Source organism: Nitrospirillum guanabarense (genome assembly GCF_034653355.1).
Taxonomy (GTDB): domain Bacteria; phylum Pseudomonadota; class Alphaproteobacteria; order Azospirillales; family Azospirillaceae; genus Nitrospirillum.
On the sequence record NZ_JAYEER010000004.1, the window covers coordinates 2286910 to 2730747 of the forward strand.

At 68.2% G+C, this 443838-nt stretch carries 426 protein-coding genes, 6 tRNA genes, 12 pseudogenes and 1 riboswitch (2 of these 445 cut by a window edge); of the genes and pseudogenes, 246 read left to right on the top strand and 198 right to left on the bottom strand.

Going from position 1 to position 443838, the window contains the following annotated elements; translation table 11 throughout:
- Window positions 1–977, top strand: the end of a protein-coding gene (acnA, locus tag UAA55_RS28620; protein ID WP_145727982.1) for an aconitate hydratase AcnA. Its footprint begins 1732 nt before the window's first position; only the last 977 of its 2709 coding nucleotides appear in the window; its start codon lies beyond the left edge, outside the window; it ends in the stop codon at window positions 975–977.
- A 108-nt stretch (window positions 978–1085) separates the two neighbouring features.
- Here the strand turns inward: acnA and UAA55_RS28625 are convergent, their stop codons facing one another.
- Genes UAA55_RS28625 through UAA55_RS28645 form a run of 5 tightly spaced genes read right to left on the bottom strand, consistent with a single transcriptional unit; the run spans window position 1086 to window position 3902 of the window.
- On the bottom strand, window positions 1086–1382 hold the full coding sequence (locus UAA55_RS28625; RefSeq protein WP_322957085.1) for a hypothetical protein: 297 nt from the start codon (window positions 1380–1382) through the stop codon (window positions 1086–1088).
- An 8-nt stretch (window positions 1383–1390) separates the two neighbouring features.
- Window positions 1391–1903 (bottom strand): hypothetical protein, encoded by a 513-nt coding sequence (locus UAA55_RS28630; RefSeq protein WP_322957086.1) that lies wholly within the window; start codon window positions 1901–1903, stop codon window positions 1391–1393.
- On the bottom strand, window positions 1903–2241 hold the full coding sequence (locus UAA55_RS28635; protein WP_322957089.1) for a hypothetical protein: 339 nt from the start codon (window positions 2239–2241) through the stop codon (window positions 1903–1905). The genes UAA55_RS28630 and UAA55_RS28635 overlap by 1 nt, the downstream gene beginning before the upstream one ends.
- On the bottom strand, window positions 2226–2777 hold the full coding sequence (locus UAA55_RS28640; RefSeq protein WP_322957091.1) for a hypothetical protein: 552 nt from the start codon (window positions 2775–2777) through the stop codon (window positions 2226–2228). The genes UAA55_RS28635 and UAA55_RS28640 overlap by 16 nt, the downstream gene beginning before the upstream one ends.
- A 36-nt stretch (window positions 2778–2813) precedes the next feature.
- Complete coding sequence (locus tag UAA55_RS28645) at window positions 2814–3902, bottom strand: hypothetical protein (RefSeq protein WP_322957092.1); 1089 nt, start codon at window positions 3900–3902, stop codon at window positions 2814–2816.
- 815 nt (window positions 3903–4717) lie between these two features.
- On the opposite strand from UAA55_RS28645, the gene UAA55_RS28650 reads away from it, so the two are divergent.
- A complete protein-coding gene (locus tag UAA55_RS28650; RefSeq protein WP_322957093.1) occupies window positions 4718–6925 on the top strand; it encodes an ATP-binding protein in 2208 nt (735 codons plus the stop codon).
- Between the two features lie 48 nt (window positions 6926–6973).
- Here UAA55_RS28650 and UAA55_RS28655 read toward each other — a convergent pair whose 3' ends face one another.
- From UAA55_RS28655 to UAA55_RS28665, 3 genes are read right to left on the bottom strand one after another with little or no spacing between them, the layout of a single operon-like run.
- The gene (locus UAA55_RS28655) at window positions 6974–7690 is read right to left on the bottom strand and encodes a periplasmic heavy metal sensor (protein ID WP_322957094.1); all 717 of its coding nucleotides are present in this window, start codon (window positions 7688–7690) and stop codon (window positions 6974–6976) included.
- The gene (locus UAA55_RS28660) at window positions 7687–8256 is read right to left on the bottom strand and encodes a hypothetical protein (protein ID WP_322957097.1); all 570 of its coding nucleotides are present in this window, start codon (window positions 8254–8256) and stop codon (window positions 7687–7689) included. The genes UAA55_RS28655 and UAA55_RS28660 overlap by 4 nt, the downstream gene beginning before the upstream one ends.
- A gap of 15 nt (window positions 8257–8271) precedes the next feature.
- A complete protein-coding gene (locus tag UAA55_RS28665) occupies window positions 8272–8931 on the bottom strand; it encodes an RNA polymerase sigma factor (protein WP_322957098.1) in 660 nt (219 codons plus the stop codon).
- 446 nt (window positions 8932–9377) lie between these two features.
- On the opposite strand from UAA55_RS28665, the gene UAA55_RS28670 reads away from it, so the two are divergent.
- The 5 genes from UAA55_RS28670 (at window position 9378) to phoB (ending at window position 15265) form a co-directional block, all read left to right on the top strand.
- Complete coding sequence (locus tag UAA55_RS28670) at window positions 9378–11663, top strand: NADP-dependent malic enzyme (RefSeq protein WP_322957101.1); 2286 nt, start codon at window positions 9378–9380, stop codon at window positions 11661–11663.
- Between the two features lie 294 nt (window positions 11664–11957).
- Complete coding sequence (locus UAA55_RS28675; RefSeq protein WP_322957103.1) at window positions 11958–12986, top strand: histidine kinase dimerization/phospho-acceptor domain-containing protein; 1029 nt, start codon at window positions 11958–11960, stop codon at window positions 12984–12986.
- The gene (locus UAA55_RS28680; protein ID WP_322957104.1) at window positions 12973–13458 is read left to right on the top strand and encodes an ATP-binding protein; all 486 of its coding nucleotides are present in this window, start codon (window positions 12973–12975) and stop codon (window positions 13456–13458) included. Before UAA55_RS28675 ends, UAA55_RS28680 begins: the two co-directional genes overlap by 14 nt.
- Before the next feature lie 241 nt (window positions 13459–13699).
- Window positions 13700–14464 carry a phosphate signaling complex protein PhoU gene (gene phoU, locus UAA55_RS28685; protein WP_322957106.1) on the top strand — a complete coding sequence of 255 codons (765 nt, stop codon included), beginning with the start codon at window positions 13700–13702 and terminating at the stop codon, window positions 14462–14464.
- A gap of 96 nt (window positions 14465–14560) precedes the next feature.
- The gene (gene phoB / locus UAA55_RS28690; RefSeq protein WP_004272237.1) at window positions 14561–15265 is read left to right on the top strand and encodes a phosphate regulon transcriptional regulator PhoB; all 705 of its coding nucleotides are present in this window, start codon (window positions 14561–14563) and stop codon (window positions 15263–15265) included.
- Between the two features lie 198 nt (window positions 15266–15463).
- Here the strand turns inward: phoB and UAA55_RS28695 are convergent, their stop codons facing one another.
- Window positions 15464–16660 carry an FAD-dependent oxidoreductase gene (locus UAA55_RS28695; RefSeq protein ID WP_322957108.1) on the bottom strand — a complete coding sequence of 399 codons (1197 nt, stop codon included), beginning with the start codon at window positions 16658–16660 and terminating at the stop codon, window positions 15464–15466.
- A 128-nt stretch (window positions 16661–16788) separates the two neighbouring features.
- Between UAA55_RS28695 and UAA55_RS28700 the strand changes: the two genes are divergently transcribed.
- From UAA55_RS28700 to UAA55_RS28730, 7 genes are all read left to right on the top strand, one after another.
- Entirely contained in the window at window positions 16789–17625 is an 837-nt protein-coding gene (locus tag UAA55_RS28700; RefSeq protein WP_322957109.1) for an AraC family transcriptional regulator, read from the top strand.
- Between the two features lie 130 nt (window positions 17626–17755).
- On the top strand, window positions 17756–18595 hold the full coding sequence (locus tag UAA55_RS28705; protein ID WP_322957110.1) for a class I SAM-dependent methyltransferase: 840 nt from the start codon (window positions 17756–17758) through the stop codon (window positions 18593–18595).
- 2 nt (window positions 18596–18597) lie between these two features.
- Entirely contained in the window at window positions 18598–20136 is a 1539-nt protein-coding gene (ubiB, locus tag UAA55_RS28710; protein ID WP_322957111.1) for a 2-polyprenylphenol 6-hydroxylase, read from the top strand.
- Window positions 20137–20246: 110 nt separating this feature from the next.
- Window positions 20247–20609: a hypothetical protein gene (locus UAA55_RS28715; RefSeq protein ID WP_322957112.1), complete on the top strand. Its 363-nt coding sequence runs from the start codon at window positions 20247–20249 to the stop codon at window positions 20607–20609.
- A gap of 65 nt (window positions 20610–20674) precedes the next feature.
- The gene (locus UAA55_RS28720; protein WP_322957113.1) at window positions 20675–21049 is read left to right on the top strand and encodes a hypothetical protein; all 375 of its coding nucleotides are present in this window, start codon (window positions 20675–20677) and stop codon (window positions 21047–21049) included.
- Window positions 21050–21206: 157 nt separating this feature from the next.
- Complete coding sequence (locus UAA55_RS28725; RefSeq protein WP_322957115.1) at window positions 21207–22211, top strand: aspartate-semialdehyde dehydrogenase; 1005 nt, start codon at window positions 21207–21209, stop codon at window positions 22209–22211.
- Window positions 22212–22430: 219 nt separating this feature from the next.
- Complete coding sequence (locus UAA55_RS28730; protein ID WP_322957116.1) at window positions 22431–22670, top strand: hypothetical protein; 240 nt, start codon at window positions 22431–22433, stop codon at window positions 22668–22670.
- A 176-nt stretch (window positions 22671–22846) separates the two neighbouring features.
- Here UAA55_RS28730 and UAA55_RS28735 read toward each other — a convergent pair whose 3' ends face one another.
- From UAA55_RS28735 to UAA55_RS28750, 4 genes are all read right to left on the bottom strand, one after another.
- Window positions 22847–23800: an acetyl-CoA carboxylase carboxyltransferase subunit alpha gene (locus tag UAA55_RS28735; protein ID WP_322957118.1), complete on the bottom strand. Its 954-nt coding sequence runs from the start codon at window positions 23798–23800 to the stop codon at window positions 22847–22849.
- 125 nt (window positions 23801–23925) lie between these two features.
- Window positions 23926–24969 (bottom strand): site-specific tyrosine recombinase XerD, encoded by a 1044-nt coding sequence (locus UAA55_RS28740; protein WP_322957120.1) that lies wholly within the window; start codon window positions 24967–24969, stop codon window positions 23926–23928.
- A 5-nt stretch (window positions 24970–24974) separates the two neighbouring features.
- The gene (locus tag UAA55_RS28745; protein WP_322957121.1) at window positions 24975–26801 is read right to left on the bottom strand and encodes a hypothetical protein; all 1827 of its coding nucleotides are present in this window, start codon (window positions 26799–26801) and stop codon (window positions 24975–24977) included.
- Entirely contained in the window at window positions 26782–26922 is a 141-nt protein-coding gene (locus tag UAA55_RS28750; RefSeq protein ID WP_322957122.1) for a hypothetical protein, read from the bottom strand. Before UAA55_RS28750 ends, UAA55_RS28745 begins: the two co-directional genes overlap by 20 nt.
- 414 nt (window positions 26923–27336) lie before the next feature.
- Here UAA55_RS28750 and UAA55_RS28755 point away from each other — a divergent pair, with 414 nt between their 5' ends.
- The 3 genes from UAA55_RS28755 to UAA55_RS28765 are packed head-to-tail and all read left to right on the top strand — an operon-like array spanning window position 27337 to window position 29723.
- Entirely contained in the window at window positions 27337–27930 is a 594-nt protein-coding gene (locus tag UAA55_RS28755; protein ID WP_322957123.1) for a shikimate kinase, read from the top strand.
- Window positions 27927–29039, top strand: coding sequence for a 3-dehydroquinate synthase (gene aroB / locus UAA55_RS28760; protein WP_322957124.1), 1113 nt, complete (start codon window positions 27927–27929; stop codon window positions 29037–29039). The genes UAA55_RS28755 and aroB overlap by 4 nt, the downstream gene beginning before the upstream one ends.
- 57 nt (window positions 29040–29096) lie before the next feature.
- On the top strand, window positions 29097–29723 hold the full coding sequence (locus tag UAA55_RS28765; RefSeq protein WP_322957126.1) for a DUF2889 domain-containing protein: 627 nt from the start codon (window positions 29097–29099) through the stop codon (window positions 29721–29723).
- On the opposite strand, the gene UAA55_RS28770 is transcribed toward UAA55_RS28765, so the two are convergent.
- On the bottom strand, window positions 29720–29992 hold the full coding sequence (locus UAA55_RS28770) for a BolA family protein (RefSeq protein ID WP_322957127.1): 273 nt from the start codon (window positions 29990–29992) through the stop codon (window positions 29720–29722). The genes UAA55_RS28765 and UAA55_RS28770 overlap by 4 nt on opposite strands.
- Window positions 29993–30174: 182 nt before the next feature.
- Between UAA55_RS28770 and UAA55_RS28775 the strand changes: the two genes are divergently transcribed.
- The 3 genes from UAA55_RS28775 to cobT all read left to right on the top strand — a co-directional run bounded on the left by UAA55_RS28775 (window position 30175) and on the right by cobT (window position 33728).
- The gene (locus tag UAA55_RS28775) at window positions 30175–30753 is read left to right on the top strand and encodes a J domain-containing protein (protein ID WP_322957129.1); all 579 of its coding nucleotides are present in this window, start codon (window positions 30175–30177) and stop codon (window positions 30751–30753) included.
- A gap of 78 nt (window positions 30754–30831) precedes the next feature.
- Entirely contained in the window at window positions 30832–31824 is a 993-nt protein-coding gene (gene cobS / locus UAA55_RS28780) for a cobaltochelatase subunit CobS (protein WP_322957132.1), read from the top strand.
- A gap of 17 nt (window positions 31825–31841) precedes the next feature.
- Window positions 31842–33728 (top strand): cobaltochelatase subunit CobT, encoded by a 1887-nt coding sequence (gene cobT, locus UAA55_RS28785; protein ID WP_322957134.1) that lies wholly within the window; start codon window positions 31842–31844, stop codon window positions 33726–33728.
- A gap of 68 nt (window positions 33729–33796) precedes the next feature.
- Here the strand turns inward: cobT and UAA55_RS28790 are convergent, their stop codons facing one another.
- Window positions 33797–34369 carry a hypothetical protein gene (locus UAA55_RS28790; RefSeq protein ID WP_322957136.1) on the bottom strand — a complete coding sequence of 191 codons (573 nt, stop codon included), beginning with the start codon at window positions 34367–34369 and terminating at the stop codon, window positions 33797–33799.
- A 196-nt stretch (window positions 34370–34565) separates the two neighbouring features.
- Between UAA55_RS28790 and murI the strand changes: the two genes are divergently transcribed.
- Complete coding sequence (murI, locus tag UAA55_RS28795) at window positions 34566–35450, top strand: glutamate racemase (RefSeq protein WP_322957137.1); 885 nt, start codon at window positions 34566–34568, stop codon at window positions 35448–35450.
- Here the strand turns inward: murI and UAA55_RS28800 are convergent.
- From UAA55_RS28800 to UAA55_RS28830, 7 genes are all read right to left on the bottom strand, one after another.
- Window positions 35447–36088, bottom strand: a complete 642-nt coding sequence (locus UAA55_RS28800; protein WP_322957139.1) for an RES family NAD+ phosphorylase — start codon at window positions 36086–36088, stop codon at window positions 35447–35449. The genes murI and UAA55_RS28800 overlap by 4 nt on opposite strands.
- Before the next feature lie 34 nt (window positions 36089–36122).
- Entirely contained in the window at window positions 36123–36509 is a 387-nt protein-coding gene (locus UAA55_RS28805) for an MbcA/ParS/Xre antitoxin family protein (protein ID WP_322957141.1), read from the bottom strand.
- Between the two features lie 82 nt (window positions 36510–36591).
- On the bottom strand, window positions 36592–37452 hold the full coding sequence (nadC, locus tag UAA55_RS28810) for a carboxylating nicotinate-nucleotide diphosphorylase (protein ID WP_322957142.1): 861 nt from the start codon (window positions 37450–37452) through the stop codon (window positions 36592–36594).
- Window positions 37449–39104, bottom strand: coding sequence for an L-aspartate oxidase (locus UAA55_RS28815; protein WP_322957144.1), 1656 nt, complete (start codon window positions 39102–39104; stop codon window positions 37449–37451). Before UAA55_RS28815 ends, nadC begins: the two co-directional genes overlap by 4 nt.
- 77 nt (window positions 39105–39181) lie before the next feature.
- On the bottom strand, window positions 39182–40192 hold the full coding sequence (nadA, locus tag UAA55_RS28820; protein ID WP_322957146.1) for a quinolinate synthase NadA: 1011 nt from the start codon (window positions 40190–40192) through the stop codon (window positions 39182–39184).
- Window positions 40193–40513: 321 nt separating this feature from the next.
- Window positions 40514–41704 (bottom strand): class I SAM-dependent rRNA methyltransferase, encoded by a 1191-nt coding sequence (locus UAA55_RS28825; protein WP_322957148.1) that lies wholly within the window; start codon window positions 41702–41704, stop codon window positions 40514–40516.
- A gap of 81 nt (window positions 41705–41785) precedes the next feature.
- Complete coding sequence (locus tag UAA55_RS28830; RefSeq protein ID WP_322957149.1) at window positions 41786–42256, bottom strand: hypothetical protein; 471 nt, start codon at window positions 42254–42256, stop codon at window positions 41786–41788.
- 325 nt (window positions 42257–42581) lie between these two features.
- Between UAA55_RS28830 and UAA55_RS28835 the strand changes: the two genes are divergently transcribed.
- The 4 genes from UAA55_RS28835 (at window position 42582) to UAA55_RS28850 (ending at window position 45560) form a co-directional block, all read left to right on the top strand.
- Window positions 42582–43268 carry a Crp/Fnr family transcriptional regulator gene (locus UAA55_RS28835; protein WP_088872405.1) on the top strand — a complete coding sequence of 229 codons (687 nt, stop codon included), beginning with the start codon at window positions 42582–42584 and terminating at the stop codon, window positions 43266–43268.
- A gap of 243 nt (window positions 43269–43511) precedes the next feature.
- Window positions 43512–43988 carry a nitrate- and nitrite sensing domain-containing protein gene (locus UAA55_RS28840; protein WP_322957151.1) on the top strand — a complete coding sequence of 159 codons (477 nt, stop codon included), beginning with the start codon at window positions 43512–43514 and terminating at the stop codon, window positions 43986–43988.
- The gene (locus tag UAA55_RS28845; protein ID WP_322957789.1) at window positions 43984–44691 is read left to right on the top strand and encodes a nitrate- and nitrite sensing domain-containing protein; all 708 of its coding nucleotides are present in this window, start codon (window positions 43984–43986) and stop codon (window positions 44689–44691) included. Before UAA55_RS28840 ends, UAA55_RS28845 begins: the two co-directional genes overlap by 5 nt.
- A complete protein-coding gene (locus UAA55_RS28850) occupies window positions 44688–45560 on the top strand; it encodes a methyl-accepting chemotaxis protein (RefSeq protein WP_322957153.1) in 873 nt (290 codons plus the stop codon). The genes UAA55_RS28845 and UAA55_RS28850 overlap by 4 nt, the downstream gene beginning before the upstream one ends.
- A 5-nt stretch (window positions 45561–45565) precedes the next feature.
- Here UAA55_RS28850 and UAA55_RS28855 read toward each other — a convergent pair whose 3' ends face one another.
- Entirely contained in the window at window positions 45566–46372 is an 807-nt protein-coding gene (locus UAA55_RS28855) for an alpha/beta fold hydrolase (RefSeq protein ID WP_322957154.1), read from the bottom strand.
- A gap of 131 nt (window positions 46373–46503) precedes the next feature.
- Between UAA55_RS28855 and rlmN the strand changes: the two genes are divergently transcribed.
- From rlmN to UAA55_RS28870, 3 genes are all read left to right on the top strand, one after another.
- The gene (gene rlmN, locus UAA55_RS28860; RefSeq protein ID WP_416235231.1) at window positions 46504–47718 is read left to right on the top strand and encodes a dual-specificity RNA methyltransferase RlmN; all 1215 of its coding nucleotides are present in this window, start codon (window positions 46504–46506) and stop codon (window positions 47716–47718) included.
- 68 nt (window positions 47719–47786) lie between these two features.
- A complete protein-coding gene (locus UAA55_RS28865) occupies window positions 47787–48068 on the top strand; it encodes a hypothetical protein (protein WP_322957157.1) in 282 nt (93 codons plus the stop codon).
- 6 nt (window positions 48069–48074) lie between these two features.
- Window positions 48075–48299, top strand: a complete 225-nt coding sequence (locus tag UAA55_RS28870) for a hypothetical protein (RefSeq protein ID WP_322957158.1) — start codon at window positions 48075–48077, stop codon at window positions 48297–48299.
- Window position 48300: 1 nt separating this feature from the next.
- Here UAA55_RS28870 and UAA55_RS28875 read toward each other — a convergent pair whose 3' ends face one another.
- Both UAA55_RS28875 and UAA55_RS28880 read right to left on the bottom strand, forming a co-directional pair.
- Complete coding sequence (locus tag UAA55_RS28875; protein ID WP_322957160.1) at window positions 48301–49638, bottom strand: HipA domain-containing protein; 1338 nt, start codon at window positions 49636–49638, stop codon at window positions 48301–48303.
- Window positions 49635–49886, bottom strand: coding sequence for a helix-turn-helix domain-containing protein (locus tag UAA55_RS28880; protein ID WP_322957162.1), 252 nt, complete (start codon window positions 49884–49886; stop codon window positions 49635–49637). The genes UAA55_RS28875 and UAA55_RS28880 overlap by 4 nt, the downstream gene beginning before the upstream one ends.
- 274 nt (window positions 49887–50160) lie before the next feature.
- On the opposite strand from UAA55_RS28880, the gene UAA55_RS28885 reads away from it, so the two are divergent.
- A complete protein-coding gene (locus UAA55_RS28885) occupies window positions 50161–51372 on the top strand; it encodes an argininosuccinate synthase (protein ID WP_322957163.1) in 1212 nt (403 codons plus the stop codon).
- Window positions 51373–51499: 127 nt separating this feature from the next.
- On the top strand, window positions 51500–51886 hold the full coding sequence (locus UAA55_RS28890) for a hypothetical protein (protein WP_322957165.1): 387 nt from the start codon (window positions 51500–51502) through the stop codon (window positions 51884–51886).
- Window positions 51887–51972: 86 nt separating this feature from the next.
- Here the strand turns inward: UAA55_RS28890 and UAA55_RS28895 are convergent, their stop codons facing one another.
- From UAA55_RS28895 to UAA55_RS28910, 4 genes are all read right to left on the bottom strand, one after another.
- The gene (locus UAA55_RS28895; protein ID WP_322957166.1) at window positions 51973–53202 is read right to left on the bottom strand and encodes a hypothetical protein; all 1230 of its coding nucleotides are present in this window, start codon (window positions 53200–53202) and stop codon (window positions 51973–51975) included.
- Window positions 53203–53349: 147 nt separating this feature from the next.
- Entirely contained in the window at window positions 53350–53565 is a 216-nt protein-coding gene (locus UAA55_RS28900) for a hypothetical protein (RefSeq protein ID WP_040848894.1), read from the bottom strand.
- Window positions 53566–53651: 86 nt separating this feature from the next.
- On the bottom strand, window positions 53652–53975 hold the full coding sequence (locus UAA55_RS28905; protein ID WP_322957169.1) for a DUF167 domain-containing protein: 324 nt from the start codon (window positions 53973–53975) through the stop codon (window positions 53652–53654).
- 4 nt (window positions 53976–53979) lie between these two features.
- The gene (locus tag UAA55_RS28910) at window positions 53980–54288 is read right to left on the bottom strand and encodes a YggT family protein (RefSeq protein ID WP_211098507.1); all 309 of its coding nucleotides are present in this window, start codon (window positions 54286–54288) and stop codon (window positions 53980–53982) included.
- 255 nt (window positions 54289–54543) lie between these two features.
- On the opposite strand from UAA55_RS28910, the gene UAA55_RS28915 reads away from it, so the two are divergent.
- Window positions 54544–54619: transfer RNA gene (locus UAA55_RS28915), tRNA-Ala, on the top strand.
- 145 nt (window positions 54620–54764) lie between these two features.
- On the opposite strand, the gene UAA55_RS28920 is transcribed toward UAA55_RS28915, so the two are convergent.
- The 5 genes from UAA55_RS28920 to UAA55_RS28940 form a co-directional block, all read right to left on the bottom strand.
- Window positions 54765–55397, bottom strand: coding sequence for an acyloxyacyl hydrolase (locus UAA55_RS28920; protein WP_322957170.1), 633 nt, complete (start codon window positions 55395–55397; stop codon window positions 54765–54767).
- A 129-nt stretch (window positions 55398–55526) separates the two neighbouring features.
- A complete protein-coding gene (locus tag UAA55_RS28925; RefSeq protein WP_322957171.1) occupies window positions 55527–56216 on the bottom strand; it encodes an ABC transporter permease in 690 nt (229 codons plus the stop codon).
- Window positions 56213–56923 (bottom strand): ABC transporter permease, encoded by a 711-nt coding sequence (locus tag UAA55_RS28930; RefSeq protein ID WP_322957172.1) that lies wholly within the window; start codon window positions 56921–56923, stop codon window positions 56213–56215. Before UAA55_RS28930 ends, UAA55_RS28925 begins: the two co-directional genes overlap by 4 nt.
- A gap of 492 nt (window positions 56924–57415) precedes the next feature.
- Window positions 57416–58306, bottom strand: coding sequence for a transporter substrate-binding domain-containing protein (locus tag UAA55_RS28935; RefSeq protein WP_322957174.1), 891 nt, complete (start codon window positions 58304–58306; stop codon window positions 57416–57418).
- 86 nt (window positions 58307–58392) lie between these two features.
- Window positions 58393–59193: an ABC transporter ATP-binding protein gene (locus UAA55_RS28940; RefSeq protein WP_322957175.1), complete on the bottom strand. Its 801-nt coding sequence runs from the start codon at window positions 59191–59193 to the stop codon at window positions 58393–58395.
- Window positions 59194–59513: 320 nt separating this feature from the next.
- On the opposite strand from UAA55_RS28940, the gene UAA55_RS28945 reads away from it, so the two are divergent.
- Window positions 59514–60485 (top strand): hypothetical protein, encoded by a 972-nt coding sequence (locus UAA55_RS28945; RefSeq protein ID WP_322957177.1) that lies wholly within the window; start codon window positions 59514–59516, stop codon window positions 60483–60485.
- 161 nt (window positions 60486–60646) lie between these two features.
- Here UAA55_RS28945 and UAA55_RS28950 read toward each other — a convergent pair whose 3' ends face one another.
- The 5 genes and pseudogenes from UAA55_RS28950 to mtgA all read right to left on the bottom strand — a co-directional run bounded on the left by UAA55_RS28950 (window position 60647) and on the right by mtgA (window position 64061).
- Complete coding sequence (locus tag UAA55_RS28950) at window positions 60647–60796, bottom strand: hypothetical protein (protein WP_322957178.1); 150 nt, start codon at window positions 60794–60796, stop codon at window positions 60647–60649.
- 348 nt (window positions 60797–61144) lie between these two features.
- Complete coding sequence (locus UAA55_RS31495) at window positions 61145–61582, bottom strand: nucleoside recognition domain-containing protein (RefSeq protein WP_463667854.1); 438 nt, start codon at window positions 61580–61582, stop codon at window positions 61145–61147.
- A gap of 64 nt (window positions 61583–61646) precedes the next feature.
- Window positions 61647–62813: pseudogene (gene feoB / locus UAA55_RS31500) on the bottom strand (ferrous iron transporter B); the annotation flags it as partial.
- Window positions 62810–63196 carry a FeoA family protein gene (locus UAA55_RS28960; RefSeq protein WP_322957179.1) on the bottom strand — a complete coding sequence of 129 codons (387 nt, stop codon included), beginning with the start codon at window positions 63194–63196 and terminating at the stop codon, window positions 62810–62812. The gene UAA55_RS28960 and the pseudogene feoB, both read right to left, overlap by 4 nt.
- Before the next feature lie 142 nt (window positions 63197–63338).
- A complete protein-coding gene (gene mtgA / locus UAA55_RS28965) occupies window positions 63339–64061 on the bottom strand; it encodes a monofunctional biosynthetic peptidoglycan transglycosylase (RefSeq protein WP_322957180.1) in 723 nt (240 codons plus the stop codon).
- A 31-nt stretch (window positions 64062–64092) separates the two neighbouring features.
- Between mtgA and UAA55_RS28970 the strand changes: the two genes are divergently transcribed.
- Window positions 64093–64746, top strand: coding sequence for a glutathione S-transferase family protein (locus UAA55_RS28970; protein WP_322957181.1), 654 nt, complete (start codon window positions 64093–64095; stop codon window positions 64744–64746).
- Here UAA55_RS28970 and UAA55_RS28975 read toward each other — a convergent pair.
- The 6 genes from UAA55_RS28975 to UAA55_RS29000 all read right to left on the bottom strand — a co-directional run bounded on the left by UAA55_RS28975 (window position 64739) and on the right by UAA55_RS29000 (window position 68130).
- Window positions 64739–65050 (bottom strand): immunity protein Tsi6 family protein, encoded by a 312-nt coding sequence (locus UAA55_RS28975; protein ID WP_088870546.1) that lies wholly within the window; start codon window positions 65048–65050, stop codon window positions 64739–64741. The genes UAA55_RS28970 and UAA55_RS28975 overlap by 8 nt on opposite strands.
- Before the next feature lie 22 nt (window positions 65051–65072).
- Window positions 65073–65513, bottom strand: coding sequence for an immunity protein Tsi6 family protein (locus UAA55_RS28980; RefSeq protein WP_322957184.1), 441 nt, complete (start codon window positions 65511–65513; stop codon window positions 65073–65075).
- Window positions 65488–65916, bottom strand: coding sequence for a hypothetical protein (locus tag UAA55_RS28985; protein WP_322957185.1), 429 nt, complete (start codon window positions 65914–65916; stop codon window positions 65488–65490). Before UAA55_RS28985 ends, UAA55_RS28980 begins: the two co-directional genes overlap by 26 nt.
- Before the next feature lie 39 nt (window positions 65917–65955).
- Entirely contained in the window at window positions 65956–66261 is a 306-nt protein-coding gene (locus UAA55_RS28990; RefSeq protein WP_322957187.1) for a hypothetical protein, read from the bottom strand.
- Between the two features lie 133 nt (window positions 66262–66394).
- Entirely contained in the window at window positions 66395–66727 is a 333-nt protein-coding gene (locus UAA55_RS28995) for a hypothetical protein (RefSeq protein ID WP_322957188.1), read from the bottom strand.
- An 8-nt stretch (window positions 66728–66735) separates the two neighbouring features.
- The gene (locus tag UAA55_RS29000) at window positions 66736–68130 is read right to left on the bottom strand and encodes a hypothetical protein (protein ID WP_322957189.1); all 1395 of its coding nucleotides are present in this window, start codon (window positions 68128–68130) and stop codon (window positions 66736–66738) included.
- 263 nt (window positions 68131–68393) lie between these two features.
- Here UAA55_RS29000 and UAA55_RS29005 point away from each other — a divergent pair, with 263 nt between their 5' ends.
- Window positions 68394–71408 carry an ATP-dependent DNA helicase gene (locus UAA55_RS29005; protein ID WP_322957190.1) on the top strand — a complete coding sequence of 1005 codons (3015 nt, stop codon included), beginning with the start codon at window positions 68394–68396 and terminating at the stop codon, window positions 71406–71408.
- On the opposite strand, the gene UAA55_RS29010 is transcribed toward UAA55_RS29005, so the two are convergent.
- The gene (locus tag UAA55_RS29010; RefSeq protein WP_322957191.1) at window positions 71381–71596 is read right to left on the bottom strand and encodes a hypothetical protein; all 216 of its coding nucleotides are present in this window, start codon (window positions 71594–71596) and stop codon (window positions 71381–71383) included. The genes UAA55_RS29005 and UAA55_RS29010 overlap by 28 nt on opposite strands.
- A 276-nt stretch (window positions 71597–71872) precedes the next feature.
- On the opposite strand from UAA55_RS29010, the gene UAA55_RS29015 reads away from it, so the two are divergent.
- The 21 genes and pseudogenes from UAA55_RS29015 (at window position 71873) to UAA55_RS29115 (ending at window position 92083) form a co-directional block, all read left to right on the top strand.
- Window positions 71873–72232 carry a DUF952 domain-containing protein gene (locus UAA55_RS29015; RefSeq protein WP_322957192.1) on the top strand — a complete coding sequence of 120 codons (360 nt, stop codon included), beginning with the start codon at window positions 71873–71875 and terminating at the stop codon, window positions 72230–72232.
- Window positions 72232–73298 (top strand): annotated as a pseudogene (locus UAA55_RS29020) (quinone-dependent dihydroorotate dehydrogenase). Before UAA55_RS29015 ends, UAA55_RS29020 begins: the two are co-directional and overlap by 1 nt.
- 81 nt (window positions 73299–73379) lie before the next feature.
- Entirely contained in the window at window positions 73380–74606 is a 1227-nt protein-coding gene (locus UAA55_RS29025; RefSeq protein ID WP_322957193.1) for an EAL domain-containing protein, read from the top strand.
- Between the two features lie 18 nt (window positions 74607–74624).
- Complete coding sequence (locus UAA55_RS29030; protein ID WP_322957195.1) at window positions 74625–75512, top strand: TIGR01459 family HAD-type hydrolase; 888 nt, start codon at window positions 74625–74627, stop codon at window positions 75510–75512.
- A gap of 157 nt (window positions 75513–75669) precedes the next feature.
- On the top strand, window positions 75670–76824 hold the full coding sequence (locus UAA55_RS29035) for a head GIN domain-containing protein (RefSeq protein ID WP_322957197.1): 1155 nt from the start codon (window positions 75670–75672) through the stop codon (window positions 76822–76824).
- 166 nt (window positions 76825–76990) lie between these two features.
- The gene (locus UAA55_RS29040; protein ID WP_322957198.1) at window positions 76991–78757 is read left to right on the top strand and encodes a sensor histidine kinase; all 1767 of its coding nucleotides are present in this window, start codon (window positions 76991–76993) and stop codon (window positions 78755–78757) included.
- A 54-nt stretch (window positions 78758–78811) separates the two neighbouring features.
- Window positions 78812–79066 (top strand): hypothetical protein, encoded by a 255-nt coding sequence (locus UAA55_RS29045; RefSeq protein WP_322957200.1) that lies wholly within the window; start codon window positions 78812–78814, stop codon window positions 79064–79066.
- An 85-nt stretch (window positions 79067–79151) separates the two neighbouring features.
- A complete protein-coding gene (locus tag UAA55_RS29050) occupies window positions 79152–81035 on the top strand; it encodes an ABCB family ABC transporter ATP-binding protein/permease (protein ID WP_322957202.1) in 1884 nt (627 codons plus the stop codon).
- Window positions 81036–81083: 48 nt separating this feature from the next.
- Window positions 81084–81374, top strand: coding sequence for a CopG family ribbon-helix-helix protein (locus tag UAA55_RS29055; RefSeq protein WP_322957204.1), 291 nt, complete (start codon window positions 81084–81086; stop codon window positions 81372–81374).
- A complete protein-coding gene (locus UAA55_RS29060) occupies window positions 81329–81652 on the top strand; it encodes a type II toxin-antitoxin system RelE/ParE family toxin (RefSeq protein WP_322957205.1) in 324 nt (107 codons plus the stop codon). The genes UAA55_RS29055 and UAA55_RS29060 overlap by 46 nt, the downstream gene beginning before the upstream one ends.
- Before the next feature lie 96 nt (window positions 81653–81748).
- Window positions 81749–82762 (top strand): methylmalonyl Co-A mutase-associated GTPase MeaB, encoded by a 1014-nt coding sequence (gene meaB / locus UAA55_RS29065; protein ID WP_322957206.1) that lies wholly within the window; start codon window positions 81749–81751, stop codon window positions 82760–82762.
- A 2-nt stretch (window positions 82763–82764) separates the two neighbouring features.
- Complete coding sequence (locus UAA55_RS29070; protein ID WP_322957207.1) at window positions 82765–83259, top strand: DUF6265 family protein; 495 nt, start codon at window positions 82765–82767, stop codon at window positions 83257–83259.
- 270 nt (window positions 83260–83529) lie between these two features.
- Window positions 83530–83826: a 50S ribosomal protein L28 gene (rpmB, locus tag UAA55_RS29075; RefSeq protein ID WP_040846783.1), complete on the top strand. Its 297-nt coding sequence runs from the start codon at window positions 83530–83532 to the stop codon at window positions 83824–83826.
- 145 nt (window positions 83827–83971) lie between these two features.
- On the top strand, window positions 83972–84760 hold the full coding sequence (locus tag UAA55_RS29080; RefSeq protein ID WP_322957209.1) for a queuosine precursor transporter: 789 nt from the start codon (window positions 83972–83974) through the stop codon (window positions 84758–84760).
- Window positions 84761–84816: 56 nt separating this feature from the next.
- A complete protein-coding gene (gene tgt, locus UAA55_RS29085) occupies window positions 84817–86079 on the top strand; it encodes a tRNA guanosine(34) transglycosylase Tgt (RefSeq protein ID WP_322957210.1) in 1263 nt (420 codons plus the stop codon).
- Between the two features lie 106 nt (window positions 86080–86185).
- Window positions 86186–87793, top strand: coding sequence for a lysine--tRNA ligase (locus tag UAA55_RS29090; protein WP_322957211.1), 1608 nt, complete (start codon window positions 86186–86188; stop codon window positions 87791–87793).
- 57 nt (window positions 87794–87850) lie between these two features.
- A complete protein-coding gene (locus tag UAA55_RS29095) occupies window positions 87851–88105 on the top strand; it encodes a hypothetical protein (RefSeq protein WP_322957212.1) in 255 nt (84 codons plus the stop codon).
- Window positions 88106–88108: 3 nt separating this feature from the next.
- The gene (locus UAA55_RS29100) at window positions 88109–88408 is read left to right on the top strand and encodes a type II toxin-antitoxin system RelE/ParE family toxin (protein ID WP_322957214.1); all 300 of its coding nucleotides are present in this window, start codon (window positions 88109–88111) and stop codon (window positions 88406–88408) included.
- 34 nt (window positions 88409–88442) lie between these two features.
- Window positions 88443–89477, top strand: coding sequence for a low-specificity L-threonine aldolase (ltaE, locus tag UAA55_RS29105; RefSeq protein WP_322957215.1), 1035 nt, complete (start codon window positions 88443–88445; stop codon window positions 89475–89477).
- Window positions 89478–89547: 70 nt separating this feature from the next.
- On the top strand, window positions 89548–90207 hold the full coding sequence (locus UAA55_RS29110; protein ID WP_322957216.1) for a MarC family protein: 660 nt from the start codon (window positions 89548–89550) through the stop codon (window positions 90205–90207).
- 172 nt (window positions 90208–90379) lie between these two features.
- Window positions 90380–92083: an acyl-CoA dehydrogenase family protein gene (locus UAA55_RS29115; protein ID WP_322957217.1), complete on the top strand. Its 1704-nt coding sequence runs from the start codon at window positions 90380–90382 to the stop codon at window positions 92081–92083.
- A gap of 78 nt (window positions 92084–92161) precedes the next feature.
- On the opposite strand, the gene UAA55_RS29120 is transcribed toward UAA55_RS29115, so the two are convergent.
- Window positions 92162–94450 (bottom strand): transglycosylase domain-containing protein, encoded by a 2289-nt coding sequence (locus UAA55_RS29120; RefSeq protein WP_322957218.1) that lies wholly within the window; start codon window positions 94448–94450, stop codon window positions 92162–92164.
- A gap of 383 nt (window positions 94451–94833) precedes the next feature.
- Window positions 94834–95928, bottom strand: coding sequence for a phage shock protein operon transcriptional activator (gene pspF / locus UAA55_RS29125; protein ID WP_322957220.1), 1095 nt, complete (start codon window positions 95926–95928; stop codon window positions 94834–94836).
- 246 nt (window positions 95929–96174) lie between these two features.
- On the opposite strand from pspF, the gene UAA55_RS29130 reads away from it, so the two are divergent.
- The 7 genes from UAA55_RS29130 to UAA55_RS29160 all read left to right on the top strand — a co-directional run bounded on the left by UAA55_RS29130 (window position 96175) and on the right by UAA55_RS29160 (window position 99391).
- Complete coding sequence (locus tag UAA55_RS29130; RefSeq protein ID WP_157999463.1) at window positions 96175–96345, top strand: hypothetical protein; 171 nt, start codon at window positions 96175–96177, stop codon at window positions 96343–96345.
- A 14-nt stretch (window positions 96346–96359) separates the two neighbouring features.
- Window positions 96360–97031 (top strand): phage shock protein PspA, encoded by a 672-nt coding sequence (gene pspA / locus UAA55_RS29135; protein ID WP_322957223.1) that lies wholly within the window; start codon window positions 96360–96362, stop codon window positions 97029–97031.
- Between the two features lie 7 nt (window positions 97032–97038).
- Window positions 97039–97269 carry an envelope stress response membrane protein PspB gene (gene pspB / locus UAA55_RS29140; protein ID WP_040845458.1) on the top strand — a complete coding sequence of 77 codons (231 nt, stop codon included), beginning with the start codon at window positions 97039–97041 and terminating at the stop codon, window positions 97267–97269.
- Window positions 97266–97802, top strand: coding sequence for an envelope stress response membrane protein PspC (gene pspC, locus UAA55_RS29145; RefSeq protein WP_322957224.1), 537 nt, complete (start codon window positions 97266–97268; stop codon window positions 97800–97802). Before pspB ends, pspC begins: the two co-directional genes overlap by 4 nt.
- Window positions 97803–98024: 222 nt before the next feature.
- Window positions 98025–98261, top strand: coding sequence for a hypothetical protein (locus tag UAA55_RS29150; protein WP_138918615.1), 237 nt, complete (start codon window positions 98025–98027; stop codon window positions 98259–98261).
- 14 nt (window positions 98262–98275) lie between these two features.
- Window positions 98276–98491 carry a hypothetical protein gene (locus UAA55_RS29155; RefSeq protein WP_040845461.1) on the top strand — a complete coding sequence of 72 codons (216 nt, stop codon included), beginning with the start codon at window positions 98276–98278 and terminating at the stop codon, window positions 98489–98491.
- 108 nt (window positions 98492–98599) lie between these two features.
- The gene (locus UAA55_RS29160; protein ID WP_322957225.1) at window positions 98600–99391 is read left to right on the top strand and encodes a substrate-binding periplasmic protein; all 792 of its coding nucleotides are present in this window, start codon (window positions 98600–98602) and stop codon (window positions 99389–99391) included.
- Window positions 99392–99518: 127 nt separating this feature from the next.
- On the opposite strand, the gene UAA55_RS29165 is transcribed toward UAA55_RS29160, so the two are convergent.
- The gene (locus UAA55_RS29165; RefSeq protein WP_322957227.1) at window positions 99519–100184 is read right to left on the bottom strand and encodes a 3-oxoacid CoA-transferase subunit B; all 666 of its coding nucleotides are present in this window, start codon (window positions 100182–100184) and stop codon (window positions 99519–99521) included.
- A 12-nt stretch (window positions 100185–100196) separates the two neighbouring features.
- Window positions 100197–100901 carry a CoA transferase subunit A gene (locus tag UAA55_RS29170; protein WP_322957229.1) on the bottom strand — a complete coding sequence of 235 codons (705 nt, stop codon included), beginning with the start codon at window positions 100899–100901 and terminating at the stop codon, window positions 100197–100199.
- Window positions 100902–101167: 266 nt separating this feature from the next.
- Here UAA55_RS29170 and UAA55_RS29175 point away from each other — a divergent pair, with 266 nt between their 5' ends.
- Complete coding sequence (locus UAA55_RS29175; protein ID WP_322957230.1) at window positions 101168–101806, top strand: MarC family protein; 639 nt, start codon at window positions 101168–101170, stop codon at window positions 101804–101806.
- Between the two features lie 9 nt (window positions 101807–101815).
- A complete protein-coding gene (locus UAA55_RS29180) occupies window positions 101816–101986 on the top strand; it encodes a hypothetical protein (protein WP_322957232.1) in 171 nt (56 codons plus the stop codon).
- Here the strand turns inward: UAA55_RS29180 and UAA55_RS29185 are convergent, their stop codons facing one another.
- The 4 genes from UAA55_RS29185 to UAA55_RS29200 are packed head-to-tail and all read right to left on the bottom strand — an operon-like array spanning window position 101987 to window position 104276.
- Window positions 101987–102430, bottom strand: a complete 444-nt coding sequence (locus UAA55_RS29185) for a gamma-butyrobetaine hydroxylase family protein (RefSeq protein WP_322957233.1) — start codon at window positions 102428–102430, stop codon at window positions 101987–101989.
- 11 nt (window positions 102431–102441) lie between these two features.
- Window positions 102442–102627 (bottom strand): Trm112 family protein, encoded by a 186-nt coding sequence (locus tag UAA55_RS29190; protein ID WP_040845462.1) that lies wholly within the window; start codon window positions 102625–102627, stop codon window positions 102442–102444.
- A 25-nt stretch (window positions 102628–102652) separates the two neighbouring features.
- Window positions 102653–103318, bottom strand: coding sequence for an LON peptidase substrate-binding domain-containing protein (locus UAA55_RS29195; RefSeq protein ID WP_322957234.1), 666 nt, complete (start codon window positions 103316–103318; stop codon window positions 102653–102655).
- Between the two features lie 25 nt (window positions 103319–103343).
- The gene (locus UAA55_RS29200) at window positions 103344–104276 is read right to left on the bottom strand and encodes a thioredoxin family protein (protein ID WP_088870617.1); all 933 of its coding nucleotides are present in this window, start codon (window positions 104274–104276) and stop codon (window positions 103344–103346) included.
- A gap of 308 nt (window positions 104277–104584) precedes the next feature.
- On the opposite strand from UAA55_RS29200, the gene UAA55_RS29205 reads away from it, so the two are divergent.
- The 3 genes from UAA55_RS29205 (at window position 104585) to UAA55_RS29215 (ending at window position 106222) form a co-directional block, all read left to right on the top strand.
- Window positions 104585–104659, top strand: a tRNA-Gly gene (locus UAA55_RS29205).
- A gap of 99 nt (window positions 104660–104758) precedes the next feature.
- Window positions 104759–104833: transfer RNA gene (locus tag UAA55_RS29210), tRNA-Gly, on the top strand.
- 147 nt (window positions 104834–104980) lie between these two features.
- Entirely contained in the window at window positions 104981–106222 is a 1242-nt protein-coding gene (locus UAA55_RS29215; RefSeq protein WP_322957236.1) for an MFS transporter, read from the top strand.
- A gap of 20 nt (window positions 106223–106242) precedes the next feature.
- Here UAA55_RS29215 and UAA55_RS29220 read toward each other — a convergent pair whose 3' ends face one another.
- The gene (locus UAA55_RS29220) at window positions 106243–107139 is read right to left on the bottom strand and encodes a LysR substrate-binding domain-containing protein (RefSeq protein ID WP_322957238.1); all 897 of its coding nucleotides are present in this window, start codon (window positions 107137–107139) and stop codon (window positions 106243–106245) included.
- Window positions 107140–107280: 141 nt separating this feature from the next.
- Here UAA55_RS29220 and UAA55_RS29225 point away from each other — a divergent pair, with 141 nt between their 5' ends.
- Both UAA55_RS29225 and UAA55_RS29230 read left to right on the top strand, forming a co-directional pair.
- The gene (locus UAA55_RS29225) at window positions 107281–107670 is read left to right on the top strand and encodes a tautomerase family protein (RefSeq protein ID WP_322957239.1); all 390 of its coding nucleotides are present in this window, start codon (window positions 107281–107283) and stop codon (window positions 107668–107670) included.
- 23 nt (window positions 107671–107693) lie between these two features.
- Window positions 107694–108095, top strand: a complete 402-nt coding sequence (locus tag UAA55_RS29230) for a hypothetical protein (RefSeq protein ID WP_322957241.1) — start codon at window positions 107694–107696, stop codon at window positions 108093–108095.
- On the opposite strand, the gene UAA55_RS29235 is transcribed toward UAA55_RS29230, so the two are convergent.
- On the bottom strand, window positions 108086–108904 hold the full coding sequence (locus tag UAA55_RS29235) for an SDR family NAD(P)-dependent oxidoreductase (protein ID WP_322957242.1): 819 nt from the start codon (window positions 108902–108904) through the stop codon (window positions 108086–108088). The two genes, UAA55_RS29230 and UAA55_RS29235, sit on opposite strands and share 10 nt — an antisense overlap.
- A 112-nt stretch (window positions 108905–109016) precedes the next feature.
- Between UAA55_RS29235 and UAA55_RS29240 the strand changes: the two genes are divergently transcribed.
- Both UAA55_RS29240 and UAA55_RS29245 read left to right on the top strand, forming a co-directional pair.
- A complete protein-coding gene (locus tag UAA55_RS29240) occupies window positions 109017–109334 on the top strand; it encodes a TetR/AcrR family transcriptional regulator (RefSeq protein ID WP_322957245.1) in 318 nt (105 codons plus the stop codon).
- Between the two features lie 101 nt (window positions 109335–109435).
- Window positions 109436–109654 carry a hypothetical protein gene (locus UAA55_RS29245; RefSeq protein ID WP_322957246.1) on the top strand — a complete coding sequence of 73 codons (219 nt, stop codon included), beginning with the start codon at window positions 109436–109438 and terminating at the stop codon, window positions 109652–109654.
- Here UAA55_RS29245 and UAA55_RS29255 read toward each other — a convergent pair.
- Window positions 109651–110648: pseudogene (locus UAA55_RS29255) on the bottom strand (transporter). The gene UAA55_RS29245 and the pseudogene UAA55_RS29255 overlap by 4 nt on opposite strands.
- A gap of 317 nt (window positions 110649–110965) precedes the next feature.
- Here UAA55_RS29255 and UAA55_RS29260 point away from each other — a divergent pair.
- Complete coding sequence (locus UAA55_RS29260; protein WP_322957249.1) at window positions 110966–112105, top strand: tail fiber domain-containing protein; 1140 nt, start codon at window positions 110966–110968, stop codon at window positions 112103–112105.
- 27 nt (window positions 112106–112132) lie between these two features.
- On the opposite strand, the gene UAA55_RS29265 is transcribed toward UAA55_RS29260, so the two are convergent.
- Window positions 112133–112552, bottom strand: a complete 420-nt coding sequence (locus UAA55_RS29265; protein WP_322957250.1) for a CopD family protein — start codon at window positions 112550–112552, stop codon at window positions 112133–112135.
- A gap of 132 nt (window positions 112553–112684) precedes the next feature.
- Window positions 112685–113440 carry an SDR family oxidoreductase gene (locus UAA55_RS29270; protein WP_322957253.1) on the bottom strand — a complete coding sequence of 252 codons (756 nt, stop codon included), beginning with the start codon at window positions 113438–113440 and terminating at the stop codon, window positions 112685–112687.
- Between the two features lie 135 nt (window positions 113441–113575).
- Here UAA55_RS29270 and UAA55_RS29275 point away from each other — a divergent pair, with 135 nt between their 5' ends.
- The 3 genes from UAA55_RS29275 (at window position 113576) to UAA55_RS29285 (ending at window position 116117) form a co-directional block, all read left to right on the top strand.
- Entirely contained in the window at window positions 113576–114493 is a 918-nt protein-coding gene (locus UAA55_RS29275) for a LysR family transcriptional regulator (protein WP_322957255.1), read from the top strand.
- Window positions 114494–114574: 81 nt separating this feature from the next.
- A complete protein-coding gene (locus UAA55_RS29280; protein ID WP_322957257.1) occupies window positions 114575–115129 on the top strand; it encodes a flavin reductase family protein in 555 nt (184 codons plus the stop codon).
- Between the two features lie 85 nt (window positions 115130–115214).
- Window positions 115215–116117: a DMT family transporter gene (locus UAA55_RS29285; protein WP_322957259.1), complete on the top strand. Its 903-nt coding sequence runs from the start codon at window positions 115215–115217 to the stop codon at window positions 116115–116117.
- Between the two features lie 6 nt (window positions 116118–116123).
- Here UAA55_RS29285 and UAA55_RS29290 read toward each other — a convergent pair whose 3' ends face one another.
- Together UAA55_RS29290 and UAA55_RS29295 are read right to left on the bottom strand one after the other, a co-directional pair.
- Complete coding sequence (locus UAA55_RS29290) at window positions 116124–116993, bottom strand: NAD(P)-dependent oxidoreductase (protein WP_322957260.1); 870 nt, start codon at window positions 116991–116993, stop codon at window positions 116124–116126.
- Between the two features lie 25 nt (window positions 116994–117018).
- Window positions 117019–117717 carry an SDR family NAD(P)-dependent oxidoreductase gene (locus tag UAA55_RS29295; protein WP_322957262.1) on the bottom strand — a complete coding sequence of 233 codons (699 nt, stop codon included), beginning with the start codon at window positions 117715–117717 and terminating at the stop codon, window positions 117019–117021.
- Between the two features lie 251 nt (window positions 117718–117968).
- Between UAA55_RS29295 and UAA55_RS29300 the strand changes: the two genes are divergently transcribed.
- Window positions 117969–118307 (top strand): GIY-YIG nuclease family protein, encoded by a 339-nt coding sequence (locus UAA55_RS29300; protein WP_322957264.1) that lies wholly within the window; start codon window positions 117969–117971, stop codon window positions 118305–118307.
- A gap of 1 nt (window position 118308) precedes the next feature.
- Here UAA55_RS29300 and UAA55_RS29305 read toward each other — a convergent pair whose 3' ends face one another.
- Entirely contained in the window at window positions 118309–119016 is a 708-nt protein-coding gene (locus tag UAA55_RS29305; protein ID WP_322957267.1) for a glutathione S-transferase N-terminal domain-containing protein, read from the bottom strand.
- 150 nt (window positions 119017–119166) lie between these two features.
- The gene (locus tag UAA55_RS29310) at window positions 119167–121650 is read right to left on the bottom strand and encodes a glycoside hydrolase family 31 protein (protein WP_322957268.1); all 2484 of its coding nucleotides are present in this window, start codon (window positions 121648–121650) and stop codon (window positions 119167–119169) included.
- Window positions 121651–121886: 236 nt separating this feature from the next.
- On the opposite strand from UAA55_RS29310, the gene UAA55_RS29315 reads away from it, so the two are divergent.
- Complete coding sequence (locus UAA55_RS29315; RefSeq protein WP_322957270.1) at window positions 121887–122738, top strand: pirin family protein; 852 nt, start codon at window positions 121887–121889, stop codon at window positions 122736–122738.
- Window positions 122739–122744: 6 nt separating this feature from the next.
- Here UAA55_RS29315 and UAA55_RS29320 read toward each other — a convergent pair whose 3' ends face one another.
- Both UAA55_RS29320 and UAA55_RS29325 read right to left on the bottom strand, forming a co-directional pair.
- A complete protein-coding gene (locus tag UAA55_RS29320) occupies window positions 122745–122948 on the bottom strand; it encodes a helix-turn-helix transcriptional regulator (RefSeq protein WP_322957271.1) in 204 nt (67 codons plus the stop codon).
- On the bottom strand, window positions 122948–123343 hold the full coding sequence (locus UAA55_RS29325; RefSeq protein WP_322957272.1) for a hypothetical protein: 396 nt from the start codon (window positions 123341–123343) through the stop codon (window positions 122948–122950). Before UAA55_RS29325 ends, UAA55_RS29320 begins: the two co-directional genes overlap by 1 nt.
- 351 nt (window positions 123344–123694) lie before the next feature.
- Between UAA55_RS29325 and UAA55_RS29330 the strand changes: the two genes are divergently transcribed.
- Window positions 123695–124168, top strand: coding sequence for a hypothetical protein (locus UAA55_RS29330; protein WP_322957274.1), 474 nt, complete (start codon window positions 123695–123697; stop codon window positions 124166–124168).
- Between the two features lie 76 nt (window positions 124169–124244).
- A tRNA-Arg gene (locus UAA55_RS29335) sits at window positions 124245–124321 on the top strand.
- Here UAA55_RS29335 and UAA55_RS31445 read toward each other — a convergent pair.
- The 12 genes from UAA55_RS31445 to UAA55_RS29385 form a co-directional block, all read right to left on the bottom strand.
- Window positions 124280–124780, bottom strand: a complete 501-nt coding sequence (locus UAA55_RS31445; RefSeq protein WP_416235253.1) for an RHS repeat-associated core domain-containing protein — start codon at window positions 124778–124780, stop codon at window positions 124280–124282. The two genes, UAA55_RS29335 and UAA55_RS31445, sit on opposite strands and share 42 nt — an antisense overlap.
- Before the next feature lie 623 nt (window positions 124781–125403).
- Window positions 125404–126243, bottom strand: a complete 840-nt coding sequence (locus UAA55_RS31450) for an RHS repeat-associated core domain-containing protein (protein ID WP_416235254.1) — start codon at window positions 126241–126243, stop codon at window positions 125404–125406.
- A gap of 273 nt (window positions 126244–126516) precedes the next feature.
- A complete protein-coding gene (locus UAA55_RS29340; RefSeq protein WP_322957275.1) occupies window positions 126517–126813 on the bottom strand; it encodes a hypothetical protein in 297 nt (98 codons plus the stop codon).
- Window positions 126814–126820: 7 nt separating this feature from the next.
- Complete coding sequence (locus tag UAA55_RS29345; RefSeq protein WP_322957277.1) at window positions 126821–129472, bottom strand: RHS repeat-associated core domain-containing protein; 2652 nt, start codon at window positions 129470–129472, stop codon at window positions 126821–126823.
- Window positions 129473–129523: 51 nt separating this feature from the next.
- Window positions 129524–130240: a hypothetical protein gene (locus tag UAA55_RS29350; RefSeq protein ID WP_322957279.1), complete on the bottom strand. Its 717-nt coding sequence runs from the start codon at window positions 130238–130240 to the stop codon at window positions 129524–129526.
- The gene (locus tag UAA55_RS29355) at window positions 130241–132154 is read right to left on the bottom strand and encodes an RHS repeat-associated core domain-containing protein (protein WP_322957280.1); all 1914 of its coding nucleotides are present in this window, start codon (window positions 132152–132154) and stop codon (window positions 130241–130243) included.
- Window positions 132155–132160: 6 nt separating this feature from the next.
- Window positions 132161–132754 carry a DUF416 family protein gene (locus UAA55_RS29360; RefSeq protein WP_322957282.1) on the bottom strand — a complete coding sequence of 198 codons (594 nt, stop codon included), beginning with the start codon at window positions 132752–132754 and terminating at the stop codon, window positions 132161–132163.
- 4 nt (window positions 132755–132758) lie between these two features.
- Window positions 132759–137414: an RHS repeat-associated core domain-containing protein gene (locus tag UAA55_RS29365; RefSeq protein WP_322957284.1), complete on the bottom strand. Its 4656-nt coding sequence runs from the start codon at window positions 137412–137414 to the stop codon at window positions 132759–132761.
- 1434 nt (window positions 137415–138848) lie between these two features.
- Complete coding sequence (locus UAA55_RS29370) at window positions 138849–139574, bottom strand: tail fiber domain-containing protein (protein WP_322957286.1); 726 nt, start codon at window positions 139572–139574, stop codon at window positions 138849–138851.
- Between the two features lie 105 nt (window positions 139575–139679).
- Window positions 139680–139994 carry an RHS repeat domain-containing protein gene (locus UAA55_RS29375; protein ID WP_322957288.1) on the bottom strand — a complete coding sequence of 105 codons (315 nt, stop codon included), beginning with the start codon at window positions 139992–139994 and terminating at the stop codon, window positions 139680–139682.
- Between the two features lie 664 nt (window positions 139995–140658).
- Window positions 140659–140928 carry a MafI family immunity protein gene (locus UAA55_RS29380; RefSeq protein ID WP_322957291.1) on the bottom strand — a complete coding sequence of 90 codons (270 nt, stop codon included), beginning with the start codon at window positions 140926–140928 and terminating at the stop codon, window positions 140659–140661.
- Window positions 140929–140998: 70 nt separating this feature from the next.
- Window positions 140999–143029: a S9 family peptidase gene (locus tag UAA55_RS29385; protein ID WP_322957293.1), complete on the bottom strand. Its 2031-nt coding sequence runs from the start codon at window positions 143027–143029 to the stop codon at window positions 140999–141001.
- Between the two features lie 205 nt (window positions 143030–143234).
- On the opposite strand from UAA55_RS29385, the gene UAA55_RS29390 reads away from it, so the two are divergent.
- The gene (locus UAA55_RS29390) at window positions 143235–144311 is read left to right on the top strand and encodes a lysine-2,3-aminomutase-like protein (protein WP_322957295.1); all 1077 of its coding nucleotides are present in this window, start codon (window positions 143235–143237) and stop codon (window positions 144309–144311) included.
- Here the strand turns inward: UAA55_RS29390 and UAA55_RS29395 are convergent.
- The 4 genes from UAA55_RS29395 to UAA55_RS29410 form a co-directional block, all read right to left on the bottom strand.
- On the bottom strand, window positions 144290–144982 hold the full coding sequence (locus UAA55_RS29395; RefSeq protein WP_322957296.1) for a hypothetical protein: 693 nt from the start codon (window positions 144980–144982) through the stop codon (window positions 144290–144292). The two genes, UAA55_RS29390 and UAA55_RS29395, sit on opposite strands and share 22 nt — an antisense overlap.
- 11 nt (window positions 144983–144993) lie before the next feature.
- Entirely contained in the window at window positions 144994–145740 is a 747-nt protein-coding gene (locus UAA55_RS29400) for a DUF599 domain-containing protein (RefSeq protein WP_322957297.1), read from the bottom strand.
- A 92-nt stretch (window positions 145741–145832) separates the two neighbouring features.
- Entirely contained in the window at window positions 145833–146501 is a 669-nt protein-coding gene (gene maiA, locus UAA55_RS29405) for a maleylacetoacetate isomerase (protein WP_322957298.1), read from the bottom strand.
- Between the two features lie 29 nt (window positions 146502–146530).
- Window positions 146531–147622, bottom strand: coding sequence for a fumarylacetoacetate hydrolase family protein (locus UAA55_RS29410; RefSeq protein WP_322957301.1), 1092 nt, complete (start codon window positions 147620–147622; stop codon window positions 146531–146533).
- 300 nt (window positions 147623–147922) lie between these two features.
- Between UAA55_RS29410 and UAA55_RS29415 the strand changes: the two genes are divergently transcribed.
- The gene (locus UAA55_RS29415) at window positions 147923–148399 is read left to right on the top strand and encodes a MarR family winged helix-turn-helix transcriptional regulator (RefSeq protein WP_322957303.1); all 477 of its coding nucleotides are present in this window, start codon (window positions 147923–147925) and stop codon (window positions 148397–148399) included.
- Window positions 148400–148582: 183 nt separating this feature from the next.
- On the opposite strand, the gene UAA55_RS29420 is transcribed toward UAA55_RS29415, so the two are convergent.
- Window positions 148583–150778, bottom strand: a complete 2196-nt coding sequence (locus tag UAA55_RS29420) for a xanthine dehydrogenase family protein molybdopterin-binding subunit (RefSeq protein WP_322957304.1) — start codon at window positions 150776–150778, stop codon at window positions 148583–148585.
- Between the two features lie 2 nt (window positions 150779–150780).
- Window positions 150781–151245: a (2Fe-2S)-binding protein gene (locus UAA55_RS29425; RefSeq protein WP_040849287.1), complete on the bottom strand. Its 465-nt coding sequence runs from the start codon at window positions 151243–151245 to the stop codon at window positions 150781–150783.
- 515 nt (window positions 151246–151760) lie between these two features.
- Here UAA55_RS29425 and UAA55_RS29430 point away from each other — a divergent pair.
- The 3 genes from UAA55_RS29430 (at window position 151761) to UAA55_RS29440 (ending at window position 154884) form a co-directional block, all read left to right on the top strand.
- Complete coding sequence (locus UAA55_RS29430) at window positions 151761–152843, top strand: amino acid ABC transporter substrate-binding protein (RefSeq protein ID WP_322957305.1); 1083 nt, start codon at window positions 151761–151763, stop codon at window positions 152841–152843.
- A 166-nt stretch (window positions 152844–153009) separates the two neighbouring features.
- The gene (locus UAA55_RS29435; protein WP_322957306.1) at window positions 153010–154260 is read left to right on the top strand and encodes a dicarboxylate/amino acid:cation symporter; all 1251 of its coding nucleotides are present in this window, start codon (window positions 153010–153012) and stop codon (window positions 154258–154260) included.
- 423 nt (window positions 154261–154683) lie between these two features.
- Window positions 154684–154884 carry a hypothetical protein gene (locus UAA55_RS29440; protein WP_322957307.1) on the top strand — a complete coding sequence of 67 codons (201 nt, stop codon included), beginning with the start codon at window positions 154684–154686 and terminating at the stop codon, window positions 154882–154884.
- 222 nt (window positions 154885–155106) lie between these two features.
- On the opposite strand, the gene UAA55_RS29445 is transcribed toward UAA55_RS29440, so the two are convergent.
- From UAA55_RS29445 to hslV, 3 genes are all read right to left on the bottom strand, one after another.
- Entirely contained in the window at window positions 155107–155325 is a 219-nt protein-coding gene (locus tag UAA55_RS29445) for a hypothetical protein (RefSeq protein WP_322957309.1), read from the bottom strand.
- A gap of 337 nt (window positions 155326–155662) precedes the next feature.
- A complete protein-coding gene (gene hslU, locus UAA55_RS29450; RefSeq protein WP_322957310.1) occupies window positions 155663–156973 on the bottom strand; it encodes an ATP-dependent protease ATPase subunit HslU in 1311 nt (436 codons plus the stop codon).
- An 8-nt stretch (window positions 156974–156981) separates the two neighbouring features.
- Window positions 156982–157542 (bottom strand): ATP-dependent protease subunit HslV, encoded by a 561-nt coding sequence (gene hslV, locus UAA55_RS29455; protein ID WP_322957312.1) that lies wholly within the window; start codon window positions 157540–157542, stop codon window positions 156982–156984.
- A 137-nt stretch (window positions 157543–157679) separates the two neighbouring features.
- Here hslV and hisB point away from each other — a divergent pair, with 137 nt between their 5' ends.
- From hisB to UAA55_RS29500, 9 genes are all read left to right on the top strand, one after another.
- The gene (gene hisB / locus UAA55_RS29460) at window positions 157680–158303 is read left to right on the top strand and encodes an imidazoleglycerol-phosphate dehydratase HisB (RefSeq protein WP_040849280.1); all 624 of its coding nucleotides are present in this window, start codon (window positions 157680–157682) and stop codon (window positions 158301–158303) included.
- A gap of 31 nt (window positions 158304–158334) precedes the next feature.
- Window positions 158335–159000, top strand: a complete 666-nt coding sequence (hisH, locus tag UAA55_RS29465) for an imidazole glycerol phosphate synthase subunit HisH (protein WP_322957313.1) — start codon at window positions 158335–158337, stop codon at window positions 158998–159000.
- An 84-nt stretch (window positions 159001–159084) separates the two neighbouring features.
- Window positions 159085–159678, top strand: a complete 594-nt coding sequence (locus UAA55_RS29470) for a GNAT family N-acetyltransferase (RefSeq protein WP_322957315.1) — start codon at window positions 159085–159087, stop codon at window positions 159676–159678.
- An 8-nt stretch (window positions 159679–159686) separates the two neighbouring features.
- On the top strand, window positions 159687–160427 hold the full coding sequence (gene hisA / locus UAA55_RS29475; protein ID WP_322957317.1) for a 1-(5-phosphoribosyl)-5-[(5-phosphoribosylamino)methylideneamino]imidazole-4-carboxamide isomerase: 741 nt from the start codon (window positions 159687–159689) through the stop codon (window positions 160425–160427).
- Window positions 160427–161188, top strand: a complete 762-nt coding sequence (hisF, locus tag UAA55_RS29480) for an imidazole glycerol phosphate synthase subunit HisF (protein ID WP_322957319.1) — start codon at window positions 160427–160429, stop codon at window positions 161186–161188. The genes hisA and hisF overlap by 1 nt, the downstream gene beginning before the upstream one ends.
- A 4-nt stretch (window positions 161189–161192) precedes the next feature.
- A complete protein-coding gene (locus tag UAA55_RS29485; protein WP_322957320.1) occupies window positions 161193–161525 on the top strand; it encodes a phosphoribosyl-ATP diphosphatase in 333 nt (110 codons plus the stop codon).
- Between the two features lie 120 nt (window positions 161526–161645).
- A complete protein-coding gene (locus UAA55_RS29490; RefSeq protein WP_322957321.1) occupies window positions 161646–162008 on the top strand; it encodes a histidine triad nucleotide-binding protein in 363 nt (120 codons plus the stop codon).
- A 233-nt stretch (window positions 162009–162241) separates the two neighbouring features.
- Window positions 162242–162649, top strand: coding sequence for a globin domain-containing protein (locus UAA55_RS29495; RefSeq protein ID WP_322957322.1), 408 nt, complete (start codon window positions 162242–162244; stop codon window positions 162647–162649).
- Window positions 162643–163455, top strand: a complete 813-nt coding sequence (locus UAA55_RS29500; RefSeq protein ID WP_322957324.1) for an FAD-binding oxidoreductase — start codon at window positions 162643–162645, stop codon at window positions 163453–163455. Before UAA55_RS29495 ends, UAA55_RS29500 begins: the two co-directional genes overlap by 7 nt.
- A 70-nt stretch (window positions 163456–163525) precedes the next feature.
- Here the strand turns inward: UAA55_RS29500 and UAA55_RS29505 are convergent, their stop codons facing one another.
- The 3 genes from UAA55_RS29505 to dnaK form a co-directional block, all read right to left on the bottom strand.
- A complete protein-coding gene (locus tag UAA55_RS29505; RefSeq protein WP_322957325.1) occupies window positions 163526–164107 on the bottom strand; it encodes an LOG family protein in 582 nt (193 codons plus the stop codon).
- Between the two features lie 82 nt (window positions 164108–164189).
- Window positions 164190–165326 (bottom strand): molecular chaperone DnaJ, encoded by a 1137-nt coding sequence (gene dnaJ / locus UAA55_RS29510; protein ID WP_322957326.1) that lies wholly within the window; start codon window positions 165324–165326, stop codon window positions 164190–164192.
- Window positions 165327–165501: 175 nt separating this feature from the next.
- A complete protein-coding gene (gene dnaK / locus UAA55_RS29515; protein ID WP_322957327.1) occupies window positions 165502–167421 on the bottom strand; it encodes a molecular chaperone DnaK in 1920 nt (639 codons plus the stop codon).
- 682 nt (window positions 167422–168103) lie between these two features.
- On the opposite strand from dnaK, the gene UAA55_RS29520 reads away from it, so the two are divergent.
- Window positions 168104–168310 carry a hypothetical protein gene (locus UAA55_RS29520; protein ID WP_145733171.1) on the top strand — a complete coding sequence of 69 codons (207 nt, stop codon included), beginning with the start codon at window positions 168104–168106 and terminating at the stop codon, window positions 168308–168310.
- 164 nt (window positions 168311–168474) lie between these two features.
- Here UAA55_RS29520 and UAA55_RS29525 read toward each other — a convergent pair whose 3' ends face one another.
- The 3 genes from UAA55_RS29525 to UAA55_RS29535 all read right to left on the bottom strand — a co-directional run bounded on the left by UAA55_RS29525 (window position 168475) and on the right by UAA55_RS29535 (window position 171746).
- Entirely contained in the window at window positions 168475–169890 is a 1416-nt protein-coding gene (locus UAA55_RS29525; RefSeq protein WP_322957329.1) for a hypothetical protein, read from the bottom strand.
- A 163-nt stretch (window positions 169891–170053) separates the two neighbouring features.
- On the bottom strand, window positions 170054–170902 hold the full coding sequence (locus tag UAA55_RS29530) for an ABC transporter permease (protein WP_322957330.1): 849 nt from the start codon (window positions 170900–170902) through the stop codon (window positions 170054–170056).
- Between the two features lie 4 nt (window positions 170903–170906).
- Window positions 170907–171746 carry an ABC transporter permease gene (locus tag UAA55_RS29535; RefSeq protein ID WP_322957332.1) on the bottom strand — a complete coding sequence of 280 codons (840 nt, stop codon included), beginning with the start codon at window positions 171744–171746 and terminating at the stop codon, window positions 170907–170909.
- A gap of 348 nt (window positions 171747–172094) precedes the next feature.
- Here UAA55_RS29535 and UAA55_RS29540 point away from each other — a divergent pair, with 348 nt between their 5' ends.
- On the top strand, window positions 172095–172517 hold the full coding sequence (locus UAA55_RS29540; RefSeq protein WP_322957333.1) for a regulatory protein RecX: 423 nt from the start codon (window positions 172095–172097) through the stop codon (window positions 172515–172517).
- On the opposite strand, the gene UAA55_RS29545 is transcribed toward UAA55_RS29540, so the two are convergent.
- Together UAA55_RS29545 and UAA55_RS29550 are read right to left on the bottom strand one after the other, a co-directional pair.
- A complete protein-coding gene (locus UAA55_RS29545) occupies window positions 172514–172630 on the bottom strand; it encodes a hypothetical protein (protein WP_322957791.1) in 117 nt (38 codons plus the stop codon). The genes UAA55_RS29540 and UAA55_RS29545 overlap by 4 nt on opposite strands.
- A gap of 232 nt (window positions 172631–172862) precedes the next feature.
- Window positions 172863–174998: pseudogene (locus UAA55_RS29550) on the bottom strand (mechanosensitive ion channel domain-containing protein); the annotation flags it as partial.
- 257 nt (window positions 174999–175255) lie between these two features.
- Here UAA55_RS29550 and UAA55_RS29555 point away from each other — a divergent pair.
- Both UAA55_RS29555 and UAA55_RS29560 read left to right on the top strand, forming a co-directional pair.
- Entirely contained in the window at window positions 175256–175963 is a 708-nt protein-coding gene (locus UAA55_RS29555; protein WP_322957334.1) for a sulfite oxidase-like oxidoreductase, read from the top strand.
- Between the two features lie 11 nt (window positions 175964–175974).
- Window positions 175975–176571: a glutathione peroxidase gene (locus tag UAA55_RS29560; RefSeq protein WP_322957336.1), complete on the top strand. Its 597-nt coding sequence runs from the start codon at window positions 175975–175977 to the stop codon at window positions 176569–176571.
- Between the two features lie 39 nt (window positions 176572–176610).
- On the opposite strand, the gene UAA55_RS29565 is transcribed toward UAA55_RS29560, so the two are convergent.
- Window positions 176611–178587, bottom strand: a complete 1977-nt coding sequence (locus UAA55_RS29565; RefSeq protein ID WP_322957337.1) for a PAS domain-containing sensor histidine kinase — start codon at window positions 178585–178587, stop codon at window positions 176611–176613.
- 290 nt (window positions 178588–178877) lie between these two features.
- Between UAA55_RS29565 and UAA55_RS29570 the strand changes: the two genes are divergently transcribed.
- Window positions 178878–179144, top strand: coding sequence for a DUF1289 domain-containing protein (locus UAA55_RS29570; protein WP_322957338.1), 267 nt, complete (start codon window positions 178878–178880; stop codon window positions 179142–179144).
- Window positions 179145–179164: 20 nt separating this feature from the next.
- On the opposite strand, the gene UAA55_RS29575 is transcribed toward UAA55_RS29570, so the two are convergent.
- From UAA55_RS29575 to rsmI, 5 genes and pseudogenes are all read right to left on the bottom strand, one after another.
- Window positions 179165–179377 carry a hypothetical protein gene (locus UAA55_RS29575; protein ID WP_322957340.1) on the bottom strand — a complete coding sequence of 71 codons (213 nt, stop codon included), beginning with the start codon at window positions 179375–179377 and terminating at the stop codon, window positions 179165–179167.
- 338 nt (window positions 179378–179715) lie between these two features.
- Window positions 179716–180667 (bottom strand): annotated as a pseudogene (gene gshB, locus UAA55_RS29580) (glutathione synthase).
- Window positions 180668–180780: 113 nt separating this feature from the next.
- Complete coding sequence (locus tag UAA55_RS29585) at window positions 180781–181671, bottom strand: SirB1 family protein (protein ID WP_322957343.1); 891 nt, start codon at window positions 181669–181671, stop codon at window positions 180781–180783.
- 125 nt (window positions 181672–181796) lie between these two features.
- Window positions 181797–182186: a YraN family protein gene (locus UAA55_RS29590; RefSeq protein WP_322957344.1), complete on the bottom strand. Its 390-nt coding sequence runs from the start codon at window positions 182184–182186 to the stop codon at window positions 181797–181799.
- Window positions 182173–183144 (bottom strand): 16S rRNA (cytidine(1402)-2'-O)-methyltransferase, encoded by a 972-nt coding sequence (rsmI, locus tag UAA55_RS29595; RefSeq protein ID WP_322957345.1) that lies wholly within the window; start codon window positions 183142–183144, stop codon window positions 182173–182175. Before rsmI ends, UAA55_RS29590 begins: the two co-directional genes overlap by 14 nt.
- A gap of 67 nt (window positions 183145–183211) precedes the next feature.
- Here rsmI and UAA55_RS29600 point away from each other — a divergent pair, with 67 nt between their 5' ends.
- Window positions 183212–184540, top strand: coding sequence for a penicillin-binding protein activator (locus tag UAA55_RS29600; protein WP_322957347.1), 1329 nt, complete (start codon window positions 183212–183214; stop codon window positions 184538–184540).
- Window positions 184541–184564: 24 nt separating this feature from the next.
- Here the strand turns inward: UAA55_RS29600 and UAA55_RS29605 are convergent, their stop codons facing one another.
- The 3 genes from UAA55_RS29605 to UAA55_RS29615 all read right to left on the bottom strand — a co-directional run bounded on the left by UAA55_RS29605 (window position 184565) and on the right by UAA55_RS29615 (window position 186650).
- Window positions 184565–184861, bottom strand: coding sequence for a hypothetical protein (locus UAA55_RS29605; RefSeq protein ID WP_322957349.1), 297 nt, complete (start codon window positions 184859–184861; stop codon window positions 184565–184567).
- A 153-nt stretch (window positions 184862–185014) separates the two neighbouring features.
- A complete protein-coding gene (gene znuB, locus UAA55_RS29610) occupies window positions 185015–185809 on the bottom strand; it encodes a zinc ABC transporter permease subunit ZnuB (protein WP_322957351.1) in 795 nt (264 codons plus the stop codon).
- Window positions 185802–186650 carry a metal ABC transporter ATP-binding protein gene (locus UAA55_RS29615; RefSeq protein WP_322957352.1) on the bottom strand — a complete coding sequence of 283 codons (849 nt, stop codon included), beginning with the start codon at window positions 186648–186650 and terminating at the stop codon, window positions 185802–185804. Before UAA55_RS29615 ends, znuB begins: the two co-directional genes overlap by 8 nt.
- A gap of 145 nt (window positions 186651–186795) precedes the next feature.
- On the opposite strand from UAA55_RS29615, the gene UAA55_RS29620 reads away from it, so the two are divergent.
- The 4 genes from UAA55_RS29620 to UAA55_RS29635 all read left to right on the top strand — a co-directional run bounded on the left by UAA55_RS29620 (window position 186796) and on the right by UAA55_RS29635 (window position 192104).
- Entirely contained in the window at window positions 186796–187761 is a 966-nt protein-coding gene (locus UAA55_RS29620) for a zinc ABC transporter substrate-binding protein (RefSeq protein WP_322957353.1), read from the top strand.
- 45 nt (window positions 187762–187806) lie between these two features.
- Complete coding sequence (gene dapB, locus UAA55_RS29625; RefSeq protein WP_322957354.1) at window positions 187807–188607, top strand: 4-hydroxy-tetrahydrodipicolinate reductase; 801 nt, start codon at window positions 187807–187809, stop codon at window positions 188605–188607.
- Complete coding sequence (locus UAA55_RS29630) at window positions 188607–189551, top strand: DMT family transporter (RefSeq protein WP_322957355.1); 945 nt, start codon at window positions 188607–188609, stop codon at window positions 189549–189551. Before dapB ends, UAA55_RS29630 begins: the two co-directional genes overlap by 1 nt.
- A gap of 81 nt (window positions 189552–189632) precedes the next feature.
- On the top strand, window positions 189633–192104 hold the full coding sequence (locus tag UAA55_RS29635; RefSeq protein WP_322957356.1) for a patatin-like protein: 2472 nt from the start codon (window positions 189633–189635) through the stop codon (window positions 192102–192104).
- Between the two features lie 133 nt (window positions 192105–192237).
- Here UAA55_RS29635 and UAA55_RS29640 read toward each other — a convergent pair whose 3' ends face one another.
- Both UAA55_RS29640 and UAA55_RS29645 read right to left on the bottom strand, forming a co-directional pair.
- A complete protein-coding gene (locus UAA55_RS29640) occupies window positions 192238–192729 on the bottom strand; it encodes a DUF2244 domain-containing protein (RefSeq protein WP_322957357.1) in 492 nt (163 codons plus the stop codon).
- Window positions 192730–192825: 96 nt separating this feature from the next.
- Window positions 192826–193590, bottom strand: coding sequence for an SDR family oxidoreductase (locus UAA55_RS29645; protein WP_322957359.1), 765 nt, complete (start codon window positions 193588–193590; stop codon window positions 192826–192828).
- Between the two features lie 136 nt (window positions 193591–193726).
- Here UAA55_RS29645 and UAA55_RS29650 point away from each other — a divergent pair, with 136 nt between their 5' ends.
- Together UAA55_RS29650 and nth are read left to right on the top strand one after the other, a co-directional pair.
- A complete protein-coding gene (locus UAA55_RS29650) occupies window positions 193727–194638 on the top strand; it encodes a LysR family transcriptional regulator (RefSeq protein WP_322957361.1) in 912 nt (303 codons plus the stop codon).
- 183 nt (window positions 194639–194821) lie between these two features.
- Complete coding sequence (gene nth / locus UAA55_RS29655) at window positions 194822–195463, top strand: endonuclease III (RefSeq protein WP_322957363.1); 642 nt, start codon at window positions 194822–194824, stop codon at window positions 195461–195463.
- 70 nt (window positions 195464–195533) lie between these two features.
- Here nth and UAA55_RS29660 read toward each other — a convergent pair whose 3' ends face one another.
- Together UAA55_RS29660 and UAA55_RS29665 are read right to left on the bottom strand one after the other, a co-directional pair.
- Entirely contained in the window at window positions 195534–195926 is a 393-nt protein-coding gene (locus tag UAA55_RS29660) for a bactofilin family protein (protein ID WP_322957365.1), read from the bottom strand.
- A gap of 517 nt (window positions 195927–196443) precedes the next feature.
- Complete coding sequence (locus UAA55_RS29665) at window positions 196444–197148, bottom strand: EI24 domain-containing protein (protein ID WP_322957368.1); 705 nt, start codon at window positions 197146–197148, stop codon at window positions 196444–196446.
- Window positions 197149–197241: 93 nt separating this feature from the next.
- Here UAA55_RS29665 and UAA55_RS29670 point away from each other — a divergent pair, with 93 nt between their 5' ends.
- The 4 genes from UAA55_RS29670 to UAA55_RS29685 all read left to right on the top strand — a co-directional run bounded on the left by UAA55_RS29670 (window position 197242) and on the right by UAA55_RS29685 (window position 202381).
- Window positions 197242–198222: an adenosine kinase gene (locus tag UAA55_RS29670; protein ID WP_322957369.1), complete on the top strand. Its 981-nt coding sequence runs from the start codon at window positions 197242–197244 to the stop codon at window positions 198220–198222.
- Between the two features lie 194 nt (window positions 198223–198416).
- Complete coding sequence (ppa, locus tag UAA55_RS29675; protein ID WP_004271346.1) at window positions 198417–198950, top strand: inorganic diphosphatase; 534 nt, start codon at window positions 198417–198419, stop codon at window positions 198948–198950.
- A 245-nt stretch (window positions 198951–199195) separates the two neighbouring features.
- On the top strand, window positions 199196–201919 hold the full coding sequence (locus UAA55_RS29680; RefSeq protein WP_322957371.1) for a bifunctional acetate--CoA ligase family protein/GNAT family N-acetyltransferase: 2724 nt from the start codon (window positions 199196–199198) through the stop codon (window positions 201917–201919).
- Window positions 201920–202084: 165 nt separating this feature from the next.
- Complete coding sequence (locus UAA55_RS29685) at window positions 202085–202381, top strand: hypothetical protein (protein ID WP_322957374.1); 297 nt, start codon at window positions 202085–202087, stop codon at window positions 202379–202381.
- A gap of 137 nt (window positions 202382–202518) precedes the next feature.
- Here UAA55_RS29685 and xth read toward each other — a convergent pair whose 3' ends face one another.
- From xth to UAA55_RS29715, 6 genes are all read right to left on the bottom strand, one after another.
- Window positions 202519–203313, bottom strand: a complete 795-nt coding sequence (gene xth, locus UAA55_RS29690; RefSeq protein WP_322957375.1) for an exodeoxyribonuclease III — start codon at window positions 203311–203313, stop codon at window positions 202519–202521.
- Window positions 203314–203393: 80 nt separating this feature from the next.
- Window positions 203394–204164 (bottom strand): gamma-glutamyl-gamma-aminobutyrate hydrolase family protein, encoded by a 771-nt coding sequence (locus UAA55_RS29695; protein ID WP_322957376.1) that lies wholly within the window; start codon window positions 204162–204164, stop codon window positions 203394–203396.
- Between the two features lie 214 nt (window positions 204165–204378).
- Window positions 204379–205023, bottom strand: coding sequence for a LolA family protein (locus UAA55_RS29700; protein WP_322957377.1), 645 nt, complete (start codon window positions 205021–205023; stop codon window positions 204379–204381).
- A gap of 131 nt (window positions 205024–205154) precedes the next feature.
- Window positions 205155–207902, bottom strand: a complete 2748-nt coding sequence (locus UAA55_RS29705; protein ID WP_322957378.1) for a DNA translocase FtsK — start codon at window positions 207900–207902, stop codon at window positions 205155–205157.
- Between the two features lie 178 nt (window positions 207903–208080).
- Complete coding sequence (locus UAA55_RS29710; RefSeq protein ID WP_322957380.1) at window positions 208081–209349, bottom strand: aminotransferase class I/II-fold pyridoxal phosphate-dependent enzyme; 1269 nt, start codon at window positions 209347–209349, stop codon at window positions 208081–208083.
- Between the two features lie 198 nt (window positions 209350–209547).
- On the bottom strand, window positions 209548–209886 hold the full coding sequence (locus tag UAA55_RS29715) for a P-II family nitrogen regulator (protein WP_322957381.1): 339 nt from the start codon (window positions 209884–209886) through the stop codon (window positions 209548–209550).
- A 378-nt stretch (window positions 209887–210264) separates the two neighbouring features.
- Between UAA55_RS29715 and UAA55_RS29720 the strand changes: the two genes are divergently transcribed.
- The 6 genes from UAA55_RS29720 to UAA55_RS29745 all read left to right on the top strand — a co-directional run bounded on the left by UAA55_RS29720 (window position 210265) and on the right by UAA55_RS29745 (window position 217696).
- Window positions 210265–211524 (top strand): UbiH/UbiF/VisC/COQ6 family ubiquinone biosynthesis hydroxylase, encoded by a 1260-nt coding sequence (locus tag UAA55_RS29720; protein WP_322957382.1) that lies wholly within the window; start codon window positions 210265–210267, stop codon window positions 211522–211524.
- A gap of 155 nt (window positions 211525–211679) precedes the next feature.
- Window positions 211680–214094: a penicillin acylase family protein gene (locus UAA55_RS29725; protein ID WP_322957383.1), complete on the top strand. Its 2415-nt coding sequence runs from the start codon at window positions 211680–211682 to the stop codon at window positions 214092–214094.
- Between the two features lie 207 nt (window positions 214095–214301).
- A complete protein-coding gene (locus UAA55_RS29730; RefSeq protein ID WP_322957384.1) occupies window positions 214302–215396 on the top strand; it encodes a hypothetical protein in 1095 nt (364 codons plus the stop codon).
- Window positions 215397–215501: 105 nt separating this feature from the next.
- On the top strand, window positions 215502–216200 hold the full coding sequence (locus tag UAA55_RS29735) for an RluA family pseudouridine synthase (RefSeq protein WP_322957385.1): 699 nt from the start codon (window positions 215502–215504) through the stop codon (window positions 216198–216200).
- A 91-nt stretch (window positions 216201–216291) separates the two neighbouring features.
- Entirely contained in the window at window positions 216292–216987 is a 696-nt protein-coding gene (locus tag UAA55_RS29740; protein ID WP_322957386.1) for a hypothetical protein, read from the top strand.
- A gap of 247 nt (window positions 216988–217234) precedes the next feature.
- Window positions 217235–217696, top strand: coding sequence for a DUF4431 domain-containing protein (locus UAA55_RS29745; RefSeq protein ID WP_322957387.1), 462 nt, complete (start codon window positions 217235–217237; stop codon window positions 217694–217696).
- Between the two features lie 38 nt (window positions 217697–217734).
- On the opposite strand, the gene UAA55_RS29750 is transcribed toward UAA55_RS29745, so the two are convergent.
- The 6 genes from UAA55_RS29750 to UAA55_RS29775 all read right to left on the bottom strand — a co-directional run bounded on the left by UAA55_RS29750 (window position 217735) and on the right by UAA55_RS29775 (window position 221665).
- Complete coding sequence (locus UAA55_RS29750; protein ID WP_322957388.1) at window positions 217735–218031, bottom strand: putative quinol monooxygenase; 297 nt, start codon at window positions 218029–218031, stop codon at window positions 217735–217737.
- 25 nt (window positions 218032–218056) lie between these two features.
- On the bottom strand, window positions 218057–218311 hold the full coding sequence (locus UAA55_RS29755; RefSeq protein WP_322957390.1) for a DUF2269 family protein: 255 nt from the start codon (window positions 218309–218311) through the stop codon (window positions 218057–218059).
- Between the two features lie 4 nt (window positions 218312–218315).
- Entirely contained in the window at window positions 218316–218762 is a 447-nt protein-coding gene (locus UAA55_RS29760; RefSeq protein ID WP_322957391.1) for a thiol-disulfide oxidoreductase DCC family protein, read from the bottom strand.
- A gap of 43 nt (window positions 218763–218805) precedes the next feature.
- Complete coding sequence (locus UAA55_RS29765) at window positions 218806–219468, bottom strand: phytanoyl-CoA dioxygenase family protein (protein ID WP_322957793.1); 663 nt, start codon at window positions 219466–219468, stop codon at window positions 218806–218808.
- On the bottom strand, window positions 219468–220724 hold the full coding sequence (locus UAA55_RS29770) for a PQQ-dependent sugar dehydrogenase (RefSeq protein ID WP_322957392.1): 1257 nt from the start codon (window positions 220722–220724) through the stop codon (window positions 219468–219470). The genes UAA55_RS29765 and UAA55_RS29770 overlap by 1 nt, the downstream gene beginning before the upstream one ends.
- A 71-nt stretch (window positions 220725–220795) precedes the next feature.
- Window positions 220796–221665, bottom strand: coding sequence for an aldo/keto reductase family oxidoreductase (locus UAA55_RS29775; protein WP_416235232.1), 870 nt, complete (start codon window positions 221663–221665; stop codon window positions 220796–220798).
- A gap of 101 nt (window positions 221666–221766) precedes the next feature.
- Between UAA55_RS29775 and UAA55_RS29780 the strand changes: the two genes are divergently transcribed.
- Entirely contained in the window at window positions 221767–222669 is a 903-nt protein-coding gene (locus tag UAA55_RS29780) for a LysR family transcriptional regulator (RefSeq protein WP_322957393.1), read from the top strand.
- A 63-nt stretch (window positions 222670–222732) separates the two neighbouring features.
- Here the strand turns inward: UAA55_RS29780 and UAA55_RS29785 are convergent.
- Window positions 222733–222824 (bottom strand) — tRNA-Ser (locus UAA55_RS29785).
- 94 nt (window positions 222825–222918) lie between these two features.
- Window positions 222919–223665, bottom strand: a complete 747-nt coding sequence (locus UAA55_RS29790; protein ID WP_322957396.1) for a YggS family pyridoxal phosphate-dependent enzyme — start codon at window positions 223663–223665, stop codon at window positions 222919–222921.
- A 199-nt stretch (window positions 223666–223864) separates the two neighbouring features.
- Here UAA55_RS29790 and UAA55_RS29795 point away from each other — a divergent pair, with 199 nt between their 5' ends.
- The 5 genes and pseudogenes from UAA55_RS29795 to holA all read left to right on the top strand — a co-directional run bounded on the left by UAA55_RS29795 (window position 223865) and on the right by holA (window position 230028).
- Entirely contained in the window at window positions 223865–224983 is a 1119-nt protein-coding gene (locus tag UAA55_RS29795; RefSeq protein WP_322957398.1) for a porin, read from the top strand.
- A 108-nt stretch (window positions 224984–225091) separates the two neighbouring features.
- Entirely contained in the window at window positions 225092–225634 is a 543-nt protein-coding gene (locus tag UAA55_RS29800; RefSeq protein WP_246134389.1) for a DUF3576 domain-containing protein, read from the top strand.
- A gap of 125 nt (window positions 225635–225759) precedes the next feature.
- Window positions 225760–228364, top strand: a pseudogene (leuS, locus tag UAA55_RS29805) (leucine--tRNA ligase).
- On the top strand, window positions 228351–228923 hold the full coding sequence (gene lptE, locus UAA55_RS29810; protein WP_322957403.1) for an LPS assembly lipoprotein LptE: 573 nt from the start codon (window positions 228351–228353) through the stop codon (window positions 228921–228923). Before leuS ends, lptE begins: the two are co-directional and overlap by 14 nt.
- A gap of 73 nt (window positions 228924–228996) precedes the next feature.
- On the top strand, window positions 228997–230028 hold the full coding sequence (gene holA / locus UAA55_RS29815) for a DNA polymerase III subunit delta (protein WP_322957407.1): 1032 nt from the start codon (window positions 228997–228999) through the stop codon (window positions 230026–230028).
- A 76-nt stretch (window positions 230029–230104) separates the two neighbouring features.
- Here holA and UAA55_RS29820 read toward each other — a convergent pair whose 3' ends face one another.
- The 7 genes and pseudogenes from UAA55_RS29820 to UAA55_RS29850 all read right to left on the bottom strand — a co-directional run bounded on the left by UAA55_RS29820 (window position 230105) and on the right by UAA55_RS29850 (window position 236461).
- On the bottom strand, window positions 230105–230986 hold the full coding sequence (locus tag UAA55_RS29820) for a ParB/RepB/Spo0J family partition protein (protein ID WP_322957795.1): 882 nt from the start codon (window positions 230984–230986) through the stop codon (window positions 230105–230107).
- Window positions 230979–231797, bottom strand: a complete 819-nt coding sequence (locus tag UAA55_RS29825) for a ParA family protein (RefSeq protein WP_322957409.1) — start codon at window positions 231795–231797, stop codon at window positions 230979–230981. The genes UAA55_RS29820 and UAA55_RS29825 overlap by 8 nt, the downstream gene beginning before the upstream one ends.
- A complete protein-coding gene (rsmG, locus tag UAA55_RS29830) occupies window positions 231787–232395 on the bottom strand; it encodes a 16S rRNA (guanine(527)-N(7))-methyltransferase RsmG (protein WP_322957410.1) in 609 nt (202 codons plus the stop codon). Before rsmG ends, UAA55_RS29825 begins: the two co-directional genes overlap by 11 nt.
- A pseudogene (gene mnmG, locus UAA55_RS29835) lies at window positions 232392–234292 on the bottom strand (tRNA uridine-5-carboxymethylaminomethyl(34) synthesis enzyme MnmG). Before mnmG ends, rsmG begins: the two are co-directional and overlap by 4 nt.
- Window positions 234293–234467: 175 nt before the next feature.
- Window positions 234468–235823 carry a tRNA uridine-5-carboxymethylaminomethyl(34) synthesis GTPase MnmE gene (gene mnmE / locus UAA55_RS29840; RefSeq protein WP_322957412.1) on the bottom strand — a complete coding sequence of 452 codons (1356 nt, stop codon included), beginning with the start codon at window positions 235821–235823 and terminating at the stop codon, window positions 234468–234470.
- Window positions 235824–235835: 12 nt separating this feature from the next.
- Window positions 235836–236210, bottom strand: coding sequence for a (2Fe-2S) ferredoxin domain-containing protein (locus tag UAA55_RS29845; RefSeq protein WP_322957414.1), 375 nt, complete (start codon window positions 236208–236210; stop codon window positions 235836–235838).
- A complete protein-coding gene (locus UAA55_RS29850) occupies window positions 236207–236461 on the bottom strand; it encodes a DUF6489 family protein (RefSeq protein ID WP_184807394.1) in 255 nt (84 codons plus the stop codon). The genes UAA55_RS29845 and UAA55_RS29850 overlap by 4 nt, the downstream gene beginning before the upstream one ends.
- Before the next feature lie 180 nt (window positions 236462–236641).
- Between UAA55_RS29850 and UAA55_RS29855 the strand changes: the two genes are divergently transcribed.
- From UAA55_RS29855 to UAA55_RS29870, 4 genes are all read left to right on the top strand, one after another.
- Window positions 236642–237136 (top strand): thioredoxin domain-containing protein, encoded by a 495-nt coding sequence (locus tag UAA55_RS29855; protein WP_322957415.1) that lies wholly within the window; start codon window positions 236642–236644, stop codon window positions 237134–237136.
- Window positions 237076–238701: a thioredoxin domain-containing protein gene (locus UAA55_RS29860; protein WP_322957416.1), complete on the top strand. Its 1626-nt coding sequence runs from the start codon at window positions 237076–237078 to the stop codon at window positions 238699–238701. Before UAA55_RS29855 ends, UAA55_RS29860 begins: the two co-directional genes overlap by 61 nt.
- Before the next feature lie 122 nt (window positions 238702–238823).
- Entirely contained in the window at window positions 238824–239519 is a 696-nt protein-coding gene (locus UAA55_RS29865; RefSeq protein WP_322957417.1) for a dienelactone hydrolase family protein, read from the top strand.
- A 139-nt stretch (window positions 239520–239658) separates the two neighbouring features.
- On the top strand, window positions 239659–240633 hold the full coding sequence (locus UAA55_RS29870) for a quinone oxidoreductase family protein (RefSeq protein ID WP_322957418.1): 975 nt from the start codon (window positions 239659–239661) through the stop codon (window positions 240631–240633).
- 5 nt (window positions 240634–240638) lie between these two features.
- Here UAA55_RS29870 and dnaQ read toward each other — a convergent pair whose 3' ends face one another.
- The 5 genes from dnaQ to UAA55_RS29895 are packed head-to-tail and all read right to left on the bottom strand — an operon-like array spanning window position 240639 to window position 244437.
- Window positions 240639–241352, bottom strand: a complete 714-nt coding sequence (gene dnaQ / locus UAA55_RS29875) for a DNA polymerase III subunit epsilon (RefSeq protein WP_322957420.1) — start codon at window positions 241350–241352, stop codon at window positions 240639–240641.
- 9 nt (window positions 241353–241361) lie between these two features.
- Complete coding sequence (coaE, locus tag UAA55_RS29880) at window positions 241362–242006, bottom strand: dephospho-CoA kinase (protein WP_322957421.1); 645 nt, start codon at window positions 242004–242006, stop codon at window positions 241362–241364.
- Window positions 242007–242012: 6 nt separating this feature from the next.
- Window positions 242013–242864, bottom strand: a complete 852-nt coding sequence (locus UAA55_RS29885) for a shikimate dehydrogenase (RefSeq protein WP_322957423.1) — start codon at window positions 242862–242864, stop codon at window positions 242013–242015.
- An 11-nt stretch (window positions 242865–242875) separates the two neighbouring features.
- Window positions 242876–243505, bottom strand: a complete 630-nt coding sequence (locus tag UAA55_RS29890; RefSeq protein ID WP_322957425.1) for a Maf family protein — start codon at window positions 243503–243505, stop codon at window positions 242876–242878.
- Between the two features lie 8 nt (window positions 243506–243513).
- Entirely contained in the window at window positions 243514–244437 is a 924-nt protein-coding gene (locus UAA55_RS29895; RefSeq protein WP_322957427.1) for a pyruvate, water dikinase regulatory protein, read from the bottom strand.
- A 478-nt stretch (window positions 244438–244915) separates the two neighbouring features.
- Here UAA55_RS29895 and hemE point away from each other — a divergent pair, with 478 nt between their 5' ends.
- From hemE to UAA55_RS29925, 6 genes and pseudogenes are all read left to right on the top strand, one after another.
- Window positions 244916–245977, top strand: coding sequence for a uroporphyrinogen decarboxylase (gene hemE, locus UAA55_RS29900; RefSeq protein WP_416235256.1), 1062 nt, complete (start codon window positions 244916–244918; stop codon window positions 245975–245977).
- Window positions 245978–246057: 80 nt separating this feature from the next.
- Window positions 246058–247167 carry a ferrochelatase gene (gene hemH / locus UAA55_RS29905; protein ID WP_322957430.1) on the top strand — a complete coding sequence of 370 codons (1110 nt, stop codon included), beginning with the start codon at window positions 246058–246060 and terminating at the stop codon, window positions 247165–247167.
- 41 nt (window positions 247168–247208) lie between these two features.
- The gene (gene hemJ, locus UAA55_RS29910; protein WP_322957432.1) at window positions 247209–247637 is read left to right on the top strand and encodes a protoporphyrinogen oxidase HemJ; all 429 of its coding nucleotides are present in this window, start codon (window positions 247209–247211) and stop codon (window positions 247635–247637) included.
- Between the two features lie 391 nt (window positions 247638–248028).
- Window positions 248029–249292 (top strand): annotated as a pseudogene (gene rho, locus UAA55_RS29915) (transcription termination factor Rho).
- A 276-nt stretch (window positions 249293–249568) separates the two neighbouring features.
- Window positions 249569–250174, top strand: a complete 606-nt coding sequence (locus UAA55_RS29920) for a response regulator transcription factor (RefSeq protein ID WP_322957433.1) — start codon at window positions 249569–249571, stop codon at window positions 250172–250174.
- Window positions 250174–250668 carry a hypothetical protein gene (locus UAA55_RS29925; RefSeq protein WP_322957434.1) on the top strand — a complete coding sequence of 165 codons (495 nt, stop codon included), beginning with the start codon at window positions 250174–250176 and terminating at the stop codon, window positions 250666–250668. The genes UAA55_RS29920 and UAA55_RS29925 overlap by 1 nt, the downstream gene beginning before the upstream one ends.
- A gap of 83 nt (window positions 250669–250751) precedes the next feature.
- Here the strand turns inward: UAA55_RS29925 and secB are convergent, their stop codons facing one another.
- A complete protein-coding gene (secB, locus tag UAA55_RS29930; RefSeq protein ID WP_322915488.1) occupies window positions 250752–251264 on the bottom strand; it encodes a protein-export chaperone SecB in 513 nt (170 codons plus the stop codon).
- A gap of 241 nt (window positions 251265–251505) precedes the next feature.
- A riboswitch (SAM riboswitch) is annotated at window positions 251506–251583 on the top strand.
- A gap of 62 nt (window positions 251584–251645) precedes the next feature.
- On the opposite strand from secB, the gene metZ reads away from it, so the two are divergent.
- From metZ to UAA55_RS29990, 12 genes are all read left to right on the top strand, one after another.
- Window positions 251646–252860 (top strand): O-succinylhomoserine sulfhydrylase, encoded by a 1215-nt coding sequence (gene metZ / locus UAA55_RS29935; RefSeq protein ID WP_322957435.1) that lies wholly within the window; start codon window positions 251646–251648, stop codon window positions 252858–252860.
- Window positions 252861–252999: 139 nt separating this feature from the next.
- Window positions 253000–253614: a hypothetical protein gene (locus UAA55_RS29940; protein ID WP_322957436.1), complete on the top strand. Its 615-nt coding sequence runs from the start codon at window positions 253000–253002 to the stop codon at window positions 253612–253614.
- 382 nt (window positions 253615–253996) lie between these two features.
- Entirely contained in the window at window positions 253997–256849 is a 2853-nt protein-coding gene (locus UAA55_RS29945) for a [protein-PII] uridylyltransferase (RefSeq protein WP_322957437.1), read from the top strand.
- A gap of 176 nt (window positions 256850–257025) precedes the next feature.
- Window positions 257026–258582 carry a murein biosynthesis integral membrane protein MurJ gene (murJ, locus tag UAA55_RS29950; RefSeq protein ID WP_322957439.1) on the top strand — a complete coding sequence of 519 codons (1557 nt, stop codon included), beginning with the start codon at window positions 257026–257028 and terminating at the stop codon, window positions 258580–258582.
- Between the two features lie 100 nt (window positions 258583–258682).
- A complete protein-coding gene (trpS, locus tag UAA55_RS29955; RefSeq protein ID WP_322957440.1) occupies window positions 258683–259681 on the top strand; it encodes a tryptophan--tRNA ligase in 999 nt (332 codons plus the stop codon).
- Between the two features lie 148 nt (window positions 259682–259829).
- Window positions 259830–260753 (top strand): sulfite exporter TauE/SafE family protein, encoded by a 924-nt coding sequence (locus tag UAA55_RS29960; RefSeq protein ID WP_322957441.1) that lies wholly within the window; start codon window positions 259830–259832, stop codon window positions 260751–260753.
- Window positions 260754–260776: 23 nt separating this feature from the next.
- A complete protein-coding gene (locus UAA55_RS29965) occupies window positions 260777–261496 on the top strand; it encodes a TIGR02186 family protein (protein WP_322957443.1) in 720 nt (239 codons plus the stop codon).
- Between the two features lie 42 nt (window positions 261497–261538).
- Complete coding sequence (locus tag UAA55_RS29970; protein WP_322957444.1) at window positions 261539–261880, top strand: universal stress protein; 342 nt, start codon at window positions 261539–261541, stop codon at window positions 261878–261880.
- 29 nt (window positions 261881–261909) lie between these two features.
- A complete protein-coding gene (locus tag UAA55_RS29975; RefSeq protein WP_322915496.1) occupies window positions 261910–262050 on the top strand; it encodes a hypothetical protein in 141 nt (46 codons plus the stop codon).
- A gap of 378 nt (window positions 262051–262428) precedes the next feature.
- Window positions 262429–262983, top strand: a complete 555-nt coding sequence (locus UAA55_RS29980; protein ID WP_322957445.1) for a NifU family protein — start codon at window positions 262429–262431, stop codon at window positions 262981–262983.
- Window positions 262984–263448: 465 nt separating this feature from the next.
- Window positions 263449–264480 carry a glucosaminidase domain-containing protein gene (locus UAA55_RS29985; protein WP_322957447.1) on the top strand — a complete coding sequence of 344 codons (1032 nt, stop codon included), beginning with the start codon at window positions 263449–263451 and terminating at the stop codon, window positions 264478–264480.
- Window positions 264481–264636: 156 nt separating this feature from the next.
- Window positions 264637–265227 (top strand): malonic semialdehyde reductase, encoded by a 591-nt coding sequence (locus tag UAA55_RS29990; RefSeq protein ID WP_322957449.1) that lies wholly within the window; start codon window positions 264637–264639, stop codon window positions 265225–265227.
- 66 nt (window positions 265228–265293) lie between these two features.
- Here the strand turns inward: UAA55_RS29990 and ddpX are convergent, their stop codons facing one another.
- Window positions 265294–265869 (bottom strand): D-alanyl-D-alanine dipeptidase, encoded by a 576-nt coding sequence (gene ddpX, locus UAA55_RS29995; RefSeq protein WP_322957451.1) that lies wholly within the window; start codon window positions 265867–265869, stop codon window positions 265294–265296.
- Between the two features lie 47 nt (window positions 265870–265916).
- On the opposite strand from ddpX, the gene tsaB reads away from it, so the two are divergent.
- Together tsaB and UAA55_RS30005 are read left to right on the top strand one after the other, a co-directional pair.
- A complete protein-coding gene (gene tsaB / locus UAA55_RS30000; protein ID WP_322957453.1) occupies window positions 265917–266684 on the top strand; it encodes a tRNA (adenosine(37)-N6)-threonylcarbamoyltransferase complex dimerization subunit type 1 TsaB in 768 nt (255 codons plus the stop codon).
- Complete coding sequence (locus UAA55_RS30005; protein WP_322957455.1) at window positions 266684–267172, top strand: GNAT family N-acetyltransferase; 489 nt, start codon at window positions 266684–266686, stop codon at window positions 267170–267172. Before tsaB ends, UAA55_RS30005 begins: the two co-directional genes overlap by 1 nt.
- 42 nt (window positions 267173–267214) lie before the next feature.
- Here UAA55_RS30005 and UAA55_RS30010 read toward each other — a convergent pair whose 3' ends face one another.
- Window positions 267215–267466 (bottom strand): sulfurtransferase TusA family protein, encoded by a 252-nt coding sequence (locus UAA55_RS30010; protein WP_322957457.1) that lies wholly within the window; start codon window positions 267464–267466, stop codon window positions 267215–267217.
- 90 nt (window positions 267467–267556) lie between these two features.
- On the opposite strand from UAA55_RS30010, the gene UAA55_RS30015 reads away from it, so the two are divergent.
- The 12 genes from UAA55_RS30015 to trmB all read left to right on the top strand — a co-directional run bounded on the left by UAA55_RS30015 (window position 267557) and on the right by trmB (window position 278931).
- A complete protein-coding gene (locus tag UAA55_RS30015) occupies window positions 267557–267970 on the top strand; it encodes a Ros/MucR family transcriptional regulator (RefSeq protein ID WP_088870415.1) in 414 nt (137 codons plus the stop codon).
- 528 nt (window positions 267971–268498) lie between these two features.
- Window positions 268499–269314, top strand: a complete 816-nt coding sequence (locus UAA55_RS30020) for a GNAT family N-acetyltransferase (RefSeq protein ID WP_322957460.1) — start codon at window positions 268499–268501, stop codon at window positions 269312–269314.
- A 50-nt stretch (window positions 269315–269364) separates the two neighbouring features.
- Window positions 269365–269949: a lysophospholipid acyltransferase family protein gene (locus tag UAA55_RS30025; RefSeq protein ID WP_322957462.1), complete on the top strand. Its 585-nt coding sequence runs from the start codon at window positions 269365–269367 to the stop codon at window positions 269947–269949.
- Entirely contained in the window at window positions 269831–270244 is a 414-nt protein-coding gene (locus tag UAA55_RS30030; RefSeq protein WP_322957797.1) for a hypothetical protein, read from the top strand. The genes UAA55_RS30025 and UAA55_RS30030 overlap by 119 nt, the downstream gene beginning before the upstream one ends.
- A 179-nt stretch (window positions 270245–270423) precedes the next feature.
- Window positions 270424–271854 (top strand): tRNA (N6-isopentenyl adenosine(37)-C2)-methylthiotransferase MiaB, encoded by a 1431-nt coding sequence (miaB, locus tag UAA55_RS30035; RefSeq protein WP_322957464.1) that lies wholly within the window; start codon window positions 270424–270426, stop codon window positions 271852–271854.
- 5 nt (window positions 271855–271859) lie between these two features.
- The gene (locus UAA55_RS30040; RefSeq protein ID WP_322957798.1) at window positions 271860–272885 is read left to right on the top strand and encodes a PhoH family protein; all 1026 of its coding nucleotides are present in this window, start codon (window positions 271860–271862) and stop codon (window positions 272883–272885) included.
- Complete coding sequence (gene ybeY, locus UAA55_RS30045; protein WP_322957465.1) at window positions 272882–273478, top strand: rRNA maturation RNase YbeY; 597 nt, start codon at window positions 272882–272884, stop codon at window positions 273476–273478. The genes UAA55_RS30040 and ybeY overlap by 4 nt, the downstream gene beginning before the upstream one ends.
- Before the next feature lie 3 nt (window positions 273479–273481).
- The gene (locus tag UAA55_RS30050; protein WP_322957467.1) at window positions 273482–274405 is read left to right on the top strand and encodes a hemolysin family protein; all 924 of its coding nucleotides are present in this window, start codon (window positions 273482–273484) and stop codon (window positions 274403–274405) included.
- Between the two features lie 147 nt (window positions 274406–274552).
- Window positions 274553–276112 carry an apolipoprotein N-acyltransferase gene (gene lnt, locus UAA55_RS30055; protein WP_416235233.1) on the top strand — a complete coding sequence of 520 codons (1560 nt, stop codon included), beginning with the start codon at window positions 274553–274555 and terminating at the stop codon, window positions 276110–276112.
- Between the two features lie 250 nt (window positions 276113–276362).
- Complete coding sequence (locus UAA55_RS30060; protein ID WP_322957469.1) at window positions 276363–276833, top strand: helix-turn-helix domain-containing protein; 471 nt, start codon at window positions 276363–276365, stop codon at window positions 276831–276833.
- A 135-nt stretch (window positions 276834–276968) separates the two neighbouring features.
- A complete protein-coding gene (gene metK / locus UAA55_RS30065; protein ID WP_322957471.1) occupies window positions 276969–278129 on the top strand; it encodes a methionine adenosyltransferase in 1161 nt (386 codons plus the stop codon).
- A 91-nt stretch (window positions 278130–278220) separates the two neighbouring features.
- Window positions 278221–278931, top strand: a complete 711-nt coding sequence (gene trmB, locus UAA55_RS30070) for a tRNA (guanine(46)-N(7))-methyltransferase TrmB (protein WP_322957472.1) — start codon at window positions 278221–278223, stop codon at window positions 278929–278931.
- 143 nt (window positions 278932–279074) lie between these two features.
- Here trmB and UAA55_RS30075 read toward each other — a convergent pair whose 3' ends face one another.
- Entirely contained in the window at window positions 279075–280151 is a 1077-nt protein-coding gene (locus UAA55_RS30075; RefSeq protein WP_322957473.1) for a serine hydrolase domain-containing protein, read from the bottom strand.
- On the bottom strand, window positions 280145–280789 hold the full coding sequence (locus UAA55_RS30080; protein ID WP_322957475.1) for an alpha/beta hydrolase: 645 nt from the start codon (window positions 280787–280789) through the stop codon (window positions 280145–280147). Before UAA55_RS30080 ends, UAA55_RS30075 begins: the two co-directional genes overlap by 7 nt.
- 126 nt (window positions 280790–280915) lie before the next feature.
- Here UAA55_RS30080 and UAA55_RS30085 point away from each other — a divergent pair, with 126 nt between their 5' ends.
- The 5 genes from UAA55_RS30085 (at window position 280916) to mtnA (ending at window position 287424) form a co-directional block, all read left to right on the top strand.
- Entirely contained in the window at window positions 280916–282208 is a 1293-nt protein-coding gene (locus tag UAA55_RS30085) for a glycosyltransferase family 4 protein (protein ID WP_322957477.1), read from the top strand.
- On the top strand, window positions 282205–283200 hold the full coding sequence (locus UAA55_RS30090) for a glycosyltransferase family 9 protein (RefSeq protein ID WP_322957479.1): 996 nt from the start codon (window positions 282205–282207) through the stop codon (window positions 283198–283200). Before UAA55_RS30085 ends, UAA55_RS30090 begins: the two co-directional genes overlap by 4 nt.
- Before the next feature lie 159 nt (window positions 283201–283359).
- Entirely contained in the window at window positions 283360–285348 is a 1989-nt protein-coding gene (thrS, locus tag UAA55_RS30095) for a threonine--tRNA ligase (RefSeq protein WP_322957481.1), read from the top strand.
- Between the two features lie 174 nt (window positions 285349–285522).
- Window positions 285523–286059, top strand: coding sequence for a translation initiation factor IF-3 (infC, locus tag UAA55_RS30100; RefSeq protein WP_322957800.1), 537 nt, complete (start codon window positions 285523–285525; stop codon window positions 286057–286059).
- 240 nt (window positions 286060–286299) lie between these two features.
- Window positions 286300–287424: an S-methyl-5-thioribose-1-phosphate isomerase gene (mtnA, locus tag UAA55_RS30105; protein ID WP_322957483.1), complete on the top strand. Its 1125-nt coding sequence runs from the start codon at window positions 286300–286302 to the stop codon at window positions 287422–287424.
- Window positions 287425–287477: 53 nt separating this feature from the next.
- On the opposite strand, the gene mtnK is transcribed toward mtnA, so the two are convergent.
- From mtnK to UAA55_RS30120, 3 genes are all read right to left on the bottom strand, one after another.
- Window positions 287478–288815 carry an S-methyl-5-thioribose kinase gene (mtnK, locus tag UAA55_RS30110; RefSeq protein ID WP_322957484.1) on the bottom strand — a complete coding sequence of 446 codons (1338 nt, stop codon included), beginning with the start codon at window positions 288813–288815 and terminating at the stop codon, window positions 287478–287480.
- A gap of 92 nt (window positions 288816–288907) precedes the next feature.
- Entirely contained in the window at window positions 288908–289621 is a 714-nt protein-coding gene (locus tag UAA55_RS30115; protein WP_322957486.1) for a class II aldolase/adducin family protein, read from the bottom strand.
- Complete coding sequence (locus UAA55_RS30120; protein WP_322957488.1) at window positions 289621–290217, bottom strand: SH3 domain-containing protein; 597 nt, start codon at window positions 290215–290217, stop codon at window positions 289621–289623. Before UAA55_RS30120 ends, UAA55_RS30115 begins: the two co-directional genes overlap by 1 nt.
- Before the next feature lie 216 nt (window positions 290218–290433).
- Here UAA55_RS30120 and UAA55_RS30125 point away from each other — a divergent pair, with 216 nt between their 5' ends.
- From UAA55_RS30125 to UAA55_RS30180, 12 genes and pseudogenes are all read left to right on the top strand, one after another.
- Window positions 290434–291423 carry a 2-hydroxyacid dehydrogenase gene (locus tag UAA55_RS30125; RefSeq protein ID WP_322957489.1) on the top strand — a complete coding sequence of 330 codons (990 nt, stop codon included), beginning with the start codon at window positions 290434–290436 and terminating at the stop codon, window positions 291421–291423.
- A 408-nt stretch (window positions 291424–291831) separates the two neighbouring features.
- Window positions 291832–292326: a ribosome maturation factor RimP gene (rimP, locus tag UAA55_RS30130; protein ID WP_322957491.1), complete on the top strand. Its 495-nt coding sequence runs from the start codon at window positions 291832–291834 to the stop codon at window positions 292324–292326.
- A 78-nt stretch (window positions 292327–292404) separates the two neighbouring features.
- Complete coding sequence (gene nusA / locus UAA55_RS30135) at window positions 292405–293904, top strand: transcription termination factor NusA (protein WP_322957492.1); 1500 nt, start codon at window positions 292405–292407, stop codon at window positions 293902–293904.
- 160 nt (window positions 293905–294064) lie between these two features.
- Complete coding sequence (locus UAA55_RS30140) at window positions 294065–294595, top strand: RNA-binding protein (RefSeq protein ID WP_322957493.1); 531 nt, start codon at window positions 294065–294067, stop codon at window positions 294593–294595.
- Window positions 294596–294668: 73 nt separating this feature from the next.
- Window positions 294669–297407 carry a translation initiation factor IF-2 gene (infB, locus tag UAA55_RS30145; protein ID WP_322957494.1) on the top strand — a complete coding sequence of 913 codons (2739 nt, stop codon included), beginning with the start codon at window positions 294669–294671 and terminating at the stop codon, window positions 297405–297407.
- Window positions 297408–297597: 190 nt separating this feature from the next.
- Window positions 297598–298062 (top strand): 30S ribosome-binding factor RbfA, encoded by a 465-nt coding sequence (gene rbfA, locus UAA55_RS30150; protein WP_322957496.1) that lies wholly within the window; start codon window positions 297598–297600, stop codon window positions 298060–298062.
- On the top strand, window positions 298052–298993 hold the full coding sequence (gene truB, locus UAA55_RS30155) for a tRNA pseudouridine(55) synthase TruB (protein ID WP_322957498.1): 942 nt from the start codon (window positions 298052–298054) through the stop codon (window positions 298991–298993). The genes rbfA and truB overlap by 11 nt, the downstream gene beginning before the upstream one ends.
- Window positions 298994–299008: 15 nt before the next feature.
- On the top strand, window positions 299009–299278 hold the full coding sequence (gene rpsO, locus UAA55_RS30160) for a 30S ribosomal protein S15 (RefSeq protein ID WP_004271802.1): 270 nt from the start codon (window positions 299009–299011) through the stop codon (window positions 299276–299278).
- Window positions 299279–299572: 294 nt separating this feature from the next.
- Window positions 299573–301701, top strand: a pseudogene (pnp, locus tag UAA55_RS30165) (polyribonucleotide nucleotidyltransferase).
- 839 nt (window positions 301702–302540) lie between these two features.
- On the top strand, window positions 302541–303800 hold the full coding sequence (gene ltrA / locus UAA55_RS30170; RefSeq protein ID WP_322957499.1) for a group II intron reverse transcriptase/maturase: 1260 nt from the start codon (window positions 302541–302543) through the stop codon (window positions 303798–303800).
- 394 nt (window positions 303801–304194) lie between these two features.
- Window positions 304195–304815, top strand: coding sequence for an outer membrane protein (locus UAA55_RS30175; protein WP_040843973.1), 621 nt, complete (start codon window positions 304195–304197; stop codon window positions 304813–304815).
- Between the two features lie 154 nt (window positions 304816–304969).
- The gene (locus tag UAA55_RS30180; RefSeq protein WP_322957802.1) at window positions 304970–305983 is read left to right on the top strand and encodes an IS110 family RNA-guided transposase; all 1014 of its coding nucleotides are present in this window, start codon (window positions 304970–304972) and stop codon (window positions 305981–305983) included.
- 373 nt (window positions 305984–306356) lie between these two features.
- Here UAA55_RS30180 and UAA55_RS30185 read toward each other — a convergent pair whose 3' ends face one another.
- The 3 genes from UAA55_RS30185 to UAA55_RS30195 form a co-directional block, all read right to left on the bottom strand.
- Window positions 306357–306983: a YcbK family protein gene (locus UAA55_RS30185; protein WP_322957502.1), complete on the bottom strand. Its 627-nt coding sequence runs from the start codon at window positions 306981–306983 to the stop codon at window positions 306357–306359.
- Window positions 306980–307651 carry a response regulator transcription factor gene (locus UAA55_RS30190; protein ID WP_322957503.1) on the bottom strand — a complete coding sequence of 224 codons (672 nt, stop codon included), beginning with the start codon at window positions 307649–307651 and terminating at the stop codon, window positions 306980–306982. The genes UAA55_RS30185 and UAA55_RS30190 overlap by 4 nt, the downstream gene beginning before the upstream one ends.
- A gap of 126 nt (window positions 307652–307777) precedes the next feature.
- Complete coding sequence (locus UAA55_RS30195; protein ID WP_322957504.1) at window positions 307778–308674, bottom strand: hypothetical protein; 897 nt, start codon at window positions 308672–308674, stop codon at window positions 307778–307780.
- A gap of 574 nt (window positions 308675–309248) precedes the next feature.
- On the opposite strand from UAA55_RS30195, the gene ribA reads away from it, so the two are divergent.
- From ribA to UAA55_RS30220, 5 genes are all read left to right on the top strand, one after another.
- Window positions 309249–310430: a GTP cyclohydrolase II gene (gene ribA, locus UAA55_RS30200; RefSeq protein ID WP_322957505.1), complete on the top strand. Its 1182-nt coding sequence runs from the start codon at window positions 309249–309251 to the stop codon at window positions 310428–310430.
- A gap of 159 nt (window positions 310431–310589) precedes the next feature.
- Entirely contained in the window at window positions 310590–312314 is a 1725-nt protein-coding gene (locus UAA55_RS30205; protein ID WP_322957506.1) for a hypothetical protein, read from the top strand.
- A 73-nt stretch (window positions 312315–312387) separates the two neighbouring features.
- Window positions 312388–312948: a L,D-transpeptidase family protein gene (locus tag UAA55_RS30210; protein WP_322957507.1), complete on the top strand. Its 561-nt coding sequence runs from the start codon at window positions 312388–312390 to the stop codon at window positions 312946–312948.
- Between the two features lie 6 nt (window positions 312949–312954).
- Complete coding sequence (locus UAA55_RS30215; RefSeq protein ID WP_322957509.1) at window positions 312955–313707, top strand: glycerophosphoryl diester phosphodiesterase; 753 nt, start codon at window positions 312955–312957, stop codon at window positions 313705–313707.
- A gap of 234 nt (window positions 313708–313941) precedes the next feature.
- Window positions 313942–315315 carry an NAD(P)H-dependent flavin oxidoreductase gene (locus UAA55_RS30220; RefSeq protein WP_322957511.1) on the top strand — a complete coding sequence of 458 codons (1374 nt, stop codon included), beginning with the start codon at window positions 313942–313944 and terminating at the stop codon, window positions 315313–315315.
- Window positions 315316–315347: 32 nt separating this feature from the next.
- On the opposite strand, the gene UAA55_RS30225 is transcribed toward UAA55_RS30220, so the two are convergent.
- Window positions 315348–315548: a hypothetical protein gene (locus UAA55_RS30225; protein ID WP_322957512.1), complete on the bottom strand. Its 201-nt coding sequence runs from the start codon at window positions 315546–315548 to the stop codon at window positions 315348–315350.
- Here UAA55_RS30225 and irrA point away from each other — a divergent pair.
- From irrA to UAA55_RS30245, 4 genes are all read left to right on the top strand, one after another.
- A complete protein-coding gene (gene irrA / locus UAA55_RS30230) occupies window positions 315547–316005 on the top strand; it encodes an iron response transcriptional regulator IrrA (protein ID WP_322957513.1) in 459 nt (152 codons plus the stop codon). The genes UAA55_RS30225 and irrA overlap by 2 nt on opposite strands.
- 183 nt (window positions 316006–316188) lie before the next feature.
- Entirely contained in the window at window positions 316189–316608 is a 420-nt protein-coding gene (locus UAA55_RS30235) for a rubrerythrin family protein (protein WP_145610861.1), read from the top strand.
- A gap of 84 nt (window positions 316609–316692) precedes the next feature.
- Complete coding sequence (locus UAA55_RS30240; protein ID WP_322957514.1) at window positions 316693–318069, top strand: (Fe-S)-binding protein; 1377 nt, start codon at window positions 316693–316695, stop codon at window positions 318067–318069.
- 42 nt (window positions 318070–318111) lie between these two features.
- Entirely contained in the window at window positions 318112–318726 is a 615-nt protein-coding gene (locus UAA55_RS30245; protein ID WP_322957515.1) for a DUF3501 family protein, read from the top strand.
- Window positions 318727–318799: 73 nt separating this feature from the next.
- Here the strand turns inward: UAA55_RS30245 and UAA55_RS30250 are convergent, their stop codons facing one another.
- Window positions 318800–319219, bottom strand: a complete 420-nt coding sequence (locus UAA55_RS30250; protein ID WP_322957516.1) for a hypothetical protein — start codon at window positions 319217–319219, stop codon at window positions 318800–318802.
- A 213-nt stretch (window positions 319220–319432) separates the two neighbouring features.
- Here UAA55_RS30250 and UAA55_RS30255 point away from each other — a divergent pair, with 213 nt between their 5' ends.
- Complete coding sequence (locus tag UAA55_RS30255) at window positions 319433–320110, top strand: NAD(P)H-binding protein (RefSeq protein WP_322957517.1); 678 nt, start codon at window positions 319433–319435, stop codon at window positions 320108–320110.
- Window position 320111: 1 nt separating this feature from the next.
- Here the strand turns inward: UAA55_RS30255 and UAA55_RS30260 are convergent, their stop codons facing one another.
- Window positions 320112–320642, bottom strand: coding sequence for a pyridoxamine 5'-phosphate oxidase family protein (locus UAA55_RS30260; protein WP_322957803.1), 531 nt, complete (start codon window positions 320640–320642; stop codon window positions 320112–320114).
- A gap of 193 nt (window positions 320643–320835) precedes the next feature.
- Between UAA55_RS30260 and UAA55_RS30265 the strand changes: the two genes are divergently transcribed.
- From UAA55_RS30265 to UAA55_RS30290, 6 genes are all read left to right on the top strand, one after another.
- Window positions 320836–321540: a response regulator transcription factor gene (locus UAA55_RS30265; protein WP_277906908.1), complete on the top strand. Its 705-nt coding sequence runs from the start codon at window positions 320836–320838 to the stop codon at window positions 321538–321540.
- A 152-nt stretch (window positions 321541–321692) separates the two neighbouring features.
- Window positions 321693–323486 carry a stimulus-sensing domain-containing protein gene (locus tag UAA55_RS30270; protein WP_322957520.1) on the top strand — a complete coding sequence of 598 codons (1794 nt, stop codon included), beginning with the start codon at window positions 321693–321695 and terminating at the stop codon, window positions 323484–323486.
- 188 nt (window positions 323487–323674) lie between these two features.
- Window positions 323675–324883, top strand: coding sequence for a tryptophan synthase subunit beta (gene trpB, locus UAA55_RS30275; RefSeq protein ID WP_322957522.1), 1209 nt, complete (start codon window positions 323675–323677; stop codon window positions 324881–324883).
- Window positions 324880–325713 (top strand): tryptophan synthase subunit alpha, encoded by an 834-nt coding sequence (trpA, locus tag UAA55_RS30280; protein ID WP_322957524.1) that lies wholly within the window; start codon window positions 324880–324882, stop codon window positions 325711–325713. The genes trpB and trpA overlap by 4 nt, the downstream gene beginning before the upstream one ends.
- Before the next feature lie 109 nt (window positions 325714–325822).
- On the top strand, window positions 325823–326740 hold the full coding sequence (gene accD / locus UAA55_RS30285; RefSeq protein ID WP_322957526.1) for an acetyl-CoA carboxylase, carboxyltransferase subunit beta: 918 nt from the start codon (window positions 325823–325825) through the stop codon (window positions 326738–326740).
- A gap of 29 nt (window positions 326741–326769) precedes the next feature.
- Window positions 326770–328071 carry a bifunctional folylpolyglutamate synthase/dihydrofolate synthase gene (locus UAA55_RS30290; protein WP_322957528.1) on the top strand — a complete coding sequence of 434 codons (1302 nt, stop codon included), beginning with the start codon at window positions 326770–326772 and terminating at the stop codon, window positions 328069–328071.
- A gap of 80 nt (window positions 328072–328151) precedes the next feature.
- Here the strand turns inward: UAA55_RS30290 and trxA are convergent, their stop codons facing one another.
- Entirely contained in the window at window positions 328152–328478 is a 327-nt protein-coding gene (trxA, locus tag UAA55_RS30295) for a thioredoxin TrxA (protein ID WP_322957529.1), read from the bottom strand.
- Between the two features lie 643 nt (window positions 328479–329121).
- Between trxA and UAA55_RS30300 the strand changes: the two genes are divergently transcribed.
- Window positions 329122–330234, top strand: coding sequence for a hypothetical protein (locus UAA55_RS30300; RefSeq protein ID WP_322957530.1), 1113 nt, complete (start codon window positions 329122–329124; stop codon window positions 330232–330234).
- Window positions 330231–331622, top strand: coding sequence for a hypothetical protein (locus UAA55_RS30305; protein ID WP_322957531.1), 1392 nt, complete (start codon window positions 330231–330233; stop codon window positions 331620–331622). The genes UAA55_RS30300 and UAA55_RS30305 overlap by 4 nt, the downstream gene beginning before the upstream one ends.
- On the opposite strand, the gene UAA55_RS30310 is transcribed toward UAA55_RS30305, so the two are convergent.
- From UAA55_RS30310 to tsaE, 6 genes are all read right to left on the bottom strand, one after another.
- A complete protein-coding gene (locus UAA55_RS30310) occupies window positions 331619–332317 on the bottom strand; it encodes a glutathione S-transferase (RefSeq protein ID WP_322957532.1) in 699 nt (232 codons plus the stop codon). The two genes, UAA55_RS30305 and UAA55_RS30310, sit on opposite strands and share 4 nt — an antisense overlap.
- A 76-nt stretch (window positions 332318–332393) precedes the next feature.
- Window positions 332394–335924 carry a double-strand break repair helicase AddA gene (gene addA, locus UAA55_RS30315; RefSeq protein WP_322957534.1) on the bottom strand — a complete coding sequence of 1177 codons (3531 nt, stop codon included), beginning with the start codon at window positions 335922–335924 and terminating at the stop codon, window positions 332394–332396.
- Window positions 335921–338953: a double-strand break repair protein AddB gene (addB, locus tag UAA55_RS30320; RefSeq protein WP_322957536.1), complete on the bottom strand. Its 3033-nt coding sequence runs from the start codon at window positions 338951–338953 to the stop codon at window positions 335921–335923. The genes addA and addB overlap by 4 nt, the downstream gene beginning before the upstream one ends.
- A 4-nt stretch (window positions 338954–338957) precedes the next feature.
- On the bottom strand, window positions 338958–339749 hold the full coding sequence (locus UAA55_RS30325; protein ID WP_322957538.1) for a nucleotidyltransferase family protein: 792 nt from the start codon (window positions 339747–339749) through the stop codon (window positions 338958–338960).
- Window positions 339750–339753: 4 nt separating this feature from the next.
- Window positions 339754–340782: an aminoglycoside phosphotransferase family protein gene (locus UAA55_RS30330; RefSeq protein WP_322957539.1), complete on the bottom strand. Its 1029-nt coding sequence runs from the start codon at window positions 340780–340782 to the stop codon at window positions 339754–339756.
- A gap of 2 nt (window positions 340783–340784) precedes the next feature.
- Window positions 340785–341258: a tRNA (adenosine(37)-N6)-threonylcarbamoyltransferase complex ATPase subunit type 1 TsaE gene (gene tsaE, locus UAA55_RS30335; RefSeq protein WP_322957541.1), complete on the bottom strand. Its 474-nt coding sequence runs from the start codon at window positions 341256–341258 to the stop codon at window positions 340785–340787.
- 254 nt (window positions 341259–341512) lie between these two features.
- Here tsaE and UAA55_RS30340 point away from each other — a divergent pair.
- Window positions 341513–342555 (top strand): annotated as a pseudogene (locus tag UAA55_RS30340) (NAD(P)/FAD-dependent oxidoreductase).
- A gap of 141 nt (window positions 342556–342696) precedes the next feature.
- On the opposite strand, the gene UAA55_RS30345 reads toward UAA55_RS30340, so the two are convergent.
- From UAA55_RS30345 to UAA55_RS30375, 7 genes are read right to left on the bottom strand one after another with little or no spacing between them, the layout of a single operon-like run.
- Window positions 342697–343059 (bottom strand): HepT-like ribonuclease domain-containing protein, encoded by a 363-nt coding sequence (locus tag UAA55_RS30345; RefSeq protein ID WP_322957542.1) that lies wholly within the window; start codon window positions 343057–343059, stop codon window positions 342697–342699.
- Entirely contained in the window at window positions 343047–343334 is a 288-nt protein-coding gene (locus tag UAA55_RS30350) for a nucleotidyltransferase family protein (RefSeq protein ID WP_322957544.1), read from the bottom strand. The genes UAA55_RS30345 and UAA55_RS30350 overlap by 13 nt, the downstream gene beginning before the upstream one ends.
- 10 nt (window positions 343335–343344) lie before the next feature.
- Window positions 343345–343626 carry a BrnA antitoxin family protein gene (locus tag UAA55_RS30355; RefSeq protein ID WP_322957545.1) on the bottom strand — a complete coding sequence of 94 codons (282 nt, stop codon included), beginning with the start codon at window positions 343624–343626 and terminating at the stop codon, window positions 343345–343347.
- A gap of 7 nt (window positions 343627–343633) precedes the next feature.
- Window positions 343634–343927: a BrnT family toxin gene (locus UAA55_RS30360; RefSeq protein ID WP_416235234.1), complete on the bottom strand. Its 294-nt coding sequence runs from the start codon at window positions 343925–343927 to the stop codon at window positions 343634–343636.
- A 53-nt stretch (window positions 343928–343980) separates the two neighbouring features.
- Window positions 343981–345363 (bottom strand): ABC transporter permease, encoded by a 1383-nt coding sequence (locus UAA55_RS30365; RefSeq protein WP_322957547.1) that lies wholly within the window; start codon window positions 345361–345363, stop codon window positions 343981–343983.
- Window positions 345246–346541 (bottom strand): ABC transporter permease, encoded by a 1296-nt coding sequence (locus UAA55_RS30370; RefSeq protein WP_322957549.1) that lies wholly within the window; start codon window positions 346539–346541, stop codon window positions 345246–345248. The genes UAA55_RS30365 and UAA55_RS30370 overlap by 118 nt, the downstream gene beginning before the upstream one ends.
- Window positions 346542–346548: 7 nt before the next feature.
- Window positions 346549–347259: an ABC transporter ATP-binding protein gene (locus tag UAA55_RS30375; protein WP_322957551.1), complete on the bottom strand. Its 711-nt coding sequence runs from the start codon at window positions 347257–347259 to the stop codon at window positions 346549–346551.
- 77 nt (window positions 347260–347336) lie between these two features.
- On the opposite strand from UAA55_RS30375, the gene UAA55_RS30380 reads away from it, so the two are divergent.
- The 5 genes from UAA55_RS30380 to UAA55_RS30400 all read left to right on the top strand — a co-directional run bounded on the left by UAA55_RS30380 (window position 347337) and on the right by UAA55_RS30400 (window position 351300).
- Window positions 347337–347981 (top strand): arylesterase, encoded by a 645-nt coding sequence (locus UAA55_RS30380; RefSeq protein ID WP_322957553.1) that lies wholly within the window; start codon window positions 347337–347339, stop codon window positions 347979–347981.
- A 90-nt stretch (window positions 347982–348071) separates the two neighbouring features.
- Complete coding sequence (locus tag UAA55_RS30385; RefSeq protein WP_322957555.1) at window positions 348072–349109, top strand: aldo/keto reductase; 1038 nt, start codon at window positions 348072–348074, stop codon at window positions 349107–349109.
- A gap of 37 nt (window positions 349110–349146) precedes the next feature.
- Window positions 349147–349713: an RNA 2',3'-cyclic phosphodiesterase gene (gene thpR / locus UAA55_RS30390; RefSeq protein WP_322957556.1), complete on the top strand. Its 567-nt coding sequence runs from the start codon at window positions 349147–349149 to the stop codon at window positions 349711–349713.
- 95 nt (window positions 349714–349808) lie between these two features.
- Complete coding sequence (gene pyrF, locus UAA55_RS30395) at window positions 349809–350528, top strand: orotidine-5'-phosphate decarboxylase (protein WP_322957557.1); 720 nt, start codon at window positions 349809–349811, stop codon at window positions 350526–350528.
- Between the two features lie 115 nt (window positions 350529–350643).
- Window positions 350644–351300, top strand: coding sequence for a phosphoribosylanthranilate isomerase (locus UAA55_RS30400; RefSeq protein WP_322957559.1), 657 nt, complete (start codon window positions 350644–350646; stop codon window positions 351298–351300).
- Window positions 351301–351375: 75 nt separating this feature from the next.
- Here the strand turns inward: UAA55_RS30400 and katG are convergent, their stop codons facing one another.
- The 4 genes from katG to UAA55_RS30420 form a co-directional block, all read right to left on the bottom strand.
- Window positions 351376–353604: a catalase/peroxidase HPI gene (gene katG, locus UAA55_RS30405; RefSeq protein ID WP_322957560.1), complete on the bottom strand. Its 2229-nt coding sequence runs from the start codon at window positions 353602–353604 to the stop codon at window positions 351376–351378.
- A gap of 231 nt (window positions 353605–353835) precedes the next feature.
- Window positions 353836–354723: a hydrogen peroxide-inducible genes activator gene (locus tag UAA55_RS30410; RefSeq protein WP_322957561.1), complete on the bottom strand. Its 888-nt coding sequence runs from the start codon at window positions 354721–354723 to the stop codon at window positions 353836–353838.
- Window positions 354724–354978: 255 nt separating this feature from the next.
- Complete coding sequence (locus UAA55_RS30415; RefSeq protein ID WP_322957562.1) at window positions 354979–355206, bottom strand: hypothetical protein; 228 nt, start codon at window positions 355204–355206, stop codon at window positions 354979–354981.
- 76 nt (window positions 355207–355282) lie between these two features.
- On the bottom strand, window positions 355283–356386 hold the full coding sequence (locus UAA55_RS30420) for a patatin-like phospholipase family protein (RefSeq protein ID WP_322957563.1): 1104 nt from the start codon (window positions 356384–356386) through the stop codon (window positions 355283–355285).
- A 488-nt stretch (window positions 356387–356874) separates the two neighbouring features.
- Here UAA55_RS30420 and UAA55_RS30425 point away from each other — a divergent pair, with 488 nt between their 5' ends.
- The 10 genes and pseudogenes from UAA55_RS30425 (at window position 356875) to UAA55_RS30470 (ending at window position 366021) form a co-directional block, all read left to right on the top strand.
- Window positions 356875–357339 (top strand): HPr kinase/phosphorylase, encoded by a 465-nt coding sequence (locus tag UAA55_RS30425; RefSeq protein WP_322957564.1) that lies wholly within the window; start codon window positions 356875–356877, stop codon window positions 357337–357339.
- Entirely contained in the window at window positions 357336–358259 is a 924-nt protein-coding gene (gene rapZ, locus UAA55_RS30430; RefSeq protein ID WP_322957565.1) for an RNase adapter RapZ, read from the top strand. Before UAA55_RS30425 ends, rapZ begins: the two co-directional genes overlap by 4 nt.
- Window positions 358256–358657: a PTS sugar transporter subunit IIA gene (locus tag UAA55_RS30435; RefSeq protein WP_040843498.1), complete on the top strand. Its 402-nt coding sequence runs from the start codon at window positions 358256–358258 to the stop codon at window positions 358655–358657. Before rapZ ends, UAA55_RS30435 begins: the two co-directional genes overlap by 4 nt.
- Window positions 358658–358712: 55 nt before the next feature.
- Window positions 358713–358961 carry an HPr family phosphocarrier protein gene (locus UAA55_RS30440; protein WP_322917315.1) on the top strand — a complete coding sequence of 83 codons (249 nt, stop codon included), beginning with the start codon at window positions 358713–358715 and terminating at the stop codon, window positions 358959–358961.
- A gap of 7 nt (window positions 358962–358968) precedes the next feature.
- Window positions 358969–360762: a phosphoenolpyruvate--protein phosphotransferase gene (gene ptsP / locus UAA55_RS30445; RefSeq protein ID WP_322957566.1), complete on the top strand. Its 1794-nt coding sequence runs from the start codon at window positions 358969–358971 to the stop codon at window positions 360760–360762.
- Between the two features lie 343 nt (window positions 360763–361105).
- Window positions 361106–361402, top strand: a complete 297-nt coding sequence (locus UAA55_RS30450) for a FitA-like ribbon-helix-helix domain-containing protein (protein WP_322957567.1) — start codon at window positions 361106–361108, stop codon at window positions 361400–361402.
- Window positions 361399–361839 carry a type II toxin-antitoxin system VapC family toxin gene (locus UAA55_RS30455; protein WP_186457215.1) on the top strand — a complete coding sequence of 147 codons (441 nt, stop codon included), beginning with the start codon at window positions 361399–361401 and terminating at the stop codon, window positions 361837–361839. Before UAA55_RS30450 ends, UAA55_RS30455 begins: the two co-directional genes overlap by 4 nt.
- Window positions 361840–362084: 245 nt before the next feature.
- A pseudogene (gene ahcY, locus UAA55_RS30460) lies at window positions 362085–363379 on the top strand (adenosylhomocysteinase).
- A 171-nt stretch (window positions 363380–363550) separates the two neighbouring features.
- Window positions 363551–364597 (top strand): hypothetical protein, encoded by a 1047-nt coding sequence (locus UAA55_RS30465; RefSeq protein ID WP_322957568.1) that lies wholly within the window; start codon window positions 363551–363553, stop codon window positions 364595–364597.
- Entirely contained in the window at window positions 364543–366021 is a 1479-nt protein-coding gene (locus UAA55_RS30470) for a sensor histidine kinase (protein ID WP_322957569.1), read from the top strand. Before UAA55_RS30465 ends, UAA55_RS30470 begins: the two co-directional genes overlap by 55 nt.
- A 162-nt stretch (window positions 366022–366183) precedes the next feature.
- Here UAA55_RS30470 and grpE read toward each other — a convergent pair whose 3' ends face one another.
- The gene (gene grpE, locus UAA55_RS30475; protein WP_322957570.1) at window positions 366184–366756 is read right to left on the bottom strand and encodes a nucleotide exchange factor GrpE; all 573 of its coding nucleotides are present in this window, start codon (window positions 366754–366756) and stop codon (window positions 366184–366186) included.
- 163 nt (window positions 366757–366919) lie between these two features.
- Window positions 366920–367954: a heat-inducible transcriptional repressor HrcA gene (gene hrcA / locus UAA55_RS30480; RefSeq protein WP_322957571.1), complete on the bottom strand. Its 1035-nt coding sequence runs from the start codon at window positions 367952–367954 to the stop codon at window positions 366920–366922.
- A 217-nt stretch (window positions 367955–368171) separates the two neighbouring features.
- On the opposite strand from hrcA, the gene rph reads away from it, so the two are divergent.
- The 4 genes from rph to UAA55_RS30500 all read left to right on the top strand — a co-directional run bounded on the left by rph (window position 368172) and on the right by UAA55_RS30500 (window position 371716).
- Complete coding sequence (gene rph, locus UAA55_RS30485; RefSeq protein ID WP_322957572.1) at window positions 368172–368891, top strand: ribonuclease PH; 720 nt, start codon at window positions 368172–368174, stop codon at window positions 368889–368891.
- A gap of 186 nt (window positions 368892–369077) precedes the next feature.
- A complete protein-coding gene (gene rdgB / locus UAA55_RS30490; RefSeq protein WP_322957573.1) occupies window positions 369078–369677 on the top strand; it encodes an RdgB/HAM1 family non-canonical purine NTP pyrophosphatase in 600 nt (199 codons plus the stop codon).
- Complete coding sequence (gene hemW / locus UAA55_RS30495) at window positions 369665–370846, top strand: radical SAM family heme chaperone HemW (RefSeq protein ID WP_322957574.1); 1182 nt, start codon at window positions 369665–369667, stop codon at window positions 370844–370846. Before rdgB ends, hemW begins: the two co-directional genes overlap by 13 nt.
- A gap of 102 nt (window positions 370847–370948) precedes the next feature.
- Window positions 370949–371716, top strand: a complete 768-nt coding sequence (locus tag UAA55_RS30500) for a hypothetical protein (protein ID WP_322957575.1) — start codon at window positions 370949–370951, stop codon at window positions 371714–371716.
- Between the two features lie 104 nt (window positions 371717–371820).
- Here the strand turns inward: UAA55_RS30500 and UAA55_RS30505 are convergent, their stop codons facing one another.
- The 5 genes and pseudogenes from UAA55_RS30505 to UAA55_RS30525 form a co-directional block, all read right to left on the bottom strand.
- Complete coding sequence (locus tag UAA55_RS30505; RefSeq protein WP_322957577.1) at window positions 371821–372387, bottom strand: cysteine hydrolase family protein; 567 nt, start codon at window positions 372385–372387, stop codon at window positions 371821–371823.
- A pseudogene (locus UAA55_RS30510) lies at window positions 372384–373911 on the bottom strand (YifB family Mg chelatase-like AAA ATPase). Before UAA55_RS30510 ends, UAA55_RS30505 begins: the two are co-directional and overlap by 4 nt.
- Window positions 373912–373992: 81 nt before the next feature.
- On the bottom strand, window positions 373993–374925 hold the full coding sequence (locus tag UAA55_RS30515) for a replication protein RepA (protein WP_145610909.1): 933 nt from the start codon (window positions 374923–374925) through the stop codon (window positions 373993–373995).
- Window positions 374926–375684: 759 nt separating this feature from the next.
- Window positions 375685–376953, bottom strand: a complete 1269-nt coding sequence (locus UAA55_RS30520) for a histidine-type phosphatase (RefSeq protein WP_322957578.1) — start codon at window positions 376951–376953, stop codon at window positions 375685–375687.
- Window positions 376954–376994: 41 nt separating this feature from the next.
- Window positions 376995–379232, bottom strand: a complete 2238-nt coding sequence (locus UAA55_RS30525) for a TonB-dependent receptor (protein ID WP_322957580.1) — start codon at window positions 379230–379232, stop codon at window positions 376995–376997.
- A 198-nt stretch (window positions 379233–379430) separates the two neighbouring features.
- Between UAA55_RS30525 and UAA55_RS30530 the strand changes: the two genes are divergently transcribed.
- Together UAA55_RS30530 and UAA55_RS30535 are read left to right on the top strand one after the other, a co-directional pair.
- On the top strand, window positions 379431–380042 hold the full coding sequence (locus UAA55_RS30530) for a winged helix-turn-helix domain-containing protein (protein WP_322957581.1): 612 nt from the start codon (window positions 379431–379433) through the stop codon (window positions 380040–380042).
- An 88-nt stretch (window positions 380043–380130) separates the two neighbouring features.
- Entirely contained in the window at window positions 380131–380799 is a 669-nt protein-coding gene (locus UAA55_RS30535; RefSeq protein ID WP_322957582.1) for a winged helix-turn-helix domain-containing protein, read from the top strand.
- A 47-nt stretch (window positions 380800–380846) separates the two neighbouring features.
- On the opposite strand, the gene UAA55_RS30540 is transcribed toward UAA55_RS30535, so the two are convergent.
- The 4 genes from UAA55_RS30540 to UAA55_RS30555 all read right to left on the bottom strand — a co-directional run bounded on the left by UAA55_RS30540 (window position 380847) and on the right by UAA55_RS30555 (window position 384128).
- Window positions 380847–381455: a response regulator transcription factor gene (locus tag UAA55_RS30540; RefSeq protein ID WP_322957583.1), complete on the bottom strand. Its 609-nt coding sequence runs from the start codon at window positions 381453–381455 to the stop codon at window positions 380847–380849.
- Complete coding sequence (locus tag UAA55_RS30545; RefSeq protein ID WP_322957804.1) at window positions 381442–383097, bottom strand: two-component system sensor histidine kinase NtrB; 1656 nt, start codon at window positions 383095–383097, stop codon at window positions 381442–381444. The genes UAA55_RS30540 and UAA55_RS30545 overlap by 14 nt, the downstream gene beginning before the upstream one ends.
- Window positions 383079–383423 (bottom strand): hypothetical protein, encoded by a 345-nt coding sequence (locus UAA55_RS30550; protein ID WP_322957585.1) that lies wholly within the window; start codon window positions 383421–383423, stop codon window positions 383079–383081. The genes UAA55_RS30545 and UAA55_RS30550 overlap by 19 nt, the downstream gene beginning before the upstream one ends.
- 150 nt (window positions 383424–383573) lie before the next feature.
- Window positions 383574–384128: a thioredoxin family protein gene (locus UAA55_RS30555; protein WP_322957587.1), complete on the bottom strand. Its 555-nt coding sequence runs from the start codon at window positions 384126–384128 to the stop codon at window positions 383574–383576.
- A gap of 198 nt (window positions 384129–384326) precedes the next feature.
- Here UAA55_RS30555 and UAA55_RS30560 point away from each other — a divergent pair, with 198 nt between their 5' ends.
- Together UAA55_RS30560 and UAA55_RS30565 are read left to right on the top strand one after the other, a co-directional pair.
- Window positions 384327–385418: a winged helix DNA-binding domain-containing protein gene (locus tag UAA55_RS30560; RefSeq protein WP_322957589.1), complete on the top strand. Its 1092-nt coding sequence runs from the start codon at window positions 384327–384329 to the stop codon at window positions 385416–385418.
- A gap of 50 nt (window positions 385419–385468) precedes the next feature.
- A complete protein-coding gene (locus tag UAA55_RS30565; RefSeq protein ID WP_322957591.1) occupies window positions 385469–387151 on the top strand; it encodes a Na/Pi cotransporter family protein in 1683 nt (560 codons plus the stop codon).
- Here UAA55_RS30565 and UAA55_RS30570 read toward each other — a convergent pair whose 3' ends face one another.
- The 4 genes from UAA55_RS30570 to UAA55_RS30585 all read right to left on the bottom strand — a co-directional run bounded on the left by UAA55_RS30570 (window position 387152) and on the right by UAA55_RS30585 (window position 389689).
- Window positions 387152–388405 carry a serine hydrolase domain-containing protein gene (locus tag UAA55_RS30570; protein WP_322957593.1) on the bottom strand — a complete coding sequence of 418 codons (1254 nt, stop codon included), beginning with the start codon at window positions 388403–388405 and terminating at the stop codon, window positions 387152–387154.
- Complete coding sequence (locus UAA55_RS30575; protein WP_322957596.1) at window positions 388405–388893, bottom strand: MarR family winged helix-turn-helix transcriptional regulator; 489 nt, start codon at window positions 388891–388893, stop codon at window positions 388405–388407. Before UAA55_RS30575 ends, UAA55_RS30570 begins: the two co-directional genes overlap by 1 nt.
- Window positions 388894–388976: 83 nt before the next feature.
- Window positions 388977–389513, bottom strand: a complete 537-nt coding sequence (locus UAA55_RS30580) for a helix-turn-helix transcriptional regulator (RefSeq protein WP_322957597.1) — start codon at window positions 389511–389513, stop codon at window positions 388977–388979.
- A complete protein-coding gene (locus tag UAA55_RS30585; RefSeq protein ID WP_322957598.1) occupies window positions 389480–389689 on the bottom strand; it encodes a helix-turn-helix transcriptional regulator in 210 nt (69 codons plus the stop codon). Before UAA55_RS30585 ends, UAA55_RS30580 begins: the two co-directional genes overlap by 34 nt.
- Window positions 389690–389802: 113 nt before the next feature.
- Between UAA55_RS30585 and UAA55_RS30590 the strand changes: the two genes are divergently transcribed.
- Window positions 389803–390561, top strand: coding sequence for a glutathione S-transferase family protein (locus UAA55_RS30590; protein WP_322957599.1), 759 nt, complete (start codon window positions 389803–389805; stop codon window positions 390559–390561).
- 65 nt (window positions 390562–390626) lie between these two features.
- Complete coding sequence (locus tag UAA55_RS30595; RefSeq protein WP_322957601.1) at window positions 390627–392426, top strand: DUF4396 domain-containing protein; 1800 nt, start codon at window positions 390627–390629, stop codon at window positions 392424–392426.
- A gap of 49 nt (window positions 392427–392475) precedes the next feature.
- On the opposite strand, the gene UAA55_RS30600 is transcribed toward UAA55_RS30595, so the two are convergent.
- Genes UAA55_RS30600 through UAA55_RS30610 form a run of 3 tightly spaced genes read right to left on the bottom strand, consistent with a single transcriptional unit; the run spans window position 392476 to window position 394467 of the window.
- Entirely contained in the window at window positions 392476–392865 is a 390-nt protein-coding gene (locus tag UAA55_RS30600; RefSeq protein ID WP_088872309.1) for a VOC family protein, read from the bottom strand.
- A 13-nt stretch (window positions 392866–392878) separates the two neighbouring features.
- Complete coding sequence (locus UAA55_RS30605) at window positions 392879–393901, bottom strand: polysaccharide deacetylase family protein (RefSeq protein WP_322957602.1); 1023 nt, start codon at window positions 393899–393901, stop codon at window positions 392879–392881.
- A 26-nt stretch (window positions 393902–393927) separates the two neighbouring features.
- Complete coding sequence (locus UAA55_RS30610; RefSeq protein ID WP_322957603.1) at window positions 393928–394467, bottom strand: ester cyclase; 540 nt, start codon at window positions 394465–394467, stop codon at window positions 393928–393930.
- 128 nt (window positions 394468–394595) lie between these two features.
- Here UAA55_RS30610 and UAA55_RS30615 point away from each other — a divergent pair, with 128 nt between their 5' ends.
- From UAA55_RS30615 to UAA55_RS30625, 3 genes are all read left to right on the top strand, one after another.
- Window positions 394596–395474, top strand: coding sequence for a LysR family transcriptional regulator (locus UAA55_RS30615; RefSeq protein ID WP_322957605.1), 879 nt, complete (start codon window positions 394596–394598; stop codon window positions 395472–395474).
- Window positions 395475–395593: 119 nt separating this feature from the next.
- Window positions 395594–396343, top strand: coding sequence for an SDR family oxidoreductase (locus UAA55_RS30620; RefSeq protein WP_322957606.1), 750 nt, complete (start codon window positions 395594–395596; stop codon window positions 396341–396343).
- Between the two features lie 79 nt (window positions 396344–396422).
- Entirely contained in the window at window positions 396423–397619 is a 1197-nt protein-coding gene (locus UAA55_RS30625) for a hypothetical protein (protein ID WP_322957608.1), read from the top strand.
- Here UAA55_RS30625 and UAA55_RS30630 read toward each other — a convergent pair.
- Together UAA55_RS30630 and UAA55_RS30635 are read right to left on the bottom strand one after the other, a co-directional pair.
- Window positions 397616–399520 carry a glycosyltransferase family 9 protein gene (locus UAA55_RS30630; protein WP_322957610.1) on the bottom strand — a complete coding sequence of 635 codons (1905 nt, stop codon included), beginning with the start codon at window positions 399518–399520 and terminating at the stop codon, window positions 397616–397618. The genes UAA55_RS30625 and UAA55_RS30630 overlap by 4 nt on opposite strands.
- A 618-nt stretch (window positions 399521–400138) precedes the next feature.
- Window positions 400139–400215 (bottom strand) — tRNA-Arg (locus UAA55_RS30635).
- 235 nt (window positions 400216–400450) lie between these two features.
- On the opposite strand from UAA55_RS30635, the gene gpt reads away from it, so the two are divergent.
- A complete protein-coding gene (gpt, locus tag UAA55_RS30640) occupies window positions 400451–400939 on the top strand; it encodes a xanthine phosphoribosyltransferase (protein ID WP_322957611.1) in 489 nt (162 codons plus the stop codon).
- 211 nt (window positions 400940–401150) lie between these two features.
- Here the strand turns inward: gpt and UAA55_RS30645 are convergent, their stop codons facing one another.
- Window positions 401151–401561, bottom strand: coding sequence for a hypothetical protein (locus UAA55_RS30645; protein ID WP_322957612.1), 411 nt, complete (start codon window positions 401559–401561; stop codon window positions 401151–401153).
- A gap of 179 nt (window positions 401562–401740) precedes the next feature.
- Window positions 401741–402343: a TrmH family RNA methyltransferase gene (locus UAA55_RS30650; RefSeq protein WP_416235235.1), complete on the bottom strand. Its 603-nt coding sequence runs from the start codon at window positions 402341–402343 to the stop codon at window positions 401741–401743.
- Between the two features lie 92 nt (window positions 402344–402435).
- Here UAA55_RS30650 and UAA55_RS30655 point away from each other — a divergent pair, with 92 nt between their 5' ends.
- The gene (locus UAA55_RS30655) at window positions 402436–403554 is read left to right on the top strand and encodes an asparaginase (protein WP_322957614.1); all 1119 of its coding nucleotides are present in this window, start codon (window positions 402436–402438) and stop codon (window positions 403552–403554) included.
- 81 nt (window positions 403555–403635) lie between these two features.
- On the opposite strand, the gene UAA55_RS30660 is transcribed toward UAA55_RS30655, so the two are convergent.
- Together UAA55_RS30660 and UAA55_RS30665 are read right to left on the bottom strand one after the other, a co-directional pair.
- Window positions 403636–405036 carry an ammonium transporter gene (locus tag UAA55_RS30660; protein WP_322957616.1) on the bottom strand — a complete coding sequence of 467 codons (1401 nt, stop codon included), beginning with the start codon at window positions 405034–405036 and terminating at the stop codon, window positions 403636–403638.
- 482 nt (window positions 405037–405518) lie between these two features.
- Window positions 405519–405758 carry a hypothetical protein gene (locus tag UAA55_RS30665; RefSeq protein WP_322957618.1) on the bottom strand — a complete coding sequence of 80 codons (240 nt, stop codon included), beginning with the start codon at window positions 405756–405758 and terminating at the stop codon, window positions 405519–405521.
- A gap of 157 nt (window positions 405759–405915) precedes the next feature.
- Between UAA55_RS30665 and UAA55_RS30670 the strand changes: the two genes are divergently transcribed.
- The 3 genes from UAA55_RS30670 to UAA55_RS30680 all read left to right on the top strand — a co-directional run bounded on the left by UAA55_RS30670 (window position 405916) and on the right by UAA55_RS30680 (window position 408088).
- A complete protein-coding gene (locus UAA55_RS30670; protein WP_322957619.1) occupies window positions 405916–406383 on the top strand; it encodes an acyl-CoA thioesterase in 468 nt (155 codons plus the stop codon).
- On the top strand, window positions 406380–407771 hold the full coding sequence (locus UAA55_RS30675) for a class I SAM-dependent RNA methyltransferase (protein WP_322957620.1): 1392 nt from the start codon (window positions 406380–406382) through the stop codon (window positions 407769–407771). Before UAA55_RS30670 ends, UAA55_RS30675 begins: the two co-directional genes overlap by 4 nt.
- 125 nt (window positions 407772–407896) lie before the next feature.
- Window positions 407897–408088 (top strand): hypothetical protein, encoded by a 192-nt coding sequence (locus tag UAA55_RS30680; protein ID WP_322957621.1) that lies wholly within the window; start codon window positions 407897–407899, stop codon window positions 408086–408088.
- A gap of 38 nt (window positions 408089–408126) precedes the next feature.
- Here UAA55_RS30680 and UAA55_RS30685 read toward each other — a convergent pair whose 3' ends face one another.
- Complete coding sequence (locus tag UAA55_RS30685) at window positions 408127–409251, bottom strand: NUDIX hydrolase (protein WP_322957622.1); 1125 nt, start codon at window positions 409249–409251, stop codon at window positions 408127–408129.
- 282 nt (window positions 409252–409533) lie between these two features.
- Between UAA55_RS30685 and UAA55_RS30690 the strand changes: the two genes are divergently transcribed.
- The 15 genes from UAA55_RS30690 (at window position 409534) to gyrB (ending at window position 430158) form a co-directional block, all read left to right on the top strand.
- Window positions 409534–414393, top strand: a complete 4860-nt coding sequence (locus UAA55_RS30690) for an NAD-glutamate dehydrogenase (RefSeq protein WP_322957624.1) — start codon at window positions 409534–409536, stop codon at window positions 414391–414393.
- 368 nt (window positions 414394–414761) lie between these two features.
- Window positions 414762–416078 (top strand): bifunctional phosphopantothenoylcysteine decarboxylase/phosphopantothenate--cysteine ligase CoaBC, encoded by a 1317-nt coding sequence (coaBC, locus tag UAA55_RS30695; RefSeq protein ID WP_322957625.1) that lies wholly within the window; start codon window positions 414762–414764, stop codon window positions 416076–416078.
- Window positions 416078–416545 (top strand): dUTP diphosphatase, encoded by a 468-nt coding sequence (dut, locus tag UAA55_RS30700; RefSeq protein WP_322957626.1) that lies wholly within the window; start codon window positions 416078–416080, stop codon window positions 416543–416545. Before coaBC ends, dut begins: the two co-directional genes overlap by 1 nt.
- 17 nt (window positions 416546–416562) lie before the next feature.
- Complete coding sequence (locus UAA55_RS30705; protein WP_322957627.1) at window positions 416563–417018, top strand: RrF2 family transcriptional regulator; 456 nt, start codon at window positions 416563–416565, stop codon at window positions 417016–417018.
- 15 nt (window positions 417019–417033) lie between these two features.
- Complete coding sequence (cysK, locus tag UAA55_RS30710) at window positions 417034–418005, top strand: cysteine synthase A (protein WP_322957628.1); 972 nt, start codon at window positions 417034–417036, stop codon at window positions 418003–418005.
- A gap of 174 nt (window positions 418006–418179) precedes the next feature.
- Window positions 418180–418983 carry a HesA/MoeB/ThiF family protein gene (locus UAA55_RS30715; RefSeq protein ID WP_322957629.1) on the top strand — a complete coding sequence of 268 codons (804 nt, stop codon included), beginning with the start codon at window positions 418180–418182 and terminating at the stop codon, window positions 418981–418983.
- On the top strand, window positions 418973–419395 hold the full coding sequence (locus UAA55_RS30720; RefSeq protein WP_322957630.1) for a hypothetical protein: 423 nt from the start codon (window positions 418973–418975) through the stop codon (window positions 419393–419395). The genes UAA55_RS30715 and UAA55_RS30720 overlap by 11 nt, the downstream gene beginning before the upstream one ends.
- Window positions 419396–419421: 26 nt before the next feature.
- Window positions 419422–420279 (top strand): bifunctional DNA-formamidopyrimidine glycosylase/DNA-(apurinic or apyrimidinic site) lyase, encoded by an 858-nt coding sequence (gene mutM, locus UAA55_RS30725; protein ID WP_322957631.1) that lies wholly within the window; start codon window positions 419422–419424, stop codon window positions 420277–420279.
- Between the two features lie 93 nt (window positions 420280–420372).
- A complete protein-coding gene (locus UAA55_RS30730) occupies window positions 420373–420762 on the top strand; it encodes a hypothetical protein (protein WP_322957633.1) in 390 nt (129 codons plus the stop codon).
- Between the two features lie 263 nt (window positions 420763–421025).
- Complete coding sequence (gene rpsT / locus UAA55_RS30735; protein ID WP_088872298.1) at window positions 421026–421289, top strand: 30S ribosomal protein S20; 264 nt, start codon at window positions 421026–421028, stop codon at window positions 421287–421289.
- Between the two features lie 924 nt (window positions 421290–422213).
- The gene (dnaA, locus tag UAA55_RS30740) at window positions 422214–423716 is read left to right on the top strand and encodes a chromosomal replication initiator protein DnaA (RefSeq protein WP_322957635.1); all 1503 of its coding nucleotides are present in this window, start codon (window positions 422214–422216) and stop codon (window positions 423714–423716) included.
- A gap of 114 nt (window positions 423717–423830) precedes the next feature.
- Entirely contained in the window at window positions 423831–424928 is a 1098-nt protein-coding gene (locus tag UAA55_RS30745; RefSeq protein WP_322957637.1) for a winged helix DNA-binding domain-containing protein, read from the top strand.
- 191 nt (window positions 424929–425119) lie between these two features.
- A complete protein-coding gene (gene dnaN / locus UAA55_RS30750; protein WP_322957639.1) occupies window positions 425120–426244 on the top strand; it encodes a DNA polymerase III subunit beta in 1125 nt (374 codons plus the stop codon).
- A 138-nt stretch (window positions 426245–426382) separates the two neighbouring features.
- Window positions 426383–427534 carry a DNA replication/repair protein RecF gene (gene recF / locus UAA55_RS30755; RefSeq protein WP_322957806.1) on the top strand — a complete coding sequence of 384 codons (1152 nt, stop codon included), beginning with the start codon at window positions 426383–426385 and terminating at the stop codon, window positions 427532–427534.
- 101 nt (window positions 427535–427635) lie between these two features.
- Window positions 427636–430158, top strand: coding sequence for a DNA topoisomerase (ATP-hydrolyzing) subunit B (gene gyrB / locus UAA55_RS30760; protein WP_322957640.1), 2523 nt, complete (start codon window positions 427636–427638; stop codon window positions 430156–430158).
- Window positions 430159–430318: 160 nt separating this feature from the next.
- On the opposite strand, the gene UAA55_RS30765 is transcribed toward gyrB, so the two are convergent.
- The 6 genes from UAA55_RS30765 to UAA55_RS30790 all read right to left on the bottom strand — a co-directional run bounded on the left by UAA55_RS30765 (window position 430319) and on the right by UAA55_RS30790 (window position 435737).
- Window positions 430319–431434, bottom strand: a complete 1116-nt coding sequence (locus UAA55_RS30765; RefSeq protein ID WP_322957642.1) for a Fic family protein — start codon at window positions 431432–431434, stop codon at window positions 430319–430321.
- A 410-nt stretch (window positions 431435–431844) separates the two neighbouring features.
- Window positions 431845–432261 (bottom strand): organic hydroperoxide resistance protein, encoded by a 417-nt coding sequence (locus tag UAA55_RS30770; RefSeq protein WP_322957643.1) that lies wholly within the window; start codon window positions 432259–432261, stop codon window positions 431845–431847.
- 224 nt (window positions 432262–432485) lie between these two features.
- Window positions 432486–433571 (bottom strand): NAD(P)H-dependent flavin oxidoreductase, encoded by a 1086-nt coding sequence (locus tag UAA55_RS30775; protein ID WP_322957645.1) that lies wholly within the window; start codon window positions 433569–433571, stop codon window positions 432486–432488.
- A 102-nt stretch (window positions 433572–433673) separates the two neighbouring features.
- Entirely contained in the window at window positions 433674–433907 is a 234-nt protein-coding gene (locus UAA55_RS30780) for a tautomerase family protein (RefSeq protein ID WP_145619867.1), read from the bottom strand.
- Window positions 433908–433944: 37 nt separating this feature from the next.
- Window positions 433945–434658 carry an SDR family NAD(P)-dependent oxidoreductase gene (locus UAA55_RS30785; RefSeq protein WP_322957648.1) on the bottom strand — a complete coding sequence of 238 codons (714 nt, stop codon included), beginning with the start codon at window positions 434656–434658 and terminating at the stop codon, window positions 433945–433947.
- Window positions 434659–434807: 149 nt separating this feature from the next.
- Window positions 434808–435737 carry a LysR family transcriptional regulator gene (locus tag UAA55_RS30790; RefSeq protein ID WP_322957649.1) on the bottom strand — a complete coding sequence of 310 codons (930 nt, stop codon included), beginning with the start codon at window positions 435735–435737 and terminating at the stop codon, window positions 434808–434810.
- 135 nt (window positions 435738–435872) lie between these two features.
- Between UAA55_RS30790 and UAA55_RS30795 the strand changes: the two genes are divergently transcribed.
- Both UAA55_RS30795 and UAA55_RS30800 read left to right on the top strand, forming a co-directional pair.
- Complete coding sequence (locus UAA55_RS30795) at window positions 435873–436391, top strand: isoprenylcysteine carboxyl methyltransferase family protein (protein ID WP_322957650.1); 519 nt, start codon at window positions 435873–435875, stop codon at window positions 436389–436391.
- Window positions 436392–436475: 84 nt separating this feature from the next.
- The gene (locus UAA55_RS30800; protein ID WP_322957651.1) at window positions 436476–437129 is read left to right on the top strand and encodes an exopolysaccharide biosynthesis protein; all 654 of its coding nucleotides are present in this window, start codon (window positions 436476–436478) and stop codon (window positions 437127–437129) included.
- A 14-nt stretch (window positions 437130–437143) separates the two neighbouring features.
- Here the strand turns inward: UAA55_RS30800 and UAA55_RS30805 are convergent, their stop codons facing one another.
- Window positions 437144–438238 carry a hypothetical protein gene (locus tag UAA55_RS30805; protein ID WP_322957652.1) on the bottom strand — a complete coding sequence of 365 codons (1095 nt, stop codon included), beginning with the start codon at window positions 438236–438238 and terminating at the stop codon, window positions 437144–437146.
- Window positions 438239–438538: 300 nt separating this feature from the next.
- Here UAA55_RS30805 and UAA55_RS30810 point away from each other — a divergent pair, with 300 nt between their 5' ends.
- Window positions 438539–440926, top strand: coding sequence for a GAF domain-containing sensor histidine kinase (locus UAA55_RS30810; RefSeq protein WP_322957653.1), 2388 nt, complete (start codon window positions 438539–438541; stop codon window positions 440924–440926).
- A gap of 120 nt (window positions 440927–441046) precedes the next feature.
- Here the strand turns inward: UAA55_RS30810 and UAA55_RS30815 are convergent, their stop codons facing one another.
- Entirely contained in the window at window positions 441047–442177 is a 1131-nt protein-coding gene (locus tag UAA55_RS30815) for a type III PLP-dependent enzyme (protein WP_322957654.1), read from the bottom strand.
- 964 nt (window positions 442178–443141) lie between these two features.
- Between UAA55_RS30815 and ccmA the strand changes: the two genes are divergently transcribed.
- A complete protein-coding gene (gene ccmA / locus UAA55_RS30820; protein WP_322957655.1) occupies window positions 443142–443801 on the top strand; it encodes a heme ABC exporter ATP-binding protein CcmA in 660 nt (219 codons plus the stop codon).
- Window positions 443801–443838, top strand: the start of a protein-coding gene (gene ccmB, locus UAA55_RS30825; protein WP_322957656.1) for a heme exporter protein CcmB. The gene runs 619 nt beyond the window's last position; only the first 38 of its 657 coding nucleotides appear in the window; it begins with the start codon at window positions 443801–443803; its stop codon lies beyond the right edge, outside the window. The genes ccmA and ccmB overlap by 1 nt, the downstream gene beginning before the upstream one ends.

Sequence of the window (443838 nt, forward strand, 5' to 3'; positions counted from 1 at the left end):
AGGGGAAGGACGGCAAGGACGTCTTCCTGAAGGACATCTGGCCGAGCAGCGCCGAGATCGAGGACGCCATCTCCAAGTCCCTGACGCCGGAGATGTACCGTTCGCGCTATGCCAACGTGTTCCTGGGCCCGCAGCAGTGGCAGTCCATCGAGACCGCCACCGGCCTGACCTACAAGTGGGAAGACGACAGCACCTATGTGAAGCTGCCGCCGATCTTCGAAGGCATGACCACCACCCCGGGTGCGGTGCATGACGTGAAGAAGGCCCGTCCCCTGGCCATCCTGGGCGACAGCATCACCACCGACCACATCTCCCCCGCCGGTTCGATCAAGAAGACCAGCCCCGCTGGCACCTACCTGATCGGCCACGGCGTGGAACCGGTGGACTTCAACGGCTACGGCGCCCGCCGTGGCAACCACGAAGTCATGATGCGCGGCACCTTCGCCAACATCCGCATCAAAAACGAGATGGTGCCGGGCGTTGAAGGCGGCGTGACCAAGTACATCCCCACCGGCGACGTCATGTCGATCTATGACGCCGCCATGAAGTACCAGGCCGACGGCACGCCGTTAGTGGTGTTCGCCGGCCAGGAGTACGGCACCGGCTCGTCCCGCGACTGGGCGGCCAAGGGCACCCGCCTGCTGGGCGTCCGCGCCGTGGTGGCCGAGAGCTTTGAGCGCATCCACCGGTCCAACCTGGTGGGCATGGGCGTCCTGCCCCTGCAGTTCAAGGACGGCGCCAGCCGCAAGACCCTGGGTCTGGACGGCACCGAGGTCATCGACATCACCGGCGTCGAGGCCGGCCTGAAGCCCCGCATGGACCTGACCCTGACCATCACCCGCGCGGATGGCAAGGTCGACACCGTGCCGGTGCTGTGCCGCATCGACACCCTGGACGAGGTCGACTACTTCAAGCACGGCGGCATCCTGCAGTACGTGCTGCGCAACATGCTGAACCAGCCCCAGGCCGCCGAGTAAGGGCCGCTGCGTAAGGCGTGATATCGGCCCCGGCGGTTCTTCGGATCGCCGGGGCCAAAAGGAAAGGGGCGCCACCCGGCCGGGTGGCGCCCCTTTTTATGACCGCAATCAGTGCGGCGGGCCTTTGAAAAACCTGTCCGCCGCAATTTCCTCCGGTGTTTTGCCCGACATGGGAAGCAAAGGCACGAACCGATTGAACGCCAGTCCCAGGGATGCAATACCGAGGACAAGTCCATAGATGACGCGCATGCCGGGCCAATCGCCGAACAGCGATTTCCATGCGACAGCAGCCCCCACCAGCAGGAGCGCCTCGATGCCTAGGAACGCAGCGATAGCTGCGTAGGCCCGCCGTGCCTTACGCCGTCGACGTTGGTGAGCGAAAGATAGCCAGCCATCTTCGCCCATCCCATTCCTCAATCGAACTGCAGGTCGCTGACGGCGTCGCCGACCTCGGAGACAGGCAGCAGGCCGGCCGCCGTCAGGTCACCCGCCGCCACCAGCAGGGTGCGACCGGCGGCACCGGGGATGCCGGCGGCCAGGGCCAAGGTGGCCAGGGCCTCACGCGTCGGCGCCTGGCTGATCACGCCGTTGCCGTAGATGAGGATGGAGACGGCCAGGGTGCCCGGCCGGTTCTTTTCCACCAGTGCCGCCGCGTTCATCAGGCCGCGCAGAGTGGAGACGCGGGGGAAGCCGCTGTCGCTGAGGGTGTCGCCCTCCTCCCCCAGCACCCAGTGGCGGCCCACCAGATCCTCCACACCCACCAGGATGGCCAGCGGCATGCCGCGGTGCCGGCCCGTGGCCACGGCCACCAGGCCGCCGTCCTGCGGCGTCCGCGGCAGCTGCACGCTGCCGCCCAGGATGTGCTTCACGCTGTCCAGCACGGACGCCACGGCCTGGGCCAGCGCTTCCGCCCCCGTGGGGCGCATCAGGCTGGGCCAGGCGCCGAACAGCAGGGAGGCCAGGCCGGCGGTGCCGCTGTCGGCCCGGTTCGCCGGGGCCGATGCCGGCGCCCGGCGCAGCTTTCCTCCACGGCCTCCAGCCGGCCGGCCAGGGCCTGCACGGCGCCCGTGTCGGCGGCCTTGACCGGCGCGGCGGCCCCCTCGCCAGTCTTGGCGTTCGGGGCCGGTGGCGGCAGGGCGGGAAGACCGCCCTTCACCTGGTCGCGCAGGTCGCGCACGTCCAGCTGAGTGGTGCGCACGGCATTGACCACACGCAGCAGCAACTCATGCAGATGGTCGACCAGGCCGCTCAGCTGTTCCGGCAAGGGGCCGGGGGAAGGTCGGGCAGGCGCACGCCGTTGACCGCCTTGGCGTGGCTCAGCCAATTCTCCAGCACGCCCACCCGCTGGGTCACGTCATCCAGGGTGTGCTTCAACTCGCCCACGCCCCGGGCCAGGCGCTCCGCCTCTTCCGCGGGGCGGCCGGCATGGTGGCTGACCACACCGGTCAGGTGGGCCACACGCTCGCGCAATTCCTGGATGGACTGGCCCAGCGCGTTGATGCGCATCGTTTCCGGTAACGAAACGACGGCGGAATGCATGGCCGTCAGGTCGTTACGCAAGTCGCGCAATCGGCTGCCGACGTGCAACGCCAGGTCACGCACGATGGATTCGGCGTAATCGAAGGGATCGACGCTCTCCTCGATTTCGCCTTCCCGCGCCCCTTCCTGCACGGCCGGCGTCACCACCTCGGCATCCACGATGGGCGCGTCCGTGGCGGGCGCGTCGGAGGGGGCGGCGCTATGGCTGCCCGGACCGGCGTCGCCATCGGGGCCTGGGGCGTCACGGTGCTCGTCGGTCATGGCATCGCTCACGAGATCGGGGAAAGGGGCTGGCGTCTAGAGATCGCCAGCAATGGCTTCTAGCAGACGGGCGCGCCGCTTGTCCGCCTGTTCGCGTGGTAGACGCGGCACGGTGGACGCCGGGGGCCGCGACACGGGCGGCTGGGGCGGCGGCACCGGCGCGTCGGAGGAAGCCTGCGGCGGCGTCTCCACCACCACCGGCGTCGCCAGTGACGGCGCCTCGGGCACCTCCGCCGCCGAGGCCGCAACGGGGACCGCCGCCGGGGCCCCCGAGGGCACGGGCGCGGATTGGGCCGGCGTGGACTTGAACGAATGCAGCGTCACCCGGGCCGCGATGGCCGGCGCCGAGGCCATGCGGATCGCGCCGGGCACCGTCACGGCGGGCGACACGACGCGGGCTGGCGCCGGCTGGTTGGCCGGGGGATGGTTGGGCGTGGACAGGGGCTGGGTCGGCAGGGGGGCGGCGATGGCCGAAGGGCGCACCGGCGTGGGCGGGGCGGCACGCAGCGACATGGCGCCCGGCACGCGGGGGGTGGGCGTGGGAACGGCCCGCATCTCCGCCTGCCCGGCCGGAGCCTCTCGCCCTTTGGTCCCCAGGCTGGTGAACAGCGGGCCGGCGCGGGATGGCTGCGGCCCGGGGGCGGGCTGGGTCGGAACCGGCTGAGCCGGCGCCGGCCGGACGGGAACCGACAGCGGGGCGGCGGCCACGGCGGCGCTGGGCGGCACCGGCGGGGCGACCGGGGCCGGGGCCGGCGACATCTCCGCTTCCATCCCCGTGGCGGACGGCGGCAAGGCCGCGGCGGGGGTTTGGTCCGGCGGCTTGCCACCGTCGCTGATGTCGGCCAGCAGGCGACGCAGCACGGCGGTGGCGGCGGAACGCCCTTCACCCACCTGGCCCAGCGCCTTGACGGCCAAGGCCGGGTCGATGCTGATCTGCAGGAAGCCGAATTGCTCCGCCGACAGGGACTGAAGCTTGCGGGTCAGGCCCTCGGCCTGTTCCTCGCCCGCGACGTAGCGGCGGATGGTTTCGATGGTGGAGGTGACGACGGCGGCGTCGCGCACCGCGCGGGAGGAAAAGACGGGGCTGCGGCCCGTGTCCGCCCGTCCGCCATCGACGCGCCCCACCTCCAGGCGGGCGGCCCCGGGCGGCGCGCCTTTTCCTTCCGACGCCTCCCCCTGGGCCTCCCCCTGGGGGCCGCCCCCGTCAGGCCCCTCGGGAAGGAGAGCATCCGGCGGGGGGACGCATCATCCCCCTTGCCGGCAATCCAGCCCATCACCTTCCGAAACATGCCACCCTGCCCCCTGCAAGAGACCGGATTATGACCCCACGGGTCCCGGCACGGCAAACGGTTTGCACCGGCCGTAAGTTCTCGACGGACTAATGGTTACCACGGCCCGTCCGGCCGATTCAATTTTCCATCCCCTGCGAATTCTTCAGGCTCTTGAGCCCTGTAATGCAAGAAAAAAGGCATCTTCTGTCGGACTTTCCCCCATTTCTCCCCGCCGGCGTGACAAGCGGGGAACGGCAATCGCAAATTGATCGCACCGGCGGTGCGATTCCACTTGCAGCCGAGGTGCCGACAACGATGACGCCTGGTGAATTTTAAAATTTTAGAGATTTTTTCTAACCGATAATTGCGCGCCGCGTTCGCAAATGTAATTGGCCAATTCTTCAAGTCGGCGTACAGTCCCGCGCGGGGGCGGGCCCTGGCCAGCACTGGGCCGGGGAATCGAAATATCCGTTTCCCGTCATGGCAGTTTCCCCACAGGCAGCAGCATCGACCGGCGACCGGGCCGGCGGGCCCTTGCCCGGTGGGCGATGGGGTGAACCGGACGTGCGGCGCTTGGAACGGGGATTGCGGCGATGGGACCGCCCACTGGGGAACCGCCCGCTGGACGCGCGCCCATCCTCCGGCGGGCGCCCTGCCGATCTTCTGGAAATGCTGGGCCGCCGCGCCGAGTCCGTCCCCCGCCGGCAGTTGATCGAGCTGGGTCAACTGATCCTGATGGCCCTGAACCACCGCGAGGACATCTGGCTGGTGCCCGTGCTGACGGCCGTGGTGGCTGGCGGCGCCGCCACCTGGGCGCCCTGGCCGGCCATCACCGCCTGGGCGCTGCTGTCCATCGCCACGGTGGGCGTATCACAGCTGGCCTTCCAGCGCTTCCTGGCGCAGGCCGACCGTCTGACCGATCCCCGTCCCTGGCTGCGGCTGCTGGCCACCGCCCGCCTGGCGCCCTCGGTGGTGTGGAGCCTGCTGCCCCTGTTCGCCTGGCCCGGCGACCATCTGCCCGGCCGCTTTTTCCTGATCCTGGTGCTGAGCGCCGCCATGGCGCTGCGCACCGGTGGCACCGCCCCCCATCCCTTGGTGCTGCGGCTGCAGCTGGTGCCGCCGGCCCTGGCGCTGCTGGCGCTGACGGGCACGGCCATGGTGCCCAACGCCACCCCGCATGGGGGCGCGCCGGGCCTGGCCCTGATCCTGGGCAGCTTGCTTTATCCCGTGTTCCTTTACCGCATGGGGCGTCAGACCTGCCTGCGCATGCGCCACATGCTGGAACTGCAGTTGGATCTGACGGCGGCCAAGCGCGCCGCCGACCAGGCCAACGGCGCCAAGTCCGGCTTCCTGGCGACGCTGAGCCATGAGATCCGCACCCCCATGACCGGCATCCTGGGCCTGACCCAGCTGCTGCTGGAAACGGGCCTGTCCATGCGCCAGCGCGACTATGTCCGCACGGTGCACGAGTTGGGCGAATCGCTGCTGGCCATCCTGAACGACGTCCTGGACCTGTCGAAGGTGGAGGCGGGCAAGCTGGAGGTCGAACAGACGGCTTTCGACACCGGCCCCCTGCTGGACGGCGTGCGCAAGCTGATGGCCGGCCGCGCGGCGGAAAAGGGGCTGGACCTGCAAATCCGTAAAGGCCCGGGCTTCCCCGAACGCCTGATGGGCGACCCCCTGCGCCTGCGCCAGGTGCTGCTGAACCTGGTGGGAAACGCCATCAAGTTCACCGAGCGCGGCTGGGTGCGCATCAGCGCGTCAGCCGACCGCATGGCCGACGGCCGGCTGCAGTTCGGCATCATCGTGTCCGACACGGGCGTCGGCGTGCCGGAAGCGGCGCAGGGCCGGCTGTTCGAAACCTTCAGCCAAGCCAGCGCCGAGGTCACCCGCCGTTATGGCGGCAGCGGCCTGGGCCTGGCCATCGCCAAACAGCTGATCCAGGCCATGGGCGGCGAGATCGGCTTCCACAGCCGGCCGGGCGACGGCAGCCATTTCTGGTTCACCATCCCCACGGCGGAGCCGGAAATGGAGGCCACCGCCAGGGGCGCGGAAACCGACGCCGCTTCCGTCGCCCTGCCGCCCCTGTCGGTGCTGGTGGTGGAGGACGTGACCGCCAACCAGGTGGTGCTGGACGCCCTGCTACGGGCGCGCGGGCACAAGGTGACGGTGGCCGCCGACGGCGCCGCCGCTGTCCGCCTGGTGGCGCACGGCTGCTTCGACCTGGTGCTGATGGACATGCAGCTGCCCGGCATCGACGGGCTGGAGGCCGCCCGCCGCATCCGCGCCCTGCGCGACGCGGCGCGGGCGAACGTGCCGGTGGTGGCCACCACCGCCAACACCGACGCGGCCGACGGTGGCCGCTGCCTGGCGGCGGGCATGGACGCCTTCGTCACCAAGCCCATCCGGCCCGAGGCGCTGTTCGAAGCCATGCACCTGGCCTGGGTCGCGCGCGGCGCGCGGGTCTGGCCGGAAGAGGCGGCGACCGAAGGCCCCGCCGTGCTGGACATGCGGCAGATGGACACCGTGGCCCAGGCCATTGGCCGCCAGGACATGCCGGAATTCATCGCCATCACCGCCCGCACCCTGGTGGAGACGGCGGAGCGCTTCCTGGAGAAGGTGGCGGGCGGCGACCTGCCGGGCGCCGGCCAGGCCGCCCATACCCTCTATGGCGTGGCCGCCAATGTCGGCCTGACCGGCCTCTCGGCCGACGCCCGCCGGGCGCAACAGGCCTTGCGTGACGACCACCCGGAAATCCAGCGCGCCCTGGCCACCCGCCTGCGGGACAATGCGGAGGAGGCGGCGGAGATGCTGGGCCGCTGGCTCAACGAATGGCTGGGTGGGCAGCCGGCCGCCGCCAGCAGCGCCGTCGCCTGAAAAGGCTGCGCGGGAAAGGCCCCGGGATCCTTCCTGAAGACCTTCGTTTCAATGCGGGGTCACCGGCGTTGCGGTGGGGGCCCGCGGGGTCAGGGGGATGCCGCCGTCGTTGTGTGGCGTAACCGCGGGATTCACGACCGGGCCCCCAGGACCGGGCCCGTCGGGGCCATCTTCCGACGGCGGGGGCGGGCCATCAGGGAAGGGCGGATGATCGAAGCGGCCGTCCGGCCATCCGTGTCCCTCGGGCCCACGTCCATCAGGACCCCGGCCGTCAGGCCCGCGCCCGTCCGGACGGGGGCCGTGCATACCGCCCAAGATGAAGGGGGACTTCATCTCCGACAGTTTCTTGCGGCCTTCCGGCGACATCCGGGACAGGGCGTCGATCAGCGCCGCTTGGCGCGACGCCTCGAAGGCGCGGCGGCTGTCCGCCACCTTTTTCAAGGCGGTGGCGAAGGCGTGGGCGTCGAAGGTGTCCGCAGCCAGCAGGGGCTGGATTTCAGCCCAGCTTTCGCGGGCCTGCTTCTCCAGCGCCTGGAGGTCGGCGCGGTCGGGCGCCATGGTCTTCTGCAGCAGCTCCGCATCCGCCGGCGGCAGGATGTCGGACAGCGGGCGTGGCCGATAGTTCAAGCCGGGCGCCGGCCCATGGTCCGGCCCCACCTCATGGTGCCGGAAAAGATGGGGGATGAAGGTGCCGGCCAGGAACAGGTTCACACCGACCGACGCGATGAGCAGGGGCCCACGCCACCGGCTGGAAAACACACTCATCGGGCGTGGGTCTCCACGGTGTAGGAGGTGAACAGCAGGCTGGGCGTGTCCGTGACGTCGGCCTGCGCCGTCTCCACCGTGGCGCCGGCCTGGGCGCCCTGGGCGCCCTGGGCGATGGCCTCCGTGGCGGACGGCAAGGTCATGACGCCCACCAGGATACCGGCCATCGTGGCGCCCGCCAACCACCCGGCCTGCGGCGCCCGCACGCCAAGCCACGAAAGGGCCGTGCGCACCACGTCGAAGGGCGAGGGCAGAAAGGTGTCCAACTTGCGCGGCGCGGCCTTGGCGGCCGCCGCCGGCGCCGCCATCGCGTCCAGACGGGCCAGAGCGCCGGCCACCACGCCGTCCACCCGGGCGGCCGAAATCTCCGGCTCCGCCACCATGGACAGCAGCGCGTCCAGCCGCGCCTCGTTCACCACCAGCTCATGCGCGGCGCCATCCATGGCCAGCGCGCGCACCGCCGCGGCCCGGCGATCCGCCGGCCAGCGGGCGGGGTTGCCGCCGTACACGGCCGTCAATGCCGCGATATCCTCCACGTCGACCGTGGACCATTCCCTGTCAGCCATGACCAACCCCCTACCCTAGACCTCACCCGTATCCTGAACCACACCGGACAGGCGCGCCCGCAACGCGCGCCGGGCCCGGGCCAACAATGACTCGACCGCCGAAACAGACAGGGACAGGATTTGCGCGGCGTCGGCGGCGCTGCGTTCCTCGTAATAGCAGAGCGTGACGGCCAACCGCTGCCGTTCCGGCAGCTCCGCCAAGGCCTGCGACACCAATTTGGCCGTCTGTTGCCGTGCCATCACATTCACTGCGGATGGCGTGGGGTCAGACGGCTCCGGTATTCCTTCCAACCCGGCGAAGGCGGGACGCCTGCGCCGGTCCACACACAAGTTCACCACCACCCGGTGCAGCCAGGTGGAAAAGCGGGCGCGGCCATCGGGGATCCAGTTCTTGGCCCCCGTCCACACGCGCAGCATCGCCTCCTGCACCACCTCGTCGGCGTCGGCCGCGTTGCCCAGGATGCGCTGGGCCAGTTTCATGGCCTTGGGCGCGTGGCGGGCCGCCAGCAGGGCGAAAGCCTGCCGGTCCCCCTGGGCGATGCGGGCCAGCAGGGCGTCGTCACCCGGCTCCGGCCCCAGCCCCGTCAAGGTGCCGCCCGGGTTGCCCGCGGGCGCGGCGATATCGGACGCCGCGGCCGCGCCCACGCGCGGCTGCGGCTGGACGGATTCGTCCATCAGTTCCCCTGGAGAGTGAGCCGGGACGTCTATGTCGCGAAGCGCATACATGACCCCTTATACGGGCCGCCGGCAATGCCCTGTCGGTAAGGTTGCCGAATAAAATCTAGGCCGACCTTAGACGGGATCCAAGGTTGCCGCCGTGAAAGGAATGTCGCGGGGACGGTCCTGCCCCAAACCGCCGCCCCCGCGACGCCCGGTCCCGCCAGCCCCGATTGGGCGGGACCACGCGGATGCGCGCCCCCGCACGCATCCCGGCGCCGCCCCCGACCTGCCGCGATTGCAGCCCCGCCCGCGGAACAGAGGTCGGGGGCGGATTTGCCCGTGACCCCGCCCGGATCGCTCAGCTACCATCGCGCGCAATAATCACAAGGGTCGGCACCGACCGGCCCGGCAATCAAAGGGCCGGCGAAGACCGGCTCGTAAACGCGGTGGAGAGAGAACGTATGGCTGATACCGAGAAGCGCGTCACCGACGCCGAGGCCCTGCATCTGCACGCCAGCGGCCGTCCGGGCAAGCTGGAGATCACGCCGACCAAGCCCCTGACGACCCAGCGCGACCTGGCGCTGGCCTATTCGCCGGGCGTGGCGGTGCCGTGCCTACGCATCCATGAGGATCCGGCCACGGCCTATGACTACACCGCCAAGGGCAACCTGGTGGCCGTCATCTCCAACGGCACCGCCGTGCTGGGCCTGGGCGACCTGGGGGCCCTGGCCTCCAAGCCGGTCATGGAAGGCAAGGCCGTCCTATTCAAGCGCTTCGCCGACGTCGACGGCATCGACCTGGAGGTCGACACCCGCGACGTGGATGAGTTCATCAATTCCGTGCGCTACCTGGGCCCCAGCTTCGGCGGCATCAACCTGGAAGACATCAAGGCGCCCGACTGCTTCATCATCGAGCAGCGCCTGCGCGAGCTGATGGACATCCCCGTCTTCCATGACGACCAGCACGGCACCGCCATCATCGCCGCCGCGGGCCTGATCAACGCCCTGCACCTGACCGGCCGCGGCATGACCGACGCCCGCCTGGTGGTGAACGGCGCCGGTGCGGCCGCCATCGCCTGCGTGGAACTGATCAAGTCCATGGGCGTGCCGCATGAGAACGTGACCCTGTGCGACACCAAGGGCGTCGTCTACCAAGGCCGCACCACCGGTATGAACCAGTGGAAGTCGGCCCACGCCATCACCACCGACGCCCGCACCCTGGCCGAGGCGGTCAAGGGCGCCGACGTGTTCCTGGGCCTGTCGGTCAAGGGGGCCCTGACGGCCGAGATGGTGGCCACCATGGCGCCCAAGCCCATCATCTTCGCCATGGCCAACCCCGATCCGGAAATCACGCCGGAAGAGGTGAAGTCGGTGCGTGACGACGCCATCGTCGCCACCGGGCGGTCCGACTATCCCAACCAGGTGAACAACGTCCTGGGCTTCCCCTACATCTTCCGCGGCGCCCTGGACGTGCGGGCCAGCACCATCAACGACGCCATGAAGATCGCCGCCGTCAACGCGCTGGCCGAGCTGGCGCGGGAAGACGTGCCGGATGAGGTGGACGCCGCCTATTCCGGCCGGCGCCTGCGCTATGGCCCCGAATATATCATCCCCGTGCCCTTCGATCCGCGCCTGATCGTGAAGGTGCCGGCGGCCGTGGCCCAGGCGGCCATGGACACCGGCGTCGCCAAGCGCCCCATCACGGACATGGAGGCCTACGGCCGCGCCCTGCGCCTGCGCCTGGACCCCACGGCCGACAGCCTGCAGCAGATCTTCGACAAGGTGAAGGCCAACCCCCGTCGCGTCGTCTTCGCCGAGGGCGAGGAGGAGCGGACGATCCGCGCCGCCCTGGCCTTCCGCTCCGCCGGCTACGGCACGCCCATCCTGATCGGCCGCGAAAAGGTGGTGGCGGAACAGATGGCGGCCTTGGGCCTGCCCCAGGGCAGCGCCCCCCTGGAGGTGCGCAACGCCCGCCTGTACCAGTCGACGGAAAACCAGCGCTACACCGACTTCCTGTACGCCCGCCTGCAGCGTAAAGGCATGCTGCACCGGGACTGCCAGCGCCTGGTGAACCAGCACCGCAACGTCTTCGCCGCCTGCATGGTGGCGCTGGGCGACGCCGACGCCGTGGTCACCGGCCTGACCCGCGACTTCTTCACCTCGTACGAGGAGATCGGCCACGTCATCGACCCGCGCGAGGGCGCGCCCGCCTTCGGCCTGTCGGTGCTGGCGCTGCGCAAGCAGACGGTGTTCATCGCCGACACCACGGTGCATGAGCGCCCGACCGCCCAGCAACTGGTCTACATCGCCGAAGGGGCGGCCCGCATGGCCCGCCAGATGGGGCACGAGCCGCGCGTGGCCTTCCAGTCCTTCTCCAACTTCGGCCAGCCGATGCGCGAGCGGGCGCAGCATGTGCGCGACGCCGTGGCCCTGATGGACCAGCGGGGGGCCGACTTCGAGTATGAGGGCGAGATGTCGGTGGACGTGGCCCTGGACCACGACCTGATGAAGCGCCTGTACCCGTTCAGCCGCCTGTCCGGCCCGGCCAACGTGCTGATCATGCCGGCGCTGCACACCGCCAACATCGGCGCCAAGCTGCTGCAGAAGATGGGGGGTGGCACGCTGATCGGCCCGCTGCTGATCAACCTGGAGAAGCCGGCGCAGATCGTGCAGATGGGCGCCACGTCCAACGAACTGCTGACCGCCGCCGTCATGGCCGCCCACGACAGCCTGCATCCCGCTGGCTGATCGCCGGCAGGCGGAACACGAGCAAGCGTATCCAGTATACGGAGGTGCCGGCCTAGCGCCGGGTTCAAGTAAAAGCGGGCCGTGGCCGGCGGGGGCACCCCCAAAGGCCACGGCCTTTTCTTATGAAGCGGGATGGCTCCACGGCCGGTCCCGGGATTAAACTTCCATGACGTGGGTTCCAGGCGCCATTCCTGCGCTATGTTCGGTGCAATGAACGGGAAGGCGCACTTTTGACCTGGCCTGTTTTGGCCGGATCACGGGAATCAGCATGGGTGGGTTTGGGAGATGAGTTGTTTGGAAACGCGCCCCGATCGTTTTGTCGCCATCGCCGTGCTGATGCTGGCGCCGACGGCGGCGCTGCTGGGCGCGCTGGTGATCGCCGGGCGGCTCAACATCCTGCTGGCGTTGGCGGCCTTCGCCCTGGTGGCCGCCGTGACCGCCGTGGCCCGCCACCTGGTATTGCGCGACAGCCGGCTGATCGCCGCCTATCTGGACCAGGTGCGGGACCGCCGCACGCCCCTGCCCCCACCCCAAGCCCGCACCCTGACCGGCGCCGCCCTGCTGGACGACATCGCCCAGCTGCATCAGAACTGGCTGCGCCACCGGGAAGAGATCGAGCACCGCCTGGCCGCCGACGAAGCGGTGGTGGAGGCCCTGCACGACCCCCTGATGCTGGTGGACGACAAGCGCAAGGTGGGCCGCGCCAACAGCGCCGCGCGCGCCCTGTTCGGCGACCGCATGCTGAACCGCGACCTGGCGGTCAGCGTGCGCAACCCCGACGTCCTGGCTGCGGTGGACGCCGTGCTGGCCGGCGGCGACAGCCGGCGGGTGGAATTCACCCTGCCCCTGCCGGTGGAGCGCGTGCTGGAGGTGCGGGTGACCCCCTTCCGCCCAGCGGCGGAGGACGGCGCGCCGGAGCATGAGATCACCGCCATCGTCACCCTGCACGACATCACCGCCATCAAGCGGTCGGAACAGATGCGGGCCGACTTCGTGGCCAACGCCAGCCATGAGCTGCGCACGCCCCTGTCCACGCTGGTGGGCTTCATCGAGACGCTGCGCGGCCCCGCCCGCGACGACGCCGACGCCCGCGACCGCTTCCTGGCCATCATGCAGGAACAGGCCGGCCGCATGTCCCGCCTGGTGATGGACCTCTTGTCCCTGTCACGCATCGAGTTGGATGAGCACACCCACCCCACCGGCGAAACCAACGTCGCCCAACTGGTGCACAGCGTGGTCGCCATGCTGGAGCTGAAGGCGGCGGCGCGGAAGATCACCATCCGCGTCCAGGGGGGAGGATCTGCCCCGGGTGCAGGGGGATGAGGACCAGCTGACCCAGGTGTTCCAGAACCTGATCGACAACGCCATCAAGTACGGGCGCGAGCAGACCGACGTGGTGGTGGCGCTGGAACGGGCGGAGGCTCCGCCGGCGCCGGGCGCCACCGGCATCCGCGCCCGCCAGGCGGCGCCCCAGAAGGTGGTGGGCATCAAGGTGTCGGTGACCGACAAGGGCGAAGGTATCGCCCGCACCCATCTGCCCCGCCTGACCGAGCGCTTCTACCGCGTGGACGCCGCCCGCAGCCGCGCCCTGGGCGGTACGGGTCTGGGCCTGGCCATCGTGAAGCACATCGTCAACCGTCATCGCGGCCGCCTGACCATCGACAGCGAAGTGGGCAAGGGCAGCACCTTCACCGTCCACCTGCCCGGCGTGGAAAAGCCGGGGGAGAAGGCGGAAAAGCCCTTACCCCAATCTGCCCCGAATCTGTCACAGGAAGGCGGCCGGGGCGCCGCCTGACGGCGAAGCGGCTTCAGCGACCCGGGTGGCGGCACTACGGTCGTATGGCATAAGCCGCTGAAGCGGCGGCGCTTTTTGGAAATCAAGACGACCGGCAGCGCCGTCACAAAACTGTCGTTTATCTGTAGCAATTCCATAGCGACCTGTCGCTATGGTCCACCCTGCCCGACCGGCGATGTGTCCAGCCGGCCGCCGTTTTTCATGCCCCGGCCAGGACCGCCGGGGGTGGGGTGGTAAGAGAATGCCGGCCGAGCATACGGTTAAGTCGTTCGAGCAGCAGCTGCAGCGCCTGTCCAACCTGATCACCCAGATGGGTGGCGTGGCCGAAGCCCAGGTGGACGGCGCGGTCCAGGCGGTGGTGCGCCGCGACGCGGACCTGGCCGCCCGGGTGATGCAGGCCGACCATCAGCTGGACGACTATGAGCGCGGCATCGAGCAGGAGGCCGTGCGCATGCTGGCCCTGCGCCAGCCCGTGGGCGGCGACCTGCGCGAAATCCTGGCCGCCCTGAAGATTTCCGCCGACCTGGAACGCACCGGCGACTATGCCGCCAACATCGCCAAGCGCAGCATGGCGATGGCCAAGCTTCCCGCCGTGCGGCCCGTCAGCGCCATCCCGCGCATGGGCAAGCTGGTGGAAAGCATGCTGAAGGACGTGCTGGACGCCTATATTGACCGCGACGTGGGCAAGGCCATCGACGCCTGGAACCGGGATGAAGAGCTGGACGACCTGTACACCAGCCTGTTCCGGGAGGTCCTGACCTATATGATGGAAGACCCGCGCAACATCACCCCTTGCACCCACCTGTTGTTCATCGCCAAGAATCTGGAACGGGCGGGCGATCACGCCACCAATATCGCGGAAACCATCCACTTCCTGGTGCTGGGCCAGACCTTGACCTCCGACCGGCCCAAGCATGACCAGTCCAGCTTCGTCGTCGGTCCCACGGCCGATGTTGACCTGCACGGCAGCGGCCTGCACGGCGCCGACGCCGTGGACGATGTGTGAGCCTTTCCCCGGGCCGTTCCTCACGCCCGAACCTATAGACGACTTAGACTTGCCACCGCTTACCCGACCCCGGACAGCCAGTTTTAGGGACACCCCATGAACGCCTCGTTGAAGCCCTTGGTTCTGATCGTCGAGGACGAAGCCGACCTCGTCACGCTGCTGAGCTACAACCTGGAAAAGGAAGGCTTCCGGGTGCTGACCGCCGGCGACGGCGAGGAAGCCCTGCTGCTGGCCGATGAGCAGGCGCCGCACCTGGTGCTGCTGGACTGGATGCTGCCGCTGATGAGCGGGCTGGAGGTCTGCCGCCAGATGCGCCGCAACCCCAAGACCCGTGAAATCCCCATCATCATGCTGACCGCCCGGGGCGAGGAGGCGGACAAGGTGCGCGGCCTGAACTCCGGCGCCGACGACTACATCTCCAAGCCCTTCAGCCCGACCGAGCTGGTGGCCCGCATCCGCGCCGTGCTGCGCCGGGCCGTGCCCTCGCTGGCCGAGGAACTGCTGCGCTACGGTGACATCAGCATGGACCTGGCGGCCCACCGCGTGCGCCGCAACAGCCGCGACATCCACCTGGGGCCGACGGAATTCCGCCTGCTGCGCCATTTCATGCAGCACCCCGGCCGCGTCTTCTCGCGTGAGCAGCTGCTGGACATCGTCTGGGGCCACGACGTCTATGTGGAGCCGCGCACCGTCGACGTGCACATCCGCCGCCTGCGCAAGGCCCTGAACGAGGACACGGAACTGGACATGATCCGCACCGTGCGTTCGGCCGGCTATGCCCTGGACATGAAGTCGGCTTGATGGCGCGTGGCCTTTGACCTTGATGGATCAAAGGCCCCTTCGGACGCCGGGTTCCGACATGCGCCGGCTTGGCTTCCCCGGTTTACAGTCCGCCACGCCATCCGCAAACTTCCGGCGGCCCCTTTTCCTTGTGAATGAGGGACCGCGTCCTACGGCGCGAGGCCGAGTCTCGTGCCGCTGCTTGGGACATAGCGCTTCCTAAATCACGTCCGCGAACAGGGCGGCCGCGCCCACTTCCGAAAGGTGGATGGCGCGCGCCGCGCGCACGCGCATCTCCTCCTCATAATTTCGCGCGGCCTCCTCAGGCGAGGCTTGGCCGGCCAGGCACGCCGCCAGCACGGCGGCGTCCCGCAGGGCGGTGTTGGCGCCCAGGCCGCCGGCGGGGCTCATGGCATGGATGGCGTCGCCCAGGAAGGTCGCCGGTGCCGCCGTCCAAAGGGGCCAAGTACGGGCCAGGCGGGCGCTGCGCACCGGCAGCAGGGCCACGCCGTCCCGGTCGGCGTGCCGGAACAGGCCGCGCAGGCTGGGGTGCCAATCGCGGGCCAGATGCTCCGCCACCATCGCCGGCACCACACCGGGGAAAGCTCCGGTCAGCCGAGTACGGGGGCCGATCAACGCCCAGTAGAGATAGTCGGCCACAGGCGTGACGCCGGGTGGCGTGGCGCCCCAATCGAACAGCATGGGGTCGATGATGCCGGCATAGCCGTCCGCGAAGACCACGCTGGTGCCGGCGCACAGATCATCGCTCACCGCCGCCCGCACCTGGGGTGTCAGGGTGGTGCGGCCATAAAGACAGACCGCGCCCACGTCCAGCGGTTCCGCCTGCGGCATCAGCTGGCGGCGGACGGCGGAGTTGACGCCATCGGCGGCCACCACCAGGTCGGCGCGGACGGCGGTGCCATCGGCGAAGGCGACGTGGGCACGGCCGTCCGGGCCCACGGCCAGGGTCTGGAAGGCGGCGCCGAAGCGTACCCGCTCCGCGATCCCCGTCAGCAGGATTTCCCGCACGGTCTGGCGGTGGGCGCAGAGATCGCCAGCATCTTCCCGCGTTTGCGCGCCGTCATCGGCGGCGCTCCACACCGCCGGCGCGCGACCGGCCACCGGCGCCAGCTGGCCGTCCAGGAAACGGCTGCGCGGGGCCGGCACGGCGCAGGTGCGCCGGAACAGGTCGTACAGTTCGGCCGGCAGGCACCGGGCCAGGGCGTCGGCGCCGTCGGCGTCGATGCGCAAGCGATAGCCCTGCGCCCTGCCGTCCAGGGCCCCGTCCCGCTCATACACCACGCAGTCGATACCGGCGCGCGTCAGCGCCTGCGCCAGGCACAGGCCACCCAGGCCCGCCCCGATGATCGCCACCCGCGTCCCGTCCATCTCGTCACCATCCGCCAAAACCGTCATTGGGGATTCGGTAACGCGAAACAGGACAAGCTTGATAACGATAGTCGGACGAAAAATAATGCGGAACGGCCAAACCGTTCGCCAGCCGCCTCCGTCCCCCTCCCCCGCCAGCCGCCCCCAGGGAAGTCATGCGCCACGCCCACGACACCGCCCCCATGACCAAGGAAGCCTTCCTGCAGATGTGCGAGCGCGCGGACGGCCCGCCCGTGCTGACCTTCTGGGGCAGCCACTCGCGGGAGGACCGGGGCCGCATGGGCACCAGGGAGCTCGACTGGCACGCGCACCGGCGGGGGCAGCTGTTCTGCGTCGCCAACGGCCTGGTCCATGTGCGCACGGCCCACGGGTCCTGGATGCTGCCCCCCTTGCGCGCGGGATGGCTGCCGCCCGGCATGATGCACAAGGTGACCATCAGCGGCGTGCTGGACGGCTGGGGCATGATGTTGACGCCGGAAGCCTGCGCCGGCCTGCCCGACACCCCCTGCGTCATGGGCATCAGCGACCTGCTGCGCTCGCTGGTGCGGCGGGTGACGGAATGGCCGCCGGAGGCGGCGCTGACGCCGGAGCAGGAGCGGTTGCTGGCCGTGCTGCTGGATGAGGTCCGCCTGGCCCCGCGCGAACCGCTGCACCTGCCCATGCCCACCGACCCCCGCCTGCTGCGCCTGGCCTTGCGCCTGCTGGAGGCGCCGGACGATGATCGCACCCTGGCGGCCCTGGCCCGTGACGCCGGCCTGTCGGAACGCACGGCCCGGCGGCAGTTCGTGGCGGAAACGGGCCTGAGCGTGACGCAGTGGCGCCAACAGGCCCGCCTGACCCTGGCCCTGGAACGCCTGGCGAAGGGGGAAGCGGTGGCGGAGGTGGCGGACGCCCTGGGCTATGCCACGCCCAGCAACTTCATCGCCATGTTCCGCAGGGCCTTCGGCGAATCGCCCGCCCGCTATTTCGCCCGGCGGGAGGCCGCGGCCTGACGGGCGCCAAACGGATAAGCCGCTTATCCTGCCGCCTTTTCCCAACAATGTTTCCCTACCGTATTTTAGGGGGCAGGCCTGCCCACCATGCCAGCTACCCAAGCGCCCTTGCCGACGCTATGGTGCCGCCATGGTCGACCATACCACGCCCCCGCCCTTCACCCCTGGTACGCCCGCTGCCGACGCCCTGACGGCGCAGGAGCGTGAGGCGCGATCCTTCGGCTTCCGCGCCATCAGCCCGGCGGAGAAGGCGCCGCTGGTGCAGGGCGTGTTTTCCAGCGTCGCCAGCCGCTACGACATCATGAACGACCTGATGTCGGTGGGCATCCACCGGCTGTGGAAGGCCGATTTCGTCAGCCTGGTGGCCCCGCGCGCCGGTGAGACCATCCTGGACGTGGCCGGCGGCACGGGCGACATCGCCTTCCGCATGGCGGCCAAGGCGCCCAGCGCCAAGATCATGGTCTGCGACCTGACGGAAGCCATGGTGCGCGTGGGCCGCGACCGGGGCATCGACACAGGGCGACTGCCCGGTTGGGACAGGGCGCCGGATATGCGCGGCGGTTTACAGTGGACCGTGGGCAATGCCGAGTTGCTGCCCCTGGCCGACCGCTCGGTCGACGCCTACACCATCGCTTTCGGCCTGCGCAACGTCACCCATATCGACAAGGCCCTGGCCGAGGCGCGGCGCGTGCTGAAGCCCGGCGGGCGCTTCTACTGCCTGGAATTCAGCCAGGTGAACCTGCCCATCCTGCGCGAGCTGTACGATCGCTATTCCTTTGAAGTGCTGCCCCGCATCGGCCAAGTGGTGGCGGGCGACCGCGACAGCTATCAGTACCTGGTGGAAAGCATCCGCCGCTTCCCCGAGCGGGAGGCGCTGTGCCGCCGGCTGGAGGCCGTGGGCTTCAGCCAGGCCAAGGCCCGGCCGCTGACGGGAGGCGTGGCGGCCATCCATTCCGCCTGGCGCGTCTGACCATGTTCCGCATCCTGCGCAACCTGCGCCGCCTGTACATCATCGGGCGTACGCTGGGCCGCCATGGCGCGCTGTTCCCGGAGGAGTTCCGCGACGTGGCGCCGGGCCTGGCCCTGGTGCTGCGCCTGATGAACAACAACCGGGCGCCCGGCCGCAAGGGCCAGCGTCTGGCCGCCGCCATCCAGGAGCTGGGCCCGAGCTTCATCAAGCTGGGCCAGGCTCTGTCCACCCGGTCCGACCTGGTGGGTGACGCCGTGGCCGAAGATTTGGCCCTGCTGCGCGACCGGCTGCCCCCCTTCCCCACGCCCCAGGCCGTCGCCATCATCGAGGAACAGCTGGGCCGGCCGCTGGGCGAGATTTTCCAGAGCTTCGAGCCCGAGTCCGTGGCCGCCGCCAGCATCGCCCAGGTGCACTTCGCCGTGACGGCGGAGGGCCGGGAGGTGGCGGTGAAGGTGCTGCGCCCCGGCGTGGAGCTGGCCTTCCGCCGCGACATCGACCTGATGTACTGGCTGGCCGGCCTGGCCGTGCGCGTCCTGCCCCGCCTGAAGCGGCTGAAGCCGGTGGAAGTCGTGGAGACCTTCGCCGAGACCGTGCGCATGGAGATGGACCTGCGCCTGGAGGCCAGCGCCGCTTCCGAACTGGCGGACAACTTCAAGGGCGACGTCACCTTCAACATCCCCAAGGTGGATTGGGACCGCACCGGCCAGCGGGTGCTGACCATAGACCGCATCCATGGCATTCCGGTGGACCAGGTGGATGCCATCCGCGCCGCCGGCTTCGACCCCGACGACGTGCTGCGCCAGGCGGCCAATTCCTTCTTCAACCAGGTGTTCCGGGACGGCTTCTTCCACGCCGACCTGCACCCGGGCAACATGTTCGTGAACATGTCCGGCCATCTGGCGCCGGTGGACTTCGGCATCATGGGCCGCCTGGACCGGCAGACGCGGCTGTACCTGGCCGACATGCTGCTGGGCTTCCTGAACCGCGATTACCGCCTGGTGGCGGATGTGCACTTCGACGCCGGCTACGTGCCCGCCCACCAGTCGCGTGAGTTGTTCATGCAGGCGGCCCGCGCCATTGGCGAGCAGGTGCACAACAAGCCGCTGCACGACATCTCCGTCGGGCGATTGCTAGCCCAGCTGTTCGCCGTGACCGAGCAGTTCGAGATGGAGACCCAGCCCCAGCTGCTGCTGCTGCAGAAAAGCATGCTGACGGCGGAAGGCGTGGGCCGCGCCCTGAACCCCAAGCTGAACATGTGGGAAGTGGCCCGCCCCCTGATCGAGCGGTGGATGCGGGAGAACCGGGGGCCGGAGGCGCGCTTGGCCGAGGCGGTGCGCAACCTGAGCGCCACCGCCCACAAGCTGCCCCTGCTGCTGCGCCACGCCGACCGCCTGGCGGAACATCTGGACCGGGGCGGCCTGCCCATCGATCCGCGCAGCATCGACGACCTGGCCACCCGCCTGGGCCGTGGGCGCGGCGGCTGGCAATGGGCCGCCATCCTCGCGCTGACGATCGCCGTCACCATCCTGGCGATGCGCTGACCAGTGCTTCCCGCCGTCGATCTTGCTGGCACTCGAAAACCTGTTGTAGATTCGCGCCATCGGTTCGAAAGGTCGATGCGGTTGAATTAAAAAGCGATATGGGTGGGGCCATGTTCAATCCCGGTGCGCGGCGCGCTTTTCGGGTAGTTGCCTGTTCCGTGGCTTTCGCGGCAGCCGCATGGTGCCCATTGGCGATGGCCGCTGGTTTCGCCAGCGCGGGCTCAATTTCCAACATCCTTCCGACGCGGGGCGGCACGTTTTTCTTTTTGCAGCACGGCACCCGCACCAACCGGCCGGCCTGCTCGACCCTGGACCGCTGGGTGATCAACGTCACCACCCCTTCCGGTCAAGCCATGGCATCTGCCGTGATGCTGGCGTATAGCCTGGGCAAGAATATCGAGATTTATGGCACCGGCGATTGCCGCGACTGGCCGGACACTGAGACCGTCGACTATTTCCAAATCGCGGACTGACGACGCTCAACATCACCATGAACGTCAGTCTGACGGGGATCCCAATAACGACGAGGAAGTGCCGCATGGCCAAGTTCAAGCCACACCGGCAGGCAAGCCATCTCCTTAGGATTATCGCCTGGTCCTCAATGGCCTTGTACGCCGTCGGTTCACCCACGGCGCTGGCGACGGGTTTCGCCAGCGCGGGCTCCATCTCCAATATTATTTCCGAACAAGGCGGCGTGCTGTTCTTCATCCAGCATGGCACACGAACGGACCGCCCGGCCTGCGCGACGCTGGATCGCTGGGTGATCAACGTCAATACCCCCTCGGGCCAAACCATGGCCGCGGCCCTGATGATGGCCTACAGCATGCACAAGCAAGTCGAAATCCACGGCACCGGCTCTTGCCCCGACTGGGGCGACACCGAAACCGTCGATTATTTCCAGATCGCGAACTGACGGCACTGGGAGCCATGCCCTAACAATCTTGCTCAGGTTGCGCACGGGAACAGGGCAGCCCTGCGAGTCGCCCGCTTGACGGAAGAACGAAACGAACAAGAGGATGGCGCCTCTCGTTCCATATGTTTCACCCTTCCGTTGTTGAGGAATTAAGGTCATGGCCTTGCCCGTCGTTGCCATCGTCGGCGCCACCGGCGCCGTTGGCGTCGAGCTGCTTGAGTGCCTGGAGCAGCGTGCCTTCCCCCTGTCCGAGCTGCGCCTGCTGGCGTCGCCCCGGTCGGCCGGCAAGACCATGACCTTCAAGGGTAAGGAGATCACCGTCCAGGCCCTGGACGAGAACAGCTTCACGGGCGTGGACATCGCTCTGTTCTCCGCCGGCGGTTCCATCTCCAAGGTCTACGGCCCCATCGCGGTGAAGGCCGGCGCCGTGGTGGTCGACAATTCCAGCGCCTTCCGCCAGGACCCCGACGTGCCCCTGGTGGTGCCGGAGGTGAACCCGGAGGCGGTGAAGCGGCACAAGGGCATCATCGCCAACCCCAACTGCTCCACCATCATCGCGCTGGTGCCGCTGTGGCCGCTGCACGCCAAGAACCGCATCACGCGCTTCATCGCCGCCACCTACCAGGCGGCGTCGGGCGCCGGTGCCGCCGCCATGGAAGAGCTGCGCGAGGGCACGCGCGCCTATCTGGAGGGCAAGCCCTTCACCCCCACCGTGCTGCCGCACCCATACGCCTTCAACCTCTTCAGCCACAACGCCAAGGTCGATCCGGCCAACGGCTATAACGAGGAGGAGATGAAGATGGTGAAGGAGACGTGGAAGATCTTCGGCGACGCCGACATCCGCATCTCCGCCACCTGCGTGCGCGTGCCCGTGCTGCGCGCCCATTCCGAGGCGCTGACCGTGGAGTTCGAGCGGCCCATCACCCCAGCCGAGGTCAAGGACATCCTGTCGACCGCCCCAGGCGTGCGCATCGTCGATGACGCGGAGAAGAACTACTTCCCCATGCCGGTGGACGCCTCGGGCCAGGGTGACATCTTGGTGGGCCGCATCCGTCAGGACATCAGCGACCCCAGCGGCCGCTCCATCCAGCTGTTCGTCGCCGGCGACCAACTGCTGAAGGGTGCAGCACTCAACGCCGTGCAGATCGCCGAGCTGCTGTAACGATAGTCCCCAGCGCGAGCTGAAGCGTGGAGGCCGCCGGAAGAACGCCAGCGGCCTCACCCTTTTGGGTAGCTCAGCGCGGGAAGGCGCGCCCGCCGCCCACCCTGATGGGAAAATCGGCCGCAGGCCCAACTTTACGGTCGCGGAAAAGCCTCAATTGGTCGCAATATCCTGGTTGTCCGGGGTCGTTCCCGGGCGAACCCCAACCAGGGACCTCGCATGCATCCGCATGAGGCGACCGGAGCCCCCAATCCGGAACCCGGCATGGCCGCCGCCGCCCGCCAAATCCTGGACGCGGTCACGCGCTTCCGGAAGATGGGCTGCCGCAACGTCAGCCTGACCCTGACCCGGTCCACGGACACCATCCTGGACGTGCAGGCCATGCTGACCCTGGCGGGCCTGGCCAGCGACGTGCAGCCGGCCGGCGGCGGTTGCTCCCGCCTGGTGCTGCGCAGCTAGCTAAGGCGGCTTCCGGATCGGCGCTGTTCCGCTTCCCCGTCCACCGGGTCGGGGAATGGGGAATACTTTTCCCCACTGGCAGCGAGATCGGACAAAGAATAAAGGCGCCCTCCCACCGGAAGGCGCCTTTTCATTTGGATCGGGGGCGGAGCTTACCCCAGGCCCTTCTGGCAGTCTTACCCCAGACCCTTCTGGCCCATGCTCAGATACTTCTCGCGGCGACGGGCGATCAGGGTGCCGCCGTCCTGGCCACGCATGGAGTCCAGGCTGTCGTCGATGGCGTTGCCCAGCGCCAGGATGGTTTCCTCGCGCCGGCGGTGCGCGCCGCCGATGGGCTCCATGACGATGCGGTCGATGACGCCCAGTTCCTTCAGGTCCTGGGCGGTCAGGCGCAGGGCCGCGGCCGCGTCGGCGGCGTTGGTGTTGCTGCGCCACAGAATGCCCGAGCAGCCTTCCGGTGAAATAACGGAGTAGATCGAGTGCTCCAGCATCAGCACGCGGTCGGCCGTGGCAATGGCGATGGCGCCGCCCGAGCCGCCTTCACCGATGATGGCGGAGACGATGGGAACGCGGGCGCGCAGGCAGGTCTCGATGGACTTGGCGATGGCTTCCGCCTGGCCGCGCTCTTCCGCGCCCACGCCGGGATAGGCGCCGGCCGTGTCCACCAGGGTGATGACCGGCAGGTTGAAGCGGCTGGCCAGTTCCAGCAGGCGCTGGGACTTGCGGTAGCCTTCCGGCTTGGCCGAGCCGAAGTTGTGGCGGATGCGGGTGTCGGTGTCGTGGCCCTTTTCCTGGCCGATGACCACCACCGACCGGCCACGGAAACGGCCCAGGCCGCCGACGATCGCGCGATCCTCGCCGAACACGCGGTCACCGGCCAGCGGCGTGAAATCGGTGATCAGGGCGTTGATGTAGTCCAGGCAGTGCGGCCGGTTGGGGTGGCGCGCCACCTGGACCTTCTGCGCCGGGGTCAGCTTGCCGTAGGTCGAGCGCAGCAGCTTGTCGACCTTGTCCTCAAGCTTGCGGACCTCGTCGGCGATGTTGAGACCGCCGCCATCGGACAGGTGGCGGAGTTCATCGATCTTGCCTTCGAGTTCGGCGATCGGCTTTTCAAATTCAAGGAAGTGCATGGGTTCGGCTTACAACTGCTTGTAAGAGGTGCCGCACCGAGGGCCGGGCCGCACAAAGGTCGAAGGCGGCTGATTACCATGAGCGCGGGCCAGGGGCCAGCGCTATCGAAACCCGCATGTCGCGGCTACCCCTTGCGCGGACCGCGAACGCCAGGGTTTCCCTTGGCGAGAGGATGGTGGTCCTCCACCGTGCGGCGCAGGCGTTCACCCACCACATGGGTGTAAATCTGGGTGGTGCCGATGTCGGCATGGCCCAGCATCTTCTGCACGGAACGCAAATCGGCACCGTGGTCCAGCAGGTGGGTGGCGAAGGCGTGGCGCAGCACATGGGGGCTGACCTTGGCGGGGTCGAGGCCCGCCGCCAGCGCCAGATCCTTCAGCAGTTGGCCGAAGCGCTGACGGGTCAGCGTGCCCCCCGAACTGCGCGATGGAAACAGGTGGCCGGCCTGCCTGGCCTCACGACCGGCGGAGAAAAAGGCGGCGCGGTGCGGCAGGTAGGCGGCCAGCGCGTCGCGGGCCGGGGGCGACAGGGGCACCATGCGTTCCTTCCCGCCCTTGCCCTTGACCACCAGCACCCGGCCGTCGCGGCTGAAAGCCGACAGCGGCAGTCCCACCAGTTCGGAAACGCGCAGGCCCGTGGCGTAGAGCAGTTCCAGCAGGGCCGCCAGGCGCAGCCCCTCCGCCCCGCCCTGGGCCGCCGCCGTGTCCAGCATACGGCCGACGTCGTCCTCGGACAAAATCTTGGGCAGGGGGCGGCCCAGGCGCGGGCCATCCAGCACAGCGGCCGGGTCGATGTCGCGCCGGCCTTCCGACACCAGGAACTTGTAGTACTGGCGCAGGGCCGACAGGCGGCGGGCCACGGTGCGCACCGCCGCCTGGGTGCCGTCGCGGCCCAGATGGTCCAGGTAGGCGCGCAGGTCGTCGGTGCCCGCCTGGTCCAGGGCGGGAGCCTTGCCGCCTCTCTGGCCCGCGATGAAGCGAGCGGCGTCCACCAGGTCACGGCGGTAGGCGTCGCGGGTGTTGGCCGCCGCCCCTCGTTCCGCCACCAGCATGTCCAGGAAGGCGTCCACCCCCGGGGGCAGCGCCAGGGTGGCGCCACGCGGCCGGCCGGAGGAGCGCCTTTTTGGCCCTCCCCCGGTGGCTTCCGCTTTTGGGGCGCGCGGCGCCATGGCCGTTACGGCCCGGCCAGGACGGCCACCGCCTCCAGCGCCAGGCGCCGGGCGTCGTCCTTCAGGCCGACGGCGGTCAGGGCCGACAGGGCGTGGGCCGTCACCGTGGGCGTGGTGGTGGCGGGACCGGCGTCGGCCAGTTCCGCCAGGGCCAGCACGGCCACCTCACCGCGCCGGGGTACGGTGGTCGACTGATCCAGGCGCAGCCAGGACGCGGCGTCGGGGATCACCCCCGGCGCCTCGACCACCGGGGCGGTGCGGGCCAGCAGCAGCGGGTCCACCTTCTCCCCCGCCGCGGTCAGCAGGGCGAGGATGGAGGCGGCGCGCAGGCGGGATGGGGCGTCGGCGTCCGCCTTCACCGCGTCCAGCCATTGGGCCCAGTTGGCGCCATCGCTGGGCAGCAGGCCGCCCAGCACGGCCAGGGGCACCAGGCGCAGGTAGGCCTGCAAGGGCTTGCCCTCAACCTTTCCATCTTTGGGGGCGTCCTGCGCCGACTGGCGGGCCAACTCGAACCACGGCTGGGCCAGGTCGCGCCGGTTTCGCAGCAGAGCCAGGCGCGTGGCGGCGGGCGCCAGATCCTTCAGCGCTGGCCCGGGGGCCAGCCCTTCCAGCTCCTGGGCCAGCAGGTCGCCCCAGGCGCCGGCCAGCAGGGCCGGGTCGCTGACGTCCACGGCCTTGGCCAGGATGGCGCCCTTCAGCGACGGGATCGTCTCGCCGATCAAAGCCTGGTAGAGGATGGCGCGCTGGTCGGCGCCCTGGCGCTTCTCCGCCACGCCCACGGCGTTCTTCAGGTCATTCGGGCTGACCTTGGCCGCCTTGTAGAGGGGGGCCAACGCCGCCGGCGGCAGGGTGCCAAAGCTGGCGGCCCGGTCGCCAGCCGCCAGCTTCAGGGCCGCCGGCGTGTCGGGCAGGTCGGCCACGGCCGCGGCGGCGGCCGGGTTCAGCGCCAGGATCTGCGCCGCCGGCACTTCCGCCGGCAAGCCCCGGCCCATGGCGCGGGCCAGCGCCACCGCCTCGGCCGACACGGCGGTGAAGCCCTTGAGGGCGCCCTTCTGCCCGCCGGCCGCCACTTCGGCGAGGCGGGAGAAGCCGTCGTCCTTCACGCCCTGTTCCCGCATGATGTCCAGCGAGAACATGATGTTGTCGGTGGCCCCGCCGCGCACCTGACAGACGACGCCCAGCATCTGGATCTCGCCATCGTTGAAGCGCTTCTGCAGGTCGGCCATCTGATCGCAGGCCGCCCCGTCGCCGGTCAGCAGCGACAGGCGCGCCCAGGCCTCCGCCCCGCCGGCATCATCCAGCGCCGTCGGCAGGGTGGCCATGGCGTCAGCGTTCTTGCCGTCGCCCAGCAGGGCCAGACGCTCCAGCCGGGCGCCCAGGAAGTTGCGCGCGTCCTTGGCCCCCTGGGGTGCCGTGCCGGAGGACATCAGCACCCGGCCCAGCAGGGCGCGTACCGCCGGCGAGGGGCTGGACTGCGGCAGCGAGGCCAGCGCCCGGTCGACGAGGCCGCGCGGACTGTCCGCCCACAGCGCCTGGCCCAGGCCGCCCTGCCCCGCGTCCAGCAGGCCGCCGCCATCCGGCGTCACCGCCGCCAGGGTCTTGACCTCGAAGGACGACGCGCGCGGCGGGGGCGGCGTGTAGGCCCCCAGGGGCGTGGGACCGGGCGCGGCCGTGTCGGTTCCGGCCGGGGGGGCGACTGTGGGCGACGTCGTCGGGCCCTGGGGCCACAGCGGCGTGGGCCCGCTGGAGGTCTGCGCGAGGGACACCGGGGCCGTCATCAGCCCGGCCACCAGCGCCAAGCCCCAAAACGCCTTACTGCGGGAAGCGGTCATTGGAGATCACCCGTTCGGTGGGCGCGGACGGCGCCGGGGAGGTGGTGGCGGCCACGACCAGGGTGGCGCCGGCACCGCCGAGGACAACCAGGGCGATCAGGATCAGGAGAAGCTTTTTCATCGTGGGATCGGCATCAATCGCTGGTAGGGAAGGGCGAGTTCAGAAAGAAAGTTGCGAGACCATGTCGGTCCAAGCAAGGCCGCAGTGCGCGAGCCCCCGGTGGAGTTAAGGGACAGGCGGGGTCGACTGTGTTATGCAGTCCCCCCGACCGTTTCCCCCGGCGGTGGCGCCCACCAGACTGGCACGGGAAAACGGGGGCCGGACAGTCCGCCTGAAGCCGCAGGGCCAGGGTGGACGCCGGGTCTAGGGATGAAGAACAATCCCCGGAACGGGGTACGGCTTTCAGGTTTCGGCTGGAATGGATGACACGGCAAAAATGGTGTTAGCGCTCGGCACTGTAGCGTCCGCCCCCCAGGTGCGCAACGCCACCCCGACCCGCCGGGTGCCCGCCACCCTGTCACGGGGGAACCGGTGATGCGCCCAACCCTGCGCCAGCGCCCGCCCCGCACCCTGGTCCTGGTGGGCCTGATGGGGGCCGGCAAGACCAGCATCGGCCGCCGCCTGGCCGCCCGTCTGGGCTTGCCCTTCGTCGATGCGGACCAGGAGATCGAGCGCGCCGCCGGCTGCAGCATCCCCGAATTCTTCGAGCGCTATGGCGAGCCCGCCTTCCGCGAGGGTGAGCGCCGGGTGATCGCCCGCCTGCTGGACCAGCCGCTGCAGGTGCTGTCCACCGGCGGTGGCGCCTTCATGGATGCCGACACCCGGGCCCTGGTGCGCCAGCGCGCCCATTCCATCTGGCTGCGGGCCGAGCTGGACCTGCTGGTGCAGCGGACCGCGCGGCGCGGCAACCGCCCCCTGCTGAAGGATAGCGACCCGCGCGAGACCCTGCGCAAGCTGATGGAGCTGCGCCACCCCTACTACGCCCAGGCCGATATCACCGTGGACAGCGGCGACCGACCGGCGGAGGACACGGTGGACCGGGTGGTGGAATGCCTGCAGGCCTATCTGGACGCCGATAACGACAGCGCCGAGGAGACGCGGGCCCAACCGGCCGCGGTGCAATCATGAGCCAGACCGTACCCGTCAGCTTGGGTGACCGTTCCTACGACGTGCTGGTCGGCGCCGGCCTGATCCAGGGCGCTGGTCCCCTGGTGGCGCCCATCGCCGGTCACCGGCCGCTGATCATCCTCAGTGACGAAACGGTGGCGCCCCTGTACCTGGGCACCCTGACCCGCTCGCTGGAGGCCGCCGGCGCCCGCGTCCTGGACCCTATCGTGGTGCCGGCGGGCGAGGCGACCAAGAGCTTCCACCATCTGGAAGCGGTCCTTGAAATCCTGCTGTCGCGCGGCATTGAGCGCGGGGCCATGCTGGTGGCCCTGGGCGGCGGCGTCATCGGCGATTTGGGCGGCTTCGCGGCCGCCATCGCCCTGCGCGGCCTGGACTTCATCCAGGTGCCCACCACGCTGCTCTCCCAGGTGGACAGCAGCGTGGGCGGCAAGACCGGCATCAACAGCCGCCAGGGCAAGAATTTGATCGGCGCCTTCCACCAGCCCCGCCTGGTGCTGGCCGACATCGGCGCCCTGGACAGCCTGCCCCGGCGCGAGGTGCTGGCGGGATATGCGGAGGTGGTGAAGTACGGCCTGATCGACCGGCTGGACTTCTTCACTTGGCTGGAGCGGAACGGCCCCGCCCTGGTGGCGGGCGACGCCGCCCTGCGCACGGCCGCCGTGAAGGAGAGCGTGGCCGCCAAGGCGGCCATCGTGGCGCAGGATGAGCGCGAGGGCGGCGTGCGCGCCCTGCTGAACCTGGGCCACACCTTCGGCCACGCGCTGGAGGCGGAAGTGGGCTACGGCGGTGAGTTGCTGCACGGCGAGGCCGTGGGCATCGGCATGGTCATGGCCTTCGACCTGTCGGTGCGCCTGGGCCTGTGTCCGCCCGAGGACCTGGCCCGCATGCGCCGCCACTTGGCGGCGGTGGGCCTGCCCACGGGTGCCGCGTACCTGGCCAAGGGCCGCTGGACCGTGGACGCGCTGATGGCCCACATGGCCAAAGACAAGAAGGTCAAGGACGGCGGCATCACCTTCATCCTGGCGCGCGGCATCGGCCAGGCCTTCACCGCCCGGGGCATCGATCCCGAACCGGTGCGGGCCGTGGTGGCGGCGGCGCTGGAGGCGTGAGAAGCCGGCTTCCCTGACCGGGGGCCTGCTTTCTTGACCGGGGAAGGACGGGCGCCCATGATGCGCCCCGCGTCCGTTCCCCTTGTTTCAGAAGTCCGCCCGCCCCATGCCCCTCCCCCCGCCGCCGAGCGCACGCCGCTGCACACCCGCCGCGTCACATGCCAGGGTTACGAACGCGCCGATGGCCTTTGGGATATCGAAGGCCACATCACGGACGCGAAGCACTACGCCTTCGACAATGAGTGGCGCGGCACCATCGAACCCGGCCAATACCTGCATGAGATGTGGGTGCGTCTGACGGTGGACGACACGCTGACCGTGCGGGCGGTGGAGGTGGCCACCGACAACTCCCCCTTCGCCCACTGTCCCGCCATCCTGCCCAACTTCCAGCGCCTGGTGGGCCTGAGCATCGCGTCGGGCTGGACCAACGCGGTCAAGCAGCGCCTGGGCCGGACGGAGGGCTGCACCCACCTGGTGGAGCTGCTGGGCCCCGTGGCCACCACCGCCTTCCAAACCCTGGCGCCGGTGCTGAGCGCCCGGCGCAACGGCGGCAAAGGCGGCCCGCCGCCCGTGCTGAACACCTGCCACGTCATGGCCAGCGACGGCCCGGTGGTCAAGCGCTGGTTCCCTGAGCACTACACCGGGCAGCACGACACCGGCCCGGAAGAACCGGACGGGGCCTAAGCCGCCTCTTCCGGCGTCAGTGTCTTGACCGACAGGGCGTGGATGCGCTCGGCCAGTTCGTCCTTCAGGATGTCGTAGACCAGGCGCTGGCGCGCCACGCGCGACTTGCCGGCGAAGGCGGATGACACCACCGTGACCTCGAAATGGGTCTCGCCGCCGGGCGCGGCCCCGCCATGGCCGGCATGGGCGGCCGATTGGTCGTCGACGACCAGCGTCACGGGTGCCAGCGCCTGGGTCAGCTTGGTGTGGATGCGGTCGGCGTAGCGCATGGGAAATGCCCGGAATGGATGGATCGTCTTGTCCTCTTCAGGTGCGACGCCGGGGCGGCGCTGTCAATGGCCGGGAGGCGATTTACAGCGCCCGGGACAGCAGCCCAGCTTTGCCGCCGCAATGGTGGCGCGGGCGACCCGCCGCGCTTGTCACGGCCGGGGCCTGACCCCATACTTTCGCGATGCAGAAACAGCGCCCCGGATTCTCTTTCTCGTTCGACGATCCGCCGCAGGTCCAGGTCAGGGCCTGCGACCATCCCGGCTGCGCCGAGGTGGGGGAGTACCGCGCGCCCAAGAATCGCAGCCAGCTGAACGATTATTACTGGTTCTGCCTGGACCACGTGCGGGCCTACAACAAGGCCTGGGACTATTACCAGGGCATGAGCACGGAAGAGATCGAGCGCGCCATGCGCTACGACACCACCTGGCAGCGCCCCACCTGGCCCATGGGCGACTGGCGCACCCGGGAACGGAAGCTGCGCGACAGCATGAGCCGGGGCCACAGCTTCGGCGCCGATTGGGAGGCGGGCGCGTCGCACCATCCCCCGCCCCCGTCCCCCCGCACGCCGGAGGATGAGGCGCTGGACGTTCTGGGCCTGAAGGCGCCCATCGGGTTCAACGAGGTCAAGCAGCGCTATCGCGAGCTGGCCAAGCAGAACCACCCGGATATCCATGGCGGCGACAAGGACGCGGAGGAGCGCCTGAAGCGCATCAACCAGGCCTACAACGTGCTGAAGGCCGCCTATACCGACCATGGCTGAGCCGCCGCAACCCCACGGTCTGAAACAATAACCAAGACCAACCGTTCTGTTCGATCTCGCAGGAAAGCCGACCGTCCCATGTCCCAGGAACCGACACCGATGAACGCCGCCTCGCTGCCCGATATCAAGATCTCCGTCCGCCAGACCTTCGGGATCGACAGCGACATGGCCGTGCCGGCGTTCAGCTCCCCCACGGAACATGTGCCGGAGATCGATAGCACCTATCGTTTTGATCGCGAAACGACCATGGCCATCCTTGCCGGGTTCGCATACAATCGCCGCGTCATGGTCCAGGGCTACCACGGCACGGGCAAGTCCACCCACATCGAGCAGGTGGCCGCGCGCCTGAACTGGCCCTGCCTGCGCGTCAACCTGGACAGCCACATCAGCCGTATCGACCTGATCGGCAAGGACGCCATCGTCCTGCGCGAGGGCGTGCAGGTGACGGAGTATCGCGAGGGCATCCTGCCCTGGGCCCTGCAGCACCCCTGCGCCATCGTGTTCGACGAGTATGACGCCGGCCGCCCGGACGTGATGTTCGTCATCCAGCGCGTGCTGGAGGTCGAAGGCAAGCTGACCCTGCTGGACCAGAACAAGGTCATCCGTCCCCACCCGGCCTTCCGCCTGTTCGCCACGGCCAACACCATCGGGCTGGGCGACACGACCGGCCTCTACCACGGCACCCAGCAGATCAACCAGGGCCAGATGGACCGGTGGAACATCGTCTCCACCCTGAACTATCTGCCCCATGACGCCGAGGTGAAGATCGTCCTGGCCAAGGTGCCGAGCTACGACACCGATGATCGCCGTGTGCTGGTCAACGCCATGGTGCGCCTGGCCGACCTGACCCGCGCCGGCTTCATCGCCGGCGACATCTCCACCGTCATGAGCCCGCGCACGGTCATCACCTGGGCCCAGAACGCCGACATCTTCGGCGACGTGGGCTTCGCCTTCCGCGTCACCTTCCTGAACAAGTGCGATGAGGTGGAGCGCGCGGCGGTGGCCGAGTACTACCAGCGCTGCTTCGGCACCGAACTGCCCGAGAGCGGCGTGCGCGCCACCCTCGCCTGATGCGGGGGGACGAACCCATGTCTTCCGACCGGGAATCGCCGCTGGAGGCGTTCAAGCGGGCCACCGGCGCCGCCGTCCGCGCCATCGCGGAGCGCGGTGACCTGACGGTGGGGTTTTCCGCCGAGCCGCCGGGCTACTCCGGCACGCGGGTGCGGGTGCCTTTGCCCACGCGTGACCTGAACGTGCGCGACGTGGCGCCGGTGCGCGGCGCCGCCGATGCCGCCGCCCTGCGCCTGCGCCACCACGACGCCGCCGCCCATGCCCGGCTGCTGCCCACGGGCGATACCGCCCGCCTGGCCTTCGACGCGCTGGAACAGGCGCGGTGCGAAGCCCTGGGCGCCAACGCCATGGCGGGCGTGGCCGACAACCTGACGGCGGCGCTGGAGGAACGCTTCCGCCGCCAGGGGCTGGATCGGGCCACGGCGCGGGACCAGGTGTCGCTGGCCGACGCCCTGCGCCTGATCGCGCGTGAGGCCCTGACCGGCGCCCCGGCGGCCCCCGCCACCCGGGCGGCGCTGGACCTGTGGCGTCCCTTCATCGAGGAAAAGGCGGGCACCGACTTGGCCCAGCTGAAAGCCGCCATGGCCGACCAGCAGGCCTACGCCCGGGAGGCCCGCCGCATCCTGGCCGACCTGGACCTGGAGGTCGGTGGCGAGCCTGAGAAGTCGGAAGAGGAGGAGACCGCCGAGTCCGGCGACGCCCAGAGTCCCGAGGGCGCCGACAATGACGAGGCCGGCGGTGGCCAGTCCGACGACGCCGAGCCGGAAGCGACGGGCGAGCAGCAGCAGGCCGGCGGCCAGACGGAAGAGACCGCCGGCGCCGCCGAAAGCAGCGAAGGTGAACAGCAGGAAATGGAAGGGGCCGGGGCCGAGCAGTCGGGTGAGCCCGGCGAACCGTCCCGCCCCGATTTCGGCCGCAACAGCCTGGACAGCGGCAACTACCGCGCCTTCACCACCGAATTCGATGAGGTGGTGGGGGCGGCCGACCTGTGCGACGCGGATGAACTGGCCCGCCTGCGCATGATGCTGGACCAGCAGTTGCAGCACCTGCAGGGCGTCATCGCCAAGCTGGCCAACCGCCTGCAGCGCCGCCTGATGGCCAAGCAGACGCGGGCCTGGGTGTTTGATCTGGAGGAAGGCATCCTGGACGCGGCCCGCCTGGCCCGCGTGGTGGCCAACCCGGTGCTGCCCCTGTCGTTCAAGCAGGAGAACGACACCGATTTCCGCGACACCGTCGTCACCCTGCTGATCGACAATTCCGGATCCATGCGCGGCCGGCCCATCACCATCGCCGCCATGAGCGCCGACATCCTGGCGCGCACCCTGGAACGCTGCGGCGTGAAGGTGGAGATCCTGGGCTTCACCACCCGGGCATGGAAGGGCGGGCAGAGCCGCGAGCGCTGGCTGGCCAGCGGCAAGCCCGCCGCCCCCGGCCGCCTGAACGACCTGCGGCACATCGTCTACAAGGAGGCCGACGCCCCCTGGCGCCGGGCCCGGCGCAACCTGGGCCTGATGCTGCGCGAAGGCATCCTGAAGGAGAACATCGACGGGGAGGCCCTGCTATGGGCCCACACCCGCCTGATCGCCCGGCCGGAGCAGCGGCGCATCCTGATGGTGATTTCCGACGGCGCGCCGGTGGACGACAGCACCCTGTCGGTCAACAGCGGCAGCTATCTGGAAAAGCACCTGCGCAGCGTCATCGAGTACATCGAGACCCGCAGCCCGGTGGAGCTGATCGCCATCGGCATCGGCCACGACGTCACGCGTTATTACCGGCGCGCCGTCACCATCGTGGACGTGGAACAACTGGGCGGCACGGTCATGGAAAAGCTGGCCGAGTTGTTCGACGAGGACGACCGCCGCCCCGGCGCCGCCCGGCGGCCGGCGCGCGCCGGCCGCCGTTAACCCCAGACCCGCATGGAAAAAGGGCCGCCAGGCGGGTGCCGGCGGCCCAAATCCCGCCTCGGAAGAGCTTACTTGCCCGCGGGCTTGGCCGCCGGCGCCGGAGCGGCGGGGGCCGGCGCCCCACCCGTGCGAGCCTTGTACACATGCAACTGTTCGTTGAAGCGCCCCGCAAGGAATTGCATGTTGTTGACCACGACATCCTGCAGGCGGGTCAATTGCAGGAACTTGGCCACCGTCACCTGGTCCGGATGCTGCGCCACAAGCTGGTCGACGCAAGCGATGAAGCCCTGGCCGCTGTTGACGTAGGACTGCATCTCCTCATGCGCCTTGCGCATGTCGGCCTCGGGCGCGGTCTTGCCGTCGGGAATGGTGGGCACCTTCTTGGGAACGGGGCAGTTCCAGCCATCGTCATCGTCGGCCTTTCCACCCGCCTTGACACCGGCGGCCGGGGCCGCGGCGGCGGGGGCCGCCGGCTTGGCTGCCGATGGCATGATGGGCGCGGAACCGGCCGTGGGCGAAGAAGCCGCCGGATTCGCCGCCTGGGCCCGGGCAGGCGCGGCGCCAGTGAACGCAAGGGTTGTCGCCGAGGCGAGGACGGGCAGGATCATCAGGGACCGGCGGACGGCGACACGCAGGCTCACGGGCAAGGTTCCTCAAGACAAAGGGGCAATGGGCGTCAGCATAAAGGACGGGCGCACTAAGGCATAGCCGACATGCGTTGGCAAGAAGGGGCGGCAACCGGCCGCAACGCCGTTGCCGCCGACCCGGCCGATCGTGCTAAACCGGAGGGGATGGGTGCCGGGCGCACCCCCAAGGCAAACGGTGCGGTTGCGAGCGATGATCGGCGTTTTCGATTCAGGCCACGGCGGATTGACGGTCTTGCGCGCCCTGGCCGACCAGATGCCCGATCGCCGCTTCGTCTACCTGGGCGACCACGCCAACGCCCCCTACGGCAACCGCACGCCGGAGGAGATTTACCGCTATACCGTGGCCGGGGTGGAACGGCTGTTCGGCCTGGACTGCCCCCTGGTCATCCTGGCCTGCAATACCGCCTCGGCCCAGGCGCTGCGGCGCCTGCAGCAGACCTGGCTGCCCACCGCCTATCCGGACCGCAGGGTCCTGGGCGTGCTGGTGCCCATGGTGGAGGCCATCACCGGCGTGCCGTGGATGGCCGAGGTGGCCGCCGGATCGCGGGCCGGCGAGCCGCGCACCGTCGCCATCTTCGCCACCCAGCACACCGTCAGCAGCGGATCCTACCCCACCGAGATCGCCAAGCGCGCGCCGGAGGTGCGGGTGGTGCAGCAGGCCTGCCCTGACCTGGTGCGGCTGATCGAGGCCGATGCCCCGGTTGAGACCATTCGCGCCGCCATCGAGGGTTATGCCGGGCAGTTGATGGCCCAATTGGACGGCGTGCCGCCGGACGCGGTCGTGCTGGGCTGCACCCACTATCCCCTGGTGGCCGACCTGTTCGCCCAGGCCCTGCCCCCCGGCGTGGAAATCCTGGACCAGCCCAACCTGACGGTCAGCAGCCTGCGGGCCTATCTGGAGCGCCACCCGGAATATGAGCTGCCCAGCCGGGCGAAGGAGCAGGGCGGCGTGGAGGCTTTCCACACCACGGGGGCCGCCGAGCCCATCACCCGGCTGGCCACCCGCTTCTTCGGCGGCGAGGCCAAATTCCACAGCATGGGTCCGGACCCCATCCCCGCCAGCTTGAACGGCTAACGGGGAAACTCCAGCTGTATGGCCGGAAATTCGCACCAGATCTGGACGGCCTGGGGGCGGATGAAGAGGTGCCAGCTGGACAGCCGCTTGGGCTTCTTGGCGTCAAAGGCCTGGGGGGTCAGCAAAGCGACGTTGGCCCCACCCGCCGGGTCGCGTACCGACTGATAGCGGATGAGCTGGACCCCGCCCACCCGCGCGGCATCGGCCAAGTCCTGGCAGGCGGCATAGTCCGATTTGTCGGTCCATAGCCCCTGGTCCCGGTCCAGGGGCGGCGCCATCAGGTCCGCCGCTTGGTCCACGGCGCAGCCAACCTCTATCCCCGTCCGCTCCATGGGCCGGGCGGGAAGCTGCGCCCCGGGTGCCTCCAGGAAGAACAGCAGGGCGTAGTGCGCCGCCTCCGCCGCCGCGGTTTCCGGCCGTTCGGCGGCGTAGTACACCCCGTCGGGCTGGTGAGCGCGGCGGAAGCGCGAGCCGTGGGGATAGGGCGAATATCGAAAGGGCGTCGCCAGCAGGAAATGCAGCCCGTCGCACTCCGGCGGCATGGGCGGCTTGGTTTGCTCCAGCATGTCTTCCAGCAGGGCCTGGTCGGCCAGCGTCCCCACCAGGCGAATGGTGGAAGCGCGCGCTTGGTTTTCCACCAGCCGCCAGAGATCGTGCCCGTAAGGCCGCGCCTCAGACGCGAGCGCGGCGGGCGTCCACATAGCTCACAACCGAGGCCAGGCCGACGATGCTTTGGACCAGGTCGATGGGGCGGCCCCGCAGCGCCAAATTCTCCGCCCGCAACCACGAGCGGGAGCTGGCGTCGTCACCGCCGGTGATGGCGTCCAGGCCCCGGAACATGCGGATGAACAGCAGGCCCAGTTCGAACGCCTTGTCCTTGCGCGCCAGCTTGAAGGCGCCCGTACGCAGGCGGCTGACGGAGGCCGGCGACACGCCGATGGTGCGGGCCAGAATGGCGTCCGGCACCTGCAGGATGTCCGCCGCGCGGCACAGCGCCTGGGCCAGCACGGCGCTTTCACGTTCCGGCGAGCGATCCCGCGCACTGTCCGAGTGGGACATCACCACCTCCATGGAAAGATTTTGATGTCAATCTTTCTATGGAAAGATAAGACGGCCGCTGCGGGTGGTCAATGGGTTCCGCTTACAGGCTCTCGAAATCCAGCCCGATGTCGAAGTTGGTGACGGAGTGGGTGAGCCAGCCCAGGGAGATCAGGGTCACGCCCGTCTCCGCCACCGCCCGCACCGTCTCCGGCGTGATGCCGCCGGAGGCTTCGGTGATCAGCCGGCCAGCCACCATGCCCACGGCCTGGCGCAGGGTGGCGGGGTCCATGTTGTCCAGCAGGACGGCGTCCACCGGCAGGGCCAGCAGTTCTTCCAACTGGGCCAGGGTGTCGACCTCCACCTCGATCTTCACCATGTGACCGACATGGGCGCGGGCGCGCTCCACCGCGGCGCGCAGGCCGCCGGCCGCCACCAGGTGGTTGTCCTTGATCAGGACGGCGTCATCGAGGCCGAAGCGGTGGTTGCCGCCGCCGCCCACGCGCACGGCGTATTTCTCAAGCGCGCGCAGGCCGGGCGTGGTCTTGCGGGTGCAGACGATATGGGCGCCCGTGCCCTCGATAGCCCGTACCAGTTCCGCCGTCTTGGAGGCGATGCCGCACAGGCGGCCCAGCAGGTTCAGGGCCGTGCGCTCCCCCGACAGGATGGGGCGGGCCGCCCCCTCCACCACCGCCACCGCTTGGCCAGCCGCCACATGGGTGCCGTCGGCCACCAGGGTGCGCACCGACAGGCTGGGGTCCAGCAGGGAGAAGGCGGACAGCGCCGGAGCCAGGCCGGCGACGACGCCGGCGTGGCGGGCCTGGAACAGGGCGCGGGCCTGGGTTTCCACCGGGATGCAGGCATCGGCCGTGACGTCGCCCGCCCGGCCCAGATCCTCCAGCAACGCGGCGCGGACCAAGCCTTCGTACATCACGGGATAAAGCGGGGCGAAAGGCGTGCTCATGAACGGGTTTCCCGGGTGGTGGCGGGCTCAACCTCGGCCACGCGGCCGAGGTCGGAATAGGTCAGGATCTGGTGATGGCGCCAGGCGTCGCGGGTTTCCGGATGATCCGCCCGGGTATGGGCGCCCCGGCTTTCCTCCCGGCGCTTGGCCGCCTCCACCACCAGGCGGGACAGCAGCAGGCGGTTGCGCAGTTCCAGGCCGGCGCGGATGCCGGCATAGTCGCGGGCCGGCGCCAGGTGGTCCGCGGCCACGGCCAGGCCCCGCAGGCGCAGCGCCGCCTCGGCCAGGCCCAGGCCATCGCGCACCAGGCCCACCTTCTCCGCCATCAACCGCTGCGCCTCGGCCGCCAGGTCGGCGGCGGGGGCGCCGCCGGGCACGGTGGGGGCCTCAGGCACGGCCACCGGCTGGGGGGTGGCCGGTTCGGCCGTGAGCGCCGCCGCCACGCGGCCGGCGAACACCACCGCCTCCAGCAGCGAGTTGCTGGCCAAGCGGTTGGCGCCGTGGACATGGGTGCAGGCGACCTCACCCGCCGCCCACAATCCTGGGATGGAGGTGCGGCCATCGGCATCCGTCAGCACGCCGCCCATGTGGTAGTGCGCGGCAGGCGCCACGGGGACGGGGGCGGCGGCGGGGTCCAGGCCGGCCTCGGCGCAGATGCCAGCCACGGTGGGGAATTTTTCCGACTTTCCAGCCGCCCACAAGGGCCGCAGGTCCAGGAACACCTTTTCGCCCCACGCCACGCGGCGGCCGATGGCGCGGGCCACCACGTCACGGGGCGCCAATTCGGCGTCGGGATGCTCTTCGGCCATGAAGGCGTGGCCGCCGGCGTCCAGCACCTTGGCGCCGGCGCCACGCAGCGCCTCGGTCAGCAGAGGCCGGCGGCCGGGCGGGCCGGCGACGGCCAGGGCCGTCGGGTGGAACTGCACGAATTCCAGGTCGGCCAGATGGGCGCCGGCACGGGCGGCCAGCGCCATGCCATCACCCGTGGCCTCGGGCGGATTGGTGGTCACGGCCCACAGCTGGCCGGTGCCGCCGGTGGCCAGGACCACATGCGGGGCGACGTGCAGCACCCAGCCGACACCGTCCTCATAGGCCAGAACGCCCTGCGCCCGCCGCCCGCGCCCGGTCTCACGCACCACCAGGTCGGCGGCGGCGGCGCGGGTGTGGATGCTGATGCCCGGGGTGGCGCGCACGCGCGCGGCCAGGAAGGTCACCAGGGTACGGCCGGTGGCGTCGCCGCCGGCATGCAGGATGCGGTGGCGGCCGTGCGCCGCCTCGCGCCCCAGCAAGGGCCTGCCGTCGGCCCCCCGGTCGGCGGGCAGGCCGGCGTCCAGCAGGGTGGACATCTCGACAATGCCGGCCTCGGCCAGGAGGCGGGCCATGCTGGGATCCGTCAGTCCCGCCCCGGCGGCGACCGTGTCGGCGGCATGGTCGGCGGCGCTGTCGCCGTCACCCAGCGCCACGGCCACACCACCCTGGGCCCACAGGCTGGACCCGCCGGGCAGGTCGTCCGTCTTGGTCAGCAGGCGGACCTTCCGCCCGGCCTGGGCCAGGGCCAGCGAGGCCGCCATGCCGGCCGTGCCGGACCCGACCACCACCACATCGCTGTGGACCACCTTAACAGGCGACACCGGATAAGACGCGCCATCCATGGCATCAGGCTCCGTCACCAGAGGAACGGGACGGCCGGCCGAACATCCGGCCGGCCTTGGGTGTCATACGAACGGGATCAGCAGCCCACGGCCAGCATGCGCTCCACCGCCAGGCGGGCGCGATCGGCCACCGTGGGGTCGATCTCCACCTTGGGCTCCATCGTCCGCAACGACTCCAGGATGTTGGAGAGGCTGACCCGCTTCATGTGGGGGCACAGGTTGCAAGGACGGATGAATTCCACGTCCGGATATTCGGTCGCGACGTTGTCGCTCATGGAGCATTCGGTGACCATCAGCACCCGGTTCGGCCGCGCCTCGCCCACATACTCCACCATGCGGGCGGTGCTGCCGACGAAGTCGGCTTCGGCCAGCACCTCGGGTGGACATTCGGGGTGGGCGATGATGGTCAGATCCTTGAAGCGGGCGCGGTAGTCGCGCAGTTCCGACCCCGTGAAGCGCTCATGCACCTCGCAGTGGCCCTGCCACTTGATGATCTTCTTCTTGGTCTGGGTGGCGACCCAGCTGGCCAGGTATTCATCGGGCAAGAACAGCACGCTGTCGCTGTCCAGCGATTCCACGATCTCCACCGCGTTGCCGGAGGTGCAGCAGATGTCGCTTTCCGCCTTCACCTCGGCCGAGGTGTTGACGTAGGTGACCACCGGCACGCCGGGGTGCGCCTCGCGCAGCAGGCGGATGTCGGCGGCGGTGATGCTGTCGGCCAGCGAGCAGCCGGCGCGCATGTCGGGCATCAGCACCGTCTTGGACGGGTTCAGGATCTTGGCCGTCTCGGCCATGAAATGCACGCCGGCCATGACGATGACGTCGGCGTCCGTCTGCGCCGCCTTGCGCGCCAGCGCCAGGCTGTCGCCCACGATGTCGGAAACGCAGTGGAAGATTTCCGGCGTCTGGTAGTTGTGCGCCAGGATGACGGCGTTGCGTTCCTTCTTCAGCGTGTTGATGGCGTGCACCAGCGGCGCGTGGAAGGGCCACTCCACCTCCGGGATCACCTTGGCCACCCGCTCATACAGGGGGCGGGTCGCGGCGGCGACGGCGGGGGTGTATTCGAGATCGATCTCGGCAACGGACATCGGGACACCTGGCAAACGAACGCGCCACGAACGACATCGGCCCGCATGGCCGGCCCCCACGGCGCGACAAGCGGGGGCATCTTCCCTGTATCTTCACCACCCTTATGCTCTATTTGAGCATTAGGGTGACTAATGCTCGCGCGGAGCATAAGGGGTGTCAAGCCCGCTCTCAGGGACCATTCATGTAACTGTCACAGGGGTGACCCGGGTCCACCGCATCGCTGCGGGTGCGAGAAACGAGACCCCAGAAACGGAAAAAGCGGCCGAAGTCAGCCGCTTATCCCTATTTGTTCTCGCACTTCCACGCCACCGGGCGCCGCCTTAGTCCAGGGCGAACACTTCCGCCTTGAGGTAGGCGCTTTCCGGCAGCAAAGGATGCACCGGGTGGTCCGGGCCGGCGCCGGAAAAGCGCAGGATGCGGCCCTGGCGGCGGGCGTCCCCCAGGCCCTTGGCCACCAGTTCGGCGAACATGTCCGGCGGCATGTTATGGCTGCAGCTGGCCACCAGCAGAATGCCGCCGGGGGCGGTGATCTGGGCGCCCAGCTTGGCCAGCTTGCGGTAGGCGCGGCTGCCGTTGGCCAGGTCCTTCTTGGACTTCACGAAGGCCGGCGGATCGCAGATCACCACCTCGAAGGTCTCGCCCCCCTCCGCCAGGCGCTCCAGCTCGGCGAAGGCGTCGGCCTTACGCAGTTCCACCGTGTCGGCGACGCCGTTGGCCGCCGCCGCCTTGCCGGCCAGTTCCAGGGCGCCGGCCGACCGGTCGACCAGCACGGTGCGCGCCGCCCCCCGGGTGGCCGCCAGCACACCGAAACCGCCGCAATAGCTGTAGAAATCGATGACCGAGCGACCCTGGGCCAAGCTGGCGACGAAGGCGCGATGGTCGCGCTGATCATAGAACCAGCCCGTCTTCTGCCCGCCCGCCGGGTCGGCGAAGAAGGTGGCGCCGTTCTCCTCCACCTTGATGGGCCCGTCGACGGCCCCCACGGCCACGCGCACCTCCTCCCCCACCCCTTCCAGGCCGCGGGCGGCGCTATCATTGCGCAGGATGATGGACGCGCCGGGGAACACCGTGCCCAAACCCTCCAGGATCTGGGGCAGCAGCCGATCCATGCCGGCGGAGTTGGCCTGCACCACCAGCACATCGCCGTAGCGGTCGACGATCAGCGCCGGCAGGCCGTCCGCCTCGGCATGCACAAGGCGGTAGTAGGGCCGGCCGATCATCCGGTCGCGCAGCGCCGCCGCCGTGCGGAAGCGCTCGGCGAAGAAGCCGGCGTCGATGGTCGCCGACAGGTCGCGGGTCAGCACGCGCGCCGCGATCAGGGTGTGGGGGTTGAAGGTGGCGATGCCCAGCACGCCGCCGCCGGCGTCGGCCAGCCGCACCAGCCCGCCACGGGCCAAAGCCTTGGCGGCGGCATCCATCTGGATTTCGTTGGAATAGGCCCAGGGGTGGCCACCGGCCACGCGCTTGTGCCGGCCCGCCTGGAACAGCAGGGTGGGGAGCTTTTCAGTCATGGGCCGGAGAATACCGCGCGGCCCCGAAGGCACAACGGCAAAGGGCGCAAGGGCTCCCGTCGCCAGGAACGCATCTGGTCCTCAGGCCGGCGCGGCCATCGGTTCGGCCACCAGGTGCTTGCACAGGCGGCGCCCCTCGGGCAGATGGCCCAGGGCGCGGAAGCGCGCCAGCGACGGATGGGCCTTCACCTGGCTGTCCGGCAGGGTGACGTGGATGGCGTCGCAGCCGTACCGGCGGGCGATCCGGTCCATTTCCGCCAGCAAGGCGTCACCCGCCCCTTCCGGATCGAAAAGGTCCAGGGCCACGAACACGTCCACCTGCAAGCCCAAGCGATGATCCAGATCCGGCACCACCAGGTAGGAGAACAGGCCATGCATGTAGCGATGGTCCAGCTGCACCGTGACGATGCCACCGCGGCTGCCGGGCGCCAGCAGGGCCTGGGCGTGGTCGCGCCAACGCTCCACCGTCAAGTCCGGATAGAACGGGCGCATCAGCGCATAGGCCTGATCGATCTGTCGGGCGTCCAGGGGACGGGTCACGAAGGTGGGCATGAAGGCGCAAATCCGAGACTGAGGGATAGCCATCCTGATGCCAGGCCCCGAACCGCCGCCATGACATGGATCAAAGAATAAACGCGGGATTGGAGTAAGCCAGTCATCGCCATGTCTAGGCTTTTCCTCAGTCGTTTCCTGGCTATATGCTGACCTCGCGGCACTGATTGGGGAACGAAAGATCGGCCGCATCCCTCCGACCGCGATCCGCGCGGGCTCCGGAGGTGACGGCTGACAGCGGAGTGCGGCGATGACCCACATCGATTTTGCCTATTCCAGGGATTCGAACACCCAAACCAACGGGAAGACCGACCCGGCCAGCGAAATCCACCCCTGCAGCGCCTGCACCGTTCGCACCCTGACCGTCTGCGCCGCCTTGGAGGCGGAGGAACTGCGCCGCCTGGCGGAGATCCTGCAGACCACGCGCTTCGACGCCGGCCATACGGTGTTCGGCGAGGGCGACCCGGCGGAAACGCTGTACAACGTCACCTCCGGCACGGTGAAGGTCTACAAGCTGCTGCCGGACGGCCGGCGGCAGATCACGGGCTTCCTGCTGCCGGGCGACTTCTTCGGCCTGTCGGTCAACGACAGCTACGCCTACACCGCCGAGACGGTGACGCCGGTGTCGCTGTGCCGTTTCCCCCGGCGCCGCATGGAGGCGCTGCTGGATGAGTTCCCCAAGATGCAGCGCCGCCTGTTCTCCATGGCGTCGAACGAGCTGGCGGCGGCGCAGGACCAGATGCTGCTGCTGGGCCGCAAGACGGCCAAGGAGAAGATCTGCTCCTTCCTGCTGCTGCTGTCGCAGCGGGCCAGCCGGCGCGGCCACAAGACCAACCCGGTGCACGTGCCCATGAGCCGCGCCGATATCGCCGACTATCTGGGCCTGACCACAGAAACCGTCAGCCGCACCTTCACCCAGCTGAAGACCAGCCGGGTCATCAGCCTGCTGGAAGGCAACAAGGTGCAGATCCAGGACATGGATGACCTGCTGGATCTGGCCGAGGGCGCCTGAGTCAAAGGGGGAATATAGCCCCAAGCGGGCGATTTAGGCTTCGATCCTCTTTTCTCGAAGAGCCTACGGAAGTTCGTTGTTTTTCGGTGTTGGAATTATGTCGTTCCAACCGATAGAAGCGCAATAAAGAAACACTTGCCGTTGCTTAATCAATTAAACTTATAATTAGCTGATCTTTTGAATTTTCCGCCCTATCCGCTTGCATTAGCGTGCTTTTTTCAGAAAAAGCGGAAGATGGGGCCGATGACTCGATTCAGGATCCTGCACCGCGTGGTGCTGGCGTTGCTGGTGCCGTCGCTGGGCCTGCTGCTGGCCGCCGCCCTCATCCTCGCTGAAAAACAGGCGACGGTATCCCAGATGCGGACGCTGTCGCGGTTGACGCAGCTCGCCACCACGGTGGGCGACCTGGTGCATGAAATGCAGCGCGAGCGGGGGGCGTCGGCCCTGTTCCTGGGCAGCAAGGGCGTGCAGTTCCAGCGCGAGTTGCCGGAGCAGCGGACCCGCACCGACCAGCGGCGGCGGACGCTGGAAGCGGCGCTGAAAAGCGACGTCAGCGCCTCGGCCGGCAGCGCGCTGGCCCAAATCTTGATAGACGCCACCCGGCGGCTGGCGCAACTGGACGAGATGCGGCGCAAGATCGACGGCCTGCAAATCCCGGCCGCGGAGTTCGAGCGCCTATTTCACCGCGACGATCCTGCGTCAGCTGGACGTCGATATTGAAATTTCCAAATCGGTCACGAACCCGGACGTGGCGCGGGTGCTGTCGACCTATGTCAACTTCACCCAGGCGAAGGAGCGCGCGGGAGAGGAGCGGGCGAACGGCGCGCCGGCCTTCGCCGCCGGCAAGTTCGACATCACCCAATATCGGCGCTTCCTCGGCACGCTCGCGGAAGAGGCCACGTATTTCCGGCTGTTCACCGCCAGCGCCTCTCCCGACGACCAAGCCTTCCTGGACCGCACGGTGACCGGCGAGGCCGTCAGCGAGGTCGAGCGGATGCGCAAGGTCGCGGTGGAAACCACGCCCGGTGATGCGCTGGGCGGAATCGACGGCGCCTATTGGTTCAAAATGGCGACCGCGCGCATCGACATGATGAAGACGGTCGAGGATCACCTGTCCCACGCCTTGCTGGCACAAGGGGAGCGTGTCCGGGACGATGCCAAGGGCGTGCTATGGACGGCGCTGGCGGCCACGCTGGCGCTGTTCGGCATCACGGGCGTGCTCAGCACCGTTATCGTGCGCGACATCACCCGGCCGGTGGCCGGCATGACCCGCGCCATGACCTGCCTGGCGGGCGGCGACCAGTCCGTCGAGGTGCCCGGCGTCGGCCGCAAGGATGAGATCGGCGACATGGCGGCATCGGTCGAGGTGTTCAAGCGCCGGATGATCGAGGCGCGCGGCTCCGCGCCGAGCAGGAGTCGATGAAGCGCCGGGCCGAGGAGGAAAAGCGCGCGGTCATGGCCAAGCTGGCCGATGAGTTCGAGGCCAGCGTCAGGGGCGTCGTGGCCACCGTGTCCTCCGCCTCGGCGCAGTTGCAGTCCACCGCGCAGTCCATGTCGTCCACGGCCGCCCAGACCAGCCAGCGCTCCACCACCGTGGCGGCGGCGGCCGAGCAGGCGTCCGCCAATGTGCAGACGGTCGCGGCGGCGGCGGCCGAGCTGTCCTCTTCCATCGGGGAGATCAGCCGGCATGTGGCGGAGTCGACCCGCATCGCCAGCCAGGCGGTGACCGACACCGCCCGGACGAACACGCAGGTGCAGGCCCTGGCATCCGCCGCGCAGAAGATCGACGAGGTGGTGAAGCTGATCAACGGCATCGCCGGGCAGACCAACCTGTTGGCCCTGAACGCGACCATCGAGGCGGCACGCGCCGGCGAGGCGGGCAAGGGCTTCGCCGTCGTCGCCTCCGAGGTCAAGCTTCTCGCCACCCAAACCGCCAAAGCGACCGAGGACATTTCGGCCCAGGTCAAGGCCATCCAGCAGGCCACCGCCGATTCGGTGCATGCCATCGACGGCATCACCGGCACCATCACGCGGATCAACGAGATCGCGACCACGGTGGCATCGGCGGTGGAGGAACAGGGGGCCGCCACCCAGGAAATCGCCCGCAGCGTCCATCAAGCCTCCTCCGGCACGGCGGAGGTCGCAACCAACATCACCGCCGTCACGCAGGCGGCGGGGGAGACGGGGGCCGCCTCCAGCCAGGTCCTGACGGCGGCGGCGGACCTGTCCCGGCAATCAGACGCGCTGCGCGCGCAGGTTGACGCCTTCATCTCCAGGGTGCGCGCGGCGTAAAGGCATTAAGCCCGGCGGGCGAACGCCGCCACGTCGGCGTCGAAACGGCGGGCCGCCTCAAGGAACGGGGCGTGCCCGACGCCGTCGTACAGATGCACCTGCGCCTGCGGCAGGGTCTCCGCCAGCCAGTCGGCCATGGTGGGCAGGATCACCGGGTCCGCCCGGCCATGGACCACCAGGGCTGGACGGTCGAACGCCGCCAGGGCGGCGCCATCCATCTGGCGGCGCATCATCGCCCGTCGCGCCGCCAGGGGTACCGACAGGGTATCGGCCACCGCCGCGTCCGCCTCATTCCGCTCACCAAGCGCCTCAGCCAGCGCGCGGGCACCGGCCTCTTGCGTTGCCAGGTCGTCGGAGAGGATGGGCGGAAAATGGGCCTTGGCGGCGGGCCCCAGATAAGGCGCGGCCGCCTTGCCCAAGCGCGGGCAGGCCCCGGCGAAAACCGCGCCGGCGATCCCCTCGGTCCCATACGCCGCCACATGGTCGGCCAGCACGGCACCGCCGTAGGACCAGCCCACCAGGATCACATCCTCCAAGCCCAGGGCGCGGCGCACGGCCATGACATCGCCGCCCCAGTGGGGGCCGTCGCCGTAGGCGGCCGGATCCTGCGGCCGGCCGGACCGGCCATGCCCCCGCAGGTCCAGCGCCAGGAGGCGGAACTCCGCCGCCAGGGGACCGTCGAACTGGGCGCGGAAGGCGCGATGGCTCTGGCCGAAACCATGCAGGAACAGCATGGGCCTGCCCTCGGGCACGCCGCCCTCCGCCACCGCCAGCAGGGTCCCGTCCGCCGCCGTCACCTGATGCAGGATCATGGCCTTTGCCTTCCAGATCTTATGTTCCCACCCGCGATAGCGGCGTCTGGTCCCGCACGCAACCCCGCCCCGCGCATTTTTCCCGAGTTCCCCCTTTGACTCGGGGCCGATCTGCCCCATCTATCGCCGCCATGGGCGTGGAAAATCACATGAAGGAATTCGCCCCGCCGCCTCCTCGGGCGGACGGGCGGGTGAACTTGGTCGGCCTCTCGCGGGACGATCTGGAGGCTGAGGTCGCACGGGCCGGGCTGGAGCGCTTTCGCGCGCGCCAGCTGTGGCACTGGATCTACCATCGCGGCGCCACCGATTTCGCGGTGATGAGCACGCTGGCCAAGCCGGTGCGCGAGAAGCTGGCCGACCTTTACGTCATCGACCGGCCCACGGCCGTGAAGGACCTGAAGAGCGAGGACGGCACGCGCAAGTGGCTGGCCCGCATGCCCGACGGCCAGGAGATTGAGACCGTCCACATCCCCGAGGAAGACCGCGGCACGCTCTGCGTCTCCTCCCAGGTGGGCTGCACCCTGACCTGCCGCTTCTGCCACACCGGCACCCAGCGCCTGGTGCGCAACCTGGACGCCGCCGAGATCGTGGGCCAGGTCATGCTGGCGCGCGACCACCTGGACGAATGGCCGGCCCCGCCCGACGGGCGCATGCTGAGCAACATCGTGATGATGGGCATGGGCGAGCCGCTGTTCAACTACGCCAACGTCGCCAAGGCGCTGAAGATCGTCATGGATGGCGAGGGCATCGCCATTTCCAAGCGGCGCATCACCCTGTCCACCTCCGGCGTCGTGCCCATGATGCGGCAGTGCGGCGATGAGCTGGGCGTGAACCTGGCCGTCAGCCTGCACGCGGTGAATGACGAGTTGCGCGACCGCATCGTACCGCTGAACCGCAAGTACCCCATCAAGGAACTGATGCAGGCCTGCCGGGACTATCCGGGACTCAGCAACGCGCGCCGCATCACCTTCGAATACGTCATGCTGAAGGGCGTGAACGACAGCCTGGCCGACGCGCGCGAGCTGGTGCGCCTGCTGCGCGGCATTCCGGCCAAGATCAACCTGATCCCCTTCAACTATTGGCCGGGCGCGCCCTTCGAGTGCTCGACCGATGAGCAGATCACCAAGTTCGCGGACTTCGTGAACAACGCCGGCTATGCCTCGCCCGTGCGCACCCCGCGCGGCCGCGACATTCTGGCCGCCTGCGGTCAGCTGAAGAGCGAGAGCACCAAGCCCACCGCCCAGGCCCGCATCGCGGCGCTGGAGGCGCACAAGGCCCTGCAGGCCGAGTACGCCGCCCAGGTGGCGGAAAAGGAAGCGGGTTTGGCGGCCACAGGCACGCTGTAATCCCCAGACTGTCATCCCTCCTGGGCTTTGGCTATCATCCGCCCCATCTTATGGGACGGATGATAGGGATGCGCGCTTTGGATCTCGGTACCGATCTCGTCAACAGCCTGATGATCCACCTCGGCGTCACGGCCCTGCTGCTGTGGCCGGCCCATCGGCTGGTCATCCGCGCCGGCCTGCCCCGCCGCTGGCCCCTGTGGCTGGCCTTGCCGCTGCTGGGGCCCGTCGTCTTCCTGGTGCTGCTGGCCAAGACGCCCTGGCCCGTTCTGCCCGTCCGCCAACCCAAGATGCACCCGCGCGAACGCCTGAAGCGCGAGCGGGCGGCCGCCCAGGCCACCGCGTCGGAGTAAGCGCCCATGCTGCCGCTCGCCTACGCCCCCGCCCTCGGCCTGCTGCTGCCCAACTGGGCCGCCCTGCTGATTGTCGTCATCCTGGCCACCATCGCCGTCTGTGCCGCCGGCCTGGTGCTGGCCAAGGTGGGCCGCAACCCCTATTGGGCGCTGCTGCTGTACTTCCCCGTCCTGGGCATCCCCGCCCTGTGGTACCTGGCCTATACCCACTGGCCCCGGCAGAGGGGGTGAGTCAGCTGGATGGCGCCCATCCACCGGCGCGTGCCAGATAGGGCGGCGCCTCGGCCGGGACGGTCCAGCCGAAGGCGCTGGCCATGCTGCGGACCACCTCCGCCACACAGCGGCGGATGTCCTCGTAGGGCTGGATGCCCGCGAACTCCGGCCTCCGCCGCAGAGCATCCAACTTGGGCAACACGGTCTCCGCCTGGGCCTTAACCGCCGCTTCCAAGGCACTCAGGGCCCCCGGCGCGCCTGCTGGCGCCAGCATGAGCCAATCAACCCTACGGATTTCGGTTGGCCGGATAGCACTACCGATTGCCATGGCCAAGTCCTCTGTGACCGGGAAGATTCGAGTGCACAGCACGTCATAGGCAGGAGCCAGGGAAGGCGCGCGGCCAGGCGCATCGTAGAGCAAGCTGAAATTCTTGGCGTGAGCATCGGCGTTCGCCAACAGCACCGTGGCGATCACCCGGCGTATCAGTTCCGCCCGCACCAACAACGGTGCCGCTGTCTGCCGAGCCAAACCCAGACATTGGCTCAGCCCTGGTCCAACCTTTTGAATCTCTCCTGTCTCATCGGTGGAAAACTCATACTTTCGCTCTGGCGGATAGCCCAGCGCCTGGCAAAAATCCTCCTGGTGGATTTCATGGATGCGGCCGCCCTCGACACGCCGGTCATAGCGTTCCACCAGTAGACATTCCCGCCCGCCGAAGGAGCGAAGGGCCGCTCCGGCGACATCCACACCCAGGTTGGCCGCCAGCGCCATGGAAAACGCCTCCGCCTTCGGCACAAGGGCAAAATCTGGCCTGCCGGCCGGAGCCACCTTAACGAGGTGGGTTGATGGCGAACCGTTGAGGGGTCGATAGAAGCGCCCGCCCAGTAGGGCCACGGCGGTCTTGGGCTGGGCCCCGGCTAGGGACAGGCGGACCCGCCGGTCGCCGGCGGAATTGGGCGACGCCGGAATCTCATCGATTATGCGGGCGAGGTCCGCCTCCTCCAGCGGCTCATAATCCTGCGGAATCTCCGGCCGGCTGCCGGGCTGCAGCAGCCGCACCGCACCAGCACATTCAGCGCCGTATTCACGCAACAGGTTAAAGGTCTCATACGGCTGCAACCGGCGGCGTTCGGCAGCGGCGGCCAAGGCCTCCCCCTCCGGAAGCAGCCCGGCAAAAAAAGGCCGACACTCCGCGTCAGCATAAGGCTCGAGTTGAGGCCGCAGGCTGATCGATAGCCGCGACAGTGGGTCGCGATCGGCATAGGTGAAGGTCAGGCGGCCCAGGTCGTCTGCCTCCAGGACACCAACCCCGCGTTCACCCAGGAAAACCTCCAGAGCCCGCCCGTCCCCAGTCACCGCAATCCTCCAAACAGATCGATGCCCAGGGCCTGCATGTAGGCCATGACCTTGCCCAGTTCGGCCGTGGGCTTGCCGTTCTCTACTGCCGAGAGGAAGGACAGGCTAAAGCCAGTGCCGGCCGCGACCTCACGCAAGGTCATGCCCAAGGCCTGGCGCCGGGCACGAATCAGGGCGCCCAGACGGCCGGGGCCATCCAGCGGAACGGCATCGGTCACGTCCTGCACAATGGCGCCAAACTGGGCCAATGGCGCCCCCCGATCCCGCTTCCTGTTCGCCGTTCGACTAACGCCGGACATGATACGATCCAGATTCCATCACCGTTCGTCGTACGGCTAACGTAACCCGCTGAAGCTTCCACACCAACCCTGTATTCGTCGTACGCCGAACATTCCTTCACCCAAACCGACGCTGGCGAGGGCTGGGGATGCGGCGGTCACACGCGCCACAATCTTGCCAGCCGAGCGCCCGGGGGATAACGTCCGCGACGCATTCCACCCAGATCAAGCGGGCGTACCAGTCATGAGCGTCAAGAAAGTTGTCCTCGCCTACTCCGGCGGTCTCGACACCTCCGTCATCCTGAAATACCTGCAGGAGACGTATAAGTGCGAGATCGTGACCTTCACCGCCGACCTGGGCCAGGGTGAAGAGCTGGAGCCCGCCCGCAAGAAGGCCGAGCTGCTGGGCGTGAAGCCCGAGAACATCTACATCGACGACCTGCGTGACGAGTTCGTGCGCGACTTCGTGTTCCCCATGTTCCGGGCCAACACGCTGTATGAGGGCGTCTACCTGCTGGGCACCTCCATCGCCCGCCCGCTGATCGCCAAGCGCCAGATCGAGATCGCCAAGGCCGTCGGCGCCGACGCCGTGGCCCACGGCGCCACCGGCAAGGGCAACGACCAGGTGCGGTTCGAACTGGGCTATTACGCCCTGAAGCCGGACATCAAGGTCATCGCCCCCTGGCGCGAATGGACCCTGAACAGCCGCACCGCCCTGCTGGAGTTCGCCGAGAAGCACCAGATCCCGATCGCCAAGGACAAGCGCGGCGAGGCGCCGTACAGCACGGACGCCAACCTGCTGCACATCTCCTACGAGGGCAAGGCGCTGGAGAACCCCTGGGAAGAGCCCGACGAGGACATGTACACCCGTACCGTCGCCCCGGAAAAGGCGCCGGACACCCCGACCTATGTCGAGATCGAGTTCGAGGGCGGCGACCCGGTGGCCGTCGATGGGCAGAAGCTGGGCCCGGCGGCCCTGCTGACCCGCCTGAACGAGCTGGCCGGCGCCAACGGCATCGGCCGCCTGGACCTGGTGGAGAACCGCTACGTCGGCATGAAGAGTTGCGGCGTGTACGAAACCCCCGGCGGCACGCTGCTGTCGGTGGCCCACCGCGCCATCGAGAGCCTGACGCTGGACCGCGGCGCCATGCACCTGAAGGACGAGATCATGCCGCGCTATGCCGAGCTGATCTACAACGGCTTCTGGTTCAGCCCGGAGCGTGAGGCCCTGCAGGCCCTGATCGACCAGACGCAGAAGCGCGTCACCGGCGTCGTGCGCCTGAAGCTGTACAAGGGCTCCGCCCGCGTGGTCGGCCGCCAGAGCCCGAACTCGCTGTACCGCCTGGACTACGTCACCTTCGAGGCCGACAGCGTCTACAACCAGAAGGACGCCGAAGGCTTCATCAAGCTGAACGCCCTGCGCCTGCGCCTGGGCGCCATGGCCGGCAAGCAGTAAGCGGCCTTATCCGCCACTTTCAGGAAAGCCCCGTCCGGGAAACCGGGCGGGGCTTTTTTGTTGGGCGCTTTTACCACCGCGTTGGCGTATTATCGTTCCTGGTGCATACGGCACGGGTTGAACAACGATGACGATGGGACAGTCCCTACCATCCGCCCCGTTCCCGGGGCCGGCGGTCAATGTCTTCGCCTATGGTTTCGCCGTTATTCCCCTGATCGCCACCGCCCTGGAGCAGGCCCTGATCCGCCATCCCGGCCCTGGACCCAAGGACGCCCTTCAGATCGCCAATTTGGCGTCGTTCTTCGTCTATCTTGTCCTGGCCGGTCTGGACCGGCGCGTCATTCGCACCGCGTTGGACAAGGCGGGCCGAAACTTCACGGCCCTGTGGGTGTTTCTCCCCCCGTCTTATCTCTGGCGGCGGGCGACCTGTCTGGGACTCCCGCACACCGCAGCCTGGCTCTGGTGCTTGAGCTTCGCCCTTTCCATTGCCCTGGGCGCCGCCCTGTACCCTTGACGGACACGCATCAGCAACGCGTCCGCCCAAGCAGCTTGTTGCGATCAGCGATGCCGGGAAGGAGCTTGGGCGGATGGCAGACTTCATCAGAGAGCCGATCGGGCACCGCGCGGGTCGTCACAGGGCTCGTCATTCGCCATGAGACGGACCCCGACGATGCGGTTGCCCGCCAGGAAAAAGCGGATCGCTGGAAGTTCATCCACCATCAGGCACAGCGACTTTCGGCCCCGTATCGTTACGACCGTCGCCGTATCCAACATGCCGAAGCTCGCCAACGATGCTGTTTCTTTATCCGCATCCAGGATGGCGCGCATGGACGTCACCGCCTGGGGCGCGGCGACGCTTTCGGTCGCTTGTTTCTTTGTCAGCAGATCAAGGAAGTGGTCCACCGCGTCCAGTTCGGGCACGGCGCTGGTTTCACCTTCCTCAACAACGCCATCGGGGGTGAGGCGCAGGGTCCAGTCGACCTGCCGCCCCTCACATTGGCCACAGGCGGAAAAGGTCTTGAACTCGCCCTTCGTGCGTACGCGCAAGCGGTCACCCTTCACGCGCGTTCCCACCTTCTGGTCGACCATGCGCGCGAACAGATGCACCGCCGCCGGCTTGGCCGTTCGGCCATTCCAGTCCCAAACGCTGATCTGGGCCCCAACGGTCGCCCCCATCATTTGAGCGTGGTCAGCATCAAGGTAGAAGCGGCGGAGGCCGTCGGCACGGATCGGTAGCAGACCCACATCAGCGGGGAAAAGGGGACCGCATGCCTCTCCACCATCCGACACGGATGCCTCGCCGCACCCCGGCCCTGCGCCTGATAGGGACCAAGCGCTGAGTATCTTGAAGGCGATGACGTAGGGTTGGTCAGGTGCATCAGCAATGCTCCAGACACGCTGATACCGCCCGTCCCTGATTCCCAAAATAAAAGCGGTGCCCACTTCGTTCTGCTGAGCCGCGACGACAACCGACTGCGTGTCCAGCCGTCGCGCCAACACATTGATGGAGGGCACGCCGAATTTGTCTGGCGGCAACAGGCCCTGCACGGCGGCGGCGACCTCCGCCTCTGTCGCATCGGGACGCGTATTCAGGCAGTCCGCCGCCGCCTGCGCATACAGATCCCACTCCTGTCGCAGCAGGTCAGGTGCGGCAGGGTCATCGTCCAGTCCGAAGCCCTGGTTGTGCGGCGCCAATCGCTTGTCGATCTCGGCAAAGGCCGCCGTCAGGGACCCCGCCATGGATTGAACCGGCGCGGCGACCGCCCCCTGCAAACAGACGCCGACCATTATTCCGGCCGCGATCAACCGGCCCCACACGAATCGCTTCATCCTGAACCCCGGCACGCATGGACCGTGAAGATTTATCCTTATGGCCGCGATCGGCGACAACCGCCGGCAAGCGGCAAGTCACTCCGCGCGCCGGCTCTGTGAGCCGGGCGGGGCTTTTTTTGGGAAATTTCCTCGGACCGGCCGTCTCTATTTCTTTTTGAACGCGTCCCCGGCGAAGGGCGTCTCGCTCATCGGGGCCGCCCCGTCATCCCCGCCCTTGAGCGACGCGGCGTATTTGGCCCGCCACTCCTTGTCCGTCTGGCCAGATCGCTTACGCGCCTTGGCCTTCTTGACGCAGTCGGCGATCATCTGGTCCATGGCGCTGAGCTTGGCCTGGGGAGCCGGCTTCTTCGGGGGTGGCATGGGGCCTCGCTGTTGGGAAGCCTGATCCTACTCCAGCCAGGGGAGCGGCGATAGCGTGAGGGGCGCGGCCGCCAATGACGCCCCGATCAGCCTTGCCAGGATGCGCGCACCACGGCCAGCAGCCCGTCCGCTTCCCCCGCCACCTCCACCACCTTGTTGCGGTCGGTCAGGCCGGCGACGATGGTGAGGCTGGATTTGGGGACGCGCCAGGTCTTGGACAGCAGCTTCAGCACGGCCTCGTTGGCCTTGCCGTCCTCAGGCACGGCGGTGACGGCCACCTTCAGCAGCTGACGGCCCTCCGGCCCCTCCATGAGGCCCTGGATGGCGGTGCGGGAGGCGCGGGGGGTGACGCGCAAGTACACGCGCACCCCGCCGGGGATCACCTCGGCGGCCGGTTTCCCCTCGGCCACCGCTTTAGCGGAACATCAGGGAACTGAACATGTAGTTCTGGATCAGCCGTTCCAGCGCCCAGATGATCAGCATCAGCACGATGAAGGAGATGTCCACGCCACCCAGGTTGGGCACGACGTTGCGGATGGGACGCAGCAGCGGTTCCGTCAGGCGGTAGGTGATGTCCATCAGGGTGGCGACGAAGCGGTTACGGGTGTTGATCACCCCGAAGAACACCAGCCAGCTCAGGATGGCGCTGATCATCAGCACCCACCAGGCCAGGTTCAGAACCACGAGCAGCAGTTCCAGGATGGTGCGGATCAAAGGATCCATAGCAGGTCCGTCCCCAATGGTTTCAACGGCATGGGCGCCACCCTACGGGCGGGGCGCCCCCTTGTCCAGCGCGGGCCCGCACTGGACATGTGCGCCCATCCCCAAGCGGCCCCACCCACCGGAAGCACCCCGGCCCCCGCATGCCCCGCATTCCGTTCTTTTCGCGGAATGGCCGCTTGACATGCCCGGTCGCCCTGAGCATTATCCCGCCCACTTCAGGCGCCCGGGACTATGCCCGCCGCCGGATTTGAGTGTGGGGCCGTAGCTCAGCTGGGAGAGCGACGCGTTCGCAATGCGTAGGTCGGGAGTTCGATCCTCCTCGGCTCCACCAAATCCCCCCCTTCCAAGACATTAATGACGAGATGCTGGGCGAACCGGCCAGCGCCGGCCTCTTGCCGCGCCTTGAAGCATCCCAAAGGGAAGCGGCGCGGAAGTGCCCCTTCCGCGCCGCGCCCCTCACCACCCATTGATCAGGATCAGAGGGCGAAGCTGTAATAGGCCACCAGGTTGTTGGCGCCCGGGTTGACCGTGCGGGTGCGCGGGGTGCCGGGGATGGTGACGGTCTTGCCCAGCTCGGCGTTGGAGATGTGGCTGAGGGCGATGGAGAAGCGGTCGCCGTTGGTGAAGCGGTAGCCCGTCTCGATCTGGGTGCGGAACTCCAGGGGGTAGCCCATGTCCTTGCCGTCGCCATGGGCGTAGTAGCCGGCGGCGGCGCTGGGGGTGATGAAGAAGGGCCCCCAGGTGAAATCGGCCTGCAGGCCGCCATAGCCGTAGAAGCTGCCCTTGAAGGTCTGGATCACGCCCACCAGCGGCTTGATGGCGAACCAGTCGTCCACCTTCACCAGCGACCAGCCGAAGCGGTATTCGGCGGTGACGAACTGGGTCCGGTCGTGGGGGGTGTCGGCGTCCACCTGGAAGAAGGCGGGCGGGTCGATCCAGGACTGGTCATAGATGCCGACGCCCAGGGCCAGCAGGTCGGGATCCCGGTCGGCGGCCAGGGCCGGGGCGGCGATACCCGCCATGGCGCTGGTCAACATGGACGTGGCCAACAGGGAAGTGGCGGCGCGCAAACCACGGCCGCGCAGGGCCTTGCGATGGGTCTTCGTCATGATCCTGCTTGGAAGAGTAAAGGCGGAGGGGTTTCCGCCTTTATGCAGAGCAATCCCGCGCCAACTCAAGGGGAAATGGACAACATTGCCCAAGGTGCGACGGCATAGACCTGACGCTTCGCGTTCCTATTACCTTTTTACCGGGGTCAGCCGCCGCTCCGCCAACTGAACGCCCCGGGTGATGAGGAAACTCATCCCGAGGTAGACGGCGCCGGCCAGGCAGAACACCTCGATGGGCTGGAAGGTGCGGGCAGCGACGGCCTTGGCCACGCCCGTCAGTTCCATCAGCGTGATGGTGCTGGCAAGCGCGCTGCCCTGCAGCATGAGGATGATCTCATTGCCGTAGGCCGGCAGCGCCAAGCGGAAGGCCTGGGGCAGGATGATGCGGCGGAACAGCAGGCCGCCGCCCATGCCGCAGGCGCGCGCCGCCTCCACCTGGCCATGGGGCACGGCCTCGATGCCACCGCGCATGATCTCCGCCGTGTAGGCGCCGGTGTTCAACACGAAGGCGATGATGGCGCACCAGTACGGTTCCCGCAGCAGGGGCCACAGCACGCTCTGGCGCACGGCGTCGAACTGGCCCAGGCCGTAATAGATCAGGAAGATCTGCACCAGCAGGGGCGTGGAGCGGAAGACGTGGATGTAGCCGCGCGCCACCCACGACAGCGGCGCCAGGTGCGACAGCCGCATCACGGCCACCAGCGTGGCCAGCACCAACCCCACCAGCAGCGACAGGGCCACCAGCTGCACCGTCAGCCAGGTGCCGGTGACGAACTGGGGCAGGGCCGCCATCAGGGCGGTGACGAGGGGGGAATTCATCGGGCGGCCCTCCGCACGCCACGCCCGGCCCATCCCTCCGCCCGGGCGAACAGGCGGCCGGACAGGGCGGCCATGGCCAGATACAGCAGGCCGGCGGTGGTGAAGAACAGGAAGGGCTGGCGGGTGGCGCCCTGGGCCAGATAGGCCACGCGCATCAGTTCCACCAGGGCCACCACGGAAACCAGCGAGGTGTCCTTCAGGGTCAGCTGCCAGACGTTGCCCAGGCCGGGCAGGGCATAGCGCAGGGTCTGGGGCAGCATGACGCGGCGGAAGGTCAGCCAGCGGTTCATGCCCAAGGCCTTGGCGGCCTCGACCTGGCCGTGGGGCACCGCCAGGGCGCCACCGCGCAGCACCTCAGCGGAATAGGCGCCGGACACCGTCCCCACCGCCAGGATGCCCACGGGCAGGGCCGACAGCTCCACCGGCCCGTTGAAGCCCAGCAGGCTGACGACCCAGGTGGCCGCGCTGTTGCCGCCGAAGAACAGCAGGTAGATGACCAACAATGAGGGCACGCCGCGCACGATGGTGGTGTAGACATCGGCCGCGACCCGGCCGCCCCGATGGCCGGACAGCTTCAAGGCCGCCGCCGCTCCGCCCAGGGCCAGGCCCCACAGATAGGCCGACACCGCCACCAGCAGGGTCATCCCCATGCCCTGCAGCAGCTGCAAACCCCAGCCTCGGCCACCAAAGCCCAATAGGTCTATCATTACCGTGCCAATTCCTCAGACGCCGGCGGGGCATCCGCCCCTTGGCTTGTCCTCGATTTCCAGTCCACTGCGTTCCCCCGGAAATCTCCGGCGGCCCCGGTCGGGGCCTAGTCGCTACGCTTGCCTCTCATGCCTCAGACGCCGACGGGGCATCCGCCCCTTGGCTTGTCCTCGATTTCCAGTCCACTGCGTTCCCCGGAAATCTCCGGCGGCCGCCGTCGCGGCCTAGTCGCTACGCTTGCCTCTCATACCTCAGACGCCGGCGGGGCATCCGCCCCTTGGCTTGTCCTCGATTTCCAGTCCACTGCGTTCCCCGGAAATCTCCGGCGGCCGCCGTCGCGGCCTAGTCGCTACGCTCCTAAACCGCTCTCAGGCAACCAGCAGGCCCGCTAAGGCCCTAGGCCGCGACCGCGGCCGCCGGAGCGAGTACCGAAGGGCGCAGCGAGGATAGCCAAGCGGCCGGATGGCCGCGCCCGGCGCTTGAGGGAAAAATCACTTCGCCGACGCGTCGAAGTGGAACCACTGTTCCGCCAGCTTCTTCATGGTGCCGTCTTCCTTGGCGGCGGTGATGGCGTTGTTCAGGGCGTCCAGCAGGCGGCCGTCGCCCTTGCGCAGGGCGGCGGCGATGCCGGGGCCCAGCAGGCCGCCGGTGATGCCGGGGCCGAAGGTGGCGGCGTTCTGGCCGTCGGTGCCCTCCAGGAAAGGCTGCCAGCCGGTCATGTCGGCCAAGCCGGCGTCGACACGGCCGGTCGCCAGGTCCAGCGACAGGTTCTGCAACGTGTCGTAGCGGCGGATGGTGACGGTATCGCCCAGGTAGGTGTCCAGGAAGTTGGCGTGGATGGTGGCCACTTGCACGCCCACGGTCTTGCCCTTCAGCGCCGCCTTCAGCTTGTCCATGGCCTGGGTCGAGGCCTCGTCCATGTTGGCGATGTCCAGCCGCTGCAGGCCGAAGTCGATCTTGGTCAGGGGGCTGTCCTTGGGCGCCACGAAATAGGCCGGGGTCAGGACGTAGGGGGCGGTGAAGTCCACCGCCTGCCGACGGTCGTCCGTGATGGACATGCCGGCCAGGATGACGTCGTACTTGCCGGCCTGCAGGCCGGGGATGATGCCGTCCCAGGCCTGGGCGGCGATCTCGCATTTCACGCCCATGCGCCGGCACAAATCCTTGGCCAGGTCGATCTCGAACCCCTTCAGGGTGCCGTCGGGTTCCGCCACATTGAAGGGCGGGTAGGCCCCTTCCGTCGCCACGCGCAGGGGATTGGGCACCCCCTGGTCGGTCACGGCGGGGGCGCCCCCCGTGCCGGACGGCGTGCGATGCGTCGCCAGGTAGGCGGCCCCCGCGACCACCACCACGGCGATGAGGCCCAAGACCAGCTTCTTCATGAAACCCCCTACGAAACCAATGACGGGACGGTCCGCATCAACACCCCGTGTCCGATCGGCCGCCACTCTTTATCGTGCAGTATGCCTTAAGCGGGCCGGGCCAGGAATTGCCGGCAGCGTTCGCTGCGGGGGTTGCCGAACACCTCGTCGGGCGTCCCCTCCTCCTCCACCCGGCCCTGATGCAGGAACAGAACGTGGGAGGAGACGTCGCGGGCGAAGGCCATCTCATGCGTCACGATCAGCATGGTGGCGCCCTCATCCGCCAACTGGCGGATGACACGCAGCACCTCGCCCACCAGCTCCGGATCCAGCGCCGAGGTCGGCTCATCAAACAGCATGACGCGGGGCTGCATCGCCAGCATGCGAGCGATGGCGGCGCGCTGCTGCTGCCCGCCCGACAACTGGCTGGGATAATAATCCTGCCGCTGGCCCAGGCCCACCTTGTCCAGCAGGGCCTTGGCCCGGTCCACCGCCTCGCCCCGGGGCACGCCCAGGACATGCACCGGCGCCTCGATCACATTCTCCAGCACCGTCATGTGGGTCCACAGGTTGAAGCCCTGGAACACCATGCCGAGGCGCTGGCGGATGCGGTCCACCTGGCGGCGGTCGGCGGGCACGGCCGCGCCGCGGCGGTCGCGGCCCATGCGGATCAGCTCACCATTCACCCAGACCTGGCCCTCGTCCGGGATTTCCAGCAGGTTGATGCAGCGCAGCAGCGTGCTCTTGCCCGAGCCGGAGGAACCGATGAGGGAAATGACGTCGCCGTCCCGCGCCGTCAGGGAGACGCCCTTCAGCACCTCCGTCTCGCCGAAGCGCTTGTGCAGATCCCGCACAAGAATGGCGGTGTTGGCTTGGTCGGCCACGGCGACAGCCGGCGATTGCGTCATAGGACCCCGAAATTCGTCCGGACCCATCCGGACCAGAAAGCGCACCCGGCCGGCGCGGCGATGGGGGCCGCGCGCCAGCCGGTGACCGTGAATAACCTGTGGGACGTTTCCTTGGAAGGAAACCCCGAAGCCGGCAAAACTACCGTGCGCCGCCCGGGACGGAAAGAGGTTTCCTGTCACGCCCCCGGGGCGGGCCTTGCGCGCCCCTCCCGCACCCATGGCCGATGCAGCCCCCGCCAAACGTGGTAGTGTGGCCTGGCACCCCGGCGCCTGGCGGCGATGGGGCGCCGTCGTTCATCACCCGGAACCGTCCAGCGCCCATGAGCACAGGCATCCAGCCCGCGGCCAACCGCAGCACGCACTTCCTGTTCGACCACAAGGTCTTCACGGTCGACGGCTGCCGCTTCATCCTGTCCAAGACGAACGATGAACCGGTGATGTGCATGAAGCTGGGCAAGCTGGACGTCGAGGTGCCCATCGAGAAGATCTGCACCGAGTTCGGCATACAGCCCAAATCCTTCGACGGCCAGTTGCTGACCATGGCGGCCAAGGGCCTGCGCTATGTCCGCGAAATCCGCCCCGGCGACACCATCCCCAACGAACTGATCGACGGCACCGCCAGCTGGAGGGTGGATGAGCGCCATTACAACGTGGCCAAGGGCCGCCTGACGGTGCAGCTGGTCACCTGGCTGACAGGGGGCGAAACCGTCATTTCCAGTCCCGAGCAGCTGGAACAGGTGGTGGAGGACCCCGGCACGAAGGTCCGCGTGCACGAGGCGTTCCGCATGATCGCCAACCGGCTGTCGCTGGCGGGTGATCCGGAGGAAGAGATCGGCCTGCACATCGACATGCTGGCCAAGGAACTGTCCTATATCGAGGCGTTGCGCGAGCGGGCTCTGGCCCTGCACAAGGTCCGCCAGGGGTTGGAGACGGCCCACCGCATCTACAAGGCCGAGCGCATGGTCAAGGAAGAGATCGTGCGCATGCAGACCCTGTCGCTGCCGCCCATCGCCGACCTGGAATCCCAATTCGCCCAGGTGGACGCCCAGACGGGCGAGATCCTGGCCATGCTGCGCAAGTTCGACCAGAACATCAGCTACATCCGCGAGATGCGCGACGATTTGCACCAGTCGCTGCTGCCCTGGGATGAGGTGCTGGACGGCTGGCTGACCGTGACGGTGGAGAAGAGCCCGGAGCTGGAGGCCCTGATGAAGCGGACCTACCACTTCCTGGCCAAGCGCTACAGCCAGGCCACCCAGTGGCGTTTGGCGACGCGGCCCGCGCCGAAATAAATTTCGGCGCTGTTCGTTTTCCTCAGGCGCCGGCAGGCCCATCCGGGCCTTTGGCTATCCTCATTTTGCAGTCCGCTGCCGCTCCCCGCAAAACTCCGGCGGCCCCGGTCGGGGCCTAGGGCTGGCGTTGCCAGCCCCTGTCTTCCCGGTTTTGTAAGGGGTCAGCTGCCGCAGTTGCAGCTGTCGGAGCCGCAGGGGCCGGGTGCCTTGCCGGCGGCGACCTGGCGGCGGCGGATGACGCGGCGGATGGTGGGGCGGAGGACCCAGGCCAGCGCGGCCACCACGATTACCCCCACGATCGCTTGCTGCATGATCTTTCCATTCCTCAAACGCCGGCGGGGCATCCGCCCCTTGGCTCATCCTCCCTTTCCGGTCCACTTCGTTCCCCAGAAAGGTCCGGCGGCCGCAGTCGCGGCCTAGCGCGGTTCCCGCGCCTTACGCCCACCCCAGGCTGGCGGCGACGTGGTAGGTCGCGAACGAGGCCAGGTAGGCCAGGGTCAGCATGTAGACGAACATGATGGCCGGCCATTTCAGGGAATTGGTCTCGCGCCGCACCACGCCCAGGGTGGAGGCGCACTGGGGGGCGAAGACGTACCAGGCCAGCAGCGACAGTGCCGTGGCCAGCGACCAGCTGTGGCCCAGCGTGTCCATCAGCGCGGTCACGTTCTCCTCCCCCCGCCCACGGCGTAGACGGTGCCCAGGGCCGCCACCGCCACCTCGCGCGCGGCCATGCCGGGGATCAGCGCCACGGTGATCTGCCAGTTGAAGCCGATGGGGGCCACCAGCGGCTGCAGCCAATGCCCGACCATGCCGGCGATGGAATAGTCGATGGCGGGATCGGTCGCCCCCGCCGGCGCACCGGGGAAGGAGCTGAGGAACCAGATCAGGATCATGATGCTGAGGATGGTGGTGCCGGCCCGCTGCAGGAAAGCCTTGGCCCGGGTCCACACCCCCATCACCAGGTTCCTCACGTCCGGCACCTTGTAGGCCGGCAGTTCCATCAGGAAGGGTTCCACCGTGCCGCGCCACACCAGGCGCCGCATGACGAAGGCGACCAGCAGCGCGCTCAGGATGCCGGCGGCGTAGAGCCCGAACATGACCAGCCCCTGCAGGGCGAACACCCCACCCACCGTGCCGGTCCGGCACGAAGGCGGAGATGATCAGGGTGTAGACCGGGATACGGGCGGAACAGGTCATCAGCGGCGCCACCATGATGGTGGCCAGCCGGTCGCGCCGGTTGTCGATGACGCGGGTCGCCATGATACCGGGAATGGCGCAGGCGAAGCTGGACAGCAACGGAATGAAGGCACGGCCGTGCAGGCCCGCCCCGCCCATGATCTTGTCCATCAGGAAGGCAGCGCGCGGCATGTAGCCGAAATCTTCCAGCAGGATGATGAAGGTGAACAGGATGACGATCTGCGGCAGGAAGACGACGATGCTGCCCACGCCGGCGATGACGCCGTCGGTGATCAGGCTGCGCAGGATGCCGTCGGGCATGGCGCCATTGATCCAGGCGGCCAGCGCGTCGAACCCGGCCTTGATGCCGTCCATGGCCGGCTGCGCCCAGGTGAACACCGCCTGGAACATGAAGAACAGCACGGTCAGCAGGATCAGCAGCCCCGCCACCGGGTTCAGCAGCACGGCGTCCAGCCGGGTGGTCCAGGTGTCGGGCTTGGTCGGCGGACGCACAGCCAGCTTGATGATGCGGTCGGCCTCGCGGTGGGTGGCGCGCACCTCTTCCGCCGAAGGCTCATGCCAAGTGTTGGCGCCGGCGGTGGCGGCGGCCGCCAGATCCACCGCCGCGGTGTCGATGTGCTTCAGCAGGTCGGCCGTGCCGGCCTTGCGCACCGCGACGGTGGGCACCACCGGCACGCCAAGCTCCGCCGACAGGCGGGCGATGTCGATCTCGATGCCGCGATGCCGGGCGATGTCGAACATGTTGAGGGCCAGCAGCAGCGGCCGCCCCACCTGCTTCAGTTCCAGCACCAGGCGCAGCACCAGGCGCAGGTTGGTGGCGTCGGCCACGCAGACCAGCAGGTCGGGCTCCGCCTCGCCCTTGAAGCGGCCCAGCACGACGTCGCGCGTCACCTCCTCATCCGGGCTGCGGGCGCGCAAGGAGTAGGTGCCGGGCAGGTCCAGGACCTGGATGCGCCGACCCTCGGGCGTGGTGAAGCTGCCTTCCTTGCGCTCCACCGTCACGCCGGCGTAGTTGGCCACCTTCTGCCGGCTGCCGGTCAGGGCGTTGAACAGGGCGGTCTTGCCGCAGTTCGGGTTGCCGACCAGGGCGATGCGGGGGGCCGTCTGCAAGACAGGGGCGATGGCGTTCATGAGCGGCGGTCTTTGGCGATGGCATCTGCGGCGATGGCGCGCGGGGCGGCCGGCTGGTGCCAGGCGGTAATCAGGATGGCCTCGGCCTCGCGGCGGCGCAGGGCCACGCGCATGTCGTCCACCTTAACGGCGATGGGATCGCGGCCGAACAGGCCCTCATGCAGGATTTCCACCCTGGCACCCTCGACGAAGCCGATCTCCAGCAGCCGGCGCTCCAGCTCTTCCGGGTCCAGGCTGTCGTGCAAGGCGCCGTCCAGGCCAACGCGGATAACCCGGCCCACCTCCCCCTTCGCGGCCCGGCTCAAGGGGCGGGCGTCGGCGGGAAGGACGTCCGGATCGGGGGCGGGCGCGTCCGAAACGGCGGGGCGGGAAGAGAGATGCATCCGAATACGCCTCAGGCCCCGTCGCCAGGACCCGTCAAAAGGGGGCTGTCCCGGGAACCTGCCCCGGGGCGTCCCGGAAATTAATAGTTATTCTCACGCCTCTGTACAAGGGACGCGCGCCAAGCCGCCGCATGGACGAACACTAGCGCCTCAGGCAGCCGTCCAGCCCGTCGCGGGCGACGATGGCCGCGCGCTGTTCGAGGATGCCGATGCGCCGGGCGACGTAAGGGCCGGGATGCCTCGCGTTCCACTTGCGCGGGCTGGGCAGCACGGCGGCCAAGGCAGCCGCCTGCGCGGGCGACAGGGCCGACGCCGGCACGCCGAAATAGGCGCGGGACGCCGCCTCCGCCCCATACAGGCCATCGCCCCATTCCACGATGTTCAGATACATCTCCATAATGCGGCGCTTGCCCCAGATCAGCTCGATCAGCTCGGTGAAGCCGAATTCCACCCCTTTGCGCAGCCAGGTGCGGCCGGGCCACAGGAAAGCGTTCTTGGCCGTCTGCTGGCTGATGGTGCTGGCGCCGCGCAGCGTGTGGCCTTCCTCATCCTCGTCCATGGCGGCGTCCACCGCCTGCCAGTCCACGCCGTGGTGGCTGCAGAAGCGGCTGTCCTCCGCCCCGACGACGGCCCGCTGCAGGGCCGGGGCGATGCGGTCCAGCGGCACGGGCATCCAGCCCCGCGTCGACACCCCCTGCAGGCGGCGGATGACCATCAGCGGCGTGCCCGGCGGGTCCATCACGGCATAAAGGCAGACCCAGCCCAGGATGAGCACCACCCCCGCGAGCAACGCCACTTGTGCCCAGCGGAAGGCCCGCCGTAGCATCGCGCGCCGTTCAGGCCGCCGGCCCGCGCCGGCCTTCATCGAGCTGGCTTTCTCTTGGGGGAATCCGTCCATGGCCTACACGCTGTTCTATTTTCCGGGAAATGCCAACCTGGCGCCGCACATGGCGCTGGAGGAAATCAGCGTCCCCTATGAGCTGGCGCTGCTGGACCGCGCCAACGCCGAGCATAAGGCGGCCCCCTACCTGGCCCGCAATCCCACCGGCCGCATCCCCACCCTGCTGGCCCGGCAGCCGGACGGCAACGAGGAGACGGTGTTCGAGACCGCCGCCATCCTGCTGCACCTCGCGGACAGGCACCCCGAGGCCAAGCTGGCGCCCGCCCCCGGCGCGGCCGGCCGGGGCCGCTTCCTGACCTGGCTGTTCCACCTGACCAACACCATCCAGCCGGAATACCGCGTCTTCTATTATCCCGAGCAGCATGTGACCGACCCCGTCCACGTCGCCGACGCCAAGGCCACGGCGGAACGGCGCCTGTGCCAGATGTTCGCCCTGGTCGACCGCGAACTGGCCACCCGCCCCTACATCGCCGCCGACCACCTGACCGTCGCCGACTTCCTGCTGCTGATGCTGGTGCGCTGGGGCCGCAATTTCACCCACCCGCCCCGCGACCTGCCCCAGGTGGGCCGCCTGTGCGCCGAGCTCCTGGCCCGGCCATCGGTGCAGCGCGCCTTCGCGCAGGAAGGGCTGGGGGCGCCGTTTATTTGAGCGTGGCCAACCGTTCCGCCCAGGCATTGGCCCAGGCATTGATGGTGTGCAGCAGGTCCGCCAGATCGGGGTCGATGGTCTCGACCTCGCGGGCCGCCTGTACGCCAATGACAATGTCGGTGAGCCGCGACCGGTCGGCCACGGGATCGGTCGCGACCTTCAGAAGATAGTCGAGCTGGCGGTGGACGGAGGCGAAGGTGGCGATATCCGGCCACTGCTCCCGCAGCCGCCGACAGCGGGCAAGGGCGTCCCGAATCAGGTCTGGGACGATCACCCCTTCATGAACGTCATCATCGTCACTCAAGCGCACCCGCACCCCATCCGCGTTATGGCTTAAGCCCCCTGCCTATCCGTGTGGCAATGGCCTGCGCGGCCATCAGCGCCTCCGCCAATTCCGGATCGCTCTCAGCGAACTCACGGACGGCGTAATGCCCGACGATGATCTCCTTCAGCCGGGCGCGCTCGCCCCCCTTGAGGGCCATCAGCACGTAGCGCAACTGAGCGACCAGAGAAGCGTAGGTGCTGAATTCCGGCGCCGCAGCCAACCGAGCCTCAGCCAAGGCCAGGGCACGCTCCGAGACCTGGATGGACGTCGGCTCGGATATCGGTGTTGTGGAAACCATCATCGCCGGGGCCATAGATTGAACGGCCACAATCTCGCGCAAAGCGGTGACCCCACCGCTTTGTAGCGAAATAGCGTCACCGCGATTGCCGCCAATCCCCAGCGCGACCGATCTCCCCTCAAAGAAGGGCGGCGGTTTCCGCATCAAGCGTCAAGGTCGGCCAGTGGTAGGTCTTGGTCCATTCCGTGGAGCCCTCCAGGATGTCCTGCCCCGCGACGGTCAATTGCCGCGTCAAAGCGCGGAGTTCGCGTTCTATGTGGCCGGTATAGCCCTGGACGGGCATTGCTTCTTCCATTGACGATATCAGCCGGGCGCGGCGCTGGTGCATTAGATAGAGGAAGACGTTGTAGCCCCTTATGGGCCCGGCCTTTTTATCAAAATAAACGAGGTGGATTTCTTCGCGGCCCGCCATGAGCTTTATGGGGTAATCCGTCCGCCGAAGAAGGACCTCTCCCTTCCCTATGACAGCCAGTTCCAGGCCATGGCGAGCCATGAGATCGGCCATCTCGGCTTTCACCAGTTCCACCAAGTCGAGATCACTGAACACGTAGCAGCCCCTCCGGCACCCAAAGGCGCTCTTCGCATACTACGGCTTCGTTGCCCGTATCGCGTCCAGAGCGGCCTTCACAGCCGGCGTCTCACCGCCGATCACCTCAATTCTGAACCGGGCGAACGCACTTTCAAGGTCGCGGTACTGCCGCAAGGTGCCTTCATAGAAATAATAGTCTCCAGGTATATGGTCGAGCGGTGCCAGAATCCTTTCTGTCTTCGCGTCGGCGGTGATGCCCTCGACAGAACCAGCGAAGCACTTCACCTGCGGATCCATTGCGGCATAGTGGCGTGCCTCGTCTTCTAGTTCGAGGGCGAGCCGCTTGAAGCGCTCCAGATTCATTATCCTTCTCCCTCAGGATGTGGCTCGATAGGGACCAACGCCAGCCGTGCTTTCCCTACATCCGCATGACAATGACCTGCACTACCACCGCCACTTTCACCGTCGGATTCACTCCTTCCTCAGAGAGCGTCGCCTATTGTCCCGATTTTGATTGCTGAGCTTTAATTTCGGCTATCCTTTGTAGCGTAGCCTGCCTAGCCGGGGTTTCTCCTCCGGTTATTTGGAATTTAAACTCTGCAAATGCCTCTTCCAGGTCTTTGTACTGCCTCAGATTGCCTTCGAAAAAATACCAAGAACCGGGTATGTCGCGACGATCAATGGGAGATTTAATGCCCCCGATCTTAGCGTTGAAAACCAGATCCTTAAGCCCTTCCAGCAATTCCGCCGCTTCAGAATCAGCCGCAGCGTATTGGCGTAGCAGAGCCTCCAGCTTGATAGCGGACTGCTGTATAAGCGTTTGATCCATTCTTCCCTCTAGAAACCAATGGTGCCGATCGGCACAGGGGCATCCCATAATCCGCGGTTAGGGACGATATATTGTGTGGCGCCACCCGACCGCTCCACCAACCCACCAAGCTCACTGGTTGGCGCGACCTTGCTAACAAACACCGCCGGCGGATCAACACCGACCTTTGGTGATATCTGATACACATCGTACACGGATGCTTCGCTACTTACCGGAAGCCCAAAATAGTCAGCAAGATTATTACCTGACGATGTCGCCTTATTCAAATTCTCCATAGTTGTGAAATACGGAGAATAGGGAGAAACGCCGGCTCCTTTTGGGACGATCTTTACTAATGGTGATGCCATATTGGTCATTTCCGGCAAACCGGAACCAGACTGTACCATGGATATGGCACGATCGCGGATCAACTTCACACTTGCTGTCGGATCCGCCCTCGAAAGTTCGCTCAGCAATCGGTTTCCTGGTTCCGTGTTCAGGAAGCTCTCCGCCTCTTCTTCACTTACACCTAGTGTTTTAAACGTGTCGCCCTTCTTGATCCGGTCCGCGTATCGCTCCCGTAAAGTCTTTAGGTCGGGCTTGGGCGCCTTCGGCGGCAACGGCGGGTCGGCCGGCGGGGGTGGCGGTTCCTCGACCACCGGGCGCTTGCCGCCCGACGCAGGCTTCACCTTGGCGATCAAGGCGATGATTGCGTTGATGGTCAAGATGGTGAGGCCGGCGGCGGTGCGCTTGGAGGCCTCGTCCAGATCATGCTGGGTCTTGGCGGTGGTGGCCAGGGCGATGCCGTGGCCCAGGTCGTTCAGGCCCTGGAACACCGACCAGCCCACCATGGCGTAGCCCACGCCCAGCAGGATGACGTCGATGGCCTCGCCATAGCCCGCCAGGTGACCGCCGGCCCACACCACCAGGAAGCCCGCCAGCCAATACAGCGTCTCGCGGGTGAACAGGCTTTTGGCCGCCTGCTGCATGTCGCGCGGCAGCAGGGGCACGCAGCGGCGCAGCGTGGCGACGACGCGGTCGGTCACCGACCATTGCGCGGGCTGGCCCGGCGGGTCCTCATCCCCCTGGTCGTGCCGGGGCGGGTCCACAGGCGGGGGCGACAAAGGCGCAACAGCGCGGGGGATGAGGAAGGCGCTGAGGCTGCCCATGGCCAGGTCGCGCATCGCCTGGTCGATGAGTTGCGTATCGCTGACGCGGAAGTCCACGCCCTGCACCACCCGGCGCAGGCGCAGGCGGCCAATGGCGTCCAGGCCATGCAGGTATTTGATGACACGGGCGTCCTGCCAAATGGGGCTGCAGGTCGGCCCGCCCAGGGCGTAGCGCCGCATGCCGGCGGGAATGGCGCGCGTGGGGCCGATCAGCAGTCGGCCCTCGGGAATCTCGGCATCCATCCAGTCGGCCATGGACAGGCCGGCCGCGCCGCCGCCGCTGATGAAACTGTCAGGCACCGTCCCTTCCCCTACGTTCAACCTGGGCCGCCACACGGCCCAGGGGGTGAATTAAGACGATCGCCTGCACGGGAAAGGGGCATATCCCAACAGGCCAGCCCCCGCGCAGCCCACCTGCGCGCGCCCAGAAAAGGCGCCGGCGCAGCCGTACCGCTTTTGTTCATGAAATGCCGCGAGTCGCCGTCTATACTCCGCCCCGCCCAACGCCGAAGCCCCCGATGACCGACCCGTTTCAACCACCCGCCGCCCCGAAGCCGCCGCCCAGCCTGGTGTCCGCCCCCACCGGGCCCCGGCGCCTGCTGGTGCCGGACGCGCCGGCCCTGGTGCCGGGTGCCCGCCAGGCGGTGTGGCTGAGCCCCGATGGCGAGGTGGAGATCATCGACAAGGCGGAGGCGGTGCGCCGCGTCCTCCGCCAGCCGCACCTGCTGTGCCATGCCCGCGCCACCGCCCGGCGCCTGGGCACTGACAAGCTGATCCAGGGCTATGACCTGCTGGAACTGTATGCCTTCGTGCGGCCCGCCACCTTCTGCCTGCCTACGCCGCGCGGCCTGGCGCAGGCGTTGGACCTGCCCCGACCGGCGGATGCGGAGGCCGAGGCCCTGACGCTGGTGCGCGCGGCCGAGGCCCTGCTGCGGGAACTGATGGGCCCGGTCGACGACCAGCGTTCCGACCCCGTCGGCCTGGCCTGGGCCATGGGTGCGGAAGGCGATGGCGGTGCCAGCGGTGGCGGCTGGCTGTGGTCGCCCCTGGTGCTGGCGGCCCTGGGCGCCCCGGCGGGACCGGAAAAGTCGCGCTGGCGCGGCGGCGCCATCCGCGCCTACCAGGTGTGGGCCGGCATGAAGGAATGGCAGGCGGACGCGCCGGAGCCGCCGCCCGGCCACCTGCCCGTCGAACCCGCCGAGGCCCGCCGCCGCCTGGCCGACCTGGTGATGAACGGCAGCCAGGCCGAACCCCGGCCGCAACAGTCGGACTACGCCAGCGCCGTCTCCACCGCCTTCACCCCCCGCGACGTGGAGGGGGAGCCCAACCTGGTGCTGGCGGAGGCCGGCACCGGCGTGGGCAAGACCCTGGGTTATCTGGCGCCGGCCACCGTGTGGGCGGAGAAGAACAAGGGCCCCGTCTGGATTTCCACCTATACCCGCCAGTTGCAGCACCAGATCGACAAGGAGATGGACCGCCTGCACCGCGACCCCGCCACCAAGGCGCGCAAGGTGGTGATCCGCAAGGGACGGGAAAACTATCTCTGCCTGCTGAACCTGGAGGAGGCGGCCGGCGTCGCCACCGCCAACCCGCAATACGCCGTGGCCATCGGCCTGATGGCGCGCTGGGCCGCCGCCACCCGCGATGGCGACATGCAGGGCGGCGACTTCCCCGGCTGGCTGGTGGACCTGCTGGGCAAGGGACGCACCCTGGCGCTGGCCGACCGGCGGGGCGAATGCGTCTACAGCGCCTGCAGCCACTACACCAAATGCTTCATCGAAAAGAGCGTGCGCCGGGCGCGGCGGGCCGACATCGTCATCGCCAACCACGCCCTGGTCATGATCCAGGCGGCCCTGGGCGGCGGGGACGACGCCTACATCCCTACCCGCTATGTCTTCGATGAGGGCCATCATGTCTTCGACGCCGCCGACAACGCCTTCGCCGGCCATCTGACGGGGTTCGAGACGGCGGAGCTGCGCCGCTGGCTGCTGGGGGCGGAAAGCGGTGGGCGCAGCCGGGCGCGCGGCCTGCGCCGCCGGGTGGAGGATCTGATCGGCGGCGACGACCACGCCAGCCGCCTGCTGGACGAGATCGCGCGCGCCGCCCGCCAGCTGCCGGGCGAGGCCTGGCCGCAGCGCGTGGGCGGCGGCGAGCCGGTGGGCCCAACGGAGGCCTTCCTGGCCCAGGTGCGCGCCCAGGTCTATGCCCGCGCCCACGGGCCGGACAACCCCTACAGCCTGGAGGTGGAGGTCCAGCCCCTGGTGGACGGGGTGCTGGAGGCGGCACAGGCGTTGTCCGCCGCCCTGGGTGAGCTGTCCGCCCCGCTGGAGGCCCTAGCCGACCGGCTGCGTGAGCGGCTGGACGACGAGTCGGATGAGCTGGAGAGCGACACCCGCCGGCGCATCGACGCCATTGCCCGCAGCCTGAAGCGACGCTCCGCCAACGAGATCGGCGGCTGGCGCCAGATGCTGGCGGCCTTGGCGGAAGAGACACCCAGCCGCTACGTCGACTGGTTCGGGGTGGAGCGCCAGGACGGCCGCGACCTGGACGTGGGCATGTACCGCCACTGGGTGGACCCCACCTGGCCGCTGGCCCAGATCCTGGGGGCCCAGGCCCACGGCCTGGTCATGACCTCCGCCACCCTCACGGACGGCACCGGTGATGTGGAGGCGGATTGGCAGGCGGCCCACGCCCGCACCGGCGCCATCCACCTGCCCCGTCCCGCCCTGCGCGCCCAGGTGCCGTCCCCCTTCGACTACGCCAGCCAGACGCGGGTGCTGATCGTCAACGACGTGCGCAAGGACGATTTGGCCCAGGTGGCCGCCGCCTATCGCGAGCTGTTCCTGGCCTCAGGCGGTGGCGCCATCGGCCTGTTCACGGCGGTGCAGCGCCTGCGCGCCGTGCACGAGCGCATCGGCGCGCCGCTGGAAGCCGCCGGCCTGCCGCTGCTGTCCCAGCACCTGGACGGGCTGGACGTGGCGACGCTGGTCGACATCTTTCGGGGGGAGGACAACGCCTGCCTGCTGGGCACCGACGCGGTGCGCGACGGCGTGGACGTGCCCGGCCGGTCCCTGCGCCTGATCGTCTTCGACCGCGTGCCCTGGCCGCGGCCGGACATCCTGCACAAGGCGCGGCGCGACTATTTCGACCGCACCGCCCGGCGGCGGCATTACGACGACATGATCACCCGGCTGCGCCTGCGCCAGGCCTTCGGACGGCTGGTGCGACGGGCCGACGACACCGGCGTGTTCGTGTTGCTGGACCCCATGATGCCCAGCCGGCTGAAGGGCGCCTTCCCCGGCGGGGTGGAGCCGCAGCGCGTGGGCCTGGCCGAGGCCGTGCGCATCACGCGCGACTTCCTGCATGCGCCGGGGCAGACGCCCGACATCGCCTTGCCGCCCCTGGCGGCGCCCGCCCTGCCCAAGTCCCCGTCCCCGCACGACGATCCGTGGGGGACGAGCCCTTCCATCTGCAGGGATTCGACCTGGATTGAAGCCCGTCAGCGTCAAGCCGACCTGAGCATGGACGTGTAGATGGCCCAGGCGGTGGCGACGCTGACGCCGCCGGCGCGGGCGCCAGCCGCCAACATCTCGGTCGTGGGCTTCAGGGGGGCGGGGGTGTGGGTCGCGGCCGGTGCCGCCACGGCGGTGCCGCCGCCCACCGTCAGGAAACCGGCCGTCAGGGTTTGGTCATCGCGGCGCGGCGCGTCCAGCAGGCTCATCGTTCCGTTCCCTCGATTGCAGTCGTGCGGGCACGGGACGCAAGACCGGTGCCATTGCGACCATCCCCTATCCCCTATGGGTAAATTCGGCGCTCCCTCTAAGAAATAGGCCGCTTTCCGTTTGCGTCCGGGTGGCGGTTACAAAATTTCAACGCCAGCGCATTGTCATTTTGCGACGAGACCTGCGGCATTCGTCCCAATTTGCAACTCCCGCATTTTCCCATCCTGCTGCACAGGGAAATGCACTAGGGTCGGCGCCAAGATGGGGGCAACAGCATGACTGACGTGATTTTCCATATGTGCCGCGCGGACGAATGGCTGGCGGCCCTGGCCAACGGCGTCTATCCGGGGTCTTCGCAAGACCAGGCCGATGGCTTCATCCATTTCTCCACCGCCAGCCAGATCGTGGAGAGCGCGGCCAAGCACCGAGCCGGCCAGACCGGCCTGCTGATCCTGACGGTGGACCCGGCCCCCTTGGGCGAGGCCCTGAAGTATGAGCCGTCACGCGGCGGACAGCTGTTCCCCCACCTGTATGGCGGTCTTCCGGTGAGCGCCGTCCTGCGCGCCGATCCGCTGCCGCTGGGCGGGGATGGCCGCCATGAGTTCCCACCGCATGTCCTTGAGGGAACGGTCTGATGAGCCTGGCCTATCGCCTCGCCCGCCCCATCCTGTTCGCCATGGACGCGGAACGGGCGCACGACCTGACGATCAACCTGCTGAAGGTCGGCGCCCTGCCCCCGCCCTGTTCGGCGCCGGCGACCCGGACGACCCGGCGCTGGGCCAGACCGCGTTCGGCCTGACCTTCCCCAATCCCGTGGGCCTGGGCGCCGGCTTCGACAAGAACGCCCGGGTGCCGGACGCCATGCTGGCCCTGGGCTTCGGCCTGGTGGAGGCCGGCACCGTCACCCCCCGGCCGCAGCCCGGCAACGCCAAGCCCCGGCTGTTCCGCGCCGTGGAGGTCGAGGGCGTCATCAACCGCTTCGGCTTCAACAATGAGGGGCTGGAGACCTTCGCCCGGCGGCTGGAAGATCGGCGCGGCCTGGGCCGCACCGGCATCGTCGGCGCCAACGTGGGCAAGAACAAGGACACGGTCGACGCGGCAAGCGACTACACCATCGGCATCCGCCGCCTGGCGCCCCTGGCCGACTACCTGGTGGTCAACGTCTCCTCCCCCAACACGCCGGGCCTGCGCTCGCTGCAGGGGCGCCAGGCGCTGACCGACCTGCTGGCCGCCTGCCTGGACGCGCGGGGGGGCCATCGCACGCCCCTGCTGCTGAAGGTGGCCCCAGACCTGACCGAGGATGACAAGGTGGACGTGGCGGAGGTGGCGCTGGCCAGCGGCATCGACGGCCTGATCGTGTCCAACACCACGCTGGATCGGCCGGACGGCCTAACCCCCGCCCACCGCGCAGAGACCGGCGGCCTCAGCGGCCAGCCGCTGTTCCACAAGTCGACGGCCGTGTTGCGCGACTTCTACCGCCTGACGGGCGGCAAGCTGCCCCTGGTGGGCGTGGGTGGCATCGGGTCCGGTGCCCAGGCCTATGCCAAGATTCGCGCCGGGGCCAGCCTGGTGCAGGTCTATTCCGCCTTGGTCTACCAGGGCCCCGGCCTGGTCGCTGCCATCAAGCGCGACCTGGCCGACCTGCTGCGCCGCGACGGTTTCACCAACGTGGCCCAGGCGGTAGGGGCGGATCACAAGTAACGTACAAGGTTCCAGCAAATGCCAGGCCCGCAAGCGCGGGCCCCGGAGTGAGTACCGAAGGGCGGAACGAGGGACCTGAACATGCACGTGCTACGCCACATCATTTTCGCCGCCTGCTATGTTGCCGTGGCGGTGGCCGTGGCCTTGGCCCTGCCGCTGGCCGGCGTGGGCGTCGACCGGTCCTATGGCCTGCTGCTGGGCCTGGTGGTCTTCGTCTTCGGCGGCCTGCTGCATGAGTTCTATGCCCGCATGGAGCAGGCGGAGCGGATGGAGCACCGGCTGGACCGCCTGCTGGACCGGCAGCGCGACGTGCTGGCCGCCCTGGACCGGCTGATGCGGCCCGGCACCGAGGCCGGCGGCGCGGTCGCCGCCGTGGTCAGCGACGCCCGCATGCTGCGCACCCTGGCCGATCAGATGCCGACAGGGCCCGCCACCGAGCCCGCCCCGCAGGCGCCAGCGCTGCAAGTGGCCCCGGCGGCGGCCCAAGCGCCCCGCCCGCCGGCACCCGCCCTGGGCTCCGCCTATGGTCCCCTGCCTGGTGAGGCGCCAACGGCGGAGGATGACGGCCCGGTGATGAACGGCATCCGCGAGGCACTGCGGTCGGGCCGGGTGGACATCTTCCTGCAGCCCATCGTCAGCCTGCCGCAACGCAAGCACCGCTTTTATGAAGTGTTCTCCCGCATTCGGCTGGAGGACGGCAGCTATCTGACGCCCGACCGCTACCTGGGCGTGGCGGCGCGCCACAACCTGATGGCGCCCATCGACAACCTGCTGCTGTTCCGTTGCGTCCAGCTGCTGCGCGAGACGGAGAAGCGCCACCAGAACGTGGGCTTCTTCTGCAACATCTCCGCCGCCACGCTGAACGACGGCACCTTCATGCGGGAATTCGTCCAGTTCATGGGGCAGCATCCCAATCTGGTGCAGAAGATCATCTTCGAACTCAGCCAGGCCGACCTGATGCAGGGCGGCGTCTTCGCCACCGGCTTCCTGGACGGGCTGCGCAGCCTCGGCTTCCGCTTCTCCATGGACCAGGTCGACCGCTTCGATGTCGACTGGGACCAGTTGGCGGCGCACGAGATCCGCTTCGTCAAGCTGGACGCCGCCCGCCTGCTGGACCCCGACGGCCGCTTCGCCAACCCCGACAAGGTGACGCTGCTGAAACGCCAGTTGGACCGCAACAACATCGACCTGATCGTGGAAAAGATCGAAACCGACCAGCAGTTGCTGGACCTCCTGGATCTGTTCATCGATTTCGGCCAGGGCTACCTGTTCGGCGAACCGCGCATGGCCCGCCGCCTGCCATCCTGAGAGTAGACTGTCCCTTCCATGACCCTTTCAATTCCCCTGTACACCGGCCTGTCGCAGCTGGCGGACCGCTACGACGGATTCATCCTGGATTTGTGGGGGGTCGTGCATGACGGCATCGCCCCCTATCCCGGCGTGCCCGAATGCCTGAAGACGCTGCGCACCCAAGGCAAGCGCGTCTGCCTGCTGTCCAACGCGCCGCGCCGGGTGGACGCGGCCGCCGCCCGGCTGACCGAGATGGGGCTGACGCCCGACCATTACGACGCGCTGCTGACCTCGGGCGAGGCGACGCACGACGCCCTGCGCGATCCACCGGATGCCTGGCACCGGGCCCTGGGGCCGAAGCTGCTGCACATCGGCCCCGACCGCGACGCCGGCGTCTACCTGGATCTGGGCGACCGCGTGAAGGTCGACCGGCCCGAGGAGGCCGACTTCGTCCTGAACACCGGCATTGTCGATTTCAGCGAATCGCTGGCGGATTACGAGCCCATCCTGGCCGCCTGCGCCGCGCTGAAGCTGCCCATGGTCTGCGCCAACCCGGACTTGGTGGTGCATGTCGGACCGCAGCTGGTGATCTGCGCCGGGGAGCTGGCGCGGCGATATGAGGAGCTGGGCGGCGACGTGCGGCAGCACGGCAAGCCCTACCCCGGCGTCTACGCCCGCTGCCTCGACCTGCTGGGCGGCATGGCGCCCGAGCGCATCCTGGCGGTGGGCGACAGCCTGCGCACCGACATGGCCGGCGCCAATGCCGCCGGCATCGACGGCCTGCTGATCGCCGGCGGCATCCACCGCGAGGAACTGGGCGTGGCCGACCCGCTGGCCGACCTGCCCAACCTGAACCGGCTGGCGGAGATCGCGGCCCAGGCCGGCCTGAAGGTGAGCGCCGTCATGAACCGGCTGGGTTGGTGAACCCCGCCCGAGGTAGATCGCCAGGGACCCGTCACGGCCCCTGGCGGTCGTGTAACAGGCGGGTTAAAAGTGTAACGGTTAGGCAAACGCTGCGGACAGGCGGGAACAAGTGGCCAATAGTCGGGGGAATTCTACGATGTCGCGCAGGGTGCGCCCCATGGAAAACAGTGTCGCCTCCCCCCGTCCCCGCCTGACACCCGGCATACCCGCCGGCGGCGTCATCGCCGCCCTGGTGGCCGTCGGCTCGCTGGGCTTCATGCTGCTCGGCAGCCATGGCCACGGCCCGTCGCATTCGGTCAAGGTGGTGAAGATGGACGGCGGCATCCCGCCTATTCCCCCCATCCCGCCGATTCCGCCCATCCCGCCGATATCACCCGCGTCGCCCGCGCCGGCGACCGCCCCCATCAGCCGGGCCGACGCCGACCAGATCCGTCGCGATGTGGAAGAGGCGATGCGCGGCCTGGACGTCGAGTTGATCAAGCGCGAGGCGCGCGCCGCGGCCGAGGCCGCCCGTGCCGCCGCCCGTGACGCCCGCGCCCTGAGCGACAGCAGCCAGGAATTCCCGGCGCAACAGGTGGTGAACCTGTCCAACCTGTCGGGCAACACCATCATCCGCCCCTCCAGCAGCGCCACCACCATCGGCATTTCCGCCAGCGGCGGCGCCGTGCGCGCGGCGGCCGAGGACGGCGCGCTGCAGGTGTCGGGCAGCGGCCGGTCGACCGAGGTGACCATCACCGTCCCGTCCCATACCAAGCTGGTCGCCGCCGGCCTGTCCGGTGAGCTGACGGTGGATGGCGAGCTGGACGGCGACGTGGTGCTGGACGTGCGCAGGGCCGATGTCACGCTGAAGAAGGTCAAGTCGCTGCAGGCCAACATCACCGAAAACGGAACGGTCAGCGTGGAGCAAGTGGCCGAGTCGCTGAAGTTCATTGTCACCGGACACGGTAATCTGGCGGTCAGCAAGGCCGCGGACGTGGAAATCCGGCTTATGGGCCAGGCCGATGTTTCTTTGGGCACGGTGGACAAGTCCCTGCGGCTGGCCGTCTACGGCAATGGCGACATCTCCGCCGACCGGGTGGACGGCGTGATCGAGACGGTCATCAACGGCAAGGCCGACGTCCACATCAACGACGGCAAGGCCGAGTCCCTGAAGGTGGCCGTCCTGGGCCAGGGCGACTTCACCTTCGACGGCACCGCCAAGGACCCCAACCTGTTCATGGGCGGCAGCGGCACCATCACGGTGGCCAAGCACACCGGCACGCCGCGCATCGGCAAATCGGGCAGCGGCGAGGTCGTGCTGGGCGGCGAGTGAGCGCCCGTCGCCTTCCATAGCTTCATTCTCCCGCCAGCCGGCCCTTCCACCGATTGCGTGGAACCGGCGCCCGTGCCTACAGTACCCCCATTGGTTAAGCCCGGCCGACGGGAACCTCACCTTTCGAGGGGGCGTTCCAGACCGGTGAAAAGGACGGGGACGCGGGGTGCGGTTGGGGGCGGCGACACGGATTTGCCTGGGCTACGCCCTGTTGGGCGGGTTGTGGGTCCTGGGGTCCGACATTGCGTTGGACGTGACGCTGGGGCCCGTCCACGCGGCCTGGGTGGGGCCGGCCAAGGGCGTCGGCTTCGTCCTGGTCACGGCCCTGCTGCTGCACCGTGTGCTGCTGCGCGCCCTGGCCGCCGATGCCCGCAAGACCCGGGATTTGGCCATCAGCGAAGCGCGCTACAGCGCGCTGGCCGACATGGCGCCCGTGGGCATCTTCCACGTCGATTCCGCCGGCCAGATCACCTACCGCAATCCCCGCCTGCGCGAGATAACCGGCATGCCGGCGGAACTGGATCCCGGCGGCAGCTGGGAATGGTGGCTGATCCATTCCGAGGATCACAAGCGGGCGCAATCCCGCTGGATGACCGCCACCCAGCTGGGCGAGCGCTACGCCGAGGAATTCCGCATCCGCCGCCCCGATGGACGCGTCGTCTGGGTCTTGTGCGAGGCCGTGCCCGTGACGGCGCGCGAGGGTGAGCGGCTGGGCTACGTCGGCATGGCCATCGACCTGACGGCCCAGCATCTGGCGGCCGAGGCCATACGCCAGGAAAAGGAACGGTACGAACTCGCCACCGATGGCTCGGCCGTCGGCATCTGGGACTGGCACCTGGGCGATGACAGCCTGCACCTGTCCGGCCAGGCCCTGACCCTGGTGCACCTGCCCCCGGGCCATCATCGCATCCGGCGTGTCCTGGGCATGATCCCCAAGGCGGAGCGGGCGCGGGCCTTCCGGCAAATTCGCGACCAGCTGCGCCTGCGCCTGCCTTTCGACCTGGAACTGCCCATGGTCTGCGCCGACGGGGTCGGCCGCTGGTTCCATGTCCGCGGCCAGGGCGTCTGGCCGGCGGTGGCGCCGGACGACGAATGCGACGCCCGGCGGCCGTCGCGCCTGCTGGGCTCGCTCATGGACATCACCGTGCGCAAGGAGACGGACGGCCAGCTGGCCCGAGCCCGCCACGACGCCGAAATGGCCAGCCGCAGCAAGACCGCCTTCCTGGCCAGCATGAGCCATGAATTGCGCACCCCGCTGAACGCCATCATCGGCTTCAGCGAACTGATCACCCAGCAGACCTACGGCCCCGTGGGCGACGCGCGCTACGCCGACTATGCCGAGGACATCCGGGTCAGCGGCATGCACCTGCTGGAACTGGTGAACGACATCCTGGACGTCGCCCGCATGGAGGCCGGCCGGTTCGAGCTGGAGGACAAGGTGGTGGACATCGCGGCCGAGGTCGCGGTGGCGGTGCGCCAAATCCAGGCCGGCAACCTGCGGCGCGAGATCGAGATCACCGTGTCCCCGGGCGCCAACGGCCTACACGCCATGCTGGACCCCACGGCCCTGCGCCAGGTGCTGCTGAACCTGCTGGGCAACGCCGTGAAGTTCACGCCCGACGGCGGCCAGGTGACGGTGTCGGCCGACATCCGGCGCGAGGGGCTGGCCCTGTCGGTCACCGACACCGGCCCGGGCATCTCGCGCTACGTCCTGGAAAACCTGGGCACCCAGCCCTTCCTGCAGGCCGAGCCCTCGCTGCGCCGGCGCCATGGCGGCAGCGGCCTGGGCCTGTTCATCGTCCGCCGCCTGATGGAGCTGCACGGCGGCAGCCTGCTGGTGGAATGCCCGCCCGGCGGCGGCACCCGCGTCACCGTCATTTTCCCGCCCGACCGCCAGGTGCCGCCCGGCCCGGCGCTGGCGATGCCGCCGTGATCGGGGCATGATGGGGCCGACCCGGTTCCACGGCCCCGAGGGCGCGCCGATCCCATGTCCCCCTTCAAACGGCCCACAAAGCCCAAGACGCCCGCCGCCAAAACACCGGCGCCCCAGGAGGTGGACGTGCCGTCCAGCCTGGACGAGGTGCTGGCCGCCGGCGCACGGGACAGCCTGCGCCGCGATCAGGGCTACGCCCGCTTTCGCGCCCAGGCGGACAAGGCGGCCGCTGCCGCCGACAAGGGCGACGACCGCGCCTACCGCCTGTTGGCCGAGGCCATCCGCCAACTGCTGAACGACAGGCGGTGACGATCGTCGCTGCGCCACCACCTGGCCGGCGCTGACATGGCCGCCCCGCCCTACCCGATCCGCCCCGCCGCCCCATCTAGTGCTGATGACCCAGACATCCACCCATCCATCGCCCGCAGCACCCGAGCCCCGGCCCACCCGTCCGCAGATGGGGGAGGGCAAGGCGCTGGCCATGCTGCTGCCCTATGTCTGGCCCAAGGGCGAGTGGGGCACCCGCGGGCGGGTCATCGTCTCCATGCTGCTGCTGCTGGGCGCCAAGGCGGCCAGCGTCACCATCCCCGTCTTCTACAAGCACGCGGTGGACCAGCTGGGCGAGGGCATCAAGGCCCACGCCGCCGTGGTGCCGGTGCTGGCCATACTGTCCTATGGCTTGGCGCGCGTGCTGTCGCTGGCCTTCGGCGAACTGCGCGACAGCGTGTTCGAGCGGGTGGCCCAGCGCGCCATGCGCAAGGCGGCGCTGAGCGTCTTCCGCCACTTGCACGGCCTGTCGCTGCGCTTCCACCTGGAACGGCAGACCGGCGGCCTGTCCCGCTCCATCGAGCGGGGCACCAAGGCCATCGAGACCCTGCTGTCCACGGCCCTGTTCAACATCCTGCCCACGGTGCTGGAGATCCTGCTGGTCACCGGCATCCTGTGGCGCCTGTTCAACATCTGGTTCGCCCTGGTCACTTTCGTGGCCGTGGGCGGCTACATCGCCTTCACCGTCGTCATCAGCAACTGGCGCACCCGCATCCGCCGCCAGATGGTGGAGAGCGACACCAAGGCCAGCGCCCGCGCCATCGACACCCTGCTGAACTATGAGACGGTGAAGTACTTCGGCAATGAGGAGCATGAGGCCCAACGCTATGACCGCGCGCTGAAGGTCTATGAGCAGGCGGCGGTGCGCACGCAGACCTCGCTATCCGTCCTGAACGTGGGGCAGAGCTTCATCATCGCCGTGGGACTGGTGATCGTCATGTGGATGGCGGCCAGTGGCATCGAGGCCGGCACCCTGACCCTGGGCGATTTCGTCCTGGTGAACACCTACATGCTGCAGTTGTACCAGCCGCTGAACGTCTTCGGCTTCGTCTATCGCGGGGTGAAGGAAGCCCTGATCGACATGGAGAAGATGTTCGTGCTGCTGGCCGTGGACCGCGAGGTGGCTGATGCCCCCGGCGCCCAGCCGCTGGCCATCAGCGGTGGGGAGGTACGGTTCGAGGACGTGTCCTTCGGCTATGACCCGCGCCGGCCCATTCTGAAAGGCATCAGCTTCACCGTGCCCGCCGGCCGCACCGTGGCCATTGTGGGCCCGAGTGGTGCCGGCAAGTCCACCCTGTCGCGGCTGTTGTTTCGCTTCTATGACGCCAACGGCGGCCGCATCCTGATCGACAGGCAGGACATCACCCAGATCACCCAGGCCAGCCTGCGCGCCGCCATCGGCATCGTTCCGCAGGATACCGTGCTGTTCAACGACACCATCCGCTACAACATCGCCTACGGCCGAACCGAGGCGACGCATGCCCAAGTGGAACATGCGGCCGTGTTGGCCCACATCGATGGCTTCATCGCAGGATTGCCCGACGGCTGGGAAACCACGGTGGGCGAACGCGGGCTGAAGCTTTCGGGCGGCGAGAAGCAGCGCGTGGCCATCGCCCGCACCATCCTGAAGAACCCGCCCATCCTGATGTTCGACGAGGCCACCAGCGCCCTGGACACCCATACCGAGCGGGAAATCCAACGCAACCTGCGCGAGGTCAGCCGCGGGCGGACCACCCTGGTCATCGCCCATCGCCTGTCCACCGTGGTGGAGGCCGACGAAATCATCGTGCTGGAGGAGGGCCGCGTGCGCGAGCGCGGCCGCCATGCCGACCTGCTGGCCCTGGGCGGCGCCTATGCCGAATTGTGGGCGCGGCAACAGACGGCCGACCCGGTGAAGGAGGGCGGCGTGGCCGCCCCAAATGACGCCTCGACCGAGCCTGTTTTAGGGTGACGGGTGCGTGCTACAATGCACGCACCCTGTAACACATGAGGCGGTCCCATGACCGAAACGACCTTTACCTTCCGGGTGGATCAGACGCTGAAAGCCGCCTTCGCCGAAGCCGCTAAGTCCCATGATCGCACCGGTGCCCAACTGTTGCGCGACTACATGCGGGACTTCGTGCGGCAGCGGCAAGAGGCCGCCGATTACGATGCTTGGTTCCGAGCTGAGGTTCAGGCGGGTATCGATGAGGCTAATGCCGGTGACACGGTGTCGGCGGAAGAGGTGGAGGCGGAAGCGGAAGCATGGCGGGCCGAGGCCCGGCGCAAGCTGACCGGCCTCGCCTCGTGAAGCTGATTTGGACGCGTTCCGCGACCGTCAACCGGAAACAGATTCGGGAGTATATCGCCCAGGAAAACTTGGCCGCGCCTCTGACTTTGGACGATCTTTTCTCCAAAAGGGCCATTCTCTTGGCCAAGCATCATGGCGCCGGGCGGCCGGGCCGTGTCGCCGGAACCCGTGAATTGGTCATCCACCCCAATTACATCATGATCTATCAAGTGGCCGGCGACACTGTGCGGATACTTCGTCTGCTGCATGCCGCGCGCCAATGGCCACCAAGGCGATAGCCGCCTGATGGGCCGCTTTTGACATCGGCAATCGCCCGGCCCAAAATTCTGGGGTATGGACCACCGAAGGACCCTTTGCCTGAGGCCGGTTGCCCCATGAACGCCGAGACGCCCTTGCCGCCCGAGTCGCCGCCTGACCCCACCGGTCTGGCGGAACCGCTGCTGGCGGGGGACCGGCGGGCCCTGGCGCGGGCCATCACCCTGATCGAATCGACCCGCGCCGACCATCGCGCCCAGGCCGACGCCCTGCTGGCCCGGCTGCTGCCCCATGCCGGACGGTCGGTGCGGGTGGGCATCACCGGCGTGCCGGGCGTGGGCAAGTCCACCTTCATCGAGGCCTTCGGTCTGCACGTCATCGGCCGGGGGCATAAGGTGGCGGTGCTGGCCATCGACCCGTCCAGCCAGCGCACCGGCGGCTCCATCCTGGGCGACAAGACGCGCATGGAGCAGCTGTCGCGCGACCCGGCCGCCTTCATCCGCCCCTCACCCGCCGGCAGCACCCTGGGCGGCGTCGCCCGGCGCACGCGCGAGGCCATGCTGTTGTGCGAGGCCGCCGGCTTCGACGTCATCGTGGTGGAGACGGTGGGCGTGGGCCAGTCGGAGACGGCGGTGGCCGACATGGTCGACCTGTTCCTGCTGCTGCTGTTGCCCGCCGGCGGCGATGAGCTGCAGGGCCTGAAGAAGGGCATCGTGGAGCTGGCCGACCTGGTGGTGGTGAACAAGGCCGACGGCGACCTGGTGGCCCAGGCCCGCCACGCCGTGGCCGAATACCGCCACGCCCTGGCGCTGCTGCGGCCAGCCACGCCGGACTGGACCGTGCCGGTGCTGAGCTGTTCCGCCATCACGGGCACGGGCGTGGACGGGGTGTGGGACACCATAGGACGGTTCCGCGACGCTCAGGCCGCCAGCGGCCGGCTGGACGGCCGCCGGGCCGACCAGGCGCGCGCCTGGATGTGGAATGAAATCCGTGAAAACCTGCTGGCGGCCTTCACCAGTGATCCGGCCGTGCGCGCCCAGCTGGGCGGGGCCGAGTCGGCGGTCACGGCCGGTACCCAGACCCCAGCCATGGCGGCCCGGTCTCTGCTTGCCCGCTTCCGCCACGAGGAGTGACCATGCGCCCCATCGCCGCCATCCTGTTGGTGCCCCTGCTGGCGTCCGCCCCGGCCCGGGCGGAGACCTGCACGCTGGAGGCCCTGCACTGGCTGCAAGGCGCCTGGAGCAACACGGCCATCGACACCGCAGGCGAGGAGCGCTGGGTCCTGCTGCCCGGCGGCACCCTGGCCGGCAGCGCGTGGGAGACGGCCAAGGATGGCACGCCTCATTTCGTGGAGGCGCTGAGCCTGACGCCCTCCGATGGCAAGGTCACCCTGCGGTTGCGCCATTTCGATGGTACCCTGGCCCGCGCCTGGGAGGATAAGACGGCGCCCGTCACCTTCGTCGCCAGCCAGTGCAGCCTGGAGAGCGTGGTGTTCGACGGCGTCGGACCCCATGTCGGCGAGCGCATCACCTACGCCCGTACCAAGGACAGGCTGAGTTTCGTGGGGGAGTTCATCCACAAAGGCAAACCCCACCGCGTTGATCTGGAGATGTCCCGGACGGGGGATTGATGTGCGTGAATAGCCCCCGTCCGTCGCCCAAGAAAAAGCGGCACGGCATTGACTCCCGGTGCCCGAGTGGTCATCTGTACCGCCCCGTGGCCGCCGGCCCCTGTTCTAGTCTGATTCCCCGTCAGGCCATGGCAGGGATGCCGGCGACTGGCCCCTGGTTTTTCCAGGGGCGCCCTTGACTCTCCGCCGCCCCTTCGGTTATATCGCCGCTTCCCTCCGGAGCGGTGTGCGCCGGGGTCGTCATTCTTGTTATTCCGTGAAGGTGCTCCAATGGCCCGCAAGTGCGATGTGACCGGCAAAGGTCTGCAGTTCGGCAACAACGTTAGCCATGCCAACAACAAGACTCGTCGGCGTTTCCTGCCCAACCTCCAGGAGACCTCGCTGCTGAGCGACGCGCTGGGCACCATGGTCCGTCTGCGCCTGTCCACCAAGGGCATCCGCACGATCGAGCACAAGGGCGGCCTGGACAGCGCCCTGCTGGACATGAAGGACAGCGAGCTGTCGCTGGATGCGCGCCGCGTGAAGCGCCGCATCGCCAAGGTCCTGGCCAACAAGGCCGCCGCCTAAGCATCGCACGCCTTCCGGGAATGGGGCGGCCCCATCGGGTGCCGCCCCGATCCTTGTGAGTGAATGCTGTCTGACGGGCCCGCCTGCGGCCCATGAGCATTCCGGCGTGACGATCGCCTTGCCTGCGGGCTGGGGCCTCACACCCATGACGCTCTCGCCCGCCGCTCTCGTCGATTTTCTGAACGGCTTGCCGCCAGCAGCACTGCTGGTGGGCCAGATGCTGTTCTGTTTCAGCGCCATCCTGGCGCTCGCCCGGCTGTTCGGACAGTCCGGCCTTTATATCTACATCATCGTCGCCATCATCGGTGCCAACGTCGAGGTGTTGAAGGCGGTCCAATTCCCCTTCTACGAACACCCCGTGGCCATGGGCACGATCCTGTTCAGTTCCACCTACCTCGCCACCGACATCCTGACCGAGCATTACGGGCGGGAGGCGGCGCGGCGCGGCATCTATCTCAGCTTCGCGGGCTATCTGCTGTTCACGCTGATGATGCTGATCACCCTGGGTTTCCGCCCCATGAATGCCGAACAGGCGGGCGAGGACATGGCCTGGGCGCTGTCGACCCAGGACCATCTGGCGGCCCTGTTCCTGCCGGCGCCGGCCCTGTTCCTGTCCGGCATGGCCTCATACCTGGCCAGCCAGCTGTGCGACGTCTGGATCTATCAGAAGATCCGGGGCGCGACGGGGCAGAGGCATCTGTGGCTGCGCAACAACGGCTCCACCATGGTGTCGGCGCTGATCGACAACACCGTCTTCAGCCTGCTGGCCTGGCGCGTCTTCGCCGAGACGCCGGTGGACTGGCACGCCCTGGTGTTCACCTACATCCTGGGCACCTATCTGATGCGGGTGGCCGCCAGCCTGCTGGACACCCCCTTCATGTACCTGTCGCGCCGCGCGCTGAAACCGCACCTGCCGGCCAAGGCGACCGCCTGACCGGCCCTTCATCCCTTTTGTTTCCCTTCATCCCTTTTGTTTCAGAGTCCGTCCCCATGTCCGATCTGCCGACCTCCTACCCCGGGTTCTCGTTCGAGATCACCCACAAGGCCCCCGACAGCCGGGCGCGCCTGGGCCGGCTGACCACGCCGCACGGCACCATCTCCACACCCAATTTCATCTTCTGCGGCACCAAGGCGTCGATCAAAGGCGTCACGCCGGCGCAGATGCGGGCGGAGAAGACGGACATCATCCTGTCCAACACCTATCACCTGATGATCCAGCCCGGTGCGGACATCGTCGCCAAGATGGGCGGCCTGCACCGCTTCATGGGCTGGGACGGCCCCATGCTGACCGATTCGGGTGGCTTCCAGATTTTCTCCATGGGCCACGGCTCGGTGGCGGATGAGATCAAGGGCCGCCGCACCCAGACGCGCGACACCACCCTGCTGAAGATCACCGAGAAGGGGGCGACCTTCCGCAGCTACATGAACGGCGAGAAGCTGTTCCTGTCCCCTGAGCTGTCCATCGACATCCAGCGCAAGCTGGGCGCCGACCTGATCGTGCAGTTCGACGAATGCACGCCCTTCCATGTCGACCGGGCCTATACCGCCAAGTCCATGGCGCTGAGCCACCGCTGGGGCGACCGGTCCTTGAAGGAATTCGCGAAGGGCGGGGGCATGAGCTACAACGGCCTGCCCCAGGCCCTCTACGGCATCATCCAGGGCGGGGTGTATGAGGACCTGCGCAAGGAAAGCGCGACATACACCAAGGACCGTCCCTTCTTCGGCACCGCCGTGGGCGGCAGCCTGGGCGCCAACACCGCGCAGATGGATGAGGTGGTGGCCATGACCATGCCCCACACCCATCCCGACCGGCCGGTGCACCTGCTGGGCATCGGTGGCATCCGCGACATCTTCGCCGGCGTGGTCCAGGGCATCGACACCTTCGACTGCGTCAGCCCCACCCGCATCGCCCGTCACGGCTGGGCCCTGGCCCCCAAGGCGAAGGGGGAGCGGCTGAACATGCGCAATTCCCGCTTCCGCGAGGATCCGCTGCCCATCGACCCGGCCTGCGACTGCTACGCCTGCAGCAACTTCAGCCGCGCCTACATCCACCACCTGCTGAAGGCGGGTGAGCTGCTGGCCATGCAGCTGCTGTCCATCCACAACGTCGCCACCATGAACCGCCTGCTGCGCGACGTGCGCGAGGCCATCGCCACCGGCACCCTGCCCGAGGCGCGCCGGCGCTGGGTGTACGATCCCCAGGAGCAAGAAAATGGCGAAGGGGAACCGGCAGCGCAGAGCGGGGCCGCCTAGACCCCGGATTGACCGTATTCCTGGCAGCGCCTAGGGTGCCGAGCCCGACTCGGCACTGGGGTGGAGCCGGGCGTTTTCCACATCCGAATTGACGTGAGTGACCGCGATGGCGACGGAACAGGAACTGGCACGCGAGGCGAAGGCTTGGCCGTTTGAGGAGGCGCGCAAGCTGGTCGCGCGCTACGGCGACAAGGCCCCGCCCAAAGGCTACGTCCTGTTCGAGACCGGCTACGGCCCCTCGGGCCTGCCGCACATCGGCACCTTTGGCGAGGTGGCCCGCACCACCATGGTGCGCCAGGCCTTCCAGCGGCTGGCGCCGGGCGTGCCCACCCGCCTGTTCGCCTTCTCCGACGACATGGATGGCCTGCGCAAGGTCCCGGACAACATCCCCAACCGCGAGATGGTGGCCGAGCATTTGGGCAAGCCGCTGACCAAGGTGCCGGATCCCTTCGGCACGCATGAGAGCTTCGGCCACCACAACAACGCCCGCCTGCGCGCCTTCCTGGACAGCTACGGCTTCGAGTACGAATTCCAGAGCAGCACCGACTGGTACACCTCGGGCCGGTTCGATCACGCCCTGCTGGCCGTGCTGCGCCACTATGACGAGATCATGGGCGTGATGCTGCCGACCCTGGGCGAGGAACGCCGGGCGACCTACAGCCCCTTCCTGCCCATCAGCCCCAGCACCAGCCGCGTGCTGCAGGTTCCGATGCTGGAGATCAACCCGGATGCCGGCACCGTGGTGTTCGAGGATGAGGACGGCAAGAAAGTCGAGACCCCCGTCACCGGCGGCCATGTGAAGCTGCAGTGGAAGCCCGACTGGGGCATGCGCTGGTTCGCGCTGGGCGTCGATTATGAGATGGCGGGCAAGGACCTGATCCCCTCCGTCGAGCTGGCCAGCAAGATCTGCCGCATCCTGGGCGCCCAGCCGCCAGAGGGCTTCAATTACGAGCTGTTCCTGGACGACAAGGGCCAGAAGATCAGCAAGTCCAAGGGCAACGGCCTGACGATGGAGGAGTGGCTGCGCTACGCCCCGCCGGAAAGCCTGGCGCTCTATATGTTTCAGAAGCCGCGGGCGGCCAAGAAGCTGTTCTTCGATGTCATCCCGCGCGCCGTCGACGACTATCTGACCTTCGTCGACAAGCTGAAGAGCGAGGAACCGGCCAAGGCGCTGGAGAACCCGGCCTGGCACATCCACAACGGCCAGGTGCCGGCGTGGGCCACCGCTGCGGACCAGCTGAAAACCAACCTGTCCTTCGGCATCCTGCTGAATCTGGCCGGTGCCGCGAACGCCGAGAACGCGGACGTGATGTGGGGCTTCATCAGCCGCTACGCCCCGGCCGCCACGCCCGCCAACAGCCCCTTCCTGGACCGGCTGGTCGGCTACGCCGTCGCCTATTATCAGGACCGGGTGAAGCCCACCAAGGTCTACCGCGCCCCCACCGATGTGGAGCGGGCGGCCCTGGAGGAACTGCGGGCGGCCCTGGCGAACTGGCCGGCCGACCAGCTGACCAATGCCGAGGCCCTGCAGAACGAGGTCTATGAGATCGGCAAGCGCCATCCCTTCCCCGAGCTGCGCGCCTGGTTCCTGACCCTCTACGAGGTGCTGCTGGGCCAGAGCACCGGCCCCCGCATGGGCAGCTTCATCGCCCTCTACGGTGTCGCCGAGACCAAGGCCCTGATCGACCAGGCGCTGGGCGACGGCATCAAGTAAGAAGCCTGTCATGGGCGGGAATGGACAAAAGCCGTTCCCGCCCGCATATAATTCGGCATGACCCAGCGCATCGACATCCAGGACAGCACCGCCGAACGGTTGGCCCGCCTGCAGGCGCTAACCGGCCAGGACATTGATACGGTCCTCGACGCCGCCTTGACCGCCCGGCTGGAGCAGCTGGAGATGGAAGCGTTGCGGGCCGCCGTGCAGGAAGGCGTCCGCCAAGCGGATGCAGGTCTTTTCTCCACTCGCAGCGTGGAAGAGATCATTGCCCGTGGCATTGCCCGGGCACGCCAATCCCGACCCAGCTGATCCATGCCCTTCCGCCTCACTGAATTGGCGGAAGCCGACCTCGAGTCCATCGCGGCATATACCGCCGATCAGTGGGGCGAAACCCAGGCGCTGACCTACACCGGGCACCTGACGAACGCGTTTCGCAAATTGGGCGACAATCCCTTATCGCCCGGTAGCCGGAAGCGGGACGAGTTGGCCGAGGGTTGTCGCATTCTGGCGGTCGAAAAACATCTAATCGTCTATCGGCACCAAGCTGGCCTCACTGAGATACTTCGCATTCTGCATCAGCGCATGGATCTGCTCCTGCAGCGCCTGTTTTGACGCGCTGACCTGGCCTTCAAAGGAACGTCTCGCCATGATCCGCTACGACTTCCGCAGCGACACCGTCACCCGTCCCTCGCCCGCCATGCGGCAGGCCATGGCGGATGCTGAGGTGGGCGACGATGTGTTCGGTGACGATCCGACGGTGAAGCGATTGGAGGAGACGGCGGCGGCGATGCTGGGCAAGGCGGCGGGCCTGTTCCTGCCGTCGGGCACGCAGTCCAACCTGGCGGCGCTGATGGCCCATTGCGGCCGGGGCGATGAGTACATCGTGGGCCAGATGGCCCATTGCTACCGCTGGGAAGCGGGTGGGGCCGCCGTGCTGGGCAGCATCCAGCCCCAACCCATCGCCCACCAGCCGGACGGCACCCTGGCCCTGGCCGACATCCAGGCCGCCATCAAGCCGGATGACCCGCACTTCGCCCGCACCCGCCTGCTGGCGCTGGAAAACACGCTGGGCGGCCGCGCCCTGCCCCTGTCCTATATGAGGGACGCGGTCGGCCTGGCCCGCCGCCACGGCCTGGCCATCCACCTGGACGGTGCCCGCGTGTTCAACGCCGCGACGGCCCTGGGCGTGCCGGCGGCCGAGGTGGCGACCGGCTTCGACACCGTGTCCGTCTGCCTGTCCAAGGGCCTGGGCGCGCCGGTGGGCAGCGTGCTGGTGGGCGAGGCCGACCTGATCACGCGCGCCCAGCGTATCCGCAAGATGCTGGGCGGCGGCTTGCGCCAGGTGGGCATCCTGGCCGCCGCCGGCCTGTACGCCCTGGAGCACAACGTGGACCGCCTAGCCGACGACCATGCCAACGCCCGCCGCCTGGCCGAGGGCCTTTCGGCCTTCCCCGCCCTGACCGTCACCCCACCGGATACCAATATCCTGTTCGTGGCCGTGGCGTCCGACGTGGCCGACGCCTTCAATGCCCACCTGAAGGCCCACGGCGTCGCCGTCACCGGCACCTACGGCATGCAGCGCTGGGTCACCCACCTGGATGTGGATGCGGCGGCCGTGGACGTGGCGCTGGACATCGTGGCGGCGTTTTTTCCGTTAGGGAACCGCACGCTGAGCGGTTGAAGCGCCGCCACCGCCAACGCTACTCTGCCCCGAACCCGCGACTGGGCGCGGGCATGGTGCGGGGGTGGCCTTGGATTTTTCATCGTTCGTGGCGTCGTGGCAGGAATACAGCAAGTTCGTCATCGCGCTGTTCGCCATTCTGACCCCTTTCGCCGCCATCCCCATTTTCCTCGGGCTGACCGAGGGCCGCAGCCAGCGGGAACGCAACATCATCGCCCGCCAGGCGGTGCTGACCGTGGCCACCGTCCTGATCGTCTCGGCCCTGGTGGGCGACCTGGTGCTGCGGCTGCTGGGCACCAGCCTGGACAGCTTCCGCGTGGGCGGCGGCCTGGTGCTGCTGCTGATCGCCCTGTCCATGCTGAACGCCAACGTTTCCGCCATGAAGCAGACGGAGGGCGAGGCCAGCGAGGCGGAGGGGCGCAGCGCCATCGGCGTGGTGCCGCTGGGCCTGCCCCTGCTGGCCGGCCCCGGCGCCATCACCGCCGTCATCATCCAGATGCAGAAGGGCCACGGCCCCATCCACGGCGGCCTGATCATCAGCTGCATCGTCTTTGTCTGCCTGTTGCTGTGGGGGTCCCTGCGCCTGGCCGGCCCCATCGGCAACCGCCTGGGCCAGATCGGGCTGAACATCATGAGCCGCCTGTTCGGCCTGCTGCTGGCCTCGGTCGCGGTGGAAACCATCGCCGCCGGCCTGCGCAACCTGTTCCCCGGCCTGGCCGGCGGCGGCTGACTTCCCCTCATCGCCGCCATGGCGCACACTACCGAGAGAATGCCGGTCCTAGGCCACGCCTCGGGCCTAGGTCCCGACCGGGGCCGCCGGAGCCTTTCGGGGAACGGAGTGGACTGAAAGGCGAGGAAGCCAAGCCCGCGGACGCGGGCGCCCGGCATTTGAGGGAGCAAACATGATCGAGCCGGATGAGGTTCCCCCCACCGCCCGGGGCACCAACCTGTACATCGCCGACATCAACCTGCAGCACCTGCTGGAACGCCGCGCGCCGCAGGAATTGGCGGCGCATGAGGACAGGCTGGCCGATTTCGGCGCCTGGGCCGGCGGCCCGCTGGACGAGCAGGCGGAATACACTGACCGCCACGCCAATCCACAGCACGTGCCCCAGCCTTACGGTCCCAATGGTCCTCAACCCGGCCACATCGTCTTCAACCCCCGCTATGTGGAATGCCACGCCGAGGCCTATGCCCGGGGTGCTGTCGGCCTGCCCTATCAGAAGGGTGCATCGGGCCGGCATCTCGCCTGCTTCACCATGGGCTATCTGCTGAGCCAGGCGGACGTGTCCATCCATTGCCCCGTCACCATGACGGGGGCGGTGGCCCACGTGCTGCACACCTTGGCGCCCAAGGAAGTACGCGAGCGCTTCCTGCCCCAGCTGACGCGCATGGACGGCCAGGCCCTGTCCGGCGGCACCTGGGCGACGGAGCTGCACGGCGGGTCCGACGTGGGCGCCACCACCACGCGCGCGGTGAAGGCGGATGAAGCCTGGGCCCTGCACGGCCTGAAATGGTTCACCAGCAATGCCGGGTCCGGCCTTGCCCTGGCCACCGCCCGGCCGGATGATGCCCCGGCCGGAGGCAAGGGCCTGAGCTGCTACCTGGTGCCCAGCCACCTGGAGGATGGCCGGCCCAACGCCTACAGCGTCCGCCGCCTGAAGGAAAAGGTGGGCACGCGCGGCCTGGCCACGGCGGAGTTGGACCTCAATGGCGCCACCGCTTTCGAGGTGGCGGGACCGGGCGAGGGGCTGAAGGTCATGATGGCCGCCCTGGAGTACAGCCGCATCCACAACGCCGTCGCCTCCGCCGGCCTGTTGCGCCGCGCCTTCGTCGAATCGCTGGGATGGTCGGCGCACCGCGCCGCCTTCGGCCAGACCGTGATCCATTACCCCATGGTGCAGGACCAGCTGCTGGACATGCAGATGGAGCTGGAGGCGGCGGTGGCGCTGTCCTTCGAGTCCGTGTTCGCCTTCGACGCCCTGGCGACGGGGGATAGCGATCCCGAACAGGGCGGCGATTGGCTGCGCCTGGTGACGGCGCTGGCCAAGTACCGCACCGCCGACCAGGCGGTGAAGGCCTGCCGCACGGCTGTCGAGATGGTGGGCGGCAACGGCTATACCGAGGAATTCCCCACCGCGCGGCTTTACCGCGATTGCCTGGTGACCGCCGTGTGGGAGGGGCCGGCCAACATCCAGGCGCTGGAGCTGCTGCGCCTGGTGGCGGGCAAGCGGCCCGGCGACCAGATCTTCCTCGGCCGCGTGGGGGCCGCCCTGTCCGACCTGCCCCCGCAGGCGGGCGATACCGCCGAGTTGCTGGAAGGCGCCCTGGAGGAATGCCGGGCCGCCCTGTCCCACCTGCGCCGCAACCCCGACCAGGCGCCCCGCCACGGCCGGCGCCTGCTGGACCTGTTGTCCGACACCCTGGCCACGGCCCTGTTGTGCGAGGAGGCGGTGGCCGACCTGAAGCTGGGCGACAGCCGCAAGATGCTGGTGGCCAACCGCTTCGCCGCCCGCGTGCTGGCCCACCACAACCCCATCGCCACGGAGATGGAGCCGGCCCTGGCCGCGTTCGAGGACGTGATCCTGTATCAGCCGGTGGGGTGATCACCATCAATCCCTGAGACTGGAAAGCGAGGATAGCCAAGGCGCGGATGCGCCGCCGGCACCCTGAGGCCCCCGAAACTACTGCTCTTTCTTCAGCTTGTTCAGCAGGTCGCCGATGGGGTCGGGCTTGTTGGACGGGGTCTGGTCGGGGACGTCCTTGTCGTCGTCCTGGTCCTCTTCCTTCTGCACCGCCTCTGGCTTGACCTGACCGGTGGTGTCGACCGTTGGGACACCGGGGGCTGGCGTGGCGGCGGCGGTGGGGGCCCCGTCCAGGGGCACGGTCTCCACCGTGGGCAGGGGCGGCACGGCCGGGCCGTCGGGGGCCTGGTCCTGCACGGCGGCCGGCTGCAGCGGGATCAAGTCGCGCACGGGCAGGCCTTGCTCCAGGTCGGTCATGATGGCCTTCCACAGCTTGGCCGGCAGGGTGCCGCCGGTGATGCGCTTCATCTCATCGCCGTCGTCGTTGCCCAGCCAAACGCCAGTGACGTAGTCGGCGGTGAAGCCCATGAACCAGGCGTCGCGATAGTCCTGGGTGGTGCCGGTCTTGCCGGCGATGGGGCGGTCGCCCAGCTGGGCCGACTTGCCGGTGCCCACCTGCACCACGCCCATCATCATGCGCACCAGGTTGGCATCCTCCGCCGCGGCGATGGCGTAGCCGGCGCCACTGCCCTTGCGCTGGTACAGCACGCTGTCGTCGGCGTCGCGGATTTCGGTGATACCGTAGGGGAAGACGGCGCGGCCGCCATTGGCGATGGCGGTGTAGGCGCCCGTCAGCTCCAGGGGCGTCACCTCGCTGGTGCCCAGGGCCAGCGACAGGTCCCGGCGCAGCGGTGCCGTGATGCCCAGGCGGCGGGCGGCGGCGATGGCGCGGTCGATGCCCACGCTTTCCAGCAGGCGGATGGTGGCGGTGTTGACCGAGTGGGCCAGCGCCGTGCGCAGCGGAATCTCACCCATATAGCCGGGCTCGTAGTTCTTCGGCTCCCACTTGCCGCGCTTGTAGGGGGCGTCCAGGATCAAATCGTCCGGCGTGCGTCCCGCCTCCAGCGCCGCCAGGTAGACGAAGGGCTTGAAGGAGGAACCGGGCTGGCGCAGGGCCTGGGTGGCGCGGTTGAACTGGCTTTCGTCGTAATCGCGGCCGCCTACCATGGCCTTCACCGCCCCGTCGGGCGCCATGATGACCACGGCGGCCTGGTGGACGTTGGCGGCGGCGCCGGGGCCGTTCAGGATTTCCGCCACATGCGCCGTCGCCGCCCGCTGCATCTTGGCGTCATAAGTGGTGTGCACCACCAGATCGCCGTGATTGGGGCCGATGAAGGCGTTGACCTGGTCGGCCACCCAGGCGGCGAAGTAGCGGCCGTCGCCCTCGACCGCCGGGTTGGCGCGCGGCTGGGCCGGCTGGTTCACCACCGCCTTGGCCTGTTCCACCGTGATGTAGCCGGCATCCACCATGGTGGCCAGCACCACGGCCATGCGCTGTTCGGTGCGTTCGTTGTTGGCGCTGGGCGAGTATTTGGAAGGCGCCTTCAGCAGGCCGGCGATGATCGCCGCCTCCCGCAGGTTCACCTCCGTCGCCGGCTTGTCGAAATAGGTGCGCGCCGCCGCGTCCACGCCGTAGGTGCCGGCGCCCAGGTATACCCGGTTCAGGTAGGCGCCCAGGATCTGGTCCTTGGTGTAGCGGTGCTCCAGCATCAGGGCCAGCATGGCCTCCTGCACCTTGCGCCGCATGGTCTTGGCCGGCGACAGGAACAGGTTGCGCGCCAGCTGCTGGGTGATGGTGGAGGCGCCCTGGCGCATGTGGCCGGTACGGTAATCGGTCCAGGCGGCACGGGCGATGCCGATCGGATCGACACCGAAATGACTGTAGAAGCGCCGGTCCTCCACCGCCAGGACGGCGTGGACCAGATCCGGCGAAATCTCAGACACCTCCAGCGTCTCGCCACGCATGTCGCCGAAGCGCGCCAGCTTGCTGCCGTCGGCCGCCAGCACGGTGACGGCGGGGCGGCGCTGGAACTGCGCCACTTGGCTGATCTCCGGCAGGTCGTAGGCGAAATAGGCGACGCCCCCCGCGAAGACCATCACGCCCCAGATGCCCAGCACCACCAGCGCCCGCGCCCACCATGGCATGCGCGGGCCACCGGAGCGGCGCTTGGGCGCCGGGCGCCGGCCGGGCGGCGGACGACGGCGCGGCGGCTGTCCGCCACCGCTGTTTCCACCACCGGCACCGTGGTCCCCCTCGTCCGGGCGCGGACGGGGCGTCACACGGGGCGTGGCGGCCTTGGCCGGGGCGGCGGGCTTGCGGCGCGGCGCCGGCTGGCTGCCCACGGGACGGAAGGCGCGCAGCGAGGTGTCGGTATCGTCAGGGCTCAAGGCGGCGGCTCAACTAGGGCGTCCCTTTGGGAGCGCCGGTCATCGGGGAAAGGCAGGCGGTGACAGGCCCTATCTAGGGGATGGGTGACCCTGCGGAAAGCGCCGGCTGGTCAACCCTGACCCCTTTTCCCTTCGCCATCCCCAGGCGCCCTGACCGTCCGACATTGCGGGCGGCCCCATCGGCCCCGATCCAGCGGTAGAGGGCAAAAAGGGCGTTTTCAGGGCGGCGTTTGGTCGCATGTTTTCGTGCCCCCTCAGGCGCCGGCCGGCCGCATCCTCGGCCTTGGCTTGTCCTCGTTTTGCAGTCCGCCTGCGGCTCCCCGCAAAACTCCGGCGGACACGGTCGCGTCCTAGTGAAAGATACACGCAAAAATGGCGCCGACTCACTCCGCAGCGCTGCGGCGGTCCAGCAGCTCATATTTACGCAGGTAGCCACGGAACTGGTGGTAGTTCAGGCCCAGGTCGGCGGCAGCGCGTTTCTGGTGGAACTGGTTGCGCTCCAGCGCCGCGCGCAGCAGCGCCTTTTCAAAATCCGCCACCTGCTCCAGGAAGTTGCAGGGACCACTCGGCGCCGTCGTTGCGGGGCCGGGCGCGGTGGGGCCCAGCGTGGTGGAGGAGGCGGGTGCCGCCTCGGCCTCCGCTTCCTCCGCCGGCACCGGGCCGGCGCGCCGGTCCCCGGGCATGGCCACGGGACGGAAGGGGGAGTCGAAAGGGTCGAAGATGACCTCGTCGATGGGCCGCTCCGCCCCCTGGGCGCGATAGACCGCCCGCTCCACCACGTTCTTCAGTTCGCGGATGTTGCCGGGCCAGGGATAGGCCAGCAGTTGGCTCATGGCCTTGGGCGCGAAGCCGGGAAAGAAAGGCCGCCCCAGTTCGCGCGCCATGGCGATGCCGAAATGGTCGACCAGCATGGGGATGTCGTCGGCCCGCGCCCGCAAGGGGGGGATGGTCACCACGTCGAAGGACAGGCGGTCCAGCAGGTCGGCGCGGAACTTTCCGGCCGATGCCATGCGGGGCAGATCGGCGTTGGTGGCGCCCACCACGCGCACGTCCACCGACACCGTCTGGGTGCCGCCCACGCGCTCGAACTCGCCATACTCGATGACGCGCAGGATCTTCTCCTGCACCGAGGCGGAGCTGGTGGCGATCTCATCCAGGAACAGGGTGCCGCCATCGGCCAGTTCGAATCGGCCGACATGGCGCTTGGCCGCGCCGGTGAAGGCGCCCTGCTCATGCCCGAACAGCTCCGTCTCCAGCAGCGTCTCGGACAAGGCGGCGCAGTTCAGCTTGATGAAGGGCTTGTCCCAGCGGGACGACAGATAGTGCAGGCGAGCGGCCACCAGTTCCTTGCCCGTGCCGCGCTCACCGATCACCAGCGTGGGACGGTTCAGCGGCGCCGCCCGCGACACATGCTCCATCAGTTGCAGGAAGGACGCGGCCTGGCCGACCAGGGACGGCGGGGTAGCGGAGGAGGCCATGGGTGATTCGCTCGCGGGGCGGAAACTACCGCGTAAGGGGGCGTTCTGGCCGATCATGGCACCGGTTGGCGAAATTCGCCACATAATCGTGGATTTGGATAAGTCGCCCGGCTTCGCCTAGAGTGCCGTTTAGTGTGTTTTGTTTATTTTCAATATCTTACGCTCACCAGATACAATTGGCACGCCCCTTGCTGATGTAGGGACACACGATCGAATGCAAGGAACTCATCGAAGGGGAATGCAGCGATGACCGACCACACGATCCACGACAAGGCCGGCGATGCCGGCTTCTTCGCCAGCCGGGCCCAGAGCCAACTGGCCATGTTGGCGGACGATTTCCGCGCCGTGCCGGCTGAAGCTTGGATCATCCTTGCGGTCGCCACCGTGTTGAGCAACCTTTTCATCGCCCTTGCCTGAAGGAGACCTGACTCATGGGCATCTTTTCGCGCCTCAGCGACATCATCAATTCCAACCTGAACGCCATCCTGGATCGCGCCGAGGAGCCGGAGAAGATCATCCGTCTGGTCATCCAGGAAATGGAAGACACGCTGGTCGAGGTTCGTTCCTCCGCGGTGAAGACCGTGGCGGAGAAGAAGGAGATCGAGCGCCGCCTGGTCGAACTCCGCCGTGAGGCCGACGAATGGCAGCGCAAGGCCGAGCTGGCCCTGTCCAAGGACCGCGAGGACCTGGCCAAGGGCGCCCTGATGGCCCGCGCCAAGATCGCCGAAGCCGCCGACAGCCTGACGACCGACCTGGGCCGCCTGGACGAGGCCCTGGCGAAGACCAACGATGACATCGGCCAGCTGCAGGCCAAGCTGCAGGACGCCAAGACGCGGGAACGCGCCATCATCGCCCGCCAGAAGACCGCCACGGCGCGTCTGAAGGTCAAGACCCAGCTTCACGACGACCGCATCACGGACGCCTTCTCCCGCTTCGACCAGATCGAACGGAACCTGGACGTCCTGGAAGGCAAGGCGGAAGTCCTGGACATGGGACGCAAGCGCAGCCTGGCGGACGAGATCGCCGAGCTGGAGAACAACGACAAGGTCGAATCCGAGCTGCAGGCCCTGAAGGCCAAGCTGGCGACCAAGAACCAGGGGTAATCTGTCCATGGACCTGGACGCACTTGTCGCCGTACCCATCATCTTCATGGTCATCGTGGCGCCGGTGTGGATCATCGCCCACTATGTGACCAAGTGGCGGGTCGCCAAGACACTGTCGGTCGATGACGAGCGCATGCTGTCGGACCTGTGGCACAGCGCCACTGAAATGGACAGCCGCATCCAGCAGCTGGAGAAGATCCTGGATGCGGAGGCCCCGGGCTGGAGGGCACGGCAATGACTGGTAGAGGCTCTAACCCGCCGCCCTTCCCCGGGCGGCGGCCCCCCGGTGGGACCTCCGGTGGCGGCTCGGGCGGGTATGGCGGCGGCAGCCGCTGGACCAACCCCGCCGCCGGTGCCCAGGGCGGCACTTACGGGAGCGGCGGCACCTTCGGCAGCCCCAACCCCCACCGCCTGTATCGCAACCCCCGCGCCGGCAAGGTGGCCGGTGTCTGCGCCGGCGTCGCCGACTACTTCAGCGTCGACGCCTGGCTGGTGCGGCTGGGCATGGTCCTGGGCCTGGTGTTCTTCTTCCCGGCCACGATCATCGCCTACCTCGTGCTGGCCGTCGTGCTGAAGCCGCAGCCCCAAGGGCTGTATGGCAGCAACGAGGAAGAGGTGTTCTGGCGGTCGGTCACCACCCGCCCCGACCAGACCCTGGCCGGCCTACGCGCCAAGTTCCGCGACCTGGATCGCGAGATCGGCGCCATGGAGACCGCCGTCGCCTCTCGCGAGTTCGACCTGCGGCGGCAGTTCAAGGACCTGGAGAAGTAGGTCTCCAGGCGTGCACGGGGGAATGCGGGGGAAGGACCCTTCGGTCCCCTTCCCCGGCGGCGGCCACCCCGGCCGTTTATTGCGGCGGCCCATCCCAATGGTTGCCAGGGCCTGTCACCAGGCACAAAATAATCTAAGATTGCGTGGCCTGACGGGACCGGCCCGGTCCCGTCGATGCCCCAGATTTACCCGTCACACGACCCTTAGCAGGTGGCCTTCCCCATGTCGCCGATACTCGTCCCCCTCTTGGCGCTGTGCATTCCCATCGTGGCCATCGTCTTGCGGGCGATGCAGAAGCTGCAGGATATCGAGGCCATGGCCCAGGCGCGCCGCGGCCAGCAGGACCAGCGCTTCCGCTGCTATGATGATCTGGAGCGCCGCGTGACCCAGATGGAGCGGCACGTCACCAGCCCCGAATTCGACCTCAACCGCAAGCTGAGCCAACTGGCCCAGCGCTGATAGGACGAAGCCCCATGTCCCCCCTGCTGATCCCCCTCGCCGCCCTGATGATCCCCATCGTGGCCCTGGTGACCCGCTACATGATCCGCGCGCGCGAGCTGCAGGCCCAGGGCCTGTCGGATCACGCCGCCGGCGACCTGCTGGCCCGCGCCGACCGTCTGGAACAGCGGGTGCAGCAGCTGGAACGCCTGCTGGACGCCGAGTCCCCCGGCTGGCGCGCCCGCGCCTGACCCTATTCCCCTATCCCTTCGCCCCGCCACGGCACGCTTGAACGGCATCGCGGCGGGGCCTTAGATGGGAAGACCGTCGTCTTCCCCGTGATAGGACACCCAGCGCCCGTGCCACGATCCACCCTTGCCGGGGCTGTTTTCCTGATCACGGCCCTGGCGGCCGGCGCGGCGGCGTTGTTTGCCGGTGAGGCTGGCGCCCAGCCCCCCGCCCTGGTCTTTGGCATCCTGGAGACGGAGCAGCCGCCGCTGGTGGACCTGCGGGACGGCGAGGTGGCGGGCGGCCTGATCAAGGCCATCGGCGACGAGATCGCGCGGCGCACCGGCTTCAGGCCGCTCTACCGCCTGGTACCGCGCAACCGCCTTGAGACCGACTTGGCCGACGGCCCGATCGACCTGGCCTGCGGCTACAGCCCCGATTGGCTGCCCAAGGTGGCCGCCGCCCGCTTCTCAACCCCCATCCTGGTCAGCCACAGCGTGCTGGTCGTCCGCCGGGCCGACAGCGAGCGCTTGCGCACCCTGGGCGACCTGGCCGGGCGGCCCATCGGCGCCATCCTGGGTTTCCGTTACCCGCGCGAGGTGGAGGCGGCCTTCATCGACGGCACCTGGCAGCGGGAGGACGCGCCGTCCGCGGAAAGCAATTTCCTGAAGCTGCGCAACCGGCGGGTGGACGCCATCCTGACCACCGACCTGGAGGCCGACTACCGCCAGACGGTGGACAAGACCTGGGCCCAGGCGCTGACCGTCCTGCCCCAGACGGTGGGCGATCATGAGGAACGCTGCGCCAACGCCCCCCGGTCGCCCCTGCCGATGGAAACGCTGGATGCCGCCATCGAAGCCATGCGGGCCGACGGCACGCTGATGCGCCTGCGCCTGGCCGCCACCGGGCGGGCGGCGAGCTGAGTTTTTCCAGCCCTCAAACGCCGGGCGCCGGCGTCCGCCGGCTGGGCCCCCGGCTGGGCCCATAGAATAACAAACGGGCCGCCCCAGGGGGACGGCCCGCCGATACATCAGGTGAGGTTCTCCGGACTCAAAGGCCGGGCCCCACCTTGAACTCCGCCTCGGTCTTCTGGCGGATCTCGTCCACCGTCACGCCGGGGGCGACCTCGGCCAGGGTCAGGCCGGTGCCGCCTTCCTTGTCGACCTGGAAGACGCCCAGGTCGGTGATGATCATGTCGACGACCTTGGTGCCGGTCAGCGGCAGGGTGCAGGCCTTCAGGATCTTGGGCTCCAGCGCGCCGGTCTTCTTGTCGACGGCGCAGTGTTCCATGACCACGACCACCTTCTTGACGCCGGCCACCAGGTCCATGGCGCCGCCCATGCCCTTGACCATCTTGCCCGGGATCATCCAGTTGGCGAGATCGCCGTTGGCCGCCACCTGCATGGCGCCCAGCACGGACAGGTCGATGTGGCCGCCGCGGATCATGGCGAAGCTGTCGGCGGAGCTGAAGAAGCTGCTGTGCGGCAGTTCGGTGATGGTCTGCTTGCCGGCGTTGATCAGGTCCGGGTCCTCCTCTCCCTCAAAGGGGAAGGGGCCCATGCCCAGCATGCCGTTCTCGCTCTGCAGCGTGACGTGCACGCCGTCGGGGATGTAGTTGGCCACCAGCGTCGGGATGCCGATGCCCAGGTTGACGTAGAAACCGTCGCGCAGCTCCTTGGCGGCGCGGGCGGCGATGTCCTCACGGGTCCATGCCATAGGTCAGCTCCTTCACGCGCGCGGACGGGTGGTGCGCTGCTCGATGCGCTTTTCGAACTTGGCGCCCTTGATGATGCGCTGGACGAAGATGCCGGGGGTGTGGATGTGGTCGGGGTCGAAGCTGCCCGGTTCCACCAGTTCCTCGACCTCCGCCACCGTGACCTTGCCGGCCGTGGCCATCATCGGGTTGAAGTTCCGCGCCGTCTTGCGATAGACGAGGTTGCCTTGCGTGTCGCCCTTCCAGGCCTTGACGATGGACAGGTCGGCGACGATGCCGCGCTCCATCACATAGGTCTCGCCGTCGAACTCGCGCAGCTCCTTGCCCTCGGCCACCAGCGTGCCCACGCCCGTCTTGGTGAAAAAGGCGGGGATGCCGGCGCCGCCGGCGCGGATGCGCTCGGCCAGGGTGCCCTGCGGGTTGAATTCCAGCTCAAGCTCCCCGGACAGGTACTGCTGGGCGAACAGCTTGTTCTCACCCACGTAGCTGCTGATCATCTTCTTGATCTGCTTGGTTTCCAACAGCACGCCCAGGCCGAAGCCATCGACACCGGCGTTGTTGGAGACGACCGTGAGCCCGGTCACGCCCGAGAGGCGGATGGCCTCGATCAGGTTTTCCGGGATGCCGCACAGGCCGAAGCCGCCGGCCATGACGGTGATGTCGTTGCGCAACAGCCCGGCCAGGGCGGTTACGGCGTCGGGGTAGACCTTCTTGCTCATCGTGTCTCCGGACGGCCCCCTAAGATGTTTGGATTTCCGGTGCCTGCCCCTCTCCCGGGCCGAATGCACCGCAGCATTGCTTACGGCCCCCGCGGGGGTTAAGTCAACTTGAGCCACCATTCAACTTCGACAGCCCTGCCCCCTGCCAGCCGCCGCTTGCAGCAGGCGCCCCAACGCGCTAGACCCTGAGGGGTCTGCCGGGACGCCCGCGACCCCCGGGTCCTGCCTCCCACGGCCTACCTCTTTTTTCCTCAGGCCCGTTCCCCGTGCTGGACCTCATCCTCACCACCGCCATCGCCCTGTTCGTCACCATCGACCCTATCGGGCTGGGGCCCATGTTCGTCGGCCTGACGGTGGGCATGGACCAGCGCTACCGCCGGCGCATGGCCATCAAGGGCACGGTCATCGCGGCCCTGATCCTGTTCTTCTTCGCCTTCGCCGGCGACCTGCTGTTGCGGGCGCTGGGCATCGGCTTCGCCGCCTTCCGCATCGCCGGCGGCGTGCTGCTGATGCTGGTGGCCATTGACATGGTGTTCGCCCGCGAAAGCGGCGTACGCACCGCCACGGCGGACGAACGGGAGGAGGCGCGCCACCGCGCCGACATCTCCGTCTTCCCCCTGGCCATTCCGCTGATCAGCGGCCCCGGCACCATGACCACCATCGTGCTGTTCATGGGCCGCGCCCACGGCGACCTGGCCAAGCAGGCCGTCGTGCTGGGCGTCCTGGTCGGCATCCTGGCCCTGACCCTGTTCGTGCTGATTTTCGCCACCAAGGTCAGCCGCATCCTGGGCCGTACCGGCATCACCGTGCTGAACCGCGTGCTGGGCATCCTGCTGTCCGCCCTGGCCTGTCAGTTCGTGATCGACGGGATCTTGGCCAGCGGGCTGATCCCGGGGAAAGGCTGAGGTGCTGGGATGGAGCAAAAGCCCGTTAGCCCTGAGCGGCTGGTCAAACCAGAGACGCGCTTGCGCCTTGGGGACGCGTTGGCCGCGTTGAGCCAGAAGACGGGTCTTCGCAATGAAGACCTCACCGTTCTTGATGCCGTGCGTGACACGGCGCCCGCCAAGCCGTTGACGTTCGACTGATCAGCCGCAACCGCCGCCACCCGAACCACAGCTGGGGCCATGGCGGTGGGGGGCGGTGTCGCGGTCGAGGCCCTGGGCCGCCAGCTCGGACAGATAGCGGGCCCAGCGCTCGTCGTATTCCAGGCCCAGCTCGTACAAGTACTTCCAGGAGAAGATGCCGGTGTCGTGGCCGTCGTCGAAGATCAGGCGGACGGCGTAGTTGCCGATGGGCTCCAGTTCCGCCACCGCGACGGCGCGCTTGCCCGGCACCGTCTGCTTCTGATCGGGGCTGTGGCCCTGCACCTCGGCCGACGGGCTTTCCACCCGCAGGTATTCGGCCGGCAGGGTGGCGCGGGCACCGTTGTCGAAGGTGATGACCAGTTCACGCTCCACCCGCTTGTAGCGGATCTCGGTCGGCCAGTGCTGGGTGCCGTGGGCGTCAGTGGCGAAGGTTTCCTGGGTCATGATCGTCAGCCTCAGTCGTCGAGAGACCGGGCCTCGTCCACCAGCATGATGGGGATGCCGTCGCGGATGGGATAGGCCAGGCGCGCCTGCTGGCTGACCAGTTCCTGGCGCTGGGCGTCGTAGCTGAGCGGCCCCTTGGTCAGGGGGCAGACCAGGATCTCCAGCAGCTTGGGGTCGACCTTGGCGGTATCGGACATGGGGAAGGGTCCCTGAATAAGGAGATCAGTGGCGCGCGGCGTCGCCGTCCGCCGATTCATGCACCGCCATCTGCACCAACGCCAGCAGCATCGACGCGCGACCGATGAAATCCGGCGCCTCCAGCAGGGCCTGCTTCTCGGCCGGGGTGAAGGGGCACAGCATGGCGATGGTGGCGACCAGCTGCTCATCCGGCGCCGTCTCCAGCGCCTGCCAGTTCACCGTCAGCGATCGCCGGGTGAAATAGGGCTTCAGCGCCGCCATCAGGCCGGCGCGGTCAAAGCCGCCATCGGCCGGGGCGACGAAGTCGCCGGCGAAGGGCGACCAGTCGGCCACGACGCGGCGGTAGCCCCGCATGGTCGACACCTCTTCCCGGATGCGGAAGCGGCAGAGGCCGGACAGGGTGATGAGGTAACGGCCGTCGTCGGTCTCGGCGAAGGCGGTCAGCCGACCGCAGCAGCCGACACCGGCCAGCGGCGGCTCCACGCCGGTGTCCGCCTCCGCCCCCGGTTCCATCGGCTGGATCATGCCGATCAATCGGTCGCCGGCCAAGCTGTCCTGCACCATGGCCAGGTAGCGTGGCTCGAAAACGTTCAGCGGCAGGCGGGCCCGGGGCAGCAGCAGCACCCCCGTCAGGGGAAAGACGGGGATGCTGGCCGGCAGCTGCTCGAAGGTGGGGGCGAAGGGGCTCATCACACCGTTACGGTAGCGAAATCATTTAGGCGAACAGGATGGAAGAGAGCTTGCGCCGCCCCGCGATGGCCAGCGGGTGCTTGAAGCCCAAGGCTTCGAAGAACTTCACCAGCTGCTTGCGGGCCGCCTGCTCGTTCCATTCGCGGTCGCGCTTCACGATGTCCAGCAGGTGGTCCACCGCCGCTTCCTGCTGGCCCCCGGCATAGAGGGCCAGGGCCAAGTCATAGCGGGCCTGGTGGTTGTCGGCGTCGGCCGCCACGGCCCGCTCCAGGTCGCCCACCGGGCCCATGTCCGCCGCCTGGCGGGCCAGATCCATCTGGGTGCGCAGGGCCACGATCTCCGGCGCCTTGGCCAGGGCCGCCGGCGCCTGGTCCAGCATCTCCTGCGCGGTGTCCGCCTGGTCGGCGGCCAGCAGGCAGCGGATCAGGCCGGCGTAGGCCGCGGCGTTCTCCGGTTCCTCGCCCAGCACCTCGTTATAGAGGGCGGCGGCCGTCTGGGCGTCGCCCGACTCCAGCAGCTGGCCCGCCTCTTCCAACACGGCGGCGATGTCGGCGGCGCCGGGCACGCCACCCGCCGCCTGCACCAGGCGGTCGATGAACTGCTTCACCTGGCTTTCCGGCAGGGCGCCGGTGAAGCCGTCCACGGGCCGGCCCTGGAAGAAGGCATAGACGGCGGGGATGGACTGGATGCGCAGCTGGCCGGCGATGGCCGGGTTCTGGTCGGTGTCGATCTTGACCAGCTTCACCGCACCCTTGGCGGCCAGCACGGCCTTTTCGATGATGGGGCCCAGGGTCTTGCAGGGGCCGCACCATGGCGCCCAGAAGTCCACGATCACCGGCACCTCGCGCGAGGCTTCGATGACGTCAGCCATGAAGGTGCGGTCGCTGCCGTCCTTGATCAGGTCGGACTTGTCCACCGGGGCGTTGCCACCAGGGGCGGCGTTGGTCGGAAACTGCATGGCCTCGTATCCCTTCTCAGCCGCGGGAGCCGCCGCCCACGAGCCGCCGCCCACCTGGGCACGGCATGGGGGCCCCCGCGCATAGGTCCCTGAAATGAGCCCGCCGGGCCGCCGCCGCAAGGGGCGTGCGCGCCCCACGCGCCGTCTGGGCGGGTGACCGGTCCCTTATAGCCGCCCCCGCGCGGGAAAAAAGACGCCCGATTTTTCCCTGAAAAAAGCGCTTGCATTCGATCCGCACCTGCATATTATCCGCGCTCACCGCCGGGGGGCACCGATCGCAAGGTCGGCGCCAGACGTCGGGATGGAGTGCGGGCGTAGCTCAGGGGTAGAGCACAACCTTGCCAAGGTTGGGGTCGAGGGTTCGAATCCCTTCGCCCGCTCCAGTCTTCCTCAGGGAAGAACAAGCGAGAAAAGGCCGGGCCGGCTGGTTCGGCCTTTCGCTTTTAGGTGAGCCTTCGATGTGAGGGCGGAGAGTTGGATACGCGGGCGTAGCTCAGGGGTAGAGCACAACCTTGCCAAGGTTGGGGTCGAGGGTTCGAATCCCTTCGCCCGCTCCAGTCTCTCCAACGAAGGTATCCCAAACGCGAAAGCATCCAAGGCGCCCACCCGGGCGCCTTTCGCGTTTCCGGCGGCGCCAATGATGAAAGCCATTGGAACGGGGCGCCCTCTCCTGCTTTCCTGTCGTCTCGGGTTCAGGGGGAACAATGGTGTCGCGGCGGTCATTGGGCCCGCAATTCAATTGGCTATGGACGGCTTACGCCGTCAGCGTCGCGGGCACCTGGCTGGCCTGGGGCGGCTTTCCCCTGATCGCGGTCACGGTGTTGCACTGCGGCCCCGCCGCCGTGTCCCTGATGATGGCGGGGGGTCTGGCGGCGGGGGCGGTCGCCGCCATTCCCATGGGGCCCTGGGCCGAGTTCCGGGCCAAGCGGGGCGTGCTGATCACCATGGACCTGGTCCGCTTCGCCGCCATCATCACCGTTCCCATCGCCTATCCGCTGGGCTGGCTGAGTTATGCCCAGTTGTTGGTCGTCTCCATCATCGTCGCCACCGCCAACATCACCTTCACGGCGGCCAGTGGCGCCTACATCAAGGCGCTGGTCCCCCGGGAGGATCTGATCACCGCCAACGCCGTGCTGGAATCCACCAGTTGGGTCGCGACCATCGCCGGACCGCCCCTGGGCGGGATGGCCATAGGGCTGATGGGTCCCGTGGCGACCGTCCTGGTAGACGCCCTCAGCTATCTGCTCTCGGCCCTGGGCATCGGCATGATCAGGGGGCGGGAGCGGCCGCCGACGCGGCCCGCCGGTCCCAGCCGGCGGCTGGCCGAATTGCTGGACGGCTGGCGTTTCATCCTGGCGCACCCGACGCTATGGCGGCTGTTCCTCAACACCGTGCTGGTGAACGCCATGATCATGGTCAGCGCGCCGCTGATGGCCTTCCTGATGCTGGGGCCGCTGGCCTACACGCCCTGGCAGTATGGCCTGGCCTTCGGTCTGCCCTGCGTCGGCGGCCTGATCGGGTCGCGCCTGGCGCGCCCGTTGGCGGCGCGCCTGGGCCAGCGCACCACCATCCTGGTGACGGGGACCCTGCGGGCCGGTTGGTCGCTAGGCCTGGCCTTCATCGGCCCCGGCACCCCCGGCCTGGTCCTGGTCATCGCCGTCCAGTTCGGGCTGGTGCTGTGCTGCGGCGCCTTCAACCCGGTCATGGCCTCGTTCCGCCTGGAACAGCTGGCCGCCGACCGCGTCGCCCGCACCCTGTCCGCGTGGTCGGTCACCAACAGCCTGACCACGGCGGCGCTGATCGCCCTGTGGGGCCTGTTGGCCGACATGACCAGCCCCCGCATCGCCATCGCCGTCGCCGGCATCCTCATGCTGGCGACGCCCATCCTGCTGCCCTGGCGCCAGATGCGACCGGCCGCCAGCCTGGCCCCGGGCCTATCGTCCTGACCCGTGACGGGTGACGGCGGTCAGGCTTCCGCCGGCAGCCCCAGTTCATCCCGGATGGTGTCCAGCAGGATACCGGCCAGACGGGCGGCGGCGGGGGACGGCTCCGCCTCCGCCCGATGGAGGGCCAGGGGAACGCGCGGCAGGGGCGGCAAACCGGTGGCGGCGGGGTCCAGCACGGATAAGGTGCGGGGCATGATGACGGTGGTGCGCACCGTCAGGCCCAGCCCCCCCGCCGCCGCCGCCCACAGCCCGGACAGGCTGGGGCTGGTGAAGGCCAGGCGCCAGGGCAGGCCGGCACCATCCAGCGCCGCCACGGCCGCGGAACGGAAGGCGCAGGGGGCCGGCAGCACGGCCAGCGGCAGGGGCTCCCCCGCCAAGGCCGCCATGCCGGGCCAATCAGGCCGCCCGATCCAGGCGATGGGCAATTCGGCCACCTGCCGGGCATAGGGCGTGCCCCGGCCGTCACCCCAGATGAGCGCCAGGTCCAGTTCGCCCTTCACCGTTTTTTCCGTCAGGGGGGTGCTGCGGTCCACCTGCACCTCAACCCGCACCTTGGGATGGGCCCGGTTGAAACGGTTCAGCACGCCGGGCAGCCAGGTTTCGGCGAAATCCTGCGGCAGGCCCAGGCGCACCCAGCCCGCGACCTCCGCCCCCCGGATGCCGTCCACCGCCTCGTCGTTCAAGTCCAGAAGGCGCTTGGCGTAGCTCAGCAGGCTTTCGCCGGCGGGGGTCAGGGCCAGGCCGCGCCCCGATTTCTGAACCAGGGGCCGGCCGATCTGATCCTCCAGCTTGCGCAACTGGGTGCTGATCGCGGACTGCGACCGGCCCAGCCGTTCCGCCGCTCGGGCGAAGCTGCCCAGTTCGAAGCCAGTCACGAAGGTTCGCAGGACATCCATGTCGAGGTTGACGCGCGCCACCAAAGCCGGGCTCCAATAGTTCGATTATATGGATGTATCGGTTCGTAATATTCAAATTTTCGAAATGATTGTGCCCTCTTACCTTCAGGAACGTCAAGTGGGTCCACCCACCCCACCCCGCCTTGAAGAACGGAGCGTATCATGCCCCTCGTCCGCATTTCCCTGATCAAGGGCAAGCCGGCCGCCCACATCCGCGCCATCGCCGACGGCGTCCACCAGGCCCTGGCCGACACCTTCGGCGTGCCCGCCGACGACCGCTTTCAGCTGATCGACCAGCATGAGCGGGACGGCTTCCTCTATGACGCCGATTACCTGGGCGTCCACCGCACCGACGACCTGGTGATGATCACCATCTTGGCCAGCAACTGGCGCGACACGGCGCGGAAGCAGGCCCTGTACCAGGCCATCGCCGTCAACTTGGCCCGGGACCCCGGCCTGCGCCGGGAGGACGTGATGGTCGTGTTGAGCCCCAACCAGCGGGACGACTGGTCCTTCGGCAAGGGCCTCGCCTCCTACGTCACCCCCGCCTAACTCCCTTTCGCAGGAGAACCGCCATGGATTCCCTCGCCCATGACAGCCTGGTCCGCGAAGCCTATGCCCGCAGCCCCCTGGCCAATTCCCCCTTCACCCGCCTCGGGCCGCTGTTCCCGCCCCTGTCGGCCACCGCCGGCGGCTTGGCTCTAATGGCCTTGCGCCATGATCCGCACGGGGCGGGCGGGGTGGAGATAGCCGCCTACGCCATCGCGATCCTGGCCGGCCTGGCCGCCACGCGCCGGCGGCTGCGGGCGGGCAGCCTGGCGCTGGCCGCCCTGGCTCTGCTGGTGGCGGCCGCCGCCGTGCTGGTGGGCGCGGTGTTGGACGGCCTCCCTTTCCCGCCAGCGGGCGTCAGCGCCCTGGTCGCCCTGACGCTGGCGTCGCTGGCCGCCAGCGGTGGCCTGGGGGCCGGTCAGCGCTGACCGTGAGCCGCGGCCGAGACCTCCGCCCATTCCTCCCACGCCGCCAGGCGGCGGGCGTAGACTTGGCGGATCAGGGGCAGCGGCCCCGTGCCCAGCAGCAGGCGCAGGGGCGGGCTCTCGGCATCCACCACCTTCAGGATGGCGTCGGCCGTGGCCCGGGGATCGCCCGAGTTTTCCGGCTTGAAGTTGGCCATGACGGCGGCGCGCACGCCGTCATACTCGGCCATCGCCGGCGCGAAGGCGGCCGAGGCGCGGAAATCGGTGGCGAAGCTGCCCGGCTCGATGATGGTCACCTTGATGCCGAAGCCCGCGACCTCTCCCGCCAGGGCCTCGCTCAGGGCCTCCACCGCGTGCTTGGTGGCGGCGTAGATGCCGCCGGTGGGGAAGCTGACCACGCCGCCGATGCTGGACACCGTCAGGATATGGCCGCGCCCCTGGGCCCGCAGCAGCGGCAGGGCCGCCTGGATGACGGACAGCGTGCCGAAGACGTTGGTGTTGAAATTGGCACGCGCCGCCTCCGCCGCCACTTCCTCCACCGCGCCCATGCAGCCGTATCCCGCGTTGCTGAGCACCACGTCCAGCCCGCCGAAATGCGCGTGCGCCCGGGCCATCGACTGGAACACGCCGTCGCGGTCGGTGACGTCCAATGCCAGAGGCAGCAGCCGGTCGCCATGCGCGACGGCCAGGTCGGCCAGTGCCGTGACGTCACGGGCGGTGGCGGCCACCCTGTCGCCCCGCCGCAACGCCGCGTCCGCCCAGATGCGGCCGAAGCCGCGATTGGCACCGGTGATGAACCACGTCTTTGCCATGGTGCTTCCTTCATGATTTCGCACCGTGCGTAAATTCGCACTGAGTGCAATATCAGATATCGCACCGGGTGCGACATTTCAAGGGCGGGACAATCGTGCGATAAGGGCCCCCATGGACACCGCCCCCCCATCACCCGCGACGCCGGGCAAAACGGAAGGCCTGCGCGACCGCAAGCGCCGGGAGACGATGCAGCGCATCGCCGACACCGGCCTGAAGCTGTTCATGGAAAACGGGTTCGAGGCGACGACCCTGGACGCCATCGCCGCCGCCGCCGGCATCGCCCGGCGCACCTTCTTCTATTATTTCAAGTCCAAGGAGGACGTGCTGCTGGCCTGGCAAGGCAGCGGCTTCGTGGAGGCCATCGGCCCGGCCCTGCGGCAGCAGCCGACGGACCAGCCCCCCTGGCCGCCGCGCGGCACTGCCTGCTGACGCTGGCCGCCCGCTTCGAAACCAAGGCGTCCATCGCCGCCGACGCCCTGCTGCGCTCCACCGAAGCGCTGCGCGCCCGTAAGCTGGCCAAGATGGTGGATATGGAACGCGACCTGGCCCAGGTGATGGCGGAACGGTGGCCCGACCGCGCGGCGGAGGAACTGCGGGTGGCGGCCATGCTGGCGATCGGCGCCCTGCGCCTGGCCCAGGAGGACTGGCGCCAGGACCATGCCGCCCATCCGCACGCCGCCCGCCCCCTGGCCGAGCATCTGCGGGCCACGTTCGCCCTGCTGGACCGGCAGGTGCCGCCCGCGGCCTAGAACAGCCGGCGCCAGTGCAGCACCACCAGGGACACCAGGATGGTGAAGACCATGACGCCGCAGACCCACATGAAGCCGGCGTCATGGCCGCTCCACGGCAGGCCGCCCACGTTCATGCCGAAGATGCCGGTGATCAGGTTCACCGGCAGCAGGATGGTGGTGACGATGGACAGGATGTAGAGGTTGCGGTTCGTCGCCTCGCTGAAGCGGTTGGACAGTTCGTCCTGCAGCAGGCGGGCGCGTTCCTGCACCAGATCGAGATCCTGGCCGACGCCGTCCAGCCGGTCGATGCCCTGGCGCAGGCGGGCCTGGTCCTCTCCCCGCACCAGCCGGGCAAGCGGCCCAGCGCCACGTTCAGCGCCGTGCGCTGCGGGCCGATATGGCGGCGCAGGCGGGCGGAGGTGCGGCGGATGCGGCCCAGCTTCTCCCCCTCATCCTCCAGCCGGTCGGCCAGCAGGGCGTCCTCCACATCGTCGACGTCGTTGGCCAGCTCACTGACCTCCGCCGCCACCGTGTCGGTCAGGTGGAACATCAGGTGGGCGATCAAGTCAACGGCGCTGGTGGGCGCCAGGCCCTGCCCCACGGCACGGCGCAGCTGGTCCACCGCCATCAGCGGCTGGCGCCGGGCGGTGATGACCAGATGGGAATCCATGTACAGGCGCAATTGGCCCAGACCGCCGGCGGGATCATCGAAACGGTGGTGCAGGTCGGCCAGCACGCCGGTCAGGCCGTCGCCCACCGGCTCCAGGCGGAAGTGGCTGTCCTGGCCCAGCAGCGCCTGGCGGGCACCGCGCGGTAGATTGGGCATGGCTTCGATCCACTGCCGCGCCCGCACGTCCACCAGGTTGAAATGCAGCCAGACCAGGCCGCCCGGCTCGGCCATGGCGCCGTTGATGCCGGGCCAGGGGACAGGCGCCACCGTTCCGTTGCGGATCAGGAACCCGCAGATCAGCCCATGTTCCTCGCTGATGTCCGACGCCGCGCGCGTGCCCATGGCCCCTCCGCCTGTCGGGACGGCGCCGCCGCCGCCCGTCCCCTGTGATGCCGGGCAAGGGCGGCCAGCGTCAATGCCTTGGAATCTTACGGCTTCGTGACACGGCGCCTTCACAGCCTGCGACGCGATGGCTTGCGTCCCTTTGCCGCATATTCGCCAACCGAAACCTACACGCGCGTAACGATAGCTCAGAGGCAAGCCCTATCCAAAAATGACAATGATGCGCTTCGCTTGCGCCGATCCGTTGTGCCAGCTGGCATTGATTCCGTATGGTGAGGCGCCATCAGCCTGCGACGATCAATCAAATGGGGACGTCCGTGAAGCACCGTCTGATTTTAGCGCCTTTGATCTTATCTCTGACCTTCGCCGCTTCCGGCTCGGCCTTGGCGATGACCTGCCCCACCCTGCACCAGTTCCAGAATGGCCAGACGGCCGATGCCAGCCAGGTCATGGACAACTTCAACCACATCCTGGGCTGCCCCACCTTCACGGACAAGGTCGGCATCGGAACGACCGTCCTGAGCTTCCCGTTGTCGGTCTACGGCAACGCCACCGGGAACATGGTTCATGTCGAAAACACCCAAGCCAACGGCAACGCGGCCCTCGAGCTGTTCACCAATGGCGGTGCCGGACAGGCCTATGTCAGCCAGGTCGGCGGTAGCTGGGGTGGGCTGACGGCACCGCTGGTGCTGGAATCGAATGGGCCGGTTTCCGTGGCGTCTCCGGTGAACGTCCCCCGTTTGACCGTCGCCACCAACGGCTATGTGGGTATCGGCACGGTGGTACCGAACACCCCCCTTTCCGTGTCGTTCGCGTCAGGGACTTCCAATATCGGCCATTTCGAAAACACCCAACCCAGCGGCAATACCGCGCTTGAATTTTTTGCCAACGGCGGCAATGCGCAGGCCTACGTCGGCCAGATAGGCGGCAACTGGGGCAACCTCGTGGCTCCAGCCATACTGGAGTCGACCGGCCCCGTTTCCTTGGCCTCACCGTTGAACATCGTTCGCCTGACCGTTCTCACCAACGGCAATGTGGGCATCGGAACCACGACCCCAGGCGCTATGCTGGACGTGGCGGGGGTAATCAACACCTCCGCCAACTTCAGCCAGAGTTCGGATGCTCGGCTGAAGACCGACATCGTCCCCCTAGCGGCAGGGGCCTTGGATCGGGTCATGCGACTGAAGCCTGTCACTTTCCGTTGGAAGGACCCAGTCGGGGACGGCATGAGGGGAGAGCAGACCGGCCTGATCGCGCAGGATACCGAGGTGGCGCTGCCCGGCGCAGTGTTGACCGCCAAGGACAAGCGCGGGACTAAGTCGATCAAGTACAACGAAGTGACCGCCACCTTGATCAAGGCCGTCCAGGAACAGCAGGGGCTGATCCAACGCCAGATGGAAGAGATCCAGGCGCTCAAGACCCGCCTGGCGCAGTTGGAGGGCAAGGGGAAGAAATAAGCGTTCCTGGACCTCGGAGGGACTTCCTCAGAACAGCTTTCCGATCACCAGGAACAGGATGCCCACCACCGCCAGCACGATCAGGGCGGGGAGGAAGCGGCCGAGCGCGGTGCGCCGGTGCTCCTGCCCGTTGGCCAGGCGACGCAAGGCGCCGGCCTGGGCGCCATGCAGGCCCGACAGCGCCGTAACCAGCGCCAGCTTGGCCCACAGCCAGCCGGCGGAGGGCAGCCAGCCACCCGTGACCGCCAGGGTCAGGCCCAGGCCCCAGACCAGCAGGATGGCCGGTCCCGTCACCCAGCGATGCCAAGCCCGCGCCGCGCGCCAGAAGGCGGGCGACAGGGCGTCGGCGCTGGGCAGGAAGGCCAGCAGCAGGGCCGCCGCCAGCAGGCCCGCCACGAAGGTGACGGCCGCGGCGGCGTGCAGCGATTCCAGCCAGAGGTAGGGCATGGGTCCGGGTTCCCGATCTTAAGTCCGCCCCCTTGATACACCAGCCGCCAGCCCGCCGGGTGGGGCCAATTTGACCAAGCGGAACGGCCCCGGATCGCTCCGGGGCCGCCAACCGCATCATCTTGCGACGTCTTAAACCTGGGCCAGGCCGCCGTCGGCGAACAGTTCGGCGCCGGCGACGAAGCTGCTGTCGCTCGAGGCCAGGAACAGGGCGGCCTTGGCGATCTCCTCCACCTCGCCCACGCGGCCCAGGGGCACCTGGCTTGCCATGTAGTCCAGCAGGCCCTGCTGCTGGGCGGCGTCCGGGCCGGCCAATTCCACCAGGCCCGGCGTGCGGATGGGGCCGGGGCTCAGCACGTTGACGCGGATGCCGCGTTCCTTCAGGTCCAGGGTCCAGCTGCGGGCGAAGTTGCGCACCGCCGCCTTGCTGGCGCTGTAGACGCTGAAGGTCGCCGTGCCGGTGCTGCCGGCGGTGGAGCCGGTCAGGATGACCGAGGCGCCGTCCACCAGCAGGGGCAGGGCCTTCTGCACCGTGAACAGCACGGCCTTCACGTTGCGGCCGAAGATGTCGTCGTAGTGCTCTTCGGTGATCTGGCCCAGGGGCAGCATGGTGCCGCCGCCGGCATTGGCGAACAGGACGTCGATACGGCCGGCCTGGGCCTTCACCTGCTCATAGAGGCGGTTCAGGTCTTCCGCCTTGGCGCTGTCGGCCTGGATGCCGGTGGCGTTGGGGCCGATGGCCGCCACCGCCGCCTGCAGTTCCGGGGCGCGGCGGCCGGTGATGAACACCCGGGCGCCCTCGGCGGCGAAAGCCTTGGCGGTGGCGAGGCCGATGCCGCTGGTGCCACCGGTGACGATCGCGACCTTGCCTTCGAGTTTGCGAGCCATTTTTCTTTCCTTTCAGTGCCTTGATTTGTGCCGCCCCTCTCTGTCCGTTGTGGGCGGCGGCCGATGGGCAAAAGATGTCGCCAAACCCGGGTTTTCAAAATAGAAATGGATGAAAACTATTGTTGCAGGTTTGGTGTGACCAAGGTTCCAGACTTCGAAGGCTTGGCCATGTTCGCCAAGGTGGCGGAGGAGCGGTCGTACGCCGCCGCCGCCCGGGCCATGGGCGTGTCGGTCGCCACCGTGTCGCGCGGCGTCAGCCGGCTGGAGGACAGGCTGGGTGCCCGCCTGTTCAACCGCACCTCGCGCCGCCTGGCCCTGACCGACGTGGGTGCCGCCCTGGCCGCCCGGGCGTCCCAGCTGTATGCCGAGGCGGAGGCTGTGGAGGATGCGGCGCGGGAGCTGTCCAGCCGGCCGCGCGGCACCATCCGTCTGGCCGTGCCCATGTCCTTCGGCGTGCGCTGGGTGGCGCCGCTGTTGCCGGCCTTCCTGCGGGCATATCCCGAGATCACCATCGATTTGCATCTGAGCGACGCCACGGTGGACCTGATCGGGGAGGGGTTCGACGCCGCCCTGCGCATCGCCGTGCTGACCGACAGCTCGCTGGTGGCGCGCCAGCTGTGCCCCATCGCCCGGCACATCGTGGCCGCCCCGGCCTACATCACCCGCTATGGCCGCCCCCGGCATCCGGGCGAACTGGCGGCCCATCACTGCCTGGGTTACGCCTACCGCGCCCGCCAGGACGTCTGGCGCTTGATCAACACCGATGGGGAGGAGGTGGCCGTGACGCCCACCGGCCCCCTGCGCGTCACCAATGGGGAAGCGCTGCTGCCCACCGTGCTGGACGGCCTGGCCATCGCCGAGTTGCCGGAGTTCCTGGCGGCTGAATACCTGGCCGACGGCCGGCTGGTGGATCTGTTGGACGGCTGGTCGATGCCGCTGGGCGGGCTGTACCTGGTGACCCCCACTACCCGCGCCCGCCCCGCCAAGGTGGAGGCGCTGGCGGATTTTTTCATCGAGCACATGGCCCGCCCCGCGTGGCGCCAGCCGCGATAGGAACCCCCGCGTGGCGCCAGCCGCGAAAGGAACCCAGGCCACCGCCCGGGGTTCACGGCGGCAAACCACGGGAGATGAGAGATGACGGAGAAAGCGGACTTCCCGGTGTCCAAGGTGCGCCGCTATCTGGAACCGGGGCCCATCATGCTGCTGTCCAGCGCCCACCGTGGGCAGCGGGACATCATGGCATTGGGCTGGCATACGATGATGGAGTTCACGCCGGCGCTGGTGGGCTGCGTCATCGCCGCCGACAACCACAGCTTCGAGCTGGTGCGGGGCAGCGGCGAATGCGTGCTGAACCTGCCCACCGCCGCCATGATCGACACCGTGGTGGGCATTGGCAACACCAGCGGGACGGAGGTCGACAAGTTCGAGCATTTCGGCCTGACGGCAGGCGGGGGAGTGGATGTGGACGCCCCGCTGATTCGCGACTGTCCCGTCAACCTGGAGTGCCGGCTGGCCGACGCCAGCCTGGTGGAGCGCTACAACTTCTTCATTTTCCAGGTGATGAGGGCCCACGCGGTGCCACAGCCGGAACACCATGAAACCCTGCATTACACCGGCGACGGCGTGTTCATGGTGGCGGGCGGGACTGTCAGCCGCCGGGACCAGTTCCGGCCGGAATTGTTGGACTGATACCTGCCGTCGCAAAGTCGCTCTACAGCCGGGGCGCGTCCGGCATTAGGGTCGCCATCCCAAGGATGATGACCCGGCACGTTTCATGTCGCCCCGCCTGTACCTGACCTTCCCCCTGCTGGCCGTGCTGATCTGGACCGGCAACAATCTGGTGACCAAGGCGTCGGCCGGGGCCATCCCGCCCAGCGTCATCGCCTTCGACCGCTGGCTGCTGGCCTTCGTGCTGCTGACGCCCTTCTGCCTGCGCGGCGCCTGGACGCGGCGGGCCGTCATCCGCCAGCACCTGCCCCAAATCGCCGTCCTGGGCCTGCTGGGCATGGCCCTGTACCAGGGGCTGGCCTACTACGCCGCGGCCAGCACCAGCGCCACCAACATCGGCATCTTCGTGGCCCTGGTGCCGCTGCTGACCCTGGCGCTGAGCGCCGTCTGGCTGCGGCAGAAACATGGGCCCCTCGCCCTGGTGGGCGGCTTCGTGTCGCTGGCCGGCATCCTGTTCGTGCTGGGCCAGGGAGATTACGGCCGCCTGCTGTCGCACGGCGTGGGCCGGGGCGACGCCTTCATGCTGGGCGCCTGCGTCGCCTATGCCGGCTACGGCGTCTGCCTGAAGCGCTGGCCCCTGCCGCTGCCGGTGTGGACGGCCCTGTACGCCCAGGTGGCGGCGGCCCTGGTCTTCCTGCTGCCGGGCTACCTGCTGGCGCCGCCGGCGCCGATCACGACGGCCAACGTGGCGCTGATCCTGTACGCCGGCATCCCGGCCTCCATCGTGGCGCCCGTGTTCTGGATTCAAGGGGTGAAGCACCTGGGGCCGGGCCGCACCGCGATCTTCATGAATCTGCTACCCATCACCACCGCCGTGCTGGCCGCCCTGCTGCTGGGAGAGGTACTGCACACCTATCACCTGGTGGGCGGCGGCTTGGTGGTGCTGGGCATCGTGCTGGCGCAGCGCCCCGCCCATCCCCGGCCGCAGACCGCCGCCGCCCAGCCCTGAACGCCCTCAGCCGCCGGTATAGAGGCGGATGAGCGCCGAGACGTTCTCCGCGCCATGGCCGGCCTCCCGCGCGCGTTCCAGCACCCCCAGGGTCGCGTCCGCCACCGGGGTGTCCGCCTTCAGCGCGTCCGCCGCCTGGGTGCCATAGCGGAAATCCTTGGCCATCAGGTCCACCGGGAAGCGCACGGCGAAGTCACCGGCCTGCATCATGCGGGCGTAGCCGGCGGCGGCCGGGCTGGCCACGGGCAGAGCGGTCAGGACGTCCAGGGCGGCCGCGCCGTCGAAGCCGGCCTTGGCGAGGAAGCCCATCATCTCCGCCCAGGCGGCCAGCTGGATGCCCAGCAGGCCATTCACCGCCAGTTTCATCACCGCCCCCCGGCCCACCGGCCCGACATGGTGGATGGCCGCCGCCAAAGGCGCCAGCGCCGGCTGGGCCTGATCGAAGGCGGCGCGCTCGCCCCCGCCCAGGATGATCAGCTTGCCGTCCTGCGCCTGGGGCAGGGTGCCCACCACCGGCGCCTCCAGGAAACCCGCCCCCGTGGCCGTCACCGCCGCCGCCAGCTGGACGGCCCAGGCGGGGGAGACGGTGCTGCACTCGATGGCCACGGCGCCCCTGTCCAGGCCCGCCAGGGCACCGGTCTTGTCGTCCAGCCATACGGCCCGGGACGCCGCGTCATCCGCCACCATGGTGATGACGACGTCGGCCCCGGCGGCGGCCGCCCGCGGGCTGGGGGCCGCTGTGGCGCCCAGCGCCGTCAGGTTCGCCGTGGCGGCGGGGGAACGGTTCCACACCGTGACGGCGTGGCCCGCCTTGACCAGGTTCGCGGCCATGCGGGCGCCCATGGCGCCCAGGCCCAGGAATGCGACCTTGCTCATGCTTTCATGCTCCTTGAAGGGCCGCTCACCAGGGAACGGTGGCGCCCTGGTAATCCAGATACCGCAGGCCGGGCTTGCCGGCCTGGGCGGTCACCACGTCGACCACGCGGGGAATGCTTTCCGACACGTCCAGGCTGGCCGCCGGCCCGCCCATGTCGGTACGCACCCAGCCGGGGGCGATGACCAGCAGGGTGCGGCCGTGCGCCGGCTGCCGCGCCGCGTAGGAACGCATGAGGGTGTTCAGCGCCGCCTTGCTGGCGCGATAGACCTCCCATCCGCCGCTGAGGTTGTTGGCCACGCTGCCCAGGCCGGAGGACATGACGGCGATGGTGCCCTTGGGCGTCACCAGCTGGCCCAGCACCTCGACACAGCGCATGGGCGCCAGGGCGTTGGTCACCTGGACGCGGATGAATTCCTCGGTCGACACCTCGCCGATGGTCTCTTCCGGGTTGTTGGTGACGCCGGCGTTGATGAACAGCACGTCGACTCGGCTGCCCTCCAGGCGCCGGCGCAGGGCCGCGATCTGGTCGGCATGGACGATATCGACCACCTCCACCGTCAGGCGGCCCTGGGCTTCGCCGGCCAGCTCATGCAGGGGCCCGGGCTCGGCGCCGGGACGGACGGTGGCGACGACCTGCCAGCCACGGGTCAGATACTCCTGGGCCAAGGCCAGGCCAAGGCCACGGGAGGCGCCAACGATGAAGGCGGTGGGGGATGCGGACATTGGGGGACCCTTTCTGCTAGGGGCGCGCCGACCGCCCCGGTAGGCGCCGGGGTCGGGCAGATGCCAGATATGGGGCGGCCCCGGCGAAAGTCAGGGGCGCGCGATCAAGATGCCGCAGTGCACGCCGTGCGCGCGACTGACGATGCGTCAACAGGTGGCTGACCGGCCGTCATCGCCACCGCGCTTGACCTGATTTCACCCGGGTATTATACCGCAATCAGAATATCACCCGGGTGAAATAGGATCACGTCATGCAAGCCCAGGACAGGAGGGCGGCCATCGCCGACTACAAGAAGCGGGAAAACGAGCCCGGCATCTACGCCCTGCGCTGCTCCGCATCGCCCGGCACCGTGTGGGTGGGGTCCACGCCGACGCTGGACACCATCCAGAACCGGCTGTGGTTCAGCCTGCGCCACGGCGGCCACACCCACCGGGGCCTGCAAACCGCCTGGATCGCCCACGGGGCCGACGCCTTCACCTTCGAGGTGTTGGAACGGCTGGAGCCGGAGGAAAACGCCTACCTCGCCCGCGCCCAACTGAAGGACCGCGCCACCCACTGGCGGAGGGCGCTGAAGGCGGAAGCGATTTAACTCAGCCCGGCCGCTTGGGGATATCCAGCCCGCGCTGCACCGCCGGGCGCGCCAAGCCGCGTTCCAGCCAGGCGGGAACGTTCTTAAGGCTGGCGTAGTCGACCAGCTCGCCGGCGCCGTAGAAGCCCACCAGGTTGCGCACCCAGCCCAGGCAGGCGATGTCGGCGATGGTGTACTCCTCGCCCATGATCCAGGGGCGGTCGGCCAAGCGGCTCTCCAGCACACCCAGCAGGCGCTTGGATTCGTCGGCGTAGCGCTTCAGGGGGCGCTTGTCCTCATAGTCCTTGCCGGCGAATTTGTGGAAGAAGCCCACCTGGCCGAACATAGGACCGATGGCCGCCATCTGGAAGAACACCCATTGCAGGGTCTCATAGCGGGCGGTCGCGCCGGCGGGCAGGAACTTGCCCGTCTTTTCCGCCAGATAGACCAGGATGGCGCCGGACTCGAACAGGGCGATGGGCGTGCCCTCCGGCCCGTTGGGGTCGATGATGGCCGGGATCTTGCCGTTAGGGTTCAGCGACAGGAATTCCGGCGTCCAGCTCTCGTTCTGCATGATGTTGACGAGATGCGGCTCATAGGGCAGCCCCGTCTCTTCCAGCATGATGGAGACCTTCACGCCATTGGGCGTGGGCAGCCCATAGAGCTGGATGCGGTCGGGATGCTGGGCCGGCCAGCGGCGGGTGATGGGGAAGGCGGACAGGTCGGTCATCGGGGCTTCTCATCAGTCGGCTCGGGGTGCGGCATTGAACCGCCAATCCGCCCCCGCTTCAACGCCCTCGCTTCAACGAGCGCGGTCACAACGCGAAAGAAAAGGGCGGCCACCCGCGACCGCCCTTTCCCATGAACTTGGATGCCGGCCTTACTTGGCCTGCACCACCTCCACCACCTTGGCGTCGGGCTCGCTCCAGCCCTTGGCGCCGGTGTGGCCCAGGCTGTGGCTGGCCTCGGTCCAGGTGAGCTCGGTGACGCTGCCGCCGCCCTGCTCATAGGCGTAGGTGAAGCCGTCGTCCTGGAACAGGGTGAAGCGGCCATCGGCGCCCGGATAGACCTTCACCTTCGCGATGGTCTGCTTCTGATGCGTGTTCTCGATGGGGGAACCCAGGGGCAGGATGGACCCGGCCTTCACGAACACCGGGATGCGGTCGATGGGGGCGGCCACCGTCACCGTCTGGCCACCGGTGTAGCGCTTGTCCGTCCAGAAGTCGTACCAGTCGCTGCCTGCCGGCAAGTACACCTGCTTGGTCGTCGCCCCCTGCTCCGTCACCGGGGCCACCAGCAGGGCGGGGCCGAACATGTATTCGTCCCGCATGTCGATCACGGCCGGGTCGTTGGGGAAGTCCAGCGGCAGGGCCCGCAGGAAGGGCGCGCCCGTCTTATAGGTCTTGTAGCCCAGGGAATAGATGTACGGGATCAGCTGGTAGCGCAGCTTCACGTACTTTTCCAAAATCGCCTGGGCGTCGGGCCCGTAGGACCAGATCTCGTTGGCCGGGCGGCTGCCGTGGGTGCGCAGCACCGGCAGGAAGGTCGCGTACTGGAACCAGCGGGTGTACAGCTCGGGATAGTCGTCATAGCCGCCGACCACGCCGCGCGCCGGCGTCGGGTCCAGCAGCGGCGCCTTGGCGGGCTTGTGCTCCTCCGGCAGGTACTGCCAGCCGCCCGTGTCGTTGCTCCAGTAGGTAATACCAGACGCGGCGAAGTCCAGGCCGGTGGGCACCTGGCGCTTGAACGCGTCCCAGGTGGGGGTGATGTCGGACGACCAGACGATGGCGCCGTTGCGCTGCACGCCCAGATAGGCGTCGCGCGACAGGATGACGGTGCGCTTGTCCTTGAAGTCGCGGCGGAAGCCGTCATACAGCGCGCTGGTGTGGAACAGCGGGTAGACGTTGAAGTACTTCGTGCCCGGACCGATGTGGTAGTAGCTGCCGTTGGGCGGCAAATCCGGCTCCGTCTCATCCGACCACAGGCTGTCGAAGCCCTGGCTCAGGATGTTGTCGCGGATGGTGTTCCAGTACCACTTGGCGGCGTCGGGGTTGGTGGTGTCGATGTCCGACCCGGCCTTGTCATAGGGCAGGCCGTTGGTGGGGGTGCCGTCGGCCTGGCTCAGGAACCAGCCGTTCTTCTTCAACAGGTCGTAGTAGCGGCCGTCGGACGTGAAGCGCGGCCACACGCTGATCATGGTCTCGAAACCCATGTCGTGCAGCTGCTTGTTCATCGCCTTGGGGTTCGGCCACAGCTCCGGCACGAAATCGAACTGGCCCATGATGGTGTAGTAGAACCAGTCCACCACCAGCACGTCGGCCGGGATGTGCCGCTCACGATAGCCCTTGGCCACGTCCAGCACCTCCTGCTGGGAGCGGTAGCGCTGCTTGGACTGGATGTAGCCGTAGGCGGACTTGGGCAGCAGGGGGGTGGCGCCGGTCAGCTGGCGGTAGCCGGCGTAGATCTCGTCCGGCGTCTTGCCCGCGATGACGAAGAAGGAGACGCGGTCGCCCACCTCGGACGTCCAGCGGGTGACCTCGTTGAAGCCCGGCTCGATGGTTGTCTTGGAGGGGTTGTCCCACAGCAGGCCGTAGCCGTAGTTGGTGATCATGAAGGGCACGCAGGTGCTCTGCCCGCCCGAGGCGTTGTAGTCGTTCCAGCAACGCACCACGTGGCCGCGGTGGTCCAGGAAGCCCTCCTGGTTCTGGCCCAGCCCGTAATAGTGCTCGTCCGCCGGGGAGGCGAAGGTGCCGTTCACGGTGTAGAACGGGTCATCCGTAGGGCGGCGGTCGTGCAGCAGCTGGCTGTTGCCGTCCTTGAAATTGGGCACGCCCATGGACCAGCCGGTGAAGTCCAGGATGGTCTTGCCCGCCGCGTCCTTGAACAGGATGTGGGCGCCGTTGGTGGTGCCGCCGAAATAGCGGCTGATGTCCACGGCGGTCCGCTGCGGCGGCACGGCGTGCGGCGGCGGGTGCCAGCCGACGATGGTGGCCGACATCTGGCCGGACTTCAGCACGGTGTCGCCGCGCTCATCCTGGCCTTGCGTCCAGCCGGCGGTGTTGGCGCCGGGGATGATGCCGTAGCCGGGACCCGCCAGGGCGGCGTCCTTCTTCAGGCTGAGGGTGACGCGCACGATGTTGGGGCCGTAGGGCTCCAGCACCAGGGTCTGTTCCTGGGTCTTGTTGGATTGGTCCACCACCACCGGGGCGGTCACGCCGCTGTCGGCCGCCAGGGTCGGCGCCGGCAGGGCCCCTGCCGCCACGCCGAGGCTGGTGGCCAGCGCCAGGGCCCCGTATCCGCGCGCCCAGCGATTCCGCATGGATTTCGGTGTGGCGCCCCGCATGGGCTGCCCCTGCGTCTTCATGGTCGATATTCCCCCTGGAGAATTCTTATAAATCATATGATAGCGGTACCATCTACCGGCGACGGGCCGGGGTCAACCCGAAAACGCCCCACCCGGCATGGCCCATCGTTCCGAAACGGCAACAGTCCGTGCCGCCCGGGGGCCTATCGCGCGGGCCCGCCGGCGCTTAGATATCGGATGGTTGGTCGCGCGCCGATGCCGCGCCTTGATGTTATTCGCCCCGGAAGGACCGGTCGATGAGCCCGCTGAAGACCCTGGAACGCCTGCACGCGGCCTATCGCGACGACATCGCGGACCTGACGACGCGCCGCCCCCTGCCGGGCCCGGCCCTGCCGCAGCTGAGCCCCTTCCTGTTCCTGAACCACCACGGGCCGCAAACCTATGGGCCCGGCAACAACGGCCTGCCCTTCGGTCCCCACCCCCACCGGGGCTTCGAGACGGTGACCTTCATCCTGGAGGGGGAGCTGACGCACGCCGACAGCGCCGGCCATGAAAGTGTTATCAGGGCTGGCGGCGTGCAATGGATGACGGCCGGGCGCGGCGTGGTGCATTCGGAGCTGTCGCCGGCGGAGTTCCGCCGCAAGGGTGGGCCCCTGGAGATCCTGCAGCTGTGGGTGAACCTGCCGGCCCGGCTGAAGTTCGCCCAGCCGGGCTATACCGGCCTGCAGCGCGACGCCATCCCGGCGCTGCCCACGCCGGACGGGCGCGGCACCGTCAACCTCATCGCCGGCACCTGGAATGGCGTGACAGGTCCCGTCACCTCGTTGACCGGCGTGTTCATGAGCACGGTCAGCTTGGCCGCCGGCGCCACCGTGCGCTTCGACGGTGCCGCCGGGCGCAACGTCTTCCTCTACGTCGTGCGTGGCGCGATCGCCGTGGGCGGTGGGGCCGTCCCCTTCCATCACCTGGCGGAACTGAGCCTGGAAGGCGACACGGTCGAGATCACGGCGCGAGAGGATGCGGTGCTGCTGTTCGGCCATGGCGAGCCCATCGCCGAACCGGTGGTGGCCCATGGCCCCTTCGTCATGAACACCCGTGAGGAGATCATCGCGGCCATCCGCGACTATCAGGCGGGATTGTTTGAGTAGTTGGGATCAGGCCGGCCGGTGGGGGTTGTGAAAGATCGCCTCCACCGACAGCCCGAACAGCGCGGCGATGCGATAGGCCAGGTCCAGCGACGGATCGTGCTTTTCCGTCTCCAGCGCGTTGACCGCCTGGCGGGAGACGCCCAGCCGCTCACCCAGGTCGCTCTGGGTCCAGCCACGCTCGGCCCGCAGCACTTTCAGGGTGTTCCGCATCAGCGCGTCGTCCGGATGAAGGGGGAGACCAGGCAGAAGGCTATCCAGAAGATGGCATAGACCATGAAACCCGGCAGGTGTTCCACCTGCGCGAAGGTTTCCAGGAAGCCCCAGGCGCTGGCGATGATGAAGGCCAGGCAGGCGGCGATGATGAAGCGCCTGGCCAGCAACGCCCGCATGAACTCATCCACCTGGGCCATCAGCCGCAGCGTCGCCCACAGCTGCACGGCGATGCAGCCCACCGGCACCAGGATCGCCCCCCACAGCAAGGGCCCATGCAGTTGGGGCTGGCCCCAGCTGATGGCCTTGATGGACAGGACGTAAAGGACCGCGGTGATGATCGAGGTGAGGATGTAGCGCCGCGAGGCGGGCGGGAAGAGAACGGCGACGGACATGATGTCATGATCTCCTGACGTTTTGTCAGGTAAACATGACTCAATGTCGATGTCAGGTCAACCTGACTTTTATGCGCGATTCGCTCCGTAGGCGCCCTTTCCCCGAGTTGCGGCCCGGCACATCCGGCACATGAACGGGAATCCACGCCTTTCGGATAGACCCACCCGCTAAGGAAGCCTTAAGGAAGCCGCTCTAGTATCACGCATACCAGGCGGGACAAGACTCAGGCTTTCCCTTGGGACGGCCGTGCTAGACTAAATAACCCGCCCGGTTTTGAACCGTGAACCGTTGCCGTCCCAGTATCCACCCCGATTCCGGCCCTACGGCCAGCCACAGGAATTCGCCCCGGCATGACCCGCGACGATGAACGCCTGCCCCGTGACCGCCGCCGCGGCGCCATGCCGCGCGCGGTGGTGGCCGGCGCCTTCCTGGCGCTGGTGGCGATGACGGCCCTCCCGCAAGCGGCCATGGCGGGCGAGGGCGGCGGCGGTCAGAAGTCGGAAGATCCGGAGGTGCTGCGCAAGATCAAGATGAGCCCCATGCTGCTGCCGGGGAAGGACCGCTTCTCCTACGTCCGGCTGCAGGTGATGCTGGTCGTGCGCATGAGCAAGCATCTGAACGAGGACGTGGACCTGGTCACCAACCTCAAGCCCCGCATCAATGGCGAACTGACCGAGGCGCTGACCGTCGACCACCTGACCCATAACCGCCTGAACACCGCCGACGTCCAGGCCCTGAAGGGCCGCATCATGGAAGTGGCCAACGAGGCCGTGGGCAAGCGCCTGGTGGATGAGGTCCTGATTGTCAGCCTGCTGGTCGGCTGATTGAATTCCGGGCGCCCGAGCCTTGCGCGCCCCGGGGCTGTGCAACCGGCCCAAACCTGCTATAACCCGCCCCGGCGTCTCCGTAGCTCAGCAGGATAGAGCACAGGATTCCTAATCCTGGGGCCGTGGGTTCGAATCCCGCCGGGGACACCATTTCCCCTTTTCCCAATTGAACCCCGCTGTCGCTCCATCCTGCACCAATCCGGTGGAGTCCGTCAGGTTCAGCGGATCATTGCTGACATAGGCATAGAGATTAGCGCCGGCCGAGTATCCCGCCGGGTCCGCCTGCAGGAAGCGCCCCAGCGTGGGGGAATACGCACGCGCCCGGTAGTCGTAGAGCCCGGAGGGTTGGGCGGTGCTTCCCCCCGTCTCGGGGTCGAGGCGCTGGCCGGTGTAGCGGAAGGTGGCGCCGGCATAGCCGGCGGGGTTCTCGCCGAAAGCCAGGTAGCCGACCTTGGCCAGCGCGCCGGTGCTGGAGTCCAGCGTGCCTTGCTCGCCAGGTGGTTCAGCGTGTCGTAGGTGTAGGTGAGCGTGTCGCCCTTGCGGGTCTTGCGCGTCAGCCGGTTGCCGTCGGCGTCGTAGGTGTAGGCCTCGGTGGTGCCGTTGGGCCAGGTCATCGACGACAGCCGGTCGACGTCGTCATAGGCGTTGCCGGTGGTGTTGCCGGTGGTGTTGCCGGTGGTGTTGCCGGTGGCGTCGGTCAGGCTGGCCTGGAGACCGTCCGGCGTGTAGGCGTACCGCACCAGGGGCGTGGCGGAGATCGCCGGATTGCCGACGCTGACCTGCAGGCCCAGCGCGTCATAGGTGCTGGTGTGGCGTTATTGCTTTCGTGCTCGCCAATCTAAAGATTCAATCCGCTGAACACGGTAAGACAAATTAATATTAAATGATCTTCGCCGTGAAATCAGCACATACAAAGGTTAATAGTCCATGCTCGTTTTCTATTACTCCGTAATTCACCCCTTCCTGTTGGGTTCCCACGAGCGATCGAATGTCGATTACGTAACGGAGAAGTCCATCAAAGGATCCTATTTTAAGGCTGCGGACATGGGTAAAATCGAGATGCAAGCGGTGCGCATTTGGGGTAGAGGACGACGATAGAATCATCGTTAGATCCAATCCGTGCCAATCGCTAGGATTGACGCATTGCGTTATATGAAGGCTTTCTAGAAAGCCACAGTCCATTGGGTGAAGCGCGTAATAGGCTTCAACTTTAGCGTCTGGCTCAGTCATCCTTAGTTCCCTCCTGGAAATTCACCAGGGATATGACTCCCACTTTCAAATGGCTGCATGCCGGGCCCCCATACATAGGTATGGTAGTGCACATCCGGAATGTTAGCTCTCGGATTTCCCGCATTATAGTCGGTACGTCCAATCAACCTACCATATTGATCGTAATGTGCATTCCACGGTTCAACACGGCCCACATCATTAATATATTGGCCATTTAGGTTATCCGTGCCTGGCGTAACTTGAAGCGGTGCCTTACCTGCTAAATAGTTACCAGGCGGTTCATCAGATCCGCCCCCGCCAGTTCCCCCGCCTTGATTCTGATTTTGCGAGTTACCGCCATTGGTAGGCGCCGCCATCATCAATGTGCCGGTGACCATAGCACCACCAGCAACAGCAGTTTCGCCAGTCAGCGCGGCCCCGCCTCCAGCGGTTGCTACGACGGCTCCGCAAGGCTCGACTATAACACAGGCAATGGCAGCGCCACCGGCGAGAACCGCGCCCCCGACCTTCAGTGGATTATTGGCAATCACATTTCCGGCGTTGCCGATCCATGATCCGCTGGAACCATCCGGCGTCAGGCCGTATGGATCAATCAGGTTCAGCGGATCATTATTGACATAGGCGTAGAGATTGGCCCCGGCCGAGTATCCCGCCGGGTCCGGCTGCAGGAAGCGCCCCAGCGTGGGCGAGTACGCCCGCGCCCGGTAGTGGTAGAGGCCCGAGGGTTGCGACGCGCTACCACCGGTCTCGGGGTCGAGGCGCTGGCCGGTGTAGCGGAAGGTGGCGCCGGCGTAGGCGGCAGGGTTCTCGCCGAAAGCCAGGTAGCCGACCTTGCAGAAGATATTCGCCGGCCGATCGGCCCGCGCAAGGAGCCTCCAACCGCCACCCGCAAACGGCCCGCAGGATCAATGGCTTATCGCAAAAGCGCCATCCGGGCGCCTCCGCCTGGTGCCACTCTGGCACCACAAAAAACAGTGTGCAGACAACCACTTAGCCATCAACGGATGGCGCGAACACGGTTCGCTTTATCTTGCCATCACTAAACCGCCCGCCGATCCTATCCCCGACTACAACCACCCGCGCCGACTCCGATTGCACTCCGGGCGCGCAACTCGTCATTTCGCAACCCCCAAGGCAGCGCGCTTCGTTTCGGTTCTCAAGCGCTCGAACTCACCTGCCGGCAGGTCTTTGACCGTTTCTGGAATGATCTCTGCAACCCATCCCTCGATCCACGCTCCATGCCGCAAGACGCCTTCGCATCGCGTCTCCTCATCGTAAAGTATGACCCGAGATCCACGCTCAAGCTTCTTCTCAAGCGCGTCCGGATTCATCCTCCCGAGATTGATCGCAACCGCCTGACCACCATCAGGAAGACGTTCGCGTGCGTTGTAATCGACGTACAAAGCTAGCATGGCTAAGTCACTGACCGATCACCGAGAGATTCTTCCCAGGCCCGAGATTGCGATATGGGTTCGGCATCTTTCCCGCAAAGGCGCCACTGAGCGCTTGCGCCTGCACGTCAGGTAGCGGATTCGGAACCACGACGGTCGAATGTAACGGGTCATTCGGCTGAGCCGTGGGAGCGACCTGAACCCCCATTCCCGTGAGCGTATTCGTCGTCGTGTAGCTGATTGTCCCGTTGGGATATTGCGCATATTTCGCGAGCTGATCCAGGGTCAAACCAGGAGCCGACGTGACCGAAAAGCCGGTTAGTGGCGCGTAACCTCTGACTGGACCAGTGCCTTGCTGAAGATTTTGCGGCGTCGCCAAGCCTCCACGAATTACATACTGATTGCCACAGTTAGGAGGATCACACGTGTCATTCGCTACGGTTGACGAGGGATAAAGCAGCACAGCCGCGGCAGCGGTAACGGCAGCCGCGGCTGTGCCAACTCCGACCGCCGCCCCCTCCGCCACGGTTTCGGCGGCCGCACCGGCCGGAGCGAGGAAGCCGAGCAATCCTCCACCACCCCCGCCGCATCCCCGCGGGTTGTCACAGAGCCCAAGCGGGTCGGTCAGATTGAGCGGATCATTCTCCACATAGGCATAGAGATTGGCGCCGGCCGAGTATCCCGCCGGGTCCGCCTGTAGGAAGCGCCCCAGCGTGGGCGAGTACGCCCGGGCGCGGTAGTCGTAGAGGCCGGAGGGTTGCGACGCGCTGCCGCCGGTCTCAGGATCAAGGCGCTGGCCGGTGTAGCGGAAGGTGGCGCCGGCGTAGGCGGCGGGGTTCTCGCCGAAAGCCAGGTAGCCGACCTTGGCCAGCGCGCCCGTGCCGGAGTTGAGCGTGCCGATGAGGGAGCCCTGGATGTCCGGGATCATCGTGGCGCGGGTGCCCGCCGCCGCGTTCATCTGCGCCAGCACCTCGTTGGCGCCCAGGCCGTAGGCGTACCAGGTGGCGGTGGCGCCGCCGGCGCCGGCATACTCCAGCACCTCGCGGCCGTCGGCGTCGGTGAGGTAGACGGTGGTCGTGCCGTTCACCGTCTTGGACTTGCGTCGGCCCTGGGCGTCGTAGGCGTAGGCGGCCGTCACCCCGCCGCCCGTGACGGAGACCAGCCGGTTCTCCGCGTCATAACCATAGGTGAAGGTGCCGTCGCCCGTCAGGTTGCCGTTGCCGTCATAGGTGGGGGTGACCGTCCCTACCTGGCCGTACTGGTTGAGGGCGTTGGGGGTGTAGGTGGTGGTGCCGGCCGTGGCGGGCTGCAGCAGCCAAGTGCTGTCGCTGACGTTCTGGCCGATGCGCCGGTTGGTGGCGTCGTAGCTGTGGGCGAAGGTGACGGAGCTGGGGCTGGGGGCCGCCTGCGCCGGCGCCGGGCTGAAGCCCACCGTCAGCGGACGGTTCAGCGGGTCATAGGTTTTGGTCGTGACATAGCTCGCCGCCGTCGTGGGCAGGGCCAGGGCGGCGCTGGTGTCCGACACTCCCACCAGCCGGCCGCCGGGGTCGTAGGCGTAGGTCACCGTCGCCTCGCCCGGCGCCGCCTTGGACGCCACGTGATTCAGCGTGTCGTAGGTGTAGGTGAGGGTGTCACCCTTGCGGGTCTTGCGCGTCAGCCGGTTGCCGTCGGCGTCGTAGGTGTAGGCCTCGGTGGTGGCGTTGGGCCAGGTCATGGACGCCAGGCGGTCGAAACCGTCATAGGCGTTGCCGGTGGTGTTGCCATTGGCGTCGGTCAGGCTGGCCTGGAGGCCGTCCGGCGTGTAGGCGAAGCGCACCAGGGGCGTGGCGGAGATCGCTGGGTTGCTGACGCTGACCTGCCGGCCCAGCGCGTCATAGCCGTAGGCCGTGACCCGGCGCAGCGGATCGGTCACGGTCGACAGCCGGTCGGCGGCGTCGTAGGCGTAGGTCGTGACGTTGCCGTTCGGGTCGGTCGTGGTCGCGGTCTTGCCGGTGGGCGTGTAGGTGGCGCTGGTGGTCCGCGACAGGCCGGCCGACGATTGCTGGGTCCGCAGCAGGTGCCCGTCAGGGTCGTAGGTGTAGGCGGTGACGAGGACCTGTGCCGCCGCAGGCCCGGTCACGGTGGCCAGCCGGCGGTCGGCATCATAGGTGCTGATGGTGACGTTGCCGTTCGGGTCCGTGACCGAGGCCATGTCGCCCAGGGCGCTGTAGGTGTAGGCGGTGGCTTGGTGCAGCCCGGCCACGTCGCGCACGACCGAGATCTGGTTGCCGGCGCCGTCGTAGCCGTAGGCGGTGACCGTACCCAGCGGGTCGGTCGCCGTCAGCACCTGGCCGTAGGCGTTGTAGGTGAAGCTGGACCTGGCGTTGTAATGCCCGGCGCCGCCGGCGTCGGCGATGCTGGTTAGCAGGTTCCCGGTGGCGGGATCGTACGCCATGGTCGCGACCAGCCCCAACGGATCGGTGACGCTGGTCGGCTTGTTCCAGGTGCTATCGTAGTCATAGCGGGTGACCAGCGGCGCCAGTGGGGAGCCCGGCTTCGCGGTCTGCGTGACCGAGGCCAGGTTGTTGGCCCACGGATTGACCGTGGCGGCATAGGCGTAGGACGTGCTCCCCCGCTCGGGCAGCGTCGTCTGGACCAGCCGGTCGAGGCCGTCATACTGGCTGGCGGTCACGTTGACCACGCCATTGCATTGCGTGTCTACATTTTCACGTAAGTAGGGGTGGCCAATTAATTACCGTAAATTCTGCTGGTTATAAGCGAGAGTTATTGCGTGCCTTATGCAGCCTACGATGTTTTGATTGATGGAAAGGTTTTTTGATTCTATCAAATATTGACAATCGCGCAATGACCTATCTGCCAATTCCCAGTCCCCCATTTCTAGGGCGGTAAACCCTATTAAATATAACCTTTTAAACGATCCTTCTTTCCCTATATTCCATATTCCAGTTCCTCCCATATTATCTTTTTCATGCTGAAGACATTCTAATAAATTACTGATATCATCATTTGACTGAAAAAATTTCAATACTTTATCAGATATTGCGGATTTCATATCATCAAGCACGGCAACATTTTCTTTATTCTGATCTACGAACCAAATGTTTTTTGCATTTTTCACTTCTTTTTGTTCTATTTTTCTCTCTATTCCGAATCTAATGGTGCAATCTAAGTGACGTGGCTGCGCTGTGCTATCCCGGCCACAATGAAATTTGGAACGTTCCATTGATGGCACGAATGGCAGAAAGCAACCTACCCCTAGTGTAATTGAGCCGTAGGGTAGTGCCCATTTGTGACAAAGTGCCTTACGTATCAGTTCAATATCGATCACGTCGATTTTTGTATTCGTGACTCGACGCGCAGTTCTTCCGAACCACGTAAAACCAGCATCATGTAGTTGATGTTTCAGACCAGCGGATAGCCAATGTGGAACTCCGGATATCAAGCTCATCTATTTACCATAAGTTGAGGAGATTGCATTTGAAGCGCTGCCGATCAAACCGCCTGTTATGGCTGCTTGCCCAGGAGTCAGTGCATAAACGCCTTGATCGGTGACTCCCGGTAGGAAGCGTTGGACAACTGAGCCGTTTTCGAGAAGATCCTGGATCGCCGACACATCAGTATTTGGCCGCGTAAAAACTTGGACGGGATCCAGACCTTCGATATTTGAGAATTTACTATAAGCAGATAACTGTTTCGCATCTCGCGCCCCGATTGCGGCGACATTCTTTGCTTCTTGGAAGCCTGTATCTCCAACTATATCCGGGAAGAGTGTTGTTCCGTTAATCTTAACTCCAACTTTTTGAGTTGCACCAATAGCATCTTCGCCCAGTGCGCCAAGGTAGCGAGCTTTGGCAATGCCCGTTCCTGCTTCAGCTAGCTGATATGCGGTTTTGAGTTTGGACGCGATTCCCGCCCCCACAGCCCCCAATGCCGCATCTGCCAAGGCATTTTGCCATGTGTAATTTTGCCCGGTAACCAAAGAGAGGCCATATCCGATAGCGACGCTACTGACTGCGCCGATACAAGCTGGGCAATTTCCGCTCGGGTCAGTCAGGTTCAGCGGATCATTATCAGTATACGCATAGAGATTGGCGCCGGCCGAGTATCCCGCCGGGTCCGCCTGCAGGAAGCGCCCCAGCGTGGGCGAGTAGGCGCGCGCCCGGTAGTCGTAGAGCCCGGAGGGTTGGGCGGTGCTTCCCCGCGTCTCGGGGTCGAGGCGCTGGCCGGTGTAGCGGAAGGTGGCGCCGGCGTAGGCGGCGGGGTTCTCGCCGAAAGCCAGGTAGCCGACCTTGGTGAGGGCGCCGGTGCCGGAGTCCAGCGTGCCGATGAGGGAGCCCTGGATGTCCGGGATCATCGTGGCGCGGGTGCCCGCCGCCGCGTTCATCTGCGCCAGCACCTCGTTGGCGCCCTGGCCGTAGGCGTACCAGGTGGCGGTGACGCCACCGGCGCCGGCATACTCCAGCACCTCGCGGCCGTCGGCGTCGGTGAGGTAGACGGTGGTCGTGCCGTTCACCGTCTTGGACTTGCGCCGGCCCTGGGCGTCGTAGGCGTAGGCGGCCGTCACCCCGCCGCCCGTGACCGAGACCAGCCGGTTCTCCGCGTCATAGCCGTAGGTGAAGGTGCCGTCGCCCGTCAGGCTGCCGTTGCCGTCATAGCTGGGCGTGACCGCCCCCACCTGGCCGTACTGGTTGAGGGCGTTGGGGGTGTAGGTCGTGGTGCCGGCCGTGGCGGGCTGCAGCAACCAGCTGCTGTCGCTGACGCTCTGGCCGATGCGCCGGTTGGTGGCGTCGTAGCTGTGGGCGAAGGTGACGGAGCTGGGGCTGGGCGCGGCCTGCGCCGGGGCCGGGCTGTAGCCCACCGCCAGGGGCCGGTTCAGCGGGTCGTAGGTCCGGGTGGTGACGTAGCTGGCGCCGGTCGTCGGCGGGGCCAGGGCGGCGCCGGTGTCCGACACCCCCACCAGCCGGCCGCCGGGGTCGTAGGCGTAGGTCACCGTCGCCTCGCCCGGGGCGGCCTTGCTCGCCAGGTGGTTCAGCGTGTCGTAGGTGTAGGTGAGCGTGTCGCCCTTGCGGGTCTTGCGCGTCAGCCGGTTGCCGTCGGCGTCGTAGGTGTAGGCCTCGGTGGTGCCGTTGGGCCAGGTCATCGACGACAGCCGGTCGACGCCGTCATAGGCGTTGCCGGTGGTGTTGCCGGTGGCGTCGGTCAGGCTGGCCTGGAGACCGTCCGGCGTGTAGGCGTACCGCACCAGGGGCGTGGCGGAGATCGCCGGATTGCCGACGCTGACCTGCCGGCCCAGCGCGTCATAACCATAGGCCGTGACCCGGCGCAGCGGATCGGTTACGGCAGACAGCCAGCCGGTCGGCAACGTCTTTCAGCAAAGCAAACCGGACTGAGTTTCAGCTCTGTGTTGCACCGTTGAAAGAATGTTCTTCGGCCATGGCGGGTCTTGCATTATGCTCAAGAATGCGACGTCTTCCTCCTCCGTTCGCGCTTCCCTCTCCAAAAGCGGATGTGTCTTTATGACATTGGCGATCGCTCTGTCATAGGCAGTCACTCCGATTTCATCGATTGCAAATGCGCTTAACGAGTTTAGCGCATAACCCATTGCCTCCTTCAAATGGGCATCCTGTCCGTCAACAAGTAAACCGGCAATATCTGCGGCAACAAGAGCTGCATTTATGGCGAAAGAGGCTTCTTGATAGCCAAAATCTTCACTGTCTGGCGTTGCATCAAGAATATCTTCTCGGATTTTCGCCCAAGAAATTCCCTCTGACTTACTCGCTAAATATGCCCAGTATTCACTGCGCGATTTTTCGAATACGGATAAATCACGTCCTTCCGAAAGGCAAAAGGAGCGCAAATCAGGTACCATTCTCTCATATAGAAGCGTTAGAAAGGCTACCTTCTTGCCAACGGAGAACGAAAGAAGTCTTCTGGCAGTATCTTTCGATATAAGATTCATCATCTGTTCATTGCTTCAACGGAGTTAACGGAGCGATCCCCTGTTCGCTAAGATAATTCGCACAACTAGGACAAATCGGACGACTGGCAGCGACCCCAGTTGGGGTTAACCCAAGAGACTGCGCCCCTTCAACTCCAGTCACCTCAGCATGCCCGATGCCGCTAACACCAACCTCACCTTCCTGTAGCAGATTTATGACTGATTGTTCCAATGTCTTCGAGCTCGAACTAATCACCCGCACACCTTCCTTAGTCTCGGTTACGGCGAGCGTCACAAATCTCTCACGTTGAATTTGACTTAATCCATTTTCAGCCAGTTGAGCAACACGTTCTGCGGCAGTCAGCCCCTCCACCACCGTACCAGCCGTCTGAGCCGCGCCGAACAGCCTCGCTGCAGCCGCCCCCGCAACCAACTCTTGCCCGTATCCGTAAACAAGCCCTGCCGCGGCACCGACAACGATGCCTGCCCGGTTGGCGGCGGTGCCCGAGTTCCAGAGACCCACGGCGCTGACGTCATACGCCTGCGTGGTGAAATTGAACCCCGCAGATGCCCCGTCCTGCACCAATCCGGTGGGGTCCGTCAGGTTCAGCGGGTCGTTGCTGACATAGGCGTAGAGATTGGCGCCGGCCGAGTATCCCGCCGGGTCCGGCTGCAGGAAGCGCCCCAGCGTGGGCGAGTAAGCCCGCGCCCGGTAGTCGTAGAGGCCGGAGGGTTGCGACGCGCTACCACCGGTCTCGGGGTCGAGGCGCTGGCCGGTGTAGCGGAAGGTGGCGCCGGCGTAGGCGGCGGGGTTCTCGCCGAAGGCGAGGTAGCCGACCTTGGTGAGGGCGCCGGTGCCGGAGTTGAGCGTGCCGATGAGGGAGCCCTGGATGTCCGGGATCATCGTGGCGCGGGTGCCCGCCGCCGCGTTCATCTGCGCCAGCACTTCGTTGGCGCCCAGGCCGTAGGCGTACCAGGCGGCCGTGGCGCCGCCGGCGCCGGCATACTCCACCACCTCGCGGCCGTCGGCGTCGGTGAGGTAGACGGTGGTCGTGCCGTTCACCGTCTTGGACTTGCGCCGGCCCTGGGCGTCGTAGGCGTAGGCGGCCGTCACCCCGCCGCCCGTGACCGAGACCAGCCGGTTCTCCGCGTCATAACCATAGGTGAAGGTGCCGTCGCCCGTCAGGCTGCCGTTGCCGTCATAGCTGGGCGTGACCGCCCCCACCTGGCCGTACTGGTTGAGGGCGTTGGGGGTGTAGGTCGTGGTGCCGGCCGTGGCGGGCTGCAGCAGCCAGCTGCTGTCGCTGACGCTCTGGCCGATGCGCCGGTTGGTGGCGTCGTAGCTGTGGGCGAAGGTGACGGAGCTGGGGCTGGGCGCGGCCTGCGCCGGCGCCGGGCTGAAGCCCACCGTCAGCGGACGGTTCAGCGGGTCGTAGGTCCGGGTGGTGACGTAGCTGGCGCCGGTCGTCGGCAAGGCCAGGGCGGCGCTGGTGTCCGACACCCCCACCAGCCGGCCGCCGGGGTCGTAGGCGTAGGTCACCGTCGCCTCGCCCGGGGCGGCCTTGCTCGCCAGGTGGTTCAGCGTGTCGTAGGTGTAGGTGAGCGTGTCGCCCTTGCGGGTCTTGCGCGTCAGCCGGTTGCCGTCGGCGTCGTAGGTGTAGGCCTCGGTGGTGCCGTTGGGCCAGGTCATCGACGACAGCCGGTCGACGCCGTCATAGGCGTTGCCGGTGGTGTTGCCGGTGGCGTCGGTCAGGCTGGCCTGGAGACCGTCCGGCGTGTAGGCGTACCGCACCAGGGGCGTGGCGGAGATCGCCGGATTGCCGACGCTGACCTGCCGGCCCAGCGCGTCATAACCATAGACCGTGATCCGCAGCAGCGGATCGGTCACGGCCGACAGCCGGTCGTCGACGTCGTAGGCGTAGGTGGTGACGTTGCCATTGGCGTCGGTCGTGGTCGCGGTCTTGCCGGTGGGTGTGTAGGTGGCGCTGGTGGTCCGCGACAGGCCGGCCGACGATTGCTGCGTCCGCAGCAGGTGCCCGTCAGGGTCGTAGGTGTAGGCGGTGACGAGGACCTGGGCGGCGGCGGGCCCGGTCACGGTGGCCAGCCGGCGATCGGCATCATAGGTGCTGGTGGTGACGTTGCCGTTCGGGTCCGTGACCGACACCACGTCGCCCAGGGCGCTGTGGGTGTAGGCGGTGGCTTGGTGCAGCCCGGCCACGTCGCGCACGACCGAGATCTGGTTGCCGGCGCCATCATAGCCGTAGGCGGTGACCACGCCCAGCGGGTCGGTCGCGGTCAGCACCTGGCCGTAGGCGTTGTAGGTATAACTGGATCTGGCGTTGTAATGCCCGGTGCCGCCGGCATCGGCGATGCTGGCCAGCAGGTTCCCGGTGGCGCGATCGTAGGCCATGGTCGCGACCAACCCCAGCGGATCGGTGACGCTGGTCGGTTTGTTCCAGGTGCCGTCGTAGTCATAGCGGGTGACCAGCGGCGCCAGCGGGGAGCCGGGCTTCGCGGGCCGCGTGACCGAGGCCAGGTTGTTGGCCCACGGATTGACCGTGGCGGCATAGGCGTAGGACGTGCTCCCCCGCTCGGGCAGCGTCGTCTGGACCAGCCGGTCGAGGCCGTCATACTGGCTGGCGGTCACGTTGACCACGCCATTGCATTGCGCGGTGTCGGAAAAGACGTTCTGGGCGGTGTTGAGACCCTGGCCGGGGCAGGTGGAAAGCGCGCCGCCGTCCAGCACCCAATCGTCCTTGACCGTCCGGCCGCGGTCGGTCTGGTAGGTCACATGCCGGTTGCCCAGCGCGTCGACGATCTCACTGCGCGAACTGGCGAAGTAGAGATTGGAGACATGGCCGCTGGCGTCGGCCTGCTGCCCCACCCGCCCCAGCGCGTCATACCAGTTGGTCACGAACGCGCCCGGATTGAACGGATAGAAGATCTGGGTCAGGCGGCCCAGCGTGTCGTAGGTGCCGGAGCTGTCGTAGGCGAAGCGCGTCGTGTTACCCAGCGGATCGGTGGCCGCCATCAGGTTGTGGTTGGCGTCATAGCCGTAGGTGGCGCTGCGCCCGGTCTCATCGGTCACCGCCGAGACATCGTCCCCGGCATAGGACAGGGTGAGGCTGCGCCCCAGGGTGTTGGCAACGGTGGCGAGACGGGATCCGGAATAGCCCAGGTTGACGGCCATGCCGTTGGGGAACGTCCAGCTTTGCAGCGCGCCAGCGGGACTGGGGCCGAAGCTCAGCACCTGGCCGTCCTTGGTCTGGTAGGTGAATTGACCGGCGGCCACCTGGTTGAACCGGACCGACGAGGCCGGGGGTGGGATGTAGGAGATGGCGGTCGCACCGTCCGCGTGGGGCAGGGCGACAAATTCCTCGGTGGTGTTCGGTTGGGTCACCATCACCACATTGCCGTCCAACTGGTCGGTGTACCAATGTGCCACCATCGACGAGATGGTCATGGTCTGCGCCGTCGGCGTCACCGACAGCAGGTCCTGCATGACATAGAGGGCGGCGGCGGTGTTGGCGGCATTGACGGCCGGGGTGTCGCTGGGCCCCAGCGCGATATAGGGATCGCTTTGGACCTGCGCCGTGATGGCGTAACTGTGCCTCCAGGCGTTGCCCATCCCGGTGTCCGCGCCCGGGGTGGTGAGCCAACTGCCCGCAGCCGACTGGTAGGTGCGTGAGAAGGGCAACGCGTAGGGAAAATTCCCGCCGCCGGTCACCAGATCGGTGTGGTCGTAAAGGTAGGCGCCGGTCACGCCGTCGACCGGCTCCGCCACCACCGGATTGGAGGGCGAGGGGATGGTGTTGACCAGCGAAATGGTCGTGCCAGTGTTCGCGGCCTGGGGGATCGTGACCGCCGTGTTGTTGGGCGAGTTCGCGTCCGCCTGCCCAAAGAAGCCGCCCGACATGCCGCCCGTGATGATTTGGCCGACCACGAGGTCGCCGCCGGCAAGGGGGGCGATTGTCGTGAAACCGCCACCGGTCCATAGGCCGATAGCCAATTTCCCGTTCGAAGGAATCAGGATTTGTTGCCCACCGTTCACCGCGGCGGTGATCTGGGAAAGGTCGCTCGCGTTATATTGGCCGGTAATCGCCGGCAGGATCGTATTGGTGTAGGTGTTTTGCCCGGAGGTCGTCGTCCCGTCCGCGAAATAGGTGGTGTTGAGCGCCCCGGGATAGGCTGAGTTCATGTTGGAATCGACGATCTTGATCGTTGATGCGGCCGTCGCACCGATGACCGGTGCCTGGGTTTGCTCCAGAACACCGGACTTTAGCGAGGAGCTGGCCTCCTCCAGTGCCAAGAAAGCGGAAGCGATAGCGACGGGATAGGTATTGCCGCCTATCGCTATCGTTGGGCCACCGCTGTTCTGAGGTGTGACCCTATAGCGGTTGAGCGGCAGATCAACGTAGGGGGCACTGTTCGACGAACCTTGGATGGCGCTTTGCCCAGTAATCCCCACCGCGAACAGGTATTGCGTGGTCGTCAGCGCCAACCGGTCGATGACCTGCTGCGTGCTCGAGTTCTCAGCGATCCAGCCATAGCCAATGGCGGCCAGGTTTTCCCCCATGACAGGCTCGGAGCCGACGCTGTTTCCCGCCGCTTGGGCTTGCAGCAGCAATTGCCGATGATAGTCGACCATGCCGCGCCCGGCCTGTCCGATACCAAGACTGATCACATAGGATCCTCCGGCGGCGACAGTCAGGGTCTTACAGCCGGTGACCCCGGTCGCGCAGCCGGATGACGAGGGCTGGCCAACCGACGTGACGGCCACCGGGATCGACCATTGAGTCCCTGGTGCGACGGCCGGGCCGACATTCGTGCACGTGCCGGCGCCAACGCAGCCAGGCGCCGCGCCGTCGATCAATAACGTCGGATAGTAGTTTGAGCCGCTTGGAGTCGAGAACACCGTAATGCGGTGTCCATAGACCTCGTCGGTATAGAGGACGATGGCCTGGGAAGACGATGCCCCCGGCATGGTGATCGAGATGGTCGCCCGACATGCGACCGCCGGGGTCACAGCCGGGCAAGTGGCGGGGAAGGCATTGGACGGTGTTAAACTCGGATATTGCGTCCGAATGGGGGAACCCGCCAGAGCGATGATCGACGAACCGCCGATGATGTTGCCAACCGACCATGTCCGATTTTGTTGATTGATGTAAGAAACGAGATTGGCGGCATATTTGGACAAATCGGCGCGAAGGCTGGAGTGATTGACGTTAGAAATCGCGCTGCTTGTGATCGTTCCTCCCGCATCGTTCAGGAACTGCGTCCGATCGTACCCGAGGGCCGAAGCCAAGGTCGGAGCCCCCTGGCCCGACCAGAAGGCCGTCGTTATTGCATGCGCTTTAAGAGATGGATTAAAATAATACCAAGTGCTGTTAAGCTTTATTGCCGCAACAAACCAAACAACATCTATTGATGTTAGGGACCCATCCGAGCCAACAACGGCATTCGCCCAAGGTATCCCGCCGCCGTTCAGCAGGCCCTCTATCGCCGCTGCGTCATTCTTGACATTGAGGAGATTCGAAAGCTGCGACCCGGATATCGCCTGTATCAGTCCTTCGATAAATCCGGTTTGCGAGGTCGAATATCCAGCGGCGTTGAAAAGCGAGACGAGAAGGATGGCCTGGTCCGCATCGTTGCCCCGGCGATCCAGAAGCGTGCCAAGCGCGCCCTTGTTGCTGCCGAAAAGCGGCTCGAATTCTATATTATTGTATACCCACTCGAAGATAAGGTCGGGGTCGCACTTGAGCGCGTAGGCCAGTGCCGCGATGGGGTTGGGCTGGCCGCTACCGGCCGCGCATACCCCAGGCGTTTGGGCGCCGGCCAACAACGATGTGGGCTCCGCCGTCCGGCCTATTTTGCTCTGCGTCTCCCCCTTGGCCGGCGCAGGGCTCGCTGTTCCCGTGCCTGACTGAGGCAGCTGGATCGCCAGCCGAGGGGCGTCGCGTGCTATGGCAACCGCCGACGGCTTCGGATTGACTGTTATCATGGTGCCGAAGGGCGGCGGGTCGGACGATCCGGGGGCGTCAGCGGCAGCCGCGTTCAGGCAGAGGAGGAGGGGCGCGACTGCAAGCGCCTTGATAAAGCGAAACATCGCCACTCCCGATCAATGTGCCGCCGGCTTCGTGTTCTTCAACGCGGCGATCTCGGTTTTCAGCGCTTCTATTTCCGCTTGCTGTTCTTGAATGGCCCGAACCAGCAGCGGCGTCAGTCGCCCATAATCGACACCCCAAGGCTGAACCGCTGGGTTGTCCCCGCCAACACTCACCGCCTGAGGGTATATTTTGTAAAGATCCTGAGCGATGACTCCCTGAGTGGGTGTTTTTTTGGGATCATTCAGGTAATTATAGTCGTCGATCTCTATTTTATTGATAATATCAAGACCGTGACTTGTGGGACGGATATTTTCTTTCAGGCGGCGGTCAGAAGTCGTATTATATGAAGTGCCGGAGCTTGTTGTTGCAATTGTACCGATCACGCTCCCCGCCGCGTTGAAAAATACCAGGGGAAATGGTAGGGCATCGGAGCTTTGTTTCCACGCTGAGCCGTAATTGTGGCCGCCTGCTCCGTATCCACTAATGATAAGGCTAGCCCCTCCCGTCGCCGTAGCACCCGTAATATTAAGTGCGCCGCTCATAGTGACACTGCCCATAAACGACGGATTATTGATCGGCGCGAAGCAGGTTGTGACGCTGGTGAAGTTACTATTTATCGCATTGGCATCCGCCGTCTGCCCGTTGGTGAACGTGTAAGGGAAATTTGGACACGCGGCATAGGACGGCACGGCGAAGAGTGCCGACAAAACAAGTCCGCAGAAAACTCCCTTGAGCATCCTGTTCTCCTTCAGCTGAACCGGATATCCGGCGGCTCCAACGATTGCTAAAATAGGATTGATGGCGTCTGTCCATTGCCAGGAAGAACGTGGGTGGGACGGCAGTCAGCATCCTCCCGGGACGTTTTGAGACCATTGCCCCGCGCCCCAAGTGACAGGATTGCTGTGCGCTGACGTGTTGAGGCAAAGCGGCTGCGTGTTGACGTTGACGGTCTGCTGCGTCCGGTTCCCGTTGGCATCATAGAAGTAGTACACGATAGCGCCGGTATCGTAGTTAACAGACGTCACGCGACCCAAAAAGTCATAGGTATATGTGGCCGATCCGTTTGCCGCAACGGCTGTACATTTGATAAAAGCAATGGAAAATGCCAAAACAATAAGGAGTGATATTGATAACTTTCTGAGCAAGGTCCATTGCATTACGGAATTTTCCCTTTTGTTTAGCAATTATTGCGCCTCAAGCCTGAACGCCGCAGCGCTTAATTAAAATTAAGTGTAGGCCGTACGGCAGCATAACTCAACAAGGTTTTCTACTTTAACGTGTTTATATTGACCCGGCAGCTATCCGGACCTGTGTTTTACAATACCGAGTTGGCTGCCCCTTGCTTGGCGCCACTGACCAATGTGATCTGCGACGTCCGTCCGCAATGTCCCCTCGCCCCTATGGACGAAAGCGAAAGCCCACCGACGACGCCCCTTTCGCTCACGGCAGCTTGCCTTTGTCACTTGTGGCCCGATGGCCAGGGGACCGTCCTGGCCCTGGAGGACGAGAGGGCGTCAGCCAGAGCCGCGACGTCACCGGCGAGCCACCAGCTACCCGCTACCGCGCGATCTGCTTGAGGCCGAGGGTCATCCCTGAAGGCACAGGAGTTCAGCCCGCCGTCGCTTAGGGCCGAGGCCGCCTCGCCTATCACCCTTGCGGATACCGTCTGTGATACACGCGGTCTATCCGCGGTGACTGGCGGCTCAGCCAGATCAATCCCCTTGGGGGTTGGTTGGCGTTGGCACCCGCCGGGGACACCATTTCCCCCGCCCCCATAAATCGATGCTCAGGCGGATGCCCGTCACCATGATGGCGTCGCCCTCATTGCTTGAGGGGAGCAAGCACCGAAGGCGGCAGCGCCACCAGTGATGCGAGATGCGCCATTTCCTGACGCTGTTCTTGGTTTAACAGCAGTTCCATATCAGAGATCGTGTCTATCAACTCTTCGAAGGCGATACCGAATTCGTTGTGGTCGATATAGTCCCGTATGGATTCTCGACGAATGTCGGGCAGACCGGCGATCGACATCATCAAGGAACCCAGGCGTTCCTCCAGGATTCCCCACAGCGCTAAAAAGTCCGTCGTCGCCATCCATCCTCCCCCACCTACAAAAAGGGGCGGAGACTTCTCCCCGCCCCTTCGGCTCTTTAAGCGCTCGCCCTCACTTCAAATTATCGATCGTCACCCCGGGCAGGGTGTCCGCCGGCGTGAAACCGAAGATGCGGCCGTAGAAGTACAGCTCCGCCTCCTGCGACCGGATGATGCTGTCGGCCTTGCGAAAGCCGTGCTGCTCGCCCTCGAACTCGATGTAGGCGACGGGCACCCCCTTGGCCTTCAGCGCGTTGACGATGCTACGCGACTGCGCCGGCGGCACCACCGCGTCCTCCGCCCCCTGGAAGGTGATCAGCGGGGCGGAAAAGCCGTCCAGGTGGTGCAGGGGGCTGCGGGCGTCGTAGACGGCCTTGCCCGCCGGGTAGGGGGCCACCAGGCTGTCCAGGTAGCGGCTTTCGAACTTGTGGGTGTCCTTGGCCAGGGATTCCATGTCCGACACGCCGTAGTAATTGGCGCCGGCCTTGAACACCTTGGTCAGCGCCAGGGCCGCCAGGGTGGTGTAGCCGCCGGCGCTGCCGCCCCGGATGGCGGCGCGATTGGCATCGGCCAGACCGGCCTTGTCCAGGTAGGCCACCACGGCGGTGGCGTCCTGCACGTCGGTGATGCCCCAGTTGCCGCGCAGGCGGTTGCGATAGGCGCGGCCGTAGCCGGTGCTGCCGCCGTAGTTCACATCCACCACGGCAAAGCCGCGGCTGGTCCAGTACTGCACGCTCATGTCCATCGAGGGCTTGGCCGCGCTGGTGGGGCCGCCGTGAACCTTGACCAGCAGGGGCGGCTTCTCCCCCGTCGGGGCCTGGAAGGCGGGGTTGGTGGGGGCATAATAGAAGGCGTGGGCAGTGCGCGCCTGGCCATCCGGGCCGGGCGCGGTGGGGAATTCGATGGGCCGGGCGCGCGACACCAGGCCGGCCTCCAGGCCTTCCGGCGCCGGGCGGCGCAGCACAGCGTGGGTGCCGGTCGCCAGGTTGACGGTCACCACCGCCGGGGTGGCGTCGGCGAAGCTGGCGATCATGACCGCCTGGTCAGGCCCCAGCAGCCGCACGCCGGTGATGCCGACGAAAGGCAGGTCCAGGTCATGCGCCTTGCCCGTCTTCAGCTCGATGACGGCCAGCCTGTCCAGGCCCTGGCTGCTGTAGCGCGCCACCGCTTGGCCCTTCCCGGTCAGGGCATAGGTGGTCAGGCCCAGGTTCCACAGGGGGCCGCCGAATTCCGCCGCCTTGGCCACGACGGGGCGGGTGGCGCCGTCGTGCCAGGCGTACAGGTTCCACCAATCGCTGCGGTCGGAGATGAAATAGAGGGTGCCGTCGGCATCCCACTGCGGTTCCAGCACCGATTCGTCATGGCCGCCGGCCACCGCCGTTGGGCTGCCCAGACCCTGGGGGGTGATGTCGGCCACATAGAGCGTGGTGGTATCCCAGGGCATGTTGGGATGGGACCAGGCGATCCAGGCCAGGCGCTTGCCATCGGGGCTGGGGCGCGGATACGCCACGAAATCGGTGCCACCGAACAGCACGGTGCCGGCATCGCCCGGCTGGTCCACCGCCAGGCTGACGATGGCGTTCTTGGCCTCACCCTTTTCACTATGATCCTCGCGGACGCAATAGAGGTGGCCGGGCGCGCCCGCCACGCAGTCGGCGTAGCGGTAGCCCTCCGGCGTCAGCGGCAGCGGCGCGCCGCCCGCCTCGGGGACGGTGTACAGGCGCTGGTCGGCGAAGTTGCTGAAGTACAAGCGGCCGCCGGCCAGACCACCGCCAACGGCCAGCAGGGCGCCGCCGCCATATTCATGGACGCGGGTGCGGGCGTTGACCTCCGGCCCCGTCAGCTCACGGATGCCGCCGGCGCCATCGGGCGTCACCACGGCGTAGCGGCCCTTCTCGGCCGGGCGGCTTTCCAGCCAATAGGGCACGCCGCCGTCCACCATCAGGTCGCCCAGGCGGATCTCGCTGCCGGCCAGGCGGGCGGCGGTGATGGGCGAGGCCCAGGTGCCGTAAGCGGCGGTCTTCTTCTCGGCGGCGATCGCGTCCGTCATGCCAGTCACCAGTCCCATCAGCAGCGCCGCCATCGCGGCCCGTCTCAGCCCCATGCCCCTTATTTTCATTCGCCTTGGCCCCATCTGCCTGGTTTCAAAGGGATGCCCCCGCATCAGGGCGCCAGTGTGCCCCAAGCGCCGTACCCGCGCCAACGCCGATGCGGGGGCCCCATGCGGGCGGGGCCGCTTGACGACGGGGCGCCCAAGGTCGATCTAAGCCCCTGTTCCATCATTCCACGCACCGCCAGGGAGAGGCCCCATGGGCATCGCCGTTCGCCAGCTCGCCCCGCGCAAGGTCCCCATCCGCACGCCGGATGGTCTGGTCCAGGCCGGCTTGGCCGAACCGTCGGCCCTGCCTGTGCTGGAACAGGTGGCGGCCAGCTTCGCCGTCTCCGTCACCGACCAGATGGCCGGCCTGATCGACCCCACCGACCCGAACGACCCCGTGGCCCGCCAGTTCATCCCGGCGGGGGAGGAGCTGGAAACCACCCCCGGCGAGCTGGCCGACCCCATCGGCGACGGGCCGCACAGCCCGGTGAAGGGCATCGTCCACCGCTATCGCGACCGCGTGCTGCTGAAGGCCGTCAACGTCTGCCCGGTCTACTGCCGCTTCTGCTTCCGGCGGGAGATGGTGGGCCCCGGCAGTGAGACCCTGGACGGGGCGGAGCTGGACGCCGCCCTCGCCTATATCGCCGAACACGAGGAGGTGTGGGAGGTCATCCTGACCGGGGGCGACCCGCTGATCCTGTCGCCCCGCCGCCTGGCCGACATCGTCACCCGCCTGGACGCCATCCCCCACGTCGGCATCGTCCGCTTCCACACCCGCGTGCCGGTGGTGGACCCGGATCGCGTGACGCCGGACCTGGTGGCCGCCCTGAAGGGCAAGCGCGTCGCCAGCTGGCTGATGCTGCACGCCAATCATTGGCGGGAATTGGACGACTCCGCGCGCGGCGCCATCGCCCGCCTGGTGGATGCCGGCATCCCGCTGCTGTCGCAGACCGTGCTGCTGAAGGGCGTGAACGACGATGCCGACACCCTGACCCGCACCTTCCGCGCCCTGGTCCAGGCGCGGGTGAAGCCGCATTACCTGCACCAGGGGGACCTGGCCAAGGGGACGGGCCATTTCCGCACGACGATCCAGCGCGGCCGCGCCCTGATGCGCGAGTTGCGCGGCGACGTCTCCGGCCTGTGCCAGCCCACCTATGTGCTGGACATCCCCGGCGGCCACGGCAAGGTGCCCCTGACCGCCGACTACCTGGCCCCCGACGGCGAAGGCGGCTGGACCGTCACCGACCCGCGGGGCGGCCGGCACGCCTATAGCGAAGAGGCGGAGTAATCCCGCCCAGGCCAAGGTAGCCCGGTGGGGATGTCCTCTTCCTTTTCCTCGGAAAAGTGGCCACGCGCCCGCATCAACTCCAAGGCCTCACGCGCCACCGGGGCGACGCGACCCGGCCAGCCGGTGGCGATCAACGCCTCGGCGGAAATATGCCGGTCCGTAGCGTCGTTGGCCGCCTGCATCATCCGGCAAACCTCGCGCAAGGCCGCAGCCTCTTCCTCGGTCATAGCGGGAAACCAGGTGGGATCGCCCTCATAAGGGAACCAATCGAAGAAGCCCTCGAAATAGTCGACGATGCCGAAGGCCAGGACATTCGCGTCTCCATCGGCCAGCGACAGCAACTGTTCCATGATGCGGTTGCGCGCCCTTTGGTCCACCAAGCGAGGGGATGCCTCTATGTCGCCTGGTCGTTCATCATAAAAAGTGCTGCCCTTGTTGGGCGCCTTGAACAGCTCCCCCAAGCCGATCCGCCAGGCTTCCTCTATCGTCAGGGTAGGGGCCGCGCTTCGCCAAAGACCAGCGGATGCACCAGTCGTGAATTCTTTTGTCACTCCGACCAGGATCCTGTTCGCCGCCGCCTGCTGCGTTCGCGCGTAAGCATGACGCGTGGTGTAAAAGCCCCGCGGCCGGCCCTTATCCACGCCATGGACGATAAAGCGGTAAAACGGCACGGCGTAACCCCTCACGCCCCTTCCGGCGGCTGCGGCTGGCGGCGTTCCGGCAGCACCATGCGCACCGCCGTGCCGAAGCGGCGCACGGCGTGGAAGGCGCGGGAATGGAAGTGGCGGCGGACCAGCACCACGATCACCAGGGTGGTGCTGGCCATGAAGGCCAAGGGGTGGACGAACCAGCCCAGGGCCGCGAAGCCGAAGTAATAGGCCCGCACCCCGGCGTTGAAGCTCTGCACCGCCAGGGACAGCAGGGCCGCCGCCGCGTCCGCCGCCTCTTCCACGTCCACACTGGGCGGATGGTTGGTGGCGTCAGGCATGGCGCCGATCAGGGCGCAGGTATAGTTGTACTGCCGCACCGCCCAGGTGAACTGGAAGAAGGCGTAGACCAGCACGCCCAGCAGCAGGAACAGCTTCACCTCGATCAGGGCGCCGGATGCAGTGCTGGCCACGTGCATCTTGTCCACCAGGGCCGCCAGCCGGTCGGCGTTCACCAGGGCGCTGAGGTCGCCGGCGATCAGCAGCACGGTGGTGGAGGCGAAGAAGGACACGCTCTGGATCAGATGGCCCAGCAGCTGGCCGTCCAGCAGGCGGGTGTCGCGCGCCTGCATGTTGCGCATCCACACCTCGCGAACCGTGCGCATGTGCAGGTTCAGGCTGGCCGGCGCCCCCGGCAGGCGGAAGATGACATTATAGCCGCCCCACAACACGAAGAAGGTGGTGAGGGCCAGAAGGTCCAGTGGCGCCAGGTCGAAGGGCATGGGCGGGGCTGCGATCGGAGAGGGATGGAAGGCCCCGCATCATGCCTTGAGCCCGCCCGCCAGGCGAGCGGAAGCTTGAGGCCTTCGCGCCGTCAGGCCGCGGGCGGCGCGTCGGCCTGGCGGTCGGGTGCAGCGTCGGCGAAGGCCGGCAGGGCCAGGCAGGCCTGGTCGATGGCCGCCAGGGTGGGACAGGCCGACAGGTCGGCGTTGAAGCGCCGGGCGTTGAACATTTGCGGCACCAGGGTCAGGTCCGCCAGGCCGGGTATGTCGCCGAAGCAGAAGCGCCCGGCGTGGGGGCTCACCATCGCCTCCACCGCCGCCAGACCGGTTTCCATCCAGTGGCGCATCCAGTGGCCCACCCGTTCCTCATCCACGCCCATCTCACCCTTCAGGTACTTCTGGACCCGCAGGTTGTTGATGGGGTGGATGTCGCAGGCGATGGCCAGGGCCACGGCGCGCGCCTGGGCCCGGACGATGGGGTTGGCCGGCAGCAGGGCGGGGGTGGGGTGAACTTCGTCCAGGTATTCCACGATGGCCAGCGACTGGGTCAGCAGGTGATGGCCGGTCGCGTCGTCCACCGCCAGGGTGGGCAGCTGGCCCTGCGGGTTCAGGGCCAGATAGTCCGGCTTCAACTGTTCCCCGCCGTCGCGCAGCAGATGCACCGGCACCTGCTCGGCCGTCAGACCCTTCAGGTTCAGGGCGATGCGCACGCGGTAGGCGGCGGAGGAACGGAAGTAGGTATAGAGGGCGAGCGAGGCCATGGGACAGGCGGGTCCTGGAAAGGGGATGGTCAGAGGACGGGGGTCGGGACGGGCTCGGGCGCCACCGGGTGGGCCTGGTATTCCGCCACCGTCTGCTCGATCGCGCCGAAGATGCTGGCGCCGGCGGCGTCCCGCATCTCGATACGCACGCTGTCGCCGAAGCGCAGGAAGGGCGTCTTGGGCTGGCCCTGCAACAAGGTTTCCACCGTGCGCACCTCGGCCAGGCAGGAATAGCCCACGCCACCTTCCGCGATGGGCTTGCCCGGGCCGCCGTCCGGCCCCCGGTTGGACACGGTGCCGGAACCGATGATGGTCCCGGCGACCAGCGGCCGGGTGTGGGCCGCGTGGGCGATCAGTTGGCCGAAGTCGAAGGTCATGTCGACCCCGGCGTTGGGCCGGCCGAAGGGCTGGCCGTTGATGAAGGACAGCAGGTCCAGGTGCAGCTTGCCGTCGCGCCAGGCGTCGCCCAGGGCGTCCGGCGTCACCGCCACGGGGGCGAAGGCGCTGGACGGTTTGGACTGGAAGAAGCCGAAGCCCTTGCCCAATTCCGCCGGGATCAGGCCGCGCAGGGACACGTCGTTGACCAGCATGACCAGGCGGATCAGGCCGCGCGCCTCATCCGCCGACACGCCCATGGGCACATCGCCGGTGACCACCGCCACCTCCCCCTCCAGATCGATACCCCAGGTTTCATTGGCCATGAGGATGGGGTCACGAGGCCCGAGGAAGCTGTCGGACCCGCCCTGGTACATCAGCGGGTCGGTCCAGAAGCTGGGCGGCATGTCGGCGCCGCGCGCCTTGCGCACCAGCTCCACATGGTTGACGTAGGCCGAGCCGTCCGCCCACTGATACGCGCGGGGCAGTGGGGCCATGCAGGCGGCTTCATCGAAGGCCTCGAACGGGGCCACGCCCTCATCCAGTTCGGCCGCCACCTCGGCCAGGCGCGGCGCCACCTGCGCCCAGTCGTCCAGCGCCCGCTGCAGCGTGGGGGCGATGCCAGGCACGGCGCGGAAGCGCGCCAGGTCGGCCGACACGACGACCAGGATGCCGTCGCGGCCCACCTTGGCCTGCAAGGCGGCGTCCAGCGTGCGGTCCAGCGATTTCAGGGTAGCCAGCTTCATGGGGGGCCTTTCCTATCGATCCTTTCGCCCTTACGGGGTCGGCAGGAAAAGGGGCGCCCTCAAGGCGGCCGGCCATCCCAGGGGACGGCGGCGCCTTGAGACCACGAAAAACGGGGCTGTTTCCTCCCAACCCGTCTTCCACCCCCGGGGCGATGCCCGTTAAGGACAACCCCAATGACAGGATGGACAGCGGCCGGTTTTATCGTTTCAAATGAAACGTTATAAGTACAGTAGGCCGCGCGGATTTCCCTGTCAAGCCGCCCCGCCACCGCCACCAACCTGTCACAGGGTCAGCCCCCCATGCCCCCCGATCTGCAGCTGAACCGCTTCCTCCCCTACCGGCTGAACATCCTGTCGAAGAAGGTCAGCCTGGCGCTGGCCACGCGGTACCAGGAACGCTTCGGCCTCAGCATTCCGGAGTGGCGGGTGTTCGCCACCCTGGGCCAGGAACAGCCGCTGTCATCCAACGACATCGTGGAGCGCACGGCCATGGACAAGGCCAAGGTCAGCCGGGCGGTGAACCGCCTGGTGGCCGCCGGCCTGCTGGACCGCCAGCCCCACCCCCGCGACCAGCGCCTGCTGCGCCTGTCGTTCAGTCACAAGGGCCGCGACCTTTACGCGCAGGTGGCGCCAGAGGCCCTGGCCTGGGAAGGCCAGTTGCTGTCGGTCCTGACGGACACCGAGCGCGCCCAACTCTGGGCGCTGATGGAAAAGCTGGAACGGCGGGTGGCGGAGGAAATCCCGGAATCGGTGCCGCTGTCGGACTCGTTGGATTAATTCCTCAAGCGCCGGCAGGCCCATCCGGGCCTTTGGCTCATCCTCAGTTTCCAGTCCGCTGCGCTCCCCGGAAATCTCGGCGGCCACAGTCGCGGCCTACAGCGGCACGAGGCCAGGCTTCATGCCGCTGCTTGGCGCATCACCCGAACGGTGGCTTCAGTTGAAGCCACCGTCGCGCTTCACTCACACACTGACCGACCCGGCGAAGGGCAGGTCGCGGATGCGCTTGCCGGTCAGGGCGGCGATGGCGTTGGCCACCGCCGGCCCCAAGGGCGGCACGCCCGGTTCGCCAACGCCGGTGGGCGGGTTGGCGCTGGGGACGATGTGCACCTCCACCTTGGGCATCTCATCGATGCGCAGGCAGCGGTAGGTGTCGAAGTTGGACTGGTCGACCACGCCGTCCTTCATGGTGATGGCGCCGTACATGATGGCGCCCAGGCCATAGCCGATGCCGCCCTCCATCTGGGCCTTGACCACGTCCGGGGTGACGGCGATGCCGCAATCGACGGCGCAGACCACGCGCTCCACCTTGATGCGGCCCTTGTCGTCCTGCGACACCTCGGCCACGTGGGCGACCACGGAGCGGAAGCTTTCCGCCACCGCCACGCCCCGCGCCCAGCCCTTGGGCAGGGGCTTGGTCCACTCGGCCTTTTCCACCGCCAGGTTCAGCACCGCCAGGTGGCGCGGATGCTTCTCCATCAGCTTGCGCCGGAAGGCCACGGTGTCCTGCTTGGCCTCCGCCGCCAGTTCGTCCAGGAAGGTTTCCACGGCGAAGGCGGTGTGGGTGGACCCCACCGACCGCCACCACAGCACCGGCACGGGCGAGGTGGTGGTGTGCAGGTCAACCAGGCGGTTGGGGATGGTGTAGGGGATTTCCGCCGCCCCCTCGACCGAGGTGGCGTCGGGCTTGCCCGGCTGGTCGAACGGACTGCCGGCCATGATGCTCTGCCCGACGATGCGGTGCTGCCAGGCCAGCACGCTGCCGTCGGCGCCCAGCTTGGCCTCCATGCCGTGGACATACAGGGGACGGTAGCGGCCGCCGCGGATGTCATCCTCCCGCGACCAGATCAGCTTCACCGGCCGCCCGGCCAGCTTGCCGCCTTGCACCTTGGTGTCCGACAGCGCCTTGGCGATGGCCACGCCCTCGACGATGTAGTCGGACTCGACGTTGGCGCGACGGCCAAAGCTGCCGCCGGCGTAGACGGTGTGGATGGTCACTTGCTCCGGCTTCAGGCCGGCCGTCTTGGCGGCGTTCATCTGGTCGATGGTCTGGAACTGGTCGCCCGCCCAGATGTCGCACCCGTCCTTGCCCAGCTTGACCACGCAGGTCAGCGGCTCCATGGGCGCGTGGGCCAGGTAGGGGAAGGTGAATTCCGCCTTCAGGGTCTTGGCGCCCTTCACCGCGTCGACATCGCCTTCCTTGGTCACCAGCTGACCAGGCTTGGGCAGCAGGGCCTTGTAGTCGGCGATGATGGCGTCGGTGCCGCGCTTCTCGGCGTTGGTTTCGTCCCAGGTGACCTTCAGCGCCTCACGTCCCTGGTGCGCCGCCCAGTAGGAGGTGGCCAGCACGGCCACGCCGCGCGGGATCTCCACCACCTCGACCACGCCCTTCACCGCTTTCGCCGCCTTGGCGTCGATGGCCTGGGCCTTGGCGCCGAAACGCGTCGGGCGCTGCACCACCGCCACCAGCATGTTGGGCTGGACGACGTCGATGGCGAAGGTGGCCTTGCCCGTCGTCTTCTCCGCGCTGTCCTTGCGCGGCAGCTTGGTGCCCACCAGGGTGAAGTTCTTCGGATCCTTCAGGGGCACGTCGGCGGGCACGGGCAGGGTGGCCGCCTTGGCCGCCAGCTCACCGAAGCCGGCCTTGTGGGTCCCCGAGGAAACCACGCCCTTGGACACGGTGATGTCCGACGCCGGGACGCCCCAGGTCTGGGCGGCGGCGGCCACCAGCAGCGCCTTGGCCGTGGCGCCGGCCTGGCGCAGCTGGGTCCAGGAATTGTAGGTGGAGGTGGAACCGCCAGTGCCCTGGATGGGGCCGAAAGCGGTGTTGTTGTACAGCTTGGCGTTGGCGGGGGCGTGTTCCGCCCGCATCTGCGCCCAGTCGGCGTCCATCTCCTCCGCCACGATGGCGGTCAGGCCGGTGAAGACGCCCTGCCCCATCTCCAGGTGCTTGATCAGCACGGTGACGGTGCCGTCCGGCGCCACTTTTACGAAAGCATTGGGGACGAAGGCGTTGGTCGCAGCGGCGGCCTGGGCCCGGCGGCTGGTGCCGGTCCAGGTGAAGCCCACCATCAGGCCCACGCCGGCGCCGCCGGTGACCTGCAGGAAACGGCGGCGGGAGGTGCCTTCGGGGCTTTGGGTCATGTGTCCATCGGGCATGATCAGATCTCCAGCGCCTTGGCCGCCTCATGGATGGCGGCGCGGATGCGGACATAGGTGGAGCAGCGGCAGAGGTTGCCGCTCATGGCGCTGTCGATGTCCTGGTCGGTTGGTTTGGCATTATCGGTCAGCAAGGCGACGGCCGACATGATCTGGCCCGACTGGCAGTAGCCGCACTGGACCACGTCCAGCTTGACCCAGGCGTCCTGCACGGCCTTGGCCACCTTGCCCTCGATGCCCTCGATGGTGGTCACCTTGGATCCGGCGATGGAGCCGATGGGGGTGGAGCAGGCGCGCACGGGCTGGCCGTCGACATGCATGGTGCAGGCGCCGCACTGGGCGGCGCCGCAGCCGAACTTGGACCCCGTCTTGCCCGCGATCTCGCGCACCGCCCAGAGGAGCGGCATGTCGGGATCGGCGTCAACCGACCAGGGCTTTCCGTTGAGGGTGAGTTTGATGGGCGGCATGGAGTTCAATCCTGGGGGTTGGTCGTGCGGGGCATCCCCATATTCCGGGTCGCCGTGCCGGGCGGCACGGGGCGCGTTCCTGGACCCATCCGGTGCGGGCGGATGGGGATAGGACTAGGACAGGCGTTGCGGAATACGGACGCGGAACGGCGGGTAACCCCATGCCCGCCGGAAATGCTGCATGTACCACGATCGTGTAGAATTGGCCAACTTGGCCAAATGGTGGACTTGCGGAATCGTCATTTTCTTCCCACATAGTGGCCCATCGCGGTACACGCCCGGCCCCTTTATTTGTCGGCGTCCGTTATTTCCATTTAAATATAGCGTTTGTTCGGGCACGGCGAACAGCGGCCCCTCATTGTTGAGGCCTGGCGGAATCCATCCCAGGGCACTAGGCGCCCGCGCGGGCCTTTTGTATCTTGCGGCTGGCCCGTGACGAAACCTTGGACGCCAAACGGTTAGCGGCCAAGGCGACTCGCGCGGGAACGGGACTTCAGGACGATATGGGGCGGGCCATGGCGGACAGGATGCGGCGGCGCGGCTGGATGCGCCCGGCGAAGGCGGTGGCGCTGGGCTTGGCCCTGGCCGCCAGCGCCCTTATGGGGCCAGGGGGGGCGGCCCCCCCTGGCCCCGCCAAAAGCGGCGGCACGCTGGAACTGGTTCGCCAACGCGGCACCCTGCGCTGCGGCGTCAACACCGGCCTGCCCGGCTTCGGCGCCCCGGACACGCAGGGCGAATGGACCGGCCTGGACGTGGACGTCTGCCGCGCCGTGGCGGCCGCGGTGCTGGACGACGCCCGCAAGGTGCAGTTCATCCCGCTCAGCGGCCGCCAGCGCTTCAGCAGCCTGCTGTCGGGAGACATCGACCTGCTGTCGCGCAACACCACCTGGACGCTGAGCCGCGACGTGCAAGGCATGGATTTCGCGCCGCCCATCTATTACGACGGCCAGGCCTTCATGGTGCGGCGATCCTTCCGGGCGCGTAGCGTGCGCGAACTGAACGGCGCCACCATCTGCGTGCAGCAGGGCACGACCACCGAGATGAACCTGGCGGACTATTTCCAGTCCACGGGCATGGGCTACAAGCCTCTGGCGCTGGAGGATTTGGGGGAACTGGTGGCGGCCTTCTTCGCCGGCCGCTGTGACGCCTACACCACCGACGCCTCGGCCCTGGCCGCCACCCGCGCGGCCCAGACGGTCAGCGCCGACGATTATCTGATCCTGCCCGAGCTGATCTCGAAGGAACCGCTGGCGCCGGCGGTGCGCAAGGGTGACGAGCAATGGTTCGACATCGTGAGATGGACCGTCTTCGCCCTGATCGAGGCGGAGGAGCGGGGCGTCACCAAGGCCAATGTGCGTGACAACCTGGCCTCCGCCGCCCCGGGGGTGCAGCGCCTGCTGGGCGTGGGCACGGGGGCCGGGCTGGGCCGGTCGCTGGGCCTGGATGACGACTGGGCCGTGCGCATCGTTTCCCAGGTGGGCAATTACGGCGAGGTGTTCGAACGCAACGTCGGCCGCAATTCCGTGCTGCGCCTGGAGCGAGGGCTGAACGCCCTGTGGAACCAGGGCGGACTGATGTACGCCATGCCCATACGGTGATCGAAAAACACAACAATTCCGGTAGGGATGGGCCTTGCCGGCAAAGGCCGCCGTTGTGTCGGGACCGGTTTCAAGGCAAGTAGACAGCAACAGAAAATTTGACCGCGCCAAAATCGTCCCGTGGAAGCCGGGGCCGCCGGCGCCGGCCATTGGGGGATAGGTTTCAATGCAGCAAAAGCGCTTCACGCTGTTCGTCCTGGGCGCGATGGTCGCCGGCATCGCGGTCGGCGCCGTGGGGCACAACCTGCCCGCGGCCGACGGGGCCTCGCTGGCCGGTACCCTGTCCATCCTGACGGACATCTTCCTGCGCCTGATCAAGATGATCATCGCGCCCCTGGTGTTCTCCACCCTGGTGGTGGGCATCGCGCATATGGAGGACGTGGCCGCCATCGGCCGCGTGGGCGTGAAGACGCTGGGCTGGTTCCTGCTGGCCGGCATCGTCTCGCTGGTCCTGGGCCTGGTCATGGTGCAGATCCTGGAACCCGGCGTGGGCATGGCCCTGCCCGATCCCACCTCCGGGGGTAAGGCGCCGGACGCCGCCGTCTTCACCCTGAAGAACTTCATCGAGCACACGGTGCCACGCTCGGTGATCGAGGCCATGGCCAACAACGAGATCCTGCAGATCGTCGTCTTCTCCATCTTCGCCGGCATCGCCATCGCCTCGGTGAAGGAGAAGGTGCCGGTGGTGGTGCACCTGGTGGAACAGATCGCCACCGTCATGCTGAAGGTGACCAGCTATGTCATGATGTTCGCGCCCATCGCCATCTTCGCGGCCCTGGCGGCCACGGTGACGACGCAGGGGCTGCAGGTGCTGGGCAGCTACGTGAAGTTCGTGGGCGGCTTCTACCTGGCCATGGCGCTGCTGTGGGTGGTGCTGCTGCTTGCCGCCGTGCCCTTCATCGGCGGCCGGGTGCGGGAGCTGGTCAGCGCCATCCGCCAGCCCGTGCTGCTGGCCTTTTCCACCGCCAGCTCCGAAGCCGCCTACCCGCGCACGCTGGAGCGCATGCAGGCCTTCGGCGCCGCCCGCAAGATCGTCAGCTTCGTCCTGCCGCTGGGATATTCATTCAATCTCGACGGGTCGATGATCTACTGCACCTTCGCCACCATGTTCATCGCCCAGGCCTACGGCATCCACATCAGCATCGGCCAGCAGGTGGAGATGCTGGGCCTGCTGCTGCTGACCAGCAAGGGCATCGCCGGCGTGCCGCGCGCCTCGCTGGTGGTCATCGCCGCGGCCCTGCCCTTCTTCCACATCCCGTCGGAAGGCATGGTGCTGGTGCTGGCCGTGGACCATCTGCTGGACATGGGCCGCAGCGCCACCAACGTGGTGGGCGTGTCCGTCGCCGCCGCCGTGATCGCCAAGTGGGAGGGCCTGCTGGGCCCCGGCCATCTGGCCGATGGGGAAGAGGACATCTGATCCCGGTCACCCGACGGTTGCCCGGAACGTCACCAGGGGCGACGGAAGGACGCGCACTCCACCAACGGCGGGCCCCCGGGTCCGCCGTTTCCCTTTGGGGGTGCCAGCGCCATTGGCATAAGCGCCTGGTGACCCTGCCCTTTCACCTTGGACTGCGACAGGGCGCCCTACCCCCATCGGCGCGCGACGATCCTGGGGCCTTGGCGTCGTGCAACCCACTGTACGGCAAGGGTATGCCGGATGGCCGCTGACATTGGCGGCCATAAACCCGACATGCCCCTGTCATAGCCGTCTGCCATGCTCATATATGCCCCATGGCGACGGATGGCCGAGATTTCCTCCCCGGTATGAGGGAAGGGAATCTGGAACCCCGAAGCCTGGAAACCGGCTTGGACAAAGCCCAAGAAGGGAGGGTGAGACACGATGATGGTGCACCACGAACCCCGCCTGAACGACCTGCTGGAGGACCCGGTGGTCCGCCTGGTGATGGAACGCGATGGCGTTTATCGCGACGATGTCCTGAAACTGATGGCCAGCGTGGCCCGCAAGGCCACCAAGCCCGCCGTGAAGGCGGCCCCGCCCAAGGCCCCCGCAGCGGAACCTGCCCTGGCCGGCCACGCGTGAGGCCGGCCCCATTGCTTGGTCCGTATTGTACACACGCCTTTTCGTCTTCAGCGTTTCGCTTGATCGATGATGAGCGCCGCCCCCGGAACCAGACGCCGGGGTGCGGCCCGCAGGCACGGGCGCGGCTGATGGCGCCCTGCCGCCGCCGCCGATCCCAAATCCGCAAATAAAAAGGGCGACCGCAAGGCCGCCCGGCGAACAACCAGACCTGTTTCAGGCGCGTTATTGTTCGACCGGGGCTCCCGACAGCTGGGCCGGTACCTTGGCAGGGGCGGCGTTGCTTTCACTCGAGGACGACCAGGCCGCGAGCAGGATCATGCCCACGGCGGTCAACGCCAGCAGCAGCCAGCGGCCGGCACTTTTGTCCCCCGCGGTCTTGTCGATTGTCCGGACCCGTGGCAGTGGCAGGTCCGCCACCGTTTCTGTCGCATCGCCGTTCATCTTGCCCCCGGATGTCTTGTTCCTGGGTTGATCCTGTACGGGAACAATAAAGTTACCCGCAGGGGCCACGAAACCCCTCTTAAGGTATAAATAGTCTATCTTTTCATTAAAGAGAGTCTCTGTGTCATAGATCACACACCAGGCGCCAAGAGGAATTTAAGTCAAATCGTCTGTTAATGGATTAAAAGCACCAAGACACCGTTGTCTCATCCAAGGGCCACGGGCCCAAGATCGACCGTGAGGCGATTCCGTGCCGGCGCTCCGCCACCGCCGATAAGGCACAAAAAAAAGCGGAACCCGACGGCCCCGCCCTTTCTCCGCACGCTGGCGCCAACGCTTACAGGATGAACTTGCTGAGGTCGGCGTTCTTGGCCAGATCCGACACCTTTTCCCGCACATAGGCCGCGTCGATGGCGACGCTGCTGCCGGCCTGGTCGGCGGCGGTGAAGCTGATCTCCTCCAGCAGGCGTTCCAGCACGGTGTGCAGGCGGCGGGCGCCGATGTTCTCCACCGTGCTGTTGATCTGCACCGCCAGGCGCGCCAGCTCGTCGATGGCGTCGTCGGTGAAGCTGAGGGTCACGTCCTCGGTCCTCAGCAGGGCCACGTACTGCTTGATCAGGCTGGCTTCCGGTTCCGTCAGGATGCGGCGGAAGTCTTCCTCGGTCAGGGGCTTCAATTCCACGCGGATGGGTAGGCGGCCCTGCAGCTCCGGCAGCAGGTCGGACGGCTTGGCCACATGGAAGGCGCCGGACGCGATGAACAGGATGTGATCGGTCTTCACCGCGCCATGCTTGGTGTTGACCGTCGTGCCCTCGATCAGGGGCAGCAGGTCGCGCTGCACACCCTCGCGGCTGACGTCGCCGCCGCCCCGGTTTTCGGAACGGGCGGTGATCTTGTCGATCTCATCCAGGAAGACGATGCCGTTCTGCTCCACGGCGTGGATGGCCTCGGCCACCACCGTCTCGTTGTCCAGCAGCTTGTCGGACTCCTCAGCCATCAGCACGGTGTGGCTTTCGGACACGGTCATGCGGCGGGCCTTGGTGCGGCCGGCGAAGGCTTTGCCGAAGATGTCGCCCAGGTTGATCATGCTCATGCTGCCGCCGGGCATGCCGGGGATGTCGAAGGCCGGGGCGGACGCGGCGTTGTCCTGCACCTGGATTTCGATCTCCTTGTCGTTCAGCTGGCCCTCGCGCAGCATCTTGCGGAACTTCTGCCGCGTCTCGGATGACGCCCCCTCGCCCACCAGGGCGTCCAGCACGCGTTCCTCGGCGCGCAGCTCGGCCTTGGCCGCCACCTCCTTGCGCAGGCGCTGGCGCGTCAGGGTGATGGCGATTTCCACCAGGTCGCGCACGATCTGTTCCACGTCGCGACCGACATAGCCCACTTCCGTGAACTTGGTCGCCTCCACCTTCAGGAAGGGGGCCTGGGCCAGCTTGGCCAGGCGGCGGGCGATCTCGGTCTTGCCCACGCCGGTGGGTCCGATCATGAGGATGTTCTTGGGCAGAACCTCCTCCTTCAGGCCGTCGGGCAGCTGCTGGCGGCGCCAGCGGTTGCGCAACGCGATGGCCACGGCGCGCTTGGCGTCCTTCTGGCCGACGATGTAGCGGTCCAGTTCCGAGACGATTTCGCGGGGGGAGAACGAGGTCATCGCCGGGCTCACAGCTTTTCCAGGGTGATGTTGCGGTTGGTGTAGACACAGATGTCGGCGGCGATGCCCAGCGCCTTGCGGGCGATGGCCTCCGCGTCCATGTCCGGCAGGTCGATCAGGGCCCGCGCGGCCGCCAGGGCGTAGGCGCCGCCGGAGCCGATGCCGATGATGCCGTCCTCCGGCTCCAGCACGTCGCCGTTGCCGGTCAGGATCAGGCTGGCGGTCTTGTCGGCCACGGCCATCATGGCCTCCAGCCGGCGCAGGTAGCGGTCCGTGCGCCAGTCCTTGGCCAGTTCCACTGCGGCGCGGGTCAGCTGGCCGGGATACTGTTCCAGCTTGGCCTCCAGCCGTTCGAACAGGGTCATGGCGTCCGCCGTGGCGCCGGCGAAGCCGGCCATGACGGACCCGCCGGCCAGGGGGCGCACCTTGCGGGCGTTGGACTTCATCACCGTGTTGCCCACCGACACCTGGCCGTCGCCGGCCACCACCACCTGCCCGTTCTTGCGGATGGAAAGGATGGTGGTGCCGTGCCACTGGATGGGGTCGTGGGTCTTGCCGTAATCGGACATGGCCTTGAGGCTTCCGTTGGAATGGGTGGCGGATGAGGCCCACGGTATGTGGGATGGCGATGATGCGGGTCAAGCCATGCGCCAAAGTCGGTGCTCCGCCCCTTTCACGGTAACAGCCTTGCTGCTAAGTAGTGTTTATGGACAGGAACGAACCAGCAGGCGCCCGCAGCAGCACTGTGGAGCGCAAGACCAAGGAAACGCAGATCAGCGTGACCGTGGATCTCGACGGCACCGGCCGGTACGACGTGTCGACCGGCATCGGCTTTCTTGACCACATGCTGGAGCAGCTGTCGCGCCATTCGCTCATCGACCTGACGGTGCGCGCGGTGGGCGACCTGCATATCGATTTCCACCATACGACCGAGGATACCGGCATCGCCATCGGCGAGGCCGTGGCCAAGGCCCTGGGCGACCGGCGCGGCATCAACCGCTATGGCCACGCCTACATCCCCATGGATGAGACGCTGACCCGCGCGGCCATCGACCTGTCCAACCGGCCCTACCTGATCTGGAAGGTCCATTTCACCCGTGACAAGCTGGGTGAGATGGACACGGAACTGTTCAAGGAATGGTTCCAGGCCTTCGCCTTCGCCGCCGGTGCCACCCTGCACATGGAAAACCTGTACGGGGAGAACAACCACCACATCGTGGAGAGTTGTTACAAGGCCCTGGCCCGGGCCCTGCGCGCCGCCATCGAGATCGACCCGCGCAAGGCCGACGCCGTGCCCTCCACCAAGGGCGTGCTGGGCGGTTCGCTCTGATCCTTCCTTTCCGTTACAGGGTTCGCCTCATATGACCGCGACCTCTTCCGCCTCCGTGGCGCTCATCGACTACGGTTCCGGCAACCTGCGATCCGCCGCCAAGGCCGTGGAGCGCGCGGCGCAGGACGCGGGGTACCATGGGCTGACCGTCACCGTCACGGCCGACCCCGACGCCATCGCCCGGGCCGACCGCATCATCCTGCCGGGGGTGGGCGCCTTCGCCGACTGCATGGGCGGCCTGTTGGCCGTGGACGGCCTCAAGGCCGCGCTGGAAGAGGCGGTGATCCGCCGGGGCCAACCTTTCCTGGGCATCTGCGTCGGCATGCAGCTGATGGCGCGCGAGGGTCGCGAACACGGTGTGCACCCAGGCCTGGGCTGGATCGATGCGGTTGTGGAACGACTGACGCCGGCCGACCCCGCGCTGAAGATCCCGCACATGGGTTGGAACGAGCTGGTGCTGGACCAGGCGGACCACCCGCTGCTGGCCGGCATCGCGGCCGGGTCCCACGTCTATTTCGTCCATTCCTATGGCCTGAAGGTGGGCGACCCCGCCCTGCTGAAGGCCCATGCCGACTACGCCGGGCCCATCCCCGCCCTGGTGGGCCGCGACAATCTGGCCGGCACCCAGTTCCATCCGGAGAAAAGCCAGGCCACGGGCCTGAAGCTGATCGCCAATTTCCTGGCCTGGACGCCCTGATCCCGGCGCCCCGGCCATAAAGCGCGGCCATCCGCCGTTCCCCCGGGCGCCGTTCACGCCCATTGCCCGAGTTCGAGGTTGCCCATGACCGGTGCCCATCAGCCGGCCGCCCCCGACGCCCAGATCACCGTGGAGGTGGTGGAACGCATCCGCCCCGGCGACATGGACGACCTGTGCGACGCCGCCGACCTGGCCATCCGCGACGGCGGCGGCTTCGGCTGGGTGACGCCCCCCGCGCGCGAGGCCATGGAGCGCTATTGGAAAGGCGTGATGGTCGTGCCGGAGCGCACCCTGGTGGTGGGCCGGCTGGACGGGGTCATCGCCGGATCCGCCCAGCTGGTGCGCCCCACCCGCAACAATGAGGCGCAGAGCTTCGCCTGCACCCTGACCACCAGCTTCGTCGCCCCGTGGGGGCGCGGCCACGGCCTGGCCCGGGCGTTGACCCTGAGGGTGGAGGAGGAGGCGCGCAAGGCCGGTTTCCGTATCCTGAACCTGGATGTGCGCGCCACCCAGGGTGCCGCCATCGCGCTGTACCGCGCCCTGGGTTACATCGAATGGGGCCGCCATCCCCACTATGCGCGGGTGGACGGGCGGGACGTGCCCGGCCTGTTCTTCTACAAGGATTTGACTGAACCCAGCCGGCAGGAAGACCGGCCCCAAGACATCAAGCGGGACTAGGGCGAACCATGATCATTTATCCGGCCATCGACCTTAAGGACGGCGCCTGCGTGCGCCTGGTGCGCGGCGACATGGACCAGGCGACGGTGTTCAACACCGACCCGGCCGACCAGGCGGCGCGGTTCGCGGCCCAGGGCTTCGAATGGCTGCATCTGGTCGACCTGAACGGCGCCTTCGCCGGCCGGCCGGTCAACGGCGACGCCGTGGCCGCCATCCTGAACCGGGTGAAGCTGCCGGTGCAACTGGGCGGCGGCATCCGCGACATCGCCACCATCGAGGACTGGCTGAAGCGCGGGGTGGAGCGGGTGATCCTGGGCACCATCGCCGTGCGCGATCCCGACCTGGTGAAACAGGCCTGCCGCCTGTTCCCCGGCCGCGTGGCCGTGGGCATCGACGCCCGCGACGGCCGCGTGGCGGTGGAAGGCTGGGCCGAGGCCTCGGACGTCACCGCCCTGGACCTGGCGCTGAAGTTCGAGGACGCGGGCGTGGCCGCCATCATCTACACCGACATCGACCGCGACGGCGCCCTGGGCGGCGTGAACGTGGAGGCGACGGCCGACCTGGCCTCGCACCTGACCACGCCGGTCATCGCCTCGGGCGGGGTGTCCAGCATCGCCGACCTGGCCGCCCTGAAGCGACAGGAGGACACGGGCATCACCGGCGTCATCTGCGGCCGCGCCCTGTATGACGGGCGCATCGACCCCGTGGCGGCGCTGGGCCTGCTGAACCGCCCCAAGGGAGAGGTCTGATGCTGAAGCGCCGCATCATCCCCTGCCTGGACGTGAAGGACGGGCGCGTGGTCAAGGGCGTCAACTTCGTCGATCTGGTGGACGCCGGCGATCCCGTGGAGCAGGCGCGCCTGTACGACGCCGCCGGCGCGGACGAGCTGACCTTCCTGGACATCACCGCCAGCCATGAAGGCCGGGACACCATCTTCGACGTCGTGCGCCGCACGGCGGAGCAGGTGTTCATGCCCCTGACGGTGGGCGGTGGCGTGCGCACGGTGGAGGACATCCGCAAGCTGCTGCTGGCCGGCGCCGACAAGGTGTCGATCAACAGCGCCGCCGTCAGCCGGCCCGAATTCGTGCGCGAGGCGGCGCGGAAGTTCGGCGCCCAATGCGTGGTGGTGGGCATCGACGCCAAGCGCGATGCCGGCGGGCGTTGGGGGGTCTACACGCATGGCGGCCGCAAGGAGACGGGGCTGGACGCGGTGGAATGGGCGCGCCGCATGGCGGAATATGGCGCCGGGGAAATCCTGCTGACCTCCATGGACCGCGACGGCACCAAGAGCGGGTTCGACCTGGACCTGACCCGCGCCGTGGCCGACGCCGTGCCCGTGCCGGTCATCGCCTCGGGCGGTGTCGGCACCCTGGACCATCTGGTGGACGGCGTGACCCGGGGCCATGCCTCGGCCGTGCTGGCCGCCAGCATCTTCCATTTCGGCACCTATTCCATCGCCCAGGCCAAGGCCCACATGGCCGCCGCCGGCATTCCCATGCGCGGGGTGTGACCCCATGGCGGCCAAGACCAAGGGCGATCCGCTTAAGGACCTCTACGCCACCATCCTGGCGCGCAAGGGCGCCGACCCCGAAACCTCGCACACCGCCCGGCTGTTGAGCCGGGGCACCGCCAAGATCGCCCAGAAGGTGGGCGAGGAGGCGGTGGAGGCGGTGATCGAGGCCATGCGGGGCGACCGCGACAAGCTGGCCTCGGAATCGGCCGACCTGCTCTATCATCTGCTGGTGCTGTGGGCCGATGCCGGCCTGACGCCGGACGACATCTATGCCGTGCTGGCCGCCCGCCAGGGCATCAGCGGCATCGAGGAAAAGAAGAACCGCAAGGGCTGACGCGCCTCGTGGTAGTTTCAGGCCGGCGACCGCCGGCCCCGGAGTGAGCACCGAAGGGCGGAGCGAGGACAAGCCAAGGCCACGGACGTGGCCGCCCGGCGCCTGAGGGAGACTTAAAATATGTCCTATGACACGAACAACATCTTCGCCCGCATCCTGCGCGGCGAGATCCCGTGCAAAAAGGCTTATGAGGACGACCACGTCCTGGCTTTCCACGACATCCACCCGCAGGCGCCCACCCACATCCTGGTGGTGCCCAAGGGCGCCTATGTCAGCGCCGCTGATTTCGGCGCCCAGGCCAGCGACGCCGAGATCGCCGCCTTCACCCGGGCCGTGAGCCGCATCGCCGCCGAGGCGGGGGTGGAGGGCTCAGGCTACCGCCTGATCTCCAACCACGGCCCCGACAGCCACCAGGAAGTGCCGCACTACCATGTGCACATCCTGGGCGGCCGCCCGCTGGGGCGGCTGGTGACGCCGTTGTAGGCTGTCCCCCGTCGACGAAAGGGAAGGCCGCCGGACGTGGTTTCGGCGGCCTTTTTCTTATTCCGCCTTACGGAGGGTGGTATGTGCCACGCCAATAAGATGCATTTGACAAGCATCAATATCGCTGGCAGAAATAGATTCATTCGAAATGAATGATTATCCGCGTGATGGTTGCCCCGCCGGCCCACCAGTCGGCCGCATGGACCAACCCATCCCTTCCCCAGGAGCACGACATGCCAAAGCCGCTTAGCCCGGAAACCATCGCCGTGGTCAAGGCCACGGCGCCGCTGCTGGCCGAACACGGCCCCACCATCACCAAGGCCATGTACCGCCGCCTGTTCCAGGACGACCACATCCGCGCCCTGTTCAATCACGCCAACCAGGGCGAGAACGGGGCGCAGGTGCATGCCCTGGCCGGCGCTATCCTGGCTTATGCCCGCAACATCGAAAACCTGGGCGCCCTGATCCCGGTGGTCGAGCGCGTCGCCCACAAGCACATCGGCTACCACATCCTGCCGGAGCATTATCCCTATGTGGCGACCGCCCTGCTGGGCGCCATCAAGGAGGTGCTGGGCGATGCCGCGACCGATACGGTGCTGAACGCCTGGGGGAGGCCTACTGGTTCCTGGCGGAGGTGCTGAAGGCGCGCGAGGCCGTGCTGCGCGACGGGATCGAGGCGCTGGACGGTGGCTGGACCGGCTGGCGCAAGTTCACCGTGGCCGACAAGGTGCGCGAAAGCGGGGTCATCACCTCCTTCATCCTGCGGCCGGCGGATGGCGGCGCCGTGCCGCGGCACAAGCCGGGGCAATACCTGACCTTCCGCTTTCCCCTGGCCGACGGCACCGAAGTGAAGCGCAACTATTCCATCTCCTGCGCGCCGCAGGCCGGGCAGTACCGCATCTCCGTGAAGCGCGAGGCCAACGGCAACGGCGGCTCGCGCCATCTGCACGACCATGTCCAGGTGGGCGATGTCATCGAGGCCACGCCACCGGCCGGCGACTTCTTCCTGGATGAGGCGCCGACGCGGCCGGTCATCCTGCTGTCGGGCGGCGTGGGCCTGACCCCCATGGTGAGCATGGTGGAGGAGATCGCCGCCCGGCACCCCGGCCTGGAGACGCATTACATCCACGGCGCGCTGAACGGCACCACCCACGCCATGGACGCGCACGTCCGGGATCTCGCCGCCCGGCATGCCAACATCAGGGTCGCCACCTTCTACAGCGACCCACACCCGCAAGACCGGCTGGGCGTCACCCATGATGGGGAAGGCTTCATCAACATCGACTGGCTGCGGGAGAACACACCCCTGCACCAGGCTGACGTCTACCTGTGCGGACCCAAGCCCTTCCTGCGCACCTATCTCAGCGGCCTGGCGCTCGCCGGCGTCCCCGCCGACCATGTGCATTACGAGTTCTTTGGCCCAGCCGATGACCTGATCGCCGCGTGAAGTCGACGCCTCAAAGAAAAGGCCGCCGGGATCGCCCCCTGGCGGCCTTTATGTCTCGAAGATCCGGCGCTCAGCGCTCGTCCGCCTTGATCCACTTAGGTACGGCCGGGGGCTCATAGGCGCGCAGCTTGTCCAGAAGGTCCTCGGCCGTGGTGGCCGCCACCAGCATGTCACGGTGGTTCTGCTTCATGAAGCCAGAGGCCACCACGCCGTCCAGGAATCCGGTCAGGCCGTCGTAAAAGCCGGCGACGTTATAGATGCCGCAGGGCTTCTGGTGGTGGCCCAGCTGGGCCCAGGTCCACACCTCGAACAGTTCCTCGAAGGTGCCGATGCCGCCGGGCAGGGCGATGAAGCCATCCGACAGCTCCGCCATCAGGGCCTTGCGCTCGTGCATGGAGGCGACGACGCGCAGGTCGGTCAGACCGGCGTGGGCGATTTCCTTCTTCTTCAAGGATTCCGGGATGACGCCGATGACATGGCCTCCCGCCTCCAGCACGGCGTCGGCCACGGCCCCCATGAGGCCGACGGAGGCGCCGCCGTAGACCAGCCCGATATCGGCGGCGGCCAGCAACCGGCCCAGGCCGCGCGCGGCCTCAAGGTACCGCGGATCGAAACCGGGGCTGGAGCCGCAGAACACGCACAGACGCTTCATGATCTTCCCCAAAAGGAAACGCCGGCGCGTCACCCCCAAAGACCTTGGCAGGAGGCGGCGCGCTGGCGCGATTCAACAACCCTTATTCCTTCAGGTCGGCCCACAGCTCCTTCACCTTGGCGAAGAAGCCTTCCGATTCGGGGTGGGTGCCACCCTTCTCTTCCCCGGCCTTCTCGAACTCGCGCAGCAGCTCCTGCTGGCGCTTGGTCAGGTTGACGGGGGTTTCCACCAGGGCCGTCACATACATGTCGCCGCGCTGGGTGCTGCGCAGGACGCTCATGCCCTTGCCCTTCAGGCGGAACTGGTGGCCGCTCTGGGTGCCCGGCGGGATGGAGACGCGGGCGCGGCTGCCGTCGATGGTCGGCACCTCGACCGTGCCGCCCAGGGCCGCCGTGGTCATGGGAATGGGCACCCGACACTGGATGTTGGCGCCGTCGCGGATGAACAGCGCGTGCGGGGTGATGGCCAGGAAGATGTACAGGTCGCCCGGGGGCGCCCCGCGGGCCCCGGCCTCGCCCTCGCCCGACAGGCGGATGCGGGTGCCGTCCTCGACACCGGCCGGGATGTTGACCTGCAGGGTCTTTTCCCTGCGCACGCGGCCATGGCCGCCACAGTTGCGGCAAGGGTCCTTGATGACGCGGCCGGCGCCGGCGCAGGCCGGGCAGGTGCGTTCGATGGTGAAGAAGCCCTGCTGCGCCCGCACCTTGCCCGCCCCGTTACAGGTGGGGCAGGTGACGGGCTGCGTGCCCGACTCGGCGCCGCTGCCGTTGCAGACCTCGCACGCGACCGAGGTCGGCACGCGCACGGTGGTGGAACTGCCCTTGAAGGCATCTTCCAGCGATATTTCCAGATTGTAGCGCAGGTCGCTGCCACGGCCCGGGCCTTGCCCACCGCCCCGGCGGCCGCCCATGAAGTCGCCGAACATCTCTTCAAAGATGTCGGCGAAGCCGCTGCCGAAATCGAAGCCGCCGGCGCCGGCCCGGCCGCCACCGTTCTCGAAGGCGGCATGGCCGAAGCGGTCGTAGGCCGCCCGCTTCTGCTCGTCCTTCAAGATCTCGTAGGCTTCGCTGACTTCCTTGAATTTCTGCTCGGCCGCCTTGTCGCCCTGATTGCGGTCAGGGTGATACTGCATGGCCAGCTTGCGGTACGCTTTTTTCAGGTCGTCGGCCGAGGCGGTCTTCGCCACGCCCAGAAGTTCGTAATAATCCTGCTTCGCCATGTTTGGCCCTAAGCCCTTTCAGGGAATTGCCAGAAACCCGGGTGACGCTGATTTCCCCAAGGAACCGGGGCCTGATGGCCCAGCCCCCTGATGGGGCTCAGGCCCGCCCCCGGATTCCACCGGCGGACGGGCCCGATACCTGGTCAGTCATTGCCCGGATCGTCTTAAGAAAGACTTAGGCGGACTTCTTCTTGTCTTCGTCGACTTCCTCGAAGTCGGCGTCGACGACCTTTTCCGACCCTTCGCCATGGGCCGCGCCGTGGTCTTCGCCACCGCTGGCCGAGGCGTCCTGGCCGGACTTGTACAGTTCCTCACCCAGCTTCATGGAGACCTGGGCCAGGGCTTCGGTCTTGGCCTTGATGTCGGCCGCGTCCTCACCCTCCAGCGCCTTCTTCAGCTCGGCGATGGCCTTCTCGGCGGCGGCCTTCTCGGCGGCCGGCAGCTTCTCCGCGTTCTCCTTCAGCGTACGCTCGGTGGAGTGCATCAGGCCGTCGGCCTGGTTGCGGGCCTCCACCAGCTCCTTACGCTTCTTGTCCTCGGCGGCGTGGCTCTCCGCTTCCTTGACCATGCGCTGGATGTCGGCGTCCGACAGGCCGCCGGAGGCCTGGATGCGGATCACCTGCTCCTTGCCGGTGGCCTTGTCCTTGGCCTGGACGTTGACGATGCCGTTGGCGTCGATGTCGAAGGTGACCTCGATCTGCGGCACGCCGCGCGGGGCCGACGGGATGCCGACCAGGTCGAACTGGCCCAGCATCTTGTTGTCCGCCGCCATCTCGCGCTCACCCTGGAAGACGCGGATGGTGACGGCCGTCTGGTTGTCCTCGGCCGTGGAGAAGGTCTGGCTCTTCTTGGTCGGGATGGTGGTGTTGCGGTCGATCAGGCGGGTGAACACGCCGCCCAGGGTTTCGATGCCCAGGGACAGCGGGGTCACGTCCAGCAGCAGGACGTCCTTCACCTCACCCTTCAGCACGGCACCCTGGATGGCGGCGCCGACGGCCACCACCTCGTCCGGGTTCACGCCACGGTGCGGCTCGCGGCCGAAGAACTGCTTCACCGTCTCGATGATCTTGGGCATGCGGGTCATGCCGCCCACCAGGATCACCTCATCGATTTCGCTGGCCTTCAGGCCGGCGTCCTTCAGGGCCGCCTTGCAGGGCTCGACCGTACGGGCCACCAGGTCCTCGACCAGCGCTTCCAGCTTGGCGCGGGTCAGCTTGACGTTCAGGTGCTTGGGACCGGTCTGGTCCGCGGTGATGAACGGCAGGTTGACTTCCGTCTGCATGGCGGAAGACAGCTCGATCTTGGCCTTCTCGGCCGCTTCCTTCAGGCGCTGCAGGGCCAGACGGTCCTTGCGGAGATCGATGCCATTCTCCTTCTTAAACTCGTCGGCCAGGTAGTCGATGATGCGGGCGTCGAAGTCCTCGCCACCCAGGAAGGTGTCGCCGTTGGTGGACTTCACCTCGAACACGCCGTCGCCGATTTCCAGCACGGAGACGTCGAAGGTGCCGCCGCCCAGGTCATAGACCGCGACGATGCCCGAGCCCTTCTTCTCCATGCCGTAGGCCAGCGCCGCGGCCGTGGGCTCGTTGATGATGCGCAGCACCTCAAGACCGGCGATGCGGCCGGCGTCCTTGGTCGCCTGGCGCTGGCTGTCGTTGAAGTAGGCGGGCACGGTGATGACGGCCTGGGTCACCTTTTCGCCGAGGTAGTTCTCGGCCGTTTCCTTCATCTTCTGCAGGATGAAGGCGGACACTTGGCTGGGGCTGTACTTTTCGCCATGGGCCTCGACCCAGGCGTCACCGTTGTCGCCCGAAATGATCTTGTAGGGCACCAGGCCCTTGTCCTTCTGGGTCAGCGGGTCGTCGTAGCGGCGGCCGATCAGGCGCTTGATCGCGAACAGCGTGTTCTCGGGGTTGGTCACCGCCTGACGCTTCGCCGGCTGGCCGACCAGGCGTTCCCCGCCCTGGGTGAAAGCGGTCATGGACGGCGTGGTGCGCGCGCCCTCGACGTTCTCGATCACCTTGGCCGACGTGCCTTCCATGACGGCCACGCAGGAGTTGGTGGTGCCGAGATCGATACCGATGACTTTGCTCATAATTCTAACCCTTCCAATGTGGCAGACGCGCGACGGCCCTTCCGGCACCGGAGCGGTCCCCCTGTTAAAACGGGACACGTTCAACACGATCATGGCGCGGCACCCGGTGGCGCCCGTCATGGCACGGCCCTCCCCATCCTGAAACGGGAGCGACCGCATCGCCACGCAGATATAGGCAGCGCGAGGCCCGGCTGCAACCGGCTTTGCGGCCCCTGGACCCGGGAAACGCGGCCGCTCCACCCCTGGCCTATGTCCCGCTATTCCATAGCGCGTACGCGCCGCCGCGCGCGCCCTAGGCCAGCCCTGGGGGTGGCGCCTTGCCCCCACCACCACAGTTTGGGACGGGAAGTCCGGGCAACCGCCACCTGCTCTTCCCCCGACCAAGTTACAATTTGTCAGAAATTGGCGACGACAAGTGAATGTCGTGTGAATACCGGCGTAATCGTCCTTATCTTGAATTAACAGGGAATTAACGGGCCGATTTACAGACCGTTATTGCTGCAAAATTATAATTTATTGCCGCGCACAACCAGCTTGGCATCGCGAGAGGTAGGATGGCGTATCGTTGGTTGAGGTTTTATTCTTCCTGTTGACTTGGCGCCCAAGATCTGTGCTGTAATTACTTCAGGGGTCGCCTGGACCCCCGGGCGAGGGGTCGCCCGCACTCTTGGGGCACAAAGTCATGACCGACACGCGCCGCACTACCGCCATCGCCATCAAGCATTGCCTGGACAATCTGGCGCTGGACGCCCGCCGCAACAACATGGGGGAACTGGTCCACCTCCTGGGCCTTGCCTCCCTGGCTGCGGAGGACGCCGCCAAGGCCGCCGACAGCCGCGTCGTGGGCCTGCAGTCGCTGCTGGACCGCACCCCTCAGGGGCGCTGCTGACAAGCCACTGCCGACTGGACCGCGGGCCTCTCCGAAGGGGGAAGGAGCCGCCGGTTCAGAACATGAAAACGGATGAACCGGACGGCGGCCGATCTGACCGCCTTTCGGTTCATCCGTTTTTTCTTTGTGGAAAACTTGAAAGAACGGTGACGTGTCGCGCCACGTCAGTTCTTGGCGGGATCGTCGCCCTTGCGGCGGCGGTGGCCGTCATCCTCTTCGTCCGAGTCGAGGGGGCCGTCCCCATCCTCGTCGAAGTCATCCTCGTCAGCCAGCAGGGTGTCATCCTCGTCCCAGCTGCCGGCGTTCCAGCCGCCGGCCGGCCATTCCGGCGCACCGGGCGGCAGGCCCTCGTCGCCATTGCCCGAGGCCTCGCCCACGGGCAGGGATTCATAGCCACCGATCTGGGCACGGCGGATTTCCCGTTCCAGCATGGCCACGGCGTCCATCGCCAGGGGTGAGCCATGCAGCCCTTCAGGCAGGCCGTAGGAGAACACGGCCAGCGTGGCCCGGCCGCCGACAACGGCGCCGCGCAACCACAGATGGCAGCGCCGGCGGCGCCCATCCTCCACCGCCGTGTGGGTGAAACGGGCCAGCACCTCGTCATCCGCCAGGGCGTCGACGCTGCCCAGGCCCACCTGGCCATCCGGCCCGTCGGCGAACTGGGCGGCGATGCGACGCAACAGCACGGCCGGCGGCAGGCCGTCGCCCCCCTCCGCCGTGATGGCTTCCCAGTCCAATCCCGCCGCCAACGCCAATTCCAAGGCCAACTCCGGCTCCATATCGTCGGGCGGCGGATAATCGTGCACGACCACGCGCAAGGTCTCATCCGCCTCGGCATCGTCCGGGCGGCGGAAATGGCTGGTCTCGGGCCCGCCCAGATCGTCCTCGTCCTCGTCGCTGCTCCGCCAGTCCCAGGGCAGGCGGAAGCGGAGGACATCGGCGTGCACGATGTTACGCATGGTGACGGCGCTGACGGGGCCCTGGTCCGCGGGGCCGAATTCCATGCGGCCGATTTCATCACCCAGGCGGTCCAGCAGGGCACCCAGGCCGGGCACCCAGAATTCCTCACCCGGCACGTACAGCTGCAGCGTGGCGACGCGCACACGGTCGGGCGGACGGAAATCCGCCATCTTCCACACGAAGACCTGCGCTTCGGGGATGCGGGCGCCGACACCCAGGGCCGCGGTGGCGGCGGTGGCCTGATCCAGCGTCTGGCCCGGCTGCGGGACCGCCGGCAAGGCCGCGCAATAGGCGATCCAGCGGCGGTCGCCCGAGGCCATGGCGGTCACGCCCGGCGGCAGCAGGTGATCGCGGTCCAGGTACTGCAACGCGTCCTCGGCATCCACGCCGTAGTCGTTGGCGTAAGTGGTGACGGAGACCAGCAGGTCCAGCGGGTGGCCGCCCACCGGGCGCCCGTCGGTGGCCGCCCACAGCACGGGCGACTGCAGGGCCAGGCCGCCGTCATCGCGATAGATGCGGGTCCAGGTCGCGGGCAGGCAGATGCGCACGGCCCCGCCATGCACGCCCATCCACTGCCAGTCGCCGCTGGCGAGGTCTATGTCCAAAGTCCGCTGTCCCATGGCGCGGCACTCTAGGCAAGCCGGCCCGCCGTTGCAAACCCTCCGCCAGCAGGCCAGCCAGTACAGCCGCGCCCCCAGAACATGGCTGGAAAGGACGAATCCCGCAAAATCCCCGCCGCGCCAAGGACATGCAAGTCCCAGGCCCGTGTTGTGGTGGCGACCATCAATTCCGCAGGCGGTAGCCGCGATGCAGCAGGGTGCCTGCGATGGCCAGCAGCGCGACGTTCACGGCCACCAGCACCAGGACGGCCAGCGCCGCCTGGTCCTGGCCCTGTCCCAGGAAGCCGATACGCACGCCGTCGATGGCGTAGTAGATGGGATTGGCCTGGACGATGGCGCGCAGCATCCCCGGCATGCCCGCCACCGGGGCGAAGAGCCCGGACAGGAAGATCAGCGGGGTGAAAACGAAGGTCATGGCCGCCGACAAGTGGTCCCACTTCACGCTGATGAGGCCGGTCAGCACGCCGAAGGTGGCCATCATGGACGAGCCCAGCACCACGAACAGCAGCACCAGCGCGGGATCGGCCATGGGCGCCTGCCAGAAGATGAGAAACCCCACCCACACGGCCGCCCCGCTGGCCACACCGGCGGCCATGGCGGAGAGGACATAGGCGGCCAGCATTTCGGCCGCGCCCACCGGCGCCATCAACTGATCCAGGATGGCGCCCTCCATCTTGGCGTAGAGGATGGAGAACGAGGGGATCTGCACCGACTGGGTCAGCAGGGACAGGGTCACCAGGCCCGGCACCAGGAAAGCCAGGATGGCGTCGCCCTCGGGCGTGCCGCGCTTGTCGCCCAGGCCAAAGGAGAAGACGGTGAAGTAGAGGGCGGCGGACAGACCGGGCGCCACCAGGAACAGCATGGCCAGCTTGCGCAAGCGCTTGATCTCCCGCCCCAGCAGGGTCAGGAAGCCCAGGGTGTTGAAACGGCGATGGTGCCGGCGGCGGTCGGGCCGGTAGGCCCCGGCCGGCAACGGCGTTTCGGCACCCAACCCAGTCGCCGGCATGTCCATGGCGTCAGGCCTTCAGCTTGTAGCCGGTGGAGACCATGCGCAGCGCCACCAGCCAGAGGACCAGGTTGATGCCCAGCATCACGGCGATGCCGGTCCCCAGCGTGCCGTCGGTGCGGCCGATGAAGCCGTAGCGGAACCCGTCGATGAAGTAGAAAAAGGGGTTCACATGGGCGACGGTGTGGAAGAAGCGCGGCGCGCTGTCCAGCGTGTAGAAGGTGCCGGACAGGAAGGACAGGGGCGTGATCACGAAGTTGGTGATGGCCGCCATGTGGTCGAACTTGTCCGCCCAGATGCCGCCGATGAGGCCCAGCAGCGACAGCAGCATGGAGGCCATCACGGCGTGGAACAGGACGTAGAAGGGCGCATGCAGGCCCAGCGGCACCACCAGCTGGATGACGATCCAGGTGACGAAGCCCACCATCAGCCCGCGCACGATGCCGCCGGTGACGAAGGCGGACACGAATTCGAATGGCGACAGGGGCGGCATCAGCACGTCGACGATGTTGCCCTGGACCTTGGACACCAGCACGGAGGAGGAGGTGTTGGCGAAGGCGTTCTGCGCCATGCCCATCATGATCAGGCCCGGGCCCAGGAAACGCAGGAAGGGCACGTCGCCCACCATGCGCACCACCCCGCCCAGGGCCAGGGCGAACACGGAATAGAACAGCAGCGTCGTCACCACCGGCGCGGCGATGGTCTGCACCCATACCTTCAGGAAGCGCCGTATCTCCCGTTTCGTCAGGGTGGTGAAGCCCACCCAGTTGATGGCGCCCAGGGCCCGGGGGGCCGGGACGGGCGTCGCGGCGGCGATGCCGGACAAGGGAGACTGCTGCAGCATGGTCATGGGATCAGGGCGCCCGTGCGGAGGGGTCCGGGAATGAAGCCCCCGGCAAGGCTGGGCCCGACCTTAACGCCGCATCCCCCGTCCGGCAATATGAGCGGCGTCACAGGCGTCGGCACGACGATGGCGTGGGGGCCTTCCCTCGCGCTACCATCGCCGGCATGACCGACGACCTTTTCGACCCGCCCGCTCGCCCCACCGCCCACCAGCCCGCCCAGCGCCGGGGCCCGAGGCGGGTCAGCGCCGCCTACCTGGAACGCGCCGCCCTGCATTACCTGGAGCGATTCGCCGCCTCCACCGCCGCGCTGCGCCGGGTGCTGATGCGCAAGGTGGAAATGTCGGCCGCCGCCCATGGCACGGAACCGGGCGCAGGGGGCGGAGTGGGTGGAGGTGCTGATCGCCCGCTATCAGCAAAGCGGCCTGCTGAACGACCGCGTCTATGCCGAGGGCAAGGTCGCCAGCCTGCATCGCCGGGGCGGGTCCACCCGCACCATCCGGCAGAAGCTGGCGGCCAAGGGCGTGGACGGCGACCTGGTCGACGCCGCCCTGGGGGAGTTGGCCCGGGACCTGGGCGATGGCGGGGAGGGTGCCACCGACCTGCGCGCCGCCCATGCCTACGCCCGCCGCCGTCGCCTAGGCCCCTTCCGCCCGGAAGAGGACCGGGCGGCCAAGCGCGACAAGGATTTGGCGGCCCTGGCCCGCGCCGGCTTCGACTTCGACACCGCCGCGCGCGTCGTCGACGCGGCCGATCCGAATGATGTGTTGGAAGGCTAGACCGGGAAGGGGATGCCCTCCTGGTCGAAGCGCAGCTTCAGGCGGCGGTTGAACTCGCGACCCACGGCCAGCTGGCGGCGGGGTCGGGTCTTGATGCGGAACTTGATCTTCACCGCCTTTTCCGCGAACTCGCTGACGCCCAGGATTTCCAGCGGCGCCAGGATGCTCGGTTCCGAACAGGCTGTCGTTCTGCAGCTCCTCCCCGATCTCGGTCATGATCTGGGTGGCCCGGTTCAAGTCGGTGGCGTAGGCGATGCCGAAATCGGCGGTGAAGTAGCTGTAGTCCTTGGTCAGGTTGGAGATGCCGGTGACGGCGCTGAACGGCACGGTGTGGACGGCGCCGCTGTCGTCACGCAGGCGGATGGTGCGGATGGTCAGCCCCTCCACCGTGCCGGTGTAGCCGGCCAGCGTCACGGAATCCCCGACGGAGATGGTGTCCTCGAACAGGATGAACAGGCCGGTGATGACGTCCTTGACAAGGGACTGGGAGCCGAAGCCGACGGCGACGCCGAGGAAACCGACACCGGCCAGCAGCGGGGCGATGTTGACCCCGATCTCCGCCAGCACGGTCAGCCCGACCATGACCAGCAGCATCACCAGCACGACGTTGCGCACCAGGGGCAGCAGGGTGCGGATGCGGGGACTGCGTTCCACCAGGCGGCCGTGGCGGTCGGTGGTGCTGAGGTAGCGTTCGATGCCGCCGCTGACCAGTTCCCAGACGATCAGCGCGAAGACGACCATGAGGACGATGGTGAGCAGGGAGGCGCTGACCCGCTGGCCGATGGGCGTGCTGAGCCAGCCGAAGCTGTCCATGCCCCAGGCCTGCAGCACGGTCAGCAGGCCCACCAGCCACACCACCACCTTGGCCCCCCGGTGCAGGATGGGCAGATAGCGGTTGGCACGGGATTCCAGCAGGGGATACTGGCGCTTCAAATCATCCGGGATGGCGAAGCCGCGCCGGATCAGGCGATCGATCCCCTCCATCAACAGGCGGGCCACGATCAGGGTCACGACGCTGATCAGGGTGGCGCGGGAAACGAAGCCGAAGCCACCCTTCACCTCCAGCGCCCAGATGCCGTAGATGGCCACCAGGTAGACGATGGCCAGGATGTGCCAAACCTCCGCCAGGCGGCGGCGCACCAGGCCCCAGGCGCTGGACGCCGGCGGCCTGGCCGGCACCATGGGGTTGTCACCGGAAATCTCGGCCGCCAGCTGCGCCTCGAGCGCGCCATCCTCATGTAGGTCTTCCGGCTTCAGGGGTTCCCGTCCCCGGAGCCAGTCGGCCACGCTCTGCCGGTTCTGCAGCACCAGGATCACCAGCATGATGCCGACGATCAGGCCCACCACCTTCAGCAGCGCCATGTAGGGCCGGTAGGGCAGGCCCAGCTGAAAGGCCACCTGGGCCACGAAGTAGCCGTAGACGGCGGTCAGGGCGATGCGGCGCACCCAGATGTAGATGTAGTGCGCCGTCTCATCCCCCACGGGCAGCAGGCGCAGCGACGGGGCGCCCGGCGACAGCAGGAAGCGGGCCGCCAGCGTCGTGCCCTGGACCAGCAGGCTGGACAGGATGATGCCCAGGGCCGCCATGGAGGCGGGCTTGGGCGGATGGGTCAGCGTCTGCACGCCGTAGGCCGCCAGGGCGAAGGCCACCATGGGCACGATGTCCAGCAAGGTGCGGGCCAGCAGCAGGCCCAGGCGCACGCCCCAGTTCCTGGGCTGGCGATGCTCCAGCCCGCGGCGGGGGCGCGCCAGCAGCCAGAAGGTCGCCAGACGGGCGGCGTAGCCGGCGACCACCACCAGCAGCACCTCGCCCAGCAGGATGCCCCACTGCGCGCGCAGGCGGGGGTCGGACATCTGGCGATCCAGCCAGCGGTAGGCCTTGGGCAGATCCAGCAGCGCTTGGCCGGCGGCCGCGACCTCTTCGCTGAATTCCTCGATGCGGTCGGACAAGGCGTCCAGCATGCGGGCGCCCAGCGCCTCCACCTCCAACTCTTGCGCCGGGGCCGGGGCGGCGGCGGGAGCCGGGGTGGCCGGGGCCGCGACGGTGGGGGTGGGCGCCGGGATGGCGGCGGGATTGGCGTCGGCCAGCAGCTTCAGCTGGGCGATCAGGGCGTCACGGCGCTGAGGGTCCTGCAGGGTCTGCAACAGGGCCGCCGCCTGGGACGAGGCGGCCGGCGAAACGGCGTTCGCCGCCGGAGCCGCGGGCACGGGCACCGGGACGGGAACGGCCACCGGCTCTTTCGCGGGCTCATGCCGGGGTGCCGGCCCCTCTGGCGGCGCGACATCGGCCGATGGCGCCTTTTCCGGCTTCTTGTCCGTTTCAGGCTGGGGCAGGTCGGACGTGGCGGGAATGGGCACGGTCTGCGCCCGGGCAGGCGGGGCAAGGGGCGACAGCAGCAGGGACGCCAAAAGCGCAAGGGGAACGGGAAGGAGAACTTTCCGCATCGTCCGCAACCATCCGGTAGGCAAATCTGGGATCATGGAAGGGCCGAACGTTAACCTTAAAGGGTAGGCCTGCCAACGGGGCAGGGCGGGGACGTTGCCGTAAAGCACAGGCCCCGAAGCACAGTTTCGGCCAAAATGGTCGTTGCGCCGTAGGCAGGCCGGGCAGGGCGCACTATCCTTGCAAATGTGGCGGCGGCACGGCGCGCAAGCCGGCCGGCCACGATTTGACACACCCTTACCCGGGCGGGCACCTGAACCGATCCCCCCCGGCCGAGCCTATGAGCGACCGGCGTATGGCCACGGACAGTCCCGACGACACCACACCAAATGCCGCCTTGGGCGCCGACGATCGAAAAATCCCCGAGAGCAAGCTGGTGGCGGCCAAGCGCGCCTGGGCGCGGGAAGGCCGGTTGCTGACCGGCGCGCAGGCCGATCCGGCGCGGGCCCGGCCGCGCCTGCCGCCAGGACAGCGCCTGGTGACCAACTGGCCGGTGCTGGACCTGGGCATCCAACCAGAGGTGGGCGCGGCCGACTGGACCCTGACGGTGGACGGCCTGGTGGACCAGCCCCTCAGCTGGAGCTGGGCCGACTTCCAGGCCCAGCCGGCCTTCAGCGACACATCCGACATCCACTGCGTCACCTCGTGGTCGCGCTACGACAACCACTGGCGGGGCGTTTCCGCCCGCCACATCGTGGACCTGGCCCGGCCCCAGGCCGACGCCGCCCACGTCCTGCTGCACAGCCATGACGGCTACACCACCAACCTCAGCCTAGCGGCGTTCAGCGCGGCCGACGTGCTGCTGGCCACCACCTGGGAGGGGAAGCCCCTAACCCGGGAACATGGCGGGCCGGTGCGGCTGGTGGTGCCCCAGGCCTATTTCTGGAAATCGGCGAAATGGCTGCGCCGCATCCAGTTCATCAACGACGACACGCCAGGGTTTTGGGAGGTGCGGGGGTACCATAACGAGGGCGACCCCTGGACCGAACAACGGTACGGTTGAGGCACGGGATCATGAGAGCTGACATTTCCACCAGCCACGCCACCGCGCCACCGCCCCCACGCAATCCCTCCATCCCCCAGGGTAAGTCCATGGAGCAGACGAAGACGCGGGAACGGCTGAACGCCCATAGCTTCACCTTCCCCAGCCTGACCGGCGACGGCACCATCCCGTTGCTAGGCTTCAAGGGGCGACCGGTGCTGGTGGTGAACACGGCGTCGGCCTGCGGTTACACCCCGCAATATGCCGAGCTGCAGATGCTGTGGACCCGCCTGCGCGACCGGGGCCTGGGGGTGCTGGGCGTGCCATCCAACGATTTCGGCGGGCAGGAACCGGGCGGCCCGGCGGACATCGCGCAGTTCTGCGCCACGCGGTATGGCGTCGACTTTCCCCTGACCGCCAAGCAGTCGGTCATCGGCCCCAACGCCCACCCCTTCTTCCAATGGGTGGTCAGCAGCGTCGGGGAAGCCGGGTGGCCGCGCTGGAACTTCCAGAAATACCTGATCACCCCGGATGGCCGCCTGGCCGAAATCTGGCCCTCGCCGGTGCGGCCCATGGCCGACGTGGTGCTGGAGAGCATCCAGACGCTGCTCAACAAAGCCGGGCTCTAGGGCGGTCGCGGGCCTATCTTTGGCTTAGAGTTTAAACCGTCAGTTCGCGGCGGCCACCAGCCCGATGTCGGGCCAGACACGGTCGGCCGGCATGATGACGCGGGCGATGGTGCCGGTGCCGGGTTCGCTCTCGATCTCCAGCTTGCCGTCGTGCAGTTCGACCAGGGCGCGCACCAGGGGCAGGCCCAGGCCGGCGCCACCAGCGGTGCGGGTGAGGGGGTTTTCGATCTGGCGGAAGGGTTCCAGGGCGCGGCCGATGTCCTCCGCCCGCATGCCGATGCCGGTGTCGGCCACGGTGATGACCAGGCGCCCGTCCCCGTCCACGCGGGCGCCCAGGGTGACGGTGCCGCCCTTCAGCGTGAACTTCACGGCGTTGGCCAGCAGGTTGGACAGCAGCTGCTTCAGCGCCACCTCGTCCGCGCGCAGGCGGGGCAGGAAGTCTGCGTAGTCGGTCTGCAGATGGATGCCGCCACGGATGGCGCGTTCCTTCACCACCCGCAGGCAGGAGGCGAAGACGCGCGGCAGGTCCACCGAATGCTCGTTCAGTTCCCGCTTGCCCGCCTCGATCTTCGACAAGTCCAGGATGTCGTTGATCAGGTCCAGCAGCATGCGGCCGCTGTCGTGGATGTCCTTGGCGTATTCGGCGTAGGCGGGGTTGCCGATGGCGCCCAGCGACTGGCTGCCGATGATCTCGGAAAAGCCGATGATGGCGTTCAGCGGCGTGCGCAGCTCATGGCTCATGTTGGCCAGGAATTCGGTCTTTGAACGGCTGGCGAATTCCGACTGTTCCTTGGCCAGGCGCAGCGCCACCTCCGCCCGGCGCCGGTCGGTGATGTCGTCGGCCGTGCCCTGGATGCCATAGGCGCGCCCGGCGCCATCCCGCAGCACCCGGGCGGAAAGGGATGCCCACAGGGCGCTGCCATCCTTGCGCCGGATCTCGGCCACGAAATCCTGGATGGCGCCCCGATCCACCACGCCCTGGGGGAAATCCACCCGGGGGCGGGGATCGACGAACAGCTGCGCCCAGGCGTCGGTCAGGGCGGTCGCCAGGTCCTCCTCCGACGCATATCCCAGCATGCGCACCAGGGCGGGGTTGGCCGACAGGATGGCGCCCCCCACCGTGATGGTGAACATGCCCTCCACCGCGTTCTCGTATATGTCGCGGTACTTGCGCTCGCTGGCATGCAGCACGGCGTTGGCCTGTTCCAGGCTGTCCATCAGCACGATGCGGTCGTGGGCGCGGCGGCGGCTGACCATCAGCACCACGCTGATGCCGAAGGTCAGGGCGAAGCCGAAGACCAGCACGGCCTCCACCTCCCATGACTGGCGGGCCAGGCCGGCCACCAGGTCGCCCGTCATGTCCAGCCACCACACCCCGTCGCCGATGGACAGGGCGCGGCTGAATTCGGAGGTGGCGGCGGCGGTGTGCCCTGTCTGGACGAAGGCGGCCTCGCCCCCACGCGACCGCAGGCTGAGCCGGGTCCACAGCGCGGGATCGGCCTGCCCCTCCATGCGCAGGGTCAGCAGATCCCGCAGGTCGATGCGGGCCACCAGCGCCGTCTCGCCATTGGACGCGCCCCCGGATGTGGACCACGCCAGCAGCAGGTTGGCCCCGTCGGCGCTCAGGCGCACGGTGATGGCCCCGCCGGCGGGCGGGGCACCGGCCGCCGTGGAGGCGTGCAACAGGCCAGCCACGTCGGCGGGCGCGATCTCGGCCCCGGTGGGGCCGGTACGCAGCACGCGGCCGCCCGGCCCCATCCAGGACACGGCCCTGATCTCAGGCCGGAGGTCGATCAGCAGGGCCACCTGGCGGTCGAATTCCGCCGGGGCCGGGTTGGCGGTCAGGAAGTCGCCCTCGGCCCCCAGGGTGGCCGCGATGCGGTCCAGGCGCTGCTGCACATGGCGGCTGCGGGCATCGGCCTCATCCGCCAGGCGGGCCTGAGCCACGCCGGATAGCATGGAATGGACGTAGAAAGCCGCCAGGACGGTCAGGACAATGCCGGATAGCGCGGCCAAAATCGGGCCGCGGGTCAGAAAAAAACGGCCGGGCGGCGCCGCCGCGCGGTCTCCAACACCGACATCCTGGCAATACCTTTCCGCTTCCCTCGGTTATGTGGCCCTTGGGTCCCCTGCGGCTTCGCAGGCGCGCAGGATAAACCCATTCCTAACCCCAAAGATACAACGGCGGGTTAACATCCTGTCACAAAGTGTAGGGTGGTGGCGAAAGCGGACGGCGATGGAAGGGGCGACAACAAGCGGCCGCTGTCGCTATATCTGAAGCCCCGCAACCGACCGGCGCTGGCACCTTGACCGACAGCCCCATCCCCTCCACCGGCCCCGATCCCGGGGTCCCCGATCCGGACGATCATGTGGCGAGCCCCTGCACCCGCGTCTGCCGCATCGATGCGCGCAACGGCCTGTGCGCCGGCTGTCAGCGCACCTTGGAGGAGATCACCTTGTGGGGCGGGATGACGCCGGACCAGCGGCGCGCGGTGCTGGCCAGCCTGCCGGAACGGCGCAAGGCGACGCGCACCCTGGCCCGCTGGCGCCACGGCGGCCAGACGGAGAGGTAAGGAACGGGAAGAAGGACGGATCAGTCCGTCCCGGCTTCCGAATCGTCGCCCTCGGCGAAGGCGCGGGCGCCCCACATCAGGCGTTCGATCTCACGGATTTGGTCGCCCTGGCGGCGCAACCGTTCGGCGTTGACGACATTGCCGCCCGGCGCCCCGTTGGAGCCCGAGCCCTTGGAAGCCCTGGGTGCCCGCTTGGGGCTGTCCTCCCCGCCAAGATCGTCCGCGCCAGCCATCGACCGCCTCATCGACCGGACGCCGATGCCGTGCCACGGGCGCCCTCTGGTTCATGCAAGTATCACGAAGCGTATCATGGCCCTGGGCCCCCCGCATCCGGGAAAGCCCGCCAAATCGTTCGGACAGGGTGATAATAAGGAGGCGGTGTGACCTGATTTCAACGGTCCCCCACCCCCTACCTCCGCAGTAGGCTGCCGCTGGGGTTTCGCGTGGCGGATATGCCGCGCGATCATCGCATCATCACCCTCAAACCGCTCCGTTCCCACGCCCGTGATCGCGGGCCCCGCAGGGCGCGGCGAAGATGGCAGGGTCCGGATGGGCCCACCCGCGGGGCGAACTAGCGCGAAGCGCTAAACCGCCGCTCGATGGCGTCCCATAGGGTGGACTTCGATGGCGCCGCCGTTCAGGCGGTTGATCTCCTGGATGCCGGTGGGGCTGGTGACGTTGATCTCGGTCAGGTAGTCGCCGATGACGTCGATGCCCACGAACACCAGACCCTTGTCGCGCAGCACCCCGCCGATGGCGGCGCAGATCTCGCGCTCGCGCTGGGTCAGGTCGGTCTTGGCGGCGCTGCCGCCGGCGTGGAAGTTGGCGCGGGCCTCGCCCTCCTGCGGCAGGCGGCTGACGGCGCCCACCGGCTCGCCATCCACCAGCAGGATGCGCTTGTCGCCCTGGCGGATTTCCGGCAGGTACTTCTGCACGATGATAGGCTCGCGGTAGAGCTGGGTGAAGGTTTCCAGCAGGGCGCCCAGGTTCTCGTCATCCGGCTTCACGTGGAAGACGCCGGAACCGCCGTTGCCAAACAGCGGCTTCACGATGATGTCCCTGTATTCCCGGCGGAAGGCCAGGACCTCATCCTTGGCGCTGGTGATCAGCGTGGGCGGCATCAGGTCGGGGAAGTGGGTGACGAACAGCTTCTCCGGCGCGTTGCGGACGGAGGCCGGGTCGTTCACGACCAGGGTCTTGGGATGGACGTGTTCCAGCAGATGGGTGGCCGTGATGTAGGCCATGTCGAAGGGCGGGTCCTGGCGCATCAGCACCACGTCGACGCTGGCGAGATCCAAGATCTCGGCCGCGCCGAAGGTGTGGTGGTTGCCGCGCTCGCGCCGCACCTGCAGGGGCCGCGCGGTCGCCACCAGGCGGCTGTGGCGGAAGGCCAGGTCCTGGGGCAGGTAGTGGTAGAGGGTGTGACCCCGCCGCTGCGCCTCCAGCGCCATCATGAAGGTGCTGTCGGTATCGATGTTGATGGAGTGCATCGGGTCCATCTGAATGGCAACGGACAGGCTCATTCTCATCTCCCCCACCCCGGCGGTCCGGCGGTGCTTGGCTGGCAAAGGGTTGGACTGTGGTCCCGGCGAACCGGCCCGGCTGCGGCGCCGATCACACGGGGGTTTAACAAAGATCAATTCAGGCGGTTGCGCAAATGCTGCACCAGGGTGGCCGCCTGGTCCAGCAGCTGCGCCGAGGTACCGGCCCGCGCCCCCAGATCCAGGAAAGTCTCGAACGCCGAGATGGCGGTGGTGATGTGGCCCAGTTGGGCCTGCAGCAGGCCGGACTCGCGCCACAGGGCCACCTGGCCCGGCGCCATCAGCAGCATGGCCTCCACCGCCTCGGCCGCCAAATCCGGCCGCTCGCCGCGCATGTGCAGCAGCTTCACATTGTTGTGCAGGCGCAGGAGGACGTCGCGGTTGCCCACGGGGGCGTAGTGGTCGGGCTCCAGCTCCGCCGCGGCACCCGAGGTCTGCTTGATCAGGTCGCGCAGGTCGACCACGCTCAGCACCCGCCCGCCGCCGAAGGGGTCGATGATGGCGCGGTCGCCGCCGTGGTCCAGGCGGATGAGGAAATGGCCGGGGAAGTTCAGGCCCACCATGTCCCAGCCCTGGGCGCGGGCGGCGTGCATGTAGAGGATGCCGAGGGCCACGGGCAGGCCCCGGCGCCGGTCGATGACCCGGGCCAGGTTGGCGTTCTGCAAATCCTCGTACGTGGCGCTGTCGCCCTCGTACCCCATGCGGTCCACCAGGGTGCCGCGCAAGGCGTCCAAGCAGTCCCGCAGCGTCAGCGTCTCAGGCGCGCGACCGGCCGTCCGCTTGGCCACGGCGGTGGAGAGGGCGGTGAGGTGGCGACGGTAGGGGGCCAGGCTGGTCCCACCGGACAAGGCGGCCAGCGCCAGCGCGGTTTCCGCCAAGTCTATGTCCTCATCGCGCATCTGGCCCACGGCGCGCAACAGCGCGCGGGCCTGCGCCTGGCCATTGCCGGCGCGGCTGCTGCGATTCTGGGACCCCTGGCTGGTCACGGACTGGACGCTCCCTCCGGCATCGGGCCCTCTGGCGTCGGGCCTTGGGGAGATAGCGCATCGCCGGGGCCGGTGTCGACCACCAAAGCCGCCGGAACCCTCAACTGACGCCCCTGAAAGCGGCGTCAGGAGGAGCGCCACGCGTCCGGCTTATGCAGCGGCCAGCGCCCGGGGCGGACGATCATGAGGTCGAAGCGGAGGGCGTGGCGGGCCAGGCGGGGGCGGGCGGCGACGTAGAGGCCGGCGGCCCGTTCCAGCCGGCGCCACTGCGCCAGGCTGACGGCCAGGTGGCCCAGATCCTCCGTCGGGCGCGCCTTGACCTCGACGATGGCCAGCAGGTCGCCGCGCTGGGCGACGATGTCGATCTCCCCGGCCGGTGTGCGGCAGCGGCTGGCCAGGACGCGATATCCTTTCAGCCGCAAGGCCAGGCGGCACCAGGCCTCCGCCCAGCGGCCCAGGCGTTCGCCGGAGCGGCCCTGCAGCGTCTTTTTGGCCAGCCGCTCAGCCCGCGTCATCTTTGGAGATCTCAAGCGCCCGCTGGTAGACCTGCTTGCGCGGGGCGCCGCTGGCCTCCGCCACCGTGGCGGCGGCGTCACGGACGCTGAGGGTGCGCAGGGCCGCGCGCAGCAGGCCGTCGATGTCGACCGCCTCCTCGCCGGCCGCCACGGGCGGGCCGATAACCACGACCACCTCACCCCTGGGCGGTCCGTTGTCCGCATAATGGGTGGCCAGCTCGGGCAGGGTGCCGCGCCGGACCTCCTCGAACAGCTTGGTCAGCTCGCGTGCCACCGCCACCTCGCGCCCGCCCATCACCTGGGCGGCGTCGGCCAGCAGATCGGCCAGGCGCTGGGCCGACTCGAACAGCACCAGGGTGGCGCGCACCGGCGCCAGCTCCTCAAGCGCGGCCCGTCGGGCGCCCGTCTTGTTGGGCAGGAAGCCCGCGAACAGGAAACGATCGGAAGGCAGGCCCGCCAGCACCAGGGCCGTCAGGGTGGCGCTGGCCCCCGGCAGATGGGTGACGTGCAGGCCCTGATCGCGCGCCTCGCGCACCAGCTTGTACCCGGGGTCGGAGATCAGGGGCGTGCCGGCGTCCGACACCAGGGCGATGGCCTCGCCAGCCGCGATGCGGGCCAGCAGCTGCGGCCGCATGCGGGCGGCGTTGTGCTCGTGATAGGGCAGCAGCGGCTTGCGCACCTGGTAGCGGGTCATCAGCTTGGCCGTCACCCGCGTGTCCTCGCAGGCGATGGCGTCGACACCCTTCAGCGTTTCCAGCGCGCGCAGGGTGATGTCGCCGGCGTTGCCGATGGGGGTGGCGACGACATGCAGGCCAGGCGGCGGTTTACGCGGGGTGACGCTGCCGCTAGGCTCTGCCCCGTCTTGCGCGGCGTCCTCTTCCCAAAGGGCCTCGTCGTGGGTTTCTTCAGGGGCGTCGCCGGCGTCGACATCGTCGACAGGCGGATGCTGCGGTTTCATGGGATCGGCTGGTGGTCCAAAAGGTGGGTTCGCGATGATGTACGCCGGGTTCTCGGCCAAAACCCCAGTGGGCAAAGTCGCAGCGGGGCTGTTGACGCTGACCCTGTTGGCCGCCTGCGCCAGCCAGCCCACGGTAACGGCCCCGCCGCCGCAGGCGCAAGCGCCGCGGCAGGAGGCCCCGCCACCCCAACCCCAGGCCGCGCAACCCGCGCCCGAGGCCGCCCCCACGCCCGCCGCCACCGTCGCGACGGATGAGACGGTGCGCGTGGCCCTGCTGCTGCCCCTGTCGGGCAAGGCCGCCAGCCTGGGCGAGGCCATGCAGCAGGCGGCCCAGATGGCCCTGTTCGACACCGCCGACAGCCATTTCCAGCTGCTGATCCGCGATACCAAGAGCACGCCCGAGGGCTCGGTGGCCGCGGCGCGGGACGCGCTGGCCGCCGGCGCCACCCTGCTGATCGGCCCGGTCTATGGCGTGGACGCCAAGGCGGTGGCGCCGGTGGCCGGCGCGGTGCCGGTGCTGAGCTTTTCCAACGACGCCACCGTGGCGGATACCCACGCCCCCGCCGGCGGCACCTGGGTGCTGGGCTTCCAGCCGCAGGACCAGGTGTCCCGCGTGGTTAGCTACGCCGCCAGCCACGGCCTGACCCACCTGGCGCTGCTGGCGCCGGCGGGCGCCAATGGCGACATGGTGGAACAGGCCATGCGCGAGGCCGCATCCAAGGCGGGCGCCGACGTGACCCGCGCCGCGCGCTACCTGTCCACGCAGAAGGACGTCAGCGACACCATCAAGCGGCTGTCCAATTTCGACCAGCGCCACGCCCAGATGGCGGCGGCGCGCGAAGCCGCGGCCAACAAGGACGGAAAACCCGGCCCCGCGGTGGAGGAGCTGCCCTTCCAGGCCATCCTGATCGCGGAAGGCGGCCAGCGGCTGAAGGAGGTGGCGCCCCTGCTGCCCTTCTTCGACATCGACCCGGGCCCCGTGCGTTTCCTGGGCACCGGCCAGTGGGACGAGCCCGGCATCGGCCGCGAACCGGCGCTGGTGGGCGGCTGGTATGCCAGCGCCGCGCCCGACGCGCGCCAGGGCTTTGAGAAGCGGTTCAACGACGTGTATGGCCAGCGCCCGCCGCGCCTGGCCACCCTGGCCTATGACGCGACCGCCCTGGCCGCGGTGCTGGCCAAGGGGCACAAGGCCTATGTCCGGGAAAACCTGACCGACCCCAACGGCTTCGCCGGCATCGACGGCGTGTTCCGTCTGCTGCCCACCGGCCAGGTGGAGCGGGGCCTGTCGGTGTTGGAGGTCACCAGGACCGGCGTGACCGTCGTGGATCCGGCGCCCACCAGCTTCGCCACGACACCGGCCGCGGCCGCCGCGCCCACCCCCAACACCGGTTCCTGAAACTGGGGGCCGTCAGTCGCCCCTTCAGCGGGAGACGACGCGGGACGCACCCAAGGTCAGGTCGAAGCCGTCCAGGTCCACGCCGTCCATGTCGGGGAGACCGATGTCGGCGGCCATATCCTGCGCCAGCGATCGTCGGGTAGCGGCGGCGGCCAGCTCGAACCAGGCGAGGCGGGCCACGCGGCTGGCGGCCGAGTGGTCGGTGTCGCGGCGCAGTTCCCCGGCGATGAAGCCTTGGCTCATTGAGCCGGCGGACGCCTGCGCGTAGCCGGCCTTCATGCCGGCGGGGGAGAACCGATCCAAACCATGCTCCATCGTCATGTCTGCCACACACCAGGTGGGCGTCGGTTCACGTACTGTTAATTAGATAGTGACCGAAATGGCGCGGTTCGGGTAGGAAAATTATGCTTAAAAATTAGTTAAAACGGTGTGCGCATGCGAAACCCCCGCCACCTGCGGTGGCTGGCGCCGGCCTCAGCGTGGTATTCCACCCCTTGGGAAAAGCTGGGACAGCAGGAACAACGCGGCCGCAGCAACCACCACTGCCGGCCCCGCCGGCAAATCGGCGCGGAAGCTGGCGCCCAGGCCGCCGCAGACCGATAGCGCGCCGACAACGGCCGCCAGGACGGCCATGATTTCCGGTGTGCGGGCGAATCGGCGGGCGCAGGCGGCCGGGATGATCAGCAATGCGGTGATCAGCAGCACGCCCACCACCTTCATGGCCAGGGCGATGGTGGCGGCCATCAGCATCATGAAACCCAGTTGCGTGGCCAGCACGGGCACGCCCTCCACCCGCGCCAGATCCTCGTTCACCGTCATGGCCAGCAGGGGGCGCCACAGCCAGGCCAGCAAGGTGAGAACCACGGCCCCGCCACCCCAGATCCAGACCAGGTCCCCGGCGCTGACGGCCAGGATATCGCCGAACAGGTAGGACATGAGATCCACGCGCACCGTCTGCAGCAGGGCCACGGCGATGAGGCCCAGGCTGAGCGTGGTATGGCTGAGCAGGCCCAGCAGCGTGTCGGTGGCCAGCTTGCGCTGGCGCTGCATCAGCACCAGCACGCCCGCCAGCACCAGCCCCACCAGCGCCACCGCCAGCATCAGGTTGATGCCGGCGACGAAGCCCAGCGCGATGCCCAGCAGGGCGGCATGGGACAGGGTGTCACCGAAATAGGCCATGCGCCGCCAGACGACGAAACAGCCCAGGGGGCCCGCCGCCAGGGCGACGCCGACACCGCCGGCCAGCGCGCGCAACAGGAAATCATCCATGGGTGGGCTTGTCCTTGGGGGTGTGCGTGTCCTTGGTCCCGGAGCCGTGCGTGTGCTGGCAGCCGGGCGTGGCGGCGCCATGGCTGTGCGGCCCGGCGGCGGACAGCCAGGGCGGCATGGCCAGCGGATCTATACCGAACAGGGCCTGGAAATCGGGATGGCGGCGCACATCCTCCGGCCGGCCGGCGCAGCAGACATGGCCGTTCAGGCAGACCAGGCGGTCGGTGCCGTTGATGGCGTAGCTGAGGTCGTGGCTGACCATCAACACACCGCAGCCGTGGCGCCGACGGATGGCGTCGATCAGGGCGTACAGCGTGGCCTGGCCCGCGACGTCCACCGCCTGCGCGGGCTCGTCCAGCACCAGCAGGTCGGGCCGGCGCAGCAGGGCGCGGGCCAGCATGACGCGCTGCAATTCCCCGCCCGACAGGGCCTGCACCGGACTGTCGGCCAGGCTGGCGGCGCCCACCTCGCCCAGCGTCTCATCCACCGCCGCGTCGGTCACCGGGCCCCACAGGCCCAGCAGGCGCCGCACGGTCAAGGGCAGGGTGGCATCCACCGCCAGGCGCTGGGGCATGTAGCCGACGCGCAGGCCCGGCTTTCGCCACACGGTGCCGCCGCTGGGCCGCTGCAATCCCAGCACGCTGCGCAGCAGGGTGGACTTGCCGGCGCCATTGGGACCGACCAGGGTCACAACCTCACCCGCTGAAACGGACAGGTCCACCGACTGCAGCACCATGCGCCGGCCGAACTGCACCGTCAGGCCCGTCGTCCTGATCAGGACCGGGTCCTTGATAAACGCCGCACCGGGCAACATCTCTGGAAGCTCTGCGTCGGACGGCATGGGCCCTTCCTGGCGGGAAACCTGCGACGCGGGCATGCGTGCCCCCCGGCTTTACGGCATCCGGACCGACTTGACAAACGTTATAATATAACATTGCATGCCGGAGACGCCGTCTCCGGCGCCCTTGATTCCGATTGGTACCCCGATGTCCCCCTTGCGCATCCTGTCCCTGGTCGCCTTGCTGTGGCTGGCGTTCACGGCCCCGTCCCGGGCGGACGTCCCGCGTGTGGTGGCCAGCGTGAAGCCGGTGCATTCCCTGGCGGCGGCGCTGATGCAGGGGGTCGGCCAGGGGGGGAATAATCCGAAGTTGTTGGTGGACGGCACGGCCAGCCCCCACAGCTTCAGCCTGAAGCCATCCGATGCGGCGGCCCTGTCCCAGGCCGATATCGTGTTCTGGATGGGCCCGACGCTGGAGCCCTTCCTGGTGAAGCCGCTGGCCAGCCTGGCGCGCGGCGCCCACATCGTCACCCTGATCGAGGCGCCGGGCCTGCGCCCCCTGGCCCTGCGCAACGCCGGCGCCTGGGAGAGCGGCGACACCCACCCGGATGGCCATCCCCACCTGGTGCCCGCCGTGGCGGGGGGCGCCGCCGACAACCAGATCGACGGCCATGCCTGGCTGGATCCCACCAACGCCAAGGCCATGGCCCGCGCCATGGCCGACGCCCTGATCCAGCGCGATCCCGCCCACGCCGTCCGCTATCGCGACAACCTGGCCGCCCTGCTGCGCAGCCTGGACGCCCTGGACGCGGAGATCGGCGCCATCCTGGCCCCGGTCAGTGCCAAACCCTTCGTCGTCTTCCACGACGCCTTCCATTACCTGGAGGCGCGCTACCGCCTGGACGGGGTGGGCGCCATCACCCTGAACCCGGAGGTGCGGCCGGGTGCCGCGCGCCTCAGCCAGCTGCGCGCCCGCATCCAGGCCTCCGGCGCCACCTGCGTCTTCGCCGAGCCACAGTTCGAGACGGCGCTGATCGGCACCCTGGTCGACGGGACCCAGGCCAAACGCGGCGTACTGGACCCCGAGGGCGCCCTGCTGCCCGCCGGGCCGGACCTCTACGCCACCCTGATGCGCGCCAACGCCCATGCCCTGGCGGGATGCTTGGGCGGGTAAGCTGTGTTAAGACCGCCCCACGATGGGATTGGTGAGGGCGACATCATGTGGATCGGGATCGTGGGCTGCGGCGGCCGGATGGGCCGCATGCTGATGCGGGAGGTGCTGGGCACCCCCGGCGCCACCCTGTCCGGCGGCACCATGCGCCCCGGCAACCCGGACCTGGGCAGGGATCTGGGCACCCTGGCGGGGCTGGAGCCCGCCGGCATCATCTCCACCAGCGACGTCGACGCCCTGTTCGCCGCCAGCGATGCCATCATCGACTTCACCACCCCCGCCGGCACGGCCGCGCACGCCGCGCTGGCCGGCCGCCACGGCACGGCCCTGGTGGTGGGCACCACCGGCCTGGCGCCGGACCAGCAGGCCGCCATCGACACCGCGTCCAAGACGGCCGCCCTGGTGCAAGCGCCTAACATGAGCCTGGGCGTGAACCTGCTGCTGGCCTTGGTGGAGGACGTGGCCCGCACCCTGGGGCCCGACGTCTGGGACATCGAGATCGTTGAGATGCACCACCGCCACAAGGTGGACGCCCCCTCCGGCACCGCGCTGGGCCTGGGCCGCGCGGCGGCGGCCGGGCGCGGCGTCGACCTGGCGGCCGTGTCCGACCGGGTGCGCGACGGCCACACCGGCGCGCGTGAGGCTGGGCACATCGGCTTCGCCACCCTGCGCGGCGGCGACGTGGTGGGCGACCACACGGTCATCTTCGCGGCGGAGGGTGAGCGCGTCGAGCTGACCCACAAGGCTGGCAGCCGCGCCATCTTCGCCCGGGGTGCCGTGCGCGCCGCGATCTGGGCCGGCGGCAAGGCCCCCGGCCTCTACAGCATGCGCGACGTCTTGGGCCTGTAATGACCGATGCCGCCGCCGAGCTTCCCACCACCCCGGGCCGCTGGGCGCACCCCGGCCTGCGGGGCGCGTTGTGGGGCCTGCTGGCGGTGGCGGTGTGGGCGGGGTCCTTCGTCATCACCCGCATGGGCGTGAAGGCCGGCCTGAACGCCTTCGACCTGGTGGCCCTGCGCTTCGCCACCGCCGGCGCCCTGATGGTTCCCATCCTGCGCCGCCGGGGCCTGGCCTTCGACCGGCTGGGCCTGGGCGGACTGGCGCTGCTGGTGGCGGGATCGGGGGCGCCCTACGCCCTGATGCTGGCGGCCGGCGCCCGCCATGCCCCGGCCTCGCACGCGGCGGCCCTGACCCCCGGCCCCATGGCGGCCATGACCGCCGTGCTGGGCGCCCTGTTCCTGCGCGAGCGCCTGCCGGTCATCGGCTGGGCCGGCGTGGGCCTGATCCTGGGCGGCAGCGCCCTGATCGGCGGGCCCAGCCTGTTCAGCGGCGGCGGCGACGGCGCGGCCCTGGGCCACGCCCTGTTCCTGGGCGGCGCGTTCATGTGGGCCATCTACGTCATCGTCCTGCGGCGCAGCGGTGTCGGCCCGCTGCATGCCACCGCCATCGTCGCCACCGGGTCGGCGCTGCTGTACCTGCCGCCCTACCTGTTGTTTTTACCCAAGGGCATCGGTCAGGCGGCCCTGCCCGACGTCGCCCTGCAGGCTGTCTATCAGGGCTGCTTCACCACCCTGGTGGGATTGGCCGCCTTCAACCGCGCCGTGGTGCTGCTGGGCGCCACCGGGGCCGCCGCCCTGCCGGCCCTGATTCCCGTCGTCACCCTGGGCCTGGGCGCCCTGATGCTGGGCGAGGCGCCCAGCCTGGCGGAGACGGCCGCGACCCTGCTGATCGGCGGCGGCGTATTGGTCACCACGCTGGCGCGCAATCGTCGTCCCCCACCCTCAAAAACTTAAAGTCTCAAAGACTTAATTGACCGCCCGGGATCGCGGCGCGACAGTCGGAGCGGGAGAAACCACCGCCTCGGATGCCATGCCGTGAAGGAAAAAGAACTGCGCATGGCGCTCGTCTGCTACGGCGGGGTGTCGCTGGCCGTCTACATGCACGGCGTCACCAAGGAACTGCTGAAGCTGGCCCGCGCCTCGCGCGTGTTCCACGGCACCCATGACCCCCGGCTGCGGGCCCAGGGCAGTTACCAGGCCCTGCAGGACGACCTGGCCCGCCGCATCGGCTACAGCAGCGGCGCCAGCCTGGATGGCGGCGCCCAGACGCCGGACACGGAGGAGGTCTACGTCGCCCTGCTGCAGGAGGTGGGTGCCCATATCGACCTGCGCATCGTCATCGACGTCATCGCCGGATCGTCCGCCGGCGGCATCAACGGCGTGCTGCTGGCCCGCGCCCTGGCGCATGACCTGGACCTGGACGCCCTGACCGAACTGTGGCTGGACGGGGCCGACGTCACCAACCTGATGGTGGAGGACGGCCGGGCGACGAAGTGGAGCAAGTGGTTCCTGAAGCCCTTCCTGGCCTATGGCCTGGGGCGGCTGATGCGCCTGGCGCCGGATGACGAGATGCGGTGGAAGCTGTCCATGTTCGTGCGGTCCCGCTGGTTCAAGCCGCCGTTCGACGGCATGCGGCTGATGGAGATGCTGCTGGACGCGGCGTCCGCCATGGGGCGGCCGGTCAGCCCCTATGCCTCGCTGCTGCCGGCGGGGCAATCCCTGTCCCTGTTCGTCACCGTCACCGACTTCCACGGCTTCCTGCAGCGCATCCCCGCCCACGACCCGCCGTCGGTGGAGGAGCGGGAGCATCGCCACGTCCTCAAGTTCCACTACCGCCGCTGGCCTGGCGGCCAGGTGGATACGGATTTCGGCGAGGGCGCCGTCCCCGGCCTGGTGTTCGCCGCCCGCGCCTCCTCCTCCTTCCCCGGCGCCTTCGCGCCGGCGCACCTGAAGGCGCTGGACGGCCTGCTGGCCCGGCGGGGCCAGGCCTGGCCGGAGCGGGAACGCTTCCTGAAGCGCAACTTCCGCCGCTACAACGCCGCCGGCGTGGACCCGGGGCGCATCAGCTTCATCGACGGCAGCGTGCTGAACAACAAGCCCTTCGCCGAGGCCCTGCGCGCCATCTCGGGCCGCCCGGCCTATCGCGAGGTCGACCGCCGGCTGATCTACATCGACCCCGACCCCGCCCACCTGAAGCGGGTGGCCAGGGCGGAGACGCCGGGCTTTTTCCGCACGCTCAAGGGGGCATTGTCCGACATTCCGCGCAATGAGCCGGTGCGCGACGAACTGGTGTCCATCGACCGTAACAACGCCCGGGTGCGGCAGCTGCGCTCCGTCATCGACGCCGCCCGCCCCGGCATCACCCAGCTGGTGCATGAGGTGGTGGGGGGTGAGCCGCCGGCCGAACTAACCTACGCCCAAATCCATGACTGGCGGGAAATCGCCAACGGCCGCGCGGCCCAGGAGGCGGGCTTCGCCTATGAGGCCTACGTCCGCCTCAAGCTGACCTCGGTGCTGGACGCCATGGGCCGGCTGGTGGCGGTGGGGTGCGGCTATCAGCCGGGCACGGCGGCGGCACGCCAGGCGACGGATGCCCTGCACGCCTGGGCGCGGGCCACCGGCATCACCCCCGACCAGGTGTCGACCTGGAGCCTGGAACGGCGGGAGGACGGCATGCCGGGCGGCGACGCGCCGCCCTGGGTGCGCTTCCTGCTGGCCTTCGACGTGGGATTTCGCGGCCGGCGCCTGCGCTTCGTCATCCGCGCCCTGAATGAGCTGTATGCACGGCTGGAGGAGGACGAGTTCGCCGACGTCGCCGCCCGCGACCTGGATGAGATCAAGGCGAACCTGTACGACTGCCTGGAGCGGCTGCGTGTCTACGAGTTGGGCGCCTTTCTCAGCGCCGAGGAGCGCGAGGCCCTGGCGGTGCCCTTCGTCGAGCCCCTGGCCATGGGCCGCCAGCCGGACGTGGCGGCGGTGGACCAGGTGATGTGGGACCTGGCGCGGCGCATCGACCTGAACGCCATCAACCAGCAGGTGGACGAGATCTTCGCCCTGATGGGCCTGAACATGCTGGGCGTGGCGGCGCGACGGGAGCTGTTCGTCGCCTACGTCGGCTTCGCCTTCTGGGACGTGCTGACCTTTTCCATCAGCGGGTGGCGAGAGCTGGACGATCTGGAGGAGGTGCGGGTGGACCGCATTAGTCCGGACGACGCCCGCTTCTGCCAGGCCATGGGCGGCGCCATCCCGCTGAAGGGGCGGGAGATCAACCATTTCGGTGCCTTTTTCAGCCGCGTGCACCGTGAGAGCGACTACCTCATGGGTCGCCTGCACGCCACCGACCGCCTGGTGGACCTGGTGCTGGACGCCGCCGGCCATCCACCGGGCGTGGACGGCCCCGGCCTGAAGCGCCGCCTGTTCGCCGCCATCGCCCGGACGGAGCGGCAACGCCTGGGCGACCGGTCGCCCGCCTTGCGCTGGCTGGAGAGCCTGTTGGCGGAAGGGTGAGGCCGCCCACCGCGAAGGAGCGAAGCGACAAGGCCGCGACCGCGGCCGCCGGAAGTTTCCGGGCAGCGGAGCGGACTGGAAACTGAGGATAAGCCCAAGCCAGCGGATGCTGGCGCCCGGCGCCTGAGGGAAGCTAAACCAAGCCTTGGCGATGTTTCGCCAGGGCTTGGTTGAGTGCGCTGGCCACCTGCACCCGTTCTTCCATGGGCAGGAAGGCGCCCACCACCAGGCGCTTGCCGTGGCTGGTCAGCACCACCTGGCTGTCGTGTTGGGCGGGGTCGTCCATATGGACGCGCAGCCAATAGGGGATGAAGGACCAGCTGCGGCTGGGGCGGCGGGGTTCCACCCGTTCCACCGTCAGGGCCCGGTCGGTCAGCTCCACCCGCTCATACAGCCGGGCGGAGCGGTAGCTGGCGCGGAACGCCAGATAGATCACCAACACGTCCACGCCGCAGAAACCGATGACCGGCCAGGCGCCGCGCAGGAAGAAGACCAGGCCCACGCCGAAGCTGACCGCCGCCACCAGCCCCATGAGGATGCGGAACCCCTTCGGCGACAGGCTGCGGTGGGGCCGCAGGATGACGCTGAGCCAAGTCTGCCTCAGGGTGGTTTCGTCATGGATCATGGACAAAACAGTAGGGCGGCCTCACCACCCGGTAAAGGCCGCCCCGTGCGGGGCACCAGGCCCCGGTCATGCTGTCCGCGCTTGGGTACGCACACCTTAGCTACGGGTTATCGAAATGCCGCCGTCCACCAGCTGGGCGGTGCCGGTGACGAACGACGAGTTGTCCGACGCCAGGTAGAGGACGGCGCGGGCCAGTTCCTCCGGCTGGCCGGCGCGGCGCAAGGCGTGGGCGTTGTTCACCCAGTCACGCTTCTCCGCCGTGTCGTTGGCGGCGTGGTACATCTCGGTCTCCACCGCACCCGGCAGCACGGCGTTGACCCGCACGCCCTGGGGGCCGAACTCGGCGGCCAGCGCCTGGGTCAGGCCGATCAGGCCGGACTTGCTGGCGGCGTAGGCGGCCAAGCCGGGGAAGGCGAAGGTGTGGCCGACGAAGGTAGAGGTGAAGACCACCGAACCGCCACCGTTCTTCACCATCTGGCCGATCTGGTGCTTGGCGCCCAGGAAGGGGCCGGTGAGGTTCACGGCCAGGGTGTTGGCCCAGCCGGCCTCGCTCACGCCGGTGCTGGGGCCTGTCTCACCCAGGGTGCCGGCGTTGTTGAAGGCGATGTTCAGGCGGCCGAAACGTTCCACCGCCAGGGCCACCAGGGCCTGGTTATAGTCCTCGTGCTGGACGTCGCCGGCCAGCGCCACGGCCTGGCCGCCGGCGGCGGTGATCTCGGCCACCAAGCTGTCCAACTCCGCCTGGCGGCGGGCGCCGACCACGACCTTGGCACCTTCCGTCGCGAACAGCTTGGCGGTGGCGCGACCGATGCCTGAGCTGGCGCCGGTGACGAGGGCGACCTTGTTCTGTAAACGAGCCATTTTTCTCTCCGATGCTGGGGTCGGCGCGACGACCGCGCCGCTGATAGACAAAGGTTTATCTTTCAGAAGGGCTTGCATCGATGGGGCAAAAGTGACTTGATAATTCATCTTTCCTGAATAATGACAGGACCACCCCATGGACAGGCTGCGCGCGTTCGAGGTGTTCGCCACGGTGGTGTCGCGGGGCGGCTTCGCCAAGGCGGCGGACGCCCTGAACACCTCACCCGCTAACGTCACCCGCTATGTCAGTGAGCTGGAGACCTACCTGGGCAGCCGACTGCTGAACCGCACCTCGCGCCGGCTGTCGCTGACCGAGGCCGGCGAAGCGCTGTACGAGCGCGCGCAGACCATCCTGGAAGAAGTGGCGGAGGCGGAGGCGCTGGCCTCGGCCACCACGCTGAAGCCCCGGGGGCGGCTGCGGGTGAACGCGCCGTTGAGCTTCGGCATTTTGCATCTGGCGCCGCTATGGCCCCGCTTCATGCGGCAGTATCCCGACGTATTGCTGGACGTCGCCCTCACCGACCGGGTGGTGGACATGGTGGAGGAGGGGTTCGACCTGGGCATCCGCATCTCGCGCGGCGGCTCGCCCACCTACGCCGCGCGCAAGCTGGCCACCTCCCGCAACGTGCTGTGCGCGTCGCCCGACTATCTGGCCCGCCGGGGCGTGCCACGGACGCCGGACTGCCTGGCCAACCATGTGCGCGTCGCCTACAGCTATACCGGCGTGCCGGAGGACTGGGTGCTGCTGGACCCGGAGGGCAAGCCGGTGACCGTGCGCGTCCCCATCCGCCTGGTGACCAACAACGGCGACACCGCCCGCGCGGCCGCCGTGGCGGGGGAGGGCATCATCTGGCAGCCCACCTTCCTGATCGGTGACGACCTGCGCACCGGCCGTCTGGTGCCGGTGCTGCCCGACCACCGCATCCCCGACATCGACATCCTGGCCGTCTATCCCAGCCGCCGCCATGTCAGCGCCAAGGTCCGCGCCCTGATCGACTTCCTGGCCGACGCCTTCCACGGCACCCCGGCGTGGGAGTGCCCCGCTTGATCCGCCCGCCCCACCACCCGTAGATTTGCCGGCCACATGGCCAGGCCGCCACGCCAGTCCCCTTTACCCTAGGCCCCGACCGGGGCCGCCGGAGCGAGCACCGCCCAGTTAGTGTAAAGGGGCGCGCAGCGAGGACAAGCCAAGGGCCGGACGGCCCGCCGGCGTCTGAGGAACACGAAAAACATGAAACGCGCGAACATCGAGGAATTCTTCCGCAGGCTGGCGGAGCGGGACCCCGAACCGAAGACGGAACTGGAATACGTCAACCCCTACACCCTGCTGGTGGCGGTGGTGCTGTCGGCCCAGGCAACGGATGTGGGCGTGAACAAGGCGACCAAGGCCCTGTTCCAGGTCGCCGACAACCCCGCCGCCATGGTGGCGCTGGGGGAGGCGACGGTGCGCGACCATGTGAAGACCATCGGCCTGTACAAGACCAAGGCCGCCAACGTCATCCGCCTGTCGGAAATCCTGCTGGAGAAGCACGGCGGCCAGGTGCCGCGTAAGCGCGAGGAGCTGGAGGAGCTGCCGGGCGTGGGCCGCAAGACGGCCAACGTGGTGCTGAACGTGGCCTTCGGGGAGCCGACCATCGCCGTCGACACCCATATCTTCCGCGTGTCCAACCGCACCGGCCTGGCGCCGGGCAAGACGGTGGAGGTGGTGGAGGAGAAACTGGTGAAGGTGGTGCCCAAGGCCTATCGCCTGCACGCCCACCACTGGCTGATCCTGCACGGCCGCTATATCTGCAAGGCGCGCAAGCCCGACTGCGCCGTGTGCAGCGTGATCGACCTGTGCGCCTACGAGGCCAAGACGGTGCTGACCGCTTAGGTCGTTCCGCATACGAAACGGGCCAGCCCCGCTAAGGACCGGCCCGCAAAACTTTAGCCAAGGCGAAAGTTTACTCTTCCGTGCCCGTGGCCACGACGGCCTCGACTTCTTTCACGGGACGGGCGCGGGACTCGCCCGTCAGCGTCTCGATGGTGCCGACGAGCAGGCCGCCCTGCTCCACCTCCAGCACGCCATAGCGGATGTTGCCCTGGATGCGGCCGGTGGACCGGACGCGCAGGGTGCCCCGCACGGAGATATCGCCCTCGAAACGACCGCCGATATCGGCCTCATCGATCTCGACCGAGCCCTTGAACAGGCCGCTGTCGGTCACTTCGATGGCGCGGCCCTCGCGCAGCTTGGCCTCCACCGTGCCTTCCACCACCAGGATGTCGCAGGCGGCGATTTCACCCGACAGGGAAATCTCACGGCCGACGATCAGTTTGCGCATGTCGTTGGTGGGCAAGGGGGCATTTCCTTCAGTACCGGTGGGGGCGACACGCCGGGGCGGCGTGCCGGGAATTTCCACGACACGGCGCGGAATGTCACTACGAAAACCGCCGGTGGCCGGGGTCGCGGGCGTGGCCGGCGCTGGGGCGCCGCCGGCGCCCAGACCACCGCCGGTCAGGCCGCCCCCGCTATTCCCCAAGCCGAGCGAAGGCTGACCCGGCGTCGGTGTGGGGCCGGGCGTCGGCGTCTTGAACTGCATATCGATCCCCTTGTCTAAGGGCCCCCTGCTGGCCACGGCCAGATCGGATGAGGGCTCCGGTTCGGAAACGGGTTCCACGGCCGGGGGGGCCGGGGGCGTGGGCTCAGCCACCGGAACAGGCGTGCGAAGGTCGGCCGGCTTGGCCGGGTCGCCACCAACGGGGCCCAGGTTCGGTCGGTTACGTCGGAACATCGGCGTTGTCCCCAAATCTTCGTGTCACGCGGCCAGCCTAGCCCCGTTCAGGGGCCCGGCCGGTCGTTGAAGGTCGTTCTTTTTATGAGTTCGCCCGGGGTGCGACCGGCAGCGGACTTCGCGTTCCGCCCGTGGGCAGGAACCCGCCGAACAGGTGGAGCATGAAGGCCGTCGCCAGAACCGGCGCGAACAGATTCACAACAGGCAGCAAGGAAATAAAGGCAATAATGAGGCCTGCGCAAAAAATTCGCCCCCTATAGCGCAGACGGAGTAGGCGCGCCTGGTCCGGGGGCATGCGGCGCACCGCCACCTGGTCGAAATACTGCCGGCCCAGCAAGAAACCGTTGGCCAGCGGATAGGCCACGGCACCCACCGGCGGCAAAAGCCACAGGGGCAGCACGGCGACGTTGACGATGACCAGCAGAACCAGGAAACGCAGCGCGATCGCCGTCTCCTCCACCACGCCGGCCTCGCGCGGCGGCGGCAGGGTGGGGTACCACCGACGCTCTACGGCCCGGGCCACCGGCTCCAGCAGCATGCCGGCGATGGCCGCCACCACAACCAGGAAGAAGTACCAGGCGAGCGCGACGACGCCCAAGGCGCCCGCCACCGTGATCAGGGGATCCAGCCAGGCCTTGCCCGTGGGATGCAGGCGATCCAGCCCCCACGAGACGGCGACCCCCAGCGCAATGAACGACAGCAGCGTCAGGATGAAGGAACGGGCCATCACCCGCAGCAGGGCGGGATCGAAGGCTTGGGCCAGGGTGCGGAACAGGGCGCGGATCATCTCAGCATCCTAGGTAGTATGCACCCGCGCTTGCCGCAAGCGGCCCCATCTCTATACTGCGGCCCAAGTTTTTGCCGATCCGGAGGATTTTAAGTGACGGCTGAATTGGATGTGGTGGGGATCGGCAACGCGATCGTCGACGTGATCACGCAGACGACCGACGCCTTCCTGGGCCAGAACGGCCTGGATAAGAACAGCATGCGCCTGATCGACACGGCCGAGGCCGAGGCGCTGTACGCCAAGATGGGCCAGGGCATGGAGATGTCGGGCGGCTCCGCCGGCAACACCATGGCCGGCATCGCCATGCTGGGCGGCAAGGGCGCCTTCATCGGCAAGGTCGCCAACGACCAGCTGGGCCATGTCTACCGCCATGACATCGAAGCCGTGGGCTCGCGCTTCGTCACCACCGACCTGACCGACGGCACGCCCACGGGCCGCTGCCTGATCCTGGTGACGCCCGACGCCGCGCGCACCATGAACACCTATTTGGGCGCCGCCGTCCGCCTGACCCCGGCCGACATCGACGGGGCGCTGATCGCCTCGGCCCAGGTGACCTACATGGAAGGTTATCTCTGGGATCCGCCGGCCGCCAAGGAGGCCTTCCTGAAGGCGGCAAGCGCCGCCCACGGCGCCGGTCGCAAGGTGTCGCTGTCCCTGTCCGACGCCTTCTGCGTGAACCGCCATCTGGACAGCTTCCGCGACCTGGTGGCCGGCCATGTCGACGTGCTGTTCGCCAACGAGGCGGAGATCACGGCCCTCTACGGCACCGACTTCGACGCCGCGGTGCAGGCCGTGCGCGGCCAGGTGGCCGTGGCCGCCTTGACCCGCAGCGAGAAGGGTGCCGTCATCGTGACGCCCGACGCGGTCGTCACCGTGCCGGCCGCCCCGGTGGCCAAGGTGGTGGACACCACGGGTGCCGGCGACCTGTTCGCCTCCGGCTTCCTCTACGGCTACACCCGGGGCCGCGACATGGCCGCCTGCGGCGCCATGGGCGCCCTCTGCGCCGCCGAGATCATCAGCCACTACGGCGCGCGCTCGCAGGCCGACCTGCGCCAGCTGGTGGCGGACGTCTGACCCGGCGCGGTCAAGGCGGGTGAAGGACCGCCGGGGCCCGCGCGTTTGCGCATGGGACCCCCGGGGGCCGTGGACCCTTTGCCCGCTTTTTTTCGCAGGTGCACTCGCATAGACTGCGCCGCGCCGGGCATCTTTCGCGTGCCCGAACCCATCATCACGGTTCAACCGTCCGTCGTCACGCAAAGGCAATTTCCATGGACATGAGCAAGATCCCGGTCGGCAAGAACGCCCCGTGGGACATCAACGTCGTCATCGAGATCCCGCAGGGCGGTCAGCCGGTGAAGTACGAGGTGGACAAGGATTCGGGCGCCATCTACGTCGACCGCTTCCTGCACACCGCCATGTACTACCCGGCCAACTACGGTTTCGTGCCCCACACCCTGTCGGGCGACGGCGACCCGGCGGACGTGCTGGTGGTCAGCAACACCCCGGTGGTCCCGGGCGTGGTGCTGCGCTCGCGCCCCATCGGCGTGCTGCTGATGGAGGACGAGGCCGGCATGGATGAGAAGATCCTGGCCGTGCCGGTGGACAAGCTGCACAGCTTCTACACCAACGTCAGCAGCTACAAGGACCTGCCGGAGATCCTGGTGGAGCAGATCGCCCACTTCTTCGAGCACTACAAGGACCTGGAAAAGGGCAAGTGGGTGCGCATCGTCCGCTGGGGCGACGCCGACGAGGCCGCCAAGATGATCAGCGACGCCATGGAGCGCTACAACGCCCAAAAGTGAGCCTCCGGGCCACACGCCGGAGGGGTATGATCGGGGGCGGTGCCGCAGGGTGCCGCCCCCTTTTCATTACACCCATCGCGCGCCCTCTCACGCCCCTACCGCCAAGGGGTGCCGCGCCGGCCTTGGTCGGGGGCGCCGATGGGGCTAGGCTGGCGAAAAGCTTGAGACATGTCATGGCCGTGCCGCCGGGCGCTGTTATGGTCGGGTCCCAAGCCGATGATGGCAGAGGACAGAAGGAAGGCCGCATGACCATCCGCAACCTGCACCACCTGTTCAAGCCGTCGTCCATCGCCCTGATCGGCGCCAGCCGCCGGCCGCACACCGTGGGCGCGGTGGTGGCCCGCAACCTGTTCGGCGGCGGTTTCGACGGGCCCATCATGCCGGTGAACCCGCAGGAACGCTCCATCGAAGGGGTGCTGACCTACCCCGACGTGGCCTCCCTGCCCGTGGTGCCGGACCTGGCCGTCATCTGCACCCCGCCCTCCACCGTGCCCGAGCTGATCCGCCAGCTGGGCGAGCGCGGCACCAAGGCCGCCGTGGTCATCACCGCCGGCTTCGCCGAACTGGGGGAGGCGGGCAAGGCGCTGCAGCAGCAGGTGCTGGACGCCGCCAAGCCCCATCTGCTGCGCGTGGTGGGGCCCAACTGCCTGGGCGTCATGGCGCCGGGCAACGGCCTGAACGCCAGCTTCGTCCACGTCCCGCCCCTGAGGGGGGATATCGCCCTGTTGGCGCAGAGCGGCGCCGTCGTCACCTCGGTCGTCGACTGGGCGACGCCCCGCGGCATCGGTTTTTCCCACCTGGTGTCGCTGGGCGGCATGGCCGACATCGATTTCGGCGACCTCTTGGACTTCATGGCCCAGGACGGGCACACGCGCGCCATCCTGCTGTATGTCGAGGCCATCGCCCACGCCCGCAAGTTCATGTCGGCCGCCCGCGCCGCCGCGCGGTCCAAGCCGGTGATCGTCATCAAGGCCGGCCGGTCGGACGAGGCGGCGCGGGCCGCCACCTCGCACACCGGGTCGCTGGCCGGGGCCGACGCCATCTACGACGCCGCCTTCCGCCGCGCCGGCATGCTGCGGGTGGGGGAGCTGAGCGAGCTGTTCGACGCGGTGGAGACGCTGGCCACCGGCGTGCAGATCAAGGGCGACCGCCTGGCCATCCTGACCAACGGCGGCGGCATGGGGGTACTGGCCACCGATAGCCTGATCGAGCAGGGCGGCCGCCTGGCCCAGCTGTCACCCGAGGCCATCGCCAAGCTGGACAGCCTGCTGCCCCCGACCTGGAGCCACGGCAACCCCATCGACGTGCTGGGCGACGCCAACGGCAAGCGCTACGCCGACGCCCTGTCGGTGCTGCTGGAGGAAAAGGACTGCGACGCCGTCCTGGTGATGAACTGTCCCACCGCCGTGGCCGACAGTGGCGAGGCGGCGCGCGCCGTCATCGACACCCTGCGCGGCAAGCGCTTCCCCGTGCTGGCCAACTGGCTGGGGGAGGGCGCGGCGGTGGAGGCGCGGCGCCTGTTCGCCGCCAACCGCATCCCCAGCTACCAGACCCCGGACGAGGCCATCCGCGCCTTCATGCACCTGGTGCGCTACCGCCGGAACCAGGATGAGCTGATGGAGGTGCCGTCCACCGTGCCGGACCAGTTCGTGTACGACGGCGTGGCCGCCCGCGTGCCCATCGAGCAGGCCCTGGCCGAGGGCCGCGCCTGGCTGTCGGAGTACGAGGCCAAGCAGGTGCTGCGCGCCTACGGCATCCCCGTGGTGGAGACGGTGACCGCCGCCAGCCCGGAAGAGGCGGAGGGGGCCGCCCGCAGGTTGGCGGTGCCGGGCCGGAACAGCCGCCTGGCCCTGAAGATCCTGTCGCCCGACATCACCCACAAGTCCGACCTGGGCGGCGTGGCCCTGAACCTGGCGCCCGACGAGGTGCGGCTGGAGGCGGAGGCCATGCTGGCCCGCATCCGCGCGGCGGCACCCGGCACCCGCATCGAGGGCTTCACCGTGCAGCAGATGGCCCACATGCCGGGGGCGGTGGAGCTGATCGTGGGCATGGCCGACGACCCTTTGTTCGGCCCCGTGCTGGTCTTCGGCCAGGGCGGCACGGAGGTGGAGGTGGTGCAGGACAAGGCGCTGGCCCTGCCGCCGCTGAACATGAACCTGGCGCGCGACATGATGGCCCGGACCCGCGTCCACAAGCTGCTGCAGGGCTATCGCCACCGCCCGCCGGCCGACCTGACCGCCATCGCCCTGACGCTGAACAAGGTGTCGCAGCTGGTCATCGACTTCCCCGAAATCCAGGAACTGGACATCAACCCGCTGTATGCCGGGGCGGACGGCGTCATGGCCCTGGACGCCCGCATCCGCGTGGCGCCGCCGCCGGAGCCGGGGGCGGTGCGCCTGGCCATCCGCGCCTATCCGAAGCGGCTGGAGCAGCACGTAAAAATCCATGACGGACGCGAATTCCTGATCCGGCCCATCCGGCCGGAGGATGAGCCGCTGATCCACGACATGATCGCCCGCACCGCCATCGAGGACATCCGCCTGCGCTTCTTCGCGCCCATGCGCCGCCTGTCGCGCGCCATGGCCGCCCGCCTGACCCAGATCGACTATGACCGCGAGATGGCCCTGGTGGCCATCGCCCCCGATCCCGCGCCGCCGCCGGCCGAAGGCTCGGACCTGCGCGCCGGCGACGAGGCCATCTTCGGCACCGTGCGCATCACCGCCGACCCGGACAACGAGAAGGCGGAATACGCCGTGCTGGTGCGCAGCGACATGAAGGGCAAGGGCCTGGGCTATCTGCTGATGACCCGCATCCTGGACTATGCCCGCACCCGCGGCATCCGCGAGGTGTTCGGCGAAGTGCTGCGCGAGAACGTCACCATGCTGCAGATGTGCCGCGACCTGGGCTTCAAGCAGACCGACTACCCGGACGACCCGGGCATCGTCGAGGTGCACTACACCTTCGGCTGAAATGAAAGCCGCTGAAGACAAGGGGTAGATATCAAATTAAGTAAAATTGTCTGTATTCGGGTTGTCCTGCGTGGACGACTCCCATCCGCCACCGCATGACTGCCCGGTTATTTACGCCGTCGGCGCGTATTGACTCATCCTTAAGGAAAGAGTTGAGTCATTCGCATGATTGTCCCGCCCACCACCGCCCAGGCCGTGCCGACCCCGGTACTGACGCCGCAGCAGCAGACGCCGACGCAGAACCCGTCGTTCCTGGCGGCTGTCGCGGGCGCGCAAGGGGCGGCCAAGCCGGTGGCGACCCAGACGGCCAACGCGGCCCAGCCCACCGGCAAGTCGGAGGCCGGCAAGGACAACCGCAGCGGCACCGACACGGGCCAGGCGACCGACACCGGCGCCAACGCCGTCCGCGCCCGCAGCAGCGCCCACCCCTGGCGCGGCCAGATGCTGGACGTGACGGTTTAGTTTTTAGTTTTCCGTGTTCCCTCAGGCGCCGGGCGCGGCCATCCGGCCGCTTGGCTATCCTCGCTTTCCAGTCCGCCTGCGGCTCCCCGGAAAGCTCCGGCGGCCGCAGTCGCGGCCTACGGCCGTTTTATGCCGCTTCACACATCCAGATCGATCATCACCGGCACATGGTCGGAAGGCTTGGGCCCCCAGCCCCGCGCCTCGCGCAGCACGGTGTAGCCCAACAGCCTGGGCACCAGGGTTGGCGTGACCCAGATGTGATCCAGGCGCCGGCCCCGGTCGGACAGCCCCCAGTCGGCGGAGCGGTAGGACCACCAAGTGTAGAGCTTCTCGGAGGTGGGCAGGAAATGGCGCACGGCGTCCACCCATTCCCCCGCCCGCATCATGGCATCCATCTTCTCCACCTCGATGGGGGTATGGGAGATGACGTTCAGCAGGGCGCGGTGGGACCAGACGTCGTTTTCCAGCGGGGCGATGTTCAGGTCGCCCACCAGGATGCGGGGCTTCTGCCTGTCCTCCAGCGCCTCGCCCCAGGCGGTCAGCTCATCCAGGAAGCGCAGCTTGTGCCGGAACTTGTCGTTCAGGTCGGGGTCGGGGATGTCGCCGCCGGCGGGGATGTAGAAGTTGTGCAGTTCGATCCCGCCGGGCAGCTCCGCCTGCACATGCCGGCAATCCTGCCGCTCGCACCACGGCGTGCCGCCCGTGCCGGACAGCGGCAGGCGGGAGAGGATGGCGACGCCGTTATAGCTTTTCATCCCCCGCACATGGGCGTGGACATAGCCCCGGTCCGCCAGCGCCTTCAGCGGGAAGGCGTCGTCGATGACCTTGGTTTCCTGCAGGCAGAGGACATCGGGGCCGTAGTCGTCGACCAGTCGCAAGACCATGTCCAGGCGCAGCCGCACCGAGTTGATGTTCCAGGTGACGATGCGCAAGGCGGCCTCTCAGCGTGACGGGACCCTAGGGTTTACCCGCCGCCGCCCATGGGAACAAGTGCGGAACCGGCCCCGCCATCTCAGCCGCGGCGCAGGGCCGCCCGCGTGCGCACCGCGTCGCCGAAGGCCTTGAACAGGGCGACCGAGGCCGGGTCTTCCCAGAAGCGCCATTCGGGGTGCCACTGCACGGCCAGGGCGAAGGTGGCGCCCTCGACCCGCACGGCCTCGATCAGGCCGTCGGGGGCCGTCGCCTCCGCCACCAGGCCGGGGGCCAGGCGGTCTATGCCCTGCTGGTGCAGGGAGTTGACGGTCATGCGTTCACGGCCGGTGATGCGGGCCATCAGGCCGCCGGGCGTCAGGTCCACGGCGTGGGCGCCGCCATACTGCACCTCCAGCGGCTGGCTCTCGTCATCGCGATGGTCCATCAGGCCGGGCACGTCCTGCACCTTCTGGTGCAGGGTGCCGCCCAGGGCCACGTTCAGTTCCTGCAGGCCGCGGCAGATGGCGAACAGAGGCAGGTCGGCGTCCAGCGCCGCCCGGTACAGGGGCAGGGTGGTGGCGTCGCGGTTCAGGTCGTGCAGGGTGCCGGGTTCCGACAACGAGCCCTGGTAGCGGTCGGGGTGCACGTTGCTGGGGCTGCCGGTGAACAGCAGGCCGTCCAGGCGCCCCACCACCTCCGCCGGGTCGTACCGGTCGCCCAGGGCGGGCAAAAGCACGGCCAGGGCATGCGCGCCGTCCGACACGGCACGCACATACTTGTCGCCCACGACATGGAAAGGGTGGCGCCCCAGGGTGCGGTAGTCGGCGGAGACACCGACGATGGGCAATCCAGTACGGGGAAGGCTGGTCATCGCTGAACCCTCCTTTGCTTCAGGGCCGCCGGGCGCGGCCTTATGCGAATGGCATTTGATTGTGACCGATCAAATGCCCCCTCACGCGGCGGGCGGACGCATCCGCGTCCTTGCCTGATCCTCGATTTCCAGTCCGCCTTCGGCTTCCCGGAAATCTCCGGCGCCCGCGGTCGCGGGCCACAGCGGCACGACCCAACATCTCCTGCCGCTGATGTTAGTCACGCTCCTTGCGGCGGCTGGGATCGCGGAAATAGAACTGGCTGTCGTCCAGGCTGACGCCCGTCCGCGGATCCAGCAGCGCCACCTCGGTCGTGGTCCCCTGGGCATCCAGCACCCGCCACTTCCTGAGGCCGAAGGGCTGTTCCTGGAACATCAGGGTCAGGCGGCCCAGGCCCGGGTCCTTGGTCTGGACCAGCGTCACCTCCAGCACCCCGGCACTGTCGTCCATCGATGTGACGGTGACGTCGCCGGACAGGTGCAGATCGGGCCGCAGGATGAAGTCGGCCATGGTGCTGCCGATGGGGGCGTTGGACTGCTCCTTCGCCTCGGCGTCCCAGAAATAGACGAAGTGGCCGTCGGCCACGATGAAGTTCTTGTTGGGCGGGTCGTAGTCGATGCGCATCTTGCCCGGCCGCTTCAGCTGGAAGGTGCCGCGCACCAGGTTGCCGTCGGGGTTCACCTGCTGGAACTGCGACTTCAGCGTCTGGATGCCGTTCAGGTAGGTCTCCACCTGCGTCAGCTTGGCCTTGTCCTCATCGGTGAACTGGGTGGGCGGCTTGGCGGCGGCCGTCCCGGGCAATGCCACGGGGGTGATGGAGGCGAGCGCGATGAGGGCGGCGAGGGCGGTGCGGCGGATCATGGTGCCTTCAGGATAGACCGCGCTTTAAGGCGGAATTTTGGTGGCGATAACAAGGTGTTGGAAAATCGGCCGGAAGAGGGGCAGGGGAGGGGGAGGGGATGTACGTTGCGCGTACACCCCCTCCTATGCCTTCAGTTCACGCGCTCATGATCATCGATGTTACGCGCCAGCACCTCGCGCTTGCCGACATGGTTGGCGCGGCTGACCACGCCCTCCTGTTCCATGCGCTCGATCAGGCGGGCGGCGCTGTTGTAGCCGATGCGCAGGTGGCGCTGGATGAAGCTGGTGCTGGCCTTGCCCTCGCGGCAGACCACGGCCACCGCCTGGTCGTAAAGGTCGTCGCCCGAGCTGCTGTTGCCGCCGGCGCCGCCACCGCCCGACCCGCCATCGTCGTCGAAGGGGCTGGCGTCGTCTTCCTCCGTCACCGCGTCGACGTAATTGGGCTCGCCCTGGGCCTTCAGGAACTTCACCACGTCCTCCACCTCCTGGTCGCGGACGAAGGGGCCATGGACGCGGGTGATGCGGCCGCCGCCGGCCATGTAGAGCATATCGCCCTGGCCCAGCAGCTGCTCGGCACCCTGTTCGCCCAGGATGGTGCGGCTGTCGATCTTGGAGGTGACCTGGAAGCTGATGCGGGTGGGGAAGTTGGCCTTGATGGTGCCGGTGATCACGTCCACCGAGGGGCGCTGCGTCGCCATGATGATATGGATGCCGGCGGCGCGGGCCATCTGGGCCAGGCGCTGGATGGCGGCCTCGATGTCCTTGCCGGCCACCAGCATCAGGTCGGCCATCTCGTCCACGATGACGACGATGTAGGGCAATTCCGTCAGGTCGATGGGCTGGTCCTCGAACACCGGCTTGCCGGTATCAGGATCGAAGCCCGTCTGGATGCGGCGGGTCAGCGTCTCGCCGTTCTGGCGCGCCTCGCGCAGGCGCATGTTGTAGCCGTCGATGTTGCGCACGCCCAGCTTGGACATGGCGCGGTAGCGGTCCTCCATCTCCCGCACCGTCCACTTCAGGGCCACCACCGCCTTTTTCGGATCGGTCACCACCGGCGCCAGCAGGTGGGGGATGCCCTCGTAGATGGACAGTTCCAGCATCTTGGGATCGACCATGATGAAGCGGCATTTCTCCGGCGGCAGCCGGTAGAGCAGCGACAGGATCATGGTGTTGATGGCCACCGACTTGCCCGAGCCGGTGGTGCCGGCCACCAGCAGGTGGGGCATGCGGGCGAGATCGGCGATCACCGGCTGGCCGCCGATATCCTTGCCCAGCACCAGGGCCAGCTTGTGCTGGCTGCGGTCGTAGGTCTCCGCCTCCAGCAGTTCGCGCAGGTAGACGGTCTCACGCTTGGCGTTGGGCAGTTCCACGCCGATGACGTTGCGGCCCGGCACCACCGCCACGCGGACGGACACGGCGCTCATGGAGCGGGCGATGTCGTCGGCCAGGCCGATGACACGGGACGACTTGGTGCCCGGCGCCGGTTCCAGCTCGTAAAGCGTGACGACGGGACCGGGGTGGACCTTGCCGATCTCACCCTTCACGCCGAAATCGTCCAGCACGCCCTCCAGCAGCTGGGCGTTCTGGCGCAGACCTTCCTCGTTCACGCCCGGGCTGCGCACCGACAGGTCGGGCAACTGCAGCAGGTCCACCGGCGGCAGTTCGTACTCGCTGGGACCGTCGGGTTCCAGGTCCAGACTGGACTGCACCGGCGCCGGCGCCTTGCGCGCGATCTCCACCGGCTTGGCCTTGGGCGGCACCACCGTCGCCAGCGGGCGGCGGGGGGCGGCCTCGCCCTCCACGTCCAGCTCGCCGTCGCGCGGCGGCTCGCGGTCCAGGCCGGGGCGGTCCAGCGGGGGGATAGACAGGCTGGGCTCACGCCGCGTGCCCGCCTCACCGAAGCCGGGCTCACGCCGCGGCGCCGGGGCGGCGCGCTTGGGCGCCGACAGGCCCTTCAGCTTGTCGGCCAAGCCGCCCTTGAGGCCGCCGGCGAGACCGCCCAGGCCGCCGATGCCGCCCTCCAGGGCCGAACCGGCGGCGGCGCGCAGCCGGCCGGCCCAGCCGCCGGCGGGCGCGGCCCCTTCCTCCGCATAGTATTCATACGCCTCGTCCTCCGGCTCATAGGCCGGTTCGGGCGGACGGCGCACGGAGGCGGGCTTGGGCTTCACGGCGGGGCGCCACTGGCCCACGCGCCGCAGGAAGCCGTAGGTGGCGCCCACGGCGGCGAAGGCTTGGTAGAAGGGCACGCCCAGGGCCAAGACGATCAGCGCCACGGTAGCGACCGCCATGACCAGGCCCAGCACCACCGGGCTGCTCCATCCGATATGGCTGGCGATGAAGCGGTCGGCCAGGGTGACGATGACGCGTCCGGCGTTGCCGCCGGCACCACCGCCGAAGGGGGCCGAGATGCCGCCGAGAGACACGCCGGCCAGGGTGATGGCGAACAGGCCGGCGGCGACGCGCCCAGCCCAGAAGCTGGGCGGGTCATGGCGCAGGATACGCACCCCCCAGCCGGCGATGATGACGGCCAACAGGTAGGCCGCCAGGCCGAAGGACTGCACCAGCACGTCGGCGGTGTAGGAGCCGAAGACCCCCGCCACGTTGTGCACGGCGCTGTGCGGGCCGGCCGTGTTCCACGACGGGTCGTTGGGGTCGTAGCTGAACAGGATGGCGGCCAGCGCCAGGGCCAACAGCGCGACGCACAGGCCGCCCACCTCCGTCGCGCGGCGCATCAGGAACTGCGAGGCGCCCTCGGGCAGCAGGCTGCCCCGGCGGCGTTTGCCCGGGCCGGTGGGGCCGGATCCGGAAGAGCCGGGCCCCGAGGACAGGGGATCGCGGTTGCCCCGGGAACCGGGGGTGGTGGCAAGGCGGGTCGTCATGGGCCGTCGCTCGTTCCTGAAAACTTACGGGCGTGGATCAAATGTCGGAACCGGTGCCTTGGCCGGTTAGGGGGCCGGTGTAGGCGGTGGGCCGGTTCCAGGGAGTAAACGCGGTATCAGGCAACTTTATGTCAGGCCGAAAACCGGGTGCGCCGGGTGCTGGTCATTCCAACACTGGTCATTCCAACACTCTGGCGATGGTCTCACAGGCGCGGCCCACCGTTTCGGCGTCATGCACCAAGGCCACGCGGATGAAGGGCTGTCCGGCATTGCTGCCGTCCGGCTCGGATCGGGTGAAATAGGCGCCGGGCAGCACACGTAATCCCGCCTCCCCCCACAGCCTGCGGGTGGCGGCCTCACCGTCCCCCACCTCCAGCCACAGGAAGAAGCCGCCGGCCGGCCGGTAGAAGCCGTAACGGCCGCCCAGCGCCGCCTCCGCCGCATCGATCTTCTGACGGTAGAGGCGCCGGTTCTCCTCCACATGCGCGTCATCGCCCCACAGCGCGGCGGCCGCCGCCAGCGCCGGCAGGGCGTTGCCGGCCAAGGCGTAGCTGCGCAGGCGGGTGAAGGCCTGGATCAGCTTGGGATCGCCGGCGATGAAGCCGGAGCGCAGGCCGGCGGCGCTGGACCGCTTGGACAGGGAGTTGAAGACCAGCAGGTTGGCCGTACCCTGGCCGCCCTTTTCGTTTTCCAGGGCGAGGGCGGCTTCGAACCCGCCCGGCGGCGGAACCCTGTCCCAGATCTCCGCATAGCATTCGTCCAGCGCCAGGACGAAGCCGTAGGCGCGGGCGAGGGTGATGGCCTTTTTCAGGTAGGCCAGGTCCGCCACCGCCCCTTGCGGGTTGGAGGGCGTGCACAGGTACATCAGCGCCGTTCGGGCCAGCAGATCGGGCGACAGGGCGTCCAAGTCGGGCAGGAAGCCGGTGGCACGGGTGGCGGGCATGAACACCGGCTCCGCCCCCGCGAGCGCCGCCGCGCCCTCATACACCGCGTAGAAGGGGTTGGGGATCAGCACTGCCGGCTGGCGGCCGTCCTTCTGTTGCGGTGTCGCCAGCAGCGCCACCTGGAACAGCGCCTCACGCGTGCCGGTGGCGGGCAGGATGCCCTTGTCCACGTCCACGAAGTCGGCCGGCAGGCCGTACCGGCGGCGGAGCCAGCCGTGCACGGCGGCGCGGAAGGGGGCCGTGCCGATGGTGGGCGGATATTTGCCCCAGTCGGCCAGCGGCGCCGCGGCCAGGGCTTGCGCCAGCAAGGCCGGCGGCTCGTGCTGCGGCTCACCGATGGACAGCATCAGGGGGGCGGTGTTGGTGCGCGGCGTCACGTCGGCCAGCAGCGCGGCCAGCCGGGTGAAGGGATAGTCCGACAAGCCGCCCAGCCGGCCGTTCAGGGCCGGGTTCACAATCGGGCGCGTCGTGACGGAAAGCCGGGAATCGGCCGCCAGTTCCATGGGAAAAATCGTGTCCGGACATATCGGGAAGACGCCCCGATATTAGCCGCCAGGATCAGCCCCCACAAGGCCCACGGCGCCTTCCGGTCCCCCGTCCCTGTCCGGAAAGCGCCTTAGAATCCGTGGATTTGCCCCTAAATGCTTAGAAACCCGATGAAAAGCCGCCCCACTTGTCCCACCATGGTCACGGGGCCGGATTCACAGGGCCGGCCGGCCGCGCTCGCCGGTGCGGATGCGCACCGCCTCGGCGATGTTCATGACGAAGATCTTGCCGTCGCCGATACGGCCGGTGTTGGCCGTGGCCTGTATGGCCTCGACCACGCTTTCCATCTGGTCGTCGGGCACCGCCACCTCGATCTTCACCTTGGGCAGGAAGTTCATGGCGTATTCCGCCCCACGATAGATTTCCGTCCGGCCCTGCTGCCGGCCGCAGCCCCGCACCTCGCTGACCGTCACGCCCAGATGCCCCATACCCGCCAAGGCCTCACGCACTTCATCCAGCTTGAACGGTTTCAACACCGCCACCACGAGCTTCATCGGCAGTCCTCAAAGGCCCGGGGCCCCGAAGCGCCCCTTACAAGGATAGGCGGCGCCGGTCGGCGAGCCTGCTGGGCGCCCGGGTGTTCAAGAAGCGTGCCGTATTCACAAGATTGTCGCGTCTAACCCTAAAGGGGGGACGCGGGTCGGGGCGGCGGCGATAAACCGCCAGCCCACCGCCGCTTTTTGGCGCACAGCCTGCCGCCGGATGATGCCGATCATGCCCCACCGCTCACAGAGTGGGGGCAATTGCATAAATTATAGGCAATCCAGGACTGGGGAACGGGCATATGCGCGGCACTGGACAAGCGCGGGTGCGGTCGCGATGCTGCGGCGTTGAGCTTTCCCCGTCCCTTCCCCTGTCCCAAGGCATCGCCGATGTCCACCCCCGTCCCCCGCACCGATACCGAGCTGATCGCTGATGTCGCCATCGTCGGCGGCGGCCTGGCCGGCCTGTCGCTGGCGGCGGCCCTGGGCACGGCCGGCGTACGCACCATCTGCATCGACCGCGACAGCCCCGCCCACCAGCTCGGCGCCACCTTCGACGGCCGCACCACCGCCGTTTCACACGGCAGCATGAAGATCCTGGAAGGGGCCGGGGTGTGGGCCCACCTGAACGGCGACGCCGGGCCCATCCTGGACATCCGCGTCACCGACCAGAACCGGCCGACCTTCCTCCATTACGATCACCGTGAGGTGGGCGACCGGCCCTTCGGCTACATCGTCGAGAACATCGTGCTGCGCCGGGCCCAGTTCGCCCGCCTGGCGGAGTTGCCGTCCGTCACCCACCTGGCACCGGTGGAGGTGACGACCCTGGATCGTGGCGACGCCAAAGGGGGCGCCGCCATGGCCACCATCACCCTGGCCGACGGCCGCCGCGTGCGCGCCCGCCTGGTGGTGGGCGCCGACGGGCGGGGCAGCCTGTGCCGCAAGGACGCCGGCATCGCCCTGGTCGGCGGCAGCTATGACCAGACGGCCATCGCCGTGACGGTGGAGCATGAATTCCCCCACCACGGCGTGGCGGTGGAGATGTTCCTGCCCAGCGGGCCCTTCGCCATGCTGCCCCTGACGGGCAACCGCACCTCCATCGTCTGGTCGGACAAGAGCGCGGCGGTGCCCCACTACATGGGCCTGGACGAGGCCGCCTTCACCGCCGAGCTGCAGACCCGCATCGGCGACTGGCTGGGCGCCGTGCGCCCCATCGGCGGGCGCTACAGCTTCCCCCTGTCGTGGCAGCACGCCCAACGCTACATCGACCGGCGCCTGGCGCTGATCAGCGAGACCATCCACGCCATGCACCCCATCGCCGGCCAGGGCCTGAACATGGGCCTGCGGGACCTGGCGGCATTGGCGGAGGTCATCGTCGACGCCTGGCGCCTGGGCCTGGACGTGGGCGGGGCCGCCACGCTGGAGCGATACCAGCGCTGGCGCCGCTTCGACAATGTCAGCCTGCTGGGCGTGACCGATGGCCTGACCCGCCTGTTCTCCAACGACATCGGGCCGCTGAAGGTGGCGCGCGGCCTGGGCCTGGCGGCGGTCAACTCCGCCCCCCTGATGCCGCTGAAGAAGCTGTTCATGCGCCACGCCATGGGCATCGTCGGCGAACTGCCCCGCCTGGTGCGGGGGGAGCCACTGTAACGGGGGGCGGATCCAGCGGCCTGGGCCGGCCACCGCGCCTTCCTTGGGGATGTGTTGCCTTGGGCGGACACATTGGATGAGAATGCGCCGCCGCCAAGGCAGCGGGGCCCCAGCGGCCTTGTTTCAAAAACAGGGCCTGACGCATGGGGACAGGAATGGAAGCGAAGACCGACCGCCGCACCGGGCGCCGGGTTCTGGCATGGCTGGGCGGGATCGCCGGCGTGGCGGTGGTGGGGATCGCGGGCCTGGGCGCGTGGTCGGCCTGGAGCCTGAACGCCAGCCTGCCCCAACTGGAGGGGACGGCCGTCATCCCCGGCCTGGGCGGCCCGGTGACCGTGGAGCGGGATGAGAACGGCGTGCCCACCCTGACGGGGCCTGACCGTGTGAGCCTGATGTACGCCCTGGGCTTCCTGCATGCCCAGGAGCGCTATTTCCAGATGGACCTGACGCGACGCAGTGCCGCCGGCGAGCTGTCGGACCTGGTGGGTCCGGCGGCGGCCAAAATCGACACGCCTCACCGCCTGCACCGCTTTCGCGACCGCGCCCACGCCGCCGTGGAACGCTCCAGCCCCGAGGAGCATGCCATGCTGGCGGCCTACACCGCCGGCGTGAACGCTGGGCTGGACGGGCTGAAGCGCGCGCCTTTCGAATACACCCTGCTGCGTCAGCACCCCAAGCCGTGGAGCCTGGAGGACACGCTGCTGGTCGTGGACGCCATGTATTTCGACCTTCAGTCCTCCGACGGCTGGGATGAGCGGCGGCTGGACCTGGCCATGGACCAGCTGGGCCCCCTGATGGCCAACTTCCTCTACCCCAAGGGAACGGAACTGGACGCGCCGCTGGACGGCAGCAAGCTGCCCGAGGCGCCCATGCCGCCCAGCTACACCCCCGCCATCAAGGTGGGGCAGGCGGTGCCGCAGCAGGATGAGGCCCTCATCCGTGGCAGCAACAACTGGGCGGTCGGCGGCGCCCTGACCGGCACCGGCGCCGCCATGGTGGCCAACGACATGCACCTGGGCCTGCGGGCGCCCAACACCTGGTACCGCGCCCGGCTGGTGGTCAAGCCCGCGGGGTCGGACACGCCTACCCTGGATCTGGTCGGCGTCACCCTGCCGGGCAACCCGCTGCTGGTGGTGGGCAGCAACAAGCATGTGGCCTGGGGCTACACCGACGCCTATGTCGACACCGGCGACGTGGTCATTCTGGAACCGGTGGACGGCGACCCCGACCGCTACAAGACACCGGACGGGCCCAAGACCCTGGAAAAGCACCGCCAGGTCCTGTGCCCCGCCCCCACCTGCCCCAGCATCACCATCGAGGACAGCGACTGGGGCCCGGTGGTGGGCACCGACGCGCAGGGCCGCAAGCTGGCCTACCGCTGGGTGGCGCATGACGTGGGGGCGGAGGTGATGACCGCGGGCGCCGCCCTGGAGCAGGCGGGATCGGTGGAGGAGGCGGTGGCCATCGCCCATCGCCTGCCCATCCCCAACGAGAACATGATGGTGGTCGACACCAAGGGCAACTTGGCCTGGACCGTCGTCGGCCTGGTACCCCGCCGCTTCGGCCACGACGGCACGCTGCCCACCAGCTGGGCCGACGGCAAGGCCGGCTGGAACGGCTACCTGTCGCCGGCGGAGGTGCCGGTGATCGCCAACCCCCAGAACGCGCGGCTGTGGACGGCCAACACCCGCGTGGTCGGCGGCGACGCGCTGGCCAGGTTGGGTTATGGCGACTACGCCCTGGGCAGCCGCGCCGGCCAAATCCGCGACGACCTGCTGGCCAAGGACGCCTTCACGGAGAAGGACCTGCTGGCCATCCAGCTGGACGACCGCGCGCCCATGCTGGATTTCTGGCAGCGGCTGATGCTGCAGGCCCTGGGCGAACGGGCCAGCGACCAGGCCCTGGCCAACCTGGTGGCGCCCGTGGAAAGCTGGGGGGGCCGTGCCGCCATCCCCTCCGTCGGCTATCGCCTGGTGCGCACCTTCCGCAGCGCGATCGTCGACCGGCTGTACCAGGCCTACACCGCGCCGCTGGCGGGCCCGGCCGGTGACCACGCCAACGACCTGGTCAGCCACCAGGCGGAGGGGCCGGCCCGCCGCCTGCTGACCGCCAAGCCCGCCGGCTTGGTGCCCCCTGGCTACAAGAGCTGGGACGCCCTGGTCGACGCCGCCCTGAAGGACGTGCGCGAGCGTATCGAACAGAACGGCGGCGACATCGCCCATTTCACCTGGGGCGACCGCAACCGCCTGGCCATCCACCACCCCCTGTCCACCGTGGCGCCGGTGCTGGCCCCCTACCTGGACCCGCCGGCGGAGCCCGTGGCCGGCGACCTGTACCAGCCGCGCGTGGCCGCGCCCAGCTTCGGCGCGTCGGAACGCCTGGTGGTGTCGCCTGGGCATGAGGACACCGGCCTGTTCCACATGCCCACGGGCCAGAGCGGCCACCCGCTGTCGCCCTATTACAACAAGGGGCATGAGGATTGGGTGCAGGGCCGCGCCACCCCGTTGCTGCCCGGCGCCACCCGCTGGCGCCTGACGCTGGAACCCGCCAAGCCCATCGCCACCCCTTGATGCGAAATGCGTGACAGCGCCGCAATCAACGCAGTCACGCATTCGGCAATTCCTGCCGGCGTTCTGCAACGAATACGGCAGACTTTACCCCAGCGTGTCCGTTTCAAAACCACCCATGACGCACTAGTGCATTGATTTCACTGTGGTCAATGCCTGGCCCATCCTGTGCTTGGGAACGCCCGTTTTCATTTGCGGGGTGCCTGCATCATGGATGGTGGCGTTGTTTCCGGCCTGAACTCGACCGATCGCGCTCCCGAGACGGAAGTCTCCACCGGCTCCTTCGCCCGGGCGTACCAGGAGGCGCACGCCGCCGCCGGCATCCAGCGCCTGGCGGTGACGCCGGTGCTGGAGATGATGGACATGGCCGGCGACCCGGACGCGCTGGACGCCTACCTCGCCCGCGCCCATGCCGATCTGCCCCTCAGCAGCGACAACGTCGATCGGCTGAAGGGCAATATGCACCTGGTCTTCCTGTTCCGCGACTTCCGCCGCCCCCTGGCCCGCGCCATGGAACGGATGAAGGACACCGGCTCCGGACCCTTCGTCGCGTTGCCCACCTGGATGAGCGCGCACCACCGCTTCGGCCTGCTGCGCACCGCCGGCTGTCTAGGCCTGAACAAGGAACTGGACGATTGGATCGCCGACCTGGATGCGCGCGGCGCGCCTGACGCCCCCGTCGCCTGCCCCTTCGGCCGCATGGCCCGCGCCGCCCGCCGCTTCTTCGCCGGGTCCGCGCTGTACAAACGCGCCGACCATTCGGTGCTGAGCATCGCCAAGACCGGCAGCAATACCGCCCTGCATGTGTGCTGGAGCCTGGTGGAGGCCGCCTATTACCTGGGCGTGGACCTGCCGGCGGCGGAATGGCGCGCCATGCTGTGGCGTTCGCGCAAGGAGATCGCCACCCTGGCCTCCGGCAGCCTGGGCATGATCGTCACCTTCCTTGAGGCGGCCCACCTGCACCCCCATGGCAACTCCGCCGTGAACCCCACCACGCATGAGGGCTCGCCCTTCCGCCTGGTGGGTGAGGGGGCCGACCGTCGCCTGGACCTGCGGCTGGACGGCATCACTCCCATGACCACCGGCCACGACCGGCTGTTCACCGGCTGCCCGGCCTTCCATGTCGGCGGCATGATCGACACCTATCTCAGCTGGGTGCTGGACATCGCCATCCACCACGGGCTGAACCGCCAGCCGGCGGCGACCCCGATGCTGAACCCGCTGGGTACCGTGGCGCCGCCGCCCTTGGGCGCCGGCCGCGCCATGACGCAGCAGGTGGCGGCGGGCCCGTCGCGCGACCCGTGAGCTTCGTCTCCAAAACTTGATCGGCCCCAAAACTTGATCGACGGGTCCTGACGGGGTAAGGCCAGGGGCTGAGCGCGGCGCGCTCGCCCTGAAGGACCCACCGCCATGAAGCCAGAAGACATCCAGGCCCGCGTGCTGTACCGCGACGCGCTGATGCTGATCATCGATAAGCCGGCAGGCCTGCCCGTGCACGCCGGCCCCGGCGGCGGCGATAATCTGGAACGCCATTTCGACGCCTTGCGCTTCGGCCTGCCCCGTGCGCCCACCCTGGCCCACCGTCTGGACCGCGACACCAGCGGCTGCCTGGTGCTGGGCCGGCACCCCAAGGCGCTGCGCAAGCTGGGCAAGCTGTTCCAGGAGGGGCGGGTGTCCAAGACCTATTGGGCCGTGGTGGCGGGATCGCCCCCGGCGGAGGAGGGCCGCATCGAAGCCAGCCTGTTCAAGCGCACCAACAAGAACGGCTGGAAGATGGAGGTGGTGCCCGACGGCACGCCCGACAGCCAGGCCAGCGTCACCGACTACAGGGTGCGCGGGCGGGCGGAGACACCGGACGGCCCCATCACCTGGGTGGAGCTGTATCCCCGCACCGGCCGCACCCATCAGATCCGCGTCCACATGGCCCATGTCGGCTGTCCCCTGCTGGGCGACCCGGCCTATGGCGGGCCGGCAGGCCAGCCGCTGCATCTGCATTCCCGTGGCATCACACTGCCGCTTTACCCCAGCCGCGACCCGGTGGGTGCCGAGGCCCCCGTGCCCGCCCACCTGCGCGCGGCGCTGAAACGCTGCGGCTGGGCGGGGGAGTAGAGCATCTTCGCGTTTCAGTGGTTGCCTATCTTGCAACCAGGAAATGTTCCTGATATGTTCCGATCCGACCTCATCACTGTCGGAGTCGAAAATGGATTTGCCTGTCTTAAGGAAATTCACGCTGGCCGACCCCGGCGGCGACGGGCGCCACGCCTATCTCAATGACCACGGCGCCTTCATCGGTGCCGCCGTTCCCCTGTTGGAGCGTGATGGCCGGGACCGTTGGCGGGCACGGGACCGTCGGGCACTGGTCCAGCTGTTCACCAAGGGATACGGCTACGCCAGTGACATGGATCGGCGGATGCGTCAGTTGGACCGCGTCGCCCACGCCCTGAATAAGGGCGAACCAGCCTTGGCCCACATCTCCCTGGTCCACGCGGCGCTACCGCCTTTGGCCAACGATGATGCCGCCCTGGCCATGCCGGAGCTGAGCGACGTGCTGCTCAAAGGCGGTTGGCAGGACGAACCTCGCATTCAAGAAGGCAACCCCGATGGGGGTGAGTGGACCACCAATGGCGAGAGTGCGAACTCTGGCGAACCGTCTAAGAAGGACCCATCCCACGCGGTGCAAGCGACACGACCCGATCCAAATAAAGATCAGGTCGTTATTAATAACAGTGATGGTTCCAAGGAAATTCGTAGTGGTGGAAGCCGGTCATGGCGCAATAATAACCCAGGTAGCCTTACCAGCCCGCCCATGCGTAAGAAAAAAACTTCGCACAGCGGCATGGAGCCATTGGTCGGGACGGAACGCAGGCCATTTTTCCCGACGAAGCAACGGGCATAGCAGCTCAAAAAGCCCTTCTACTTGGCCCATATGGTGACTACACCCTTGATGCCATGATTGGAAAATGGGCAAAAGTGGGAGTTGATGATATCCCTAAATACCGAAGTAACGTGAGCCAGTGGACCAGCCTGTCAGGAAAGGAGAAGGTCAAAGACCTTACACCTGACCAGCTTGCCGCTCTCATGGCTGCTCAACGCCGACAAGAGGGATGGAAAGTCGGAACAGTGACACGGATAGGGCCCTGATCATGCGCATCATAATCGCGAGCCTTATAGCTATCACAACCATTCTCTTCCTGGAAAATACGGCCAAGTCCGAAACATCAGAATGCCTAAAATATACTCCGGAAATTACCACTCTCACCGGCACACTCTGGATGAGGAAATACTATGGTCCGCCAAACTATGGCGAAGATCCGAAAACTGATAGTCTTGATAATTTTTACTTCTTGGAACTCAATAGACCAATCTGCGTTAGCTCTGAAGGCCATAACTCAGATGATGATTCCAATGACGAAAGCGAGTTCAATGTAACCGAGCTTCAGCTCGATTTATACGATCCAACCAGGATGAAATATCCCAAAGAAAGAGATCTTTTAAAAATGATTGGTCGGAGATTTACGATAACGGGGACTTTATGGCACGCCGCCTACGCTCATGATCACACCCCAGTCTACATGAATGTCAAATCCATAATGCCCGCCAAATAGTGCACCAGGATGGCGACGGATCCGCCTCGCACGAAATCTCACAGCCAAAGCGGGTCGATGGGGAAACGGGTGCGGACGACCTTGCCTTCCGGCTGGGCGAGCATCCAGGTACGCCACGCCTGGAAATAGGCGCCGGCGTAATGGGCGTCCAGGGCCGCCTTGTCCTCGAACACCTCCCATATGTAATAGACGCCGGGCTCATCCTTGGCCGCCGCGAAGTCAAAGCGGCGGCAGCCTGGCTCCAGCCGCGTTTGCTCGACGTTGACCTGCTGCAGGGCCAGCGCCCGCTCCCGCAACTCGGGGGCGACTTCCAGGCGGATCAGTTGGGCGATCATGGGGATGGTCCTTCAAGGATGGAAATCAGAGGGCGGGCTGGGTGACCATCAGCCAGAGGATGCCCAGCACCGCGGCGAATGCTGGGAAGCCGAAAGCGAACCAGACCCGGAACAGGTGGAAATAGGCGGGCGGCAGGGGCTGGCCCGTGCGTACCGCCGTGCGTGCCAGGTCGCGCATGCGGATCTGCATCCACACCACCGGCAGCCAGTCCGCCACCGCCGCCTTGGCCGCGTCGATGCGGGCCCAGCGCACCTGGGGCAAAGTCCGGGACGCCGCCATAATGTCACAGGATGAACCGGTCCCGCTCTTCCGGGGTCGGAAGGTAGCAGACCTCGCGTTTGCCGAACCAGCGCAAGCGGTTGCGGGCGATGACGGCGTAGAGCGCGTCCCGCAGGGGCAGGGGCAACACCCGGCCGACGGCCAGCAGCGACCAGGGAAAGCCCAGAAGCTCGAACACACGGATGGAGCTGTCGGACTTCACCCGCACCAGCCCATCCTCCAGCACCAGGTTGGTCTGGTAGTCCACCGGGTCCAGCCCGTAATGCCGATAGAACGCCGCGCCCAGCGGCGTCTGCGCCGCCATCAGCCGAAAGCGCCCAGCCCGGTCATGCCGCATCACGAATTGGGCGAAGCCGGAGCACAGGACGCAATGGCCGTCGAAGATGATGATGGGCCGGTCATCCGGAAACGCCGGGACGGAGGGATCATCGCGGTAGCTGTACGCGGCCATGGGGTCGTCCTGGTAGGCTATGTACTTCCACTTTAACCCGCCATTAGACCCCCAGCCAACTGAGCCCGCCCGGCAACTCCCCCAGGGCGTAGTCGACCTGCAGCACCCGGCGGTGGCGGGGGCGGACGGCGGCGTCGGAGGCGTGCAGGATCAGGGTGGCATAAAGCCAGACGTCGCCGGCCTCCGCCAGGCAGGCGACTTGGCCGTAACGGCGCACGGCCTCCTCGATATCGCCCAACGCCACCCTGCCCAGGCGGTGGGACCCTGGCGCCACCAGCAGGGGCGCGTTGTCGGCATCCACGGGATCGAGATGGACACGCAGGGTGACCATGCCTGCCAGCAGATCGGCCGGCGGCGCCACGTGGATCAGGCCGTCCTTCACGCTCCACGGGCCATAGCCCGGCACCTCCAGCCGCGCCGCCACGGCGATGGTGCGGTCCTGGTGCCAGCCCAGGCCCCAATTGCCATCGGCGCTCTTGTCGAACAGGACGGCGCGAACCGGCCGGGCGCCAGGGCCTAGGACGGACACGGCGAGGCTCCCCACGGGTCCATCCGACTTCAGGAAGGCGGTTAGTCCGGCGAAACCATGCAGGCGCACGCCCGCACGACCCGGGGGAACGTTCGACAGCACCTGGACCAACCGCGCCACGTTGGTTGGCGACAGCACGGCGGGGTGCCGTTCGGCACCGTCGCGGGCGAAGGTCATCACGGCGTCTTGCTTCCTTTCGCCAGGCGCAGGAGGGTGCCGTTGTGATCCTCCGTCACCAGCACGCTGCCGTCGGGCAAGCGGGCAAGCGATACCGGCGCGCCCTGGGGATGGTCGCCGGTGACGGCGTTCCAGCCGAGGATGACGTCCTTCAGCGGGCCGGTGGGGCGGCCCTGGGCGTCGACGGGCAAGGCCACCACGCGATGGCCGGTGTCGCGATAGCCGTGCAGGGTGATCAGCAGGGTGCCGGCCAGACCGGGCAGGGGACCGTCGGCATAAGGCAACAGGCTCAAGGGGGCGGCGTGGGGCGGCAGCAGCAGGGTGGGGGCCTGCTTGGCCTTGCAATCGGTTTGGCTATAATGGCTGCGGTATTCCGGGCTGGGCACGCCCTGGTCATAGCAATAGGGCCAGCCGTAATCGGCGCCCTGCCTCAGCGTCAGGTAAAGGTCGTGCGGCGCATCCTCATCGGCCAGGGCCGGATCGGCGTCGGAGATGTTGTCGCGGGCGTTGGTGGCGGTCACCACCCGGCTGCCCGCCAATACCGCCAGCGCCACGGCGTTGCGCAGGCCCCGGGCATAGGGCTGCACGCCGGCGACGCTCACGGGCGCGTCGCCCGGCGTCACCTGCAGGATGACGCCCCGGGGCGTGGCGCCCATGGTTTCCGGGCAGGGGACGTCGGCCCGGGGCGGCGTGTCATCGCCCTTCTTGCCGCCCGGGGTTTCGCAATGGTCGGTGCCGGAGCCGACATTGACGAACAGCGACCCATCCGGCGCCGCCGCCAGGGCCGCCAGGGGGTGCAGGCCTTCCTTGGGCAAGCCCGTGACCACGTCGCGTAGGCTGGCCGCCACGTCGGCGGCGTTGGGATCCAGGCTGACGATACGGCCCAGCACGCTCATGTACAGGCGCCCGCCGGGGGCGGGCACCAGCGCATGGGGCTCATCCAGGCCGGCCAGCAGCACCTCGGGGGCCGCCCGGCCGCCGTCCTTCAGACGCAGGAGGCGACCGTGGCTGTGGCGCCAGCCGCCCAGGTCGACAACATAGACGTCGGTGCCCAGCACCGCCACGCCGCGGGTGAAGCCCAGCTGGCTGGCCACCAGGCCCACGCACAGGCCCGGCGCCGTCTTCAGGTTCACCGCCGGGAAGCCATCGCATTGGCCCTGGGTGGTGTAGCCGATGTGCACGCGGCCCAAGGCTGGCGGGCAGCCCACCAGCAGGCCCATGATCAGGAATGCACTTGCAGCAAGCACACGTTTCATAGGCATCGCCCCCGTGCCGATGGTCCGGCACAAACATAGGCGCGGGGGCGCCTGCCGGCCAGCCGCCTCCTTTAATGTGAGGCGGGCGGGCGGGCGATGGCGTTCAGTTCGGCCATCACCTCATCCGTCAGCTGCACCTCGGCCGCGGCCAGATTCTGCCGCAGGTGGGCGACGGAAGAGGTGCCCGGGATCAACAGGATGTTGGGCGAACGGCGCAGCAGCCAGGCCAGGGCCACCTGCATCGGCGTGGCGCCCAGACGGGCCGCCACGTCGGACAGGGTGGACGACTGCAGGGGGCTGAAGCCGCCCAGCGGGAAGAAGGGCACGTAGGCGGTGCCGTCGCGGGCCAGGGCGTCGATCAGGGCGTCGTCGGCGCGATGGACCAGGTTGTAAAGGTTCTGCACGCAGGCGATGCGGCAGATGCGGCGGCCTTCCGCGACCTGCGTCGCCGTCACGTTGCTGAGCCCGATGTGGCGGATCAGACCCTGGCGCTGAAGCTCGGCCAGCACAGTCAGCGGCGCCTCGATGGAGCCCTCGGTGGGGCCGTGCACGTCGAACATGGCGCGGAAATTCACCACCTCCAGAACATCCAGCCCCAGGTTGCGCAAGTTGTCGTGCACCGCCTGGACCAGCTGTTCGCGCGAGAAGGCGGGGTTCCACGACGCGTCGGTCCCGCGCAGGGCGCCGACCTTGGTCACGATGACCAGGTCGTCGGCGTAGGGCTGCAACGCCTCGCGGATCAGCTGGTTGGTGACATGGGGGCCGTAGAAGTCGCTGGTGTCGATGTGGTTGACGCCGGCGGCCACGGCGGCGCGCAGCACGGCCAGCGCCGCGTCGCGGTCCTTGGGCGGGCCGAACACGCCGGGCCCAGCCAACTGCATGGCGCCGTAGCCCAGGCGGTTCACGGCGCGGGTACCCAGCGTGTAGGTGCTGTCGCTCATGATGGTCATCCTGATTGAGGTGAAGATGCCGTAGAGATAGGCGCCGCTTGCCTGTACGATAATCCAGCACAGTCGGAACAGGTTGTTCGGGAATACGAACAATGAAAGTCGATCTCGGTGATCTGAACGCCTTTGTGACGGTGGCGCGCGCCCGGGGCTTCCGCGACGGCGCGCGGGCCAGCGGCGCCAGCGCCTCCGGCCTCAGCGAGGCGGTCAGCCGGCTGGAGACGCAGCTGGGCGTGCGGCTGCTGAACCGCACCACACGTAGCGTGGTTCCGACGGAGGCGGGGCAGCGCCTGCTGGAACGGCTGGGACCAGCACTGACCGAGGTGGAAACGGCGCTGGACGTGGTCAACAGCTTCCGCGACCGGCCGGCCGGCACCCTGCGCCTGAACGTGCCCATCAGCGCCGTGCGCCTGGTGCTGCCCGCCATCGTGCCGGGCTTCCTGGCCGCCTATCCCGACATCGAGCTGGAGGTGACGGCCGAGGACACCTTCGTCGACGTGCTGGCGGCGGGCTGCGACGCCGGCATCCGCTATGGTGAGCGGTTGGAGCAGGACATGATCGCCGTGCCCATCGGGCCGCGTGTGCAGCGCTTCGCCACCGCCGCCGCGCCGCGCTATCTCGACCGCCGTGGCCGGCCGGAACATCCGCGCGATCTGCTGAATCACGCCTGCCTGCGCGGGCGCTTCTCCTACGGCCCCACGCCGCTGTGGGAGTTTGAGCGGGAAGGGGAGACGGTGCACGTCGACCCCAAGGGACCCCTGCTGGTCAGCATGGGCACGGCCACGGATCTGGCCGTCGACGCCGCCATCGCCGGGACCGGCATCATCATGATGTTCGAGGATTGGCTGCGCCCGCATCTGGACAGCGGCGCCCTGGAACCGGTACTGGAGCCCTGGTGGCTGAGCTTTCCCGGACCCTTCCTGTATTACCCCGGCCGCCGCCTGGTGCCCGCGCCCTTGCGCGCCTTCATTGACTTCATCAAGTCGGCCGCGAAATGACAATGGGTATGCCGCCGGCGAAAAGGCCGGCTCGCATACGTATGATTGAATTTACAAGGAAAGTGGCGGAGGGGATGGGATTCGAACCCACGATACGGTTTTGGCCGTATACCCGCTTTCCAGGCGAGCGCCTTCAACCACTCGGCCACCCCTCCGTCCGGAATGGGGCGGGACCATATAGAGACACGCGCGCCTCGGCAAGTGCCTTTTCATGGCGTCCCGCGCAAGGCTGATTTTTCCCGGGACGGCTCAGCCCTCGCCCTCTTGGGCGCCCTCCTGGGCCGGCTTCACCCGCTCCCCGAACAGGGCGGTGCCGACGCGCACCTGGGTGGCGCCCATGCGCACCGCCAGGTCGTAGTCGCCGCTCATGCCCATCGAGATCTCGGGCAGGCCGGCCTTGCGCGCCAGGTCGGCCAAGAGCGCGAAGTGCATGGCCGGCTCCTCCTCCGCCGGCGGAATGGCCATCAGGCCGACGATCTCCAACCCATGGATCTCGCGGCAAGCGGCCAGGAAGGCGGGCACGTCGGCCGGGGCGATGCCGGCCTTCTGCGGCTCCTCGCCCGTGTTCACCTCCACCAGCAGGCGGGGCAGGCGGCCTTGGCGCTTGCCCTCGGCGGCCAGGGCCTCGGCCAGGCGCTCGCGGTCCACGGTCTGGATGACGTCGAACAGGGCCACGGCGTCCTTCACCTTGTTGGTCTGCAGCGGGCCGATCAGGTGCAGTTCCACGTCGGGGTACTCGACCTTGAGGTCGGTCCACTTGGCCTTGGCCTCCTGCACCCGGTTTTCGCCGAACACCCGCTGGCCGGCCTCAAGCGCCGCCCGGATCTTCTCCACCGGCTGCACCTTGGACACGGCCACGAGGCTGACGGTGGCCGGATCGCGGCCCACGCCGCGGGCGGCACCGTCGATGACGCCGCGCACGGTGGCGAGGCGGGTGACGACGTCGGCATCCACGGGCGGGGCGGGCGGGGCGGGGGGCTTGCTGGCGCGGGTCATGATGGGGCCACGGTTGTGTATGGGCGGTTGTGTGCGGACGGGATCAACGGTAAAGCGTGCCCCAGGCGTGATCGGGGGCCGGTCGGGTCCGGGCACGCGCGACTTTCCTGCGCCGCGCCGGCCAAGGCAAGGCTCCCGTATCGGCAACCGCCACCTATATCACTTGTCCCGCCGCATCCCAGGACACGGAAGCCCATCCATGACCCGCCTCCCCGCCGCCCTCTGCGCCGCCACCGCCCTGTTGGCGCCCTTGCACGCGGCCCGGGCCGAGGTCGACTACCACCTGTCCGGCGTGGCCCAGGGTGGGGTGGTGGGAACCGACCGCCCCGCCGTGGATGATGGCCATTGGGACGCGGTCGGCGCCTATGCCGTCACCGGCAGCGTGGAGACGGTGACCGACAGCGGCGTCACCTATGGCGCGCTGCTGCGCGTCGGCTCCGGCAACACCGGGCGCAGCACGGACCGGCCGGGCAGCGCCGACCGCCAGGGGATCGGCATCGACCAGGCCTACGTCTATGCCTCCGGCGGCTGGGGGAAGGTGCGCCTGGGCCAGAGCTGGGGGGCGTCGGAGCGGGCGACGGACCTGTTGCCCCTGCTGGTGGGCGGGGAGATGGACGGCTTCTGGACGCAGAGCGCCCGCGTGCGGCCACCGGGCATGGCCCTGGGCCGCGCCTATGCCGGGCGCGACAGCGACGATGCCGCCAAGGTCGATTATGAGACGCCCCGCCTGTTCGGGGTGAAGGCCGGCTTTTCCTACGCCCCCGAGCGCCGGGCCTTCGGCCAGGACATCGTGGCGCCCTACGCCATCCCGGCAGAGACGAACTTCTGGGAAGGGGCGGTCAACTACCGTGGCGATTGGGGCCCCACCCAGTATGAGGTGGGTGTGGCCTATAACCACGCCAACGCCGCCCACAGTTGGCTGGAGGACACGTCGACCGTCACCCTGGCCGGCGGCCTGACCTATGGCGGCTTCACCGTCGGCGCCGTGCTGTTCGACGACGGCGACAGCGGCCTGCCGCACGACCGCCCGGCCAACGCGCCCGGTGAGACCCGGGGCGCCACCCTGCAGGGCACTTATGAGAATGGCCCCTATGGCCTGACCCTGTTCTGGCACGGCAGCGAGACCGAGAACTGGACCACCTATCGCGCCTATGGCCTGGGCCTGTCGTGGAAGGTGCGGGGCGACACCACCCTGGGCCTGGACCTCATCCATTGGACGGCCGACCTGGAAAGCGGCAACCAGAGCGCGATGGCGGGCCAGTCCAGCCCCCGCCCGACAGGTAACGTGGCCACCGCCGTGGTAGAATTCCGTTTCTAGGTTTTCGTCCACCGCCGCCAGTCCTGCCGCGCGCCGATGTTACACTTGGCCGCCCCGTTTGGCCGGCCTTGCGTCCCAGCGGCTTTTTTGATCTAAGGAACCGTTCTCGTGACCCTGGGTGACAATCACATGCCGTCGCGCTCCGCTTTTCTCATTGGCCGCTCCCTCCTGGTTGCCGGACTTCTGCTTTCCACGTCCGCTTGTTCCTGGCTGGGCTGGGGCGATGACGACGACGCGAAGGCCGCGCCCAAGCCCGTCTCGATCCTGATGCGCCAGAATACTTCTGGCCCGGTCGGCACGTCCAACACGGCCGTGCAGGCGGTGGGCCCGACGGTCAACGCCTTCCTGTGGCGCGCGTCGCTGGACACCATCGGCTTCCTGCCGCTGATTTCGGCCGACCCTTACACCGGCGTGATCATCACCGATTGGTACAGCCCGCCCAGCACCCCGGGCGAGCGGTTCAAGATCAACCTGTATGTCCTGGACAGCACGCTCCGCGCCGACGGCGTGCGCGTGACCGTGTTCCGCCAGGTCGACCAGAACGGCCAGTGGCGCGACGCCACCGTGGCCGCCGAAACCAACAGCCAGCTTGAGGACACCGTCCTCACCCGGGCGCGGCAGCTGCGCATCCAGCAGGGCCCGTCCAAGTAAGCTGATTCATCGCCGGCGGGCGACTGTCTCCTCTCGCAACGCCCCGGCGCCCGCCGGGAGGGGGTGACGCCCCGGCCCCTTCGGGCTGATGGCCGGCGCGACACCCGAGAGAAGGCGGTTTTTCCATGTCCCGGTACAATGTCAGGGAAAACGAGGCGAAGTGGCAGTCGGCCTGGGCCGACCGGAACAGCTTCGCCGTTTCCGCGGACCCTGCCCGGCCGAAGTATTTCGTCCTGGAGATGTTCCCCTATCCCTCGGGGCGCATCCACATGGGCCACGTCCGCAACTACACCATCGGCGACGTGATCGCCCGCTACAAGCGGGCCAAGGGCTTCAACGTCCTGCATCCCATGGGCTGGGACGCCTTCGGCCTGCCGGCGGAAAACGCGGCATTGGAACGCAACGTCCACCCCGGCAAGTGGACGTACGAGAACATCGCCACCATGCGCGGCCAGCTGCAGTCCATGGGCCTGGCCATCGACTGGAACCGCGAGATCGCCACCTGCCGTCCGGAATATTACCGGCACGAGCAGAAGATGTTCCTGGACTTCCTGAAGGCTGGCCTGGCCTACCGCAAGGAAAGCTGGGTCAACTGGGATCCCGTCGACAACACCGTGCTGGCCAATGAGCAGGTGGTGGACGGTCGCGGCTGGCGCACCGGCGCGCTGGTGGAAAAGCGCAAGCTGTCGCAGTGGTTCCTGAAGATCACCCACTTCGCCGACGACCTGCTGTCGGCCCTGGCCACGCTGGACCGCTGGCCGGAAAAAGTGCGGATCATGCAGGAGAACTGGATCGGCAAGTCCACCGGTCTGCGCTTCCGCTTCCAGCTGACCGCCCCGGAAGGCGTCACCACCAACGTGTTTCAGGGCGAACCCGAGGTCGAGGTGTTCACCACCCGGCCCGACACGCTGTTCGGCGCCAGCTTCGTCGGCATCTCCCCCAACCATCCCATCGCCTTGGCGCTGGCGGAGAAGGACCCGGCCGTGGCCGAGTTCATCGCCGACTGCAACCGCGTCGGCACCTCGGAAGAGGCCATCGAGACGGCGGAGAAGAAGGGCTATGACACCGGCATCACCGCCGAGCATCCCTTCGTGCCCGGCTGGAAGCTGCCGGTCTACATCGCCAACTTCGTGCTGATGGAATACGGCACCGGCGCCATCTTCGGCTGCCCGGCGCATGACCAGCGCGACCTGGACTTCGCCCGCAAGTACGGCCTGAAGGTCACCCCCGTGGTGGTGCCCGAGGGTGAGGACCCGGCGACGTTCGCCGTGGGCAGCGAGGCCTATACCGGCCCGGGACTGCTGCGCAACTCACGGTTCCTGGACGGCATGGACGTGGAGGCCGCCAAGCAGGCGGCCGGGGAGCGCATGGAGGCCATGGGCCGGGGCCAGCGTACCACCATCTTCCGCCTGCGCGACTGGGGCGTGTCGCGCCAGCGCTATTGGGGTTGCCCCATCCCGGTCATCCATTGCCCCAGTTGCGGCCTGGTGCACGTGCCGGAGGACCAGCTGCCCGTCACCCTGCCGGACGACGTGACCTTCGATCAGCCAGGCAACCCGCTGGACCGCCACCCGACATGGAAGCATGTGGCCTGCCCCACCTGCGGCACGGCGGCGGTGCGCGAGACCGACACCTTCGACACCTTCATCGAGTTCGAGCTGGTATTTCCTGCGCTTCGCCAGCCCGCGCGTCGAGAACCAGGCCTTCAACCGGGAGGAGGCGGCCTACTGGCTGCCGGTGGACCAGTACATCGGCGGCATCGAGCACGCGGTGCTGCACCTGCTGTACGCCCGCTTCTGGACGCGCGCCCTGTCCCATGTCGGCTACACCGACCTGAAGGAGCCGTTCGAGGGCCTGTTCACCCAGGGCATGGTGACCCACGCGACCTATCAGGACGCCGAGGGCAAGTGGCTGCTGCCGTCCGACGTGGATGTGGTGGATGGCAAGTCGGTGCAGCGCGAAGGTGGCGGCCCGGTGACCGTCGGCCCCATCATCAAGATGTCGAAGTCCAAGAAGAACGTGGTGGACCCGGCGCACATCATCGACACCTACGGTGCCGACGCCGCCCGCCTGTTCATGCTGTCCGACAGCCCGCCCGACCGCGACCTGGAATGGACCGAGGCCGGCATCGACGGCGCCTGGCGCTTCATCAACCGCCTGTGGCGTCTGGTGACGGAGCCGTCCGTGGCCTTGCCGCCCGCCGGTACGCCCATCCCGGCCGAACTGTCCCCGCTGGCCACCGATGCGCGCCGCATGGTGCACAAGACCGTGGCCGCCATCGGCGAGGATCTGGAACGCTTCCGCTTCAACAAGGCCGTGGCCCGCATCCGTGAGCTGTCCAACGCCCTGGAAAAGCTGGATGCCAAGGCGGGAGCCGACACGGGTGACGCCGCCGTGCTGCGTGAGGGGCTGGAGGTGCTGGTGCGCCTGATCGGCCCGATGATGCCGCACCTGGCGGAGGAGTTGTGGTCCGTGCTGGGTCATGACACCCTGCTGGTCGATTCGGTGTGGCCGGTGGCGGATGAGGCCCTGGCGACCGAGGACACCGCCACCGTGGCGGTGCAGGTCAACGGCAAGCTGCGCGCCACCCTGCACCTGCCCAAGGACATCGCCAAGGAAGAGGCCGAGGCGCTGGCCCTGGCGGAGCCCAACGTGCAGCGCGCCCTGGAGGGAAAGCCCGTGCGCAAGGTCATCGTCGTGCCCAACCGGGTGATCAATGTTGTCGTCTGACGGCGTCCTCAAGACCGCCGTCCGCAAGGCGGTGGTGGGAGCGATCCTGGTGGCCGGGCCCCTGGCCCTGTCCGCCTGCGGCTTCCATACCGTCTATGGCGACCACAGCCTGTCGGGCAAGCCATCGACCCGGATGCAAATGGCGTCGGTGTCGATCGACATCATCCCCGACCGCGTCGGCCAGATCTTGCGCAACGACCTGATCGACCGGTTCTACCAGGACGGCGGCCGTCCGGCGAAACCCGACTACCGCCTGAACGTGCGCCTGAACTCCTACAAGGAAGATCTGGGCATCCAGCGCGACGCCACCGCCACCCGCGCCCGCTTGCACGTCCTGGCCGATTATCAGCTGATCGACAACAAGACGGGCAAGACGCTGTACCGCACCTCCAGCCGGTCCATCGTCAGCTACGACATCTCCGAGGCGCAGTACTCCACCATGGTCACGGAACAGGACGCCTATGACCGCGCCCTGACCGAAGTGGCGGAGGAAATCACCACCCGCCTGGCGCTGTACTTCGACCGTGGGTCGGTGGTGCAGGCGACCAAGGACCAATAAGTCCTTTTAGTCTCAATCGCGTACAGGGGCCGCTTCCATCCGGGGCGGCCTTTTCCGCTCCTGGGAGGCGTCCTTGAAGGTCCAGCCCCGCAACGCCGATGGTTTCTGCAAGCGTCCCGATCCCGGCATCATCGCCGTGCTGGTCTACGGTCCCGACACCGGCCTGGTGCGGGAACGGGGCCAGGCCCTGGCCCGCGCCGTCGTCAGCGACCTGCAGGACCCCTTCCGCGTCAGCGACCTGAAAGCCGACCAGATCAGCGGCGACGGCGCCCGCCTGAATGACGAGATGGCGGCCATCGCCATGACCGGTGGCCGCCGGCTGGTGCGGGTGCGCGACGCCGACGAGTCGGTCACCGTGGCCTTCCAGGCCTTGCTGAAGCAGCCACCCAGCGGCGACACCCTGTGCGTGGTGGAGGCAGGCGACCTCGGCAAATCCAGCAAGCTGCGCGCGCTATTCGAGTTGGATGACAAGGCCGCCGCCATCGCCTGCTATGTGGAGGAGGAGGGGGAGCTGGCGGTGACCATCGGCCGCATCCTGGGGGAGCATAAGCTGACCATCGACACCGATGCCCGCGACTGGCTGGCCGCCAACCTGGTGGGCGACCGCGCCGTGGCCCGGGGGGAGGTGGACAAGCTGGCCATCTACATGATGGGCGCCAGCCGCGTGACCCTGGAGGACGTGCGCACCGTCATCGGCGACAGCGCCGCCCTGGACATGGATGAGCCGGCCCTGGCCGCCGCCGACGGCGACATCGCCAGCATCGACCGGGCGCTGGGCCGCTTGTTCGCGGAGGGGACCAGCCCTGTCCCCATCCTGCGCAGCGCCCAGCGCCACTTCCAGCGCCTGCAGATGGCTGTCTACCACACCACCCGTGGCCAGACGGCGCAGCAGGCGGTGAAGGCCCTGCGGCCACCGGTGTTCTTCAAGATGGAAAACCAGATGACCAACCAGGTGCGGCGCTGGAACCTGCCCAACCTGGCCCTGGCGCTGGACCGCCTGATGGATGCGGAAGCCGACTGCAAGCGCACCAACATGCCGGATGAAACCCTGTGCGCCCGCGCCTTCTTCCAGGTGGCGCAACTCGCCCGCAGGTCGGGCGGCTGATTCCGACCCCAAACAAAAAGCGCCGGCAGTGCTGTCACTGCCGGCGCTTTTGTTCCTGGGATTGCCCATGTGGGTCTCAGTGCTGGTGCTTTAGGCGTGCCAGAAGCCCGTCCAACTGATCCAGGTTGCTGTAGTGCACTGTCAGGCTGCCCGCCTGACCCTTGGCCTTTAGCGCCACCTTCAGGCCCAGTTCAGCCGCCAGTTCCTTTTCCAGGGCCAGGGTATCGGCGGTTTTGGGGGCAGGGGCGGAACGGGTGGCCGGGTTGGCGGCGTCCTTCACCAGCTGTTCCGTCTGGCGGACGTTCAGGCCGCGCTTCACCACTTCACGCGCCAAGGCGAGGGGATCAGCGGCCGTCAACAGGGCGCGGGCATGGCCCATGGTCAAGCTGCCGTCCTGCACCAGCGCCTTCACGGCGTCGGGCAGGGCCAGAAGGCGCAGCATGTTGGCCACGTGGCTGCGGCTCTTGCCCACGGCGCGGGCCAAGTCTTCCTGCGTATGCTGGAATTCATCCATCAGGCGCTGAAAGCCCTCGGCCTCTTCCAGGGGCGTCAGGTCCTGGCGCTGGATGTTCTCGACCAGCGCGATTTCAAGGGCCTCGCGATCGGTCAGTGACCGCACCACCACCGGCACCTCGTGCAGGCCCGCCAGCTGGGCGGCGCGCCAGCGGCGCTCACCCGCGATGATCTCGTAGCGGGCGTTGCCGCCGGGTGCCGCTTCCTCGACCTTGCGCACCAGGATGGGCTGCAGCACGCCGCGCTCGCGGACGCTGTCCACCAGGCTGCGAATGGCCTCTTCATCGAAATGGCGGCGCGGCTGATAGCGGCCGGGGTGCAGCAGTTCGATGGGCAAAGTCCGGGGCGGACGTCCCTTTTCCACCGGCTCCTGCTCGTCCGCCACCTCGGCAAACAGCGCGGACAGGCCGCGCCCCAGGTTGCTGCGCTTCTTCATCTCATCCATGGACTGACTGCCGGTTACGCTCACGCTTCAGAACCTCTCCCGCCAAATGAATATAAGCCTGGGCGCCCGCCGACTTCAGGTCATAGAGCAGCACGGGCTTGCCGTGGCTGGGCGCCTCGGAGACGCGGACATTGCGGGGAATGACCGTCTCATACACTTTCTCGCCGAAGAAGCCGCGCACGTCGGCGGCCACCATGTCCGACAGGTTGTTGCGCCGGTCGAACATGGTCAACACCACGCCCTGGATTTCCAGGGCCGGGTTGAAGGTGCGCTTCACCCGCTCAATGGTGCGGATCAGTTGCGACAGGCCTTCCAGGGCATAGAACTCACACTGCAATGGCACCAATACCGAATCGGCCGCCGCCAGGGCGTTCAGGGTCAGCAACCCCAGGGCTGGTGGGCAGTCGATCAAGATATAGTCATAGTCAGCGGATGCCTGAGACAGGGCGTCGCGCAGGCGGAACTCGCGCCGCTCCAGCTCCACCAGTTCCAGTTCCGCGCCCGACAGGTCGGCCGACGCGGTGACCACGAACAGCTTGGGGATGCTGGTGCCACGCACCGAAGCCTCCACCGTCGTCTCGCCGAACAGCAGCTCATAGGTCCCGGTGCCGCGTTCCGTCCGGCCGATGCCCAGCCCGGTGGAAGCGTTACCCTGGGGATCGTTGTCCACGATCAGCACGCGCTTGCCCGTGGCCGCCAGGGCCGTGCCCAGGTTGATGGTGGTCGTGGTCTTGCCCACGCCGCCCTTCTGGTTGGCAAGGGCCAGGATGCGCGCACGCTTGGGCGCGAGGGTCGGGGCGTCAGCGGGCACGGGCAATCTCACCAAGGATAAGGATGGTCCCCGACGGATCGGTCATACTGGGGACTTGGGAGACGGTCATTGTCCAGGATTGGGCGGCGAGGGTCAATTCCTCGGGGGCCGTCCTGCCCTTCAGGAAGAGGCCCTTGGCCCCCGGCTTCAGGAAACGGTAGCCCCAGTCCAGAAGTTCCGGCAGCGCGGCCAGCGCACGGGCCGTGACCACGTCGGCCGCGATCTCCGGCGCCTGTTCGATGCGCTGGGCATGCACGGTCACCTGGGTTCCCGTCGACCGCGCGACCTCACGCAGGAAGGTGGCCTTGCGCGTGTCGCTCTCGATCAAGTGGACATCCGGCACACCCAGGATGGCCATGACCAAGCCCGGGAACCCAGCGCCGCTGCCCATGTCCACCTGCGTACGCGTGCCCGGGGGCAGCAGGGCGTACAGCTGGGCGCTGTCCGCCATGTGGCGTTCCCAGACATCCGCCACGGTGGACTTGGCCACCAGGTTGATGGCGGGGTTCCACTTGGCCAATAACTGGGCATAGACGGTGAGCCGGTCCAATGTTTCACGTGAAACACGGAACCGGCTGGCGAAATCGGCTGGGGTCATGCGGCACTCGTGGTGTCGTCGGTGTTGGCGGTGCCATTGGCCAAGCGGGCAGGGCGCTTTTTGACGTGGCGCAGCAAGGCGGTGAGCGCCGCAGGCGTCATGCCGGGGATACGGGCGGCGGCGCCCAAGGTGGTGGGACGCACCTGGCGCAGCTTGGTGCGGATTTCCGCGGACAGCGAGGCGATAGCGTCCACGTCAAGGTCCGCCGGCAGGGCCAGGGCCTCATCCCGGCGGAAGGCGTGGATGTCAGCCTCCTGCCGGTCGAGATAGCCGGCGTAGCGGCCATCGATCTCCACCTGCTCGGCGATTTCCGGCGAAAAGCCGTTCAGCTCCGGCCAGATGACGCCCAAGCGGGCCAAATCGATATCCGGATAGCGCAACAGGTCGGTGACGCTGCGGCGAACGCCGTCCTGGTTGATGGTCAGACCATGCTTGGCCAGTTCATTAGGCGTCGCGGACAGGGTACCGGCCAGGTGACGGGCATGGTCCAGGGCCGCCAGCTTGGCACCGAAGGCAGCAGCGCGCATCTCACCGACACAGCCCAGCGACAGGCCGCGCGGCGTCAGGCGTTGGTCCGCGTTATCGGCGCGCAGCAACAGGCGATACTCCGCCCGGCTGGTGAACATGCGATAGGGCTCCGACGTGCCCCGTGTGATGAGATCGTCGATCATCACGCCGATGTAGGATTCGGCACGATCCAGCACGAAGGGGGCGGACCCGGACACGGCCAGGGCCGCGTTCAGGCCGGCCACCAGGCCCTGGGCCGCCGCCTCCTCATATCCTGTGGTGCCGTTGATCTGCCCGGCCAGGAACAGGCGGGGCAGGCGGCGCGTCTCCAGCGTCGGGCCCAGCTCGCGCGGGTCGACGTAATCGTATTCGATGGCATAGCCCGGGCGCAGCATGGTGACATGCTCCAACCCCGGGATGGCCTTCAGGATCTCCATCTGCACATCGCGGGGCAGGGAGGTGGAGATGCCGTTGGGATAGACGGTGTCGTCGTCCAGACCCTCGGGCTCCAGGAAAATCTGGTGTCGCTCCTTGTCGGCGAAACGGACGATCTTGTCCTCCACCGACGGGCAATAGCGCGGGCCGATGCCCTCGATCTGCCCGGAATACATGGGCGCGCGGTGCAGGTTGGCGCGGATGACTTCGTGTACGCGGGTGCTGGTCCAAGTGATGTGGCAGGGCACCTGCGGCGTGGTGATCTTGTCCGTGAGGTAGGAGAAGGGTGGGGGCGGATCGTCGCCCGGCTGCATCTCAAGACTGGCCCAGTCGATGGTGCGGCCATCCAGGCGCGGTGGCGTGCCGGTCTTGAGCCGACCCAGGGGAAAGCCCACGCGCAGCAGGGTGTCGGACAGGCCCAGGGCCGGCGCCTCACCCACGCGGCCGGCGGGAATCTTTTCCTCACCGATGTGGATCAGGCCGCGCAGGAAGGTGCCGGTGGTCAGCACCACGGCACCGGCCAGGATCGTCTCCCCCGCAGCGGTGACGATACCGGCCACGCGGCCACTGGCGTCTATCACCAGATCCTCGACGGCGGCGGCCACCAGGGTCAGGTTTTCCTGCTCGGTCAGGATGGCCTGCATGGCCTGGCGGTATAGCTTGCGATCCGCCTGGGCGCGGGGCCCGCGACCGCCGGGCCCTTGGATTTGTTCAGCACCCGGAACTGGATGCCGGCACGGTCGGTCACCCGGCCCATGACGCCGTCCATGGCATCGATCTCGCGGACAAGGTGGCCCTTGCCCAAGCCGCCGATGGCCGGGTTGCAGCTCATCTCCCCGACCGTGTCGAGGCGATGGGTGTACAGGGCGGTGCGGGCGCCCAGCCGCGCGGCGGCGGCGGCGGCTTCGCAACCGGCATGGCCGGCGCCAACCACGATGACGTCATAGGTGTGCATGGCGCCGGACTTTAGGGGTGGGGGCCTCATGAGTCAAAGGGCGCCAAGGGATGACCGCCATGATTCAGCGGCACCTCGCCGACGTTTCACGTGAAACATCCATTTTCGGACTCTCAGGCGCCGGCGGATGCAGTCGCATCCCACAGCGGCACGACCATCATGCCGCTGAATAACGTCACTTCCCGATGCAGAAATCCCGGAAGATCACGTCCAACAGATCCTCCACATCCACCCGCCCGGTGATGCGCCCCAGGGCGCGGGCGGCCAGGCGGACGTCTTCCGCCGCCAGTTCCGGCAAATCGGCCCGCAGTGCCCGGGCCAGGGCGGCCCGGCAATCCTCCAGCGCCTGGCGATGCCGGGCGCGCGTGAGAGAAGGGGCGGCGCCCGGCATCAGGCGCTCCCCCACAATGCGCTGCACGGCGGCCAGCAGCTCGGCCAGCCCCTCGCCGGTGGCGGCGGAGACGGCGAGGGCGGTGCGCCCCGCCACCATGGACGGCACATGGGTGCAGAGGTCACGCTTGTTCAGCACCACCAGCGCGTCGCCGTCGGCCAGGGCCAGCGTGGCCTCCGCCATATCGCCGATGTTCCACGTGGAACAATCCAGCACCAGCAGCTTCAGGTCGGCCTTTTCCGCCCGGGCCAGCGCGCGGCGGATGCCCTCGCGCTCGATCTCATCGGCGGCGTCGCGCAGGCCGGCGGTGTCGGCCAGGATGACGGGGAAGCCACCCAAATCCAGGTTCACCTCGATGACGTCGCGCGTCGTGCCGGCGGTGGAGGAGACGATGGCCGCGTCGCGGCGCGCCAGCGCGTTCAGCAGGCTGGACTTGCCGGCATTGGGCGCGCCCAGGATGGCGATGGAAAAGCCATCGCGCAGACGCTCACCGCGATGATCGTCGGCCAGGTGGGCGCCGATCTCCTGGTACAGGCCGGTCAGGACCGGGACCACCGCCGGCGCCAAGCCGTGCGGCAAATCCTCATCCGGGAAATCGATGTCAGCCTCCAGGTGGGCCAGGGCCCGCACCAGGCGATGCCGCCACCCCTCGTATAGGGCACCCAGCGCGCCCTCCATCTGGCGCAAGGCCTGGCGCCTCTGGGCCGCCGTCTCGGCATCGACCAGGTCGGCGATGGCTTCCGCCTCGGTCAGGTCCAGCTTGCCGGCTTCGAAGGCGCGGCGGCTGAATTCCCCCGGTTCCGCCACGCGCAGGCCCTGGCCGGTCAGGGCCTCGCTGGCGGCGGCCAGCACGGCGCGGCCGCCATGCAGATGCAGCTCCGCCACGTCCTCACCCGTGAAACTGTCCGGCGCCGGAAACCATAGCACCAGCGCCTGGTCGAAGACCTCGCCATCCTTGCCCGTCAATCGGGCCAGGGTGGCGCGGCGGGCTGGGGGCAGGGACCGCCCGGTCAGCGCGGACAGGGCGGGGCCCGCCGCCGGACCGGACAGGCGGATGACCTGGACACCGCCCCGTCCGGGGGCGGAAGCCAGGGCGAAAATGGTGTCGCCAAAAACGGTGCTTGGGCTGTAGAGGGACATGGGGGAGTAAGGTCAGTCTGCGGCGGCGGCTTTGCGGGCGCGCTGCGCCGGCACTTTCTCATCCGGATATAGCATCAAGCGGTCCACCCGGCCGCCCTCCACCAGGTGCGTCTTCACAATTTCATCAACGTCGCCGGTGGAGGCGCAGGTGTACCAGACGCCTTCCGGATAGATCACCAGCGTCGGCCCCAGTTCGCACCGGTCCAGGCACCCGGCGGCGTTCACCCGGACCTTCTTGCCCAAGCCGGCCTCCTTGGCGGCGGCCTTCATATGGTCGCGCAGGGCTTCGGAGCCCTTTTCCTTGCAGCAGCCCCGGGGATGGCCCGGCGCCCGCTCATTGGTGCAAAAGAAAACGTGACGGTCGAAATAGGGTGCGGGATCGGTCACTTCGCGTCCTTGCCCCCGCCCATGGCGGAGGTCATCTGGTTCCACATCATTTTCTGCATCTGCTCGAAGCCCTGGATGCCCACCGGCAGCCAGGTCTTCAGCAAGGCGTCCGGGTCCATGGCGGCCAGGTTGGCGCTAATACGGTCCTGCATCTGCCGCATCAGGGCGTCCTGCATGGGCTTCACGTCCGGCAGACCCAGAAAAGCACGGGCCTCTTCCGGGGTGCAATCGACGTCGACGGTGATTTTCATGGGGGCAGACCTTCCTGTTCGGTTGGACTCTAAAGGCGCATGCCGCGGCACTAACAGGGATATACGCCCGGAATAACGCCTCTTTTTTCTGATCTTCACTGTAGCGGAGGCTACAGTGGGGGCAAAGCGGCACTGGACATTCAACGACCGCATCATTCAGCCAGAAGAGCGTGGAACCCCATGGCGGCACCGGACACGACACAAGCGGCGGCGAACCTTTTGGTTCACGAGACCAGCCCCTACCTGCTGCAGCATAAGGACAACCCGGTGCACTGGCGCGCCTGGGGCCCCGAGGCGTTCGCCGAGGCCCAGGCCCTGGGCAAGCCCGTCCTGCTGTCCGTGGGCTATGCGGCTTGCCATTGGTGCCACGTCATGGCCCATGAAAGCTTCGAGAACGAGACCATAGCCGCCTTGATGAACGAGCTGTTCGTGAACATCAAGGTGGACAGGGAGGAGCGGCCGGACGTGGACCAGGTCTACCAGCAGGCGTTGTCCCTGCTGGGCCAACAGGGAGGCTGGCCGCTGACCATGTTCCTGACACCGAAGGGTGAGCCGTTCTGGGGCGGCACCTATTTCCGCCCGCCACCCGGTACGGCCGGCCGGGATTCCCCGACGTGCTGCGGGGGGTGGCCGAGACCTATGCCCAGGACCCGGGCAAGATCGGCCGCAACGTGAAGGCCCTGGGCGACGCGCTGACCCGCCTGTCACAGGGCAACCCGGGCGAGGCGGTCACGGTGGGCGCGCTCAACGCCGTGGCCGACCGCCTGGTGCGCGAGGTCGACCCCTTCCTGGGCGGCATCAACGGCGCGCCCAAATTCCCGCAGCCCGGCATTTTCGACCTGCTGTGGCGGGCCCATCTGCGCACCGGCCGCACCGACCTGCGCGACGCCGTCACCACCACCTTGACCCACATGGCCAACGGCGGCATCTACGACCACTTGGCCGGGGGCTTCGCCCGCTATTCCACGGACGAGCAGTGGCTGGTCCCGCATTTTGAGAAGATGCTGTACGACAACGCCCAACTGGTGGCGCTGATGACCCAGGTGTGGCAAGGCACCCGGGACCCGCTGCTGGAAGTCCGCGTGCGCGAAACCGTGGGCTGGCTCCTGAACGAGATGAAGGTGCCCGGCGGCGCCTTCGGCGCCACACTGGACGCCGACAGCGAGGGGGAGGAGGGCCGCTACTACGTCTGGACCAAGGCGGAGGTCGACCGCCTGCTGGGCGACGACGCCGCGCTGTTCTGCGCCCACTATGACGTGACCGAGCTGGGCAACTGGGAAGGCCACACCATCCTGAATCGCCGGACGCCGCTGGCACCGGGCAGCGCTGAAGAGAACCGGCTGGCCCACGCCCGCGCCCGCTTGCTGAAGGCCCGGGCCCTGCGCATCCGCCCCGGCTGGGACGACAAGGTGCTGGCCGACTGGAACGGCCTGATGATCGCGGCCTTGGCCCGCGCCGGCTTCGTCTTCGAGCAGCCCGGCTGGATCGAGGCCGCCATCGACGCCTACCGCCATGTTGTAACAAGCCTGGGCCATACTGGCCCGGACGGGCTGGATCGCCTGTACCACAGCGGCCGCGGCGGCAGGGCCCGCCACGCCGGCCTGCTGGAAGATTACGCCAACATGGGGAAGGCCGCCCTGACCCTGCATGAGATCACCGGTGACGTCGCCTTCCTCGATCAGGCCGTGCGCTGGACGAACACCCTGGACCGCCATTTCTGGGATGAGGCCGACGGCGGTTATTACACCACGGCCGACGACGTGGGCGACCTGCTGGTCCGCCCGCGCAACGCCCATGACAACGCCGTGCCCGCCGGCAACGGCACCCAGCTGGGCAACCTCACCCGCCTGTGGCTGCTGACCGGCCAGGACCGCTATCGTGCCCGGGCCGACACGGCGATGTCCGCCTTCAGCGGGGAATTGGGCCGCAATTTCTTCCCGCTTTCCACCTTCCTCAACATGGCCGAGATGCTGCTGAACGGCGTGCATGTGGTGCTGTTGGGGGAGGGCGATGACCTGGAGTTGTTCAACGCCGTCCTGCGCAACCGGTCACGACCCACCCTGGTGGTCAGCCGCCTGGCGCCGGAACAAAATTTGCCGGAACCGCACCCGGCGGCGGGCATGGCCATGGTTAATGGCCAGGCCACCGCCTATGTCTGTCAGGAGATGCGGTGTTCTCTGCCGGTGACCACGCCCGAAGCGCTGGCCGATCTGCTCGCCGCCAGCGCTTCCGGTCCTTGATCCGGGCCTATGACCGCCATCACGGTGACAGGGCCCCGCCTAATCGTTAATATGAGTCCATTAAGAAACGACGCGTGTTTTAACCATAAGCATTCGGCAACCAAATCAAAGGGGTAGCGCGCATGACCACAGTGACGATCGAAGCCACCGACGGCGGCAGTTTCGACGGCTATCTGGCCATCCCGAGCAGCGGCAAAGGGCCGGGCCTGGTGCTGATCCAAGAGATCTTCGGCGTCAACGCCAACATGCGCGCACTGTGCGACCACTACGCCGCCCTGGGCTACACCGCCCTGTGTCCCGACCTGTTCTGGCGGCAGGAGCCGGGGGTGCAGCTGACCGACCAGACCGAAGCCGAATGGCAGCGGGCCTTCCAGCTCTACAACGGCTTCAGCGAGGCCAGCGGGGTGGAAGACCTGATCGCCAGCGTCGAGTTCCTGCGCGGGCATGAGGCGACCGAGGGCAAGGTGGGCACCCTGGGCTATTGCCTGGGCGGCAAGCTGGCCTTCCTGATGGCCACCCGCTCCGACGCCGACGCCAACGTCAGCTACTACGGCGTGGGCCTGGACGGCGCCATCGGTGAGGTCAGCGCCATCACCAAGCCGCTGATGCTGCACACCGCCGGCAAGGACAAGTTCTCTTCCGACGAGGCGCGGGCCAAGGTGAACGCCGCCATCGAGGGCAACCACCTGATCGTCCAGCATGTGTACCCGGAGCAGGACCACGCCTTCGCCCGCGTGGGCGGCGAGCACTACGACGCCAAGGCGGCCGACCTGGCCAACCAGCGCACGGCGACTTTCCTAAGGGAGACGCTGTTCTAAGTTTCCTCGGGCGCCGGGCGGCGGCATCCGCCGCCTCGGCTATCCTCAGTTTTCAGTCCACTGCGTTCCCCGAAAACTTCTGGCGGACGCGGTCGCGTCCTACAGCGGCGCCTTAACCCTTCGCACCAGGAGCCTCGTCATGGTCCACGCCATCCGCATCCACCAGACCGGCGGTCCGGAGGTGATGAAGTGGGAGGAGGTGGCGGTGGGGGAGCCGGGGCCGGGCCAGGTGCGCCTGCGCCAGACGGCGGTGGGCCTGAACTATATCGACGTCTACGTCCGCACCGGCCTGTACAAGAACCCGCTGCCCCTCATCCCCGGCATGGAGGCCGCGGGCGTGGTCGAGGCCGTCGGGCCCGACGTCTATGACTTCAAGATCGGCGACCGGGTCGGCTATTGCACCGGCGGCACCGGCGGCTATGCCGAGGCGCGGCTGTACCCGGCGGAGCGCCTGATCCACCTGCCGGACGGCATCGACGACCAGACGGGCGCCGCCATGCTGCTGCAGGGCCTGACGGCGCACTACCTGCTGCACCGCACCTTCCCGGTGAAGCCGGGGCAGACCATCCTGCTTCACGCCGCCGCCGGCGGAGTGGGGCTGATCGCCTGCCAGTGGGCCAAGGCCCTGGGCGCCACCGTCATCGGCACCGTCGGTTCGGATGAGAAGGCGGAACTGGCCCGCGCCCACGGCTGCGACCACACCATCGTCTACACCCGCGAGAATTTCGTGGAGCGGGTGAAGCAGATCACCGACGGCCAAGGCGTGCCCGTCGTCTACGACAGCATCGGCAAGGACACCTTCTACCAGAGCCTGGACTGCCTCAGCCGCCTGGGCACCATGGTCAGCTTCGGCAACGCCTCAGGCCCCGTGGGCGCGGTGGACATTGGCATCTTGAACACCAAGGGCTCGCTGTTCCTGACCCGCCCCTCGCTGGGCGGCTACGTCGCCACCACCAAGGAACTGCGGGACAGCGCCAACGCCCTGTTCACCGCCGTGCTGTCCGGCAAGGTGAAGATCGACGTGCGCCAGACCTTCGCCCTGAAGGACGCGGCCCAGGCCCACATCGCCCTGGAAGCCCGCCGCACCACCGGCTCCACGGTGCTGCTGCCGTAAGGCGTTCAGCCGGCGGTCGCCGCCGCCGGTTCCTCGCCCGCCAGCCACAGCGGCGACTTGATGGCCTTGAGGAAGGCGGCGTGGGCCTCCAGCTCCTCGGGTGAGGCGGCGTGGGGACGGGGGGCGCGGAACACGCGGGTCTCTTCCACCACCACCAGGCCGACTTCCGTCGTCTTGACGGCGGTGGCGCCCAGCACCAGGTCAGGCTGCCGCCCGCCCATCAACTCCAGATAAACTTCGGCCAGCAGCTGGGCGTCGAGGAGCGCGCCGTGGTAGGTGCGGCCGGAATTGTCGATGCCGAAGCGGCGGCAGAGGGCGTCCAGGCTGGCCGGCGCGCCGGGGAACCGCTTGCGCGCCATGGCCACCGTGTCGACCGACCTCGCCATGGGCATGGTCTTCAGCCCCAGCCGCGTGAACTCCGCGTTCAGGAAACCCATGTCGAAGCTGGCGTTGTGGATGATCAGCGGGCTGTCCTGGATGAAGTCCAGGAAGTCGCCGGCCACGGCGGCGAACACCGGCTTGTCCGACAGGAAGGCGGCCGACAGGCCGTGCACCGCCTCGGCCTCCGCCGGCATGTCGCGTTCGGGATTGATGTAGGCATGCCAGCTGTTGCCCGTGGCCACATGGTTCAGCAATTCGACGCAGCCGATTTCCACCACGCGGTCGCCTCCCAGGGCGTTGACGCCGGTGGTTTCGGTATCGAGGACGATTTCGCGCATGGCAACGGGTTACCTGGATTTGCGGATCGATGACGGGCGGGGGCGGGGCGGCCATACCCGGCCGCGCTGCCCGGACAGCAGTGTGACGATGGCGGCCAGCCGCCGCAAGGTCAGCGCGCGGCCCAGACCCGTCGGCACGACGAAATCCGCCCGGCGCCGCTTTTCCGCGTCCGGCATCTGCCGACGCAGGATGGCGTCCAGCTTGCCCGGATTCATGCCCGGCCGGGCCAGCACCCGGGCGCGCTGCAGGCTGCGGGGGGCGGAAACGACAGCCACCCGGTCGCAATGCGCCTGGCTGCCCGTCTCGAACAGCAGGGGCATATCCAGCACCGCCACCTTGGCGCCGGAGGCGGCGGCGCGGCGCAGGAAGCGGTCGCGCGCTTGGCCCACCAGGGGATGGACGATGGCCTCCAGCCGCCTCAGCGCCGGCGTATTGCCCATCACCTCCGCCGACAGCAGCCGCCGGTCCACCGCGCCATCGCGCACCACACCGGGAAAGGCCCGGCCGATGGGTCCGACCGCCGCCCCGCCCGGGGCGTAAAGACGGTGCACCGTGGCATCGCTGTCGTGCACCGGGCAGCCCAGGCGGCGCAGCATACCCGCCGCCGTGGACTTGCCCATGCCGATGGACCCGGTGAGGCCGAGAACGATCATCGGAAGTCAGTCTCCGAACACGGCGGCGTAGAGGGCGTCCGTCACCTGCGGCGCCCGCCCGAACCAGGCCTCGAAGCCTGGCCGGCCCTGGTGCAACAGCATGCCGCGCCCGTCCACCGTGACATGGCCCCGCGCCTTGGCCGCCAGCAGCAGCGGTGTTTCCACCGGCGTGTAGACGATGTCGGTCACCACGGCGTCCAGGGGCAAGGCGGCCAGCGCCAAGTCCAGGGACGGGTGGCCCGCCATGCCTTGGGTGGTGGCGTTGGCCAGCAGATGGGCGCCGGCCAGGCAGTCGGCCCGTTCCTCCCACGCCACCGCGACAACGGGACAGGCGACGCCAGGGCCCAGATCGGCCACCAACTCCCGCGCCCGGACCAGGGTGCGGTTCACCAGGCGGATTTCCGGCACACCGGCATCGGCCAGCGCCACCACCAACGACCGCGCGGCCCCGCCGGCGCCGATGATGACGGCCGGCCCTTTGGCCGCCCGCCAGTCCGGCGCACCGGCCTTCAAATTCTCGATGAAGCCGAAACCGTCGGTGTTGCGGCCCTCCAGCATGCCGTCGGCGTGGACGATGACGGTGTTGACCGCCCCCATGCGCCGGGCCGTCTCATCGACCCGGTCCACGGTGCGGAACGCGGCCTCCTTATGCGGCACAGTGACGTTGCACCCCACCAGGCCCAGGGCGGGCAGGGCGCGCAGCGCCTGCTCGATGCGATCCGGCGGGACGGCCAAGGGCACGTAGGCGCCGTCGATGCCGTACTCCGCCAGCCAATGGCCATGCAGGCGCGGGCTGCGGCTGTGCCCCACCGGCCAACCCATGACGCCCGCGACGCGCGCCTTACCCGTGATGCTCATGATTTCATCCTTCAGGCGGGCAACACGCCGCGCACGCGCAGGAAGCCCAGCAGGGGCAAGAGCGGCAGGCCCAGGATGGTGAAGTGGTCGCCGGCCACGCGGGTGAACAGCTGCGCGCCCAGGGCCTCCAGCTGATAGCCACCGACGGAGGTCAGCACGGCGTCGCCGGCGGCATCCAGGTAGCGCTCGATGAACTCATCGCTCAACGACCGCATGGTCAGCTTGGCCTGGTCGGTCTGGTGCCAGACGCGGCTGTTGTTGTGGAACAGCACGGCGGTGGTCACCAGGCGGTGGGTACGGCCGGACAGGGCGCGCAGTTGCGCGGCGGCGGCCGCGCGATCCTCCGGTTTGTCGAACCAGCGGCCTTCGCACTCCAGCATCTGGTCGGCGCCAATGACATAGGCGCCCGGCACCTTGGCGGCGACACGGCTGGCCTTCAGTTCGGCCAGCGCTTCCGCCGTTTCCTCCACCGTCAGGCCACCCGCCTTGCATGACAGCTTGACCTCTTCCTCATCCACGCCGGGCCGGTGGGCCACCACCTCCAGCCCCGCCGCGCGCAGCAGGGACAGACGCGTCCGGCTGCCGGACGCCAGCACCACCGGCTGCGTCGACAGGGCCGGCGGGAAATCTTCACACGACATGCAAGAACTCACATTCCGGAATGGGGCGGGCGGGGGGAAAGGCGGGGGCCACTGGGGCGCGGACCTTCAGCCGGTTCCCCCACCGGGTTGATGGGCTCCGCCCCCGCCGGGCGGCGGCGGGCCAGCAGCATGAGGATTTCGGCCGCCGTCTCCTCGATGGACCGGCGGGTGACATCGATGACGGGCCAGCCCTTGCGGCTGTACAACCGACGCGCCTCCGACAGTTCCGAGCGCACCTGCTCGGGATCGACGTAGCTGGTCTCTTCGCCCTGGTTCAACAGGCGCAGGCGGTTGCGGCGAATTTGGATCAACCGCTCCGGGTCCTTGGTCAGGCCCACCACCAGGGGACGGGACACCTGGTCCAGCTCCGGCGGCAGGGGGCAGCCGGGGACGAAGGGGATGTTGGCGGCCTTGATGCCGCGGTTGGCCAGATAGATGCACGTCGGCGTCTTGGAGGTGCGCGAGACGCCCACCAGGATGACGTCGGCCTGATGCAACTCCCACGCCGTCTGGCCATCGTCATGGCCCAGGGCGAAATCCATGGCGTCGATGCGGCTGAAATATTCCGCGTCCAGGGCGTGCTGGCGGCCCGGCTGGCTCTGGGACTCCAGGCCGAGGTACGCCGCCAGCGAGTTGATCAGGTGGTCCAGCACCGGCACGCAGGGAATGCCGATCTCGCGGCAGGTGTCCTGCAGGCGGCGGCGCAGCCGCTCATTCACCAGGGTGAACATGACCAGGCCCGGATTGTCGCGGATGCCGTCGATCACCATTTCCAGCTGCCGATCGGTGCGCACCAGGTTCCAGAAATGCTCGACGGGTTCGACATGGTCGAACTGCGAGACGCAGGCGCGGGCCACGGAATTGATGGTCTCACCAGTGGCGTCGGACACCAGGTGCAGGTGGAATTCCTTGGTTTGGGGCGTCTGTGTCAAGGGTGTCGCTCCGGCGGTGGTCTTAAAACCTGTGAACTGAATCTGGGGAAAACCAACGGATAATCCGGGAAAAATCCGGTGTTCCGGGATCCCGTCTTCCTTCCATACAGGCTTCCTGGGATCCCACGCAGAGGGAATCCCGCATCGGGATAAAGGTCCGTCACCCCTTGGAACAACCGGGGGCGATGACGCGCGCCGTCCCTTTATCCCCAGGATCCCCAGACCCTACGGAATCTATACCATTCCAAGGCTCTGCCCAGAAACCCCGCAACAGTGTCCACATTCTGAAGAACGCGCCCTGGATCCCGCGAACGCTGTGGATGGAATGCGGATGACCTTGAATTCCCGTTATCCACAGGGCCAACTACCACCCCATTCCTTTTTCAAATTAGATCAGAGTAGAAAAAGGGGCCTGTGGGAAAACGTCGGGCCCGGCCGTCAACACGCCAGCGCCCCTATGGAGACCGCCTTGTCCCAGATCCAGCCCCAAAGCCGGCCGGACCGCCTGCTGCTGCGTACCTTGAAGGGCGAAACCGCCCCCCGTCCGCCCTTTTGGCTGATGCGCCAGGCCGGCCGCTACCTGCCCGAATACCGTGAGGTGCGGGCCCAGGCCGGCGGTTTCCTGGATCTGTGCCTGAAGCCGGATCTGGCGACCGAGGTGACGCTGCAGCCCATTCGCCGCTATGGCATGGACGCGGCCATCCTGTTCTCCGACATCTTGATCCTGCCGCACGCCTTGGGGCAGAAGGTGTGGTTCGCCGAAGGGGAGGGGCCGCGCCTGGATCCCATCCGTGACCAGGCCGGTCTGGACCGCCTCGATGTGGCCAACCTGGAAGCGCGGGCGGAACCTGTCTATGAGGCTGTCCGGCGCATCCGGGCGGCGCTGCCGGAACCGGTGACGCTCATCGGTTTCGCGGGCAGCCCCTGGACCGTGGCGACCTACATGGTGGAAGGGGCCGGGTCCAAGGAGTTTCTTCACACCAAGGGCTGGGCCTACAAGGATCCGGCGGGTTTCCAGCGCTTGATCGACCTGCTGGTGGAAACCACGGTCACCCACCTGTCCGCCCAGATCAATGCCGGGGCGGAGGTGGTGCAGTTGTTCGACAGCTGGGCCGGCGCGCTGGCCCCGACGGAATTCGCCCGCTGGTCCATCGCTCCCACCCAAGCCATCGTGCGGGCTCTGAAGGATAGGCATCCGGGGGTCCCCGTCATCGGCTTTCCGCGCGGGGCGGGGATCGGTATCCAGGCGTATGTGGAGCGGACGGGGGTGGACGCCGTCAGCCTCGACACGTCCGTCCCGCTGGACTGGGCCGCCAGCGCCCTGCAGACCCGTGTGCCCGTTCAGGGTAATCTCGATCCCTTGGCCCTGGTGGCGGGAGGGGAGGCCCTGCGCGGCGCCGCCACGGATATCCTGACGACGCTGGGCAAGGGTCTCTTCATTTTCAACCTGGGCCACGGCATCGTGCAGCAGACCCCGCCCGAGCATGTGGCGGAACTGGCCCGCTTGATCCAGGACTGGCCATCCTTAAATCAGGGATGATCCACCCGCATGATCCAGGACGCGGCGGCATCCGTATCCGCCCGCGTCCGATACGACCCGCCGACCGCCACCGAGCCCCCATGAATCCGCTGCCCCTACCCGAGATCGCGTCCGACATCCAGGGGGCGCCCAAGGCCGCCCGTGCCCGGCGCATCGCCGTCGTCCTGTTCAATCTCGGGGGGCCGGACAGGTTGGAGGCGGTGCGACCCTTCCTCTACAATCTGTTCCGAGACCCGGCCATCATTCGCCTGCCGGCGCCTTTCCGCCAACTGGTGGCGCACCTGATCTCCAGCCGGCGCGACAAGGTGGCCCAGGGTATCTACCAGACCCTGGGCGGCGGGTCCCCCCTGCTCCCCAACACCGTGGCCCAGGCGCAGGCGCTGGAGCAACAGCTGTGGGATGCCGGCACGGTCCGGGTGTTCGTCGCCATGCGCTACTGGCATCCCTTCAGCGACGCCGTGGCCCATGACGTGAAGGATTGGGAACCGGACGAGGTGGTGTTGCTGCCCCTCTATCCCCAGTTCTCCACCACCACCACGGCATCCAGCCTCAAGGACTGGCACCGGGCGGCCAAGGCGGCCGGCCTGACGGCGCCCAGCCGGGCCATCTGCTGTTATCCCGACGAGCCGGGCTTCGTCGCCGCCACGGCCAAGCTCATCCGCGTCGGGCTGGAGGCGGCGTCTCCCCACGGCACGCCGCGCGTGCTGTTCTCCGCCCACGGCCTGCCGGAGAAGGTGGTGAAGGACGGCGATCCCTATCAGTTCCAATGCGAGCGCACGGCGCAAGCGGTGGTGAAGTCCTTGCGCATCCAGGGCCTGGACTGGGTCTGCTGCTACCAGAGCCGTGTCGGGCCCATGAAGTGGATCGGCCCCTCGACGGATGAGGAGATCCGCCGGGCGGGCCGGGACAAGGTGCCGGTGGTGGTGGTGCCCATCGCCTTCGTCTCCGAACATTCCGAAACCCTGGTGGAGATCGAGCACGAGTATCGCCATCTGGCCAAGGAGGTGGGCGTGCCCCACTTCGTGCGCGTGCCGGCCGTGGGGGTGGAGCCGTCCTTCATCCTCGGCCTGGCGGGCTTGGTGCGCCAGGCGCTGATCCGCACCGCCGGCGGGCCGGTGCTGTGCGGCACGGGCCTGCGCCTGTGCCCGACCGGCAAAGCCGGTTGCCCGCAGCCCGCCTCGGGGGCATAAGGGGCGCCAAGACCTCAAAGACAGGGCAGGGTGCCACCCCCATGTATCTCTGGATCAAGGCCATCCACGTCATCGCCGTCATCTCCTGGATGGCGGGGCTGTTCTACCTGCCGCGGCTGTTCGTCTATCACTGCGACGCGCCGGTGGGATCCGCTCAGTCCGAGACGTTCAAGGTGATGGAACGGCGCTTGCTGCGCGTCATCATGAACCCGGCCATGATCCTGGCCTGGGCCTGCGGCCTGGCCATGATCACCCTGGATCCAGGCCTGTTGAAGGGGGCCGGCTGGCTGCACGCCAAACTGTCGCTGGTGGTGCTGATGACGGCGATGCACATGGCCATGGCCCGCTGGCGCCGCGCTTTCGCCGAGGACCGCAACACCAAATCCGCGCGCTTCTTCCGCATGGCCAATGAGGTTCCGACCCTGTTGATGATCCTGATCGTCATCCTGGTCATCGTTCGCCCATTCTAATCGTCCACCTCCAGGGCGCGCCGTTAGCGCCCCGTTTAAGTTCCGGCGCCCATCCGGGATATTTAGTCCTAGGTCGAATGCGCCCTGTGATCCGGGACTTTTTGTTTTGACTTGGCGTCGGGTCCTGTACTAATCCTGGAACAGGTCAAGGCCCGTAACGTCGGGATGATTTCGAGTCGCCCCGTCATCCGGGCGCCTGACTCGTGAGGCATCCCCGCCCCCCTCCCCGGGATGGGCGCAGCGAGGCCAGTTTCCCCGAACTTCCCCTCCCGGCGTCGCCGTCCTTTTTCCCCGGTGATGCCATCCTTCCACCCTACACACCCTATTCCATGAGTTCGGGGCCGGCGGCCAAGCCCGTCGCATCATTCCCGGGGCTCGCGACAGGACGAAGATGAATCTCCAAGAGTTAAAGGCCAAGTCGCCCGCCGAGCTGCTGGCGTTCGCGGAAGAGCTGCAGATCGAAAACGCGGGCACCCTGCGCAAGCAGGACATGATGTTCGCCATCCTGAAACAGCTGGCCGAAAACGACGTGCCGATCTTCGGTGAGGGCGTGCTGGAGGTTCTGCAGGACGGCTTTGGCTTCCTGCGCTCGCCCGAGAGCAACTACCTGCCGGGCCCGGACGACATCTATGTCAGCCCCAGCCAGGTGCGGCGTTTCGGCCTGCGCACCGGCGACACGGTGGAAGGCCAGATCCGCTCGCCCAAGGATGGCGAGCGCTACTTCGCCCTGCTGAAGGTCGGGTCCATCAACTTCGACCATCCGGACAAGGTGCGTCACCGCATCAACTTCGACAACCTGACGCCGCTCTATCCTGAGGAACGGTTGAAGCTGGAGATCGAGGATCCGGTCCGCAACAAGAAGGACATGACCACCCGGGTCATCGACTTGGTGGCCCCGCTGGGCAAGGGCCAGCGCGCCTTGATCGTGGCGCCGCCGCGCACCGGCAAGACGGTGATGTTGCAGAACATCGCCCACTCCATCGCCACCAACCACCCCGAGGTCTACCTCATTGTCCTCCTGATCGATGAGCGTCCGGAAGAAGTGACCGACATGGCCCGCTCCGTCCGGGGCGAGGTCATCAGCTCCACTTTCGACGAGCCCGCGACCCGCCACGTCCAGGTGACGGAGATGGTGCTGGAGAAGGCCAAGCGCCTGGTCGAGCACAAGCGCGACGTCGTCATCCTGCTGGACAGCATCACCCGCCTGGCCCGCGCCTACAACACGGTGGTGCCGTCCTCGGGCAAGGTGCTGACCGGCGGTGTCGACGCCAACGCCCTGCAGCGGCCCAAGCGCTTCTTCGGCGCCGCCCGCAACATCGAGGAAGGCGGCAGCCTGACCATCATCGCCACCGCGCTGATCGATACCGGCTCGCGTATGGACGAGGTGATCTTCGAAGAATTCAAGGGCACCGGTAACTCGGAAATCGTCCTGGACCGCAAGCTGTCGGACAAACGCGTCTTCCCGGCCATCGACATCCAGAAGTCCGGCACCCGCAAGGAAGAGCTGCTGGTGGAAAAAGGCACCATGGCCAAGATGTGGATCCTGACGCCGCATCTTGAACCCGATGGGCGCCACCGACGCTGTGGAATTTCTGATTGATAAGCTCAAGCAGAGCAAGCAGAACTCCGAATTCTTCGAGAGCATGAACCAGTAAGAAGAATTCCAGTATCGATATCAAGGACGTCATTGCTACGCGATGGCGTCCTTTTTTATTGCCAGTAAAAACACTATTTTATAAATGAACCGCATATTAACCAAGATGGATCGATTTTTGGGGTTTGGTCAGCTTGATTGCGAATTAGTCACATTCAATTACGTTTCATAAGAAATTTGTGCTTGCGCAGCCCTTGCAGACGCTGAAAAAAGGTTCAAATAGCAGGGCTTATTGGTCTATCCTTTTGGATAGAGCAACCGCCGGGGGTCGTCTCACATGCGCTTACTGATTGCCGATGACCATGGTCTGGTGCGCGACGCATTGTCTTCACACATCGAAAGACAGGCGCCGGGCACGGTCGTCGTGGGGGCCGCCAGCGTGGATGAGGCCGTGTCCGCCCTGCGGCAGGACAGGGCCATCGACCTGCTGATCCTGGATTTGCGCATGCCCGGGATGAATGGCCTGGACGGTTTACAGCGCGTGCGGACCGAATTCCCCTTGCTGAAGGTGGCGCTGATGTCGGGACTGGCCCGGCCGGACGAGATCCGGGGCGCCTTCACCCGCGGCGCCGTGGGCTTCCTGCCCAAGACGCTCAGCGCGACGGAACTGTTGTCCGCCATCCAGACCATGCTGGCGGGTGAGCGGTTCATTCCGGCCGACATCAACACCGCCGACACCGCCGACGGGGCCAGCTTCACCCGGCGTGAGCGCGAGGTGCTGGACTATCTGCTGCAGGGCCGCTCCAACAAGGAGATCGCCCGCTCGCTGGAACTGGAAGAAGTGACGGTGAAGCTGCACGTGCGGGGCATCTGCCGCAAGCTGGGGGCCAAGAACCGCACCCAGGCGGTGATGCGCGCGGTGGAGATGGGTATCGCGAGCTGATGCCCCCGTCCGCCGGGGACAGCGCCGACGACAAGGCCGTGGGCCGGGTGGTTCCCGCCACCTTCCTGCATGACCTCAACAACCTGCTGACGGCCATCCACGGCTATTCCACCCTGCTGGCGGCGGATCTGCCCGCCGGGGGACTGGAGCAGGATTTCGCCGCCCGCATCCTGGCGGCGGCGGAAGAGGCGCGCCAGCTGGTGGCCAAGGTGCCGCGCCCGCGCCCCGCGGCCACCCTGCGCGTCCTGCTGGTGGGTGGGGCCCTCGCCCGCCTGGCCGGCTCGCTGGAGACGCTGGGCCTGGAAGTGACCCTGGCGGGGTCGGCGCGCGAGGCCCAGGGCGCCCTGAAGGCCAGCACCAGCGACTGGGACGTGGTGGCCGGCACGGCGGAAACGCTGGCCGGCCTGGGCGCCTACGGCCTGCCGCTGGCCACCGTGCCCGCCGGTGCCGATGCGGTGACGGTGGACGCGCTCATCCGTGGCGCACGCGGTTAAACACCCCATTCCGTCGCGCAAAAGAAAACCGCCCGGGCCATGGGGCGCCGGGCGGCTGTCTTGACTGAAGCTCAAGCCTGGGATCAGGCCTGGGCCATGTCTTCCGGCTTCTCCGACGCCAGCACCTGGCGGCGGTACAGGTCGACGAAGTCCAGCGGCTGCAGCATCAGCGGCGGGAAGCCGCCGTCGCGCACGGCGTCGGACACGATGGACCGGGCGAAGGGGAACAACAGGCGCGGCGCCTCGATCAGCAGCACGGCGCGGGTCTGGTCCAGCGGCATGGGCGGCATGGAGAAGATGCCGGCGTAGGACAGCTCGACGATGAAGGCGGTGCGGCCCTCGTGGCTGGCCTCGGCGCGGATGTTCAGCGCCACCTCGTGCACGTTCTCCGCCACGTTGCGGGCCTGCACGTCGACCTGCAGGTCGACCTTGGGCTGCTGGGCGTTCATCAGGCTGGCCGGGGCGTTCGGGTTCTCGAACGACAGATCCCGAACGTACTGGGCATTGACCACCAGCGGCAGCATGCCGGCGCCCTCGGTGGCGGTGGCGCCATTGCCGCCATTAGCGGCGCCGTTCAGGCTGGTCTCATCGGACATAGGTCTGGGACTCCCGGTAAAAGCAAATCAGCTATTCCGCAGAAGCGGACTGACGCGCGCGGGACTAGCACGGAAGCGACCGGCCGGCAACCGGGCATTAAGGCCCCGGGCGCCCCAGGGGCGGCGCTCCCCCTGAAACAAGCGAACCTTTCAGCCGTTCCGCGCCCCATCCCGCGCCCCATCCCGCGCATTGTCGCGATGACAAGGTCACCGTTGACGCTGCCCGCCGGCCCGGCCTAAAACCGGTTTCCGTGGTGATTTGCTGACCGGCTTGCAGGCCACGTTAAACAAGCTGCTAAAAGGTCGGGCCGTACATAAGGTACACCGACCACGCCGCCACCCCTTGCCGGTCGCGGTTGCCTTATGATCGGAGTGACGGCCATGGGCCAGACGCCTGACAATTCCACCCCCCCCTCGGCCCCGACCTTGCGTCCCCGCACCCAGCTGGTGCATGGCGGCACGCGCCGCAGCGGTTTCGAGGAAACCTCCGAAGCCCTGTTCCTGACCTCGGGCTTCATCTACGGCAGTGCGGAGGAAGCGGAAGCCGCCTTCGTCAACGACGGCTCGCGCTTCGTCTACTCGCGCTTCCGGAACCCCACCGTGGCCATGCTGGAGGAACGGCTGGCCGGGTATGAGGGCTTCAATCGCTGCATCGCCACGGCCAGCGGCATGGCCGCCGTCAACCTGGCGGTCATGGGCCTGCTGAAGGCTGGCGACCGGGTGGTGGCCCCGCACGCCCTGTTCGGCTCCTGCCTCTACATCGTCAAGGATCTGGCGCCGCGCTACGGCATCCAGTGCACCCTGGTGGAAGGCACCGACCTGAAGCAGTGGCAAGAGGCGCTGTCCACGCCGGCCACCGTGGTCTTCCTGGAAAGCCCCAGCAACCCCACCATGCAGGTGGTCGACGTGGCCGCGGTGGCGGAGCTGGCGCACAAGGCCGGCGCCCGCGTGGTGGTCGACAACGTCTTCGCCACCCCGGTGCTGCAGCGTCCCAAGGACATGGGCGCCGACGTGGTCGTCTATTCCGCCACCAAGCATATCGACGGCCAGGGCCGCTGCCTGGGCGGTGCCGTGCTGTGTGACGACGAGGTGGCGGCCCTGATCTCCCCGGTGCTGCGCCACACCGGCCCGTCCATGAGCCCGTTCAACGCCTGGGTGCTGCTGAAGGGCCTGGAGACGCTGGAGCTGCGCGTGAACGCGCAGGCGGCCTCCGCCTTGGCCCTGGCCCGCTTCCTGGAAGGCCACCCGGCGGTGGAGACGGTGCTGTACCCCGGCTTGACCAGCCATCCGCAGCATGAGCTGGCCATGCGCCAGATGAAGGCCGGCGGCACGCTCGTCACCTTCGAGGTCAAGGGCGGGAAAGAGGCGGCGTTCCGCCTGCTGAACGCGCTGAGGATCATCAAGATCTCCAACAACCTGGGCGACGCCAAAAGCCTGATCACCCATAACGCCACCACCACCCACCAGCGCCTGACCGACGAGGAAAAGGCCAAGGTGGGCATCAGTCCCGGCACCCTGCGCTTCTCCGTGGGGCTGGAAGACACGGACGACCTGCGCGACGACCTGGCCGCCGGCCTGGCCGCCGCCGCCGGCTGACTGGCCGCGTAACCATCGGCCATAGGCACAATTCAACTTTCGTCTCAGGTGAGGACACAACTTCCCCTGTGGACGGTCGTCGGCGTTTCCCCTAATGTTGCGGTGCAACAACGCAGCGCAACATAAGGGAGCGCTCACCATGCCGGATCGGCATATCCCTTACCCCACCGCCCCGCGTCCGGCCAAAAGGGCGGGCAAGGGGCGCATCGGCATGGTCATCCCCGGCACGCCGGAGGCCATGCACCTGAAGCGGGCCCAGGTGGAACTGGACCGGGTGGCGACTCGGGTGCATGAGACCGCCTTCGCCTCCGCCCACACCATCACCGCGCGCCTGGGCTTGCTGGCCCAGACCGGTGGCGACCCGGTGGCGCTGGGCACCAATCCCGAATTCGAACGCATGGGCCGCGAGAAGGTCGAGGCCTTCACGGACTCCGCCTTGGCCCTGGTGGGGGGCATGCGCGCCTTCCACGACGCATGGTGGCGCTGGCGCGACCATCAGGTCGACGCGCTGGGTGAATTCGCCCGCGCCGCCTGGTCATCCTGGCATCCCGGGGACTGGGTGACGGCGGAGCGCCGCCTGGTCACCTCCACCCTGCGCGCCGCCACCGGCGCCTTCACCCGGTTCAGCCACGCCACCAGCCGCTTGGGTGGGCTGGGCCTGGCGCCCATCCACCGCGCCGCCTCGGCCAACGCCCGGCGGCTGTCGCTGGTGCCGCGTCTGCTACCGCGGAAGGGCGCGGAAGGGGCGGGGTAATCCAGCGTGAAAAATCCAGCGTGAGACGTGGGCCCCTGGACAGGGAAGGGGTCCGCGTCGGGGTCAAGCCAGCCTGAAGCCTGAAAACGGAATAACAAGATCCGGGAGGCTGCCATGGGACATATGGGCAGGGATGGGCCCGCCAGGACGTCGGTATCCGATGACACGGCGGTGATCGATGAAAAAGCGGGCAAACCGGGAAAAAACTCCGGGGGCAAACGATTAGCCAAGGCACCGGGCCGCGCATGGGGTGATGCGTGGGAAAAAGTTTGTGCCATACTCCCCGTCCGTTCCGGGACCCGCGGTACTGGTGCCCCGACCCTGGACGCTGCCCGCCCGGTCGGAACCGAACCGCTGGGCCTTGCCAGAGATTCGCCGCGCCATGTCCCCTGCCGCCAAAACCGCCCCGACCAAGCCGGACCCCGCTCCGCTGGATGACACCCCCATGCCGGAGGCCCTGCCCACGGCCGAGGCGCTGACCACCCGGATGGCCAACCTGGCGGACGGCGATCTGCGGCGCGAGGACCTGCGCGCCGGCATCCTGGCCCTGATGCGGCAGACCCTGGACCAAGGCCGCGCCCTCATCCGCCGCCGGCTGGAGAATGGTGGCCGGGGAGAGGTCTGCCTGCGCGAGGCCACGGCCCTGACCGACGCCATCGTCGTGTCGCTGGCCGATTTCGCCCTGCACCGCGTCTTCCCCACAGCGGGCCCGACGCGTGGCGAGCAGTTCGCCGTGGTGGCCACCGGCGGCTACGGCCGCAAGGAGATGGCGCCCTTTTCCGACGTCGACCTCTTGTTCCTGCTGCCCTACAAGCGCACGCCGCGCATTGAGCAGGTGGTGGAATACGTCCTCTACCTGCTGTGGGACATGGGGCTGAAGGTCGGCCACGCCGTGCGCTCGACCGATGAATGCGTGCGTCAGGCCCTGGCCGACATCACCATCCGCACCAGCCTGCTGGAGGCGCGCTTCCTCTATGGCGATGAGAAGCTGTACGCGGAATTCCGCAAGCGCTTCGCCAAGGAGGTGGTGGCCAACACCGGCCCCGCCTTCATCGAGGCCAAGCTGGCCGAGCGCGACAGCCGCCACCTGAAGTTCTGCGACAGCCGCTATGTGCTGGAGCCCAACGTGAAGGAGGGGAAGGGCGGCCTGCGCGACCTGCAGACCCTGTTCTGGATCGCCAAGTACGTCTACCAGGTCGACAAGGTGAAGGATCTGGTGGCCAACGGCGTGCTGCTGGCGGAGGAGGCGCAGCGCTTCGCCAAGGCGCAGAACTTCCTGTGGACCTGCCGCTGCCACCTGCATTACCTGACCGGCCGGGGCGAGGATCGCTTGACCTTCGACGTGCAGGGCGAGATGGCGCGCCGCCTGGGCTACACCGACCACGCCGGCACCAGCGACGTCGAACGCTTCATGAAGCACTACTTCCTGATGGCCAAGGACGTGGGCGACCTCACCCGCATCCTCTGCGCCACCCTGGAACAGGAAAGCCAGCGGCCGCCCCGCTTCGCTTTCCTGCGGCGCGTGAAGCCCAGCGAGCTGGAAGGTTTCGTCATCGACAACGGCCGCCTCAGCATCCGGGATGAACGGCATTTCCGCGACAAGCCGGTGGACATGGTGCGCCTGTTCCGCGTGGCGCAGTGGCACAACCTGGATATCCATCCCAAGGCCTTGCGCGCGCTGGCACGCTCCATCTCAGCCCTGGGCCCCAAGGTGCGCAACGATCCGGAGGCCAACCGGCTGTTCCTGGAAATCCTGGGCTCGCGCAAGGATCCCGAGGTCACGCTGCGCCGCATGAACGAGGCCGGCGTGCTGGGCCGCTTCCTGCCCGACTTCGGCCGGGTCGTGGCGCAGATGCAGTACGATATGTACCACATGTTCACGGTGGACGAGCACACGCTGTTCGCCATGGGCATCCTGCACGACATCGACAAGGGCAATTTGAAGGACGAGGTGCCGCTGGCCTGCGAGGTCATCCACACCCTCAGCTCCAAGCGCGCCCTGTCGGTGGCCCTGCTGCTGCATGACGTGGCCAAGGGCCGGGGCGGTGACCATTCCATCCTGGGTGCCAAGGTCGCGGAGAAGCTGTGCCCCCGCCTGGGCATGACCGAGGAGGAGACGGAGACGGTGGCCTGGCTGGTGCGGCAGCACCTGACGATGTCCATCGTCGCCTTCAAGCGTGACCTGGACGATGAGAAGACCATCCGCGACTTCATCGACATCGTGAAGTCGCCGGAACGCCTGAAGCTTCTGCTGGTCCTGACCGTGGCTGACATCCGCGCCGTCGGCCCCGGCCGCTGGAACAACTGGAAGGCCACGCTGCTGCGCCAGCTGTATTGGCGGGCCGAGGAAATGATGTCCGGCGGCGTGGTGGGTTCCGATGGGCGCGAGAGGCGCATCGCCAACGCCCAGGCCGCCCTGCGTGCGCAGTTGCCCGACTGGGCCCCGGCCGATGTGGACCATCACCTGGCCCTGGGCTATCCCAACTACTGGTTGGCCTTCGACCCGCCCACCCTGGCCCAGCACGCCCGCCTGATCCACGACGCGGAAGCCAACCAGGCGCCGCTGACCATCGAGACGCGTTACGACCCCGGCCGCTCGGTCACCGAGGTCACGATCTACACCGCGGACCATGCCGGCCTGTTCTCCCGCTTGGCCGGGGCCATGGCACTGGCCGGCGGCGACATCGTTGACGCCCGCATCACCACCATGACCAACGGCATGGCGCTGGACGTCTTCTCCCTGCAGGGTGCCGGGCCCAGCGGCGCCCGCTTCGACAGTGGCGACAAGCGGGCGCGGCTGAAGTCTTCGGTGGAAAAGGCGCTGGCCGGCGATATCAAGCTGGCGCCGGAACTGGCCAAGCGCGCATCACCGCTGCCGTCGCGCACCCGGGTGTTTCGCGTGCCGCCGCGCGTGCTGGTCGATAACAAGGCCAGCGCCGGCTACACCGTCATCGAGGTCAACGGCCGTGACCGGCCGGGCCTGCTGTACGACCTGACCCGGGCCCTGACGGCGCTGAACCTGCAGATCGCCTCGGCCAAGATCTCCACCTACGGCAACGCCGCCGTCGACGTCTTCTATGTGAAGGACATCTTCGGCCTGAAGGTGGCGCACGAGGCCAAGCTGGCCCAGATCCGGAAAGAGCTGCTGTCCGTTCTGGACGATCCGGATCCCGCGGCGGAGCAACCCAAGGCCAAACCGGCGCGCCGCCGGTCCGCCGCTGCGGCGGCTGAGTAAGGCTCTCAAGACGGTGTTTCTTTTTCCAATAGGCCCCGACGGGGGCCGCCGGAGCTTTTCGGGAGCGTCAGCGGACTGAAAAGCGAGGAAGCCAAGCCGGCGGATGCCGGCGCCCGGCGCCTGAGGGAACATGAAAACTGGCGCTTGCGCCAGTTTTCGGATAATGCGCGGGCACCATGAGCTTCGCGCGCGCCACCGCCACCGTCGGCGGCCTCACCCTCATCTCCCGCGTCGGCGGGTTCATCCGTGACCTGCTGACCGCCTGGGTACTGGGCGCGGGGGTGTCGGCCGACATCTTCATCGTGGCGCAGCGCCTGCCCAACTACTTCCGCTCCATGTTCGCGGAAGGGGCCTTCACCGTCTCCTTCGTGCCCATGTATTCCGCCGACCTGAAGGCGCGCGGGCGGGGGCCGGCGGACCAGTTCGCCGACCAGGCGCTGTCCTTCATGGTCCTCGTACTGTTGCCCATCACCGCTCTGGTGATGATGGCCATGCCTTGGGTGATGCTGGGCCTCGCCAGCGGTTACGCCGACCAGCCGGAACACTTTTCCCGGCTGGTGGAGCTTGGGCGCATCACCTTCCCCTACCTGATGTTCATCTCCATCACCGCCCTGCAGACCGGCGTGCTGAACGCGCTGGGCCGCTTCGCGCCGGGGGCGGCGGCGCCCATCGCCTTCAACATCTGCATGATCGCGGCCCTGGGCTGCACCGTCTGGCTGCATCTGGAGGCCAATTTGGGCCAGGCCTGGGGCCTGACCATCTCCGGCATGGTGCAGATGATCTGGTTGGCGGTGTCCTGCCATCGGGCGGGGGTGGCGTTGCGGCTGACCTGGCCGCGCCTGACGCCGGATTTGAAGCGCCTGTTCCGTCAGATGGTGCCGGGCGCCATCAGCGCCAGCGTCATCCAGATCAACCTGATCATCGGCACCCACGTGGCGTCGCTGCTGCCCTCGGGTTCCATCTCCTACCTTTATTATGCCGACCGCCTGAACCAGCTGCCGCTGGGCGTCATCGGTATCGCCATCGGTACAGCCCTGCTGCCCACCTTGTCCCGCCATGTTCAAGGCGGGGAACGGGACGCCATCGACCACCATGTCAGCCGGGGCATCGAGTTCGGCCTGCTGCTGGCCCTGCCGGCGGCCTTCGCGCTGGGCCTGGTGCCGGAACCCATCTACAAGGCCCTGTTCCACGGCGGCCGCTTCGGATTGGCCGAGGCGCACCAGACCGCCCTGGCCCTGGCCGTCTACGCCCCCGGCATCCCGGCCTATGTCGCGTCCAAGGTGCTGACCGCCATCTATTTCGCGCATCAGGACACGCGCACCCCCATGCGCATCGCCATCGCCACCCTGGTGGGCAACATGGCCCTGGCCACGGTGCTGGCCCTCTACACGCCCTTGGCCCATGTCGGCATCGCGCTGGCCAGCACCATCACCGCCTGGGGCAACATCAGCCTGCTGTCCCTGTCGCTGGTGCGGCGGGGCTGGCTGCGCCTGGACCGCCAGCTGCTGACCCGGGCGCCGCGCATCCTGGCGGCCAGCCTGGTCATGGCGGGCTGCCTGATACCCCTGGCGACGGTGCTGGATCCGTATTTCGTGGACAGCGTCTGGGTGCGCGTGCCGGCGCTGGCGGCGCTGGTGACGGCGGGCCTCGTGGTCTACGGCGTCGCGGTGGTGGCCCTGCGCGGCGTCGTCATTTCCGACTTCCTGGCGCGCCTGCGGCGCAGACGAAAGTGAGACGGCGGAAGTGAGGGAACCGCCCAGCCCGGCTTGACCGCCAGGGGGCCGGGGCCCTACTTTCGCCATCCGGTTTTATCTTCCTGCCAAGGCCATACACATGAACCGCATCTTCTCCGGCATGCAGCCGACCCGCCTGCTTCATCTCGGCAATTACCTGGGCGCGCTGCGGAACTGGGTGGACCTGCAGGACCAGTATGAGTGCATCTTCTGTGTCGTGGATTTGCACGCCCTGACGCTGCCGCAGGACGCGCCGACGCTGACCAAGAACATCCGCGCCGTGGCCGCGGCCTACATCGCCGCCGGCATCGATCCCGACCGCAACCTGATCTATAACCAGTCGGCCGTGTCGGGTCATTCCGAACTGGCCTGGATCTTCTCCTGCCACACCCCCATGGGCTGGCTGAACCGCATGACCCAGTTCAAGGAGAAGGCGGGCAAGCAGAAGGACATGGCGGCCCTGGGCCTCTACGCCTATCCCGTGCTGATGGCCGCCGACATCCTGCTGTACAAGGCGACCCACGTGCCGGTGGGCGAAGACCAGAAGCAGCACCTGGAACTGGCCCGCGACATCGCCGGCGCTTTCAACCGCTTCTATGAGAAGGACGTGTTCCCCCTGCCGGAACCGCAGATCCTGGGTGAGGCGACCCGGGTGATGAGCCTGCGTGACGGCACGAAGAAGATGAGCAAGTCGGACGAGTCCGACTACAGCCGCATCAACCTGACGGACGACGCCGACGCCATCGCCCTGAAGATCCGCAAGGCCAAGACCGATCCGGAGCCGCTGCCGGCCACGCTGGAGGAATTGGCCAAGCGGGCCGAGGCCGACAACCTGGTCACCATTTACGCGGCCCTGGAAAACATCTCCAAGCAGGACGCCTTGTCCCGCCACGCCGGCGCCACCTTCTCCGCTTTCAAGGCCGACCTGTGCGACCTGGCGGTGGCCAAGCTGTCGCCCATCACCGCCAAGATGAACCAGCTGCTGGCCGACCCGGCCGAGCTGGACCGGATCCTGCGCAAGGGGGCCGACAAGGCCAACGAGATCGCGGCGCGGACCATGGCCGAGGTGAAGGACATCGTGGGATTGCTGCGGCCCTGAGCCGCGCAGAGGTTCCGGTGCTTTGAGATCAACGGCATGGGGCCCGTTCCCCGTGCCGTTTTTCTTTGGGCGCGACGGCAAGGGCCATGGCCCGCGTGCCGCCGCTCGGGTAGAGTTGGACCCGTGGCCGGCACGCCTTAAGGGTCCCATGCAAATCTACCTGCCGATCGCCGAGATGTCGGTCAACGTCTTCTGGGTCTTGGGCTTGGGGGCCATGGTCGGCTTCCTGTCAGGCCTGTTCGGCGTGGGCGGCGGCTTCCTCATGACACCGCTGCTGATCTTCATCGGCGTGCCGCCGGCGGTGGCGGTGGGCACCCAGGCCAACCAGCTGGTGGGGGCCGGCGTCTCCGGCGTCATGTACCATTGGCGCAAGCGCAACGTGGATGTGAAGCTGGGTCTGGTGATGCAGGCTGGCGGCATCGTCGGCACCGTGCTGGGCGTCATGCTGTTCAGCATGCTGCAGCGCCTGGGCCATATCGACCTGGTCATCTCCCTGTCCTATGTGATCTTTCTGGGCGGCATCAGCGGCCTGATGCTGATGGAAAGCGTGCGCGCCCTGTTCCGCGGCCGGCGCAAGGGCGTGACGCGGGGCAAGCTGCACCACCACACCTGGCTGCACGGCCTGCCGTTCAAGATGCGCTTCCCCCGCTCGCGCCTGTACATCAGCGTGCTGCTGCCGGTGGGCATCGGCTTCATCGGCGGTGTGCTGGTGGCCATCATGGGCATCGGCGGCGGCTTTCTGCTGGTCCCGGCCATGATCTACATCCTGGGCATGCCCACTACCCTGGTGGCCGGCACCTCGCTGCTGCAGATCATCCTGACCACGGGCGTGGCCGCCGTGCTGCAGGCCGCCACCAACCACACGGTCGACATCCTGCTGGCCATGATGCTGCTGATCGGCGGCGTGCTGGGGGCCCAGTTGGGCTCGCGCGCCAGCGGCTACCTCAAGGGGGAGCAGGCCCGCGCCCTGCTGGCCCTGACCGTGCTGGGGGTGGCTGTCAAGCTGGCGGTGGACCTGGTGCTGACGCCGGACGACCTCTATTCCATCACCACCACGGCGGGCCCGAAATGAGGGCGCGGCGCTGGGGCGGGGCGATGGCTGTGCTGGCGTTGCTGGCAATTTGGACGCCGGTGCGGGCCCAGACCCTGGTGGCCGACCTGTCCAGCCATTTGATCGCCATCACCACGGGCTTTACCGGCACCGACGTTGTGCTGTTCGGCGCCATCGACCAGCCGGGTGACGTCGCCGTGGTGATCGAGGGGCCGGAAACCTCGCAGACCGTGCGGCGCAAGGACCGCATGGCCGGCATCTGGATCAACAACGAGACCCTGAAATTCTCCCACGTTCCCGGTTTCTACGGCGTCGCCAGCAACAAGCCGCTGGACGCGCTGCTGCCGCCGGCGGTTGCCCAGCGCCACGAAATCGGGCTTGATCATGTGCGCATGCTGCCGCGCGCCGACGCCGATGCGGCCACGGTGGCGGAATTCCGCGCCGCCCTGATCCGCAACAAGCAGCGCGAGGGGCTGTACGGCACCGAAGTGGGGGAGGTGGTCTTCCTGGGCCAGCGCCTGTTCCGCACCTCGATCAGCTTTCCGGCCAACGTGCCGATCGGGTTGTACACCGTCAGCGTCTACCTCATCCGCAACCAGGACGTGGTGGGGGCTCAGACCACGCCGCTGGCCGTCAGCAAGATCGGCTTCTCCGCCGACATCTTCGACTTCGCTCAGCACAACGGCCTGGTCTATGGCCTGGTGGGCGTGCTGTTGGCGGTGGGCGCCGGCTGGCTGGCCGGCAGCGTCTTCCGCAAGGGCTGAGGTCCATTCTTTCAACCGTTGAGCAGAGGGGTGCCGCGTCCCATGTCCACCGAAGATCCCACCTCCGCGCCTAGCGCCGCTCCCGCCGCCTGCCAGACCCGCATCTTCCTGGTGGTGGTGGACGAGACGGAAGAGATGACCGTCGCCCTGCACTACGCCGCCCGGCGCGCCCGCAGCACCGGCGGCCGCGTCGCCCTGATGCACTGCATCGAGCCGGGCGACTTCCAGCACTGGGCGGCGGTGGAGGACCTGATGCGCCAGGAACGGCGGGAGGAGGCGGAGCAGTTGCTGCAGCGCCTGGCCCGCGACGTGGTGGACATCTGCGGCTCCCCCCGGCGATCTATCTGCGCGAGGGCGACACGCGCGACGAGCTGCTGGCCCTGATCGCGGAGGAGCCCACCATCTCCATCCTTGTGCTGGCTGCCGGTACCGGCACCGCCGGGCCCGGCCCCCTCATCACCTATATCGTGGGCAAGATGTCCGGCACGCTGCGCATCCCCATCACCATCGTTCCCGGCTCGCTGAATGACCTTCAGCTGGATTTGATCACCTGAGACGCGGCCGAACCGGCATTCTTGCGTTCGCGATATGGGCGGGTGGCCTGTTTTAAAACTGTGACCGTGATTTTTAAAAGCGGTGATGGCGGTCATTCCGCTTTTGAAAATCCGACCTTTTAAAATCCACCGGCGCTCGCCAATCGCGGGCGCGGCATCGCGTCGCCAAAGGCACTAATTCCGGGTGTTTCCGAGGGTTTTCGCTGCTTGTTTCGCGGCCGTGCCAGTCCCGGCGCGGGGTCGCGCAGACCGGGTCTGTGACGGGACGCCTTGATATTGGCGGACAGTCGCCCCATTTTGGCTAAAATGCTGGTGCAGATACGGCGCGCTGCCGTATTTTAAATCCGCATTTCCGTGTTGTCTTTCAAGGTTTTCCGAATGTTCATCCAGACCGAGGACACCCCCAATCCGGCCACCCTGAAGTTCATTCCGGGTCGGGAGGTGTTGGCGCGGGGAACGGCCGACTTCGCCGACCGGACGGCTGCTGACCGCTCTCCCCTGGCGCAGGCGCTGTTCGATGTCGACGGCGTGGAACGGGTTTTCCTGGGCGGTGATTTCGTCACCGTGACCAAGGGCGGGAGCCAGGATTGGTTCACGCTGAAACCCCAGATCCTGGGTCGGATCATGGAGCATTTCGCCGCCGAACGCCCCGTCCTGCTGGACGAGGCGGAAGATGGCCACAGCGAAGGTGAAGAAGAAGATTCCGAGATCATCTCGCAGATCAAGGAATTGCTGGATACCCGCGTGCGTCCGGCCGTGGCCCAGGATGGTGGCGACATCACCTTCCACGGTTTCGACAAGGGCGTTGTGTATCTGACCATGAAGGGATCGTGCGCCGGCTGCCCCAGCTCGACCGCGACATTGAAGGCCGGCATCGAAAACATGCTGCGTTACTACATTCCTGAGGTTGTCGAAGTCCGCGCCGCCCGCTAGTATGCGCGCCGCCCACCCCCCAACAGGACGGGGGAGGATGGTTTGGTGGGCGGCACCCGATGGGGAATAGGGACCGACAGAGACGCGTCCCCCAGGGGTGTAAGTTGCCGTGCAGCCGTGCCGGCCTGGAGAATGGCCCACATAGTGGCGGGCCCATTGGGTATGGCTGAACGGATTATCCCGGATTTGATTTCCGGCAGCAAAAACGTCCCATGGACGCGTACCCCGATCGCCCTATGTCCCTGACCAGTGGACGCGATCGATGGGGCGGGCGTCTGGACGTTCCTCGGTAACTGTTCGGAGCATTCATTAATGGCGAAGGTCGACACTGCGGGGATTCCCGCGCAGCGCTGGCTGGCTATTGGTTCCGTGCTCGTGATGGTTTTCGCGGTATTCCCGTTGACCCTCGCTGAGCTGGCGTCCGGAAGCGGTCCGCTTCTGGCACCCACCGGTTTCATCATTCCCGTGACCCGCCCGGCCGCCCCGGCCGTGGTCCAGGTGCAACAGCCTGTGACCGTCCAGCCCAAGCTGGACGCGCAGAACCTGCTGGCCCTGTTCAAGGAAAAGAATTTCACGCTGGACGAGGTGCGCACCGGCGAGCGCCCCGTGCCCCGCATCGTGCTGGCGGGCCTGCCCCGCGACCTGGGCAAGATGGACAGCGTGGACGACCGCAAGCAGATCTTCGTGAACACCATGCTGCCCCTGGTGCTGCTGGTGAATGAGGAGATCGAGCGGGATCGCGCCCGCCTGATGGCGCTCCGCGACAGCATGAAGGGCGTGCCGGCCGCCGCCGCCGCCAAGGCGATGCCCGCCGCCAGTGCCAACGCCCCCACGGGTGGCACGGTGGTGACGGCCGCTGTCCGCACCCCGGCGCCGGGCGTCACACCCCCGGGTGCCACCGACGCGGCCCCGGCCGTCATGCCCACCCCCGGCGCCGCCATGTCGCCGCTGGACCAGGTGTGGGTGGCCCGCCTGGCCGCGCGCTACGGCATGGATCCCGCCCGCAAGATCGACCTGGACGCCCTGCTGCGCCGGGTGGACGTGGTGCCGGTGTCCATGGCGCTGGCCCAGGCGGCGGAGGAAAGCGGCTGGGGCACCTCCCGCTTCGCCCAGCACGGCAACGCCCTGTTCGGCCAATTAACCTGGTCGGAGGAGGAGAAGGAGGGCATCACCCCCCGTAACCGCCACCCGGGCGACACTTCGCGCTTCCGCAAGTTCGAGGACCTGCTGGAATGCGTGCGTGTCTACATGCAGAACCTGAACACCCACGACGCCTACGCCCAGTTCCGTGCCACCCGCGCCACCTTGCGCCGGCAGGGCAAGCCGCTGGACACCATGTTGCTGCTGAATACGCTGGACAAGTATTCCGAGCTGGGTCCGGTCTATGTGAAGGCCGTGCGCTCCCTCATCCGCACCAACAACCTGCGCGATTTCGACCAGGCGGTTCTGCATAACGAGCCGCAGCAGATCGTGGTGCAGGTCAAGCGGGCCAGCTGATCGGCCCCTTCGCCAGTCCATTTATACGGGACCGCCCGCCCTCTTGACGGTTTCTTGATTTTCCGGGCGCCGCAACCTCGGCAGTCTTGCGGCGCCCCGGACCCACCGGCATGCTCCGGGGCGCCCCCGGACAATCAGAGGCAGGAGCCCGATCCCATGAGTGAACCCTTGACCGAGGCAGGCAAGGACCTGCTGTTCCGCACCGCGCGCACCCAGAACGGCTGGATCGACAAACCCGTGCCCGAGGCGCTGCTGCGCGAACTCTATGACCTGTTCAAGTTCGGCCCCACCAGCGCCAACTGCAGCCCCGCCCGCGTCGTCTTCGTGACCTCGGCCGAGGGCAAGGAACGGCTGAAGCCCGCGCTGTCCGGCAACAACACGGAAAAGACGATGACGGCGCCGGTCACCGCCATCATCGGCTATGACCTGGCGTTCTATGATCAGTTGCCCCGCCTGTTTCCCCACGCCGATGCCCGGTCCTGGTTCACGAGCAGCGAGGAACTGGCCCGCACCACGGCCTTCCGCAACGGCACCCTGCAGGGCGCCTACCTCATGCTGGCCGCCCGCTCCCTGGGCCTGGACTGCGGCCCCATGTCCGGCTTCGACAACGCCAAGGTCGACGCCGCCTTCTTCCCCGACAGCACGGTGAAGTCCAACTTCCTGTGCAACCTGGGCTACGGCGATCCCGCCAAGGTCTTCCCCCGGCTGCCGCGCCTGGAGTTCGAGGAAGCCTGCAGCATCGCCTGATGTTCCCCCGGCCGCCGGGCGCCGTCCGGCGGTGTGGCTCATGCGGGGCGGCCTGGGCTTCGCGGCTCAGGCCGTCAGCCTGGGCCCCAGGGCGCCGTCGTCCACCAGCGGGTGGAGGTGGGCGTCGGGCAGCTGGTAGTGCCACCATTCCGACGCGTAATGCGTCCATCCCGACACGGCCATGATGCCCAGCAACAGGGCGCGGTTGCGCTGCACCGGCGCCGGCACGGTGTCGTCGCCGTGATGGGCGCGGGGGCTCATATCGTCGAAGTCGGTGCCCATGTCCAGCGGCGTGCCGTCGCCCTCCGCCAGGGTCAGATCCACCGCCACGCCGCGCGTGTGGTTGGACCCTTCGCGCGGGTCCGCGATGAACACCGGGTCGGGCAGGGCGCGCCACAGCGCCCACTGCGCCTGCGGCGGGCGATAGGCGTCGAAGATGCGCAGGCGCAGGCCTAGCATGCCCGCGCGGACGATGGCCCGCGCCAGGCAGGCGGCGGCGATGGGATGCAGCAGGCACGCTGGCCGGGCGTACAGGGGGCTTCCCGTCAGGTTGTCGGCCGTGGCATAGCGAAGGTCGAGATCGACATCGAACCCCATCCCCGGGGCGATGGTCACGAAACGCGGCTGGCCGGTGGGCGCCATGGTCGCTTGCTGCCTTCTCTTTGGGAATGTTTCAGGGAAACCGTCACATGGGCCAATCCGATACGCTGACGCCGGCCGATATCCCCGTGACAGGATCCACGATAGCACTGGGCATCGACACCGCCACCAGCGTCTGCGCCGTGGCGCTGTGGCGGGTGGACTTGGCCACCGGCCTGTCGACCGCGCTGGCCGCGAAAGCGGAGGCGCTGGTGCGCGGCCAGGCGGAACGCCTCTTGCCCCTGGTGGACGAGGTGTTGACCAAGGCCGGGCTGGATTACGCCGCGGTCGACCGCTACGGCGTCACCATCGGCCCTGGCGCCTTCACCGGACTGCGCGTGGGCTTGGCGGCGGCGCGCGGCCTGGCGCTGGCCTCCGGTCGGCCGCTGATGGGCATCACCGGCCTGCAGGCCTTCGCCCATGCCGCTGTCCATGGACTTGGCGGCACCGTGCCGCCCGGCCGGCCCCTGCTGGTGGCCATCGACAGCCGGCGTGAGGATTTCTACCTGCAGGCCTTCGACGCCGCCGGCATGGCCCGGTCGCAGCCCCAGGCCGTGATGCCATCCGACGTGCCGTCCTTCGCCACCCGCCTGACGGGCGCCCCCCTGCTGCTGGGTGACGCGGCACCGGCGGTGGCGACCGTGCTGGCCACCGCCGGGTGTGACCATTCGGTGGCCGCGCTCTCCGCCGAGGGACCGGCGCTGGCGGTGGCGCGCATGACGGCGATGGCCGTCCCCGCCGTGGTGGAGGCCCATCCGGCCAATCCCCTCTACATCCGGGCGCCGGATGTCACCGTCGCCCCCGGGACGGCCCCCTGATGACGGCGGCCTGGCGGATCCGCCCCGCGCTGGCGGTGGAGGTCGAGGTGCTGGCGGCGGTGCACGCCCTGTGCTTCGCCGATCCCGAGGTGGCCGGGCCCGCCTGGTCGGCCCAGGCCATCGCCGATCTCATGAACCTGCCGGGTGTGGCCGCCCTGATCGCCCAGGATGAGCACGAGCCCTTGGGCATGGCGCTCATCCGCACGGTGGTGGACGAAGCGGAAATCCTGACCATCGGCGTCACTCCCGCCGCCCGGGAGCGGGGCCTGGGCGCCGCCCTGACCCAGGCTTGCGCCGACACGGCCGCCGCTGACGGCGCCGCCGCGCTTTATTTGGAAGTGGCGGAGACCAACACCCCGGCCCGCCGTCTTTACGCCGCCACCGGCTTCGAGCCTGTGGGCCGCCGGGCGAATTACTACCACCTTGGCGGCCAGCCGGTGGCCGCCCTGCTGCTGCGCCGCGCCCTGGACGCAAGAGTCCACGGGTAAAGCCGCCGGCCCTGCGGGAGAAACAAAATAAGCGGGTGGAATTCACTTTGTTACACGTATGCGGTGTACGCCTTCCGGCCGATCAATCCGCTCCGGCCCACGCATCTCCACTGTATAACCATGCTCGGTCAATGACCTGGGAACGTTCTGAAGCGGCTCGCCGCTGTTGAGCCGAATTTCCAGCGTTTCCCCGGGCCTCAGCTTTTCCACCGCAAGCTTGGCTCTCACAAAGGTAATAGGGCAAACCTGTGTCGTTATATCCAAAAGACTGGGTATAGGCGTCTCGGTTATCAATCTGTCCTCACGCGATGGACTTGAACGTTATTGCCATGCCTATGGTTTAGACTTATACAAGTCAGGTACTGCATCCTTGGAGTAAGGAAAATGACCGGTCCGTCCGCGGCGAGTGAGTTGTTATCCCTGACCACGGAAATTGTTTCCGCCCACGTCTCCAATAATACAGTCCCTCCGGCCGACCTGACGGCGCTGATCGAACAGGTCTACAAGACCTTGACCAACATCGGCCAGGATCAGCCGGTGGCGGTGGAGAAGCCCCAGCCCGCGGTTCCGATCAAGCGGTCGGTCACGCCTGAATACATTGTGTGCCTTGAGGATGGAAAAAAGCTGAAAATGCTGAAGCGCCACCTCAAGACGGCCTACAACATGACGCCCGAGGAATACCGCGAGAAGTGGTCCCTGCCGACGGATTACCCCATGGTGGCCCCGAACTACGCCAAGCAGCGCTCGCGCCTGGCCAAGGAAATCGGCCTGGGCACCCGGGCGCGCGGCGACGCCTGACACCGCCCGCACCCCCGGCTTGGCGTGCCCGCCGGGACAGACCGCCCGGCCCGGCGGCCGCATGGTAGGGCTGCGCCGGTGCTGTCCACTTCCCCGTGGCCTCCGGAATGACATCGCCAACCGCCGCCCGGACGCACGGGGCCGGACGGGGTACGGAACGGCTGACCGGTCACGCCGTTCCGACCCCTTTTTCCAAGCGATGCCGCCATCCGCGGCCGCCCCCGCCATCGGTTCCAGGCGTGCCGGAAAGGCCCCACCGCGACCCGGGCGCGCGGCGTTTCCGCAGCTTTGGCGAAACCGTGGCGATTGTTTCTTCGACCTAACAGACGCGTGAATCTTTCGTGACCCGGTGGGGTTCCCCCGCATGAGTCGGTTGACCGCCCCGCGTCGCTTTGTGGTATGCCAATGTCGGAAGCGTCCTCCCGGGGGGTCGTAAGCCCGGCTTCGAACAGGCCAGGACTTCGAACGGGAGCGCGTCACGCAAATCGCGACCGCCTCTGGCGCCGCTCAAGGACCGCGAACGAGAGCATGGCTGACATCACGATCGACGCTCTGACCTCTGGCGACCTTCGCATGGGGAGCCTGGAGGTCCGCCTCGCCGAGACCAAGGCCGAGGTTGAGGCCGCCCAGGCCATCCGCTACCAGGTCTTTTACGAAGAGATGGAAGCGCATCCGACGCCGGAGATGCTGCGCCTGCACCGCGATTTCGACGACTTCGACGCGCTGTGCGACCACCTGCTGGTCATCGACCATGCCCGGGGCGCCGGCTCCGCCGGCGTGGTGGGCACCTACCGCCTGATCCGCCGCGCCTGCGCCGCCCGCGCCGGCTCCTTCTACTCCAGCGACGAATACGACATTTCGCGGTTGGAGGAGTATCGGGGCGAAATCCTGGAGCTGGGCCGCTCCTGCGTGGATGCCGCCTACCGCAGCCGCCACGCCATGCAGCTGCTGTGGCGGGGCATCGCCGCCTATGTCGCCGTGCACGACATCCACCTGCTGTTCGGGTGCGCCAGCCTGCCGGGGACCGATCCCAAGGCGCTGGCCCTGCCGCTGTCCTACCTGCACTATCACCATCTGGCCCCACCCGCCCTGCGCCCGGTGGCCCTGCCGCACCGCTATGTCGACATGCGCCTGATGGAAGAGCATGACGTGGATCCGCGCCGCGGCCTGGCCATGGTGCCGCCGCTGATCAAGGGCTATCTGCGCCTGGGTGGTTTCGTGGGGGATGGCGCCGTGGTCGACCATCAGTTCAACACCACCGACGTTTCCATCGTGGTGAAGACCGACATGATCACCGACAAGTACCTGCGCCATTACGAGCGGCGCGGCTCGGCCCTGATCTGATCCTGTCCGCTTCCCCAGCATCCGCAACCTCGTCCGGAGGAGGGCATACCATGGCGATCGGCTCCACCCGTGCCGGTTTCCTGCGCTTGGCCCTCTACATGGCGTGGACCTTCCTGTGCATTCCGGTGCAGGCGGCCCTGGTGTCGCTGAACCTGCCGGGGCAGGCGCGCTTTCCCCGTTTCTACCATCGTGTCTGCTGCCGGCTGATGCTGGCGCTGGACGTCGATGTGGTGGGTGAGCCGTCGGTGGGTCGGCCGACGCTGTTCGTCTCCAACCATTCCTCCTACCTGGACATCCCGGTCCTGGGCTCCCTCGTCAACTGCTCCTTCGTGGCGAAGTCCGAGGTGGGCTTGTGGCCGCTGTTCGGCCTGCTGGCCAAGCTGCAGCGTACCGTCTTCGTCAACCGCGCCAACAAGCGCGAGGCCGGGAAGCAGCGCGATGACATGGCGGGCCGCCTGATCGGGGGACAGCCTGGTGCTGTTCCCCGAGGGCACCAGCAGCGACGGCAACCGCGTCCTGCCATTCAAGACCGCCCTGTTCGCCGTGGCCAACACCCAGGTGGACGGCCACCCGGTGGCGGTGCAGCCGGTCAGCGTGACCTGCACCCACCTGGACGACCTGCCGCTGGGTCATGAACTGCGCCCCTTGTACGCCTGGTATGGCGACATGGAACTGCCGCCCCACCTGTGGCAGATGATCGGCGCTGGCCGCCTGCGCATCCGCGTGGAATTCCACCCCGTGGTGTCGCTGGAGGACTTCTCATCCCGCAAGGCGCTGGCCGACCATTGCTGGCAGGTGGTGGCCGCCGGCGTGGACCGCGCCGTGTCCGGCCGCTGGTCGCGTGCCCCGGCGCCCGCCCGGCCATCATCGTCCGCCCCTCCGGCCGTCACGGGGGGCATCACGCCGGAAGCGGCGGCGGGGGCGGCCTGATCACCGTCATGACGCGCCCCGCCTTGTTCGCCGCCGGGGGCAGCCCTGGCCGAACCCCACCTTGACTACGATCCGTGGCCGCCTAATGTTACGGCCAGCGCGCCAGCCCAAGGCCGGCGCGCCTTTTCCTGTTCGTGCGCTGTCCGCGGCCTGTGATCCGGCGCGGCGAGGAGTTCGGTGTGGCGACGTCGCGTAAGAAGCTGTTCATCAAGACCTACGGCTGCCAGATGAACGTCTATGACAGCGGCCGCATGGCCGACGTCCTGGCGCCGCTGGGCTATGAGCCGGCGGAAGAGGCGGAGGGGGCCGACATGGTCATCCTCAACACCTGCCACATCCGCGAAAAGGCGTCGGAGAAGGTCTACTCCGAACTGGGTCGCCTGCGCCTGCAGCAGCAGGACAAGGCGGCGGCGGGCGAGCGCATGATCATCGCCGTGGCCGGCTGCGTCGCCCAGGCCGAAGGGGCGGAGATCATGGCCCGCGCCCCCCATGTCGACATGGTGTTCGGGCCGCAGACCTATCACCAACTGCCGGAAATGGTGACCCGGGCCGTGCGCGGCGCCGGCGGTGTCATCAACACCGATTTCCCGGTGGAGAGCAAGTTCGACCTGCTGCCCGGCGAGGGCGCCACGCCCCAGGGCCCGTCGGCCTTCGTCTCCGTCCAGGAAGGCTGCGACAAGTTCTGCACCTTCTGCGTCGTGCCCTACACGCGGGGCGCCGAATACTCCCGCTCCGCCGCGCAGATCCTGGAAGAGACGCGGCGCATGGTGGCCAGCGGCACGGTGGAGATCACCCTGCTGGGCCAGAACGTCAACGCCTATCACGGCGAGGGCCCCGACGGCCGCACCTGGGGGCTGGGCCGGCTGATCCGCGAACTGGCGGAGATCGATGGCCTGCGGCGCATCCGCTACACCACCTCCCACCCCCGCGACATGGACGATGACCTGATTGGCGCCCACGGCCAGGTGCCGCAGCTGATGCCCTTCGTCCATCTGCCGGTGCAAAGCGGGTCGGACCGCATCCTGGCGGCCATGAACCGCAAGCACACGGCCGACGACTACCGCCGCATCGTCGATAAGCTGCGCGCCGCCCGCCCGGGCCTGGCGCTCAGCAGCGACTTCATCGTCGGCTTCCCGGGCGAGACGGCGGAGGACTTCGCCGCCACCCTGCGGCTGATCACCGACGTCACCTACGCCAGCGCGTACTCGTTCAAGTACAGCGCCCGCCCCGGCACCCCCGCCGCCGCGATGGCGGAGGGCCGCCTGACCGAGGACGACAAGTCCGCGCGGCTGGAGGCGGTGCAGAACCTGTTGGCCGAGCAGCAGCGCGCCTTCAACGCCGGCCTCCTTGGCACGGTGCAGGAGGTGCTGTTCGATCGCCGGGGCAAGCATGCCGGCCAGCTGCTGGGCCGCAGCCCCCATATGCAGGCCGTGCACGCGTCGGCACCGGACCGTCTTCTGGGCCAGGTGGTGCCGGTGCGTATCACGGCGGCCTCGGCCAGCAGCCTGGGCGGCGAGGTCGTCACCACCGAGAGCGTGCAAGGCGCTGACGGCATCCCGTCTTTCATCGCCCCCGACATCAAGGCCAATCATCAGGAGATGACGGCGTGACCCATGTGTCCGGAACGGACCAGCGTATCGACCTGCAGTTCGATGACAATCGCCTGCTGCCCCTGCTGTTCGGGGAACATGAACAGTATCTGAGCCGTGTGGAGCGCCAGCTGGGGGTCAATCTCATCAGCCGTGGCAACTGCCTGACCATCACCGGGCCCGAGGACGCCGCGGGTGCCGCCCGCGCCGCCCTGGACGCCCTGTGGGAACGGCTGAAGCGCGGCATGACCGTGGGCCCGGCCGAGGTCGACGCGGCCATGCGCATCGCCACCGGTGTGGACGCCGAAAGCCGGGGCCGCGCCCTGGCATCCATCACCCGGCCCGAGGCCGTGCTGAAGACCCGCCGGCGCGACATCACCCCCCGTTCCCCCACCCAGGCCGCCTATCTGAAGGCGCTGGCGGAGAATGAGCTGGTGTTCGGCCTGGGTCCCGCCGGCACGGGCAAGACCTACCTCGCCATGGCGCAGGCCGTGTCGCTGTTGATCACCGGTCGGGTGGACCGCATCGTCCTGTCCCGCCCGGCGGTGGAGGCGGGGGAGAAGCTGGGCTTCCTGCCCGGCGACATGCGCGAGAAGGTGGACCCCTACCTGCGCCCGCTGTACGACGCGCTGCACGACATGCTGCCCGCCGAGCAGGTGGCCAAGCGCCTGGCGTCGGGCGAGATCGAGGTGGCGCCCCTGGCCTTCATGCGCGGCCGCACCTTGGCCAATGCCTTCGTCGTGCTGGATGAGGCGCAGAACACCACCCCCATGCAGATGAAGATGTTCCTGACCCGCCTGGGCGAGGGCAGCCGCATGGCCATCACCGGCGACCTCAGCCAGGTGGATCTGCCGAGCGGCGTGAAGTCGGGCCTGCGCGAGGCGGTGGAGGTGCTGGAGGGCGTGGAGGGGGCGGCCTTCGTCCACTTCTCCGCCGCCGACGTGGTGCGTCACCCCCTGGTGGGCCGTATCGTCGACGCCTATGACCGGGCCGACGCCCGCAGGAAGCGTCTGATGGAAAAGGCGAAGGCCCCGGTGGAAGTCGAAGAATGAGCATGGATGCCGCCCGGGCCGACGCCCTGGAGATCATCGTCGAGGTCGAGGCCGGCGAGTGGGAAACCACCATCCCCGGCGTGGCGGATCTGGTCACAGCCGCCGCGCGCAAGGCCCTGGTCCAGGCGCTGGCGGTTGACGCCGGCGCGCTGCCAGAGGGGGAGGGCGAGGTTTCCATCCTCTTGTCCGACAACGCCGCCGTGCGGGTGCTGAACCAGCGGTACCGGGGCAAGGACAAGCCCACCAACGTCCTATCCTTCCCCATGCTGGGGGAGGACGACGACGAGGATGATCTTGGGCTGCCGGAGGGGATGGAACGCCCGCCCTACCTGCTGGGCGACATCATCCTGGCGTATGAAACCTTGATGACGGAGGCGGCGGAACAGAACAAACCCGTCGCCAACCACTTGACCCACCTCGTGATCCATGGCGTGCTTCATTTATTGGGCTATGATCACATTGAGGACGCCGAGGCCGAGACCATGGAACGGCTGGAGACGGTGATCCTGGCGGACATGGGCATCGCCGATCCCTACCGGGACGGTGCCGGCCCCACCCGCGAAGACCCCCAGAGCGAAGAGACCACGCGCTAACCGATGGCCGATCTTTCCGACAGTCGAACGCCCCGTGAAGACGGGGCCGAAGATCACGGGTCCCTGACCCAGCAATTCCGGGGCTGGCTGCGCGCCGCCCTGGGTGGACGCGTGGATCCCACGCTGCGCGACACCATTGAAGAGCTGATCGAGGACAGCGGCTCGGACGAGACGTCCGTGGGCGGCAACGAGCGCACGCTGCTGGCCAACATCCTGAAGCTCCGGGGACGCACCGTGGTCGACATCATGGTGCCGCGGGCCGACATCCTGGGTATCGAGGCCTCAATCAGCCTGCCGGATCTGATCCGCCGCTTTTCCGAGGACGCGCACTCGCGCATGCCGGTCTACCGCGAGACCCTGGACGATGTCATCGGCATGGTCCACATCAAGGACATCCTGGCGGTGGTGGCCGACCAGCGGCCCTTCGACCTGGAATCCATCGTGCGCGAGGTGCAGATCGTGGCGCCCAGCATGCCGGTCCTGGACCTGCTGCTGCACATGCGCCAGGCGCACCAGCATATGGCCCTGGTGGTGGACGAGTTCGGCGGCATCGACGGCCTGGTCACCATCGAGGACCTGGTGGAGGAGATCGTCGGCGAGATCGAGGACGAGCACGATGACGCGGTGCAGCCGCGCATCATGGAACGGCCCGACGGCACCTTGATCGCCGACGCCCGACTGCCGCTGGAGGATTTCGAGGCCCGCGTGGGTCCCGTGCTGGACGACCAGGATCGGGAGGAGGTCGATACCCTGGGCGGCCTGGTCTTCTCGCTGGCGGGGCGCATTCCCCGGCGCGGCGAGACGCTGGTCCATCCCTCGGGCATTGAGTTCGAGGTGGTGGACGCCGACCCCCGCCGCATCAAGCGGCTGCGCGTCCGCAACCTGCCCGCTACCCCTGGCCAGGACCTACCCGCCACGGGTTCCTGAGCGCATGCAGCACCCCCCGTAACCGGAGACCACCCCCATCGTGAGCCTGCCTGACCGTCTGGCCCGCCTCGCCACCCGTATGCGCGGCGGCGGCCGCTGGCGTCGCCTGGGCCTTGCCGCCTTGCTGGGGGACTCGCCACCCTGGCCATGCCGCCGGTCAACGCGGTGCCGGTGCTGTGGCTGGCCTTTCCCGGCCTCATCTGGCTGCTGGACGGGGTGGAACGCCCGGTCGCCGCCTTTTGGACCGGCCTGGCCTTCGCCTTCGGTCATTTCGTGCTGGGTCTCTATTGGGTCGGGGCGGCGCTGCTGATCTTCCCCCGCTTCTGGCCGATGCTGCCCTTCGCCGTGGCCGGCCTGCCCTTCCTGCTGGGCTTGTTCGTGGGCACGGGCACGCTGGTGTGGTGGGGGCTGGTGCGGCGCTTTCGGATCGGGGGTGTCGGCCGTTGCCTGTTGTTTGCCGTGCTGTGGACGGGGGTGGAGTATGTGCGCGGCCACGCCTTCACCGGCTTTCCCTGGAATCTCATGGGCTATGCCTGGGTGGGCCTGCCCGGCCCGGCGCAGGTGGGGGCGCTTATCGGCGTCTATGGCCTGTCGCTGCTGACCGTGCTGCCCGCCAGCCTCATGGCCACCCTGGCGGATGGCGGTCGGCGTCCCTGGACGGCACCGCTGGCGGGTCTGGGCCTTGTGGTCCTGATGACCGCCTACGGTGTCGCGCGCGTGCCGGCAGGCGAGGCGCCGCTGGTGCCCGGCGTCATGCTGCGCCTGGTGCAGCCCGACATCGCGCAGACCGACAAGTGGAACGCGGATGCGGAACTGGACCATGTCCGCCTGCTGCTGGCCCTGTCACGCCAGCCCCAGCCGCCGGGCCAGGCGCCCATCACCACCCTGGTCTGGCCCGAGACGGCGGTGCCCTACCTGCTGGAGGATGAGCCTGAACTGCTGAAGGCCGTGGGGCAGGTGACGCCGCGGGGCGGCCTGACCCTGACCGGCAGCCTGCGCCTGACGCCTGCCGGCACGCCGGGCGCGCAGGACGGCACCGACACCTACTGGAACAGCCTGGTGGTGGTGAACGACCAGGGCCAGGCGTTGGGTCACTACGACAAGGCCCATCTGGTGCCCTTCGGCGAATACACGCCGTTCCGCCGCTGGCTGCCCCTGCGGGCCGTGGCGCTGGTGTCGCCCGGCAACTCCATCCTGGGGGCGGGGCGGGGGCCCAGCACCTTGGACCTGCCCGGCCTGCCGCCGGCCAGCCCGCTAATCTGTTACGAGGTCATCTTCCCGGGCATGGTGACGGCGCAGGAGGCCGGCATTTCCGGTCCCGGGGGGGGCGATGCGACAAAGGATCGCTCCCACCAGGGTCGCCCCGGGTGGCTGCTGAACGTGACCAACGACGCCTGGTTCGGCCAGACGGCGGGGCCGCACCAGCACTTGGCCATCGCCACCATGCGCGCCATCGAGGAAGGGCTGCCCCTGGTGCGCGCCGCCAACACCGGTATTTCGGCGGTGGTAGATCCCTATGGGCGCGAACTGGGCCATTTGGCATTGGGATCCCGGGGGGTGCTCGACCTTCCGCTACCGCAGCCTACGACCCAGCCTACACCTTATGCCCGATGGGGTGATGGCCCCTTGGCCGCTTTACTCTTGGCTGTATTGGGCGTTATCTATTTTTTCACGCTTCGGATGTATCAGGGTAGGCAGTGCCCTTGAGATGTCCATGACCGGGTGTCCGTGATCGGGCGCCGAAGGACCCGTGGCGGAGCCGTTGGGGTCGATGACCTCACGATTGTCACCAGGACCAGGCGCCGGCTTGTGGTCGTATGCATCACGCCCCCATATATGGTTGGCGAACCGAACAGGGGCCGGGGAGCGGGACGGTGGGATGCGGGCGGCGCGCCTTGACCACCCCGTGACGCTTGTCTTAGGGTCGTAAACGATCCGTAACGTGAGGATTTGGATCATGGAGAGTGCAATTGGGGCCCGCCGTTCCACCGGTGGGCGGCCTCGGATCGGAAAGCCCAACCCGATCGACGTTCACGTCGGCAGCCGTGTGCGCCTGCGGCGCACCTTGCTGGGCATGAGCCAGGAAAAGCTGGGTGAGGCCATCGGCCTGACCTTCCAGCAGGTGCAGAAGTACGAGCGCGGCGCGAACCGCATCGGCGCCTCGCGCCTGTTCGACCTGTCGCGCGTGCTGGACGTGCCGGTGTCCTTCTTCTTCGACGACATGGCCGGCGACACGCCGAACGATGTCGTGGATGAGGCCCTGTCGCCGGACATGGGCTTCGACGCCGACCCGATGGCCAAGCGCGAAACCCTGGAACTGGTCCGCGCCTACTACCGCATCTCCGATCCCGCCGTGCGCAAGCGCCTGTTCGAACTGACCAAGGCCGTCGCCAATTCCGGTGTGGAATTTGTGGCCGACATCGCGTGACAGGGACGCCTCTTGACCGTTCTGTAGAAGCCTGCGAAAAAACGCCGCCTGGCTATGTAAGCCAGCGCGGCGTTTTTTTGTCGATATCACATCGCTCCGCCGTAAATAGCCGTCGTTAATTAGCCGAGGCGTCCCGTGGCCCAATCCAATTACGTCTTCACCAGCGAGTTTGTTTCCGAAGGTCATCCGGATAAGGTTTGCGATCAAATCTCCGATGGCGTGGTCGATCTCTTCCTGGCCCAGGACCCCTACGCCCGCGTGGCCTGCGAAACCTTGGCCACGACCAACCGCATCGTTATCGCCGGTGAGGTGCGTGGCCCCGAAGGCCTGCTGAAGGAGATCGAGGGCGTGGCCCGCGAGACGGTCAAGGCCATCGGCTATGAGCAGGACGGCTTCCATTGGAAGACCGCCGAGGTGCAGTGCTACCTGCACGCCCAGTCCGCGGACATCGCGGTCGGCGTCGACGCCGCCGGCAACAAGGACGAGGGGGCCGGTGACCAGGGCATCATGTTCGGTTACGCCTGCCGCGAGACCGACGACCTGATGCCGGCGCCCATCCACTATTCCCACCGCATCCTGAAGTCGCTGGCCGACGCGCGTCACGGCGGCGTGAAGGAACTGGGCCCCGACGCCAAGAGCCAGGTCAGCCTGCAGTACGTGGATGGCAAGCCGGTGCGCGCCACCTCCGTCGTCGTCTCCACCCAGCACGCCGACGGCTTGGACCAGGATGCCGTGCGCGAGATCGTGCGCCCGCACGTGTTGAAGATCCTGCCCGAAGGCTGGATGTGCGACGAGGCCCACTTCTACGTGAACCCGACCGGCCGCTTCGTCATCGGTGGCCCCGACGGTGACGCCGGTCTGACCGGCCGTAAGATCATCGTCGACACCTACGGCGGTGCCGCCCCGCACGGCGGCGGCGCCTTTTCCGGCAAGGATCCGACGAAGGTGGACCGCTCGGCCGCCTATGCCGCGCGCTACCTGGCCAAGAACGTGGTGGGCGCCGGCCTGGCCGACCGCTGCACCATCCAGCTCAGCTACGCCATCGGCGTCTCCCACCCGCTGTCGGTCTACATCGACACCGCCGGCACCGGCCGGGTGGATGAGGAGAAGCTGTCCGACGTGCTGCGTCAGCTGATGAACCTCAGCCCCCGCGGCATCCGCGAGCACCTGAAGCTGAACCGCCCCATCTATGCCCGCACGGCGGCCTACGGCCACTTCGGCCGCACCCCGGACGCCGACGGCGGTTTCTCGTGGGAGAAGCTGGACCTGGTGGACGAGCTGAAGCGCGCGTTCTAAGGTTCCCCTGTCCTGACGCCCGGGGCCCTGGCCGATCGACGGATCAGCCAGGGCCCTTGGCTTTTCTGCCCCAGCTGTTTCTGATCGCATCATGACGGACGACACCCCCGCCCAGCACCGCGCCCTGCTTTACGGGCGTCGTCGCGGCCGGCCGCTACGCCAGCACCGCACGTCCTTGATCGAGGAGCTGTTGCCCCGCCTGCGGCTGGATCCGCCCGCCGGCGGGGGCGCCATCCACCCGGCGACCCTGTTCCCGGCGCCCAAGCGCGACCTGTGGGTCGAGGTGGGTTTTGGCGGTGGGGAGCATCTGGCCCAGCAGGCGGCGGCCAACCCCGACATCGGCTTCATCGGGTGCGAGCCCTTTATCAACGGCGTCGCCAACCTGCTGCAGCACATCGAGGCGCAGAACCTGTCCGGCAATATCCGTGTCTGTCCGGATGACGCCCGCCCCATCCTGGACGCCCTGCCCGAGGCGAGCGTGGGCCGCGCCTTCGTGCTGTTCGCCGATCCCTGGCCCAAGCTGCGGCACGCCGAACGTCGTTTCATCGGCCCCGCCAACCTGCCGCGCCTGGCCCGCGTGCTGAAGGACGGGGCCGAGCTGCGCCTGGCCACCGACGACCAGCAGCTGTGCCGCTGGATGCTGGAGCACACGTGGCGCCATCCCGATTTCGAATGGCTGGCCGACAGGGCGTCGGACTGGCGCGTGCCGCCGGCCGATTGGGTCCAGACCCGCTACGAGCAGAAGGCGCTGGAGGCGGGACGGGTGCCGGTGTACCTGCGCTTCCGCAGGCGGAATCGTTAGTTCCTCAAGCGCCGGCGTGGCCATCCGGCCACTTGGCTATCCTCAGTTTCCAGTCCGCTTGCGCCCCCCGGAAACTTCCGGCGGCCCCGTCGGGGCCTACGGCAGGAGGTGGCGCCTCATGCCGTCGTTGGCGCGTCGTAGGGTCAGACCCGAGGTTCCGCGCCCAGCAGCGCGTCGGCGAATTGGTCCATGGTCTTCTGGGACAGGGCGGTGTTGTTCATCAGCACCACCGTGCGCCGGCCGTCCAGCCGATGGCCCAGCACCAGGCGATAGCCCGCCGTGCGGCCCGTCTCCCAGCCCGCCGGCACGGTGCGCCCCTGGATGGTCAGGCGGCGCACCCGCCCGCCCAGGGCGTAGTCCTCGGTGGGCACTTCCACATGGGTCAGCTGGCGGCGGGACTGCCCCGTGAGGAAATCCGTGTCGAACACCAGGTGGGCGGCACGCATCAGGTCGGGGGCCGTGCTGGCATAGCCGCCCGAGGCGGCCAGATAAGGCCGGCGATCGTTGCGCCAACGCTCCGGGGGCGTGACGGTGCGGTATGAGGGCGCCGCGCCCTCCAGCATCGCGTCGGTGGCGCCCGTGGCCTTCAGGCCCAACGGGTCCAGGGTGATGGAGCGTACCGCCGCCTGGAAAGGCAGGCCGGTCACCCGCTCCACCGCCGCGATCACCACGATCCAGTTCACCGGGTGGTAGTCGAACTTGGCCCCGGGCTCGAAGCCCAGGTCGCCTTGGCCGAAGCGGGCCAGGGCCTGGGCGGTGGTCAGGTCCGCCTGCAGCAGGGTGGGGTCGGCCTTGGCCTCGGCGATGAACAGGTTGGGCAGGCCGCTGGCGTTGCACAGCAGGCGGCGCAAGGTCAGCCTGGCGCCGGTGTCGGCGCGATAGTCGGGCAGGGCCCGCGTCAGCGGCGCGTCCAGGTCCAGCAGGCCGTGCTCCACCAGCTTCAGCACCGTCACCGTGGTCAGCCATTTGCTGATGGAGGCGATGGCGTAGGGGGTGTCGGGTCTGGCCGGCGCCTTGGCCTCGATATCGGCATAGCCGACGGTGCGGACGTAATCGGCCCTCCCCGCACGGCCCAGCATGACCACGCCCTGGAATCCGGCATTACGGACGAAGGCGTCCACCACGGTGTCAGGATGCTCGGCACCCCAAGCGGAAGCGGGCAATACGGAGAGCAGGGGCAGGCCGGCTCCGGCCCGCAGCATGGCGCGGCGGTTCAGCATGGCAGCAGCTCACCCACCTGGCGGGTGATCAGGTCGAGATCCTGCGGCCGGGACAGGCGGTGGTCGCCATCCTTCACCAGGGTGACGCGCACGTCGTCATGGGTGATGGCCGCCGCCAAATCCAGGCTGGTCTGCCAGGGTACGTCGGGGTCGCGCTGGCCGTGGATCAGGCGCACGGGCACGGGCGGCAGCGCCAGGGGCTGGTTCAGCAGCAGGTGGCGCCGGCCATCCTCGATCAATGCCCGGGTGATGGGATATCCCGCGTCGTCATAGAGCGAGGGCTGTCGCCATTCGCCCTCACGCTCCAGCGTGGCGCGGGCCTCGGCGTCCATCCGCGCCCACATCAGCCGCTCGGTGAAGTCCGGTGCCGGGGCGATACCCACCAGCGCGCGCACGCGCTCCGGGCGGGCCAGGGCCGCCAGCAGCATGATCCAGCCGCCCATGCTGGAGCCCACCAGGATCTGCGGCCCGTCCGTCACCTGGTCCAGCACCGCGACGGCATCCTCCGCCCAGGTGCCGATGGTGCCGTCGCGGAAATCGCCGCTGGAGGCACCGTGACCCTGGTAGTCGAACCGGACGAAGGCGTGACCGCGCTCTTGCCCGTAGGCTTCCAGCGCGGTGGCCTTGCTGCCCGTCATGTCGGACTTGAGTCCACCCAAGAAGACAATTCCGGGGCCGCGACCGGGGCTCCGTCGATAGGCTATGGTGGCGGCCCCCCGCTGTACGCTATGTATCGACGTCTCCGCCATGCTTGCCTTCCCCAGATGACCCTGACTTACACCCCTGGCACCGTAACGGCCTCGACCGACACCGGCAATCCCGCGCCGGCCCTCGATGGGACCAGTCCCGATGGGGCCAATGCCGCCGCCGGTTGGTTCGGGGACGGCCGTCCCGTGGTTTTGCAGGTGATACCCAACCTGGTCACGGGCGGGGCGGAGCGCGGCTGCGTCGACATGGCGGCCGCCCTGATGCGCGCCGGCGGCACCGCCCTGGTGGCGTCCGGCGGCGGGCCCATGGCGCGTGAGCTGGAGCGCTACAAGGCCGAGCACATCACCCTGCCGCTGGCCTCCAAGAACCCCTTCACCATCTGGCGCAACGCCAGCCGGCTGGAAGCGCTGATCCGCGAGCGCGGGGTGGACATCATCCACGCCCGGTCCCGCGCCCCGGCGTGGAGCGCGTGGATCGCCGCGCGGCGCACCGGCGTCCCCTTCGTCACCACCTTCCACGCGCCCTACAACTTCAAGGGCGAGCTGAAGCGCCGCTACAACGCGGTCATGGGCAGGGGCGACCGGGTCATCGCCGTTTCCCGCTTCGTGGCGGAGCATGTGGCCAGCCAGTACGGCGTGGGGCCGGAGCGGCTGCGCACCATCCCGCGCGGCGTCGACACCGTCAACCTGGACCCCGACCGCGTCAGCCAGGAACGGCTGATCAAGCTGGCGCGCGACTGGCGCCTGCCCGAGGACCAGCGCATCGTCCTGCTGCCCGGGCGCCTGACGCGCTGGAAGGGCCAGCTGGACCTGATCGAGGCCATCGCCCGGCTGAAGCGCGACGACGTGCGCGCCGTGCTGGTGGGTTCCGACCAGGGCCGCACCGAGTACCGGGCGGAACTGGTGGCGCGTATCCGCGAGCTGGGCCTGGAAGGCCAGGTCACCATCGCCGACCACTGCAATGACATGGCCGCCGCCTACCTGCTGTCCGACGTGGTGGTCAGCGCCTCGGCCCGGCCGGAGGCTTTCGGCCGCGTGATCGTGGAGGCCCAGGCCATGGGCAAGCCCGTCATCGTCACCAACCACGGCGCCGTGGCGGAAACCGTGATCGATGGCGAGACCGGGCTGGTGGTGCCGCCGGGCGACCCCGCCACCATGGCCGCCGCCATCGGCGAGGCCTTGGCCCTGGACAGCCTGCAGCGCCGGGCCCTGGCGGCCGACGCCCGCCGCTTCGTGCTGCAGAACTACACGCGCGAGCGCATGTGCGATGCCACGCTGGCGGTGTATGCCGAGCTGCTGCACCTGCGCGCCACCGTCGGCATGGCGGCGTACCGCAAGGTCGGCTCGTGACGGAGACCAAGCGCATCCTGGTCATCCGCCTGGGCGCGCTGGGCGACCTGGTGCAGTGCTTCGACGCCTTCCAGGCCATCCGCCGCCGTCATCCCGCCGCCCACATCACCCTGCTGACCGGGCCGGCCTTCGTCGGCTTCGGTCGGGCCATGCCGTGGTTCGACGACATCTGGGCCGATCCGCGCGGCCGCGGCCCACTGGCCTACCTGCGTTTGCGCGGCCAGTTGCGCGGCGGCCGCTTCGACACCATCTATGACCTGCAGAACAAGCCGCGCACCGCCCGTTACTTCTGGCTGATGGGGCCGGGGCGCCGGCCGCTGTGGTCGGGCGCCGCCCCCGGGGCCGCCTTTCCGCTGCCTGATCTCAAGGGCCTGCACAACCACGACCGCTACCGTGTCCAGCTGGAGGCCGCCGGCGTGCCCGACACCGGCCCCGCCGACCTCGGCTGGCTGGCTGGCGATGTGGACGACTTGGCGCCGGAGGGGCCCTTCGTCCTGTTGGTGCCGGGCTGCTCGCCGCACTTGCCGCACAAGCGCTGGCCGGCGGAGCGTTACGCCGTGCTGGGCCGACGCCTGGCGGACCAGGGCATGACCCCGGTGGTGGTCGGCACCGACGCCGACCGCGACGCGGCCCAGGCCATCGTGCGCGATTGCCCCTGGGCCATCGATTTGGTGGGCCGCACCAGCCTGGGCCAACTGGCCAACCTGGCGCGGCGGGCCGAAGGGGCGGTCGGCAACGACACGGGTCCCATCTTCCTGACGGCGGCCCTGGGCTGCCCGACGCTGATGATCATGTCGCACCACACCGATCCCGCCCGTTCCGCCCCCTGGGGGCCGGACGCCGCCTGGATCAAGGTGCTGGATCTGGCCGATCTAGGCGTGGACGCGGTGGAGACCGCGCTGCGCCTGCGGCCCAAGCCGGATGTGGCCCCAGATGTGGCCCCAGATGGTGAGAGGGATGGGGAGGCGGACGGGGCAGACGCTCCGGTTTAGGCCGATTTTTCCACTTGTTGCGCGTGCCTGTGCCCGGGGGGACACAGCCATGCGGCGCTTATGCCCCGCCAGCCGGCTTACCACCGGGCCCGACGCTTGACAGTTCCGCCCCCGCTACCCAAAGTCGCCTTTCTTCAATTTGGACAAACCCTGAACGCCATGACGACCGCTGAAAACCTTGACCAGCCCCAGATCGCGATCACGTTGCCCGACGGCAACGTGCGAACTTACGCGGCGGGCGTCACGGGCCTGGAGATCGCGCAATCGATCTCCAAGAGCCTGGCCAAGGCGGCGCTGGCCGTCACGGTGGACGGGGAGGAGCGCGACCTGTCGCGCGCCATTGAGCACGACGCCAAGGTCGCCATCCTGACGCGCGACGCGCCGTACGCGCTGGAGCTGATCCGCCACGACTGCGCCCACATCCTGGCGGAGGCGGTGCAGCAGCTGTACCCCGGCACGCAGGTCACCATCGGCCCGGCCATCGCCACGGGCTTCTACTACGACTTCGCCCGGGATGAGCCGTTCACGCCCGATGACCTGGTGAAGATCGAGAAGCGCATGCACGAGATCGTGGATGCGGACAGCCCCTTCACGCGTGAGGTTTGGGACCGGGACGAGGCCATCGCCCACTTCAAGTCCATCGGCGAGCATTACAAGGCCGAGATCATCGGCGACATCCCGGCGGGTGAGAAGATCACCATCTACCGCCAGGGCGGCTGGTACGACCTCTGCCGCGGCCCGCATCTGCCGTCCACGTCCAAGATCGGCCACGCCTTCAAGCTGATGAAGGTGGCGGGCGCCTATTGGCGCGGCGACAGCCGCAACCCCATGCTCCAGCGCATCTACGGCACCGCCTGGCGCACGGAGAAGGAGCTGGCGGAGCACCTGCACCAGATCGAGGAAGCGGAGAAGCGCGACCATCGCAAGCTGGGCCGCGAGATGGACCTGTTCCATCTGCAGGAAGAGGCGGCGGGCAGCGTCTTCTGGCACCCCAAGGGCTGGACCCTGTGGCAGGCGCTGGAACGCTACATCCGCGCCAAGCTGAAGGACGCGGGCTATCTGGAGGTGCGCACGCCGCAGCTCTACGACAGCAGCCTGTTCAAGGCCTCCGGCCACTGGGACATGTACGGCGACAACATGTTCAAGATCCGGGAGTCGGTGGACGACCAGGGCCGTGAGAAGTTCCTCGGCGTGAAACCCATGAACTGCCCGGCCCACGTCCAGATCTTCCGTCAGGGACTGAAGAGCTACCGCGACCTGCCCATGCGCCTGGCGGAGTTCGGGGCCTGCCACCGCAACGAGCCCTCGGGCGCGCTGCACGGCATCCTGCGCGTCCGCGCCTTCACCCAGGACGACGCCCATATCTTCTGTACCGAGGACCAGGTGCCGTCGGAGGCGGCGGACTACTTCAAGCTGCAGCTGGGCGTGTACAAGGATCTGGGCTTCGACAAGATCGCCGTGAAGCTGGCGCTGCGTCCCGACGTGCGCGCCGGCGGCGACGAGGTGTGGGACAAGGCCGAGCAGGGACTGCGCGATGCCCTGACCGCCAACGGCCTGGAGTTCGAGGAACTGCCGGGGGAGGGCGCCTTCTACGGCCCCAAGGTGGAATTCCACCTGACCGACGCCATCGGCCGCACCTGGCAGTGCGGCACCCTGCAGCTGGACTTCGTGCTGCCGGAACGCCTGGACGCGAGCTACATCGGCGCCGACGGCGCCCGCCACCGGCCGGTGATGCTGCACCGGGCCATCCTGGGCTCGTTCGAACAATTCATCGGCATGATGATCGAGCACTACGCCGGCAAGTTCCCGCTGTGGCTGTCGCCCGTGCAGGCCACGGTCTGCACCATCACGTCCGAGGCCGACGCCTATGCCGAGGACGTGGCCAAGGTCATGACCAAGGCCGGCCTGCGGGTCGAGGTCGACACCCGTAACGAGAAGATCAACCTGAAGGTCCGCGAGCATTCGCTGGCCAAGGTGCCGGTCCTGGTGGTGGTCGGCGGCCGCGAGGCGGAGAACCGCACCGTGGCCCTGCGCCGCCTGGGCGGCAAGGATCAGGAACTGCTGTCGCTTGACGACGCGGTGGCGGCGCTTAAGCTTGAGGCACGGGCCCCTGTCCCTTCGGAGGGAGTGACGGAGGCCGCGTTCTGAGGATAATTATGGTCTGACCAGCGCCCAACGGGGCTGTGGAGAGAAATCCGCAGTTGCGCGGCGCTGGCTTTTCTTACAAGTACACATCCATGTCTTTTTATCCGGTGTCGCCGCCCGCCCCATCCCGGGGCATCCACCCACCTCGCGGCCACCGTAAACCAGGGAGAAGGTTCCATAGCCAGGCCCAGCCAAGAGTCGGCCCCCACCCGTGAGGGGCCGCGCGTTAACCGGGAGATCAACGCTCGTTCCGTCCGCCTCATCGACGCCGCTGGCGAGATGGTTGGCGTCGTTAGTCTGCGCGATGCACTGATCGCCGCCGAAGAGGCCGGCCTCGACCTGGTCGAGGTCTCGCCCAACGCCGAGCCCCCCGTCTGCAAGATCCTCGACTACGGCAAGTTCAAGTACGAGGCGCAGAAGAAGGCCGCGGAAGCGCGCAAGAAGCAGAAGATCATCGAGGTCAAAGAGATCAAGCTGCGTCCCAACATCGATGACAACGACTACGACGTGAAGATGCGCAGCGCGCGCCGCTTCCTGGAGGAAGGCGACAAGGTGAAGGTCACCATGCGCTTCCGCGGTCGTGAGATGGCCCACCAGGATCTGGGTATGAACGTGCTGGTGCGCGTGAAGGACTTCCTGGAGGATCTGGCCAAGGTCGAGCAGATGCCGAAGCTGGAAGGCAAGCAGATGATCATGATCCTGGCGCCCCGCTGAAGGCAGGATCGATCTTCTGATTGCGGGCACCGCAACGGACACCAAAGGCCCTCGGAACCATCAGTTCCGGGGGCCTTGTTGTTTTGCTTTCCCCTCAGGTGCCGGGCGCCGCCATCCGGCGGCTTGGCTTCCTCGCTACGCCCTGCGGTGCTCGCTGCGGCGGCTGCGGTCGCAGCCTACGGCATGGGCCAAAGGCCTGTGCCGCTGGTATAAGGGGCGAAACGGAATTGGAGGGGGCCCATGAAGGTGGCGGGTGAGGCGATGCGGACCATCTGGGTGGAGCCGGACGGTTGCACCGTCGGCATCATCGACCAGACGCGGCTGCCCTTCCGGTTCGAGACCGTGGCGCTGTCCGACGTGACGGCCATGGCCACGGCCATCACCACCATGCAGGTGCGGGGCGCCCCCCTGATCGGGGCCGCCGCCGCCTATGGCATGGCGCTGGCGACAAGGGTGGGCGTTGAGGACGGCGATGTGGAACGGGCGCACGCCCGCCTCATGGCCACGCGGCCCACGGCGGTCAATCTGCGCTGGGCCCTGGACCGCATGCGCGAGGTGCTGCTGCTGACCCCGCCCGGCGACAGGCTGGACCGCGCCTATGCCGAGGCCGCCGCCATCGCCGATGAGGATGTGGAGATCTGCCGCGCCATCGGCCGCCACGGCCTGCACCTGATCCGCGCCGCCCACCAGCGCAACCCCGACCGGCCGGTGCGCATCCTGACCCACTGCAACGCCGGCTGGCTGGCCACCGTGGACTGGGGCACGGCCACGGCGCCCATCTACCTGGCGCATGAGGCCGGCATCCCCCTGCATGTCTGGGTGGATGAGACGCGGCCGCGCAACCAGGGCGCCTTCCTCACCGCCTGGGAACTGGGGCAGCACGGGGTGCCCCACGCCGTCATTCCCGACAACACCGGCGGGCATCTGATGCAGCACGGCCTGGTGGACCTGGCCATCGTCGGCACCGATCGCACCACGGCCAAGGGCGACGTGGCCAACAAGATCGGGACTTATCTGAAGGCCCTGGCGGCCAAGGACAACGACGTGCCCTTCTACGTCGCCCTGCCGTCCAGCACCATAGACTGGACGCTGGAGGACGGCGTCGCCGATATCCCCATCGAGGAACGCTCAGGGGATGAGGTGGCGCGCATCACCGGCCTGGCCAGCCATGGCGATCTTGAAACCGTGCGCCTGGTGCCCGAGGGCAGCCCGGTGGTGAACTACGCCTTCGACGTCACCCCCGCCCGCCTCATCACCGGCCTCATCACCGAGCGCGGCGTGTGCAGCCCTGAGGACCTGGCCCAACTGTTCCCCGACCATCAGCCGCCGGAACGGATGGGCCAGGTGGCGGTGAATGACGAGTAGGGGCGCTTGCGGCCCCGGCGGCAGGCATGCCGCCGCCGGGGTGGCATCCCAGATTACAGCGCGTCCAGCGCCAGCCCACGCCTGTCGATGGGTCCCACCGCGGTGACGGTCCGGCGCACGTGGCGGGCGGCTTCGGTCACGGATTTGATGGTGGGGTAGCGGCCGGTCTCCACCATCAGCGACCGGGCGAGCGCCAGGCAGCGGGTCTCGCACAGGGCCCGCATGTCGGGATCGGCGATCTTCTCCAGGTCGATGTTGTGGGCCAGGCCCAGGATGCGGCGGGTGATCTTGGCGCCGGCATAGCCCAGGGCGTCGGTGAACAGCCGGTCCAGATAGGCCCGGCGCTCCGTTTCCAGGCAGGCCGTGCCCTCCGGCCCCGTGAACAGGGCGGCGGGATAGGCGTCGCCCTCGCCGCTGGTGCGCCACAGGTGCAGGAACTTGGCGCGGAACAGGGTCCACAGCTGCTCCACCGTTTCCAGCACCCAGTCCTGATAGGCGTCGCGGGGATGGTCCTCCGTGGCGTGCCCGTCCTGGGACAGGTAGTTCAGCAGCAGGTTGCCGATGATGGCGCCGACGTCGAAGCCCATGGGGCCGAAGAAGGCGAATTCCGGGTCGATGACCCGCGTGTCCGTCTCCGTCACCATGATGGACCCGGTGTGCAGGTCGCCGTGGATCAGCGCCTCGGGGCTGGCCATGAACTTCAGCTTCAGCCGGCTGGCCGCCAGCTTCCACGCCGTGTCCGCCCGCACCGCCTTGGCTGTCGTGTCCAGTTGCGGGCTGGTCCAGCGGTTGTGCGGATGGGTCATGTAAGGCTGGGTGAAGATCACATCCTCCGTCAGGCGGCAGAGGGCGTCGTTGGCGGTGAAGGCCGCGACCAGGGGGCGTTTCTTGGAGGCGGGCAGGGCCAGGTCGCTGGTGGCGTGGAGCGTGCCCGCCAGATAATCGCTGATATGCTCCGCCAGCCTGGGGTAGCGCACGCCCTGCACCAGGCCGCGGCGCAGGATGATGTGGGGGCTCAGCCGCTCCATCACGATGGCGTACAGCGTGGGATCGTAGTGCAGCAGGGCGGGCGCGCGGCCGGCGGCGCCAGCGGCGTGCAGGGCCATGGCCCGCTGCTCGAACCAGGCGCGGTTGAGGTCCAGGGGCCAGCCCTCGCCCACCAGGCGCAGGTAGGGCAGGGATTGCTTGACGCACAGGCCGGCGGGCTTGCCGTCGTGACCCGGCCCCTCCACCAGGAAGACCAGGTTCAGGTTGCCGTCGCCCACCTCGGTCACCCGCCAGTCGGCGGGGGACCCACCCAGGCGCGTGGCCAGGGCCGGCACGGCGGCCAGGAAATCGGGCAGGGTCACATCGCTCAACGGGGCATAGCCCGGCGGCGTCTCCAGGGTCATGGGTGGCGCACTCCCAGTTGTTTCGTCGCCGCCTCACCGGGTGGCGCTGGGTACCACTGTGAGCCTGATGACCATGGGCGTCTAGCCGCGCATCAGTCGAGCTTGGTGGGGAATTCCAGCGCCTGTGGTGTTCCCGGTGGCAGGTCCTTGGGCTGGCGGCCATAGGTGGCGAAGCGGCGCAGCACTTCCGCCATCTCATCCTCGCCCAGGATGATCGGCGTGCCCATCATGCGGGCGTGCCAATACTGGCGGGCCAGGCTTTCCACCTCCACCGCCAGATCCAGCGCGCGGCGCAGGTCGGCGCCGAAGGCGATCATGCCGTGGTTGGCCAGCAGGCAGGCGCGGCGGGGGCCCAGCGCCGTCATCATGGCGTCCGACAGCGCCGCCGTGCCGAAGGTGGCATAATCCGCCACCTCGATGCGGGTGCCGCCGGCCACAGCCACCATGTAGTGGAAGGCCGGGATGGGCTCGCGCAGGCAGGCCAGGGCGGTGCAGAAAGTGGAATGGGTGTGCACCACCGCGCCCGCCTGCGGCCGCTCCTGGTAGATGGCCAGGTGCATGCGCCATTCGCTGGACGGTACCATGGCGCCGCGATAGCGGCCCTGGAGATCCATGAAGACGATGTTGTCCGGCACCAGGGCCTCATAAGGCACGCCCGAAGGCGTGACCAGGAAACCGCCGTCGCAACGGGCGCTGACGTTGCCGCTCTTGCCCTGGTTGATGCCCAGCGTGTTCATGGCCCGGGCGGTGGCGATCACCGCCTGACGCAGCGCCTGGTCGTTCTCCGGGGGCAAGGCCGTACTCATCACTCACCCACCTCTTCCTTGGGGTAGACGCCCCAGACCTCGTCGCGCTGCAGCCAGCCACGGAAGCCGCCCACGTCCACTTGGCACCACGGGCCCTTGCACTTGCGCAGCTTGGCGATGACGCCGGGATCCAGCTGGGCCACGGCTTCGGAGGCGGACGCGGCGTCGCGCCGCAGGGTGCGGGTCTGCTGGCCGGTGACGACGATGCCCCGCCGGCCGGACAGGGTGCTCTGGTGCACCCAGCCCTGCGTGCCTTCCACGTCGCGGATGCGGCGCCAGGTGTCGAACTCCGCCGTGATCTCCACCGGCATTCCAGCCTTCACGAACACCCATTCCACCGGATAGCGCACTCCAGGCCCGGTGCGGACATTGACCTCGTTGGACCGCAAGGTGACGAAGCGCGGCACGGGCAGGCCGCTGCGCACCACCGCGTCAGGATGGGCGGCATCGCTTTGCGGCTCCCCCTCCTGCTGGTCGCTGGCCGCACCGGTGCCGTCGGTGCCGGTGTGGGTCGGCGGGGCGGCCAGGGAGGTGGTGGTGGCGAAGGCCAGGACGATCGCGGCGCGGGGCAGCATCTGCCGGAAAAGGCGGACCATAGGCGACCGAGTCAAAGGCTGTCCCCGTTGGTGGGAAAGAAGGATAGGGCGACGTTTCGGTTCCCAATAGAAATCGGTCGTCCGCCGGGGTCAAGCGTCGCCCCTGTCGCGGGTATCATGGCGCCTATGGGGCCCGAAGACCGGGCATGCCCGCCAGGGCGGCTGGACAGCGGCCGCCCCCGCTGCTATGGCAAGAACGCTATCTCGGGAGGAACCATGTCCGAGCGGAAAAAGCCCCTCGTCATCGTGACGCGCAAGCTGCCCGATGTCATCGAGACGCGGATGATGGAGCTGTTCGATACACGGCTCTCCACCGACGACCATCCCATGACCCCCGCCGAGCTGGCGGAGGCGGTCAAGGTCGCCACCGTCGTCGTCCCCACCGTGACCGACCGCCTGGACGCCACCGTCCTGGCCCACGCCGGCCCGCAGCTGAAGCTGATCGCCAACTTCGGCAACGGCGTCGATCACATCGACCTGAAGGCGGCGCGCGAGCGCGGCATCATGGTGACCAATACGCCCGGCGTCCTGACCGAGGACACGGCCGACATGACCATGGCCCTGATCCTGGCGACCGCCCGGCGCGTGGGCGAGGGCGAGCGGCTGATCCGCGCCGGGCAGTGGACGGGCTGGGGCCCCACCCTGATGCTGGGCACGCGCATCTGGGGCAAACGCCTGGGCATCGTCGGCATGGGCCGTATCGGCCAGGCGCTGGCCCGCCGCGCCCGGGGCTTCGGCCTGTCGGTCCACTACCACAACCGGCACCGCGTCCATCCCGAGATCGAGCAGGAGCTGGAGGCGACCTACTGGGAAAGCCTGGACCAGATGCTGGCGCGGATGGACATCATCTCCATCAACTGCCCCCACACGCCGGCCACATACCATCTGCTGTCCGCCCGCCGCCTGAACCTGCTGCGCCCCAACAGCATCATCGTCAACACCGCGCGCGGCGAGGTGATCGACGAGAACGAGTTGACGCGCAAGCTGGCCAAGGGCGAGATCGGCGCCGCCGGCCTGGACGTGTTCGAACAGGAACCGGCCATCAACCCCAAGCTGCTGGCGCTTTCCAACGTCGTGCTGCTGCCCCATATGGGTTCCGCCACCATCGAGGGGCGCCAGGACATGGGCGAGAAGGTCATCATCAACATCAAGACCTTCGTGGACGGGCACAAACCGCCCGACCGGGTCATCGAATCCATGTTCTGACGCCCGCGAAAAAGATGTTCCGGCAGCCTTGATTAGGGGCGCCGGACATCTTGACGGGAGCTTTTTTTCACACCATATGGGGCTCGTTGGTGTTTTACGGCACCAGCACTGGTGGGGATCAGGGCAACCAGCGGCGACGCTGGCCTGCATCCCTTCCGGCACATGGCGGATGGCGCATGAAAACCCTTTGCGCAAAACGCCATGGCGACTATGATCCGCCGCAGCAATCCTCATAACGATCCGGCCATCGACAATCTGGTGGCTGGCTGGAACGCTTTGCGGGTGGGCCATTGGCCCACTTTTTTTATTATCTGGGGTCGGCGATGTCAGGCGGGCAGGTTTCGCCCCATAACCGTCCCCAAGCGAAGACGGGGGCGGCCCGATCGGCCGTTCCCAGGATAGAGATCGATGGACGTACAGGAACGCATCGCCGGTATCATCGCCCCCTCGGTCGAGGCCATGGGCTATGAGTTGGTGCGCGTGTCGCTGACGGGCAACGCCCGCCCGACGTTGCAGATCATGGCCGAGCGCGTGGACGGCGCCGCCATGACGGTGGACGATTGCGCGGAGATCAGCCGCGCCGTGTCGGCCCTGCTGGACGTGGAAGACCCCATCGATGTCGCCTACACGCTGGAGGTCAGCAGCCCCGGAATCGACCGGCCGCTGACCCGGCCCAAGGATTTCGAGCGCTACGCGGGCTTCGAGGTGCGGGTGGAGACGTCGCAGCCGGTGGACGACCGGCGCCGCTTCATCGGCATGCTGAAGGGGATCGAGGGCGGCAAGGTGCTGGTGGAGATGCCCACGGGGCCCGCCGCCGTGCCCTTCGACCTGATCCTGCGGGCCAAGCTGGTGATGAACGACGCGCTGCTGAAGGCGGCCGCCGAGGGCAAACACCAGCACTGACCCCCGTTCTCCCTTAGTCGTTTCGCATCATTTCAACAGTCGTTCTTACTGACGTAACAGAAGGCAAGGTTCGCTTCGATGGAACTTCTTCAAGTCGCTGACGCCGTCGCCCGCGAAAAGAACATCGAGAAAGAGCATGTGCTCGAGGCGATGGAAGAGGCCATCAAGAAGGCTGGCCGTTCCAAGTACGGCCATGAGCACGACATCCGCGCCCGCATCGACCGCAAGACCGGCGACATCCACCTGATGCGCTACCTGGAAGTGGTGGAGACGGTCGAGGATGAGGCGACCCAGGTTTCCGTGGCCCAGGCCAAGCGCAAGCGTCCGGACGCCAAGGTCGGCGACTTCCTGATCGACCCGCTGCCGCCCATCGACTTCGGCCGCATCGCCGCGCAGACCGCCAAGCAGGTCATCGTGCAGAAGGTCCGCGAGGCCGAGCGCGACCGTCAGTACGACGAGTACAAGGACCGCATGGGCGACATCGTCAACGGCCTGGTCAAGCGTGTGGAATACGGCAACGTGACCGTGGACCTGGGCCGTGCCGAGGCCGTGCTGCGTCGTGACGAGTGCCTGCCGCGCGAGCATTTCAAGAACGGCGACCGCGTGCGCGCCTACATCTACGACGTGCGGCGCGAGCCGCGCGGCCCCCAGATTTTCCTGTCGCGCACCCATCCCGCCTTCATGGCCGGCCTGTTCAAGCAGGAAGTGCCGGAAATCTACGACGGCATCATCGAGATCAAGGCCGTGGCCCGCGACCCGGGCAGCCGCGCCAAGATCGCCGTCATCAGCCATGACAGCGCCATCGACCCCGTGGGCGCCTGCGTCGGCATGCGCGGCAGCCGCGTCCAGGCCGTGGTCGGCGAGCTGCAGGGCGAGAAGATCGACATCATCCCCTGGAACCGCGACGCCGCCACCTTCGTGGTGAACGCGCTGGCCCCGGCCGAAGTGGCCAAGGTGGTGCTCGACGAGGAGACCAAGCGCATCGAGGTGGTGGTGCCGGACGACCAGCTGTCGCTGGCCATCGGCCGCCGTGGCCAGAACGTCCGCCTGGCGTCCATGCTGACCGGCTGGGACATCGACATCATGACGGAGCAGGAGGAATCCGACCGTCGCACCGAGGAATTCAAGACCCGGTCGCAGATGTTCATCGAGGCCCTGGACGTTGACGACGTCATCGCCCATCTGCTGGTGGCCGAAGGCTTCACCTCGGTCGAGGAAATCGCCTATGTCGAGACCGAGGAACTGACCTCGATCGACGCCTTCGACGAGGACGTGGCCGAGGAGCTGCGGGAACGCGCCCGCAATTTCCTGGAAGAACAGAACAGCCGCCTGGAAAACCGCCGCAAGGAACTGGGTGTCACCGACGAGGTGGCGGCCATCGAGGCGTTGACGGCGCCCATGCTGGTCAAGCTGGGTGAGAAGGGCGTGAAGACCCTGGACGACTTCGCCGACCTGGCGGGTGACGAGCTCATCGAAATCCTGGGCAAGGATGCGATGACCGAGGACGAGGCCAATGAGCTGATCATGGCCGCCCGCGCCCACTGGTTCGCGGACGAAGAGTCCGGCGCCGACGCCTGAGGGGGGCCTGGTTCATGGTCGCCCCGCAGGTCTCCGGACCGGCGTTGACACCGGATCCCGACGCGCCGCTGCTGCCGGAAGGCGAGGCGGAGGCGGTCGGGGGGGCAAAAGCCCACTGCGCCGGTGCATCGCCAGCGGGGTGGTCGGAGAGAAGGACGGGATGATCCGTTTCGTCGTCGGACCCGACGGCACGATCGTCCCCGACGTGGAGGAAACCCTGCCCGGACGCGGGCTGTGGTTGACGGCGGACCCCGCCTTGGTTGAAAAGGCGGTCGCCAAAGGTTTGTTCGCCAAGGCGGCGCGCCGGTCGGTGCGCACCCCGGCGGACTTGGGGGCCCAGGTGTCGGGCCTTCTGCGTCGCCGCTGTCTGGACCTGGTCGGGCTCGCCCGGCGGGGCGGCCAGGCGGTGGCGGGGTTTGAGAAGGTGGCCGCGGCGCTCCGCGCCAAGGCCATCGGTACGCGGTCGGGCATAGGGCTCAGGCTGGAGGCGTCCGATGGGGCTGCCGACGGCCGGTCCAAGCTGGACGCGCTGTCCCCCGGCATCCCGGTGGTCGATATCTTCGACCGGGGGGAGCTGGGCATGGCGCTGGGCCGCGATGACGCGGTGCATGCCGTGGTGGGTGCCGGACCGCTGGTCCAGCGCCTGCGGCGGGAGGCGGACAGGCTGCGCGCCCTCTCCAAGGGGCGTTAGGCCCAGCGCTGGGTAAGGGATGGCCTTGGGGCATCGGCCCCGGGGCGACAACGATGAAACAGTCGGAAATCGTATGACTGACACGAGCGACCAGGACCGCAAGAAGTTGAGCCTTACCGGTCGAGGCAAGCTGGAGCTGAAGAAGACGGTGGACGCGGGATCCGTGCGCCAGAGCTTCTCGCACGGCCGCACCAAGACCGTTGCGGTTGAGGTCAAGCGCAAGCGAACCTTTGAACAGGGCGCCCGTCCCGGCGTTGCCGATGGCGGCGCCGCCGCCCGCGCCGCCGCCGAGGGCCGTCCCGCGCAGGGCGGTGGCCGTGGTCAGCCGCCGCGTGGCGGCGCCCCGCGCCAGCTGACCGACAGCGAGCGTGAAGCCCGTCTGCGCGCCCTGCGCGCCATGGGCGAGAACCCCGCCCAGGAGGATGTGGCGGACGAGCTGCTGGACGAGGTGATCGCCGACGATCTGCCCGTGGCCGACGAGGCCCCGGCGGAGATGGCGCCCGCGCCCGTGGTCGAGGAACCGGTCAACGAGGGCCCCCTGGACGACGAGACCCTGCGTCGCCGCGAGCTGGAAGAGCTGCGGATGATCCAGGAGGAGGAGAAGCGCGTCGCCGCCGAGGCGGAGAAGCGCCGCCAGGAGGAAGAGGCCAAGCGCAAGGAGGCCGAGGCCGCCCGCAAGGCGGACGAGGCCCCGCGCGCCGCCCGTCCCGCCGCCGGCAACACCGCGTCGACCACGACCGCCGCCACGGACGCCGCGGCCCCGCGTGGCCCCCTGGCCCCGCGCGCCGTCGATGACGAGGATGACGAGGGTGGGCGCCGCCGCGCCGGCCCCGGTGGTGCCGCCAAGACCGCCAGCAAGGTCGCGGCTCCGGCCCCGGCCAAGGCCGCCAAGGGTGGCGAGCGCCGCCGCAACGCCGGCAAGCTCACCATTTCGCAGGCGCTGAGCGACGAGGGCGGTGGCGCCCCGCGTGGCCGCAGCATGGCCGCGCTGCGCCGCGCCCGTGAACGTGAAAAGCAGCGCCTGACCGGGCGTCAGGATACGCAAAAAGTGACCCGCGACGTCATCATCCCCGAAGTCATCACCGTGCAGGAACTGGCCAACCGCATGGCCGAGCGCGGTGCCGACGTGATCAAGGCGCTGATGCGCATGGGCGTGATGGCCACCATCACCCAGAACATCGACACCGACACCGCCGAGCTGATCGTGACGGAATTCGGCCACCGCGCGCACCGCGTGTCGGAAGCCGACGTCGAGGTGGGTGTGAAGGGCGACCTGGACCGCAGCGAGGACTTGCTGCCGCGTCCGCCGGTCGTCACCGTCATGGGCCACGTCGACCACGGCAAGACCTCGCTGCTGGACGCCCTGCGCCACACCGACGTCGCCAGCCGCGAGGCCGGCGGCATCACGCAGCACATCGGCGCCTACCAGGTGCAGTTGGCGGCGGGTTCGCGCATCACCTTCATCGACACCCCCGGCCACGCCGCCTTCACCGAGATGCGCGCCCGTGGCGCCAACGTCACGGACGTGGTGGTGCTGGTGGTGGCCGCCGATGACGGCGTCATGCCGCAGACGGTCGAGGCCATCCAGCACGCCAAGGCGGCCGAGGTTCCGATCATCATCGCCATCAACAAGTGCGACCTGCCCGGCGCCAAGCCGGACCGGGTGCGGCAGGAATTGCTGCAGCACGGCCTGGTGGTCGAGGCCATGGGCGGCGACGTCCTGGACGTGGAAGTGTCGGCCAAGACGGGCAAGGGCCTGGACAAGCTGGAGGAGAACATCCTCCTGCAGGCCGAAATCCTGGAGCTGAAGGCCAACCCCGACCGCACGGCCGAAGGCGTCGTCGTGGAGGCCAAGCTGGAGCGCGGCCGTGGTTCCGTGGCCACCATGCTGGTCCAGCGCGGCACGCTGAAGGTGGGCGACATCGTCGTCGCCGGCAGCGAGTGGGGCCGTGTGCGCGCCCTGGTCAACGACCGTGGCCAGAATGTCGAGAACGCCGGTCCCGCCACCCCGGTGGAGGTGCTGGGCCTGAACGCCACGCCGCTGGCCGGTGACGAGTTCTCGGTCGTCGAGAGCGAGGCCCGCGCCCGCGAGATCACCGAGTTCCGCCAGCGCAAGAAGCGGGAGGCCCAGGTCGCCCAGTCGGCGCGCGGATCGCTGGAACAGATGTTCAAGCAGATCCAGGCGGGCGAGGTGAAGGAACTGCCGCTGGTCATCAAGGGCGACGTGCAGGGGTCCATCGAGGCGATCTCCGGCACGCTGGAAAAGCTGGCCGGCGACAACGCCGAGGTCAAGGTGCGCGTGCTGCACTCCGGTGTGGGCGCCATCAACGAAAGCGACGTCACGCTGGCCAACGCCTCGCGCGGCATCATCATCGGCTTCAACGTCCGCGCCAACCCGCAGGCCCGCGAAATGGCCAAGCGGGACAACGCGGAGATCCGCTACTACTCGGTCATCTACGACATCATCGACGATGTCCGTGCCCTGCTGACCGGCATGCTGAAGCCGGTGCTGCGCGAACGCTTCCTGGGCAACGCGCAGATCCTGGAGGTGTTCAACATCACCAAGGTCGGCAAGGTGGGCGGCTGCCGCGTGACGGAAGGCATCGTGAAGCGCGGCGCCGGCGTGCGCCTGCTGCGCGACAACGTCGTCATCCACGAGGGCACGCTCAAGACGCTCAAGCGCTTCAAGGACGAAGTCAAGGAAGTGCGCGAAGGTTACGAGTGCGGCATGGCCTTCGAGAACTACGACAACATCCAGGCGGGCGACGTCATCGAAGCCTACGAGATGGAAGAGGTGGCCCGCGCCCTGTAAGCGCGGCCCCGCTTTCCGTGACTGGATCAGAGTATCTGCCTGACAACCCGGCCGTCCGGTCCAATCCCGGACGGCCGTTTTGGCTCCGGAAGGGAGCCGTATGGCCCTCGCGCCGTCCCCAGGCGGGATGGGCGGGGCCGGTCCCACCCTTGAACGAAAGGGGAGGGGGCCTTTACTAGGATAATGACCCATGAGCCGACATGGTGACGCCGACCTGCGTGCCGGCAAGGCCCCCTCTCAACGTCAGCTGCGTGTGGGCGAGGAACTGCGCCACGCCCTGGCCGATATCCTGCGCCGGGCCGATTTCCGCGATCCCGACCTGCACGACCTGAACGTGACGGTCAGCGAGGTGCGCATCAGCCCCGACCTGAAGAACGCCACGGCCTTCGTCATGCCGCTGGGCGGCGGCCATCCGGAGCAGATCAAGGCGCTGAACCGCGTCTCGGCCTATCTGCGCAGCCAGGTGGCCAAGGCCATGCGACTGCAGCACGTGCCGCGCCTCAGCTTCCAGGTCGACGTGTCCTTCGACTACGCCCAGCGCATCGACCAGCTGCTGCATCGTCCCGATGTGCAGCGCGACCTGGATCATGACCATGGCGACGGGGACGCCGAAGGCCGCGCCGACGAGGGCGCGGAGCGCCACGATGGCCCGTAAGCGCAAGGGCCGGCCATTGCACGGCTGGCTGGTGCTGGACAAGCCGCCGGGCATGACCAGCACCCAGGCCATGGCCAAGGTGCGGTGGCTGATGCAGGCGGAAAAGGCGGGCCACGCCGGCACGCTGGACCCCATCGCCACCGGCATCCTGCCCATCGCCTTCGGCGAGGCGACCAAGACCGTGTCCTACGCCATGGACTGCGGCAAGACCTACCGCTTCACCCTGCGCTTTGGTGAGTCCCGCACCACCGACGATTTGGCGGGGGAGGTGACGGCCACCCACGACCACCGTCCCAGCGATGAGGCCATCGAGGCGGCGTTGGAGAATTTCCAGGGCGAGATCAGCCAGGTGCCGCCCCAGTTCTCCGCCATCAAGGTGGCGGGCGAGCGCGCCTATGACCTGGCGCGCGAGGGCGAAAGGGTGGATTTGGCGCCGCGCATCGTGCGGGTGGACAGCTTCCTGCTGACCGGCCGCCCCGACGCCGACCATGCCGAGTTCGAGGTGGAGTGCGGCAAGGGCACCTACATGCGTTCGCTGGCGCGCGACCTGGCCCTGGCCCTGGGCACGGTGGGCCATGTGTCCGTCCTGCGCCGGTTGCGGGTCGGGCGTTTCACCATGGATCAGGCGATTTCGCTTGACGAATTGGAGCGGGTGGCGCAGACACCCACGGTCGAAGGACTTCTGCAACCGATCGAGACCGCGCTGGACGACATCCCGGCGCTGGCCCTGGCGGAAGCGGAAGCGCACCGACTGAGACACGGACAAACGGTGGCGCTGCTGCGCCGTCATGATCTGGAACGGCTGGACGCCATTCACGATCAGTTGGCGGGCGGGGAGCCCATCGCGCTTGCCATTTGTGGCGGCAAGCCGGTGGCGTTGGTCCATGTCGAGGGGGCGGAGGTCCGTCCGGTGCGCGTTTTGAACCTCTAAGTGATGGAGACGACGATGTCGATCACTGCCGAGCGCAAGCAGGCGCTCATTGCCGAGTACAAGACCGCCGAAGGCGACACCGGTTCGCCCGAGGTGCAGGTCGCGATCCTGACGGAACGCATCACCAACCTGACCGACCACATGAAGTCCCACAACAAGGACTTCCACTCCCGCCGTGGCCTGCTGGTCATGGTGAGCCAGCGTCGTAGCCTGCTGGACTACCTGAAGCGCAAGGACGTCGCCCGCTACACGTCGCTGATCCAGCGTCTGGGCCTGCGTCGCTAAGGGTATGGTCCGGACGACGCCCCTGGCGCAACCGACCGCAGTCACCGGTGGCACCGGCCGCCCGCCGTCCGGCGGGCTTGGCGCCCCGACGCGGCCGCGTCCCACCGGGATGGATGTCCGGACGGCCCGCAAGCGCCCCGGTTCTGGGTATTGAGTAGTAAGGATGGCCAGTCGGGTGGACCCGGCTGGCCATCTGTCATTTAAAGGTTTCCAACGCGGGTGCTGCCGATAGGGCCCCGGCTCGGCCGTCCAATCCGGGACGTGCACCGAGTATCGGATGGAAGGAAGCGAGATATGTTCAAGGTTTTTCGTAAAGAGATGGAATGGGGCGGCCGCAAGCTGGTCCTAGAGACGGGCAAGGTCGCCCGCCAGGCTGATGGCGCTGTCATCGCCACCTACGGCGACACGGTCGTGCTCTGCACCGCCGTCGGCGCCAAGTCCGTGAAGCCCGGCCAGGACTTTTTCCCCTGACCGTCAACTACCAGGAAAAGGCGTTCGCCGCCGGCAAGATCCCGGGCGGCTTCTTCAAGCGCGAGGGCCGTCCGACCGAGAAGGAGGTGCTGACCTCCCGCCTCATCGACCGCCCCATCCGCCCGCTGTTCGTCGACGGCTTCCGCAACGAGGTGCAGGTCGTCTGCACCGTGCTGAGCCATGACCTGGAAAACGATCCCGATATCGTCGCGATGATCGGCGCCTCCGCCGCGCTGACGCTGTCCGGCCTGCCCTTCCTGGGGCCCATCGGCGGTGCCCGCGTCGGCTACAAGGATGGCGCGTTCATCCTGAACCCGACGCTGGAGCAGGTCGAGACCACCGACCTGGACCTGGTGGTCGCCGGCACCCAGGAAGGCGTGCTGATGGTCGAATCGGAAGCCAAGGAGCTGTCCGAAGAGATCATGCTGAAGGCCGTCATGTTCGGCCACACCGCCTTCCAGTCGGTGATCAACCTGATCATCGACCTGGCCGAGCAGGCCGCCAAGGATCCCTGGGATCTGCCGCCGTCGGCCTATGACAAGGCCGCGCTGAAGGCCAAGCTGAACGAGCTGGTGGGCGCCGACATCCGTGCCGCCTACACCCTGACCGTGAAGCAGGAACGCTATGAGGCCATCTCCACCGCCAAGAAGAAGGCGGTCGAGGCACTGACCGCCGAGGGCGCCTACACGGCGGAAGCCGTCGGCAGCACCTTCAAGGATCTGGAGGCCGACGTGCTGCGCGGCACGGTCCTGGAGACTGGCAAGCGCATCGACGGCCGCACCACCGTCGACATCCGCCCCATCGTGGCGGAAGTGGGCGTGCTGCCCCGGGCCCACGGTTCGTCCCTGTTCACCCGCGGCGAGACCCAGGCCCTGGTGGTCGCCACCCTGGGCACCGCCCAGGACGAGCAGATCGTGGACGCGCTGGAAGGCGAATACCGCGAAAACTTCATGCTGCACTACAACTTCCCCCCGTACTCCGTGGGTGAAGCCGGCCGCATGGGCAGCCCGGGCCGTCGCGAGATCGGCCACGGCAAGCTGGCGTGGCGCGCCGTGCATCCGCTGCTGCCGGCGAAGGAAGCCTTCCCCTACACCCTGCGTCTGGTCTCCGAGATCACCGAGTCCAACGGCTCGTCCTCCATGGCCACCGTCTGCGGCACCTCGCTGGCGCTGATGGACGCCGGCGTGCCGCTGCCGCGCCCCGTGGCCGGCATCGCCATGGGCCTGATCAAGGAAGACACCGGCGTCGCCGTGCTGTCCGACATCCTGGGTGACGAGGATCACCTGGGCGACATGGACTTCAAGGTCGCCGGCACCGAGGCGGGCGTGACCGCCCTGCAGATGGACATCAAGATCACCTCGATCACCGAGGACATCATGAAGGTCGCCCTGGCGCAGGCCAAGGACGGCCGTCTGCACATCCTGGGCGAGATGGCCAAGGCCATCGGCGGCGCCCGCGAGGCCGTGAACCAGAACGCCCCCCGCATCACCGTGATCAACATCCCGAAGGAGAAGATCCGCGACGTGATCGGCTCCGGCGGCAAGGTGATCCGCGAGATCGTGGAGCAGACCGGCGCCAAGATCGACATCGAGGACGACGGCACCGTGAAGGTGGCGGCCGTGGACAGCAAGGCGTCCGACGCGGCCATCAAGTGGATCAAAGGCATCGTCGCCGAGCCCGAGGTGGGCGAGATCTACGTCGGCAAGGTCGTGAAGGTCATGGACTTCGGGGCCTTCGTGAACTTCCTGGGCGCCCGTGACGGCCTGGTCCACATCTCCGAACTGGCGCCGCAGCGCGTGGCCAAGGTGACCGACGTGGTCAACCAGGGCGACGAGGTGAAGGTGAAGGTCCTGGGCTTCGACGATCGCGGCAAGGTGAAGCTGTCGATGAAGGTCGTCGACCAGGCCACCGGTGAGGACCTGAGCAAGAAGGACAAGGCCGAGGAGGCGTAAACCCCGGGGCCGGACTTTTTGCCCCAGCGGCAGGGGCACCTTGCCGCTGGTAGCCCGCAAGGGCGGGTGCCGGAGTTTTGCGGGCAGCGTCAGCGGACTGCGAAACGAGGAAGGCCAGCGGGCGGATGCCCGCGCCCGGCGCTGGAGGGTAAACTATAATAAGGCCGAGGCATCCGGCCGCAGCCGATGCCTTTGGTCAACGATTAAGCCGCCCAGGATAGCCTGGGCGGCTTTTTCTATGGTGCGCCAGGCATGGCGCGAGGTGCGTAAGCACCGAGAGCCGGGTTGGTAACCGGCTTGTGACTTGGAGGTGGAAGTCCTCTACGGGCCCTGGTGATGGGAACCGCTAGCCGAACAGCAAGGGCGTCACCGCGAGGTGGGGTCCGAAGGAAGCTGTAAGCAAAGTGCCGGCCTGACGAACAGGAATCGCATGAGGCGTCCGCACCTGGGCGAGGGAGCCATTAAGCCCGAAGCCCGATATCACCCGGAAGGTGCTGGCGTATATGCGGCGGGTATATGGCATGAAGGTCACGCGTCTTACCCTGGGAGGTCTGCCGCCCTGCCCCTGGCGACAGGTGTGCTACCGGCGTCGTGAGGCGCCGGGATGGGGTGGCAGAAGTCAGCAGAAGCCGTAGTAGCCGACGCACCGGGCCGGCGAAGGGCAGAACATGGAGTGCCGGAAGGAGGGCTGACTTTCGATGGTGACAGGAGACGCGGCCAGCGGGTCTGGGAAGACCCGCATCCCCCCTGATGGTAGCGGCCGGCAGCCGCGAGAGTACGGGCGGGATGCGTCAAGCGCCACGGCAGGTCAGCGCCTCCAACCGGAGGCGGAAGAGCGGTTGCTGGAGGCAGTCCTCAGCCGTGAGAACATGAGGCGGGCTTACGACCGGGTGATGGCGAACCAGGGCGCGGCGGGCATCGATGGGATGCCCGTCGGGGCTCTGAAGCCGTACCTGGTGGAGCATTGGGCGCGCCTCAAGGGGGACCTGCTGGCGGGCCGGTACCGGCCGTCGCCGGTGCGCGGGGTTGAGATCCCCAAGCCCGGGGGCGGCGTTCGGCTGTTGGGTATCCCGACAGTCGTGGATCGGCTGATCCAGCAGGCGTTGCATCAGGTTCTGATGCCGGTGTTCGATCCGGACTTCTCCGGGTCCTCCTACGGGTTCCGTCCCGGACGGAGCACCCACCAGGCGGTGCGGGCCGCGCGGTCGCACATGGCGGCCGGCCTGCGCTGGGTGGTGGACCTGGACCTTGAGAAGTTCTTCGACCGTGTGAACCACGACGTGCTGATGGCGCGTGTGGCGCGCAAGGTGAGGGACCGTCGGGTGCTGCGGCTGATCCGCCGCTACCTTCGGGCCGGATTGATGCTGGGCGGGGTGACGGCGGCGCGTGGCGAGGGGACGCCCCAGGGAGGGCCCTTGTCGCCGTTGTTGTCGAACATCCTGCTCGACGACCTGGACCGGGAACTGGAGCGCCGGGGCCACGCGTTCTGCCGATATGCTGACGACTGCAACATCTATGTGCGGTCCCGGCGTGCCGGCGAACGGGTCATGGCCTCGATCACCCGGTTCCTATCCGAGCGGCTGCGGCTGACGGTCAACCGCGCCAAGAGCGCGGTGGCCCGCCCCTGGGACCGGGCGTTCCTGGGCTATAGTGTGACGGTCCACAAACAGCCGCGCCTCAAGGTGGCGGCCAAGAGCGTGGACCGGTTGCGCGACAAGCTCAGGGGCCTGTTCCGGGCCGGACGCGGACGTTCCCTGGCCTACACCATCGAGACCCTCGCCCCCATCCTGCGCGGCTGGACGGCCTACTTCCGGCTGGCCGAGGTGAAGGGCACCTTCGAGGACCTCGATGGATGGCTGCGGCGCAAACTGCGCTGTATCCTTTGGCGCCAATGGAAACGCCCGCGCACCCGGGCCACAAACCTGATGCGGCGAGGATTGGATGAGGCCCGCGCATGGGCGTCCGCCTGCAATGGACGCGGCCCCTGGTGGAATGCTGGGGCCAGCCACATGAACGACGCCTACCGGAAATCCTTCTTCGACACTCTCGGCCTGCCATCCCTCATGGCAACCCATCAACGCCTAAACCACGCTTCATGAACCGCCGTATACGGAACCGTACGTACGGTGGTGTGGGAGGGGGGAGGTGCGAGCCTCCCTCCTACCCGATTCCGGCGCGCCGCGCCAACGATCCATTTGTGGCGAAGTCGGGGCACTAATCTGGTTTAGCCATGAAATAAGGACTTAGTATTGATTTCCAGCCGTGCGCTGTAGGCATGGAAAGTGTGACGATCCTCACAGGTTATGACCATCTCGAAGGCGTAATGAATCAGTCATCCATCAGTAGTTATCCGCAATAGTAACGCGATGGACTTGAAGGTGATGACGAAACATTGCCGCAACACGCCTAAGTTTTATTGTTTGCAACAATGAAACGGTGGCGGATTAGGGACCTTAAAGGAGAGTTACCATGTCGCATTTACGGACTATTGTCTTGGCCGCTTCGGCTCTGGTCGCGGTCGCCGCGACGCCGGCCCTGGCGCAGAGCACGTTCGATGGCGGCTATGTTGGTGCCAACGCCGGCTATGACTGGTTCAACGCCCATCAGCGGGCCACCGTCGGCGGCCAGCAGAGCACGCCCAGCCATGAGACCCAGGGTTTCAACGGCGGCCTCTTCGCCGGCTACGGCCAGACCGTTTATGACAACATCTATGTCGGCGCCGAAGGCGAAGCCAATTTCTACACAGGCGACCGGACCTACGGCGACGCCCTGGGCAGCTACCGCGTGCAGCCCAACTACAGCGCCGGCGTCAGCGCCCGCCTGGGCTACGTGGTCCAGCCCGACCTGCTGCTGTTCGGCCGGGTGGGTTATCAGCACACCTCCATCGACACGACCAACGCCCTGACCGGCGGCGCCTCCCGCCAGTACGCCCAGGATTATGATGGCGTGAAGTACGGCGTCGGCGCCGATTACGCCATCGACGAGCACCTGTTCACCCGTATCGAGTATGACTACACCGACTACTCGCACTCCACGCGGGATCTGGCCGGCGGCCAGCTGCGCACGACCCCGGACGAAAGCCAGGTCCGCGTCGGCGTGGGCATCCGGTTCTGATAAAAGCGCGCCCTCTTGAGGAAAAGGCCCGGGCTCACCCCCGGGCCTTTTTCATGCTCAAACATCTTTTATGGAATGGCCCGCCCCTCACTTCCCGGCATCATGACGATGTCGGATTTGGAGGAGATGACCGATGACGAAGACTCCTATCGCCGTGCTCGGGATCGATCTGGGCAAGAATAGCTGCAGCTTGGCGGGCATGGACGCGACCGGTGCCATGGTGATGCGCAAGCGGCTGACGCGCGATGCGATCGTGACGTTCGCGGCGACGTTGCCGGCATGTGTCATTGCGATGGAGGCGTGTTGCGGCGCGCACTTTCTCGGCCGAACGCTGGCACAGTACGGGCATACGATCCGGCTGATGTCGCCGGAATATGTGCAGCCCTATGTCAAGGCACAGAAGACCGACGACCGTGACGCAGAGGCGATCGCCGAAGCGGCGACACGGCCAACGATGCGCTTTGTCTCGCTGAAGAGCGAAGCTCAGCTCGACCTGCAGATCCTGCACCGTGTGCGGGAGCGGCTGGTGAACGCGCGCACCGCGCTGATCAACCAGTTGCGGGCAGTGCTGCTCGAGCGCGGCATCGTCCTGCCAAAGGGGCGCGTCAACCTGATGCGTCGCCTCGAAGAGCTCATGGCCGGCGATCCGGCTGTCAGTGCGCGCACCAGCACGTTATTGGCCGACCTCCGCGACGAATGGACGGGGCTCGACCAAAGGATCAAGGCCTATGACGACGAACTCGCGGCGCTGACCCGTGAGAATGAACAGGCTCGGCGACTGGCGACAATCCCCGGCATCGGCGTCATCAACGCAACCGCATTGCTGGCGGCCATCGGCGACGGCAGCGCCTTCGCCAAGGCAAGGGATTTGGCCGCATGGCTTGGCCTGACGCCTCGACAACACTCGACCGGTGGCAAGACGAAGCTTCTCGGGATTAGCAAACGCGGGAATGGCTATTTGCGCAAACAGCTGATTCACGGTGCCCGAGCGGCTATGCCGCATCTCGTGGCGAAGCCGAACCAGTTGGGCGCTTGGCTGCAGACCATGCTGACCCGCGCCCATCCCAATATCGTGGTTGTGGCGCTGGCGGCGAAGCTGGCGCGCATCGCCTGGGCAGTGTTGCACACGCAACAAGACTTCGATCGGCGGGCGCTTGCCGCCGCCTGATCACCTGGAGCAGCGGGCGGCGAACGCCGCACGCTCAAGATGTCTGCGGGAGGTGAAGTAAAGATGGCATTACAGGTCGTACCCGGCAGCCTGAAAACCTGATTCTAAATATGGTGCTCGGCACCGGCGCTTTTATGAGGATCAGACTGCGCGGATATCCATCTTGGCCAAGGCTTCAGCCTTGAGACCGGATACGTTGATGCAGACCACCTTGCCATTTCTGACAACCCCCCTTGCGGACGGGGCGGGCCATACGTTGCGGACGGGGCGGGCCATACGTTAGGACGCCGGAGCGTCTTGGGGAGCCGAAGGCGGACTGAAGCGCGAGGATGGCCAAGGGGCGGATGCCCCGCCGGCGCTTGAGGCAAACCAATCACCGCGTGGAATACGTCGCCCAGGTGCGCACCGGGCCCGTATCCACATGGGTGTGGCCGCTGCCATCGTAGAAGGCGGCGCCGCCGCGCTGCATGGTCTTGGCGATCTCGGTGATGGCGTCGCCCTTCAGCGCCGGGATGCGGATGTCGGCGGCGCGGCCCTGCATGTGGAAGCTTTCGCGGGCGGCGTTGCGGTTGACCTTGACCAGGGCGGCGTTGGTCTCGGGTGAGCGGTAGCCGGACAGGATGTCCACTTGCGTGGTGGACGGCAGGCCGGACCGCAGGATGACGCCGCTGATGAAATCCATCAGCGCCGGGTCGATGTCGTGGGCCTCACCCGTGTGGCGGTCGCGCAGGATGTGCGCCACCTCGGCCATGGCGTGGGCGTCATAGGCGCCGTCATGCCAGTAGATGACGTCCACCTTCTCCTTGCTGGGCGGATGCACCAGCACGACGCGGCGGATCGCGGCGGTGTTGGCCGGCGGCAGGTCGGCCTCCGCCGCCGGTACCGGGAAGGGCTTGGGCGCGCCACCGCCGCAAGCCCCCAGCGACAGCATGATGGAAAGGGCGGCCAGCGACAGGGAAAGGGATGCCGCCCGGGCGAACCGGAAGGGGGATTGTTTCATAGGGCCAGCCGATATCCGCCGGATTCGGTCACCAGCAGGACGGCGTTGGCCGGGTCCCGCTCCATCTTCTGCCGCAGGCGGTAGATATGGGTTTCCAAGGTGTGGGTGGTGACGCCTTCGTTATAGTTCCACACCTGGTCCAACAGTTGGTCCCGGCCGACGACCGCGCCCTGGGCACGATGCAGATAGGCCAGGATCTGCGCCTCCTTGTCGGTCAGGCGGGTCTCCGCTCCCGTGTCATCCTCCCGCAGCGTGCGGGCGACGGCGCGGAACTCATAGGGGCCGATGCGCAGGGCGGGATCGTCACCGGTGGGCCGGGCGTGGTGGCGCAGCTTGGTCAGCAGGGCGCCGATGCGGAAAGGCTTCACCAGCCGGTCGCTGCAGCCCGCGACATCGGGCTCCCCCTCAGCCGCCATCAGCAGGATGGGGCAGTCCACACCGGCCTGGCGCAAGGCGGCGCATACGGCCGCCCCGTCCATGTCCGGCAGGCGGCTGGCCAGCAGGATGGCCTCGAACGACAAGACCTGCGCGGTGGCCAGCGCCGTGGCGCCGTCGGCGGCCTGGCGCACGTCGAATTCCTCCAGGGCCGTCAACTGCTCGGCCAACAGATGGCGTAGGGTTTCGTCATCCTCAACCAGCAACAGTTTCTTGGCGCCTGGGGTCGTCATAGGCCTGGACTAGGGAACGGGGTAAGGGGCGACATCTCCGTCGCCTTCTTAACATGGGTGCGGATCGTTCGCACGGGCCCATGGGGCGCATGTCCCATGGAGGGACGCGCCCATACCGTGCACGTGTCAGCGCCGGGCCAGGATGTCGGCATGGCCCACGATCAGTTCCACCCGCATGACGGCCGCGTGACGGCGTTCGCGCCAGGCGCCGATGCGGTCGGCCATGGCGGGATCGCGCGTTTCCGCCTGGGCGGCCAGCATGTCCACCAGGGCCATGTGCGCCTGGCGGGCGCGCAAGCCTGAGAGCCGCCAGTCCGAGCGGGCGCCATCCAGGCGATAACCCGCCGCCTCCAGCCTTTCCACGAGCGCCGATGACGCCTGGTCGCCCAGCGGCGGGCCGAAGCCGTAATCGCGCCGGGCCGCGATGGTCGCCAGTTCCACGATCATGCCGTCGTCCGGATCCTCCGGCCGCCACAGCAGCCGGCCGTCCTGCACGCCGGTCGCCAGCACCGGTGGCAGGCCGCTCGTTGTCAGTTCGATAACGAAATGATCCAGCCATTCCGCCGAAACGCGGTCGAAGAAGGCGTTGGCGGCCACGCCATCATGGCGCTGGATGCCCAAGTCGTGCAGGTCGGACGACATATCCCGCTGGATCAGGGTCAGGCGGCTGCGCACGTCGTCGCCGAACAGGATCAGCTCGCCCACCGCGCCGGGCACGCCATCTTCCGGTGGGTTGCGCGCCACGCCCCAGCCCAGTTCGTGCGCCCAGCGTTGCATGCGCTCGGCCACGCCGCCCAGGGCGGCGGCGTCGGAGTCCATCAGGGTCCAGTCCTGGATCATCCGCCCAAGGCGGGGCAGCAGATGGCGGACGTTGGCGCCAACCCCCGCGCCGAGATCCAGGATGTGGGGACGCGACGGCACCATGCGCGCGAATTCCCAGGCCAGCTCGATGGCCCGCGCCTTGTCGTCCAGGGGTTCGCGCAGGGCCTGCCAGTCGCTGTCGAAGGTCCACGGCTGGATCATGGCAAACCTCCGCGACCGCCGCAGCGGGGCGGGCCGAAGGACGGGGTCGAGGCCGGGGCGAAGGCACGGAACATTCCCGTGGGGTCCTGACGTGACGGGGCCGGCGCGCCGGCCGGAAACAAACGGAAACGGGGTGGGAAACACCGTTGCATCAGCGGGTTACCGGTGATGTCCGCCATACCGCCGGCCAACCCTCCGATGGACGGATACGCCCTTCACTCTGGTGTTTCCCGCCAGGAAAAGCCATGGCGCGATCGGTCATATCGGCCGGCCGCCCGGCGCGGGGCTGGGCCGTTTGGGCGTGTGCCGGTGGGCGTGTGCCGGTGGGGGCGTGTGGATATGTGCGGGCGGCGCGGGCGCGGGAATTATTCCCGGGCGGCGTCCCACCAGGGGGCTGGGGACCCATGCAACGCTAGCGCTTCGCCCGCACCCCGGGGACCGATACCGTGTGAATCGGGTGGAAGTGGTTGTGCCGGGCGGGCCAAATGACCATTTGCTGCCCATAAAGCTGGCGCTGGATTTTCGCGCCATCCCACAGCCGTGCCGCCCTCCCGTGTCGCCTGGATATACCCGCATGTCGCTCGCCGCCGAACCGATTTCGCCCCTGCTGCGGACCGCCAGCCGCTCCGTCCAGCGTGCGGTGTCCGAGCTGCGCCGGGGCGATCTGGTGATGCTGCAGGGCGGCGATGGCCGCGCCCTGCTGCTGCGCGCGGCGGAGATGGCGGACGCCCCGGCCCTGGCCCTGGTGCGCCAGGCGGCGGCCCAGGGCGGCGGGGGCGAACCGGCCCTGGTGGTGACCGACAAGCGCGCCATCGCCGCCGGCCTGCTGACCCACGCGGTCGAGCCGGCCCAGGCCGACCCCATGGGCGCCGGCACGGTGGTCATCGCCCCGGCCCCAGGCACTTCGGGTCAAGGCCTATCGCCCGACCTGGTGCGGCTGCTGGCCGATCCCACCCGCCCGGGCCATGCCACGCTGGACATCACCCCCGCCATCCGCCCCTTCCCCTCGGCGGAGGGCGAGGCGCTGCTGCTGGTCAAGCTGGCGCGCCTGCTGCCTGCCGTGGTGGTGGCCGAGGTGCCGGCCGCCCGCGCCGCCGAGGTGGCGGAGCGCAATGACCTGCTGACTGTGCGGGGCGCCGACATCCAGGCCTATCAGGCCGCGGGCGAGTCCACCCTGCGCCAGGTCGTGGAGGCCTCCGTTCCCCTGCTGGACGCCGAGGACACCCGCCTGATCGCCTTCCGCGCGCCCGACGGCGGGGTGGAGCATCTGGCCATCCTGATCGGCAACCCCGACCCGGCGCAGCCCGTGCTGGCCCGCCTGCATTCCGAATGCTTCACCGGCGACCTGTTGGGTTCGCTGCGCTGCGACTGCGGCGCCCAACTGCGCGGCGCGATCCGCGAGATCGCGGCCCAGGGCAGCGGCGTGGTGCTGTACCTGGCGCAGGAGGGCCGCAACATCGGCCTGATGAACAAGCTGCGCGCCTATCGCCTGCAGGACGCCGGCGTCGACACGGTGGACGCCAACCTGATGGTGGGCTTCGAGGCGGACGAGCGCACCTACCTGCCGGCGGCCACCATGCTGAAGGCCCTGGGCTTCACCGCGGTGCGCCTGATGACCAACAATCCGGACAAGCTGACCCAGCTGGCCCGCTGGGGCGTGCAGGTGGTGGATCGCGTTCCCCATATCTTCCCCGCCAACGGCCACAACATCGCCTATCTGCGCACCAAGGCGGAAAAGGCCGGCCACCTGCTGTGAGACGCGAAGGGAGGCCGGCAAGTCCGGCTGGCCCCGCCCGGTTGAATTTGCCGATGGGCGGTTCTGGAAGACCGGCGCCGCTATATAATCCGCTGAAAAGACTGAATATTTAGACTGGCATATCGCTTGCTTTGGGTTGTGGGTGCAGGAGAAAGCCCCATGACCCCCAGCGTCCAGTCTGCCCTGTCGCCGTCCTACCCCGATCCCGCGCTCGCGGGTGGCAACGCCACGGTCACGTCCGCCGCCGGTCAGGGCGGGCTGCCAGGTGACTTCCAGGATGAGCTGGGCCAGCAGGTGGCGCAGGACGCCGCGCCGCAGGCTGGCGCGCTGCCCGGTCAGGCGGGCGCCGTGCCGGTGGGCACCGCAGCCGCGGTTCAGGCCCAAGCGGCGGCCGCCCACAAGGACAATCACATGTCCTTCTGGGATGTGGTCGACATCATCAACCCCCTGCAGCACATTCCCATCGTCAGCACGATCTACCGCGAGATCACGGGCGACACCATCAAGGCCCCGGCCAAAATCCTGGGCGGCCTGCTGTACGGCGGTCCCATCGGCATGGCGCTGGCCACCGGCGACGCCATCATCGAGGAGGAGACGGGCGAGGACGTGGGCGGCCACGTCATGGACGCCCTGGGCCTGGGCCATCATCGGACCGGCACGGTCACGCTGGATCCGGACGAGGACCAGGGCGGCGGCCAGGGGCGCCAAGGTGGTCACAGGGGCGGCCAGGAGCAGCCGGACCAGTCCCCCGAGCAGACCCCCACGGCCGGCCGCGCGCCCGTGGCCAAGGTCGAGTCCATGGTGCTGGCGCCCCAGACGCAAGGTGCCGCCCCGGCCGTCGCCGCCGCGCAGCCCGCGCCGGGCCAGATGGTGCGCACCAGTTCGGTCCCGGCTGGCGCCGTGCCCGGCCTGGCCACGCCGGCCACCACGGTGAAGTCCCAAGGCCAGGCCTTCCCCAACCTGGCGGCTGTGCCCGCCATGGCCCTGAACGCCCCGGCGGCGATGCCGAACGCGGCCTCCATGGGCGCCAACCCCACCCAGGCCCTGGCGCAGCAGGCCAGCCAGATCACCAACGCCACCCAGGCGATGGCCCAGGCCGCCAACGCCGCCGCCAATATCGGCGTGGGCACCCAGTCCATGCCCATGGGGGCGGGCCCGCAGCTGATGCCGGCCCAGGCCGCCGCCATGGCCAACCCCGCCGGCAATGAGGCGGGCACCCACCTGGGGCAAAAGCAGGCCCACGGCCTGACCCTGGCCAACTACCGCGCCATGGCGGGCGCCGGCGCCCCCACCGGCCGCACCCTGGTCGCCCCCAGCTATGTCCAGAACATCAAGTCCGCTACCGCCGGCCCCACGGTGCTGCAGACCAGCGCGGCCCAGGCCCACGCCGCCCAATCCCAGGCGGCACAGTCGCAGGCCGCCCTGGCCGCCGCGTCCCACCCGGCCATGATCCAGGTGATGGATGGCGGCACGGCCGCCAACGCGCAGCCGCAACGCACCCCGGTACCCCAGGCCATCCAGGCCTACACCAACGCCATGGGCCAGGACACGACCACCCTCCTGGCCCAGGCGACGGCCGCCTCGGCCAGCATCAACGGCACCCAGGCGCCTACCGGCGCCCAGCCGGCGGCCTTGCCGCAGCAGGTGATGTCCGCCAGTGCCGCGCCGCCTGCCGGCGTGGCCGATACCCAGGCCGGCGTCCCCCAGGCCGGCGTCCTCCAGAATGGCGTCCCCCAGAATGGCGTCCCCCAGAATGGCGCCGCCGTCATCAGCAACGCCACGGGCGGCCCGCCCCCGCTGCCCAAGCAGCTCATCGCCGACATCATGATGGCCAACCTGGCCAAGTATCAGGCCATGAAGGACGCCCAGGGCGCCCCCCACTAAGCCGCCGGTTCATTGGGGCGGTTCCTTAAGGCGGCCCAATTGATTGGGAGGCCCGTTGGGGTATAGAGGGGGGATGGACATCCATCTGATCCCCGATCCCGCCATTCCCGCGTCCCCCGGTTCCGGTGCCGGCCATCGCCTGCGCTGGCGCGACGGCCAGGGCCGGGCGCATGAGGCGGCGTGCGTCATCGGCCGGGGCGGCATCATCGCCGACAAGCGGGAAGGGGACGGGGGTACGCCCGTGGGCTGTTTTCCCCTGCGGCGCGTGCTTTATCGACCGGATCGCCTGCCAGCGCCGGTGACGGCCCTGCCGGTGGCGGCCATGGCCCCCCGGGACGGCTGGTGCGACGATCCAGCCCACGCCGACTACAACCGCCCCGTGACCTTGCCGTTCGCCGCCAGCCATGAGCTGATGTGGCGCCAGGACCACGTCTACGACATCGTCGTGGTGCTGGGACATAACGATGACCCGCCGGTGCCCGGCCTGGGCAGCGCCATCTTCATGCACCTGACGCGGCCCGACCGCGCCGCCACGGCCGGCTGCACCGCCCTGGACCCGGACGATTTGCGCCGGCTGCTGTCCCATTGCCAGCCGGGGGACCGGCTGTGCGTGCCTGCCCCATCAAAGGACTGACCCTCCATGAGCGATATCCTCCCCCTGGGGCCCTTGCCGCGCCTGATCGGCCACCGGGGTGCCGCCCGCCACGCGCCGGAGAACACGCTGTCCGGCATCCGCATGGCGGCGGCGCAGGGGGCCAGGTGGGTGGAGGTGGACGTCAAGCTGACGGCCGACCTGGTGCCCGTGCTGATGCATGACGACGATCTGGACCGCACCACCGACGGCAAGGGGCCGGCCAAGGACCTGACGCTGGACGCCCTGCGCCAGCTCGATGCCGGATCCTGGTTCTCCCCCGCCTTCCGGGGGGAGAAGGTGCCCACCCTGGTGGAGGTCATCCAGCTGGTGCTGGCCCTGAACCTGGGGCTGAACCTGGAGATCAAGCCCTGCCCGGGTCGGGAGGAGGAAACAGCCGGCGTCGCGCTGACCCTGGCCTATTCCCTGTGGCCGGACGACCGGCCGCCGCCCCTGGTCTCCTCCTTCGCCGACGCGTCCCTGGACATGGCGCGCCAAGTGGTGCCGCGCTGGCCCCTGGGCTACCTCATCGACCGGCGGCCGGCCAATTGGCGCCAGCGGGTGGAGCAGTTGAACGTCAGCACCATCAACGTCAACGCCCGCAGGGAGGACGCCGCCAGCATTCGGGAGTATAAGTCCACCGGGCGGCCGGTGCTGGCCTACACGGTCAACACGGTGCCCATGGCGCGGGAGGTGTTGGGTTGGGGCGTTTCATCGGTATTCACCGACACGCCCAGCGGGCTCATGGAAATCGCGGGCTGAAAAGGCGGGCCGGGCGGGCAAAAACATCAGGCGCAGTCCACGTTAAGCGGATGAGGGGCCTTTCGCGCGCCCCGGTTTTCCTATATCCAGCCTGCGATATGTTAGCGGCCGCCCGCCGCCACCCTATATGTATTGGGGACCCGAACCATTCCGGTAACTCCCGCATGGGGGCACGGGTCGGCGCGAGGTCCGGTTTTCAGGAGACGTGAGTTGAAGGCGCTGCGGCCATTGGTGATGTCCGGTAAGGAAGTGCTGCCCGTCGTCGAGGGCGGCAAAGGCATCTCCGTTTCCAACGGCGAAAGCTCCGGCGCGTGGGCGTCGGCCGGCGGCGTTGGCACCTTCTCCGGCGTCAACGCCGACGCCTACGACGACAACGGCCAGCTGATCCCTCAGACCTATCACGGCAAGACCCGCCGTGAACGGCATGAGGAACTAATCAAGCATTCCATCCGCGGCGGCATCTACCAGGCCCGCGTGGCGTACGAGACGGCGGGCGGCGAAGGCCGCATCCACATGAACGTGCTGTGGGAAATGGCGGCGGCCGAGCAGATCCTGCACGGCGTTCTGGAAGGGGCCCAGGGCCTGATCCACGGCATCACCTGCGGTGCCGGCATGCCTTACCGTGTGGCCGAGATCGCCGTGAAGCACGGCGTGTACTACTACCCCATCGTCTCGTCCGCCCGTGCCTTCCGCGCCCTGTGGCTGCGCGCCTACAACAAGTTCCGGGATTTCCTGGGCGGCGTGGTTTACGAGGATCCGTGGCTGGCCGGCGGCCACAACGGCCTGTCCAACAGCGAGGACCCGCTGAAGCCCGAGGATCCCTATCCGCGCGTGAAGGCCCTGCGCGAGATGATGAACAGCTTCGGCCTGAACGAGACGCCCATCATCATGGCGGGCGGCGTGTGGTGGCTGTCGGAATGGGACCATTGGCTGGACAATCCGGAGATCGGGCCCGTCGGATTCCAGTTCGGCACCCGTCCGCTGCTGACCCAGGAAAGCCCCATTTCCGATGCGTGGAAGCAGCGGCTGTTGACCCTGAAGAAGGGTGACGTCTACCTGAACCACTTCTCCCCCACCGGCTTCTATTCCTCCGCCGTCAGCAATCCCTTCCTGGAAGAGCTGAAGGGCCGGGCCGAGCGCCAGGTGGCCTATTCCGTGGAACCGGTGGGCGACCTGACGGCCGAGTTCATGGTCGGCCCGCGCGGTCGCCCCGTCTATCTGACGGAACATGACCGTGAGCGGGCGCAGGGCTGGGTGGCCGGCGGCAACAGCGTGGCCCTGAGGACCCCGGACACCACCCTGATCTTCGTCGATCCCGCCCAGGCGGAAACCATCCGCCAGGACCAGATCGACTGCATGGGCTGCCTGTCGGCCTGCAATTTCTCCAACTGGGCGCAGAATGAGGAAGGGACCACCGGCCGCAAGGCGGATCCGCGTTCCTTCTGCATCCAGAAGACCCTGCAGAACATCAGCCATTCCGAGGATGTGGAGCACCAGTTGATGTTCGCCGGCCACAACGCCTACCGCTTCGCCAGCGACCCCTGGTACCAGAACGGCTTCGTGCCGACGGTGAAGCAGTTGGTGGAGCGGATTGCGACCGGGTACTAAGCGCGGATCGCGACCGGGTACACGACGCGGGATCATCGCAGGGGAAGGGAGCCGCTTTTCGGCCCCCTTTTCGTATGGTCGGCCGAATGATGGTCGCCATGAACCTTTTCCCCAGGCGCAGTCCAGGCCAGCGCCTTTAAATCTGGATTCATTCCAAATTTCATGGCTGAATAGCGGAAATCCTTGAGGATCGGCTCTTTTCCGGTCCACATCTTTGCCCATATGCGGATCATGACCGACCTGACCCCCGCCCCCCTCACCGCTGAAGACCTCGGCAGCGAAGCGACAGCCATCCAGGCGACGGATCGCCTGGCGCGCGCGGGCCTGCGTCCCACCCGCCAGCGGGTGGCCCTGGCCAGGCTGCTGTTCGACGGGCATGACCGCCACGTGACGGCGGAGCAGCTGCATGGCGAGGCCTCGACGGCCGATATGCGGGTGTCGCTGGCCACCGTTTACAACACCCTGCACCAGTTCACCGAGGCGGGCCTGTTGCGCGAGGTGGTGGTGGAGGCCGGGCGGTCTTATTTCGACACCAACGTGTCCGACCATCACCACTTCTTCTTCGAGGGCAACGGCCGCCTCATCGACATCCCGGGCGACGCCTTGGCCGTCAGCGGCCTGCCCGAGGCGCCCGCCGGCACCCGTGTCGCCCGTGTGGACGTCATCATCCGCCTCAGCGACGGCAACTGAACGGCGGACGGCATCCTCCCCCATCCTTCAAACGGTTCCCCTTGCAGGCGAGGCGACAGTTTAGAATTTCTCTAGACGAATTGCCCCGCCGGCCTGGGCGTGGCATGATCATCGCCCGCATGAAAGGCCACCGCAGATGGCCGCTGAAGGTTGGCGTGAACCCTGTCGTGGAGGACTGTTGCCATGTCGCTCAAGGGTACCAAGACCGAAAGCAATCTCAAGGAAGCGTTCTCGGGCGAGAGCCAGGCCAATCGCCGCTATCTCTATTTCGCGCAAAAGGCCGACGTCGAGGGCTACAACGACGTCGCGGCGGTCTTCCGCTCCACCGCCGAAGGCGAAACCGGCCATGCGCATGGCCACCTGGAATTCCTGGAAGAGGTCGGCGACCCGGCGACGGGGGAGCCCATCGGCTCCACCGACCTGAACCTGAAGGCCGCCATCGCCGGCGAGACGCACGAATATACCGACATGTATCCCGGCATGGCCCGCACCGCCCGCGATGAGGGCTTTGACGAGATCGCCGACTGGTTCGAGACGCTGGCCAAGGCGGAGAAAAGCCACGCCGGCCGTTTCCAGAAGGCGCTGGACCAGCTGAACAGCTGATATCGCCCGGTACCGTCTGATCTTCCCCAGCCCTATCCCGACGCCGCTCCCTGGACGGGGACCGGCGTCGGCGGAGGTGCGCCCATGCGCGAAGGCAGCCTGGAGGCCCCCGTCCGCCACCCGGTGGATTGGCAGAACCCGGATTTTTATGACGAGGCGCTGCTGGATGCGGAGATGCGGCGGGTCTTCGACGTCTGCCACGGCTGCCGTCGCTGCTTCAACCTGTGTGACAGCTTCCCCCGCCTGTTCGACCTCATCGACCATTCCGCGTCGGAAGAACTGGATTCGGTGGAAAGCAAGGATTTCGCCCAGGTCGTGGACGCCTGCACCCTGTGCGACATGTGCTTCCTGACCAAGTGCCCCTATGTGCCGCCCCATCCCTTCAACCTGGATTTTCCCCACCTGATGCTGCGCTACCGGGCGGTGGGGGCGCGGAAAGCTGGCGTGCCCTTCGCGGTGGACCAGATGACCCGCACCGACCGCAACGGCCGTGTCGCCGGGAAGGTGGCCTCCCTGGTCAACTGGGTGACAGCAACCGGCAATCGGCTGACGCGCCGGGTGATGGAAAAGGTCGCGGACATCGACGCCGCCGCCAGCCTGCCCCGCTTCGACGCCCGGACCTTCGTCGCGCGCGCGGCCGACGACCCGCCGGCGGTCAACCCGGTGGGGCCGGCCGCAGGGCGCAAGGCGGTGTTCTACGCCACCTGTTTCGTCAACTATAACAACCCCGGCATCGGCCAGGCGGCGCAGTCCATCCTGGCGCACAACGGGGTGGCGACGGACGTGGCCTATCCCGCCTGCTGCGGCATGCCCCAGCTGGAACAGGGGCGTATCGAACAGGTGGTGGAAAACGCCGGCCTGGTCGCCCGCCACCTGGGAGACTGGATAGACGAGGGCTACGACGTCATCGCGCTGGTGCCGTCCTGCGCCCTGATGCTGAAGTTCGAATGGCTGCACCTGGTGCCGGCCGGCCATCCCGACCGCGCGGCGGTGGAGCGGTTGTCCAAGGCCACCTTCGACATTTCCGAATACATCGTCGACATCGCCCAGAAGGAAGGTCTGGCCCCTGGCCTGCGCCCGCTGGAGGGCGGGGTGACCCTGCACATCGCCTGCCACGCCCGGGCGCAGAACATGGGGCACAAGGCGGCGGAACTGCTGCGCCTGATCCCGAAGGATACCGAGGGCGGCCGGATGGGCCCCGCCGACCTGAAGGTGGTGGAGCGCTGCTCCGGCCATGGCGGCAGCTGGGGCATCATGAAGGGCAATTTCGAGACGGCGCTGAAGGTCGGCAAGCCGGTGGCGGCGCAGGCCGTCAAGAACGCCGCGCGTTACCTGGCCTCCGAATGTCCCTTGGCGGGGGAGCACATCCGCCAGGGGATGGAACGGCTGGACCCGGGGCGGGCGGAAGCCGTGGAGCAGTTGCACCCCGTCGAAATCTTCGCCCGGGCCTATGGGCTGTGAGGCCTTTGGGGCATAGTCCGGGCGCGTTCAGGAGAGCCCATCATGAGCCAGGCCCTTTCCCCCGCGTCCAGCCGGCGCCACGCCATCCGCCGGGAGGACGTCATGTCCATGGACGAATACGGCCGGGTGCGGGCCGAGCGGCGCCGCGCCCTGGTGGCGGTGAAGCGCAACCGTCGCTTGGCCGTGGGCCCCTACGCCACCTTCTATTTCGAAAGCTATGAGACCATGTGGTCCCAGGTGCACGAGATGCTGTTCATCGAGCGCGGCGGCGAGGCCCAGGTCGAGGATGAGCTGCGCGCCTACAACCCCTTGATCCCCAAGGGGCGGGAACTGGTGGCCACCGTCATGTTCGAGATCGACGATCCGCTGCGGCGCAAGGCGCTGCTGGGCCGGCTGGGCGGGGTGGAGAACACCCTGTGGCTGGAGTTCGCGGGCGAAAAAACCCATGGACAGCCGGAGGCCGACCTGGATCGCACGTCGGCCTCCGGCAAAGCCTCCAGCGTGCAGTTCGTCCACTTCCCCTTCACCGACGCGCAAGTGGCGCTGTTCACCCAGCCGGGCGCCCGCGTGGTGGTGGGCGTCGACCATGACCAGTACCCGCACATGACGGTGATGCCCGAGATCGTGCGTGCCGCCCTGGCGCAGGATTTTGACTGAGGCAAACAAAAGGCCGGCTCCGTGACGGAGCCGGCCTTCGTCTTGATGGGGCCGCCGTCTGGGGCTGCGTCGCCTACCTGGCGGTTTCCAGCGGCCTCACCTCCGGCATCTTCGCGCCCACTGGCGGATAGGGGCTCTCGGTATCGAACATGTCGATGCTGCCGGGGTCGTAAGGGAACCAGTTGGTGGGTTTGTCGTCCGACCCGGGCTTGCCCGGCGGCACGGGCGCCAGGCTGTGACCGGACGGTTTGCCGGGGCCGCCCTTCGCCACCACCTGGTGCAGGCCGTAGATGGCGGCCAGGCCCAGGGTGGGCCCCAGCACCATCAGGCTGGCGCCCCAGGCCAGGATGGCGATGTCCATCTTCAGGTCGAGGCTGGGAAGCAAGAGCTGGGCGGCGCCGTACACGGCCAGTTCGGACATGCCGAAAACCAGGCCAAGACCGATCGCGTTGAAAGCAGGCACATCCTGAAGGATCTGAGCGTCCTTTTTCATAGCAGCCTCCCTACTTTATTACAGGAATGATGCGCTCACTTTTCCGATTCCGCCACTACCCATTTGGACGTCAGGAAAAGACCCGTGCCGGCTTTCGCAATTGCGAAATAAACCCCATCCAAACCGGTGCCTCTTTCCTTAACGCCCGGATCCCGTGTTAAGGTCCCGCGATTTTGCGGTTTGGGTCGTTCGGCTTTTCGAGGGTTACCGGGTATGGATCAGGCGGCGGGTTTGCGGGTTTTGCTGGCGGGCGGCACCGGCCTGGTGGGTGGCCACGCCCTGACCATGCTGCTGAATTCGCCCAAGGTGGCGCAGGTGGTCAGCCTGGTGCGCAAGCCCACCGGCCTGCGGCATGACAAGCTGCGGGAGGTGGTGGTGGACTTCGCCACCTTGACCGACCTGCCACCGGACGTGCGGGTGGATGCGGTGTTGTGCGCCCTGGGCACTACCCGCAAGGACGCCGGCAGCGACGCAGCCTTCCAGGACGTGGACCTGAAGTATGTGGTGACGGTGGCCAAGGCCGCCCGCCGCGCCGGCGCCATCTTCTTCGGCGGCGTCTCTTCCGTGGGCGCCGACTCGACCTCCCACCGCCTGTACCTGAAGACCAAGGGCATGATGGAGGATTACGTGGCCACGCTGGGCTTCACCTCCCGTCATTTCCTGCGCCCCTCGCTGCTGCTGGGCACACGCAGGCAGGACCGGCCGCTGGAGCGGTTCTTCCAGCTGTTGGCGCCCGTGATTGGCCCCTTCCTGAGCGGCCGCCTGGAAAAGTACCGCCCCATCCCGGCCAAGGTGGTGGCCGCGGCCCTGGTCACCACCGCCAGCCAGCCGGCCATAGGCGGCGTGCGCACCCATGAATACAGCGCCATCCGGTCGCTGGCGGGGATGTGACCTACACGGTCAAGTCCGCCGCGCTCAGCCAGTGGATGCGGCCGAAACCCGCCACCAGGTGGGCCTGGGCGATGTCCATCCGCCAGAAGCGGAAATCGGGGAAGTCGGCATAGAGCGCGGCCCCGGGATGGCGGTCCAGGTAGACGGCGCGCGCGGCCTCCGCCTCCTCACCGGCCAGGGGTGCCGCCCGGCCCATGACCGAGAGGCGCGGGCCGGTCAGGGGATTCTCCAGACCGGCCGTGTCCTCGAACAGCAGGGCGGCGCGGCCGTCCTGGCGCAGGTTGCGGGTGTGCAGCGCCAGTTCCGACAGCAGAAGCAGGGGGCGGCCCGTCCCATCCATCGCCACCAGCACCAGGGATGGGTAGGGCCAGCCGCCCACGGGCACGGCATCGTCGGCCGAGGCCGCCACCAGGGTGGTCAGCGTGGCCTGGGGCCGGCCGGCCAGCAGGGCCAGCGCGGTCTGGCGCGCCTCGGCCGGAGGGCTGGCAGGCGCGCTGGCGGGGGTCGCTTGCGGGGGTATGTCGGGAGGCATTGTCACCGGCGTCACTCCACCCATTTCTTTTGGAACCGCCCCGCCCCTTGCGGACTATTCCTCTAGTGGCAGGGGCGGCTGCATACTTCGCCGTAATCATGCCATAGTGCCGGGCAATCTGGTGAACTGGGGCTGTCCCCCGACAATTGGTCGGATGGACGGCCGGGGCAAAGTGGGAAGAGGGGAAAACTCCGTGGTTCAGACCATCGCGCTGGTTGACGATGACCGCAACATCCTGACCTCCGTCTCCATCGCGTTGGAGGCCGAGGGGTACGAGGTGCGCACCTATACCGATGGGGATGAGGCCCACCGCGCGCTCAGCTCCCGCCCTGTGGACCTGGCCGTGCTGGACATCAAAATGCCGCGCATGGACGGCATGGAGCTGCTGCAGCGCATCCGTCAGAATTCGGCCATGCCTGTCATCTTCCTCACCTCCAAGGACGATGAAATCGATGAGTTGCAGGGCCTGCGCATGGGCGCCGACGATTACATCAAGAAGCCCTTCTCGCAGCGCCTGCTGATCGAACGCATCAAGGCCTTGCTGCGGCGCGAGGTGCTGAACGCCGGCGGCGGCAAGGGCACGGTTGAGCCGGGCTCCGTCATGGTGCGGGGCGAGCTGGTGCTGGACAACGCCCGCCATTCCTGCACCTGGAAGGGGCAGGAGATCGACCTGACGGTGACGGAATTCCTGCTGGTGAAGGCGCTGGCCCAGCGCCCCGGCCATGTGAAAAGCCGCGACCAGCTGATGGACGCCGCCTATGGCGAGCACATCTATGTCGATGACCGCACCATCGACAGCCACGTGAAGCGCCTGCGCAAGAAGTTCAAGGTGGCCGACCCGGACTTCGCCCAGATCGAAACCCTGTACGGCGTGGGCTACAAGTACCGCGACGCCTGACGGACCAGCGGGAGCTTCCCGGGTCCTGGGTCGTAAACCCCTAGGACGCGACCGCGTCCGCCGGAGCTTTCCGGGCAGCGGCAGCGGACTGGAAAGCGAGGACAGCCAAGGCCGCGGATGTGGCCGCCTGGCGCTTGAGGGAACACTAACGGATGCTCAAGGACATGCTGGCACGGCGCGCGGTTCCCGCCGGAGGGGGCCCGCCGGCGCAGGACATGGGGACCGCCCCCGTGCGACGCGGCGCCAAGGCCGAGGCGGATGGCGAGGCCAAGCCGGTGGTGCGCGGCCGCCGGCGCCGGTCCTACGGCGTCATCTCCCCCCTGACGCGCCACATCCTGACCGTCAACCTGCTGGCCCTGGCCCTGCTGCTGTCGGGCCTGCTGTACCTGGAGCGCTACCAGGACTGGCTGGTGCAGCGCCAGTTGGACATCCTGACGACCGAGGCGCGCATCTTCTCCGGCGCCCTGGGCGAAGGCGCCATGGAGCCCAGCAGCGATGAGTTCAACGAGCCTGCGGGCACGATCTCCTGGACGCTGGCGGCCCAGATGGTGCGCCGCCTGGGCGACACCACCGACACCCGTTTCCGCTTGTACGATCCCAAGGGCAAGCTGCAGGCGGACAGCAGGGTGCTGAGCCTGGCCAAGGGCACCCGCGTGCAGATCGAGGAGCTGCCGCCCCTACCGGACGGCAACCAACTGACCCAGCTGGGCATAGATTTGTACAACGCCATCGTGCGGGCCCTGCCCACCCGTGACCATTTGCCGGTCTACGCGGAGAACCGGGCGGCCGACGGGAGCCATTTCCCCGACGTGCAGAAGGCCCTGAACGGCGAGGCGGCCACCCACGTCTGGCGCGTGGCCGGCGATGCCGGCAAGCAGGACATGGTGCTGACCGTGGCCGTGCCCATCCAGCGCTACAAACAGGTGCTGGGCGCCGTGCTGATCAGCCGCAGCGGGTCTGAGATCGATACCGAGGTGCGCGAATTCCGCGTGAACATCCTGAAGGTGTTCGGCGGCGTCATCGTGCTGACGGTCTTGATGTCCATTTATCTCGCCAGCACCATCGTGCGTCCCATCCGCCGGCTGGCGGCGGCGGCCGACGACGTGCGCTACGGCCATGGCCGCCAGGCGGTGCTGCCCGACTTCTCCGGCCGGCATGATGAGATCGGCGACCTGTCGCAGTCCCTGCGGGCCATGACCTCGGCCCTGTGGGACCGCATGGACGCCATCGAGCGCTTCGCCGCCGACGTGGCGCATGAGATCAAGAACCCCCTGACCTCCATGCGCAGTGCTGTGGAGACGGTGCAGCTGGTGAAGGATGAGACGCGGCTGCGCAAGCTGCTGGCCATCATCGCCGACGACGTCGGCCGCCTGGACCGCCTGATCAGCGACATCTCCAACGCCAGCCGCCTGGATGCGGAGCTGAGCCGGGCCGAGGCCAACTCCGTCGACCTGCGCCGCATGCTGACCATGTTCAAGGATATCCATGAGAACACGCTGGGCGCCGCCCCGGACGAAGGAGAGGAGGGTGGACCGCCGCCGGTGACGGTTGAGGTGGAATTGCCGCCGGCCAGCCGCAACCTGGTGGTCCCGGGTATCGAGGGCCGCCTGACCCAGGTGTTCCAGAACCTGATCTCCAACGCCCTGTCCTTCTCCCCGCCGGGTGGCAAGGTGGTGCTGGCGGCCAAGGTGGTGGGCGACAGGGTGGAGATCACCTGCACCGACGACGGCCCGGGCATCCCGGCCGGCAAGACCGAGGCCATCTTCGACCGCTTCTATACCGAGCGGCCGGCGGGCGAGAAGTTCGGCACCCATTCGGGCCTGGGCCTTTCCATTTCGAAACAGATCGTGGAGGCCCACAACGGCCGCATCTTCGCCACCAACCGCACCGATGCCACGGGCAAGGTGTTGGGCGCGGTGTTCACGGTGCAGCTGCCGCGGGGCTGAAATCTTTGGTGCGCGCAATTAAGTTGCTGGATCACGCGCCGTGGCGCATGGCGGGCATTAGGGTGCGGCGGCGCGGGCGGTCTTGAATTCGCCGCCAGGGCCGGTATCGTCGGCGGCCTACTTGCCCCCCTTGGGTCGAACTGGGCGTCCAACCGGGGTGAGCCCAGCTGACATGAGAGCGCCGCCCCATGAGCTTGAACACCTACCGCGCCGGTCCAGACGAGCACGGCCATTTCGGTATCTACGGGGGACGCTTCGTCGCCGAAACCCTGATGCCCCTGATCCTCGACCTGGAAAAGGCGTACACCGCCGCCAAGGACGACCCGGCCTTCAAGGCCGAGATGAGCTACTACCTCAGCCAGTATGTCGGCCGTCCCAGCAAGCTGTACTTCGCCGAGCGCCTGACCAATGAGCTGGGCGGCGCCAAGATCTACCTGAAGCGCGAAGAGCTGAACCACACCGGCGCGCACAAGATCAACAACTGCATCGGCCAGATCCTGCTGGCCAAGCGCATGGGCAAGACCCGCATCATCGCCGAGACGGGCGCCGGCCAGCACGGTGTCGCCACGGCCACGGTCTGCGCCCTGTTCGGCCTGCCCTGCACCATCTACATGGGCGAGGTCGACATCGCCCGCCAGCAGCCCAACGTCTTCCGCATGAAGCTGCTGGGGGCGGAGGTGAAGCCCGTCACCTCCGGCTCGCGCACGCTGAAGGACGCGATGAACGAGGCGCTGCGCGACTGGGTGACCAACGTCGGCGACACCTTCTACATCATCGGCACCACCGCCGGCCCCCACCCCTATCCGGCTCTGGTGCGCGACTTCCAATCCATCATCGGCCATGAGGTGCGCGAGCAGATGGTGGCCATGGAGGGCCGCCTGCCGGACACGCTGGTGGCCTGCATCGGTGGCGGGTCCAACGCCCTGGGCCTGTTCCACCCCTTCCTGGATGATGCCGAGGTCGCCATGGTGGCGGTCGAGGCCGCCGGCCACGGCATCGAGACGGGCGAACACGCCGCCTCGCTCACCGGCGGCCGCCCCGGTGTGCTGCACGGCAACCGCACCTACCTGCTGCAGGACGAGGACGGGCAGATCCTGGAGGGCCACTCCATCTCCGCCGGTCTCGATTACCCCGGTATCGGGCCGGAGCATTCCTGGCTGCACGATGTCGGCCGCGTCACCTACGTCAGCGCCACGGACAAGGAGGCGCTGGACGCCTTCCAGCGCCTGTCCAAGGTCGAGGGCATCATCCCGGCGCTGGAATCCTCCCACGCGCTGGCCGAGGTCATCCGCCGCGCGCCCACCCTGCCCAAGGATCACCTGATGGTCGTGAACCTCAGCGGCCGGGGCGACAAGGACATCTTCACCGTCGCCCGCGAACTGGGGGTCAGCCTGTGAGCACTCAACCGTCCCGCATTGACCGTCGCTTCGAAGCGCTGAAGGCCGAGGGCCGCGCCGGCCTGGTCGCCTTCATCACCGCCGGCGATCCCGACCACGACACCTGCCTGGACCTGCTGAAGGGCCTGCCCGGCGCCGGCGCCGACCTGATCGAGCTGGGCATGCCCTTCACCGATCCCATGGCGGATGGCCCGGCCATCCAGGCCTCCACCCTGCGGGCGCTGGCCGCCGGCGCCCGCATGACGCGGACGCTGGACCTGGTGAAGGCGTTCCGCGAGGGCGACGCCGACACGCCCATCATCCTCATGGGCTACTACAACCCCATCTACGCCTACGGCGTGGACCGCTTCCTGACCGACGCCAAGACGGCCGGGGTGGACGGCCTGATCGTCGTCGACCTGCCGCCGGAAGAGGATGGCGAGCTGTGCCTGCCGGCCCAGGCCGCGGGCGTCAACTTCATCCGCCTGGCGACGCCGACCACGGACAAGGCCCGCCTGCCGGCTGTGTTGGCCAACACCTCGGGCTTCATCTACTACGTTTCCATCGCCGGCATCACCGGTGCCGGTTCGGCCACCAGCGACGCCATCGCCGCCGCCGTGGCCCATCTGAGGACGGGGACCGATCTGCCCGTGGCGGTGGGTTTCGGCATCACCACCCCGGACGGGGCGGCCGACGTGGCCCGGGTGGCGGACGCCGCCGTGGTGGGCAGCGCCATCGTCCGGCGGTTGGAGGCCAACCTGGCCGAGGGTAAGGCCAAGCCCGGCCTGGTACCCGACGTGCTGGGTTTCGTGGGGGAGTTGGCGGCCGGGGTGCGCGGCGCGCGGAAATAGGCTACAAGATCGGCTTTCACCTGTCCCGGGGGCGCGCCATCAGGCGCCGCCCCCGCTGGTGTTTGTCAGCGCCGGCCCCGGCCAGGCGAATGTCTTTAAGGTTAAGCACATGAACTGGCTCACTAATTTCGTTCGCCCCAAGCTTCAGGCCCTGGTGTCCAAGAAAGAGGTGCCGGACAACCTCTGGCACAAGTGCCCATCCTGCGGCGCGATGATCTTCCACCGCGACCTGGAAGAGAACCTGCACGTCTGCCAGCATTGCGGCTTCCACATGCGCCTGGATCCCATCCAGCGCCTGAAGATGACGCTGGATGCGGGCTTCCAGACCATCGAGCTGCCCAAGCCGGTGGTGGACCCGCTGAAGTTCCGTGACCAGAAGCGCTACACCGATCGCCTGAAGGACGCGCAGTCCAAGACCGGCCGCCCCGACGCCATCGTCGTGGCCCATGGCCGCATCGACGGCCGCCCGGCCGTGGTCGCCGCCTTCGACTTCACCTTCATGGGCGGCTCCATGGGCATGGCGGTGGGCGAGGGCCTGCTGGCCGCGGCCAAGTTGGCCGTGCTGCAGCAGGCCCCGCTGATCGTCGTCCCGGCCTCCGGCGGCGCGCGCATGCAGGAAGGCATCCTGTCGCTGATGCAGATGCCGCGCACCATCATCGCCGCCGAGATGGTGAAGGAGGCCGGGCTGCCCTACCTGGTCATCCTGACCGATCCGACCACCGGCGGCGTCACGGCCAGCTTCGCCATGCTGGGCGACATCCACATCGCCGAGCCGGGCGCGCAAATCGGCTTCGCCGGCGCCCGCGTCATCGAAAGCACCATCCGCGAGACCCTGCCCGAAGGCTTCCAGCGGTCGGAATACCTGCTGGAACACGGCATGGTGGACATGGTGGTGCATCGTCGTGAGATGAAGGGCATGCTGTCCCGCCTGATCGACCTGCTGCGCAGCCCCGGCCCCGGTGCCGACGTGGTGCGCATCCCCACCGAGCCGTCGCGTCCGCGCCCGGTGCCGGTGACCAGCCGCTAAGGCTGGAGTTTGAACGGAGGGGGACGGTCGTGTCGGATCTGGACCAGGTGCTGGCCCGGCTGGGTCAGCTGCATCCCAAGGTCATCGACCTGTCGCTGGACCGGGTGAAGCGCTTGCTGGACCGGCTGGGCCGGCCGCAGGACCGCCTGCCGCCCGTCGTCCACGTCGCCGGCACCAACGGCAAGGGCAGCACCATCGCCTTCCTGCGCGCCATGCTGGAGGCGGCGGGACATCGGGTGCACGTCTACACCAGCCCCCACCTGGTCCGCTTCAATGAGCGGGTGCGGCTGGCGGGCAACCTGGTGGATGACGCCGGCCTGGTGACCCTGCTGGAACGGTGCGAGGCCGCCAACCAGGGCGACCCCATCACCATCTTCGAGATCATCACTTGCGCCGCCTTCCTGGGGTATTCCGAGGTGCCGGCCGACGTGCTGCTGCTGGAGACGGGGCTGGGCGGGCGGCTGGACGCCACCAACGTGGTGGACCAGCCGGCGGTCGCCGTCGTCACCCGCATCTCCTTCGACCATACCCAGTTCCTGGGTGACACGCTGGATGCCATCGCGGGGGAGAAGGCCGGCATCTTCAAGGCCGGCCGTCCCGCCGTGGTGGGCCCCCAGGCGGCCGACGTGCCGCTGTCGGTCTTCCGCGACCGCGCGGCGGTGCTGGCGGCACCCTTGGCCATGGCCGGGGCGGAGTGGTCGGCCCTGCCCACCGACATCGGGTTTAGGTTCGAAGGCTACGGCCGCACGCTGGACCTGCCCATGCCGGGCCTGCTGGGTGCCCACCAGATCGGCAACGCCGGTACCGCCATCGCCGCCCTGCAGCACCTGCCCCTGACGGTGCAGGACGCCAACATCGTCAAGGGCCTGGCCACGGTGGAATGGCCCGGCCGCCTGCAGCGCCTGACGCGCGGCCCCCTGGCCCGCCTGCTGCCCAACACCCAGCTGTGGCTGGACGGCGGCCACAACAACTCGGCGGGTGAGGTGCTGGGCCTGCAGGCCCGGGCCTGGACCGCCCTGAAGGGCAACAGGGACGGCGGTGCCCTGGACCTGGTGGTGGGCATGATAACCAGCAAGGTGCCGGCGGACTTCCTGCGCCCCATCGCCCCCTACGTCCGCCGTCTGGCGGCGATATCCATCCCGGGTGAGGAGGCGACCCGCCCGGCGTCCGACATCGCCGAGGCCGCGCGTGCGGTGGGCATCGCCGAGGTGACCGAGGCCGCCGGCGTGGCCGAGGCCATCGCCAGCCTGGCGGCCCGGGGGGCCGCACCCCGCACCCTGATTTGCGGATCGCTCTACCTGGCGGGGTCCATCCTGGCCGACAACGGCTGAAGCAAAAGAAGAAGGCGGGCGCCCCGGGGACGCCCGCCTTTTCTCTACCCGGCACGGCCAGCCCTCACGGGCTGATCAGATCACAGGTTGGACTTGACCCAGTCGGTCAGGGCCTGCTTGGGCAGGGCGCCGACCTTGGTGGCGACCACTTCGCCGTCCTTGAACAGCATCAGGGTGGGCACGCCGCGCACGCCGTACTTGCCGGGGACGCCGGGGTTGTCGTCGATGTCCAGCTTGGCCACCGTCAGCTGGCCGTTCAGTTCTTCGGCGATGGACTCCAGGGACGGGGCGATCATCTTGCAGGGGCCGCACCAGGTGGCCCAGAAGTCGACCAGCACCGGACCGCCGGCCTTCAGCACGTCAGCCTCGAAGCTGCTGTCCGTCACTTTCACCGTATTCTCGCTCATAACGCTATCCTTGGCTGCTAGGGCCCCAGGGCTTGGGGGTTCCTATGGTGGCCCTACCTAGTGCGGGTAGGTGCGCGGGGATTCCGCGCCCAATGTCACAGATAAATGTAGGTGCCCTGGGCGGGTATGGTCAAGGCGGGCCCAAACGGGGGTCAGGCCGGTGGCGCGGCCCCCTTGAAAAGCGGCAAAACCTTCCTTTTCAGGCTTGCGAACAGCAGGAAATGCCCACCGGGGAACATTCAAGCCCCGCGGGTTGGGTTTCGATCCGTAGGATCAGGTGTCACCGGGGCGACCGGCACTTGGCCGCGTCCTTCGAGGTCATTCGGCTTTTGACCGTGGCCCGGGTACGGGGCACTCTGTCCGGAGATGGGTGCCCGATTCGCTTGAAATATTTTAACGCGACACCTGTAAGCTTCTTTCCCTGATATGTGGGGTTGGGAAGCCACCAGCGGTGGCCCGGGATTTGCTTGCAGATGAGTCAAGGGTCGGGCCGTGACCAGACTGGGTGGAAGTGGTTTCATCCTGTTCTGTCACAAATAATCATTTATCTGGCATATTTCCTTTGGATAGGAGAGGCTGATTCCGCCTTCCCAAAATGGGGCGGGAAGGGCCCAAGGGACAGCGGGGGGCGGCGGTTTCTGGGATGAGCCAAGCGAAAAATCTGGATATTTCGCCGGGTACGTTTGGTGAGCGGGGAATTTCCATTCCCTTCACCACCCCCATGCTGAGTCAGGCCCGCATGCGGCCCACCCGCCAGGGCGAACCGGAATTCCTGCTGCCCAGCTTCAACGGTGGCAAGGGCATGTACATCATGCCCTGGCGTTCCCTGCCGACGGTCATGACCGTCACCCTGCACGATCGCCTGCTGTACGACGCCCTGCTGGAGCTGAAGCAGTATTCGCCGGACACCGTGCGCCAGGCGGTATTGGCCGTGCAGGCCACGGGGGTGGCCGGTGGCGACGCCTCGCTGGCGGCGGAAAAGACCCTGGCCCTGGACGCGGGTTACCAGGCGCTGACCCAGTTCACCCTGGTCATCGAGCTGCTGAAGCTGGCGCGCATGGACGCGGGCGAACTGCTGGCCACCGGCATGACCGGCTCCGAAAGCCGGCGCCTGATGCGCACCGCCCTGGGCCAACTGGGGCAGCGGGCCAATCTGCCGGCGGAGGAGATGGTGTCGCGGGTCGAGACGCTGGCCACCCTGGTCGCGCCCGTCGGCTTGCCGCAGTGCCAGCAGCTGGGCCGACTGCGCATGACGGTGGGCGAACTGGAGCGCACCCGCGCCAGCCTGCAGCGCTGGGGCGCCACCGACTTCTCCGAAGTCTCGCAGCTGGCCGACTTCGTGGCCGAGACGGCCAAGGCGGCGCTGGACATGTCGCGCGACCGGCTGGCGCGGCTGGACGCCCGCTGCCGCGACCTGGGCGCCATCGCCGGCGATTTCCGCACCCTGCGCGCCGCGGTGGCGGAGGATGTGACCCGTCTGGGCTGGCTCATGGACGGCTGGCCCTTCCTCATCCGCCTGTGGGACAGCGTGTCCGACAGCCCGCTGGAGACGCAGCAATCCACCATGGGTGAGCTGTTCCGCCTGGCCCCCCTGATCCCGGTGGGCGAGGGCGGCAAGGAACCCTCGGCGTACGACCTTGAAGTCCTGGGGAAGATACAGACGCGCTGGCTGCGCATGGGGGAAGACTGGCGCACCGGCGCCCTCGACATGGCGGCGGTGATGCGGATCGAAGCCTTGAAGGCGACGCTGTCATGACCGATCCCGCCATCGCCCAGTGGCAGAGTCTGGCGCGTGACGCGACCCGGCTCAGCGACGCCAAGTTCCTGCAAATCTACGCCTTGCTGGAACAGCTGGGGGAAAAGCCCGGCATCGCCGGCGCGTTCGACGCCATGCGCCCCCGCCTGACCCAACTGCGCCCGCCCCGCCGGCCCACCGTCTCACGCCTGTTCTTCCGCCCGGCGGAGGATCTGTTCGACGATCCCGGCGTCTACACCCGCCGCTTGCAGCGCGTGTCGCGTGGCACCCTCCCCACCTGCTGGAAGCTGGTGCGGGCACGGCTCGACGGCGGCATGGTGGACGGTGTCGCCCAAGGCGTCCTGAAGGCGGACCCGCGCGATCCGCGCGTCATGGCCCGTGTCGCCGCCCCGCTCTGGGAGGCGGGCGCCCAGGCGCTGGCGGCCATCGCGGACGAGGCGGAAAACAACCTGCGCTTCATGGTCGACAATTTCGGCCGCGATGATGACGTGCTGCGCCAGATCCAGACGCTGCGCGACGTGCTGCTGCTGGGCGGCGTCATCGAGGATCTGAAGCAGCGCCTGCCCGAACGTCCCATCGGCGACCTGGCGGAAAGCCATGTCGAGGCCATCAAGAGCGTCATGGCGCAACTGGGCGGGGCGGAAAGCCCGCAGGCCGCGGCCCCCGTGCTGCTGGTGCTGACCGCCCGCATGCTGCGCCCCGGCGTGATCCTGAAGATGCTGACCGACATGCGGGTGACCGGCAACAGCCAGGCGCAGCGCGACGCCCTGACCCGCGACCTGTCGGGCGTGGTCGTGGGCAACCTGCTGCGCCAGACCGGCACCATGGCCAAGCCGCCGCACCCGGCGCAGGGTGTCGCCCCCGGAACCGTGCCGGGGGTCAAGGATCCCGTGCAGCAGCTGGGTTCCCTGGCCGCGGTGGCGGAGCGGCTGACCGACGGCCTCACCTCGGTCAACGACAGCGTGGCCATCCTGCGCGACAAGAAGATCGTCGACCGGGTGGCCGCCGCCCGCAGCGAGATCGGCGAGTTCGTGCTGACCACCGTGCTGGGGGACGTGGAAAAGACCATGGCCAGGCTGATGTACGGCAGCGGCGGCGTCTCCACCCCGCCCGATGAGATGAAGAAGGCGGAGGCCACGGTGCTGGCGCTCAAGCGCTCGGCGAAGCTGGCCAACCACCTGGGCATCCAGCGCGAGGTCACCGCCAAGATCACGGAAATCCGGCGGGAGATCGACCGCCAGGCCGAGCGCATGATGTCCGCCCCCGGCGCCCGGGGCGATCCCGAGGTCCGCCGCCAGATGTTCAACAACCTGCGCCTGGTTGAGATCTTGGCGGGGTCGGACGAGGCGGAACGCATGTACCGGGACTGGAACAGAAGATTGAGTTAGGTGACGGACTTCTTCAGCGATTTCTCGATCTGGCCGCCGCAATAGCTGTCGCCGTGGCGCCTGACAAACTCCTTGTCCCACGCGGCCAGCGCCGGGGTCCGCCATATCCGCCGGCTCAGGGCCGCCACCAGGGGCGCCGTCTCGTCCAGGACGGTGCCGATACTGGGGAAGACCCGGCGCAGGGTCGACCACAGGGTCGCGGTGACGATGTCGGCGACGCCGATGGTATCGCCGCCCAGCATCAGGCCATGGTCGCGTTGCAGGCCGTGGTGCCGGCCGGTCGCCTCGAAAATGGACATCCAGCGCCGCAGCCGGGGAACGAAGGCCTTCCAGGTTTCCGGCGTCCACATCTCCCGCCCACCGTCCAGGGTGATCTCATCGATCACGTCGTTGGCGTCGGCCACGGTCTTCAGGGTCATGGCCCGGCCTTGGGGCGAGGGCGGCAGCAAGCCCAGGGTATCCCCCAGGTACAGGGCGATGGCCGGCATCTGCGACACGGTGAAGTTGGCCGCCGGGTCCACCAGCACGGGCGGCCCCATGAAGGGCGCGGGCTGCTCGTCGGGCGCCATCTCCATCGCCTCCACCAGGATGCTGACCTCCGGTTCGTCCCAGCTCTTACCCGCATGGGCCAGGATGGCGCGGATGAATTCCCCCCGGAAGGGGACGGGCCAGTAGTACAGGGTATAATCGGCCATCGTCGGCGATCCTCCGTCGGTTGGGTCCCATCGCCCACTTTTCCCTTTTCAGGCAACTCCCGACGGCCCGGCAGGTTCAACCCAAAATCACCGCGTCCATGCGGCCGGGCTCGACCTCGGTGATGAAGGGACCGTCGGTCCACAGCAGCAGGCAGCGGATGGCCAGGTCCGGATAGATACGCCTCAGGGCGTCCCGGTAGGCGGCCATCTGCGAGACGTACAGGCCGGGAATATCCTCCGCCGTGCGGGGTGGGGGGCGGTTGGTCTTGAAGTCGACGATCTTGACCTCGGTGGCCGTCACCACCAGCCGGTCGATCTGCGCCGCCAGGGGGCGCGTGCCCACCGTGCCCACCAGGGGCACTTCCGACCGGCTGTCGGGACCGAACAGGTCGGCAAACTCATCGTGGTTCAGCACGCGCAGGGTTTCCGACCAGATTTCTTCCCGCGCGGCTTCGTCCAGGCCATGAGCCGGGCGGTCCAGCCAGCGGCGGGCGGCCCCGGCCCGGGCCGCCACGGGCATTTCCGGCAACAGCTGCAGCAGCTTGTGGATCAGGGTGCCGCGCTTGAAGCGGCGGGCCTCTTTCGCCTCGCCATCGCCCAGGGGCGACCGCACCGCCGGTTCCTCCCCATCGGGACGGGAAGGGGCCAGTGGACGCGACGGTGCCGGCTCGGCCGCCGGCGGGGTCAGCAGCCAGGCGGGGGCGGGGGGTACGGCCTCCACCCCCTCGCGCGCCGCGCGCTGGGCGGGCGGGGGCCGCGTCTGCGGTTCGGACAGCACGCGGCCGTCGCCGGTCCAGCCCTGGCGCGACACGGCGGTCAGGTCGAAGGCGCGGCTGGGCGCCACCGCGGCCAGCGCCCGCTCCGTCAGGCGGAACCAGGTGTCGTCGCTGGTGGCCGTCTTGCCTTCGTATCCGCAGACATGCAGCCGGTCCTCCGCCCGGGTCAGGGCCACGTACAGCAGGCGGCGGTATTCCTGGTCGCGGCGCCGGTCGGCGGCGGCGCGGGCGGCCCGGGCCTTCACGTCCTCCTGCTCCCGCCGGGGGGCGTACAGGGGCACGCCGGGGGCGGCGTCCGTGTCGTCATCGCCCGCGCCATCGACACTTCCCGGGGGCCACAGGATGCGGGGGCTGGTCACCGGCTTGCGCGTGGTGTCGGGCAGGATGACCACGGGCGCCTGCAGGCCCTTGGAACCGTGGACGGTCATGATGCGCACCTGCCCGCCCTCCGGGCCCCGGTCCTTGGCGCCCGTGTCCAACTCGCGCTTCACCTCCGTCTTTCCGGCGGCCAGCCAGTGCAGGAAGGTTTGCAGGGACGGCGGATGGGCGCGGTCGAAACCCAGGCACAGGCTCAGGAACTCATCCACCGGGTCGATGGCCTCCGCCCCCAGGCGGCCCAGCAGGGCGCGCCGGCCGCTGACCGGGTCGGCCGGGCAGGGCCGGGTCAGCAATCCGGCGAACAGCTCATAGGGGGCGGTGTAGTCGACCTCGCCCAGCAGGCGGCGCAGCCAGGCGTAGGCGGGCTGGAAGCGCGGGTCCGTTTCCGCCCGCTTCACCAGGGCCGGCCATAGGCGGCCGCCGCGCCCGTGCGCCAGGGTGAACAGCGCCTCCTCATCCAGGCCGACGAAGGGGCTTTTCAGCACGGTGGCCAGGGTCAAATCGTCTTCCGGCATCAGCAGGAATTGGCCCACCGCCATCAGATCCATGACGGCCAGCTGTTCGGTCAGCACCATGCGATCCACGCCCGCCACCGGCACGCGCCGCTCTTTCAGCGCGCGCACCAGCTGCTGGACGAAGGCGTTGCGGCGGCGGACCAGTACCAGGATGTCGCCGGCGGTCAGGGGCCGGCCCCGCGCCTCCAGCACCTCCCCCTTGGCGATCCAATGGGCGATCTGGTCGGCGATGACGGTGGCCAGGCGGGCCTGGGGCCTGTCTTCCGGCTCATGGTGCAGGGGCGGGGACCAGGCCGGGGTGTCCGCCCCGTCGCCGGGCCGCACCAGGGGCCACAGCTCCACCGTGCCCGCCATGCCCTGGCGGAAGGGGCGGTGGCGGATGGCCTGGGCCGAGACGCCGTCGCGGGCCTCCTGCTGCGCGAACACCGTGTCCACCGCCTGCAGCACGGCGCCGACGGAGCGGAAGCTGGTTTCCAGGTCGACGATGGCCCAGGGCCGTTCCGCCTGCCGCACCCGCGCCTGGAAGGTGCGGCGCATGCGGGCGAACTCCGCCGGGTCGGCCCCCTGGAAGCTGAAGATGGACTGCTTCTCGTCACCCACCACGAACAGGGTGCGCCGGGCCTGGGACTGGCCCTCGCCGACGAAGAACTCCTCCGCCAGGGCGCTCACCACCCGCCATTGCTCCGGATTGGTGTCCTGTGCCTCGTCGATCAGGATGTGGTCCAGGCCGCCGTCCAGCTTGTACAGCACCCAGGCGCAGGCCTGGGCGTCGCCGGTCAGCAGCGCGCTGGCCGCCAGGATCAAATCGTCGAAGTCCAGCTGCGCCCGGCTGTCCTTCCAGCGCTGGTACCCCTCCAGCATACTGCCGGCCAGGGTCAGCAGGCTGGCCGTGGAATGGGCGACCGTCACGGCGCGCAGCCGCTCCTGCAGCGCCACCAGGCGCTGGCCTTCCCGGGCCAGGATGTCGGCGGTGCGCGGATTGGCGGCCAGCGCGCCCTTGGTGGCCAGGCGGGACCGCACCGTGCCGTCCGCCGTCAGGAACAGCTGGCGATAGGCTGCGATGTCGGCCAGGCGGCGGTCGATCTGGTCCAGCCACCGCTGGATGCCCAGGCCGCGCTCCACGTCCGTCGCGGTGCCCATGGCCAATGCGGAACAGGCGGCGCGCAGGGCGGGAAGGTCCAGCACCTCATCCCGGCAACCGGCGGCCAGCACGCCGCCCTCCGTCTCGCCGGGATCGACTTCCAGGTGACGGAACAGGGCGGCCACCGTTCCTTCCAGGCCGCCGTGCGCATCCAGGATGCGGCGGATGCGGCCGCGCTGGGCCACCAGGTCGGCCAGCAGATCGGCGAAACTTTCCTCGTTCAGGGCGCTGGCCAGGCGCTTCAAGGCCCGGCCCAGGGGGGTATCCGGCCGGTCCTGGGTGGACGCCAGCATGTGGGCCTGCGCCTCGGCCAGGGCTTCCGCCGCCGTGCGATCGTCCATGACCTGGAAATTGGGCGGCAGCCGCGCCTCCAGCGGGAAGCGGCGCAGCAGGGATTGGCAGAAGGCGTGGATGGTCTGGATCTTCATGCCGCCGGCCGTGTCCAGCACGCGGGCGAACAGGCGGCGGGCGATCAGCACCTCGTTCCGCGTGGGCGGGCGGCCGTTCAGCTCGGCCAGGGCTTGGGTCAGGTCGCCGTCCGCCATGACGGCCCAACCTGCAAGGCGTTCTGCAATGCGGTTGGCCATTTCCGCCGCGGCCGCCTTGGTGAAGGTCAGGCACAGGATGCGGCCGGGCTCGGTGCCGGCCAGCATCAGCCGCACCACCCGGTCGGTCAGCACCTTGGTCTTGCCGGTGCCCGCCGACGCCCCCACCCAGACGGACGTCTCCGGGTCCGAGGCTTGGCGCTGCTTGACCGTGGGATCGATCGGGCGATCCAGGGGGGGCACCTCGCTCATGACTCACCTCCGTCACCCACCGACCATTCCGCCACGCGCGCCAGGTGCAGATAGTCGGAATAGCGCGGCGCCATGCCCGGCCGGGGCTGCGAGCGGTAGGGCGTGCTCTCCTGGTCGAACAGATCGATCAGCTGGCGCAGGCCCTCCACCGCCTCCGCCGCCAGGCGGGCGGGGTCCAGCTTCAGGGCCACCACTTGGCCGGCGGGCTCACCCCCCGTCAGGCGCCAGAAGGCCAGCTGCTCCACCACCGGTGCCCGCAGGCCGAAACCGCCGGCCAGGGCGATGGCGGCCTCCAGCGGCAGTTGGGGGGCGAAGCCCAGTTCCACGTCCTTCGCGCGCGGCGGTGTGCCGGTCTTGTAGTCGATGATGGCAACAGACCCGTCGGGGTGCCGGTCGATGCGGTCGGCCTTGGCGATGATCTCGAACGGCTTGTACGCCGTCTCCAGGGTGAGGATGCCCTTGGCCTCGGTCGCCAGGGGCTGGATGCCGCCGGCCCGCCGCTCCCGCTCCAGCGCCAGGAACCAGTCGGCGATGCGCTCGAACCTGGGCCACCAGAAGGTCTCCAGGCTGGGCTGGCCGCTATAGGGGGCGAAGGCCAGGCGGCCGAAGCGCAGCAGCTGCTCGCGCGCGTCCTCGGGCAGCAGGGTGCCGGGATTGGCCTTGATGAAGTCGTCCAGCGCCTCATGGATCATGATGCCGCGATCGGCTGCCCCGGGATCGGCGTCCAGCGGGTCCAGCGCCTCCAGGCGCAGGACGTGGCGGGCGTAGAGGGCGTAGGGGTCGCGCATCCAGGTCTCCACCTGGGTGACCGACAGACGGCGTGGCCGGGCGGCCACGGGCGGGCGCGGTTCCGGCGGGGGGCATGGCCGCACGGCCGCCGGCGTGTCCATGGCCTCAGCCCAGGCGGTCCAACGGCCCATGGTGATGCTTAAAGCGCGGGGGCGGCCCAGCGCCTTCAGCACCGTATCCAGCCGCAGCAGCCAGCGCGACGGCACGGTGGGCGTGCCCTCCACCCGTTCCGACCGGGTCAGCACCACGGTGGCGGCGCCGCAGGCCTGGGCGAAGTCATGCGCCGTCTGGCCCAGGTGCCGTTCCGGCGTGGGCAGGCCGAAGCGCTGTCGCATGGGCCGCGACAGCCAGGGGTCGGCCTTGGGCTGCGGCGGCCAGGTGCCCTCGTTCAGGCCGCCCAGGATCATGACGTCGAACTGCTGCAGCCGCGCCTCCAGCAGGCCCAGGATGTAGAGGCGCGGGTGCAGGCCATAGCGGGGGCGCACCGCGCGGCCCACCATCAGGGCGCTGATGACGGCGGCATAGTCCGGCCCGCCCAGCTCGGGGAAATCGTGCCCGGCGTCCTGCAACTCGTCCACGAAGGCGGCGGCGGCCTCACCATCATCCAGGCGCCACAGGCGCTCGGCGCCCGATTGCGTGTCGCTGGCGGCCAGGGCCTCCGCCGTGCGGGCATGCAGGTCCAGCCAGCCGGCCAGGGTCTTGCCCGTGCCGCTCATGGCCGCCAGCAGGGGCCGCAGGATTTCCTCCAGCCCGTCGATGAAGGCCGACAGGCGGGCGCGGTGGGCATCCGGGTCGCCGTGGCTGTCGAAGCGCCGGGGCTCCGCCTGGGCCAGGGCCAGGCGCAGGCCCTCGAAACCGTCAGCCGGCCGGGGGCCGCGCAGCACCGCCCGTTCCAGGTCGCGCACCTGGGCGCGGAAGAAGGATGGGTTCTGCCCGCCCGCCGCCAAGGGGTGCTTCAGCAGGGACAACAGCGCCAGGGGGGCCGACTCCGCCGCCCAGTCGGCCAGCAGGCGCAGATAGCTGCCCACGGCACTTTGCGTGAGCGGCAGGCCGGCGCTGTCGTTGACGGCGATGTCCCAGCGCTTCAGCGCCAGGGCCACGCGCCGGGCCAAGTCGCGGTCGGGCGTCACCAGGGCCGCCGTTCGGCCCGGCGTCTCCAGCACCTCGCGCATCATCAGGGCGATGGCGCCCGCCTCCTCCTGCGGGGTGGCGGCATCCAGGCGCGACAGGCCCGCCAGGGCCCGGTCGGCGATCGCCGCCAGGGAGCTGGCGGACAGGTCCTGCCAGGCCTCCGTCGTGCCGGCGGGGCGCAAGGCCTCCGCCACCAGGCGGGCCCGGGCGGGGGCGCTGCGACGGTGGGCCATGACCTCCGGCAACGGGTCGGGCAGGGGCCAGGGCCGCACCGCGCCCCGGCGGATCTCCAGCCGTTCCAGCAGGCGCTTCAGGCCGTATTGCGGGTGGGCCTCGTCCAAATCCTGCCAGGTGGCCTCATCGCAATCGAGGTCCAGGCCGGGCAGGACGACGGCGCCCTGGGGCAAGGCCGCGACCACCGCCAGCAGGTCGGCAGTGGCAGGGATGCTGCCGGTGGATCCGGCGGCGATGACGGGGCCGGGCGGCGGCTGGGCGCGCCAGGTCTCGGCCAGAGCCTTCAGCCGCAGTTCGCGCTCCCTGGCCGGGTCCACGCCGCCTTCATCTTCCAGCAGGGCCGGCCAATGCTGGGTGATGATTTCCAGGAAGCGCAGGGTCACCTGCCAGTGCTGGGCGTAATCGTCCGGCACCAGGCGGGCCAAATCCTCGAATTTGCAGCCCTCGGTCTGCACCTCGTCCAGCAGGCGCGCCAGCTCCCCCGCCAGGCTCACGGCCTGGGCGGGGGTGGCGGCCAGGTCGGGGGCGCGCATGACCAGGCGGGCCAGCAGCAGCTGCCGGCGCAGGGCCGGCACGGCCTGGGGCAGCTCGGTGCCGCCCTGGGTGAACACCACCTCGTCCGTGTCGACGTCGCCCAGGGGCGACAGGCGGGGCAGCAGGATGGGCTTGCCGCCCGACAGGCGCAGGAAGGCTTCCCGCAGGGAGCGTACGGCGCGCACCGTGGGCAGCAGCACCGTCAGCCGCGACAGGGCCAGCGGGTCGTCGCCCATCCGCGCCAGGATGCCGGCCGCCAGCGCGTCCACGAACGGCAGCCCCGGCGCGATGGTGAACAGGGATGTGCCGGTCTCCTCCCCCGATGCGGCAGGCCACGTCATGGGGTCAGGGCTCGGCCTTGCGCGGCTGGCTCAGCTTGGCGTCGTGCAGGATGGGGTGGCCCAGCAGGGTGTTCACCTCCTCCACCGCGTCGGGCGTGCCGACATGGAACCAGACGCCGTCGTGGCGCATGCCGTACAGGCGCCCCGCTTCCTCGGCCTGTTGCCAGAGCCTGAGGTTGGAGAAACGGTTCTCGGTGATGGTGTGGTACAGCTCCGGCTTCACGATGTGCACGCCGGCGAAGACGAAGGGCGCCAGTTCGCCCTCGGCGCGATAGCGCAGGCGGCCGTCGGCTTCCATGTGGTAATCGCCGGGGCCGTCATAGCCGACGGCGGCCACCGTGGGCATCATCAGCAGCAGCACGTCCATGACCGCCGGATCCCAGGTGGCGGCCAGGCGCTTTAGCGCCGGGATGGGGCCGTCCAGCCACAGGATGTCGGCGTTGACGACGAAGATGGGGTCCTGGCCCAGGTGGGGCAGGGCGTGGCGCACGCCGCCGCCGGTTTCCAGCAGGTCCGTCTCGGGCGACAGGGTGATGGCGGGGCTGTGCCGGCCGGCCAGATGGCTTTCGATCATGGCGCCCAGGTGATGGGTGTTCACCACCGCGCGTTCCACGCCGCTTTCGGCCAGCCGGTCCAGGGCGTGGTCCAGCAGCGGGGCGCCGCCCACCTCCACCAGCGGCTTGGGCCGCGTCAGGGTCAGCGGGCGCATGCGCAGGCCCAGGCCGGCGGCCAGCACCATGGCCGTGCGGGGGACGTCATGAACGGCGGGAACGGTTGCGGCGGCAGAGGCGGACATCGCGTCAGAAACTCCGGACGATGGTATCGGCATCAAGGTTAGCGGGCAGGTGGCCTTCCACCCAGTGGGCAATCGGGGACAAGGCGGGGTGGCGGATGGCGCCGGTGAACTGGCCCCACCCCCGGGGCAGGAAGGACAGCTGCGGCGCGCCCGTGGTGGCCTGGATCAGCTGCGCCACCCGCCCCAGGATGCGGGCGTGGCGCACGGCCCCCAGGATGGCGGCGGACGCCCGGAAGGCCTCCTGGTCGATGGCGGGGAAGGCCGCCAGGTAGCGCAGGGTCATGGCCTGGCGCACGTCCGCCGGCACGTCGCGCCGCGCATCCTCCAACAGCGACACCAGGTCGTAGGCGCGGGGGCCGATGCCGCCGTCCTGGAAATCCAGCAGGCCGCAGGCGGCGACACCGGCGCGGTCCTTCAGCCGCATCAGGTTGCCGGGGTGGTAGTCGCGCAGCAGCAGGGTGGGCGGCAGGGACAGGGCGGCGGGCAGTACGCCCTCCCACGCCTCGGCCAGCGCGTCCCAGGCACCGGCGGGCAGCGCCCGGCCGCGTACGACGGGCACGAAGGCGTCGGCGAACAGCATCACCTGGTCGCGGAACAGGCCCACGTCATAACGCGACAGGTCGGGGGCCCACGCCGGCACGAAACGCTGATGCAGGGTGATCAGCACATCGGTCGCCACCTCATACAGCGGCTGCCACGGCTCCTCTCCCGCGTCCAGCAGGCGGGCGTAGTCGTCACCGCCGAAATCCTCGATCAGCAGCAGGCCCTGGGGCTCGTCGCCCGCCAGGATGACCGGGGCGGACAGGGCGCAGTCGCGCAGCAGGCCGGCGATCTGGACGAAGGGTGGCACCTGGCTGATGGCCACCTCGTCACGGCAATCCATCAGGATGGCGGTGGTATTGTTGAGTGTCAGGCGCTCATACCGCCGGGCCGACCAGTCGGCGCCCATGGGCTGGCGCCGGGCGGCGCCCCAGCCGGCCTGGTCCAGGAAACGCCGGATGACGGTCTCGCGGGGCGGGGTATCGCGTCTCATGGCTAAAAACCCTTCCCAATGGCGGTGGCCAGGCGGGGGGCCCAGGCGCCGTGACCCGTCAGGGTGGCGCGCCGGCTGTCGGGCCCGGTGATGGCGAGGTCCAGCTCAAGCCGGTCGGCGGGCAGCAGCGCGCCCAAGCGTACCGGCCATTCCACCAGCGCCACGCCCTCATGAATAACCTCCTCCCACCCCAGTTCCAGCACCTCATCCGGCTCTGTCAGTCGGTAGAGGTCGAAATGCCACAGGGGGAAGCCGGGCAGGTCATAGGTCTGCACCAGGGTGAAGGTGGGGCTGGGCACCTCTTCCTCCGCATCGCCCAGGCTACGGATCAGGTGGCGGGCGAAGGCGGACTTGCCGGCGCCCAGGTCGCCCGACAGGGCCACGATGTCACCCGGCCGCAACAGCCGGCCCAGCCGTGCCGCGAGATCGGCCGTCGCCTGCTCATCAGCCAAATCCAGGGTCAGCGTGTGGGGCATGGGGCTCCTGAGGGTGGGCGGCGGGGTGCGCTTGGCGGATACTGCGGCGGCGTACGTTACCGGGGCAAGCATCCCGGCGGGGCGTATCCCGCAAACTGGGCCCCGCAAACTGGGCAGTTGATTAGCGCATCAATTCGCGTGATGAAAGCAACCCGAACCGCCGACCGGCCGTGCGTACCCCTTTGGACGCACCCTGCGCCGCCGGTCCCCGCGTGCCGTGTGCCCAAGTGCCGTGTCAGGAGTAGACCAGACCCATGTCCAGCCAGCTTGAGACCATCGCCCCCGGCGGCGTCCACCGCACCGACGTCTGCATCATCGGCGCCGGCCCCGTGGGCCTGTTCGCCATCTTCGAATGCGGCATGCTGAAGCTGGACTGCCACGTGGTCGACGCGCTGGACATGGTGGGCGGCCAGTGCACCGCCCTCTACCCCGAAAAGCCCATCTACGACATTCCGGGCTATCCTCAGGTGGAGGCGGCCACCCTGATCGACCGGCTGGCTGAACAGGCTGCCCCCTTCAAGCCCAACTACCATTTGGGCCAGCAGGTCACGACCCTGACCCCGGGCCAGGACGGCCGTTGGCTGGTGGGCACCGACAAGGGCACCACCATCGACTGCCGCGCCGTGCTGGTCGCCGCCGGCTGCGGCGCCTTCGGCCCCAACAAGCCGCCGTTGGACGGCCTGGGCGAGTATGAGGGCAAGTCGGTGCACTATCTGGTGCGCCGCCGCCAGGATTTCGCGGGCAAGCGCGTGGTCATCGCCGGCGGCGGCGACAGCGCCGTGGATTGGGCCATCTCCCTGTCCGAGGTGGCGGAGCGGGTGATGGTCGTCCACCGCCGGGCCAAGTTCCGCGCGGCACCCGAAAGCGCCGCCCGCCTGGATCAGCTGGCCAAGGACGGCGTCATCGACATGGTCGTGCCCTACCAGCTGGCCGGCCTTGAGGGGAAAACGGCCGGCTGAGCGGCGTGAAGGTCGCGACGCTGGAGGGGGAGGAGAAGACCTTGCCCGCCGACGCCCTGCTGGCCTTCTTCGGCCTGGCCATGGACCTGGGGCCCATCGCCAGCTGGGGCCTGAACGTGGAACACCACCATGTGGCGGTGAACCCGGCCACCATGGCCACCAACGTGCCGGGCGTCTACGCCATCGGCGACATCGCGACATACCCGGGCAAGGTGAAGCTGATCCTCTGCGGCTTCGCCGAGGCCGCCATGGCCGTGCACGCCATCCACCCGCTGGTCCACCCGGGCGAGGCGCTGCACTTCGAGTATTCCACCAGCCGGGGTGTTCCCGGCAATTAAGTGTTCCCTCAAACGCCGGGCGCGGGCGTCCGCCCGCTTGGCTCATCCTCAGTTTCCAGTCCGCTACGCTCCCCGGAAACTTCCGGCGGCCGCAGTCGCGGCCTGGTCGCTTCGCTTCAATTGGTGCGAAGGGAAAGGTTGTCAGCGGCTTTCCTCCCGCACGATCAGGCGGTCGATGGCGTCCGACAGGGGGGGCAGGTGTTCCAGCACGCTGTTCCACAGCACGCGGGTGGCCACCCGGCGGTCGGGGGGATGCAGCAACTGGCCCATGGCCGCGATCTGACGCCAGGGTATGTCCGGCTCCGCCGCCGTCAGGTCCGGCGGCAGTTGCCGCACGGCGGCCGACACCATCTCCAGCGACCGCTCCACGGCGCGCTGCAGGCCCCAGCTTTCGGCGAAGTCCTGATAGGCGATGCCGGCGGTGATGCCGCTGATGCCATCCAGCAGTTCGCGCAGATCGCCCAGGCGCAGAATGACGCTCCGCCGCATCGTCAGAACACGCACAAGGCATCGGCCTCGATCCCCGGGCGCAACTGGGGATGCAGGCCGTCGCGCGTCGTCACCTCCGACTGTCGGCCCAGGATGGCACGTACCTTGTCCTGGATGTCCGCCAGTTCGATCAGGCTGAAACGGGGGTTGTCGCTGTCCAGGAACAGGTCCACGCCGCCCTCCCGCTCCGGCGCCGCCGGGCCACCCACCAGGAACAGATGCGCCACGCCGGCCCGGTGCAGTTCGGCCTCATGGGCCCGCAGCTTGCTGACCGCCTGTTCCTGATTCATCGCCGCCTCCTCAGCCGTTCTTGAGGGAAGCTAACATCTCCCGCCGCAGAATGGCATTGATACGGGACTGGTAGCCCTTGCCCTGGGACCGCAGCCAAGCCAGCACGTCGGAATCGATCCGTACGGTCGTGGAAGTCTTGGTCGGCTTGTAGAAGCGGCCACGCACGGCGTTCTTCCAGAACTCATCCGGCAGCTCGGGGATGTCGCTGGTGTCGATCTCGCTGTCCGGCCGTTCGGCCAGGGCCTCCAGGCGGGCTTTTTCCTCCTCGGTCAACGGAGGAAGATCGGCCATTCGCATTCTAACGATCTTCGTGCTCATATTGGTATCTTTCCATCCGCGTGGCTCTTCGCGCTGAAATGATGCGGACGACTTCGATGGTCTGGCCCTGCTCATCCTCCTCCCAAAGAGTGTGAGCGACCAACAGCAGCAAATGTCCGGCAACCATCCCCAAGGTCTGCCATCGCATTTCGCCGCCTTCGATACGGTCTTGTCGCATCAGGACGAACGGATCATCGAAAGCGCGCATGGCCATTTCAAATGTAATGCCATGCTTGCGGTAATTGCTTGCCGCCTTCATCGCATCCCATTCCAAGAGCCTTTCCATACGAAAATGTTACTACAAATCCGTAGATACGGAAAGGCACCTCACTCCTCCCGCAGCAGCGGGGCGGCCGGTTGGCTGAGCGCCTGCCAGGTGGCGACCAGGCCTAGCGCCAGGGTGATGGCCGTGCTCAGCAGGGCGGTCAGCACCAGGGTCTGGGGCAGGAACACCCACTTCATGTTCATGACCTTGGTCAGCACGGCCCAAGCGGTGAGCGTGCCCAGCGCGCCGGAGATGACGGCCGTCACCAGGCCCAGGGCGCCGTATTCGATGAGGAAGGTGCGCAGGATGGTGGCGCGCACGGCTCCCAGCACCTTCAGCACCACGGCGTCATAGACGCGGCGGCGGTGGCCGGCGGCGATGGCGCCAGCCAGCACCAGGGTGCCGGCCACCAGGGTCACGGCCGCCACCACCCGCACCGCCATGCCGATGTTGACGATGATGGTGGACACGGTGGCCAGCGCCTCCTTCACCCGGATGGCGGTGATGTTGGGGAAGGCCCGGATGACGGCGCGCTGGATGGCGGCCTCGGCCTCCGCCGGAGCGCGCACGGTGGCCAGGTGCGTCTGGGGCGCATGCTCCAGCACGCCGGGGCTCATCACCAGGGTGAAGTTGATGCCCAGGGTGGTGAAGTCCAGGTCGCGCACCACCGCCACCTCCGCCTCGATCTCGCGGCCCAGGACGGACAGGGTCATGTGGGCGCCGGGGCCGATGCCGAAGGCCTGCGCCACGTCCTTGGAGATGGCCAGCTTGGGCGGCCCGCTGTAGTCCGCCGGCCACCAGGCGCCGGCCACCACCTTGTCGCCGGCGGGGGCGGCGGCCTGATAGGTCACGCCGCGGTCGCCGTTCACCACCCACTTCTTGTCGGGGTCGTGCACCTGCTCCTGCGCCGGCTTGCCCTCCACCCGCACGATGGTGCCGCGCAAGCTGGGCGTGGTTTCCAGATCGTGCGCGCCGGGCACGGCCAGGACCGTCTGGCGGAACTGGTCCAGCTGGTCGGGCTGGATGTCGACAAAGAAGAAGCTGGGCGCGTTGGCCGGCAGGCTCTCCCCCACCTCGCGGCGGAAATTACCCTCGATCAGGGCCACGGCCACCAGCACGGTCAACCCCAGGCCCAGCGACAGCACCACCATGCCCGACAAATTGCCCGGCCGGTGCAGATTGGTCAGGGCCAGGCGCAGGGACGGCCGCCGGGGGCGCGGCAGCAGGCGGGCGAGCCGGGTGATGCCGGTGCCCGCGCCTAAGAACAGCAGTAGGATCGCCGCCGCCCCGACGACGAAGAAGGCCGCCAGCTTCTGGTCGACGGAGGTCAGCACGGCCAGGCTGCCCAGGGCCGCCGCCAGCCAGGCCAGGGCCGCCAGCACCAGGGCCGGCGGCCGGCCCCGGCGCCCGGCCGATCCTTCGCGGAACAGCCGCGCCGCCGGCACCCCCGCGCCTGGCCCAGGGGCCAGAGGGAGAAGACCAGCGCGGTGGTGAGGCCGAACAGGGCGGCCAGGGCCAGGCGGCCGGGATAGACGCCGATCTCCGCCGTGATGGGCAGCAGGCCCGCCAGGGCGCGCCCCGCCGCCAGGGGCAGCACGGCGCCCAGCACCAGGCCACCGGCGATGCCCAGCCCGGCCAGCGCCAGGATCTGCATCAGATAGACCTGGAAGATCAGACGGGCGGGCGCGCCCAGGCATTTCAGGGTGGCGATGGAATGGACGCTGGCGTCCATGTGGCTGCGCACGGCGTTGCCCACGCCCACCCCACCCACCAGCAGGGCCGTCAGGCCCACCAGGGTCAGGAACTGGGCCAGCCGGTCGATGAAGCGGGTCAGCTGCGGGGCGGCGTTGTGGAAGTCGCGCACCCGCCAGCCGGCGTCGGGGAAGGTCTGGTCCACGGTCTTGGCCCAGGTGGCAGCGTCCGTGCCCTCCGGCAGGCGCAACTGGTAGGACCAGTTGACCAGGCTGCCCGGGCGCACCAGGCCGGTAGCGGGTAGGGCGTCCATGGCGATCATCAGGCGGGGCCCCAGCGCGATGCTGCCCGACCCCGCCTTGTCCGGCTCATGGTCGATGATGCCGCGCACCTCCACCGTCGTGTCGCCGACGACGAGATTGTCGCCGATCTTCAGCGACAGGCGGGTGGCCAGGGTGTCGTCGACGAAGGCGCCGAAGATCCCGCCGCGCGCCGCCAGGCGGCCCTGCACGTCGCTGCCCCCATCCGTCAGGGTCAGCCGGCCATAGAGGGGGTAGCGGCCATCTACCGCCTTCAGCTCCACCAGGCCGCTGGCGCCCAGGTCGGTTTCTCCGCCGGCTGTGCCCGCCGCCTTGCGCGCCATGGCCCGCATGTCGGCCGTCACGGCCACGGTGCCCTGGCCCTCCAGCCACTGGCGCTGCTCCGCCGCCGCCTCGCGATAGAGGACGCGGACCGACGCGTCGCCGCCCAGGATGGCCCGGCCGTCCTGGGTCAGGGACCGCTGGATGCCGCCCGCCACCGACTGCACGGCGGCGATGGCGCCCACGCCTAGGGCCAGGCATAAGAGGAAAATGCGGAAGCCCCGGATGCCGCCGCGCAGTTCGCGCCGCGCCAGCCGGGCCGCCAGCTTGAGTTCGGTCAGGGTGATCATGGCGGCCTCAGTCCGCGACAGCGGCGCGCGCCACGGCGGTATCCTCCACCACCCGGCCGTCGGCCAGGCGTATGGTGCGGTCACAGCGGGCGGCCAGGCTGGGGTCGTGGGTCACCAGGATCAGGGTGGTGCCATGGCGGCGCGCCTGGTCGAACATCAGGCGGATGATCTGCTCCCCCGTCTCCTGGTCCAGGTTGCCGGTGGGCTCATCCGCCAGGATCAGGTGGGGCCGGGGGGCGAAGGCGCGGGCCAGCGCCACGCGCTGCTGCTCGCCGCCCGACAGCTGGCCGGGATAATGGTCCAGCCGGTGCGACAGGCCCACGGCGGCCAGGCCGTCGCGGGCGCGGTCGAAGGCGTCGGCCTCGCCCGCCAGTTCCATGGGCAGGGCCACGTTTTCCAGCGCCGTCATCGCCGCCATGAGGTGGAAGGATTGGAAGACGATCCCCACATGATCGCGGCGGAAGCGGGCCAGCGCATCCTCCGACAGGCGGTTCAGCGTCTGGCCCGCCACGGCGACCGTGCCGCCGGTGGGCCGTTCCAACCCGCCGATGACCATCATCAGCGACGATTTCCCCGACCCGCTGGGCCCGACGATGCTGATCCGCTCCCCCGCCTGGATTGAAAGGTCGATGCCTTTCAGGATGTTGACGCGCCCGGCGGCGCTTTCCAATGTCAGGGTCAGGCCGTTCAATTCCAGGGCGGACTGCACGAGGGACATGGGCGCGTAACTTTCCGGGCTGAAGGTCTTCAGCCGATATGGCCCGGCCCCCTTGGTTTTCAACAGGAATTCCGGTGATGCGACTCTCCTTCCTTCTTGCCCCCCTGCTGGCCCTGGGCCTGGCGACCGGCGCGGCCCAGGCGCGGCCCCTGAAGGTGGCGGTGCTGGGCGACAGCCTGTCGGCCGGCTACAACCTGCCGCCGGGCCAGGGCCTGACCCGCCAGCTGGAGGCGGCGCTGCGCCAGGACGGCCTCGACGTCACGGTGGGCGACACCGCCGTCTCCGGCCAGACCTCGGCCGGCGGCTTGGCCGGCCTGGACTGGATGCTGGGCGACAAGCCGGACCTGGTGGTGGTGGAACTGGGCGCCAACGACATGCTGCGCGGCATCGACCCCAAATCCACCCGCGCCAACCTGGACAAGATCCTGTCCACCCTGAAGGAGCGGCACGTCCCCGCCATCCTGGCCGGCATGAAGGCCCAGCCCAACCTGGGTGCCGACTACGTGGCCGCCTTCGACAAGATCTATCCGGATCTGGCCCGGCAGTACGCGCTGCCCTTCTACCCCTTCATCCTCGACGGCGTGGCGTTGGATCCGAAGCTGACCATCGCCGACCGCATGCACCCCAACGGCGACGGCGTGGCCATGATGGTCCGGGGCCTGAAGCCCCTGGTCGCCAAGGCGCTGGCGGCGCTGAACGGTGGCGCGGCGGCGGGCAAATAGGGGTTTCACAGCGCCGCCGGGGCTATTCCCCGCAGCTGACCTCGCGTAGACAGGCGTTAACCTTTTTCCCGCCCTTCAAGGACACGCCCCATGGAACACCGCCGTCTCGGCCGTACCGACATCACCGTCAGCGCCATCTGCCTGGGCACGATGACCTGGGGCCGCCAGAATACCGAGGCGGAAGGCCATGCGCAGATGAGCTACGCCTTCGACCGGGGCGTCACCTTCTTCGATACGGCGGAGATGTATGCCGTGCCGCCCACGGCCGACACCTACGGCAAGACCGAGGAGATCATCGGTACTTGGTTCCAGGCCACTGGCCGGCGCGCCCAGGTCTTCCTGGCCAGCAAGGTCAGCGGCCCTGGCCCCATGCCCTGGGTGCGCGGCGGCCAGCACCGGCTGGACCGCGCCAACATCCACGCCGCCGTGGACGCCAGCCTGCGGCGCCTGCGCACCGATTACATCGACCTCTACCAGGTGCATTGGCCGCAGCGGCCCCTGGCCCTGTTCGGCCGGGGCGCGCCGGAAGGGCTGTACGGCGACGGCGGCGTGCCCATCGAGGAGACGCTGGCGGCGATGGGTGAGCTGGTGACGGCCGGCAAGGTCCGGCACATCGGGGTGTCGAACGAGACGGCCTGGGGCGTCATGGCCTATCTGCGCGCGGCGGAGCGGCAGGGGCTGCCCCGCATCGCCAGCATCCAGAACGTCTACAACCTGCTGTCCCGCGTCTTCGACACCGACCTGGCGAAGGTGGCGGTGCGCGAGCAGGTGGGCCTGCTGGGCTATTCGCCCCTGGCCGGCGGCACCTTGAGCGGCAAGTACCTGAACGGCGCCATGCCGGCGGGCTCGCGCCGCGCCATCGACACCCGCGGGTCCCGCTACGGCGGGCCGGTGGTCGACCCCATCGTGGCGCGCTACCTGGACATTGCCCGCCGTTACGGCCTGAACCCGACGCAGATGGCGATATCCTTCGCCCTGCGCCAGCCCTTCATGACCGCCGTCATCATCGGCGCCACCAGCATGGCCAACCTTGAAAGCAACATCGCCGCGGCCGACGTTACATTGAGCGACGCGGTGATCGACGAGATCGAAGCCGTGCACCAGTCCAACCCCTCCCCCTGCCCCTGAGGGCCGGACGGACGGGGGACCTTGAAGGTACAGCGTCATGATCCGCCTGTTCGTGGGCCTGGAAATGCCGGAAGCGGTACGGGACGCGCTGTCCCGCCTCACCGGCGGCCTGCCGGGGGCCCGCTGGGTGCCGCCGGAAAACTATCACCTGACCCTGCGCTTCATCGGCGAGGTGGATGAGGGCGTGGCCCAGGACATCGATGAGGCCCTGGACCTGGTGGTGGCGCCCGCCTTCACCCTGGCGCTGGACGGTCTGGGCCAGTTCGGCAAGGGGGAGAAGTCGCGCGTGCTGTGGGCCGGCGTGCGCCCCGAACCGGCGCTGGACCATCTGCAGGCCAAGGTGGAGAGCGCGGTGGTGCGGGCTGGGCTGGCGGCCGAGACGCGCAAGTTCAGCCCTCACGTCACCCTGGCCACCCTGGGGCGCGAGACGCCGGCGGCCCGCGTGGGCCGGCTGATGGAGGAACACGGCCTGTTCCAGGCGGGGCCGTTTCCGGTCGACCGCTTCATCCTTTATGAAAGCGTGCTGGGCCGGCAGGGCAGCACCTACCATGCGCTGCGGGACTATCCGCTGGGCGGCTGGCGGCCGGAGGAAGAGGTGCCCTGACGCGCAAGCCCCCTCGCGCATAATTGCGCATGCGCCCGGGGTGCGGATGCCGTATCTCCTCTGAAATCCCTCGATAGCCGGAGTCGAGCCCCGCCATGATCCAGCCCGCCCGCCGCACCTTCGTCGCCCTGGACACGCCCGAGCCCAAGGCGGCCCGCGCCCTGGCCCAGCGGCTGGCCGGCCATGTCGGCGGCGTGAAGCTGGGGCTGGAATTCTTCTGCGCCGCCGGACCGGAAGGCGTCCGCGGTGTGACCGAGGGCCTGGACATGCCGCTGTTCCTGGACCTGAAGCTGCACGACATCCCCAACACGGTGGCGGGCGCCATCCGCTCCGTCATGCCCCTGGCCCCGGCCTTCATCACCCTGCACACCCTGGGCGGTGCGGCCATGATGCGGGCGGCGGTGGACGCCGCGGCGGACGCGGCGGCCCAGATGGGCGTGCCCCGGCCCAAGCTGCTGGGCGTCACCGTGCTGACCAGCATGAGCCTCCTGGATCTGGCCTCCGTCGGCGTGGACCGGCCGGTGGCCGACCAGGTGGCGCTGCTGGCGGATCTGGCCCATGTGGCCGGCATGGATGGCGTCGTCTGCTCCCCCAACGAATGCGCCGTGCTGCGCCGCCAGCTGGGTCCCGACTTCACCCTGATGGTGCCGGGCATCCGTCCCGTCTGGGCCTCCGCCAATGACCAGAAGCGCATCATGACCCCGGCCGCCGCCGTGACGGCCGGCGCCACCTACCTGGTCATCGGCCGCCCCATCACGGATGCCACCGATCCCGTCCAGGCCGCCCAGCGCATCGTCACCGAACTGGCCGCGTAATTTTTGTCAGGCCTGCGACCGCGGGCCCCGGAGATTTCCGGGGAGCGTAGCGGACTGGAAATCGAGGATAGCCAAGCGGCCGGATGGCCGCGCCGGCGCTTGAGGAGCACGCACCATGCCCGTCAAAGCCAAGATCTGCGGGATCAATCGTCCCGAGGCCTTGAGGGCAGCCGCGGATGGCGGAGCCCGCTACATCGGCCTGGTGTTCTTCGCCAAGTCGCCGCGCAACGTGTCACTGCCCCTGGCGGCGGAGCTGGCGCGCATGGTGCCCACCGGCGTGCGCACGGTGGGCCTGTTCGTCGACCCCACCGATGAGTTCCTGGACCAGACCCTGGCCCAGGTGCCGCTGGACCTGATCCAGTTGCACGGGGAGGAGACGCCAGGGCGTGTGGCCGCCATCCGCGCCGCCCATCGCCTGCCTGTCATGAAGGCGCTGAAGATCGAAACCGCCGCCGACCTGGACGCGGCTTCGGCTTACGAGCCGGTGGCCGACATCCTGCTGTTCGACGCCAAGCCGCCGGCCAAGTTGCTTAACGGGCCCCCTATCCTGCCGGGCGGTAACGGCGTCGCCTTCGACTGGACCCTGCTGACCGGCCGGCGCTGGTCCAAGCCCTGGATGCTGTCCGGGGGCCTGACCCCCGACACGGTGGCCGAGGCCATCCGCGTCAGCGGGGCCGACGCGGTGGACGTGTCCTCCGGCGTTGAAGACAGGCCGGGCCACAAGGACCCGGCCCTCATCCGCGCCTTCCTGGACGCTGTGCGCGGCGTCTGAATACAAAAGAAAAGGGGGCCAGGCGCGATGCCTGGCCCCCGATAGTGGCGCGTCGTTGTCGACCGGGCCGCAAAGTCAGAACCGGTCCAGGTCCATCGTCTTGCTCCACGCCGCCACGAAGTCCTTCACGAACTTCTCCTTGGCGTCGTCGCTGGCATAAACCTCCGCCACCGCCCGCAGTTCCGAGTTGGAACCGAAGATCAGGTCGACGGGGCTGGCGGTCCACTTCAGGGCGCCGCTGGCCCGGTCGTGGCCTTCGTACAGGCCCGGGGTCTTGGGCGACGGCGCCCATTTGGTGCCCATGTCCAGCAGGTTGACGAAGAACTCGTTGTTCAGCGTGCCCGGATGGCTGGTCAGCACGCCGGTGGCCGACTGCCCCTCATTGGCGTTCAAGGCGCGCAGGCCACCCACCAGCACCGTCATTTCCGGCACCGTCAATGTCAGGGTGTTGGCCTTGTCCACCAGCATTTCCGCCGGGGACAGGCGGCTGCCCTTGCCATAGTAGTTGCGGAAGCCGTCGGCCGCCGGCTCAAGGTTGGCGAAGGAGGCGGTGTCGGTCTGCGCCTGCGTGGCGTCGGTGCGGCCGGGCTTGAACGGCACTTCGACGGTGTAGCCGGCTTGTTTGGCCGCCTGCTCCACGCCCACGCCGCCGGCCAGCACGATCAGGTCGGCCAGCGATACCTTCTTGCCGCTCTTCTGGGCCCGGTTGAAGTCGGCCTGGATGCCCTCCAGCTTGGCCAGCACCTTCTTCAGCTCCGCCGGGTCGTTGACGGCCCAGTCCTTCTCCGGGGCCAGGCGGATGCGGGCGCCGTTGGCGCCGCCGCGCATATCGGTGCCGCGGAAGCTGGAGGCGGAGGCCCAGGCGGTGCGCACCAGTTCCGGCACGGTCAGGCCGGATGCCTGGATCTTGGCCTTCAGCGCCGCCACATCCTGGGCGTCGATGGGGGCGTAGTCGGCCGCCGGCACGGGATCCTGCCAGGTGAACACGTCCTTGGGCACCTCATTGCCCAGGTAACGGGCGCGGGGGCCCATGTCGCGGTGGGTCAGCTTGAACCAGGCGCGGGCGAAGGCGGCGGCGAACTCGTCCGGGTTCTTCTGGAAACGCAGGGCGATGACGCGGAAGCCCGGATCCATCTTCAGCGACAGGTCCGTTGTGAACATCATCGGCGGATGATGCTTGTTCGGGTCATGCGCGTCGGGGACCAGTTCACTGGCGCCCTTGTCCTTGGGCTCCCACTGGGTGGCGCCGGCCGGGCTCTTGGTCTGCACCCAGTCGAAAGCGAACAGGTTGTCCAGGTACTGGGTGGTGAAGGTGATCGGGCTGGCGGACCAGGCGCCTTCCAGGCCGCTGGTGATGGTGTCGGCCCCGTTGCCGGTGCCGCACTTGTTTTCCCAGCCCAGGCCCTGCTTCTCCACGCCGGCGGCTGCCGGCGCCTCGCCCAGGCACTTGGCGTCGTGTGCGCCGTGAGCCTTGCCGAAGGTGTGGCCGCCGGCGATGAGGGCCACGATCTCCTCGTCGTCCATGGCCATGCGGCCGAAGGCCAGCCGGATGTCCTTGGCGGCGGCGATGGGGTCGGGGTTGCCGTTGGGGCCCTCCGGGTTCACGTAGATCAGGCCCATCTGGGTGGCGGCCAGGGGACCTTTCAGCTGGTGCTGGGCGTCGAAGCGCTCCGCCCCCATCCACTTCTTCTCGGTGCCCCAGAACACCAGGTCGGGTTCCCAGGTGTCGACGCGGCCGCCGGCGAAGCCCAGGGTCTTGAAGCCCATGTTTTCCAGCGCGACGTTGCCGGTCAGGACCATCAGGTCGCCCCAGGACAGCTTGCGCCCGTACTTCTGCTTGATGGGCCACAGCAGGCGCCGGGCCTTGTCCAGGTTCACATTGTCCGGCCAGCTGTTGCGCGGCTCGAACCGCAGGTCGCCGCCGTTGGCGCCGCCGCGCCCGTCCGCCACGCGATAGCTGCCGGCGCTGTGCCAGGCCATGCGGATGAAGAAGGGACCGTAGTTGCCGTAGTCCGCCGGCCACCAAGCCTGGGGCGTCGTCAGGACCTTGTCGATGTCCTTCTTCACCGCCTGCAGATCCAGGGTCTTGAATTCGGCGGCGTAGTCGAACTTTTCGCCATAGGGATTGGACGCCGCCTCGTTCTGGCGCAGAGGGCTGAGGTCCAGCCGGTCGGGCCACCAGTCCTGGTTGGACATGGGTTTATCCACTTGGGGCTTGTCGTCAGCCCTGGCGGCGCTGGTCAGGGCCAGAGGGGAAATCGAGGCTGAGAGCAGCACGATCAGGGATAGGGCGCGTTTATGCATCGAAGTGCTCCTCCTAAGGAAAGCCACAATTCAGATGCAACAGCAGCTAACATGCTGAAAAACAGCAAACAAACTAATTAATTCTATAATCCTTATAGGAATAATCTATAACAATAGTAAAAATGCTGGCGCCATAAAATCAATTGGCGCCATAATTATTAAAAACGCACACACATAAAAGGTTAATGATTTGTGCGGTGCGGCAACGGCGATGTTGGCGTGGCCGTTTACTTACCGTCGTGCCTCGCGGATTGCCTGGGCCAGGCGTTGGTAGGTGGTGCTGAGGGCGGCGCCGCTGCGCCAGGCCAGGACGATGCGGCGCTTGGCCTCCGGATCCGGCAGGGCCCGGGTGGTCACGTGCAGGCCATGCAGCAGGCCGGCCTGCACCGCCATTTCCGGCAGCAGGGTGACGCCGAGCCGGTTGTCGACCAGATGCACCAGGGTTTGCAGGGTGGAGGCGGACATGGCCTGGCGCTGCAGGTCCGCGCGCCCGCACAGCGCCAGGGCGTGGTCGCGCAGGCAATGCCCGTCCGGCAGCAGCAGCAGGCGCTCCGTCCAGTCGGCCTCATTCAGCGTGGTGTGGCATCCCACCGGGTCCTCCATATGGAAGGCCAGCATCAGTGGGTCATCGAACAGGGTGTCATAGTCCAGCGCCGTGCAGGGATAGGGCAGGGCCAGGATGGCGCAGTCCAACTCGCCATGGCTGAGCGCCGCGCACAGGCTGGCGCTGACCTCCTCCCGCACGTGCAGTTCCAGCAGGGGATAGCCGCTGGCGAACTTGGGCAGCAGGCGGGGCAGCAGATAGGGCCCGACGGTGGGGATGATGCCTAGGCGCAGGACGCCGGCCAGCGGGCCGTCGCCCTGGGCGATATTGCCCAGGTCCTGGGCCACCCGCAGCAGCTCGCGCGCCTTTTCCACCACCTGCTCGCCCACGGCGGTGAAGGCCACCATGCGCCGCGTCCGCTCCACCAGGCGCAATCGCAGCAGGGCTTCCAGTTCCTGGATGCCGGATGACAAGGCGGCCTGGGTGACGTTGCACGCCTCGGCCGCGCGGCTGAAATTGCGGTGCTCATGCAGGTGCACGAGATAGCGGAGTTGCTTGAGGCTGGGCAGGGTCATCGCGGTGGCGTCTTCGGTAGGACGGTGACCGCTCCATCTTAGCTCTAAAGCACCGTAATTGGAATTATTCTAATTAAAAAGAGTTCACCGAAGCGTGCGGCGCCGGAATGAGGATGAGCGGTGCCGGGCCATCCTTCTCCAGGCCCCACCCGGTCACATAATGGAAGGCCACCGGAAGTTCCCGGGGAGGGTGGCGGACTGGAAACGGAGGAAGCCGCCAGGGGCGGATGCCCGCCGGCGCTTGAGGTGTTTTCCCTACAACAACACGTCCAGAAACATGCCCCGGCGATAGCGCGCGGGCAGGGTCAGGATGCCATTGACCATCAGGCTCGCCAGTTCGCGGGCCGAAGGCCAGCGGTTGCCGGGCTTGGCCTTCTGCACGGCGCGCGCTGGCGCCGGCGGCGGCACAAGGATGGAGTGCCGGTCCGAACCGTCGGGGATCAGCCCGCCAAGGCGGGAGGTGGTGGGGCGGGTCTCGACCATGGGAAGATCATATAGCCGCCCCATGCCCGAGGCCAAGGGGCCTTATGGACGCAATGCGAAAGACCGCGGCCCCCCCTCACAAATAATCCTGCACGATGTCGACGCTGGTCTCCACGCCCACCTTGTCGAAATTGGCGACCAGCCAGCAGTCCGCCGTCTCCCGCCCCTTGGTGAACAGGTACTGCAGGAACTCCGGTTCCGCGTTCAGCTTGCTGCTGGCGTGCATGTCGGCCAGGGCCTCGTCATTTTCGATGACGTGCATGCGCAGGGCCTTGTACTGGTCGGACGTGAGGTCGCCGGAGTCGATGAGGCGCGAGACGAAGCGGATGGAGCGCATCTCGCGCATCAACGAGGCGTTGAAGGTGATCTCGTTCACCCGGTCGGCTATCTCGAACGGCGTCTTGGGCACGCCCTTGCGCACCAGCGGGTTGATTTGCACGACGATGATGTCGTGGCTCTCGTTCTCGTACGCGATGGGCCACAGCGACGGGTTGCCCATGAAGCCGCCGTCCCAATAGTATTCCCCCTTGATCTCCACGGCCTGGAACATCTGGGGCAGGCAGGCGGACGCCAGCACGGCGTCCACCGTGATGTCGCGGTTGCGGAAGATCTTGACCTTGCCCGTCTCCACATTGGTGGCGGACAGGTAGAGGTCGATGCCGGCGGCGAAGCGCACCTGGTCGAAATCGATCAGGTCCTCCAGGATGCGGCGCAGCGGGTTGATGCCCAGCGGATTGCTCTGATAGGGCGAGACCAGCATGTTCATGAGGTTGAACCAGGCGTAGCCCGGGCTGTCGTCCACCCGCCAGCTGCCGCGCAGGCGTGACAGCAGGCTGCGCTGCAGCGGCGACCCGCGCCCGGCTTCGCCCACCTTGGTCCAGAAGGTGCGCAGCGCCTTGCGGGCGCCCTCGCGCCCGTCCTTGCCATAGCCATCGGCCATGACCACGGCGTTCATGGCGCCGGCGCTGGTGCCGGAGATGGCCTCCACCTCCAGTCGGCCATCCTCCAGCAGACGGTCCAGCACGCCCCAGGTGAAGGCGCCGTGCGAACCGCCGCCCTGCAGGCCCAGGTTGACCCGCTTGTGCGGCTGGCCGTTGCCCCCTTTCGCTTTGGACGCGGGATGGGCGGTGGCGTCGTTGGCGCCGGGCTTATTCTGGGGAGGGGACGTGCTGTCGGGCATCGGGGACCTGTCGCTTTGTTGACCCATGATGCGGCGCAACCGAACGGCGGCCGGAACGCGAGGCGCCCCACCCGCGACGGGCCCTGGGGCGCACAAAGATATGGGGCGGGACCCCGCCGGTCCAAGAGCGGCATGTCGCGCCACGCCTGGCCGTTCGCCGGGGGCTGGCCGACGCCCGCACCTTATCGCGGTCCCCCGGCGCGCGTCGTTATAAATTTCCCCGCCGAATGTTGCGCCGCCAAACCGGCATGGCGGCCCGGCTTTGCGCCCGCCGGCCGGTTCTGCTAAAACCGGCGGCGCGACCGGTGTCCCCATATCCGCCTTCGGGGGATGGCGCAAGGGGGCCGCGCTGGATCGCAAGGGGCGGATCGGGGCCGGGTCGGAAGGGGAAGCGGGGAACGATGATCAGGGCAGGCGGGTCCGGGGGGACCCCGCATACGCGTCATGCCATTGACAGGGGGGGCCATCGGTCGCACCTTCCCTCGACCATGATCCGCGTCCATGCCACTTGTGTCAGTGTTGGCGGTGCCGGCGTCCTCCTGCGGGGGCCGTCGGGGTCGGGCAAGTCCGATTTGGCCCTGCGCCTGGTGGATGCGGGCGCCCTGCTGGTGGCCGACGACCAGGTGGATCTCGCCGCCGACCCCACGCGGACCCTGTTGACCGCTTCCGCGCCCGAGCGCCTGGCCGGCCTGGTCGAGGTGCGCGGCCTGGGCATCCTGCCCGTGCCGGCCGTCCCATCGGCCCTTGTCCGCCTGGCGGTCGACCTGGTGGGCCGGGACGCGGTTCCCCGCCTGCCTGAACCCGCCACCGTCACGCTGGCCGGCGTGATCCTGCCCCGGGTGGCGCTGTGGCCCTTCGCGGCGTCCGCCCCCGCCGCCCTACGCCTGGCGCTGGCGGCGCTGGCCGCCGGCGCGCCCCCGGTGCCCGCCGCGTTCGATGGGGTGGCGGCATGAGCGGGCAACCCGGCGTTTCCCCGTCCAAGCCACCCGTGGTGGTGGTCACCGGCCTGTCGGGCGCTGGATTGTCCACGGCGCTGAAGGCGCTGGAGGATCTGGGGTATGAGGCGGTGGACAATTTGCGCCTGTCGCTGCTGACCCATCTGGTGGAACAGGCCAGCGACCGGCCGCTGGCCATCGGCATCGACAGCCGCACGCGCGATTTCTCCGCCGACGCCGTGGGCGCGGAACTGGACCGGCTGCGCCACGCCACCGGCCGGACCGTCAGCCTCTTGTTCATGGAGGCGTCGGACGAGGCGCTGCAGCGGCGCTACACCGAAACCCGCCGGCCCCATCCCCTGGCCACCGACCGGCCCGTGCCCGACGGCATCGCCCGGGAACGCGGCCTGCTGTGGTCCTTGCGTGACAACGCCGACGTGGTGGTCGACACCACCCAGCTTTCCATCCACGATGTCCGCCGTTTGCTAGGCGGGCATTTCCGGTTGGACACGGCGCCGTCGTTGCATGTCTTCGTGACCAGCTTCTCGTTCCGCCATGGCGTCCCGCGTGAGGCCGACCTGGTGTTCGACGTCCGTTTCCTCGACAACCCGCACTGGGTTCCCGATCTCCGGCCCCTGACCGGCAACGATCCGCCCGTGGGCGCCTTCATTGAGAAGGACGGGGACTTCCCCGCCTTCTTCGACAATCTCACCCGCTTGCTGGCCCCCCTGCTGCCCCGCTACCTGAACGAGGGCAAGCGCTACCTCACCATCGCCTTGGGGTGCACCGGGGGCCGCCATCGTTCCGTCTTTGTCGCCAACCGGCTGGCGGCATGGTTGCAAACCCAGGGCTCCCGGGTGGGCGTCGCCCACCGGGAATTGGACCGGTCCGGCGTGTCCCCGGAGCCCGCGCATGTCGTCAATAGGGAGACCCGATGATCGGTATGGTCCTCGTGACCCACGGCCGTTTGGCCGAGGAGTTCATACTGGCCCTCCAACACGTGGTGGGGGAACAGCCACAGGTGCGCGCGGTCTGCATCGGGCCGGAAGACGACATGGAGCAGCGGCGGGAGGACATCCTGGCCAAGGTCGCGGAGTGTGATACCGGCGACGGCGTGGTGGTGCTGACCGACATGTTCGGCGGCACGCCGTCCAACCTGGCCATCAGTACCATGGACCGCGCCAAGGTCGAGGTCATCGCCGGCGTGAACCTGCCCCTGCTGATCAAGCTGGCCTCGGTGCGCAAGACCGAGTCGCTGGAAAGCGCCGTCCAGGCGGCGCGCGAGGCGGGCCGCAAGTACATCAACGTGGCCTCCTCCCTGTTGGCGGACAACTGAGCCATGACGGGCGGGGGAAGGGGGCGCGGGCGGTTTCGGCCCGTCGCGCACGGCGCTGATCCAGAACCGCCGCGGCCTGCACGCGCGGGCGGCGGCCAAGTTCGTGAAGCTGGCGGCGGAATTCGACGCCGAGGTGGAGGTGGAGCGGGGCGACACCCAGGTCAACGGGCAGTCCATCATGGGCCTGATGATGCTGGCGGCCGCCATCGGCACCTCGATCACGTTGCGGGCGCGGGGGCCGCAGGGGGAACAGGCGCTGGACGCGCTGGTTGCCTTGGTCGACCGCAAGTTCGATGAGGACTGAACGGCAAATGGCCGAGCGCGCATCTGGCCGGGGCCGCACGATGAAGGCGGTGGCCGATCGTCTGCTGCGGGGCGTGGGGGTTTCCTCCGGTATCGCCATCGGGCCGGCGCACGTGGTGGACGCCAGCGCCCTGCTGGCGCCGGAATACGCCATTCCCGAGGCTGAGCTGGAGGCGGAGGTCCAGCGCTTCGCCACCGCCGCCGACAAGGCGCGCCGCCAGGTGCGCAAGCTGAAGACCAAGGCCTCCGGCCTGCCGGACAGCGCCGCGGAGGAGATCGGCTTCCTGCTGGACGCCCATTTCGCCATGCTGTCGGGTTCCCGCCTCATGCGCGGCGTGGAAAAGCGCATCCGCCAGGACAAGGTGAACGCCGAGGCCGCGGTGCAGGCCGAGATCACCAGCATCGCGCAGAGCTTCGCCGATATGGAGGACGCCTACCTGGCGGCCCGCATCGCGGATGTGCGCGAGGTGGGCCAGCGCCTGCTGCGCAACCTGATGCAGCACAAGTACCAGGCCTTCTCTTTCCTGCCGGAGGGCTGCATCGTCCTGGCGGAGGATCTGAGCCCCGCCGACACCGCCCTGATGGACCCGCGCCGCATCGCCGGCTTCGCCACCATGCTGGGTGGACCGGAGGGCCACACCGCCATCATGGCGCGGTCCCTCAGCCTGCCGGCCGTGCTGGGCACCCTGGGCCTGTTGCAGGGCGTGCAGAATGGCGACACGGTGGTGGTCGACGGCATCGCCGGCCAGGTCTGCGTCAACCCCAGCCCGGACGTGCTGGACGGCTACCGTCGCCGCCGGGCCGAACTGTTGGCGGAACGGGCGCAGCTGAAAAGCCTGCGCAAGCTGCCGGCCATCACCCGCGACGGCACGTCCGTCACACTCAACGCCAACCTGGAACTGCCGCGCGAACTGGACGGCGCCATCGAGGTGGGGGCGTCGGGCGTGGGCCTGCTGCGCACCGAGTTCCTGTTCATGAACCGCGAGGACCTGCCCGACGAGGATGAGCAGACGGAGATCCTGACCCGCATCGTCACCAGCATGGACGGCAAGCCGGTGACGGCCCGCACCCTGGACATCGGGGGCGAGAAGATCGCGACCGCCTTGCGCGGCTATTTCAGCGAGCCAACCAACCCCGCCCTGGGCCTGCGCGCCATCCGCCTGTCCTTGAAGGAACCCAAGCTGCTGGAAACCCAGCTGGCCGCCATGCTGCGCGCCGGGGCCCACGGCAACCTGCGCATCCTGCTGCCCATGATCAGCTCGGTGGCCGAGGTGCGGCGGGTGCGCGAGATCATGGCCACGGTGGTGCGCCGCCTGCGCCGCCGAGGGGTGAGGATCGCCCACCCCCTGCCCAAGCTGGGCATCATGATCGAGATACCGGGCGCTGCCTTGTCGGCCGACGGCCTGGCGCCCTTCTGCGACTTCTTCGCCATCGGCACCAACGACCTGATCCAGTACACCCTGGCCATCGACCGGGGGGACGAGCAGGTGGCCGACCTGTACGACCCGCTGCACCCCGCCGTGCTGCGCCTGGTGCAGTTCACCACCGAGGCGGCGTTGCGCGCCCGCATCCCCGTCTCCATCTGCGGCGAGATGGCGGGCGACCCGCGCTACACCGCCCTGCTGCTGGGCCTGGGCATCCGCGAGCTGTCCATGGCGCCCAACAACCTGCCCCTGGTGAAGCGCCGCCTCCGCGGGCTGGATCTGGTCGAGGCCACCCGCCGCGCCCGCACCATCATGGACCAGACCGACCGGGGCCGCATCGCCGCCCTGCTGGACGATTTCAACGACGCTGCCGCTTGACGGCAGCATGCCGTCAAGCGGCTTAGGCCACGACCGTGGCCGCCGCAGCATTCCGGGGAACGCAGTGGACTGGAATGCGAGGAAGCCAAGCGGCCGGATGGCCGCGCCCGGCGCCTGAGGGCAATGCGAACAGCTTGACGGCAGTATGCCGTCAAGCGGCTTAGGCCACGACCGTGGCCGCCGGAGCTTTCCGGGGAACGTAGTGGACTGGAAAGCGAGGAAGCCAAGCCGGCGGACGCCGGCGCCCGGCGCCTGAAGGCAATGCGAATAGCTTGACGGGATTCGGGGCCCTGATTCACCTTCAGGCGCGCCAGCACTGCTGGCATTGCCTGGGAGGACCCCGATGCCCACCGCCCTGACTGTCCGTGGCCTGGATGAGGAACTGGTGCGCCGCCTGAAGCTGCGCGCCGCCCGTCACGGCCGTTCCATGGAAGCCGAGTGCCGCGACATCCTGCGCCAGGCGCTGGCCAATGAGCCGCAGGACTTCCGCGCCCTCGCCTCCTCGCTACGCCAATCCCTGGCCGATCGCGCCCACCGACCCGCCGGCGACGTCATGGCCGCCACGCGGGCCGAGACCTGGGCGGCCCTGCCGGAGGCCATTCCGGCGGGCGGCATTCCCGGGCCGGGGGACGAGCCATGACGCTGCAATTCGTCATCGACGCCTCGGTCGCCCTGCAATGGGTGGTGCCAGAGGCGACCAGCCCCGTGGCCGACCGCCTGCTGGGCCACCGACTGCTGGCGCCCGACGTGCTGATGGGCGACTTGGCCCAGGTGCTGGGCGCCAAGGTGGCCCTGGGCGACCTGACGGCGGTGGAGGCGGCCACCGCCGCCATGGCCCTGCAAGGAGCGGAGGTGGAGCTGATGCCGTCACGCCCCTTGCTGGCCGATGCCGTGCGCCTGGCGGCCCAGCTGTCCCATCCGGCGCAGGACTGCCTGTACCTGGCCCTGGCCCAGGGCCTGCAGCTGGTCTACGTCACCGCCAACCCGGCCCTGGTGCGCGCCGTGCGCGGGCCCCTGGGTGGCCGCCTGGCGGGGCGTGTGGTGCTGGTGCACGAGGTGGAGCGGTTCTTGAGGTAGTTCCCTCAGGCGGCGTCCGCCCGCTTCCCTTCCTCGCTTTCCAGTCCGCTGGCGCTTCCCGGAAAGCTCCGGCGGCCGTGGTCGCGGCCTGGCGAGGCTACCGCCTCACCAACAAATGCACACATAAAGATATCTTTATGCTTGCTGGTGCGGCCGTCGCTGGTACATCCTGGCGCAGTCATCCCGCCCGGACCGACCAGGCCCGCCTTCGTGCGCCGGCGGGGCACCACAGGAGCATCGCCCCCATGACCGCCTTCACCGATTACAAAGTCCAGGACATCGGCCTCGCCGGCTGGGGTCGCAAGGAAATCACCATCGCCGAGACCGAGATGCCCGGCCTGATGGCCCTGCGCACCGAATACGCCGGCAAGAAGCCGCTGGACGGCGCCCGCATCGTCGGCTGCCTGCACATGACCATCCAGACCGCCGTGCTGATCGAGACGCTGGTGGACCTGGGTGCCACCGTGCGCTGGTCCTCGTGCAACATCTTCTCCACCCAGGATCACGCCGCCGCCGCCATCGCCGCCGCCAACATCCCGGTCTTCGCCTGGAAGGGCGAGACGGAGGAGGAGTTCTGGTGGTGCATCGAGCAGACGCTGCGCGGCCCGGATGGCTGGACCCCCAACATGATCTTGGACGATGGCGGCGACGTCACCCAGATCCTGCACGACAAGTATCCCGAGATGCTGGCCGACATCCGCGGCCTGTCGGAAGAGACCACCACGGGCGTGCACCGCCTGTATGAGATGATGAAGAAGGGCACGCTGAAGGTTCCAGCCATCAACGTGAACGACAGCGTCACCAAGTCCAAGTTCGACAACCTGTACGGCTGCCGCGAGAGCCTGGTGGACGGCATCAAGCGCGCCACCGACGTCATGATGGCGGGCAAGGTGGCCGTGGTGTGCGGTTACGGCGACGTGGGCAAGGGTTCCGCCGCCTCGCTGCGCAGCCAGGGCGCCCGCGTCATGGTGACCGAGATCGACCCCATCAACGCCCTGCAGGCCGCCATGGAAGGCTACCAGGTGGTGACGATGGAACAGGCCGCCCCCTGGGCGACATCTTCGTCACCGCCACCGGCAACGTCGACGTCATCACGCTGGACCACATGCGTGAGATGAAGGACCGCGCCATCGTCTGCAACATCGGCCACTTCGACAGCGAAATCCAGATCGACGCCCTGCGCAACTACGTCTGGGAAGAAGTGAAGCCGCAGGTGGACGAGGTGGTGTTCCCCGACGGCAAGCGCCTGATCGTCCTGGCCAAGGGCCGCCTGGTGAACCTGGGCTGCGCCACCGGCCACCCCAGCTTCGTCATGTCCGCCAGCTTCACCAACCAGGTGCTGGCCCAGATCGAGCTGTGGAACAACGCCGACAAGTACGAGAACAAGGTCTATGTGCTGCCCAAGCACCTGGATGAGAAGGTCGCCCGCCTGCACCTGGCCAAGATCGGCGCCAACCTCACCACCCTGACCGACAAGCAGGCGGAATACATCGCCGTCAGCCCGCAGGGCCCGTTCAAGCCCGACCACTACCGCTATTAAGGGGTACCCTGGGCCTTCGGGCGCCGCGGTTCCAGGGAAGGCCGGGCCATCGCGCCCGGCCTTTTCCTTTGGCGGAGCGGTCTTTGTTTGGCTTTGCCAAGGGTTTGCCGCGAAAACGTAGCCTTCCGTTGGCTTGGCACCCACCCCGTCATTAACTAAGATTCGCGCGTCATGCCGAAGAACGCCACCGCCCTGCCGCTAGCACTGACAGTCGCCGCCCTGGCGGCGCCGGGGTTCCCGTGCTTGCGCCTGGGTTTTCCCGGCCTGCCGCTGCCGCTGGTGCTGGCGGGGTCGGCCGCCAGCCTGGTGGCCGTGGGCGTGTGCCTGACTCGGCTGACCCGCCAGCGCAGCACGGTGGAGGCCCAGGCGGTCCGGGCCGACGCGCTGCTGGCCGGCTGCCCCGATGAATGGGTGGCCTGGCAGAATGACCGCGTCATCGGCGCCAGCGCCAGCGCCGGCGCCTGGCTGGGCGTTCCCGATCCGCAGCCCGGCAGCCGCCCGGATGAGATCGCGCAGGCCTTCACCACCCCGGATGACGACACCCTGCGCCAGTCGTTGCGCGCGCTGGACGTCAACGCCACGCCATTCACCCACCAGCTGGCCTGCCACCAGGGCCGCCGCACCCTGCTGGTGATCGGCCGACAGGTGGCGCCGCCCGTGACCCCCGGGGATGGCGGCGACCCGCCGGCGGCACTCAGTGTGCTGTGGCTGCGCGACGTCACCGGGGCCACGGCCGACGCCAAGGCCCTGGACCGGCGCCGCCAGGTGGCGGAGGAAGGGCTGGCCCAGTTCCGCGCCGCCCTGGACCTGCTGCCTTTCCCCCTGTGGATGCGGCGGGCCGATGGCGCGCTGGTATGGTGCAACCAGGCCTATGGCACGGCGGTGGGCTTGCCGCCGGACGAGGTGGTGGCGCAGGGGGTGGAATTGGTCACCGGCGCCGGCGCCGGCCAGTCGCTGGCCGCCCGCGCCCTGTCGGGCAAGGAACCGGCTTCGGAAAGCCGCCATGTCATCGTCGCCGGCCAGCGCCAGTTGCTGCGCCTGACGGAAACCCCGCTGGAGGCGCCGCTGGAGGGGGGGCCGCCCTGCTGGGCCACGCGCTGGACACCACGCGCGAACAGGAACTGTCGTCAGAGCTGGAGCGCCATATCGCCGCCCACGCCGACGTGCTGGAGCATCTGGGGTCCGCCATCGCCATCTACGGCGCGGACACCAAGCTGAAGTTCCACAACCGCTCCTACGCCCGATTGTGGGGGCTGGATGAAAGCTGGCTGGGGACCGAGCCCACCTATGGCGAGGTGCTGGAGGATTTGCGCAGCCGCCGGCGCCTCCAGGAGGAGGTGGACTTCCCCCGGTGGAAGCGCACCCAGCTGGCGCAGTTCACCAACCTGACGGAACCGCGCGAGGATTTGACCCACCTGCCGGACGGCACCACCCTGCGCACCATCGCCGTCCCCCATCCCTTCGGCGGGCTGATGTTCGTGCTGGAGGATGTGACCAACGCGCTGGCGCTGGAATCCTCCTACAACACCCTGATGGCCGTGCAACAGGAGACGCTGGACAACCTGGCGGAAGGGGTGGCCGTGTTCGGCGGCGACGGCCGGCTGAAGCTGTGGAACCCGTCCTTCGCCCGCATCTGGCGCCTGAGGCCGACGGATCTGAACGGCGAGCCGCACATCACCCAGGTGATCGACAAGCTGCAACCCCTGCTGGACCATGACGGCGATTGGCCGGCGCGCCGCCGCACCATGATCGCCGACCTCTTGGAACGCTCCAGCTACGCCGGCCGGCTGGAACGCACCGACCGGTCCATCGTCGACGTGTCCAACGTGCCGCTGCCTGATGGCGCGGTGCTGATCAGCGTGCTGGACATCACCGACAGCGTGCGGGTGGAAGAGGCCCTGCGCGCCAGCAACGAGGCGCTGGCGACCGCCGACCGGCTGAAGTCGGAATTCATCGCCAACGTCTCGTACCAGCTGCGCACGCCCCTGAACGCCATCATGGGCTTCGCCGAAATCTTGAATAACCAGTATTTCGGCGCCCTGAACGAACGCCAGGCCGATTACACCAAGGGCGTGCTGGAGGCCAGCCGCCGCCTGCTGGCCCTGATCAACGACATCCTGGATCTGGCCACCATCGAGGCCGGCTTCATGACGCTGGACCGCTCGCCCGTGGATGTCGGCCAGCTGCTGGAGGCGGTGTCGGGCCTGACGCTGGACTGGGCGCGCAAGCAGGACGTGACCCTGCTGGTGCAGGTGCCGCCCGACATCGGCACCCTGGATGCCGACGAGCGCCGCCTGAAACAGGCGCTGTACAACCTGGTCAGCAACGCCGTGAAGTTCACGCCGCCCGGCGGCCAGGTCACCCTGTCGGCCAAGCGCCAGATGGGGGAGCATGGGCCCGAGATGGTGCTGTCGGTCAGCGACACCGGCATCGGCATCCCCGCCGCCGACCGCCAGCGCGTGTTCAACAAGTTCGAGCGTGGCGACGTGCAGAACCACCCCGCCGGCGCCGGCCTGGGCCTGTCACTGGTGAAAAGCTTCGTCGAGCTGCACGGCGGCCATGTGGAGATCAGCGACAGCGATCAGGGCACGCTGATCCGGTGCCATCTGCCGTTACGGCATTCGGCCGTCATGGCGGTTTAGAGTGATGTTCCTCAAGCGCCGGCAGGCCCATCCGGGCCTTTGGCTATCCTCGGTTTTCAGTCCGCTGCCGCTCCCCAAAAACCTGCGGCGGACGCGGTCGCGTCCTAGAGCCTGGCCCTTCTGGGCCAGGCTTGTGGTGCTTTAAGACGCGATTTTCTGGAATTACGCGCTGGTGTCCACCTTGCCGGGGTTGGCGCCGGCCTTGGCGACGCAGACCATGGCCTCGCGCAGCAGCCGGCCCTGGATGGTGTAGCCGGGCTGCAGGATGGTGACGACGGTGCCGGCGGGCTTGTCCGTGCCGTCGACCTCGGCCACCACCTGGTGGAAGTTGGGGTCGAAGGGCTGGCCCATGGGTTCCAGCTTCACGATGCCGGCGCGGTCGAAGGCGGCGACCAGCTGGCGCTCCGTCGCCTCCACGCCGGTCAGCAGGGTGTTGACCTGGTCGTTGCCGGCGCGGGTCTCGGCCGGAACGGCCTCGATGGCGCGGCGCAGGTTGTCGGCCACGGCCAGCAGTTCCTTGGCGAAGCCGGACACGGCATACTTGGCGGTGTCCTCACGCTCCTTCTGGGCGCGGCGGCGGGTATTCTCCGCCTCGGCCATGCTGCGCAGCAGTTGGTCCTTCAGGGACGCGACCTCGGCTTCCAGCGCGGCGACGGCGTCCGAGGATGCCGGCGCTTGCTGCTGCGGGGCGGCGTCGGTTTCGGGGGCGGTGGTCGTCTCGTTGTTATCGGTCATCTTAGCGGCAGTCTCTAAAAGGGTGCGGAACGACGGCGGCTCACCACCGCCGGAACGGGCAGAAGATAGGCATCCCGCGCCCGCCGCGCCAGAGGCGATGCGGGGATCCGGCGAGGAATAAAGCGCGGGTGGGCCGAATTGTTCGGCTGGTGGTAGACCCGGTCTACCCAATCATCCGGCTGATGACCTTGGCGGTGTAGTCCACCATGGGGATGATGCGGGCATAGTTGATGCGCGTGGGCCCGATCACGCCGATGGCGCCGACGATCTGGTCCTTGCCGTTGGTGTAGGGCGAGACGATCAGGGAACAGCCGGCATGGCTGAACAGGTTGTTTTCGGCCCCGATGAAGATCTGCACGCCCTCCGCCTGGCCGGTCGCCTCCAGCAGCCGCATCATGGCGTCGCGGGTCTCCAGCGCCTCGAACAGGCTGCGGATGCGTTCCAGGTCCGACAGGGCGCTGACGTCGTCCAGCAGCTTGGCCTGGCCGCGCACGATCAGCACGCCGTTGTTGCGGCTGCCGGCCCAGGTGGCCATGCCGGTGTCCACCACCCGCCGGGTCAGCTCGTCCAGCTGGGTGCGCTGCTCCTCCGCCTCGGCCTGCAGTCGGGTGCGGGCCTCGGCCAGGGTGCGGCCAACCACCCGGGCGTTCAGGTAGTTGCTGGCCATCTGCAGGACGGAGGAGGGGATGCCCATGGGCACCTCCACCACCCGGTTCTCCACCAGGCCGTCCTCCGTCACCAGGACCACCAGGGCGCGGCCGGGCTGCAGGTTCACGAACTCGATATGCTTCAGCGGTCGGTCGGTCTTTGGCGCCATCACCAGCCCGGCGCAGGACGACAGGCCCGACAGCATGGTCGTCGCCTCCTCCAGCGCCTCGGGCAGGGACCGGCCGGAGGCGGCGCACTGGGCGTCGATGCTCTCCCGCTCATCATCCGAAAGGTCGCCCACCTCCAGCAGGCCGTTGACGAACAGGCGCAGGCCCACGTCCGTGGGCACACGCCCGGCCGAGGTATGCGGCGCCTTCAACAGGCCCAGATCCTCCAGGTCCGCCATGACGTTGCGGATGGTGGCGGGCGACAGGGTGATGCCCAGGCGCCGCGACAGGGTGCGGCTGCCCACCGGTTCCCCCGTTTCGACATAGGCTTCCACGATCAGCCGGAAGATGTCGCGGGAACGCTGGTTCAGCTCGGTGATCATGCCTGGGGGCGGGGCCGGATGGATGGGGCGGATGCCCTTAAATCTAATGGGCGGCGGGGACGTTATCAATCGTCCCTGGCCGCTCCCGGGCGCCCCGGGCCGGCCGGCGATGAACGGGATGGGGCTTGGCGCGCCACATCCGGGGTGGACAGGGCGGTGGTTCCGTCGCTAGGTAAGGCCTCGCAAACACCCATGACAGATACGGGACCGCCCCGCCATGACCCGCCCTTCCGGCCGCGCCGCCGACCAGCTCCGCGCCGTCTCGCTTGAGACCGGCTTCGCCAAGTACGCCGAAGGCTCCTGCCTCGTGCGCTTCGGCGACACCCACGTGCTATGCACGGCCAGTGTCGAGGAAAAGGTGCCGCCCTTCCTGCGCGGCCAGGGCCTGGGCTGGGTGACGGCGGAATACGGCATGCTGCCCCGCGCCACCCACAGCCGCACCGACCGTGAGGCCGCCAAGGGCAAGCAGTCCGGCCGCACCCAGGAAATCCAGCGCCTGATCGGCCGCGCGCTGCGCGCCGTCACCGACCGCAAGGCCATGGGCGAAATCCAGGTGAAGATCGACTGCGACGTGCTGCAGGCCGACGGCGGCACCCGCACCGCCGCCATCACCGGCAGCTACGTCGCCCTGCACCAGGCCTTCACCCACCTGATGCGCATCGGCGTGCTGAAGCAGATCCCCCTGATCGACAGCGTGGCCGCCATCTCCTGCGGCATCTACAATGGCCAGGCCGTGCTGGACCTGGACTATGCCGAGGACAGCAACGCCCAGGCCGACGCCAACTTCGTCCTGACGGGCGCCGGCGGCATCGTGGAAATCCAGGGCACGGCCGAGGAACGCCCCTTTGACGAGGCGCAGTTCAACGAGCTGCTGCGCCTGGCCCGCCACGGCATCGACCAGCTGACCGCCCTGCAGAAGACGGCCCTGGGTCTTTGACTTTCCCTCGCTTAGTGCGCGCACCATATGGGGGCTTGGCTTTCCAAGCCCCTAGGCCGCGACCGCGGCCGCCGGAGTTTTCCGGGCAGCGTAGCGGACTGGAAAACGAGGATAAGCCAAGGGCCGGATGGCCCGCCGGCGTATGAGGAACTCGAACAAAGCGCGCCCGGCGTCTGAGGCGAACACATGACAAACCGCAAATTCACCGGCGACACCCTGATCATCGCCACCCACAACAAGGGCAAGGTGAAGGAGATCGCGGCCCTGCTGGGCGATCACGTGGCCCACTTCCCCACGGCGGGGGACCTGGGCCTGCCCGAGCCGGAGGAGACCGGCCTGACCTTCCGCGAGAACGCGGAGCTGAAGGCCCTGGCGGCGGCCAAGGCGGCGGGCAAGCCGGCGCTGGCGGACGACAGCGGCATGGCGGTGGCGGCGCTGGATGGCGCCCCTGGCATCTATTCCGCCCGCTGGGCCGGGCCGGAGAAGGATTTCGCCGCCGCCATGGCCCGGGTGGAGCGTGAGCTGCCGCCCGGCGCACCGCGCGACGCCAGCTTCATCTGCGCGCTCACCATCGCCTGGCCGGACGGCCATGTGGAAACGGTGCAGGGCGAGGTGCACGGCCAGCTGGTCAACCCGCCGCGCGGTGACCGGGGTTTCGGCTACGACCCCATGTTCGTCCAGGACGGCCACGCCGTGACCTACGGCGAGATGGAGCCGCACGAGAAGCACGCCATCAGCCACCGCGCCGATGCCTTCCGCCAGTTGGTGGAGCGATGCTTCCGCTGACCGCCCCTGAGGCCAACTCCGTTCCCGGCGGTTTCGGCCTTTATGTGCACTGGCCATTCTGCGCCAGCAAATGCCCCTATTGCGACTTCAACAGCCATGTCCGCGAGGGCGTGGACCAGGCCCGCTGGCGCGCCGCGATGCTGCGGGAGATGGACCATTTCGCCGCGCGGGTGCCAGCGGGGCGCCGCCTCAGCAGCGTCTTCTTCGGCGGCGGCACCCCCTCGCTCATGCCGCCGGAAACGGTGGCGGCCGTCCTGGAACGCGCCGACCACCACTGGGGCATCGGCGATGGCGTCGAGGTGACGCTGGAGGCCAACCCCACCTCGTCAGAGGCGGCGCGCTTCGCCGGGTTCCGCGCCGCCGGCGTCAACCGCCTGTCCATGGGCATCCAGGCCCTGAACGACGCCGACCTCAAGGTGCTGGGTCGCAAGCATTCCGCGTCCGAGGCGATGGCCGCCATCGCCATGGCCAAAGGCATCTTCGATCGTTTCAGTTTCGATCTGATCTATGCGCGCCCGGGCCAGACCGTGGCGGCGTGGCAGGGTGAATTGTCCCAGGCGCTGGACATGGCGGTGGGGCACCTGTCGCTGTACCAGCTGACCATCGAGGAAGGTACCCAGTTCCACACTCTGCACCAGCGCGGCGACCTGGTGGTGCCGGACGAGGATCTGGCGGGCGATTTGTATGAGGCGACGCAGGTTTTGCTGAACCAGGCCGGCATGCCGGCCTATGAGGTGTCCAATCACGCCCGCCCCGGCCAGGAAAGCCGCCACAACCTGGTCTACTGGCGCTATGGCGACTATGTCGGCATCGGCCCCGGCGCCCACGGCCGCCTGACGCTGAAGGGCGAGAAGATCGCCACCCGCACCCACCGCGCCCCGGAAATCTGGTTGCAGCGGGTGGAGGAGGGCGGCACCGGCGCCCACGCCGATGAGAGGGTGACGCCGGAGCAGCGCGGCCGCGAAGCCCTGATGATGGGCCTGCGCCTGGCCGAGGGCGTCAGCCTCTCCCGCCTCACGGCCGAGGCGGGCGGTGTGAACCCCGTGGACATGGCCGCGGTGGACCGCCTGTCCCGCCACGGCCTGCTGACCCTGAACAGCGACCGCCTGGTCGCTACGGCAGATGGCCGTCAGCGCCTAAACGGCGTGCTGGCGGCGTTGCTGGGGTAGGGCACCCCTGCGTCATACCGCGCCATCGGCTGAGCTTGAGGGAGTGGTTGGACGGTGCCATGCTCCGGTACGTCCGGTCCTTTGCAACCAGGCTATCCCCCAATGCCCGCGTCATCCCGCCTGCCTGCCGCCGCTCTGCGTCAGTTCTTTTTCTGCACCCTGATCATGGGGGCGGCATTCACCCTGAAGCCCGCCGCAGCCGCCGGCATCCCCTTCGTCGGTTGCCCCGCCGATGGCCAGATGGGGCCGCAGGCCGCGCCCCGAAAAGGGACCGTTCCGTCCTTGCCCCCCGCGCTGGCCGCCAAGGCGGCGGGGCGTTTGGCCTATTATGCGGGACCGGATGACGCCGGTGGCATCGGCAGTTTCGCCCCCAAGGGCTGGCACTGCTTGGCCCTCTATGGCTCCAACGGCTCCCAACTGCTGGTGACGGCCAACCCCCTCGCCAGCCGCGACCTGATCAAGGCGGCTGAGCATATCCAGGGCCCGGCCTTGCAACTGGTCTGGCTGGACGGTGACACGTCGGGCCGGTTCGAGGTCGCGCAGGTCGCCGCCCGCGTGTTCCCCGTCGCCAAGGATTACGTCCAGGGCGTGATCGACGAAGGGTTGGCGGACAAGTCGGAATACACCTGGGGGCCCTATCCGACGGACACCGTCGTGCGCCACAGCCCCACCTCGGTGGATTTCGTGACGCCCGCCGGACAAAAGGGCATAGGCACGGCCAGCCATCTCACCCCAGGGCCCCTGCCCATCATCGGCAGCGCCTTGCTGTTCCCAGATGACGACATGGCATTGCGCCAGCTGGTGGTGCGCCTGCCGCCGGAGATGGCGGACCTGGGGCCCGTCATCCAGGCGGCGTTCCGGCCGGAGTAGGGAAGCGCTTTCTTGGAATTATGACCATTGCCTTGATGTGTTGCTGCTGACCCTATGATGGGGCGTTGGATCGGCCGGAGTCGTATGGTTTTACGCAGCTGGCTTTAGCCAGGAGGAAGAGTGTTCAGCACCGCCTCCGTCGTCGCCACGGTGGCGTACTCGCCCTCCATGTTGGCCAGCGACAGGGCGTGGACGTCCTCGGCACTCCATACCCGGCCCCGGCCGTCCCGCTTGGCGTAGGTGTAGGTCGCGTCGCTGACCACCGTGGTGGCATAGCCCAGGTTGCCCGCCATGCGCACCGTGGCCTCCACCGAGTTGTTGATGATGACGCCGGCCACCACCAGGGCGGTGATGCCCCGCCCGCGCAGCAGGTCGTCCAGGCCGGTGCCGATGAAGGCGCTGTTGGTGCGCTTGGCCACCACGCTCTCGCCCGCCGCCGGCATCGCCTCCTCCTTGAAGGCGTGGCCGGGCGTGCCGGGACGGTAGGTAGAATTGGGCTCCACCGAATCATGCCGCACATGGATGACCGGGTTCCCGGCGGCGCGCCAGGCGGCCAACAGCCGGGCCACATTGGCCTCGGCCCCGGGATTGTTGCGCGGCCCCTCGGCCGTCCAGCTTGGGTCATCGATGGCGCGCTGCAGGTCGATGAGGAGCAGGGCGGGCGCGTTCACCGCACCACCACCCGGCGGTAGCTCAACGCCTCGGCGATGTGCACGCGGCGCACCATCTCGCTGCCCTCCATGTCGGCCAGGGTGCGGGCCACGCGCAGGACGCGGTGATAGCCCCGGGCGGACAGGCGCAGCCGGTCGGCGGCTTCGGTCAGCAGGGCGCGGCCGGCGGCCTCGGGCGCCGCCACCTTTTCCAGCAGCTCACCATCGGCCTCGGCATTGGTGCGGATGGCGGGGTGGCCGGGCTTCGTCAGGGCGGCGTAGCGCTCCGCCTGGATGCCCCGGGCGGCGGGCCACACGGGCGGCCACGATGGCGCTGGTCTCGCGCGGCGGCGGCAGCGACAGGTCGGACGCCTTCACTGCGGGCACGTCGACATGCAGGTCGATGCGGTCGAACAGCGGGCCGGAGATCTTGGACTGGTAATCGGCGGCGCATTTGGGTGCGCGGCCGCAGGCCTGGGCGGGGTCGTCCAGGTGGCCGCAACGGCAGGGGTTCATGGCCGCCACCAGCTGCACCCGCGCCGGATAGGTGACATGCCCGTTGGCCCGCGCCACCGTGGCCCGCCCCGTCTCCAGCGGCTGGCGCAGCGCCTCCAGCGTTGGTCGCGCGAATTCCGGCAGCTCATCCAAGAACAGCACGCCCTGGTGGGCCAGGCTGATCTCCCCCGGTTTGGCGCGCACGCCACCTCCGACCAAGGCCGGCAGGCTGGCGCTGTGGTGCGGGTCGCGGAAAGGGCGGCGGCGCATCAGCCGTCCACCCTCCAGCTTGCCGGCCACGGAATGGATCATGGACAGGTCCAGCGCCTCCGCCGGTTCCAGGGGCGGCAGCAATCCGGGCAGGCGGGCGGCCAGCATGGACTTGCCCGACCCCGGCGGCCCCACCATCAGCAAGTTGTGCGCGCCACTGGCCGCGACCTCCAGCGCGCGCTTCGCCGTCTCCTGCCCCTTGATGTCGGCAAGGTCCGGCAGGGCGCCGGGCTCATCCTCCTCCATCTTGGGCTGGGGGCGGGACAGCACCTGGGTGCCCTTGAAGTGGTTGATCAGCTCCAGCAGCGTGCGCGGGGCCAGCACCTCCAGCTCACCGGCCCAGGCGGCCTCACCGCCGCAGGCCGCCGGGCAGATCAGGCCCCGGTCTGTGGCGACCGCGTGGATGGCGGCGGGCAGGGTGCCGGCCACGGCCGTCAACGCGCCGTCCAGCGCCAGTTCGCCCAGGGCGCAGAAGCCCTTGATGTCCTCATCCGGCAGAATGCCCATGACGGTCAGCAGGGCGATGGCGATGGGCAGGTCATAATGGCTGCCCTCCTTCTGCACATCGGCCGGCGCCAGGTTGACGGTGATGCGCTTGGGCGGCAGGGCCAGGCCCAGGGCGTGGAGGGCGGCCCGCACCCGCTCCCGGCTTTCGGCCACCGCCTTGTCCGGCAGGCCCACCACGGTGAAGGCCACCTGCCCGCCCGACATCTGCACCTGGACGTCGATGTCCAGGACGTCCACCCCCTGGAAGGCCACCGTCGAAACCCGCGCTACCACCGGCCCCACCCTATCCGTCCATGCACGTGGGGGTAGTGTAGGGCAGGGGCGGTGCTTGGCACCAGGGGATGTCGCGCCGCTTTACGCGATCAGCGCCGCCTCGCGCCGGGCGATGGGCGGACGCGACGGATGCAGCACGATGCCGTCGTCGGCGATCTCGACCTTGGCTTCGGGGTAGACAGCGGTGGCGAGCGCCAGGGCGTCCAGGAACACCGGCTTGAAGTGGCTGAGCTTGGCGTAGTGCTCGCCGAACTGGCGGCGCAGGGCCGCCCAGCGCACCGGCGTGGCTTGGTTCAGCACATGCAGGCGGTAGGCCAGCCAGATGTAGACGTCGATGGCGGTGCTGCTGGCGCTGATGTGGCGCAAGGCGGCCTCGGAGACGGGCACGGCGTGCTGCTTCAGGCTGTCGTAGAAGCTTTCGTTCAGCTCGATCACGTCCTGGAACAGGGCCACCTGGCGCTGGTCGGGGTTGGACTTGAACAGGATGGAATTGTTGACGAAGCCGGCGTTCTGCCGGGTGACCGAGGCGTCCGTCTCCCACAAGAACTGCAGGCTGCAGGCGGTGATGCGCTGCGCCTGTTCCATCACCAGGCGATAGGTCTTGCCGCCGGGGCTCTCCCCCATGGCCTTCAGCCAGGAATGCCAGCTCTTGCCCAGTTCCACCTGGCGGGAGTTGGTCTTCAGTGCTTCGGTCTGCAGGTACAGCAGGATCATGCGCGCCTTGGCGCCGTAGGGCACGCCCACCAGGCTGCCGTCGGCGTGCCGGCCGCTCTGCACGATCAGGGTGCAGCGCCCCGTTTCCTTGCGGTGGTATTCCGGCTCCGCCGCCTTGTCGATGGAACGGTGGGGCAGGCTGGTCAGGGCGAAGCCGGCATGGGTGATGCCCATGCTGTCCTCTTCCTGGGCCAGCATGGCGGCGGCCACGTCCACCAGGGCGCGGCCGCTCTTGCTGGTCGCCATCTCGCGCGCCCGGTCCACGCCATGCTCCAGGATGAGACGGTGAATGTCGGCCATGGCGCCCTTCGCTCCCTGCCAGTCGGTGCTGTCGATGTGAGGTGATGGGCTGAAGTGTTTCAAAGCCAAATCACTAAATCTAGGTCGGACTTTACCGGCCCCCGCTATTTGTGGGGTATTTGGAGTCTGTTATTTGAGGTGCCGGTTAAGTCCGGGAAATAATCCCGAGTCGGGCCGGTAGAGTCCGGCATCCGGCCGGCAAGGTCCGGGGAAAACTGTTCTTCCCATGCGCCCCATGGGCGCCGGCGCATCCTGTGGCCGGTAAAGTCCGGGGGAGACGCGCCCGAGTCTGTGGATAACTCTACCCTGGCCGGTAAAGTCCGAGCCGAATCGTGACGGATCACCCCATCCGGGATCCCGGGATCGACTCCAGCGGACTCGAAAGGGGCCTCAACTCGTCCGCTGACACGGACTTTACCGGCCTTGCCGACGGGAGTCCGTGCCTTTCCGGCCGGTGGCGACCCGGATGGTGGGTGGTGGAAGGTACGGGAAGCGGGTTCAAATCCGGGGTGGCCGGGTCCACTCGGACTTTACCGGCCTGATGGCCGGACGGGGCTGTCCTGTCCTGGCGTTTTTCCCTGGACACGGACTTTACCGGCCGGGGCCCGGGAAGGTGGGCATCGATTCGGACTTTACCGGCCTTCGCCATTGCTGGTTCCACGAGCCCCAAAAGACGGAAGGCGGGGCGGTTCCGCAGACCGCCCCGCCTCTCCCTCACGGGCGGCGGATGATGGGAAGGCCGCCCGTCGGTTTCGCCCCTCAGCGCCAACAGGATGCCGGCACCGCTTTGCGCACCAGGGCGGCGAAGTCCTCCACCGTGCAGCGGTCGCCGCCACAGGCGGGCAGGGGCAGGTCAACCTTACCCGCCGGATGGGCCGGCGTCAGGGCGGCGGCTTGCCGCAGATCCTCCAGCGTCTGGTAGTACAGCGCCACCCGGACATAACGCTTGCCCGTGGCGGTGTCGCGGCTGACCTCGAACGCCAGGGTGGTGTCGGGGGCGGTCTTGTCCGGCTGGCCGGGCAGGGTCCAGTCCAGGCCCAGCAGGCCGGCCACGTTGGACAGGTTGGTGTCATGCCCCAGGATGGAGATCAGCCTGGCCCCGGCCGGCACGGGCGCCAGCGGACCACCGGCGGCCGGCGCCTCCCCCGTCACCCCGGCCACGATCTGGTGGGCCAGCAGCGCGCCGTTGTGGCTGGCGATGTAGGGGGTGCGGCGCGTCAGGTCGGCCTGGTAGTCATGCACCGGCAGGATGGCGGCCAGCGCCTGCGGCGTGCCGGCGCGGCCCCAGCCCACCTGGTCGGCGGGCATGCCCTGCACATATTCCAGGAAGACGCTTTCGGCCAGCATGGCGCCCCGCGCCAGGGGCCCGTCCACCTTCACCTCGCCGCCCTTGTCCACCACCTTGGCGGGGCCGGTGGCGAAGCAGGCGCCGCCGGGGGATCCGGAGGGGCCCCCGGGGGTCGCGGTGGGCGCGCAGGCCTTGGGTGCCACCACCTGCACCAGGGCGGCCAGGGCGGGCGCGACGTTGGCCGGCACGGTGGCGATGTCGCCGCCGTTGGCCGCGACCACCGCCTTGGTGGCCTCATCCGCGTCCATGGGGCAGGCGCCGCCCGACGCGGCGTCGAACAGCACATCGGGGCTGTCCGGCGCCAGGCCATGGGCCTTCAGGCCGCAGCCGGGGGCCAGCCCGTCGGCCAGTGCCTGGGCGCTGGCGCGGGTGCGCTGGTCGCCGCTGTCGCCCCAGACGAAGATGCTGTTCTCGGCGGGACAGCGGTCGGCAGCCAGCAGGCCGCGCTGCCGGTACTGGGCGCCCAAGTACAGTCCCAACTGGCGGATGGCGTCGGCGCCGTGGGGGGTCAGGATGCCTCGGTCCACCGGCCAGGCTGGCCAGTCCTGGTCCGACAGGCGGCGCAGTTCCGCCAGGCCCTTGGTCGGGCTGCGCACGCCGTGGCGCGACAGCATCACCACCCGTTCCAGAACTTCGTGGGAGGCGGAGGCGGTGGTGTCGGCCCGGACGGGGCCAGCCATCAGGCTGGCCGCCAACAGGCCAAGAAACAGGCCTTTTTTCATCACCACCCCGTCACCGACAGGTTGAAGAACACGCTGCGGCCCGGTGTGGTCCAGTACAGCGCGTCGCCGGTGGCGGACTGCGTGCCGGCGAAGCCGTTGATGCGGTGGGTGTCGAACAGGTTGCCGATCTTCAGGCTGGGGGTGACGTCCACCAGGTGATAGCCCAGGTCCTTCAGGCGCCAGCCCACCGAGACATCGGCGGTGAACACCGGGTGGATGCGATAGGCGTTGGCGAAGTCCGGCTGGCCGGTCTTGGCGTCGGTGGTGTTGTCCTGGCCGTAGAACGGGCCCACCACCTTGCCGATGGCGGAGAAGTACAGGCCCTCGGGGCTGTCGTACATGACGCCGGTGGTGGCCATCCATTGCGGCGTGTCCGCCACCCAGACGTAATTGTCCTTGTACTGGGCGTGGTTCAGGCTGGCGTTGGCGTACAGCGACAGGGCGTCCGTCAGGGCGTACTGCGCCTCCATCTCCAGGCCCTTGTAGATGGCGCCGGACCCGTTGACGAAGGTGGTCTCTGTCGTGCTGGGCACCTGGCTGGTGGAGATGTAATTGCTGAAGTCGATGTAATAGGCGTCGGCGCCCACCATCCAGCGGCCATGCTGCACGGCGGTGCCGACCTGGTAGTTCATGGTCTCTTCCGGCTTGATCGAGGCGATCTTGGCCACCTGGAAGACGTCGATGGGCGGCGCCAGGAAGCCCTTGGCCACCTGGGCGTAGGCGGTCCACCCTTCCTGGATGGTGTAGTGCGCGGCGATGGAGGGCTGGGCCTCGGTATAGGTCTCGCTGTAGTTCAGCGGCGCCGGGGGCTTGGTCTTGTTGTACAGGGCGTCGACATCGCGGGTGAAGCTGGTGACCTTCACGCCCGGGATCAGGGTCAGGTCCGGCGTGACCTTCCAGTCGAACTCGGCATAGGGCTGCCAGGTGGTGTTCAGGTCGCGGTACTTGTAGGTGTAGGGCGTGCCGTACTTGCCCGTGACCAGGATGTTCTGGGTCCAGTCATAGGATTCGGAATGGCGGTGGTCCAGCTGGCGGTCGTACCAGACGCCAGCCTTGATGTCGCCGAAGGACAGGCTGTCGGTCAGGCGCAAGGTGTCGCCGAAGGTGCGGTAGTTGGCGTTGGCCTCCTTGCCCGGGATGTCGCCGGCATAGGTGGCCACCTTCTTGCCCGCGGCGTTGTAGACGGTGACGCCCACATCCTTGGGGTTGCTGTCGCTGGCGTCCGACAATTCCTTGTAATGATGGCCGAAGCCGTTGGTGTAGGCGGTGTTGTCCAGCTTGAGGGCGTCCGTCAGTTCCGACTGCACCCGGATGTAGTCAAAGTCCGAGGTATAGCGGCTGGGCTGGTACTTGTAATAGGACTGGGCCTTGGGGTTGTCGCCCAGGCCCCAGTTGTCGCCGTACTTGGCCAAGTCGGCCAGGGTGACGCCCTGGGTGGTGTACTCGAACGAATGGTTCTTGCTGGCCACCAGCGTCACTGTCGTGCGTTCCCCGATGTCCAGCACATCCTTGAAGAAATAGTTGGTGCGCTGTTCTTCCGCCCCGGTCAGGTAGCCGTCTGAGGTGGTGCGTTGCACGTCGAAGAACATGCGGCCCAGCACGGTGCGGCCGGTGTCGACCTCCCCGCCGATGCCCTTGGTGTTCCAGCTGCCATAGGTGCCGTAGGCGGTGACGCCCGGATCTTCCGACGGGGTCTTGGACAGGAAGCCCAGGGTGCCGCCGAAGGTGGCCTTGCCGATGGTGGAGGCCGTGCCGGGCCCCCGGTCCACCTCCGCCTGGCCCATGTCGTGGGCCACGAACAGGGCGGAGCTGGTGTGGTGCAGGTCGGTGGCGTCGCCGAAGGGGATGCCGTCGAAAGTGATGTTGAACTGGCTGTCCTGGAAGCCGCGCAGGCTCAGCGTTTCCGCCTTGCCCAGGCCCGGGCCGTTGGGACTCTGGGCATAGACGCTGGGCTGGAATTTCACCATGTCGTCAAAGCTGGACAGCGGGACGATATTGTCGCGTAGGAAGCCTTCCGGAACGATGGAGGTGGGCTCCGTCGCCTCCAGCGGCACGTTGGAGGGGGAGACGCGCATGACCTTGGCCACCACGTCGATCTCGGTCATCGGGGCGTCGGCATCGGCAAAGTCCGCCGCGCGGGCGGGCGAGGCGAGGGCGGCCAGGGCCATGGCCACGGCGGCGGCGCCCATCATCAGTCTGGCCCGGTTCGGGCGGGTCTCCGGCTTCGTCGTCATCATCGTCCCCCTTCATTGATCGCGGCACCTTGGACGGCGCTTTGCAAAATCGCGTGCCGCGCTGGTACAGTCGGGACGGGATGCGGATCTTGACGGCAGCCTGACGGAAATTTCAGGTATTGCCGATCGCTGTGGCAGCATAAGGCCTTAGGCGCTGTCCGTTTTCTTGTGAATTTCATTTGACCGATACATGACGGGACGATGACGGGTCGCCTTGCCTTGATCGCGTTGGAACACGACGCCGGGGGACTGATTCAGGAGCTGTCGGCGCTGGGCTGGGACGCCACGGGGGACGGCATGCCCGATGTCCGCCTGCTGATCGCCGCCGATGCCGGGGCGCTGCCGCGCCATCTCAAGGAAGGGTGGCCCACCCTGTGCCTGGCCACCGTGGGGGCGGAGGCCGAGTCCACCCTGCTGCGGGCCGGCGCGCACATGGTGCTGCCTTTGGATACGGCGGCGACGGCGGTGGCGGCGGCCCTGTCGGCGCTGGCCCGGCTGGCGGCGCCCGGCGACCGCGCCCTGCGGGTGGGCGATCTCGCCCTGCACGTCGACCGCCGGCTGGCCTGGTGCCGGGGGCGGCCGCTGGCGCTGGCGCCCCTGGATTTCGATCTGTTGGTGCTGCTGGCCGAACGGCCCGGGCAGGTGGTGCCGGCGGCGGAACTGCGGGCCCGGCTGTGGCCCGATGCGACGGACAGCGCCGGCCGCCTGACGGCGCACATCCGCAGCCTGCGCCGCGCCCTGGGGCCGGCCGCGCCGCTGCACACCCGTGGCCACCAGGGCTATGTGCTGGGGGGCGTCGACCCGAAACGATAGGCGGGAGCGTTAGGTAGTATACCGGATATCGGCGCTGGCGGTCGCCGCCTAGGGTAGCCGGCATGGTTCCACCAGGCGGGTGATTCCCATGCGCGCCCTTATCATCGGCAAGGCCTCGACCGGCGTCGCGCGGCTGTCGCGGCTGTTGCGGGAACGCGGCTGGCAGATCGACACCCTGGCGGCCCTGCCGCCGGCGCCCCGTATGACCGACGTCGTGGTGCTGTCCGATGACACCCGTCAATTGCGCGAGCGCCTGAGCCGCGCACAACGGATCTTCGCCGACGCCCTGGTGGTGACGCTGGCGGCGGAGCATGCGGCCCGCGCCGGCGCCCTGGCGCTGGGCGCCGATGACCAGGTGGATGCCGCCCTGCCCGGCGACTTGGTGGTGGACCGCCTGCTGGCCCTGCTGCGCCTGAAGCGCCAAGGGCCGCGTCTGGCCTATGTCCTGGATGACCTGACCGTGGATGTGCGCCAGCGCCGGGTGCGCCGCGCCGGCCGCGACATCCTGCTGTCCTCGCGCGAGTTCCAGCTGCTGATCCTGCTGCTGCAGGCGGAAGGGGCGGCGGTGCCGCGCAGCGCCATCCTCGACCGGCTGTGGGCCGGCGACCTGGACGTGGCCGACAATGCCGTGGATGCCCTGGCCTCCCGCCTGCGCCGCCGGCTGGACGGGCCGGGGCAGCCCCGCCTGCTGCACACCCTGCGCGGCGTTGGCTACTGCCTGGTGTCCGCTGTGATGGAGACCCGGGCCGCCGCCTGATGCCGCCACCGGCTGTCCATCATGTAGGGGTCGTCATGTCGGGGCCGTCATGTCGCGGCCATGCTCAGGTGGATCAGGGCGGGCACGTTGTCGCAGCCCGTCTTTTCCATGACCCGCGCGCGGTGGTTTTCCACCGTGCGGGCGCTGATGCCCAGCTTCCAGGCGATGACCTTGTTGGGGTGGCCGGCCACCAGCAGGTCCATGACCTCGCGCTCACGGGTGCTCAAGGTCTCCAGCCGGCTGTGCGCCGCCTGGGATTCCGCCTGGTGGCGCAGGGCGTGGCCAAAGCGCGCCATGGCCGTCTCCACCGCCCGTACCAGGGCGTCGATGGCGAAAGGTTTCTCGATGAAATCCACCGCGCCCGCCTTCAGGGCCGTCACCGCCTTGGGCACGTCACCCTGGCCGGTCAGGATGATCATGGGCAGGGGGCAGCCGCGCCGTGCCAGCTCCGCCTGCAGCTCCAGGCCCGTCATGCCTGGCATGTTGATGTCGGCGATGACGCAGCCGGGCACGCCGTCGGCCCCGGCCTCCAGAAAGCCGATGGCCGAGGGGTATGTCGCCACGGGGTAGCCTTCGGCCTGGAACAGGGCGCTCAACGCGTCGCGCACCGCCTCGTCATCATCGACGATGGCCAGGGTCAGTTCAGGCTGCGGCATTGGGTGCCTCCTGGGTGGGCGCTTCCTCGGCGGGCAGCACCAAAGGCAGGGAAAACGAGAAGGCGGCACCGCCCAGCGTGCCGGTGCCGGCCCGCAGGCGGCCGCCATGGGCCTCGACGATGCCGCGGCTGATACTGAGGCCCAGGCCCATGCCGGTGGGCCGTGTGGTGGTGAAGGGCGCGAACAGGCGGCCCGCCACCTCCTCCGCGATGCCGGGGCCGGTGTCGGCCACGCGGATGTCGGCCCGGGTCGGGGGGGGCGCCCCGTCTTCCGCCGCCCGCATGTCGATCAGGATGCGGCGGTCGGTGGTGGCCCCTTCGGCCAGGGCGTCCAGGGCGTTGCGTACCAGGTTGATCAGCACCTGTTCCACCTGCACCCTGTCGATGGACAGGATCAAGCCATCCCCGACCGCCACGTCCAGCCGTGCGCCGGCGTTGGCGACCTCGTCCGCCAGCAGGCGGGCGACGCCGGCCACCAGGTCGCTGGCCGGTACCGGGGCGCTGTCCACCTGGCCGGTGCGGTAGAATTCGCGCAGGTGGCGGATGATGGCGCCGGCCCGCTCCGCCTGGGCGGCGGCTTTGCCCATCAGATCCAGCGCCTTGGACTGGCTTTCGGATTCCAGGATGCGGCGGCAGGCGCCGGTGTAGCTGACGATGGCCGACAGGGGCTGGTTCAGCTCGTGCGCCAGGGCGGCCGCCAATTCCTCCGTCAGGTGGCTGCGGCTGGCCAGCTCGGCGGCGGCGCGGTGCTGGCCCAAGGCGGCGGCGGCGCGCTTGCGGGCGGAGATGTCGCGGATGGTCAGCACGCCCATGACGCCCCCGGTCTCCTCCACCATGGCCAGGGACGATTCCACCGGCAGGGGGCGGCCGTCGGCGGCGACCAGCCATTCCTCGCCGCCCTCACGGCCCCCCTCGCGGCGCAGCAGGTCGGCCAGGGGGCGGCCGCGCAGGGTATCGGGCGTCCGGCCCGTCAGGTCGGCCACCAGGCGGTTGACCTCCTCCACCCGGCCGTCGGCGTCCAGGATGACGATACCGTCGGGCGCCAGCTCGATCAGGGTCTTCAACCGCGCCTCGCCTTTGGCGGCGGCGGCCCGCACCCGCTCGCGTTCCGAGATGACGGCGCCCAGCAGCAGGCCGGTCATGGCCAGCGACAACATCAGGATTTGCAGCTTCAGCGCCTGATAGGGCTGGATGTCGCAAACGGCGATGCCCAGGCTGAGGGCGGCCTCCAGCCCGGCCAGGGCCAGCACGGCGCCGGGCAGGCCGCTGCCGGCCGCCACCCAGACCAGGGGGATGAACACGGGGTAGAAGCGCGACCCCACCACCCGGGGGAAGATCACCGCGACCGACAGGCAGATGCCGGCGGCCTGGCCCAGGATCTGGGCGCGCAGCAGGCGGCCCGGGCGCAAGGCACGGGCCAGGCGCGGCGCCATCAGGGCCAGGGTCGCCACCACGGTGACGCCGGCCACGTCGCCCACCCAGTGCTGCAGGGCCACGGTCAGCGGGTCGGCGGTCATGGCGCGCCCGTCCCAGCCGGTCAGCGTCCATCCCGCCAGGGGCCAGGCCGGCAAAACCCAGGCCAGGGCCAGCAGCAGCAGGCTCTGCCCCAGCGCCCCGGCCATGGTCAGGCCGGCCAGGCGCATGACGCCATCCACATCCTCCAGCACGAAGCCCTCGCCATCCTGGCGCAGGCGGCGGGCCAGCAGCAGGGCGGGCGGGGCGAAGACCAGGGGCTCCGCCAGGATGGGGATGGCCATGCTGGCGGCCAGGGGGGGCTGGCCGGCACCAGGACGGCGCGCAGGGCCAGGCCGGCGACGGCCGCCGCCATCATCAGCGGCAGGCGCCGGGGGCCCCAGACCATGACCAGGGCCAGGCCGATGCCGGCGCGCACGTTCCACGGCGCCCAGCCGGGCACGGCCGAGACCAGCAGCGGGTCCAGCAGGCCGGCCAGCGGGTACAACGCCAGCAAGGCCCAAGGCCAACGGGAATTTGACGTTGACAGCAAAAGGCCCCATCACGGACAGGATGAAGGCGGTTCCTTCACCTGACTGTGATAGGGCCCTTGCGTTACGGTCTTGTGACGATGCGGCTTATCGGGACGCCGTCTTCGACGCTGCTTTTAACGGGAAGCCGTCTTCGACGGCGGGGCCCACTTGGCCAGCCAGTCGACCACGGCCTGCGGGTCCATGTGGCGGGCGTCGGTCAGGTCGAAGCTGGCGTCGCCATTCACCAGGGTGCCGTCGGCCTCCACCACCAGCACGGTGGGCACGCCCTTGAACTTCGGCACGCCAAAGCGCGCGGGCACGTCCATGTTCTTGGTGTAGCGGCCCACGTCCACCGTCACCATGACGTAGTTCTTGTCCAGGAAGCTGTGGACCTGCGGCAGTTCCACCAGGCCGGCCAGCACGCGGCAGTCACCGCACCAGTTGCCGCCGAAGTCCAGCAGCACGCGCTTGTGCTCCTTCTTCGCCTTGGCCAGGGCGGCGTCCACCTGGGCGTTCACGGCGGCGTTGTCGATGGCCTCGTCATAAGGATAGGGCAGGGGCTGCTTCAGTTCCACATTCCCCACCTGCGGGGCGGCGACCTGGGCGGACGCGCCGAGGGGCGACAGGGCGACGGGAACGGCCAGCAGGGCGGCGACGCCCAGGGCGGAGAGGGTGGTGCGGGCGGTCATCGCAGGCTCCTGGGCTACAAGGGGACAGTCGCACTTTTCCAAGCGCGAATTCAGGTCATTATGCCTGATATGGGCACCAGGGAAAGCCCCGCCAGGGACCTATTCCCACCGCAGGCCGCATGACCGCCCGGCATTTGACGAATAATGGGCATCTGGTTCGGAAGGATTACCACAGTGACCAATGTAGATAATAAGGTCATGAGCCGCGCGGACCTGAACCGCGCCTTGCTGGCCCGCCAGATGCTGCTGTCGCGCCATGCCGCCGGCGTGGTCGCGGCGGTGGAGGCGACGGCGGGCCTGCAGGCGCAGGAACCCCGCCCGCCCTTCATCGGCCTATGGTCCCGCCTGCTGGGCTTCCGGCGCGACGACCTGCTGACCGCCTTGCGCGAACGCCACGTGGTGCGCGCCACCCTGCTGCGCGGCACCCAGCATCTGGTCAGCGCCGCCGACTACGCCGCCTGGCGGGGTCTGATACAGCCGATGCTGACCGCCGCCTTCTTCGGCCTGGGCGACCGCACCCGCCATATCGACCCGCTGCCCATCGCCGCGGTGGCCCGGCCCTTTATGTCCCTGCCCCGCACCTTCACCGACCTGCGCGCCCATCTGGCCCAGGCCTTCCCGGATGAGGCGGACGACCGCGCCATGGGGCACGCGGTGCGCTGCCATCTGCCGCTGGTGACGGCGCCGGACGACGGCCCCTGGGGCATCGCCAACGACCCGCTGTACGTGGCGGCGGAGGAATGGCTGGAGCGGCCGGTGGATTTGCAGGGCGACCTGCAGGGGCTGGTGCGCCGCTACCTTGCCGCCTTCGGCCCCGCCACCGCCGCCGACATGCAGGCCTGGTGCGGGCTGAAGGGGTTGAAGCCGGTGCTGGAGTCCATGGCGGCGGAACTGGTGGTGCTGCGGGATGAGAAGGGAAGGGCGCTGTGGGACCTGCCGGACGCCCCCCGACCGCCGCCGGAGACGCCGGCGCCCGTGCGCTACGTGCCCGCCTTCGACAACCTCATCCTGGCCCATGCCGATCGCACCCGCATCGTGGACGAGGCCTGGCGCCCGCGCATCGTGTCCAAGAACCTTCAGGTCGCGGCCACCTTCCTGGTGGACGGCTTTGTCGCCGGCATCTGGAAAACGGCGCGCAAGGCCAAGCTAGCCACCCTGACGCTGGAGCCCTTCGTTCCCCTGGCCGCCGCGCACGAGGCGGCGTTGCGGGAGGAGGGGGAGGCGCTGCTGCGCTTCCTGGAACCGGACGCGCCGGCGGTGGAGGTGAAGGTGGTGCCCCCATCTTCCTAGTCCCATGGTCCGTGTTGCGTCGGGGCGCCCCGGGGCGGACCCTGGCCGTCATGGACTTCACCTTCGCCATCGCCGAGCTGGCGGGCGCCGTCGCCCTGCTGCTGTGGGGCGTGCACATGGTGCAAACCGGCGTGCAGCGCGCCTTCGGCGCCCGGCTGCGCGCGGTCCTGGGCCGGGCGCTGGCCAACCGGTTCCAGGCCTTCCTGGTGGGCATGGGCGTCACGGCGCTGCTGCAAAGCAGTACGGCCACCGGCCTGATGGTCTCCGGCTTCGTGGCCGGCGGGCTGGTGGATCTGGTGCCAGCCCTGGCCGTCATGCTGGGCGCCAATGTCGGCACCACCCTGATCGTCCAGGCCCTGTCCTTCAACGTCGCCTCCATCGCGCCGGTGCTGATCCTGGTGGGTTTCCTGCTGTTCCGCCGAGGCGTCAGCCCGTCGCGCGACATGGGCCGCGCCTTCATCGGCCTGGGCCTCATGCTCATGGCCCTGCACCAGTTGCTGGCGATCATCGCGCCCTATGAGGACGCGCCCAGCCTGCGCCTGATCCTGGGCGCCATCGCCACCGAACCGGTGGTGGATGTCATCCTGGCGGCGGCGCTGACCTGGGCCGCCCATTCCAGCGTGGCGGTGGTGCTGCTGACCATGTCGCTGGCGGCGCAAGGGGCTGTGCCGCCCCACGCCGCCTTCGCCCTGGTGCTGGGCGCCAACCTGGGCACCGCCATCAACCCGGTGCTGGAGGGGGCCGCCGGCAACGACCCCGCCGCCCGGCGCCTGCCCTTGGGCAACCTGCTGAACCGGGCGGCGGCGGTGCTGCTGGGTCTGGCGGCCCTCGGGCACCTCGGCCCCCTGATGGTGGGGCTGGAGCCGGACGTGACCCGGGCGGTGGCCGATTTCCACACCCTGTTCAACCTGGCGGTGGCGCTTCTGTGCTTCCCCTTGCTGCCGTTCTACGCCCGGCTGTTGGCCCGCCTGCTGCCAGCCAGGATGGATGCGGCGGATCCGGGCCGTCCGCTCTACCTCGACCCGTCGGCCCAGGACACGCCGGTGGTGGCCCTGGGCAACGCCGCGCGTGAGGCCCTGCGCCTGGTGGACGTGCTGGAGGCCATGCTGCAGGGCCTGCGCGACGCCTTGGATGAGGGCGACCGGCGCCGCATCGCTGAGACCAAGCGCATGGACGACGTGCTGGATCGGCTGAACACCGCCATCAAGGCCTATCTCTCCACCCTGGACAGCGACGCCCTGTCGGACGCGGACCAGCGGCGGGCGCTGGAAATCCTGACCTTCGCCATGAATATGGAACACGCGGGCGACGTGGTGGACCGCAACCTGATGGGTCTGGCGCGCAAGCGGCTGAAACGCGGCTTGGCTTTCTCGGCCGAGGGGCAACGGGATCTGCTGGCCCTGGTCGACAGTCTGATCGTCAACCTGCGCACGGCGGGTTCGCTGTTCATGACCGGCGATGCCCGCGCCGCCCGGCTGCTGGCTGGCGAGAAAGAGGCGTTCCGCCGGCGCGAGAACGAGGCCACCACCGCCCACTTCGCCCGCCTCAGCGCCGGCCGGGTGGACAGCGCGGAAACCAGCGCCCTGCATCTGGACCTGCTGCGTGACCTGAAACGGGTGAACACCCATCTGGTGGAAGCGGCGGCCTATCCCGTCCTGGAACGCTCCGGCGACCTGCTGCCCAGCCGGCTGAAGGGCCATCAGCCGGCGGATGCGCGGGAGGATGGGGACTGATCACTTATCCCATTCGCGGATTACCGCCAGCCACAGGGCCAGCGTCTCCGAATGCGGGCTGGTCAGGGGCAGGTTGTCGGTCTTGACCGAGGTCTGGACCATGACCAGCTTGGTCTTGGGGTCGACGAAGATGTACTGGCCCTCGGCACCTAGAAGCGCGAACAGCCGGCGGCCGTCGGGGCTGACCTTGGGGGGCAGCACCCAGACCTGGTAGCCATAGCCGTAGAGGTGCGCCGCCGTGCCCGACGCCACCTGCGTGTCGGCCGGGTCCTGGGTGGTGGCGGCCAGCAGCCAGTCCTTGGGGATCAGCTGCTTGCCCTCCCAGGCGCCGTCGTGGGCCAGCAGGCGGCCCAGGCGGCCATAGTCGCGCAGGGTGGCGTTGAAGCCGGAACAGCCGATCTCCTGCCCGCTGGCGTCCACCTCCCACCGCGCCTCCGCCTCCGCCCCCATGGGCTGCCAGACTTTGGCGGTCAGATAATCGGACAGGGACTGGCCAGTGGCGTGACGGACCACGGTGGTCAGGGTTTCGCTGTCACCGCAGGAATATTGGAAATGGCTGCCGGCGGGGGTGGCGCGGGCGTACTTGGCCAGCGCCGTTCCCTCATCCACCCCGCTGTGGATGTCCTGGTACAGGCCGCGCGGCTCCGCATCCTCAAAGGCAACGCCGGACGACATCTGCAGCAGCGCCTTCAGCGGCGTCTGGCCATAGGCGCTGCCCTTCAGGGTGGGAACATAGGCCTCGGCCGGGTCGCCGATATCCTTGACGCGTCCGTCGGCGATGGCGGCCCCCAGCAGCAGGCTGACCAGGGTCTTGGCCATGGATTGCGAGGTGAAGCGGTCCTTGTCCGTGCGGCCATACTGGTAACGCTCCACCAGGATGGTGTCGTCCTTCAGGATCAGCAGTCCGGTGGCCGGCACCCGCGCCATATAGTCCGCCAGGCTCAGCACCGGCCCGTCCTTCAGGTGCAGGATGTCGGGCACGTAGTGCAGTTCCGGCTCTGCCGCCGCCCGCTTGAAGGTCCAGGGCTTGGCCGCCGCCGGCAGGGTGTGGGTCTTCACCAGGCTGTCGTAATGGCTGAATCCCCAGACCATGTGGGGCTTCTCATACCAATTGTCCCAGGTACCGGTGGGATAACCCTGGGCCTGGCCATAGGCGGCGGCGTCCGGGCCGCCGGGCTCGAAGGTCTGGGCGCTGGCGACGGTGGCCAACAGCGATGCCGCCAGTGCGGCGGTGATCGGTCCGGTACGGCGCATCAGGCGTTCCCCTCTTCGGATATCGGGTTGTCGGACCCCGGATCGGCGTCGGCCAGCCGCTCCATCAGGCCGGCCGCCAGGCGCAGCAGCTCGCGCTCGGTCGGGGTCAGGGTGGTGATCATGGCGCGGGCCAGGGCGGTGCGCCGGCCGTGCACGTCGCCGAACAGGGCCCGGCGGCCGGTATCGGTGATCTCGATGCGCACCTGGCGGCGGTCCACCGCGTCCGGTCGGCGGACGATGTGGCCCAGGCCCTCCAGGTCGGCCAGCAGGCGGGTCAGCGACTGCGGCTGAATGCGCAGGTAGGCGGCCAGCGCCGTGGCCGTGGCCGGCCCCTCGCGGTGCAACTGGCCCAGCACGCCCAGCTTGGTCGTGCTCATGCCCTCCGCCGGCCGGTTGGCCAGCAGGCGGCGGGACAGGGCGGTGGTGCTGCGGTGCAGCCGCCGCGCCGTTTCCAGCGCCGCCGCGAAGATGTCGTCATGCTCACTCATATACCAAGCTATGGCTTAGTACATTATGGGAGTCAATGGACGGTTTCGGCAGTTATGTGACAATACAAGGAAAGACTATCTTATCAATTTTCTGCGGCGCCCCTCGCCTGCCAGCGTCGGCGCATATCCTCCAGCCAGCGGTCGCGCAGGACGGCGGGACGGTCGGGATAGCGCTCGTCCAGGAAGTCGGCGGACGTCACCCGGTCGGTGCGGAAGTGGCGGAAGTCGCGGCGCAGCTCGCACCACGCCACCAGCAGTCGCACGGTGTGGAAATAGGCGACGGTGACGGGCCAGACGATGCGGTCGCTGCCCCGGCCGCCCTCATCGGCATAGCTCAGCCGAATTTTGCGGCCGGCGTGAATCCAGGCGCGGGTGTGGGCCATGTCCAGGCCGTCGGGCGTGGCGACCGGCGACCGGGGCGGCATGCGCGTCGCCGGCTCCAGCACGTAGGGGCGCAGGCGGTCGGGCACGGCGGCGGCGATCTTGGCGATCAGATCCTGGGCTGCCCGCGCCAGGGCCGGGTCGGCCTGGGTGCTGACCCATTGGGCGCCCAGCACGGCGGCCTCGATCTCATCCGGGGTCAGCATCAGGGGTGGCAGGTCGTACCCCTCCTCCAGCACATAGCCGATGCCGGCCTCCCCCGGATGGGCACGCGCTGGGCCATCAGGTCGGCAATGTCGCGATAGACGGTGCGCTTGGACGTCTCCAGTTCCGCCGCGATGGCGTCGGCCGTCAGGGGGCGCCGCGTGCGGCGCAGGATCTGGATGATCTGGAACAGGCGGTCGGCGCGTCTCATAGGGGCATCCTGGTGTCACGCTGCTGACAGCATGTTGGCAGCAGGATGGCAGTAGAACGGGGCCATCCACAAGCCACCGTGCCCCAAGCCACCACCCCTCGAGGAAGACCGCCATGACCGCCACCCAGAGCAACCCCCGCCAGCCGATTTCCCTCTACACCGGCGGCGCCCTGTTCGGCCTGCCCGACGCCAGCCCCTTCTGCATCAAGGCGGAGGTGCAGCTGAAAATGGCCGGGGTGCCCTATGTGAAGGCCCAGGGCATGCCCGACCAGGGTCCCAAGGGGCAGATCCCGTATATCGAGGATGACGGCACCCGCCTCGGCGACAGCACCTTCATCCGCGCCCATATCGAGAAGACCTACGGCGTGGATCTGGACGCCGGCCTCACGCCCCAGCAGCGGGCGCTGTCCTGGACCATCGAGCGTCTGCTGGAAAACCAGCTGTACTGGACCGTGGTCTACAGCCGCTGGCTGATTCCGGAGAACTTCGCCAAGGGCCCGGCCCAGTTCTTCAACCGCGTGCCGGAGGCCGTGCGGGAAACCCTGCGTCAGCAGGTGCTGGAGCGGGTGACCAACAATGTGCGCGCCGCCGGTCCCGGGCGTCATTCGGATGCGGAGATCGCGGATCTCTGCGACCGCTCCCTATCCGCCCTGTCCCTGCTGCTGGGCGACCAGCCCTATTTCATGGGGGAGCGGGCCACAGCGGTGGACGCCATGGCGCTGGGCGTGCTGGCCAGCCTGCTGACGCCCTACTTCGATACGGAGGTGCGCCGCCGTGTGCTGAAGTACCCCAACCTGCTGGCCTACACCGACCGCCTGATGGCGCAGTTCTTCCCCGACTTCGCCTGGGCGCCGGCAGCTGCGGCGGCGTGAGGGAACCGCCGCCAGCTTCGCCTGTTGGGGCCCTGCCTCCATAACCCCAAGGAAGCAGGGCACCCATGCTGGTTCAGCCGGTGGATTATTTCCTGGCCGCCTGGTTCGTCCTGGCGCTGGCGTCGGCCGTGTATGTCGGTATCGACCAATATCGCTGCAACCCGGAACCGCCGGTGATGAAGTGGGGCTTCATCCTCATCACCCTGTATCTCGGACCCCTCGGCCTTTTGCTGTACGTGCTGGTCGACAAGGAACCCCGGCCTGGCGCGCATGAGGCGTTCATCCGCCCCCTGTGGAAGCAGGGGGCCGGTTCCACCATCCACTGCGTGGCGGGGGACGCCACCGGCATCGTACTGGCGGCCGTGGTGACGGCGGCCTTCGGCCTGCCCATGTGGCTGGACCTGATCGTGGAATATCTGTCCGGGTTCGCCATGGGGCTGTTCATCTTCCAGTCGCTGTTCATGCGGTCGGCCATGGGCGGCGGCTATTGGCAGAACGTACGGGGCAGCTTCCTGCCTGAATTCATCAGCATGAACTTCATGATGGCCGGCATGGCACCGGTCATGTGCTTCCTGATGATGGGGCGCGACATGCGCGCCATGGAACCGGCGGAACTGCTCTTCTGGGGCACCATGGCGTTGGGCGTCGGCGCGGGGTTCGTCACGGCCTATCCCGCCAATGTCTGGATGGTGGCCCGGGGGATGAAGCATGGGCTGATGACCCAGCGGGAAGGAAGCCACCATCACCATGAGATGACGTCCGACGCGACCGGTGCCCAGATGGCCGCGCTGGGCGGCGTGTCGCTGCTGGCGCTGGTCACGGGCATGGCGGCGCCGGCCAACTGGCTGAATCTGGACGTGTCGGCGCGCGACGTGGGTGGGGCCATAATGCCACCCGGCATGGTCATGGACCGCGATACCCCGGCCGAAGCGATGCGCGACATGGCCGCCGTGGATCCGCGCCGGGTGACGGCGGCTTTTGGTATCGACGCCATGGGCGACCGTGCGTTGCCCTACCGGCTGGAGGACGGGGTGAAGGTCTTCGACCTGCGCGCGTCCGTCATCCGCTGGACCATCCTTCCCGGCGTCACCGTTGATGCCTATGCCTATAACGGCCAGGTCCCCGGGCCGCGCATCCATATCCGGCAGGGTGACCGGGTGCGCATCAACGTCACCAACGCGCTGCCGGAACCCACCACCGTCCATTGGCATGGCCTGACGGTTCCCAACGCCATGGATGGACCTGCCTGGGTGACGCAGCCGCCCATCCCGCCCGGCGGACGGTTCAGCTATGAATTCACGGCCGTCCAGCACGGCACCTACTTCTACCACCCGCACGCCAACCCCGACCGCACGCAGGCCCTGGGGCTGTACGGCGCGCTGATCATCGACCCGGCCAACTCCAAGGACGAGGTGCCGGCCGACCATGACTATGTGATCCAGCTGCAGGAATGGCTGCGGCGCGATGGGCTGACCTTCCCCGCCATGCCCATGGACGGCGGCCATCCCAATTATTTCACCATCAACGGTCGTGCCTATCCCGCGACGGAAACGGTGCGCATGAAGGTGGGTGAAACGCTGAAGGTGCGCTTCATCGGCACCAACACCGGCTTCATCCATCCCATGCACATCCATGGCGGGCCCTTCCTGGTCGTGGCCCGCGATGGACAGACGCTGCCGCCGCCCGCGCGGTATGAGGCCGACACCGTGAATGTGGGGCCAGGCCAGCGCTACGACGTCATCTGGACGGCGCGCCTGCCGGGGAAATGGCTGATCCATTGTCATATTCCCCATCACACCACCAACAACAATACCGAATCGCGGGGCGGCGGCGGCTTGATGGTGGTGATCGATGTTCAGCCCTGAGATCCGGTTTCCGTGATGTGCAGGAGGGAAACGGGCGCCCCCCATTCGCCTATCCTTCGCGGAACACCAGTTCCAGAAGGATGGCGCCGCCGCCCGCGCTGGGGGGCGTGCGGATGAACAGCCGCCGTTCCCCCAGGTCGGGAAGGTCCATGGTGGAATAGGGGATGGCCAGGCCCTCCAGCCTGGCCCGCAGGGCCCAGTAACGTTCCGACTGGCCATCCATGCGGAAGGCCACATGGTCCAGCATCTCCCCTGCCCGGCCCACCGGGGCGCCCGATCCGGGGATCAGATGCACGATGGGGGCGTCCCCGGCGTACAGCCAGTACCCGGGGAAGTCGAAGGGCGGGCGATAGCCAGGCCTCAGGTCCAGCACCCTCTCCAGGAAGGATCGGGTGCCTTCCAGGTCGGCGGTGCGCAGGGTGGCGTGGTCCAGCTGCATGGCCGCCTCCGCCTCAGATCGTCTCGGTTTCGCGCACGGTCAGCGGGCTGGCGGCGGCGAAGCGGGCGATCTCATCCTTGCGCAGGAAGGTCACGCCGGGGTGGCTCTTGGCGTAGGTCAGGAACTTGTCCCACACCCGCACCATCTGCGGCGTGCCGCTGATGCGGTCATGCGCGCTGATGGACATCATGCGGCGGCGGTGGCCCGCCTCCTCATACAGCTGGTCGAAGTCCAGCGTGACCTGCTCCAGGAACTGGGTGGGCGTGTAGTTGCGGCCCTCGATCAGCACGATGTCGTTGTTGCGCAGGGTGTAGGGCACCACCACGAAGTCATGGCCGTTCACCTGCTCGATGAAGGGCTCGTCCCGGCTGATGTCATCGATGTGGTAGAGGTAGCCCAGCTCCCGCAGCAGCGGCAGGGTGTGGGGCCCGCGCCGCAGCCAGTTGGCGTTGTAGCCCACAGGGGTCTGGCCGGTGACCTCCGCCACCATGGTGCGGGCGTCGGTCAGGAACTGGCGCTCCTCCTCCCGGCTCATGGCGTATTCCGAACTCCAGCGTGGGCCGTGGCCGGCGGCCTCATGGCCGCGCTTCACGATTTCCCGTGCCAACTCGGGATTCTTGCGCACCGCCTCGCCGATCATGTGCGAGGTGACCTTGACGCCGTGCTTGTCCCATAGGTCCAGCATGCGGGGCACGCCCTCGCGATAGCCGTAGGCGAACCAGGTGTTGGCGACGGCGTCGCTGGGCACGCTGTCGGGGAAGTCCACCTTGGGGAAGGGGCTGTCGGTGCCCTTCAGCGGCTGGCCGCCGGCCTCGAACTGCATGGAGACGCTGATCACCAGGCGGGTGTCGCCGGGCCAGAAACCGCCCCCTTGGGACTTGGTGGCCGCCGGCTTGGCGGCGGCTGGGGCCTGGGTCTTGCCTTCGGCGGCGCCGGCGGTGGCGCCGCCCATCGCCATGCCGGCGGCCAGCAGGCCGGCACCAGCGCCGGCATGGGTCAGAAAGCCGCGGCGGCTGGCGGTGATGTCGGTGGGCATGGCTGATTGCTCCTTCTCAACCGGGCTTACGGGGCCACCACGCCCAACTGGCGCAGCAGGGTCAGGTTGTCTTCGATGTGCCAGTTCTCGGCGATGCGGCCGTTCTGGACGCGGTAGAGGTCGGTGGCGATGAAATCGACCGTCTGGCCCTTGCCTCGCACGTCGCCGAAGCGGCCGGTGAAATGGCCCTGGAAGCGGAAGTGCACGGTCATCCGGTCACCGGCCACGACCAACTGTTCGACGCTGGCGGTCAGGTCCGGGATGGCGGCCCGCACGAAGGCGGAGGCGGCCAGCGGCCCCGGCACGCCCTGGGCGCGGCCCGGCGGCAGGGTACGGTCGGTGAAATCGGGCGCCAGGGCGGCGCGGGCCATGGCCTCGTCGCCTGAGGACCAGAAGGTGGCGTAGCGGCGGGCCGCCAGGATCTCCGCGTCGGCCTGCGCCTTGGGCAGGCTGGCGTCGATGGTCACATGCTTGGGCTGGACCAGGGTCTCGGCGGCGAAGGCTACCGGGGCGGTTGCGGACAGCGCCAGGGCCAAGACGGTGCCGCGGACCAGGGACGGGGACATTTGCGCGCTCCATCAGGGGGTGAATTCGATGGCCTGACGGTACGCGCTTTGGATGTTCGCAAGAATACGCCATAGTCGGTAAGGTCTGTTGTGTTATATGCAAGAATATGGCTGACACTTTTTCCGATATGGCGACTTTCGTCCGCGTGGTTGAGGCAGGCAGCCTGTCCGCCGCGGCCCGCGACCTGGGGCAGTCGCTGGCCGTCATCAGCCGCCGCCTCAGCGGGCTGGAGGAGCGGCTGGGCGTGCGCCTGCTGAACCGCACCACCCGCACCCTGGCCCTGACGGAGGAGGGGGCGGCCTACCACGCCCGTTGCGTCCGCATCCTGGCGGAGGTGGAGGAGGCGGAGATGGAGGCGGCCAAGGGCCGTCACACCGCCAGCGGCCTGCTGCGCCTCACCTGCACCGTGGCCTTCAGCCGCCACTTGGCGCCTCTGCTGCAGGAATTCCAGGCGCTTCACCCGGGCCTGCAGGTCCACCTGCATGCCGCCGACACCCTGTTCAACATCATCGACAACGGCTTCGACCTGGCCGTCCGCTTCGGCGTGCTGGCGGACAGCAGCCTGATCGCCCGGCAGCTGGCGCCCAACCGGCGGGTCATCTGTGGCGCGCCCGGTTATCTCGACCGCCGGGGCCGGCCCGAGGGGCTGGAGGATCTGCTGGGCCACGACTGTTTGCTGTTCGGCGACCCGCCGCCCGACCAATGGACCTTCGCCGACGGGCGCGGCGTTCGCGTGCGCGGCCCCCTCAGCAGCAATGACGGCGAACGGGCCCACGCCTGGGCGCGGGCCGGGGCCGGCCTGGTGCTGAAATCCGTCTGGGATGTGTATGAGGATATCGAGGCCGGCCGGCTGGAGGTGGTGCTGCCCCACCTGCCGCTGCCGGCCGCCCCCCTGCACGCCGTCTATCCCCACAGCCGCCACGCCGCGGCCAAGGTGCGGCTGTGCGCGGATTTCCTGGCCGAGCGGCTGCGGCGCACAACGCCGGCGTTGGCCAATCATTCATAAAAGCGGAACGATAAAGCCAGTTCATGGCCATTTTTGCCAGGGACCTTGAAGCGTATTCCTTTGGGTGTCGGGCCGGCGATGACGCCAAGGCCCTCCTCCCAAGGAAAAGGATGCGCATCATGACCCGTTTGGCGAACAAGACCGCCCTGATCACCGGCGGCACCAGCGGCATCGGCCTGGAAACGGCCCGCCAGTTCATCAATGAGGGCGCCCGCGTCGCCGTCACCGGCAGCAGTGCCGCCAGCGTGGCGCAGGCCCGCGAGGCGTTGGGCGCCCAGGCCCTGGTCATCCAGGCCGACGCCGGCGACGTGGCCGGCCAGCAGGCGATCGCGGCGCAGGTGCGCCAGGCCTTCGGCACGTTGGACGCCGTCTTCATCAACGCCGGCGTGGCCGACTTCCGCCCGGTGGAGGCCTGGGACGAGGCGGGCTTCGACCGCTCCTTCGCGGTGAACGTGAAGGGCCCCTACTTCCTGATCCAGGCCCTGCTGCCCCTGCTGGCCAACCCGGCCTCCATCATCCTGAACACCTCGATCAACGCCCACATCGGCATGCCCAACTCCAGCGTCTACGCCGCCACCAAGGCCGCGCTGATTTCCATGGCGCGCACCCTGTCGGGGGAACTGATCGGCCGGGGCGTGCGCGTGAACGCCGTCAGCCCGGGCCCCATCTCCACCCCGCTGTACGGCAAGCTGGGCCTGGCCGAGGCCGACCTGAAGGCCATGGCCGCTGGCATCCTGGCGCAAATCCCGGCCGGCCGCTTCGGCGAACCGGCCGAGATTGCCAAGTACGTGGTCTTCCTGGCCTCCGACAAATCCCGCTTCACCGTGGGCAGCGAGTTGGTCATCGACGGCGGCATGAGTACGCTGTAAGGCCGAAGGACGGGGGCCGGGCGGCCTTGATAAGGTCGCCCGGCCCCCGTCGCATTCCGTGGCTTGCGAGAAGACCCGTATGACCCCGTCCGCGCCCAGCCGTCCTCCCCGTCTCATCGGTTCGTTCGGCTTGCAGGGCAGCGGTTCCACCTGGGTCTACAACGTCATTCACGCGGTGCTGGAGACGACGGGCGTCCGCATCGCCCGCTTCTTCGCTAACGACCTGACGCACGAGAACATCCTCCAGATCCGGGGCGGCGACGTCGTCCTCGTGAAGGCGCACGAGCCGTCGGCGGCCTTGCTCGCCACCTGCCTGTTCGCCGGTGCGCCGGCCGTCGTCACCGTGCGTGATCCGCGCGACGCCGTCGTTTCTCTGATGGAACGGTTCGGCCATTCCTTCCAGGAGGCGGCGGACGAGGTGCGCAACAGCGCCCGCTACCTGATGCGCCTGGTGGCGGACTGCCCGGCCTGGGTGCTGCGCTATGAGGACGGCTTCATGGAAACGCCCGCCACCGTATCCAAGATCGCCGCCCATGTCGGCGTGGAAATCAGCGACCAGGATGCCGATGCGATCTTCCAGGCTCACGCCAAGGGCGAGGTGGTGCAGCGAATCGGCCGCTTCATCCAGGAAGGCCGCATGGGCGATGACAACCCGCGCCTGCAGTTCGAGGCGGCGTCCCACTGGCATCCCAACCATGTCGGTGACGGCCTGGTGGGAAAGTACGCGAAGAAGCTGACCGCGGACCAGGTCATGGCCGTGGAGATCGCCGGCCGGGACTTCATGGACAGGTTTGGCTACATCCCCCTGACCAGCGGGCTACCCTCCGGCTACGCCATCGATTTCGGCCCTTCCGGCTGCGTCAACCGCAGCGTGGCCCATGGCTTCTTCCGGGCGGAGACGGTGGCGGGCGGCGGGGTCATGTGGGTGCGGACGGCGACGGCCAGCGTCGATTATCCCCTGACCTCCCCCGCCATCTGGGCGCGGGGCGCCGTCGACCTGGTCCTGGCGCCCGCTTTCCGGTACGTCGGCGGCGGTGCCGAGGTGGAGGTCCAGGTTTGCGGGCGGACGATCGCGGTGTTGCGGTCGGGTCCGGCGGGCGAGGACGGGGTGCGGTTGAGCTTCGCGCTGGAGCGGGAGGAAATACCGGCCGACGGCCGTCTCGAGTTGGTGTTCCGCACCATGAACGCGACGAGCGCCGCCGCGCTGGGCTTATCCCATGACGACCGTAAGCTGGCCGTCGGCATCCGCCGCATGACCGTGGAGTACGGCGGCTAACCATATTCAACCAAGGCGGTGGATGGGGCGCTGCGCGCCAGCAGGGTCTCGGCGGCGGCGACCACGTCGGTGGGGCTGACGCCGGTGATGCAGTGCGCCGTGTGCCGCGACACGCAGCCCTGGGCGCAGGCCGGATCGGCGGGGGCGGCAGGCCGCACGATGCGGTGCGGTACCCCCACGGGACCGAAGCGATAGGGCGCGTTCTCATGATTGTCCGGCGCCGTCAGCGGATGGCAGGAGATTTCCACTACCGGCACGGACACGGCCGCCGCCATGTGCATCAGGCCGGAATCGTTGCCAATGTAAAGGGATGCGCGCTCCAGCACGGCGGCCGATTTGCGCAGGTCCAGCCGGCCGGTCAGGTCGTACGCGCGGCTGCCCAGGGCCTGCGCCACGGCGGCGGCGTCGCCGGCCACATCCACGCCCCCCAGCAGCGCGAACATCAGGTCATGGCGCCCGGCCAGGGTCCGGGCCGCCGTGACCACCTGATCGACCGGCCAGCGCCGGCGCCCGGTTGAGGCGCCCAGGCCCAGCGCCACCAGGGTCCGGCCGGCCACCAGTGGCACGGCCGTCCAGGCCGTGGCGCGATCAACCTCATCCAGGTGGACGTCGCATCGCGGCTCGGATGAGGTGGGGGCCGCACCACCGCCGCCGATCGCCCGCATCAGCGTGCTCATCACCTCCACCTCATGGCACGGGGCGGGGATGGTCACCACGTCCGTCATCATGGCGGTGAAAGCGGCGTTGAAGCGGGTGAGATCGGGCATGCGGGGGCTGGTCAGACCATAGCGGCGCGGCACCCCGGCCAGCACGGCGATATGGTTGGCCAGGTAATAGTCCGGCATCAGGCGGGGGATGATGGTGGCGCCGACCCCCTCCAGGAACGCCGCCGCCTGGTCGATGGTGGCGTCCAGCCAGGCCGTGGCCTCATCGGGCGCGAACCACGGCAGGCGCACTGGCACCAGCAGGGTGCGGTCGATGCGCGGGTCGCGGGTCACCAGGTCGCGCACCCGGCCGCTGGCCATCAACCCGATCTCCCCCCCGAACCAGGGCCGCAAGGTGCGCAGGAAAGAGGTCAGCAGGACGCTGTCGCCGATCGAATCCAGTTTCAGGATGCCCAGCCGGCCCTCTGGTGGCAGGGGCCGGGCACGGCGGTCGGGGGGAATGAAGGGGGCCAGGGTGGCGGCCAGCCGGTTGGTCAGGCGCGACAGGGCCGCGTCGACGGCGCGTTTCGCCGTCAGGGTGCGATCCTCCGTGTCTGACATTGCATCCAGGATGGCGAAGGCCTCGGTCTGCGCATCACCGGCCATGGCCAGCAGGTCGCGCGACCGCATGCGGCCCCGGTGCTGGTCGGCGCCGCTGGCCTGCGCCAGCGAGGGCAGGACCAGGCCGCCGGCGGGCAGGTTGGCGACGGGTAGGCCGGCCGTGACGGCGCGCAGCACGACGCGGTGGCCGATCCAGCGGTCCAGGGGAACGGGGGTGTCGCCGACGCATCGGGCCAGGGCCGCCACCGGCAGCAGCACCGGGCCGAAGTAATGCTCCGGCCGATCCAGGCGATCCGCACGGTCGATGCGATACAGCGGGCCGATCACCGGCAGCAGGCGGACGACGCCGATGCCGGCCAGGGGCGACGATGAGGCCGCGGGCAGGGCGATCAGGCCGTCGTCACCGCACAACAGCAGGGCGGGGACCGCCATGTCCCGGGCCAGGGCCGTCAGGCCGCCTGCGTCGATGGAGTCACCCTCCAGGATGCGGCATCGCTCGACATGCGGGGCCAGGCGATGGCCCGGCGCCCGCAGCACCGTGACCGGCACGTCGGCCGGAATGCGGCGCAGCAGGTGATGCAGGACGCGTGGTCCCAATCGGCCAATGCGCAGCACGACGCCGTAAGAACGCGTCAACCCCCGTTCCCCCATGAACCAACGGCCACTTTCAACCCGCCGCGGGTCACCGCCGGGCCTATCCGTTACCGGATCGATTAATTGATACGTGGAGGAGCGTATTTACCTGGTGGTAGTCGCGCAATAATTAGCGCGACATCTTGCGCTCTTTACGTCTACTAAAATGGTAATAAGTATACAAATCAGAAATAAATACAGCAGATGTTTTGAAGTCTTTATGCATATTACAATAGTGATAATATGAGCAATTCTACAACAATTGTTAATGGCAACATAAATGCTAACCGATTGATCTGGGACGGTTTCTCAAAGATCCTCCGATGGTGAAACGAAAACGGCGGCATCCCCGGGGCGCCGCCGTTTTCATGAGAGAGAGTACGGAATGAGGATGCGCCTTCGATGACGCCGCGCGGATAGGGGACGTGGCGTTCAAAGGCGCGGCGGCCGGGGCCGATATGGGCGCGGCCGAAAGGGAATTACGGAGATGGCGAGGACCCGAACGCGGCCATCGCGTCATCCGCGAAGGCTTCAGCGCTGGCGGCGATCAATTCGTTTGGGGAAAGCGACCGGAAAAACTCAACGGCCTGGCTTGTTTATTCGTCCGCTACTTGGGACGAATGGCGCGCCCGGAAGGACTCGAACCTCCAACCCCCAAATTCGTAGTCTGGTGCTCTATCCAATTGAGCTACGGGCGCTTTTTCGTCTCACCGGTGTCGGCCGGTGAGGTGGGTGCTTGTAGAGGATGATCGGGGGGCGCGCAACAGCTTTTTTGGGTCCCATTGCATTTTCTTTCGACGGCCCGCCGGCACCCTGCGGGGCGAGCGGGACGCCGGTGCGTCGCGATGCATTGTCCAGACGGCGGGGATGGGCTATCTACCCAATCCTCCACCTTTGTGAACATTTTTGACCGTTTCGCGGAGCGCCGCCCCCATGTCGTCCCATCACGCCGATACCGCCAAGAACTTCCCCGTCACTTGGGAAGAGCTGCACCGTCATGCCAAGGCGTTGGCCTGGCGCATCAGCGACAAGGGGCCGTGGAAGGGCATCGTCGCCATCACCCGCGGCGGGCTGGTGCCGGCCGCCATCCTGGCGCGCGAGCTGAACATCCGCCTGATCGATACCATTTGCATCAGCAGCTACGACCATCAGAACCAGCGCACCGCCCAGAACCTGAAGCCGCCGGCGGCGGTGGAGGGTGAGGGTGAGGGCTGGCTGATCGTCGACGACCTGGTCGACACCGGCAAGACCGCCGCCATCGTGCGCAACATGATGCCCAAGGCGCACTTCGCCACCATCTATGCCAAGCCCGCCGGCCGCCCGCTGGTCGACACCTTCATCACCGAGGTGTCGCAGGACACCTGGATCCATTTCCCCTGGGACCTGAACCCCATCGCCTACATGCAGATCCGCAACGACTGATCTCGAGGCCTCCGGCCAGACGAACGACCCCGCCGGGTACGCCCAGCGGGGCCGTTCGCGTTTCAAGGGAAGCGTGCACCCAGTTTGCCTTTTTCCTAGGACGCGACCGCGTCCGCCGGAGGGAGCACCGCAGGGCGCAGCGAGGACAGCCGAGGGCCGGATGGCCCGCTGGCGCCTGAAGCGAACCAAAAACCCCGCGCCCGCAGGGAACCTACTTACTCTCCGGCGCCACCACGTCGCTCAGGTGCGGCGTGTCCGGGTCGGCGATGATGGCGCGCAGGGCCGAGCGGTCCTGCGGCAGCTTGCCCAGCGGCACGTCCATCAGGGTGTCGGCGCGGGTGCTGATCGGCACGGGCTTGCCGTAGATGGCGTTCAGGCGGTCGTATTCCGCGCGGTGGAAGGCGTCGTCCTCCTCATAGCTGGGGTAGGCGCGCGGGGTGATGATGATGTCTTCCTGCCGGGTGGCCGTCTCAGCCGCGCGGCGCGGGCCCGGCGCCGGCACGGTCACCGTCTGGGTGGTGGCGGTCGGTTGGGCGGTGGTGGTCTGCTGCGCCCCGGCGGGGGCGGCCAGCAGTGCGGCGGTCACGGTCAGGAGGCCAGGGAGGACAAGGCGGATCGGCATGGCATCGGTCTCCTCTGATGCCGGCCTCGCGTAAGGCCGGACGGTGAAGGAATCCGCGACCGCGAACGGAAAGCCCCCGCCAGGCCCGGACGGGCTTGGCGGGAGGGCGGTGGCGGGTAAGCCACTTGAGACCGATAATATAGGGAAGCCCGGGACTTATTCCCAGGTCGCCAGGACGCTTATTCCCAACCGCCTAGCAGGGGGCGCATGCGCTTGCTGTCCAGGTTGCGGATCTTCTGCCGGCCGTGGACATGGGCGGGGGCGGCCTCGGTCGGGCCGCCGGCGCGCACCGGACGCTCCGCGAAACGGCCCAGCGAGATCATGCGGTCGTACATGACGATGGCTGCGGCCACCGCGACGTTGACGCAGAACTTGATGGGGATCTTGATGACATGGTCGCAGCGCGCCTGCATGGCCGGCGACAAACTGCCGCGCTCCGGGCCCAGGACATAGGCCGCCCTCAGGGGGTGGCGGAAGCTGGGCAGGTCCACCGCGTCGTCCGTCAGTTCCACACCCACCAGGGTGCAGCCCTCCGGCAGGGTCATGGCCGAGACGCTGGGGTAGGTGTAGAGCGGGACGTGATCCTGGCCGCCCGAGGTGTCGACCCGGTTCATCTCGTCCAGGTCCAGGGCGGCGTTCACGGTGAACACAAAGCTCGCCCCGAACGCATGGCCGGAGCGCATGATGGTCCCGATGTTGCCCGACTTGCTGATCCCCTCGGCGCCCAGGGCGAAATATCCACGCATGTCGCGCACCTTGCACAAGGCAAGCCGCTTGGGCAAGGTTCCAGCCCCCCGGGAAACAGGATTGCAGTCATGCCCCGGCCGGGGGAGAACGCGGGCGTACTGATCCTCAAGCCAGGGCGGCCGGCCAGATGCACGACGACCACGATCACTCCCACGGCGAGGGCTGCTGTGGCGGCCATGACCACCAGCCCGCCCGCAACAACCAGATGGCCGTCCGCCAGGTGGACATCCCCGACCGTTCCGACGCGCCCATCCTGGTGGAGGTGACGCGCGGCTCCATGGTGGAATCCCGCCATCGTGGCCGGGTGGTGGTGGTCGATGCCGGCGCCCGCGTGGTGGCCCACTGGGGCGACGTGGATGGGTTGGTTTATCCCCGCTCCTCCAACAAGGCCTTGCAGGCCATCCCCCTGATCGAAAGCGGGGCGGTCGACGCCTATGCCGTGACGGATGAGGAATTGGCGCTCGCCTGCGCTTCCCATCAGGGGGAGGCCATGCACACCGAACGCGTGGCCGCCTGGCTGGACCGGCTGGGCCTGTCGGTGGACGACCTGGAGTGCGGCGCCCACCTGCCGACGCATGAACCGACGGCGGCCGCCCTGCTGGCGGCGGGGCAAAAGCCGACCGCCCTGCACAACAACTGCTCCGGCAAGCACACCGGCTTCCTGGCCGTGGCCAAGCACAAGGGGGAGAAGCTGGCGGGCTACGTCCGCTACCAGCACCCGGTGCAGCAGCGCATCCTGGGGGTCATCGAGCAGGTGACGGGCCATGACCTCAGCCGCGCGCCCTGGGGTGTCGACGGCTGCTCCATCCCCACCATCGGCCTGCCCCTGGGCGCCCTGGCCCTGGGCATGGCCCGTCTGGCCGACCCGGACAGCCTGCCCGACCGCCGGGCGGAGGCCGTGCTGCGCCTGCGCCGCGCCTGGGGCAGGCATCCCGAGCTGGTGGGCGGCACCGGCAACTTCGACACCGAGGTCATGCGCGCCGCCAATTCCGCCGTGCTGCTGAAATCAGGGGCGGAGGGCGTGTGCTGCGCCGTGCTGCCGGAACACGGGCTGGGCATCGCCCTGAAGATCGAGGACGGGGCGCCCCGCGCCGCCGGCCCCGCCATGGCGGCGGTGCTGAAACGCCTGGGCGTGCTGCCGGACACCGTGTGGGACGGCGTCGCCACCCTGGCCGTCGCCCCGATCACCAGCCGCAAGGGCGAAACCGTCGGCGAAATCCGCCCCACGGCCGTGGCGGCGGGGTGAGCGGTCCATCTCAATCGCGCAAATGAAAACCGCCGCCGAGGTAGCCCCCGGCGGCGGTTTCCGTTTCGGGCTCCCCCGCTCTTAGTGGATGGACTCGCCGTGCAGGGCGATGTCCAGGCCGTCGCGCTCGACGTCCTCATCCACGCGCAGGCCGATGACCAGGTCGATCACCTTCAGCAGGATGAAGGTGATGACGCCGCACCACACGATGGTGAAGGCCACACCTTCCAGCTGGGTGATGACCTGGGCGGCATTGCCCTCGATCAGGCCCAGCTTCGTGTCCGGCGCGTCCTTCAGCGTGGCGGCGAAGGCCCCCTCGCTGTTGGCCACCGCCATCTTGGCGAACACGCCGGTCAGGACGGCGCCGACGATGCCGCCGATGCCGTGCACGCCGAAGGCGTCCAGGCTGTCGTCATAGCCCAGGGCCTTCTTCAGCGAGGTGGCGGAGAAGAAGCAGATGATGCCGACGGCGATGCCGATGGCGAAGGCGCCCACGGTGTCGACGAAACCGGCGGCCGGGGTGATGGCCACCAGGCCGGCGACGGCGCCGGAGATGATGCCCAGGACCGAGGGCTTGCCCTTCACGGCCCACTCAACGAACACCCAGGCCAGCGCGGCGGCGGCGGTGGCCACCTGGGTCACGGTCATGGCCATGCCGGCGCGCGGACCGGCCGTCAGGGCCGAACCGGCGTTGAAGCCGAACCAGCCCACCCACAGCAGCGAGGCGCCGATGAGGCTCAGCACCAGGTTGTGCGGGCTGAAGTCGGCATTGGGGTAGCCCTTGCGCTTGCCGATCACCAGGCAGGCCACCAGGCCGGCGATGCCGGCGTTGATGTGCACCACCGTGCCGCCGGCGAAGTCCAGCACGCCCAGCTTGGCCAGGTAGCCGTTGGGGTGCCACACCGTGTGGGCCACGGGGGCGTAGACGACCAGCGACCACAGCGTGATGAAGATCAGCATGGCCGAGAACTTCATGCGATCGGCGAAGGCGCCGGTGATCAGCGCCGGCGTGATGATCGCGAAGGTCATCTGGTACATCATGAACACCGGCTCCGGGATCGTCGGGGCCAGGGCGTGGGTGCCGGTCGGGTCCATGCCCGCCAGCAGCACGCGGCTGAAGCCGCCGATGAATTCCTTGGCGTCGGCGGCGTCGCTGGCGGCGGTGAAGGACAGGCTGTAGCCGACCAGCGCCCACAGCACGGTCACCAGGCAGGTGATGGCGAAGCTCTGCATCACCATGGCCAGCACGTTGAACTTCCGGACCATGCCGCCGTAGAACAGCGCCAGGCCGGGAATGGTCATCATCAGCACCAGCGCCGTGGACGTCAGCATCCACGCCGTGTCGCCCCCACTGATGGTGGGCGCTGCGGGCGCCGCAGCGGCGGCGGGGGCCGCCGCATCCTGCGCCATGGCCAGGGCGGGGAGGCCCGCCGCCAGCGCGCATGCGCCCAGTCCCAGGAAACGCTTACCCAAACCGCTCATCCCACACCCCATTCCCAGTCATCGCGTTACCGGTCACCGCCGGCCGTTCGCGAACCCGCACCTGAAAAGCGCGCCGCCCCTCTTTCAAACTTCGTGCCGCGATACATCCGAAAGCGGTCCGGCCTGTGGAAGATCGTCGGGGGCGGGATCGATGATTAAATTATGGGCGGAAATGGCGGCGGATAGAGAGCGCAAACGCGACAGTGCCCAATTAACGAGCGGAATACCGTCAACACTCGCAATGCCGAAACAGCTTCATCAAGGCATTAGGGGGAGGGGGCATCAAATATTCGCGTATTTGACGGCAAACTGTGCGGGATTAGCCTAATTTTTAGGCGTAAATGTCGCCCTCGCCTAACGCGGTGCCGCGAAAGAAGTAACACCGGCGCCACCCCGCCCCGCGACCCTGGGGCAGGGCGGGGAAAGGGGCGGGCGCCGGTGTCACTGGAAACTCCAAAAGCCTGGCTGGCAAGAGGCGGCGATTACTCGTCTTCCTCGTCGGCGTCCTGCTCGATCTGGTTGGCCAGGTCGTGCAGCATGTCGACCACGTCCTGGTGGGTGGTCTCTTCCACCGCCTGATTGACGGCCACCTCGATCATGGCGACCGCGACGTAGGCGGCTAGGGGGCCGGCCTCCTTGAGCGCCGCCTCAAGATGCTTTTCCGCGACGCTCAGGGCCTTTTCGAACAGGGCTTCCGCGGTGGAATTGTTGGTGTCGCTCATGGCAGACCTTCACTGTGATAATAGGGATGTATGGGTCAGATGATGGGCAGCTATAGCACCCTTGCCGGGTGCCGTCACGCCGCCCCGCTTGCCAAAGCCCGTTCCATACCCCTAATCCCTGGGGCGAATCCCGCCCCGTCACAGGAACTTAACGCCCGTGTCCGTTTCCACCCAGCCTCCGCAAGCCTCCAGCGACGCGGCCGACCTGCCTTTCGACCTGGCCGCCGCCGCCAGCTATCGCTTCTGGACGGATGAACGTGTGCGTTTCAACGACCTGGATCCGGTGGGCCACGTCAACAACAACGCCTTCGGGGTCTATTTTGAATCGGGCCGCGTGGCGCTGCACCAGGCCTTGCGGGACAAGGCGCGTTTCGACGGACACGCCATCGTGATGCGCAAGATCACCATCGACTACCTGGCGGAGATCACTTACCCCAACGCGGTGCGCGTCGGTACCCGCCTGGCGCGCCTGGGCCGCACCTCCTGGACCACGGCCAGCGCGCTGTTTGTCGGCACGCGCTGCCACGCCACCGCCCTGTCGGTTTCCGTCCTGGTGGATGCCGGCAGCCACCGCCCTGCCCCCATCCCCGACGATCTGCGCCCTGTCATGGAGAGCTTCCTGTGAGCCGCCGTCCCTCCCCCGCGCGCGGCAAGCCTTCCGCTGGCCGCCACCAGTCCCGCCGCCCCGGCGCGCATCCCACTGGACGCCCGCCGGTGGAACCGCCCATCGGCGGGCCCATCGAGATCACGGTGGAAAGCGTGGGCGCGCTGGGTGACGGCGTCGCCCACTGGCAGGAGCCTTACGGGCCGAACCACCGCCTGTTCGTGCCCCAGACCCTGGTGGGCGACCGGCTGATGGTGCGCTTCGCCCAGCAGCGTGGCGTGGGCTGGCTGGTGGAACCGGTGTCGCTGCTGGCCGAGGGGCCGGGCCGGGCCGAGCCGGCGTGCGGGCATTTCGGCACCTGCGGCGGCTGCACCCTGCAGCACATGGACGCCGACACCTACGGCGCCTGGAAGGTGGAGCAGCTGCGCCACGCGCTCAGCCGCGCCGGCGTCACCGACCCTCCCATGGCCCCTCTGGTGCGCACACCGCCCCATGCCCGCCGTCGCGCCGTGCTGGCCGCCGCCCGCCGGGGCCGGCGCCTGTGGCTGGGCTTCAACGAGCGCGCCAGCCACCGCCTGGTGGACATCGAGGAATGCACGGTGCTGGCGCCGCGCCTGATGGCGCTGGTCGCGCCGTTGCGCGCCCTGCTGCTGGAGCTGCTGCCGGATGAGCATACGCTGGACGTGGCGCTGACCCTGCTGGACGACGGACCGGACGTCCTGCTGGTGGGACTGCCGCAGCCGGACCTGAACGCCTTGGAAAAGCTGGGCGCCTTCGCCGAGGCGCACGACCTGACCCGCCTCACCTGGTCCAAGCGGCCAGGCGCGCCAGTGGAGCCCATCGCGCTCCGCCGCACCGGCGTGGTGCGCTTCGGTCCGGTGGCGGTGTCGCCCGCCCCCGGTTCCTTCCTGCAGGCCAGCGCCGAGGGCGAGGCCGCGCTGGTGGCCGAGGCCCTGGCGGGGGCGAAGGGCGCGGCCAGGGTAGCCGACCTTTTCGCCGGCAGTGGCACCCTGACCTTCCCCCTGTCCACCCTGGCGCCGGTGCACGCGGTGGAGGGCGACGGTGTCGCCATCACGGCGCTGGAGGCGGCGGCCCGCGCCGCCGGTGGCGGCCATCCCGTGACCGTCGAACGCCGCGACCTGTTCAAGGAACCATTGTCCCCGGCTGAGCTGTCGGCCTACCAGGCGGTGGTGTTCGATCCGCCGCGCGCCGGGGCCGCGTCCCAGGCGGCGGCGCTGGCGGCCTCGTCCGTGCCGGTGGTGGTCGCCGTCTCCTGCAACCCGGTCAGCTTCGCCCGCGACGCCGCCCTGCTGCTGGGTGGCGGCTATGTCCTGGACCGGCTGGTGCCGGTGGACCAGTTCCTGTGGTCCCCCCACCTGGAGGTCGCGGCCCGTTTCCGCCGGGGGTGATGTGCACATGCCACGCTGGCGCCAAAGGTGTGGATAGGGCGCGCATGTGGCGATGCGGGGGTGGGCGGGGCGTGCTATAAACCCTGCCCCCATAGTCGCAATACAGAAGCGAGTCCGGCAGTCCCATGAGCAAGGCGCTTGAGATCCTGAAGTCCTACGCCCCGGCCACGGTGGCGGAGGAGAACGTTCTGAACGACATCCTGGACCGGCTGGGCCGCCGGACGCTGGACGCCGACGCCGCGGTGGAACAGATCATCGAACGCCTGGACTGGCCCCTGGACCGGGCCGCCGCCGAGGTGGACGCGTATCTGGAATAGTTCCTCAAACGTCCGCGCTTGAGGCGAACCAATAAACATTACTCGGTAATGCGGATGGTCGGGAGCCCGACCCCGGCGGCGGCGCGTTCGCGCAGGATTTCGCGGCGGAAGCGGTAGAGTTCGGCGGGGCGGCCGCCGGTGCGCACTTCCAGGGCGCCCGTCGGTTCCACCAGGCCGCCGGCGATCAGCAGGCGGCGGAAGTTCTGCTTGTGCAGGCGCACGCCGGACAGCGCCTCCACCAGGCGCTGCAGCTGGAACAGGGTGAACTGCGGCGGCAGCAGGTCGAACACCACCGGCCGGTATTTCAGCTTGCCCCGTACCCGGCCCAGGGCCGCCGCCAGGATGCGGCGGTTGTCCTGCGCCATGGGGATGCCGGTGGCGGCCAGGACGTCGGGCTGCATCGGGCCGGACCACAGGCCGGCCACGTCGGCCGGCAGCTTGCCGTTCTGCGCCAGGCGGGCCAGCACGGCGCGGTCGCGTGGCGCCTCCGCCACCAGGCCCGCCTCGTACAGCAACTCATACCGCTCCAGCACCCGTTCATAGTCCCAGGCGTCGTCGTCGCGGCTGAAGGTGGTGTGCACCCGGTCGCGACGCAGGGCCGCCAGCTCCGGGTCCTGCGCCGCGTCATGGGCGGCCCAGCGCTCCAGCGCTGGCAGCAGGGTGCGGGCGATCATGGCCGGCCGGCCGTCGCGCCAATCCTCCCACGGGAAATAGCTGTACCAGTCGTGCCATTCGGCGGCGCCCGAGCCCGACAGCGGCGCCTCGCGCGTCAGCGCGATATAGCCGACGGAAACGACGCGGGCGTCGCCGTCCACCTCACGCAGATCGCGGTAGCGGTCGCCGAAGGTGTACAGCTGCTCCACATAGCCCAGGGGCAGGCCCGTCAGCTCGGTCACCCAGCGGCGCAGGCCCTGCTCCAGCGTGCGGTGGCGTTCGGGCGCGAAGGGGCCGAAGGGGAGGGCGTCCCAGTCGCCGCTGGCCTGCTGCTGCGGCGTCGCCAGGTCGTGGGTCAGGCGGCGCACCACCAGCACGCGCGGCACCTCCCGCGTCACCGCCACGATCACGGCGGTGAGGCCGATGGAGGCGCGCTCCGCCGACGGCGCGGCCGAAGAAGGGGCAACGAGGGCCTGACTGGCCGGGGTGGGCTGCCGGTCGCTGGTCACGAGTCTCCCGCCAAATCTGTTTTCTGGGCACCTTTTCCGGCCCCGGGACGGAGGCCGGTCCCGGGGCGCGACAGAATGTGTTGTCCGAGACGCTTTTGACAGCAAGAGAAAGTTCACGGGCGCCTGTTAAAAGACGACAATCTGCTTATTGTCCTAAGCCGCAGGATGCCGCTTCGTTTCCCCACCGCGATTTGCCTATGGTATGCCCCGCGAATTAACGGGCCGGCCGCCGTGTGGGAACCACATGTCGTGAGGGAAGGTCCGACTTCGGGAGAGAGACCCATGGCGCTCAAAGCAGAACAGCGCAAATCCGAACTGACCGAGCAGATCGCCGCCAAGGTGCGGGATCGCCTGTCTCGGGAAAAGGCCGCCACGGCGGAACGTTTCGTCCGGCAGTTCTACGCCAACGTGCCCCCTGACGACATCCTGCGCAGCAGCAGCGACGAGCTGTACGGCGCCGCCATCGCCATGTGGCAGTTCGGCGCCGCGCGCAAGGGCGGCACCGCCCAGGTGCGGGTCTGCAATCCCAAGGTGGAGCAGGATGGCTGGCACGCCCCCCACACGGTGGTGGAGATCGTCAATGACGACATGCCCTTCCTGGTGGACAGCGTCTCGGCGGAACTGAACCGCCACGGCCTGACGGTGCACCTGGTGATCCACCCGGTGGTGAAGGTGAAACGCGACGCCGACGGCCGCCTGGTCGAGCTGTACGAGCCGCACGCCGCCCCCGCCGACGCCAGGGCCGAAAGCTTCATGCATGTGGAGGTCGACCAGCAGACCTCGCCCGAACTGTTGGAAAAGGTCCGCGCCGGCCTGGTGCGCGTCCTGGCGGACGTGCGCGCCGCCGTGGAGGATTTCGAGGCCATGCGCCGGCGTGTGGCCGAGACCATCGACGAGTCGCGGAAGAGCAGTCGGACCCTGGACGCCGCCGAGGTGGCGGAGGGCGTGGATTTCCTGCGCTGGATCGATGACGACCACTTCATCTTCCTCGGCGTGCGCGAGTACCGCTTCGGCAAGGAGGATGGCCAGGACACGCTGGACATCCTGACCGGCGCCGGCCTGGGCATTCTGCGCGATGACGAGGTCTCGGTCTTCGACGGCTTGCGCTACTTCTCCCAGCTGCCGCCGGACGTGCGCGCCTTCGTGCGCCAGCCGCGCGCCATCATGGTGACCAAGGCCAACAAGGATTCGACCGTCCATCGCCCGGCGCCGCTGGACGCCGTGATGGTGAAGCTGTTCGACGACAAGGGCGTGGAGATCGGCGAGCGGCTGTTCGTCGGCCTCTTCACCTCCGTCGCCTACAACCGGGCGGCGCGGGAGATCCCCTACCTGCGCCAGAAGGTGAACCGGGCGCTGGAGCGGGCGGGCTTCGACAAGTCCAGCCACGACGGCAAGGCCTTGCTGCACATCCTGGAGACCTATCCCCGGGATGAGCTGTTCCAGACCAGCGATGACGAGCTGTTCGACATCGCCATGGGCGTGCTGCACCTGCAGGACCGCCAGCGCGTGGCCCTGTTCGTGCGCAAGGATCCGTTCGAACGCTTCGTCAGCGCCCTGATCTACGTCCCCCGGGACCGCTACGACACCGATCTGCGCCTGAAGCTGCAGGGCATCCTGGAGGCGGCGTTCGAGGGCAAGACGACGCAATACCATGTGATGCTGTCGGAAAGCGCGCTGGCCCGCGCCCACATCATCATCCAGACCACCCCCGGCAAGGTGCCCGACTACGACGTCCGCGACGTCGAGGAGACCCTGATCGAGGCGGCGCGCGGCTGGGGTGAACGCCTGCAGCAGGCCCTGGTCGACGCCAAGGGTGAGGAGGTCGGGCTGCGGCTGGCCCGCCGCTATCGCCGCGGCACCCTGGCCGAGGGCTACCGCGAGATCTACAGCCCCGAAGCCGCCGTGATGGATATCGAGCGGCTGGAGGCGGTGGCGGCCACGGGGCGGATCGCGCTCAATCTGCACCGCCCGGTGGAGGCGGAGCCGCACGAGCTGTTCTTCAAGGTCTACCATGACGACACGCCTGTGCAGTTGTCCCAGGCCCTGCCCATGCTGGAGGATCTGGGCCTGAAGATCCTGGCGGAGGGCGGCCCGCACGAGGTGCGCCTGCCCGGCCGCGAGAAGTCCATCTGGATCCAGGACTTCGAGATGAAGATGGCCAACGGCCAGGCCGTCGAGCTGGACGCGGTGAAGGAGGCGTTCGAGGACGCCTTCATGCGCGTCTGGACCGGCGAGGCCCAGACCGACGGCTTCAACAAGCTGGTGCTGGGCGCCGGCTTGGCCTGGCGCGACGTCACCATGGTGCGCGCCTACGCCAAGTACCTGCGCCAGGCCCGCTTCGACTTCTCCCAATCCTATATCGAGGACACGCTGGCGGCCCACGTGGGCATCACCAAGCTGCTGGTGCGCCTGTTCCACCTGGCCCACGACCCGGCCATCCTGGCCAAGCTGGGCCGGGAAGAGGTGGACAGCCAGCGCATGGGCCTGGTGGTGGAGATCGACCACGCCCTGGACCAGGTCACCAACCTGGACGAGGACCGCATCCTGCGCCGGATGCTGAACCTCATCCGCTCGACCTTGCGCACCAACTTCTTCCAGAAGGGCGCCGACGGCCAGCCCAAGGCCTACCTGTCGTTCAAGCTGGACAGCCGGTCCATCGACGACCTGCCGCTGCCCCGGCCCATGGTGGAAATCTGGGTCTACAGCCCCCGGGTCGAGGCTGTGCATCTGCGCGGTGGCAAGGTGGCGCGCGGCGGCATCCGCTGGTCCGACCGCAAGGAGGATTTCCGCACCGAGATCCTGGGCCTGATCAAGGCGCAGATGGTGAAGAACGCCGTCATCGTGCCCATGGGCTCCAAGGGCGGCTTCGTGGTGAAGAACCCGCCGCCGGCCTCGGCCGGGCGCGAGGCCGCGCTGGCCGAAGGCGTCGAGTGCTACAAGACCATGATGCGCGGCCTGCTGGACATCACCGACAATCTGGTGAAGGGCCAGGTGGTGCCGCCCCAGGACGTGGTGCGCCTGGACGGCGACGACCCCTACCTGGTGGTGGCGGCCGACAAGGGCACGGCCACCTTCTCCGACATCGCCAACGGGGTCAGCCGCGACTATGGCTTCTGGCTGGACGACGCCTTCGCCTCCGGCGGATCGGCCGGCTATGACCACAAGAAGATGGGCATCACCGCCCGCGGCGCGTGGGAGGCGGTGAAGCGCCACTTCCGTGAGCTGGGCCGCGACTGCCAGACCCAGGACTTCACCGTCGTGGGCGTGGGCGACATGTCGGGCGACGTGTTCGGCAACGGCATGCTGCTGTCCAAGCACATCCGCCTGGTGGCCGCCTTCGATCACCGCCACATCTTCCTGGACCCCAACCCGGATGCGGCCGGCAGCTGGGAAGAGCGCAAGCGCATGTTCGATCTGCCACGCTCCTCCTGGGCGGACTATGACCAGTCCAAGCTGTCCCCAGGCGGTGGCATCTTCGAGCGCGGGGCCAAGTCCGTCCCGCTGTCGCCCGAGGTGCGCGCGGCCCTGGGTATTTCGGCTGAACGCCTGACCCCGGCCGAGCTGATGCAGGCCATCCTGAAGGCGGATGTGGACCTGCTGTGGCTGGGGGGCATCGGCACCTATGTGAAGGCCGGGGGTGAGACCAACGCCGAGGTGGGCGACAAGGCCAACGACGCCCTGCGCATCGACGGCCGCCAAGTCCGCGCCAAGGTGGTGGGCGAGGGCGCCAACCTGGGCTTCACCCAGCGCGGCCGCATCGAGGCGGCGCAGGCCGGCGTGCGGCTCAACACCGACGCCATCGACAACTCAGCCGGCGTCGACACCTCGGACCATGAGGTCAACATCAAGATCCTGCTGCGCGACGTGATGGACAAGGGCAGCATGACCCTGCCCCAGCGCGATGCGCTGCTGGCCACCATGACCGACGACGTGGCGGAGCTGGTGCTGGCCGACAACTACCAGCAGACCCAGGCCCTCTCCATCGACGAGGCGGTGGCGCCGGACACGCTGGACGACCTGGCCCGCCTCATGCGGCTCATGGAAAAGGCGGGCAAGCTGAACCGCGCCATCGAGTTCCTGCCGACGGATGAGGAGGTGTCGCTGCGCGCCCAGGCCCGCCGCGGCCTGACGCGACCGGAAACAGCGGTGCTGCTGGCCTATGCCAAGATCGACCTGTACGACAAGCTGCTGAACTCCGACCTGCCGGACGATGCCAAGATGGCGGCGGACCTGGTGGAGTACTTCCCGGAAAGCCTGCAGCGGCAGTATCCGCAGGCCGTGGCCGGCCACCAGCTGCGCCGCGAGATCATCGCCACCGTGGCCACCAACAGCATGGTGAACCGCGTCGGCCCCAGCTTCGTGGCCGAGATGGTGGAACAGACCGGCTTGGGTGAGGCAGACGTCGCCCGCGCCTACCACATCGCCCGCGACGCCTATGGCCTGCCGGAGGTGTGGAAGGCCATCGACGCCCTGGACAATCAGGTCCCGGCGGCCACCCAGGCGGCCATGGGCCTGGCCACGCGCCGCCTGCTGCGCCGCGCCGTGCCCTGGACCCTGCTGAACAGCACCCACCCCTTGGACATGGCGGCCGGCATCGCCCGCCTGGGGCCGGCGGTGAAGGTGCTGTCCAAGGCGCTGGCCGACATCCTGTCGCCTGACGCCGCCGCTGACCTGGCCGCCAAGAAAGAGGAGCTGGAGCAGGCCGGCGTGCCGGCCGAGCTGGCCCATCACGTGGCGGCCCTGTCCGCCCTGGGGGCCGCCACCGACATCAGCCAGATCGCGGTGGAGACCAACCGGGGGGTGGAGACGGTCGCGGCCGTCCACTTCGCGCTGGGCGAACGGCTGGGCTTCGACTGGCTGCGCGGCCGGGCGGAGGCGGTGAAGACCACCACCCACTGGCAGCGCCAGGCCCTGGGCGCCATCATTGATGACCTCTACGGCCTGCAGGGCCGCCTGGCGGCTCGGGTGCTGGTGGGCGAGGGCGACGATGCGACCGCCCTGATCGACGGCTGGCTGGCCGCCAAATCCGGTCCGCTGGACCGTATCCAGTCCCTGCTGGCCGAACTGCGCGGTGTGGCGCATCTGGACGTGGCCATGCTGGCCGTGGCCACCCGCCAGCTGCGCGGCCTCACCGCCGGCTGATCGGCTCGCGATTATCAGCGGCATGGGGCTTGTCCCCATGCCGCTGTAGCTCGCAAGTGCGTGCGCCGGACCTTTCCGGGAAGCGTCAGCGGACTGGAAAGGGAGGAAGCCAAGCGGCCGGATGGCCGCGCCCGGCGATTGAGGGAATAAGTCTTCCCGCCGGGGAACTTTTTTCGTGAATTTCAACCCTGATTCTCCGTCGCCTGCGCTGTGGGCGGTGGTGGTGAACTGTCGCTTGCGCAAAGCGTGACGACCCCATATTTATTGATTTCACATCACCTGCCCGTGCATTGATAAGATTGTCCGGCTCGTGGTTTCGTTTCCCCGATATCCCTTGGGGGAACCGCATCCATAGGTGACCTTTGTCCGTGACGTCGGATGACACAGTCCTTGAGGGCAAGCGCCTGCTGCTGGTGATTTCCGGCGGCATCGCGGCGTACAAATGCCTGGAACTGATCCGCCGGCTAAAGGAACGCGGCGTCCGTATCCGCGCCGTTTTGACCGAGGGCGCGCAGCAATTCGTGACGCCCCTGTCCGTGGCCGCCCTGTCGGAGGAGAAGGTCTACACCGACCTGTTCTCCCTGACCGACGAGTCGGAGATGGGGCACATCCGCCTGTCGCGCGAGGCCGACTTGGTGGTGGTGGCCCCGGCCAGCGCCGACATCCTGGCGCGCATGGCCGCCGGCATGGCCAATGACCTGGCGACCACGGCGCTGCTGGCCACCGACAAGCCGGTGATGGTGGTGCCGGCCATGAACGTCATGATGTGGACCAACCCGGCCACCCAGGCCAATGTCCGTACGCTGGAGGGGCGCGGCATCCGCCGCCTGGGGCCCGCCGCCGGCGACATGGCCTGCGGCGAGGTCGGCTCCGGCCGCATGGTGGAACCGATGGAGATCGTGGCCGGCGTCGCGGCCTTCTTCGCGGAACAGTCGGCGCCGAAGCCGCCCGTGGGTGGTCTGCTGGCTGGCCGGCGCGCGGTGGTGACCAGCGGCCCCACCCATGAACCCATCGACCCCGTGCGCTACATCGCCAACCGGTCCTCCGGCAAGCAGGGCCACGCCGTGGCGGCGGCCCTGGCGGCGCTGGGCGCCGACGTGACCCTGGTCAGCGGCCCTGTCACCCTGGCCGATCCGCCGGGCGTGCGCGTGGTGCGGGTGGAGACGGCCGCCGAGATGCTGGCCGCCAGCCAAGCGGCTCTTCAAGCACCCAACGGGCCGGTCGACGTCGCCGTCTGCGCCGCCGCCGTGGCCGACTGGCGCGTGGCGGCCGCTGCCGGCGACAAGGTGAAGAAGGGCCCGGACGGCCCGCCCACCCTGACCTTGGCGGAGAACCCCGACATCCTGGCCACCCTGTCCCAGGCCGGCCTGGCGCGACCCCGCCTGGTGGTGGGCTTCGCCGCCGAGACGCGCGACGTGCTGACCTACGCCGCCGCCAAGCTGGCCAAGAAGGGCTGCGACTGGATCGTCGCCAACGATGTGGCGACCGGCACTGGCACCTTCGGCGGCGACGACAACCAGGTGCATCTGCTGCGCCGGGGTGCTGCGCGTGAAGCCCCTCTGATCGAAACCTGGCCGCGCCTGTCCAAGACCGAGGTGGCGGCACGCCTGGCCCAGGCCATCGCCGATACCCTGTCGCCCCACATCGCCCTTTCAACAAGCAACAACAGTCCGGAACCCGTTTGATGACCGAAGCCGTTACCGTCGCCGTCACCCGTCTGCCCCATGGTCAGGATCTGGACCTGCCCGCCTATGCCACCGCCCACGCCGCCGGCCTGGACCTGATGGCGGCGGTGTCGGTCCCGGTGGTGATCCCGCCGCTGGGCCGCGCGCTGGTGCCCACGGGCCTGGCCATTTCCCTGCCCGTGGGTTTCGAGGCGCAGGTGCGCCCGCGTTCCGGCCTGGCGCTGAAGAACGGCGTCACGGTGCTGAACGCGCCGGGCACGGTGGACGCCGATTACCGGGGCGAGGTGGGCGTCATCCTGGTGAACCTCGGCGACCAGCCCTTCACCATCGAGCGCGGCATGCGCATCGCCCAGATGGTGATCGCCCGTCATGAGCGCATCCAGTGGAACGAGATGGCCAGCCTGGATGAGACCGCCCGCGGCGCCGGGGGCTTCGGCTCCACCGGTGTCACCGCCAGCAAGGGCTGATAAAAATGGGGGAAGGGATGCTGCGGATTTCCAAGAAGCTGATGTTCGCCATCGAGGTGGTGCTGGACATCGCCTACAACGCCGGTTCCGAACCCGTGCAGTCGGGGGAGATCACCGCGCGCCAAGGTATCCCCAAGCGTTACCTGGAACAGGTGCTGCAGGCCCTGGTGCGGGCGGGCATATTGGCCGGCGTGCGCGGCCCCCGGGGCGGCTACCGCCTGGCCCGTGAACGCCGCCGCATCACGGTGGGTGAGATCGTGCGCATCGTCCGCGCCCTGGAACAGGCCACCGACCCCATGGAAGAGGCGGTGGGGGCCGAACTGGGCCGGCAGGTTGTGCGCCCCCTGTGGGCGGAATTGCAGGAGGACTGCATGCGCCGCCTGGACCAGACCACCATCGAGGATCTGTGCCTGCGCGCCCACCGCGCCGGCATCGAAAGCGAAGCGACCCACAAGCTGGACTTCAGCATCTAAGGAATGGATCGAACCATGGCTGACACCGTCCCCACCGCCGCCTTCCGCGGCCGCGTTTACGACAGCATCCTGGAAACCGTGGGCGCCACCCCGTTGGTGCGCCTGAAGCGCCTGGCGGCCGCCCACGGCGTGAAGGCCGACATCATCGGCAAGTGCGAGTTCTTCAACCCGCTGTCCAGCGTGAAGGACCGCATCGGCCTGGCCATGATCGAGGCCGCCGAGGCCGACGGCCGCATCTCCCCCGACCGCACCCTGCTGATCGAGCCCACCTCGGGCAACACCGGCATCGCGCTGGCCTTCGTGGCCGCGGCCAAGGGCTACCGCCTGATCCTGACCATGCCGGAAAGCATGTCGGTGGAACGCCGCCGCATGCTGAAGCTTCTGGGCGCGGAGATCGTGCTGACCCCGCCGGCCCAGGGCATGAAGGGCGCCATCGCCAGGGCCGAGGAATTGGCCGCCGAGGCGGGCGACGCCTACATCCTGCAGCAGTTCAAGAACCCGGCGAACCCGGAGATCCACCGTCGCACCACAGCCGAGGAAATCTGGACCGATACCGCCGGCGGCGTGGATTTCCTGATTTCCGGCGTGGGCACCGGCGGCACGCTGACCGGTGTGGCCAGCGTGATCAAGGAGCGCAAGCCTAGCTTCAAGGCTGTGGCGGTGGAGCCGGAGGACAGCCCCGTCCTGTCCGGCGGCCTGCCGGGCCCGCACAAGATCCAAGGCATCGGCGCCGGCTTCGTGCCCGACATCCTGGACACCCACCTGATCGACGAGGTGCTGCGCATCTCCAACCAGCGGGCGTTCGAGACGGCGCGCGAGGTGGCCAAGCTGGAAGGTGTCGCCGTCGGCATCAGCTCTGGCGCCGCCCTGGCCGCAGCGTTGGAACTGGGCGCCCGCCCTGGCAACGAGGGCAAGCAGATCGTCGTGATCCTGCCCAGCTTCGCCGAGCGTTACCTGTCCACCGGCCTGTTCGACGGCCTGGATTGATCGACCTGGATCGGCGCAAAGGGGGGACCGGTCACAGCGCGGGCCCCCCTTTTTTCCGCTAGGTTCATTCCTTACTTAATCTAGGCCGCGACTGCGGCCGCCGGAGCGAGCACCGCAGGGCGCAGCGAGGATAGCCAAGCGGCCGGATGGCCGCGCCCGGCGCTTGAGGGCGCGATGGACTTTAATGACTCACAGATCGAGCGCTACTCCCGCCACATCATCCTGAAAGAAGTGGGCGGTGAAGGGCAGGCCAGGCTGCTGGCCGGGTCCATCCTGGTGGTGGGCGCGGGCGGCCTGGGGGCGCCCCTGCTGCTGTACCTGGCGGCCGCCGGCGTGGGGCGCATCGGCATCGTCGATGACGACACGGTCGACCTGTCCAACCTGCAGCGCCAGGTGGTGCACGACATGGCCTCCCTGGGCCAGGCCAAGGTGGACAGCGCCGCCGCGCGGATTCGCGCCATCAACCCCGACGTGGTGGTGGAGGCGCACCGGACGCGCCTGGCCCCTGACAACGTCCGGCGACTGGTCCGGGCCTACGACATCGTGGCCGACGGGTCGGACAATTTCGCCACCCGCTTCCTGCTGAACGACGCCTGCTATTTCGAGCGGCGCACGTTGGTGTCGGCCGCCATGCTGCGCTTCGATGGGCAGATTTCCACCTTCAAGGCCCATGAGGGCCATCCCCACCCCTGCTATCGTTGCGTCTTCCCCGAACCGCCGCCGCCGGGCCTGGTGCCGTCGTGCTCCGAGGCCGGCGTGCTGGGGGCCTTGGCCGGCACGGTGGGCTCGCTGCAGGCGCTGGAGGTCTTGAAGGAACTGCTGGGCATCGGCGACGGCCTATCCGGCCGCCTTATGCTCTATGACAGCCTGGGCGCGTCCTTCCGCACCGTGCGCGTGAAGCCCGATCCCGACTGCCCCCTGTGCGGCGCCCATCCGACCATCACCGGCCTGCCGGGAGAAGACGGCCATGGGCACTGACCAGGCAGGCTTATCCATCGTCCTGCATTCCGGCGGCTTCGACCGGGTGCACTACGCCCTGGTCATGGCCACGGCGGCGGCGGCCATCGGCCGGCCCACCCTGCTGTTCGTCACCGGGCGGGCCTTGCGCCTGCTGTTGGCGGACGATGGCTGGACGGGCCTGGACCCGGCCGATGACGGTTCGACGCCGGTGGCGCGGGAACGCCAATTCCAGGACACGAACATCGCCACCCTGGCGGAGCTGACCGAGTCGCTCACCCCCCTGGGTGTGCGCGTCATGGCCTGTGAGATGGGCTGGCGCGTGCTGGGGCTGGACAAGCCGGCCCTGCGTGCCGATGTGACGGTGGAAACGGCGGGCGTGGTGACGCTGTTGCAGGCGACCCCGCCGGGCGCCCATCTTATCCACTTGTGACGCGTCTAGCCTGAAAGCCGCCCGCCATGCCTGAATTGCCCGAGGTCGAAACCGTGGCCCGGGGCTTGGCCCTGAAGATGGAGGGCCGCACGCTGGTGCGCGTGGCCCAGCACCGGCCCAACCTGCGCACGCCCTTTCCGGCCGGCTTCGTCCAGCGCCTGACCGGCCGCCGCGTCGCCGGCATCGGTAGGCGTGCCAAATACGTCCTGGTACGTCTCGACCCCGTTTCCGGTTCGGGGGACGAAACCCTGCTCATCCACCTGGGCATGTCGGGCAGCATGGTGGTCAGCCGGGGGCCGGCGGGCGCGCCCGGGGCGCATGACCATGTGGTCATGGAAACCGACGACGGCGCCGTCGTCACCTTCAACGACCCCCGCCGCTTCGGCCTCATGGATCTGATCGCGGAGGGCGAGGTCGATAGCCATCCCCTGCTGGCCAGGCTGGGGCCGGAGCCCTTGGGCAATGAATTCGACGCCGACACCCTGTCGGCCCGCCTGGCCGGCAAGATGACACCCATCAAGGCGGCGCTGCTGGACCAGCGCGTGGTGGCTGGCCTGGGCAACATCTATGTCTGCGAGGCGCTATTCCGTTCCGGCATCAGTCCGGAGCGGTCGGCGGCCAGCGTGGCGGGCAAGGACGCCCAGCGCCTGGTGCCGGCCATCCGCGACGTGCTGACCGAGGCCATCGCCGCCGGTGGTTCCTCCTTGCGCGACTACGTCCAGTCGGATGGCGAGCTGGGCTACTTCCAGCACTCCTTCGCCGTTTACGGCAGGGAAGGCGAGGCCTGCCCCGGTTGCGACTGCGACGTGGCCCGCACGGGCGGCGTGCGGCGGGTGGTCCAGGCCGGCCGATCCAGCTTCTTCTGCGCACGGCGGCAGCGCTGACGCATGCGCCTTGGCCGTTGATGGGCGCCCCGTCATGCTTCACCTTACGGCCCAGCGAATCTTTCCGGCCCCTGGCCCCCGCGTGAGCCCTGAATGCGCCTTGTCCTTGCCGCCGCCGTCTCCCTCCCCCTGCTGCTGGCCCCCCTGCTGGTCGCGGGCCCGGGCCGCGCCGGACCGGTGGAGCCGGGGTTCGTGCCGGGGGTGGAGGATTTGCCCCTGATGCCGGGCCTGACGGCGCCGGCCAACGCCGCGGTGGTTTTCGACCAGCCGGAAGGCCGCATCGTCGAGTCGGCGGCCCGGGGCGACGTCAGCGCCGCCGCCATCGCCGCGTTCTACGACCAGACCCTGCCGCAGCTGGGCTGGCACCCCGCCGGCGCCGGCCGGTGGGCCCGCGAGGGGGAGAGGCTGGAGATCACGGCGACGCGCGACGGCGTGGGCAGCCGGGCTGAAACCATGGTGCGCTTCATCCTGCGCCCGCAGTGACCCGGCTTTTGAATTCGGCCCCAAGGGAAAGGGTGTGTTTAAAGTAAAACACCCATGATCTTGGGCGTCGGGGACAGAATCGCCCATATCTGGTTTTAAACTCGTTGAATCCGGGGGACGGGGATGTTCAAAGCAGGGGCGTGCTCGCCGGATTTTGGTCTAGTCTGGCGCGGTTTTTAGGGCCGTGCCGCTTGACGGTTTCGTGGGGAGGGGGTATAAGCCCGGCCTTCCACGGCAAGGGTCGTGTTCGAAAAGGGTTTGTCATGGCTAATCATAAGTCCGCTGAAAAGCGTATCCGTCAGACGGAAGTCCGTACCGAGGTGAACCGGGCCCGCGTGTCCCGTATCCGCACCTTCGTGAAGAAGGTTGAGCTGGCCCTGGAAGCCGGCGACAAGGCCGCCGCCGCCGAGGCGTTCAAGCTGGCCCAGCCGGAAATGATGCGCGGCGTGTCCAAGGGCGTGCTGCACCGCAACACGGTGTCCCGCAAGATTTCCCGTCTGTCTCTCCGCATCAACGCTCTGGGCTGATACGCCGGCCGCGCCGATTGCGCGGGCCTTCGGGGCCCGGCGCAAGGCGGGGCCCCAGCTCTTGACCGTGGATTGGGTGAGGCCGCGTCCCGCCGGACACCGGCGGGGCCGCGGCCTTTTCCTTGTCCGCCCTTCGTTACTGCGTTTACCCTTACCTATTCTTCCAGAATAGTCCGAAGGGCCGGTGCCGACCGGCGGACGCGAGCATCATTCGGTCTTTTTTGCTTGTTCCCTTTTCGAGCCTATTGCGAGTCCCGGACGGCCCGACTAGCATCTGCGGATGTGCGGGATCGTTCTCCACGATGAAGTAATCAAGCGGCGGAAACGCCCGCGCAAACCGATGGCAGATGTACATTGATGCTGACGCTTGGCGCTCTACATCATTCTGGCATTGGTAGATTTCTGAATCTTTGAAGAAGATCATGCGTCTACGGGAGATTCTTTAAAATGAATCCCGTAAGGTGCGCGGTTTTGTTTGCGTGTGTGGGTTTTGGTCTGCCTGGTATTTCAGCGGACTGGCGCCGGACGGGGCAGGGGTGATGCCCCGAAGCCCGGTGCCGGCAAACGTCCGGTGGGAGGAAAGGCGGTCACGGAACCAGCCGGGACAGGGCCGACGACAGGGGTCGACGAAGCGGGGTTAGGGTGGCGTTGGAAAGGGCGGGACCCGGCGGGTCCCCAGCCTTCGTCCTTCATCATCCGTCGTGCCGGCTGGTCCGGCCGGTTTCCCATGTGTTCGTTCGGCGCCGACGTTGTCTCCCGAACCTTCGGCCCCGATCGAGGTGACCTGCCTCATTGGGGAATGGAGCGTCGCGGCATAAGGTTCCGGTCCGATTTGATCCGGTTGTCAGGCCGGCTGTCGTTGGCCGGTGTGGTCTTGTTTGATTGTCCGGGTCCGGAAGGCGTTGGGGCAGGAGCGAAGCGGGAATGTCGGTTCAGGCATCTCTGGATCAGCAGTGGGCGCGCATCAGCGGGCGCTTGAAGGACGAGGTGGGTGAAACCGCGTATCGCAGCTGGCTGAAGCCGTTGACCGTTGAGGATTTCATCGGCGGCCAGGTGCGCATCGTCGTGCCCACGCGCTTCATGCGCGACTGGATCCGCACCCATTACGCCGACCGCATCCGCGCCCTGTGGACGGGGGAGAACCCCGGGGTCCACTCCGTGGAAATCGTCGTGGCGCCGCCGCGCAACGACGCCTCGCTTGGCGGCGCCCTGACCACGGCCCCCCGCAGCCCGGCCAACACCGCCGCCGCCGGGCCGCTGACGGAAAGCGGTATCGATCATCTGCCGACTTATGATGAGGTCGAGGCGGTCGCCTCCCTCAACGGCGCCCTGAACGGGACGGGCGAGACACCGGTCCTGCCCGCCTTCATCGCCGGCAGCAGCCTGGGCGAGGAACGCGACGAGGTCTCGGCCCTGCTGGACCCGCGCTTCACCTTCGAGAATTTCGTGGTGGGCAAGCCCAACGAACTGGCTTTCGCCGCCGCCCGCCGCGTGGCCGACGCCAACGCCGTCACCTTCAACCCGCTGTTCCTCTACGGCGGCGTGGGCCTGGGCAAGACCCACCTGATGCACGCCATCGCCTGGCACATCCGCAAGAAGGACCCCGCCCGCCGGGTGATCTACCTGTCTGCGGAAAAGTTCATGTACCAGTTCATCCGCGCCCTTCGGTACAAGGACACCATGGCGTTCAAGGAGCAGTTCCGCTCCGTCGACGTGCTGATGATCGACGACGTGCAGTTCATCAGCGGTAAGGACAGCACCCAGGAAGAATTCTTCCACACCTTCAACGCCCTGGTGGACCAGAACCGCCAGGTCATCATCTCCGCCGACAAGAGCCCGTCCGACCTGGAAGGCATGGAGGAGCGCTTGCGCTCCCGCCTCGGCTGGGGCCTGGTGGCGGACATCCACCCCACGACCTATGAGCTGCGCTTAGGGATTCTGCAGTCCAAGGGCGAGCAGATGCGGGTGCAGATTCCGCAGAAGGTGCTGGAGTTCCTGGCCCACAAGATCACGTCCAACGTGCGTGAGCTGGAAGGGGCGCTCAACCGCATCGTGGCGCATGCCGAGCTGGTGGGCAGGGCCATCACCCTGGAAAGCAGCCAGGAAGTGCTGCACGACCTGCTGCGCGCCAGCAACCGCCGGGTGACCATCGAGGAAATCCAGAAGAAGGTGGCGGAGCACTACAACATCCGCCTGGCGGACATGAGTTCCGCCCGCCGCGCGCGCGCCGTGGCCCGCCCCCGCCAGGTGGCGATGTACCTGTCCAAGCAGCTGACCGCCCGCTCCCTGCCCGAGATCGGCCGCAAGTTCGGCGACCGCGACCACACCACCGTGATGCATGCCGTGCGCAAGGTGGAAGAGCTGTGCGCCACCGACCCGACCTTCTCGGAAGACGTGGAACTGCTGCGGCGCATGCTGGAAGGGTGAGGGGTGGCTTGACGAAACAGTCAGCCACACCATTATCGTACCCGATCCGTTCCTCTGCCTGATCGGGCCGCCATCCTGACCAAATCCCCCCTGGCGATATCGCTGTCCCAAGCCTTGGCCTTTCGCCTGGACCGGCAGCACCTGCTGGCCCCGGCGCCCGACATGCTGGCGGCGGCCACCACCCTGCTGGGCGCCCAGGCCCAGGTGCATTCCGCCGCCGTCCTGCAGCTGCGGGCGCGCACCGCCGCCCTGGCCGATGCCGAGGTGGCCGAAGCGTTGTACGACAGCCGCCGGCTGGTCAAGCTGTGGGCCCAGCGCTCCACCCTGCACCTGGTGCCCACGGCCGACCTGGGCGACCTGTTGGCCCTGCGTCGGCTCAAGGAGCCGGAGTACCACGCCTGGTATGGTCGCGAGGGACTGCCGCCCGATCGGGTGGCGGTGCTGATCGACGCCGTGGTCCAGGCCCTGGCCGATGGGCCTCACAGCCGCCTGGACCTGTCCCGCCGCCTGGTGCCGCGACTGGGCGACTGGGCCCGGCCCTGGCTGGAACACAGCTGGGGCGGGGTGCTGAAGCTGGCCTGCGCGCTGGGCCATCTTTGCCATGGCCCCCTGCGCCCCGACGACAACGAGGCCGCCTTCGTGGGCCTGCCCGCCTGGCTGGGCGAAGCGCCCGTGGTGCCGGTGGACAGCGCGTCGGGCGTGGCCAACATCCTGCGCCGCTACCTGGCGGCCTTCGGCCCCGCCACGCCGTCGGACTTCCGCAAGTTCGCCGGCATCTACGCCGGCCCCTGCCGCCAGGCCTTCCACGATTTGGCCGGTGAGCTTCTGGCGGTCGACCTGGACGGCCGTCCCGCCTACATCCTGGCGCGCGATGAGGCGGCGCTGCGCGGCGCCGAGATGCCCGCCAGCCACCTGGCGGTGCTGCCCCTGTTCGACCCTTGGCTGCTGGCCCATGCCGACACCGGCCAGGTGGTGGACGAGAGGCACCGCACCGCCGTCTACCGCCAGGCCGGCTGGATATCGGCCGTGGTGCTGCGCCAGGGCCGGGTGGCGGCGACCTGGACCCATCGCCGCCTGGCCGCCAAAGGCCAGCCGGTGTGGGAGGTGGAGCTGGCGCCGCTGGGCCGCCTCACCAAGGCGGAACGGCGGGTCGTCCTGGGCCGCCTGCGTCACCTTTCGGGCGGCCTGGACGTGCGCTACGCGGGCGGATGATCCCCCTTTCGGACAGGCGGCGACTCGGCCTTCCGAATGCCTCTGGAATTGGTTGAAAACGCTGTCGCCGCGCGGGGCTTGTGCTATGGTGACCACCCCTTTTTCCAGGCCCTGTGGGGGGGCCTTGGGGGATTTAAGGCAAACAATCGCCGCGCCTCACAGGGGCGACGGGTCAGCACAAGCGGAACGGCATGAAGATCACCATCGAACGCGCGGCTTTGCTCCGGTCTCTCGGTCATGTTCAGAGCGTGGTGGAGCGTCGGAACACCATTCCGATCCTGTCCAACGTCCTGCTGAAGGCGGAAAACGGTGAGCTGGCGCTGACCGCCACCGACATGGATCTGGAGATCGTGGAATCCGTGCCGGCCGATATCGCGCGCCCCGGTTCCGCCACGGCCCCCGCCCACACCCTGTACGACATCGCCCGCAAGCTGCCGGATGGCAGCCAGGTGGAACTGGACTTCACCGCCGACACGCTGACCCTGCGGTCCGGCCGGTCGCAGTTCCGCCTGGGCGCTCTGCCGGTGGAGGACTTCCCGGTCATGGCCGGTGGCGACACCGGCCACCGTTTCAGCCTGTCGGCCAGCGACCTGAAGATGCTGGTGGACCGCACCAAGTTCGCCATCTCCACCGAGGAGACGCGCTACTACCTGAACGGCATCTACCTGCACGCCTCCAAGGCGAAGACGGGCGCGGCGGAGCTTCCCGTGCTGCGCGCCGTGGCCACCGACGGCCACCGCCTGGCCCGGGTGGAGATGCCCCTGCCGGACGGCGCCGGCGACATCCCCGGCGTCATCATCCCGCGCAAGACCGTGATCGAGGTGCGCAAGCTGCTGGACGAGGCGGCCGACCGTATCGAGGTGCAGCTGTCCGACACCAAGGTGCGCTTCGCCTTCGACAGCATCGTGCTGACCAGCAAGCTGATCGACGGCACCTTCCCGGATTATGAGCGCGTCATCCCCACGGGCAACGACAAGGTGATGGAGGTCAACGCCGGCCAGTTCGCCGCCGCCGTCGATCGCGTCGCCACCATTTCCACGGAAAAGAGCCGGGCGGTGAAGCTCAGCCTGGACCGCGGCATCCTGACCCTGTCGGCCTCCAGCCCCGAGGCGGGTTCCGCGACGGAAGAGATCGAGGTCAGCTACGACAACACCGCGCTCGAGATCGGCTTCAACAGCCGCTACCTGCTGGACATCACCCAGCAGATCGAGGGTGAGGGCGTGCGCTTCACCCTGGCCGACGCCGGCTCGCCCACCGTGGTGCGCGACGTGGCCGACGGTTCGGCCCTCTACGTCCTCATGCCGATGCGCGTTTGAGGTCCTGGGGTCCCCGGGGCGGCGGTAGCGGTTGCTGGCCAATATGGGCGCCATGTCCACAGAAGAGCCGCCCCTGACGGGGAAGCCGGAGGGCGCCCCTCTTGAGCATGGGGGGCGGCGCCCGCGCCATTCGCGGCGCTGGCCGTCACGCGGCTGACCGTCACCCGCTTCCGTTCCTACGCCCAGGCCCGCCTGGTGCTGGACCGGCGGCCGGTGGCGCTGACGGGCCCCAACGGCGCGGGCAAGACCAACCTGCTGGAGGCGGTCAGCTTCCTCGCCCCCGGCCGCGGCCTGCGCCGCGCCAAGCTGGGGGACGTGGAGCGCCTGCAGGCCCCGGGCGAGACCTGGGAGACGCCGGGCTGGGCCGTGGCGGCGGAGGTGGAAACGCCCCTGGGCACGGTGGAGATCGGCACCGGCCGCGACCCCAACGGCGCCCCGGGCAGCGAGCGCCGCGTGGTGCACATCGACGGCCGCCCGGCCAAAAGCCAGATGGCGCTGGCCCAGTATGTTTCCTGCGTCTGGCTGACGCCGCAGATGGACCGCCTGTTCGTGGAGGGGGCGGCCGGCCGCCGTCGCTTCCTGGACCGGCTGGTGTTCGGATTCGATCCCGAGCATGCCGGCCGGCTCAGCCGGTTCGAACAGGCCATGCGCGAGCGTATCCGCCTGCTGCGCGAGGGGGGCGACTCCTCGTGGCTGACGGTGCTGGAGGACCAGATGGCCACCAGCGGCATCGCCGTGGCCGCCGCCCGCCGCGACGTGACGGCCCGCCTGGCCGCCGCCTGCCGGCGGGGCGTGGGGCCCTTCCCGGCGCCCGGCCTGGCGCTGACCGGAACCCTGGACGGCTGGCTGGCCGACCGGCCGGCGCTGGAGGCGGAGGACACGCTGCGCCGGGCCCTGGCGGAGGCGCGGCGCATCGACGCGCATGCCGGCACCACTACGGTCGGGCCGCACCGCAGCGACCTGGCCGTGACCTACCTGGCCAAGGGCATGCCGGCGGATTTGGGCTCGACGGGGGAGCAGAAGGCCCTGCTGATCGCCATCGTGCTGGCCAACGCCCGGCTGATGGCGGCGGACGGCGGCGCGCCGCCCCTGCTGCTGCTGGACGAGGTGGCGGCCCACCTGGACGCCGGGCGCCGCACGGCCCTGTTCCAGGAGGTGCTGGCCACCGGGTCCCAGGCCTGGATGACGGGCACGGACGCCGCCATCTTCGCCGAACTGGGCACCGCCGCCAACCACGTCCGGGTAGTCCCGGACGAAACCGGCGGCGGCGTGGTGGTGGGCGCCGGATAGGCCCCTGGCGCTTTAGAGAGTCTGCGGAATGGGGGACAGCGATCCCCCTTGGTAATGACGGTTTTGCCCCTAGGCGACGCGATATCTGGTAGAGTGTATCCATGGCACAAGAAGCTCTGACGACCCCCAACTCCGCCGCCGACGATTACGGCGCCAGCTCCATCAAAGTGCTGAAGGGCCTTGATGCGGTGCGCAAGCGTCCCGGCATGTACATCGGCGACACCGACGATGGTTCCGGCCTGCACCACATGGTGTACGAGGTCGTGGACAACGCCATCGACGAGGCGCTGGCCGGTTATTGCACGCGGGTGGACGTCATCCTGAATCCGGACGGCTCCTGCACCGTGCGCGACGATGGCCGCGGCATCCCCGTGGACATCCATGCGGAGGAAGGCGTGTCGGCGGCCGAGGTCATCATGACCCAGCTGCACGCCGGCGGTAAGTTCGACCAGAACAGCTACAAGGTCTCCGGCGGCCTGCACGGTGTGGGCGTGTCCGTGGTCAACGCCCTGTCGGAAATCCTGGATCTGCGCATCTGGCGCCAGGGCCGGGTGTGGGAGATGCGCTTCGCCCATGGCGAGGCCCAGGCGCCGCTGGCCAACACCGGCGTCGCCCCGCTGAAGGCGGACGGCCGTCCCCTGTCCGGCACGGAGGTGACCTTCCTGCCGTCCAAGGCCACCTTCACCAAGACCGAATTCGACTACCAGACGCTGGAACACCGCCTGCGGGAACTAGCCTTCCTGAACTCCGGCGTCACCCTGTTCCTGACCGACGCGCGAGGCGTGGAGCCCAAGTCGTGCGAGCTGCATTACGAGGGCGGGCTGGAGGCCTTCGTGCAGTGGCTGGACCGGTCCAAGACACCGCTGCACAAGCCGGGCATCGCGCTGCGCGCCGAGCGCCAGAGCGACCTGGGCGGCACCATCGGCGTGGAAGTGGCGCTGCAGTGGAACGACAGCTATCACGAGAGCACGCTGTGCTTCACCAACAACATCCCGCAGCGTGACGGCGGCACCCACCTGGCCGGCTTCCGCGCGGCGCTCACCCGCACGCTGAACAACTATGCCAACGAGAGCGGCATCGCGAAGAAGGAGAAGGTGAACCTCTCCGGCGATGACATGCGCGAGGGCTTGACCTGCGTGCTGTCGGTGAAGGTGCCCGACCCCAAGTTCTCCAGCCAGACCAAGGACAAGCTGGTCTCCTCCGAAGTCCGCCCGGTGGTGGAGGCGGTGGTGGCCGACGCCCTGGCGACCTGGCTGGAAGAGCATCCGGGCGACGCCAAGCGCATCATCGGCAAGGTGGTCGAGGCCGCCGCCGCGCGCGAGGCCGCGCGCAAGGCGCGCGAACTGACGCGGCGCAAGGGCGCCTTGGATATGGCCTCGCTGCCCGGTAAGCTGGCGGACTGCCAGGAACGGGACCCGGCGCTCAGCGAACTGTTCCTGGTCGAGGGTGACTCGGCCGGCGGCTCCGCCAAGCAGGGCCGCTCGCGGCAGTTCCAGGCTATCCTGCCCCTGCGCGGCAAGATCCTGAACGTGGAGCGCGCGCGCTTCGACAAGATGCTGTCCTCGGCCGAGATCGGCACCCTGATCGCCGCGCTGGGCACCGGTATCGGGCGTGAGGAGTTCAACGCGGAAAAGGCGCGCTATCACAAGGTCATCATCATGACCGACGCCGACGTGGACGGCGCGCACATCCGCACCCTGCTGCTGACCTTCTTCTATCGCCAGATGCCCGAGCTGATCGAGCGCGGCTACCTCTACATCGCTCAGCCGCCGCTGTACCGCGTGAAGCGCGGCACGGCCAAGGAACGCTATCTGAAGGACGACCGGGCGCTGGACGATTACCTGATCGGCCAGGGGCTGGAGGACGTGACCCTCAGGGCCGCGGAGGGCAGCGAGCGCCTGGGTGGGGAGCTGCGCGACGTGGTGGAGCAGGCCCGCGCCGCCCGCCATCAGCTGCAGGCCCTGACCCGCAAGGTGGGCAACGCCTCGGTGGTGGAACAGGCGGCCGTGGCCGGCGCCCTGTCCATGACCCTGCTGACCGACGACGCGCGCGCCGATGAACTGGCCCGCGTGGTGGCGGACCGCGTGAACCGGATCGAGGCCCAGGCCGCGCAGGCGGCCGGCAATGCCGGCGAGGGCGCCACCGTGGGCGTGGGCGCCTGGCAGGGTGAGCGCGCGCGCGAGGGCGGCCTGATGCTGTTCCGCACCAGCCGCGGCGTCACCCACCGTCACATCCTGGACGCCGACGTGCTGAAGAGTGTGGAGGCGCGGCGCCTGGACGCCATGGCCGACTTCCTGAAGACGGTCTTCACCGACGCCGCCACCCTGACCTACCGCGGCCGCGCCACCCGCACCATCGTCGGCCCCACCGGCCTGATGGACGCGGTGCTGGAACAGGGCCGCCAGGGCCTGGCCATCCAGCGCTACAAGGGCCTGGGCGAGATGAACCCGGACCAGCTGTGGGAAACCACGCTGGACCCCAAGATCCGCTCGCTGCTGCAGGTCAAGGTCACCCACGTGGACGAGGCGGAAGAGGTGTTCTCCACCCTCATGGGCGACATCGTCGAACCCCGCCGCGACTTCATCCAGGAAAACGCGCTGAAGGTGGCGAACCTGGACGTGTGATCCAGTAGCCTTGTTGTGAGCTGACCCATAAAACGAGAATCTTTGACCCATAGCGTGAGAATTGGCGGTTTTTCTCACGACTATGGGTCAGTTCGCATCGGGAACCCCTGACCCCCCATCTCCCAGAGCCTGGGAGATGGGGCTTTTCAGGCGTTCGGGGTCAAAAGGCTTCCCGCCCCTCGGCAATGTTCAGTAGCTGGGAGAACACAAACGTGGCCGGTGCACGTCCTGCCGCCGGTACCAGTGCGCGCAACAGGCCATTGTCGCGTAGATCGCGAATGATCTTTCTGGCCGTCGGCGGTGGAATTTGGGCTGATGCAATGAAATCCGGCGTCTGGAATATGGGCCGCTGGAAAATCCAGTCGAGAGCCCGCACCGCATATTGCGAATGGGTGATCTCCACCACCCATTCGCGCTTTTCCTGATGCAGGGCCAGGATCGCCTGGGCTTTCCGGGTGTTGCCTTCGGCCTGGGCGATGATGCCGCGCAAGAAGAAAGCCACCCAGCCACTCCAGTCGCCGTCACGCGAGACGGCGAGCATCCGGCCGTAATATTCATCGCGGTTGGCTTCGAGATATTCTGAGAGATAGAAATTGGGCCGCGACAGCAGCCCATGAGCATAGAGGAACAGGGGGATGAGGAGGCGGCCTATGCGCCCGTTGCCGTCGAGAAACGGATGGATCGACTCAAACTCGGCATGAACAATGGCCAGCTGTACAAGTCGATCCGGCGCATCGGCGTGAATATAGGTCTCCCACGCTGACATGGCCCCCTCGATCTTGTCAGCACTTGGTGGGACGAACCGCGCCTGCTCAATGGTGCAGCCCTCTGGGCCTATCCAGTTGGGAATGCGGCGGTATTCGCCGGGATCCTTGTGGCGCCCACGGACGCCATCCATCAACACGCGATGCGTGGCCTTGATGAGCCGTTGCGACAGCGGAAGTCGAGACATCAGGCTCGCCGCTTCACGCAGGGCGGCACGGTAGTTCAGAACTTCGCGTGCGTCCGCCTTCTTGGGGGTGCTTTCATCGAACAGATGGCCCTGCGCCTCAAATTCCAGCACCTCGCCCAGCGTCACCTGCGTCCCTTCAATCTTGCTTGAGAGAACAGCTTCGCGGGCCGTCAGCGGGGACAGCAGGACGTCGGGGTTGGGAATGCCGGAGAGCACGCCCTCATACCGCGCGATCGCGGCATTGGCGGGACCAACCAGCGGGAATAAAGTTTGGAGATCAAGCTCCGCAGGTGGAAACCGTCCTTCGTGGTAGGCAACAGGCAATGGCGTCTCCGTCAGGCCATCATGGGTGAGCGGGCGTGAGCCACAGGCCGTCCTTGATGATCGTCTGCCGAAAGCTACACCATTTGATGATCGTGAAATAGGGTTTCACCTACATCAAACCGCCTTGTTGTTATTGGACGATCATCAAATCCGCAGTCGGCGCGCCACCGATCGTGTGCGTGCGTCGATGGAGGAGCGACGACCCGAGGGTCGCCCCGCCTCCGGCAGGTCAAGGGCCGGCGCCCTTGACGCTCCCATTCCTTGGTATCTGGAGCGGCCGCGAGAGCGATGCAAGCGTTCGGTTCCGACCCGATCCTCATGAGTCAGTCCATAGATGTCTTCTTAATAGTGCAAAGTAAAAGCGCCCCGAGATGAGGATCCCGGGGCGTTTTCTTTGGCACGGTCAGGCCTCACGCCAGCTGCAGCTCCACGTCGATGTTGCCGCGGGTGGCCTTGGAGTAAGGGCAGAGCTGATGGGCCTGCTCGATTACCTGGCTCGCCACGGCGCGGTCCAGGCCGGGCAGGCTGATGGTCAGGCGGGCCTGCAGGAAAAAGGCGTCGCCGCCCTTGCCCAAGTCGACCTCCGCATCCACGGCAGTCTCGGCCGGCAGGCTAATCTTCAGCAGCTGGGCGGCGCGGTTCATGGCGCCGATGAAGCAGGCGGACCAGCCGGCGGCGAACAGCTGTTCCGGGTTGGTGCCGGGGCGGCCGGAACCCGGGGGCGACAGGGTGACGTCCAACTGGCCGTCGCTGCTGCGGGCATGGCCGTTGCGGCCGCCCTGGGTATGGGTCTTGCCGGTGTACAGGACGGTGTCGATCTGGCTCATGGTCTGGATTCCTTCAGGGATGGGGGTGAAAAGCGGGGAGGATATTTAAATCGTGTCCGATCTAATCGGATGATCGGAAAATGGCTCGGGCGGCGCCTGTTGTCAACATATCCGATTAGATCGCGTACGATTTTTCTTTGGAAAAGAAAGCCCCCTTGGATGCGAGCCTTGGCCCGGTCCGAGGGGGCGTTGATCGGAGCCGTGAGGACGGCGGGGGCGGGGCCTCAGCCGTGGCGGCGGGCGTAGGCCAGTTCCGCCGCCAGTTCGGCGACGATCTGGGCCGCTGGCAGGAAGCGGGCCAGCGGGGCACCCTGGCCGGCCCACTGCGCGCCATAGCCGGTGTCGCCGGCGGCCTTGGCGGCGGCGTTCAGGGCCTTGCCGGCGTCGTAGGTCACCGGGTAGGCCGGCACCGCGTCCGGCGGCAGGCTGTCGCCGAGGCGCGTGAAGGCGTTGGCCAGGCTGCGCGCTGGCCGGCCGGAAATGGCGCGGGTCATGGTGGTGTGGTGAGCCGCCGCGCCCTTCAACGCGGCGCGATAGCCGGCGTCGGCCGCCGATTCGTCGGCGCCGACGAAGGCGGTGCCCAACTGCGCCGCGCCGGCACCCAGGGCCAGGACGGCGGCGATGCCGGCGCCGTCCATGATGCCGCCGGCGGCGATGACCGGCACGGCCAGGTCGCGCGCCAGCAGGCGGGTGAGGGCCAGGGTGCCCAGCCGGTCGTCCGGAACGTCCGGATCGAACACACCGCGATGGCCACCGGCCTCATAGCCCTGGGCCACCACCGCGTCCATGCCGGCCGCCACCGCCTGGCGCGCCTCATCCAGGCTGGTGGCGCTGGCGACCAGGGTGATGCCGGCGGCGCGCAGGGCGCGGACGCGGCCGGAGTTCGGCAGGCCGAAATGGAAGCTGACCACGGCCGGCCGTTCCTCCAGCAGCATGGCCAGCATGGCGTCATCGGTGCGGAAGGCGGGATAGATCTCCCGCAGTTCGGCCGGCGGCGTGGCGCCGAACCGGTCGAACAGCGGCCGCAGACGGTCGATCCAGGCGGCCTCGCGCGCGGCGTCGCGCTGGGCCGGCTGGTGGACGAACAGGTTGACGCCGAAGGGACGGCTGGTCCGCTCCCGCACCGCGCGGATCATGGCGCGGGCCTGGTCGGGCGTGCTGGCGCCCAGGCCCAGGGACCCCAAGGCGCCCGCCCCCGACACCGCCGCCGCCATGACGGGTGTGGAGACGCCGGCCATCGGGGCCTGGATGAGGGGGATGTCGATCTTCAGCAGGTCCAGCAGGCGGCCTGCGGCGGCGGGGGTGGACATGGATGTCTCCTATCCGGAACGGCTGAGGAAAAGCGGTCGGGGGAAAAGATATACCAGGAATACCTCATTTGGCATTCCCGGTTATCGTGTCAGGTCATGGGATCAGGCAATGGCCGCCTTGCGCCGCCGGTACTCCGGCACCGGCAGGCCGCCCCAGCCCCAGTTTTCCAGCGGCACCTCCTCGATGACGACGAAGGTGCTGTCCAGCGGCTTGCCCAGGACCTGCAGCATCAGCTCGCTGGCGCCCTTGATCAGGGCGGCCTTCTGTTCCGCCGTGGTGGCGTCGGCGCCGGGCGTGGTGCCTTCGCGGGTGATCTGGATGGTGACGACAGGCATGACGGCTCTCCCACCTTTGAGTATTCGGTGTTCGGGGTTAGTGACCGGCGCTTTGGCCGCCGTCGACGTGCAGGATCTCGCCCGTCACGAAGGGGGCGTTATCCAGGTAGAGGATGGCGTTCACGATGTCGGCCATCTCTCCCATGCGGCCCACCGGATGCTGCTGGCCCAGCCACTCGTGGGTGGACGGGTCGTGCATCGGGGTCTTGATGATGCCAGGGGAAACGGCGTTGACGCGAATGCCCCGGCTGGCGAACTCGATGGCCAGCGATTTGGTGGCGGCGTTCAGCCCGCCCTTGGTCAGCGAGGCCAGGACCGAGGGGACGCCGGAATTGGCGTGGTCCACCAAGCTGGTGGTGACCTGCACCACATGGCCGCCGTTGCCTTGCCTCAGCAGCTGGGCGATGACCAGCTGGGTGATGTGGTGGAAGCCGTTCAGGTTGGTGGACAGGACGCGGGCGTAGTCCTCGTCCGTGTAGTCGGTGTAGGGCTTGGCGATGAAGATGCCGGCGTTGTTGACCAGGCTGTCGATGCGGCCGAAGCGCTCCAGCGCCGTGGCGACCACGTGTTCCGCCGTTTCGCGGCTGCCGATGTCGCCGGCCACGGTGGCCACGTTCGGATTCTGCGAGGGCTGGATGGTGCGCGAGGTGGCGACGACACGGTAGCCCTGGGCGATGAGGCCGGCGACGGTGGCGGCGCCGATGCCCTGCGAGGCGCCGGTGACGATGGCGACTTTTCCAGTGGTGCTCATGACGGGAACTCCTTCGGGATCGGTGACGGGCGATCGTCTCTGTCGACGACGTTGCCCTGTGGATGACCCGAAAGATGCGCCCCGCCGGGTTGCGGGTGAACGCCCGGCCGGCGGCAGACATTCTTGCGCCGCGAGGAAGAGTGACGTGTTTAAAAGGACTTGAGAGGCGGCGGGCACAGTTGGGCGAAATGGGCCCGCAGGCGCGGCACGGCATAATCGACGAAGGCGCGCACCTTGGGCACGGACAGGCGCCCCGGCGGCGCGATCAGGTGCACCGGCACCGGTTCATGCTCATCCCGGTCCAGGATGACTTTCAGGCTGCCGGCCGCCAGCTCCGCCGCGATGTGGTAGGAGAACAGGCGGGTCACGCCCCGGCCCTCCACCGCCGCCGTGGCCGCCGCGCGAATGGTGTTGACCACCAGGCGGGGGGTGAAGCTGACGGTGCGGGGCACCGCCGACCCGGGCGCCGGCGGGAAGCTCCACGTTTCCAGCCCGAAGTGGGTCATGGCCACGATGGCGTGGCGGGCCAGGTCCGACGGCTGTTCGATGGCCGGATGGCTTTCCAGGTAGCTGGGCGAGGCCGCCACCACCCGCCGCACCTCCCCCACCCGGGTGGCGACCAGCGCCGAGTCCGCCAGGTGGGAGATGCGCAGGGCCAAGTCCATACCCTCATCGATCAGGCTGACCGGGTGGTCGATCATGTTCAGGCGGACGGATACCTCGGGATAGGCGTCCATGAAGCCCGACAGGATGGGGCCCAGCACGGTCTCCCCCGCCGCCACCGGAGCGGTGACGGTCAGCAGGCCGCGCGGGGCCGAGCGTTCGCCGGCGGCCAGCATGTCGGCCTCATCCAGTTCGGCCAGCACGCGGCGGCAGGCGTTGGCATACCGCTCCCCCGCCTCGCTCAGATGCAGGGAGCGGGTGGTCCGGTGCAGCAGGGCCGTGCCCACATGCCCCTCCAGGAAGGCGATGGCCCGGCTGACGGCCGCGGCCGAGCGGCGCATGCGGCGGGCGGCGCCGGCCAGGCTGCCCTCATCCACGGCGGCCACGAACACCCTCATCGCGTCGATACGGTCCATGGGCAGGGCTCTGGCAGGCGGGTGGGGTTGGCCCCACGATAGGGCCGGAACGCAACGGTTGGAATGGGGCATCGTCCGGGGCGCTTATGCTATGGATGCGCCCGACGCTTTCGTCTCTTGGAGCACCGTGCCGCCGTGACCACCCTGATCCTGTTCATCGTCCTGGCCTTCGCCTACCGTTTCGCCATGCTGGCCGTCTCCATCCGGCATGAGAAGGCGCTGCGCGCCGGTGGCGCGGTGGAGCATGGCGCCCGCAACACCCTGGCGCTGACCATCGCCCACATCGCCTTCTATCTGTCGGCCACGGTGGAGGGGCTGGTGCGCGCCGCGCCCGTCGACGCCGTCAGCGGCTTCGGCTTCGCCATCTACCTGTTCGGTGCCGCCATGCTGCTGGTGGTGGTGCGGCTGCTGGGCCGGCTGTGGACGGTGAAGTTGCTGATCGCGCGCGACCACCGGCTGGTGACCCACCCGCTGTTCCGCCTGGTGCGACACCCCAACTACTTCCTGAACATCCTGCCGGAACTGGTGGGCTTCGCCCTGACGCTGCACGCATACTGCACCCTGATCGCCGGCCTGGTCGTCTATCTCGTGCCCCTGACCATCCGCATCCGGCAGGAGGAACGGGCCATGCGCGAGACCTTCGCCGCCTATTGATTGGGAAAAATCGCTGGACCCGGGGGGCCGTCGACCCCACCTCAATGGGCGCAAGATCATTGGGGACGGGATCAGAGGGACAGCATGACCGCGGGTGAGGCCACTGACAGTCACGCTGCCGCCGCGATCCCCCGGCCCCACAAGGTTTCCGACATCCTCCAGGCCCTGGCGGCGGATGAGACCAGGGAGCGGGTGGCCATCGGCGACCTGCTGACGGCGCTCAGCGACCGCGCGGTGGGGGCGCTGATCTTCGTCTTCGCCGTGCCCAACGCCCTGCCCATGCCGCCCGGCACCTCCGCCGTGCTGGGCCTGCCGCTGGTGTTCCTGACGGCGCAGCTCGCCCTGGGGCGCAAGCCCTGGCTGCCCCGCTTCATTTCCAGCCGGTCGCTGGCGCGCAAGGACTTCGCCGCCATGATGGCCAAGGTTTCGCCCTGGCTGGCCAAGGCGGAACGCATGCTGAAGCCCCGCCTGGGCGTGGTGGCCCGCCCGCCGGTGGAACACGCGGTGGGGCTGGTCTGCTTCCTGCTGGCGCTGATCCTGTTCCTGCCCATACCGCTCGGCAACATGCTGCCGGCCGTGGCCATCAGCCTGGTGGCCTTGGGGGTGCTGGAACGGGACGGGGTGTGGGTGTTGCTGGGCCTGGGCACGGCGGTGACGTCCGTGGCCGTCGTCTGGGGCGTGCTGGTGGCCCTGCTGAAAAGCGGGCTGTTCCTGCTGGAACATACGCTGGGGCTGTAGGGCCGACGCCTGCTTCAGTGCGTGCCGGCGGCCGACTTCTCGATACGGTTGATATGGTCCAGGCCGGGCAGGATTTCCGAGCGCACGAATTCCACCCGCTTCATGGGTCCGCCGCCGCCATGGGGAAAGCGGGCTTTCCACAGGGCCATCTTGACCGCCAGGCCGCACAGCACGCCGCCGATGGTGACATGGTGGGCGGACAACTGGGCACGGACGGAGCGGAAGCTGTCGGCGTTGATGTTGTGCCAGAAATCCTTGCTGCGCCGGTCAAACGCCTCGAACCGCCCGGTGATGGAGGTGGTGATGCCCGTCAGCATGCGCATGACGTCGCCGATCATCTTCATCAGCAGGCGGTCGCGGGTGATCATCTCGCTCTTGGTGGCCTCGTTCACCCAACCCATGAAACGCTGCACCTCCGGCACCAGGCCGTCCAGGCAGCTGCGGAAGTAGGCCAGCGACAGGAAGACATCGCCGTATTCCTCCAGGAAGTTGGGAATGTCCTGCAGCTGCACGTTCAGCTTCTGCGACAACAGGGTCAGGTTGCGCAGCGCCTCTTCCCGGTCGGGATTGGCCAGCAGCTGGAACAGGTCGGCGATGTCGTTGATGGGCCGCTGCTCCGACCCATAGACCTGCTGGATCAGGGGCAGGGTGAAGTCGCGCATGTAGGAGGTCAGTTCCAGCCGCTTGCCGGCGGACAGGCGCAGGTAGTTCACGTCCTCCACCGGGATGCCCAGGCGGCGCAGCTCGATGCGCAGGCTATAGACGTCATAGCTGTTCAGTTGGGTCAGCCGGTGGATCTGCGCCATGTCGGTGCGCATTTCCTTGGCGTGCGACGGGTACATGGTGGCCAGGTGTTCCGGATTCACCTGGCCGCTGCCGGCCGACCGGTCCTGGAACACCTCCACCACCGTTTCCAGCCGCGCATTCTTGATCAGCCGCGCCCGTTTCAGGCCCGGCGTCTGCACCGGGATCATGCCCAGCGGCAGGATGTGCAGCGCGTCGCGGTCGTCGTCCGCGAACAGGCCGTCGTCGCCCGGCGCCGCGATCGTGGGCGGGAATTCCTCAGGAGCGGCGGCCTCGCTGTCGGAAGGGGCGGGTGAAGACGTCAACGGGGTGGGTCCGGGGCAGCAGGGTAGCGGCAATGGCGCCCTGTGGCGGCCGCCTCGATCTTGCGTCAGGTATAGACGACGGCGGGTGTGGTCAAGGGCGCCCTCACAAGGATTTGGGGGACTCCCCGGACATGCCCGCCCTGTGTCGGCCTGGGTTGTGACACGAGCGGCACCCCACCCCCCTGGATATTTGCGCGGGGACCTTGGCCTCGCATACAGTAACCCACATGCACAAGGTGCGGGCCTTGGGATCATTTCTCCAATGAGCTGCTACGTGAACAGTATGGCCGGGTCGGCACCATGCGCCAGGCGGTGATGGGCGCCCTCGCCGGCCTGGCGGTCCTGCAGCTGGGCTTGGCGGCCACGGACATGCGGACAGCCTGGATCCAGGCGCGTGACGCCCGGGACGCCCATGCCCTGGTGCTGGCCGCCCGGGGGCTGGCTGGCGCGCTGGATGCCCAGTCGGCGCAATGGACGGCGTCATTCATGGCCTTGCAGGCGGCCAGCCCCCCCGCCGCCGCCTCGGCGGATGACCTGGTGGAGAAGCGGCGGCAGGCGGACCAGGCGCTGGACACGGCGCTGGAGGCGCTTCCCGCCAATCCCGCGCTGGATAACGCGCGTCAGCGGCTGGCCGGCGTGCGGCAGGAACTGGCGGGCCTGCGCCGCGCGGTGGACCAGGCGCTGCACCAGGCCCACGACACCCGCGACCCGCCCCTGCTGCGCAACTGGCTGGCGGGGGAAGGGGCGCTGGCGACAGCCGAAAGCCGCCTGGGGCGTGAGGTGGTGGCCGCAGCGGCCGCCGCCTTTCCCAGCGCCGACGCGGTCCTGGCCGGCGATGCGCTGTTGGCCCGCCGCGACGCCGACCTGGCCTGGGTGGACGCGCTGACGCAACCGCCCTCCGCCGTGGCGGCCCCGCTACTGGATTGGTCCGCCCCATCCCGGCCGGACGGCGCCCTGGCCGCCGCCACGGGGCGCTTCACCGCCGCGCTGAAGGGGCGGCGCGGGGCGGATGAGGTGCTGGCGGCGCTGGCCGACATCGGTGCCGTGGCCGATCGGGCGCTGGACCACTGGGCGGCGGTGCCCGTCCCCACCGCCGGCTGGGCGGCGGTCAAGGCCGGGGCGCCCTTGACGCTGGCGGCCCTGCTGACGCTGGCCATCCTGGTGACCTTGCGCCGGGGCGTATTCCTCGCCGTGTCGCGCACCGCCCGATTGATGCGCGACCTGGCGGAGGGGCAGGTGGCCCAGGCGCCCGCCCTGCTGCCGCGCCTGGGGCGCGACCCGCTGGTGGCGGAGCTGCATTCGGCCTTGGCCCTCTACTGGTCCCATGCGCGCCGCATTGAACGCGAGACGCAGCGGCGGGAGCGGGCGGAGCGCCTGCTGACGGTGGAGCGCAAGGTGCTGGGCATGACGGCCGGCCGGGCACCGCTGTCGGCGGTGCTGTCGGCCCTGTGCTCCGGCATGGAGGCGGAGTTGGAGGGCGGGTTGTGCTCCATCGTGCTGGTGGATGCTGAGCGGCGCCACATCCACACCGGTGCCGCGCCCAGCCTGCCGGCGGCCTTCATCCGCGCCGTGGATGGGGTGGCGGTGGGGCCGTCCGTGGGGTCCTGCGGCACGGCCATCCACCGGGGGGAGCCGGTGATCGTCACCGACATCGCCAGCGACCCGCTGTGGCGGGACTTCCGCCAGGCGGCGGCGGAGGCCGGCGTGGCCGCCTGCTGGTCCCTGCCCATCCTGGCCGGCGACGGCAATCCCTTGGGCGCCTTCGCCGTCTATTTCCGCACACCGCGCTCACCCGAGGGCTGGATGCTGGATCTGGCGCGCCGGGCCAGCCGGCTGGCCACCGTCGCCATCTCGGCCGAGCGGGCGGCGGAAGAGGTAGAGCGGGCCAAGGCCGCCGCCGAGCTGGGCAACCGCACCAAGACCGAATTCCTGGCCAATATGAGCCATGAGCTGCGCACGCCGCTGAACGCCATCATCGGATTCGCCGAGGTGCTGGAGAACGATCTGCGCCGCGTGCCGGCCCAGGCGACCAACACGGGCTATGCCGGCGACATCGTGGCCAGCGGCCGCCATCTGCTGGCCATCATCAACGACATCCTGGACGTCTCGAAGATGGAGGCGGGGAAAGTCGAGCTGCGTGAGCGGGTGTGCGACGTCGGTGCCCTGGTGGCGGGGTGTGAACGCATCGCCCGCGCGCGCGCCATGGAAAAGCGCATCGACCTGGTGATCGCCATGGCGCCCGGCTTGCCGCCGCTGCTGGCCGACGACGTGAAGATCAAGCAGATCCTGCTGAACCTCTTGTCCAACGCCGTGAAGTTCACGGATCCGGGCGGCACGGTGTCGCTGACCGCCACCATCAATCCCGAGGCGCAACTGGTCATCGCCGTCACCGACACCGGCATCGGCATCGCGGCGGAGGATCTGTCCAAGGTCTTCGTGCCCTTCCAGCAGATCGACAACGTCTACGCCCGCACCACCCAGGGCACGGGCCTGGGCCTGTCGCTGTCCAAGGGCTTGGCCGAACTGCACGGCGGCCGGCTGGACATCGTCTCGCAACTGGGTCAGGGCACCACCGTCTCCCTCATCCTGCCCAGCCAGCGTCTGCTGACGGGCGGCGCCGGCGAGGACGGCCGTCCCAGCTTGCCGCCCGGCGTGATGGCGGCGGCGTTGGGGGACAAGGGCGCGTAAGGGATTACGCGGCCGCCGGCGCCCGATGATCGAGGGAAGGTCAAACGAAAAGGCCCGGGAGCGCAGGGCTTCCGGGCCTTTCCCCCGTCGCTTCCGCGACGGACCAGGTCTCGAAGAACCTTAGATGTAGTAGGAGGCCAACGGCGAGAAGCCGTTGAAGTTCACCGCCGAGTAGGTGGTGGTGTAGGCGCCGGTCGCCAGGATGTCGATCTTGTCGCCGATTCGCAAATCCACCGGCAGGCGGTATTCCGCCTTCTCGTACAGTACGTCGGCGCTGTCGCAGGTGGGGCCGGCCAGGATGACGGGCTCGGCGGCGCCGCCGTCATGGGGCGTCTGGATCTTGTACTTGATGGCCTCGTCCATGGTTTCGGCCAGGCCGCCGAACTTGCCGATGTCCAGGTAGACCCAGCGGCGCTCGTCACGGTGCGACTTGCGCGAGATCAGCACCACTTCCGACCGGATCACACCGGCGTTGCCCACCATGCTGCGGCCCGGCTCGATGATGGTTTCGGGCAGGCGGTTGCCGAAGTGCTTGCGCAACGAGGCCTCGATGGCGTTGCCATACTCGCCCTCGCTGGGGATGTCCTTCAGGTAGCGGGTGGCGAAGCCGCCGCCCAGGTTCACCATGCGCAGCATCACGCCCTTGTCTTCCAACGCATGGAAGATCTCGGCGGTCTGGGCCAGGGCCTTGTCCCACTGGGTTAGGTCGCGCTGCTGCGAGCCGACGTGGAAGGACACGCCGTAGGGCACGACGTTCATGGTTGAGGCGGCCAGCAGCAGCTCCGTCGCCATCTCAGGCTCGCAGCCGAACTTGCGCGACAGAGGCCAGTCGGCACCCTCGCCCGAGGTCAGGATGCGGCAGAAGACGCGGGCACCGGGGGCATGCTCCGCGATCTTCTCCAGCTCTTCCATGCTGTCGAAGGCGAACAGGCTGATGCCCAGGGCATGGGCGCGGGCGATGTCCGACGCCTTCTTGATGGTGTTGCCGAAGCTGATGCGGTCGGCGGTGGCGCCGGCGGTCAGGCAGTACTGGATTTCCGGGATGCTGGCGGTGTCGAAGCACGACCCCCGCTCGACCAGCAGCTTCAGGATTTCCGGCGCCGGGTTGGCCTTCACGGCGTAGAAGATCCGGGCCTCGGGCAGGGCGTCGTGCAGGTTGGCGTAGTTGTTGGCGACGACGTCCAGGTCGACCACCAGGCAGGGCGTGGCGGGCGTGTTCTCAGCGAAAAAACGAGCGATCTTCTCGGTCATCGATGACTCCGAGGCCAAAAGGCATATCAGGGGATGGATCGGGAATGGGGGCTTAACCGGGCAATGGCCCGGGTCCGTTCAAGCGTGCCAATAAAGCGGCCGGCCCGAACGGGTCAGATACTGGAGATATGCCCAGGCGGCGCCAGAAGCGCGCAAACCACCGGCCCGGTCTGACTGCAGACCGCCTGATCATGGCCCATCCGACTCTGCATCAGAGTGGGGGCGGGGGATCGAGGAAAGGCGGGCGCATGCCCACCGACAACAACATCAACCATCGTAGCCTCCAATTCGCCGCCTTGCTTAAGGGACGGACGAGGATACGCGTTACGTCGTTGCATAACCCTCGGGTGGAACCATTCCGCCCGGGGCCATAGGCACGTGCGCTGCGACTGAGCGCTATATAAGATGGAAAGCCGGGGTTGCACAGCGATTTTTTTTGGTGAACGTCGCCCCTGCGACTTCATGGCCGAATCTCCCGCACCGCATGGCTTTGACCTCTAATTCCGCTTGGCGCTCTGTGGGTTCCAGTCTGGGTGCCGGCCTGGGCACAAATCTCAATTTCGCCACTTTTGCGGCCCAAATTGGCCATGTCGCGCTGGCCTTATGCGCATAGAGGACGACGCGACATGATCCCCTGCCGGGGTCGGAAGCACTCCCGCCCGGTCTCCCCCGACCGGCCTACCGGAGGTGTCCTCTCCAGCCTGCCCCGGCTGGTCTACCAAACGGCCACCGCACCTGCCCCCCGCGGTGGCCGTTTTCTTTTTATCGGTTCCCTCATCGCATGTTCCCTCGGGCGCCGGGCGCGGGCATCCGCCCGCCGGGCTTGTCGCCGCGCTCCGTTTAGCGCCCCACGAAGGTTTGGCGACTCTCGTGCCTCACACCGGCGGGTATTGATCCAGCGCTTTGTTGGACCGCCGCCGCCGGCCTATAGTCGGGGCCCCTTCGACTCCGGCGCCCAGGGCCCATGACCTCATCTCAGCTTTTCACCGGCCGCGACCTGCTGTGCCTGCGCGGCGGGCGCCTGGTGTTCCAGGACCTGGACTTCCAGCTGGCGGCCGGCGGCTGCCTGACCCTGGTGGGACCCAACGGCAGCGGCAAGTCGACCCTGCTGCGCCTGATGGCCGGTTTGCTGAAGCCCTTCCGCGGCACCATCGCCTGGGATGGCATGGCCTTGGGCCAGGATCCGGAGGCGCACCGGGCCCGCCTGCACTATGTCGGCCACCTGGACGCGGTGAAGGCCAGCTTCACCTGCCGCGAAATTCTGGCCTTCTGGGCCGGCTTGCGCGGTGCCGGCGGGGTGGACGCGGCCCTGGCGGCCTTCGCCATCGACACGATCGCCGATGTGCCCGGCCGTTTCCTGTCGGCGGGGCAGCGCCGGCGCCTGTCTCTGGCCCGCCTGGTGGCCGCGCCGGCGCCCCTGTGGCTGCTGGATGAGCCCACCGTGGGCCTGGACCGCGCCTCCGTCGCCCTGCTGGAGGGTGCGGTCGCCCGTCATCGCGCCGGCGGCGGCCGGGTGGTGCTGTCCACCCATATCGACCTGGCGACTCCGGGGGGCGAGGTCCTGGACCTGGCGGCCTTCGCGCCGGTCGAGGACGATCAGGACGGGACGGAGGACGCCGCCTGATGCTGCGCCTCATCCTGCGTGACCTGCGCCTGGTGCT

What these genes read in the sequence shown, in the direction of transcription:
- UAA55_RS29440 (WP_322957307.1), top strand. Translation starts at nt 154,684, where the DNA reads ATGATGGTGCACCACGAACCCCGCCTGAACGACCTGCTGGAGGACCCG.
- UAA55_RS29340 (WP_322957275.1), bottom strand. Translation starts at nt 126,813, where the DNA reads ATGCTAGCTTTGTACGTCGATTACAACGCACGCGAACGTCTTCCTGAT.
- UAA55_RS29750 (WP_322957388.1), bottom strand. Translation starts at nt 218,031, where the DNA reads ATGATCGCCCAACTGATCCGCCTGGAAGTCGCCCCCGAGTTGCGGGAG.
- UAA55_RS29445 (WP_322957309.1), bottom strand. Translation starts at nt 155,325, where the DNA reads ATGAACGGCGATGCGACAGAAACGGTGGCGGACCTGCCACTGCCACGG.
- UAA55_RS29030 (WP_322957195.1), top strand. Translation starts at nt 74,625, where the DNA reads ATGACCCTTTCAATTCCCCTGTACACCGGCCTGTCGCAGCTGGCGGAC.
- UAA55_RS30520 (WP_322957578.1), bottom strand. Translation starts at nt 376,953, where the DNA reads ATGGCTGGCCCCGTCCGGGCCGACACCACCGCCTCCGCCTCCCACGAA.
- UAA55_RS29710 (WP_322957380.1), bottom strand. Translation starts at nt 209,349, where the DNA reads ATGGAACTGGCGGCCGATTCCCGGCTTTCCGTCACGACGCGCCCGATT.
- UAA55_RS30240 (WP_322957514.1), top strand. Translation starts at nt 316,693, where the DNA reads ATGCGCGAAGGCAGCCTGGAGGCCCCCGTCCGCCACCCGGTGGATTGG.
- UAA55_RS30500 (WP_322957575.1), top strand. Translation starts at nt 370,949, where the DNA reads ATGCCCGCGTCATCCCGCCTGCCTGCCGCCGCTCTGCGTCAGTTCTTT.
- UAA55_RS29630 (WP_322957355.1), top strand. Translation starts at nt 188,607, where the DNA reads ATGACCGATGCCGCCGCCGAGCTTCCCACCACCCCGGGCCGCTGGGCG.
- UAA55_RS29745 (WP_322957387.1), top strand. Translation starts at nt 217,235, where the DNA reads ATGCGCATCATAATCGCGAGCCTTATAGCTATCACAACCATTCTCTTC.
- UAA55_RS29885 (WP_322957423.1), bottom strand. Translation starts at nt 242,864, where the DNA reads ATGAGCATCACGGGTAAGGCGCGCGTCGCGGGCGTCATGGGTTGGCCG.
- UAA55_RS29000 (WP_322957189.1), bottom strand. Translation starts at nt 68,130, where the DNA reads ATGGCCGACTGGATGGATGCCGAGATTCCCGAGGGCCGACTGCTGATC.
- UAA55_RS30770 (WP_322957643.1), bottom strand. Translation starts at nt 432,261, where the DNA reads ATGAGCCAGATCGACACCGTCCTGTACACCGGCAAGACCCATACCCAG.
- UAA55_RS30125 (WP_322957489.1), top strand. Translation starts at nt 290,434, where the DNA reads ATGTCCGAGCGGAAAAAGCCCCTCGTCATCGTGACGCGCAAGCTGCCC.
- infB (WP_322957494.1), top strand. Translation starts at nt 294,669, where the DNA reads ATGACTGACACGAGCGACCAGGACCGCAAGAAGTTGAGCCTTACCGGT.
- UAA55_RS29155 (WP_040845461.1), top strand. Translation starts at nt 98,276, where the DNA reads ATGTCCCCCCTGCTGATCCCCCTCGCCGCCCTGATGATCCCCATCGTG.
- rlmN (WP_416235231.1), top strand. Translation starts at nt 46,504, where the DNA reads ATGGGCGTGGAAAATCACATGAAGGAATTCGCCCCGCCGCCTCCTCGG.
- phoB (WP_004272237.1), top strand. Translation starts at nt 14,561, where the DNA reads ATGAACGCCTCGTTGAAGCCCTTGGTTCTGATCGTCGAGGACGAAGCC.
- dnaA (WP_322957635.1), top strand. Translation starts at nt 422,214, where the DNA reads ATGTCGGTTCAGGCATCTCTGGATCAGCAGTGGGCGCGCATCAGCGGG.
- UAA55_RS28700 (WP_322957109.1), top strand. Translation starts at nt 16,789, where the DNA reads ATGCGCCACGCCCACGACACCGCCCCCATGACCAAGGAAGCCTTCCTG.
- UAA55_RS30785 (WP_322957648.1), bottom strand. Translation starts at nt 434,658, where the DNA reads ATGAGCACCACTGGAAAAGTCGCCATCGTCACCGGCGCCTCGCAGGGC.
- lnt (WP_416235233.1), top strand. Translation starts at nt 274,553, where the DNA reads ATGCCGCCGGTCAACGCGGTGCCGGTGCTGTGGCTGGCCTTTCCCGGC.
- UAA55_RS30570 (WP_322957593.1), bottom strand. Translation starts at nt 388,405, where the DNA reads ATGCGCCGTACCGGACCGATCACCGCCGCACTGGCGGCATCGCTGTTG.
- UAA55_RS30555 (WP_322957587.1), bottom strand. Translation starts at nt 384,128, where the DNA reads ATGACCGCCCGCACCACCCTCTCCGCCCTGGGCGTCGCCGCCCTGCTG.
- UAA55_RS29235 (WP_322957242.1), bottom strand. Translation starts at nt 108,904, where the DNA reads ATGGCAAAGACGTGGTTCATCACCGGTGCCAATCGCGGCTTCGGCCGC.
- UAA55_RS30720 (WP_322957630.1), top strand. Translation starts at nt 418,973, where the DNA reads ATGGGCACTGACCAGGCAGGCTTATCCATCGTCCTGCATTCCGGCGGC.
- UAA55_RS29410 (WP_322957301.1), bottom strand. Translation starts at nt 147,622, where the DNA reads ATGAAGCTGGCTACCCTGAAATCGCTGGACCGCACGCTGGACGCCGCC.
- gpt (WP_322957611.1), top strand. Translation starts at nt 400,451, where the DNA reads ATGTCGTCCCATCACGCCGATACCGCCAAGAACTTCCCCGTCACTTGG.
- UAA55_RS30075 (WP_322957473.1), bottom strand. Translation starts at nt 280,151, where the DNA reads ATGCTGAACCGCCGCGCCATGCTGCGGGCCGGAGCCGGCCTGCCCCTG.
- UAA55_RS28995 (WP_322957188.1), bottom strand. Translation starts at nt 66,727, where the DNA reads ATGGATCAAACGCTTATACAGCAGTCCGCTATCAAGCTGGAGGCTCTG.
- UAA55_RS29350 (WP_322957279.1), bottom strand. Translation starts at nt 130,240, where the DNA reads ATGAGCTTGATATCCGGAGTTCCACATTGGCTATCCGCTGGTCTGAAA.
- UAA55_RS31495 (WP_463667854.1), bottom strand. Translation starts at nt 61,582, where the DNA reads ATGTTCGGGCTCTACGCCGCCGGCATCCTGAGCGCGCTGCTGGTCGCC.
- UAA55_RS29870 (WP_322957418.1), top strand. Translation starts at nt 239,659, where the DNA reads ATGGTCCACGCCATCCGCATCCACCAGACCGGCGGTCCGGAGGTGATG.
- UAA55_RS29240 (WP_322957245.1), top strand. Translation starts at nt 109,017, where the DNA reads ATGGACACCGCCCCCCCATCACCCGCGACGCCGGGCAAAACGGAAGGC.
- UAA55_RS30590 (WP_322957599.1), top strand. Translation starts at nt 389,803, where the DNA reads ATGACCGCCACCCAGAGCAACCCCCGCCAGCCGATTTCCCTCTACACC.
- UAA55_RS30235 (WP_145610861.1), top strand. Translation starts at nt 316,189, where the DNA reads ATGTCGCTCAAGGGTACCAAGACCGAAAGCAATCTCAAGGAAGCGTTC.
- maiA (WP_322957298.1), bottom strand. Translation starts at nt 146,501, where the DNA reads ATGGCCTCGCTCGCCCTCTATACCTACTTCCGTTCCTCCGCCGCCTAC.
- UAA55_RS29980 (WP_322957445.1), top strand. Translation starts at nt 262,429, where the DNA reads ATGTTCATCCAGACCGAGGACACCCCCAATCCGGCCACCCTGAAGTTC.
- UAA55_RS30620 (WP_322957606.1), top strand. Translation starts at nt 395,594, where the DNA reads ATGACCCGTTTGGCGAACAAGACCGCCCTGATCACCGGCGGCACCAGC.
- UAA55_RS28870 (WP_322957158.1), top strand. Translation starts at nt 48,075, where the DNA reads ATGCTGCCGCTCGCCTACGCCCCCGCCCTCGGCCTGCTGCTGCCCAAC.
- UAA55_RS29305 (WP_322957267.1), bottom strand. Translation starts at nt 119,016, where the DNA reads ATGACCGACCTGTCCGCCTTCCCCATCACCCGCCGCTGGCCGGCCCAG.
- UAA55_RS30525 (WP_322957580.1), bottom strand. Translation starts at nt 379,232, where the DNA reads ATGATGACGACGAAGCCGGAGACCCGCCCGAACCGGGCCAGACTGATG.
- hrcA (WP_322957571.1), bottom strand. Translation starts at nt 367,954, where the DNA reads ATGATCACCGAGCTGAACCAGCGTTCCCGCGACATCTTCCGGCTGATC.
- UAA55_RS29245 (WP_322957246.1), top strand. Translation starts at nt 109,436, where the DNA reads ATGGAACGCGACCTGGCCCAGGTGATGGCGGAACGGTGGCCCGACCGC.
- UAA55_RS30645 (WP_322957612.1), bottom strand. Translation starts at nt 401,561, where the DNA reads ATGCCGATCCGCCTTGTCCTCCCTGGCCTCCTGACCGTGACCGCCGCA.
- hisB (WP_040849280.1), top strand. Translation starts at nt 157,680, where the DNA reads ATGGACAGGAACGAACCAGCAGGCGCCCGCAGCAGCACTGTGGAGCGC.
- ribA (WP_322957505.1), top strand. Translation starts at nt 309,249, where the DNA reads ATGTCGCTCGCCGCCGAACCGATTTCGCCCCTGCTGCGGACCGCCAGC.
- UAA55_RS29775 (WP_416235232.1), bottom strand. Translation starts at nt 221,665, where the DNA reads ATGAGCGACAGCACCTACACGCTGGGTACCCGCGCCGTGAACCGCCTG.
- UAA55_RS30585 (WP_322957598.1), bottom strand. Translation starts at nt 389,689, where the DNA reads ATGAGACGCGCCGACCGCCTGTTCCAGATCATCCAGATCCTGCGCCGC.
- rapZ (WP_322957565.1), top strand. Translation starts at nt 357,336, where the DNA reads ATGAGCGGGCAACCCGGCGTTTCCCCGTCCAAGCCACCCGTGGTGGTG.
- UAA55_RS29320 (WP_322957271.1), bottom strand. Translation starts at nt 122,948, where the DNA reads ATGCGGAACACCCTGAAAGTGCTGCGGGCCGAGCGTGGCTGGACCCAG.
- UAA55_RS29325 (WP_322957272.1), bottom strand. Translation starts at nt 123,343, where the DNA reads ATGTCCGTCGCCGTTCTCTTCCCGCCCGCCTCGCGGCGCTACATCCTC.
- UAA55_RS30020 (WP_322957460.1), top strand. Translation starts at nt 268,499, where the DNA reads ATGGCTGACATCACGATCGACGCTCTGACCTCTGGCGACCTTCGCATG.
- pspF (WP_322957220.1), bottom strand. Translation starts at nt 95,928, where the DNA reads ATGGCCTCCTCCGCTACCCCGCCGTCCCTGGTCGGCCAGGCCGCGTCC.
- UAA55_RS29185 (WP_322957233.1), bottom strand. Translation starts at nt 102,430, where the DNA reads ATGACCCAGGAAACCTTCGCCACTGACGCCCACGGCACCCAGCACTGG.
- UAA55_RS29725 (WP_322957383.1), top strand. Translation starts at nt 211,680, where the DNA reads ATGGAAGCGAAGACCGACCGCCGCACCGGGCGCCGGGTTCTGGCATGG.
- secB (WP_322915488.1), bottom strand. Translation starts at nt 251,264, where the DNA reads ATGTCCGATGAGACCAGCCTGAACGGCGCCGCTAATGGCGGCAATGGC.
- UAA55_RS28910 (WP_211098507.1), bottom strand. Translation starts at nt 54,288, where the DNA reads ATGGATCCTTTGATCCGCACCATCCTGGAACTGCTGCTCGTGGTTCTG.
- pspC (WP_322957224.1), top strand. Translation starts at nt 97,266, where the DNA reads ATGACTGGTAGAGGCTCTAACCCGCCGCCCTTCCCCGGGCGGCGGCCC.
- UAA55_RS30255 (WP_322957517.1), top strand. Translation starts at nt 319,433, where the DNA reads ATGGATCAGGCGGCGGGTTTGCGGGTTTTGCTGGCGGGCGGCACCGGC.
- UAA55_RS29270 (WP_322957253.1), bottom strand. Translation starts at nt 113,440, where the DNA reads ATGGCTCGCAAACTCGAAGGCAAGGTCGCGATCGTCACCGGTGGCACC.
- hisA (WP_322957317.1), top strand. Translation starts at nt 159,687, where the DNA reads ATGATCATTTATCCGGCCATCGACCTTAAGGACGGCGCCTGCGTGCGC.
- UAA55_RS28900 (WP_040848894.1), bottom strand. Translation starts at nt 53,565, where the DNA reads ATGCCACCCCCGAAGAAGCCGGCTCCCCAGGCCAAGCTCAGCGCCATG.
- UAA55_RS30250 (WP_322957516.1), bottom strand. Translation starts at nt 319,219, where the DNA reads ATGAAAAAGGACGCTCAGATCCTTCAGGATGTGCCTGCTTTCAACGCG.
- UAA55_RS28740 (WP_322957120.1), bottom strand. Translation starts at nt 24,969, where the DNA reads ATGGCGCCGCGCGCCCCAAAAGCGGAAGCCACCGGGGGAGGGCCAAAA.
- UAA55_RS30190 (WP_322957503.1), bottom strand. Translation starts at nt 307,651, where the DNA reads ATGACGACCCCAGGCGCCAAGAAACTGTTGCTGGTTGAGGATGACGAA.
- UAA55_RS28715 (WP_322957112.1), top strand. Translation starts at nt 20,247, where the DNA reads ATGTTCAATCCCGGTGCGCGGCGCGCTTTTCGGGTAGTTGCCTGTTCC.
- aroB (WP_322957124.1), top strand. Translation starts at nt 27,927, where the DNA reads ATGAGCCAGACCGTACCCGTCAGCTTGGGTGACCGTTCCTACGACGTG.
- UAA55_RS29720 (WP_322957382.1), top strand. Translation starts at nt 210,265, where the DNA reads ATGTCCACCCCCGTCCCCCGCACCGATACCGAGCTGATCGCTGATGTC.
- UAA55_RS30605 (WP_322957602.1), bottom strand. Translation starts at nt 393,901, where the DNA reads ATGCCCACCGACATCACCGCCAGCCGCCGCGGCTTTCTGACCCATGCC.
- hisF (WP_322957319.1), top strand. Translation starts at nt 160,427, where the DNA reads ATGCTGAAGCGCCGCATCATCCCCTGCCTGGACGTGAAGGACGGGCGC.
- UAA55_RS30540 (WP_322957583.1), bottom strand. Translation starts at nt 381,455, where the DNA reads ATGCCGCAGCCTGAACTGACCCTGGCCATCGTCGATGATGACGAGGCG.
- UAA55_RS30400 (WP_322957559.1), top strand. Translation starts at nt 350,644, where the DNA reads ATGCCCGTCAAAGCCAAGATCTGCGGGATCAATCGTCCCGAGGCCTTG.
- UAA55_RS30665 (WP_322957618.1), bottom strand. Translation starts at nt 405,758, where the DNA reads ATGAGCGACACCAACAATTCCACCGCGGAAGCCCTGTTCGAAAAGGCC.
- UAA55_RS29505 (WP_322957325.1), bottom strand. Translation starts at nt 164,107, where the DNA reads ATGAAGCGTCTGTGCGTGTTCTGCGGCTCCAGCCCCGGTTTCGATCCG.
- hemJ (WP_322957432.1), top strand. Translation starts at nt 247,209, where the DNA reads ATGTATCTCTGGATCAAGGCCATCCACGTCATCGCCGTCATCTCCTGG.
- UAA55_RS29730 (WP_322957384.1), top strand. Translation starts at nt 214,302, where the DNA reads ATGGATGGTGGCGTTGTTTCCGGCCTGAACTCGACCGATCGCGCTCCC.
- UAA55_RS29990 (WP_322957449.1), top strand. Translation starts at nt 264,637, where the DNA reads ATGAGTGAACCCTTGACCGAGGCAGGCAAGGACCTGCTGTTCCGCACC.
- UAA55_RS29195 (WP_322957234.1), bottom strand. Translation starts at nt 103,318, where the DNA reads ATGAGCCCCTTCGCCCCCACCTTCGAGCAGCTGCCGGCCAGCATCCCC.
- UAA55_RS29290 (WP_322957260.1), bottom strand. Translation starts at nt 116,993, where the DNA reads ATGAGCAAGGTCGCATTCCTGGGCCTGGGCGCCATGGGCGCCCGCATG.
- UAA55_RS30800 (WP_322957651.1), top strand. Translation starts at nt 436,476, where the DNA reads ATGACCGCGGGTGAGGCCACTGACAGTCACGCTGCCGCCGCGATCCCC.
- cobT (WP_322957134.1), top strand. Translation starts at nt 31,842, where the DNA reads ATGTCTTCCGACCGGGAATCGCCGCTGGAGGCGTTCAAGCGGGCCACC.
- UAA55_RS29735 (WP_322957385.1), top strand. Translation starts at nt 215,502, where the DNA reads ATGAAGCCAGAAGACATCCAGGCCCGCGTGCTGTACCGCGACGCGCTG.
- UAA55_RS28655 (WP_322957094.1), bottom strand. Translation starts at nt 7,690, where the DNA reads ATGAGTGTGTTTTCCAGCCGGTGGCGTGGGCCCCTGCTCATCGCGTCG.
- UAA55_RS28625 (WP_322957085.1), bottom strand. Translation starts at nt 1,382, where the DNA reads ATGGGCGAAGATGGCTGGCTATCTTTCGCTCACCAACGTCGACGGCGT.
- UAA55_RS29700 (WP_322957377.1), bottom strand. Translation starts at nt 205,023, where the DNA reads ATGATCCGCCGCACCGCCCTCGCCGCCCTCATCGCGCTCGCCTCCATC.
- UAA55_RS29055 (WP_322957204.1), top strand. Translation starts at nt 81,084, where the DNA reads ATGACCGAAACGACCTTTACCTTCCGGGTGGATCAGACGCTGAAAGCC.
- UAA55_RS29390 (WP_322957295.1), top strand. Translation starts at nt 143,235, where the DNA reads ATGGGCATCGCCGTTCGCCAGCTCGCCCCGCGCAAGGTCCCCATCCGC.
- UAA55_RS28925 (WP_322957171.1), bottom strand. Translation starts at nt 56,216, where the DNA reads ATGAATTCCCCCCTCGTCACCGCCCTGATGGCGGCCCTGCCCCAGTTC.
- UAA55_RS30350 (WP_322957544.1), bottom strand. Translation starts at nt 343,334, where the DNA reads ATGAATCAGGAACAGGCGGTCAGCAAGCTGCGGGCCCATGAGGCCGAA.
- UAA55_RS30050 (WP_322957467.1), top strand. Translation starts at nt 273,482, where the DNA reads ATGGCCGATCTTTCCGACAGTCGAACGCCCCGTGAAGACGGGGCCGAA.
- UAA55_RS30270 (WP_322957520.1), top strand. Translation starts at nt 321,693, where the DNA reads ATGCTCAAGGACATGCTGGCACGGCGCGCGGTTCCCGCCGGAGGGGGC.
- UAA55_RS29470 (WP_322957315.1), top strand. Translation starts at nt 159,085, where the DNA reads ATGACCGGTGCCCATCAGCCGGCCGCCCCCGACGCCCAGATCACCGTG.
- nusA (WP_322957492.1), top strand. Translation starts at nt 292,405, where the DNA reads ATGGAACTTCTTCAAGTCGCTGACGCCGTCGCCCGCGAAAAGAACATC.
- UAA55_RS28755 (WP_322957123.1), top strand. Translation starts at nt 27,337, where the DNA reads ATGCGCCCAACCCTGCGCCAGCGCCCGCCCCGCACCCTGGTCCTGGTG.
- phoU (WP_322957106.1), top strand. Translation starts at nt 13,700, where the DNA reads ATGCCGGCCGAGCATACGGTTAAGTCGTTCGAGCAGCAGCTGCAGCGC.
- UAA55_RS28730 (WP_322957116.1), top strand. Translation starts at nt 22,431, where the DNA reads ATGCATCCGCATGAGGCGACCGGAGCCCCCAATCCGGAACCCGGCATG.
- UAA55_RS30370 (WP_322957549.1), bottom strand. Translation starts at nt 346,541, where the DNA reads ATGATCACCCTGACCGAACTCAAGCTGGCGGCCCGGCTGGCGCGGCGC.
- ccmA (WP_322957655.1), top strand. Translation starts at nt 443,142, where the DNA reads ATGACCTCATCTCAGCTTTTCACCGGCCGCGACCTGCTGTGCCTGCGC.
- UAA55_RS29850 (WP_184807394.1), bottom strand. Translation starts at nt 236,461, where the DNA reads ATGAAAATCACCGTCGACGTCGATTGCACCCCGGAAGAGGCCCGTGCT.
- UAA55_RS28920 (WP_322957170.1), bottom strand. Translation starts at nt 55,397, where the DNA reads ATGACGAAGACCCATCGCAAGGCCCTGCGCGGCCGTGGTTTGCGCGCC.
- UAA55_RS29265 (WP_322957250.1), bottom strand. Translation starts at nt 112,552, where the DNA reads ATGCCCTACCTCTGGCTGGAATCGCTGCACGCCGCCGCGGCCGTCACC.
- pspB (WP_040845458.1), top strand. Translation starts at nt 97,039, where the DNA reads ATGGACCTGGACGCACTTGTCGCCGTACCCATCATCTTCATGGTCATC.
- UAA55_RS29920 (WP_322957433.1), top strand. Translation starts at nt 249,569, where the DNA reads ATGCGCTTACTGATTGCCGATGACCATGGTCTGGTGCGCGACGCATTG.
- UAA55_RS30810 (WP_322957653.1), top strand. Translation starts at nt 438,539, where the DNA reads ATGCGCCAGGCGGTGATGGGCGCCCTCGCCGGCCTGGCGGTCCTGCAG.
- UAA55_RS29310 (WP_322957268.1), bottom strand. Translation starts at nt 121,650, where the DNA reads ATGAAGACGCAGGGGCAGCCCATGCGGGGCGCCACACCGAAATCCATG.
- UAA55_RS30680 (WP_322957621.1), top strand. Translation starts at nt 407,897, where the DNA reads ATGAGCAAGGCGCTTGAGATCCTGAAGTCCTACGCCCCGGCCACGGTG.
- UAA55_RS30140 (WP_322957493.1), top strand. Translation starts at nt 294,065, where the DNA reads ATGATCCGTTTCGTCGTCGGACCCGACGGCACGATCGTCCCCGACGTG.
- UAA55_RS30355 (WP_322957545.1), bottom strand. Translation starts at nt 343,626, where the DNA reads ATGGCCGATCTTCCTCCGTTGACCGAGGAGGAAAAAGCCCGCCTGGAG.
- UAA55_RS28935 (WP_322957174.1), bottom strand. Translation starts at nt 58,306, where the DNA reads ATGAAGAAGCTGGTCTTGGGCCTCATCGCCGTGGTGGTGGTCGCGGGG.
- UAA55_RS29540 (WP_322957333.1), top strand. Translation starts at nt 172,095, where the DNA reads ATGGCACGGAACCGGGCGCAGGGGGCGGAGTGGGTGGAGGTGCTGATC.
- UAA55_RS29070 (WP_322957207.1), top strand. Translation starts at nt 82,765, where the DNA reads ATGCGCCCCATCGCCGCCATCCTGTTGGTGCCCCTGCTGGCGTCCGCC.
- UAA55_RS29050 (WP_322957202.1), top strand. Translation starts at nt 79,152, where the DNA reads ATGACCCAGACATCCACCCATCCATCGCCCGCAGCACCCGAGCCCCGG.
- mutM (WP_322957631.1), top strand. Translation starts at nt 419,422, where the DNA reads ATGCCTGAATTGCCCGAGGTCGAAACCGTGGCCCGGGGCTTGGCCCTG.
- UAA55_RS29945 (WP_322957437.1), top strand. Translation starts at nt 253,997, where the DNA reads ATGTCCCCTGCCGCCAAAACCGCCCCGACCAAGCCGGACCCCGCTCCG.
- dapB (WP_322957354.1), top strand. Translation starts at nt 187,807, where the DNA reads ATGTGGATCGGGATCGTGGGCTGCGGCGGCCGGATGGGCCGCATGCTG.
- UAA55_RS28695 (WP_322957108.1), bottom strand. Translation starts at nt 16,660, where the DNA reads ATGACGGTTTTGGCGGATGGTGACGAGATGGACGGGACGCGGGTGGCG.
- UAA55_RS28950 (WP_322957178.1), bottom strand. Translation starts at nt 60,796, where the DNA reads ATGCAGCAAGCGATCGTGGGGGTAATCGTGGTGGCCGCGCTGGCCTGG.
- UAA55_RS29035 (WP_322957197.1), top strand. Translation starts at nt 75,670, where the DNA reads ATGGAAAACAGTGTCGCCTCCCCCCGTCCCCGCCTGACACCCGGCATA.
- rsmI (WP_322957345.1), bottom strand. Translation starts at nt 183,144, where the DNA reads ATGAAACCGCAGCATCCGCCTGTCGACGATGTCGACGCCGGCGACGCC.
- UAA55_RS28765 (WP_322957126.1), top strand. Translation starts at nt 29,097, where the DNA reads ATGATGCGCCCCGCGTCCGTTCCCCTTGTTTCAGAAGTCCGCCCGCCC.
- UAA55_RS30730 (WP_322957633.1), top strand. Translation starts at nt 420,373, where the DNA reads ATGCGCCTTGTCCTTGCCGCCGCCGTCTCCCTCCCCCTGCTGCTGGCC.
- UAA55_RS28980 (WP_322957184.1), bottom strand. Translation starts at nt 65,513, where the DNA reads ATGCGGAAACCGCCGCCCTTCTTTGAGGGGAGATCGGTCGCGCTGGGG.
- UAA55_RS28890 (WP_322957165.1), top strand. Translation starts at nt 51,500, where the DNA reads ATGACGATGGGACAGTCCCTACCATCCGCCCCGTTCCCGGGGCCGGCG.
- UAA55_RS28660 (WP_322957097.1), bottom strand. Translation starts at nt 8,256, where the DNA reads ATGGCTGACAGGGAATGGTCCACGGTCGACGTGGAGGATATCGCGGCA.
- accD (WP_322957526.1), top strand. Translation starts at nt 325,823, where the DNA reads ATGAACTGGCTCACTAATTTCGTTCGCCCCAAGCTTCAGGCCCTGGTG.
- UAA55_RS29315 (WP_322957270.1), top strand. Translation starts at nt 121,887, where the DNA reads ATGAGCCCGCTGAAGACCCTGGAACGCCTGCACGCGGCCTATCGCGAC.
- UAA55_RS30435 (WP_040843498.1), top strand. Translation starts at nt 358,256, where the DNA reads ATGATCGGTATGGTCCTCGTGACCCACGGCCGTTTGGCCGAGGAGTTC.
- UAA55_RS29780 (WP_322957393.1), top strand. Translation starts at nt 221,767, where the DNA reads ATGAAAGTCGATCTCGGTGATCTGAACGCCTTTGTGACGGTGGCGCGC.
- irrA (WP_322957513.1), top strand. Translation starts at nt 315,547, where the DNA reads ATGACCGACCTGACCCCCGCCCCCCTCACCGCTGAAGACCTCGGCAGC.
- UAA55_RS28650 (WP_322957093.1), top strand. Translation starts at nt 4,718, where the DNA reads ATGCTGGGCCGCCGCGCCGAGTCCGTCCCCCGCCGGCAGTTGATCGAG.
- UAA55_RS28670 (WP_322957101.1), top strand. Translation starts at nt 9,378, where the DNA reads ATGGCTGATACCGAGAAGCGCGTCACCGACGCCGAGGCCCTGCATCTG.
- UAA55_RS29005 (WP_322957190.1), top strand. Translation starts at nt 68,394, where the DNA reads ATGACCGACCCGTTTCAACCACCCGCCGCCCCGAAGCCGCCGCCCAGC.
- UAA55_RS29765 (WP_322957793.1), bottom strand. Translation starts at nt 219,468, where the DNA reads ATGACCTTCGCCCGCGACGGTGCCGAACGGCACCCCGCCGTGCTGTCG.
- UAA55_RS30775 (WP_322957645.1), bottom strand. Translation starts at nt 433,571, where the DNA reads ATGTCCACCCCCGCCGCCGCAGGCCGCCTGCTGGACCTGCTGAAGATC.
- UAA55_RS28830 (WP_322957149.1), bottom strand. Translation starts at nt 42,256, where the DNA reads ATGCCCACCTTCGTGACCCGTCCCCTGGACGCCCGACAGATCGATCAG.
- UAA55_RS30120 (WP_322957488.1), bottom strand. Translation starts at nt 290,217, where the DNA reads ATGGTCCGCCTTTTCCGGCAGATGCTGCCCCGCGCCGCGATCGTCCTG.
- rph (WP_322957572.1), top strand. Translation starts at nt 368,172, where the DNA reads ATGACCCGCCCTTCCGGCCGCGCCGCCGACCAGCTCCGCGCCGTCTCG.
- UAA55_RS29190 (WP_040845462.1), bottom strand. Translation starts at nt 102,627, where the DNA reads ATGTCCGATACCGCCAAGGTCGACCCCAAGCTGCTGGAGATCCTGGTC.
- UAA55_RS29760 (WP_322957391.1), bottom strand. Translation starts at nt 218,762, where the DNA reads ATGGCCGCGTACAGCTACCGCGATGATCCCTCCGTCCCGGCGTTTCCG.
- hemW (WP_322957574.1), top strand. Translation starts at nt 369,665, where the DNA reads ATGCTTCCGCTGACCGCCCCTGAGGCCAACTCCGTTCCCGGCGGTTTC.
- UAA55_RS30425 (WP_322957564.1), top strand. Translation starts at nt 356,875, where the DNA reads ATGATCCGCGTCCATGCCACTTGTGTCAGTGTTGGCGGTGCCGGCGTC.
- UAA55_RS29380 (WP_322957291.1), bottom strand. Translation starts at nt 140,928, where the DNA reads ATGGCGACGACGGACTTTTTAGCGCTGTGGGGAATCCTGGAGGAACGC.
- UAA55_RS30305 (WP_322957531.1), top strand. Translation starts at nt 330,231, where the DNA reads ATGACCGATCCCGCCATCGCCCAGTGGCAGAGTCTGGCGCGTGACGCG.
- hslV (WP_322957312.1), bottom strand. Translation starts at nt 157,542, where the DNA reads ATGTCCGATTACGGCAAGACCCACGACCCCATCCAGTGGCACGGCACC.
- UAA55_RS30625 (WP_322957608.1), top strand. Translation starts at nt 396,423, where the DNA reads ATGACCCCGTCCGCGCCCAGCCGTCCTCCCCGTCTCATCGGTTCGTTC.
- thrS (WP_322957481.1), top strand. Translation starts at nt 283,360, where the DNA reads ATGACGACCGCTGAAAACCTTGACCAGCCCCAGATCGCGATCACGTTG.
- UAA55_RS30560 (WP_322957589.1), top strand. Translation starts at nt 384,327, where the DNA reads ATGAGCCGCGCGGACCTGAACCGCGCCTTGCTGGCCCGCCAGATGCTG.
- UAA55_RS29520 (WP_145733171.1), top strand. Translation starts at nt 168,104, where the DNA reads ATGACCGACACGCGCCGCACTACCGCCATCGCCATCAAGCATTGCCTG.
- tsaB (WP_322957453.1), top strand. Translation starts at nt 265,917, where the DNA reads ATGGGCCAATCCGATACGCTGACGCCGGCCGATATCCCCGTGACAGGA.
- UAA55_RS29360 (WP_322957282.1), bottom strand. Translation starts at nt 132,754, where the DNA reads ATGATGAATCTTATATCGAAAGATACTGCCAGAAGACTTCTTTCGTTC.
- truB (WP_322957498.1), top strand. Translation starts at nt 298,052, where the DNA reads ATGGCCCGTAAGCGCAAGGGCCGGCCATTGCACGGCTGGCTGGTGCTG.
- addA (WP_322957534.1), bottom strand. Translation starts at nt 335,924, where the DNA reads ATGAGCGAGGTGCCCCCCCTGGATCGCCCGATCGATCCCACGGTCAAG.
- UAA55_RS28885 (WP_322957163.1), top strand. Translation starts at nt 50,161, where the DNA reads ATGAGCGTCAAGAAAGTTGTCCTCGCCTACTCCGGCGGTCTCGACACC.
- UAA55_RS30790 (WP_322957649.1), bottom strand. Translation starts at nt 435,737, where the DNA reads ATGGACCGTATCGACGCGATGAGGGTGTTCGTGGCCGCCGTGGATGAG.
- UAA55_RS28735 (WP_322957118.1), bottom strand. Translation starts at nt 23,800, where the DNA reads ATGCACTTCCTTGAATTTGAAAAGCCGATCGCCGAACTCGAAGGCAAG.
- UAA55_RS29165 (WP_322957227.1), bottom strand. Translation starts at nt 100,184, where the DNA reads ATGGCATGGACCCGTGAGGACATCGCCGCCCGCGCCGCCAAGGAGCTG.
- UAA55_RS30310 (WP_322957532.1), bottom strand. Translation starts at nt 332,317, where the DNA reads ATGGCCGATTATACCCTGTACTACTGGCCCGTCCCCTTCCGGGGGGAA.
- UAA55_RS30115 (WP_322957486.1), bottom strand. Translation starts at nt 289,621, where the DNA reads ATGAGTACGGCCTTGCCCCCGGAGAACGACCAGGCGCTGCGTCAGGCG.
- rpmB (WP_040846783.1), top strand. Translation starts at nt 83,530, where the DNA reads ATGGCCCGCAAGTGCGATGTGACCGGCAAAGGTCTGCAGTTCGGCAAC.
- UAA55_RS29230 (WP_322957241.1), top strand. Translation starts at nt 107,694, where the DNA reads ATGGATTCCCTCGCCCATGACAGCCTGGTCCGCGAAGCCTATGCCCGC.
- UAA55_RS30530 (WP_322957581.1), top strand. Translation starts at nt 379,431, where the DNA reads ATGACGGGTCGCCTTGCCTTGATCGCGTTGGAACACGACGCCGGGGGA.
- ltaE (WP_322957215.1), top strand. Translation starts at nt 88,443, where the DNA reads ATGATCCGCTACGACTTCCGCAGCGACACCGTCACCCGTCCCTCGCCC.
- UAA55_RS29385 (WP_322957293.1), bottom strand. Translation starts at nt 143,029, where the DNA reads ATGGGGCTGAGACGGGCCGCGATGGCGGCGCTGCTGATGGGACTGGTG.
- UAA55_RS29615 (WP_322957352.1), bottom strand. Translation starts at nt 186,650, where the DNA reads ATGCCGTCCGACGCAGAGCTTCCAGAGATGTTGCCCGGTGCGGCGTTT.
- katG (WP_322957560.1), bottom strand. Translation starts at nt 353,604, where the DNA reads ATGCATAAACGCGCCCTATCCCTGATCGTGCTGCTCTCAGCCTCGATT.
- UAA55_RS29820 (WP_322957795.1), bottom strand. Translation starts at nt 230,986, where the DNA reads ATGGATGAGATGAAGAAGCGCAGCAACCTGGGGCGCGGCCTGTCCGCG.
- UAA55_RS29150 (WP_138918615.1), top strand. Translation starts at nt 98,025, where the DNA reads ATGTCGCCGATACTCGTCCCCCTCTTGGCGCTGTGCATTCCCATCGTG.
- pyrF (WP_322957557.1), top strand. Translation starts at nt 349,809, where the DNA reads ATGATCCAGCCCGCCCGCCGCACCTTCGTCGCCCTGGACACGCCCGAG.
- ddpX (WP_322957451.1), bottom strand. Translation starts at nt 265,869, where the DNA reads ATGGCGCCCACCGGCCAGCCGCGTTTCGTGACCATCGCCCCGGGGATG.
- UAA55_RS29960 (WP_322957441.1), top strand. Translation starts at nt 259,830, where the DNA reads ATGCAAATCTACCTGCCGATCGCCGAGATGTCGGTCAACGTCTTCTGG.
- UAA55_RS28855 (WP_322957154.1), bottom strand. Translation starts at nt 46,372, where the DNA reads ATGATCCTGCATCAGGTGACGGCGGCGGACGGGACCCTGCTGGCGGTG.
- trxA (WP_322957529.1), bottom strand. Translation starts at nt 328,478, where the DNA reads ATGAGCGAGAATACGGTGAAAGTGACGGACAGCAGCTTCGAGGCTGAC.
- UAA55_RS29415 (WP_322957303.1), top strand. Translation starts at nt 147,923, where the DNA reads ATGCCCCCCGATCTGCAGCTGAACCGCTTCCTCCCCTACCGGCTGAAC.
- ptsP (WP_322957566.1), top strand. Translation starts at nt 358,969, where the DNA reads ATGGCCGAGCGCGCATCTGGCCGGGGCCGCACGATGAAGGCGGTGGCC.
- nadC (WP_322957142.1), bottom strand. Translation starts at nt 37,452, where the DNA reads ATGAGCACGCCTTTCGCCCCGCTTTATCCCGTGATGTACGAAGGCTTG.
- UAA55_RS30210 (WP_322957507.1), top strand. Translation starts at nt 312,388, where the DNA reads ATGGACATCCATCTGATCCCCGATCCCGCCATTCCCGCGTCCCCCGGT.
- UAA55_RS29535 (WP_322957332.1), bottom strand. Translation starts at nt 171,746, where the DNA reads ATGACCATGCTGCAGCAGTCTCCCTTGTCCGGCATCGCCGCCGCGACG.
- UAA55_RS28805 (WP_322957141.1), bottom strand. Translation starts at nt 36,509, where the DNA reads ATGTCCCACTCGGACAGTGCGCGGGATCGCTCGCCGGAACGTGAAAGC.
- trmB (WP_322957472.1), top strand. Translation starts at nt 278,221, where the DNA reads ATGACGGACGACACCCCCGCCCAGCACCGCGCCCTGCTTTACGGGCGT.
- UAA55_RS30205 (WP_322957506.1), top strand. Translation starts at nt 310,590, where the DNA reads ATGACCCCCAGCGTCCAGTCTGCCCTGTCGCCGTCCTACCCCGATCCC.
- UAA55_RS30610 (WP_322957603.1), bottom strand. Translation starts at nt 394,467, where the DNA reads ATGTCCCCGTCCCTGGTCCGCGGCACCGTCTTGGCCCTGGCGCTGTCC.
- dut (WP_322957626.1), top strand. Translation starts at nt 416,078, where the DNA reads ATGACCGAAGCCGTTACCGTCGCCGTCACCCGTCTGCCCCATGGTCAG.
- UAA55_RS30715 (WP_322957629.1), top strand. Translation starts at nt 418,180, where the DNA reads ATGGACTTTAATGACTCACAGATCGAGCGCTACTCCCGCCACATCATC.
- UAA55_RS30025 (WP_322957462.1), top strand. Translation starts at nt 269,365, where the DNA reads ATGGCGATCGGCTCCACCCGTGCCGGTTTCCTGCGCTTGGCCCTCTAC.
- grpE (WP_322957570.1), bottom strand. Translation starts at nt 366,756, where the DNA reads ATGACCGATAACAACGAGACGACCACCGCCCCCGAAACCGACGCCGCC.
- rpsO (WP_004271802.1), top strand. Translation starts at nt 299,009, where the DNA reads ATGTCGATCACTGCCGAGCGCAAGCAGGCGCTCATTGCCGAGTACAAG.
- UAA55_RS28630 (WP_322957086.1), bottom strand. Translation starts at nt 1,903, where the DNA reads ATGCGCCCCACGGGGGCGGAAGCGCTGGCCCAGGCCGTGGCGTCCGTG.
- UAA55_RS28895 (WP_322957166.1), bottom strand. Translation starts at nt 53,202, where the DNA reads ATGAAGCGATTCGTGTGGGGCCGGTTGATCGCGGCCGGAATAATGGTC.
- rdgB (WP_322957573.1), top strand. Translation starts at nt 369,078, where the DNA reads ATGACAAACCGCAAATTCACCGGCGACACCCTGATCATCGCCACCCAC.
- UAA55_RS30005 (WP_322957455.1), top strand. Translation starts at nt 266,684, where the DNA reads ATGACGGCGGCCTGGCGGATCCGCCCCGCGCTGGCGGTGGAGGTCGAG.
- UAA55_RS29015 (WP_322957192.1), top strand. Translation starts at nt 71,873, where the DNA reads ATGACTGACGTGATTTTCCATATGTGCCGCGCGGACGAATGGCTGGCG.
- trpB (WP_322957522.1), top strand. Translation starts at nt 323,675, where the DNA reads ATGAGCTTGAACACCTACCGCGCCGGTCCAGACGAGCACGGCCATTTC.
- ybeY (WP_322957465.1), top strand. Translation starts at nt 272,882, where the DNA reads ATGAGCATGGATGCCGCCCGGGCCGACGCCCTGGAGATCATCGTCGAG.
- UAA55_RS29715 (WP_322957381.1), bottom strand. Translation starts at nt 209,886, where the DNA reads ATGAAGCTCGTGGTGGCGGTGTTGAAACCGTTCAAGCTGGATGAAGTG.
- UAA55_RS30415 (WP_322957562.1), bottom strand. Translation starts at nt 355,206, where the DNA reads ATGGTCGAGACCCGCCCCACCACCTCCCGCCTTGGCGGGCTGATCCCC.
- UAA55_RS29180 (WP_322957232.1), top strand. Translation starts at nt 101,816, where the DNA reads ATGGAGCAAAAGCCCGTTAGCCCTGAGCGGCTGGTCAAACCAGAGACG.
- UAA55_RS29795 (WP_322957398.1), top strand. Translation starts at nt 223,865, where the DNA reads ATGACCCGCCTCCCCGCCGCCCTCTGCGCCGCCACCGCCCTGTTGGCG.
- UAA55_RS30325 (WP_322957538.1), bottom strand. Translation starts at nt 339,749, where the DNA reads ATGTCCGCCTCTGCCGCCGCAACCGTTCCCGCCGTTCATGACGTCCCC.
- UAA55_RS29045 (WP_322957200.1), top strand. Translation starts at nt 78,812, where the DNA reads ATGTCCCCCTTCAAACGGCCCACAAAGCCCAAGACGCCCGCCGCCAAA.
- UAA55_RS29375 (WP_322957288.1), bottom strand. Translation starts at nt 139,994, where the DNA reads ATGCAATGGACCTTGCTCAGAAAGTTATCAATATCACTCCTTATTGTT.
- UAA55_RS29865 (WP_322957417.1), top strand. Translation starts at nt 238,824, where the DNA reads ATGACCACAGTGACGATCGAAGCCACCGACGGCGGCAGTTTCGACGGC.
- thpR (WP_322957556.1), top strand. Translation starts at nt 349,147, where the DNA reads ATGATCCGCCTGTTCGTGGGCCTGGAAATGCCGGAAGCGGTACGGGAC.
- UAA55_RS29495 (WP_322957322.1), top strand. Translation starts at nt 162,242, where the DNA reads ATGCCAAAGCCGCTTAGCCCGGAAACCATCGCCGTGGTCAAGGCCACG.
- dnaQ (WP_322957420.1), bottom strand. Translation starts at nt 241,352, where the DNA reads ATGCGCGAAATCGTCCTCGATACCGAAACCACCGGCGTCAACGCCCTG.
- UAA55_RS30225 (WP_322957512.1), bottom strand. Translation starts at nt 315,548, where the DNA reads ATGATCCGCATATGGGCAAAGATGTGGACCGGAAAAGAGCCGATCCTC.
- UAA55_RS30260 (WP_322957803.1), bottom strand. Translation starts at nt 320,642, where the DNA reads ATGCCTCCCGACATACCCCCGCAAGCGACCCCCGCCAGCGCGCCTGCC.
- UAA55_RS30330 (WP_322957539.1), bottom strand. Translation starts at nt 340,782, where the DNA reads ATGAGACGCGATACCCCGCCCCGCGAGACCGTCATCCGGCGTTTCCTG.
- ppa (WP_004271346.1), top strand. Translation starts at nt 198,417, where the DNA reads ATGGACATGAGCAAGATCCCGGTCGGCAAGAACGCCCCGTGGGACATC.
- UAA55_RS28930 (WP_322957172.1), bottom strand. Translation starts at nt 56,923, where the DNA reads ATGATAGACCTATTGGGCTTTGGTGGCCGAGGCTGGGGTTTGCAGCTG.
- nth (WP_322957363.1), top strand. Translation starts at nt 194,822, where the DNA reads ATGAAACGCGCGAACATCGAGGAATTCTTCCGCAGGCTGGCGGAGCGG.
- UAA55_RS29285 (WP_322957259.1), top strand. Translation starts at nt 115,215, where the DNA reads ATGTCGCCCCGCCTGTACCTGACCTTCCCCCTGCTGGCCGTGCTGATC.
- hisH (WP_322957313.1), top strand. Translation starts at nt 158,335, where the DNA reads ATGACCGCGACCTCTTCCGCCTCCGTGGCGCTCATCGACTACGGTTCC.
- mtnK (WP_322957484.1), bottom strand. Translation starts at nt 288,815, where the DNA reads ATGACCCTGGAGACGCCGCCGGGCTATGCCCCGTTGAGCGATGTGACC.
- UAA55_RS30655 (WP_322957614.1), top strand. Translation starts at nt 402,436, where the DNA reads ATGCACGACGACCACGATCACTCCCACGGCGAGGGCTGCTGTGGCGGC.
- UAA55_RS29705 (WP_322957378.1), bottom strand. Translation starts at nt 207,902, where the DNA reads ATGACGACCCGCCTTGCCACCACCCCCGGTTCCCGGGGCAACCGCGAT.
- UAA55_RS29740 (WP_322957386.1), top strand. Translation starts at nt 216,292, where the DNA reads ATGGATTTGCCTGTCTTAAGGAAATTCACGCTGGCCGACCCCGGCGGC.
- UAA55_RS29420 (WP_322957304.1), bottom strand. Translation starts at nt 150,778, where the DNA reads ATGCCCGATGGACACATGACCCAAAGCCCCGAAGGCACCTCCCGCCGC.
- UAA55_RS30245 (WP_322957515.1), top strand. Translation starts at nt 318,112, where the DNA reads ATGAGCCAGGCCCTTTCCCCCGCGTCCAGCCGGCGCCACGCCATCCGC.
- UAA55_RS29115 (WP_322957217.1), top strand. Translation starts at nt 90,380, where the DNA reads ATGATCGAGCCGGATGAGGTTCCCCCCACCGCCCGGGGCACCAACCTG.
- UAA55_RS28865 (WP_322957157.1), top strand. Translation starts at nt 47,787, where the DNA reads ATGCGCGCTTTGGATCTCGGTACCGATCTCGTCAACAGCCTGATGATC.
- UAA55_RS28775 (WP_322957129.1), top strand. Translation starts at nt 30,175, where the DNA reads ATGCAGAAACAGCGCCCCGGATTCTCTTTCTCGTTCGACGATCCGCCG.
- UAA55_RS28705 (WP_322957110.1), top strand. Translation starts at nt 17,756, where the DNA reads ATGGTCGACCATACCACGCCCCCGCCCTTCACCCCTGGTACGCCCGCT.
- UAA55_RS29965 (WP_322957443.1), top strand. Translation starts at nt 260,777, where the DNA reads ATGGCTGTGCTGGCGTTGCTGGCAATTTGGACGCCGGTGCGGGCCCAG.
- UAA55_RS28945 (WP_322957177.1), top strand. Translation starts at nt 59,514, where the DNA reads ATGAGCACAGGCATCCAGCCCGCGGCCAACCGCAGCACGCACTTCCTG.
- UAA55_RS30455 (WP_186457215.1), top strand. Translation starts at nt 361,399, where the DNA reads ATGACGCTGCAATTCGTCATCGACGCCTCGGTCGCCCTGCAATGGGTG.
- UAA55_RS29770 (WP_322957392.1), bottom strand. Translation starts at nt 220,724, where the DNA reads ATGAAACGTGTGCTTGCTGCAAGTGCATTCCTGATCATGGGCCTGCTG.
- UAA55_RS30410 (WP_322957561.1), bottom strand. Translation starts at nt 354,723, where the DNA reads ATGACCCTGCCCAGCCTCAAGCAACTCCGCTATCTCGTGCACCTGCAT.
- UAA55_RS30545 (WP_322957804.1), bottom strand. Translation starts at nt 383,097, where the DNA reads ATGCGCCTGGCCGGCCTGACCATGGCCGGGGCGCTGGGGCAGAGCCTG.
- rpsT (WP_088872298.1), top strand. Translation starts at nt 421,026, where the DNA reads ATGGCTAATCATAAGTCCGCTGAAAAGCGTATCCGTCAGACGGAAGTC.
- addB (WP_322957536.1), bottom strand. Translation starts at nt 338,953, where the DNA reads ATGACGTGGCCTGCCGCATCGGGGGAGGAGACCGGCACATCCCTGTTC.
- UAA55_RS29025 (WP_322957193.1), top strand. Translation starts at nt 73,380, where the DNA reads ATGCACGTGCTACGCCACATCATTTTCGCCGCCTGCTATGTTGCCGTG.
- UAA55_RS30705 (WP_322957627.1), top strand. Translation starts at nt 416,563, where the DNA reads ATGCTGCGGATTTCCAAGAAGCTGATGTTCGCCATCGAGGTGGTGCTG.
- UAA55_RS29620 (WP_322957353.1), top strand. Translation starts at nt 186,796, where the DNA reads ATGTCCCCCTTGCGCATCCTGTCCCTGGTCGCCTTGCTGTGGCTGGCG.
- UAA55_RS29685 (WP_322957374.1), top strand. Translation starts at nt 202,085, where the DNA reads ATGATTGTCCCGCCCACCACCGCCCAGGCCGTGCCGACCCCGGTACTG.
- UAA55_RS29755 (WP_322957390.1), bottom strand. Translation starts at nt 218,311, where the DNA reads ATGGCGGCGTCCCGGACTTTGCCCCAGGTGCGCTGGGCCCGCATCGAC.
- UAA55_RS30600 (WP_088872309.1), bottom strand. Translation starts at nt 392,865, where the DNA reads ATGCAGCTGGACCACGCCACCCTGCGCACCGCCGACCTGGAAGGCACC.
- UAA55_RS29100 (WP_322957214.1), top strand. Translation starts at nt 88,109, where the DNA reads ATGCCCTTCCGCCTCACTGAATTGGCGGAAGCCGACCTCGAGTCCATC.
- UAA55_RS30450 (WP_322957567.1), top strand. Translation starts at nt 361,106, where the DNA reads ATGCCCACCGCCCTGACTGTCCGTGGCCTGGATGAGGAACTGGTGCGC.
- coaE (WP_322957421.1), bottom strand. Translation starts at nt 242,006, where the DNA reads ATGATCGTTCTCGGCCTCACCGGGTCCATCGGCATGGGCAAGTCCACG.
- UAA55_RS30380 (WP_322957553.1), top strand. Translation starts at nt 347,337, where the DNA reads ATGCGACTCTCCTTCCTTCTTGCCCCCCTGCTGGCCCTGGGCCTGGCG.
- UAA55_RS30465 (WP_322957568.1), top strand. Translation starts at nt 363,551, where the DNA reads ATGCCGAAGAACGCCACCGCCCTGCCGCTAGCACTGACAGTCGCCGCC.
- dnaJ (WP_322957326.1), bottom strand. Translation starts at nt 165,326, where the DNA reads ATGGCGAAGCAGGATTATTACGAACTTCTGGGCGTGGCGAAGACCGCC.
- UAA55_RS30780 (WP_145619867.1), bottom strand. Translation starts at nt 433,907, where the DNA reads ATGCCTGTCGTCACCATCCAGATCACCCGCGAAGGCACCACGCCCGGC.
- UAA55_RS30420 (WP_322957563.1), bottom strand. Translation starts at nt 356,386, where the DNA reads ATGCCCGACAGCACGTCCCCTCCCCAGAATAAGCCCGGCGCCAACGAC.
- UAA55_RS28825 (WP_322957148.1), bottom strand. Translation starts at nt 41,704, where the DNA reads ATGACTGAAAAGCTCCCCACCCTGCTGTTCCAGGCGGGCCGGCACAAG.
- UAA55_RS30575 (WP_322957596.1), bottom strand. Translation starts at nt 388,893, where the DNA reads ATGAGTGAGCATGACGACATCTTCGCGGCGGCGCTGGAAACGGCGCGG.
- UAA55_RS29130 (WP_157999463.1), top strand. Translation starts at nt 96,175, where the DNA reads ATGACCGACCACACGATCCACGACAAGGCCGGCGATGCCGGCTTCTTC.
- UAA55_RS28970 (WP_322957181.1), top strand. Translation starts at nt 64,093, where the DNA reads ATGGCCTACACGCTGTTCTATTTTCCGGGAAATGCCAACCTGGCGCCG.
- hemH (WP_322957430.1), top strand. Translation starts at nt 246,058, where the DNA reads ATGAATCCGCTGCCCCTACCCGAGATCGCGTCCGACATCCAGGGGGCG.
- dnaK (WP_322957327.1), bottom strand. Translation starts at nt 167,421, where the DNA reads ATGAGCAAAGTCATCGGTATCGATCTCGGCACCACCAACTCCTGCGTG.
- UAA55_RS29890 (WP_322957425.1), bottom strand. Translation starts at nt 243,505, where the DNA reads ATGTCGTGTGAAGATTTCCCGCCGGCCCTGTCGACGCAGCCGGTGGTG.
- UAA55_RS28720 (WP_322957113.1), top strand. Translation starts at nt 20,675, where the DNA reads ATGGCCAAGTTCAAGCCACACCGGCAGGCAAGCCATCTCCTTAGGATT.
- UAA55_RS30215 (WP_322957509.1), top strand. Translation starts at nt 312,955, where the DNA reads ATGAGCGATATCCTCCCCCTGGGGCCCTTGCCGCGCCTGATCGGCCAC.
- rimP (WP_322957491.1), top strand. Translation starts at nt 291,832, where the DNA reads ATGGACGTACAGGAACGCATCGCCGGTATCATCGCCCCCTCGGTCGAG.
- UAA55_RS29555 (WP_322957334.1), top strand. Translation starts at nt 175,256, where the DNA reads ATGGCCACGGACAGTCCCGACGACACCACACCAAATGCCGCCTTGGGC.
- meaB (WP_322957206.1), top strand. Translation starts at nt 81,749, where the DNA reads ATGAACGCCGAGACGCCCTTGCCGCCCGAGTCGCCGCCTGACCCCACC.
- UAA55_RS30815 (WP_322957654.1), bottom strand. Translation starts at nt 442,177, where the DNA reads ATGACCGAGAAGATCGCTCGTTTTTTCGCTGAGAACACGCCCGCCACG.
- rbfA (WP_322957496.1), top strand. Translation starts at nt 297,598, where the DNA reads ATGAGCCGACATGGTGACGCCGACCTGCGTGCCGGCAAGGCCCCCTCT.
- UAA55_RS29650 (WP_322957361.1), top strand. Translation starts at nt 193,727, where the DNA reads ATGGACAGGCTGCGCGCGTTCGAGGTGTTCGCCACGGTGGTGTCGCGG.
- UAA55_RS29605 (WP_322957349.1), bottom strand. Translation starts at nt 184,861, where the DNA reads ATGACGATGGAGCATGGTTTGGATCGGTTCTCCCCCGCCGGCATGAAG.
- mnmE (WP_322957412.1), bottom strand. Translation starts at nt 235,823, where the DNA reads ATGTCCCTCTACAGCCCAAGCACCGTTTTTGGCGACACCATTTTCGCC.
- UAA55_RS28850 (WP_322957153.1), top strand. Translation starts at nt 44,688, where the DNA reads ATGAAGCGCCGGGCCGAGGAGGAAAAGCGCGCGGTCATGGCCAAGCTG.
- UAA55_RS28990 (WP_322957187.1), bottom strand. Translation starts at nt 66,261, where the DNA reads ATGAATCTGGAGCGCTTCAAGCGGCTCGCCCTCGAACTAGAAGACGAG.
- UAA55_RS29645 (WP_322957359.1), bottom strand. Translation starts at nt 193,590, where the DNA reads ATGGCTCGTTTACAGAACAAGGTCGCCCTCGTCACCGGCGCCAGCTCA.
- UAA55_RS29225 (WP_322957239.1), top strand. Translation starts at nt 107,281, where the DNA reads ATGCCCCTCGTCCGCATTTCCCTGATCAAGGGCAAGCCGGCCGCCCAC.
- dnaN (WP_322957639.1), top strand. Translation starts at nt 425,120, where the DNA reads ATGAAGATCACCATCGAACGCGCGGCTTTGCTCCGGTCTCTCGGTCAT.
- UAA55_RS29940 (WP_322957436.1), top strand. Translation starts at nt 253,000, where the DNA reads ATGCCGGATCGGCATATCCCTTACCCCACCGCCCCGCGTCCGGCCAAA.
- UAA55_RS30185 (WP_322957502.1), bottom strand. Translation starts at nt 306,983, where the DNA reads ATGAAACAATCCCCCTTCCGGTTCGCCCGGGCGGCATCCCTTTCCCTG.
- znuB (WP_322957351.1), bottom strand. Translation starts at nt 185,809, where the DNA reads ATGGATGATTTCCTGTTGCGCGCGCTGGCCGGCGGTGTCGGCGTCGCC.
- UAA55_RS30220 (WP_322957511.1), top strand. Translation starts at nt 313,942, where the DNA reads ATGTCCGGTAAGGAAGTGCTGCCCGTCGTCGAGGGCGGCAAAGGCATC.
- UAA55_RS29435 (WP_322957306.1), top strand. Translation starts at nt 153,010, where the DNA reads ATGCAGCAAAAGCGCTTCACGCTGTTCGTCCTGGGCGCGATGGTCGCC.
- UAA55_RS30565 (WP_322957591.1), top strand. Translation starts at nt 385,469, where the DNA reads ATGGACTTCACCTTCGCCATCGCCGAGCTGGCGGGCGCCGTCGCCCTG.
- UAA55_RS29200 (WP_088870617.1), bottom strand. Translation starts at nt 104,276, where the DNA reads ATGCAGTTTCCGACCAACGCCGCCCCTGGTGGCAACGCCCCGGTGGAC.
- tgt (WP_322957210.1), top strand. Translation starts at nt 84,817, where the DNA reads ATGTCCGATCTGCCGACCTCCTACCCCGGGTTCTCGTTCGAGATCACC.
- UAA55_RS30385 (WP_322957555.1), top strand. Translation starts at nt 348,072, where the DNA reads ATGGAACACCGCCGTCTCGGCCGTACCGACATCACCGTCAGCGCCATC.
- UAA55_RS29300 (WP_322957264.1), top strand. Translation starts at nt 117,969, where the DNA reads ATGCAAGCCCAGGACAGGAGGGCGGCCATCGCCGACTACAAGAAGCGG.
- UAA55_RS28745 (WP_322957121.1), bottom strand. Translation starts at nt 26,801, where the DNA reads ATGACCGCTTCCCGCAGTAAGGCGTTTTGGGGCTTGGCGCTGGTGGCC.
- UAA55_RS30300 (WP_322957530.1), top strand. Translation starts at nt 329,122, where the DNA reads ATGAGCCAAGCGAAAAATCTGGATATTTCGCCGGGTACGTTTGGTGAG.
- UAA55_RS29490 (WP_322957321.1), top strand. Translation starts at nt 161,646, where the DNA reads ATGTCCTATGACACGAACAACATCTTCGCCCGCATCCTGCGCGGCGAG.
- mtgA (WP_322957180.1), bottom strand. Translation starts at nt 64,061, where the DNA reads ATGAAGGCCGGCGCGGGCCGGCGGCCTGAACGGCGCGCGATGCTACGG.
- UAA55_RS28840 (WP_322957151.1), top strand. Translation starts at nt 43,512, where the DNA reads ATGACTCGATTCAGGATCCTGCACCGCGTGGTGCTGGCGTTGCTGGTG.
- cobS (WP_322957132.1), top strand. Translation starts at nt 30,832, where the DNA reads ATGTCCCAGGAACCGACACCGATGAACGCCGCCTCGCTGCCCGATATC.
- UAA55_RS29170 (WP_322957229.1), bottom strand. Translation starts at nt 100,901, where the DNA reads ATGAGCAAGAAGGTCTACCCCGACGCCGTAACCGCCCTGGCCGGGCTG.
- UAA55_RS29095 (WP_322957212.1), top strand. Translation starts at nt 87,851, where the DNA reads ATGACCCAGCGCATCGACATCCAGGACAGCACCGCCGAACGGTTGGCC.
- UAA55_RS30195 (WP_322957504.1), bottom strand. Translation starts at nt 308,674, where the DNA reads ATGATCCAGCCGTGGACCTTCGACAGCGACTGGCAGGCCCTGCGCGAA.
- mtnA (WP_322957483.1), top strand. Translation starts at nt 286,300, where the DNA reads ATGAAGGTGGCGGGTGAGGCGATGCGGACCATCTGGGTGGAGCCGGAC.
- UAA55_RS30660 (WP_322957616.1), bottom strand. Translation starts at nt 405,036, where the DNA reads ATGAGCGGTTTGGGTAAGCGTTTCCTGGGACTGGGCGCATGCGCGCTG.
- UAA55_RS29330 (WP_322957274.1), top strand. Translation starts at nt 123,695, where the DNA reads ATGACCCGCGACGATGAACGCCTGCCCCGTGACCGCCGCCGCGGCGCC.
- UAA55_RS29060 (WP_322957205.1), top strand. Translation starts at nt 81,329, where the DNA reads ATGGCGGGCCGAGGCCCGGCGCAAGCTGACCGGCCTCGCCTCGTGAAG.
- UAA55_RS29080 (WP_322957209.1), top strand. Translation starts at nt 83,972, where the DNA reads ATGACGCTCTCGCCCGCCGCTCTCGTCGATTTTCTGAACGGCTTGCCG.
- UAA55_RS28940 (WP_322957175.1), bottom strand. Translation starts at nt 59,193, where the DNA reads ATGACGCAATCGCCGGCTGTCGCCGTGGCCGACCAAGCCAACACCGCC.
- UAA55_RS29430 (WP_322957305.1), top strand. Translation starts at nt 151,761, where the DNA reads ATGGCGGACAGGATGCGGCGGCGCGGCTGGATGCGCCCGGCGAAGGCG.
- UAA55_RS30615 (WP_322957605.1), top strand. Translation starts at nt 394,596, where the DNA reads ATGGCGACTTTCGTCCGCGTGGTTGAGGCAGGCAGCCTGTCCGCCGCG.
- UAA55_RS29855 (WP_322957415.1), top strand. Translation starts at nt 236,642, where the DNA reads ATGGCGGCACCGGACACGACACAAGCGGCGGCGAACCTTTTGGTTCAC.
- UAA55_RS30015 (WP_088870415.1), top strand. Translation starts at nt 267,557, where the DNA reads ATGACCGGTCCGTCCGCGGCGAGTGAGTTGTTATCCCTGACCACGGAA.
- UAA55_RS29295 (WP_322957262.1), bottom strand. Translation starts at nt 117,717, where the DNA reads ATGTCCGCATCCCCCACCGCCTTCATCGTTGGCGCCTCCCGTGGCCTT.
- trpS (WP_322957440.1), top strand. Translation starts at nt 258,683, where the DNA reads ATGAACCGCATCTTCTCCGGCATGCAGCCGACCCGCCTGCTTCATCTC.
- UAA55_RS28750 (WP_322957122.1), bottom strand. Translation starts at nt 26,922, where the DNA reads ATGAAAAAGCTTCTCCTGATCCTGATCGCCCTGGTTGTCCTCGGCGGT.
- UAA55_RS28640 (WP_322957091.1), bottom strand. Translation starts at nt 2,777, where the DNA reads ATGACCGACGAGCACCGTGACGCCCCAGGCCCCGATGGCGACGCCGGT.
- pspA (WP_322957223.1), top strand. Translation starts at nt 96,360, where the DNA reads ATGGGCATCTTTTCGCGCCTCAGCGACATCATCAATTCCAACCTGAAC.
- UAA55_RS30595 (WP_322957601.1), top strand. Translation starts at nt 390,627, where the DNA reads ATGCTGGTTCAGCCGGTGGATTATTTCCTGGCCGCCTGGTTCGTCCTG.
- murI (WP_322957137.1), top strand. Translation starts at nt 34,566, where the DNA reads ATGATCGGCGTTTTCGATTCAGGCCACGGCGGATTGACGGTCTTGCGC.
- UAA55_RS28665 (WP_322957098.1), bottom strand. Translation starts at nt 8,931, where the DNA reads ATGGACGAATCCGTCCAGCCGCAGCCGCGCGTGGGCGCGGCCGCGGCG.
- metZ (WP_322957435.1), top strand. Translation starts at nt 251,646, where the DNA reads ATGGGCCAGACGCCTGACAATTCCACCCCCCCCTCGGCCCCGACCTTG.
- UAA55_RS29280 (WP_322957257.1), top strand. Translation starts at nt 114,575, where the DNA reads ATGACGGAGAAAGCGGACTTCCCGGTGTCCAAGGTGCGCCGCTATCTG.
- UAA55_RS29590 (WP_322957344.1), bottom strand. Translation starts at nt 182,186, where the DNA reads ATGACGCGGGCTGAGCGGCTGGCCAAAAAGACGCTGCAGGGCCGCTCC.
- UAA55_RS29400 (WP_322957297.1), bottom strand. Translation starts at nt 145,740, where the DNA reads ATGCCCTTCGACCTGGCGCCACTGGACCTTCTGGCCCTCACCACCTTC.
- UAA55_RS30535 (WP_322957582.1), top strand. Translation starts at nt 380,131, where the DNA reads ATGCGCGCCCTTATCATCGGCAAGGCCTCGACCGGCGTCGCGCGGCTG.
- UAA55_RS29695 (WP_322957376.1), bottom strand. Translation starts at nt 204,164, where the DNA reads ATGACCAGCCTTCCCCGTACTGGATTGCCCATCGTCGGTGTCTCCGCC.
- UAA55_RS29530 (WP_322957330.1), bottom strand. Translation starts at nt 170,902, where the DNA reads ATGGACATGCCGGCGACTGGGTTGGGTGCCGAAACGCCGTTGCCGGCC.
- UAA55_RS28725 (WP_322957115.1), top strand. Translation starts at nt 21,207, where the DNA reads ATGGCCTTGCCCGTCGTTGCCATCGTCGGCGCCACCGGCGCCGTTGGC.
- UAA55_RS28815 (WP_322957144.1), bottom strand. Translation starts at nt 39,104, where the DNA reads ATGGATGGCGCGTCTTATCCGGTGTCGCCTGTTAAGGTGGTCCACAGC.
- UAA55_RS30080 (WP_322957475.1), bottom strand. Translation starts at nt 280,789, where the DNA reads ATGACGGGCAGCAAGGCCACCGCGCTGGAAGCCTACGGGCAAGAGCGC.
- UAA55_RS29790 (WP_322957396.1), bottom strand. Translation starts at nt 223,665, where the DNA reads ATGACCCGCGCCAGCAAGCCCCCCGCCCCGCCCGCCCCGCCCGTGGAT.
- UAA55_RS29215 (WP_322957236.1), top strand. Translation starts at nt 104,981, where the DNA reads ATGGTGTCGCGGCGGTCATTGGGCCCGCAATTCAATTGGCTATGGACG.
- UAA55_RS28770 (WP_322957127.1), bottom strand. Translation starts at nt 29,992, where the DNA reads ATGCGCTACGCCGACCGCATCCACACCAAGCTGACCCAGGCGCTGGCA.
- UAA55_RS30375 (WP_322957551.1), bottom strand. Translation starts at nt 347,259, where the DNA reads ATGTCCCTCGTGCAGTCCGCCCTGGAATTGAACGGCCTGACCCTGACA.
- UAA55_RS28960 (WP_322957179.1), bottom strand. Translation starts at nt 63,196, where the DNA reads ATGCATCTCTCTTCCCGCCCCGCCGTTTCGGACGCGCCCGCCCCCGAT.
- murJ (WP_322957439.1), top strand. Translation starts at nt 257,026, where the DNA reads ATGAGCTTCGCGCGCGCCACCGCCACCGTCGGCGGCCTCACCCTCATC.
- UAA55_RS30085 (WP_322957477.1), top strand. Translation starts at nt 280,916, where the DNA reads ATGACCCTGACTTACACCCCTGGCACCGTAACGGCCTCGACCGACACC.
- UAA55_RS29640 (WP_322957357.1), bottom strand. Translation starts at nt 192,729, where the DNA reads ATGATCCATGACGAAACCACCCTGAGGCAGACTTGGCTCAGCGTCATC.
- rsmG (WP_322957410.1), bottom strand. Translation starts at nt 232,395, where the DNA reads ATGACCCCAGCCGATTTCGCCAGCCGGTTCCGTGTTTCACGTGAAACA.
- gyrB (WP_322957640.1), top strand. Translation starts at nt 427,636, where the DNA reads ATGGCACAAGAAGCTCTGACGACCCCCAACTCCGCCGCCGACGATTAC.
- cysK (WP_322957628.1), top strand. Translation starts at nt 417,034, where the DNA reads ATGGCTGACACCGTCCCCACCGCCGCCTTCCGCGGCCGCGTTTACGAC.
- UAA55_RS29575 (WP_322957340.1), bottom strand. Translation starts at nt 179,377, where the DNA reads ATGGCTGGCGCGGACGATCTTGGCGGGGAGGACAGCCCCAAGCGGGCA.
- UAA55_RS29425 (WP_040849287.1), bottom strand. Translation starts at nt 151,245, where the DNA reads ATGCCGCCCATCAAACTCACCCTCAACGGAAAGCCCTGGTCGGTTGAC.
- nadA (WP_322957146.1), bottom strand. Translation starts at nt 40,192, where the DNA reads ATGTCCGTTGCCGAGATCGATCTCGAATACACCCCCGCCGTCGCCGCC.
- UAA55_RS30515 (WP_145610909.1), bottom strand. Translation starts at nt 374,925, where the DNA reads ATGGCCGACATTCACCGTCTCATCCTGGAGCATGGCGTGGACCGGGCG.
- UAA55_RS29525 (WP_322957329.1), bottom strand. Translation starts at nt 169,890, where the DNA reads ATGGGACAGCGGACTTTGGACATAGACCTCGCCAGCGGCGACTGGCAG.
- UAA55_RS29970 (WP_322957444.1), top strand. Translation starts at nt 261,539, where the DNA reads ATGTCCACCGAAGATCCCACCTCCGCGCCTAGCGCCGCTCCCGCCGCC.
- UAA55_RS29090 (WP_322957211.1), top strand. Translation starts at nt 86,186, where the DNA reads ATGGCGACGGAACAGGAACTGGCACGCGAGGCGAAGGCTTGGCCGTTT.
- lptE (WP_322957403.1), top strand. Translation starts at nt 228,351, where the DNA reads ATGTTGTCGTCTGACGGCGTCCTCAAGACCGCCGTCCGCAAGGCGGTG.
- UAA55_RS29925 (WP_322957434.1), top strand. Translation starts at nt 250,174, where the DNA reads ATGCCCCCGTCCGCCGGGGACAGCGCCGACGACAAGGCCGTGGGCCGG.
- tsaE (WP_322957541.1), bottom strand. Translation starts at nt 341,258, where the DNA reads ATGCCCCACACGCTGACCCTGGATTTGGCTGATGAGCAGGCGACGGCC.
- UAA55_RS29680 (WP_322957371.1), top strand. Translation starts at nt 199,196, where the DNA reads ATGACCATCCGCAACCTGCACCACCTGTTCAAGCCGTCGTCCATCGCC.
- UAA55_RS29370 (WP_322957286.1), bottom strand. Translation starts at nt 139,574, where the DNA reads ATGCTCAAGGGAGTTTTCTGCGGACTTGTTTTGTCGGCACTCTTCGCC.
- UAA55_RS30060 (WP_322957469.1), top strand. Translation starts at nt 276,363, where the DNA reads ATGGAGAGTGCAATTGGGGCCCGCCGTTCCACCGGTGGGCGGCCTCGG.
- UAA55_RS29560 (WP_322957336.1), top strand. Translation starts at nt 175,975, where the DNA reads ATGAGAGCTGACATTTCCACCAGCCACGCCACCGCGCCACCGCCCCCA.
- UAA55_RS29665 (WP_322957368.1), bottom strand. Translation starts at nt 197,148, where the DNA reads ATGATCCGCGCCCTGTTCCGCACCCTGGCCCAAGCCTTCGATCCCGCC.
- ubiB (WP_322957111.1), top strand. Translation starts at nt 18,598, where the DNA reads ATGTTCCGCATCCTGCGCAACCTGCGCCGCCTGTACATCATCGGGCGT.
- UAA55_RS30690 (WP_322957624.1), top strand. Translation starts at nt 409,534, where the DNA reads ATGGCGCTCAAAGCAGAACAGCGCAAATCCGAACTGACCGAGCAGATC.
- UAA55_RS29010 (WP_322957191.1), bottom strand. Translation starts at nt 71,596, where the DNA reads ATGAGCCTGCTGGACGCGCCGCGCCGCGATGACCAAACCCTGACGGCC.
- hslU (WP_322957310.1), bottom strand. Translation starts at nt 156,973, where the DNA reads ATGACCTCGTTCTCCCCCCGCGAAATCGTCTCGGAACTGGACCGCTAC.
- UAA55_RS29485 (WP_322957320.1), top strand. Translation starts at nt 161,193, where the DNA reads ATGGCGGCCAAGACCAAGGGCGATCCGCTTAAGGACCTCTACGCCACC.